Below are 461373 nucleotides of genomic sequence, written 5' to 3' on the forward strand. Positions count from 1 at the left end.
CGCTCCGGATGGTCGGGACGACCACAGACATCACCGCGCTGCGCGAGCTCGCCGTGCGATTGCGCGACTCGGCCGCGCTCGTCACGGATCTCACCGACCAGGTTCCCGGGCTGGTGTTCCAGCTGCGGCAGGCGCCCGACGGGCGCCGCTTCTTTTCCTACGCGAGCGCGGGTGTCCGCGACATCTACGAACTGACGCCCGAGCAGATCGCCCGCAGCGCCGAGGCGGTCGAGACGCGCATCCATCCGGCCGACCTGGTCGCCTATCGGCAATCGCTGCACGACTCGTCGGTGCGACTGACGCCGTGGCGCCTCGAATACCGCGTGCTGCTGCCCGGCCAGGGCCTGCGCTGGCGCGAAGGCGACGCGCGCCCGCAGCGCACGGCCGACGGCGGCACCGTGTGGCACGGCTTCATCACCGACGCGACCGACCGCAAGCACATCGAGGCCGAACTGCACCGGATGGCGACCACCGACCACCTGACGCAGCTGTCGAACCGCCATGCATTCATGCGGCAAAGCGAAGCCGCGCTGCGCGCCGTGCGCACGACCGGCCAGGCCGCCGCGGTGCTGATGCTCGATCTCGATCACTTCAAGGCGCTGAACGATCGCTGGGGCCACCCGGTCGGCGACCGCGCGCTGCGGCATTTTGCGCGGCTGCTGCTCGCGGAAACCGGGCCGGACGGCATCGTCGGGCGGGTCGGCGGCGAGGAATTCGCGATCGTGCTGCCGGGCGCGGATCTCGACCGCGCGCTGGCATTCGCGCAGCGCGTGCAACAACGCGCGAGCCAGGCGCGGCTCACGCACGAGGATCAGCAGGTCACGCTGACCGTCAGCATCGGCATCGACGCGATGCGGGCGTCGGACTTCGGCGCATACCAGCCGCTGTCGCGCGCCGACAAGGCGCTCTATCTCGCGAAGGAGCGTGGCCGCAACCGGATCGAGGTTTATCGGGCGTAGGTTTCGACCCGGTGACGCTCGCTCCTCGCCTGGCGTCCTGCCGCCCCCGTTGCGCGACCGATTCGGGACCGATCGTGTAGGCTAGCGCCCCCGCCCCTACCCACTCCGACTTGCCATGGACAATGCCAAACGCACCGCGCGAATCGCGTCAGGTCTTCTCGTCGTCGCGCTCATCGAGCTGCTGGCGCTTCTGATCGGCTATGTGTTCGCCAGTTCGCTGGACGATCCGTACACCGGCGTGCGCGTGCTCATCACCGCGCTCTTCTGGGCGGCGGGCCTATCGGCCATCGGGGTCGTCGCAGCCGTCGCCTGCCTGTCGATCGACCTGCAGGCGCGCGGCGGCACGATCTACGGAGCGCTGGTGCTGCATGGCCTGCTCGTCCTGCCCGGGCTGTTTCTGTCCCTCCACTGACGCGCACCGTCGCCGCCCGCGTCACACCGCCCCTTCACGCGGTGCCGCCCGCACGCCCAGCAGCATCGCGACCGCGCACGCGGCCAGCAGCGCCGCGATCATCAGCATCGCCGGATCCATGCTGCCGGTTCTCGTGCGGATCAGCCCGACGAGCCACGGCGTGATCATGCCGCTCGATACGCCGATGCTGCTGATCAGCGCGATCCCGCCCGCCGCGCCTGCACCGGAGAAATACGCGGACGGCACGGCCCAGAACACCGGATGCGCGGCAAAGATCAGCATCGCCGCGACCGACAGCAGCGCCATCATCGCGACGATGCTCGGCAGGTGCAGCGTCAGCAAGGCGAGCGCAACCGCACCCCCGAACGCGCATGCCGCGAAGTGCCGGCGTCGTTCGCGCTTGCGATCGGAGCGCCGCGCGATCACGATCAGGCCGGCCGCGCCGATCGCGTTCGGGACGACCGACAACAGGCTGATCTGCACGACATCGTGGATGCCGAATTCGCGAATCATCAGCGGCATCCAGAACAACAGCATCAGGAGCGCGGTGGTCAGCGAGAAATAGATGAATGCGAACAGGTACGTGCGTGGTTCGGCCAGCACCTGCCGCAGCGAGTGCGGCGCCGGCGTAGCGGCACCGGCGCGATCGGCGGCCAGGTCGGCCGCGAGCCGCTGGCGGTCGGCGTCGGACAACCAGCGCGCGTGCTCCGGACGATCGCACAGCCAGAACCACGCGATCACGCCGAGCACGATCGCGGGCGCGCCTTCGATCGCGAACATCCATTGCCAGCCGTGCAACCCGAGCACGCCCGACATCCCGCGCATCAGCCAGCCCGACAGCAGCCCGCCGACCATCCCGGCCACCGCGACGCCCGCGTAGAAGATCGACAGCACCGACGCGCGCCGCCGCGCCGGATACCAGTACGTCAGGTAGAACACCACGCCCGGAAAGAACCCCGCTTCGAATACGCCGAGCAGGAAGCGCAGCACGTAGAAATGCTTCGCGCTGTCGACGGTGATCATCGCGACCGACACCGCGCCCCACAGGAACATGATCCGCGCAAACGTGCGGCGCGCGCCGAAGCGGCGCAGCAGCGCGTTGCTCGGCACCTCGAACAGCACGTAGCCGACGAAGAACAGCACCGCGCCGAGGCTGTACATCGCGTCGGTCAGGCCGAGGTCCTGCCGCATCTGCAACTGCGCGAAGCCGATGTTGCTGCGATCGAGGATCGACACGATGTAGCAGATGAACAGGAACGGCACGATCCGCGCGCCGATGCGGCGGTACAGCGCATCGGCGTCCGGTGATGCGACACCTGGCGCGACGGCACGCGCGGCGGCCGCTTGAAGGGGGGCTGACATCGATCGTCTCCTCGATGGATTCGGGTGCGGGTCCGACACGGGGTGCCGGTCGCCGCCGCCCGCCAGCAGCGACCGGCCGTTGCCTGCCTAGTCGCGCGGCGCGCCTTCGCCTTTCACGCCGAGCATCAGCGCGACGCCGCTCGCCACCAGCAGCGCGGCCAGCAGATACACGGCGAGATCCATGCTGCCGGTGCGCGTGCGGATCATCCCGATCACCCACGGGCTGACGATGCCGCTCGTGATCCCGATGCTGCTGATCAGCGCGATCCCGGCCGCGGCCGCGTTGCCCGACAGGTAGCGGGTCGGCACGGCCCAGAAAATCGGCAACGCGGCGAAGATCAGCGTCGCCGCGACCGACAGGCACGCGAGCATCGCCGCGAAGCTGTGCAGGTGCAGCGTCAGCGCCACGAGCGCGAGCCCGCCGCCGATCGTGCAGCACGCGAAGTGCCTGCGGCGCTCGCCGGTGCGATCCGAACGGCGCGCGATCAGGATCAGCCCCACCGCGCCGACCGCATTCGGCACGACCGTGTACAGGCTCACGGCCACGACGTCGGTCACGCCGAAGTCGCGGATCATCAGCGGCATCCAGAAGTTGAGCGTCAGCGACGCGCAGGTCAGCGAGAAATAGATGAACGCGAACAGGTACACGCGCGGGTTCGCGAGGGCCGCCACGAGGCTGCGGCCGTCGTGCGCGTGGCCGGAGCCGCGGCCGTCGGCGCACAGCGCGGCAACCCGCGCCTTTTCATCGGACGTGAGCCACGTGGCGTCCTGCGGCCGGTCGACCAGCAGCGTGAACGCGGCGAATGCGAGCAGGATCGCCGGTGCGCCTTCGATCGCGAACATCCACTGCCAGCCGTGCATCCCGAGCACGCCGCTCATGTCGCGCATGATCCAGCCCGACATCAGGCCGCCAAGCACGCCGGCCACCGCGACGCCCGCGAAGAACACCGAGATCGCGGCCGCCCGCCGGTTCGCGGGGAACCAGTAGGTCAGGTACAGCACGATGCCGGGAAAGAACCCCGCTTCGAATACGCCGAGCAGGAAGCGCAGCACGTAGAAATGCGACGGCTGCGACACGAACATCATCCCGGTCGACGCGATGCCCCACAGCAGCATGATCCGCGTGAAGGTGCGGCGCGCGCCGAAGCGCGCGAGCAGCAGGTTGCTCGGCACTTCGCAGAACACGTAGCCGACGTAGAACACCGCGGCTCCGAGGCCGTACATCGCATCGCTGAAGCCGAGATCGTGCTTCATCTGCAACTGCGCGAAGCCGATGTTGATACGGTCGAGGAACGAGATGACGTAGCAGAGGAACAGGAACGGCACGATTCGCCACGCGATCTTGCGGAACAGCAGCGCGTCGTTCGTCGCGGCGGAAGCCGAAGCGCTCGCGTGCGCGAGCGCCGCTTCGGCGGGAAGCGATTGAGGCATGTCTCTCTCCAAACAGGCTGCGCGATTCGAGCGCGCAGCCGTCTCCCGGGGCGTACGTGCGCCCTGCTTTCTTGTGAGAACGGATACGGCGGACGGACAGGCGGCAGGAAGCCGTGGCCAGTCGCCGCGTCAGAAAAAAGGCGGAGCGCCCTGTCGGACACCCCGCCTGTGCAAGCCGCTCAATCCTGCAGCGCGGCCCACATTTCCTTGTCGCGCTGCGCCGTCCAGATGCGCGGATGCGTGATGCCGCTCGCTTCGTCGAACGCACGCGACACGTCGAACGGCAGACAGTGCTCGTAGATGAACACGTGGCCGAACTTCGGGTCCATCGCTTCGCGGGTGAGCGCCATCGACGCCTTCAGGTCGAGCTTCTGCTCGACGGCCTTGCGGCCCTGTGCGAGCAGCGTCGTGACGAAATCCTTCGTGTAGTCGAGGCCCTTGTTCACGTCGGCCGGGTTCAGCAGCGCGGGGCCGCGGCCCGGCACGAGCTTCTCGGCGCCGAGCGCGCGCAGCGCCTCGAGCGTGGCCGGCCATTGCTCGAGCTGGGCGTCGCCGCAGTAGCACGCGGCGTCGTATTCGACGAGGTCGCCCGAGAACAGCACCTTCTGCGACGGGATCCAGACGATCGTGTCGCCCTTCGTGTGGCCCGAGCCGACGTGCATGATCTTCACTTCGAGCTTGCCGAGGAACAGCGTGATCTCGCGCTCGAACACGAGCGTCGGCCAGGTCAGGCCCGGCACCGTCTCGACACCGGCGAACAGGCGCGGAAAACGTTCGATCTCCGACTTCATGTCGGCCTCGCCGCGCTCGACGATCATCTCGTAGGTGCCGCGGCTCGCGATCACGTGCTGCGCGCCTTCGTCGAAATACGCGGACGCGCCGAGCACGCGCACCGCGTGGTAATGCGACAGCACGACGTGCTTGATCGGCTTGTCGGTCACGCTGCGGATCTTCGCGATCAGGTCCTGGGCCATCGCCGGCGTCGCGGTCGTGTCGACGATCAGCACGCTGTCGTCGCCGATGATCACGCCCGAGTTCGGGTCGCCTTCGGCGGTGTACGCGTAGGCGTTCTCGGACAGCTTCGTCCAGGTGACTTTCTTCTCTTCCAGATCGGCTTGGGAGGCGAATGCTTTGGCCATGTTGCGTTCCGTGGCTGCGAGCCATGTGTTGAGGGGAGTGAGCGGATCATCTTCCTGCGTCGAATATTTGTCAATGACAAATACGCTTGCTATTGTTTAATACGGGTAAACCTGCGGGCTGGCGCGATAAATGGCGTCGGATACCATGCGGGGTTTCGTCAACGGAAGATTCATCGCGTGCAGAACCACGAAGCCAGCGCAGACGACGCGCCGCCCAAGGCGCAGCGCGGGATCCAGAGTGTCGAGGTTGGCGGCCGGCTGCTCGACGCGCTCGCGCGCCGGCGCAAGCCGCTCGGCCTGTCCGAGCTGGCCGCGGCGGCCGACCTGTCGACCGCGCAGGCGCACACCTATCTCGTCAGCCTGACGCGGCTTGCGCTCGTGAAGCGCGATGCGATCACCGGCAATTACGAGCCGGGGCCGTTGTCGCTGCGGCTCGGGCTGATGTCGATCGAGCGCCAGCCGGCCTATCGCGCGGCGCTGCCGCACGCGGCGCGACTCGCGGAAGCGGTCGGCCTGAGCGTCGCGCTGTCGGTGCCGGGCGTGCTCGGCCCGACGATCGTGCGCATCGAGCACGGCGGCTATCCGCTGCACGTGAACCTGCACGTCGGTTCGGTGATGTCGCTCGACACCACGGCCACCGGCCGCGTGTTCCGCGCGTTCGGCGATCCCGCGCAACTCGACGCGATGGCGGCCAGCCAGGCCGGCGCGGGCGCCACGCTCGCGGGCGCGGAGCAGCCCGTGCCGGACGCCGGCGTGCCGCGGGCCGAACTCGATGCAATCCGCGCACGCGGTATCGAGCGCGGCGTCGACCTGCCGAGCCCCGGCGTCAGCGCGATGTGCGTGCCGGTGTTCGACGCGACGGGCGCGCTGCAGCTCGCGTTGACGGTGATCGGTTCGACGGGCTCGATCGATGTCGATTGGGACGGCCCGATCGCGGCGGCATTGCGCGACGCGGCACGGCAGGCCACCGCCTTGCTCGGCGCGGCGCACGACGCCCCCCTGCCGGCTTCCGGCCCGGCCCCGGCCGCCCCGCGCGTGCCGCCTGCCCTGGCGGACGATGCGAAGGCTCAGCGCGGCATCCATGCGCTCGACAGCACCGGCGAGCTGCTGCTTGCGCTCGTGTCGGCGGGCCGCGCGCTGCCGCTGCGCGATCTGGCGGCGGCCGCCGGCATGCCGGCCGCGAAGGCCTTTCCGCATCTCGTCAGCCTGCAGAAGATCGGCTTGCTGAGCCGCGACGACGCCGGCTGCTTCGGCGGCGGCCCGCTCGGGCAGGCGCTCGGCCTGATCGCGATGCAGCGCGTGTCGCCGACGCGCGACGCGGAAGCCGAGATCGTCGCGCTGGCCGGCGCGACCGACATGAGCGTCGCGGCCGCGACGCTCGGTCCGCTCGGCCCGACCGTGATCCGACTCGAAGAGTCGGCGCGGCCGCAGCACGTGAGCCTGCAGGTCGGCACGGTGATGTCGCTCGTCAATACGGCGATCGGACGGATCTTCGCGGCCGGCATGTCCGACGACGTGCTGGCCGACCTGCTCGCGGACGAACCCGTGCGCCTCGCGGGCAATGCCGCCGCGCCGGCCGACGATGCGTTCCGCGCTCGGCTCGCGACGATCCGCGCGACCGGACTCGATTTCGCGTTCGACGCGCCGGTGCCGGGCATCGGGACAGTCGCCGCACCCGTGTTCGATCACACCGGCAGCATCCGGCTCGTGATCGCGATCATCGGCTCGTCGCGCGGCTTCCCGCGCGGGCCGGACAGCGACCTCGCGCAGGCGCTGCTCGCCGCGACACGACGGCTGTCGTGGCGGTTCGGGTGGATCGGCGGGTAAGCCGCCGCCCGCCGCGACCGACCGCCTCCCACCGCTCGAATTCCATCTCCTGCCCCATGCGAGGCCGTGCGGGCGCGGCCTCGTCGCGCCCGCACGGCCTCGCGCAGGCAGCCGATATGGCAGCCGACATTCATGTTGCGAAGCCGCAACATGAATTGTCAGTAATTCTCATATAACGAAATCGCATTTCACAAAGCGGAGGTGTTTCGCTATGATTAGGGTTATCCCTAACTCGCCACCTATACGGGGCTTCGTCATGCAAACGTCTAACATCTCCGACCGTTCCACCGAATCCGCTGGCTGGCTCGCACGTATGGGCGAGCTGATTGCAGAGGCATGGGCACTCCACCTCGAGAATTGCGAGGTCATCGCCGAAGCACACGCACGCCTGCCGCGCTGAACGGAACGACCGGCCGCCTGCAGGCCGTCCGCACGTTGTCTTGCCTGATCCGCTTGCTTGCCCGGACGCGCGCCACGAGGCCGCTGCGTCGGGCAACGGCGTGCAAGGCCGGTCACTGGAAACGGGCCGGATAGTCCTGTTGAACACGCTCCGTATCGGGAGCGCGTCGAAGTCGTTCTGAAGTTGCTTTAAAGGCGATACCGGCGCCGATCGGCATCGGCGCGATTTTGTCTGACGGTTGCCCCGGCCCGCAGCCGTTATCCAACCTGCACGCGGATACGCCGGATCGCCGCGGACGGAAGATTCATCCGCGTCGCCGGCCTAGGTACCGAATCGCGCCGTACGCCTTGCCCCTCGCCCGCTTGCCGGCTTTCTCCGCGCAAACGCGCAACCCCATGCGCCGTCGTTTCACCCACGGCCGCATGCTCGTCCCCATTCTCGTCACACCTGAATCGACGGCACGTCCTTCATGCAGCGCAGCGCGAACATCGAGCGGCTGTGACGGATGCTCGAAATCTTGTACAGCTTCTCGCGCAGGAAACGCTCGTAGCCGGCCGTGCCGTCCACCGCGACCTTGATCCAGTAGTCGTACTCGCCCGATACGAGATAGGCCTCGAGCACCTCGGGCAGTGCGGCGAGTTCCTCGCCGAAGCGCGCGAGCGCGTCGTCCTCGTGACGATCGAGCGTGACTTCAAGGATCACGATGTCCGCGTAGCCCAGCTTCCGCTGATTGACGAGCGCGACGTAACCGTCGATGTAGCCGTCCATCTCGAGCTGCCGCGTGCGGTTCCAGCACGCGGTGGTCGACATGCCGATCTGTTCGGCCAGTTCGGCGTTCGACAGACGCGCATTTTTCTGCAGTGCACCAAGGATTTTGCGATCCTGGCTGTCGAGCGTTTTCGGCGAGCGTTCACGTGTGGCCATGGCGGAAAGAATCTTCTACTTAAAAATGGAATTCTATCTGAACGACATTCCGGATTTGTGTCGGTTTGTGTGGAAAAGCGGAAGCCTTTTAATCCGGCCCCTTGATATATTTTTACCCATGCCTGCTGTCCGGCACGCTCCCCGCGACACCCTTCGCACCGGGACGCACGGCCGCAATCACGAGTTGCGGCGCCGGCCAGCAGGCATGCAACTCCCCGCCGCCCGCGCGCCTATCCGGCTGCGCGGCATCGGCGCCCATGTTCCTGTTCCCGCGCTACCCGTCATGTCGTTCAGGCTTTACCTGTCGTTTCTCGCTGCCTCCGCCGTTCTCGTCTACGCCCCCGGCCCCGTCAACCTCCTCACCATGAACCAGGCGCTACGCGCCGGCTGGCGCCGCGCGCTGCCTTGCGTCTGGGGCGGCACGCTCGCCGTGCTGCTGCAACTCGCGCTGACCGCGCTGTGCCTGAATTCGCTCGTGCATCTCGACGAGCGCGCGCTGACCGTGCTGCGCTGGGCCGGCGCGGCCTACCTCGTCTGGCTCGGCTGCAAGCAATGGCTCAGCCGTGCGCCGGCCGGCGCGCCCGCCGCCTCGACCGGGCCGGCCGGGGCAACCCCGGCGGACACCGACTCGCACCGCGCGCTGTTCTGGCGCGGCCTGGCGACCTCCGGCCTGAATCCGAAGACGCTGCTGTTCTTCCCGTCGTTCTTTCCGCAGTTCATCAGCCCGAGCGCCGACTGGAGCCTGAACCAGCAGTACCTGCTGCTCGCGGCGACGTTCGCGGTGCTGTTCGCGGGCGGCGTCGCGTCGATGGCGCTGTTCTCGCACCGGCTGAGCCGCGCGCTGCAGCGGCCTGCGCGGATGCGCGCGATGAACCGCGTCACGGGCGGGCTGCTCGTCGGGATGGGCGCGATCATGGTCGGCTGGAACTGAACACGGCCGGGCGGCGGCTTCCTCGCGGCCGCCTTCAAGGCCCCTCGAAAAAGCAGCCGATCGCCGAATGCTTTAGGGTAGCGGCTGTTTCGTTGGACATGCCCGGCCAGCCGGGCGACTGGATGAAGCCCCTCACTACCCGCCTGCGGCGCGTGTTCGCGCCGATCGGCCTGCACTGGTATCTCGCTCTCCTCCTCGCGCTCGACGCGCTCATGGTGCTGCGCCCCGTCGTCGAGCATGCAAAGCTCGGCGTGCATCGCGCGTGGCTCGCCGATGCGCTGAACCTCGTCGACAACGCCGGGCTCGTCGTGTTGCCGCAAGTGGTCGTTGCGGCCGGCCTCGCGACGATGGCCATCGGCATCGTGCTGCGCGCCCGCGTCGCGTGGGTGCTGTCGATCCTGCTGCTCGTCGCCGCCGCCGCGATCAGCGTGCTCGGCGGCTATCGCAGCCACGCCGTGTTCGTCTACACGGCCGTGCTGGCCGTCGCGCTGCTGTACTACTGGCGGCACTTCGACCGTGCGAGCGTTGCCGCGAGCAGCCTGTTCGCGTTGCTGAGCATCGTATCGCTGCTGATCTACGCGACCTTCGGCGTGCTGTATCTCGGCGACCAATTCACGCCGCCCGTCCACGATCTCGCCACGGCCGTCTATTTCTCGATCGTATCGATGTCGACGGTGGGTTACGGCGACATCGTTCCGCACGCGCCGACCGCGCGCCTGTTCACCGCGTCGGTGATCGTGCTCGGCATCACGGTGTTCGCGACGTCGATCAGCGCGGTCGTCGGCCCCGTGATCGGCGGCAATCTGAAACGGATCGTCAAGGGAGGCATTTCGAACGTGATCCGCAAGCATCATTACCTGATCGTCGGCGCGACACCCGTCGCGCATGCGGTGCACGACGGGCTGCGCAAGCGCGGCTACGCGGTAACCGTCGTCGTGCCGGCCGGCGTCGAGCACAACTATCCGGCAACGACCGACCTGATCGTCGGCGATGCGACCGACCACGCGGTCCTGGAAAGCGCCGGCGCGGCGACCGCGCGTGCGGTGCTCGCGCTGCGCTCCGACGACGCCGAGAACGCCTTCATCATCCTCGCGATCCGCGAGATCGCGCCCTCGGTGCGCACCGTCGCACTCGTGAACCACCAGCGCAACCTCGAACGGCTGCGCCTGCTGAAACCCGACATGGTGTTCTCGCCGCAGCAGCTCGCCGGCGAACTGCTGGCCAGCACGCTCAACGACGAACCCGTCGACAAGTCGGTGATCTCGCACCTGCTGTTCGGCACGGCCGATGCCGCATGACCGCATGACCGTGTGACCCTGTGCCCAAGTTCGGCCGGCGCGCGCCCGCTACAATCGCGCGATGTCCGACTTGCTCACTTACGGCGGCCTGTTCGCCGTGTCGATGGTCGCCGCGACCCTGTTGCCGCTCCAGTCCGAAGCCGTGCTCGCCGGCCTGCTGCTCGCCGGGCGCGAACCCGTGTGGGCGCTGGTGCTCGTCGCGAGCATCGGCAACGTCGCCGGCTCCGTGATCAACTGGGCGCTCGGGCGCGGCATCGAGCACTTCCGCGAGCGCCGCTGGTTTCCCGTCAAGCCCGCCGCGCTCGCGCGCGCCGAACGCTGGTACGCGCGCTACGGCCGCTGGTCGCTGCTGCTGAGCTGGGCGCCCGTGATCGGCGATCCGCTGACGATGATCGCGGGCGTGCTGCGCGAGCCGCTGCCGACCTTCCTCGCCATCGTGACGATCGCGAAAGTCGGTCGTTATCTGGCCGTCGCGTGGCTCATGACGCATTGACACCCGCTTCTCGCCGCAGCCCCGCGCGACGGCCGCACCTGCCGGCGCCGCCATCGACGACGCGCCGCTAAAGATTTCGCCGAAGTTGCCGTATTAACCGGGCAACTAGCGGTGACGCGTGCGTTCCGCCTCCTCTCCCTCCCCACTCAGGATGTCGCATGAGATTGACTCAATTGGGCCGGGTGAGCGTCGGCGCGCGTCTTGCGGCGCTGGCGTGCGCGCTCGTCGCCCTGCTGTTTACCGTTTTCGCGTGGACGCTCGCGCATTTCGCCGGCCAGCAGCTGGCTGAAGAAGCCCACATGCGGATCGTCGACAAGGAACAGTCGATCCGCGCGATGGTCGACCTGTTCGACAAGGCGCTGTCGGCCGAAGCCAACCGCTCGATGTCGCTGTTCGCGAGCTTCCTGCCGCCTGATTTCACGCTCGACCCGGCGCGCACCGTCGACATCGGCGGCGTCGCCGCGCCAACCCTCTCCGCGGGCGGCCAGCCGCTCGACCTCGACTACTCGATCCCCGACCAGTTCCTGAAGAAAAGCGGTGCGATCGCGACGATCTTCGCGCGCGACGGCGACGATTTCGTGCGCATCACGACGTCGCTGAAGAAGCAGGACGGCGCACGCGCCGTCGGCACCAGGCTCGACCGCGCCGGCCCCGCGTACGCACCGCTCGTCGCCGGACGCAGCTACACGGGCCTCGCGAAGCTGTTCGGCCGGCCGTACATCACGCAGTACAAGCCGGTGACCGATGCGACCGGCCGCGTGATCGGCGCGCTGTTCGTCGGCCTCGACATCGGCGCGGAGCTCAAGCTCGTCGAGGACGGCATCCGGTCGCTGAAGATCGGCGACAACGGCTACTACTTCGTGCTCGATGCATCACAGGGGCCGTCGCGCGGCACCTTCGTCGTGCATCCGGATGCCGACGGCCAGCCTGCCGACGAGACCCGCGCGCCGTACGCACAGATGCTCGCGGCCGGCCAGGGGCGGCTCGCGTACACGTCGACCGACCCGGCCGCGCACGACGGCGGGCCGACCGCAAAATTCGTATCGTTCACGACGATTCCGCAGTGGCAGTGGCTCGTCGGCGGCATCGCGCTCGACGACGAACTGCTGGCCACCATGCGCGCCACCCGCAACCGCTTCCTGATGATCGGCGCCGTGCTCGTGGCGGCGTTCGCGACGCTGTTCGTCATCGTGGTACGCCGCGTCGTGAGCCGGCCGCTCGATGCGGCGGCACGGGCCTCCGAGCGCTATGCGGCGGGCGATCTCAGCGTGCGCATCCGCGATGGCGCGGCCACGCGCGGCAAGCCGGGCGACGACGAGATCGGCCGGCTCGTGCAGGCGGTCGACGGGATCGGCGACGGCCTCGCGCGGATCGTCGCGCAGGTGCGCAACAGCTCCGCCGACATCGCGCGCGGCACGGTCGACATCGCGGCCGGCAGCGGCGACATCGCCGCGCGGATCGCGACGCAAGCGAGCAGCGTCGAACAGACGGCCGCCAGCATGGAACAGATCACCGCCGCCGTGCAGCAGAGTGCCGAGCATGCGGCGCAAGCCAACGCGCTGGTCGCGGACGCATCGGCCGCCGCGACGAACGGCGACGCCGCGGTGCGGCGCGTGGTCGCGACCATGGACGACATTGGCCGCGCGACACGCCGGATCGCCGAGATCACGGGCACGATCGAAGGCATCGCGTTCCAGACCAACATCCTGGCGCTGAACGCGGCCGTCGAGGCCGCGCGCGCGGGCGAACACGGCAAGGGCTTCGCGGTGGTCGCGGCCGAAGTGCGCGCGCTCGCGCAGCGCAGCGCGGCCGCGGTCAAGGAGATCGACGCGCTGAGCGCCGAATCGTCGACGACCGTCGAGCAGGGTTACCGGATCGCGGAGGCCGCACGCGGCACGATGCGCGACATCGTCGCGCGAGTCGACCAGGTCCGCACGCTGATCGGCGAGATCAGCGCCGCGTCGCGCGAACAATCGACCGGTATCGAGCAGGTGAACCTGGCCGTCACGCAGATCGGCGACGCGACGCAGCAGAACGCGTTGCTGATCTCGGGTGCCGAACGCGCGGCCGTCGCGCTGCGCGACCAGGCCGCGCACCTGTCGGACGCGGTCAGCGTGTTCCGGCTCGAACGGAAGGCGTGACGGAGAACGGATAGCCGGCTACGGCCGGCGCATCGCCTACTTCTTGTCGCCGCCCGCCAGGTCGATCGCCTTGTCCGATCCCACCGCGTTGCGCAGCTGGAACTTCTGGATCTTCCCGGTCGACGTCTTCGGCAGCTCGCCGAACCGCACGGCCTTCGGCACCTTGAAGCCCGCAAGCAGCGCCTTGCAATGCGCGACGATCTCCTCCTCGGTCGCGCTCGCGCCTTCGCGCAGCTCGACGAACGCGCACGGCACCTCGCCCCACTTCGGGTCGGGCATCGCGACCACGGCCGCGACCGCCACCGCCGGGTGCCGGTACAGCGCATCCTCGACCTCGATGCTCGAGATGTTCTCGCCGCCCGAGATGATGATGTCCTTCTTGCGATCCTTGATCCGGATATAGCCGTCCGGCATCAGCACGGCGAGATCGCCGGTATGGAACCACCCGCCGTGGAACGCCTCGTCGGTCGCCTTCGGGTTCTTCAGGTAGCCCTTCATGCAGATGTTGCCGCGGAACATGATCTCGCCGAGCGTCTCGCCGTCGGCCGGCACCGGCGCCATCGTGTCGGGATCGAGCACCGTCGCGCCCGCTTCCAGGTGATAGCGCACGCCCTGGCGCGCATTGAGCCGCGCGCGCTCCTCGTCGCCCAACGCCTCCCAATGCGACTGCTTCGCGCACACGGTCGCCGGCCCGTAGACCTCGGTCAGCCCGTACACGTGCAGCAAGTCGAAGCCGATCTCCTTCATCTTCGCGATCACGGCCGGCGCGGGCGCCGCGCCCGCGACCATCGCGTGCACCGTGTGGTCGATCCCTTCGCGGAACTCGGCCGGCGCGTTCGCGATCGCGCTCTGTACGATCGGCGCGCCGCAATAGTGCGTGATGCGTTCGCGGCGGATCAGGTCGAACACCGTCTTCGCGTCGAACTTGCGCAGGCAGACGTTCACGCCCGCGCGCGCCGCGACGGCCCACGGGAAACACCAGCCGTTGCAGTGGAACATCGGCAGCGTCCACAGGTAGACGGCATGCTTCGGCATGTCCCATTCGAGGAGGTTGCTGATCGCCGCGAGATACGCGCCGCGATGGTGGTAGACCACGCCCTTCGGGTCGCCGGTCGTGCCGGACGTGTAGTTCAGCGCGATCGCATCCCATTCGTCGGCGGGCGGCGTCCATGCGTAGTCGGCGTCGCCGCTTGCGACGAGCGCCTCGTAGTCGGTCGCGCCCGCGAAGCGCGCGGGATCGGCCGGCATCGCGTCGGCCACGCTGACGATCTTCAGGCCCGGCACCTCGAGCGCCGCGCGATGGGCGAACTCGGCGTATTCGGTGTCGACGATCAGCACCTTCGCCTCGCCATGACGCAGCATGAACAGCACCGACGACACGTCGAGCCGCGTGTTGATCGTGTTCAGCACGGCGCCGGCCATCGGCACGCCGAAGTGCGCCTCGACCATCGCCGGGATGTTCGGCAGCATCGCCGCGACCGTGTCGCCACGTTCGACGCCGAGCCGCGCGAGCGCGCTCGCCAGTTGCTTCGCGCGCGTGTAAGTCTCGCCCCAGGTACGCCGCACGTCGCCGTGCACGATCGCGAGGCGCTCGCCGTAGACTTCGGCCGTCCTGACCAGGAAGTCGATCGGGGTGAGCGGCACGTAATTCGCGTCGCGGCGGCCGAGTCCGGCCTCGAACATCTGCGTCATGATCCTGTCTCCCGTGTCCTGTCGACCGGGGCCTATCCACCCCGGATCGTTTTGATGTGGTTCAATTGCCGACAGCCTAACGGGCGCTATTGTGAGCCGTCTGTCATCGAAACGACAGAGTGCCCGTCACGCGCTGCGCGTTATCCCTAACCTCGCAAACCCGCACCCATGCACGACCCACTCGCTGCACCGCCCGACGCGCCCGCCGACCCGGCCGATGCCCTTCCCGAACCGGGCCGGCTGCCGGCGCTCGCCACGCTGTTCGGCCAGTGCGCGTGGTTCCGCACGCTCGCGCCCGAGCACCAGGCGCTCGTGCTCGCGCAGTCGCACGTCGAGCAGTGCGAGGCCGGCGACGTGATCGCCCATCGGCTCGCGCCATCCGAATACTGGATCGGCGTGCACCGCGGGCTGCTGAAGCTCGCCATCTTCAATGCGTCGGGGCGCGGCTGCACGTTCTCCGGCGTGCCGTCGGGCGGCTGGTTCGGCGAAGGCAGCGTGATCAAGCGCGAGCTGCGCAAGTACGAGGTCGTCGCGATCCAGCGCTCGACCGTGCTGTTCGTGCCGGCCGACACGTTCCATGCGCTGCTCGACACGAGCCTGCCGTTCACGCGCTTCGTGATCCACCAGCTGAACAACCGGATGGGCGAATTCATCGCGTCGATCCAGAACAGCCGGCTGCTGGACGTCGACGCACGCGTCGCGCAGTCGCTCGCGCAGCTTTTCAACCCCGACCTGTACCCGGACACCGGCCCGTCGCTGTCGATCTCGCAAGAGGAACTGGGGATGCTCGTCGGCGTATCGCGGCAGCGGATCAACCAGGCGCTGCAGCAGCTCGAGAAGCTCGGCGCGCTGCGGCTCGCGTACAACCAGATCGACGTCGTCGATCTCGGTGCGCTCGCGCGCGTCGGGATCGAGCAGATCTGAGCGCGGACCGATGAACGGAATCGCCGCCGACGCCGCTCGCCCGTCCGGTATCGTGGCCGTTTTCCGGCCGTCGCGCCGCGCTGCGTTTCCTCTGCCGAATCGGCAATCGGCCGCCGCGCCCCAAACTGACAATTCCGCCAGTTTCGCGACAGTAACCCGTTCCACGCCGACGCCTATCATTCGGGTTCCATTTACCCACGCCTGATCACCGCCTGTCCCGCCGCCTCCATGTGGATCGTCAATCTCGCGCTCAGGCGCCCCTACACGTTCATCGTCATGGCCATCATGATCGTGCTGGCCACCCCGCTTGCGCTGATGCGCACGCCGGTCGACGTGCTGCCCGCGATCAACATTCCCGTGATCAGCGTCATCTGGAATTACAGCGGCTTCTCCGCGACCGAGATGACGAACCGCATCACGTCCGTGCATGAGCGGATCCTGACGACGACCGTCAACAACATCCAGCACGTCGAATCGACGTCCCTGCCCGGCATCGCGGTCGTGAAGGTGTTCCTGCAACCGGGCGCGAACGTGCAGACGGCGATCGCGCAGACGGTTTCGTCCGCGCAGGCGATCGTGCGGCAGATGCCGCAGGGCGCGACGCCGCCGCTCGTGATCACCTACTCGGCGTCGAGCATTCCGGTGATCCAGCTCGGGCTGTCGAGCCAGACGCTCAGCGAACAGTCGCTCGCCGACATCGCGCTCAACTTCCTGCGCCCGCAGCTGATCACGGTGCCGGGCGTGCAGATTCCGTTCCCGTACGGCGGCCGCACACGCGTGGTCGCGATCGACCTCGATCCGCAGGCGCTGCTCGCGAAGGGGCTCACGCCCGCCGACATCGTCAACGCGGTGAACGCGCAGAACCTCGTGCTGCCGACCGGCACCGCGAAGATGGGCCAGACCGAATACCGGATCGACACGAACGCGTCGGCCGACACCATCGCCGACATCAACAACCTGCCGGTCCAGACCGTCAACGGCGCGACGACCTACCTGCGCGAGGTGGCGTCGGTCCGCGACGGCTTCGCGCCGCAGACCAACGTCGTGCGCCAGAACGGCCAGCGCGGCGTGCTCATCTCGATCCTGAAAAGCGGCGATGCGTCGACGCTCAAGGTCGTGTCGGACCTGAAGGCGCTGCTGCCGAAGGTGATCCCGACGCTGCCCGAAGGGCTCACGATCACGCCGCTGTTCGACCAGTCGGTGTTCGTCAACGCGGCCGTCCAGGGCGTGATCCACGAGGCACTGATCGCCGCCGTGCTGACCGCGATGATGATCCTGCTGTTCCTCGGCAACTGGCGCAGCACGCTGATCATCGCGATCTCGATCCCGCTGTCGATCTTCACGTCGCTGATCGCGCTGTCCGCGCTCGGCGAGACCATCAACATCATGACGCTCGGCGGGCTCGCGCTCGCGGTCGGGATCCTGGTGGACGACGCGACCGTCACGATCGAGAACATCGAGCGGCACCTGCATCTCGGTACGAACCTGCACGACGCGATTCTTGAAGGCGCGGGCGAAATCGCGGTGCCCGCGTTCGTGTCGACGCTGTGCATCTGCATCGTGTTCGTGCCGATGTTCTTCCTGACGGGCGTCGCGCGCTACCTGTTCGTGCCGCTCGCGGAAGCCGTCGTGTTCGCGATGCTCGCGTCGTACGTGCTGTCGCGCACGCTGGTGCCGACGCTCGCGATGCTGCTGTTCCGCCCGCAGCAGGCGAGCACCGGCCCCGATCACGCGACGTCGCGCTTCGCACGCATCCATCACGCGTTCAACGATGCGTTCGAGCGACTACGCGCGTGGTACATCGTGCTGCTCAGCATCCTGCTGGTGCGCCGCCGCTTCTACGCGATGTGCTTCCTCGGCTTCTGCGTGCTGTCGACGGGCCTCGTGTTCGTGCTCGGCCGCGATTTCTTCCCGAATGCCGATTCGGGCAACATCCGGCTGCACATGCGCGCGCCGACCGGCTACCGGATCGAGGAAACCGCGCGCCTCGCCGACCAGGTCGAGCGCGTGATCCGCGAAACCGTGCCGCCCGACGAACTCGGCGCGATCGTCGACAACCTCGGCCTGCCGGTGAGCGGCATCAACCTGTCGTACAGCAACGCCGGCACGATCGGCACGCTCGACGGCGAGCTGCTGATCGCGCTGAAGCCCGGCCACCGCGCGACCCAGCACTACGTGCAGGCGCTGCGCACGGTGCTGCCCGAACGTTTCCCGGGCGTCGAGTTCTTCTTCCAGCCGTCGGACATCATCACGCAGATCCTCAACTTCGGCCAACCGGCCGCGATCGACCTGCAGGTGCTCGGCAACGATCTCGCGAGTAACATGACCATCGCGAGCAGCCTGATGAAAAAGTTCAGGCAAATCCCCGGCGCCGTCGACGTGCACGTGCTGCAACGCAACGACGAGCCGACCCTGCTGGCCGACATGGACCGTACGCGCATGCAGCAGCTCAACCTCTCCGCGCAGAACGTCGCGCAGAACATGCTGATCTCGCTGTCCGGCAGTTCGCAGACGACGCCGTCGTTCTGGATCAACCCGCGCACCGGTGTCCAGTACCCGCTGCAGATCCAGACCCCGCAATACAGCATCTCGTCGGTCGACGACCTGCTCGGCACGCCGATCTCGGCGAGCGGCCGCACGGGCATGCCGCTGCAACTGCTCGGCAACCTCGTGCAGGTGCGCAGCACCGCGAACCCGGCCGTGATCACGCACTACAACATCCGCCCGGCGATCGACGTGTACGTCAGCGTCGAAGGCCGCGACCTCGGCGCGGTCGCGGGCGAGATCGACCGCATCGTGTCCGACGCGCGCGCGACGCTGCCGCGCGGCACCGAGCTGACGATGCGCGGCCAGGTCGAGACGATGCGCACGTCGTATCTCGGCCTCGGCGCGGGCGTCGCGATGGCGATCGTGCTCGTCTACCTGCTGATCGTCGTCAATTTCCAGTCGTGGCTCGACCCGCTGATCATCATCAGCGCGATGCCGGCCGCGCTCGCCGGCATCGTCTGGATGCTGTTCATCACCGGCACGCACCTGAGCGTGCCGGCACTGACGGGCGCGATCATGACGGTGGGTGTCGCGACCGCGAACAGCATCCTGGTCGTGTCGTTCGCGCGGCAGCGCCTCGAGGCCGGCGCGCCGCCGCTCACGGCCGCGCTGGAAGCAGGCGCGACGCGGATCCGGCCGGTGCTGATGACGGCGCTCGCGATGATCATCGGGATGGTGCCGATGGCGCTCGGCCTCGGCGAAGGCGCCGAGCAGAATGCGCCGCTCGGCCGCGCGGTGATCGGCGGGCTGCTGTTCGCGACCGTTTCGACCTTGCTGTTCGTGCCGCTCGTGTTCGGCGGCGTGCATGCGCGGCTGGCCCGCCGGCGTGCGCGCCAGGCCGGACACTGACTTTCGTTCCACTACCCGGTTGATTTGGTTGAATTCATGGAAGAGAAACATCACAGCTCCGTCGGCATCCAGGTGGACGAACGCGGCATGCACCTGCCGACGCGCACGTCGGTGTCGCGACGCGGGAAGATCGTCCTGATCGCGATCGGCGTGCTGCTGGCCGCCGGCGCCGCGCGCACGGTGGTCGTCAACGTGCTGAACCGCAACCGGCTCGACGCGGTTGCCGAGCAGAACACGCGCCAGTACGTGAGCGTCGCGCATCCGGTCGATGCGGCCACCGGCGGCAAGCTGACGCTGCCCGGCACGCTGCGCGGCTTCGTCGAGGCGCCGATCTATGCCCGCGCGAGCGGCTACGTGCTGCGCTGGCAGGCCGACATCGGCGCGCACGTGAAGCAGGGGCAATTGCTCGCCGAACTCGACACGCCCGAGCTGAACCAGGAACTCGCGCAGGCCACCGCCCAGCGCCAGCAGGCGCAAGCCGCACTCGCGCTCGCGAAGACATCGTTCGACCGTGCGCAGCAGTTGCGCCAGCGCGATGCCGTCTCGCAGCAGGAGCTCGACGACCGGCAAGGCGCGTTCAACCAGGGCACCGCGAACCTCGCCGCGGCCGATGCGAACATGCGCCGCCTCACCGAGCTGAAAGGCTTCCAGCGGATCGTCGCGCCGATCGACGGGATCGTCACGCAGCGCAACGTCGACGTGGGCGATCTCGTCAGCTCCGGCAACGCCGGCCGCTCGCTGTTCACGGTCGTGCAGGCCGACCGGCTGCGCCTCTACGTGCAGGTGCCGCAGGCGTATGCACAGCAGGTCAAGGTCGGCCAGCACGTGAGCGTCGCGCAGGCCGAGCTGCCGGGCCGGACCTTCGACGGGACGATCACGCGCACGTCCGAGGCGATCGACGTCGCGACGCGCTCGCTGCAGATCGAGATCACGCTGCCGAACCCGGACGGCAAGCTGCTGCCCGGCGCGTATGTGCAGGCCACCTTGCCGATGACGCCGGTCGGCCGCCTGCAGGTGCCGGCCAATACGTTGCTGTTCCGCGCCGAAGGCCCGACGGTCGCGACCGTCGACGCGAATGGCCAGGTGCGCCTGAAACAGGTGACGGTCGTGCGCACGATCGGGCAGACGCTCGAAGTCGACGGCCCGCTCACGCCGAATGACCGCCTCGTCACGAACCCGAGCGACGCGCTCGCAAACGGCGACCCGGTGATCGTCGCGGCGCCGGCGGCGAAACCAGCATCCGGCGCCGCGGAGGCGAAGTCGTGATCGCGATGCGCCTCCGCCGGCGCCCTGCCGCCGTCTCCGCCACCGTTGCGCTCGCGGCGGCCGTCGCCGGCTGTACGGTCGGCCCCGATTACAAGCGGCCCGACGTCGACACGCCGGCCGCGTGGCGGCTCGACCCGGCGGATTCCTACTGGCATCCGGCCGCGCCAGCTCGCGCGCCGCTCGATCCGGCATGGTGGACCGCATTCGGCGATCCGCAGCTCGATGCGCTGGAAACCGAGGCGCTGCGCAACAACCAGAACCTGAAGGCCGTCGCCGCGCGCTACGACCAGGCGAAGGCGACGCTCGCATCGGTCGCCTCGGCGCAGTATCCGGCCGTCGGCCTGACCGCGAGCGGCCAGCGCTTCAAGATCTCGGCCGACCGGCCGCAGACCAACTACGCGACGCCGAACGCGTCGACCGTGCAGAACGACATCCAGGTCGGCGCGAGCGTCAGCTACGAGCTCGACCTGTTCGGCCGCGTACGCCGCAGCGTCGAGTCCGCGCAGGCGACCACCGAGCAGGCCGGTGACGATTTCGCAAACGCACGCCTGGTGCTGACCGCCGATCTCGCATCGAGCTATTTCGCGCTGCGTGAATTCGATACCGAGATCGACGTCGTCAGGCGCTCGATCGACTTGCAGCAGAAAGCGCTCGACTACGTGAGCGCGCGCCACGACCTCGGCGCGGTGTCGGGCCTCGACCTGCTGCAGCAGCGCGCGCAGCTCGACGCGACGCGCACGCAGGCGCAGTTGCTGCTCCAGCAGCGCGTGCAGGTCGAAACCGCGATCGCGACGCTGGTCGGCACGCCGGCCCCCGCCTTCTCGATCGCGCCGCGCGTCGTGCCGATCAACGCGCCGGCGCTGCCGACCGGCCTGCCGAGCGACGTGCTGCAGCGGCGTCCCGACGTCGCGTCGGCCGAACGCGCGATGGCCGCCGCGAATGCGCAGATCGGCGTCGCGCGCGCCGCCTATTTCCCGCGCATCGTGCTGTCGCCCGATATCGGCTGGGATGCGACGCGCTTTGCGGGCCTGTTCACCGTGCCGGCGCTGCTGTGGTCGGTCGGCGGGTCGCTCAGCCAGCCGCTGTTCGAAGGCGGCAAGCTGAAGGCCGGCGTCGATTTCGCGCAGGCCGGTTACGTTGCCGCGCAGGCCAGCTACCGGCAGACCGTGCTCACCGCGTTCCAGGAGGTGCAGAATGCGGTCACGGGATTGTCGGTGCTCGCCGACGCCGCGCGGCAGGCTTCCGCGGCCGTCGACGACGCGCGCAAGCTCGTGTCGCTCGCGCAGGATCGCTACGCGGGCGGCCTGACGCCGTTCATCGACGTGCTGACGGCCGAGCAGCAGTTGCTGACCAGCGAGCGGCAGGCCGTGCAGATCCAGGGCCAGCGCGCGGCGCTCGTCGTGTTTCTCGCGAAGGCGCTGGGCGGCGGCTGGGATGGCCATGCCGCGGCCGGCCCCGCGCCGGCCGAGGTTGCCACCGCAGCCCCGGCGCGCCCGAGCCCTTAACCGGATTACCCGGACAACGGATTCGAACATGAAAGTCCTGATCGTCGAAGACGAACCGAAAGTCGTTGAATACCTGAAGAGCGGCCTGACCGAGGAAGGCTGGGTCGTCGACACCGCGCTCGACGGCGAGGACGGCGCGTGGAAAGCCGTCGAATTCGAGTACGACGTGGTCGTGCTCGACGTGATGCTGCCGAAGCTGGACGGCTTCGGCGTGCTGCGCGCGTTGCGTGCGCAGAAGCAGACGCCCGTCATCATGCTGACCGCGCGCGACCGCGTCGATGACCGCGTGCGCGGGCTGCGCGGCGGCGCCGACGATTACCTCACCAAGCCGTTCTCGTTCCTCGAGCTGATCGAGCGGCTGCGCGCGCTGACGCGCCGCGCACGCGTGCAGGAATCGACGCTGATCTCGATCGGCGACCTGCGCGTCGACCTGATCGGCCGCCGCGCCACGCGCGACGGCACGCGCCTCGACCTGACCGCGCAGGAATTCCAGCTGCTCGGCGTGCTCGCGCGGCGCAGCGGCGAAGTGTTGTCGAAGACGACCATCGCCGAGCTCGTGTGGGACGTGAACTTCGACAGCAACGCGAACGTCGTCGAGACGGCGATCAAGCGCCTGCGCGCGAAACTCGACGGCCCGTTCACGGACAAGCTGCTGCACACGATCCGCGGGATGGGCTACGTCCTCGAGGCGCGCGAGGACGGCGACACCGAGAGACCCGCATGAAACGCTCGATCGTCCGGCGGCTTTCGGCGATGTTCGGCATCGTGTCGCTGCTCGTGTTCACGCTGGTGGGCTGCGGGCTGTTCGTGATGATGGAGCGCCAGCTGTTCGCCGAGGTGCGCGCGACGCTCGACACGCGCACCAAGGTCGCCGAGATGATCGTGTCGCATGCGACCACGGCCATGCGCGGGCGTCTCATGCAGGAAAAACTCGCCGATCTCGAACCGCCCGACGGCTCGACGCGCTACCAGGTCGACAGCACCAATCCGGACTTCCGCTTCGGCGCGCCCGTCGACGGCGTGCCGGTCGGCGCGCCGTTCGGCGCGTTCCAGCGCTACGCGCTGAACCACAGCACCTACGACGTGATGACGAAGACCGTCACGGTGGCCGGTAACGGCGAGCGGCCGACGCTGAAGCTGATCGTCGCCAGCTCGTGCGAGCGCACGCAGCGGATGCTGCGCCGCTTCGTCTGGACGCTCGCCGGGCTGATCACGCTCGCGACGCTCATTACGCTGCTGCTGAGCCGCGCGGTGGCCCGCTTCGGGCTCGCGCCGCTCGACCGGCTATCGCAGGACGCATCGGCGATCAGCCTCGCGAACCGCCGCCAGCGGCTGCAGACCGACGCGCTGCCGGCCGAGCTGCGCGATCTCGCCACATCGTTCAACGGTGCGCTCGACCGCATCCAGCAAACCTACGCGCGGCTCGAGGCGTTCAACGCGGACGTCGCGCACGAACTGCGCACGCCGATCAGCATCCTGATCGGCCAGACCCAGGTCGCGCTGACCAGCCGCGACCGCACGGTCGACCGGATGCAGCAGACGCTGCAGTCGAACCTCGAGGAATTCGAGCGGCTGCGCGTGATCATCAACGACATGCTGTTCCTGTCGCGCAGCGACCGCGGCGAACGTGCGACCGACCTGAAGGACGTGTCGCTCGCCGACGAAGTGCGGCGCATGCTCGACTTCCTCGAAATCCCGCTCGACGAGGCGCAGTTGCACGCCGAACTGAACGGCGATGCGCGCGCGGCCGTCGATCCGTCGCTGTTCCGCCGCGCGATGACGAACCTGCTGATCAACGCGATCCAGCATTCGGCGCCCGGCGCGACGGTCGGCGTGACGATCGTGCGCCGCGACACGCTCGTCGAAGTGTCGGTCGCGAACCCGGGTGAGCCGATCGATCCCGCACGGCGCTCGCACGTGTTCGAGCGCTTCTACCGGCTCGAGGAAGCCCGCGCGAACAGCAAGGAGAACCACGGGCTCGGGCTGTCGATCGTCAAGGCCGTCGCCGAGATGCACGGCGGCAGCGTGTTCGTCGCCTGCTCGGGCGGCATCAACACGTTCGGGTTCTCGGTGTCGACGCAACCGTGCGCAGGCGGTCCGCTACGCGCTGGCGACGCAGCCGACGCGGCCGGCTCGGCCGATTCGCGTCCGGCCCACGCACCACGCGCGCTGCATTGACGGCGGCCGCGCCTGTCGACGTCCGGCCGCCTCCGATCGGCGCTTGCCAGCCACGAACGCGGCCCGGAACGCATTACGCGCGTGGCTTGCCACCCTGCTCGCGCCACGCCCGCGGCGACATCGCAAACCGCTCGCGAAACACGCGGCTGAAATGCGACATGTCGTTGAATCCCCAGCGCAATGCGACGTCGGACACGCGCAGCGCCACGCATTGCGGATTCGCGAGATCCTGCGCGCACCGTTCGAGTCGCAGGTTCCATACGTAACGCATCAGCGACGTCTCCTCGGCCTCGAAGAGCTTGTTGATGTACCGCGACGAAATCCCGATCGACCGCTCGATCATCATCGGGTTCAGCTCCGGATCGTGCAGGTGCTCGAGCACATGCCGCTTCACACGCGTCAGTGTCAACGCCTTCATCCTCGATTGCGCGAGGTCGTTGCGCTGCATGCCCCCCAGCGTCATCGCGATCAGCGTGATCGCGGTATCCGACAACTGCCGCATCTCGTCCTCGGTCACGCTACGGATCTGCGACGACATCTGCTCGAGAAACGCACGCATGACGCTGCCGACGCCCTCCCCGGTTTGCGTCGGGCACGCCGTGCGGTGCTCCATCCCGATGACGAGCTGGTTCAGCGTCGCGCGGGGAATGCTGACGACGATCTCGCGCCACGACTGGCCGAACTGCAGGTGGTGAGGCCGTGTCGCGTCGTAGATCGCAAAATCCCCGGGGTGCAGCGTGACGATCTTGCCGTCCTGCTCGACCGACTGGCTGCCCTCGAGCATCAATACTCCGAAATACTTGTCCTCATACTCGCTGCGCGCCTGGCGATAACGCCGAATCACGGCCTGCTCGCTCGCGTGGATTTCGGAGATTCGCATCTTTTCGCACTTGCGCTGCCGCACTCGACCGAAGAAATCGGCTTTCTGCACGGCCGCGATCTGCACGTCCGCGAACAGGCGCAGAATCGTCTCGCGCCAGAATTCGATACGCTGGCTGACCGAGCCGTCGGGCGGCACCTCGATGGCCGCGTTCGCCCGCTCGTCCAGCGGGCTGTCGGACGCCAGACCGGTCGCGTCGCCGCTTGCGGCGCGCGGGAAAGGACGCATCGTCATGGTCGTGCCCCACATGGGTTAGCAAACACGCAGCCGGTAGCGTGCCCGTTCAAAAGCGCATTGTCCAATCGATGGCCGCGTCCGCCGCGTTGCCGGTCGGACCGACACGCGGCGCAGCGGTAACGCGCTACCGCGCCGGGCATGTCATGAGCATGTCGTCCGACGCCAGTCGGAAGACTGTTCATACGCATACGCAACGCGATAGAGCGTCGCCTCGTCGAAACGGCGCCCGACCAGTTGCAGCCCGATCGGCAGGTCGTCGGCTACCCCGCACGGCAGCGACATCGCCGGATGCCCGGACACGTCGAACGGCGCGGTATTCGCGAGCATCTCGAACGCCCTCGTCAGCGACTCGGACATCGCGCAACCGGGCTCCGGCAGCTTCGACGCGCGCATCGGTACGGTCGGCATCACCAATACGTCATACGACTGCAGCGCCGCGTCGTAAGCCGATCGCAAGCGCCGCGCGAGGTTCTGGCACTTCGCGTAGTAGCGCCCGCGATACCGGCTCGTGAAATATTCGCCGAGCAGCATCGTCACCTTCACGGTATCCGGCAACTCATCGGCCCGCTCGCGCCAGCCCGCGTGATGATCGATCATGCCGGTCACGTACAGGCCGCCCCAGTTGAAACCGTGGCTGTTGCCCTTCATCATCTGCTGCGTCGCACCCTCGGCCGCAATCGGCAGCCAGATCGCAGTGCCGGCGGCATGCAGCGGCACCGACACTTCGTCGACGCTCGCGCCCAGCTTGCGCAACCGATGCGTGGCGGCCAGCACGGCCTCGTCGACCACTTGCTCCGAATTCGCGAGCCCGAACGCCTCGCGCAGGATGCCGATCCGCAGTCCCGCGATGCCGTCGCGGATCGCGCCGAGATAATCGGCGCGCAGCGGCAACGCCCGTTGGCGCGGATCGAGTCCGTCGCCGCCCGCGATGACATCGAGCAGCAGCGCGTTGTCGAGCACGTTGCTCGTCATCGGCCCCAGATGATCGACGGTTGCCTCGATCGGCATCGCGCCGGTGTACGGCACGAGCCCGTGCGTCGGCTTCATCCCGTAGATGCCGCAATAGGCGGACGGGATCCTGACCGAGCCGCCCTGGTCGCCGCCGAGCGCCATGTCGACCTCGCCGCTCGCGACCAGCGCGCCGCTGCCTGACGACGAGCCGCCGGACGAGTGCCCTGGCTTGCGCGGATTGTGCACCGGCCCCGACGCGCTCGTGTGCGAGCCGCCGGAAAAGCAGTAGTACTCGCAGGTCGACTTGCCGGCGATCGTGCCGCCGGCGTCGAGCACCCGGGTGACGACGGTTGCATCGACGTCGGGCACGTAGCCCTCGAACGTGCTCGCGCCGTTGCGCATCGGCACGCCGGCAACGCAGATGTTGTCTTTCACGACCACCGTCTTGCCGCGCAGCTTGCCCTCCGCGGCACCGTGGATCGTGCTCTTGCGCGCCCACGCGCCGTAACGGTTCTCGTCGCCTTCCGGGCGGTAGCCGGGCGTGCGCGGATACGCGACGACGGGCAGATAGTCGGGCAACGCGTCGATGGCGTCGTACGCATCGAAGTTCGCCTGCAGGGCATCGTCGTATTCGGCGAGTTGGCGGGAATCGACATGAAAGCCGAAACCGGCTGCAATGTCGGACAGTTGTTCGCGAGTCGGGCGTTTGATGGCCATCGACGTTCTCCAGTTCGGTAAGCGGCGCCGCCGGCGCCGGCGGGATTCAGCGGGTGACGGCGTCGCGCATCAGTCCGGTGCGCGGATGGCAGTTCACGTATTCGTAAACCTGATGCTTGGCGTCGAAGACGGACACCTCGTGATACAGCCGCAGTTTCGACAGCCCGGTCACGACGCGGAAGAACGTGACGAAGATCCGCAGGTGCGTCGGATGGGATTCGGCCCAACGCTCGAGGCGGTCGAGCGAGCGCCAGTGGCCGATGTTGTAGCTCTCGTCGAGCACGTTGCCGTCGAGATCGATCGAGCGCACGTAGCGATTGCTGTAGCAGCCGACGTCCGCGCCGTTGTCGCGCAGAAATTCCATCCCGCTGCGCAGCGTCGGCTCGATCTCCTCGAGATACAGTCGGCGCTCGTCGCGCTCGGCCGCGCGCCAGTCCTGGCCGGAGCGAATCAGCGCGATGTTGTCGTGTGCCAGTACGACCACTCGGCCGCCACGGGCCGGATCGCCCTCGACGACGCGCAACTCGCCGTCCGCGCGCATCCAGTCCGTCTGCGAGATCGGGAACCGGTCGCGCATCGATCCCCAGTAGCCGTGCTCCTCGATCTCGCCGCTGACGCCGTCCATGATCGCGCCGACGCCGGGGAAATCGCTCGTGAATGCGTAGAGCGTCTCGAACTGCTCGGCGCGCGGCGCGACGATTTCCCGGAAGTAGCCGATCCCGTCCGCGAGACGCGCGTCGGAGGCCCACCATTCGACGAGTGCCGGCAACGCAATCCAGCGCGCATACGCGGCCGGATCGCGCCAGTAGCCGACGGCGATCAGGTTCTCGTAGCCTTGGTCGTCGGTGTGTTGTGTCAGATCGAAGTTGTTCGGGCCGTCCTGCGCACCGAAATCGGCGACGATCCGGCGCAACGCGGCCAGCGCCGTGGCGCGCTTGTCGGCGCCGCGATACTGCACGCCGAAATAACCCATCACGACCTGGCTCAGGTCTTCGGCGGCCCGGGCGACATACATCGGGAACGGTGGCTGGTAGTCGTCGGCGACGCGGCGCGACAGCGTCCGCGGGCAGATCAGGTGTTTGTCGATGGCGGATTCCATGCGTGACCTCTCTGGAAAGGGAATCGGATGTCGAGGTATCGACGTTGGGGACACGGAGCGAGATGCACCGGGTGTATCCCGGCGCATGCGGGTCGTCAGAAGATGTGCGCGTAACGCAGGCCGGCGAGCAGGCTGTTCTTCGGGCCGTTGCGCACGCTCAGATCGGTGCCGAGCTGGATTTGCACCTGATCGGACTTCGTCACGAATTTCGCCGCGGTGATCCGCATGCGCGTCGTGCGAAGCGCGTCGTTGTTGTCCGCGCCGCCCACGCTCGTTTCACCGCCCCAGAGCTGCGTGATGCCGATCCCGAGCGACGTGCCCGGATCGGGCATGTAACGCACCATCGCCTGTGCGCTGTAGCTCATCCGCTGATGCAGCGTCGTGCCGCTCGCGCCGTACGACGTGTTGTTGCCGTACCAGATCGCGTCGCCGACGAGATCGAGCGCCCACTGCGGCGAAAAGTGCTTGATGTAGGCCGCCTGGAAATCGAGCGACCAGCGGTTGGCACCGAGATTGAGACCGCGGTTCTGGTCGTAGCTCCCTGTCGGCGCGTAGACGTAGACCGTCGCGGCGACGACGTCCTTCGCGTCGTTCAGGCGGAATTTCAACGGTGCGGTCAGGATCACGTCGCCGACACCGTTCGTACTGCCAAGCGCACCGGCATTGCCGAAGCTGCTGATGTGACCGAACGGCAGCAACACCTGCGGATCGATCGTGAGCCTGTCGGTTAGCTGGAACACATGCAGCAGGCGGGCGATGCCGATATTGGACTGCAGGTCGAAATCCGACGTCCGGTGGCCGTTCGCGTAGTAGGCATTCGTCGCGGAGTAGTTGTAGTACAGCACGCCGATCGTCGCGCCGGCCGGATACTGCTCGTAATCGCCGGGATCGACCTCGACCGCGCCCGCGTAATGCGATGCGACGGCCATCAGCGACAAGCCGATCCAGCGCGCGATACGCTTCAGTTTCATTCTGTTGACGTTGTCCATCATGCTCCTCACCTGGATGCGCAGACACCGCCGCGCTCGACGTACGACGAACGGGAATCGTTGCCGGACGGTGGAATCGCGGGGTGTTGGCTGACTGTTGTTCCGCCGTTACTGCGGGAGTACCGGCGATTCGCGACATCGAACGGCCGTCGCTTGAGGGTGAGAATAGAAAGGCAAAATCCGCATTTCTGTTTTCCGGCGGAACAAGAAATTGGCTGTGGCGGACCTCCGCGACCCGTGCCATACGGCGGTCGCACAACGTGCGCCGGCGGCCGCCGTTGCGTGCCGGGCGCCCTGTCGATGCCACGAATCGCCGTGCCGCCGTTGCGCGTCGGCCCCTGCCGCGCCACGGGACCGTCTCGGCATAGTTTCCGATCCGTGCCGGCAAAGAACCGCGCTTTTTCTCTTCTTACCCTGCTCGTCGAGCGTGACCGACACCACGCTTCCACGCCCCGCCACCGCAGTACCAACGCGATGGCGGCGGTCAACCCGAACCACCACAAGGAACCCCACGATGAGCGCGATCCCTTCCGCGGAAACAGCCTCGACTCCCGGCGAACGTGCCTGGGCGCTGTTTCGCGTGATGAAAGAGAAGAACCTGATCCCCGACGGCTATATCGAAGGCCTGACCGAGCTGATGTCCACGACCTGGGATCCGGCCAACGGCGCACGCATCGTCGCGCGCGCGTGGGTCGACCCGGCGTTTCGCGAACTGCTGCTGAAGGACGGCACGGCCGCATGCGCACAGTTCGGCTACACCGGGCCGCAGGGCGAATACATCGTCGCGCTCGAAGACACGCCGTCGCTGAAGAACGTGATCGTCTGCAGCCTGTGCTCATGCACGAACTGGCCGGTACTCGGGCTGCCGCCCGAGTGGTACAAGGGCTTCGAATATCGTGCGCGACTCGTCCGCGAAGGGCGCACGGTGCTGCGCGAACTCGGCACCGACCTGCCCGACGACGTCGTCGTGAAGGTCTGGGATACGACCGCCGAAAGCCGCTATCTCGTGCTGCCGGTGCGGCCGGCCGGCAGTGAGCACATGACCGAGGAACAACTGCGCACGCTCGTCACGAAGGACGTGCTGATCGGCGTGGCGCTGCCGCGCGTGCACTGACTCGCACCACATTTCGCTTTCGACCTTCATCTCGGAGTCACATATGGACGGCTTTCACGACCTCGGCGGGTTCCAGGGTTTCGGCCCGGTGCCGCACACGATCAACAGCCTCGGCTACAAGCCGGTCTTCAAGGAAGACTGGGAGCATCTCGCGTACAGTCTGATGTTCGTCGGCGTGGACCCACTGAAAAAATTCAGCGTCGACGAGGTACGTCACGCAGTCGAACGCATCGACGTGCGCCAGCACGTCGGCACGCGCTACTACGAGCGCTACGTGATCGCGACGGCCACATTGCTCGTCGAAACCGGCATGCTCACGCAGGATGAGCTCGACCGCGCGCTCGGTTCGCATTTCCGGCTCGCAAACCCGCCGAAATCCGGCGGCCGGGCGGCACCGCCCGACTCGACGCGGTTCGAGGTCGGCGATCGCGTCGTCGTTCGCGCCGAATACGTCAGCGGACACATCCGCGTGCCGGGCTATGTTCGCGGCAAGGAAGGCGTCGTGCTGCACCGGACGACCGAATCGTGGCCCTTCCCGGACGCGATCGGCCACGGCGACACCGGAGCCGCGCATCAGCCGACCTATCATGTCGAGTTCCGCGTGAAGGATCTGTGGGGCGCCGCCGCCGACGACGGTTACGTTGTGGTCGACCTGTTCGAAGGCTATCTGGCTCGCGCGTCCGGGCAGAGCGCATGACGACGCCGGACGATCGACAAGCGCCGGCCGCCGCGCCGCCGAGGATTCCGGTCACCGTGCTGTCCGGCTTCCTCGGCGCCGGGAAGACGACGTTGCTGAACCACATCCTGCGCAACCGCGCCGGCTTGAAGGTCGCCGTGATCGTCAACGACATGAGCGAAGTGAACGTCGATGCCGACGACGTGCGGCGCAACGTCGAGCTGCGTCGAGGCGAGGACGAACTGGTCGAGATGAGCAACGGCTGCATCTGCTGCACGCTGCGCGCCGATCTGCTCGAGCAGATCAGCACGCTCGCGCGGCAGCGTTGCTTCGACTATCTGCTGATCGAGTCGACCGGTATCTCGGAGCCGATGCCGGTTGCGGAGACGTTCGCGTTCCTCGACCGCGACGGTTTCAGCCTCAGCGAACTCGCGCGGCTGGACACGCTCGTCACGGTGGTCAACGGCGAGACGTTCGAGGACATGATCGCGTCGGCTGAACCGGTCACGCGCGACGCCACGCTCGCGAACGGCAGCGATTCCGGTCCGCCGCGCAAGCTGTCGGACCTGCTGATCGAACAAGTCGAATATGCGAACGTGATCCTCGTGAGCCGACTCGACCGGATCGGCGACGCAGGTTTCGACAGGCTGCGCGCCATCCTTGCTTCGCTGAATCCTTCCGCGCGAATCCTGCCGATGCAGCACGGCGAGATCGATCCGTCAGACGTCCTCGATACGCGGCGTTTCGATCTCCCGGCGCTCGTCGAATCGCCGGGATGGATGCAACGCATGCAGGCCGACGAACGCCCCTCGGAATCCGACGCGTACGGGATCGCATCGTGGACTTATCACGAACGTGCGCCGTTTCATCCGGCGCGCCTGCTCGCGTGGCTGCGTCGCCCCTGGGCCAACGGCCGACTGCTTCGCTGCAAGGGATATGTCTGGGCTGCGCACCGATATGCCGACATCGCCATGCTCGTGCAAACGGGCGGCACGTTCCAGTGGGGTTACGTCGGGCGATGGTGGCGATTCGTTCCTCGATCGGACTGGCCGCACGACGACTATCGTCGCGACGGCGTGCTGAAAAAATGGGAGGAGCCGACAGGCGATTGCCGGCAGGAGATCGTGTTCATCGGGCAGTCGATCGATCACGTCCGGTTGCGTCGCGAACTCGATGCGTGTCTGCTGACGGTCGAAGAAATCGATGCAGGCCCGGAGTCGTGGCTGCAGCTTCCGGAAGCCGACGTGTTCGACGCGCTCTCGACTACCGCCCGTCCGTGACGTGAGACTCGACGACTGCGGCTGCAACGGTGCTTCCAACGACTTTCGGTCGCGGTGAGCGCGGCGACCGGTTCGGCGTCACGTGAATCCCGACAGCGACGCCGAGGGCAGTTTTCTTCAATACCGACACGCGCGGCTTATTTAGTCTCGATGCGACTTTGACATTCGCATGGAGACAATCAATGAGCATGCTGGTTTCGATGGCCGCGTTCGCGCTCGCCTCGTCGATCACCCCCGGTCCCGTCAACATCGTCGCGCTCAGTGCCGGCGCACGGCACGGCCTCGGCGCGAGCCTGCGCTATGCGGCCGGCGCGACGCTCGGCTTCGTCGCGCTGTTCCTGCTGATCGGCCTCGGGCTGCACGCGGCGCTCGCGCGCTGGCCCGTGCTGACGACCGCCACGCAGTGGTCGGGAATCGCGTTCCTGCTCTATATGGCGTTGCGGCTCGCGCTCGATGACGGCCGGCTGTCGGCCGATCCGGACGTGGCCGGCCCGTCGGCGGCAGCCGGCGCGGCGATGCAGTGGCTGAATCCGAAGGCCTGGCTCGCATGCGTGGCCGCGATGGGCGCCTATGCGGCCGACGGCGACCGCACGCAGGTCTGGCAGTTCGCCGCGCTGTATCTGGTGATCTGTTTTGCGTCGATCGCGTGCTGGTCGTATGCGGGCGCGTCGCTGCGGCACCGGCTGGCGAACGCGCGGCACATGCGCCTGTTCAACCGGCTGATGGCGCTGCTGCTCGCGGGCAGCGCACTGTTCCTGCTCGACGTGTAGCGCGCGCCGTTCAGCTCGTCGCGCTGCGGTACTGGCCGGGCGTCGCGGCCGCGATCCGCCGGAACGCGCGCTGGAAATGGGCCTGATCGGCAAAGCCGGCGTCGAGCGCGACTTCGGCGATCGGCCGCCCACGGCGCAGCTCCGTGCGGCCGTACTGGACGCGGCGATCGATCAGGAAGGCATGCGGCGTCATCCCGTAGCGGGCGTTAAACGCGCGGATCAGGTACGACGGCGACAGATCGGCCTCGGCGCAGATCGCATCGAGCGTCACGCCCTCGCGGCAATGCGCGGCGATGTAGTCGGCCGCGCGCGCGAGCCGGGCGTTGTCGTCCCCGGCGCGCGGGCCGGGCAATTCCCGATCGAGCGCGCCGTGCAGCGCCGTGAAGAACTCGACCGCCGCGCTCTCCTTGCCGAGCGGATCGATGCCGGGCGCGACGAGCGTGCGATAAAAGCCGCCAAATTGCGCGAACAGGTCACCTCGCTCCGTCAATTTCGCCGAAAAGCCGTGAAAACCGCCGTTCGGATCGCGGCCCAGCGAATGCTGAAGCCGCGCGAGCCACGGCACGTCGACATAGACCATCCGGTACGCCCATGCGTCAGGGCCGTACGGATTGCACGCGTGCACCTGTTCCGGATCGATGATCACGAGCACGCCGCGCCCGACGTGCTCGTTCGTCGCGCCGTTCACGTAGGTGCTCGTGCCGCCGACGATCGCCCCCACCGAAAACGTGTCGTGCGTGTGCTTCGCATAGCAGATCGCGCGGCCGTCGTCGACGGTGCGCGCCTCGATGAACGGCAGCGCGGCATCGCGCCAGAACGGCGACGGTACGACGGATCGGTTGGCGGTACGGCTCACGCAGCGGGCTCCCGGTTCGGACGGCGAACGCTCACCGTACAAGACTGTGCGGCGCCGCGCAACGGGATCGGCGGCTTCGACGCCGGATCGCGCCGTTTCGCCCAACGGAACGCAGAAGAACGAACAAACCCATCACCACGCTTCGCCACACGCGAGCAGGCGTGGCACGTGACCACCTGATACGTCGAGTCTTCTACAATCGGCAATGTTCGCAGGCGCATCTCAATGCCCCATCGCCGGTCGTCGCATTTGCGCAGCGCGTCAATCTGAATCGGATCGCTGCCATCCCTCATGAATTGTGCCCACGAAAACGATCGTGGGCACAATCCTGCCCCCGCCGACGCGTCAACACGAGGGGCGGTGGATTTCGCACTTACGATGAAACAATCTCCCCCTACCTGCTTCGCCCCTGTGTCGACAGGCGTTTCCGCCTGCCCGGGCGCTCAGGTCGAGAGGACTGGGTCAGGCCGGAACGTAGATCTTCGGATCCCACCAGTAGTAACCGACCAGCTCTTGGTTCTGCCCGCCGACGAGCTTGTAGAGCGCGAAGCACACGCCGAAGTATTCCGTGCCGCTATTCCGGACCGACGAGTCGAACGTCGCAAACGTGAGCTTCTTGTTCAGTGCGGGGAGGCCATTGCGGGTCGGCGAATCCGGATTGGGTTCCACCGCGCCATTGCGGGTGACCGTGTTGCAGTTGAACTGGTTGAATACCTGATCACCCTTGTAGTGCTTGATGTCATAGATGATCACTGCGTCATCGGAGTTGTCATAGATCGACACACCGGAAAACATGACGCGGTCACGAGGAAATGCAGTGAATTCCAGGTCAGCCGTACCCTGCCCCTTGATATCGCGCGCGCCGGTGCAAATCATGAACTGGCCATTGTGTGCAATGCCGGTCGGTTCGGCCTGAACCTTGCTCGGATTCGGGTACGTTTTCTTGACCCATTCCGTATCGATAACCACGAGGATGTTAATGTCCTGAGAGCTTGACGCAAGAGTGACTTCGGAAGCCATGATCAACCTCCATTCAACGTTATGGATTTAATATGACGGCGCCTCGATAGCGCGCCACGGACAATATCCTCCTCTTTTAGACGAAATGCACCTGTCTGAGTAAACAGGATAATTTGCACAAAAAGCAAATAAGTCACGACGACAATATCAATAAAAAAATCAATTACAGGACGATTACACCACAATAATCATTGGGCCCCATATGTAATAGCCGAACACGTCTTGTCGCTGTCCATTGGATGAGAGCGCAAAAAGCACAAAGGCTATCTCAAGCCGTTCGATACCGCGCCCCTTGATGGTCGAATCGAAATGCAGGAAACGCGCTTCGCCCTCGATTGGGGGCAGACCATTGCGATCGGCAGAATCCGGGTCGGGCCATACCGCGCGCTCCCTGACGTCGAAGACGGGTTCGAAGCGATCGAGCACCCGCCTGCCTGATGCCGGCCGGACGTCGTAGGGAAGCACGGCATCGTCCGAATTGGCGCCAGTCGAAAGCACCCGGACCGCGATGCGGTCACCTGCTTTTGCCCGCAGTTTCAGCTCGCCCGTGCCCTGCCCATGAACGATACCGCGTGAGCTGGTACAGATCAGGAATTGGGGGCCGCAATCAATCGGCACGGGACTCGATCTATCCTCGTTCGGCCCATGGGCCTGTTTGACACCGGTGGTATCAATGACCGCCAGCACGTTGATTTCATGTCTTCGCACTTGTTTGCCCCAGGTCGTCATCGTAACGATTCCCGCTTCGCCAACGAACGGCAATCTCCTCCAAATCAGGACGGCGCGCACCTGTCAAAGCCATCAGGCCGGATACGCTTACCGGTATCTCAACGAATTGCCGCAGGCGAAAGCGATGATTATCTCCCACATCACGCACCGAAGGTAATCCGATTCACAAGATGCCTCTTTTCACCGTCCCCAATTAAATTTAAATAATGATACCGACTTTTTCTCCAGGTCAGCACTGTCGCCGCCCCAGAAAATAAAAATGACGCTCATTAAAATCACCCCCCATCAAACCTGACAGGTATAAATTCAAATATAAATGGAAGATACTAACCAAGCGCATCGCCGATGCGTCATTACCATCGAACGGGCAATTGGCCTACCATGGAGGTATCTCAATGGAAGTCGACCTGAACAACATCAATCTGGAAAAAAACCCCGAACTGATTCACATCCTTGCGGTAATCGACACGAATTATGTAAAGACGAGATACCCCAATCCGAGCACGAATCCGCATAGACCGACGGGCATCAGCAGCAATGCCGTGTACATGGTCAACGGCGTCCTGCCCGGCGTGAGCAGTTCGGAGGGGACGGGCAATCTGAATCTGAAGTTGCGGGTAGGCGACAAAGTATCCCTGATGGGGACGTCGCTAGTCGACAACTCGGGGGACACGGCGCTGATCTACAACGTCCGGCACTACACGGGCGACGACATCTTCAATCCGTTTTCGACAAAAACCATCGTACAGGCTGAGGCACCGTCTGCCGCCGAAACACCGAATGTCATCCCGACCTCGGCAGAGTCCCAGGTTTTTTACAGTTTCAACTCCTCTGCAAGGTCATCCGGATCCGAGGTCCTTGCAACGCTCTTTGGGCTTTATACGCGGAGTCAAAACAAGAAAACCTTGCTCGGCTACTTCTACTGGACGTGGCACGCCTCCGCCGCTTGAGGCAAGTGCCCAGACAACTCGCTCCGAAGCCGCACCGGAGCGATTCGGGCTGGCAGGTCTTGCGCGACGCCTCACCGGGCGCCGCCGTCCTTTCCCACGATCAAGCCAAAACGGAGCACCACATATGACATCCGATCTTCAAAACATCAATCTCACTGCGGCGTCGCGGCAAATCGACATCCTGGCCGTCATCGACACGGAATACATCAAGAGGAAGTACCCGAATCCGAGCAAGCAGCCCCAGTCACCGATCGCGGTAGATCATCACGCCGTGAACTTGCTTTACACCGGGGCGCGGGGTGGAGCTATCGGGATTGGCCCGTCCGACCCGCTTCTGACGCTGTATCCGGGCGACAATGTTTCACTCAGGGCGGTATCCGTCTATGAGAACGCGGATGACGCGGTGCTCATTTACCAGGTTGCGCACCTTTTCGGCGACCAAATTTTCAACCAGTTCCAGCAGGACACCCTCGAGATAAACGCCGTACAACTGAACCCTGAAACTGCCGACGGCCTGCCGCCTGTGACGAGGCCACAAACGTGCTCCAGCATTGGCGCCAAGGTGAGGGCGAGCGGGATCGAAACGCTTGGCACCTGCTTCGGGCTCTACACGTTGGAAAGAAGTACCCAGGAGCTATTTGGGTACTACTGGTGGGACTGGTTCGCCATGTGCCCCTGATATTCGCGTTCCGTTGTCGAGGTTCTCAAACGCTGCACTGGTCACGGGACGTGCTAGCGGTATGTCCGACACCCGCTAGCATCGTCCATGGCGCCGGTCGTTCCGAGCCGGAAATCGATATCGCAGCCTGTGACCGTATCATCGGTTGGGTACCAGGTGGAGCACGCGCGCGATCTCGACCGCGCTCCCGGTTGGCCTGGCCGACAGGGATCTCCCGCCTCCGCAAGAAAGCGTTGCCGGTGAAATTCCGGTCGACGGTTCAGCCGCCAAGGAGAGGCCCATCTGTCTCGTGGAAGCCAACCCATGGAACCTGCCCCGTCAGGACGTCAGGGCACGTGGTCACCTCCCGAATGACGAGCCGGCCATCGAGTTGCTCTGGCGGGCGCTGCACAACGTGCAGGCCAGAGCCGTACGAGCCGCCTTCGACTGGAAATCAGCTGTGAGCCAGCTTGCCATCCTGTTCGGCGAGCGATTCACTCAGGCGCGCGGATGACCGTATTGTTCAAGCGCCTCTCCCACGACAATGCGGACAGGTTCGCAATCGCCTAAGCTTTGAATTCCGTCCGCCGCGGCACTCGCAGCGGTTCCCGTTCGTTCCTCTCCCCTCACGCACATGCATATCGATCTGAAAGGCAAGACCGCGGTCGTCACCGCCTCCACCGCCGGTATCGGGCTCGCAATCGCCGAAGGGCTCGCGCGCGCCGGCGCACGCGTCGTCGTCAACGGCCGCAGCGATGCGTCGGTGCAGTCCGCGCTCACGCACCTGCGCGCCGCCGTCCCCGATGCGAACTTCGACGGTGTCGCGGCCGACCTGTCCGATGCCGCCGGCGCTGCGCGCATCGCGCAGCACACGCCCGCGGCCGACATCCTCGTCAACAACGCGGGCATCTACGGCCTGAAGGCGTTCTTCGACATCGACGACGCCGAATGGGAGCATTACTTCCAGACCAACGTGATGTCCGGCGTGCGCCTCGCGCGGCATTACCTGAAGGGGATGATCGAACGCAATGCCGGGCGCATCGTGTTCATTTCGTCGGAATCCGGCCTGAACATCCCGGTCGACATGATTCATTACGGATTCACGAAAACCGCGCAGCTGTCGATCGCACGCGGGCTCGCGAAACTCGCGGCCGGCACCCGCGTGACCGTCAACTCGGTGCTGCCAGGGCCGACGATGTCGGACGGCGTGCGGGCGCTGCTGAAGGAAACGGCCGACGAAACCGGCCGCAGCGTCGAGGACGTGGCCGTGGATTTCGTGCGCAACCACCGTTCGAGCTCGATCATCCAGCGGCCCGCGACGCCCGAGGAAGTCGCGAACCTGGTGGTCTACGTGTGCTCGCCGCTCGCTTCGGCGACGACGGGCGCCGCATTGCGGGTGGACGGCGGCGTGGTCGACACGATCGCGTGACGGCCAACGGGCACGGCCGCCGCGTTAGCGCGACGCGGCCTTGCCCGGCTGGAGCGTGCCCTTGCGGTCGGCGTTCATGCAGGAATCGAAGCCGTGTTGCGTGACGACGCCGGCCTTGTCGAACACGACGAAGTATTCGCGGTGATCGTTGCCGTGCTCGATGAAGTAGTTGTAGCAGACGCCACTGCCGTTGCGGACCATCCATACGCTGCGCGGATTGCCGCCGGCGCGGACGACATCGGCGCGCGTCGCGCCATGCCGCGACGCGGCCCTCGCGAGCGGCGTACGCGAATACGAGAATGGCAGCCACGCGTCGAACCACGCGCAGCCGTGCAACATCAGGCAGCTGGCGGCCAGGGAGAGCGTCGCTGCGGGACGGGCCATCGGAATCAATCGCATGCTTGGGAAAATCTGCTGCGCCGCGCCGGCGCGATCGAAAGCCCCATGCTACTAGACCTTTGGGTCCGGATCGAAAAGAAATGTAGAGATCTTTATCCGAATCCTCGCATTGCCTGCCTCTGCACAACGCGGATCGTCGCCCGTCGCGGCGGCCGATGCACGCCTGGACGTGCATCCGCACCGCCGCGTCATGCCGCCGGCTCGGCACGCACCGTCATGCAATCCATTCGGCCCACAGCATCGTCAGCACGGTCATCAGCGCGGGGCCGACGAACAGCCCGATCAGGCCGAACGTCTCGGCGCCGCCGAGGATGCCGAACAGCACGAGCAGGAACGGCAGCCGTGCGGAACTGCCGATCAGCACCGGCCGCACGAAGTGCTCGGCGACGAACACGACGACGAACCCGAGCACCGCCACCACAATGGCCCACACGGTCGCGCCCTGCACGAACAGCCAGAGCGCCGCCCCGCAGAACACGACCGGCGCGCAGAAGGGCAGCATCGCGGCGATCGCCGTGACGAGGCCGAGCAGCGCCGCATGCGGGACGCCGGCCAGCGCATATGCGATGCCGAGCAGCGCGCCCTCGCCGAGCCCGACGACGACGAGCCCCGTCACCGTGCCGAACACGGCCGCGACCATCCGCTCGATCAGCGCCGCGCCGCTGCGCCCGAACGCGCGCCGCGCGCCCTGCAGCAACGCCCCCGACAGCTTGTGGCCGGCGCGCAGGATCACGAACAGCGTGACGAGCATGAAGCCGAATTCGAGTAGCCAGTGCGCAAGCTTCGTGCCGAACTGCCGCCCGAACGCGAGGAATTTTTCGCCGTTGACGGCATGCATCGCGCTGGCCGCATGCAGCGGGTGGCCGAGGTTGGCCTGCCACCATTCGGTGACCTGCGCCGCGCCGTAAGGCAGCCGGCCAACCAGGTCGGGCACCGGGATGCCGTTGTCCTGGATCGTGCGCAGCCACTCGCGCAGGTCATGCGCCTGCCCGATCGCCTGGGTTGCCGCGACGGCCACCGGCAGCACGACCAGCAACGAGATCGCCGCCGTGATGACGAGCGCGATGAGCGTCGGGCGATTGCGGAACAGCCGGTGAGATTCGAAGCGCTTCAGCATCGGCCACATCGCGATGGCGATCACGCAGGCCCAGGCGATGGCGGGAATGAAATCGCGGATCACCCACAGCGCGATGACCAGCAGCGCCGCGTACAGCACGGCACGGGAGACCTGCTGCGTACGCGGCCGTGCGGCAGGATCGGGAGACGACGGGACATGTGCGCCCATGGCACCTCTGTCGAAATGAGAAAATGGCGGTTCGCTCAGGCAACCGGCCTGCGCGAACCGCCATTCTATCCATCGGCGCCGGATCGGCGGCGCATGTCATGCGCGCGCCGCCCCGGCGCCCCGCCCGCTCAGGCCACCTTGTCGGCGCTCCGGTAGCGCTCGAGCCAGTGCGCGTACGGCGCGGGCAGCGTCCACGACGGACGCTCGACGCCGAGTTGCTTGGCCGCGTAGTACGGCCAGTGCGGGTCGGCCAGATGCGCGCGGCCGACCATCACGAGATCGAGCTGTTCTTCCGCCACCACGCGGTTCGCGAGTTGCGGCGTGTCGATCCCCCACGCGGACGACACCGGCAGCCCGGCCTCGCGGCGCACGCGCTCGGCGATCGGCGCGAGGAACGCCGGCCCCCACGGAATCTGCGCGTCGGGCGTCGAGAACCCGACCGACACGCTCAGCATGTCGAGCCCTTCCCGCTTCAGCCGCTGCGTGAGCGCGATCGACTCGGCGAGCGTCTCCTCGTCGCGCCCGTCGTACTCGATCACGCCGAAGCGTGCGGTCAGCGGCAGATGCTCCGGCCACACCTTGCGCACGGCCGCGAGTGTCTCGACGAGGAAGCGGCCGCGGTTCTCGGCCGAGCCGCCGTATTCGTCGTCACGCTGGTTCGCATGCACCGAGAAGAAACTCTGCGCGAGATAGCCGTGCGCGAAGTGCAGTTCGAGCCATTCGAAGCCCAGGTCGCGCGCGCGCTTCGCCGACGCAACGAAGTCGGCCTGCACGCGTGCGATGTCGTCGCGCGTCATCGCGCGCGGCGTCTTCGGCAGATGCGCGCCGAACGGCACGGCCGAGGGCGCGATGGTCTGCCAGCCGCGCGGATCGCCTTCGGCGATATGGTCGTCACCTTCCCACGGACGGTTCGCGCTCGCCTTGCGGCCCGCGTGTGCGATCTGGATGCCGGGTACCGCGCCGGCCGCCTTGATCGCCGCGACCGATGGGGCGAACGCTTCGGCCTGCGCATCGTTCCACAGCCCCGCGCAGCCCGGCGTGATGCGCCCTTCCGGCGCCACGGCCGTCGCCTCGGCGATCACGAGGCCCGCGCCGCCACGCGCGATGCCGGCCAGATGCACGTGATGCCAATCGTTGACGACGCCGTCCTCGGCGACGTACTGGCACATCGGCGGCACCGCGATGCGGTTGCGCAACGTGACATCCTTGAGTTTGAACGGTTCGAACAGGGCAGACATCCACGGCTCCTTTGCTTGGTTCTGCAAAACGACTGGAAACGCGTCGCGCAATACGCACGACGGAACGATCAGGCCATCGCCGGGCCGGCCCGCGCCCGGCGACGGATACGGTACGGCGCCGGCCCGGCCGGCGCCCTCGGCTCAACGGTGGCCGAGCTGCACGAGCAGCGCCTCGGCGACGGGCTCCGACGACGCGGGGTTCTGCCCCGTGATCAGCAGCCCGTCGGTGACGACATGCGGCGCCCAGTCGGCGCTGCGCTCGAATTGCGCGCCGTTGGTCTTCAACATGTCCTCGACGAGGAACGGCACGACTTCCGTCAGTTCGACGGCCGCTTCCTCGCTGTTGGTGAAGCCCGTTGCACGCTTGCCGCGCACGACCGATTCGCCGGTCTGCGGGTTCTTCACGTGACGCAGCACGCCCGGCGCGTGGCACACGGCCGCGACCGGCTTGCCGGCCGCCAGCGCGCGCTCGATCAGGCCGATCGAATGCAGATCCTCGGCGAGATCCCACAGCGGGCCATGGCCGCCCGGGTAGAACACGGCGTCGTAGTCGTCCACGGACACCTCGGCCAGCTTGCGCGTCGACGCGAGTTCGGCCTTGGCCGCCGGATCGGCGTCGAAGCGGCGCGTCGCGTCGGTCTGGGCCGTCGGATCACTGCTTTTCGGATCGAGCGGCGGCTGGCCGCCCTTCGGCGACGCGAGCGTCAGCTCGACGCCCGCATCCTTGAACGTGTAGTACGGCGCGGCCAGTTCCTCGAGCCAGAAGCCGGTCTTCTTGCCGGTGTCGCCGAGCGTGTCGTGCGAGGTCAGGACAACCAGGATCTTCATGATCGGATACTCCTTCGAAATGGATGAGGGGAACGGGGCCGCGCAACCGGACAATCCGGCCGGTCGGCGCGGCGCGCCTGTCGGTTAGTCAGCTGAGACGCGTCAACGTGCGACCCGCGTATCCGAATGCGGCACTCGCCTATTAGACCAGTCGTCTAGAACAATTCGAAATAAAACGACGGCGTCTCGCTGCACCATCAGCATCGCAGTGCGGAATGGCATTCAAATGGCATTTCGCGTCTTCGTTGCATGCGCCGCGGACGTCGTCGCATTCATGAGGACGGATGATAGCCGTGGATTAGACCGGTCGTCTAGTAAATGGATAATCGCCCCTGCTACCGTCATGGCCTTTTCGCAGGGGGCGCGATCCGCCTGCGTCCGCAGTCACTCGGCGCTGGCAGCACGGCAGATGCGGTTCGCAGGAACCGCCCGCCCGGCATTGCGCCGGGCGAGTGCGGCCCCGCCTGTGTCACGACCGGGTCAGAGCAACCCCATCCCGCCCGACGCGATGATCTCCGCGCCGACGATGAACGCGGATTCCGGCGCGCTGAGGTGCAGCACCGTCGACGCGATCTCCTCCGGCGTGCCGAACCGGCCGACCGGCACGAGGCCCTTGATCTTGTCGGCGGTTTCGTCGAGCGTCGCCGCGTCGAGCCCGAGCTTGCCGTAGAGCGGCGTCTGCACGGGCCCGGGGCTCACGACGTTCACGCGCACACCCTGCGGCAGCAACTCCGTCGACAGCGTCTTCGCGAACGAATTGACGGCCGCCTTGCTCGCCGCGTACACCGACGAGCCGGGCATCCCGATGTGCGCGTTGATCGAGCCGTTGATCACGATCGACGCGCCGCGGTTCAGCAGCGGCACCAGCGACTGGATCTGGAAATACGCGCCCTTTACGTTGGTGTTGAACACGAGATCCCACATGGCCTCGTCGCTGTCGGCGAACGGCGCGAGTTTCGCGACGCCGGCGTTGATGAACACGGCGTCGAGCCGCGCTCCCGCCGACGCGATCGCATCGGCCAGCGCGCGGGCCGATGCGACGCTGCCGGCCTCGTTGCGAATTGCGAGCGCACCGGCGCCGAGCGTTTGCCGCGCGGCCTCGAGCGTCTGCGGATCGCGTCCGGTGATGATGACGCGCGCACCTTCTGCCGCGAATGCGTTGGCGGCCGCCAGGCCGATGCCGCTGTTGCCGCCCGTGACGAGGACCGTCTTTCCTTCGAAGCGTTGCATGATGTTCTCCTGTGAACCGGTGAGTTGACCGTGAACACAGGATGCGCGCGGCGCCCAGCCCTGCCGTACGACGTGCGCGACGAACATGTTCGAAATCGTCGAACGTGTTCGAGCGGGCAGGTTCGCTTGTCCTGCCCTGATCCTCGCCGCGTCAGCCAGCCACGTCGATACCGTCGAGCAGGCGCTGCGCGAGCCGCGGCTCGCGCAATTGCTCGAGCCACCATTGCAGCGCGCGGCCGTCCCGGTCGCCGTGCCACGCGACATACAGCCGGTTCGGCTCACGTGGGTCGGCTGTCTGTTTTTCGACGAGTTCGCCGCGCGCGAGCAGCGACGCCACGCGCCGGCGCGGCACCCAGCCGACACCGAGCCCGTCGCGCTGCGCGAGGATCTTCGCGCGCATCGACGGCACCGCGAGCACGGCCTGTCCGCCGAGCAGACCATACGCACGGCCGGCCGCGCGCCGCGACGAATCGGCGACGACGACCGCCCGGTGCGCGCCGATCACGTCCCGCGTCAGCGCGCCGGTCGCGGCGGCCAGCGGGTGGCGTGGCGACACCGCGAACACCCACTCCATCGCGCCCAGTTCGAACCATTTGAAGCCGGGAATCGCGGGCGGCTCGTTGGTCGCGCCGACCACCAGGTCCGCGCGGCCGTCGCGCAGGGCTTCCCAGGTGCCGCCGAGCACTTCGTGCGTGAAACGCAACGACACGCCCGAGTCGAGCGCATCGAATGCGCGGACGACCGGCAGCAGCGTGTCGAACTCCAGCACCTCGTCGCTGACGATCCACAGCCGGTCTTCCCAGCCGCTCGCAACCTGCCGCACGCGCTGCGTCAGCCGTGCGACGTCCAGCGCCAGCCGCGCCGCCTCGTCGGTCAGCAACTGGCCGGCCGGCGTGAGCTGCAGCCGGTAGCCGCGCCGGTCGAACAGCAGCGCGTCGAAGCGGGTTTCGAGCTGGCGCGCCGCGTGCGACACCGTCGACGGCGCCTTGCCGAGCCGCGCGGCCGCGCGCGACAGGCTGCCGGTGGCACGGATCGCGTCGAGCAGCGCAAGTTCGTCTTCGGACAGCATGGGCTCGCTCCGGTCTGGGGTTGTCGTGGATCGTAAGGCAGCGGCGGGCCGCGGTCCAATCGGCGGATACGGACAGCGGACGCGAGTTACGGGGCCACCCGGCCGGTTCGGCCCGCCTCCCCGATTGCTTGCGGCTTGGCGACCGGTGCGGGCGCCCCGCCAAGCGACCTCCACGGCGGACTTCCGGTATGCTGATCGGCACGAAATCACGGCAATCGAGGTAACCACCGCGATGGACATCGCCATCCGCATCGAAGGCCGTCACGACCTGACGGGGCAGATCTTCCGGCAACTGCGCACCGCGATCGTCGACGGGCGGCTCGCCGGCGGCGCGCGGCTGCCGTCGACGCGCGACCTTGCGAAACAGCTGGGCGTCTCGCGCAAGACGACGCTCGACGCGTTCGAGCGCCTCGTCGCCGAGGGCTACCTGACTACCCGCGCGGGCGACGGCACGTTCGTCGCCGACGGCCTCGCGCGCGTGCCGCACGCTGCCGCCATGTCGGCGCCGTCGCTCGTCGAGGATACGCCGCGCGTCGACGCGGTCGATGCGCGCGCGCTGTGGAACGACCTGCCCGATGCGCTCGCGATGCCGATGCCGCACGATTCGCCCGGCTTCGACTTCCGTGGCGGCGTGACCGACAAGGCGCTGTTCCCGTTCGACGCGTGGCGGCGCTGCCTGCATCACGCGTTGCGCCAGCAGATGCGCGGGCCCGCCCAGTACCACGACCCGGCCGGCGATCCTCAACTGCGCGGCGCGATCGCGCGCTATGTCGCGTTCAGCCGCGCGGTCGCGTGCGGCTGGGACGACGTGCTCGTCACGCAAGGCGCGCAACAGGCGCTCGACCTGATCGCCCGCGTCGTCGTGCGGCCCGGCGACGTGGTCGCGGTCGAGGATCCCGGCTATCCGCCCGCGCGCGCCGCGTTCGCGTCGCTCGGCGCGACGGTGATCGGCGTGCCGGTCGACGCGCACGGGCTGCTGACCGAACGGCTTCCCGACGACGCACGCCTCGTCTACGTGACGCCATCGCATCAGTTCCCGCTCGGCATGCCGATGACGCTGGATCGGCGCGTCGCGCTGCTCGAATGGGCGCAGCGCCGCCGCGCGGTGATCATCGAGGACGACTATGACGGCGAGTTCCGCTTCGAGGGCCGGCCGGTGGAGTCGCTGAAGAGCCTCGACCGCACCGGTCTCGTCGCCTATGTCGGCACGTTCTCGAAGACGATCTTTCCGGAACTGCGGATCGGCTACGCGATTCCGCCGCGCGCGCTGCGCGGCGCGCTGGCCAAGGCGAAGCAGATCGTCGACTGGCACACCTGCACGCTGACGCAGGCGGCGCTTGCCCGCTTCATGCTCGAAGGTGATTTCGCGCGGCACCTGAAGCGCGTGCAGAAGCACTACGATGCCCGCCGCAAGATGCTGATCGCCCATCTGCGCGGCGCACTCGCGCCGTGGTTCGATGCGATCGTTCCCACCGCCGGCATCCACCTCGCCGCCTACCTGAAGCCGGGACTCGACGAAGCGGCGCTGGTCCGCGCGGCCCGCGCGCAGGACATCGGCCTGTACGGCATCTCGACGTTCCACGTCGGCGTGCCGGTGCGCGCGGGGCTGCTGTTCGGCTATGGCGGGATCGACGCGCTGCGCATCGACACGGCGCTTGCGAAGCTGGCCGGCCTGCTGGGTTCGGACACCGTCGGCGCCACGGCACTGGTTACCTGAATTTCCCCAAAATTGGCCATTCAAGCAGGCCAGCATGCGTCCTAAAGTAGGTCCTGTCGCGCCACCGTGCGCTCCAACCGAAAAAGGACCTGCCATGCAACCGCGCCTGAACTTCTATGCCGCCAGCCCGAATGCGATCAAGGTGATGCGCAACGCCGAGGAATTCCTCGCGAAGAGCTCGATCGAGAAGCCGCTCGCCGAACTTGTTCGCCTGCGCGCGTCGCAGATCAACGGCTGCGCGTTCTGCGTCGACATGCACACGACCGATGCGCGCAAGGGTGGCGAAACTGAGCGCCGCCTGGCCACCGTCGTCACGTGGCGCGAAACGCCGTTCTTCACCGAGCGCGAACGCGCGGCGCTGGAATGGACCGAGGCGCTGACGCTGGTCGCCAGCAACCACGTGCCCGACGCCGTGTGGGAGGCCGTGAAGCCGCACTTCACCGACGAGGAACTGTTCGACCTGTCGATGCTGATCGCGACGATCAACTCGTGGAACCGCTTCGCGATCGCGTTCCGCAAGATGCCCGAGTAAGGAGACGACGATGACTCACGCTACGCGCCTGCGTCGCGCCGCCCTGTACGCGTGGCTCGCGGCCGGCGCCGCGCTGCTGCCGGCCGCCGCCCGGGCGCACGACGCCGGCGACAACGTGCACACGATCATGCAGCAGGCCGTGCCCGAAGCGCCCGGCAAGCTCGCCGTCGTCGCGACCGTCGACTATGCGCCCGGCCAGGCTTCCGAAGCCCACCGGCACCTCGGCTCGGTGTTCGCGGTCGTGTCGAAAGGCGAGGTGCTGTCGCAGGTGAACGGCGGCCCGCTGCGCCGCTACCGTGCCGGCGAAGGCTGGTACGAGGCGCCCGGCTCGCGCCACCAGGTGTCGCGCAACGCGAGCGCGACCGAGCCTGCACAGCTCGTCGTGTTCGGGCTGACCGGCGATCACGTGCCGCTGACGTCGCCGATCGATCAGTAGCCGCCTTTCGGGGGCGCGCGCCATTGCCCAGGCACGCGCCCTCGCTTCGCGTCCGGGTCCATGCCGCCGGCGCCATGCTGCAGCCCCGCTCGTTTCCCCCGCCGTTTCTCCATTAGCTGTTCCCTACACTCCGCCGCCGGCTGGCTGCGCCGCGCCGCGTCACGTCACCGCCTCGCCTGCCCGCGTCCCCATTCGACGCTCGCCTGATCTCGATCAACCCGGGCGAAAACCCTTCCTTGAAATTAACTAACTCATCAATTAGCGTCGATTTCATGAACGCGAAATCCACCGTCGCCAGGCCGCGCGGGCGCCGCCCGTCGGTCGACGATTTCGACCTGCGCGACCACATGCTCGACGTCGCGATGCAGTTGTTCGCCGAGCGCGGCATCGCCGCGACCACGGTCGCGCAGATCGCCGCCGCGGCCGGCGTCACGTCGGCGATGGTCCACTACTACTTCACGAATCGCGAGCAACTGCTCGACGCGATCGTCGAGGAACGGCTCGCGCAGGTCATCGCGTTCGTGTGGCGGCCAACCGAGCCACGGATCGAAAACGACCCGTTCGCGCTCGTCGCCGAACTCGTCGACCGCTTCTTCGACGTCACGCATCGCATGCCGTGGCTGCCGTCGATCTGGCTGCGCGAGATCGTCCACGAAGGCGGGTTGCTGCGCGAACGGATGATCGGCCGCATTCCGCTCGACCATGTCGGGCGCTTCGCCGAGCGCATCCGCGGCGCGCAGCAGGCCGGCACGCTGAACCCCGCGCTCGAACCGGCGTTCCTGTTCCATTCGATCATCGCGCTGGTGATGCTGCCGCTCGCGACCGCGAAACTGTGGCAAAGCGCGCGCGGCCTGCCGCCGATCGACCGCGACGTGCTGCACCGCCATGTCCGCGCGCTGCTCGGTTCGGGCCTGCAGCCGCCGGCCGCCGCGCCGCGCGCGCCGGTCCGCTCGCCACGGAGCCCGTCGTGAATACAGCCCGCGCGCTGCCGATCGCACTGGCCGCCGCCGTCGCGCTCCTCGCCGGTTGCGAACGGCAGGCGAGCAATGGCGCGACCTACCAGGGCTACGTCGAAGGCGAATTCGTGTACCTGTCGTCGTCGCAATCGGGCACGCTTGCGCAGTTGTCGGTCGCGCGCGGCCAGACCCTCGCCGCCGGCGCACCGGCCTTCTCGCTCGAGGCCGTCAGCGAAACAGCCGCGCTGTTGCAGGCGCAGCATCAGCTCGCGGCCGCCCGCGCGCAGCTTGCCGACCTGCAGACGGGCAAGCGCCCGCCCGAAATCGCGGTCACGCAGGCGCAGCTCGCACAAGCCGCCGCGCAGGCCGCGCGGGCCGCCGCGCAACGCGTGCGCGATGAAAGCCAGTACGCTGCCGGCGGCCTGTCGAAACAGCAGCTCGACGATTCGCGCACGGCCGCGCAGACGACCGCCGCGCAGATGCGCGAACTGCAGAAACAGGTCGACGTCGCGCGCCTGCCCGGCCGCGCGCAGCAGGTCGCCGCGCAGGCCGCCCAGGTCGACGCCGCGCAGGCGGCGGTCGCCGAGGCGCAATGGAAGCTCGACCAGAAGCGCGTCGCCGCGCCCGCCGCCGGACGCGTGTACGACACGCTGTACCGCGTCGGCGAATGGGTGCAGGCCGGCAATCCGGTCGTGCAGATGCTGCCGCCGCAAAACCTGAAGGTGCGCTTCTTCGTGCCGGAAGCCGCCATCGCCTCGCTCGCGCCGGGGCGCACGGTCGCGATCCATTGCGACGGCTGCGCGGCCGACGTGCCCGCGCGCATCACCTATGTGTCGAGCGAGGCCGAATACACGCCGCCCGTGATCTACAGCAACGAGAGCCGGACCAAGCTCGTGTTCATGATCGAGGCGCGCCCGGCCGTCGCCGACGCGCCGAAGCTGCATCCGGGCCAGCCCGTCGCCGTGAGGGTGCCATGAACGTGCCGCCCGCACCGTATGCGATCGACGTCGATCGCCTGAACAAGCATTTCGGCGACAAGCATGTCGTGAAGGACGTGTCGCTGCGCGTCGCGCGCGGCGAGATCTTCGGCTTTCTCGGGCCGAACGGCAGCGGCAAGACCACGTCGATCCGGATGATGTGCGGGCTGCTCACGCCCGACTCGGGCAGCGGCACCTGCCTCGGCTACGACATCGTGCGCGACAGTGCGCAGATCAAGCGGCACGTCGGCTACATGACGCAGCGCTTCTCGTACTGGGAAGACCTGTCGATCCGCGAGAACCTCGACTTCGTCGCGCGCGTGTACGGGATGCCCGACCGCAAGGCGGCCGTCGCGCGCGCACTCGACGGGCTCGGCCTCGCGAGCCGCGCGGACCAGCTCACGGGCGCGCTGTCGGGCGGCTGGAAGCAGCGCCTCGCGCTGGCCGCCTGCATGCTGCACGAGCCGGCGCTGCTGCTGCTCGACGAACCGACGGCCGGCGTCGATCCGGCCGCGCGCCGAGACTTCTGGGAAGAACTGCACCGGCTGGCCGCACAAGGGATCTCGGTGCTCGTCAGCACGCACTACATGGACGAGGCCGAGCGCTGCCACAAGCTCGCGTACATCGCGTACGGCGAGCTGCTCGCGCAGGGCACGTCGGCGGAGATCGTCGCGTCGCAGGGGCTCGCGACCCGCGCGATCACCGGTGCGCACCTGAGCGAACTGTCCGCGCGGCTGCGCACGATGCCGGGCGTCGACCAGACGGTCGTATTCGGCTCGGCACTGCATGTGAGCGGCCGCGATCGCGCGCGGCTCGACGCAACGCTCGCGCAGGTCGCGGCGCAAGCCGGCGGGCCTGCCGCGCTGCAGGTCGCGCCGATCGACACCGGGCTCGAGGACGTCTTCATCTACATGATGGGCCGCGCGTCGCGACCGCCCGGCGGAGCGTCGTCATGAACGCGTGGGCGCGCCTGCGCGACGCGTTCTCGGTCGCCCGCTGGTGGAGCATCGTGCTGAAGGAATTCCTGCAGCTGCGGCGCGACCGTGTGACGTTCGCGATGATCGTCGGCGTGCCGATCATCCAGCTCACGCTGTTCGGCTTCGCGATCAACACCGATCCGAAGCACCTGCCCACGGCCGTGATCGTCGCCGATGCGAGCCCGTTCGCGCGCAGCTTCGTCGCCGCGATGCGCAATTCCGCGTACTTCGACATCGTCGAGACGCTGCCCGACGAGGCGGCCGGCCGGCATGCGCTTGCCCGCGGCGACGTGCAGTTCGTGCTGACCGTGCCGGCCGATTTCTCGCGGCGGCTGCTGCGTGGCGAGCGTCCGTCGCTGCTCGTCGAGGCGGACGCGACCGATCCCGTCGCGACCGCGTCGGCGATCGGCGCGCTGCCGGGCCTCGTGCAGCCCGTCGCGGACAAGGACCTGACGGGCCCGCTCGCCTACCTGAACGGCCGCCCGGCCGCGTTCGACGTCGTGCTGCACCGGCTGTACAACCCCGAGGGCATCACGCAGTACAACGTCGTGCCGGGCCTGATGGGCGTGATCCTGACGATGACGATGGTGATGATGACGGGCCTCGCGATCACCCGCGAACGCGAGCGCGGCACGATGGAGAACCTCCTCGCAACACCGGTGCGGCCGCTCGAGGTGATGACGGGCAAGATCGTCCCGTACGTGCTGATCGGGCTGATCCAGGTGTCGATCATCGTCGCCGCGGCGCGGTTCGTGTTCGACGTGCCGTTCGTCGGCGGCGTGTTCGCGATCTACCTGTCCGCGTTGCTGTTCATCGCCGCGAACCTGACCGTCGGCATCACGCTGTCGTCGCTCGCGCAGAACCAGTTGCAGGCGATGCAGCTCGCGGTGTTCTACTTCCTGCCGAACATCCTGCTGTCGGGCTTCATGTTCCCGTTCGCCGGGATGCCGAAGTGGGCGCAATTCATCGGCAACCTGCTGCCGCTCACCTACTTCAACCGCCTCGTGCGCGGCATCCTGCTGAAAGGCAACGGCTGGAGCGACCTGTGGCCGTCCGTGTGGCCGGTCGCGCTGTTCACCATCGTCGTGATGGGCGTCGCGCTGCGCTTCTACCGGCGGACGCTCGACTAGGCACGGCACCATGAAACCGGCTTCGCGTCGCCCCTTCCACGTTGACCGCGCTGCTCACGGCTGTGCGCTGGCCGCCGCGCTGCTCGTCGCCGGATGCGCGGTCGGGCCGGATTTCCACGCACCTGACGCGCCAGCCACGCGGCACTACACGCTCGGCGAGCCGCCCGCGACGACGGCCGCCGCCACCGGCGCGGCCGGCGCCCCGCAGACGTTCGCACCGGCCGCGCACACGCCGCAACGCTGGTGGACGCAGTTCGGCTCCGAACCGCTGAACCGGCTCGTCGATACCGCGTGGCACAACAGCCCGACGCTTGCCGAGGCCCGCGCGCGGCTCGACGAAGCGCGGCAGAACCATGCGGCCGAAGCCAGCGCGACGATGGTGCCGAAAGTCGATGCGAGCCTGTCCGCCACACGCGAGCAAGTCGATACGACCGCGTTCGGCCTGCCCGCCAACGTGCCCAGCCCGGGGCCGTTCACGCTTTATGACGCATCGGTGAGCGTGTCGTATGTACTCGACGTGTTTGGCGGCAACCGGCGTGCGCTCGAAGCGCTACGCGCGCAAGTCGACTACCAGTCGTACACGCTCGACGCGGCGCGCCTGACACTCGCGGGCAACGTCGTCGCGACCGCGATCCTGCGCGCGTCGCTCGCGCAGCAGATCGCGCTCACGCGGCAGTTGATCGACGCGCAGGCGCGGCAGTTGCGCATCGTCGAAATGCGTTTCGCGGCGGGCGGCGTTTCGCAGGCCGACGTGCATGCGCAACGCGCACTGCTCGCGCAGACGCAGGCGTCGCTGCCGCCGCTCGACGCCCGCCTCGCGCAGGCCGGCCATCGGCTCGCGATCCTGCTCGGCGTGCCGCCGTCCGATGCCGTGCTGCCCGACCTCACGCTCGAAGCACTTGCGCTGCCGCGCACGCTGCCCGTCGCGTTGCCGTCGACGCTCGCGCGCGAACGACCCGACATCCGTGCGGCCGAAGCCGTGCTGCACCAGGCGAGCGCGAACGTCGGCGTGGCCACCGCGAACCTGTATCCGCGCTTTTCGATTTCGGCGGGGATAGGCTCGGAACGCACGCGCATCGCGGATCTCGTGAGCGGGCTCAATGTGTGGAATGTCGGCCTCGGCCTGATGCAACCGCTCTTTCACGGCGGCGAACTGCGCGCGAAGAAACGTGCGGCCGAAGCGGCGTACGACGCCGCGTTCGCGAGTTACCGGGAAACCGTGCTCGAGGCGCTGCAGCAGGTGGCCGATGCAATGCGCGCGGTCGAGCACGACGCGGCTGCACTGCAGGCCAGAGACACCGCCGCGCAGGAAGCGGCGGCCAGCAACAGGATTGCCGGCGACCGTTACGCGGCAGGCGGGATCAGCACGTTCGACCTGCTCGATGCGCAGCGGCAGACGCTGCAGGCGGCGCTCGACCGTACCCGCGCGCAAGCGGACCGGCTCGCCGATACGGCGGCGCTGTTTCAGGCGCTCGCGGGGAGCTGGACGGATGACGCGGCGGATTAATCGCGCGATGCTGGCTCGATGCAGCGATCGCGGCAATCGCACGAATCGCGCGGGCATAAAAAAACCGGCCCGAAGGCCGGTTTTCATACCGCATGCCGTAAGCGGCGCTCGCGCGCCGCGCGACATCAGAAGCGGTGGATCATGCCGACGCCCAGGCCGATCTGGTTCTGCTTCGAACCTGCGCCCACGCCGTCGCCGATCGACGTCGTTGCAGCGATGATGCCACCCGTCGGGGTCAGCGTGTTGCCGCTGGAGTGCTGGTAAGCCTCAACCGCGTACAGGCCGGTGCGCTTCGACAGGCTGTAGTACTGCGACAGCGTGACCTGGTGGTACTTGGCCGAGCTGGTGATGCCGTTCGACTGCGTTGCCGCCGTGTACGAGTAGCCTGCCGCGAAGTCCCACTGAGCAGCTGCCTTCCAGTGCAGCACAGCGCCTGCCGTGTTGAAGATTGCCGTGTTCTTGAAGCCCGAACCCGTGCCCGGAATGTACTGGACGTTCGAGTACGACGCCGAGATGTCCCATGCCGGCGTGAACTGGTAGCCAGCCGTAACGGCCAGTCGCTGTTGCGACTGTGCGTACTGGTAACCGTTGTTGATCGACGACACTGCCGGCTCAACGCCGTTGGTACCCGCTGCGTTCAAGCCGTTCTGCACCGTCGAGTTCGCACCCCACAGGCCGCCGCCGAGCGTCGCGTTGTTGACCTTCTGGTAGCCGACCGCGATGCCTGCCGGGCCGTTCAGGTACTGGATCGCGGCGCTCCACGTCGAGCCGCGGTTCGTTGCGCCTGCAACGCCGCCGAACGAGTACGAACCGCCGACCGTGAAGCCGTAGAACTTCGGCGACATGTAGACGAGCGAGTTGTTCGCGCGGTAGCTGGTATCCAGCGAGTCGATATCGCCCGGGTGCGCGCCGTAGTAGCCGGTCAGCCAGGTCGTCGGGCTGTACGGCGACAGCAGCGTGTAGTACGCGGTGTACTGGCGGCCAGCCGTCAGCGTACCGTACGTGTTGTTGGTCAGGCCGACCCACGCTTGACGCGTGAAGATGCCGTTGGTCCACTGCGACGAGCCGTTAGCCGTGTTGACGCCGGCTTCCAACTGGAAAATCGCCTTCGTGCCGCCGCCGAGATCTTCGCTGCCCTTCAGGCCGAAGCGGCTGCCTGCCCACACGCCGGTGGACATCTGCACCTTCGAGTGACCACCCGTGGTCGCGCCAGTCGCCGACGAGTTGTTCTGGTAAGCCAGACCGTTATCGACGATACCGTACAGGGTCACGCTGCTTTGAGCGTGGGCGACGGTAGCGGCTGCAAGGCCAGCTGCCGTCATGGCGAAAGCGACGCGCTTTTTCATTGATTCTCCGTCCTCAAAAAATAATTTCTTTTGTGGTGTGGTTTATGACCTGACACATGTGCGAGTACATGCCGGCGCAATTCTGACGGATTACCGACTATTTCCCAACATGCGCGGTCGGTCATCGTATGATCGACGCAACGCATGGGTTCACCAAGCAGTTACATAACACCTGAAAACGCTTACGCGGCAGGCCTTTCCGGCATTTCCCGGTGAAAACCCTAGCTTTACATTTTTACGGGTGCAACGCGACCGTCGGATGTCATCAGATGCCTTCGGCAGGATACGTCTTACAAATGCGCGACCGTGGTTGACGCCACGATTCACGCCGCCGCGAAGGATCGCTGACGTTCATGACACCCACGTTTCGCGAAACGAAATAATGAAAACGTTTTTAGTCGAGGCGCGGGAGATGGGCGGGAGCAGCCCGGCGAACGCGGGCCGAGGGGCGACGCCGGCACCCGTCGGGCCGGCATCGTTCAATGCGATTCAGCGCGTGGCCGGCGGCACGAGATGCGCGCTCACGGCATCGGCGAGCGCGGTCATGCGCGCACGAATCGCGGTGTTCGAGCCGACCAGCGCGAGCGACGACGCCATGATCCGGTAGATGCGCTTTCTCGGCACCTTGGCCGGCTTCGCCGGATCGAGCCACGCTGCGTGGCCGGCCAGCAACTCGAGCGTTTCGAGGCCGATCATGATCGGCCACAGGCACGCGAGCCGCAGTCGCACGAAGCGGCGCGGGATCGCGAGCGTATACAGGCACGCGTCGCGATACTGGTCGAGCGTCACGCGCAGCAGGTCGACGAGTACGCCGCGCGCGCGCGCCGACGCATCGGGCGCCATCAGGTCGGCGACGCCGAGCCCGTGTGCGCCCAGCACGTCGTCGGGCAGGTAGCAGCGGCCGATGCGCAGGTCCTTCCCGCAGTCGCGCAGGATGTTGGTCATCTGAAGCGCCTTGCCGAAACGGATGCCCTTCTCGCACATGTCCGGCAGGTTCCAGCCGCGTGCCGCCGGCGTATGCATGCCCGTCATGTCGGTCCAGAACTCGCCCACGCAGCCGGCAACGAGATACGTGTAGCGGTCGAGTTCGTCACGCGTCGGCAACGACGCGACCCGCCCCGATTGCTCGTCGGGGAACGTGCGCAGGTCGAATACCATCCCCGCCGTCAGCGTCGCGACGACCTTGCGGATCGAGGCGCGGTCGGCGTCCGGCTGCGCGCGCAGCAGCGCGAGCATCGGCGCCATCGAGCCGAGCAGCACGTGTTCGTGCGAATCGGTCTGCATCCGCGTCACGTCCTCGAGCGCACGCGACAGCGCAACGCCGTCGCCGAGCCGTTCGACCTCGTCGCGCAGGTCGGTCAGCAACGCCGCGCGGCGATCGGGTGTGACGAGCGCCGTGTCGGCGATCGTGTCGGCTGCGCGCGCGAGCAGGTACGCGAGGCCGACCGGATCGCGCATGCCGTCGGGCAGCACGCGCAGCGTGAGGTAGAAGGAGCGGGAAACGTTCTTCAGCAGGTCGCCGAGCAGGTAGGCGGAATCGGTTCGAGTCGTCATGGGTCGGGAAAAATCGGCCGGCGCGGGCCCCGGACGCACACGGGCGCCGGGCGCCCGCGCCGGCCCGCGAGTCGCCGCATCGTCGCGCCAGGCGGGCGTCGGCCCCGGCGCGGCGATGCAAAATTCCCGCAAGTTTAGTGCATCCGGCGCGCGGCCTGCCCGAGACGGCCGGAATGCGCCCCACATCGGGCCGCAGTCAACCGCTCTGCCGCCGGTATCGCGCCCTAAAAATATTCAAAAGAAAGGTGAAAGTAATACATATGTAATTATTCGGTGCGACGATCGCGTCCCATTCGACTCCGTGCGACACGCCACGACGGCCGCATGCCGGAGCGATCGCCCCTTTCCGACTCTCGTTTCGAAGGTTCATCGACATGCTCCTCAAGCGCCCGACCTCCCTGCGCTACGTCCCGTTCGCCTGTGCCGCCGCGCTCCTGCTCGCCGCGTGCGGCGGCGACGACGTCGCGTCCGATCCCACCCAGCCGATTTCCGCGAAGGTCCAGGTGGTCGGCCATCGCGGCGCGAGCGCGCTGCGCCCCGAACACACGCTCGCGTCGTACCGCAAGGCGGTCGAGGACGGCGCGGACGTGATCGAGCCCGATCTCGTGTCGACCCGCGACGGCGTGCTCGTCGCGCGTCACGAGAACGAGATCTCGGGCACGACGAACGTGTCGACGCTGCCGCAGTTCGCGAGCCGCAAGGCGACCAAGACGATCGACGGCGCGGAGCTGACCGGCTGGTTCACCGAGGATTTCACGCTCGCCGAGCTGAAGACGCTGCGCGCCCGCGAGCGCATTCCGCAGGTCCGCCCCGCGAACACCGCATACAACGACCAGTTCGAGATTCCGACGTTCGACGAGATCGTCGCGCTCGCGAAGCAGATGTCCGCGCAGACCGGCCGCACGATTCACCTGTATCCGGAAACCAAGCATCCGACCTACTTCCAGTCGATCGGCCTGCCGCTCGAAGACCGTCTCGTCGATGCGCTGCTGAAGGATTCGTACACGGCGCGCACGGCGACCATCTACATCCAGTCGTTCGAGGTCGCGAACCTGAAGACGATCCGCAACCGGATCAAGTCGAGCCAGCCGAACTGGAAGCTCGTGCAGCTGATGGACGAAGCCGGCCAGCGCCCGTACGACTTCGTGAAGGCGAACGACAAGCGCACCTACGGCGACCTGTCGACGCGCGACGGCATGCGCGAGATCGCGACCTATGCGAACGGCGTCGGCCCGTACAAGACGTCGATCATCGCGGTCGCCGCGGACGGCACGCTGCAGCAGCCGACGCCGTACGTGCGCTATGCGCACGAGGCCGGCCTCGTCGTGCATCCGTACACGTTCCGCCCGGAGAACAACTTCCTGCCCGCCTCGCTGAAGGATGGCGGCACGCCCGCCACGCGCAACACCGCCGGCTCGGTGCGGGAAATCCAGGCGTACCTGCGCGCGGGCATCGACGGCTTCTTCACCGACGATCCGGCCGTCGGCCGCACGGCCGTCGATACGTTCAAGCGCTGATCGCGCGGAACGTGCCCGACGTGCTCGACGTGCGTTAACCGGGCGCGGCGTACGACGCGCCGCCGCGCCCCGCTGCACCGCATCGGTCAGATCACGTGGAAGTGATGCGTGCCGTCCCGCTTCAACTGATCGACCAGCCCGTACTCCCAATCGAGATAGGCCTGCATCGCGGCCGCCGCGTTGTCGGTGCCTTCGTATGGGCGCCGGTAGCGGTCGACGCGCGGTGACGCCAGATGCGTCTCGCCGCTTTCGAGCGGCAGCCCGGCCTCGATCCACGCTGCCGTGCCGCCGGCGAGCACCGCGATGTCAGCCGATGCCGGCAGCAGCGCGCGGGCATCGTCCGCCGCGAACCGCGCCAGCAAGCTCGATCCGCACGTGAACACATAGCGCCTGGCGGGCGGAATCGCCGCGAACGCATCACGCAACTGCGCACGCACGGCGAACCACGCACCCGGGATATGGCGCTTCACGTAGTTCGCGCTGGCCGTCACATCGACGATCGCCAGCTCGCCGGGTGCAGCCTCCTTCAGCCAGCCCGCGAGCGTCGCTGGCGACACGTCGGTCACGAGTGGCGGTACCGGCACGTCGCGCGGCGGCTGGCCGCGCTCGCCGAACTTCGCCGTACCGTGCTCCGGTTCGACGACACGCACGTCCCAGCCCATCTGCGCGAGCCACGACGCGGTCATGTCGGCGCGCACGCCGTCATCGTCGGCGAGTACGATCCGCGCGCCGCGCACGGCCGCGTGATGGTCGGTCTCCTGCACGAGCTGGCCGCCCGGCGCGCTCAGAAAACCCGGCAGGTGGCCGGCTTCGTATTCTTCCGGCGTGCGCACGTCGAAGCGATACAGCGTGCGGCCCGGCTCGCCGAGCGCGGCGACGTCCGCGAGTGCAACGCGCGGCACGCCCGCGCGTTCGGCCACCGCACGCGCCGCCCGACGTGCGTCGGCACGCTGCGTCGCGTCGATGTGCTCCGGAAAGCGTCGCGCGGCGCCGCGTTCGAGCGTCTGGCCCGCGAGCGTCCAGCCGATCGTGCCGTTGCGCAGCGCGGCGACCGGATTCGGCAGCTCCGCGTTCACGAGCGACTGCGTGCCGATGATGCTGCGCGTGCGGCCCGCGCAGTTGACGATCACCTGCGTCGCCGGGTTCGGCGCGAGCGCGCGCACGCGCAGCACGAGCTCCGCGCCCGGCACGCTCGTCGACGTCGGGATGTTCATCGTCTGGTATTCGTCGAAACGGCGCGCGTCGACGATCACGACATCGGCCTTCGCGTCGATCAGCGCCTGAACCTCCTGCGCGGACAGCGACGGCGTGTGCCGCTCGGCCTCGACCCATTCGCCGAACGACTTGCTCGGCACGTTCACGTCGATGAACAGTTCGCCGCCCGCGGCGAGCCAGCCCGCGAGGCCGCCGTCGAGCAGCCGCACGTCGGAGTAGCCGAGTTGCGCGAGTTTGGCCGCCGCGCGCGGCGCGAGATCCTCGCCGCCCGCTTCGCCGAACACGACGATCGGCGTGTCGCGGCGCGGAATCCGCGTCCACGCGTCGAGTTCAAGTTTCGACAGCGGAAAGTTGGCGGCCCACAGCGGGTGGCCCTGCGCGTACGGATCTTCCTCGCGTACGTCGATCAGCGCGATCTCGTCGCGGGCCAGCAGGCGCGCGCGCACGTCCTGGTACGACGCGACGGGAAAGCGGAAGGTGGAATCGGCGGATTGCGTCACGATGTCTCTGTCTCGAATGCGTTGAAGTCGGTGAAGAAAACGGTACGGATGAATCTCGGGCCCGCCGACGCGTGCCGGCGGGCAACTGCATCAGGTGTTCGAATAGCCGGACACGAAAGGCTTCACGGTGCCGTCGTCCAGGAACACCGCGCGCTCGACCTTGCCGATGTTCGCGCCGTACACGTGGATGCTGATCGATACCCGATCCGCGAACGCGTTGGTCACGCGGTGGACGTCGCCAATGCGCGGCGACACGGCCTCGATCTCGCCCGGCTGCAGCCGCACGGCGTCGCCCGCCGGCACGGGCTTGCCCGCTGCGTCGAACCGGTACGGCTGCGAGAACTCGCCGCCGCGCAGCATCCCGATCAGCCCCCACACCGTGTGGTTGTGGATCGGCGTCGTCTGGCCGGGCCCCCACACGAAGCTGACGACCGAGAACCGCTCGTGCGGGTCGAGATGCAGCAGGTACTGCCGATAGCGTGCGGGGTCGGGCTGCGCGAATGCGTCGGGCAGCCAGTCGTCGTGTTCGACGAGGGCGGCGAGCAGCACGCCGCCCTCGTCGAGGATGCGCGCCTCGTTCGCGCCGGACGCAAGCAGCGCGCCCAGACCGTCGACGAACGGCCGCAGCGGCGTCTGATGCAACGAAAGCGTACTCATCGGCCGACTCCTCGAATATGATGCCGAATATGATGGATCGTCATGATGCACCCGAAAGACCATGCAGAACAAACATGAAAATTAGCGATATCGACGCTTTTGCAGCGGTCGTCCGCTGCCAGACCCTGAGCCAGGCCGCGGCCGAGCTCGGGATGACGCAGCCCGCGATCACGCGGCGCGTCCAGAATCTCGAAGAAGCGCTCGGCGTGATCCTGCTCGATCGCAACACGAAGCCGCCGCGCCCGACCGACATCGGCCGGCAGGTCTTCGAGCAGTGTCGCGCGATCCTGCGCGAAGTCGATGCGCTGCGGGAGCTGACGGCCGGCAAGCAGCCGCCCGCCGGCGAATTCCGGATCGGGCTCACGCAGGGCCTCGGCGAGCTGATGCTGCCCGCGTTGATCGTCGAACTCGCCGCGCAGTGGCCCGCGCTCGCGACGCAGGTCACGACCGCTTGGGGCGGCATGCTCGTCGAGCGCGTCGCCCGCCGCGAACTCGATGCGGCGCTCGTCTTCCTCGCACGCGAAATGGTGCTGCCCGCGCAGGTCGAGGGCGAACGGTTGCTGGCCACGCGGCTCGTCGCGGTCGGCCGCAAGGGTGACTGGCCGCGCCGCAGCTATCGGCTCGCCGATTGCCATGCGCGTGGCTGGGTGCTCAATCCGGACGGCTGCGGTTTTCGTGCGGGCTTGCGGCGCGCGCTCGATACGCAGGGCCTGCCGATGCCGGTCACGCTCGACACCTACGGCCGCGACCTGCAGTTGCAGAGCGTCGCGAACGGTTTCGGCATCGGTCTGATGCCGTTGCCGCTCGTCGAAGGCAGCCCGCTGCGCGATGCGCTCGACATCGTGCCGCTCACCGATTTCAAGCCTCAGATCGATCTGTGGTTGCTGCGCCGGCACGATGCGGCCCGCTTCGACGCGCCGCTCGCCGCCGTTGCCGCGCATGCGCGCACGGCGTTCGCGTTGCCCGAGCAGGCGCACGGCAAGGCTGCGTGAGCGTGCCGGGCGGCGACCGCGTCGTGCAGCCCGCTCGAGGTACGCGCCCGCCCTGCTCCGCTCACGCATCGGCGCGGCCTCGTCCGGTCTCGTTGACCGGCGCCCCGCGCGTCTCCGACGCGCCCTTTGTTTCGTCTTTCGTTTCGTCTTTCGTTTCGTCTTTCGTTTCGTCTTTCGTTTCGTCTTTCGTTTCGTCTTTCGTTTCGTCTTTCGTTTCGTCTTTCGTTTCGCCCCGGCTCACCGCTTCGAGCACCGCACGCCCTGCCGCCACCGCGATCGCATCGTCCTGCGGCGTATGCACGCGGCTGCACAGCACGTCGCGATAATGGCGTTCGAGCGGATTGGCGCGGCTCAGCCCGTGATTGCCCGACAGCTTCAACGCCTGCTCGACCACGCGGATCGCGTGCTCGGTCACGGCCCGCTTGACGAGGCCGCTCGTCGTGACCGGCGGTGCGTCGCCCGCGTCGGTGCGCGCGATGTGATCGTCGAGCAGCACGCGGTTCGCATGCAGCCAGCCCTCGATTTCGCCGACCGCCTCCTGCACGCGCGGCAGCGTCGCGAGCGGCGCGCCCAGCCCGCTCGGCGCACGCGTCGTTGCGAACTCGACCAGCCAGTCGCGCGACGCGCGCGCCACCGCGTCGTACAGGCCGCCGAGCAGCGCGACCATCCACGCCTGCTGGTCGGCCTGCGCGTCGGCATCCGCATGGGTCGCGGCCGACACGGCCCATGCGTCCGGTGCGCGTACGTCGACCGCGTGATCGGCCGGCAGCCGCACGTCGTCGAACACGACCTCATGGCTGCCTGACGCACGCAGGCCGAGGTGATTCCAGCTTTCGATCACGCGGATGCGATCGCCATCCACATCGCGGTCGCGCGGCACGAGAAACACGCCGACCCGCGGCGCCGGTTCATCGGTGCGCGCCCACACGGCCAGCCAGCGCAGCGCCGGAATCCCGGTGCTGTACAGCTTGTGACCGGACAACCGCCAGCCGTCGCCGTCGCGACGTGCAATGGTTTCCGGCAAGCCGCCGCGCGACGGCGAACCGAGTGAAGGCTCGACGCGCAGCGCGTTGATCAGCGCGCCTTCGGCAACCGCGCTGTCGAACACCGCCCGCCGGAGCCGCGACGGCCAGCGGTTGTCGGCACGGCCGAGCGCGCGATGCTGCAGGTACGTCATCGTCAGCACCAGCGCGGTCGCCGGATCGGCCCGGGCAACGGCGGCCACGATCCGGCTCGCCTGCGCGAGCGTCGCACCGGCGCCGCCATGCTCGCGCGGCACGACCTGCGCAATCAGCCCCGCGCGATGCAGCCGCGCGAAGTTCTCGTGCGGAAAGCGGCCGTCGACGTCGTTGCGGGCCGCGTCGGCGGCCAGTTCCGGCGCGAGGCGGTCGAGCAGTGCGGCGACACGTGTGTCGTGGGCGTCGGCATCGTCGGGGGACAGGAGGCGCAGCGAACGCGGCTGCGGCGACGGCGAGGAAGCGGCAAGGCTGGCGGACATCGAGACGGATTCCCTGGGTAAGACGGACAGGCGGCAACAGCGGCAATCGATCGCCACGCGGCACGGTTTCTCATGAAGTCGGCGGTCTGGAACGCACCGTGCCGGATTCGCCGGCCCTCGCGCGCCCGATCGTTCGTGAGCCCACAGCGTATGCGCAGCGCACCCTCGCCCAAACCATGCAAATCTGATATTCAAATCGGGATTGATTATTTCCGTTTCGCATGATCCCGGCGTTAACCTGCGCTCCATTCCTGCCCGGCCACGCGCCGGGACGTCCCTGCACCGGAGACCCAGATGAGCGTCGAATTCATCGGCATGATCCAGAGCCAGAAGCAGTCGGAAATCCACCCGCCGTCCGGCCCTGTCGTCGATCCCGATTACGTGCGCGACTTTGCACGCGCCCACGAGACGGCCGGCTTCGACCGGATCCTCGTGCCGCACCACTCGACCGGCCCGTCGGCGACGCTGACGATCGCGTTCGCCGCGGCCGCGACCGGGCGCATCCACTTCATGCTCGCGCATCGCCCGGGCTTCACCGCGCCGACGCTCGCCGCGCGGCAGATCGCGACGCTCGACCAGTTCAGCCGCGGCCGGCTCGCCGTGCACTTCATCTCCGGCGGCTCGGACAGCGAGCAGCAACGCGACGGCGACTTCCTCGATCACGATGCGCGCTATGCGCGCACCGACGAATACCTCGGCATCCTGCGGCGGATCTGGACCGAAGCGCAGCCGTTCGATCACGACGGCGCGCACTACCGGTTCAAGCAGGGTTTTTCGGAAGTGAAGCCGTTCCAGCAACCGCATGTGCCGATCTATTTCGGCGGCGCATCGGACGCTGCGCTCGCGGTAGCCGGCAAGCACGCGGACGTCTACGCGCTGTGGGGCGAATCGCTCGATCAGGTGCGCGACCTGACGACGCGCGTGCGCGCCGAAGCCGCTCAGCACGGCCGGCAGGTGCGCTTCTCCGTGTCGTTCCGCCCGATCCTCGCCGCGACCGAGGACGAAGCATGGGCGCGCGCGCATCGCATCCTCGACGAAACGCGCCGGCTGCGCGAAGCGGCCGGCCTCGGCGCCGGCGGCCCGCAGCAGAGCGAAGGCGCGCGGCGCCTGCTCGCCGCGGCCGATCGCGGTTCGCGCGTCGACAAGCGGCTGTGGACCGAGATCGCGAAGCTCACCGGCGCGCGCTCGAATTCGACGGCGCTCGTCGGCACACCCGAACAGGTCGCCGACGCGCTGCTCGACTACTACGACCTCGGCGTGACCACGTTCCTGATCCGCGGCTTCGATCCGCTGGACGACGCGATCGACTACGGCCGCGAACTGATTCCGCGCGTGCGCAGCGCCGTCGCCGCACGCGACGCGGCGCGCCGCGCGGCCTGAGCCCAACGGAGCCATACGGAGCCCTACGCCACCATGTCCGCCGTCCTTTCCTCGCCCGTACGTACCGCATCGGGCCTCGAACTTGCCGAAGCGCCGCGCCAGCATTTCTGGTTCGATCCGCCCGCGCCGCGCATCGACGTCGCCGCCGAGCGCCGTCACCGTCAGGAACGACTCGCAGGCGCGTTCCGCCTGTTCGCACGCTTCGGCTTCGCACAGGGGCTCGCCGGCCACATCACCGCACGCGACCCCGAGCTGCCCGACCACTTCTGGGTGAATCCGCTCGGCGTGCATTTCTCGCAGCTCAAGGTGTCCGACCTGCTGCTCGTCAACGCACGCGGCGAAACCGCGATCGGCACGCGGCCGCTGAACAAGGCCGCGTTCGCGATCCACGCGGCGATCCACGACGCGCATCCGCATATCGTCGCCGCCGCGCATACGCATTCGACTTACGGCAAGGCGTGGTCGACGCTCGGCCGCCTGCTCGACCCGCTCACGCAGGACGCCTGCGTGTTCCATGAAGACCACGCGCTGTTCGACGACTTCACGGGGATGGTCGTCGACACGAGCGAAGGCGCGCGGATCGCCGCGGCGCTCGTGAAGCCGGACCGTACCACGCACAAGGGCGTGATCCTGAAGAACCACGGCATCCTGACCGCCGGCCCGTCGGTCGAGGCCGCCGCATGGTGGTACATCGCGCTCGACAACGCCGCGCACACGCAGTTGCTAGCCGAGGCAGCCGGCACGCCGCAACCGATCGATCACGCAACCGCACGCCACACGCACGGCCAGATCGGCGGCCCCGAGGGCGCGCTGCATGCATTCGACAGCCTGTTCGCGCGCGTCGTCGCCGACGAACCCGACCTGCTCGACTGAGCGCCTTGTCGCACGACCGGAGACCAGACCAACATGACCCGAACCACCGCACCTGCACCCGCGCTCGCCGACGCGCACGACGGCAAACGCCGCACGCTGCTGCGCGCCGCCGGCGCCATCGCGCTCGCCGCGCCCGCGATCACGCTGGGCCGCAAGGCCTGGTCCGCGCCGCCGCTGAAGAAGCTCACGTTCGCGTGGAACCAGAACGCGTTCTGCCTGACGCCGATCGTCGTCGCGCAGGAGCGCGGCTTCTTCGAGAAGAACGGCCTGAAGGTCGAGCTGATCAACTACAGCGGGTCGACCGACCAGTTGCTCGAATCGATTGCGACCGGCAAGGCCGATGCGGCGGTCGGGATGATCCATCGTTGGCTCAAGCCGCTCGAAGCCGGTTTCGACGTGAAGATCATCGGCAGCTCGCATGGCGGCTGCGTGCGGCTGCTCGGCGCGAAGGCAGCCGGCGTGACGACACTGCAGGCGCTGAAGGGCAAGACGGTCGGCGTCAGCGACCTGGCCGCACCCGGCAAGCATTTCTTCTCGATCCTGCTCGCGAAGAACGGGATCGATCCCGAGCGCGACATCACGTGGCGGCAGTATCCGGCCGACCTGCTCGGCGTGGCGGTGGACAAGGGCGAGATCCATGCGATCGCCGACGGCGACCCGAATCTCTATCTGCTCGAGAAGCGCAGCAACGGTGCGTACACCGAACTGGCGACGAACCTGTCCGGCGAATATGCGCGCAAGGTGTGCTGCGTGATCGGCGCGCGCGGCGACCTCGTGCGCAACGACCGGCCGTCGGCCGCCGCACTCGCACGCTCGATCGTACAGGCCACCGAGTTCACGCACGACAACCCGAACGAAGCCGCGAAGGTGTTCGCGAAGTATTCGCCGAAGATCAGCCCCGATGACCTGCGCAAGCTCTACGCGACGCTCACCTACGATCACCACCCGACCAACGTCGACCTGCAGCAGGAAATCGCGTTCTACGCGGACGACTTCCGCCGCATCAGCGTGCTGAAGAAGAGCACCGACCCGCAGCGCTTCGCGCAGCAGGTCTATGCGAACGTGCTGGGGTGACGCGATGTCGACGATCGAACGCGCGCCCTCCGCGCACCCCGCGTCCGCCCCCTCCGGCGGCAGTGCCACCGTGACCGCGGCGCGCATCGCCTGCACCGCGTGCGAAGCGACGCTGGCCGCCGAAGCCCGCCATGCGCGCACCTGGCCGACCGGCATCGCCGCCGCGCTCGCGTGGGCCGCGCTCGGCGCGCTCACGCGGCTGTGGCCGAACCGCGTCGTCGGCTTCACCGACTGGGCGTACACCGACGAATTCGCCGTCGGCGCGTGGACGATCGCCGCGCTGTTGCTCATCGCCGCGACGCTCGGCCATCTCTCACCCGCGACACGCACGCGGCTCGTGCACGTGCGCGCGGCCGGCCCGTGGCTCGTCGCGCTGCCGCTCGTGCTCGCCGTGTGGGAACTCGTCACCGCGAAAACCGGCTGGCTGCCGACCCCGTTCTTCGCGCCGCCGCAGGCGCTGATCGAGGTCTACGTCGACGACTGGCCGCGCCTCCTCGGCAGCGCAGGCAACACGCTGAAGCTGCTCGCGCTCGGCTTCGCGTACGGCGTCGCGGTCGGCTTCGCCGTGGGCGTGTCGATCGGCTGGTCGCGCCGGATCGGCTACTGGGTACATCCGGTGCTGCGCGTGCTCGGCCCCGTGCCGGCCACCGCGCTGCTGCCGCTCACGTTCTACTTCTTCCCGTCGAGCTATTCGGCGGCCGCGTTCCTGATCGCGCTCGCAACCGGCTTCCCGGTCGCCGTGCTGACGTGGTCGGGCGTCGCGAGCGTCAACAAGCAGTATTACGACGTCGCGCGCACGCTCGGTGCGAATGCGCGCTTCCTCGTGCTGCGCGTCGCGATTCCGGCCGCGCTGCCGCACGTGTTCGTCGGCATCTTCATGGGGCTCAGCGCGTCGTTCACGGTGCTGGTCGTCGCCGAGATGATGGGCGTCAAGTCGGGGCTCGGCTGGTACCTGAGCTGGGCGCAGGGCTGGGCATCGTACGTGAACATGTATGCGGCGCTGATCGTGATGGCGCTGCTGTTTTCCGGGCTCATTGCGCTGCTGTTCGCGGTGCGCGATCGCGCGCTCGCCTGGCAGAAAGGAACCGTCAAATGGTGAGCGCCGGTCTCGAATCGTCCGTTGCCTCTTTCGTTGCCGCGGCGCCCGCCGTCACGGCGCCGCGCGGTGCGCGCATCGACATCCGCCGCGTGAGCCATGCGTTCGACGGCCCCGGCGGTGCGCTGCCGGTGCTCGACGACGTCACGCTGTCGGTCGCGGCCGGCGAATTCGTCGCACTGCTCGGCCCGAGCGGCTGCGGGAAGTCGACGCTGCTGCGCCTCGTCGCGGGCCTCGAGGCCGCGCGGCAAGGCACGATCGCACAGGACGGCGTGCCGATCGAACACCCCGATCCGTCGCGCATCGTCGTGTTCCAGGATCCGACGCTGTACCCGTGGCGGCGCGTGCGCGCGAACGTTGCGCTCGGCCTCGAGGCGCGCGGCGTGGCGCGCGTGTCGCAGCATCGTGTCGACGAGGCGCTCGCGCGCGTCGGGCTGCAGGAATTCTCGAACGCATTCCCGCATCAGTTGTCCGGCGGGATGGCACAGCGGGTCGCACTGGCCCGCGCGCTCGTCAACGATCCGCGCCTGCTCATTCTCGACGAGCCGCTCGGCAAGCTCGATTCGCTCACGCGGCTCACGATGCAGGCCGAGCTCGCCGCGCTGTGGCAACGCGACGGCTTCTCGGCGCTGCTCGTCACGCACGATGTCGAGGAAGCGCTGTTCCTTGCGCAGCGCGTGATCGTGTTCGGGCCGCGTCCGGCACGCATCGTCGCCGAACTGCACGTCGACCTGCCCTACCCGCGCCATCGCGGCGACCCGCGCCTCGCCGAACTGCGCCACGACGCGTTGCGACATCTCGGGCTCGATGCGAGCTGGTAGATGCGCGGTGCCGCTCGACGCTGGGCCGCCGCGCGGCGGGAAGGGTGCCGATGAACGCGCCGACATTCGCCGACTGGGCGCTCCTGTTTCTGCAAGGGCTGTATCGCGCGCAAATCGCGCTGGCGCGCGTGCTGCATGCGATCGGGCTGACGGGCGACGCCGACGGTCAGGCCGCCTGGCCGTGGGCCCATCGCATCGCGCTCGAAACGCTGCACATCGACGCGGGACTCACGCGGCAACTCGCGTTCGCCGCGGCGGCGACGGCGCTGGCCGTCATGCTCGCGGGCATCGCGCTCGCTTCACGCAAGTGGCGTGTCGCCACGGCGCTCGCCACGCTGGCCGTGGCGTGGTTCGCGCCGTGGCCGCCGTCTTCGCTGTGGCTCTCGCCCGCCGTGCCGACGAGCTTCCAGCGCGATCCCGCGCCGTTTTCGGTATCGAACGTGATGCGCGGCGCGCACCTGTATGCACGACACTGCGCGGCCTGCCACGGCACGGACGGCCGCGGCGAAGGGCCGCTCGCGGCCACGCTCTCGCGCTGGCCGCCGACCTTCGCCGGCGCGCTGCTCGCCCGCCGTCTCGACGGCGAGCTGTTCTGGCGCGTGCGCCACGGCACGCGCGACGAACACGGCGCGTCGACGATGCCCGGCTTCGCCGCGACGCTCGGCCCGCAGGATACCTGGGCCGTGCTCGACTACCTGAAAGCGCTCGCCGCGGGCAGCGGCGCGCAGGCGCAAGGCGCGTGGCCCGTACCGGTCCCGCTGCCGACGCTCGACGTGCGCTGCGGCGGCGCCGCGCCGCAACCGCTCGAGCGCTGGCGCGAAGGCCAGCGCGTGCGCGTCGTCGCGCTCGCGCCGGGCGCGACGCCCCCGCCGGAAGACGCGCGCTGGCAAACGCTGCTCGTCACGGCACGCGGCGCGCCCGTCGCGCAGGCGAACGGCACCGCGCAAGCCGATTGCGTCGCGTCGACGCCCGGTGCGTGGCTCGCATTCGCGACGATCGCCGGCGTGGCGCCCGACGCGCTCGGCGGCACGCAGCTCCTCGCCGATCGCCGCGGCTGGCTGCGGGCGCGCGCGTTGCCGGGCAGCGCCGGCTGGTCGGATGCCGACCTGCTGTGCCGTTCGGACAGCGCCGCACGACCGGCCGTACCGGCAGCGACCGGCGATCCGCTGACCGCGCTGCTGCTGCGCGTCGACACGGAACCCGTGCGCGATGTGCAGGCCGGACTTCCGCATTGATTGAATCCCTGAACGTCTCTTCCGACCGAACTTCACGATGAATCCGACCCGACGCCATTTCCTCGCACAGGCGAGCGCCCTCGCCACGATCGCCGCGGCACCGGCCGCGCTGCGCGCGCAATCGGGCGCACGGCCGCTGCTGCGCGCCGGCGACCAGAAAGGCGGGCTGCGCGCGCTGCTCGAAGCCGCCGGCGAACTGAACGGCCTGGCGTACGACATCGCGTGGACCGAGTTCCCGGCCGCCGCGCCGCTCGCCGAGGCGCTGAACGCGGCCGCCGTCGATTGCGGGCCGATCGGCGATGCGCCGGTAATTTTCGCGCTCGCGTCGGGTGCACGCATCAAGGTGATCGGCGCGAACCGCTCCGACCCGTACGGCACGGCCGTTCTCGTGCGGCCCGATGCGGCGCTGAAAGGCGCGGCCGACCTGAAGGGCAAGCGCATCGGCACCACGCGCGGCTCGATCGGCCATTTCGTCACGCTGAAGGCGCTCGACGCGGCCGGCCTGCCGCCCGACGCCGTCTCGTTCCGCTTCCTGCCGCCCGCCGATACGATGCTTGCGCTCGCAACCGGTTCAATCGACGCCTGGGCGACCTGGGAACCCTATACCGCGCTCGCCGAAACGAGCGGTCGCGCGCGCGTACTCGTCAATGGCCGCGGGCTGTGGTCGGGGCTCAGCTACATCGCGGCGACCGACGCGGCGATCGCGTCAAAGCGCGACGTGCTGCACGATTTCCTGCGGCGCATCGTGCGCGCGCAGACGTGGTCGTACCGGCATGTCGACGTGTATTCCGCCGCGCTCGCGCGCATCATCGGCATCCCGCCGGCGGCCGCGAGGCTGCAGTTCGAGCGGCGGAACACGCGCTGGCTGCCGATCGACGCGACGATCATCGCCGAGCAACAACGCACGGCCGACTTCTACCTGAAGGCCGGACTGCTGCGCCAGCCGCTCGACGTGCGCACGACGTTCGATCCCGGCTTCCCGCTCGCATGACCGGCCGCGCGACGGCGCGCAGCCGCCCGAACGGCGTCGGCACGATCTGGCACAATCGCAATCCCGCCATCCGCCTTCAGCCAGCGTCATGCCAGCCATCGCCGAACTCTTCGTCTACCCGATCAAATCCTGCGCCGGCATCGCGCTGTCGCGCGCGCAACTGCTCGAAACGGGCCTCGCCTACGACCGCCACTGGCTGATCACCGACCCCGCCGGGCAAATGATCACGCAGCGCACGCACCCGCGCCTCGCGCTGATCCACACCGCGCTTCGCAGCGATGCGCTCGTGCTGAACGCGCCGGGCATGCGCGAGATCCGCACGCCGCTCGACGGCAGCGTATCGCCCGCCACGCCGAAAATGGCCGCGACCGTGTGGCGCGACACCGTCGACGCGATCGACACGGGCGCCGAAACGGCCGCGTGGCTGACCGAATTCCTCGGCGTGCCGACGAAGCTCGCGCGCTTCGGCCCCGACGCGCGCCGCGGCTGCAACCGCAAATGGACCGGCGAGATCGATACGCACACGCAATTCGCGGATGGCTACCCGCTGCTCGTGATCGGCCAGTCGTCGCTCGACGACCTGAACGCACGGCTCGCCGCAAAAGGCGCACCGGCGATTCCGATGAACCGTTTCCGCCCGAACATCGTCGTGTCGGATCTCGCTGCATACGAAGAGGATTTCGTCGAACATCTCGACACGGAAGGCGCGACGCCCGTGCGGCTGCGCCTCGTGAAGCCGTGCACCCGCTGCCCGATGCCGACGATCGACCAGGTCACCGGCGCGCCCGATCCCGCGTGGCCGCACGAGCCGACCGACACGATGCAGACCTATCGCGCGAACCCGAACTTCAACGGCGAGCTGACGTTCGGCATCAATGCGATCGTCGTGCGCGGCGCGGGCAGTTTCCTGGAAATCGGGCAGGCACTCGACGCGGAAATCGGCTTCGGCGACTGACGGACCTGCCAGGCAGACTGCCGGGCCTGCGCGCACACGCGCCGGCAGATCGAGCCTTCCGCTCGCCATCGACCCAGTGCCTGACCAGGGGCGAAAGCGTGCACGTCGTCTACGACGGCTCGGGGCCGAAGACCTTTTCGGGATCGCTCGACATGTCGCGCCCGTCGGGAACCCTCTGCCGGTACATTCCGGGGCTTGGCGGGCCGGGGCGCGATCGTCGTCGACGGACCCGCGGCGTCGGTGTGCTGCCCCCTGTGCCGCAGTATGGCGGGGCCAGCCGTCGATTTAAAATGTGACGCACGCGGTAATTTTCCGCAATGCGTCACCGGGACGAAATGATTCAACCCTGAAATTCAACCAATGCTTTTTTATAAACAATATCGATCATTTATTTTTGAATCTCCAATTCGGTGAGTACTGCATCGCTCACCGTGATTGTTTCATCCGGAATTTTCGGATCGAGATAGATCGTATAGTTCGCCGTGCCGGTTTTCGAATTCCGCGGCGTAACCGAGCTCAAATCCAGCAACGGGAATGGCGCCGGCGGAATGCCGTGCCAGTTGGCGACGGAAACCAATCCGAGGTAACCGTGCAAGTGCATCAAGAAGGTTCGCACCACATTGCTGTGTCCTACGCCTTCCTTTGACGGAAAATTCCAGTAATTCCCGCGAATCGCGATTTTTGTCGGTGCTGGCCGTTGGCTCCAGACAACCACACCCGCACCTTCCACGGAGCCGCTGCCCTCCGGCAGCGAGGCTTGCACGCCTTCTGTATTGAAAGCAGCGGCGAAGGTGATGAGCGGCGCCTTTCCGTTCCCGGACGTGACCTGCCCTCCGCTTACCTTGAATTTCACGACAACAATTTCCGGCAGGACGTCTTCATCGAGTACTGTAGCCATGATGTGGTTCCCTTTCAGTAATCTGAAATTTCGATTCACCCCTAAATCATCAAGACGAGGCCGCGCATTAGACGGCCAATTTATCGTAGGTATAAAGATTCTGATTTTGTAGCTGTCAAAAATAGCAGCGTGTTACGACGACATTAAAATAATCAATGAATTGTCGATTTAACTGTTCCTATTTCTGCAGCTCTGCATCGAGCGCCACCGGCAGCCACGCCGTCACGACCAATCCGCCCCCGGCCGCATCGTCAAGCGTCACCCTGCCCTGATGCACGCGCGCGATCTCGCGCACGATCGACAGCCCGAGCCCCGTCCCTTCGACCGTCTGCGTCTTGCTGCCGCGATGGAAGCGCTCGAACACCGCGTCGCGCTCGGCCGCCGGAATGCCCGGCCCGTTGTCGATGACGTCGAGCCGCGCGTGCTCGCCATCGCGCGATACGCGCACCGTAATCACCGCGCGGTCGCCCGCGTAGCGGATCGCGTTGTCGATCAGGTTGCCGATCATCTCGCCAAGCAGGTCGGACTGCCCGTGCACGTCGATATCGGCCTCGTGCTCGAAGCCCAGATCGATGTCGCGCGCACGTGCGACCGGCGACCAGTCGAGCGTCACGCTGCGCGCGAGCCGGTGCAGCGCGACCGGCTTGTGCGCGACCGCATGACCGCTGTCCGAATCGAGCCGCGACAACGACAGCAGTTGCTGCACGATCTTCGCGGCCTGCCGCACCGCGCCGTTCGCGCGCCGCAGGTGCCCGGTCACGCGCGGCTGCTCGTCGGGCCGCAGCGCGAGCTCGACGCCGGCCTGCACGGCCGCGAGCGGCGTCTTCAGTTGATGGGCCGCGTCCGCGAAGAAACGGCGCCGCGCGACCTGCATCCGCTGCGTGCGGCCGATGTACTGGTTGATCGACTCGACGAGCGGCGCGAGTTCGCTCGGCATCGCGCCGGTATCGAGCGGCGTCGTATCGTCCTCGCTGCGCGCGGCAACCGTCGCCGACAGCCGGTTCAGCGGCCGCAGCCCGCGCCCGACGCCGAGCCACACGATGCCGAGCGCCAGCACGACGAGCAACCCTTCCTGCAGCAGCGAACCCACCAGGATCTCGCGCGCAAGCGCCTGGCGCGCCTCGATCGTCTCGCCGACCATCACCCACACGATGCGCGACTGCGCGGTCGGCACGTCGTGCACCGGGATGCGCAGCGCGGCCATCCGCAACGGCTCGCCGCGATAGACGACGTCGTAGTGACGCGTGACGAACAGCGCGCCGTCGCCTGCGTCGCGCCCCTGTGGCAGCGGCAGGTCCGGGTAGCCGGTGATCGTGTGGCCGTTGTCCTCGCGGATCAGGTAGTAGATCTTGCCGCCGTCGCTCGATTCGAGCATTTCCAGCGCGAGATACGGCAGGTCGACCTCGATCTCGCCGTCGTTGAGCCGCACGCCTTCGCGGATCGACTTCAGCGACGACGACAGCGTGCGGTCGAACGCGACGTGTGCCGCGCTCATCGCGCGCTGGTACGTGAGCCACGAGTCGAGCGCGAGCAGGCCGAGCAGCGGCAGCAGCAGCCACAGCGCGACCTGGATGCGCAGGTTCGGGCGGGTCACGCGCCCCCCCGCCTGGCCGCCGCATGGGACGTCGCAGAGCATCCATCGCGCACCGCTCCACGCCCGCGCCGCCGGCCGTGAATGGCGTGCGTGTGGTTGGCAGGCCGCGAACGTGTCGATCCTGCGTAGCGCATCAACGCGTACACCGGTCCCGTGCAAAGGTCGCGAGCGCGGCGGCAGTTCATTCAGCCGTCTCCGCCTTCGCTTCCAGCAGATAGCCGAGCCCGCGCAGCGTGACGATCGCGACGCCCGTGTTCTCGAGCTTCTTGCGCAGCCGGTACACGTAGATCTCGATCGCATCGGCGTTGACCGACTCGTCCAGCCCGAAAATCTTCTCCGACAGCGTTTCCTTGTTGATCGCGCGGCCGTTGCGCAGGATCAGCACCTCGAGCACCGAACGCTCGCGCGGCGTGAGCGACAGCGGCTCGCCCGCGAGATGGAAGCTGCGGTCGATACTGTCATACGAAAGCGGCCCGCATTCGACCCGCGAATGCTCGTGGCCGAGGCTGCGGCGGATCAGTGCGCGGGCGCGCGCCTCCAGTTCGGTCAGTTCGAACGGCTTCGCCAGGTAGTCGTCGGCGCCGAGATCAAGCCCCTTCACGCGATCCTCGACCGACCCGTGCGCGGTCAGGATCAGCACCGGCACCGGATTGCGCCGTGCACGCAACCGCCGCAGCACTTCCAGCCCGTCGAGCTTCGGCAGCCCGAGATCGAGAATCACCAGCGCGTAATCCTGCGTGCGCAGCACGTGGTCGGCCGCTTCGCCGTCCGCCATGTGATCGACCGCGAAGCGCGCCGCGCTCAGCGCGTCGTTCAACGACTGGGCGAGGTTCGGATTGTCTTCGACGAGCAGCACGCGCATGGGGGTTCCGGTAAGGTCAGCGACAGGCCGCTACATTACATGATCCTTTCCACGGCGACGCCTCGCGCAAACACGGGTTGCGCCACCGGCGCGGGCGCTCGTCGGCCCTCCCGCCGACCGTCCGTCAGCGCTCGGCGGCCGGCCGGTTCCGCGTCGCGACGCGCGAACCGTCGCTTGCCCGCCGCCGCTCGCGCAGGCCGACGGCCACCGCCAGGAACGCGACGCTCGCACCGACCGTGACGACGATCATCGGGCGCGCGGTGCCATCCGACAGCCACGCCAGCACGCCGCCGCACGCGGCCGTCATCGCCATCTGGATAAAGAAGAACAACCCGGACGCCGTCCCGGCGATCGTCGTGTACGGCTGCATCACCGCGAACTGGCAGGCCGGGATCGCGATCCCGACGGCGATCATCAAGAAGAACATCGGGACGACGAGCACCGCCACCGACGTCGGCGCGATCGCACCGCCGATCCACAGCACGGCGGCGCTGGCCAGATTGATGCCCGCCGCCGCCGCGATGACGGCATCGGCCTTCCAGCGCGTGCCGGTCCGCGCAAACACATTCGAGCCGATCAGGTAGCCGAGTACGGTCAGGCCGAAGATCGCGGCATACGCCGGGCCGGATACGCCCCGTTGCCGCTGGAACAGCGTCGACGATTCCGCGATGAACGGGTAGTACGTGCAGTACGCGAAACTGATGGCGAGCGAGTAGCGCAGGAAACGACGCTCGCCGAGCAGGCCCGCGTACGTCCGCAGGAGCCCCTTGCCCGGCGCCGGCCGCGTGTCGCGTTCGCGGGTCTCCGGCAGGTAGCGCAGCACCATCGCCGTCGCGACGAGCCCGCCCGCCGCCAGCAAGCCGAACACACCGCGCCATCCGAGCCACTCGGCCACTGCGCTGCCGGCCAGCGGCGCAATCACCGGCGACAGCGCCATGCCGGCCGAAATCCGCCCCAGCATCGTGGCCTGCATCGCGATCGGGAAGCGCTCGCGCACGATCACCCTGCCGATCACCGTTCCGCTGCAGCCGCCCAGCGCCTGGAAGATGCGCGCGGCAACGATCGCCGTGATGCTGGCCGACCACGCGCACGCGACGCTCGCGACTACATAGAGACACAGGCCGCCGAGCAAAACGGGACGGCGGCCGTAACGGTCGGACAACGGCCCCGACACCAGCATCGACAGCGCATAGCCGACCATGTAGAGGGTCAGCGTGAGCTGCAACTGCGCATCGGTGCCGTGCAGCGCGTCCGCCATCGCCGGCAGCGACGGCAGGTACGCATCGATCGTGACGCGCGGGAGGCACACGACGAGCATCAACAGGAACAGCCAGCCCCACTGGGGTAATGAACGCGTTTTCATGCGGTGAGCCCGTCTCCGGTCGGATTGATGTGGTCGACAGCAATCTAAGGTCAAAGTGATATAAGCTGAAGGACCATTAAATCCGCCACTGACTGGACCACTATGCCGCGAGGCAAAGCCGCGCTTCCGCTCGATCTGCCGTGCCCTGCCGGGTTGTCCGCGGGCAGTCCGCAGTCGAAGCAGGAGTGCATTGCCGACGCACTGCGCGACGCGATCCTGAAGCGCCTGCTGCCCGGCGACAGCCCGCTGCCGTCCAGCCGCACCCTCGCCGTGCGCTGGGGCGTTGCACGGGGCACGGTCGAAGCGGCGTACGACCGGCTGTGCTCCGAGGGTTACATCGCCCGCACGCGAGGATCCGGGTCGCGGGTCTGCGCAGTGGTGCCGGACAGCTATCTGCGCGCGGCCGCGCAGTCGCGCGACACCGGCCTTCCCCCCTCCGACGCCCACCCCGCGACAGCACGCACGACCGACGCCACCGCGCCGGAACAAGGCGTGCGCCCGGGCGTCCCGTTCGTCGCGCGGCTCGCCGATCCCGGCCTGCTGCCGATGCAGCAATGGAAGAAGGCGCTCGGCGCCAGCCTGCTGGCCGCGACGGCGAACGACCTCGGGGCCACGCCCGCGCAAGGCGTCGAGAGCCTGCGCAATGAAATCGCGGCATACCTGCGGGAATACCGCGGCATCCCGTGCAGCGCCGGCGACATCTTCATCACGACCGGCATCCGGCATTCGATCGATCTCGTCGCGCGCACGCTGCTCACGCGCGGCTCGACGGTGCTGATGGAGGACCCCGGCTATGCGTCGGCGTGGCAGATCTTCACGATCGCGGGTGCGACCGTGATCGACGTGCCGGTCGATCGGGAAGGCATCGACACGGCATCGCTGGAACGGCATCCCGATGCGCGCGCGGCCTACGTGACGCCGGCCCATCAGGCGCCGCTCGGCATCACGATGTCGGTGTCGCGCCGGCTCGAACTGCTCGACTGGGCGCAGCGCAACCGCGCGTGGATCATCGAGGACGACTACGACGGGGAATTCAGCTATCAGACCGCCCCGCTGCCCGCGCTGAAATCGCTCGACGCGTGTGATCGCGTGATCTACTGCGGCTCGTTCAACAAGACGCTGTTCTCGGGGCTGCGCATCGGCTTCATGGTCGTGCCGGCGGAACTGCGGCAGGCCCTTTCGGCCGTGTGGCATGCGACCGCACGCTCGGTCGGCGTGGCGCCCCAGCTGGCGCTGGCCCGCTTCATCGCGCACGGCGACTTTGCGAAGCACCTGCGCGCCGCGCGCCACGCGTACCGCCAGCGGCGCGACATCGTGCTCGACCAGCTGGCGAAACACGCCGGCGGTCGGTACGCGGTGTCCGGCGAACACGCGGGCTTTCATTTCGTGCTGTGGCTGCCGCCCGGGATGGACGACGCCACGTATGTCGCCCAAGCCCATGCGGACGGAATCGAATTGCAGCCGATCCGCGGATTCTGCCGGAGCGCCCGGTGCGAAGCGGGTGTCGTCGTCGGGTACTCCGCGCTGACGGCCGCGCATGCGCGGCATGGCGGCCGGCTGCTCGGCAAACTGCTCGCGCAACCCGCATAGCCGCCCTGTCATCGTTGCCGCGCCCCGCGGCAACCCGCTTCCCGCCCGTGCCTGACCGTGCCGCGCGCCGCAAAACGCGCGGCCGCCGCCGCTTCGACCTCGGGAAATCCATGACACAAAGGACACGATTGTGAACGGAAATGAAAGCAGGCTGAAAGTGCGTCGCAATTAACATCCGCTCCACTCGAACAACACCTGGACGTAACTGGAGGAAGACATGCCGTTTGCACCGAAGCACCTCGCCGCCACGCTGGCGGTCGTTCTGGGCACCGCCGCCGGCAGCACCGCCGCGCAGGTTCCCGCCGGATATCCGGGGAGTTACCAGGGCGTGATCGACGCCGCGAAGAAGGAAGGCAAGCTGATCGTCTACTCGACGACCGACACGGGCCTCGTGCGCCCGCTGATCAAGGACTTCGAAAGCCTGTACGGCGTGAAGGTCGAGTACAACGACATGAACAGCACCGAGCTGTACAACCGCTACATCAGCGAGAACGCGGCGAGCAGCACCAGCGCCGACGTGCTGTGGAGCTCGGCGATGGACCTGCAGGTCAAGCTCGTCAACGACGGCCTGATGGCGTCCTACGATTCGCCCGAAAGCCCGAACGTGCCGCAGTGGGCGCAATACCAGAAGCAGGCGTACGGCACGACGTTCGAGCCGCTCGCGATCGTCTACAACAAGCGCCTGATCCCCGAGAACGAAGTGCCGACCACGCGCGCCGACCTGATCAAGCTGCTCACCACGCAAGGCGACAAGTTCAAGGGCAAGGTCACGACCTACGACGTCGAGAAATCGGGCGTCGGCTTCAACGCGCTGACGCAGGACGCGCACCTGAACGAGAAGGTCACGTGGGAGCTCGTGAAGGCGATCGGCGCGACCGGCCCGAAGCTGCAGTCGAGCACGGGCGCGATGATGGAGCGGATCTCGTCGGGCGAGAACCTGATCGGCTACAACATCATCGGTTCGTACGCATACGCGAAAGCGAAGAAGGACAAGTCGATCGGCTACGTGTTTCCGAAGGACTACACGCAGATCGTGAGCCGCCTCGCCACGGTGTCGAAGAAGTCGAAGAACCCGAACGCCGCGAAGCTGTGGGTCGACTACCTGCTGTCGAAGCGCGGCCAGACGCTGATCGCGAACCAGGCGAACCTGTACGCGATCCGCGCGGACGTGACCGGCGAGACGTCGGCCGCGAGCCTCACGAAGGAACTCGGCGATTCGCTGAAGCCGATCCAGATCGGCACCGGCCTGCTCGTCTATCTCGACCAGTCGAAGCGCCTCGCGTTCCTGAAGCAATGGCAGCAGGCGATCAAGCGCTGATCCGCTGACTGACTGCCGCCCGCCGCGCATCGCGCGGGCGGCCCCTTTCCCTCACCGATTTCCTGGAGGCGGCCATCCGGATGGCCGCAGGGGCGAACTCATGCTTTCAACCAGCACACCCGGAACGGCGCCGGCCGTTCCGCCCACCACCGGCCCGCGCGATGCGATTCCCGCGCTGCCGTTCAACAGTCTGCAGCCGCTCGCCGGCATGCTGCGCTGGATCGTCGTCGCGGTGCTGACCATCGCGGTCGCGCTGCCGCTCGGCTTCATCCTGTTCCAGAGCCTGCTGTCCGCGCCGTTCTTCGACGCGAACAAGACGCTCGGCATCGAAGGCTTCCGCTTCATCTTCAGCGATCCCGATTTCTGGTCGGCCGTGAAGAACTCGTTCGTCATCGCCGGCGGGATGCTGTTCATCTCGATTCCGCTCGGCGGCGTCCTCGCGTTCCTGATGGTGCGCACCGACCTGCCCGGCCGCCGCTGGCTCGAACCGCTGCTGCTCACGCCGGTGTTCGTGTCGCCGATGGTGCTCGCGTTCGGCTACGTGGTCGCGGCCGGCCCGGTCGGCTTCTACTCGGTGTGGTTCAAGGAACTGTTCGGGGTGCAGAACGTACCCTGGAACGTGTATTCGATCTTCGCGATCACGGTGATCGTCGGCCTCACGCACGTGCCGCATGTGTACCTGTACTCGTCGGCCGCGCTGCGCAACCTCGGCTCGGACGTCGAGGAAGCCGCCCGCGTGACGGGCGCCCGCCCGTTCCGCGTCGCGCTCGACGTGAGCCTGCCGATGACGATGCCCGCGCTGCTGTTCGCCGGCGTGCTGGTGTTCTTCCTCGGCTTCGAGGTGTTCGGGCTGCCGCTCGTGCTCGGCGATCCGGAAGGCCACCTCGTGCTCGCAACCTACCTGTACAAGCTGACCAACAAGCTCGGCGTGCCGTCGTATCACCTGATGGCCGCGGTCGCGGTGTGCATCGTCGCGATCACGTTCCCGCTCGTGCTGCTGCAGCGCCGCCTGCTGAAGACCGCGAACCGCTTCGTCACCGTGAAGGGCAAGGCTGGCCGCGCGACGGTGCTGCCGCTCGGCGTGTGGCGCTGGGTCGCGCTCGCGATCGTCGCGCTGTGGCTGATGCTGACGGTGATCGTGCCGCTCTCGGGCATCGTGCTGCGCGCGTTCGTGACCAACTGGGGCGAAGGCGTCGCGCTCGCCGAAGTGCTGACGCTGTCGAACTTCATCGAACTGTTCGAGCAGGACAACCTGGTGCGCGCGATCGTCAACACGCTCGGCATCGGCGTGATCGGCGGCGCGCTCGCGGTCGGCTTCTACTCGCTCGTCGCGTTCGCCGGCCACCGCCGCCCCGACTGGGCCACCAAGCTGCTCGACTACATCGTGCTGCTGCCGCGCGCGGTGCCCGGCCTGCTCGCCGGTCTCGCATTCCTGTGGATCTTCCTGTTCGTCCCCGGCCTGCGCGAGCTGAAGAACTCGATGTGGAGCATCTGGATCGCGTACACGGTCGTGTGGCTCGCGTACGGGATGCGGCTCATCCAGAGCGCGCTGCTGCAAGTCGGCCCCGAGCTCGAGGAAGCCGGCCGCAGCGTCGGCGCGACGCGCAGCCGCGTATCGCTCGACGTGACGCTGCCGCTCGTGCGCTTCGGCCTGCTCGCCGCGTGGCTGCTGATCTTCATGATCTTCGAGCGCGAATACTCGACGGCCGTCTACCTGCTGTCGCCCGGTACCGAAGTGATCGGCGCGCTGCTCGTGTCGCTGTGGGCGACCGGCGCCGTCGACCAGGTCGCCGCGCTTTCTGTCATCAACATCGCGATGGTCGGTGCCGGTCTCGGCGTGGCCCTGCGTTTCGGAGTGAAACTTCATGGATAAGCTCATCGTCGACGACCTGCATCTCAGCTACGGCGCCAATCCGATCCTCAAGGGCGTGTCGTTCGAACTGAAGGCCGGCGAAGTCGTCTGCCTGCTCGGCGCATCGGGCAGCGGCAAGACCACGCTGCTGCGCGCGGTGGCCGGCCTCGAACAGCCGTCCGACGGCCGCATCCAGCTCGACGACCGCGTGTTCTTCGACGGCGCGCAGCGCGTCGACCTGCCCGTCGAGCAGCGCTCGCTCGGCCTCGTGTTCCAGTCGTACGCGCTGTGGCCGCACCGCACCGTCGCCGACAACGTCGGCTACGGGCTGAAGCTGCGCCGCGTCGCACCGGCCGAACAGAAGCGTCGCGTGCAGAGCGCGCTCGACCAGCTCGGCCTTGGCCATCTCGCGGAACGCTTCCCGCATCAACTCTCGGGCGGCCAGCAGCAGCGCGTCGCGATTGCGCGCGCGCTCGTCTACAACCCGCCGGTGATCCTGCTCGACGAGCCGCTGTCGAACCTCGACGCCAAGCTGCGCGAGGAAGCGCGCGCATGGCTGCGCGAACTGATCGTGTCGCTCGGGCTGTCGGCCCTGTGCGTGACGCACGACCAGACCGAGGCAATGGCGATGTCCGACCGCATCCTGCTGCTGCGCAACGGCCGCATCGAGCAGGAAGGCACGCCGGCCGAGTTGTACGGCTCGCCGCGTTCGCTGTACACGGCCGAGTTCATGGGCAGCAACAACCGGATCGACGCGCGCGTCGCGGCCGTCGACGGTGAACGCGTGACGCTCGCCGGCGACGGCTGGGAACTGCAGGCGCTCGCCCGCGACACGTTCGCGCCGGGTCAGGACGCGCAGGCCGTGATCCGCCTCGAGCGCGTGCAGGTCGCCGACGGCCCGGGCGCGAACCGGCTGCAGGCCGACCTCGTTACGTCGATGTATCTGGGCGACCGCTGGGAATACCTGTTCCATTGCGGCGACATGCGCCTGCGCGCGTTCGGCCACGTACCGCGCGCGGCCGGCAAGCACTGGATCGAATTCCCGACCAACGACTGCTGGGTGTTCGCGAAAGCGGGCTGACCCACGCGGCGGGCGCTCCGCCCGCCACCTGCGCGCGTTCCGTCGTGTCATCACAGGCAGGTCCGGCGGACGTCTTCGGGCGTCCGCCGCGGCGTGCCGCGCGCCGCATTCGCCTGATCCCGCTTCACCCACTCACAAGAACCAAGGAGACACCGTCAATGAAGTCACGCGCAGAACGTTCCCTTCGCGCCGCCGTCCTGACCGGATCGGCCGCCGTCGCCGGCCTCGCCGCCAGCGCCGTGCACGCGCAGTCGTCGGTCACGATATACGGGATCATGGATGCCGGCATCGAATTCGCCAACCACGCAGCGCCGGAAGGCGGCAATTCGTACAAGCTCAAGTCCGGCAACAAGAACACCTCGCGCTGGGGCCTGCGTGGCGTCGAGGATCTCGGCGGCGGGCTGAAGGCCGTGTTCCGTCTCGAAAGCGGGATCGATCTTGCAAACGGCGCGTCCGACGACGGCCCCGACTCGATCTTCGGGCGCCGCGCAACCGTCGGCCTGAAGGGCAAGTGGGGCGAGATCTCGCTCGGCCGCAACTTCACCGTCACCTACGACTACATGCTGCAGTTCGACCCGATGGGCTACTCGCAGAACTATTCGTGGGCGTCGTCGTCGATGGCGACCGGCGGCCGCAAGGACGGCATGTTCACGCGTTCGTCGAATGCCGTGCGCTACGACGGCGAATTCAGCGGCTTCAAGTTCGGCGCGATGTACGGCTTCGGCAACGTGCCGGGCAGTGTCAAAACCAGCTCGAAGTACGACGCGGCGATCGGCTACGAGGGCGGCCCGTTCGCCGCGGTGGTCGCGTTCGACCGGCAGAACGGCGCAGCCGACAGCGTGACGCCTGCCGATCCGGTCGACTACATCCAGGGGATTCATGCGGGCCTGAGCTACGACTTCGGCAACCTGAAGACGATGGCCGGCTACCGCAACTACAAGCGCGCGTATCGCACGAGCGCCGCGAACCAGTTGAGCGACATGGTTTGGGCCGGCGGCTCGTACCAGTTCACGCCGACGTTCTCGTTGATCGGCGCCGTGTATCACCAGAACATCAAGGGCGGCACGGATGCCGATCCGACGCTCGTGTCGATGCGCGCGCAATACGCGCTGTCAAAGCGCACGGTACTGTACGCGGCAGGCGCATTCGCGATCGGGCAGCACGGGCAGAAGGTCGGCGTATCGCGCGATGTCAACGGCTATGGCACGACCCAGGTCGGGGTGACGGCGGGGATTCAGCAGCGGTTCTAAGCGTGACGGCGGGTAGCGGCGCGCACGCCGCGCGCCGCGTCGCCGGCCCGCGGCTTGCCGCCCCGCCCTCGATGGCGCCACGAAGCGGTTCGCCGGACCGATCGGCATCCTGAAGAGATCGCGTGCCCAAACCGCGCCGGCCGTGCATGCGGCGAGGCGGCGCGCCGCCGCTTCATCATCCGCCCTCGCGCATCGTGAACACCGTTCGCACCAGGCTGCTCGTGTCGTCCCAATGCGTGCCGACGTCCGCCAGCGGCACGGCCCGCGTCTCGATTGCCAGGCCCGCCGGCCCGGCCGCGTCGAATACACCACGCACCGAGGCCAGCAGGCGCGGCAGCGGCACACTGCCGAGGCCACTGCCCATCAGCTCGATGGCCGTCGCCCGCAGCACCGCGCCCGGCAACAGCACGTCCGCGCCGCCGATCGAGCCGATCTGCACGAAACGCAGCCGGCGCCCATCGGGCGTCGTCTTCGCCGCAGCCACCAGCAATGCCTGCGCGCTGCTCCCCCACAGATAGTCGAGCACGACATCCACGCCCGCGCGGAAATGCGGCTCGAGCGCCCGCGCCAGATGTGCGTCGTCCTGTTGCAGCGACACGACGGCATCCGCACCCGCGCCGAGCAAGGCCTGCAGCGCGGCCGCGTTGCGGCCGGTCGCGATCACCTTCGCGGCGCCGAGATACTTCGCGATTCGCACCGCCAGCCGCCCCGACGTACCGGTCGCACCGTTGACGAGCACCGTCTCGCCCGCGACGAGCCGCGCACGCTCGGTCAACGCGGCCCACGACGACATGCCGGGAATCGCGATCGCCGCGGCCGTCACGTCGTCGAGCGCGTCGGGCAACGGCACGCATCGCGTATCGGGTACGACCGTGCGCTCGGCCATCGCGCCGAACGGTGCGGGCGGGCCGAAGAAATAGACGCGTTGCCCGTCGTCGCGACGGCCCACGCCGTCGACCCCGACGACGAACGGATAACGCCCGTCCGACGAGTAATGTGTACCGGACGCACGCCCCTGCGCGATCCGGCTCAGCGCGGACGCCGTCACGTCGATCAGGCGGTGCCCCGGCATCTCACGCGGTGCGTCGAATGCCATCTGGACGGGACGCTTGCCGGCGCCCGTCACGACTGCTGCCTTCATGGTTGCTCCTTGAATCAGGTATCTCGGTCGACGGTGCCGATGCGCGTCATCGCGCATCGAGCCACGCGCGCAGTGCGGGGTCGCGCACTTCCAGCACGTCGAACAGGCCAAGTGCGCGCAACGCGGGCAACGCGTCGATCGTGTCGGCCTCCGCGCGCGCCCGGTCGGCCGGCGTGGCGTTCGTGTCGGTCAGCACCCGCGCGTTCACCAGGAACGCGCCGACGGTGCCCTTGCGGATCGTCGTTCCGTCGGCCTCGATCCGGTCGGCATGGTCGGGAAGCATCTGTTCGGCTCGCATCGTGTCTTACTCCGGTTGTCATCGATGGACCCAGTGTAGGCGTGCCAATTCGGCCGATCTCCGGTATAACGGCCATTCGATACCGATATCCGGCCATGTCCGATCCACTCCTGCCCGCCCGATTCGTCACGTCCGACGACGGCCCGTTCGTCGTCGCTGCGGTCCTGTCGCAACGCGACCCGCGCGTGACGCCCTCCCATTCGCATGCGCGCGGCCAGCTCGTCGGCGCGCTGAGCGGACTGCTGACGATCGGGCTCGACGACCAGGACTGGGTCGTGCCAGCGATCCACGCGATCTGGATTCCGCCGCATTGCCGGCATTCGCTGCGCTCGTTCGGGCCGATTTCCGGCTGGTCGGCGTTCGTTGCCGAAGCGCGCTGCGCGGCGCTGCCGGATACGCCACGTGCGATCCGCACGACGCCGCTGCTGCGCGAGGCCGTGCAGCGCGCGGCCAGTTGGGGGGACGCGGCGCTGGATGCCGCGCGGACGCGGATCGCCGATGTGATCCTCGATGAAATCGCGTCATCGGAAGTCGAGGCGCTGGGGCTGGTGCGGCCGCAGGACCCGCGGCTGATGAGGATCACCGATGCGCTTGCCGCGGATCTCGCTGACAACCGGCGGCTGGAGGAATGGGCCGAATGGGCCGGCATCAGCGCCCGGACCATGAGCCGCCGCTTCGTCGCTCAGACGGGGCTGACGTTCGCGCAGTGGCGTCAGCAGGCCAGGCTGCTGCGGGCGCTCGAGAGAATCGCCGACGGCGTGCCGGTCACGACGATCGCGCTCGATCTCGGGTACGACAATGTGAGCGCGTTCATCGACATGTTCCGGCGCGCGTTGGGGACGACGCCGGGGAGGTATATGGAAACAGGGCGGCGTGGAGAAGAATAAGCGCGGCGATCTGCAGGCATGAAACCGCCATGCGGAAGACAGGCGTCCGGTAGACAGAAAACGCCAGTCGCCGCCATGGGCTCAATACGTCCCGTCCCCCTTCTTCGCGGCCTCGCCCCCCTTCCCCTTGAACTGCGCAGCCAACCGCTCCGCACTTCGCGCCAGCAGCGTCGTGTCCACACCGACCGCAACGAACAACGCCCCCGCCTCCAGATAGCGCCGCGCGGCCGCCTCATCCGCGCTCAGAATGCCCGGCGCCTTGCCGGCCGCCTTGATCGTCCGGATCGCGCCGTCGATTGCCGCCTGCACATCCGGATGCCCCGGATTGCCGAGGTGCCCGAGATCGGCGGCCAGATCAGCCGGCCCGATGAACACGCCGTCGACACCCTCGACCCGCGCAATCGCCTCGATCGCATCGAGCCCCGCCCGCGTCTCGACCTGCACGAGCACGGCCATCTCGTCGTTCGCGCGATGCAGGTAGTCACCGACGCGATTCCAGCGCGACGCACGCGCCAGCGCACTGCCCACGCCGCGAATCCCGTGCGGCGGATAACGCGTTGCAGCCACCGCCGCGCGCGCTTCATCCGCGCTTTGCACCATCGGCACGAGCAACGTCTGCGCACCAAGGTCGAGCACCTGCTTGACGATCACCGGATCGTTCCACGGCACGCGCACGACCGGATGCGACGGATACGGCGCGATCGCCTGCAGTTGCGCGAGGATCGTCGGCACCGTGTTCGGCGCATGTTCGCCGTCGATCAGCAGCCAGTCGAAACCGGCACCCGCAACCACTTCGGCGCTGTACGGATTCGCGAGCCCGAGCCACAGCCCGACCTGCGCGTCTGCGCGTGCAAGCGCGGCCTTGAAGACATTCGAAGGAATCTGCATCGCCCGCTCACCTCATTCGAAGTAACACTGGATCGTCCCGAGCGGACCGTAGTCGACGCTGAACGTGTCGCCCGGACGCGCCGCGCACGGCCGCGTGAACGAGCCGCCGAGCACGATCTGCCCTGGCTCCAGCGCGACGTCGAAGCGCGCCAGCCGGTTCGCGAGCCACGCGACGCCATTCGCCGGATGGTTCAGCACGCCGGCCGCGACGCCCGTTTCCTCGACCACGCCGTTGCGCGACATGATCGCCGCGACCCAGCGCAGGTCGACGTCCTGCGGCTTCACGGGCCGCCCGCCGATCACGACGCCCGCGTTCGCCGCGTTGTCGGCGATCGTGTCGAACACCTTGCGCGGCCGCTTCGTGTCGGGGTCGATCGACTGGCTGCGCGCATCGATGATCTCGAGCGCCGGCACCACGTAGTCGACCGCGTCATACACGTCGAAGATCGTGCAGCGCGGGCCCGTGAGCCGCTTGCCGAGCACGAATGCGAGTTCGACCTCGACGCGCGGCACGATGAAGCGCGCGGTCGGGATCGTGCCGCCGTCGCCGAAGAACATGTCATCGAGCAGCGCGCCGTAGTCGGGCTCGTCGATCTGCGACGTATTCTGCATCGCCTTCGACGTGAGGCCGATCTTGTGCCCCTTCAGCGTGCGGCCTTCCGCGAGCTTCAGGGCGACCCACGCGCGCTGGATCGCATACGCGTCGTCGATCGTGATGTCGGGATGGTCGAGCGAGATCTGGCGGATCTGCGTGCGCTCGCGCTCCGCGTCGTGCAGACGCCGGGCGAGCTGGTCGATGATGGCGGGTTCGAGCATGGTCGGATCGGGAATGGGGTTCAGCCGGCCCGCTTGTAGCGGGCGTGAATGTTGTTGTGCTTGTACGAGCCGCTTTCGCTGAACTCGGTCAGTTCCATCGACAGCGCAAGGTAGCGTTTCGCGTACAGCTCCGCGAAATGCGTCTTGATTGCGCCGAACAGCGCGTCGCACGCGGCCTGTTTCTGCTCGTCGGTACGGCCCGAGCCGATCTTGAGCGTCACGTGGACGAACGCATCGTCCTCCGTGCCGTCGGCCACGCAATAGTCTTGCAGTTCGATCGCGCGCGAGCGGATGCCGCCCGTCGGAAACACGCCGCCCTGCGCGATCAGCGTGGCGTTGATCGTGCGCAGCAGCGCGGGAATGCGCGCGTCGTCGCGAATGTTCGCGGTGTACTCGACGACGATATGGGGCATGGCCAGTCTCCTGTCGAATGCGTGGCGCGACGCTCAGGACAACGGAAAGATCGCATTGATCTGCCCGGTTCCCGAACTCGCGAAATAGTCGGTGACGATCTCGACGGGCTTGTCGTAGCGATCCCAGCCGAGCAAGCCGAGCAGCATCGCCGTATCGTGCATCCCGCCTTCGCCGTGGCAATGCGTGTTGTACTCGGGCAGCATCGCGCAGAAGGTCTTGAAATCGCCCTGCTTCCACAGCTCGACCACGCGCAGGTCGACCTGCCGGAAGAATTCGCGGCTGATCTCGTGGATCGATTCCTCGGGGCTGCCGTTGTCGTTGAAGCGGTGCGATAGCGAACCGCTCGCGAGAAACGCGACGTTCGCATCGCTCTTCTCGATCGCTTCGAGCAGCGCCTCGCCGAAGCGCCGGCTTTCGTCGAGCTGGTGCCACATGCACCAGCCGGCGATCGATACGACCTTGAAGTGCTGGTCGGCGTTCATGTAGCGCATCGGCACGAGCGTGCCGTATTCGAGTTCGAGGCTGTCGATCTCGTGCGCGCGGGTCGCGATCCCGCGCTCGGTGGCCGTCTCGGCGATCAGCCGGCCGAGCGCCGGGTTGCCCGGATACGCGTACTGCATGTCGCGGATGAAATGCGGCAGTTCGTTGCTCGTGTACGTGCCCGAGAACCGGGCATTGCAGTTCACGTGATAGCCGGCGTTGACGAGCCAGTGCACGTCCGACACGACGATCGTGTCAACGCCGAGCGCGCGGCAGCGCTCGCCGATCAGTTGATGGCCGCGGATCGCCGCCTCACGGCAGCCGTGATGCCTGCCGGGCAATTCCGACAGGTACATCGACGGCACGTGCGTGATTTTCGCGGCGAGGGACAGTTTGCCCATCGTTCAAGTCTCCGTATGGTTCTTTCGTTCTCCAGACGACCCGCACCCGTTACACGCCCCAGCGCGGAATGTGGTGCGAACCCATCGAGATGCACACGTTCTTGATCTCCGCGAACACCTCGAAACTGTACTCGCCGCCCTCGCGTCCGGTGCCCGATTCCTTCACGCCGCCGAACGGCTGGCGCAGGTCGCGCACGTTCTGGCTGTTGACGAACACCATCCCGGCCTCGATGCCGCGCGCGAGGCGATGCACCTTGCCGACGTCCTGCGTCCAGATGTACGAAGCCAGCCCGTACGACGTGTCGTTCGCGAGCCGCAGCCCTTCTTCCTCGTCCTCGAACGGAATCAGGCACGCGACCGGCCCGAAGATCTCTTCCTGCGCGACGCGCATCCGGTTGTCGACGTCGGCCAACACGGTCGGCCGCACGAAGTTGCCGTTGCGCAGATGGTCGGGCAGCCCCGCCGGCTTGTCCGCGCCGCCCGCGACCACGCGCGCGCCTTCCTGCTCGCCGATGCGGATATAGCCCGTCACCTTCTCCCAATGCTGGCGCGTGATCATCGCGCCGAGGTTCGTGGCCGGATCGGACGGATCGCCGACCACCAGGTTGTTCGCGCGGCGCGCGAATTCCTGCACGAAACGGTCGTAGATCGTGCGCTGCACGAAGATCCGCGAGCCGGCCGTGCAGCGTTCGCCATTGATCGAGAAGATCGTAAACAGCGATGCATCGAGCGCGCGGTCGAAATCGGCGTCGTCGAAGATCAGCACCGGCGACTTGCCGCCCAACTCCATCGAATACTTCTTGAGACCGGCACGCTCCATGATTCGCTTGCCGGTGACGGTGCCGCCGGTGAACGACACCGCGCGCACATCCGGATGGCGCACCAGCGCATCGCCGGCCGTCGCGCCATAGCCCTGCACGACGTTGAGCACGCCCGGCGGAATGCCGGCTTCGAGCGCGAGGCGGCCGAGCTGGTCGGCCGTCAGCGGCGACAGTTCCGACATCTTCAGCACGGCCGTGTTGCCGAGCGCCAGGCACGGCGCCGTCTTCCACGTCGCGGTCATGAACGGCACGTTCCACGGCGACACCAGCGCGCACACGCCGACCGGCTGGTACAGCGTGTAGTTCAGCATCTGATCGTCGACCGGATAGGTGCGGCCGTTCATCTGCACGCACACTTCCGCGAAGAAGTTGAAGTTCTCGGACGCGCGCGGAATCAGCTGCTTGCTCGTCTGCGCGATCGGCAGGCCGGTGTCCTGCGTCTCCAGCGCCGCGAGCATCGGCACGTTCTTCTCGATCAGCTCGCCGAGCTTGCGCATCAGCTTCGCGCGCTCCTTGGCGGGCGTGTTCGCCCATTTCGGGAACGCTGCCTTCGCGGCGCGCACGGCCGCGTCGACTTCGGCCTCGCCGCCCGATGCGACGTCGGTGATGACATCGCCCGTCGCGGGATTCAGCGTCGTGAACGTCTCGCGGCTTTCGACTTCGCGGCCGTCGATCCAGTGCTTGATGGTCATGCTCTCTCCTTGGGCGACGGGCTCAGCCGGCGCGATAGTAGTCTGCTTCGCCGACGATCGTGTTCACGAGCCGGCCAATCCCTTCGATCTCGGTCACGACCTCGTCGCCCGGCTTCGTGTCCGCAAGCCCCTCGGGCGTGCCGGTCAGGATCAGGTCGCCCGGCGAGAGCGTCATGAAGCCGCTGATGTGCTCGATCAACGCCGGTACGTCGAAGATCAGGTCGCGCGTGCTGCCGCGCTGCGTCTCCCGGCCGTTTACCGTCGTGCGCAGGGTCAGGTCGCCGGCGTCGCCGATCTCGTCGCGGCTGACGAACCACGGCCCGAGCGGCGTGCAGGTGTCGCGGTTCTTCACGCGCAGGTTCGGGCGGTAGTAGTTCTCGAGATAGTCGCGGATCGCGTAGTCGTTCGCGACCGTGTAGCCGGCCACGTAGTCGAGCGCCCGCGCACGGCTCACGTTGCGCGCGGGACGGCCGATCACGACGGCCAGCTCGCACTCGTAGTGCATGTGGGCGGCATCCGCCGGGCGCACGGTGCGCGACCGGTGGCCGATGAACGTGTTCGGCCCCTTCAGGAAGATCAGCGGCTCGCTCGGCGCCTTGAACGCGAGTTCCTTCGCGTGGTCGGCGTAGTTGAGGCCGAGCGCGAACGTCGTGCGCGGCGCGACGGGCGGCAGCCACTCCACCACGTCCTCGGCGACGACTCGCCCCGTATCGAGACGGATCGCGCCGTCGCCGGCCGGTTCGGCCGCATGCAGTGCGCCGTTGTAGATCACGCGCGCCGTCTTCATCGTGTTTCCTCCGCAATCAGCGTGTGCCGCAACGTGCCGATGCCGGCGGCGGCGATCTCGATCGTGCTGCCCGCGCGGGCATGCGGTGCGCCGCCCGCGACGCCGAGCAGCAGGACATCGCCCGCGTCGAACGACATGAAGGCCGTCACGTCGGCGATCAACTCGCGCACGGAGCGAATCAGCGTGGCCGTCGAGGCGGACACGACCACCTCGCCGTCGATCCGCACGGTCAGGGCGATCGCGTCGACCTCGCCCAGCGCGGCGGCCGGCACGATGGCCGGGCCCAGCGGGCAGAAACCATCCCGGCACTTGAAGCGCACGGCCGGACGGTAGTAATCGGGATGCGGCACCGACACGTCGCTCGCGAGCGTGAAGCCGTGAAGGTAGTCGAGCGCCTGCGCGGCCGGCACGCGCGTCGCGCGGCGGGCGAACACGACGGCCACCGACGCGCCGATCTCCAGCGCGTCGACGCCGGCCGGCACGACGACGGCCGCGCCGTCGCCCGCATGCGTGTTGGCGGGCTTGATGTACAGGATCGGCGCCTGCGGCGGGCGGCCGTATGGCGGCGCGTTCACGGCATCGCCGAGCGCGTCGAGCGCCGCGCGCTCGTTGAGCAGCGCACCGTAGACGGTACCGATGGCGACCGGCAACGGCGGCGCCGCGGCGGTCGTGCAAGACAACTCCATGCGTCATTCCCCTGCCGCGCGTCGCGGCGCATCGTCAATAGTTAATATCTTAAGTAAACAATCTCGCGCGGGCAACCTCGATTACCCTGATACGCGAAATTCACCCCCCGCGGCTGTTAAGATTGATGCGTCCCCGTCCACTGCCCAACCCGATGAACCGTACGCTCGACCATCGCAACCTGGCCATGCTGCTGCTCGAGGCTCGCGAAACGCTGATGGGTCTGTTCCGCCCCATTCTCAAGGAATTCGCGCTGACCGAACAGCAATGGCGGATCATCCGCGTGCTCGACGGCGAACCGGCGCAAGCCCTCGAAGCGGGACAGATCGCGCGGCGCTGCTGCATCCTGAGCCCGAGCCTCACGGGCGTGCTGGAACGCATGGAGCGCGACGGCCTGATCACGCGCACGCGCGCGCAGGAAGATCAGCGCCGGCTGCTGGTCAGCCTGACGCCGCAAAGCAGGAAACTGGTCACGGAAATCGGCCCGCGGATCGACGAGCAATACCGGCAGCTCGAATCGCGGTTCGGCCAGGACGGCCTCGAAGACATCTATCGCGCGCTCGACCGACTCATCGAGCTCGGCGGCGCCACGTGATGACGGCTCCCGCTCCCGCCAGGCGCGGGAACGGGAGCCGGTGCGCTACGGGCAATCAGTGCACCGCGCCGCGCATCAGGTCGGTCACGGCCATGCCGCGCGACGTGCGCATGCACTCCTCGACGTAATCGATGAACGGCAACGGCTCGAAATCGATTTCGTCGCGCACGCGGCGGTTGTCGAACACGCGATCGACCGTCGCGAATTCCCCGCAGCGCTTCAGTGCGCGGCCGATCACGCGTTCGAGTGCCGGATCGGTCCGCCCGAGCACATCGCGCACCACGAGCGGCAACTCGGCTGGCGCACACGCCGCGTAGCGCGGCGCGCCCGTCATCCCCGCCGCCTCGTCCATCGCACGCACGATCTGCGCGACCTGCGGCGCCTCGTCGCCGGCCGACACGTGATACAGGTCGTGCGCGAGCGTCGGCTTGACGGCCAGCAGCATCGTCGCGCGCGCCACGTCGTCCACCGACACGATGTCGATGCGCGTCATCGGCCGCGCAGTGAAGCGGCGCGCGGCATGCGCCAGCCGGAACATCCAGAACGAGTTCGGCGCGGGCCGCGTCCCGAGCACCGTGTGGCCGACCACATGCGACGGCCGCACCACGACGAGCGGCAGCCCGAGCGCGCGCAGACGATGCTCGGTCTCCGCCTTTGCGTGCAGGTAGTCCGCCGCCAGCACGGCGCCCGGCAAGCCTTCCTCGTCGCCCGCGACGTCGCTCGTCACGCCGCCCGCGGCCGCTTCCTGCACGATCCCGCCGCGGCCGGCATGCGCGTAGGCCGTGCCGACATATACGAAGCGCTGCAGTCGCGGGGCCCGAGCGAAGCGTTCGGCGAAGCGCACCGCATCGGCGATGTCGGCCCGCAGGTGTGCGCCGTCAGCCGGCGACGCATGGCCCGCGCAATGAATCACGTGCGTCGCGGCGGCGAGGCGCGACGCGTCGGCGCCCTGCCACACGTCGCCGAGCGCACCGACGATCACGTTCGCATCGGTCAGGCGCGACGCCCAGTACGGCGCCAGCCCCGCGCGCAGCGCCGCTTCGCGCAGCCGCGCGACGGCGTGGCCGCGGTCCTGCGCACGTACGACGCAGACGACGCGGTCGAGCAGCCCCGCGTTGACCAGCGCCGTCAGTACGGTACTGCCGATGAAGCCGGTTGCGCCGGTCAGCACCAGGCGCCCGACGTTCGCCGCCGCGACCGGTGCGCTGGCGGGCGACACGAGACTCGTCCGCCAGTTGAGCGACAGCGCGGTTTTCCAGATCAGCACGATAGTCTCCTTCGAAGAGTCGGCCGGGCATCGCGCGGCCCGCGGTTGCAGGCTGCGCACGGCTCACCGGCCGGGCCGGGCCCTGACGCGCGCCCCGGCAGTCCCGATCGGGCGTGCGGCCCGCGATCGCGTCGATCGCGTCTCTGGCACGAGGCGGCGGCAGCCGCCGAGGACGGGCGTCCGCGGCACAGGATCGGAAAGATCCCAGTGTGGGGCTCGACCGCAGGCAAGTCTGTCCCGAAAGTTTCGTGAAAGTGTGCCGATTTGTATGGGATTGTCTGAGTCTGTCGTACTGGCCGCGCCGTCAAGTCGCCGCAACATCCGGTCGGGACGCCTTCCGACGGTGCGGCCCCCCCCGGATCGGCCCGGTTAGCGCAACCGGACACGCGCGACAGATCGACGCGCCTCGCGGCCCGGTCATCCCATGTCGTGATGATCGGCCCGGCCCCCGTCGGCGCCGCGATCGCCGGTACGCGCGTGTTTGCGCGCGCCGCCGGAATCATCGCGAATCGTCAGACGTCGTTCCATCTGAAACCGCAATGAACTCGATACGGATTTATTGCGGTTTATCACTTGCGTTTCACACCAGTCTATCTAGACTGATCAAGTCAAAACGGTCGAATGTGTCATTTTTTAGGAGACGATCACAATGCGCCTCACCATTCGGATTAATGGCAGCGAATCGGCAACCCGGCAATCCTTCGCGGTACTGTGGGTCGATACCGACGAGGGACTGTGGTCGCGCGAGGCACATCAGGGGCTGGATCTGCCGACCTGGGGCAAGGTTCGCGACGTCGAGGGCGCAATGGCGCTCTGCGCGGCCGACGGCGGGAATGCCTTGTGCCAGTTGAAGGGACTGTCGTTCGATGCGACGCAGCGCGAACAGGGTCCCGCGGTACTCGCCGGCAATCACCCCGGCGCGTGGCGGCTGCAGGCCGTCGATCGCTGCACGAGCGAGCCGGAATACCGGGAATTCATTTCTGTCGCCCGATAGAAATAATCGATGTAATTCGTCTGCGGTTTTCGGGTTTATTCCAGCTTCAGTGATATTCATTTCGATATTCAGCATTACCGGCGCCCCGTTTCGGGGCGTTTTTCATTTTCCGGCTTAAATAAATAACCGCGAGCCGGTCAATTGATCGCACACCGGGGATCGTCGGCATCGACCGTATTGAATATTGCCGCCCCCGGATCGACACGCAGCGAATCGCCCCACTCTTCATCGCCTCCGCACCGGTGAGGTTCCGCTTCCGCCCCGCCTTCCCTTCGTCCCTTTTTTGCCCCGAGCCGGAGGGCCAATGCCGGTTATTTCTCGGGGCCGGAACACAGTTTCCCCACACGGCGTTTACTCATTTATTACAATCGCATATCCAGACTGACCAGCCGCCTTTCGGCGGCCCGACCCGGCCATTGCATGAGCGTGAAAAAGAAGACCCACCCCGCCGATCCGTACGCGGCCGCGACCAAGAATCCGATGCTTGCATCGCGCCTGCCAATGTGGCGCTCGAAGCTGATCGTGATCGTCGTGTTCGTCGCGTTCGCCGCGCTGATCGGCCGCGCCTTCTGGGTGCAGGTCGCGAACAAAGAGTTCTACGTCGGCCAGGGCCAGAAACGCTACCAGCGCACGATCGAGCTCGACGCGACGCGTGGGCGCATCGTCGACCGCAACGGCGCGATGCTCGCCGTCAGCCTGTTGACCTATGAAATCTGGGCGAACCCGAAACAGGTCGCCGACACCGACTACCCGCAGATCTCGAAGCTGCTCGACATGCCGCTCGTCGAGGTCAAGCGGCGCCTCGGCAACGACAAGACGTTCGTGCTGCTCAAGCGGCAGGTCGACGCGGACACCGCGGGCAAGCTCGACAAGCTCGCGATCGACGGCATCACGCAGATCGCCGATTCGAAGCGCTTCTACCCGGAAGGCGAATCGGCCGCGCACGTGGTCGGCTTCACGAACGTCGAGGACAAGGGCCAGGAAGGCGTCGAACTCGCGGCAAATGCGCGCCTGGTGGGTACGTCCGGGCAGCGCGAGGTGATTCGCGACCGGCTCGGCCGCATCGTGTCGGACACGCGCCCGCTCGTCCCGGCGCAGCACGGCGCGACGATCGAACTGACGATCGACCGCCGCATCCAGCAGCTCGCGTTCAGCCAGCTCAAGGCGGCCGTGATCGAGAACAACGCGGTGGCGGGCAGCGTCGTGGTGCTCGACGCGCAGAACGGCGAGATCCTCGCGCTGGCGAACTACCCGACCTTCGACCCGAACGACCGCGCGCGCCTCACCGGCCAGCAGTTGCGCAACCGCGCGGTGATCGACACGTTCGAACCGGGCTCGACGATCAAGCCGCTCGTCGTCGCGCTGTCGATCGACGAGCGCAAGGTCACGCCGAACACGATCATCAACACGTCGCCGGGCAGCTACAAGATCGGCCCGGCCGTGATCCACGACACGTCGAACCATGGCTCGCTGACGGTCGCGCAGGCGCTGCAGAAGTCGAGCAACGTCGCGCTCGCGAAGCTCGCACTGAACCTGCCCGCCGAAACGATCTGGAACAAATACCAGGAATACGGGATCGGCCGCGCGCCGGAACTGACGTTCCCCGGCGTCGCGTCGGGCCGGCTGCGCGGCTACAAGCGCTGGCGGCCGATCGAGCAGGCAACGATGGCATACGGCTACGGCCTGTCGATGTCGCTGCTGCAGATCGCGCAAACCTACACGGCCTATGCGGGCGACGGCACGCTGCACCCGGTGTCGCTGCTGAAGAACGGCACCGACCAGCAGACGATCGACGCGCATCGCGGCCACCGCGTGACGTCGCCGCAGACAGCCGCAGCGATCCGCTCGATGCTCGAGATGGCGGTCGGCGAAGGCGGCACGGGGCGCCGCGCGCGCGTCGACGGCTACCGGATCGGCGGCAAGACGGGCACCGCGCGCAAGCAGGTCGGCGCGACCTATGCGAAGGGCAAGTACCGCGCGCTGTTCGCGGGGATGGCGCCGATGAGCAACCCGCGCCTGATCGTCGCGGTGATGATCGACGAGCCACGCGGCAAGGGCTATTACGGCGGCACGGTGGCCGGCCCGGTGTTCGCGTCGGTCACGAGCGGTTCCCTGCAGTTGCTCGGCGTGCCGCCTGATGCGCCGGTCGAGCCCGAGAAGGCACCGCCGGCGAAGGCCCTTGCGCCGCAGAAGACGGTGGCCGCACCGAAAGCGGCGGCGACGCAGGCAAAGACGGCGGCTGCGCCGAAAACCGCCGCGCCGCTGAAAACCGCCGCGCCGTCGAGAGCGCCGGCGCAAGCCGACACGGCGGCGGGGTGATCGACGCAGCCCGCGCGGCGCGCCGCCCCGCCCCCCGGCGCGCGTGTCACGCCCCGACAGCCTCGTCGCCTCCTCGCCCCTCCCCGCCATCGGGTCCGTCCCACTTTCTAGGAACGCCGCGCATCATTTGAGCGTTCCCGCTGCCTCCTCCTACAATTTTTCCGTGCGTCGGGCAGCCCGGCCCGCATGCGCGACGAAGACAAAGGAGAGAGACGCATGCGATTCCACTGGAAGACGCTCGCACTGGCCATGGCGAGCGCGGCGCTGGTCGGCGGGGTGCCCGCCCATGCCGCCGACCCCGCCGACGTGAAAATCGGCTTCCTCGTCAAACAGCCGGACGATCCGTGGTTCCAGGACGAATGGCGCTTCGCCGACCAGGCGGCGAAGGAAAAGCACTTCACGCTGATCAAGATCGCGACGCCGAGCGGTGAAAAGGTATCGACCGCGCTCGACAGCCTCGCCGCGCAAAAGGCACAGGGCGTGATCATTTGCGCACCCGACGTGAAGCTCGGCCCCGGCATCGCGGCGAAGGCGAAGCGCGCGGGGATCAAGCTGATGTCGGTCGACGACCAGTTCGTCGACGGCCGCGGCGCGCCGCTCCAGGGCGTGCCGCACATGGGCATCTCCGCGTACAAGATCGGCCAGCAGGTCGGCCAGGCGATCGCGGACGAGACGAAGCGGCGCGGCTGGAATCTGGCCGAGGTCGGCATCATCCGGATCGCGTACGACCAGTTGCCGACCGCGAAGGAACGCACGACCGGCGCGGTGGACGCGCTCAAGGCCGCCGGTTTCCCGGCCGCGAACGTGATCGACGCCCCCGAAATGACGGCCGACACCGAAGGCGCGTTCAACGCGGCGAACATCGCGCTCACCAAGCATGCGAATTTCAAGCGCTGGGTGGCGTTCGGCTCGAACGACGACACGACGGTCGGCGCGGTACGCGCCGCCGAGGGGCGCGGCATCGGCGCCGACGCGATGGTCGCGGTCGGCATCAACGGCAGCCAGGTCGCGCTCAACGAATTCGCGAAGCCGAAGCCGACGGGCTTCTACGGCTCGATCCTGCTGAATCCGCGCCAGCACGGCTACCAGACGAGCGTCAACATGTATGACTGGATCACGAAGAACCAGGCGCCGCCGCCGCTCGTGCTGACGTCCGGCACGCTGATCACGCGCGACAACGAAAAGCAGGCGCGCGCCGCGCTCGGTCTGTGAGCTCGCCCAAGGAGCCGACATGACACGCACCACGCTCGTCACGGGCGCCGCCGGCGGCATCGGCCAGGCGCTGTGCCGCACCTTCCTCGCGGCCGGCGACCGCGTGCTCGCGCTCGATCGCGACCGCGCGGCGCTCGACCGCTTCCTCGATACGCTCGGCGACGCGCACGCGGCACCGCTCGTCGACGACCTCACCGACGCCGAGCGGCTGCGTTCGCTGCTCGATGCGCATCCGCCAGTCGACGTGCTCGTCGCGAACGCGGGCACGGCGGCGTCGACCACGCTGCGCGACACGACGCCCGCCACCTGGCGCACGGATCTCGACGCGAACCTGACGGCGACCTACATGAGTGTCGAAGCCGTGCTGCCCGGCATGCGCGCACGCGGGCGCGGTGCGATCGCGATCATCGGTTCGGTCAACGGCGTGCATGCACTCGGGCATCCGGCGTACAGCGCAGCGAAGGCCGGGCTGATCAGCTACACGAAATCGCTCGCGATCGAGTTCGGCCGCGACGGCGTGCGCGCGAACATCGTGCTGCCGGGCACCGTGAAGACACCCGCTTGGGAAGCGCGCGTGGAGCGCAACCCGCAGGTGTTCGAGGCATTGAGGAAGTGGTATCCGCTCGACGATTTCGCGACGCCCGACGACGTCGCGCAGGCTGCGCTGTTCCTGTGCTCGCCGGCCGCGCGGATCATCACCGGTGTCGCGCTGCCGGTCGACGGCGGCCTGCTGGCCGGCAACCGCGTGATGGCGCAGGAACTGACGCTCGAGACGTTCTACTGATCGTGAAGCGGTGCGCGGGGCCGGCGGCCGCCCGGGCCGTCTCGCCCCAACCAGTGCGCGGCGCGATGCCGCGCGCCGTCAATGCGCAGCGGCCGCAGCCGGCTTCGTCATCCTGCCGAGCACGTGCTCGGTCATCCCGCGCGCGAGTTCGGTCTCGCCCATGAACACGGTGCCGATGCCCTCGTTCGACAGCAGCGCGGCCTCGTCGCCGCTGTTCGTGCACAGCACGACCTCGAGCGTGGGGTTCAGCGTGCGCGAGATCTCGACGATCTGCCGCACGTCGAACACGTCGGGCAGCGTGACGACCAGCATCCCGGCGCGCGCGATATGCGCCTGCACGAGCACGATCGGCTCGATCGCATCGCCCGACACGGCGGCGACGCCTTCCGCGCGCAGCTTCTCGACGAGCTCGCGATTCTGCTCGACGACGACATACGCGATGCCGCGCTCGTCCAGCGCGTGCGCGATCCGCGTGCCGACCTTGCCGTAGCCGACGATCACGACCTGCCCGGTGAGGTGCGTCTGCGGCGTCGACATCGGCAGCGCGGCGAGCGGATCGTCGCGCGCCTCGAGCTTGCGCGCGAACACCGAATGCTTGCGGATCCACGCGAGCGCCGGATCGATCATCGCGAACAGCAGCGTGTTCATCGCGATCGAGATCAGCGCGACCGCCAGAATCAGGCTCTGCCCCTCGGCCGACAGCAGCCCGAGCGCGCGGCCGAGCCCGGCAAGAATGAACGAGAACTCGCCGATCTGCGCGAGACCCGCGCCGACCGTCAGCGCGGTGTTCAGCGGATAGCGGAACGCGATCACGAGCGCGACCGCCGCGAGCGTCTTGCCGATCACCACGATCGCCGCGACCTCGATCACGTGCAGCGGCTCCGCGAGCAGGATCTTCGGATCGAACAGCATCCCGACCGAGATGAAGAACAGCACCGAAAACGCGTCGCGCAGCGGCAGCGTCTCGTCGGCTGCGCGCCGGCTGAACTCCGACTCGCGCATCATCATGCCGGCGAAGAACGCGCCGAGCGCGAACGACACGTCGAACAGCTTCGCCGCACCGAACGCAATGCCCACCGCGGCCGCGATCATGCACAGCGTGAACAGCTCGCGCGAGCCCGTGCGCGCGACGAGCCACAGAATGCGCGGAAACACACGCTTGCCGACCACCAGCATCAGCGCGATGAACGCCGCGACCTTCAGCATCGTGACGCCGAGCGTGCCCCACACGCTGCCGCCGGCCGCGTGCGCGTCGCCGGGCGGCGTGCCGCCGAGCAGCCCCGCGACGGGCGGCAGCAGCACCAGCACGAGCACCATCACGAGATCCTCGACGACGAGCCAGCCGACCGCGATACGCCCGTTGACCGTCTCGACCAGCCCGCGCCCTTCGAGCGCACGCAGCAGCACGACGGTACTCGCGACCGACAGCGCGAGCCCGAACACGAGCGCCGCCCCGACGCTCCAGCCCCAGGTGAGCGCGAGCCCGCCGCCGAGCAGCGTGGCCACCGTAATCTGGACGATCGCGCCCGGCAGCGCGATCTTGCGCACCGCGAGCAGGTCGCCGAGCGAGAAATGCAGACCAACGCCGAACATCAGCAGCATCACGCCGACTTCGGCGAGCTGCTGCGCGAGCGACAGGTCGCCGACGAAGCCGGGCGTGCCGGGGCCGATCACGATCCCGGCGAGCAGATAGCCGACGAGCGGCGGCATTTTCAGTAGCGACGCGAAATAACCGAAGACCATCGCGAGACCGAAACCGGCCGCGAGCAATGCAATCAGGCTGACGTCATGAGGCATCCCCCCTCCCGAGTTCTTGTAACTATTTAGTAAGGTTCAAGAATGAAAGGATAAGGGATGAGGCGGACAAATGGCGTGCCCCCGCGAAAAATTCACGCGGCGGCGCGCTCCCGCGGGGTGCAACCCCGGCGAAACGAAAGGCGCCGCGCGGGTGCGGCGGCGCCCTGAAACACCTCGGACAGGCGGGGCGGGCGCCCCGCCGCCCCATCAGCGCGACGCTTGCGGGAACCGCGCGCCCGGCGGCGGTTCGGGCCGGGTCGACGGCACGCTCTTGCGCACCTTCGCGACCTGAGCAGCCGTCACCGGCGCCCCCGTATTGCCCCAGCTCGTGCGCACGAAGTTGGACACGTCCGCGACTTCCTGGTCCGACAGACGCCAGCCGAACGGCGGCATCGTGAACGTCGACGGCGCGGTGCGCGTGCCCTGCAGGGCGCTGCCTTCCAGCACGACGTGGATCAGCGAGGTCGGATCGTCGCCCTGCACGACCGGGTTGCCGGCGAGCGCCGGGAACACGCGCGTGTAGCCGTGGCCGTCGCTGCGGTGGCAGGCCGTGCAGTTGTCGCGATAGACGGCGGCACCCGGCTTGCTCGCATCGCCGGTCTGCAGCGCCTTCGCGGCGGCCGCGTCGTACACGTGGGGCTGCTCGCCCTGCACGCGCGGCGGCAGCGTCTTCAGGTAGCGCGCGATCGCGTTCAGGTCGTCGTCGGTCATGTGCTGCATGCTGTGGCCGACCACGTCCGTCATCCCGCCGAACGCGGCCGTGCGCAGCGTGCGGCCCGTCTTCAGGAACTGCACGATCTCGGCCTCCGTCCACGTGCCGAGGCCCGTGCGCGGCTCGCCGCGCAGGCTCGTCGGCACCCAGCCGTCGATCGCCGCGCCGCCGGCCAGGAAATCCGGGCCGTCCGCGTCGGTCAGCCCGCGCTCCTGCATGGTCGGCGCGCGCGGCGTATGGCACGCGCCGCAGTGGCCGAGACCCTGCACGAGATACGCACCGCGCGCGACCACCGGATCGCTGTACGGCGCCGCGTCGAACGGCTTCGGCGTCGGCGCGAACATCTTGCGCCAGATCCCGAGCGGCCAGCGCATCGACAGCGGCCACACGATGTCGACCGCGCGGTTCTCGTGCTCGACCGGCGCGACGCCGTGCATGAAGTACGCGTACAGCGCCTTCATGTCGTCGTCGCTCAGGCGCGCGTAGGACGGGAACGGCATGGCCGGATACATCGTGTCGCCGTCCTTGCGCACGCCTTCGCGCACCGCGCGCGTGAAGTCCTCGACCGTCCAGCCGCCCAGGCCCGTTTTCGGGTCCGGCGTGATGTTCGTCGAGTAGATCCCGCCGATCGGCGTGTCGAATTTCAGCCCGCCCGCGAACGGCTTGCCGCCGCTCGCGGTGTGGCACGCGATACAGTCGCCAGCCCGCGCGAGGTATTCGCCGCGCTGGATCAGGGCCGCGTCGGCGGATCGGGCCGCGGGTGCGGCCGCCGCGCCGGAAGCCGCCGCCGGCGCCGCGGCCGGTTGCGCGAACGCCGTCGAGCCGGCGAAGCCGAACGCGGCCCAGGCCGCACCGGCCGCCAGCGCGCGCGACATCCGGCGCGCCACGTTGTGGTTCATCGTCCTCTTCATGCAGTCACCAGCGGGGCGGGATTTTTCAGGTATTGCTCGCGGATCGCACGTGCCGACCAGTAGGCCAGCGCCGCGACGATCCCGGTCGGGTTGTAGCCGATGCCCTGCGGCAGCGCCGATGCGCCCATCACGAACACGTTGTGCACGTCCCAGCACTGCAGGTAGCGGTTCAGCACGCTCGTCTTCGGGTCGGTGCCCATGATCGCGCCGCCGACGAGGTGAGTCGTCTGGTACGCACGCGAATCGAAGTGCTTGCCGAACTCGCGCGTCGACACGCCGATCGCCTTCGGCCCCATCGCCTCCGCGATCTTCTTCATCTGCCCGGTCACGTACTGCGCCATCTTGATGTCGTTGTCCTTCCAGTCGAAGGTCATCCGCAACAGCGGCTGGCCGTACGAGTCGCGATAGGTCGGATCGAGGTCGAGGTAGACGTCGCGGTACGACATGTTGGTGCCGTGCGCGTCCATCGAGATCGTGTGCGCGTAGTTGTCCTTGACCGCCTTCTTCCACGCCGAGCCCCATTGCGGCGTACCGGGCGGCGTCGCGATGCCGCTGATCGGCTTCACGCCGGCCTGGTTCACCCACAGCGGCGAGCCGCCGACGAAGCCGAGCGGGCCGTGGTCGAAGTTGTCCGCGTTGAAATCGTCCACCGCGACGCCGTTGCCGCCCGCGCCGATGAACGGGTTCGTGTAGGTGTCCTTGTCGAAGAACGCCTTGATCGTCGACAGGTTCTGGTACGCGAAATTGCGGCCCACGACGCCTTCGCCCGAGATCGGGTCGTACGGCTTGCCGATACCCGACAGCAGCAGCAGGTGCACGTTGTGGTACTGGAACGCGGCCACGATCACGAGATCGGCCGGCTGGTGCACTTCACGTCCCGCCGGGTCGACGTAGGTCACACCCGTCGCGCGCTTCTTCGTATCGTCGAGGTCGACGCGCAGCACGTGGCACTTCGAGCGCAGCTCGAAGTTCGGCGCCTGCTTCAGCGCGGGCAGGATATTCAGGTTCGGCGACGCCTTCGAGTACATGTAGCACGCGTAGCCGCTGCAGTAGCCGCAGAAGTTGCACGGGCCCATCTGCACGCCGTACGGGTTCGTGTACGGGCCTGACGTGTTCGCCGACGGCAGCCGGTACGGATGCAGGCCGAGCGATTTGGCCGCGTCGAAGAAGCGCTGTGCCGAATAGGTGTTGAGCTGCGCGGGCAGCGGGAAGTGGCCGCTGCGATTCGCCTCGAACACGTTGCCGTCACCGACCACCTTGCCGCCGACCTTGTACGCCTGCCCCGACGTGCCGAACACCTTCTCGGCGAAGTCGAAATGCGGCTCGAGCTCGTCGTAGGTCACGCCCGTGTCCTGGATCGTCATCCCTTCGGGGATGAACTTCTTGCCGTAGCGCTCTTCATAGTGGCTGCGCAGGCGCAGCTCTTCCGGCGTGATCCGGAAATGCACGCCCGACCAGTGCAGCCCCGCGCCGCCCACGCCCTCGCCCGGCAGGAACGCGGCGAGCTGCCGGTACGGCAGCGCGGTGTCCTGCAGGCCGTGGCGGATCGACACGGTCGTCTTCGACAGGTCGAGGAACAGCTTCTTGCGGATGTTGTAGGTCAGCTCGTCGATCGTGTTCGGATACGCGCCGTCCGGGTAGGTGTCGCGATACTCGCCGCGCTCGAGCGCGACGACGTTCAGGCCCGCTTCGGTCAGTTCCTTCGCGAGAATCGCGCCGGTCCAGCCGAAGCCGACGATCACCGCATCGACATGCGGTTTTTTCTCTGCGGCCATCAGCTGCGCTCCCCGTTGATCGAGACGGGGCCGTACGGATACGGCTTGCCGTTCTGGTTGACGAAATCCATGAAGTCCGCGCGCGCGCCCGGAAAGCCGATCATCTTCCACGCAGCCATGTCGTGATTGCCGCCATGCACCGGATCGCAGAAGTAGCCTTCGCGCGTGTTCTGCAGCAACTGACCGAAGAACACGCCCGGCGGCACGTCGTCGATCTGCGCGCCGCCCTTCTCCAGCGCGCCGAGCACGGTGTCGCGCGTCGGCGCGTCGAGATCCGCGAACGCCTTGCCGTGGGTCTTCTCGCAATAGCGGTTGACCGCCACGATGCCGAGCCGGTAGATGTCGCGCGGCACCAGTTTCAGCTGATAGCCGAGCTCGGGCACGCCTTGCTGGAACGGCCCCTGCATGTACCAGGTGGCGCCGTGCGCATACGGCGTCTCCATCTGGCGGTCGATGAATTCGGGCACGCCCGATTCGAGCGCGCCGGGGCCTTCGGCGTCGGCCGGAATCAACCGGTCGACGGCGGCCTGGACGAACGCCCATTCCTTTGCATCGAAAAAGGTCGGCTTGTACGGGGCACGCTCGGCGTTGGCCGATGCACCGGGCGCGTTGCCGGTCGTCGCCGAAGGCGACGACGAGCGCAGGTCGCAGCCGGCGACCGACGCGATCGGCACGAGCGCGACCGACGTGCGCAGGAAACGGCGGCGCGAATTGGGTTTGTCTGGTGGCGTGGACATGGTCGGATGTTGATCGTTGGGGATCGGGGCCCGGACGCGCGCACTCCGCATGCGGCATGTCCGGCTTGGCAGCCATGCCGCACGCGGCTGGCCGTCCTGTTCTTTCGTCTGTTGCGAACAACCACGATGCAGGCGCCGTCCATGCAATGCGCGGCAACGCCTTCATGCAGCCGCGCATCGCGCCAATTCAGGCTGCGCTACACGGATCGGCTTCTTGATGAGCCGTATCGTCTGACAAATACCGGCATCTGCCTGCATCTGCCCCTCATCGCTCATGACCCTCATTCAACTTAGACGCCGCGTTTGCCGACAGCAAGCGCGACGTGCGCGGCGCTCTTTCGGGTCCGGCGACAAGTGCCGCGAATTATAGATGGAACCGGTTCCATTCGGAATCGCGCCAATGCAATTCAATGCATCGAAAACCGCAACAATTGAAAAATCCGGAAGCCGGAACACGCAAGGATCGTGTGATTGCCGGCTGATGCGGGCGTCAGGGAGAGGATTGTTGTGGGGTGGGCCGCGTTCTGGTAGCCTCCGCGACTCATGAATACATCGAAGAAAAAACTGCCGGCGCCCGACGCGACCCGCATCAGCCGAACCCTCAGCTACCTGCTGCGCCACGCGCCGGAGACGATCGGGCTGCAACTCGACCCGGAAGGCTGGGCCGACATCGACGAACTGATCACCGGTGCCGCCCGCCAGGGGCACCCTCTCGATCGCGCGACGATCGAAACCGTCTGTGCGACCAGCGACAAGCAACGCTTCGCCCTCTCCGACGACGGCCGTCGCATCCGGGCGGTACAAGGCCATTCGACGCCCGCCGTGCAGCGCCGCTATCCGGCCGCGCAGCCGCCCGAGCGCCTCTATCACGGCACCGCGACGCGCTTCCTGGATTCGATTCGGGCGCAAGGGCTGAAACCGGGCGCCCGTCACCACGTGCATCTGTCGCCGGAGATCCGGACGGCGCTGGCCGTCGGCAAGCGCTACGGCGTGCCGGTGATCCTCGAGGTCGATGCGCAGCGCATGCATCGGCAAGGCTACACGTTCTTCGTCGCGGAAAACGGCGTATGGCTGACCGACACCGTGCCGGCGGAATTCCTTAAGGAGATGGAGAGGCCCGCGTGCTGAGACGCGCGCTCACCACGGCCAGAACATCGACGCGATGGCAAGCGCCAGGGCCGCGCAAAGCGGCGAGTAGTAGCGCGTGTCCATGCGTGAGAAACGCGACCCGCGAATCCGCTTGAAGAAGCCGACGTAACGGAAATCGCCGACGGCCCGCACCGCGAAGATGAGTGCGAGCGCAACGACCGCGAACGAGATCGTGCCGTGATTCGCGTGCGGCCCCAGCCACCCGGCACGCGCGGCGACCCCGCACGCGCCGCCGAGCAATGCCGCCGCGACCGCGAGCGTGCCGATGGCGGTCGGCCGCAGCAGCGGCTCGCCGTCCTGCTCCGGAATGGCCGCCCCCTTGCCGCGCCGCCCGCCCAACGCCCAGTAGACGTGAATGAGCGCGATCGCGCAAAGCGTCGGCACGCTGAAATACGCTCCGGTCATGTCGGTCGATATCCTCGTCTCGTTGTCTCGCTATCGCGATATGTTGCCGGCAAGGTTCCGGCACGCGGCCTCGGTCCGCGACACACGTGACGATACCGAAACCCGGCGACACCCGCATTGCGACGTCCGGTCGCAACCCGCCCCCCGCGACAGCGCATGTTGCGATGCAGTGCGCAAGCAGGCGCACGCGGGCCGGCCGCTTGACTTCCCTTCGCGCACCACTACGCTGTTATTCCAGTACTGCGGTCGATACGCCCCCGCGCGATCGGCCGCACGTGCATCGTTCGGCGCATTGCGCACCTGCACGACAACGATAACGAAGGCCATGGAGGCGACTCATGCTGATCGGTGTGCCGAAAGAGATCAAGAACCACGAATACCGTGTCGGCCTCACGCCGGCCGGCGCGCACGAACTGACGCGGCACGGCCATCGCGTACTGGTGCAGCGCGGCGCGGGTACGGCGATCGGCCTGCTCGACAACGACTACACCGCCGCGGGCGCATCGCTTTGCGAAGGCGCCGACGAAGTCTTCGCGCGCGCCGACATGATCATCAAGGTCAAGGAGCCGCAACCGGCGGAATGCGCCATGTTGCGACGCGGCCAGATTCTCTACACGTACTTGCATCTCGCACCCGATCCCGACCAGGCGGCCGCGCTCGTGAAGTCCGGCGCCGTCTGCATCGCATACGAAACCGTGACGGGCCCCGGCGGCGGCCTGCCGCTGCTCGCGCCGATGAGCGAGGTGGCCGGGCGCATGTCGATCCAGGTCGCGGCGACCCACCTCGAGAGCCCGCGCGGCGGGCGTGGCTTGCTGATGGGCGGTGTGCCCGGCGTGCCGGCCGCGCATGTCGTCGTGCTCGGCGCCGGTGTGGTGGGCACCGGCGCGCTGCAGATGGCGGTCGGCCTCGGCGCACGCGTCACCGTGCTCGACACCAACGTGAACCGGCTGCGCCAGCTCGACCTCGTCTTCGCCAACCGGATCACGACCGTCTGCTCGAATGCGCACACGATCGACGAAGCCGTGCGCGATGCCGACGTCGTGATCGGCGCGGTGCTCGTACCCGGCGCATCGGCGCCGCGGCTCGTCACGCGCGACATGATCGCGACGATGCGCACGGGGGCCGTCGTCGTCGACGTCGCGATCGACCAGGGCGGCTGCTTCGAGACCTCGCATGCAACGACGCACGCGGCCCCGACCTTCGTCGTCGACGGCGTCGTGCACTACTGCGTCGCGAACATGCCCGGCGCAGTCGCGCGCACGTCGACCTTCGCGCTGAATAACGCAACGCTCACCCATGCGCTCGCGCTCGCCGACAAGGGCTGGAAGCAAGCGATGACCGACGATCCGCATCTGCGTGCGGGCCTGAACGTGTGCGACGGACACATCACGTACGAAGCGGTCGCGCTGGCGCTCGGCCTGCCCTATGTGCCCGCGGCCGGCGTACTGGCATGACGTGACCGCGTTCATGCATGGCCGGCCGCTGACGGCACACGCCGTCAGCCGCGCTCACGCGCCCTTCGCGCCGCCGCTGCGTTTCGACGCGCCGCCCGCGCCCATCGTGCGTGCCAGCAGCGGCCTCAATTGCGCGAGCGTGCGCGTGTTCAGCACGTCGGGCCGCGTGAGCCAGCCACGTCGCGCCTGATCGACGCCATACGCAAGATTGTCGAGTTCGTCCGCGCTGCACGCATCCGAGCCGATCGCCACCGGCACGCCGGCCTGCGCGGCCGCGCGGCACCAGATGTCCGGCAGGTCGAGCCGCCGCGGCTGCGCATCGAGTTCGACGAAGCAGCCGCGCGCCGCGGCATGCTCGATCACGCGCGACACATCGAGTTCGCATGCGTCCCGCTCGCCGAGCACACGGCCCGTCGGGTGCGCGAGAATCGTGAAATACGGATGATCCATCGCGCGCAGCATGCGCGCGGTCTGTGCGTCGCGCGACAGTTCGAAGCCGTCGCGTACCGCACCGACCACGAGATCGAGCCGGCCGAGCATTGCGTCGGGCACGTCGAGGCTGCCGTCCTCGCGAATGCCGGCCTCCACGCCCTTGAGCAGCACGAAATCGTCGAACGACGCGTTGAGGCGATCGATCTCGTCGAGCTGCCGGACAAGCCAGTCGAAGGGGTGGCGGCCGCCGCCGGCATGCGGTGCCCGGTCGGTGATGGCCAGGTACGCGAACCCGCGTGCGCGCGCCGCATCGGCCATCGCGCGCAGGCTGTCGCGACCGGCCGATGCGTCGGTATGCGCATGCAGGTCGCCGTGGACATGCTTGCGCTCGACCAGCGCCGGCAGCGTGCCCGCGCGCGCTGCGTCGATCTCGCCGCGATCCTCGCGCAATTCGGGTGGCACCTCGTGCAGGCCAATCGCGGCATAGATCGACGCCTCGGTCGCGCCGGCAATCCGTTCGTCGCCGCGAAACACGCCATACTCGTTGATCTTCAGCCCGCCGGCCTGCGCGATCCTGCGCAACGCGATGTTGTGCGCCTTCGATCCCGTGAAGTAGACGAGCGCCGCGCCGAACGCGTCGGCATCGACGACGCGCAGGTCGACCTGCAACCCGCTGGCGAGCACCACGCTCGACTTCGTCTTGCCGTGCGCCAGCACGCGCACCACCTCGCCATCGCCGACGAACGCGTCGGCGACGGCCGCCGGATTGCGTGCGGTGACAAGGATGTCGAGATCGCCGACCGTCTCGCGGCGGCGGCGGAAACTGCCGGCCGGCACGGCCTTGCCGACGCCGGCAACGGCACGCAGGCGTTCGAGCAGCGGCAGCAGCGAGTGCGCCGCATCCGGCAGCAGGAAACGTTGGGGTTCGCGCTTGAGCCGGTCGTCGATCGCTTCGAGCAGATGCGCTTCGGTTTTCGCACCGAAGCCCGGCAGCTCGCGCACGTGCCCGCTCTTCGCTTCCGCACGAAGCTGTTCGAGCGAATCGACGTGCAGCGCGTCATGGAGCGCCTTCACGCGCTTCGCGCCGAGCCCCGGCACGTCGAGCAGCTCGACGATCGCGCCCGGCAATGCGTGACGCAGCGTTTGCTGCAATTCGCAGGTGCCGGTCGCGACGATCTCGCGCAGCTTCGACGCGAGATCGGGTCCGATCGACGGAATCTTCCCGAGATCGTCGCCGTTCGCGATCATCGTCGGGATATCGCGCCCGTAGTCCGCAATCGTCCGTGCGGCATTGCGATAGGCACGCACCCGGAACGGATTGGCGCCCTGGATCTCGAGCATGTCGGCAATCTCGGCGAACACGGCCGCACACCCGGCATTGTGGATCGGCATGATCGGCGTGGCTCCCTTCCACGTGGATGGCGCCGCGCGCGTGCGCGACGGCGTCTGCCCGCCCGGCGCCGCATGCTGACGCCGCCGGGCGCCCGTTCATCATCGTACGCCGGCCGCGCCACGCGTGCAGCGCCGATATGGCTCGGACGCCGGCGTCAGAGGGTGGCGCGCGGCGTCGTGGCGTAGTGCCGCTCGTAGATCGACTGGCAATGCGTGCAGCGCTCGGCGGCCGGGCGTGCCAGCAGGCGCTCGTAGCCAACCGAGCCGTCGCAGTCGATGCACTCGCCGTAGCTGCCGTCGCGCATCCGCTGCTGGGCGCGGCCGATCGCGCGCAGCTCGGTCAGTTTCATGCCGATCAACGCATGATCGACGTCGACGAAGAGATCCGCATTGGCCTCGTCGCCCTCGTCCGGCGCCGCGCCGGCAAGGTCTGCGTAGGATTCCGACGCGCGCTGGTCTTCGCTGGCGCGGATCTCCGCACGCAACGTCTGCTCGCTCTCGTTCAGCCGCTGTTTCAGCGTCTGCCGTTGTTGTGGGTCGAGCGACATGGCCGTCTCTCCTGTTCCGGGTTCCGCGCTGGGCATTGCGGCGCGCGGTGTCGCGCCGGTGCGCGGCGGGCAGGCGTCACCGCCTGCCACCGTGTCCGGATGTGCGCCCGGAGACACGAAGGGCCGGACGCATTCGACGCAGGATAAACCCATTGAACACGCATGTGTTGACCGGAATCAGCGTGCACTGCAGCGCTCGCGATACGCCCTGCCGAACTGGGGACGGACGCGAAATCGCGACACGATCGCAAAGCGAAGCGGCATCTCCGATGGCGGGCGCCGATTCGACCGCCGCGCGCGCCGCCGACGGCATACCCGGCCGCCGGACACGCAAGATTCCGGGCCTGGCTTCGTCAGAACGCATTGCGCCCGATGAAACCCCGCACGACCGTCAACAGGATGATCTTCATGTCGAACCAGAAGCTCCAGTTCTGCATGTAGAACAGATCGAACTTCACACGCGCTTCCATCGCCTCGACCTTGCGCGTCTCGCCGCGATAGCCGTTCACCTGTGCCCATCCGGTGATGCCGGGCCGCACGCGGTAGCGATACATGTAGCAGTCGATCAGTTGCCGGTAGAAGTCGTCATGTTCGATCGCATGGGGGCGCGGGCCGACGACCGACATCTGCCCGAACAGCACGTTGAAGAACTGCGGCAGCTCGTCGAGCGATGTGCGCCGCAGGAACGCGCCGACGCGCGTGATGCGCGTATCGTTGCGCGACGCCTGCCGCACGACCCCCGGTTGTGCGCGATGCACGCGCATCGTCCGGAACTTCAGAATGTCGAACTCCCGGCCATCGACGCCCTTGCGGCGCTGCCTGAACAGCACGGGCCCCGGCGACGACAGCTTGACCGCGATCGCCAGCAGCGACAGCAGCGGCAGCAACGGAATCAGCACGCCGAAGGCGAACAGCCGGTCGAACGCGAACTTCGCCCACAGCTCCGGCGCCGAGCGTGGCGTGGTCGCGAGGTTGATGGCCGGCATGCCGAGTACGTCGGTCGCTGAGCGATCGACCACCGCCATCTGCCGCACGTCGGGCAGCAGCCGCAATTCCACGAACTCGTCGCGCAACTCGCGGACGATGCGCTGGATCCGCCACTCGTGCGACATCGGCAGCGTGAGCCATACCTCGTCGATCCCGCCGCCGCGAATCAGGTCGCGCAACGTATTCCAGTCGTCGATCACCGGCACGCCGCCGATCCCGCCGCAGGCAGCCGGTGCGTCGTCATCGAATACGCACGCCGCCACGAAAGGGCCCTGCGGCGCGAGCTGCATCCGCTCGACCGCGACACGCCCGTAGGCCGTTGCGCCGACCACCGCGACGCGGCGCTGCCGCGCGCGCGGGTCGTCACGCGTCAGCGCGAGCGCCAGGAGTGCGGTACGGCCGAGCAGCAACGCGGCGTCGCCGGCCAGCACCGTGCGCACGATCCAGCGTGTCGTGATCGTGCCGCCGCGGTTCATGATCCACAACGCGGCGGCCACCGTCAGCAAGCTCGCGCAGACGAGCCCCACGAGCGTTTGCGTCAGCGCATGCGTGCCGCCGTGCGGCGCCATGCTGCCGCGCACGGTGCGCAGGTAGCGCGGCAGCAATGCCACGGTCAGTACGCACAACAGCGCGATCGCGCCGCGCTGCGCGTCGGACAGCTCGCGCCACGCAAGGCCCGACGCCGCCTGCGCGGCGAGCGCGCCTGCCAGCACGAGCACGACGTCGGTCGCCGCGATCGCGGCCCGCCGCATCGCATTCGTTCCACCAGGCTTCGACTGCATCGTCACGCACCACGTGCCGGGAACCCGCGATGCGCCTCCGGCATGCGGGGTCGAACCGGTGTCGGCCGCGCCGTCCCGCGCGTGCCGAGCAGCCTGCGATAGTCCGCGCGAATCAGGTCGTAGCATTCGCACGCGTGATGTTCGAGGCCGTCTCGGTCGAGCACCGTGATGCGGCCGCGGCGCTGCCGGATCAACCCGGCTTCCTGCAGGTTGCCCGCCGCCTCCGTCACGCCTTCGCGCCGCACGCCGAGCATGTTCGCGATCGTCTGTTGCGTGACCGCCAGTTCGTCGCCGTCAATGCGGTCATGCGCAAGCAGCAGCCAGCGGCTGAGCTGCTCGCTGACCGAGTGATGCCGGTTGCACAGCGCGCTGCGCGAGATCTGCGCCATCGCCGCCTGGCAGTAGTTGAGCAGCAGCCGGTAGGTCTGCGGCGAGCGCTCGAATTCGGCGCGCATCACGCAGCTCGGCACACGATAGGCCATCCCGCCGATGCGGACCTCGACCCGGTGCGACGCCGCGGCGCCACCGACCATCGTCGCCAGCCCGACCACCCCTTCGCGGCCGACCTGCGCCACCTCGACCATCGCACCGTCTTCCATCAGGTGCTGCACGGACATCATCGACGTCGTCGGGAAATGCACGTGGCGCATCGGCTCGCCGACCCGGTCGAGCATCCCGGCCTTGATCCTGACCAGTTCGAGATGCGGTGCGATGGTGCGGATGCTGTCCTCGGGGAGGGCATCGAGGATGGCATTCGCCGAGTAGCTCGAGTGAAGATGAAGCATGTCTGTATCCCTTTTATCGTCCGTGCCGCCTGCAGCCGCGTGCATGGAACTCGTTATCGCGATGCGCGCCCGGACGTCGCAGGGGTTGCGGCCACAACCCTGATTCCGACTGACCATCGGCTTGTTCGCCGCCGGATCGAGTCGGCCGTTCCGTTTCGACACGCCAGCCCGAATAAGCGATTTACGTGCCAATACATGCCCATCCTTAATATATGAATCACGCCGGATTTAAATCACCCGAATAACTCGTGCAAAAACAAAAAAAGCGTCTCATTTTCGGACACTCTTCCGAGCGATGGACACTGCACGCCATTTGACTGATCATTTCGCGTGCCTCCACCCGAGGTAGCCGCACCGGTGCCGCGAGGCTTGTCGCTCATATACTTACAGTCGATTTTCAATTGTTTCCGTGATGCGACGGACAGCACTCCGCTGCGGCGTCACGCCTCACACGGTTGTTTGAAACTGTCTCAAATTTGAATCGGCACACTAATTTTCCGCTCTGTCACCTACCGCACAATTCAACTGCAAGCCCTTGATTTTCATATGCTTTTGTGCGACAACCATTTATTTGTCAAATAATGTTCAATGCCCGCCAGGCACTTCTCCCATGCGATGCACCTTCCCGGCCGATTGATTCCCGGCCGACATGGAATGAATGTCCGAAGTCACATTCAGATTCAGGATGATTAATTTCGCCGAAATGAATCATTAAATCCAGATGACGTTTTCACCTGGACAAAATCGTCAAACTTTGTGAAATGACGCAATATGCAATTGTTCGGTTTCAATGCCGTGCTAGCCTCTTCGCCAGTATCGTCACTCCATTTTTGACGAACACAAGTCCGCACGATCGTGCGAATTCCCCATTTTCGGGGTATCGCCGCGACGACGCGTGACCGCCACCCTACGAGGATGCGCCGTGACTCATCAGGCCCCTGACACCGTCGCGCATGCGAACGGCATGATCGAGCTTTCCCACAGCTTCGATGCGAACCGCTTTCTCGCGGCCATCGACCGCGAAGAACTCGCGACGCTGGCCCCTCAGCTTCAACTCGTCCACCTGAAATCCGGGCAAGTGCTCTGCGAGCCCGGCGAAATGCTCGCCGCGGTCTACCTGCCCGTCACGACCGCGATTTCGTTGCAGTACGTGTCGTCCGGCGGCATGACGCTGGAAGTCGCGGAGATCGGCAGCGAAAGCGTGGTGTGCGACGACGTGATCGGCGGCAGCGGCCGGATGCCGTGCCGTGCCGTGGCCTGCCGCGACGGCTTCGTCTACCGGCTCGACCGGCGCGTGTTCGCCGCGGCGTTCGACGCATCGCCGGTCATCCGCCATCTCGTGTTCCTGTGCGTGCGGCTGCTGATGGCGCAGGTCTCCCAGATCACGTTCTGCAGCCGTCATCACGTGCTCAAACATCAGTTATGCAGATGGTTCCTGCTCGCGTACGACCGGACGCGCAGCATCGAGATCCAGGTAACGCACAGCATGCTGGCGCAGATGCTCGGCGTGCGCCGCGAAACGGTCACCGATGCCGCCGGCGAAATCCAGAAGCTGGGCCTGATCCGGCAATACCGGAGCTCGATCGAGCTCGCCGACCTCGCCGGCCTCGAAAAAATGTCGTGCGGCTGCCGCGCGATCGTGCGCGACGAGATGAAGCGCATCCTGTCTGCCGATTCGGGCGTGCCGGCCGCGGCGCGCGCCTGATTGGCATGCCGCATCGGGACGGCGCCGGCGCGCCGCCTGCCTGCCGGGTTAGCTGTTTGTAGGGTGGCGAACAGAACGCCGCGTCTGCCAATGGTCTACTGATGCCGGACTGCCGGGGGGACGTCAGCGCGTATCGCGCGTCTGCCCGAGCGGACGACACCACGCACGCCGGAGCAGCACGTGAAAAACGAAATCAGAACCATCCTGAAGCACGTCGCCCATCTCGAAGCCGCGATCGACTCGATCGGCGACGGGGACGATCTCTACGAAGCGGGCCTTTCGTCGCTCGACACGATCCAGCTGATGCTCGCGATCGAGAAGCAATTCAACATCGAGATTCCCGACGAGATGCTGAACCGCAACCTGTTCCGCAGCATCGACGCGCTCGCGGACACGATCACCACGCTGCAACGCACCGAGCATTCAGCATGAGCGCGCTGCTTCCCGAACTCGCGGCCGACAGCGATTCGCGTCGGCTCGACGAGGCCGCGCATGCCGTCGCACAGATCGCCGCGCAGCACGCGGACGCGGTCGACCGAGACGCGCGCTGCCCCGTCGAGGCGATCGAGGCCATGCGCTCGCGCCGCCTGCTCGGCGCGATGGTGCCGCCCCATCTCGGCGGCGCTGGCGCGTCGCTGGAAGACATCGCGTCGGCCTGCTCGATTCTCGGCCAGGCCTGTGCGTCGTCGGCGATGGTGTTCGCGATGCACCAGATCCAGGTCGCCTGCATCGTCGACCACGCGCTCGACCAGGGCTGGCACAAACTGTTCCTGCAGCAGCTCGTGCGTCACCAGTGGCTGCTCGCATCGGCCACGTCGGAAGACGGCGTCGGCGGCAACCTGCGTGCGAGCCAGTGTGCGCTCGAAATCAACGGCGGCGAGTTCCGGCTGCGCAAATCCGCGCCGACGATCTCGTATGGCGACTATGCGGACGGCATCCTCGCGACCGCACGACGCGATGCGGACGCGCCGGCTTCCGAGCAGGTGCTCGTCACGCTGCTGCGCGACGGCTACACGCTCACGCGCCGCGGCGAATGGGACACGCTCGGGATGCGCGGCACCTGCAGCAACGGTTTCGAGCTCGATGCGCAAGGCGCTGCCGTCCAGTGCCTGCCGGTGCCGTTCGCGAAGATCGCCGAGGAAACGATGGTGCCGGTGTCGCACATCCTGTGGGCCGCGGTATGGATCGGCGTGGCCGGCGACGCGTTCCACCGCGCGCACCAGTTCTTCCGCGCGCAGGCACGCCAGACCGATGGCGCGCCGTCGCCCGCGTCGCGGCGCATCGCCGAATCGCTTGCGCTGATGCAGGCGATGCAGGCCCGCGTCGACAACGTGCTGCGCCTTCATGCGAATCCGGCGTCCCGCTCGTGGTCGGCCGGCATGGCCCGGGCCGCCGAGATCAACACGCTGAAGACCTACGTGTCGACGACCGCGCTGGAAGTCGCGCACCAGGCCATGATGATCTGCGGGATGGCCGGCTACAAGCAGGGCACGCCGTTCAGCATCGGCCGCCACATTCGTGACCTGTATGCGGCGCCGCTGATGATCAGCAACGACCGCATTGCCGTCAACACCTCGAACCTGCTGCTCGCGCTGCGTCCTGCGACGCTGGAGAAACATACGTGAACGATCGCCTTGCCGTGCCCTCCGCCGCTTCCGCTCCCGCCGATGCACCGATCGACCGCGCGGGCGTCAACCCGCTGCGCGACGAACTGATCGACGCGGGCCTGCTGGTGTCCACCGGCATCCAGGGCCTGTTCGGCCGCAGCGAACGGTTCGAGCGCGTCGTGGAAGCGCTCGACGCGTTCGTCACGCGCATCGGCGCCGACCAGCACGCCGAAGTGCTGCGCTTCCCGCCGGCGATGAGCCGCACCGAGTTCGAGCGCAGCGAATACATGAAGAGCTTCCCGCAGCTCGCGGGCAGCGTGCATGCGTTCTGCGGCGACGAACACCAGCACCAGCGCGTCTTGCAGTGCCTCGATCGCGGCGACGACTGGACGGAAAGCCAGAAGCCGACCTACGTCGTGATGACGCCGGCCGCGTGCTACCCGGTCTACCCGGTCGTCGCACGCGCAGGCGCGCTGCCGGCCGACGGCCGGATCGTCGACGTCTTCTCGTACTGCTTCCGCCACGAGCCGTCGCTCGATCCGACCCGCATGCAGCTGTTCCGGATGCGCGAGTACGTGCGGATCGGCACGCCCGAGCAGATCGTCGCGTTCCGCGAGACCTGGATCGAGCGCGGCACGCGGATGATCGAGATGCTGCGCCTGCCCAACGCGATCGACCTCGCGAACGATCCGTTCTTCGGGCGCGGCGGCAAGATCGTCGCGAACAGCCAGCGCGAGCAGAACCTGAAGTTCGAGCTGCTGATCCCGATCGAGCACGATGGTCGCCAGACCGCCTGCCTGAGCTTCAACTACCACATGGACCATTTCGGGCTGCTGTGGGACATCCGCACCGCCACGGGCGACGTCGCGCACACGGGCTGCGTCGGCTTCGGCCTCGAACGGCTCACGCTCGCGCTGTTCCGTCATCACGGCCTCGACATCGATGCATGGCCGCACGCAGTCCGCGACGTGCTGTGGGGCACGCCATGAGATTCGTGTCCCGCGACGGCGACGACGCGTCGTTCGAGGATGTGCGCCACCGCGCGCGCCACTACCGGCCGCATCCGCTGCATGGCCAGGAGATGGTCTGGAAACAGACCAACTGCTACGTCGACATGTGGCTCGAGGTGCTCCGCTGGTGGGGCTTCAATCCGTACGCGGCGCTGCCGTTTACGATCGCGCTCGATTTCGAGGGCGACCAGTTCACGTTCTTCAAGTTTCCGCACGACGAACTGGAGCGGCTGTACGGCATCGTCGTGCAGGAGCACTCGATCTACGAGCCGCTCGACCAGCACATCGAGACGCAGGTTGCGCGCGGCCACCTGATGATCGTCGAGGTCGACGCGTGGTTCCTGCCCGATACGCGCGGCAGCAGCTACCGCACGCAGCACACGAAGACGACGATCGGCATCGATGCAATCGACCGCGCAAGGCGCCAGATCGGCTACTTCCACAACAGCGGCTATTACGTGGCCGAGGATTTCGATTACAACGGGCTCGTCGGCGGCAACTCGCCGATGACGCTGCCGCCGTACGTCGAATGCGCAAAGCGGCGGTTTGCGCCGCTCGACGAGCGTGCGCTGTGCGAAACGTCGCTCGCCGCGCTGCAGCGCCACCTGCGGCGCCTGCCGGTCGTCGACCCGATCGCCGCATTCCGGCGGCAGTTGCAGACCGATGCGCGGACGCTCGCCGATTCGCCGCTCGAGCGTTTCCATGCGTACTCGTTCAACTCGGTACGGCAGCTCGGCGCGAATTTCGAGCTGTTCGGCCATTACGCGCGCTGGCTGCAGGCCAGCGGCTGCGTCGGGCCGTTCGCCGAGATCCGCGCCGCGTGCGACCGCATCGCGTCCGAAGCGATGGTGCTCGAATTCCGGCTCGCGCGCGCCTGCGCGCGCGGCAAGGAGGAGCGCGGCGAGTCGACGCTCGAAGCGATCGAGGCCGCGTACGCGGATGTGGTTGCCTGCGCGCGGCAAATCGCCTTGCCGCTGCGGCACGCGACACCCATGCGCAGCGACACCGCGGCAGCCGTGCCGGTCATGCGGTGACGCGCACGCGCGCCCTGCCCGCGTGGTCGATGCTGGCGACGGCCGCGGGGGTCGCACGGGAACCGCGCGACCTCCCGGCCGCCGGCTGGATCCCGGCGACCGTGCCCGGCACGGTCGCGCAGTCGCTCGCGCTTGCGGGCCGGCTCGACGAAGCCGAATCGCTCGACGAGCGCGATCACTGGTACCGGATCGAACTGCGCGGACACGGGCCGCGCGTGCTGCGCTTTCACGGCCTCGCGACGCTCGCGCAAGCGTGGCTCGACGACACGCCGATCCTCCGCTCCGACAGCATGTTCGTCGCACACGACGTATCCGTGTCGCTCGACGGCGCGCACCGGCTGACCCTGTGTTTCCGGGCGCTCGCCCCGCACCTGCGCGACACGCGCGCGCCGCGCCGGGCACGCTGGCGCACGCGGCTCGCCGAGCCGGCGGCGCTGCGCACGATCCGTACGTCGCTGTTCGGCCACATGCCGGGCTGGTTTCCGCCGTATGTGCCGACCGGCCCTTGGCGGCCCGTGGACGTGCTCGATCCGGCCGACGGGCCCGTTCTCGTCGATTGCGACCTGCACGCGCGCATCGAAGGCGACACGGGCTGGCTCGATGCGGAACTGACGTTCGCCGCGCCGCTGCCCGACGCGATCGCGGCGCGGCTGTCGTGCGGCCAGCACCACGCCACGCTCGAACGTGCCGGTGCCGACCGTCTGCGCGCCAGCGTCGCGGTTCCCAACGTGTGCCGCTGGTGGCCGCATACGCACGGCGAGCCGGTGCTGTACGACGTTGCGCTGCATCTCTGCGACGCGGTGCGACCGCTCGGTGCAACGGGTTTCCGCACGATCGAAGTCGACGCCGGCGCCGACGGCAAGGGCTTCGGGCTGCGCATCAACGGCGTGCCCGTGTTCGCGCGCGGCGCGTGCTGGAGCAGTGCCGCGCCGCTCGCGCTGCACGCGGACGACGCGACCTACGCGCACCTGCTCGGGCTCGCGCGCGACGCCGGCTTCAACATGATCCGCGTCGGCGGCACGATGACCTACGAGGCCGATGCCTTTCACGCGTGGTGCGACCGGCTCGGGCTGCTGGTCTGGCAGGATTTCATGTTCGCGAACTTCGACTATGCGTTCGACGATCCCGCGTTCGCGGACAACGTCGATCGCGAAGCCCGGCAGTTCCTCTCGCGTCACGGCGCATCGCCGTCGCTCGCCGTACTGTGCGGCGGCAGCGAGATCGCGCAACAGGCCGCGATGTCCGGGCTCGGCCCGAAGCAGCGCTTCCTCGAGCTGACCGCCGACCGGCTGGCCGGCCACGCGGCCGCATGCCGGCCCGACGTCCCGTATGTGCCCGATTCGCCCGACGGCGGCGTGCTGCCGTTCGCACCGCGCGAACGCGTGTCGCACTACTACGGCGTCGGTGCCTACCTGCGCCCGCTCGACGACGCGCGGCGCGCGGACGTGCGCTTCGCGAGCGAATGCCTCGCGTTCTCGAACGTGCCGTGCGACGCGACGCTCGCCGAGCTCGGCTGGCCCGGCGTGCACGAGCCGCGCTGGAAGGCGGCCGTGCCGCGCGACCCCGGCACGTCGTGGGATTTCGAGGACATACGCGACCACTATCTGCAGACGCTCTACGACGTCGTGCCCGACCGGCTGCGGCGCGAGGATCCGGCGCGCTACTTCGAGCTGTCGCGCGCGGTCATTGCGGACCTGATGCGCGAAACGTTTTCGGAATGGCGGCGCACCGGCTCGCGCTGCGCCGGCGCGCTCGTCTGGCAGTTCCAGGACGTGATGCCCGGTGCCGGCTGGGGGGTGATCGACGCCGCGCACCGGCCGAAATCGGCGTGGTATGCGTTGCGCCAGGTCCTGCAGCCGGTGCAGGTGCTGCTCGTCGACGAAGGCTTGAACGGGCTCGACGTGCATGTCGTCAACGAGCGCCCCGCGCCGCTGTCGGCCGCGCTCGAGCTGGTCGCGCTGCGTGACGGCCGCACGCCGGTCGCGCGGGCCGGCTGCCCGGTGCGAATCGCGGCGCACGACGCCGTGCGGATCGGCTCGGCCGAGCTGCTCGGCCGGTTCTTCGACTGGACCTACGCGTACCGCTTCGGGCCCTGCGAACACGACACCGTCGTCGCGACACTCCGCGCGGACGACGGCACGCTGCTGTCGCAGGCGTTCCATTTCCCGTCCCGCACGGGTCCGGCCGCCCTGGCGCGCCGTGAACTCGGGCTGGAAGCGTGCGTGTCGCGCACCGGTAACACGTGGCATGTCGACATCGACACACGGCACGTTGCGCGTCATGTGCAGATCGATGCGCCGGGCTACCTGCCGCGCGACGACTGGTTCCATCTCGCGCCCGACACGCCGGCGCGCGTCACCCTCGTTCCGCTTGACCTGACCGGGAAGCATGGAGCCGCGGCCGATGTGCCGCCGGCCGTGGAAGTCCGGGCAGTCAACGCCGCGCGCACGGTGCGCGCCACGCAGGCCGGTTGATGCGGCGCTCGCGGCGGCTGAAAGCCGCGAGCGCCCCTGTCGAATCTCAGTCGGACGAGCCCGTGCCGCGCGGCCGCTCGATCCCGTATGCCTCCATCCAGCGATACAGCGTCGCGCGCGACACGCCGAGCTCGCGGGCCGACGCCGCGACGCGCCCGCGCGTGCGCAGCAGCGCGGTTTCGATCGCCTCGCGCTCGATCGACTTGCGGATGTCGGCCACCGACGGCGACGCGGCATCGAGGCAGTACTCGAGTTCGAGATCCTGCGCGGTTATCAGGCGCCCTTCCGTCATCACGACCGCGCGGCGCACGCGGTTGATCAGCTCGCGGACATTGCCGGGCCAGTCGTGCTTGTAGAGGGCCGTGATCGCATCCGTCGAGAAGCCGCGCACGCGATGGCGCGCGTCGCCACGGAAGCGTTCGAGCATGTGATGCGCGAGCAGCTCGATGTCCTTGCCGCGCGCGCGCAGCGGCGGCTGGTCGATGCGCATCACGCACAGACGGTGGAACAGGTCCGGCCGGAAGCGCCCTTCCGCCATCGCGTCCCGCAGGTCGACGTGCGTCGCCGACACGATCCGGACATCGACCGGCACCGGATCGCTGCCGCCCAGCCGATGAATTGCGCGCTCCTGCAGAAAACGCAGCAGGCTCGCCTGACTCTCGTGCGGCAGGTCGCCGATCTCGTCGAGCAGCAGCGTGCCGCCGCTCGCCGCTTCCACATAACCGACCTTGCGTGCGTTCGCCCCGGTAAACGCGCCGCGTTCATAGCCGAACAGTTCGGATTGCAGCAGGTGCGGCGGAATGGCGCCGCAGTTGACCGCGACGAACGGGCCGTTGCGGCGCTCCGAATGGCGATGGATCGCGACCGCCGTCAACTCCTTGCCGGTCCCCGTTTCGCCGAACACGAACACCGGTGCGTCCGTGCGCGCGAAGCGCCGCACCGTATCGAACAGCCGCAGCATCGCGCTGCAGGTGCCGACGATGCCTTTCTCCTCCGATTCGAGCCGTTCGCGATCGCGCGCGAACAGGCACTCCATGCCGTACGCATGGCCGACGGTATCGGCGATCCGCTGATGCGAGGCGGGCAACGTGACGTAATCGAAGCAATAGTCGCGCAACAGCGCGCGCACGTTCGGCGAAGCGGTCTGGCCGACGTCGACGAGTGCGACCCAGACGACGTCGCGCATCGACGCGCAGGTCGACGCGATGCTCCCGATCGCGTCGGCATGGCCGCCGCTCAGGTCGAGGATGCCGCAGGTGATTTCACCGGACGTGTCGCGCAGCTCGCTCGCCTGCGCAACGATCGACACTTTCCAGTCGCGTCGCGCCAGTTCCTTTCGCAGCATGACGGACGGCGACTGCGTCCAGTAAATCAGCGGACGCTGCCCGTTACCACTCCCCGCGCCGGCGCTCTTATCGCGCGTTATTGGCATATTCATAACGAACCATCACTTTCTCCACTCCGCGAACCGTTCGCGTGCGCTGCGGCCGGCGGCGCATGGCCACCTTTCCGCGCTGCGTTTCCGCAGCTTTGGCGAAGATCGAAACTGCACACGGCGAGAGCCCCCGGAGGTCGAGCCGGATGTCATCCGGCCTCGTTGTCATCGAACTCGAAGGGAACGCGCGGCTGAGGGAGCCACGACGTTCCCGCTTTGAGGCGACCCGCCATCCAGGCGGAACGCGTCGGCAGACGGGAATGCCGTCGGCATGTGCGTCACGTCGTACACGACCGTTGCGCCCGATGCTGAACCGGATGGCCGCCAACCCGCTTCCGGAATGACCGCCGCATTTCATCCGCTCCTGAATTTACACCCCGTTTCGAGATGGCCTTGTTACCAAAAGATAAACCTGAATCAGCCGGTTACGCGACCGGCAATGCAACCGGTTGCCCCGCACCACGCGCGTTTGACCACTGAGATTTGATTATCTCCGAGTATTCGAGTCAATCAGTGGCAAATACTACTTTTCCCCAAGATAGGCACGGTTGATTGCCAGTCATTTTCACCGAAATCCCCGGGAATAGCCGACACCGCATTCCACTTGCCACATAATCGCGCGCGCCGCCGGACAGCCGAATCGTATCGCGGCGACGCCCGGCCCGCTCGGTCTCCGCTCGTCCGTTACATACCGTAATCAACCGCGCCACGTCACGCATCCCGTTTCGCAGCGTCGACGCACGGCGAGACGCGTGCCACGCACGCCGATCGCTCTCCGGCGAGACGTCGCGGCCACGTGTGAAGTCGGTCGCGCCGGCGCGCGCCTCCCGCAATGCAGCATGGCGATCCGCCACGCGACGCTCAGGCTCGTCGGGACCGGATCCGGCGTTTCGTCGGCACGGATGCGAGCTGCCCGTCGTCGCCATCGGCCAGGCCGCGTCGCCTGATCCCAAGCCGCAACAACGGCATGCGGATGGAGGACGTGCACGCCGCACGGGCACGCACTGCCCCGGCGGGATTCGACGAGGCGGCTCACGGCCGGCCTGCGCGATACAGCCGACCGCGTGCGTGAGTGTGTGCCCGGCGCCGCCATGCACGACCGGCCCGTCGTGAACGCTCGCAGTCTTCAAGTCCGGCCCCCGGTTCTTTATTGACATTCGATGTTGACTGGCCTCGCATCGACGCGGGCCGCCAGGATGGGGCAATTATGAAAAGGCACCGGCCATCCCGGTGTGTGCTACCGCACCTTGCGGCGCTCGTGCGGCGCTTCCCGGCTGCGCAAGCCGCGCCGGCCGGGCGAATCCGGATCGTGAGTACGCTTTCGAACAGACCGACGCACCGCGCACCCGGATGATGAGGATCGCCGCGCTGCATGGGACGATCGCGTCCGTGCGGCACGGCATGCCGAAGGCATCACGCGAGGACAGCATCATGGAATGGCATTGTTGTGAATTCGAACATCTGGGCGCCGTCGACCTCTACGCAATCCTGCGCGCCCGCAACGCCGTGCTGGTGGTCGAAGATGCGCACACGCATCTCGACATCGACGGCAAGGACGCGGGCGCGCTGCATGTCTATGCGACCCTGCGCGATGGCGACACCATGGAAGTCGCGGCTTACGCACGCATCCTGCCCGGCGACGACATCGACCCGGACGTCGTGATCGACAAGGTGCTCACGAGCGAGAGCCGCCGCGACGACGATACGCTCGAGCGGCTCATCGAGCGCGCCCTCACCGCCGCGCAGGCCGCATGGCCCGCGGCTGCGGTGCGCACGCACGTCCCGGCGCCGCGCCAGGCGTTCTACAAGCGTTTCGGATTCCGCAAGGCCTATGGCCCGTATCTCGAACAGGGTGCGCCATTCGTCGGCCTGGTGCGATCGTCCGACCGAGCTGCAGGCGCGCTGCGCAACCTGCTGTCGCGAGCCGTGTCGGCACACCGGTCGCGCAACGACGACGCGCGAGCCGACAGCCGCACACACAACCGGCAGCCCGCCGACACCGGAGCCAATCGATGACCCGCACCCTTCGTCCGGTTCCCGAGCCCGACCTGCCGTGCATCCTGCCGGTGATTCTCGCGGGCGGCTCCGGCACGCGGCTGTGGCCGCTGTCGCGCGAGCAGTATCCGAAGCAGTTGATCGAGCTGACCTCGAACGAATCGCCGTTGTCGGCGACGGCGCGCCGCCTGAACGGCATCGCGAATGCCGCGCTCGGCGACACGCTGCTGCTGGTCTGCGGCGAGCAGCATCGTGTCATGAGTGCCGCACAGGTGCTCGGCCGCGCGGCACCCGCCCGCATCCTGCTCGAGCCGGCCGCACGCAATACCGCGCCAGCGCTGACACTGGCGGCACTCGACGCAAGCCAGCTCGCGGACGATCCCGTGCTCGCGGTGATGCCGGCCGATCATGTGATCGCCGACGTCGGCGCCTTCCAGGATGCGATCGCGCGCGCGGCGCGCTACGCACAGGAAGGCGCAATCGTCACGCTCGGCGTGCTGCCGCGCCGCGCCGAAACGGGCTACGGCTACATCCAGGTCGGCGAGCCGCGCACGGGCCCCCACGGCGGCCAGGGCGGCTACGCGATCGGTCGCTTCGTCGAAAAGCCCGACGCGGCGCTCGCCGAGCGCTATCTGCAGTCGGGCGACTACTGGTGGAACAGCGGGATTTACGTCACGCGCGCATCGGTCTGGCTAAGGGCGATCGCCGCGCTCGCGCCTGACATCCACGCGGCCTGCGAAACCGCATGGCGTGCGGGCATCGCCGAGGATCCGTTCTTCCGGATCGATGCGGCGGCCTTCGACACGTGCCCGTCCGACTCGATCGACTACGCGGTGATGGAGCGCCTCGCGGAACACGGCGAACTCGGCATCGAAGGCATCGTGGTGCCGCTCGCGGCCGGCTGGTCGGACGTCGGCACCTGGGATGCGATCTGGGAAATCATGCCGAAGGACGATCACGGCAACGTCGCGCGCGGCCCGATCGTGTTCGAGGATACGCAGGACAGCTTCGTGCGCTCGGAGGGGCGCCTGATCGCGTGCGTCGGGATGAAGGACGTCGTGGTGATCGAGACGCCCGATGCGGTGCTGGTCGCGAACAAGCACGACGTGCAGCGCGTGAAGAACGTCGTCGCGCGGCTGAAGACCGACCGGCGCCCGCAGGCGAGCGCGCACCGCAAGGTGCAGCGCCCGTGGGGCCACTACGATTCGATCGATCTCGGCGAGCGTTTTCAGGTGAAACGGATCGTGGTCGAGCCCGGCAAGCAGCTGTCGTTGCAAATGCACTATCACCGCGCCGAGCACTGGATCGTCGTGCGCGGCACCGCGAAGGTGACGCGTGGCAACGAGACCTTCCTGCTGTGCGAGAACGAATCGACATACATCGCGGTCGGCGAAGTGCATCGACTCGAGAATCCCGGCCGGATCCTGCTCGAAATCATCGAGGTGCAATCGGGCGAGTATCTCGGCGAGGACGATATTGTTCGCTTCGACGATCAGTACGGGCGCGCCGTCGAAGCGTTGCCTGCTCAACCGACATGACCGACGGGCGCTCCGCCCGATTTTCACGTGAACGGCGTCGTGGGCGACCTCGTTCGCTGCGCGCGCTCCATCGTCAACCGATGCCGCCGGGTGATCAACGAGGTTGCCCGACGAATTCGCGTACCGTCGGCAGCAACGACGTATCCGCACCGATCACGTCGGGCGCGGCCGATCGGGATTGAAGCACCATCGCACACGGCGCGACTTTTGCATTGCCGACTGCGCAATCCTGCTTCGGACCAACCCGTACCGGCATGCCGCCTATCCCCGACAATTGATTGTCCGCAAGCCTGACACCGGACACGTTTCCCCATAGGCGAATGCCGTCGAAACGCGCTTGTGATACCCGGTTGCCGACCACGGCCACTTGCGTCACCGCGCCCGACCACGTGCTGACCTCGATCGCGGCCTGCTGCGTGAGCGGGCGCGGATCGGTCCGGCCGCTCGCCGTCTGGATATCCGCAATCACGTTGTTCTCGACCCTGATACCGGACGCGCCGTAGGTCTGGAAGCTGTCCTCCTGCGCGACGAGAATCCCGGAACTCACCTGCACGTTGCGCACGATGTTGTTCGAGATCGTCACGTCCGCACCGCCGACCACCGTGATTCCACGCCCCCATGTGTTGCCTTCGAGCGAATTGCGAGTAATCAGCACGTTGCTGCTCAGCGCGCCGTCGCCCTGGTAGCTCACCACGGCAATCATGTCGTCGCCGGTGTCACGCACGACATTGCCTTGGACCAGCACGTTGCGCGCGCCATGCGTCATATGAATGCCGTCGGCGAGCGTCGACAGTACCTCGTTACCGACGATCGCGACACCCGTGCCACCAAACACGAAGATGCCGGCGCTGGCCCCCCCGTCGATGACGTTATCGAGCACTTGCACGTCCTGCCCCGTCACCTCGACCTTGGTCGACTCCCGCGTTGCCAGGCGCGTCGCGCCGGTTCCCTTGAGCCGAAATCCAATGAGCGTCGTCCCGTCGCCCCGCATTTCGATCGTCTGGTCGTCCGGGCGGCTCGCCATCAGCGTCGCTCCGTAACCCCACAGCACGACACGCGGCCGCCGCACGATCAGCGAACGGCCGACCGTATACCGCCCGGGCGCGAACACCAATCGCTGCCCCGGACGCAACCTGTCCAGTGCGCGTTGCAACCCGTCCGCCTGATCGGCCGCGTCCGAAGCGGGATAAACGTATGCATCCGGTACATTCGCATGCAGCGCGCCCGGTGCGGGCGCTCCGGAGGCAGCCGCGACGACGCCAGGCCACGACAACCCGCCAGCCATCAAACTGCCGGCGATCACGGCGCATACGCGAGACAGGCATTGTGAACCACGCATATCGAGTCAGCTCCCTGGAACAATCCGGCGCAGGTCATTGGTAGGTACGCTCGCACAATTGCGCACCACGAAAGACAGGGTTCACACCCGCTACCCGGACATCGATTGCTCCCGTAGCGATGGTAATGAGCCGCCTTTCCGCGCACCGTTGACCGCGGGTCGGGCATGCGACTCCCTCGACACGACCAAGACGTTACCGTCTATTGAATCACGAGATCCGGGCAGGCCTCGGTGCGTCAGCAGACCAAGGCATCCGGCACGACCTCGACCTGACGCGGCACGCCGTTCCACGATTCGTTGCGCGTGCACGGTGAGGATTGCATATCTGCAAACCATTCGATGCACGTCGCCCGACAGGGGCGGCCATCGACTAATCCCTCCGTCGGTAAGCCATCGCACCCAGCGTGTCGCGCATGCGCTGCACAATGTCTCCATCACCGATTGGTCGCCACGGCAGGCACTCACGGTTGAGTGATCTTGTGTGACGGTCGCCCGAGGCCTGCATCTGCTGCGCCGCAGGGCGCGGCCTGACATATCGCGCTCGGGACTGGTCCCTGTCGATCGTCGCGTCCGGCAAACACAATGCCGTCGGTCACTGTCGTACGCGGTCAGCGCAATGATCCACGTAACGTCGTCCGGATATCGGCCTGCCCCGGCCATCCCGTCAACGTCAACGAATCACGCTTCGATGGCCGCAATCATCATGCATTACCAATTAGGAATCCATACCTCAATGAACCGGACGTCGCGCCTGTGTGACTCGCAGGCAATTTGACACTTCGCCATCCAACCCTCTTCACGGCGAGTGATGAAAAACGCGATCGAACCGGTAGCCCCAAAGATGACCACAAAAAAGATCGTTCATATTGCCGAGGCGTTTGGTGGCGGCGTGCTCTCGATGCTGACCCAGCTTGCCAACCATGCCGCGGCAGCCGGCGTCGATGTCACCGTGCTGCACTCGATTCGATCGGAGACGCCAGCCGACTTTTCAACGCTGTTCCGGTCTGACGTGAAGCTGATCTACGTCGACATGGCCCGTGAGATCAGCATCAAACAGGATCTGCTGAGCGTACGTGCGTTGGCCAGGAATCTTCGCGACTGCAAGCCGACCGCGATTCATCTGCATTCGTCGAAGGCAGGCGTGCTGGGTCGTCTCGCCGCGAGGATTGCCGCCCCCAATGCCACGGTCCTCTACTCTCCGCACGGACTTTCGTTCCTGCGTGCCGACATTTCACGCATGAAGCAATACGCCTATCTGAACTTTGAACGAATCGCGGCTCACATCGGCGGAACCATTGTCGCGTGCTCGGGCAGCGAGCTTCGCGAGATCAGGGACAACGTCCGGTCGAAATCGGCTGTCCTGGTGGAAAACGGTGTCGACGTCGGCGAGATCCCGACCCGTCGAACGCGAGACGATTGCAAGATCGTCGTCGGAATGAGTGGCCGGGCGACGTTCCAGAAGAACCATCACGCATTCGTCGAGCTGGCCGCCAAACTGCAGCGTGCCGACGTGGACTTCCTGTGGATCGGCGGCAGCGCGACAGAGATTCCGGATCCCGGCCAGAGCAAGGCCGTCATCTGCAGCGGCTGGGTGACTCGCGCACATGCGCTGGCACTCACGTCCGGGCTGGACATCTACGTCCAGACCTCTCGCTGGGAAGGCATGCCGGTTGCCCTGATCGAAGCCCAGGTTGCCGGCATCCCGGCCGTGGTGACGGACGTAGTCGGTAACCGCGACGTGGTCATTCACGGCGTCACCGGATTTATCGCATCGAGCGTCGACGAGATGGCCACGTATCTGACCATGCTGCGCGACGACCCGCAACTTCGCGCGCAAATGGGCGCGGCTGCTCGAACACGAGCGGTTCAACGATTTTCGATGAACGCAGTCTTCCGGCAGTGGCACACCCTTTACGGCCTGGACACCGTCGAGTCTCGTACCGGCGCCCGCGACTTGGAGCCGGTTGGCCTGGATCACGTCAAAGCCCGATTCTGAGTACGATATTCAACGATTGAGATGATCGCATTCAAAAAACCGAAACAGCTCGTGTACAACGGTCGATTCACCACGCAGAAGACGACCGGGGTGCAACGGGTCGCGCGCGAGTTGATCGCCGCGCTGATCAAGTTTCAGCCTCAAGATCCGGTGACCGTCCTGGTGCCTCCGCAACCTGGCGTAGAGGTAAGTGGATCCCGGACCGTGAAGGTCGGCTTTTACAAGGGCGTCGTCTGGGAGCAACTGGTACTCCCGCTGTTCGCCCGCCCCGGCCGCCTCGTCAATCTCGGCAATTCGGCGTCGATTTTCGCCGGCGGCCAGATCATCTACATGCATGATGCCGCCGTATTCGATACGCCTGCTCACTTTTCGCGGTCGTTTCGGGTGTGGTACCGGATCATGTTCTGGATCCTGGCACGAACCTCCGCTTGCGTGCTGACGAATTCCTATTTTTCGCGGGATCGACTCGCCTACCATTGCGGCATTTCCACCGAGAAAATCCGTGTCGTTCCGCTCGGCTCGGATCACCTCGACTCACTTCAGCCCGACACGAGTGTGCTCGAAGAACATTCGCTAACGCCGAACCGGTTCGTGCTCGCGGTCAGCAGCATGAATCCCACCAAGAACTTTGGCCGACTCATTGCGGCGTTTCGGCAGATCAACGATCCGTCGGTCGACCTTGTCATCGTCGGGATGAGAAACACCGCCGTGTTCGGAAACCAGGATCACGTCTCGGCGGGAGAACCGAACATCAAGTACGTCGGTTATATCAGTGACGAACGCCTGAAGGCACTCTATCAGCATGCGGCGTGCTTCCTTTATCCGTCCATTTACGAAGGTTTCGGGATCCCTCCTCTTGAAGCGATGCGATATGGTTGCCCGACGATCGTCGGAAAATCCGCGGCGCTGCCGGAAGTCTGCTCCGATGCGACGCTGTACTGCGATCCGTATTCGCAAGACGACATCGCGGAAAAACTACGGCGTCTGCTGGACTCCGCCGAGCTCAGAGCCGAGCTCAAACGGAAGGGCAGCCTTCACGCGGAAAAATACTGCTGGAGCAGAAGCGCACGGATGATGACGGAAATATTCGACGGGCTGTAGGCGATCGACACGCGCCGCCACCTGGACGGGGCACCGGAAACGGGACGCGCGTCGCGCACGATCCGCCACGCTCGCGCCCTACCGCCATCGTGATCAGCACATGCGCTGCCGCTCGCCCCTCGAGAGTCATCGAGACGGTCGTGCCAGCGCCGCTGTATCGTCGGCCGCGCGGTCGGCTGCCTCAAGATGAAGTATCCGGTCGTCGCCGGCGCCTGCGATCATCGCGCGTGTCGCCCAAGCATCCCTTCGTGCTCGTCGTCGCGAAAAACGAGCCGTTGACGCTCCATTCCCTCGCGATTCGCGTTACCTCGATCTCGCCGGCATTTTAAGCAGGCCAACCCGTTCACGACAGAGCACATACACGAGCACCGCGGCAACGGCCGTTTCGACCATCAAAACCGCGATTGCCGCGCCACGCTCCGCAAATAGCGACGCGAGCGGCGGCAGTATCGTTACGTTCAGCAAGCCGGACGAGATCAGGATCGTGCTGAACATGCGCTTCATGCCGAGCGGCAGCATCGTTTGAACGCCGAAGAGATCGGTCATGCACGCCATGAACGGTACCAGTGCAAGACAACGCAGCACGCCGACTGTCGGCTCGAACGAGGTTCCATACAGGATCCGGACCGCAAGCGGGGCGAACTCGTAGATCGCTGCCGACATGGCCAGCACCAGCACCCCCTGCACGACAATCAGCTTGCGCAGGAACGCAAACGCTTCGTCTCGCGCGTTATGCATCAGATAGGTGATGTGTGGGTAGGTGGTTGCCCTCAGCGGCTGCAACATGCCGACAGCGGCACGGATCAGCTTGTCGCCCGCTGCAAAATAACCTGCGGCGACGTGACCGGAAACGATACTCAGCAGCACGGTATTCGTCGAGGCGTAGAACGAGATCGACGTCGAGGCGAGGAAAACCTGCGTGCCGCCTTTCAATGCTTCGGTGATTTCGGCGAACTGCACGCGAACGCGTGCGATCTCGCGACAGAAGAACAGGTAAGCGAGCAAGGTGAATCCGCAAAGCAACGGTACAGCCGCGTTGATGGCAACCGCATGCAGCACATCGTCCGGCGTATGAACCCACAGGAAGAAGGCGCCAACGCTGAGTACGCGGTACCCTACCACCGTCATGCTGAATACGCTTAGCTTCTGGATGCCTTGAAAGTACCAGCCTGGCGTGAGCGCGGCGCCTATCGCCATTCCGAATTCGATCAGCAGCGCCGTCCGCTCGGCGGCAAAGTACGGGATCAACGACGTCATCGCAATCAGCACGGCGAAGCCTGCGACGGTGATCAGCCACTGAGCGCAAATCGTCGTCCAGAAAATTCTCGAGCGCTCGACCTTGTCGCGCGCGAGCGCGACACGCGGGGTTGCCGTCAGGTCGAAGCTGTAATTCACCAGATTGATGAAGTACGTCGTAACCGCGAGCACGAACGACAATCGTCCGTACTGTTGCGGGCCGAGCACACGCGTCAGGAGCGGCAACGTGACGAGCGGCACGACGTACGTCGAGATCTGCAACGCGAACAACATGGCGAAGTTTTTTCGAACAGCAGTCATCGTGCTTTCTGGACTGGAAGTGAACAGTACGCCGACTGTCAATATGCCCGCGCGCGCGGTATGTGCTCGTCAAGGCCGAGAACGGCACACAGCGACGATGCGTAGCAATCGATCGAGTAACGCGACCAATCGTAGTGGCGATTGTCGCGGGCGAGGTGTGTGCGTAGCGCGTCGATTGCGCGTGAGAAATCTTCAGGGGTGTTTCGATAGAGAATCTTGTTGCCGATCTCGTCGCCAAATGTCGACAGGCTTCCGATGTCGTTCGTCAGCACGGGCAGGCCGAGCACCGCAGCCTCGACTATCACGAGGGGGGCGTTTTCCACCCAGACCGATGGCAGCACAAGTGCGTCGTGTCTCGGCAGTTCACCGAACAGCGCGGTGTGGTCGAGGCGACCTGCAAAACGCAGCCTACCGGCTTCGACAAGGTCTGCATGGCGCACCTCGAGACGACCACGCTCCGACCCCTCACCATAGACGGTAAACGATCCGATCGCTTCGCCGGCGGGTTCGGCCATCCGCTCGAGAAACTGAGCCAGGCCCTTGTCCGCTTCGATACGACCGACGAACGCGAGATCCAGGCGAGCCCGCTGCGCAGGTTTCGGCGCGCACGGAATCAATGTCGCGGCAATCGGATTCGACAGAAGCGTGGCACGCGCCCGCCCGAATCGGGCGATCAGGTCACGCATGAACGGGCTCGGGCAGAGGATTTCATCAAACAGGCCAAGCGGATCGAAAAGCGCATTGACCGTGTGCCAATGCACCTTCTTCACGACATCATGGAGAATTCCGTGCGGACTGGCGATGGCGACGAAGCGCCGGCCGCCATGCAACGCTTCAACCGACAACGGCTGCGCCTGTCCGCGGGAATAGACTTGCAGGCCCGGATTGCAAAACACCAGATGGTAATCGTGCGCAGTCATGTACAAACGGCAGCCCGAGCGCCGCTTGTAGCGGGCGAGCACGGGAAGGATCGCGCTCGATAGCAGATTGTGATAGTTGTGTACAAGAATCCGCTGTGGACGAAACCGGTCGAGCAGCGCAGCGAGCGCATGCGCAGCAGCACGCGACCACGCACGCTCGCGCCGGCTATTTTCGACACCGGAAAGCGCACGCTCGTCAAAGGTTTCGACCGTAACGTCGTTGCGCGCGCGCAGCACGTCGACGGACGTCCGGTACACCTCCTCCGCCCCTCCCTTTCGAACGAAGTCATTGATGACCAGCACACGCATCACGACGGACCTCGATACGCGTCATACCGGTAGCGCAACGCGTTGCCGCCGTCTTCGATTCGTCGCGCGATCTGTGCGATGCCGCGGGTCGCTTGCTGCCAGTAAGGTGTGCTCGATTTCCGGCATTCTTCGCAATTTCGTTTCATCGGTATTCCTGGGCGGAGTCACGGTGCCACGCACGTCGAAAAAGTGGCTACGTGAAACACGACACCGCTACGATAATGCGTCGAGAACGACGAATCTGTTCGCGCGGTTACTTAGAATCCGTTTCACACACCCTGGCGACACACCGGAGAATGTTCCCGAAACGCGCGAAACAATGGCCGCGATAACGTCGGTTACACAACGCTGCACGCCCCGATCGCGACGATACCACCGCGACTCAGAGCGTCGACTCGGTGCGCCGCTTGCGCGAGTGCAATGCGGTCGCGCGTTTCGGTTTCTCCGGTGCCGCTACCTCCGCCGGCGTCCACCAGCCGGCAAGCAGTGTCGCACAACGTTCGATCACATATTGCGCGGCGGCACCACCGTGCAGCGAATGATCGACGGTTTCCTGAATGTCGACCGATACGTTGGGCAAGCGTGAAAACGCACGCGATGCGGGACCGAAATGCCGAACCAATGCATCGACGCCCGGATCGAACGTTCCGTAGATGAGATGCGTGCGGATGCCGCGCGCCGACATGTCGCGCAGCAATCCCCGCGGCGTATCCTTGCCCGGACCTCGCCCGATCCGCTCCGCGACACGCATGATCGGCACCGACATGAAATCCGCAAGGAGGCGCAACAGTCCGCGCAGTACCGGACGTAGATCACGACCGCCGACCAACAGGCGGCGCCACTTTCCGGGGCTGCGCAGCGATGCAAAATAGCCTCGCATCGAATTCGTCTGATTCTTGATCACGTTCGCGAGCGTCTCGCCGCGTGGCCACACGAAGACCGGAAGATTGACCGCGATGACGCCGGCGAACTGCCCAAGGGAGGCGGCATGAAGCGACGTGTACGCACCGGAGCAGATACCGAACGCGACAACCTTATGATGCCCGCCGGCTTTCAGCCAGTCTGCGGCCGAGACCATGTCGGTGATCATCTGATCCGAATACGGGATGTCCCACTGGTTGTCACACGCACGTTCGCCGCTGTCGCCGATTGCGCTTGAGTCGATGCGCAGACTGCAGATACCTTGCGCAGCGAGCGACCGGGCGAGTCGAACCGCGAGTCGCCCGTCCGCGATGCGCGGATTGACGGCCGTATTCGTGATCAGGAGGGTTGGCGCGGCCGCGCGCATGACGTCGTCGGTTGGCTCGCACAGCACGCCGACCAACTGGGCCGGCCCCACACGAACGACTCGCTCGACACTCCCTTTGCCCGTCAGGGCTACGCCGGTCTCGGGGCGCTGCGCGGACACGCGAACGGTTTCGCCGGGACCGTCGTCCATCCAGCCCGCAATCGTGTCAAGCAATGCATCCGGCAGCCGTGACCAGAGAGGCTCTCGCATGGCGACAGCCCAGTCGGCACACGACTGGACACTGACCGCGACACCACGCGCCTGGAGTGCCTCCGATAGCGACGCACTGTCGCCGTACGGCGCATCAACAAGCAATACGCTCGCAGGTAATGTGCTCAATTGACCGGTCGCCTGGCACAGGTCAATGCGCCGAAGCGCCGCAACCAGATCGTCGGGATAGATGTGTCCGAGTATGTTGAGCGGTTTCTCTTCACGAACCGCGTCTCTCACGGTCGGTGGGGCATTGTCGAGCCAGTGTTGCGCGACGACGGAGAGCTCGCGCAGGTAGCCGCGACCGCGCACGACAGGCGCAAGCGCGATGAAACGACCGAGCCCCGGGATGCCGTCGGCAGCGAGGAGCGCCACTGCCGCGCCGGCGCGTACGCCAACGAGCGTCAGACTGTCCAGCGGGACGCGCTCTCGCAGCGCCTGAGCCGCAGATCGAACGCTACCGAGCATCTGATCAAAGCGATCAGGATCGTTCTCGTCGCCAAGCGAATCGCCGCTCGCCGGATAATGAAAGCGCAGCACCGGGAAGCCGCGGTCCGAAAGATGCTCGGCGAGTGAACGCACGAGCTTGTGAAGCCAAAGTGCTTCGTGACCGAGCGGCTCGCAAATGACGATGCCGTGTGTACGCGTGCCCTCGTGAAGCCAGCCGACGCATCCAGCAAACTGGACAGGTGTCATGGTCTTATCCTTGTTCTAATAAACTCTAACGAAATGCGTTGCAGGGACTGTTCCCCCTCAGCCTGCACTGCCAATCGCTTCACCACTTCACTCACGATGAAGTCATGGCAAGACCAAGGTTCAGTCATGAACAGCGGTACCTGATCCAACCGGCGCTGCCGCCACCGAAGCGACGCAGCCACCATCCCCGGAACGCAAGCCGCTCGCTGATCGAGCGGTGCCGACCGGTATCCCTTTCATGCCGCAGTCCGGCATCCCCCGGGAGATATCGTGCGTTCGTTTCTCGATCCCGCGAAACGTCCGCTTTTCACTTTTCCGGCCGGTCCGATTGCCGGTCAGACCGATCCGCGCGGATCAGCCATCGGCCTCGCCAGAGGCAAACACACGGCTTCTCCGACGCGCCGTGAGCGTACGCGCAAGCTGCACAAACGGCGCTTCGCATAATCGATAGCCCGCCCAGGACAATGGAATCAAAGGCAGGATCGGTATGATCATGTAGAGACCGAGAGGCCATCCGGTAAGGTGGAAACGCTGACACAGCCAGAACATTGCAAACAGCGGGAGACTATGCAGCAAGTAGATCGAGTAACTGATCTCGCCAAGCCATGAAAGCAGACGAATGCGAAGCTTCAGCAAGGTCGCCAATATCACGAATATCGTGATGCCAATGAAGTAAGCGAGCGAGGTCGGAAAGTGATCCATGTTGTGGTGTCGCCAATCGCTGAGCGCCCCCATCAGCGCGACGCTCGCGATCACCACCGTCAGGCACGCTACTGCCGATCGATAAGTTAGAGCCATTTGACCCTGCCCGCCCCCCCTGGCCCATCGAAAGCGCAGCAATTCAAGAGGCGAGTCGTATGCCCGACGAAAACAGGCCCCCCAGAACATGATGCCAAGATGATACGGCAGCGTTTTATATTCGCTCGGCATACCGGCAGGGGCGAGTTTCAGCTCGACGATCGTCACGAACAGCCCGGTTAGCCCGATGCTGACAACGCACAGACAGGACATCCGATGAAGTGCGCCGAGCCAGAACAGGATCAGGCACAACCCGTAAAAATACAACTCGGTTTCCAGTGTCCAGCCATGCGGCAATATCAGGTTTTCTCCAAATGCGGCAGGCACCATCGTCACATTTGCAAGGATTCCATCGATATCCATTTTTTTATCAAACAGATACCAATGAACAAAATACCCCAAGGGAAGCGCCAACCAGTATGCCGGGTATAGCCGGAAGAATCGTCGAACGAGGAACCGCTTTGTTCCCGCACCAACCTCTCCGTGCAGGCTGCTGGGAATCAGCATGCCGCTGATCGCAAAAAAAACCACCACACCGACCCGCCCGAAGTTCATGGATCGTTGCAGCGTGTCGAGCACGTATTGCGAGCCCGCAATCGGCGCAAATCGCTCGGCATAGTGCGTCCATATGACGAGTATCACCGCAACGGCGCGCATGGCATCGACATGGTGAAAACGCTTCGAATCATTCGATTGGGACATGACTGAAATAGTAAAAACCGAGGTGTCTCGTCACGAATATTCGTCGCTTCGATCGAAGTGGAATCCATCGCTTCCCAAACGATCGTGATGTGGCACCCACGTCTGAGGTATCCGCCAAATGGGTTCCATGCGTCGAGATCGCAGCGTTCGCCCCGACGACCAGGGCGTATGCTGCTTCAGCACGAGCCGGGATGCTTCTTGTCGATCAAGTACCACCAAACCAGTGCCGCTAGCGCATAAAACGCGGTGCGCGAGCCGAACATCATCCAGTAATCGCCTTGCTGAACGGCGAAGGTTGCATACGAGAAGACCTTCGCCATCAGCCATAACATCACGACCCCGCCGCGCATCGTGACGAGGATCTGTAACGCCCCCAGTGCGCCATACACGATGCCGGTCATCGCGACAAAGATCGCCCCGCCGGCATAACCGAACCAATACACGGGCACTGCCATGTTTCCCATCGTGAAAGTGACGTCGTCGAATATGTAGGCCTTGAGGAGCTGAGGCTCGGTGTACGACATCATCAAGTCACGCAAGCCACTCGGTTCCGAATCGTCGAAAAAGGTCGGCATGGTCCAGGAAGCGAGGGAGTTCACGAAACGCCAGAAAGCATCCAGCCCACCCAGCACCGGTGCCGTGAACATATGCGCATCGCCGTCCACCACATACCAGGGCTGCCCCTGCAGCAGAAAGCGCGAAGAGATCACATCGGCCACTTCCAGCCCCTGCCCCCGGTACGCGTAAATGATGGAAACGGTGCCGAGCAACAGCGCCAGTCCCGCGCCGATACCCAGATAACGAACGACCGGTTTGCCGTTCATCGCATGAATTGCAATGAATGGAGCCAGCGAGCACAGGCCGATATGCAGCACCGCCATGAACTGCTCCCCATGCAGCACGTTAAGCCCCAGGTCGATCGCCATCGTAGCGATTGCCAGCCACCGAATGCGTTTATCGGAACTGGTGGCGATGGTGCCCAGCAAAAATCCCATGAAGGTCTGATTGTTCAGGAACAGGTTGAACATCGCCCCGTTCGACGCATCGTTACGCAACGCATACCTGTTGATGCCGGTAAACAGCGAGAATCCCGACGTCAGACCCGCGAGCACACCGGTCACGATGATCGCGGCCGCAAGCGCGAATCCCATCGCAATGCTTATCGGTTGCAGCGCGATCCGCGCCCTGATCGGCTCATGCGACGGGCGCTCGTCCAGGAACCGGCTGAATGCGGCGAGAGCGCAGACGACAAAGATCAGATAGAACGAAAGGAGCCGGCTAAAAGCGCCGGTCGCTTCACCGGAGATGTCGGTTTCCCTGAGATATCCACCGCCCTCCAGCCCCACACCCGCCAGGAATGCGGTCAGCCCGATCGCGAGCACGTAGAGCATCGACACGGCAAACACCGGACGATATTTGACCAGGCCCACGAGTGCCAGTGTCGCCAGCAGCAACGTGCACGTGGCGCTCGGCTCCTTCATTCCGAGCGCCGGCATCATCGCATTGATCAGCAACGCAAGCGCGAATAGCGTCGATATCGTCACGCCGGTTGCGGAGATGGAACCTCCGTTGACCTGTATCGCTCGCGTAGTCCTGTCTATCATGCCGCAATCCGAAATTCGTTTTACCGGTGATGCACCGTTCGAGCCTGCGCGTGTCCTGCCTGCAGCACGATGACGCCCTTCCGCACGAGTTCGGTCTGTGCCTGGAAGGGTGTCACGTTGTTCCTGGAAATTTGGTGCGATGAATGACATGACTGGCGCCGCGCCTGCATCGACTTCAAGCATGCTTTCCATCGCGGAAAACTGCCCGGCTCATACGCTCCGCACCAAGCGATGTCAGGCAGCTTTTCTCATCAATTCCTTTCTGAGTCGCTCCCATGCCTTGAGCAAAAATGTATCGGAGACGACAACACCTGGATCTGTCCGCGACTCGACTTCTTTCGTATCTCGACGGACGTTCGCGTAGTAGCCACGACGCAACGGCGAGGGTTCATATCCATTGAACACCAGCCCATCCACGTTCACGCCGACCTTGTTCAAGTTCTGGATCGCTTCCACGACGCCGCCGTAGCTGACCGAACCTTGCCGTGCCACCATCACCGTGACGTCCGCGAGTCTCGCCAACATCGCGACGTTTGTTACCGGACGTGCCAACGGCGCATCCACGACAATCACGTCGTATTCGCGGCGAAGAGCGGTGATCAGCGGCTCCATCCGCTCCGTTCCAAACAGGTGTCGCCACGGCTCGACACGCTTCCCGGCGGGCAGTACGTCAAGGTTTTCGCTGACGTGGAAGATCGCCCTCTTGAGTTCAAGCGAACCCATCAGCACATCCGACAAGCCTTTCCCGTCTTTCACCGACCAGGTTCGATCGACGCTCGATCCGCCGGCATCGGTGCGCACAAGCAAGGTTTTGAGACCGCTTTCCGAGAACAGGCCGGCAAGATTGGCACAGATCATCGACTTGCCCTGACCCGGCTCGGGAGACGTCATCAGCACGATCCTTGATTGACCGTGCGCTGCAGTCGTCCGGTAACGCAATAACAGCGCCAGATTCTCCAATGCTTCGGCCAGCGGTGTTTCAGGGTGCTCTTTCACGGCAGCAAACGCTGGCCGGCCGTTCAGATCGGCCCCTATCTGATGGGGCGATTTCGGTATAACGCCCAACATCGTGACGCCGGTCACTTCCTCCAGATATTCCGGATTGCGAATGTTATTGAAGTACAATGCGCAACCTTGCGCCGCGGCAACGCCCAGTATCAGGCCGATCGCGGCGCCCAGCACGATCACGAGCACACGCTTCGGCTGAATCGGCTTGTCGCTGACATCAGCCCTGTCGATGATGGACGCATTGCCGACCGTACCGGCCTTTGCAATCTGCAACTGCTGCGCGTTGTTCATCAACCCGATATAGAGCTGATTGTTGACCTCGACGTCACGCGACAAGCGCAAGTAAGTCTGCTGCTGCGACGGCAAGCGCGCGACCTTGCTTTTCAATTCCGCCGACTGCTGATCAAGCGTCTTCAGCTTGCTGGCTACAGCGGTAAGCTGAGGTTGTCCCGCGACATACTTCGACGCCAGATCCTGATACTCGAGCCTGGCTTCGAGCCGCGACTTCTCAACTAACGCCAGCTGATCGATCAGCAGTTGTACATCGCCTTGCGAATCGATCGACCCCTGCGCATTGCGAAACGCATTCAACGCATGCTCCGCCTGCTCCAGCCGCGCCTTCACCACCGGCAATTGCGTGTCAAGGAACGCCAGACTGTGCTCGGAATCCTCCGAGCGCCGTTTTGCCTTGGCATCCAGATAGGCGACAGCAATCGCGTTCAGCAGCCGTGCGGCAAACACCGGATCGGAGTCCTCGAAACTCAGCTGCATGATGCCCGACTGGCGTTTCGTTTCCGCCCCGTTCAGCTTCTTCAGGATCGCCTCGAGCCGCACCGGCGTGGGAACGCGTTGCACGCGAAATTCCGTACCGGCGCGCGCCACGATCCGCGATACTTCCACCCGATAGCCATTTCCCATGCTCGGTTGGCCGACCACTCCCTTCAACACCTCCTGACCACTGCTGTCCTTCAACGAGAATCGGTTGCCTTCAAGATAATCAAACTCCAGCTTCTTGCCGATCTGCGCATCCGGAACGTCGAATTGCTTGAATTCGATCCGCTCGCCGCCCCACGCCCAGAACGGGGAATTGAACAGCGGCTCGACAAGACCATTCTGATCTTTTGACAAAATCGAACCGAGCAAACCGCCGACGAGCGGAATCCGGTTCCTGACCGAAACATCCACCTGAGCGACAGTAGCGTCCATCGCCTGGGTGACAACCGAGCGCGAGCGAGCGATATCGATCTCGCCGACTACGGCCGAGTTCTCGATATCCAGCGCGTTGGAAATTTCCGAAAGCGAACCCAGCGCACTATGCTTGTTTTCCTGGATCTGTATCAACGTGTCCACGGAGTACATCGGTGTCGCCGCAACGGCGTACATCAGCGCCAGCAGCAAACATCCCAGGAAGACGGCCACGAAGACGCGCCGGTAATCCAGCACGTTTTCCAGCAACTCGACCAGTGTGAAGCGAAATCCATCGCGAGCAATACTTCCCGACCCGTCTCGAGATTGCTTCGATGTAGGTCTATCCAGTGCCATGCATAAGCTCCCAAATTGCCATCCTGATGGGCTTCTTGTCGCCGTGCGTGCGTTGGGTCACGCATGTCGCGTACGCGTTCCGGGCCGCTCGTTCGGCACATCACGCCAGGCACTTTCCCGGTGTCCGACCACCTGCGTGCGAGAACGCGCCGCCGAGTCCTTGAACCGAAAGCCAATGTCCCTGCTTGTCCGGGCCACTATGCGATAAATGCGCGGTTTTCTGAGTGCGATGGCTTACATTACGAAGCACTGACGAAACGAATCACCGGGTTGCCCCCCATTTCGTTCTGCGTTAGAAGCTGAAAGCAGGGAGCCGGAAGCGCCGTTCCGATCCCACCGTCGCATTGGTTCCGGTGCTTTGCCGCCGCGGGAACCCGGCACCCGGTCACGCTCGACCGGCGAGGTTTGGCCCTGTTTCAACCCGCCCTTGCCACGCGAATGAATGACGAATCGATTGTTGCTCCCGAGAATTCAATCTGGCCCGTTCGCCGCGGCTTGGTGAGCTAACGCACATCCTTCTTCCGTGGTTCATACAACATGGACGCTGCACGAAAAAATCTCGGGCCCGCATACCGCCCGCATGTGACGGGCTGTGTCAAACCGACGGCTGTCTGGCATCCGCCTCCGAATCCCGGCTCGACCGGTACGCCCGGCAGCATGCGATGAGGTCGAGGCACCTGATGATCGGTTGATCGGAACGGCGAGCGATTGAGGAAACAGGTGACAGCCGGGTATGGCATGCAGGCACGCATTCCGCGCGGCGCCGCTGTCATCGTTGACTCTGGAGTGCGTTCCGACGTTGCAGGCACGCGATTGGCAAGACTATCTGGATGAAACCAATCATGGCGGACGCGAGCGAACGCTTGTGATGTCGCTCGGTGATGGCCCAGTAGATGAAGAATGCCGACGTACGCCGCTTCACCATTTCTCGTTTAACCATGCTGAATGACGACATGAGCAGCCACCCGCTATTCGACACATTAGTGCCGAACAAGAACAACCATACAGTGCGTTGCATGCGCGCTGCGTTTTGCCTCGCGATTTCCACCCTGCTTTCCGCGTGTGCATTTGCCCCCGGCCAGCACATGGCATCCACGCCTGCTTTGCCGGTCACGACCGACGACAACGGCGACGTGACCAGCGACATGAAGGTTCCAGTCAAGCAGATCGACCTGACGCTGATCACCCGGATTCGCGCAGAGCAGAAGAGCCGCACCGCGTTGCCCATCCCCGGCAACCTGCTCGGCAAGGCGAATGGCTACACGGTCGGTCCTGGCGACGTGCTGCAAATCACGGTATGGGATCACCCGGAATTCGCCACCGCTGCCGGCCAGCCGACACCGAACATGAAGCCCTCCGACGCAGCGCCCGGTTTCGTCATCGATGGCGACGGAAACGTGCAGTTCCCGTACATGACGCGACCGATCCACGTAGCCGGAAAAACCGCGGCGCAGATCCAGCGGGAAGTCAGTGCCGAACTCAGGAAGGTATTCATCAAGCCGCAAGTGACCGTTCGCGTGGCATCGTTCCGCGCCGAGCAGGTGTATGTGGACGGTGAAGTGCGTACGCCCGGTTCGCAGGCGATCAACGACATTCCAATGACCCTGGTCGAGGCAGTCAATCGCGCCGGGGGGTTTGCACCGACAGCTGATCAGAGCCGCGTAACGATCACGCGCAATGGAACGACCTATCCGGTGAATGTCGCGCAGCTGATGCAGACGGGCAAGAACCCCGCCGCGATCATGCTGAAGTCAGGCGACCTGCTGCATGTGAGTGCGCGCGAAGATAATCCCGTCTACGTGATGGGTGAAGTGAACAAGCCGCTGGCCGTCCCGCCGCAACGCGACGGTTCGCTCACGCTGAACGAAGCACTCGCACAGGCCGGCCAACTCAACCAGCAGACGTCGAATGCGCAACAGGTTTTCGTACTGCGCAAGGCTGACGACGGCGATCCCGTCATCTATCGACTCGACATGAAATCGCCCGTTTCGATGCTGCTCGCGAACCAGTTCCCGCTGGCGTCGAAGGACATCGTCTATGTCGACAACACCGGGCTCGTCCGCGCGAGCCGCGTGCTGAACCTGCTGCTGCCGGCGATCAGCGCCGGCTTGACCGGCGCACTCGTCACGAAGTAACGCTCCACATGCCGGCCAGGTCGCGCGGGTCTCCACGCACCCGGCCAGGGTCGATGCGCACGCAACGAGCCGCAGCGCCTTCATCGGCGCATTCCCCCGCGCAAACGCCCGTCCGCAGGTACTTCTTACTCCGCGCCGCCACCGCAATCGGGAACGATGACCGTCTTTTCATCGCGTCTCACGGCCGTGTCGAATAAAGATCGTACGTATCGGTACAAACACCGATGCTGTAGTCAAACTACATTCATACCATTAGTCGCTGCAGAGAATCGCTACATCCGATTCGGCAGCGTCGGGCGGCCCGTGCGTCGCCGTCCGCGTTGACCGGTCGAGCCCAACCGGCCGTAACGATTCCCCGCCTGGCCTGGCATGCGACGCGCAACCACCCTGCATCGCCAGCCGAATGCGTCCGGTGCGAATCCACCGGACGTGCGCAGCTCCAGACATCATTCGAACAACCGGCAATACGATCATGGAGAGCAACATGCGGGACAAACTCTGGCCGGCCGTCGTGCTGGCAGCGACCCTCTGCACCAATGCCTACGCAAGCAACGCCGATTTCAACGCGCAGGGCGACGCGACCGATGCGTTCGCGTCGGCCGCCGCGCAACGGCGCGCCGACCTGCTCGTGCGCAAGATGACACTCGACGAAAAACTTCAATTCATTCATTCGCAATACGAAATGTCAAAGGTGCCGGGCGGCGGCGCCGGCTACATCCAGGGCGTGCCGCGGCTCGGCATTCCCGACCTGAACATGGTCGACTCGGCGACGGGTTCCGGCAGCACGTCGCAGGCCAGCACGACGTTCCCCGCGACGATCGCCGTCGCCGCGAGCTGGGATCGCCGCCTGTCGTACGACTACGGCAAGCAGGTCGCGATCCAGTTGCGCGCGCAAGGGTTCGGCATGGGTCTCGGCGGCGGCACCAATCTCGCGCGCGAACCGCGCGGCGGGCGCCTGTTCGAGTATCTCGGCGAGGATCCGCTGCTCGCCGGCGACCTGCTCGCCGAACGCACGCTCGCCACGCAGCGGCAGAAGGTCATCGCGACCATCAAGCACTACGCGGGCAACGAGCAGGAGCACGGCCGGATGGGCGGCAACACGCAGATCGACGAGCGCACGCTGCGCGAACTCTACCTGCTGCCGTTCGAGATCGCCGCGAAGCGCGGGCGGCCCGGCAGCGTGATGTGCAGCTACAACCGCCTGAACGGCACGTATGCATGCGAGAACCCTCACCTGCTGAACGACGTGCTCAAGAACGAATGGGGCTTCCAGGGCCAGGTGCAGTCCGACTGGGGGGCGACGCACAGCACCGCCGCCGCGATCAACGCCGGGCTCGACGAGGAAGAAGACGTCGGATCGACCGTGTACCTGACGCCGGCGGCCGTCAAGCAGGCCATTGCGAACGGCTCGGTGTCGACGGCACGGCTCGACGACATGGTGCGGCGCAAGCTCGCGGTGATGATCCGCGTCGGCGTGATGGACGATCCGGCCAAGGGCGGCGGCACGATCGATTTCGCGGCCGCAAGCCGGTTCGCGCAGGCCGCTTCCGAGCAGTCGATCGTGCTGCTGAAGAACGACGGCAACCAGTTGCCGCTTGCCGCGTCCGCACTGTCGCATATCGCCGTGATCGGCGGCCATGCCGATGCGGCCGTGCTGTCCGGCGGCGGCTCGGGCAACACGCGCGACCCCGTATCGGGATCGTTCGCGGGCTGCGGCGGCCTCACATTCGGGTCATCGACGGGATGCAGCTGGTGGCGCAATCCGTGGCTGAAGGTCGACGTGCCGATCGTCGACGCGATCCGCGCGCTCGCGCCGGCCGCGCAGGTCACCTATGCCGGCAACAGCGATCAGCAGTCGCCGTTCCGCGCGTACACGCAGCAGGAAATCGACCAGGCCGCGGCACTCGCGGGCCGTTCGGACGTCGCGATCGTCGTGGTCGCACAGCCGGCCGGCGAGGATTTCGGTGATCTCCAGAGCCTGAGCCTCGCGAACCCGTCGAACCAGGATGCGCTCGTCGAAGCCGTCGCGCGCGCGAATCCGCACACGATCGTCGTCGTCCAGAGCGGCAACCCGGTGCTGATGCCGTGGAAGGACCAGGTATCCGCGATCGTCGAAGCGTGGTATCCGGGCGAAGCCGGCGGCAAGGCGATCGCGAACGTGCTGTTCGGCGCGGTCAATCCGTCCGGCAAGCTGCCCGTTACGTTCCCCGCGCGCGATCAGGATTCGCCGACCTGGGGGCAGAACGGCGCGTTCGACAACGATCCCGTCTATGCGGAAAAGCTGAACATGGGCTATCGCTGGTATGACGCGCACAACATCAAGCCGATGTTCGAGTTCGGCTACGGGCTGTCGTACACGCACTTCGCGTATTCGGGGCTGTCGGTGTCGAAGCAATGGGACGGGTCGCTGAGCGTCGCGTTCACGGTGCGCAACGACGGGCGCGTTGCGGGCGCGGAAACGCCGCAGGTCTATCTCGGCGTGCCGTATAAGGACGAACCGCCGAAGCGGTTGGTCGGCTGGGAGAAGATCCGGCTGAATCCGGGCGAGACACGGCGTGTGCGCGTTACCGTGTCGCCGCGCATGCAGAGCGTGTGGGATACGTCGCGTAACGGCTGGCGCGTGGTGCCGGGCGGGACGGTGTATGTCGGTGCGTCGTCGCGGGATATCCGGTTGCAAGGGCACTGAGCGGAAAAAACCCGACGGAAGAGCCGCGCATGTCGTGCCCGGCTCTTCCGTATTCACCCATCCGCTGACGGCCCTTACCGGAGCAACAGCGCCAGCAACGTCGCGAGCGCGGCAATCGCGGCGATCCCCGCCGCCATCCCGGCGAGATGCGCGGCAACCACCAGGCCGGCCGGCAGCCGCGCGGATGCCGGGCCGCTGGCCCCACCCGCCGGCCCGGCCCGCGATCGCGACGCGACGCCGGTCATCACACCCCGCTCCCTTCGAGCGTATCGAGCAACGGCCGGGCCAGATGCAGGACCTGGTACACCGTGCCCGCGCCGCCGTCGTCCGGCTCCCGCTCCGATACGAGTACTCGCGTCAGCCGCCAGCGCAGCGGATCGAGGCTGACCGCAGCCGCGACCGTACCCTGCCGCGCCGCCACGTCTCGATTACGCGCGAACTCCTGTGCCAGCGTCGCGTCGAGGTCCGCATCCGCCGGAATGTCGACGGCATCCAGCCGCACGAAGCGTCCCTTCGACGCGCTGCCCTTGCGTGCATCGAGCGCAACCTGCACGTCGATCGGCGCGCGTCCGAAACTGTCCGTCACGACCCGATAGCGACCGTCCGTGACGAACCCAGCGAACGCCTGTTCATTGCGCCAAAGATAAAACGATGCATAGCCGTTTTCCGTCGCACCGTAACGGCCCGTCTCGCGCAACAGGAACCCCTTGAACACGAGATCCGGCGTGTCATCCCAGAGCCTGCCGCGCTCGCGCACACGATTGCGGATGATGTCGAGGTCGTAGTCCGCCGGCAGGCGGTGCACGTAGTACGCGGTCAGCATGATCGACTCCTGCGATTGAAATGGGCGATTCCGAACGGCTTGGGAAAAGCGTAGAAGACCTTGAATCATTTGAAAATACGATGGCAGAATATTTCAATGATTCATTTCTGAAATGGATGAGTGTGTAATGAAAACGCTCGACATCGAAGCCGTGCAGGCGTTCGTGTTGACTGCCGACCTCAAGAGCTTCACGCGGGCCGCCGAGGCGATGGACACGACACAGTCCGCGGTGAGCCTGAAGATCAAGCGGCTCGAAGACGGCCTCGGCCGCCGCCTGCTGGAACGGACGCCGCGGCAGGTTCGCCTGTCGGTGGACGGCACCGCGTTCCTGGAACCCGCGCGCGAGCTCGTGGCCGCTCACCAGGGTGCGGTCGGCGCGTTCGGCGCCGGCCAGCGGCGGCTGGTGATTGGCGTGAGCCATCATGTCGTCGGCGCCGATCTGCCGATGCTGCTTCGGCGTATGAGCGAAGCGGAACCCGGGCTCGTGCTGGAGATCCGGGTCGCTGCGTCACGCGACGTGCTCGATGCCTTCGACCGCGGCCAGCTCGACGCCGCCGTCGCGCTGCAGCACGACAGCCGGCGGCTCGACGGTGAAACCCTCCTGTCGGAGTCGTTCGGCTGGATGGCCGCGACCGATTTCGAGTACCATCCGCCGCAACCGCTGCGGCTCGCGACGCAGGCCGAGCCATGCAGCGTCCGCCGCATGGCGATCGGCGCACTGGACGAAGCTGGTGTCGCCTGGACAGAAGTATTCGTCGGCGGCGGCGTGGCGACGATCGGCGCAGCGGTGTCAGCCGGGCTGGCCGTCGCCGCGCTCGGGCACCGCGTGGCACCCGTCGGGACGGTCGACGTGGGCGCGCGATACGGGCTGCCGCCCTTGCCGACGCGCGACGTGGTGCTCTACTCGAACCTGACCGATGCGCGGGCCCGACAAGCGCTGCGCACGCTGGGTGCGGCGCTGCGGTCGTCGGTCGGCGGCGTGCGTTGATATCGCGCGTGAACAACCCGGAGAACACACATGCGTCCGCTGGACGAACTGGTAGACGAGCGCGAGTCCGCTCTCCCGAATTTGATCGAGTGGGCGGCGGCAGCCAGTCGCCGTTGTGAAATACTGCCCGCGTCCGATCGGCGCTGCGAAGTTCTGTCTGCGCTTCAGGTGTCCACCCGATCGACCCTGGGGGCAATCGCTTATTCGACCGGCGGCGTACTGGTGGACGGAGGCTACTTTCGCCTGCTTGGCTCAGGCCATCCCCGGCTGCCCAGAGACATCGTCGGCTGGAATGACGGGCGATCATCCGGCTTTCTATTGATCGCGGACGATGCCGTCGGCGGATTCTTCGCATTGAACGGAGGTGCACTCGGGGCGGACACAGGTTCGGTGTACTACCTTGCGCCCGACACCCTGGGGTGGGAGCCTCTCGATATCGGGTACAGCGACTTCGTGCGGTGGTCGCTCAGCGAGAAGCTGGATGACTTCTATGCGAGCTTGCGCTGGCCTGGCTGGCAAGCTGATATCCAGCATCTGACGACGGATCAATGCTTCAGCTTTTATCCGTTCCTGTGGACGAAAGAAGGATCGGTTGAACACAGCAGCCGCAAGGCGGTCTGCGTGTCCGAGCTCTACGCTCTCCATGTCGACCCGGGATCCGTCACGTCACGGCAATCTTGACCAAGCCTCAACAGGTGAACGGCCGCTGCCGCACCATTCACATCGGCGCGCTTCGCCATTGCGTGTCCGGTGGATCCGCCGGGCCGGATCCTGACGGCATCGAGTTGCTTCGATGCGCACCACGGTAAAATCCGGCTTCCATCCCGCCCATGCAGCTGGCCCATGCCTGCCCGGGTCAGCATCGAAAGAGTCGACACGCCATCATCACCTTGATTTCATTACACTTTCCCCGTCGCGACGCATGATGTACTCGCTCGCCACCACTTACACCCGCGAACTCGAGATCCGCAAGAGCCGCTTCATCGCGTACGCGATTCCCGTCGACGACCGCGACGCCGCGATGCAGGCACTGCAACGCCTGCGCGAAGAACATCCGGCGGCCACGCATGTGTGCTGGGCACTGCTGGCGGGCGGCCAATCCGGGATGTCGGACGACGGCGAGCCATCGGGCACCGCGGGCCGCCCGATCCTGGAAGTGCTGCGCCATCACGATCTCGACGGCGTGCTGGGTGCGGTCGTGCGTTACTACGGTGGCGTGAAGCTCGGCGCGGGCGGATTGGTGCGCGCGTACACCGATGCAATCGCGTCGGCGCTGCTCGATGCCGAGCGCGTCGAGCGCATCCGCTACACGCGGCTCGCGATCGAGATCGGCTATCCCGAGGAGGCGCGCGTGCGCCGCTGGATCGAACAGGCGGGTTATGAACTGGTGGACAGCGCGTACGGGATGACGGTCAGGCTCGTGATCAAGCTGCCCGAGACCGCCGACGCGAACGCGCGGGCCGAGTTGTTCGACCTGACGCAAGGGCGATCAGGCTTTCCCGATCTGTGACGAGCGGCAACCGCGCGCCCCGTCGCCCCCGCTGCCGGCAAATTCCGCCGAAAAATCAGATACGTCCGATAGAAAAACCGCACGCCGCCACTTAATCTCATCGGGTTCCCGGCGACTCGCGCCGCATACGTTTCCCGCAGGCCGGCGCAAGCAGCACGCAACCGCCACCGGCCAAGGCGGCGCGCCTGGGCCAGGCGCGCCGACGTATAGCTCACCACGCGTCGCCAATAATCAAAACTCGACTACGGGATATCGGACGCATGCATCAAGTGAAGGCACTGCAAGCCCAGCTTGCGGAACTCGATCGGCGCATCAAGGCGGCGCGAAGCCGCGAACGTAACGCGGTGCTGGCGCAGGTACGCGAACTCGTCACGAACTACGCGCTGACCGCACGGGAAATCTTCGGGCAGGGTTACAGCGATCGCGCGAAGCTGTTCACCGTCGGCGTGAAGTATCGCGACCCGGCAACAGGCGCGACATGGAGCGGGCGCGGGCGCGCACCCGCATGGATCGTCGGGCGCGACCGCGACGCATTCCTGATCCGGGAGTAACGCGCGCCGCGTTGCACGGCGCGCCCCTTCATCGCATCGAACCCGCCGCGGCCACTCAGTAACTCAGTAAATATCCGGCACGATCATGTTGTCCGGCACCGGCCGGCGGATGTAATCCTCGTGATGCTCGCGCGGCGGCAGGTCGATCGGTGCGTGCGGCACCTCGTGATACGGCACCTGCTGCAGCAGGTGGTGAATGCAGTTCAGCCGCGCGCGCTTCTTGTCGACGGCCTGCACGACCCACCACGGCGCTTCCGGAATGTGCGTACGCAGCAGCATCTCTTCCTTCGCGGCCGTGTAGGCTTCCCAGCGGCGGCGGCTCTCGAGATCCATCGGGCTCAGCTTCCACTGCTTGAGCGGATCCTGGATCCGGCTCTGGAATCGCACTTCCTGCTCGTGATCGGTGATCGAGAACCAGTACTTGACGATCTGGATCCCGCTGCGCACCAGCATCTTCTCGAACTCGGGCACCGAACGGAAAAACTCCTCGTATTCCTCGTCGGTGCAGAAGTTCATCACGCGCTCGACGCCCGCGCGGTTGTACCAGCTGCGGTCGAACAGCACGATCTCGCCACCGGCCGGCAGATGCGCGACATAGCGCTGGAAATACCATTGCGTGCGTTCGCGGTTGTTCGGCGCCGGCAGCGCCGCCACGCGGCATACGCGCGGGTTCAGCCGCTGCGTGATGCGCTTGATCGCCCCCCCCTTGCCGGCCGCGTCGCGCCCCTCGAAAATGACGACGAGCCGGTGCCCCGTGCTCACGACCCAGTCCTGCAGCTTCACGAGCTCGCCCTGCAGCCGGAACAGTTCGCGGAAATACTGCTTGCGCGCCTCGCGACGCTCCTGCGAAAACAGCAGGTCGTCGGTGTCGTCGAAGCGGCGATCGTCGAGCTCCATCTCGAGCTCTTCGTCGTAGGCGTCGACCAGGTCTTCCTCGAAACGGCGCTGGCGCACCTCCATCGATTCCATATCGGTGCGGTCGTCGGTCTCGTTACGGGTATCGTTGTCGCCCATGGGGCCTCCTTCCATCATTGACGCAGCCAAACTCCGACATTATCCCAGTGTCGCGCGTCAAATTCATGAAAAAGGGCCGGCGCGCCGGTCAGAAGCGGAATGCGAGCAGTACGCTCGCCAGCACGGGGTTCGCGGAAATATCGAACGTGTTCGACGCGAGCTGCCGGTTCGGCTGGTCGATGTCCAGCGTAATCTTCGTACGTAACGGGATATAGGTCACCATGCCGGTGACCCAGAACTGGCGCGTGATCTGGTAGCTCGCGCCGACGGTGAACACCGGCTCCCACACGCTCTTCACCTTGGCCGACACGTTGGTCTTGCCCGACAGCAGCAGGTCGCCGCCGGCATCCCAGATACGCTGGAACAGCGACGGGTCGAGCAGCAGCGACTGCAGGCTGCCGATGTCCGCGCCCGCCGCGAGCAGCCCGCCGAGCGACGCGAGCTTGCGCTGGAACACCGGATTCAGGTTCGTGTTCGTGAAGCGCGTATAGCTGATGCCGATGCCCGCGAACGGGCGGAAACGATCGTCGCGCTCCCCGAGGTAATACTTGAACACGACGGAGCCGAGCCACGCGCGCGTGGTCGCGAGCGGATTGCTTTGCGTGTTCGCGAGATCGATCAGCGGAAAGCGCCCCTGGACGCCCGAAAATATCCGGTCGAGCGGCAGCGCGATGCTGCCGTGCCCGCGCAGGGTCAGCACCGGCGGAATGCCCGCGCCGAGTTCAGCCGCCCAATTCTCCGAGAAAAAGTGGGTCAACGTGAACGCCAGCGTGTTCGTGTTGCTGAGCGACAGGCTCGAACCCTGGTTCTGAAAGCTGTTCAGCCCGAGGGCGTCCGTGTGCGTCGTCACGGGTGTCGATCGGCCGGTCGTGCCGATGAAGTGCCAGCCGAGGCCGACCATGTTGCGGTCGTCGCCCATCAGCTGCGTCAGCAGCGGCGGCGCCTGGGCGGCCGGCAGATCCGGCAGCCGCGACGGGTCGATCGGATGCAGTTCGTACGGCATCCGGTCGGCGTGGACGACGCCGCCGGCCGGTGCGCGATCCGCCGTCGCATCGCGGGGCGCGGCCGGCTCGCAGCCGCCAGCTGCGCCGTTGTCGTCGAAGCCGATACCGTCCGCGCCATCGTCGCGCGCGGCCACGCATGCGCGCCCCGCCCCGCTGGTTCGCTGGCCGAGCGTGATCTTGCGCGCCGTCAACGGTACGGTGTCGGGTTGCGGCACGTCGCCCGAGTCGTCACGCCCGCGGCGGGCCGGCCCTGCATCGGTCGCCCACGCGCTCGCATCGAATCCGTCCGCGTCGCCGCCCGGCCAGAAGCCGATTCCGTCGGCGCCGGCCTGCCAACCCGGTTCGACGCCACCGTCCGGCTGCGGCGCGCCATGCGCGGCGGCCGCGCAAGCGCACAGCGCCGCAGCGAGCCAGCGCGACAGCGGGCGCACGGCGCCCGGCCGTGCGCGACGGCGATCCTTGTCCCGGCTCGCCATCGGCTCAGGCCGGCACGCCGAACAGGCGTTGACGGATGCGGTACAACGGCTCGAACAGCCATTCGAGCAGGCTGCGCCGCTCCAGCACGATATCGGCCTTCAGCATCATCCCGGCCCGCAGCGACAGTGGCCGCCCATCGAATGCCGGCGTGCGGTCGGCCAGCTCGACCCAGGTCTTGAAGTAGGTTTGCGGCGTAGCGGCATCGCCCGGCAGGTTCAGCTCCTTCGCGGAAAACGCGACGGGCGAGATCGACAACACCTTGCCGCGATAGGTGCCGAACTTCTCGACCGGATAGCTGGCGTACGCCACCTTCACTTCCTGCCCCTTCTTCACGAAGCCGGCCTTCGACGACGGAATGTAGACCTCGGCGATCAGCCCGTCGGCCTTCGCGGGCAGGATCTCGACGACGCGCGTGCCGGGCGGGTCGATCACGCCGCCCTGCACGACGTCGAGCCGCACGATCTGCCCGTCGGCCGGCGCGTACAGCACCTGGTTCACGTTCTCGTCGATGTTGTATTCCTTCGCATTCAGCTCCTCCTGCTTGATCTTCAGTTCCGCGTTCGCGCCGTCGTACTTGCTCTGCATCGTGTCGAGGTCGCCCCGCAGCTTCATCGCGTTCTTCATAAGCTCGGCGCGGCGCAGCAGCAGGTCCTGGTACGCCTGCCCGGCCTGCAGGTACTGCGTGTTGACCTGGTTGTACTGCTCGAGCGTCACGACCTGTTCGTCGAGCAACTGCTTCACGCGCGCACGCCGCTCGCCGTATTCGTCGACGATGCGCTTCTGGTCCTGGATCTGCCGGTCGATCAGCCCGCGGCTCTCGCCCTGCGCGGCGATCTGCTGGTTGATCTGCTGCACCGACGACTTGTATTCGAGGCGCGCGGCATCGATCTGCTGCGTCACCTCGACACGCTGCCGGTCGAGCGCCGCGCGCATCCCCTGCACGTTGTTGGCCTGGCTCACGAAGCTCGTGTCGCGCGTCACCGCCAGCAGCCGCTGGCCGGCCTTCACGTGCTGGTCCTTGCCGACGTAGACGTCGCGCACGGCCCAGCCCGGCGGCGCGCCGACGCCGATCAGCCCCGAGCGCGGCGTCAGCATCCCCGACACGCTCTCGGTATTCGCGTAGCTCAGTTCGACGAGCGCGGTCACGAACATCGCGAACATCGCAAGTGACAGGTAGCAGAAGAACCGCAGCGACACCGGCACGTCGACGACGCCGTGGATCACGGTGCCGAAGGTCGTGCCGCGCGCAAGCTTGCGCGACGGCTTCTGTTCTCGGAGGGTGGCGTTCCAGGTCGGCATGGGGCGGGCTCGTCAGGAGCGACGCCGCGCGGCCGCATCGAGCAGCGGCGTCGGCATCAGGTAAGGCGTGAAGTGTTCCCAGAAATGCCACTGCTCGGGCTGGCGTACCAGCGCCTGCTCGAGCCGGTCGACGATGCGCTGGTGCGTCGCGCGCACGGGCGACGCGTCGTCGTCCGTGCCGAGCATCGGCGCGAGCGGGCTGGCCGCGAGCTCGGTGAAATGCACCGCGCAGCGATCGCGGAACGGCACGCCCGTCGCATACGCGACGAGCAGCGGAATCCCCTGCTCGACCGCGAGCTTCACGCCGCCGCCGGCCATCCGCACCCAGCGGCCGCCGAGCCGGCAGCGGTTGGTCTTGCCGAACTTGCCGTGCAGATCGGAGAACAGCAGGAAGACGGGCGCCTCGCGCCGCAGGCTCGTGATCAGCCGCCGCAGGTGCACGCGCTCCTCGATGTCGATGAACTCCACTTCGCCGGCGCCGTATTCGGCGACGAGCCGCAGCGCATCGTCGAAGAACGCGCCCGGCGCATCGCGGTGCAGGATCACCATCAGCTTGCGGTCGTCGGGAATCATGAAGCGCAGCTTCGTGACGAACAGCATCAGGTTGCCGAAGTGCAGCCCCGCGAGCATCAGCGGGCCGCCGCGCGCGAGCGCCGTGCGCAACTGCTCGTCGCCTTCGCACGCCATGCCGTCGATCATCGACTTCATCGATTCGAGGCTGTGCGTACGCAGCTTGAGCCCCGCGAACTCGGCTTCGAACAGCTCGCGCACGATCGCCGCCGACACTTCCCGCACCCGTCGCGGATCGTCGTTCAGGTGCGCGCTCAGCATGTACGCGACCGCGCGCTCGATCGACTCGCGAATGCACGGAAAGCAGCGCAGGCATGCGCCCGAGCACCAGCGCATCAGCCGCAGCCCGCGCGCGGGTGACGTACGCAGCGCGACGGCGCGCACCACGCGCCGCACCAGGAACGCATACGAGAACGGGTTGAGCAGAAAGAGCCGTCCGAGCATCACCGCGCCTCCTCGGCCGAACGCCATGCGTCGGTCGCATCGGTCAATACGCCGTCCTGCATCTCGTAGATCCGGTCGACCCTCGACAGGATCGACGCATCGTGCGTGACGAGCACGATCGTGCACGGCAGCGTCAGCACGTTGCGGCAGATCTCGTGCGTCGTCGCCTGGTCTAGGTTCGACGAGAATTCGTCGAGGATCAGCAGGCGCGGCTCGCAATACAGCGCCCGCGCGATCAGCAGCCGCTGCATCTGGCCGGCCGACAGGAATTTCTGCGTATCGCCGAGCGGCGTGTCGTAGCGATGGTCGAGCCGCTCGATCTCGTCGTGGATGCACGCGAGCTTCGCCGCGTCGAACATCGCGCCGATCCGCGGCGCGGGCGCGAAGTTCGTGATGTTGTCGCGGATCGTCCCGCGAAACAGCTGGTCGGACTGCGTGACGGCCGCGAGATGCTTGCGGTACTGCCGCAGGTTCACTTCCGCGAGATCGACGCCGCCGACGAACAGCGTGCCGGGCTCGGGCCGCACGAGGCCGCAGATCAGGTTCAGCAGCGTCGTCTTGCCGCTGCCGGTGCGGCCGACGATCGCGATCTTGCCGCCCGCCGGCACATCGAGCGCGATCTCGCGCAGGATCGGGCGGTGGCCGCCCTTCGGCGTATACGACAGCGCGCGAATCGACAGCGCGCCGTCGAAACCGTCGACCGGACGCACGACGGCGTCCGGCGCGGGCTCCTCGGTCTCGGTCTGCAGCACGTCCGCGACGCGATCCATGTGCACCTGCAGCACCTTGCGGCGCACGTAGAGCTGGATCGAATCGATGAACTTGTCGGCGAACAGGTTCTTGTACTGGATGAACGCGTAGATCACACCGATCGTGCTCTGGCCGTGCATCACGAGCCACGCGCCGTACGTGACGATCACGAGCTGCTCGACGTGCACGATGCCTTTCGAGATCGCATCGAACAGCAGTTGCAGCCGCTCCTGCTGGCGCATCGCCTGCAGCTTCTGCGTGAACGCGTTCACCCACAGGCTGCTGCGCGCGGTCTCGGCCGACAGCAGCTTGATCGAGTGCGCCGAGCGGATGTTCTCGATCAGCAGCGCGTCGGCTTCGGCGCCGCGCGTGAGGATCTGCGACATCGCGTCCTGCAGTTGCGGCTGGATCGCGAGCCGGCTCAGCGCGAACAGCACCATCCCGGCCAGGCTGAGGCCGGCCAGCACCGGGCTGTAGTACAGCATCAGCACGAGCGTCAGCGTGCAGGTGACGATATTGAGCAACCCGCCGACGAGGCCATCGACGAGAAAGCGCCCGACTTCCGACACCGACGACACGCGCGAGATCGAATCGCCGGTGTTGTGGAACAGGAAATAGCCGATCGGCAGCCGCGCGAGATGCCCGACCATGTTCGCCGACAACTGCTGCGACACGATGTTGCGCAGGTAGCTCTTGATGTTGCCGACGAGGTTTGCGTACAGCGTGTCGAACAGGAACACGATCGCGAACAGGATCGTCAGCAGGTACAGGATGTCGACGTCGGTCTTCTTCAGCGCCTCGTCGATCGTCAGCTGCACGTACGACGGGCCGAGCAGCAGCAGGAGCTGCGCGGCGACACCGCCCGCGATGCCGATCGCGAGGCTCTTGCGAATGCCGGTCAGCCCTTCGAGGTAGTCGCGCAGCCGGATCCGGTCGGCCTGCCCCGCCCGCGTGAAGCCGATGTCCGGATTCAGTTCGAGCGCATAGCCGGTGATGTGCGTGAGCGCCTGCGCGAGCGGCAGCCTCGTTTCGCCGAGCGCGGGATCGACGATGTGCACGCTGCCGTAGCCGACCTTCGTCAGCACGACATAGTGGTTCATCCCCCAGTGCAGGATGCACGGCGTCTTCAACGCATCGAGTTCGCCCGCGTCGAACTGCAGCCCGCGTGCGCGCAAGCCGAGATCGTTCGCGATCTCCATCAGGTCGAAGAACGACAGCCCGGAATCGATCCGGACCGGATAGCGGTTGCGCAGCGCGCGCAACGTCGTTTCACGCCCGTGCCACGACGCGATCATCGCGAGGCAGGCCAGGCCGCACTCCGTCACCTCGTCCTGCTGGACCGGACGGACTTTACGCGTATTGAAGAGCATGGTCGGGCACCCGGGGCGCGACGACGCGCCGCCCGGGCCTGCCGGTAGCAGGCCCATGGCGGGTCGCGCGCGATACGCATGGGCGCAGCCGGCACGCTGCCGGCTGCGACGGAAGATCGGTGTTACCGGCTGTCGGGCGGGCCGCTCAGCGCGACGAGCCGAGCGACATCCGGAACTGTTCGACGGCGCGGGCCTGGTACTGGGTCATCAGGCCCTGGAGCGTGGTGCCGATCGACTGGTTGACGAGATCGACCGTATAGGCGGCCGAATTGGAGTAAAGCGACGCGCCGCCGCGAATCTGGCGGGCCTGTTCTTCCGTGATGTCTCGCATTTGCTGTGGCCTTTATATTGTCGGAATGCCCGCCACCGTCAGCCAACTGCAATCCAAATGGCTTTTACTTTATTACGGAGATAATCCGGCACTCCTGCCTCCTGATAATCGCCCGAACCGAAAGAAATACATTTCGGATTCGTTTTATTTCCACTGCGGCGATCGATTCTTTTCCTTCTGTTGCGCAGCATTTCGCGCGGGGGGCGCCTCCCCGCGCACGGCGGTTACTTGCCGGTATTATTGAACGTCTTCGGGTTCTGCAGGTAATTGCCGAGGCTCGGCAGGAACTGGCCGAGCGCGGTCACCACCGGCGCGGCGTCAACGGCGAGGCTACCCAGCGAGCTGATCGCACCGCCGCCATGCACATTCCTGACCTGTTCCGTCGTCATGACCTTCATCATTCTCTCCTCGTAAAAAATAAAGACGATGCAAAGAACCTTCATTGAAATACAAACGGCTTTTAATCCCTAGCGACTTGTTAATCTAATAATCACTGCGATTACGAGCCGAAATCAGGCTATCATGCGAGCGCATCGGAATTCAATGGAGGACACACTCTTACAGGCGCGTTTTCCGATGCGTCACTGGCAGCAGGCATTCACGCAGTTTGAATTTCAATTTCAATACGTTTAAATCCCGCCGCAATACGTTGCGGCACGGGCAGGAGACGGAGACGGCCATGTTTGAAACGAGGCGTGCGAATCGCGGACCGGCGACGCGGAATACGGGTAACTCCCTATCAAGTTTTCCGACTAGGTGGAATCCCCGACTTGCAACCGTGACATTGTTCGCTGTAACGATAGCCGGCATGTCTGCGAACGCGCGTGCGTTCTGCCTCGACACCGCCTTCCAGTACGCGGTCGTGCACGATCCGCGCTACCTGCAGGCGCGCAGCGAATACGACGCGGCCCGCCAGAAATTCCCCGAAGCGCGCGCGCAGATGCTGCCGCAGGCCGCCGCGCAACTCGAATGGGGACGCTACGGTACGCACGCGAACCTGTTCGGCATCGACGTCAGCGGATCGAGCAATGCCGCATACGGTTCCGCGCAGGTCACGCAGGCGCTGTTCAACGTACCCTACCTGTACGACATGCGGCGCGCGACCGAGTACGAGGAATCGGCAAGACAGAAGCTCGAGGTGGCGAGGCAGGACCTGATCCTGCGCGTCGCGAACGCGTGCTTCGACCTGCTGAGCGCGCGCGAGAAACTGCAGTCGGCCGACGACGAAGTGAACGCGCTCACCCGGCTCGAAAGCGATACGCGCCGCATGGCGCAACTCGGAATGAAGACGATCGGCGATACGGCCGAAATCGAGGCGCGCCGCAGCCTCGCGCAATCCGACGAAGCGCTCGCGCAAACCGACGTCGACGCACGCCGCGCGCGCTACGAGACACTGCTCGGTTCGACGATCGATTTCTCGCGCTGGCCGAGGCTCGCGATGCGCGGGTCGTCGCCGCGCATTCCGTCGGGCGAATACGCGCCGCAGGACAACCCCGCGTACCGGCAGGCGTATCGCGATGTCCAGGTCGCGCGGCTCGCCGCGAAGCGCGTCGGCGCCGAGCACTTGCCGACCGTCGACCTGTTCGCGTCGTATTCGCGCGGGCTCAACCCGAACCTGCGCGGGCTCACCGATCGCTCCGACTTCCATCAGAGCGCGGTCGGCGTGCAGGTGACGATCCCGATCTTCTCCGGCGGCAGCGTGTACTACCGGCAGGTGGAGGCCGAACACGTGACCGAGCAGTACCGCAACCGGCTGCGCGAGGTCGAGGAGCAACTGAGTACCGATCATCGCGAGGCGCTGTCCGCGCTCGAGTCGGTCGGCAAGCGCATCCGCGCGCTGCAGCAGTCGCTGCAGGCCGCGCGTCTCGCCTACGATTCGTCGATGAAGGCGCATCAGGTCGGCTATAGCACGACGTACGAGACGCTGAACCTGCGGCGCGACATCTCGGGCATCCGGCAGAAGCTGTTCGACAGCTATCTCGACGCGCTGAAGCTGCAGCTGAAACTGAAAAGCGTGCTGGGTACGCTCGACGAACAGTCACTGATCGCGGTGGACAGTTTCCTCGAAAGCAACGCGGCGAACGACCGGAGTTGAGCGCGGCTCGACGCGCATCGGTGTTCGACATACGGTTGTATACGCAACCTTATTCGGTATTGCCGATGCGCAATCGGCGAGGAAGAGGCCTACCAGCAGATCCGCTCGCAGGCGATGGAGCGGCGCATTTCCATCAACCAGCTCGCCGAGCAGATCGTGCAGGCGCATGGGCTGCTGAAACGGTAACGCGAGCGCGATCGCCGCACGTCAGTCCGGCGGCGGCAACACGACCGTATCCTCCGGCCCGAGCACGCGCCCGTCCTGCGAACGCAACTCCAGTTTCCTGACCGGCAACCCGCTCTTCCGGTCGACGAGCAGCACGTGCGCCTCGTCCGGTTCGAAGAAGAAATCCTCGCCCCACTGCCGCAGCGCGACGAGCAGCGGAAACAGGCCGCGCCCTTTCTCGGTCAGCACGTATTCGTGATGCGCGCCGCCATCCGCGGCCGGCACGATGTCCATGATCCCGTGCGCGACCAGGTTGCGCAGACGCGCGGCCAGGATGTTCTTGGCCAGCCCGAGGTTCTTCTGGAATTCGCCGAAACGGCGCAGCCCGTCGAACGCATCGCGCACGATCAGCAGCGACCACCAGTCGCCGATCGCGTCCAGCGGGCGGGCAACGCCGCAGGGGGAATCCTCGTGCGTGGTTCGTCTGTTCATCGATGCATGGGGCGCGTCCGTTCCCGGAATGCGGGCGGAACGGCGGTCGTTTCCGTTGAAATGAATGGTTGCAATATAAAACTCACTACGCGAAAGATCAATCGCTCGGGGCTCGACTGTTCGCGATCGACGAATGGCAGGGTCGATTCAGGCCTGATTGGAACGCCAACCCCTGTGTCCAGCGGATAAATTACGGTGCCGTTCCTTTCCGACGCGTCGTCATGCAACCATCGCCCGGTCGATCCGCGGTTGGCCCGGGCATCTTTCTGGTTGCAACTTGAAACCCGATAGCCTACGCTTCAATTTGGTTTCAACTTGAAACCAAATTATCCGACTATCCGAAGGAGCGTTCGATGATCCGGTCCGATGCCACGTTCGACGGCACCTTTCCATTCGCCCCGCATTTCGACGACGCATCCGGCTTCCGGATGCACTACGTGGACGAAGGCCCGCCCGATGGCGAAACCATCCTGTGCCTGCACGGCGAACCCACGTGGGGCTATCTGTTCCGCCATCTGGTTGCCGCGCTGAGTCCGACGCACCGCGTCGTCGTCCCCGATCACATGGGCTTTGGCAAAAGCGCGACGCCGCCGGGCCGCAGCTACTGGCTGCAGGACCACATCGACAACCTGGAACGTTTCGTACTCGCGCGCGGCCTCGATCGCATCACGCTCGTGATGCACGACTTCGGCGGCCCGGTCGGCATGGGGCTTGCCGCGCGGCATCCGGATCGCATCCGGCGGATCGTGTCCGTGAACGGGCCGACGCCGTTCGGCCAGCCCGATCTTGCCGAGCGCCTGAACGCGAACGGTCGCGACGCGCCGTGGTTCCAGTGGATCATGCGCGCGGCGGCGGACGATACGCTCGAGACGGTGCTCGGTCAGCTCGGCTTCAACATCCTGAGCACGCTGAAGCTGAACGGGTTCGAAAATCACGCGATCATCAACGACACGTGGATCGCCGCATACGGCGCGCCGTTCGCGCAACCGGCCGACTGTCTCGGCGCGATCGGATGGGCCCGCGGGTTTGCCGCCGGCGCGCACCGGTTCGAGGAGCCCGATGCGGCGGCGCTGCGCGCGATACGCGAAAAACCCGCGCTCGCGATCTGGGGAGACGCCGACCGGACGCTCGGCGCCGAACACTTCCTGCCGCTCTTCACGGCGCTGTTTCCGTCCGCGCCCGTCGAGCGGCTGGCGGGCGTCGGGCACTACTGTCTCGAAGATGCGCCCGACGCCATCGCGACACGCATCGCACGCTTCATCCGGACCACCGGCTGAGTGTGTTCCACAGCCGGCGGTACGGCACCCGGCTATGGAGCACGACGTGCGCGGCCACCTTCGCAACCGCGCACGCCCCCTTCACGTCAGTGAATGATCCGCGTCACCCCCCGCCCGCGCGGGTCGGCCATCGCTTCCGGCGTCTTGCCGTCGATCTTGATCACCTGGATGTCGCCGCTGAAATCCTGCCCCTTCAGCGTGTAGCCGCGCGCCTCGATCTGCTTCGCGAGTTCGCCTTCGATCGGGTGGTACGGCTCCCAGAAGATCGTGTTCGGCGGCAGCAGCTGGTGATGGAAGCGCATCGCGCCGACGGCCTCCTTCAACGGCATCTTGAAGTCGTAGATGTTGTTGATCACCTGGAAGATCGACGTGAAGATCCGCGAACCGCCCGGCGTGCCGATCACGAGCGACACCTTGCCGTCCTTGGTCATGATCGTCGGCGACATCGACGACAGCGGGCGCTTCTTCGGTTCGATCGCGTTCGCGTCGCTGCCGACCACGCCGAACATGTTCGCGACGCCCGGCTTCGCGGAGAAGTCGTCCATCTCGTCGTTCAGCACGATGCCCGTGCCGTCGGCGATCACGCCCGAGCCGAAATAGCCGTTGATCGTGTACGTGTTCGACACCGCGTTGCCCCACTTGTCGACCACCGAGAAGTGCGTCGTTTCGGCCTTCTCCGGCATCGTCGTGCCGAGGCCCGGCTGCACGCTCTTCGTATCCGACGGCTCCTTCGGGTTGACTTCGCCCGCCCGCTTCGCGATGTAGGCGTCGTCGGTCAGCTGCGCGATCGGCACCTTGTAGAAATCCGGATCGCCGAGATACTGCGCACGATCGGCGAACACGCGCTTCTCGATTTCCGCGACGAGGTGGATGTACTGCGGCGAGTTGAGCTTCACGCCCTCGAAGTCCTGCTTGAGGTCGGCCTTCATCTTCAGCAGCTGCACGAGGCCGATGCCGCCCGAGCTCGGAGGCGGCGCGGTGATCACGTCATAGCCGTTCCACTTCGCCTGCACCGGCTGGCGCCACACCGCGCGGTACTGCGCGAGATCCTCGGTGGTGATCAGCCCGTTGCCGTCGCCGGTCTTCATCGACGCGGCGATCAACTCGGCCGTCTTGCCCTTGTAGAAACCTTCCGCGCCGTCGTTCGCGATACGCGTGAGCACATCGGCGAGATCCGGCTGCTTGAAGTTCACGCCGGCCTTCAGCCCGGAGAAATACTTGTCGAAGTTGGTCTTGCCGCCGAACTCCTTCGATGCATCGACGCCGCGCTGCGCGAGCTGTTCGTCGACGACGAAGCCATCGCGCGCGTAGTGGATCGCCGGCGCGAGCACCTGCTTCCACTTCAGCTTGCCGAAGCGCTTCTGCGCTTCCCACATGCCCGCGACCGTACCCGGCACGCCGACCGCGCGCGGGCCGTACAGGCTCATGCCCTTGACGACGTTGCCGTCCTTGTCGAGATACATGTCCTTCGTCGCGGCGAGCGGCGCACGCTCGCGGTAGTCGATGAAGTACGGCTTGCCGTCCTTGTAGATCGTCATGAAGCCGCCACCGCCGATGTTGCCGGCTTCCGGATACGTGACGGCGAGCGTGAATGCGATCGCGACGGCCGCGTCGATCGCGTTGCCGCCTTCCTTGAAGATCCGCTCCGCGGCATCCGCGCTGTACTTGTCGGCCACCGCGACCGCCGAGCTCGTCAGGACCGCGGGCTGCGGCCCTTTCGCATAGACGGGCGCGTTCGGCAGGAAACCGATGCCGGCCACCGTCGCGAGCACGACAGCGGATGATTTGAAGCGATTCAGCGTAGTCATTGCATGTCCCCCATGTGGATCTCCTTCAGGCAGAAAAAGCACCTGTTCCGCTCATGGCCGCTGGCGCGCCGACGGCCACATCCGGTTTCGTAGTATAGGGGGACAAAAAGGGTCGAACACGTCGCGTGCAACGAAAGCACATCCGTTGTGTGCGCCCGGTCACGCTGCGGCTTCCGAACATGCATGCGCATCGGCCGAAATGGCGCGCGATGCGCGTCATCACGCGGCGCACAAAACCGAAAGTTGCGAACTGCGCAGCGGGCCACGTGGCGCTCGCAAAAAAATCTGCAAACGTCCCTCCCGCAGCACGGGCCGATCTGCGAAGATAGCGCCCCGCTTTCGCGCTGCATCATTTTTCGTGCGCGCCCCGCTTCACGTTTCTTCGTCTCGCTTCGTATGGCATCACACAATGCGCATCATGCGTCCGGCATCGCGGCCGGCGTCGCCGCCGCCGTCCTCGTCGCACAAACCGGTGCGACCGGCCCGTGGCACTCGGGTCTGTTCGCCGCATTCGCGGCGGGCGTCGCGGGCGGCACCGCGCCCGACTGGCTCGAAGTCGCATGGTGGAGCCGCAAGCGCCGCCTGTGGATCACGCATCGCACCATCACGCACTGGGGCATCGGCTGGATCGCCCTGCTTGCGTTCGGGTGGCACGGGCTCATCCATCATCCGCATCCACTGTGGGCCGCGCCGCTGTTCGGCTTCGCATGCGGCGGCTTGATGCACCTGCTTGCCGACTGGCCGAACCCGCTCGGCGTGCCGTGGATCTGGCGGCGTCACTCGCTCAACCTGTGGAACAGCGGGCATTGCGACCTGATCGTCGTGGCCGCCGCATGGGGCGGCACGCTGTGGCTCGCGCAGTCGCTGTGGTCGCGCGCGCCGCTGCTCGAACACTGGCTCGGCTGGCTGAATCGCGTTTAGTTGCAATTTGACGCAATTCGGCGCGCGATCGGCGTGCCGGCGCACATGCAACTTTCCGTTCGTTGAAAGTGCGGTGACGGCCCCCATCTGAATTCGAATCGTAGACACGCGTGCCCGGCACGCCCGCGCGGCGTCTGGCACACTGACGATTCGATTCGTGCGCGCGCCCTCCGCGCGCTTGCACCCCGCTTGCACCCCATTTCAACGCTCAGATGGACGTCACCGCTACCCGCCCTGCCGCCAGTGCGCTCGACGTGTTCCACCCGGCCGTCGCCGCGTGGTTCCGGCGCACGTTCGCCGCGCCCACCGGCGCGCAGGCGCTTGCGTGGCCGCACATCAAGGCCGGGCGCTCGACGCTGGTCGCCGCGCCGACGGGTTCCGGCAAGACGCTCACCGCGTTCCTGTGCGCGCTCGACGAGCTGGTGCGCGATGCGCTGGCGCACGACGGCACGCTGCCCGACGCGACGCTCGTCGTGTACGTGTCGCCGCTGAAAGCGCTGTCGAACGACATCCACGTGAACCTCGATGCGCCGCTTGCCGGCATCGCCGAATCGCTCGCGCAACTCGGCCTGCCGGTGCCGGCGATCCGCACCGCCGTGCGCACCGGCGACACGACGCAGGCCGAGCGCGCCGCGCTGCGAAAGCGCGCGCCGCACATCCTCGTCACGACGCCCGAGTCGCTGTACGTGCTGCTGTCGTCCACGTCGGGGCGGCAGATGCTGTCGAACGTGCGCTCGGTCATCGTCGACGAAATCCATGCGCTCGCGTCGTCGAAGCGCGGCAGCCATCTCGCGTTGTCGCTCGAGCGTCTCGACGCGCTGGCCGGGCGTGCGCTGCCGCGGATCGGGCTGTCGGCCACGCAAAAGCCGATCGACGCGGTCGCGCGCTTCCTGGTAGGCGGCCCGGCCGACGCGCCGCGTGACTGCACGATCATCGACACCGGCCACACGCGCGAGCGCGACCTCGCGCTCGAACTGCCGAACGTGCCGCTCGAGCCCGTGATGGCAACCGACGTGTGGGAACAGGTGTACGACCGCATCGCCGGGCTCGCGGCCACGCATCGCACGACGCTGGTGTTCGTCAACACACGGCGCACCGCCGAGCGCATGGCGCGCCATCTCGCCGACCGGCTGGGCAAGGAAGCGATCGCCGCCCATCACGGCAGCCTCGCGAAGGAGCACCGCTTCGACGCCGAGCAGCGCCTGAAGCGAGGCGAACTGAAGCTGCTCGTCGCCACCGCATCGCTCGAACTCGGCATCGATATCGGCGACGTCGATCTCGTCTGCCAGGTCGGCTCGCCGCGCGGGATCGCACCGTTCCTCCAGCGCGTCGGCCGCTCCGGGCACCATGTCGGCGGCGTACCGAAAGGCCGGCTGTTCCCGCTGTCGCGCGACGAACTCGTCGAGTGCGCGGCGCTGCTCGATTGCGTGCAGCGCGGCGAACTCGACACGCTGCGCATTCCCGAAGCGCCGCTCGACGTGCTCGCGCAACAGATCGTCGCCGAAGTGGCATGCACGGAATGGCAGGAAGACGCGCTGTATGCGAGCTTCACACGCGCGGCGCCGTACGCACGGCTGACGCGCGAGCGCTTCGACGAAGTGATGAAGATGCTCGCCGAAGGCTTCACGAGCCGGCGCGGCGTGCGCGGTGCCTACCTGCATCGCGATATTGTCGGCGGCACCGTGCGCGGGCGCCGCAACGCGATGATGACCGCCACCACGTCGGGCGGCACGATCCCCGACATGGCCGACTACGCGGTGCTGCTCGAACCGCAGGGCATCCAGGTCGGCACCGTCAACGAGGATTTCGCGATCGAGAGTCTCGCGGGCGACGTGTTCCAGCTGGGCAACCAGTCGTACCGGATCATTCGCGTGGAAACGGGCCGCGTGCGCGTCGAGGACGCGCAGGGGCAGTCGCCGAACATCCCGTTCTGGCTCGGCGAGGCGCCGGGGCGCAGCGACGAGCTGTCGGCGGCGGTCGGCCGGCTGCGCGCGCGGCTCGACGGACTGCTCGCCGAAGGCGATCGGCAAGGGCATGCCGGAGGCGGCAAGCGCACTGACGTCGGCATTGGCGGGAAGACGGCGGCTGGAGTCAAGGCGACGACCCAAGCCAGGACCAAGGGCGGTGCAAAATCGACGCGACGTGTTGAAGCCGAAGCCGAAGCCGAAGCCGAAGCCGAAGCCGAAGCCGCGATCAGTGTACGAAACGACGGCGCCCGTGCCGCGGCTGCCTGCCCGGCCGACAGCCGCCTCGCACCGGCGTTGCGCTGGCTCGTCGACGATCTTCACCTGTCGCCCGACGCCGCGCACCAGATCGCCGACTACCTGGCCCGCACGCGCGCCGCACTCGGCGCACTGCCGACGCAGGACACGCTCGTGATGGAGCGTTTCTTCGACGAATCGGGCGGCACGCAGCTCGTCATCCATTCGCCGTTCGGCAGCCGCATCAACCGCGCCTGGGGGCTCGCGCTGCGCAAGCGCTTCTGCCGCAGCTTCAACTTCGAGCTGCAGGCGGCCGCGACCGACGACGCGATCATCCTGTCGCTGTCGCTCGCGCACAGCTTCGCGCTCGACGAAGTGTGGCGCTACCTGCGTCCGGCGAGCGCCGAGCACGTACTGATCCAGGCCCTGCTCGACGCGCCGATGTTCGGTGTGCGCTGGCGCTGGAACGCGACGACCGCGCTCGCGCTGCCGCGCTTCACCGGCGGCAAGCGCACCGCGCCGCAACTGCAGCGGATGAAGAGCGACGACCTGCTCGCGACCGTGTTCCCCGATCAGGCCGCGTGCCTCGAGAACATTGTCGGCGAGCGCGAGATACCGCATCACCCGCTCGTCGACCAGACGCTCGACGACTGCCTGCACGACGCGATGGACTCCGACGGCTGGCTTGCGCTGCTGCGCCGGATCGAAAGCGGCGCGATCGAGCTCGTCGCGCGCGACCTGCCCGCGCCGTCGCCGCTCGCGGCCGAGATCCTGAACGCGAAACCCTACGCGTTCCTCGACGATGCACCGCTCGAGGAACGCCGCACGCAGGCCGTGCAGTCGCGCCGCTGGAGCGATCCCGAATCGGCCGACGATCTCGGCGCGCTCGACGCCGACGCGATCGACGCAGTGCGCGACGAAGCGTGGCCGCTCGTGCGCGATGCCGACGAAATGCACGACGCGCTGCTCACGCTCGCGTGCATCGCCGATAGCGAAGCACGCGCACACGAAGGCTGGCCCGACCGGCTCGCGACGCTCGCCGAACGCCACCGCGCAACAAGACTCGTCGCGCCGAACGGTGCCGCCCTGTGGGTGCCGGTCGAACGGCTCGTGTGCGTGCGTGCGCTGCATCCCGACGCGCACACCGCGCCGGCGCTCAAGGTGCCGGCTGCCTGCGCGCAGCCGTGGGAAGCGGATGCCGCACTCGTCGACGTGATCCGCGCGCGGCTCACCGGCTTCGGCCCGCTTGCCCTCGACGCGATTGCGACACCGCTCGGGCTGCCGCCTGCGTCGATCGCGACGGCACTTGCGGCGCTGGAGCGCGAAGGCTATGTGATGCGCGGCCGGTTCACGCCGGGCGCGACGACGGACGAATGGTGCGAACGCCATCTGCTTGCGCGCATTCATCGCTATACGGTGAAGCGGCTGCGCCGCGAGATCGAGCCGGTCGAGCGCGCCGATTTCATGCGCTTCCTGTTCCACTGGCAACACCTGACGCCCGACACGCGCGGCACGGGCCGCGACGCACTCGCGGCCGTGGTCGAACAGCTCGAAGGCTACGAGGCCGCGGCAAGCGCCTGGGAAGACGCGCTGCTGCCCGCTCGGCTCACCGACTACATGGCAGGCGGGCTCGACGAGCTGTGTCGCTCCGGCAAGCTCGTGTGGACGCGCATCGGCGCACCGGCGCGCACGGCCGGCACACCCGTGAAGACGACGCCGATCGTGCTGCTGCCGCGTCGCCACCTGTCCGCGTGGCAGGCGCTGCGCGATCCCGATGCGCAACCGGCACTGTCCGCGCGCGCCGCACAGGTGCGCGATGCCCTCGCCGCGCACGGCGCGATGTTCTTCGATGCGCTGCTCGACGACCTGCACATGCTGCCCGTCGAACTCGAACAGGCGCTCGGCGAACTCGTGTCGGCCGGCCTCGTGAATGCGGACAGCTACGCGGGCCTGCGTGCGCTGTTGAAGCCCGCCGTCAAGCGCAGCGCGACTTATGCGCCACGCACACGGCGCGGCGGCGCGCTGATCGGCGGGATGGACGACGCGGGCCGCTGGGCGCTCGTGCAACGTCAAGCGCCGCCGGACGATGCGCCCGTGCCGAAACGCGGCCAGGTCGCAACCGACCCCGATGCGCTCGAACACATCGCATGGACGCTGCTGCGCCGTTACGGCGTCGTGTTCTGGCGGCTGCTCGAACGCGAGGCCGACTGGCTGCCGAGCTGGCGCGAACTCGTGCGTGTGCTGCAGCACCTCGAGGCGCGCGGAGAGATTCGCGGCGGACGCTTCGTCGCCGGGCTCGCGGGCGAACAGTTCGCGCTGCCCGAAGCGATTCCGATCCTGCGCGAACTGCGGCGGCAACCGGGCGACGGACAGTACGTGTGCGTGACGGGCGCCGATCCGCTGAATCTCGCCGGCACGCTGCTGCCTGGCGACAAGGTGCCCGCGCTGGCCGGCAATCGCGTGCTGTTCCGCGACGGCGTGCCGGTCGCATCGCTGGTTTCGGGAGCGTTCCACTACGCGCCCGAGCTATCGCCCGCTGCCCGCGAGGACGCCCGCCTGCGGCTCGCGCGGCACTGCTGACATCAGCCGACACACGACACCGCACGGACTACTGATCACCGGGGCGCGCTGCCGGCGTCGTTCGGGTAGCATCGAACGATTTTCCGCGCGGACGCGCGCGCCCAAACACAACGAAACTTCCGGAGACTGCTGTCCATGCCCTCGCATGTCGATTCGCCCGCCGTGCATCACGCGGGCTCGCTGACGATTTTCCAGGGCGCCGCGCTGTATATCGGCGCCGTGCTCGGCACCGGCGTGATCGCGTTGCCCGCGCTCGCCGCGGAAGTTGCGGGCCCGGCATCGCTGCTCGCATGGGCCGCGCTGGTCGTGCTGTCCGGGCCGCTCGCCGCCACCTTCGCCGCACTCGGCGCGCGCTATCCCGACGCAGGCGGCGTCTCGACCTACGCCCGGCGTGCATTCGGCCCGAAGGCCGCGGCTATCGTCGGATGGTGCTTCTACTTCGCTGTACCGGCCGGTGCACCGGCGGCCGCGATGTTCGGTGGCGCATACGTCGCGGCCGTCACCGGTGGCGGGCACACGACCGTCGTCGTTACGGCTGCCGCGCTGATCGCGACCGTGTCGGCCGCGAATGCATTCGGCGTCACCGTGTCAGGCCGCATGCAGCTCGTGTTGTCAGCGCTGCTCGTCACGCTGCTGCTCGCCGCGGTACTCGCCTCCGCGCCGCATGCGCGCACGGAGAACCTGCATCCGTTCGCGCCGCACGGCTGGCTCGCGGTCGGCCAGGCGGCCGCGCTGCTCGTGTGGAGTTTCGCCGGCTGGGAAGCGATCACGCATCTCGCGGCCGAATTCCGCCGGCCCGCGCACGACATGCCGCGCTCGGCCGGTATCGCCGTCGTGGTGGTCGGGTTCCTGTATCTGTCGGTTGCAGCCGCGAGCGTGACGGTGCTCGGGCCGTCCGCGGGCGGATCGGGGGCGCCCCTCGCCGAACTGATCGCGGGCGGCATCGGCGGTCATGCGCAGGTGCTGGCCGCCGCGGCCGCGGTGCTGCTCACGCTCGGCACGATGAACGCGTATTTCGCGGGCGCCGCCAAGCTCGGCGCGGCGCTCGGGCGCGACGGCGCGTTGCCCGCGTGGCTCGCGCAAGGCAGCCAGGTCGGCGGCGTGCCGCGCCGCAGCCTCGGCGTGATCGCCACGCTCGCCGTTGTCGCACTGGCTGCGACGACGCTGACGGACGTCGGGCCGAAGCCCCTCGTGCTCGTCACGTCCGGGTGCTTCGTGATGGTGTACGGGCTCGGCGCGGCCGCCGCGCTGAAACTGCTGCCACGTGGCGGCATCGCGCGCCGTTGTGCATGGATTTCGCTGGTCGCGGTCGCCGGGCTGTTCCTGGCGACGGGCTGGTACATCCTGTGCCCGTTGCTGCTCGCGGGCGGTGCGCTGCTGTATCTGCAGGTGGCCGGGCCGCGTCAGTGACCCGCCATGCGTGCTCGGGCCGACACTCGCCTGTTTGCGGCGACGCGCGGACTGATCATGACCGAACCGATGGCCAAAGCGCTGGCCGGATTGCCGGCCGGATCGCCGTGCACTCCGCCGCGCACTCCGCCGCGCGCATCACGCGCGGGGGCGCGGACTCGGCCGTCCGCCGATCCTTCACGCCCGTCAGGCCGGCACCAGCTCGAAGCTGAGCCGCTTGCCGAGTGCGGTGGCCGCGCTCGCGAGCGTCGCCAGCGTGAGGCTCGTGTCGGTTTCGTCGAGCAGCCGGTTGAGCGCGGCGCGGCTGGTCTTCATCCGTGCGGCCATCGCGGTTTTCGTGATGTGCTGCGCCTTCATCTCCTGCCCGATCTGCCACGCGATCACGCGCTTGATCGCGGTGGCGGTGGCCGCTTCGAGATTGCCGTCCTCTTCGAGGAAGGTATCGAAGTCGCTGCCGATATGCGGATTATTCGTGGTCGTCATGTCGTACTCCTGTGCATGGCGTTGCCGGCTGCCCGACCGTCGGAGACGGTGCGTTCAGGCACAACCGGAAATTCAAATGGCGTGCGTCAGCGCCTTCAGGCGCGCGACGGTGACGTCGAGGTCGTCCGACGGCGTGGCCCGCGACTGCTTGAAGAAGCCATGCAGCAGGACCATCGTGTCGCCCACGACTGTAAACAGCACGCGAGCGCTCCGCCCCGGCAGCATCACGCGGATCTCCCACAGATCCCGCGCCATCTTCCGGACCAGCGGCATGCCGAGCGGCCAGCCGAGTTGAACGGTCTTGATCTCTTCGCCGATCGCCCTTCGCTCCGCTTGCCCGAGCGCCTTGAGCCATTCGCGCACCGGCTCGTTGCCACGGGCCGTGCGAAAGAACCGCACGCCGAGCGTGACCTGGATCTGCTGTCTCGTCATCGTCTTGACACCAATCGTACCAAAAACGATACGATATGCCAAGCACCACGAGGACGGCTACTGGCCGGATGGCCGGTCCGGAAGCGGAGACAGGAACCGAGCCAGGCTTGCCACCCGGCCCGAAGGATCAGGGATTGCCGCGCCCCGGCTTGCGCGCGGCGCGTGGCGTCCGGTGCGGGTGCTTGTCGCCGAACCGTGATCGTGCGATCTCGCGCACGGCATCGATCAGCGTCCGTGCGACCGGCGACGGCTGCGCATCGGTGCGCAGAATGAGCCCGACCGGCTCGTCGGTACCCGCGGACGGCAGCGGCAGGCGCGCCAGCGCACCGGCCGACAGATCGTATTCGGCCGCATAGAGCGGCACGAACCACACCGCGTCGTTCTCGAGCGCCAGCGCTCGCGCGACCGATACCGACAGCACCTCGATGAACGAGTCCAGCGGCGGCGCGCCGCATGCACCGAGCAGTTGCTCGGCGGACTGGCGGATCAGCGTGCCGTACGGCGGCAGCACGACCGGATAGCGCGCGAGTTCGGTGGCCGGCGCCGCGCTCGACAGCAGCGGATGCCCTGCACGCACGACCGCGACGAGCGGCTCGTTGTACAACTGCTCGAACGCGAGCCCGATCATCCGCTCCGGCTCCGACAGCCGCCCGATCGCACACTCGATCGCACCGGACTTCAGGCGCTCGAGCAGATCGGCGTTCGCGGCCGTCGCGATCCGCACGACGACGCGCGGCCAGCGCTCGGCGAGCGCCTTCATCAACGCGGGCGCGAGCGATGCCGCGACGGTCGGCAGCATGCCGATTTCCAGCGTCGCCGCGGCGGCCCCGCCTTCGCGCGCGAGCAACCCGACGCCCTGCCGCAGCGCCAGCACGCACGCGTTCGCGTGCGGCATGAACAGCTGCGCCTCGCGGGTCGGCTGCGCCCCCTGACGGCCACGCTCGAACAGCTTCACGCCGAGGATCGCCTCCAGCTCAGCAATCGTCTTCGACACGGCCGGCTGCGTGATCGACAGGCTTTCGGCCGCCTTCTGCACACCGCCCAACTGCGCGACCGCAAGAAAGCACTGCAGGTGCCGGAACTTGACGCGGCCGTCGGCGATACGGTTATTCATAACGACTCGTTATGCGATTGACGATGAAATGCCATTTTGCATAACTTTCCGGATAGTCCCAAGCACTCGACGCTGCATCATGCGTGACGCCGCAGTGCCTGGAAACCGGCCGGCTCCCACATCCGCTTCGCGATCAGCAAGCTGGTGCCGTGCTTTTGCGCGAGCGGTGCGGACGACGATTCCGCATGGAGCGCGGCCGCCTTGCTGCGCAGCCGGCGCAGCTCCAGTTCGAGCTCCGCGGACGCAGCCTCGGTCAGCATCCCCTGCGAGAACGTCATCGTCTCGCCTTCCCCGTCGAAGCGGCTGTCGAGGAAATCGCCGAGTGCGTGCGCATGGAAGTAACGGCGGATCGGGCCGCCGGGCAGCCAGTCGAAATCGCGCGCGACGCGCACGCGAATCCGGTCGCCCGGCAACAGCGCGACGACGTTCATGCGGTCGAGCATCAGCAGGTATTTCACGCACTCGGCCTTCGTCACCTGATAGGTCGACACGATGTCCTCTACGGTCCAGTAGTTGATCGCGCACACGGCAACGAGCAGCAGCTTGTCGTCCGACACGAGCAGCGCCTCCTGCTGCTCGGTCAGCACGTGCAGCCTCGGCGCCGACGCGGACGCCTCCTGCACGAGTTCGGCCAGCGTATAGCCGAGCAGTTGGGCGATCTCCACGACCCGCTCCAGCGTAAACCGGCCGCTGGCGAACAGCCGCTTCACGCTTGTCTCGGAGACGTCGAGCGCACGTGCGACGTCGCGGTAGGTCATGCCCTGCGCCTTCAACTGGCGCTTCAGCATGTCGATAAGTTGGGCGGTTTCGGTCATTTTGGTATCGAAAAATGATGCTACAGGTCAGATATTAGGCTACCTGAGCACGCAGACGAACACTTTCAGATACTTGTCTGCATAATCCGCTCCGTGCTGTCACCGAACGACGGAGCCGAAATGACCACCCGAACCGAAACCGCTGCCTACGAATCGCATCACACCGCCCCGCGCGATGCCCGCGACACGGATCGCACGATCCCGCTCGCCACGCTCCGCACGCTGGCCGCCAGCGCGCACGTCGGGGATATCGTGTTCATCCGCGTGCCGGCGAATGCGCCGCGCGACGCGGCAGGCGCGACGGGTGCGTGGGCCAATCGCTTCGGCATCGTCGTCGACACATCGGGCGACGAGCCCGTAATCGCCGAATCGGCGTTTGCGTGGACGAAGCTCACGCCGCTGTCGCGCTTCGTCGCCCGGACCGACGGCGGACGCATCGCGCTGGCCCGTCGCGTCGCGGCACCGACCACCGATGCGCAGCGCCGGATTCATTCAACGGCTGAACGGCGGATCGACGCGCTGCTCGGCAACCGCTTCAACCTGCGGACGCGGCGCGGGTTCTGCGCGAACTACGTGAGCGACGTGCTCGGCGCCGACCGGGACGCGACGCCGGCTGCACTGCTGCGCAGCGGCACGCTGGCACTCGAATTCGACGGGATCGTGTTCGATCCCGGCCGCCAGTCATAACAGGCGCTCAGGGAGACCCGACAACAACAAGAACGACAACACAAAAAAGCAGCGACGGGCTGGCTGGAGGGCCGTGCACGGGGTCGTCACCGACGACGCGAAGCCCGATCGCTTTTTCCGCCGGACAGGCATCCTGTCCGGCGGAATTTTCATTGGCGCGTCAAACATAACGAACAGTTATGCGATTCGCGAAAAAAGGTCATTTTGCATAACTTTCCGGATTAGCTAAAGTCCTGCCATCCCCTTCGCGAAATACCTATCAGGAGACACCCGATGGATTCCCCCACGATCCTCACGCCGCGCGACTGGCCGTCGCATCCGGCCTATGTCCACCCCGAGTACCGTTCGTCCGTGAAGCGCGGCCCGACGCGCCCGCTGATCCCACTGAAGGAGAAGCTCCGCGACCAGTACGCGCCCGTCTACGGCGCCGAGGATCTCGGCGCACTCGACCATGACCTGACGAAGAACGCGGTGAAGAACGGCGAGCCGCTCGGCGAACGCATGGTCGTCACGGGCCGCGTGCTCGACGAAGGCGGCAAGCCCGTGCGCAACACGCTCGTCGAGGTGTGGCAAGCGAACGCGGCCGGCCGCTACGTGCACAAGGTCGACCAGCACGACGCGCCGCTCGACCCGAACTTCCTCGGCGCGGGCCGCTGCCTGACCGACAGCGAAGGCCGCTACCGCTTCCTGACGATCAAGCCCGGCGCGTACCCGTGGGGCAACCATCCGAACGCGTGGCGCCCGAATCACATCCACTTCTCGCTGTTCGGCGATTACTTCGGCTCGCGCCTCGTCACGCAGATGTACTTCCCCGGCGACCCGCTGCTCGCGTACGACCCGATCTTCCAGGGCACGCCCGAGGCCGCGCGCGATCGCCTGATCTCGCGCTTCTCGATGGACATCACCGAAGAAGGCTATGCGCTCGGCTACGAATTCGACATCGTGCTGCGCGGCCGCGACGCCACCCCGATGGAGCGCTGAACCATGACAACGCTGAAGCAAACCCCTTCGCAGACGGTCGGCCCGTACTTCGCATACGGCCTGTGCCCCCAGCAATACGACTACGACCTGAAGAGCCTGTTCACGCCGACGATCGCTGCGGCACACGCCGAAGGCGAGCACGTGCTGCTGGTCGGCCAGGTGTTCGACGGTGACGGCAACGTCGTCGGCGACGCGGTGCTCGAATTCACGCAGGTGGACGGCGCGGGCCGCTACCCCGCGTCGCGCGACGACATCGCGAAATCCGGCTTCACCGGCTTCGCGCGAGTCGGCACCGGCACCGATGCGCAGCAGCGCTTCGTCGTCGAGACGGTGAAGCCGGGCCGCATCGCCGCCGACGAAGCGCCGCACATCAACGTGACCGTGATGATGCGCGGGATCCTCACCCACGCGTTCACGCGCGTGTACTTCGACGACGAAGCCGCCGCGAACGCAGCCGACCCCGTGCTGAACGCCGTGCCGGCCGAGCGCCGCGCGACGCTCGTCGCGAAACGCGACGCGCAGCCGGGCCGCCCGGTCGTCTATCGCTTCGACATCCGCATGCAGGGGCCGGACGAAACCGTGTTCTTCGACGTGTGACGCGCGTGCCGGCGCACGCCGGCTTCGCTCGCTACCGCACCGCCGCGTGGCGCGATACCGACAGGCATCGCGCCACGCGGCGTTTTTCGTGTTCCGCCGTCCTCATTCGATGCTGCGGCGCATCGCGCCGGGCCATGAGTGCCGATGCCCGTTATCGCGAGCTTCCGCCCCCTGTAGCGAACGCGCGATTGAAACGCATGCTGCGACTGCACACAACTTGTCGATTCGGCAGGATATCGTTTGCGCGTTATGCGGCGTATTCTTCGTTATCCACAACGTGGCCATGCAATTGAATCACGATCGGCAACAATTACGCCTGTAATGCGCGACACCGCCCCGCAGGCTGTGCGCGCACTTTTTCTGACCGAGTGCCTTTAAACGCGTCTGACCGAAGTTGGCAGGCGCGTATTTTTTGGCGGCAGCCGACACACCGGCCTGGCGTGCGCCGACTCCCTCCGGTTAGCGCCGAATCTCCAGATAGCGGCTCGGCGTATCGCCCAGAATGCGGCGAAACGCCGACGTGAACGCGCTGGCGCTCGCGTACCCGAGATCGAGCGCGACGCGCGTCACCGGCTGCCCGTCGCTCAAGCGCGCGATCGCCGCGAGCATGCACACCTGCTGGCGCCATGCGGCAAAACTCACCCCCGTCTGCGCGCGAAACTGCCGAGTGAACGTGCGGCGGCTCACGCCTGCATCGGCGGCCACCTGGTCGAGATCGGCCGCGATCGACGGCGACGCGAACAGATGCCGGCACACCTTCGCCAGCCGTGCGTCGGCCGGCAGCGGCGCATGCAGCGACAGGCGCGGCATCGTCGCGATTTCCGCGACCAGCAGCGCCATCAGCTTGCCCGCGCGCCCGTCGACGTCATACAGGGCCGGCAGGTCGATCGCATCGTCGATCAGTTGCCGCAGCAGCGCGGACACGCCATAGACACCGCACTGTTCGGGCAGGCCCGCCTCCCGCGCAGCGTCGCCGGACACGAACGTGTTGAGCATCGTGACCGGCCCGGTCATCGTCATTTCGTGTCGCACGCCGGCCGGCACCCAGCACGCGCGCTGCGGCGGCACCAGCCAGCGCCCATGCGGCGTCGACACGCTGATCGTGCCGCGCGACGCGAACGCGAATTGCCCGCGCCCGTGCGCATGCGCCGGAAACGTCGTGCCCGCCGCATAGTCGTTGGCGGTCACGACCACGCTCCGGGGAATGTTTTCGTAGGGATCTAGCAGCGTATTTCTCACGGCCCGAATTCCATCATCAATGACCCGATATCGAAGGCGGGTCTCCTTCGCGCGATTTACGATCCGCTCCACCCTTGCGCGACCTGACGGCCGCAAGACCCGTCGGCCTGATCGGCCGGTTTACTGCATCGGAGCGGACATGCCGAATACGTTTCATCGCGTGGGGAACGGCCCCCACCCTGTTCTTGTACTGCCCGGCTGGTTCGGCGACGCCCACGCGTTCGAACCCGTCGAAGCGTGGCTGTCGCGTGACCACTTCAGCTATGTATTCATGGACTACCGAGGTTACGGCCAGATGCGCGACTCGGCGGGCCGCTACACGATCGACGAGATCGCCGCCGACACGCTCGCGCTGGCCGACGCACTCGATTTCGCGACCTTCAGCGTCGTCGGTCACTCGATGGGCGCGATGGCGGCCGAGAAAATCGCCGTCATCGCGCCCGGGCGCGTGCGCGCGCTGGTACCGATCACGCCCGTGCCGTGCGGCGGCCTGCCGTTCGACGCGGAGAAGCGCGCGCTATTCGAACGCGCCGCCAACCACGTCGCCGATCGCCGGACCATCATCGATCGCAGCACCGGCGGCCGGCTGCCCGCCGCCTGGGTCGAGTGGAAAGCCGCGTATTCGGCAGCCCGTTCGTCGCCGACGGCGTTCGGCGCGTATTTCCGCGCGTGGGCCGACACGGATTTCAGCGACGAGATCGCCGGCATCCATCCGGTGAAAGTGCTGATCGGCGAGCACGATCCGGCGTTCGACGCGGCGCTGATGGCCCGCACCTACCTGCGGCGCTATCCGCTCGCCACCGTCGACGTGCTGCGCAATGCGGGCCACTACCCGATGAACGAGACGCCGCTCGCGCTGGTCGCGGCGATGGAAGCGTTCCTGCTCGCCGTGAAAGCGAGCCCCGCCGGCGACCACTGACGACGCGCGGCGCGCAGGCAGCATGGCGTTGACCCGCATCACCGCAGCATGAACGACATCGCCGACAGACTGTTCAGCGTGCGCACCGCGTGCTCGACCGAAGGCCCGTCGAAGCGCAGCGTCACCGCATCGACGCGCGCCAGCGACGGCAGCACGCAGAACAGGTCGGCCAGCGCCGCCGTCTGCACGCGCAGCGTGCAAGCGGCCGGCGCGGGCCGATGGGCGCCGGCGCGCACACCTGCCGACAGTGCGTGCGCGACCGCTTCGCGCGCAGCCGTTGCGATCCGCGCACACGACGCGGCGGGCGTGAGCGTGTCGCCGCTCGATGCGCCGCCGGCCGTCTTGACCGTCTCGAAATGCGCATCCGGAAACAGCGGCTGCGTTTCCTCGGCGAATACGTCGTCGCCCGTGGCCAGCGCGACGTGCGCGCCGTATTCCCGCGCCAGCGCGCCGTACAGCCCGGCTTCGCCGAGTTCGATGCCGTTCAGCCATACCTGCGTGAACGCAAAGCTGTTGATCGTGTGCGCGAGTACGCCGTGGGTCTGCGATTTCGCGTGATAGCCGATCATGAACACGAGGTCGGGCTGCTGTTCGAGGCCCGCCATCATCCCGAGCGTGCGCGGCTTGCCGAGCACGACGCGCGCACGCGCATCGAGCCCGTCGGGCAGCAGGTTGCGGAAGCCGCCATGCGAATCGTTGACCCACACCGCCTGCGCACCGCCCATGAACGCGCCTTCGATCGCCGCGTTCGCCTCGGCGGTCATCCAGCGACGCGCACGCTCGTATTCCGGATTGCCGGCGCGCGTCTGCTCGGTGGCGAACACGCCGGCGACGCCTTCGATGTCGGTCGAAATCAGGATCTTCATGAATGGTTGGGACGGTGTGCGTTGAGCAGAGAGTCGAGATCGGGCACCGCATCGCGCAGCGATTGCCGCACATGGCCGTCGCGCCCGGCCACCGTCACGGCCTGCAGCAATGCATCGGCGATGGCGTGCTCGACGCTTTCGGCCGCGGCCATGAACAGCGGATCGAGCGCCGCATCGGCGACGAGGGCCGGCAGCGCGACCGTCGACGCGTCGTGCGCGATCGTGTAAGCGGTGGAGAAGGCAAGCGCGATGTCACCGCTGCCGTGCCCGTAGACCGAGCCCGTGCGGGCCAGCCCCGCGCCCGCGCGGCGCGCGAGCCGCGATAGTTGCCGCGCATCGAGCGGCGCATCGGTGGCCAGCAACAGGATGATCGAGCCCTGCTCGGGCGGTGCCGCGTGCGCAGCCTCGGCCGCACGACGTTGCGCGACGATGCGCCCGAGCGGCACGCCGCCGAGCGTCAGCATCGGCAGCCGGCCGAAATTCGCGAGCACCAGCGCGCCGACCGTATAAGGCCGCCCGGCCGCGACGGCGACGCGCGACGCCGAACCGAGCCCGCCCTTCAGGTCGAAGCTCGACATCCCGCGCCCGGCACCCACCGCGCCGCGTGCGACGTCACGCGACGCCGTGCGGCACGCGTCGTCGTAATGCGCGGCCGTGACCGCGAACGCCTGGATATCGTTCAGATAGCCGTCGTTGCACTCGAACACCAGCGGGTTGACGGTCGACCAGTCGCGGCCGATCTGCGGATTCGCCGCGATCGCCGCGCGAATCTGCGCCTGCGCGACCGCGCCGACGCCGAACGTATTGGTCAGCGCGATCGGCGTATCGAGCATGCCGAGTTCCTCGACCTGCACGAGCCCGACACTCTTGCCGAACCCGTTGATCACGGCAACCCCCGCCGGCACCTTGCTGCGGTACACGTCGCCCGGATGCGGCTTCACGACGGTCACGCCCGTCTGCACGTTGCCGGCATTGAGCGTGCAATGGCCGACCGTCACGCCCGGCACGTCGGCGATCGTGCCGCGCGGCCCGGCCGGCAGCGTCGCCGTCCACATCGGTGAAGTGCGCATCAGCGGCGCTCCAGCTTCGGATCGAGCGCGTCGCGCAGCCCGTCGCCGAGCAGGTTGAACGCGAGCACGGTCAGGAAGATCGCGAGGCTCGGGAAGATCGCGATGTGCGGCGCCGTCACCATGTCCGCACGCGCCTCGTTGAGCATCGCGCCCCACTCCGGCGTCGGCGGCTGCGCGCCGAGCCCGAGGAACGACAGGCTCGCGGCCGTGATGATCGACGTGCCGATCCGCATCGTGAAGTAGACGACGACCGACGACACGGTGCCCGGCAGGATGTGCCGCATGATGATCGTCCAGTCCGACGCGCCGATGCTGCCCGCGGCTTCGACATAAGTCATGTGCTTGAGCATCAGCGTGTTGCCGCGCACCAGCCGTGCGAACGCCGGGATGCTGAAGATCGCGACCGCGCAGATCACGTTGACCATCCCGTTGCCGAGGATCGCGACCACGCCGATCGCGAGCAGGATGCCCGGGAACGCGAACAGCACGTCGGCCACACGCATCGTGATGCGGTCCCACCAGCCTTCGTAGTAACCGGCGAGCAGCCCGAAGAACGTGCCGATCACCGCGCCGAGCGCGACCGAGAAGAAGCCGGCCGCGAGCGAGATGCGCGTGCCGGCGACGATCCGGCTGAAGATGTCGCGACCGAGCGAATCGACGCCGAACCAGTGCACGGCCGACGGCCCCGCATTCAGCGCATCGTAGTCGAAATAGTTCTCCGGATCGAACGGCACGATGTGCGGGCCGACGAACGCCAGCACGACGAGCGCCAGCACGAAGCCGCCCGCGACGAGCGCGACGGTCTGCTTGCGGAACTTGCGCCAGAATTCGCGCCACGGCGTGCGGATCGCGGCGGGTGCGGCCGGCGCCGCGGTCTGGACTGTCGCGTTCATGGGCGCCTCACTTGAACCGGATGGTCGGGTTGATGACCGCATACAGCACGTCGACGGTCAGGTTGATCAGGATGAACTCGAGCGAAAACAGCAGCACGATCGCCTGGATCACGGGGTAGTCGCGCATCGTCACCGCGTCGACGAGCAGGCGCCCGAGCCCCGGCCAGTTGAACACGACCTCGACGACGATCGAGCCGCCGAGCAAAAAGCCGAACTGCAGCCCCATCATCGTGACGACCGGGATCATCGCGTTGCGCAGGCAGTGCTTGAGCACCACCATCGGCTCGTGCACGCCCTTCGCGCGCGCGGTGCGCACGAAATCCTCGTTCAGCACCTCGACGAACGACGCACGCGTGAAGCGCGCCATCACGGCCGCGACCGCGGCGCCGAGCGTCAGCGACGGCAGCACGTAGCTTTTCCACGAGCCGTCCGGCACGACCGGCAGCCAGCCGAGCTTCACCGAGAAGATTTCCATCAGCAGCATGCCGAGCGCGAACGCGGGAAACGAGATGCCCGACACCGCCAGCGTCATGCCGAGGCGGTCCGGCCAGCGGTTGCGCCACACCGCCGACGCGATCCCGATCGCCATCCCGAACGCCGTCGCCCACACCATGCTGACGAGCGTCAGCATCAGCGTCGGCATGAAGCGTTCGCCGATCTCGGTCGAGACCGGCCGCTTGCTGCGCGTCGACATGCCGAAGTCGCCGTGCGCGATCTTCGTGAAGAAGGTCACGAACTGCGCGGGTAGCGGCCGGTCGAGCCCGAGATCGGCACGCACGAGCGCGACCGTCGCATCGTCGGCTTCGGGGCCGGCCGCGAGCCGCGCCGGATCGCCCGGCAGCAGGTGGACGAACAGGAACACCAGCACCGCGACGATCGCGAGCGTGGGCAGCAGGCCGAACAGGCGTTTGACGAGAAAATTCAGCATGGGGCACCGATCGAATCAGCGTGCCGGCGGCTTGCGCCGCCGGCACCGCATGGCGGACGAACCGCCGTCATCATCACTGTCATTTCAGCGAGATTTCGTCGAAATTGAATGAGCCGTCCGGCATCACGTATGCGCCCTGCAACCGCTTGCTGCGTGCATACACGATCTTCTCCTGCACGAGGAAGATCCACGGCGCATCGGTCCAGATCTGCTTCTGCGCATCGGCGTAGAGGTCGGCCTTCTTCGCGCGATCGACCGTCTCGAGCGCCTTCGTCAGGTCGCCGTCGACCGTGTCGTTCTTGTAGTACGCGGTGTTGACGAGCTTCGGCGGCGCCGACGCGCCGGCGAGCAGCGGCGTGATCGCCCAGTTCGCTTCACCCGTCGACGACGACCAGCCGATGTAGTACATCCGCACCGGCGCCTTCGCCGGATCCGGCGCGCTCTCGACCTTCGCGACGCGCTCGCCGGCTTCCAGCGCCTGCACCTGCACCTTCACGCCGACCTGCGCGAGCTGCTGCTGCACGAACTGGATCGCCTTCTGCGACGTCGAGTTGTTATAGGCGGACCACAGCGTCGTCTCGAAGCCGTTCGGATAGCCGGCTTCCTTCAGCAGCGCGCGCGCCTTCGCCGGGTCGTACGGCCACGGGCCCAGCTTCGTCGCGTAGTCGACACCCTGCGGCACCACGCCGGTCGACGGCGTCGCGAAGCCGGAGAAGGCGACCTTCGCGAGCGCTTCCTTGTTCACCGCGTAGTTCAGCGCCTGCCGCACCTTCGGATTGTCGAACGGCTTCTGCAGCATGTTCAGCGACACGTAGCGCTGCACGATCGACGGCCGCTCCACGATGTCGACCTTCGGGTTGCCCTTCAGGTCGACCGCCTGCTCGAACGGGATGCGGAACGCGAAATCGGCTTCACCCGTCTTGATCAGCGCGGCGCGCGTGTTGTTGTCGACCACCGGCTTCCAGTCGATCGCGTCGATCTTCGGATAGCCCTTCTTCCAGTAGCCGGCGAACTTCTTCACCTTCAGGTCGTCGGTCTGCTTCCATTCGACGAACTCGAACGGGCCCGTGCCGACCGGATGCAGCGCGATGTCGCGGCCCCACTTCTTCAGCGCAGCCGGCGAGATCATCACGGCCGACGGGTGCGCAAGCGTGTTGATCAGCGCCGAGAACGGCTCGCGCAGCGTGATCTTCACCGTGTATGGATCGACCACTTCGGTCTTCTCGATCACGCGGAACATGTTGTAGCGCTTCAGGTGGTTCGCGGGATCGGTCACGCGGTCGAAGTTCGCCTTCACGGCCGCCGCGTTGAAATCGGTGCCGTCGTGGAACTTCACGCCCTGGCGCAGCTTGATCGTGTAGACCTTCGCATCGGGGCTCGCGTCGTAGCCGGTCGCCAGCACGTTGACGAGCTTCATGTCCTTGTCGAAGCCGAACAGCCCCTGGTAGAACGACTTGACGACGGCCTGCGACACCGTGTCGTTCGCGTCGTACGGGTCCATCGTCGTGAACGTCGAATCCACCGCCATCACCGCGGTCTGCTGCGCGAACGCGGGCACCGCGGCCGACAGCGCGAACGCGCCGGCGAGCGCAACGAAACACGCGCGCGGACGAAACATCGGGAACGAATGCTGCTTGGTCATGTTGCTGGGCTCCTATCGGTGAATCGGTGACGCCTCACGGGCGTTTCGGTTTCGACTTCCTGCACGCTCGCGCATCGCCGTCGCGATGCATGCCTTCAGTACGCGCCGCCGACGCGGTGCGTCGCGACGTAATGATCGGGGCCGACCGCGACGAGCGGCGCGACGACCGGTTCGTCGCCGACCGCGCGGATCGGGCTCGGAATCTCGTCCGCCGCAAGCTGGCGCGGCGCATGCCGGCGCGCGGGGTCGGCCACCGGCACCGCGCTCATCAGCTTCTTCGTATACGGATGTTGCGGCGCCTCGAAGACCGCGCGGCGCGGCCCGATCTCGACGATCTGGCCGAGATACATCACCGCGACCCGATGGCTGATGCGCTCGACCACGGCCATGTCGTGCGAGATGAACAGGTACGCGACGCCGAGCTCGCGCTGCAGGTCGAGCATCAGGTTGACGATCTGCGCCTGCACCGACACGTCGAGTGCCGACACCGATTCGTCGGCGATCACGACCTTCGGGTTCAGCGCGAGCGCACGCGCGATCGCGATCCGCTGGCGCTGGCCGCCCGAGAATTCATGCGGATAGCGGCGCGCGGCCTCCGGCGGCAGGCCAACCTTGTCGAGCAGCCAGTCGACGCGCGCCTGCGCGTCGCGGCCGCTCGCGACGCCATGCACGAGCAGCGGCTCCATGATCGAGAAGCCGACGGTCAGGCGCGGGTTCAGCGACGCGAACGGATCCTGGAAGATGAACTGGATGTTCCGGCGCAGCGCCTGCAGGTCCGGGCCCTTCAGCGCGCTGATGTCGCGGCCGTCGAACTCGATCGAGCCGCTCTGCGATTCGACGAGGCGCAGCAGCGAACGGCCGGTGGTCGACTTGCCGCAGCCCGATTCGCCGACCAGCGCGAGCGTCTCGCCCGCGCGCAGTTCGAAGCTCACGCGCTCGACCGCATGCACGTATTGCGATACACGGCCGAACACGCCGCTCTTCACCGGGAAGCGCGTCACGAGATCGCGCACGCGCAGGATCGGCGCCGCAGACCGATCGACGGGCGGCTGCGCATCGTCGTTCGCCGCGGGGGCGGGCGACGCCGCCGGTGCTGCCGCGCTCGCGCCCTCCACCTTCAGCAGCGGGAATTTCTCGGGCGCATCGGTGCCCTGCATCGAGCCGAGTTTCGGCACGGCCGCGAGCAGCGCGCGCGTGTAGCGATGCTCGGGCGCCGCGAAGATGCGCTCCGATTCGCCCTCCTCGACCTTCTCGCCGCGATACATCACGAGCACGCGGTCGGCCACTTCGGCCACCACGCCCATGTCGTGCGTGATGAAGATCACGCCCATGTTCATTTCGTCCTGCAGCCCGCGCACCAGTTGCAGGATCTGCGCCTGGATCGTCACGTCGAGCGCGGTCGTCGGCTCGTCGGCGATCAGCAGCGAGGGCCGGCACGACAACGCCATCGCGATCATCACGCGCTGCCGCATCCCGCCCGACAGCTGGTGCGGATAGCGCGCGAACACGCGGCGCGCCTCCGGGATGCGCACGAGTTCGAGCAGCCGCAGCGTCTCCGCGCGCGCTTCCGACATGTTTTTAGACTGATGCAGCGCGATCGCCTCGCTGATCTGGTCACCGACGGTAAACACCGGGTTCAGCGACGTCATCGGCTCCTGGAAGATCATCGCGATGTCCGCGCCGCGAATGCCGCGCATCGTCGCGCCGCTGGCCTGCGCAAGATCGACGAGCGCGCCGCCGCGCCGGCGGAACGCGATCCGGCCGTTCGTGATAGCGCCGCCGCCATGCTCGACGAGCCGCATCAGCGCGAGCGAGGTGACCGACTTGCCCGAGCCCGATTCGCCGACGATCGCGAGCGTCTCGCCGCGATCGACGTGAAACGACACGTTGCGCACCGCGTCGAACGTCGCGCCTTCGCGGCGGAACGTGACCGACAGGTCGTCGACGGCCACCACGCGCTGCTCGGGCAGCATCAGGCCGGACGGGTTACGGCTCGAAGTCATCGTGGGTTTCCTCCTCGTGCGGTCCGGGATCAGGCCGTGTCGTCGTCGCGATAGATGCCGACCACCGGCGCTTCACCGACGCGCGCGTAGCCGCGGTACATCCCTTCGGTGTTGAACGGCATCGCGACGTTGCCCTGCGCGTCGACCGCGATGATCCCGCCGCGGCCCGCGAGGCGCGGCAGCTTGTTCATCACGACGTCGTGCGCGGCGTCGGCGAGCGATGCGCCGCGATACGCGATCTGCGCGGCCACGTCATGCGCGGTCGCGAGCCGGATGAACATCTCGCCGGTGCCGGTGGCCGACACCGCGCAGGTTGCGTCGTCCGCATAGCAGCCCGCGCCGATGATCGGCGAATCGCCGACACGCCCCGGCTGCTTGTTCGTGATGCCGCCCGTCGACGTCGCCGCCGCGATGTGGCCGTGCCGGTCGCACGCGACCGCGCCGACCGTGCCGTGCTTGCGGTCCGGGTCGAGCGGTTCGGCCGGCTGCTGCCGCGATTTGCCGAACGCGAGACTCGCCGCGTCGTGGTCGAGCATGGTGCCCGCCGCTGCGCACGCCTTGAGCCACTGCGCGTGACGCGCCTCGGTGTCGAAGTAGCCCGGTTCCGCGAGTTCGAGCCCCTGCGCGGCCGCGAACGCATCGGCGCCCTCACCCGCGAACAGCACGTGCTCGCTCGCTTCCATTACACGCCGCGCGGCAAGCACGGGATTGCGCACGCGCGTTGCGCAGCAGATCGCGCCGGCGCCGAGCGTCGCGCCATCCATGACCGCCGCGTCGAGTTCGTGCTTGCCGTCGGCCGTATAGACGGCGCCACGCCCGGCGTTGAACAGCGGACAGTCCTCCAGCATCCGCACCGCGACGGTGACGGCGTCGAGCGCGCTGCCGCCATCGGCCAGCACCTGCTGCGCGGCCGTCAGGATCGCGGTCAGTTCGGCACGGTATTGACGTTCGGTGTCGGAATCCATCGCCTCGCGCAGGATCGTGCCTGCGCCGCCGTGAATCGCAACGATCGCGGATGAAGTCATGTTTTTTTCGGACGGTGAGAAGGTGGGTTGGCGGCCGGCAGCGTCGCTTGCGGCTGGACGAGCCACGGCAGCAGGAATTCGGTCATCTCGGCCGCGGATTTCGCGGACCGGTGCGTGCGCAGCGCGACCGCGTCGATCAGGGCCTCGATCATCGCGAGCACGGCCGCTTCCGACGTGGCCGCGAAGCGCCGTTCGGCCTTGACGTACAGGTTCAGCGACGCGATCGGCGCAAGCGGCGATTGCGGGCCGTCGGAAATCCCCAGTACGCGTGCACCGCGTGCGGCCGCGCGACGGGCGAGTTCGATCGTGTCCTTCACGTAGCGCGGAAACGCGAGCGCGATCACGAGATCGCGCGAGTCGGCCGTATACAGGCGCCGCGCCGCGTGCGACGGGCCGCCGAGCAGCGCGAGCGACTGCACGTTGTCATGACAGACGGACAGCCCGTGCTCCATCAGCCCGGTGAGAAACGCGCTCGACCCCGCGCCGAGGATCAGCACGCGACGCGCGCCGACGATCGCCTCGACCGCGGCCTCGACATCGGCCGCATCCAGTTGCGCGCGCGTGTTCTCGATGTTCGCGACGGCCTGGTCGAATACCGCATCGATCCACGCGGCGCCGCGTACGCCGGACTCCTGCTCCTGCGCGGAACGCAGCCGCTCGACCGGCCCGAGCGTCGCCTCGAAGCCACGCACCAGCGCCGCGCGCATCGCCGGATAGCCGTCGAAACCGAGTGCCTTCGCGAAGCGGTTCGCGGTCGCGATCGACGCGTTCACGGCCTGCGCGAGTTCGTCGATGCGCATCGTCGCCGCGCGGAACGGATTCGCGAGCACGAACTCCCCCATGCGCCGGTGGATCGGCGTCATCAACGGCATCGCCGACGCGATCCGCTCGGCAATCGCGGGTTCGTCTTGACTGGCGTCGTGCGGAACGAGTGGCGTCATGCGAAGGGTGGTTGCAAGGATGATGAAAATGAATTTACACAACTCCTATTCAGAAAAGAAATAAATTTTCATCCGGATTGTCGCGCCCCATCCCGCGCCTTTCGATCGCCCGACGCCCGCACAGCCCCGCCGCTGGGGCCTTTGACACGTGATCGCCGTGCGGCGCCGCGCCTGCTGCCTGCCCTGGGGAGTCGGGGAAAACCCCGACCAAGTTCGTTCGAATGCAATTTCACGTTGACCGGATTCGAATTCGAACATAGGATGTTCGCAAATGATCAGTCGTCAGATAACATTAGCCTTCTGCGACGTCGAAATGTTCACTTGAACACCAGCATTCCGGCTCAAACCGGGGAAACTGGCGCCCATCAAGATCGGACATCGTACAAATAAAGCGAAACAGGCCATCCCGAACGGATGGTCGTCATGGATCGGGCCGGCGCCACGCGCCGGCCCTGCCCGACAGGAGACAGCAGTGAAGACAGTCAAGGCGTTGCGCTGGTGGATCATCGTGCTCGTGTGTCTCGGCACGATCCTCAATTACCTCGCACGGAATTCCCTCGCGGTGCTCGCCCCCGAGCTGAAGCAGGTGTTCGCGATCTCGACGCAGCAGTACTCGTACATCGTCGGCGCGTTCCAGATCGGTTACACGATCATGCAGCCCGTGTGCGGCTTCGTCGTCGACCTGATCGGGCTGCGGCTCGGGTTCGCGCTGTTCGCGATGCTGTGGTCGGTGGTCGGCGTTGCGCACGGCTTCGCGTCGGGCTGGCTGTCGCTCGGCATCCTGCGCGGCTTTCTCGGCCTGTTCGAAGCCGCCGCGATTCCGTCGGGGATGAAGGCGGTTGCCGAATGGTTTCCCGATCGCGAGAAATCGGTCGCGGTCGGCTACTTCAACGCGGGCACGTCGCTCGGCGCCGCGATCGCGCCGCCGCTCGTCGTGTTCATCTCGATGCGGTTCGGCTGGCAGGCGGCATTCATGGTCACCGGCGCGCTCGGCTTCGTGTGGGCCGCGCTCTGGTACACGCAGTACCGGTCGCCGGCCGATCATCCGCGCATCACGCCGCAGGAGCGCGCGCTGATCCGCGACGGCCAGGCGACGATGCCGCCGGTGTCGAAGCGCCGCATCCGCGACGTGGTCACCGCGCGGCGCTTCTGGGCCATCGCGCTGCCGCGCTTCTTCGCCGAACCCGCGTGGCAGACCTTCAGCTTCTGGATTCCGCTGTACCTCGCGACCGAGCGCCACATGCCGCTCACGCAGATCGCGATCTTCGCGTGGATGCCGTTTCTCGCGGCCGACGCCGGCGGCATCGCGGGCGGCTACCTGTCGCCGTTTCTCGCCAACCGCTTCAAACTGCCGCTCGTGTGGTCGCGCGTCGCCGGCGTCGCGCTCGGCGCGGTGCTGATGCTCGGGCCCGCGATGATCGGTCTCGTGGCGTCGCCGTATACGGCCATCGCATTGTTCTGCGTCGGCGGCTTCGCGCACCAGATGATCTCCGCGCTCGTCAACACGCTGTCGGCCGACGTGTTCGATTCCGAGGAAGTCGGCACCGCGAGCGGCTTCGCCGGGATGGCCGCGTGGATCGGCGGGCTCGGTTTCTCGCTGCTGGTCGGCGCGCTCGCGGACAAGATCGGCTACGCGCCGCTGTTCGCGTGCCTCGGCCTGTTCGACATCATCGGCGTCACGCTGCTCGCGGTGCTGATCCGCGGGCAGTCGAAGCAGGAACGCCTGCTCGCACGGCACGCCTGACCTTCGCTTTCACAGGAAATCGCATTCATGACTTCGCTTCTTCATCCGCCCGTGTTCCGCGTCGCCGGCCGGCACGCGAACCGTGTGCTGCTCGCCTCCGAGGCGGGCGCGACCATCGAGATCTTCGTGCTCGAGGACGACATCGTGCGCGTGCGCGTGCTGCCCAACGCGACGGCGCGCAACCCGCGCACATGGTCGATCGCACCGGGCCTCGACGACGTGCCGCTCGACGGGCGCGACCGCCTCGACCTCGACGGCTTTGCCCTGCCCGCCTATACGCTCGACGAAGACGACGACGGCGTGCGCATCGAGACCGCGCAGATCCGCGTCGTGGTGCGCCGGCAAGGCGGCCATTGCACGTGGTCGATGCGCGGCGCGGACGGCACGTGGCGCGTTGCACTCGCCGACCGAGCGACGCAGGCGTACAACTTCGGCTGGTGGGACGATCGCGCGTATCACTACGTCGCCCGCGAGCGGGGCGACAAGGTGTTCGGCCTCGGCGAACGCGCGGGCGACCTCGACCGCACCGGCGCGCGCTTCGAGATGCGCAACATCGACGCGATGGGCTACAGCGCGAAACACACCGACCCGCTGTACAAGCACATTCCGTTCTATATCACGTGGTCGCCCGATGCATGCCAGGGGTTCGGGCTGTTCTACGACACGCTGTCGGACTGCGCGTTCGACATGGGCCGCGAGCTGGACAACTATCACGGCCCGTACCGTTATTTCGTCGCCGAGCACGGCGATCTCGACTACTACTTCATCGCATCGCCCGATACGCCGCTCGCGGCCGCGCGGCGCTTCACGTGGCTCACCGGGCGCCCCGCGCGCACGCCGAAATGGGGGCTCGGCTATTCGGGCTCGACGATGAGCTACACCGATGCGCCGGACGCGCAGCAGCAGATGAACCAGTTCGTCGAACAGTGCGACACGCACGACATCCTGTGCGATTCGTTCCACCTGTCGTCGGGCTATACGTCGATCGGCGCGAAGCGCTACGTGTTCAACTGGAACCGCGACAAGTTTCCCGACGCGAAGGGCTTCGTGAAGCATTACCGCGACCACGGCATTCGCCTGTGCGCGAACATCAAGCCATGCCTGCTGCGCGACCATCCCGCATTCGACGACGCCGCAAAGCGCGGGCTGCTGATCCGCTCGGCGTCCGGCGAGCCTGCGTGGGTGCAGTTCTGGGACGAGGTCGGCGCGTATCTCGACTTTACGCAGCCTGACGCGTACCGCTGGTGGCGCGAGCAGGTCACGTCGGCGCTGCTCGAATACGGGATCGAATCGACCTGGAACGACAACAACGAATACGAGATCTGGTCGCCCGACGCGATCGCACACGGCTTCGGCCAACCGTTCCCCGCGCGCGAGGCGAAAGTCCTGCAGACGATGCTGATGATGCGCGCGTCGCGTGAAGCGCAGCGCGCGCACGCGCCGGGGCAACGGCCGTTCCTGGTGTCGCGCTCCGGCGGCGCCGGCATGCAACGTTATGTCCAGACCTGGTCCGGCGACAACTACACGTCGTGGGAAACCTTGCGCTACAACCTGAAAATGGGCCTGGGGCTCGCGCTGTCGGGCGTGTCGAACATCGGCCACGACATCGGCGGCTTCTCCGGGCCCGCGCCGTCGCCGGAACTGCTGCTGCGCTGGGTGCAGTTCGGCATCTTCATGCCGCGCTTCAGCATCCATTCGTGGAACGACGACGGCACCGTCAACGAGCCGTGGATGTACCCGGAGATCACCGCGCAGATTGCGTCGCTGATCAAGCAGCGCTACCGGCTGCTGCCCTACCTCTATCACCTGCTGTGGCTGTCGACGACGCGCTACGAGCCCGTGCTGCGGCCGACCTTCGCCGATTTCCCCGGCGATGCGCGCTGCTACGACGAATGTGACGAGATGATGCTCGGCGACGCGCTGCTCGTCGCCCCGGTCGTCGATCCCGGCCTGACGGAGCGCACCGTCTACCTGCCGTCTGGCGCGCGCTGGATGTGCTGCGCGAGCGCGCAGTCGTTCGACGGCGGCACGAGCGCGACGCTGCCCGCGCCGTTCGACACGCCGGTGATGTTGCTGCGCGAGGGCCGTGTGCTGCCGCTGAACGTCGCGGAACAGCATTTCGGCGCGCGTGCCGACACGCGCGGCTTCCTCGTCGCGCCGCGCATCGAGGACGGCGTCGCACAGGGCGAATGCGTCGAGGACGACGGCGAGACGGAAGCATGGCGCGACGGCGAATACGGACTGTGGCGCATCGAGACCGGCCGCGAGGCGTCGGGCGCGCTCGGCGTATCGGTGCGCTGGGACGGCCGCCCGGCGCGCCCGGCCGATCGCATCGAGATCCTGCTGCCCGCGTCGCTGCAAGGCCCGGTCGCCGCGCGCGGCGCGCGCGTCGAGCAGGATGCGCAGGATGGCGCATGGCGCCGCCTCGTCGTCGCATTCGACAACTGAACCGCATAACCCTGGCAAGGCGGGCCGTTCATGCGGCCCGCCGCCCGTCACAGAGGAGGCGATCGAGCCTCCCGTCCACCTTGAAAAGATGAAGCGATCTGGAGATTCGACGATGAAAGCACCCGTCAACCGCTATGCAATCCTGATTTTATCGGCCGCGTCGCTCGGCACGACCGCCGCCCACGCGCAGAGCAGCGTGACGCTGTACGGCGTCGTCGACGATTCGCTCGCGTACGTGAACAACCAGCAGGGCCACTCGAACATCTACATGCGCGACGGCAATCTGTATGCGTCGAAGTTCGGGCTGCGCGGCGACGAGGATCTCGGCGGCGGCACGCATGCGATCTTCGACCTGCAGTCCGGCTTCAACCTGAACACCGGCGCGCAATCCGCCGCCGGCACGATCTTCAATCGCCAGGCGTTCGTCGGCCTGCGCAACGATCATTACGGCACGATGACGGCCGGCCGCCAGTACACGCCCTACTTCCTGTTCGTCGGCCCGTACGCGTCGAGCAGCTGGCTGACCGGCGCAACGGGCGCGCATCCGGGCGACATCGACGGCCTCGACACGACGATCCGCGTGAACAATTCGGTTACCTATACGTCGCCGACCTTCGCGGGGCTGACCGCAAGCGCGATGTATGCATTCGGCGGCATTGCGGGCGCGACCGGCAAGGGCAACACGCTCAGCGCCGCGCTGCGTTATGCGAACGGGCCGATCGGCGTCGCGGCCGGCTACCTGCGCATCAACAGCTCGGGCTCGTCGGCCGGCTTCCTGAATCCGTCGATCGCCGCATCGGGCAGCTTCGCGGTGTCCGTATTGAACCAGGGCTACCTGACCGCGAAGGCCGTCGAGCAGGTCGCGGCAGCCGGCAACTATACGCTCGGCGACCTGACGATGGGCGTCAACTATTCGAACGTGAAGTACCTGCCCGGCAACGGCTCCGCGTTCACGGACACGGCTGTGTTCAACACCTACGGCGCGCTCGCCGCGTACCGCTTCACGCCGGCGTTCTCGGTAGCCGGCGCGTTCGCCTACACGCGCGCGTCGAAGGCGAACGGCATCGACAGTGCGGCCCGCTACCAGCAGTATTCGCTGAAGGAGTCGTACAGCCTGTCGAAGCGCACGACACTCTATGCACTGCAGGCATACACGCATTCGAGCGGACAGACGCTCGGTGCGCAAGGCGCCGGCCACGTCATCGACGCGGCACCGATCGTCGGCGATTCGCAGCAGCTCACGCCGTCGACGACGCGCGGCCAGTTCGTCGGCATGGCCGGCATCGCCGTCACGTTCTGAACCCCCACGGCAGCGCCATCGGCGCGCTGCCCCTGCCCCGGGCGACGCGCTTTTCTCGCATTCCACGCGTGCCGTCCGGGCGCCCGACGCATGTCCGCCACGGCGTTTTCGGCGCCCGGTCCGCCCGCCGGGCGAACCCCGCGGGTTTTCTCGATCCCCCCAATACCTTACAATTCGTCAGGCTTATCTCTTCTGCATACCCCTTCTTGCAGTCCTGACACCGCGGTACACTCGACGCACGCCGTATCAGGGTCCGACGCGCAACCCGCGCGCCGGGCGGCGTCGCGCCTTGTTGCGCCCACAACTGGATGCCCGCCATGCCAGATTCCCGTCCCTCGCCCCGCACGACATTCAAGCCGCAGGTCGTCCTGCCCGCGCTCGCGGTCATCGGCGCGCTGCTCGTCGTGTGCGCGTTGCGCCCAAGCGAAGCCGGCGCGCTGTTCTCCGCCGGCCAGCAATGGGTCATCGCGCGCTTCGACTGGTTCTACGTACTCGCCGTCACCGGCTTCCTCGTGTTTCTCGTGCTGATCGCCGCGAGCGACTTCGGCAACATCCGGCTCGGCCCCGACGATGCCGAGCCCGAATTCAGCTTCGTATCGTGGACAGCCATGCTGTTCGCAGCCGGCATGGGCATCGGCCTCATGTATTTCGGCGTCGGCGAGCCGATGCAGCACTTCCTGAAGCCGCCGACCGTCGACCCCGGCACGCCAGCCGCCGCGCGCGAGGCGATGCTGATGACCTTCTTCCACTGGGGCTTCCATGCGTGGGCGATCTACGGGCTGATGGGGCTCGTGCTCGCATACTTCGGCTTCCGCTACAACCTGCCGCTGACGCTGCGCTCCGGGCTGTATCCGGTGCTGCGCGAGCGCATCAACGGGTGGATCGGCCACACGGTCGACGCGTTCGCGCTGGTCGGCACGGTCGCCGGCATCGCGACGACGCTGGGCTACGGCGTGATGCAGCTGAGCGCGGGCCTGCATACCGTCGCCGGCTGGGACACCGGCAGCAACCTGTTTCGCATCGGGCTCGTCGCGGTCGTCGTGATCCTCGCGGGCGTATCGGCCGCAACCGGCCTCGACAAGGGCGTGCGGCGACTGTCCGAGCTGAACCTGCTGCTGGCGTTCCTGCTGCTCGCATTCGTGGTCGTCGCAGGCCCGACGGCGTTCCTGCTGCGCGCGCTCGGCGACAACATCGGCCAGTATCTGTCGAGCCTCGTCGACCTGTCTTTCAGGACGTACGCGTACGCACCGCCGCGCGAGGAAGGCTGGTTCGGCGGCTGGACGATCCTCTACTGGGCATGGTGGGTGTCGTGGTCGCCGTTCGTCGGCATGTTCATCGCGCGCATCTCGCGCGGCCGCACGATCCGCCAGTTCGTGATCGGCGTGCTGCTCGTGCCGACCGCGTTCAACCTCGTGTGGATGACCGTGTTCGGCAACAGCGCGATCTGGCTCGATACGCACGGCGCGGCCGGCGCGCTCGCGCAAACCGCCACCAATGTCGACGCGCTGCTGTTCCGCTTCTTCGACTTCCTGCCGATGCCGCAACTGCTGTCGATCGTCGCGATCGTGCTGATCGCGGTGTTCTTCGTGACGTCCGCCGATTCGGGCGCGTTCGTGATCGACCAGATCGCGACGCGCGGCAACGCGCACTCGCCCGTCTGGCAACGGCTGTTCTGGGCCGCGCTGCTGGGCGTGACTGCCGCGGTGCTGCTGGTCGCGGGCGGGCTCGGCGCATTGCAGGCAATGACGCTGATCGCCGCGCTGCCGGTCGCGATCATCATGATCGCGCTCTGCTACGGGCTGTGGCGCGGGCTCGCTGCCGACCGCGTGCACTATTCGCAGGACGTCGCGCCCGCGACGAGCTTCTGGACCGGCCAGCACTGGCGCCACCGCCTGACCCACATCCTGCGGCAGACGACCGAAGCCGAAGCGCGCCAGTTCGTCGCCGAGACGGTCGAGCCCGCGTTGCGCAAGGTCGCCGACGAACTGCGCGCGGGCGGCGTCGATGCGAACGTGCAACGCGACAGCGACGATGCCGTGCGCCTCACCGTGCCGACCGCCGACCACCGCGATTTCGTGTACGGCGTGCGCGTGACGGTGAAATCCGCGGCGGCGTTCCTCGTGCGCGAGGCGGCCGAGCCGGAAGCGGAGCGGGCCCACGTGTACGGGATCGTTACGTTCTTCGAGGATGGGCGGCTCGGCTACGACGTCGAATACCTGCGCAGCGACGAAGTGATTGCCGACGTGCTGCGCCAGTACGAACGCTACGTGTCGCTCGCGGCCGACACGCGCACGCATCTGCTGAGCCGCGCGCCGGGGCACGCGACGGAGGCTGAATGAACGCGTCCGCCGAAGCCTTGGCCGCGCGGCGCCGGCCCGGCGCGATCGACGGAGCCACGCGATGAGCGGGTTTCTGCAAAGCCGCTCGGCCGACCTCGTCGCGCTCGGCACGCTCGCCGCGCTTTATCTCGGCGGGGCCGGCATCGCACTGTGGCGGATCCGGGCCGCGGCGCCGCGCGGCAAGCTCTACTGGATCGTCTGCATGGCGCTGCTGGCCGGCGGGGCCGTCGCGATGGGCGGCAATCTGTCGCCCGCGCCGAACAGCGGGGAAATGCCGCCCGGTTTCGCGCTCGGCGTCGAGTCCGTCCTGCTCGGCCTCGCGCTGGTTGCCGGCGGTTGCGCGTGGCTGATGCTGCGCGCGCGGCGACGCTGACGCGCAGACGTCACGCGGCCCCGCTTTATCCCGCGCGAACGACAACGCGCGGGGCGAACCGGCCGCCCCTTCCGCGATCCACCGCTTTACCGCGACGCGTTACGCGGACGGTGCCCGCGCCGTCACGAGCCAGCACGCCGCGTCGAAGCGCACCTCCGCGCCGTGCACGTAGCGCTCGAACGCGGCACGCACCGTGTCGACCACACGCCGTCGCGTCGCATCGTCCGTCTCCAGCAGCGCGAGCCCGACCGGGCCCAGTCGGGCGATGTAGTCGTCCAGCGCGGGTTCGGGCAGCGCGCACGCCATATCGATCGGCTCGATCGTAACGTCGGCCCAGCCGCTGTCCGACAGCACCGAAGCGATTCGCTGCCGGTCGCCGAACGCGAACTGCCCCGGCGCGCCGGGCCGCCGCGCGGGCAAGTTCGGCAGCAACGGCGCGGCGGCCCGCTCGGCCGTCGTCATGAACGGGTTGTCGGCCGCGCTGCGCCATGCGACGAACCGCATCTGCGCATCCGGCCGCGCCGCGTGCCGCAGATTCGCGAAGGCCCGGACCGGATCGTCGAAGAACATCACGCCGAGGCGCGACACGATCAGGTCGAAACTTCCGGGCGCGAACCCATGGGTCTGCGCATCCGCACGGACGAAGTGCGCCGGTACGGCGTCGCGAGCGGCGCGCGCCCGCGCGGCGTCGAGCATCGTTGCCGATACATCGATGCCGGTACAGGTCCCGCCCAACCGGATGCGCCGCGCAATGTCGACCGTCACCGCACCCGTGCCGCAGCCGACATCGAGCACGTGTCGGGCGGATAGCGCGACGGCCTCGTCAGCCAGCCACGCCCCGAACGGCGCGAACATGCCGTCGAGCATCGGTTGCACGTCGACCCATGCACGGCCCGACGGCCCGTTCCACAACATGGCCTGATCGCGATTTGCGTCGTGCGCTTCACTCATTTCGAAAGCCCTCCTGTTCCATGAGCCCGTGCCGGGCGATACCCCTACTGTGCTACTTCAAGCCAGCTTGAGGTCAAGCGGTTTCCGACCGGCGAAGCGGCATGCCGACGCGTCCCGACAATTGCGTTTCAAACCAACCGAATTCCTCGAAGATTGCAGCCATTGCCGAGTCATTAAATCCGCTCAATGATTTTTCGCACACGTCATTGCCAATACGACAACCATCATTCTTCAAATCACCGGCAACTTATTTAAACAATGCAAGATCCGCGAAACCCTCAAGACAAAAACCTTTTCACCATGTGACAATTTTTTTAACCGGTTCAGGTAATTTCCAAATCGAACATAAAGCCATCGTATTTAAGCCAATCACCATCAATAATAAACATAAGTCATCCTAAAAAATAAAGTAGGCCGGGTCGAAACATTCGTAAATAAACCGATTCAAACGAGGACTGATTACTCATGAAACGACGCGACTTACTGAAAGCCTCCGCCGTTGCGGCAGGGGCTGCCACCGTTCCTTTCGCCGCCAAAGCCGGCCTGACCGGGCTCGGCAACTGGATCAACTCCGTGGTCGGCACAGTCACGGCCCCGGTCGCCGCGGTGGCCGCGACGGTGGCCCCTTCAACCTCGCCGGTGCTGCCCCAGCACGATACCTACGCCGGCCAGTTGGCTCGCGCTGGGTATACGCAGGCCCAGAAACTGAACTACGTCTGGACCGGCAATTTCCTGAATGCCCCGGGCATTCCGATGGCCGCGACGGTGACGGCCAACGACCTGCCGACCGTCGAATGGCTATTGCTGGCGGCAAGCACGCTCGTCAAGATCCTCACCAACTTCATCGCCGCGCTGCCGGTCACCGCCGCGTCCCTCTGGCAGAACCAGCTGAACGCGATCGCCGCCAGCGTCGCGGCCGCGCAATCGAGCTACGACGCGTTGACGGCAAACCCGAACCTCGGGTCGGCCGCTGTGACGATCCCGTCGCTCCAGACGACGCTGCTCGGCGTGCTGCAAACGATCAACGCGCTGATCCAGTCGATCATTCCGCAGCTGAACACGGTATTCGCCGGACAGGACGCCACGCGCAACGAGTCGAACTACAAGGCGCTGTTCGCGACCATTCCGCTGCCCGACATCGCCAACACGTTTCATCGCGACGACGTGTTCGCGCGCCTGCGGGTCGCGGGCCAGAACCCCGTGCTGATCCAGGGCGTCGCGAGCCTGCCGACGAAGTTCCCGCTGACGGACACGCAGTACCGGCAGGTGATGGGCGCGGCCGACGACCTCGCGACCGCCGGCATCGAAAACCGCCTGTTCCTCCTCGACTACGTGGATCTCGGCACGATCGCGACCGCCGGCCCGGTATCGAAGCTGCTGACGGGCACCGGCTATTCGTACGCGCCGATCGCGCTGTTCGCGATCCCGAAGGGCGGCACGTCGCTGGTTCCGGTCGCGATCCAGTGCGGCCAGGATCCGGCGACGAACCCGATCTTCCTGCCCGCCGCCCCGTCCGATACCTCGGCCTACTGGGCGTGGCAGCAGGCGAAGACGGTCGTGCAGTGTGCGGAAGAGAACTATCACGAGATGTTCGTCCACCTGTCGCGCACGCACTTCGTGAGCGAGGCGTTCGCGATGGCGACCTGGCGCAACCTGGCGCAGACGCACCCGCTGTATCTGCTGCTCGCCCCGCACTTCGAAGGCACGCTCTTCATCAACGAAGGCGCCGCGCTGATCCTGATGCCGAACGTGCCGCTCGGCTTCATCAACACATTGTTCGCGGCGCCGATGCCGACCATTGCGCAGGACATCGCGAGCGACCGGCTGGCATTCGATTTCTACGCGCACATGCTGCCGACCGATCTCGCGAACCGGAAGGTCGACAACCCGGTCACGCTGCCCGACTATCCGTATCGCGACGACGGCCTGCTGATCTGGAACGCGATCCACGCGTGGACGACCGATTACGTGAACGTCTACTACGCGTCGGACAGCGACGTGACGAACGACTACGAACTGACCGCGTGGGTCGACGACGTCGCCGGCAACGGGCATGTGAAGGGCTTCGTGCCGATCACGTCGAGGGCGCAGCTCGCGAGTGTGCTGACGCTCGTGATCTTCAACGCCAGCGCGCAGCACGCGGCCGTCAACTTCTCGCAGCCGGACCTCTGCACCTACGCGCCGGCACTGTCGGCGCTGCTGTCGGCCCCCGCGCCGACCAGCGCCGGCGGCCAGTCGCAGGACAACTGGAACCGGATGCTGCCGCCGATGGTCTCGGCCGTCGAGCGGGTGGCCATCTACGAACTACTGGGCGGCGTGTATTACCGGCAGCTGGGCCAGTACAAGAGCAATGCGTTCCCGTACGCACCGCTGCTCACCGATCCGCGCATCACGCAAAGCGGCGGCCCGCTGTCGCGCTTCCAGCAGGCGCTGCAGCAGGCGGAAGCCACCATCAACACGCGTAACCAGACGCGGCCGACGCCGTATCCGTACCTGTTGCCGAGCCGGATTCCGGCCAGCACCAACATCTGATGCGGCGGCGCCGGACGCCCGATGCAGGCGTCCGGCGCCGATGATTTGCCTTCATATTCATTACATCTTCATTGCGTAGGGTGTCGGTTTTTCCACGGTGGCTCCCCATGCAACGACTCCTTTCCCTCGCGCGGTTCGCGTGCGTCGCGCCGCTCGCGCTCGTCGCCGCGCTGTCCGCGTGCTCGAACCACATCGATTCGCCGGCCGATCCGGCGAGTGCGTCGGTCAACGTCCAGGCCGCATGGGTCGAGATCGGCGACGCGAACCAGGCGATCGCGCGCGTCATCACGAACTACACGCCCCCTTCGGCCAGCGATCCGCTGTGCCCGCAACTGACCGTCGACGGCAAACTGTCGCGCATGACGCTGCGCGCAGGCGCCGCGACCCTCGCCCAGCGGCCGACCGCCAGCGATCCGTCCGATTCGAAGCCGTCGAGCTTCCCGGTGTCCGTCTGCGAGATGACGCTGCCGGCCGGCGCGCAGGCGGCGAGCGTCGCGGGCCGCACGCTGCCGCTGCCGAAGGCGCAGCCGCAACGCATCGCGATCATCGCCGACACCGGCTGCCGCATGAAGAAGGCCGACAACGCCTGGCAGGCGTGCAACGACGCGACCGTCTGGCCGCTCGACACGATCGCGGCCAGCGTCGCGAAACTGTCGCCCGACCTCGTGATGCACATCGGCGACTACCACTATCGCGAGAACGCGTGCCCGCCGGACATCGCCGGCTGCAAGGACAGCCCGTGGGGTTATGGCTGGGATACGTGGCAGGCCGACCTGTTCCGCCCGGCCGCCCCGCTGCTCGCGAAGGCGCCGTGGGTCGTCGTGCGTGGCAACCACGAGGAATGCGCGCGGGCGGGCCAGGGCTGGTTCCGCTTCCTCGATCCGCGCCCGTATTCGGCCGCGCGCTCGTGCGACGATCCGGCCAACGACAACAACGCGAACTATTCGGAACCCTATGCGGTGTCGCTCGGCGGCGGCTCGCAGGTGATCGTGTTCGACACCGCGAAGGTCGGCCGCACGCCGCTCAAGACGACCGACGCGCAATTCGGCATCTACCAGAAGCAGTTCCAGACGGTCGCCGCGCTCGCGTCGAAGGCCGGCATGACGACGACGATCTTCACGAACCACCATCCGATCCTCGCGTTCGCGCCGATCGCCGGCAGCACCCCCGCGCCGGGCAATCTCGCGCTGCAGTCGGTGATGTCGAGCCTCAACGCGCAGGCGTACTACCCGCCCGGCGTGCACGTCGCGCTGCACGGCCACGTGCACGATTTCCAGGCGATCAACTTCTCGTCCGGGCATCCGGCGACGATCGTGTCAGGCAACGGCGGCGACAATCTCGACGTCGCGCTGCCCGACCCGTTCCCGGCCGGCCTGACGCCCGCACCGGGCGCCGTGATCGAGCGGCTGTCGCACAACAACAGCTTCGGCTTCCTGATCATGGAGCGCCGCGCCGCCCCGGCGACCGGCTGGGTGTTCCACGCATATTCGGCGGCCGGCAAGCTGCTCGCATCGTGCAACCAGTCGGGCACGACGCTCGCCTGCGACAAGACGGGGTTCATTGCGCCGTGAGTGAAGGAGTTCGATGTGACGGCCGCCATGCATGCGGCCGGCAGATACTGCGCACCCTCGCCGCTGCCGCGCTCGCCGGCGTGGCGCTCGCGGCTCACGCCGCGCCGGCCGAAACGGTCCTGCTTCCCGGTGCTCCGCCTTCGCGAGTCGTCGATACCATCGGCAACGGCACGCCGCAGGTAACGGGCAAGATCGACGCAGCCACCGCGCGCTTCGCGCCCGACCCGACGCTCGTCGCGCTCGGCCGCCGGATCTTCTTCGATCCGAGATTGTCCGAGCCACGCGGCATGTCGTGCGCGGGCTGCCACGACCCCGGCCGCGCGTTCGCGCCGACGCTGTCGGCCGCCTCGCTCGCGGGGCCCGGCGTGCCGGAAGGCAGCCGGCCCGGGCACTTCAGCCGGCGCAATGCGCCGTCGCTGCTCTATGTGCGCTACGTACCGCGCCGCCACTTCTACCAGGACGACGACGCACCCGCGCCGTCGCCGTTCGGCGGCCTGTTCAGCGACGGCCGTGCTGATACGCTCGCCGAGCAGATTCGCGGGCCGCTGTTCGATCCGGACGAGATGAACAACCGGTCGCCGGCCGCGCTGCTGCGCAAGGTCGACGCGACCGAACTCGCGCCCGATCTCGCCGCACGCTTCGGCGCGACGGTGCGGCGCGATCCCGAGCAACTGGTGCGTGCGCTGGGCCTAGCCGTCGAGGCCTATCTGCAGAGCGACGAGATGGCGCCGTTCACGTCGCGCTTCGACACGTTCCTGCGCACTCGCAAGCCGCTCGCACCGGCCGAGATGCGCGGGCTCGCGCTGTTCCGGAATCCGGACAAGGGCAACTGCATGAGCTGCCATACGCTGTCGGAGACGTCGAGCCGCCCGGAGCGTTCGCTCTTCACCGATTTCGGCTACGACGCGATCGCGGTGCCGCGCAACCGCGCGCTGCCGGCGAACCGCGATCCGCGCCATTTCGACAACGGGTTGTGCGACACCGCACGGCGGCTGCGCTGGCCCGAGCCGACACAATGGTGCGGCTACCTGCGCACGCCGGGGCTGCGCAACGTCGCGGTCAAGCAGACGTTCATGCACAACGGCGTGTTCACGACGCTGCGCGACGCGGTCGCGTTCTACAACACGCGCTCGACCGACCCGGGCTTCTGGTATCACGGGGCCAGAACGTTCGACGACGTGCCGGCTGCCTATCGCGGCAACATCAACGTCAACTCGACGCCGATGAACCGCCGGCCCGGCACGCCGCCCGCGCTGACCGATGCGGAAATCGACGATATCGTCGCGTTCCTCGGCACGCTGACGGACGCGCGCTATACGAAGGTCGCTCCCCCGGTGGCGCCCGCTGCCGCTGCTGGCCGGATCGCGCGAACCGCCGTGCCGGCTCGCTGACCCTGGCCGAACGGCCAGCCGCACGCGCACCTGCTTGCGGCCGTCGCAAACACTGGTTATATTTACAGTACTGTATTTATGAACAGTGAGGTGCGCGATGGAACATCTGGTTCGTATCGTCAACGAAGCCGATCGCCAAGTGCTGGCGTGGCTCCGTGCCCAGGTCGGTGATGCCCGCGTCGAGCGCGCGGCTCGCCAGCTCGGGCATACGCGCAAGCCCTTCCCATCCGCCGTATGCCGGTATCTGGGCATGAGCGCACCGGCCACGCTGCGCCAGGCCGAACGGCCCCGCGCCGCGCGTGATTTCTCGGTCGGCGATCGTTACCTGTCGCTGATCCGCCAGCACCTCGCCATGCATTCGGCCAGCCGATGAAATGGCGGCGGCTGGCGGCGTCGGTCGCGCGAAAAGCCGCGGGGCTTGCCTATTCGCAAGCCCGGCCGGCCGATACCCCGCTTACATGGCTGCCGTGGCTTCCCGTACGAGGCGGCCGAGCGTTTCGAATGCCGCTTCGTGCGCCGCATCGAACACGCGCGTGCAAGCGAGCCGGATATAGCCGTCGAAGCGGTCGGAATTCGAGAAGATCGAGCCGGGCGCGATTCTGACCCCGTGCGCCAGCGCGGCGTCGAACAGCGCTTCGGAGCGCACGCCCTCCGGCAGCGCGATCCACAGCAGCATTCCGCCCGGCGGCTGGTTCATCCGGGTTCCAGCCGGGAAATGCCGCGCAATCGCATCGATCGTCACGTCGCGCTGCACGCGCAACTGTTCGCGGAACCGGTGCAGATGGCGATCGAACGCGCCCGAGCCGACGAATTCGGCCGCAACGGCCTGCAGCAACGCGGCGTTGTGCCGGCTGTGCGCGAACTTCAGCATCTTCACGCGTGCGTGCCAGCGCCCCGCGCTTATCCAGCCAAGCCGCATTCCGGGGGCCAGCACCTTGTTGAACGACGGGCAGTAGATCACCGTGCCGTCGCGATCCCATGCCTTCACCGGCTTGACCGGCTGCGGCGCCTCGACGAGCTCGCGATAAGGTTCGTCCTCGATCACGGCCACGCCATGGCGCGAACATAGCGAGACCAGCGCGGCCTTGCGCTCGTCGGGCATCACGCAGCCGAGCGGGTTCTGCAGGTTCGGCACGACGACCACGGCCCGAATGTCCGGATACGCGGTCAGCGCCACTTCGAGCGCCTCGATCGACAGGCCGGTCGTCGGGCTGGCCGGGATTTCGAGCGCACGCAAGCCGAGGCTTTCGAGCAACTGGATCAAGCCGAAGAAGGCCGGCGATTCGATCGCGATCGTGTCGCCGGGGCGTGCCACCGCGCGCAATGCGAGATTCACGGCATCGACGCCGCCGCTCGTCGACATCACGTCGTCCGGCGTCACCGTCACGCCGTACGACAGCGCGCGCCTGGCCATCGTCTGCCGGAATTCGGGCGAACCGCCAACGGGCCCCGCATCGGTCAGCAAGGTGGGCTTGCGCCGCAACAGCCGGATCGCGAGCGCCTGCAGGCGCTCGGCCGGATACAGCGTGGCCAGCGCGGACGCGCCGCCGAGATTCAGCGCATCGGGCGCCGCGTTCGCGCGGTCGATCACGCGCGATACGCGTTCGTGCAGGCCCGCGAACGGCGGCTCGACGCTCAGCGGTGGCCCCTCGCTTTCCGGCAGCGTTTCGAGCGCGACCGCCGCGCGGCGCCGCACGAAGTAGCCGGAGCGCGGCTTCGCCTCGCACCAGCCGGTATCCTCGAGCCGTCGGAACGCCTGGATCGCGGTCGATAGACTCACGCCGTGCTGTGCCATGAATGCGCGCACCGACGGCATCCGGTCGCCGGGCGACAGCGTGCCGGCCGCGATGATGCGGCGGTAATGCTCGGCGAGCCGTTCGTAAAGCGGTTCGCCGTCCATCGGCAAGGGCGGGCGGGATGAATCGGTGAAAGGCGTCATGCAGGCGATCGTGCCCGCGCGGCCGATCGCACGCCAGATACAGATTCCGGGGAAACCCACCGATACAGCGTCACGAAATCGTCGTCTGCACCGCAACAGATTCCCGGCCCCTGAATCTGTCGCGCCGGTGGCCGATTCCCTAACCTGATCGCACGCTGTCGCCTCGCCGTCGTGAGGCCGCGCATCCGGGAAAGGGAATCGCCATGCAAACGCATCACATCCGGCTCGACGCCGGGCAAAGCCACTTTGCGTGGTTCGACAAGGGCAGCCAGGTGATCGCGCTGGACGGCGCGCTTGCGGTCACGCTGCGTCACGGCAGGCTCGACTGGCTGCCCGACGAGCCACTGCACATTCGCCGCCTGCTCGACGAGGGCGAATGCCTGACGCTCGAGACGGCCGGCCACGTGGCGCTGTCGGCCGACGGCGCGGGAGCGGCCAGTGCGACGGTCGTGGAGCCGGCACGCCCGAGACGCTTGCTCGTTGCATGGCGCGCGATCCTGCGCCGGCTGTCCGGACGGATACGCGGTGGCCATCATGTGCGCGAGCATTCCTGAAATGGCGGCTTGCCGCGTCACCCAGGGGCGTCTGGCTGGCACCGCATCCTCCGGCGGAGATCCGGAGCGATCCGGTTCGACCGCACTCATGCAGATCGACCAACCTTGACCGGTTCAACCGCCGCAGCCTGTTCGGCACGCGGCAGCCACGGCGTCACCGCACGCTCCTGCGCCGCTCGCCGACAGGCTGCCTTGCCCCCTCCTTCGCTCAGGCCTGCTCGCCCGCAATCGCTTTCGCGGCAGGGAGGCGCGCCGCATCGGCACGGACCACGCCGAGCGCCAGCACCGCCATCCCCGCGATCACGCACGGCGCCGCGACGACGGCAAACGCGGTCGACAACGGCACGCCCATCGCCAGCATCGCGCCGCCCGCCATCGATCCGACCACCGAGCCGCCACGGCCGATCCCGTTCGCCCAGCTCACGCCGGTGGTGCGGCACTCGGTCGGATAGAACGCGGCCGATAGCGCGTTTGCGCCGACCTGCGAACCCGACACGCAGAAACCGGCCGCGAACACGGCGAGCGCGGCACCCCACGGCGATGCGGCAAACACGCCGATCGCGGCAACGAACACGCCGGCCGCGGCATAGCTGCAGGCCAGTACGCGATGCGGGTCGAAACGGTCCATCAACCCGCCGAGGACGATCGCGCCGAGCGTGCCGCCGACCTGGAACATCGCGGTCACGCGCGCGGCCGTCTGCAGCGTCGCGCCGGTCGTGCGCAGCAGCGTCGGCAGCCAGCTCGACAACAGGTAGATGACGAGCAGGCTCATGAAGAACGTGAGCCACAGCAGCAGCGTGCCGCGCAGCAGGTCGGCACTGAACAGGCGGCCGAGCGGCGACCCGGCCGGCTTGCCGGCTGGCGCGATGAACGACGCGCTTGGAAGATGCGGATCAGGTGCGATACGACCGAGCATCACCGCGATCCGCTCGCGAGCCGCGCCGGTGTTGACGAGATAGCGCACCGATTCCGGCAAACGCCACGCGAGCACCGGCAGAAGAAGCAGCGGCGCGGCGCCACCGACGACGAGCACCGAGCGCCAGCCGCAATGCTCGATCAGCGACGCCGCCGCGAGCCCGCCGAGCGCGGAGCCGATCGTAAAGCCGCAGAACATCGTCGTCACCAGCAGCGAACGGCGCCGCGCCGGGCAGTATTCGGACGTCAGCGTGATCGCATTGGGCATCGCGCCGCCGAGCCCGAGCCCGGTCACGAAGCGCCACGCGATCAGCTCCGTCAGGCCGCCGGCGCTCGCCGACGCGGCGCTCGCGATGCCGAAGCACGCTACGCAGGCGAGCAGCAGGCGCTTGCGGCCGAACCGGTCGCCGAACGGCCCGAACACGAGCGCACCGGCCATCAACCCGGCGAGCCCCGCGCCGAACACAGGGGCGAGCTGCGCGGGCGACAGGCCCCATTCCGCGCGGATGACGGGGGCAATGAAACCGATCGATGCGGTATCGAAACCGTCGATCGCGACGATCAGAAAGCACAGGACGACGATCGCGGCCTGAAACGGCGCAACGCGATGCCGGTCGATCCATTCGCTGACGTCGATGGACAGCGTATCGGCCATGATGGGGTCTCCTCCAGGAAGGCGGTCGCGCGTCATGTCGTTGAAATGCGCGCCGCAGGAATCGGGCTGAAAACGCGCGTTACGCGACGGGTTTCAGGCAATCCTCCGCGCGCCAGCCGTGGAGCCAGTCGAGCGCGTCGTAGAACTGCGCCTGCGTGCGTCCGGCCCAAAGCCCGTTGCGCACCTGCCGCTCGACGCCCTTTGCGTGATAGATCCGCCCCATCTCGCGCGCCGAATACAGCACGCGCGCGGTGCGCGGAATCCGCACGCGCTCGTACAGAGAAAACGCCGCTTCGAAATCGCCGTCGGTCCGTGCCACGGCCGCGCCGAGCGTCACGGCATCCTCGAGCGCCTGGCACGCGCCCTGCGCGAGGTATTGCGTCATCGGATGCGCGGCGTCGCCGAGTACCGTCGCACGGCCCTCGCTCCAGCGTTCGACCGGATCGCGATCGGCAGTCGCCCAGCGCTTCCACGACGTCGGCCGGTCGAGCATCTGCCTCGGCAGTGGATGAATGCCGTCGAAGTACGACAGCACTTCCTCCTTGCTGCCCTCGCGCACGCCCCAGGTTTCCTGTTCGCGGCTGTGGAACGTGACGACGAGGTTGTACTGCCGCCCGCCGCGCAGCGGATAGTGGACGAGATGGCAATGCGGGCCGGCCCACACGACCGGCGCATTGATCCGCAGATCCTGCGGCATGTTGTCGACGTCCACCACCGCGCGATACACGACGTGGCCGGTCACGCGATGGGCGTCGCCGATCAGCGCATGACGGATCGCAGATTTCACGCCGTCGCAGCCGATCACCGCATCCGCGCGAAAACGTTCGCCGTGCTGGTCGGTCACGGTCACGCCGTTGCCGTCCTGCTCGAAGCCGCACACCTGCGTGCTCGTCCGGAATTCGATCAGCGGATGATCCTTGACCGCCTCGTAGATCGACAGGTGAATGTCAGCGCGATGAATCACCGCATACGGATTGCCGAAGCGCTCGCGGTACGCGGCGCCCGTATCGATGCGCGCCACCTCGCGCGCGTCGACCGCATCCATCAGTTGCAGCCGGTCGGTAAACACCGCCCGGCGGCGCGCAGCCTCGCCGGCACCCAGCGCGTCGAGTGCGTTGAATGCATTCGCCGCGAGCTGGATCCCCGCGCCGATCTCGCCGATCTGGCCTGCCTGTTCGAGCAGCTTCACGCGAATGCCCTGGCGCGCGAGCGCAAGCGCCGCCGCGAGCCCGCCGATACCGCCGCCGATCACCAGCACGCGCCGGCCCTTGTCTTTTGTCTCGCCCATGCCTGTCTCCTGCTTCGTGTTATGCGACGTAATCCGGTTGTCGCTGCGGCTGTGCCGCGTCGAACGCCGGCTCGCGCCGCGCGTGTTCAAACACCGCGAGGCTGCGCGGATACGCACTCAGGTCACAATCCATCCGCAACGCATTCGCGACCTGCGGCACGAGGCATAGGTCGGCGAGGGTCGGCGTGTCGCCGAAGCACCACGGCCCCGCGTCCGCGCGCGCGAGCAGCCGCTCGACGCCGGCCATCCCTTCCGCGATCCAGTGCCGGTACCACGCGGTCTTCTGCTGCGGCGTGACCTTCAGCTCGCTGTCGAGATAGCGCAGCACGCGCAGGTTGTTGACCGGATGGATGTCGCATGCGATCAGCGTCGCCAGTTCCAGCACGCGCGCACGACGGTGCGGTTCGAGCGGAATCAGCCGAGGCTCCGGATGGATCTGGTCGAGGTAATCGAGGATCGCGAGCGACTGCCCGAGACGGAAATCCCCATCGACCAGCGCCGGCACGGCTGCCGACGGGTTCACGTTCGCGACGTAGGCCGCCTCGCGATGCTCGCCGGTACGGATGTTCACCGGCAGCGTGTCGTACGGCAGCCCTTTCAGCGCGAGCGCGATGCGCACCCGGTAGGATGTCGAACTATTGAAGAAGCTATGCAGTTGCACGATGTCGCCTTTCGAGGAAGATGCGTCAGACCACGCGCACGGTCAGCTCGCCGAGCCGTTCGACGCCGACCCTCATCACGTCGCCCGCGACGACCGCGCCGACGCCTTCGGGCGTGCCCGTGAAGATCACGTCGCCCGGTTCGAGGCGGAAGAACTTCGACAGGTCGGCCACCGTTTCCGCAACCGACCAGATCAGGTGCGACACGTCGCTCTGCTGCTTCGTCGCGCCATTGACGGTCAACCACAGGCCGCCCTGCTCGAAATGACCGACGTCGCTTGCCGGATGCACGGGCCCGATCGGTGCCGAGCGGTCGAACGCCTTGCCGATCTCCCACGGCCGGCCCATCTCGCGCATCTTCATCTGCAGGTCGCGGCGCGTCATGTCGAGGCCGACCGCGTAGCCCCACACGTGCTCGAGCGCGCGCTCGAGCGGAATGTCCGAACCGCCCTTGCCGATCACCGCGACGAGTTCGGCTTCGTAGTGATAGTTCTGCGTCTGCGACGGATACGCGAGATCGAGCGTTTCGCCGTACGCGACCGGCACGATCGAATCGGCCGGCTTGCAGAAGAAAAACGGCGGCTCGCGATCGGGATCGAAGCCCATTTCGCGTGCATGGGCCGCGTAGTTGCGACCGACGCAATAGACGCGGCGTACCGCGAACTGCGCGTCGCTGCCGGCGACGGGGAGCGCCACGGGCGCTTCGGGCGGGAAAACGAAAGTCATGAGTGGCTCCAGCGTAAATACGAATGAACGGGGCGCCGCCGCGACGGCGCACGGGAAACGGGAAACGAATCGTTGAAAACGGCCGGCGTCAGTCGCGCGCTTCGCGCAGCAGGTTCAATGCAGACAGCACGGGCCGGTCGGAATAGCTGAACAGCACGCTGTCGGACGATGCCGACAGCCGCACGGGCGCCCACGACGGCGCGACGAAGATGTCGTGCGGCTCGAATGCGAATGCGTTGCCGCCGATGTGCGCGGTGCCGCTGCCTTCGACGACGCAGTAGATCGTCGCGTCGGTGCTGCGGTACGTGCGACCGTCGAAACCGGCGGGCAGGAACTGCATGAAGGTGGCGATCGTCGGCATCGGCCAGCCGCCCGTCGCGGGGTTCACATAGCGCAGCTTCACGCCATCCCATGCGTCGAGTTCGCCATTCCGGTACAGCGCGTCGAGCGCGTCGCGGGTGCGTGCATACGGGTAGCTGAACACCGGCGACGTCGGATCGCTCACGCGATGCCGCACCGGCACCATGTTGTGACCGAAGCGCGCGAAGCTGTCGCCTTCCGGGCGGCTCACGGGCTGCACGGCTTCCGGGTAGTTCTCCGCGAAGCCCGCGTCGAGGTTCGCGACGAGCGGGATGTCGAGCCCGTCGAGCCACACGACCGGCTCGCCGCCCTCTTCCTCCGACGGGTTGCCGTGGTCATGCCATGCCCACGACGGCGTGATGATGAAGTCGCCCGGATGCATCGTCGTGCGCTCGCCGTTCACGGCCGTCCACGCGCCACGCCCTTCGACGATGAAGCGCAGCGCCGACTGCGTATGCCGGTGGCTCGGCGCGATCTCGCCCGGCAGGATCAGCTGCAAGCCCGCGTACAGGGTCGGCGTCATGCTCGACTTGCCGGGCAGCCCCGGGTTCTCCAGCACGAGCACGCGGCGCACGGCTTCCTCCGCGCTGATCACGCTGCCGGCCTGCATCACGAGGTCACGCACCTGCGCGTACTTCCAGATTGCGGCCTGCGCGGCGGGCCGCGGGGATGTCGGCACGAGGTTGTGCAGCGATTCCCACAGCGGCGCCAGGCGTTGCTCGGCGATCCGTGCGTAGTAGGTGGCGCGCGGCACGTCCGGATGGCGGGTCGTCATGTTGTCTCCTTGGCGTCGGCCGATCGGCGTCGGCGCTGTGTCTGTCGGGTCGGGGACCGTGCTGCAGTCCGTCAGCCGATTTATATTCGACCCAGACATACCCGGTAAAATGGTCAAATCATCTGATCCATATATTTCTGGATATACCTACTCGCGACGAGGCATGCGATGGACTGGACCCACCGGCTGCGACTGCGGCACCTGCAGGTACTGTTGAGCCTTGCCGGCACCGGCAATCTGAGCCAGTCGGCGGTCGCGCTCGCGACCACGCAGCCCGCGCTGTCGAAATGGCTGAAGGAACTGGAAGAGGATGTCGGGCTGCCGCTGTTCGAGCGGCATGCACGCGGCCTGCGGCCGACGCCCTACGGCGAAGCGCTGATCGAGCATGCGCGGCGCGTCGAAGCGCAACTCGACATCGCGCGCGACGACATGGCCGCATTGCGGGAAGGCGGCAGCGGCCTCGTGACGATCGGCACGTCGGGCGTGGCGGCGGCCGACACGGTGCCGCTCGCGGTGTCGCAACTGCTGAAACGGATGCCGCGCGCGCAAGTTCGGATGACCGAAAGCACGATGAACCTGCTGATGCCGCAGCTCGCGCGCAGCGAACTGGATATCGTCGTGGGCCGCTCCGGGTCGACCTCCGTCGATCCGCTGCTGCATGCCGAAGCGCTGTATGTCGATCCGGTCGTGTTCGTCGCGCGGCCGGGCCACGCGCTCACCGGTGCGGCGTCGGTCGGCTGGGACGACGTGCTCGCCTATTCGTGGATCGTGTGGCCGTCGGGCACGCCCGTGCACAACGCGCTGGAGGCCGCGCTGACGGCCGCCGGGCGCGTGCGGCCACCGCACTGCGTCGAATCGAATTCGTCGATCCTCAACCTCACGCTGCTGAACAACACCGACCTGCTCGGTGTCGCGTCGCACCGTGCCGCGCACCGCTTCGCGCAATTGAACGCGATCCGGATCCTGCCGATGCAGCTCGAGGGCCAGGGCGCGGTGTCGATGTACTGGCACCCCGACAGCGCGAATCGCGCGGCCGTGGCCGCGACGATCGAGTGCCTGCGCGCTTGTGCGGCTCCGCAGGTCGGCGGATGGGGGAACGTGCAGGCGGATTGAATGTGGCGCGGCCCGGCGTCAACCGGGCCTCGGTGCTGCGTTGCTGCGTTGCCGCGTTGCTGCGTTGCTGCGTTGCTGCGTTGCTGCGTTGCTGCGTTGCTGCGGTGCTGCGGTGCTGCGGTGCTGCGGTGCTGCGGTGCTGCGGTGCTGCGGTGCTGCGTTGCCGCGACGACCCATCACATCACATCACGCGCCGTCACAGGACGCCATGCCATCCAGCATCAGCGTGCCGACCCGCGCGGGCACGAGCGGCGTGCGCGGCACGGGCGGTGTCCAGCCGAACAGCGCCTGCGCGGCCGCGCCGCACACCCGGCCCTGGCACGCGCCCATCCCGCAGCGTGACTGCAGTTTCGCGGCCGTCCAGCTCGGCGCTTGCGCGACTGCATCGAAACGCACATCTTCGCAACGACACAGCAGCGTGTCGGCCCGCGCAAGCCGGCGGATTGGCTCACGGATCGCGAAGCGCTCGCGTACGGCATCGGCAAACGCCTGCCAATGCGCGCGCCGCGCGACGAGCGCGGCCAACGGCGCGGCCTGCCCGGTCGCCGCCAAACCGGCGATTTCGCCTTCGACCATCGCCAGTTCGCTGCCGCCGACGCCCGTACACTCGCCCGCCGCGAAGACCCCGTCGCGGCTCGTGTGCTGGTGCGCATCGATCGCCACCGCGCCGTTGTCGATCCGGCAGCCGAGATGGCTCGGCAGCACGGTATTCGGCACGAGGCCGAAGCCGCATGCGAGCCGGTCGCAGTCGACGTCGAACTCGCGATCGCCCTGACGAATCCGCACGCGCTCGAGCCGCTTGTCGCCGAACGCTTCGACGACATGCGCATCGGGCCGATAGGCGGCGGTGACGAGCTTCGCGGCCTGCGCGAGCTTCGACGGCCAGCGCCACAGCCCCGCGCCGAAACCGGCCACGTCGCCCCATGCGGCCTGTTCGAGCACATGCGACACGCGTGCGCCGGCCTGACGGGCCGTCGCGGCGCTCGCCAGCAGCAGCGGCCCGCTGCCCGCGATCACCGTGCGCTGCGCACGCACGTCGAGGCCGTACTTGATCAACGCCTGCAAGCCGCCCGCGCCGGTCACACCCGGCAGCGTCCAGCCAGGAAACGGCAGCAGCAGTTCGCGCGCGCCGCAACAGAGAATCAGCGTCCGGAAATCGAGCAGCAGCCCGCGTTCGTCGTCTTCGAGCAGCAGCGTGCCCGGCTGCGTTTCGGCGACGATGCGCGTCGCCGCGAGATGCGTGACGTTCGGCTGCCGCAACACGGCGAACCGCTCGGCGGCGGCCGGCGTCGGCGTCGCCGCCGCACCTTGCCGCCAGATCTGCCCGCCCGCCCGCGGGTTGTCGTCGACGATCGCAACCGTCGCACCGCTTCGCGCGGCGGCCCGTGCGGCCGACAGCCCGGCCGGGCCCGCGCCGACGATCGCGACGTCGACACTCAGTCGTTCCTGTTTCATCGCGCGCGCTCCACCTGCATCCCGTCACGGCACAGCGTCTGGCAGGCCAGCCGGCGCCGGCCGTCGATCGTCATCCTGCACTCCTGGCAAACGCCCATCCCGCAAAACGGCGCACGCGCCGCGCCCGTGCACGACACGCGCGTCGTGTCGTCGCCGCTCGCCGCGACAGCGGCCGCGACGGTCGCACCGTCGGCCACCGTCAGCGCGCGGCCGTCCAGATGAATGATCATGTCAGCGCTCCGGCTACGCGGGACGCGGTCAGGAAGCGTCCCGGCAAATACGGTTCGATATCGATGGGCGGCCGTTCGCCGGCCATCCGCGCAGCGACGAGCCGCGCGCTACCCGGCGCGGTCGTCACGCCGAGCCCTTCATGCCCGACCGCGAGCCACACGCCCGGCCGCGCCGGATGCTCGCCGAGCAGCGGCAGCCCGTCGGGGCTCGCGGAACGGAACCCCGTCCACGCGCGGATGCCGTTCAGGTCGGCCAGGCCGGGCAGATAGCCCACTGCGCGGCGCAGCATGCGCGCGAGCACCGGCGGCTCGACACGCGCGTCCTCGGTGTCGAACTGGCGCGACGAACCGATCAGCAACTGGCCGGTCGGCCGCGGCTGCACGTTGAACGCGACCGACGTGCCGTCGCTCGCATGCGCGCTTGCCGCATAGCCCAGCTCGACGAGCTGGTGCGACACCTGGCCCGGGTAGCGGTCAGTAATCAGCAGATGGCCCTTTTTCGGGCGCAGCGGCAGTTCGGGCAGCAGCGTGCGCGCGGCAACGCCGTTCGCGACGACCACCCGCTCCGCGCGCAGCGTGTCGCCGCTCGCGAGCGTCACGCTCGGGCCATCGACCGCGACGGCGCGGTCGCGCCGCAACGTGATGCGCGGCGCGCGTTGCAGCAGCCAGTTCGCGGCGACGGGCGCATAGAGGATCGCATCGCCGGGAATCTTCAGCGCACCGCCCAGGCCGGCACGCAGCATCGGCTCGAGTTGCGCGAGCGTCGCCGCATCGATCAGCTCGCCCGCCACGCCGTGCGCGGCCAGCGTCGCCTGCTTCGCACGCGCCAGATCCATTTCGTGCGCATCGGCGGCGAGCCACAGCGTGCCGCAGTTGCGGTACGCGCAACTGTCGGGCATCTCGCCGCTCAGCGCGCGCCACAGTTCGATCGAGTAATGGCTGAGCGCGAGTTCGGCCGCGTTGTCGTCCATCGCGACGAGGTGGCCCATCCCCGCGCCGGTCGCGCCGCCGCTCGCGTCGTCGACGACGAGCACGCGCAGCCCGCGCTGCGCGAGTTCGTGCGCGCACGCCGCGCCGACGATGCCGGCGCCGATCACGACGACATCCGCCTTCGTGTCGCTCACGGCGCGATACCCCAGCCGAATGGATCGTCTTCCTCGATCAGCAGCGTCGCTTCCGCGCTCAGGTGCGCGCTGCCGCGGATCGTCGGCACGATGCCGCCGTCGGCCTGCTCGTAGCTCGCCTGGAACACGCTGCCGATCACGCTCGCCTGCCGCCAGACGGCACCCGGCGCGAGCTTGCCGTCGGCCGCGAGGCACGCGAGCTTCGCGCTCGTGCCGGTGCCGCACGGCGAACGGTCGTACGCGAGGCCCGGGCACAGCACGAAGCTGCGGCTGTCGTGCTCGGGATCGTCGGCGAACAGCTCGATATGGTCGATCTCGCCGCCGTTCGCGCCGGTGATGCCCGCGCGTTCGAGCCCTTCGCGCACGGCCGACGCATACGCGGTGAGCGCCGCGACGTTGTTGCCGGCGACGCGCTGCCCGTGGTCGCTGATCAGGAAGAACCAGTTGCCGCCCCACGCGATGTCGCCTTTTACGGGGCCGTAACCCGGCACGTCGAGCGCGACACCCTTCGCATGGCGATACGCGGGCACGTTGCGCACGCTGACCGACAGGTCGTCGTGCAGCGTCGCCTCGACGGTGCCGACCGGCGTTTCGATCCGGTGCACGCCGGGCGCGATGCGCCCCATATGGTGCAGCGTGCGCACGACGCCGATCGTGCCGTGCCCGCACATCCCGAGATAGCCGCTATTGTTGAAGAAGATCACGCCGGCCGCCGCATCGGGCGACACGGGCTCGCACAGCAGCGCGCCGACCAGCACGTCGCTGCCGCGCGGTTCGAGAATGCATGCGGTGCGGTAGCGGTCGTGCTCGCGCGCGAGCACGTCGCGGCGCTCGGCCATGGTGCCGCTGCCGAGCGCGGGGAAACCGGACACGACGAGCCGAGTGGGTTCGCCGCCCGTGTGCGAATCGATGATCTGGATGCGCTTCATCATGAGCCGTCCGAAGTGGGGAAAGGAGCACAGCTTCCTCCGTCGCGCGTCCGCCCGCTTGTGGCTTTTCGATGAGGACGACGACGAAATCGGCATAGTGCGAAGCGCCCTTCCCGCGCCGTCCGGGCGCTGTGCCGATTTCGTCATTTTGCTCCGCGATACGACTCAAGCGTGATGGGCATTTGCGCGGCGATACTGGTTGCCACACCGACACCTGTCGGCCGACCGATACAAACACGTAGGAGATTGAAGTGAGCCGAAACGCCATTCAGTGGACCGGGGTCTTCCCGGCCGTCAGCACCCAGTTCAAGCCGGACTTTTCCCTCGACATCGACGCCACGCACCGGGTGGTGAAGAACCTGGTGAACGACGGCGTATCGGGCCTCGTGGTCTGCGGCACGGTCGGCGAAAACACGTCGCTGTCGACGAGCGAGAAGCTGCAGGTGATCGAGGCTGCGCGCGACGCGGCCGGCGGCAAGATTCCGGTGATCGCCGGCATCGCCGAATTCACGACCGAATTCGCGCGCAACACGGTGCGCGAAGCGCAGCGCGTCGGCGTCGACGGCGTGATGGTGATGCCCGCGCTCGTCTACTCGGCGAAGCCGCACGAAACCGCCGCGCACTTCCGCGCGGTCGCAACCAGCACCGACCTGCCGGTGATGGTCTACAACAACCCGCCGATCTACAAGAACGACGTGACGCCCGACGTGCTGATTGCGCTGCAGGATTGCGAGAACATCGTCTGCTTCAAGGATTCGTCGGGCGATACGCGCCGCTTCATCGACCTGCGCAACGCGGTCGGCGATCGCTTCGTGCTGTTCGCGGGCCTCGACGACGTCGTGGTCGAAAGCATTGCTGTCGGCGCCGAAGGCTGGGTGTCGGGCATGTCGAACGCGTTCCCGAAGGAAGGCGAGACGCTGTTCCGCCTCGCGAAGCAAAAGCGTTTCGACGAAGCACTCGCGCTGTACCGCTGGTTCATGCCGCTGCTGCACCTCGACGCGCGCCCCGATCTCGTGCAGTGCATCAAGCTGTGCGAAGAGCTGGTCGGCCGCGGCAGCGCGATCACGCGTCCGCCGCGCCTCGCGCTGCAGGGCGACACGCTCGCGGAAGTGAAGGCCATCGTCGCCAAGGCGCTCGACACGCGCCCGGCGCTGCCCGACGTCGGTCTCTGACCGACTCCCCCTGCGGCGGCGCGCCGGCTTCCCCCGCGCGCCGCCGTCTCCGGTCCGGCATGGCCTGCGGGCCCGTTCGCTGCAGCGCCCCCCCGCGCCGCGCGTGAACGGCCCGCGGCCCGCCCCGGTCGTTCGAACCGGGCGACGCCGGCCGGCAGGCATGCGCCGCTGCTCCGTCGGAGCGCGGCGCATCTCAAGCCTGTACCGATATCCCCCTAGGAGACAAGCCCATGCGAGGCCAAGGCAACGCTCACCCGTCTGTCCCGCTTTCCCCTACCGCGCACCCCGACGCGGGTCACGGCAAGTTCAAGAAACAGCTGTCGCTGACCGATCTCACGTTCATCGGTCTCGGCGCCATTTTCGGTTCGGGGTGGCTGTTCGCCGCGAGTCACGTGTCGACGATCGCGGGCCCGGCCGGCATTTTCTCGTGGCTGCTCGGCGGCTTCGCGGTGCTGCTGCTCGGCATCGTCTACTGCGAACTCGGCGCCGCGCTGCCGCGCGCGGGCGGCGTGGTCCGCTACCCGGTGTTCTCGCACGGCCCGCTGCTCGGCTACCTGATGGGCTTCATCACGCTGATCGCCTTTTCGAGCCTGATCGCGATCGAAGTCGTCGCCGCGCGCCAGTATGCGGCCGCGTGGTTTCCGGGCCTGACCGTCGCCGGATCGAGCGACCCGACCACGCTCGGCTGGCTCGTGCAGGCCGCGCTGCTGTGCTTCTTCTTTTACCTGAACTATTCGAGCGTGAAGACGTTCGCGAAGGCGAACAACATCATCAGCATCTTCAAGTTCATCGTGCCGCTGTCGGTGATCGCGGTGCTGTTCACGTTCTTCAAGCCCGCGAACCTGACCGTGCACGGCTTCGCGCCGTTCGGCATGCCGGGCATCGAGATGGCCGTGTCCGCGGGCGGCATCATCTTCGCGTACCTCGGGCTCACGCCGATCGTGTCGGTCGCGAGCGAGGTGCGCAATCCGCAGCGCACGATCCCGATCGCGCTGATCCTGTCGATCCTGCTGTCGACCCTGATCTACGTGCTGCTGCAGCTCGCGTTCATCGGCAGCATCCCCACCGCGATGCTCGCCGGCGGCTGGCACGACATCAGCAAGGCATTCACGCTGCCGTACCGCGACATCGCGCTGGCGCTCGGCGTCGGCTGGCTCGCGGTGATGGTCGTCGCCGACGCGATGATCTCGCCGAGCGGCTGCGGCAACATCTACATGAACGCGACGCCGCGCGTCGTCTACGGCTGGGCGAAGACCGGCACCTTCTTCAAGGTGTTCACGCGCGTCGACGAAGCGTCCGGCATCCCGCGCGCGGGCCTGTGGCTCACGTTTGGCCTTGCGATCTTCTGGACGATGCCGTTCCCGTCGTGGGAAGCGCTGATCAACATCGTGTCGGCCGCGCTGGTGCTGAGCTATGCGGTCGCACCGGTATCGGTCGCCGCGCTGCGCCGCACCGCGCCCGACCTGCCGCGGCCGTTCCGCGCAAGCGCGTTCGGCATCACCGGCCCCGCGTCGTTCGTGATCGCCGCGCTGATCGTCTACTGGTCGGGCTGGAGCACGGTGTCCTGGCTGCTCGGCCTGCAGATCGCGATGTTCGCGATCTATCTCGCATGCCGCCGCTGGGTGCCGACCGCGCATCTGAGCCTCGCCGAGCAAGTGCGTTCGTCCGCGTGGCTGATCGCGTTCTATGCCGCGATGATCGTGCTGTCGTATCTCGGCGGCTTCGGCGGCACGGGCCGGCTTGCGCATCCGTACGACACGGTCGTCGTCGCGGCCGTCGCGCTCGTCATCTACTACTGGGGCGCGAATACCGGCGTGCGCGCCGACAAGCTGCAACTCGACGACGACGAAGACTGACGCGCCCGTTCCTTTTCCCATGATCCCTTCGGCCGGGCGCCCCATGCCCGGCCCCTGCTTTTTCCGAGGAAAACCATGCAACTCACAGGTCAGCTCCTGATCGGCCAATCGGCCGTCGCCGGACAGAACGGCACCCTCCACGCGATCGCCGCCGCAACCGGCGAGCCGCTCGAACCCGCCTTCGGCGGCGCGAGCCTGCACGACCTGGAGACAGCCTGCGCGCTCGCCGACGACGCATTCGACACGTATCGCGAAACGTCGCTCGACGCCCGCGCCGCGTTTCTCGACGCAATCGGCCGCCACATCATGGCGCTCGGCGACGACCTGATCGAGCGCTGCGTCGTCGAGACGGGCTTGCCGCGCGCCCGCATCGAAGGCGAGCGCGGCCGCACGGTCGGCCAGCTCGCGCTGTTCGCATCGCTCGTGCGCGACGGCGGTTTTCTCGACGCGCGAATCGATCCGGCGCGCCCCGAACGCAAGCCGCTGCCGCGCGTCGACCTGCGCCTGCGCAACGTCGCGCTCGGGCCCGTCGCCGTGTTCGGCGCATCGAATTTCCCGCTCGCGTTCTCGGTCGCCGGCGGCGACACGGCCTCGGCACTCGCGGCCGGCTGCCCGGTGATCGTCAAGGCGCATTCGGCGCACCCGGGCACGTCGGAGTTCGTCGGCAGGGCGATCCAGCAGGCCGCGCGCGAATGCGGGATGCCGGCCGGCGTGTTCTCGCTGCTGTTCGACGCGTCGCGCGAAATCGGCCAGGCGCTCGTAGCCGATCCGCGCATCAAGGCCGTCGGCTTCACCGGTTCGCGCCGCGGCGGCGTCGCGCTGATGCACATCGCGGCCGCTCGCCCCGAGCCGATTCCCGTCTATGCGGAAATGAGCTCGATCAATCCCGTACTGCTGTTTCCCGCCGCGCTCGACGCGCGCCACGATGCGATCGCGCCGCAGTTCGCCGCGTCGCTCACGCTCGGCGCCGGCCAGTTCTGCACGAACCCGGGCCTCGTGCTCGCGGTCGACGGCCCCGCGCTGCGCGCGTTCGAGAAAACGGCCGCCGCTGCGGTGCGTGCCGCGCCCGCGCAAACGATGCTGACGCCGCACATCCACGCCAGCTACGAACAAGGTGTCGCGGCGCTTCGCGATCACGCTGCGGTCGAGCTGCTCGCGCAAGGCGCCGAAGGCAATCGGCTGCAGGCCCGCGCGGCGCTGTTCGCGACCTCGGCCGAGGCGTTCATCGCGCATCCCGAATTGCGCGACGAAGTGTTCGGCCCCGCTTCGCTCATCGTGCGTTGCCCGGACGCCGGCACGCTGCAGCGCGTGCTGAAGTCGCTCGAAGGCCAGCTGACGATCGCCGCGCATCTCGCCGACGGCGATGCGCCGCTGTTCGCCGCGCTGCGCCCGACCCTCGAGCGCAAGGCCGGCCGCCTGCTCGTCAACGGCTTCGGCACGGGCGTCGAGGTCGGCCATGCGATGGTGCACGGCGGCCCGTTCCCGGCCACGTCGGACACGCGCACGACGTCGGTCGGCGCGCGCGCGATCGAGCGCTTCCTGCGCCCCGTGTCGTATCAGGACCTGCCGGACACGCTGCTGCCCGATGCGATCCGCGACGGCAATCCGCTGAACGTGCCGCAACGCATCGACGGCGTGCCGGCGCCGCGGGAGGCGAACCATGTCTGAGCCGATCGCCGAAGTCGTCCTGTCGCTCGACGAAGTCCACGCGCTCGCGCTGCGCGTGCTGACGCACAACGGACTGTCCGACGCCCATGCGCGGGCCATCGCCAACGTGATCACGCAGGGCCAGCGCGACGAATGCCATTCGCATGGTGTGTACCGGCTGCTGGTCTGCGTGCGTTCGCTGAAGAAGGGCAAGGTCGACCCACAAGCCGTGCCGACGCTGCGCCGGTTGTCGTCGTCGATCGTCTCGGTCGACGCACATCGCGGCTTCTCGCTGTTGAGCTTCGAGACAGGCCTGCCGGTGCTCGTCGAGATGGCGAGGCAGCATGGCATCGCCGCGCTGACGATCAACCGCTGCTACCACTTCTCCGCGCTATGGCCCGAGGTCGAGGCAATCGCCGCGCAGGGGCTGGTCGGCATCGCGATGAATCCGAGCCATAGCTGGGTCGCGCCGGAGGGCGGCCGCGAGCCGGTGTTCGGCACGAATCCGATCGCGTTCGCGTGGCCGCGCCCGGGCGGCGTGCCGTTCGTGTTCGATTTCGCGACGAGCGCGATCGCGCGCGGCGACATCGAGCTGCATGCAAAGCAAGGCAAGGCGATCCCGCCGGAATGGGCGATCGACGCCGACGGCCGGCCGACCACCGATCCGAAGGCCGCGCTGCAGGGCTCGATGCGCACGTTCGGCGGCCACAAGGGTTCGGCGCTCGCGGCGATGGTTGAACTGCTCGGCGGCGCGCTGATCGGCGACATGACGAGCCGCGAGTCGATGGACTTCGACGAAGGCGTCGGCGCGACGCCGTGCCATGGCGAACTCGTGATCGCATTCGACCCGAAGGTGTTCCTCGGCGACGATCTCGACACGGGGCTCGCGCGCGGCGAACGGATGTTCGAATCGATCGTCGCGCAGGGTGCGCGGCTGCCGTCGCAACGCCGCTTCGACGCCCGCGCGCGCAGCATCGCGAACGGCGTGCGGATTCCGAAGGCGCTGTACGACGAGATCCTGACGCTGCTCGACTGACGCCGACGCGCGGGGCCGGATCGCGTGTTCGCCGCCGATCCGTGCACGAGCCGGCCACCGCTGCGGACGGTCACGCCGGCGGCCCGCAGCCGTGCGCGGGTTCCGCGCCGGGCACGCCGCCCGCGCCGGTGGCCTGCCCCATGGGCGCCACGCCCGCGGCGGCTGTGGGATAATTGCGCGGTTTGCCCTGGGCGCAGCTCAAGAGGTTGTTCGCACGGGCGCGCGAGAGGCCTTTATTCCCCGTGCCTCCACCCTTTTCCCGCGATATTTCTTCAGCAACGACAATGCCCACTTACCGTTCCAAAACCTCCACCGCCGGCCGCAACATGGCAGGTGCGCGCTCGCTCTGGCGCGCCACCGGCATGAAAGACGACGATTTCTCGAAGCCGATCATCGCGGTCGTCAACTCGTTCACCCAGTTCGTGCCGGGGCACGTGCACCTGAAGGATCTCGGCCAGCTCGTCGCGCGCGAGATCGAGGCTGCCGGCGGCGTCGCGAAGGAATTCAACACGATCGCGGTCGACGACGGCATCGCGATGGGCCACGACGGCATGCTGTATTCGCTGCCGAGCCGCGACATCATCGCGGACTCGGTCGAATACATGGTGAACGCGCACTGCGCGGACGCGATGGTCTGCATCTCGAACTGCGACAAGATCACGCCGGGCATGCTGATGGCCGCGATGCGCCTCAACATTCCGGTGATCTTCGTGTCGGGCGGCCCGATGGAAGCGGGCAAGACGCGCCTCGCGAACCCGGTCACCAAGGCCATCGAAGTGAAAAAGCTCGACCTCGTCGACGCGATGGTGATCGCGGTCGACCCGTCGTATTCCGACGCCGAAGTCGCCGAAGTCGAACGCTCGGCCTGCCCGACCTGCGGCTCGTGCTCGGGCATGTTCACCGCGAACTCGATGAACTGCCTGACCGAAGCGCTTGGCCTGTCGCTGCCCGGCAACGGCACGGTGGTGGCCACGCACGCCGATCGCGAGCAACTGTTCAAGCGCGCCGGCCGTCGCATCGTCGAGCTCACCCGCCAGCACTACGAGCAGGACGACGAACGCGTGCTGCCGCGCTCGGTGGGCTTCAAGGCATTCGAGAACGCCATGACGCTCGATATCGCGATGGGTGGCTCGACCAACACGATCCTGCACCTGCTGGCGATCGCGCAGGAAGCCGGCATCGACTTCACGATGAAGGACATCGACCGCCTGTCGCGCGTCGTGCCGCAGCTGTGCAAGGTCGCGCCGAACACGAACAAGTACCACATCGAGGACGTGCACCGCGCAGGCGGCATCATGGCGATCCTCGGCGAGCTCGACCGCGCCGGCAAGCTGCACACCGACGTGCCGACCGTGCACGCGCCGTCGCTGAAGGACGCCCTCGACCAGTGGGATATCGTCCGCACGCAGGACGAAGCGGTGCGCACGTTCTACCAGGCCGGCCCGGCCGGCATCCCGACGCAGGTCGCGTTCAGCCAGAACACGCGCTGGCCGAGCCTCGACCTCGATCGCGCCGAAGGCTGCATCCGCTCGTACGAGCATGCGTTCTCGAAGGAAGGCGGCCTCGCCGTGCTGACGGGCAACATCGCGCTCGACGGCTGCGTGGTCAAGACGGCCGGTGTCGACGAGAGCATCCTCGTGTTCGAAGGCACGGCGCACGTGACCGAATCGCAGGATGAAGCCGTCGAAAACATCCTGAACGACAAGGTCAAGGCCGGCGACGTGGTGATCGTGCGCTACGAAGGCCCGAAGGGTGGCCCCGGCATGCAGGAAATGCTCTACCCGACCAGCTACATCAAGTCGAAGGGCCTCGGCAAAGCATGCGCGCTGCTGACGGACGGCCGTTTCTCGGGCGGTACGTCGGGTCTGTCGATCGGCCATTGCTCGCCGGAAGCGGCAGCGGGCGGCGCGATCGGCCTCGTGCGCGACGGCGACAAGATCCGCATCGACATCCCGAACCGCACGATCAACGTGCTGGTGTCGGACGAGGAACTGGCGCGCCGCCGCGAAGAGCAGAACGCGAAGGGCTGGAAGCCGGCGCAGCCGCGTCCGCGCAAGGTGTCCGCGGCGCTGAAGGCCTATGCGAAGCTGGTCATGTCTGCCGACAAGGGCGCCGTGCGCGACCTGTCGCTGCTCGACGACTGACAGGGGCAGCCTGACCGGCTGCCTGCAACGCGCCGCCGGTCAGGCTGCGGGCCGTGCGACCGCCCGCTCGCCCGATCGAGAAGCCGCTCTCCGGAGCGGCTTTTTTTCGTCCGGCGCCGGCCGAAAGCGCCGGCATCGTCAGTGACGGAAGTCTTCCGGACCGCCGCCACCGCTACCGCCGCCACCGCCCCCATGGCTTCCGCCGCCGTTCCCGCCGCCTTGCGGCCGCGCGCCGCCGTAACCCCCACCGCCACCCGGGTGCACCGGCGCCGGCATCGTGCGGACCTCTCCGCCCGGTGCGGGCGGCGGGCGCATGACGGCCGGTGGCGGCCCTGCCGGACGCGCATTGCCGGCTGCTCCCGGCGGCGGCGTGCGGATCGCGCCGTTCCAGCCGCCGCGCGCAGCCGACGGCCGCGTGTCATGCACGGGCGGCGGACCGCCCGGTGTAACCTGCACCGCCCCGCCCGGTTGCGGGCGCCCCGGTTGCGGCGGTACGCCGCCGGGGCCGAGCCTCGGCTCCGGTCGATGCGCCCAGCGATCGCGGTCGTGATACCACGGCCGGTTGCGGTAGTAGCGATCCCAGTACGCCGCGATCGCGAAGCCGGTGATCGGCACGCCGATGATCGCGCCATAGTCGAGCAGCGGCACATAACCGCCCTGGTACGGATAGTCGATCAATTGCGCGTCGATCCAGCCGCGCACGCCCGGCAGCGCGACGTCGCACCACGTGTAGTCGCTCAGGCAGCCGAACACGTCCAGCGCGGTGCCCGGCGGAATCTGCGCGACGACCGGATAGTCGGGCGCCGGCCCGGCGAACAGTTCGGCCGGTGAGTTCGTATAGCCGGTGCTCTGCGCGTCCGCGAGACCCGGCACGGCCGCCAGGCTGAGCAAAGCGACGCACAGGCCGCGAACGATCGTATTCCTCATGTTCATGATGCTCTCCCGCGCGGTGCCGCCGCGCGCCGGTCAATGCCGATGCCCGCCCCAGCCGCCACCCCAGTGGCCGCCTCCCCACGGACGATGCCAGTACCCGCCGCGCCCACGCCAGCCGCCGCCCCATCCGCCCCAGAAGCCGACCGAGATCGCCGGCGCGCCCCAGCCGTACCAACCGGGGTAATACGCAGGGGCATAGTACGGATATGGATAGGGATACGGCGGCGGATAGGCCGGCGTGACGTAGACGGGAGACGGGTCGGCCACGGGCGGCGCGCTCGCCGCCGAGGTCGGGCCCGGCGCAGCGGTGGCCGGTGCAGCCGGTGTGACGGGGATCTCGCGCTGCGTCAGCGTGGCCGGCGTGTAGTACGGAGCATAGCCATACGGACTCGTGTAATAACAGCCGCCGAGGGTCAGCGTCGTCAATGCGAATACCGCACACCTCGCGGCAGGAATCGGGGTCATGTCTTGCTCCGGCAGAATCCGCGCGTCGCCGTCGGGCGCGCGCCTGACTCTAGCTTACGTCCCCTGCAGATTTCCGCTCGGTATGATCGGTTACTTTTTGTTTCCTGCACCGGACTGACGCGGGCACGCCGCGTGCTGGCCCGTCTGCCGCACTCGCGTTGAAGTTCGCGCAAATGCCCTCAACTTGAACGATGTCAGGCTGGCCGGCGCGGACGGGGTTCGCGAGCACCCGGCGGCCCGAAACCAGCGGACTTCGGCCCGCCCAGACAGGAGCGCGGCTCGCGCCGCCATCGACATGACTACGCCACGCCCCACTTCCCGGGCGGACACGCCGCTCGATCCGATCATCCAGTTGCTGGCGCTCGCCGGCGAACAGGGCTATCTGACCCACGCCGACCTCGTCGACGCGCTGCCGCCCGAAAGCGACAGCCCCGACGCGCTCGACGTCGTGCGCGCCGCGCTCGCCGACATCGGCATCGCCGTGCTCGACGAGCCGGCCGCGCCAGCGCCGTTCGCCGGTTCGGCGCCGGTCGACGTCGATCGCGATGCGCTCGACGAAGGTCGCGCGCTGCTTCGCGACCTCGCACGCGGCACGAGCGCGTCGACCGATCCGCTCGCGCTCTACACGCGCCGCATGCAGGCGGTGCCGCTGCTCACGCGCGAAGGCGAAATCGTGCTGGCGCGCGAGATCGAGACGGGCCGCCACCAGATCCTGCACGCGCTCGCCGGCTATCCGGCGGCAGTCGACGCGCTGCTTGCGCGTCATCGCGCAACGGCTGCGGCCGGCGCCGCCGGATCGCACGGTGACGACGCGGGCGACACGCCCGCGCCGGCCAGCTATGACGCACTGCAGACGGCCGTCGCGGCCTTGCGCGGCGCGTTGCGCGCGCATGGCTTCGGTTCGGCCGAATACCGCGACGCGCGCAACCGCGTAGCCGCCCTGCTCGGCTCGATCGCCTGGGTCGCGCCGGCCGTCGACGACGCAAGCGGTGTCGTGCGCACGCTCGCATCGGCGCCGCATGGCGCCACGGCGGGCGAAGCCGCCTGCTTCGACGCGGTCGCGCGACGGGCACTCGCCGCAGCGCTCACCGACGGCCAGCAGAAAGTGCGCGACGCCACGCGCGCGATGCTCGAGGCGAACCTGCGGCTCGTGCTGTCGATCGCGCGCAAGTACATGAACCGCGGCGTCGACCTGCCGGATCTCGTGCAGGACGGCAGCCTCGGCCTGATGCGTGCGATCGAGAAATTCGAATACCGGCGCGGGTTCAAGTTCTCGACCTATGCGACCTGGTGGATCCGCCAGGCGATCGCACGCGCGGTCGCGGATCGCGCACGCACGATCCGCGTGCCCGTGCACGTCGGCGACCAGTACCAGCGCGTGCAGCGGCATGCGCTGCGTTTTCACCAGCGCACGGGCCGCCGGGCGACGCCGGCCGAGCTGGCGGCCGAAACCGGCCTCGACGAGGACAAGCTGCGCGCGGTGCTCGCGCTCCCTGCCGAGCCCGTGTCGCTCGACGCGCCGCTGCCCGACGCGGACACCGGCCTGGTTGAATTGATCGAGGACCAGGCGTCGGCCAGCCCGTTCGAGCAACTGGCCGACACGCGCATGCGCGAGTGCGTGAGGTCGCTGCTCCGGTCGGTCACGCCGGCCGAGGCCGACGTGTTGCGCCGGCGGTTCGGCCTCGGCGGCACGGAGCCCGATACCTACGACGCGATCGCGCAGGACGCGGGTATGTCGCGCGAACGCGTGCGGCAGATCGAGAAACGGGCGCTCGCTGCCTTGCGCACGGCCGCCGAGGCCGAGAACGCGCAGTCGTTCCTCGATGCGTGATCGCGTCACGCGACGCACGGTCGTGTCGCTCTCCGGCACGACCGTGCGCTGCGAACCTGTGCTACGTTTGCCATTGACGTGCATCAAGTTTTCTTGATCGCGCGTCGCGACAATGATGCAAAGCCGACCGGCGCATCGTTCGCCGTGTCCATTCCGTTTGTGCTTCCCCAGGTCCCTCGGCATGCAGACGACCGCCAGCCAAACGTACGAGGAAAACCGGCATATCGCGACCTGCCTGCGCGAGGCGGCGCAGCGGCTGGCTGACCAGGGCGCGAATCCGTACCGGGTCGCCGCGTACCGCGCGTCGGCCGAGACGGTCGATGCGCTCGGCCTCGACATCCGCGTGCTGTTCGAGTCCGGCGGCGTCGATGCGCTCGGGACGCTGCCGGAGATCGGCACGGGCGTCGCGCAGGCGATTGCCGAGCTGCTGGTGACGGGGCGCTGGCGCCAGCTCGACCGGCTGTGCGGCGACGCCGAACGCACCTCCGCGTTCGAAGCCGTGCCGGGCATCGGCCACGCGCTCGCACTGCGCATTCACGACCTGCTGCACATCGATACGCTCGAGGAACTCGAACGCGCGGCCCGCAACGGCCAGCTCGAAACGATCTCGGGCGTCGGCCCGCGGCGCGCGGCCGGCATCCGCGCCGCGCTCGACGACGTGCTGAGCCGCCGCCGGCGCTGGCAGGGCCACGTGCAGGACGCCGGCCCCGGCACGGAGCCGCCCGTCGAACTGCTGCTCTACATCGACCGCCTGTACCGCAACAAGGCCGCCGCCGGCGTATTGCCGACGCCTGGCGTTGCGCATCGCACCACCGCGCACCGGCGGCCGAACGCGGACGGTTACGTGCGGCTGCCCGTGATGCACATGACCAAGGGCGGCTGGCACTTCACCGCGCTGTGCCTGCATGCCGCGATGCGCACGCCGGAGGCGTCCCGCCCGACGGACTGGGTCTCGCTTTATTTCTACGACGCCCTGCAGCGCGAGCACCAGCGCACCGTCTTCACCGAAACGTATGGCTCGCTCGTCGGCAAGCGCATCGTGCGCGGGCGCGAGCAGGAATGCCGCGTGTATTACGCCGGATGAGTCAGTCGTCGCCGGCCTCGTCGATGTCGAACGCGACGTCGAGCACCGACGCGATCTCGCGACATGCATGTGTGAGCATACGTGTGCGGCGACCGGAATGGCCCGCGCAGACATCGAACCAGGTCGAATCCGACACGTAACCGGCTGTGCTTTTCCGGTCCGGCACGTCGAACCAGAAGGTCACCGTGTAGCCACCCTTCCAGCGAACCGGAATCACCTGCGTGAGCCGCAGTCTCGTGATTGCGCCGTGGCGGAACCGGAAGCTTTGGTCGCCGACGCGGAATCCCGACCACGCGCCGTCGTTCGACACGAACACGGTCAGCGTGTCGTCCGGCGGCGCGGCCGGCAGGCCGTCTGCCGGGGCCAGGTCGGCCGTCGACACCATCGCCGCGCCCGAACCGTCGCGCCCCGCCTCGACATCCACGTACGCTTCGATCGTCCGCTTCGCGTTGTCGTAGAAACAGCGCGTGACGTCGGGCCGCGCAGCGTCGGCAATCAGAACCAGTTGCTTGAATCGTGCCTGCTCGCCGTATCGAAGCGGCACATCGGGTACATCATCCGGCGCGTCAACCGGTTCGTCGTCCAGACTATCGGCCGGTGCGGTCAGGTCAGGCTGCCCAACGCCCCCACGCCGCCGTTTCACCCAAGCGGTTCCCCACATCAGCAGCGCGGTCTGCGCCGCCAGCACGGCGGCCATCGTCGCGCACCCGGCGAGAAACCCGTAATACGGCCCGACCTTCGATGCCGCATATGCGGCCGGAAGCACGTAAAGCACCCATACAAACCACACGCGGCAACCCCGTTGTTCGTGTTTTCGATGTCCGTTTGGAATGGTGCGGCGCGCCGCCAAGCCGCCACCCCAACCCGCCGATGCGCGTTCGCCGCCTACGCGCTATCCGTTTTCGCGCGGCGCGCCGGATGGCGATGCGCGGCAATGCGCAGCAGCTTCTGGAACGACGGACATTCGAGATGGTTCGACGCCGGGCACACGGCCGCATGCCGCAACGCATCGCGCACGGCGCCGAGACGGCGGATCGTGCGGTCGAGTTCGTCGGCCTTGCCGTCGAGCTTCGCGCGATCGATCGCAGGCAGGCCGTCCGTGCCGACCATCGCGAGGATGTCGTCGAGCGAGAAACCGGCCTCGCGGCCCAGTGCGATCAGCGCCAGTCGCTCCAGCACCGACTCGTCGTATTGCCGCCGCAGCCCGTGGCGGCCAGTCGGGACGATCAGCCCCTTTTCCTCGTAGTAGCGCAGCGTCGACGCGGGCAATCCCGAGCGTCGCGCCACATCCGCAATGTCCAGCCGGCTCATGCTTGACCTCAAGTTAACTTGAAGTCGCAAGATAGTCGTTCGACTTCACAAAGACAAGCCCGGACTGCCATGAAACCGCTGAAACCACGCTGTATTGCGCTGTACCGCCCCGCCTTTTCCCTTCTTCGCGGAGGGTCGCGATGAGCCCGACCGACGTCCTGCTCAACCTGGTGCCGATCGGCGCGGGCGCCACGTTCGTGATGGATCTGTGGACGCTGTTCCGGCGGCGTGCATTCGGCATTCCGTCGCTCGACTATGCGCTGGTCGGCCGCTGGATCGGCCACATGATGCGGGGCCAGTTCCGGCATGTGTCGATCGGCGCCGCGGCGCCCGTGCCGGGCGAACGCACGCTCGGCTGGATCGCGCATTACGCGATCGGCATCGCGTTCGCGGCGCTGCCCGTCGCGATCGCCGGCACGGAATGGATCGGTACGCCGACACCGCTCCCCGCACTCGTCGCCGGCTTCGCCAGCGTAGTCGCGCCGTTCTTCGTGATGCAGCCCGCGTTCGGCTTCGGCATTGCGGCATCGCGCACGCCGCACCCGGGCGTCGCGCGCAGGCGCAGTCTCGTCACGCATTTGTCTTACGGTGTAGGGCTTTATCTGGCGGCGTTCACACTCGCGGCGCTGGTGCGTTGAGCACGCGGCTTCGTCAAAAAAGCCGTAAAAGGTAGCGTCGGCCCGATCGAGCCGGCGTCGACGCCCATGCAAACACTTCGTCGAGCCTGACGGGCGCCTCGTCCTGTGCCAGCCGGACGAACGCCCCGCCGGGCATCCGCACCGGCACGACGGCGATGACGACGCCGCATGCCGGCAGGCGGGCAGCGCTGCCGCCCGGCGTTTTCAAGTCGTTCATCCGGGCCGCCCGAACGGCGGCACGGATCACTCTCCGCCGCAGTCGATCAGGTTGCGGCGCACGCGCCCGAGCAGCCGCACCAGCGTATCGCGCTCGTCAGGCGTGAAGCCGCGCAGCCCGTCGTCGGCAACGGTGTCACCCACTTCGAGCATCTGCGGAAAGATCTCGCGCGACTTGTCGGTCAGCCGGATCACGAATGCACGACGATCGTCGTCGTTCACGATGCGCTCGATCCAGCCATAGCTCTCCATCCGGTCGAGCAACCGGGTAAGCGAAATCGGCGCGATCTCGAGCCATTCGGCGAGCCGCGCCTGATTCATCTCGCCCTTCCACGTCAGGTACGCGAGCACGCGGCTCTGCGCGCGCGTCAGCCCAATGCGCTTCGCGCGCCGGTCGAACAGACGTCCGTTCAGGCGGGCAACGTCGGCAATCAGATAGCCGATCCGGTTCTCGTAAGTCTTGTCCATGCGGCGATTATAGGGTCAAGCCTGGAACGGCCCGCGGCTCGCGGCCCGGCAATAAGTGGATATATAATAAGCGTGCTTATAAATCCAGCGATACCGGATCGCCGCCCACGGCGACCGCCCCACGGAGACACCCGCTTGAACCCCGCCGCCGACGCCCCCGCCTCGCCCGCCCTGAACCGGCCGATGCTGACCCTGTCGATCATGCTCGCCACGCTGATCCAGACCCTCGACAGCACGATCGCGAACGTCGCGCTGCCGCACATGCAGGGCACGCTGTCCGCGTCTCAGGACGAGATCACGTGGGTGCTGACCTCCTATATCGTCGCCGCGGCGATCGCGACACCGCTCACCGGCTGGCTGTCCGACCGGCTCAGCGTGAAACGGCTGCTGATCGTGTCGATCGCGGGCTTCACGGCGGCCTCGGCGTTGTGCGGGCTCGCCGAGACGCTCGTGCAGATCGTCGGCGCGCGTCTGCTGCAGGGCGTGTTCGGCGCCGCGCTGGTGCCGCTGTCGCAATCGATCCTGCTCGACATCAATCCGCGCGAGAAACAAGGCCAGGCAATGGCGATCTGGGGGATGGGCGTGATGGTCGGCCCGATCCTCGGGCCGACGCTCGGCGGCTGGCTCACCGACAGCTACAACTGGCGCTGGGTGTTCTTCATCAACGTGCCGATCGGCGCGTTCGCACTCGCCGGCGTGATGACCTTCCTGCCCGCGCGCGCGCCGCGCCCGCACGTGAAGTTCGACGCGTTCGGCTTCGCAACGCTCGCGCTCGCGATCGGCGCGTTCCAGGCGATGCTCGACCGCGGCGAACAACTCGACTGGTTCGGCTCGTACGAGATCCGCATCGAGGCGCTCGTCGCGGCACTCGGCTTCGCATTCTTCCTCGTGCATACGGCGACCGTCGGCAAGGCGTCGTTCTTCAAGTCGGAATTGCTGCGCGACCCGAACTTCGCGACGGGTACGCTGTTCATCTTCGTGGTCGGCGCGGTGCTGTACGCGACACGCGCGCTGCTGCCGCCGATGCTGCAGAACCTGATGGGCTACCCGGTCGCGACGACGGGCCTCGTCACCGCGCCAAGCGGCGCCGGCACGATGATCGCGATGCTGTTCGTCGGAAGGCTGCTGAAATACGTGGATGCGCGCATGCTGCTGCTCGCGGGGCTGTCGATTTCCGCGCTCGCGCTATGGCAGATGATGCAGTACACGGTCGTGCTGTCCGAAGCGGACATCGTGTGGCCCGGCGTGGTGCAGGGCTTCGGGCTGGGGCTCGTGTTCGTGCCGCTGAGCGCGCTGTCGTTCTCGACGCTGCCGCCCGAGCTGCGCGCGGACGGCACGGCCACCTACAGCCTGATGCGCAACATCGGCAGCAGTATCGGCATCTCGATCGTGCAGACGCTGATGACGCGCAACACGCAGGTCGCGCATGCCGACCTCGCGACCCACATCACGCCGTTCGACCCGGCCGTGCAGGCAATGGCCGGCAGCCGCCTCGACCTCGCGCTGCTCGACCGCACGATCAACCAGCAGGCGTCGATGATCGCTTACCTGAACGACTTCAAGCTGATGTTCGTCGCGACGCTGCTGATGATCCCGCTGTTGCTGCTGATCCGCCCGCCACAGAAGGCGGCGAGCGTGGATGTCGCGCACGCGGCGATGGATTGACGCGCCGATGCGGGCGGCGCCTCCCGCTCGGCCGGCGGCTCCCCGCCCCGGATCCGGAACGCGGAGCGCCGCGCGTGCGTCAGGCCTTCATCGTGCCCGTTCGCACGTAGCGCTCGTGCCACGACAGCGCCTCGGCGAGCAAATGCGGCGTGTGCTTGCCGAAGCTCTCGCGCGACGCGCGCTCGAAGTAGTCCTCGAGCATCGGCCGGTAGTCGGGATGCGCACAGCTCGCGATGACCTTGCGTGCACGCTGCTTCGGCGACAGGCCGCGCAGGTCCGCGAGGCCCTGCTCGGTGACGACCACCGCGACATCGTGCTCGGTATGGTCGACGTGGCTCGCCATCGGCACGATCCGCGAGATCGCCCCGCCCTTCGCGGTACTCGCCGACATGAAGCACGACAGGTAGCCGTTGCGCGCGAAGTCGCCCGAGCCGCCGATGCCGTTCTGGATCTTCGTGCCCATCACGTGCGTCGAGTTCACGTTGCCGTAGATGTCGGCCTCGATCATCCCGTTCATCGCGATGCAGCCGAGCCGGCGCACGAGCTCCGGATGGTTGCTGATCTCCTGCGGGCGCAGCACGATCTTCTCGCGGAACGTCGCGATTTCGTCGGCGAAGCGCTGCACGGCGGCCGGGCTCAGCGACAGCGCGGTGGCCGACGCGAAGCTCAACGTGCCGTCCTGGAGCAGGTCGAGCATGCCGTCCTGGATCACCTCGGTGTACGCGGTCAGGTTCGAGAAGCCGGCCGAGCTGAGCTCCGCGAGCACCGCGTTCGTGATGTTGCCGACGCCCGACTGCAGCGGCAGCAGGTTTTCCGGCAGGCGGCCGCGCTTCACTTCATGGCGCAGGAAGTCGATCAGCTGCAGCGCAATCTGCTTCGACGTCGCGTCCGGCGCGGAAAACGCATTGCTGCGATCCGGCGCGTCGGTCTCGACGATCGCGACGATCTTGTCAGCCGGGCAACGCAGGTACGGCTCGCCGATCCGGTCATCGCTCTTCGTCAGCGGAATCGGCTTGCGGTGCGGCGGCAGCGCGGTGCCGTAATAGACGTCGTGCATCCCGTCGAGGCCGAGCGGCTGGCGCACGTTGACCTCGAGGATCACGTGCTTCGCGCGTTCGAGCCAGGTCTTGTTGTTGCCGATCGACGCGGACGGAATCAGCAGCCCGTCCTCGCGGATGCCCGCGACTTCGACGATCGCGACATCGAGATCGCCGTACAGCCCGAACCATGCGTACTGCGCGACGTGGCTCAGGTGAACGTCCTGGTAGTCGACTTCGCCGCCGTTGATCTTGTCGCGCAACGTCGGGTCCGACTGGTACGGCAGGCGCATCGAGATGCCGTTGGTACGGGCGAGCGCGCCGTCGAGTTCCGGCGCGGTCGACGCGCCCGTCAGCACGTTGATCCGGAAGTCCTCGCCGCGCGCGTGCGCCGCGTCGATGTGGGCGGCAAGCGCGGCCGGTACGGCCTTCGGATAGCCCGAGCCCGTGAAGCCGCTCATGGCGACGGTCATGCCGGGACGGATCAGCGCGGCGGCTTCGTCGGCGGTGCGGACGAGCGAACGCAGGGCGGGAGCGAGGATGCGTGATGAAGACATGGCTGGTTTCTGACGCTTGGGTCTGTCGTTGACGTCGCGGGGGGTGTCTCCTGAGCGACATGAAGCCCTTGGGGCCGCGAGGCGCGGCCGGCACCACAGGCACGGTCGGAGTATCGCAGAGGCGATCGCCGCGAAATGTCCGCCAAATGAAAAAGATCCTTGCCGGATTTGCCGGGTATCGAACGACCGTTCTGTGACAGGCGTACCGTTTAAATCGGATGCGCACGAAAGGTGCGCGAAAGCATCCGGCAGAATGCCCGGTCGTCGATCGCCAACCTGCGCGCATCAATCGACGGATTTCCACCGCAATTTATCGTCCGCCGACCGGCAATGGCCGGCATTCGTCCGGCGCGGCCAATTGTCACCCGATGCGGATTGTCCCGGCCTGACGCACATCAAGCTCGCACGCGCCGCGCGACGCGTATCGGGAAACGCGAAAGGCGCCGCCGCACCGGCCTCCGAGGCCCGTCCGTCCTTGACAGCCGCGCGGCGCGAACCACACTGGAATACGGAACCCGCAGCCCCGTTCGGCCGCCCTTTCGCGTTCGCGCTTTTCGGCCGGCCTATCGCCGCAAGACGCGGTAACACTCCCTCATGTCAGGACATTGATCGAATAAAAAGCAACAAATTACAATTCCGTATATATTTCGCCGATGGACCAAAGAAAAACCGCCACACGTTCCGAACCGCCCCTGCCACGCACCTGGGATGCGCGGCTCGCGCGCTCGCTTGTCCGGCCGCTGGTCGACACGCCCGTCACCCCGAATCACCTCACTACCGTCCGTCTGCTGATCGGCCTCGCCGGCGCCTGGTGCCTCGCGCACGGCGGCTTCGGCTGGAGCAACGCAGGCGCGTTCCTGATCGTGCTGTCGAACTTCGTCGACCACACCGATGGCGAGCTCGCACGCATCAGCGGCAAGTCGAGCAAGATCGGTCATTTTTACGACCTCGCGGCAGACGCGCTCGTCACGGTCGCGCTGTTCGTCAGCATGGGCGTCGGCATCGTCGCCCAGGGCGGCCAGATGGCCGCGCCGCCGGTGCTGCTCGGTGCGGTGGCCGGTGCGGCCGTCGCGCTGATCTTCTTCCTGCGCATGCGGATCGAATCGTTCGCCGGCAAGGCCGGCACCAAGCAGGCATTCGCCGGCGGCTTCGAAACCGAAGACGTGCTTTACCTGCTGCCGCTCGTGACGCTGTTCGACGGCGTCGAGCCGTTCCTGCTCGCGGCGTCGATCGGCGCCCCGCTGTTCGCCGCCTGGGTCGTGATCGACTGGTGGCGCATCGTCCGGCGCGGCAACGTTGCTCAGAATCCAACCGAAATCCAGGCTTCCAAATGAATAGCGCGCGCGACGACTCCGTGCTGAGCCCGGCACGCCCCGCGCCCGTGCGCGCGGCCGTAGCCGATCCCGATCGTACCGTGGCCGACTGTGTCGGCCGTCTCGACCTCGAGCGCCTGCGCGGCGACTACACGCGCCAGGGCTCGTTCCTGTACCTCGACGCATTCCTGCCGGCCGACGCGCACGCGAAGCTGGCCGATGCCGCCCGCGCGATGCAGGCCGGCCTGAACCGCAATTACCTGCCCGGTCACAAGCAGGGCGGCAGCGTGAGCCGCCATACGATCGACGAGCAGGCCCCGTACATCGCCGAGCTGTATCGCTCGAAGGCGCTCATCGCCTTCCTCGAGAAAGTCACGGGCGACAAGCTGATGCTGTCGCCGGACGACGATCCGCACGCCTACGCGCTGTATTACTACACGAAGCCCGGCGACCACATCGGCTGGCACTACGACACGTCGTACTACGACGGCCGCCGCTACACGCTGCTGATCGGCGTGATCGACGAATCGTCGTGCCGGCTCGACTACGAGCTGCACACGCGCAATCCGGACGTGGCCGACGAACCGGGCTCCGTCCAGATCGCCGACGGCGGCATCGTGCTGTTCGACGGCGACAAGCTGCGCCACCGCATCACGCCGCTCGGCCAGAACGAGATGCGCGTGTCGCTCACCTTCGAATACGTGACGAACCCCGGCATGCGGCCGTGGAAGCGCTTCATCTCGAACATGAAGGATGCGATCGCGTATTTCGGTTTCCGCCAGGTGTTCAAGCAACTGGCGACACGACGCACGACCGGGTCATGACACGCGCCGGGCTCATCCTGCTGTCCCTCGGGACCGCACTCTTCGTCGCACTCCTTGCATGGCAGGGCGTCGGCGCGGTCGCGTCCACGTTCCTCGCGGCCGGCTGGGGGCTCGCGCTCGTCGCGGCGTTCCACGTCGTGCCGCTCGTGATCGACGCGATGGCGGTCTCCGCGATGTTCCGCCCCGGCCAGCCGGGCGCCGAGCTCGGCAACGCGCTGCGCGCGCGCTGGGTCGGCGAATCGGTGAACAGCCTGCTGCCCGCCGGGCAGATCGGCGGCCCCGTGCTGATGGTGCGCCACCTCGCGCAGCGCGGCACGCGGATGGCCGACGCGGCGGCGGCCGTCACCGTCAGCACGACGATGCAGGCGCTCGCGCAGATGGCGTTCGCGCTGATCGGCATCGCCGCGTTCAGCCTGTATGCGACGCACGAATCGGTCGCGCACCTGCGCACGCCCGCGTTGATCGCCACCGGCGTGCTCGGCACCCTCGCCGCGCTGTTCTACGTGGCGCAGCGGCGCGGGCTGTTCGGCCGCGGCCTGCGCCTCGCGTCGAAGCTGCTCGGCCCGCGCGACTGGTCGTCGCTGGCCACCCGCGCCGACGCGATCGACGATGCGGTCGGCACGCTGTACCGCGATCGTGCGAAGGTCGCGAAGACGTTCGCATTGAGTCTCGTCGGCTGGATCGTCGGCACCGCGGAAGTGTGGCTCGCGCTGCACTTCCTCGGGCACCCGGTGAGCTGGCTCGACGCGCTGCTGCTCGAGAGCGTCGGCCAGGCCATTCGCGGCGCGGCCTTCGCGATCCCGGGCTCGCTCGGCGCGCAGGAAGGCGGCTACCTGCTGCTCGCGCCGCTGGTCGGACTGCCGCCCGACGCGGCGCTCGCGCTGTCGCTTGCGAAGCGCGCGCGCGAACTCGCGCTCGGCCTGCCCGGCCTGCTCTATCTGCATTTCAGTGAAAGAAACTGGCAGCGGCGCCGTGCGCCGCAGCCGCTCGCCGACTGATCGTTCAGATCCGCCGGCTTTTTGGTTGGAGAACCCATGCGAGCCATCATTCTTGCGGCAGGCCTCGGCTTGCGCCTGCAACAACCACCCGAGGCGCAGTTCCCGAAGTGCCTGCTGCGCTTCGACGACGTTTCGCTGCTCGAGCGCCATCTGCGCGTGCTCGATGCCGCGGGCGTCGACGAGATCGTGCTCGGGCTGGGCTTCCAGTCCGGGAAGGTCGAGCAGGAATTGAAGCGCCTCGGCCGCCAGGCCGAGATCGTGATCAACGACCGCTACGACCTCGGCAGCGTGCTGACCGTGCATACGGTCGCCGACGCGATGACGCGCGGCGGCGACGTGCTGCTGATGGACGCCGACGTGCTGTATGACGAGAACATCCTGCACGCGCTGGTGGCCGATGCCGACAAGGCGGTCGACCGCCTGCTGATCGATCGCGACTTCGAGGCCGGCGACGAACCCGTCAAGCTGTGCCTGAAGAACGGCGTGCCGGTCGAGCTGCGCAAGCAGCTCGCGGTCGACCTCGACTACGACACGATCGGCGAATCGGTCGGCTTCTTCCGCTTCACCGAAGGCACCGCGCGCCGCCTCGCGGCGATCGTCGCGGGCTACGTCGACAGCGGCCGCGCGAACATGCCGCACGAGGAAGCCGTGCGCGACCTGCTGCTCGAAGGCGGTCATTCGTTCGACGTCGCCGACGTCACCGGCTCGCCGTGGATCGAGATCGACTTCCCGAACGACGTCGCTCGCGCCACGCAAGAAATCCTCCCCCTGATTCAACGCACCACTGCAGGAGTCGCACGATGAACGCACGCGAACCCAATTTCACCGAATCGCGCAGCGCGCGCCTGCGCCGCATGCTCGTCAGCAGCGACCTCGAATTCCTGATGGAAGCGCACAACGGCCTGTCCGCACGGATCGTCCGCGAAGCCGGCTTCAAGGGCATCTGGGCGTCGGGCCTCGCGATTTCCGCGCAATTCGGCGTGCGCGACAACAACGAAGCCAGCTGGACCCAGGTCGTCGACGTGCTCGAATTCATGGCCGACGCGAGCGACCTGCCGATCCTGCTCGACGGCGACACCGGCTACGGCAACTTCAACAACGTCCGCCGCCTCGTGAAGAAGCTCGAGCAGCGCGGCATCGCGGGCGTCTGTATCGAGGACAAGCAGTTCCCGAAGACGAACAGCTTCATCGACGGCGAACGCCAGCCGCTCGCCGAGATCGACGAGTTCTGCGGCAAGATCAAGGCCGGCAAGGATTCGCAGACCGATCCCGACTTCTCGATCGTCGCGCGCGTCGAAGCGCTGATCGCGGGCTGGGGGATGGACGAGGCGCTGCGCCGCGCGAACGCGTACGCGGAAGCCGGCGCCGACGCGATCCTGATCCACAGCAAGCTGTCGCGCCCGGACGAGATCCTGCAGTTCGCACGCGAATGGAGCGGCAAGGCGCCGCTCGTGATCGTGCCGACCAAGTACTACAGCACGCCGACCGACGTATTCCGTCAGGCCGGCATCAGCACCGTGATCTGGGCGAACCACCTGATCCGCGCGTCGGCATCCGCGATGCAGGCGACCGCACGCGAAATCCACGAGAACGAAACGCTGATCAACGTCGAAGACCGCGTCGCATCGGTCAACGAGATCTTCCGCCTGCAGGACGCCGACGAATACTCGGCGGCCGAGCGCATCTACCTGTCGTCGTCGTCGCGCGCGTCGAACGCGGCGATCGTGCTCGCCGCGAGCCGCGGCAAGGGCCTCGAAGCCGTCACCGAAGACAAACCCAAGGTCATGCTGCCGGTCGCCGGCAAGCCGCTGCTGCGCTGGCTCGTCGACGGCTTCAAGAAGCACGGCGTGAACGACATCACCGTGGTCGGCGGCTATCGTGCCGACGCGATCGACACGTCGGGCATCAAGCTCGTCGTCAACGAACGCCACGCGCAGACGGGCGAACTCGCGTCGCTCGCATGCGCGGCCGAACGCCTGACCGGCGACACCGTGATCTCGTACGGCGACCTGCTGTTCCGCAGCTACATCCTGCGCGACCTCGCGGAGAGCGAGGCCGAGTTCAGCGTGGTGGTCGATTCGTCGCTGACCGAGCCGACCAACCAGAGCGTGCGCGATTTCGCGCTCTGCACGGCCGCGGACGATCGCGGCCTGTTCGGCCAGAAAACGTATCTGCAGCGGGTATCGAGCGACGTCGCCGCAGGCACGCCGCACGGCCGCTGGATCGGCCTGCTGAACGTGCGCGGCGCCGGTGTCGACCGCCTGAAGGCGATGCTCGCGACGCTGCAGGCGCGCGACGATTTCGACACGCTCGACATCCCCACGCTGCTCAACGAACTGATCGCCGCCGGCGAGAAGATCGAGGTGCAGTACGTGCATGGCCACTGGCGCGGCGTCAACGATCTCGAGGACTTCCGCCGCGCGGGCGACTTCGCGCACGGCCAGACGCCGCTGTCCGAACCGGGCACCGCCAACGGGGGCGCGCAATGATCGAAGCGGCCCAGTTCGTCGAGGCCGCGCGCGCGCGCGGTTTCGACTGGTACGCGGGCGTGCCCTGCTCGTACCTGACGCCGTTCATCAATTACGTGCTGCAGGACCCGACGCTGAATTACGTGTCGGCCGCGAACGAAGGCGACGCGGTCGCGCTGATCGCGGGCGCGACGCTCGGCGGCAAGCGCGGGATCGCGATGATGCAGAACTCGGGGCTCGGCAACGCGGTGAGCCCGCTCACGTCGCTCACGTGGACGTTCCGCCTGCCGCAGTTGCTGATCGTCACTTGGCGCGGCCAGCCGGGCGTGGCCGACGAGCCGCAGCACGCGCTGATGGGCCCGATCACGCCCGCGATGCTCGACACGATGGAGATCCCGTGGGAGACGTTCCCGACCGACCCGGAACAGGTCGGCCCGGCACTCGACCGCGCGATCGCGCACATGGACGCGACGGGCCGCCCGTACGCGCTCGTGATGCAGAAAGGCAGCGTCGCACCGTATGAGCTGAAAGCGAACCCGGCGGCGAAGCCGCGCGCGCATGTCGCGGCGCAAGCGTCGTCGCACGCCGCGTCGGCCGACGCCTGGCCGACCCGCCAGGACGCGCTGCAGCGCGTGATCGCGCACACGCCGGTCGATTCGACGGTCGTGCTCGCATCGACCGGTTTCTGCGGCCGCGAACTCTACGCGATCGACGATCGCCCGAACCAGCTGTACATGGTCGGCTCGATGGGCTGCGTGACGCCGCTCGCGCTCGGCCTCGCGCTCGCGCGCCCCGATCTGCGCGTGGTTGCGGTCGACGGCGACGGCGCCGCGCTGATGCGCATGGGCGTGTTCGCGACGCTCGGCACCTACGGCCCGGCGAACCTGACGCACGTGCTGCTCGACAACGGCGCGCACGAATCGACGGGCGGCCAGGCCACCGTGTCGCAACACGTTTCGTTCGCAGGTGTCGCAGCCGCGTGCGGTTATGCGTCGGCAGTCGAAGGCGACACGCTCGACGTGCTCGATACGGCGCTGGCCGCGCCGGCCGACGGTACGCAGTTCGTGCGCCTGGCGATCCGCACCGGCGTGCCCGACGGCCTGCCCCGCCCGACCGTCACGCCGGTCGAGGTCAAGACTCGTCTGATGCGGCACATCGGCGCCGCGCAGACCGAAGCCCACGTTGAAGGAGCCCATTGATGCTGCTGCTGAACCCCGGCCCGGTCACGCTCACCGAACGCGTGCGCCGCAGCCTGCTGCAACCCGACCTGTGCCATCGCGAAAGCGAATTCTTCGATCTGCAGGATGAGGCGCGGGCGCGTCTCGTCGCCGCGTATGAGCTCGATCCGGCCAAGTGGGCGGCGGTGCTGATGACCGGTTCGGGTACGGCTGCCGTGGAGAGCATGATCGCGGCGCTCGTGCCGAAGGACGGCAAGCTGCTCGTGATCGAGAACGGCGTGTACGGCGAGCGGATTACGCAGATCGCGACGCAATACGGGATCGCGCATGACGTGCTGAAGCATGAGTGGATGCAGGCGCCCGATCTCGCGCAGATCGGTGCACGGCTCGATGCGGGTGGGTACTCGCATGTTGCGGTGATTCATCATGAAACGACGACGGGCCGGCTGAATGATCTCCGTGCGATTGCCGAGGTGTGCCGTTCGCGCGCCGTGAAGATGCTCGTCGATGGTGTGAGCAGCTTCGGCGCGGAAGCGATCGACTTCGCCGGTGGCGATATCGATGCCGTTGCCGCGACCGCGAACAAGTGCCTGCACGGCGTGCCGGGTGCAGCGTTCGTGATCGTGCGCCGCAGCGCGCTCGCGAAGGCGGCAAGCCGTACGTATTACCTCGACCTCGGCCGTCTCGCGAAGCTGCAGGATCAGCGGAACACGCCGTTTACGCCGTCCGTGCATGCCTATTACGCGCTTGTCGAGGCGCTGCGGGAGTTTGACGAGGCCGGTGGCTGGCGTGCGCGGCATGCGCATTACAAGGCGCTGGCCGATCAGGCGCAAGCCGGGCTTGCCGCGCGCGGGATGCCGCTGGTGCTGCCGGAAGGTGAATCGTCGGTTGTGCTGCGTGCGTACCGGTTGCCGCAAGGTGTGACGTACGAGACGCTGCACGACGGGCTGAAGGCGCGTGGCTTCGTGATCTACGCAGGGCAAGGCGGGTTGTCGAAGGAGCTGTTCCGCATCTCGACGATGGGCGCGATCCAGGCGGCTGACGTCGACCGGTTGCTGGAGGAGTTCACGGCACTGACGCGGTAAGCGTTCGCCCGTCCCTTCCATAGTCGAAGAAAGGCCCGCAAGGGCCTTTTTTATTCTTCGCGGTCTTCTCGAAAACACGGGCCCCGGTTATCGGCGTTCGGTCATCGCCGGCCATGCGACACGTGCTGTCGAGTCCCGACGCCTTCTCGTCACTCATCCCGACGCGTATCCTTGCGATAATCCGTAGGACTACTTCCAGTCCAGTGCTTGAACGCACGACAAAAACCGGTGGCGTCGGAAAAACCAAGATCGAATGCCAGCACTGCCACACTGGTGTTCGAGTTTGTCAGCCGATCGACCGCGATATCCCGTCTCAGCCCGTCTTTCACCTGCTGGAAATGAGTGCCTTCTTCCGCAAATCTGCGATTGAGCGTGCGTACAGACGTATGCAACGCCTGCGCGAGCGCCTGTATCGTCAGCGGCTGCGCGATATTCCGTTCGAGATGCTCGCGTGTTTTGGCAACAATCGAACCGTGATGAAACACGCTGAAGGTCCAGGCTCCAGGAGCAGCGTTAAGAAAGGCCCATAGTTCGTGCTTTTCGCGTTTGAACGGCTCGGCGCAATCCTGGTACGAGAAATGGATGCTCGTCATCCCGGCATCGAACTGCACCGCCCCGGGAAACAGGAATGCATAGTCTTCAACGTACCTGGGCCTGGCGAAACCGAACTCGACCCGTTGCAGCGCAAGCTCCCTGCCCAGAAGCCAGGACGCTATGCCGTGTGCCAGCTTCATCATCAACTCATGTCCGAGGGGCGTAACCTGCGTGCCAGGCGTGCGCTCCGCCAGCGCCAGCCGCACCCGCTCGTTCTTCGTCGAGATCTGCAACCGGTAGTCATCCAGCAGCAAATTCCAGAAACGAACAAAACGATTGAACGCGACCAATACCGTTGGCGCGTCCAGCAGGCTGAGCATCAGGTACTTCAACGTGCCGCCCCTGATCGGCCTGGACCATAGCCCCAGCATCTCGTCATCGAGCGACGCCGCGACCGTCCGATACAACGCGACGTACTGCTGCCGAGTGATGCGTGCATCGGGTTGATTGAGAAGAGACAGCGGGATGGCGGCGCTCGCGAGGACCTGTGCCGTCGCGTCTTCTCCGTGACGCGCGCGAACGGCACGCAACATCCCGTGCAGGAAGTGCGCCGACACAGTGAGAGGACGTTGGCGGGACAGATTCATGATTGGATCATTATGGCGCACTTTGCATATTAATTGGCGCGATGTGCGAATTCCCAACCCGCCCCATCCCTATACTGACGCGCTATCTTCGTGATTTCTGAACTTCGTGAGAGGTGTCGGATGGCGCATTGCGCCAATTTCCGGCGGCCTGTCTTCATCAGTCAAAAGAGGAGCACCGTTTGAATACGAGACGCATTGTCGTGACTGGCATGGGTATGGTTTCGCCATTGGGATGCGGAGTCGAATCCGTATGGAGCCGCCTCCTGAAGGGTCATTCGGGCGTGGTCGGCTTGCCCGGCGATGTCACGGACGGCATTGCGTCGAAGGTCGGTGGCGTCGTGCCCATGCTGACGCCTGACTGTCCATGGGGATTCGATCCTGCCCTCGCGGCGGAACCCAAGGACCAGAAGAAGATGGACCGGTTCAGCCTGTTTGCGCTGGGCGCCGCGCAAGAGGCCTTGCATCAATCCGGGTGGCAACCGGAAACCGAAAGCGCTCGCGAAAGAACCGCAACCATCGTAGCGTCCGGCGTGGGCGGGTTCGGTGCCATTGCAGAGGCCGTCAGGATCACTGACGAGCGCGGGCCAAGACGGCTGTCTCCGTTCACCGTCCCCAGCTTCCTGGCTAACATGGCCGCCGGCCACATCTCCATCCGCCACGGCCTTCGCGGCCCGCTGGGCGCTCCGGTTACGGCCTGTGCCGCCAGCGCCCAGGCAATTGGCGACGCAGCACGCCTGATCCGGGCGGGCGAAGCCGACATTGCCGTGTGCGGCGGCGCGGAGGCCTGCATCGATCGGGTCAGCCTGGGATCATTCGCCGCGGCAAGAACCCTGTCCACGGGCTTCAACGATCATCCGGTGCAGGCATCCCGCCCGTTCGACGCCGGGCGAGACGGCTTCGTCATGGGAGAAGGCGCCGGCATGCTCGTCATAGAAGAGCTGGAACACGCGCTGCGGCGAGGCGCCACCCCCATCGCCGAAGTACTCGGTTATGGCACGAGCGCCGATGCATACCATATGACGTCGCCGCCCGAGGACGGCGCCGGGGGACGACGCGCGATGGAACTCGCCCTCCGGCAGGCGAATCTCGAACCCGGGCTGATCGGGCATTTGAACGCCCATGCGACGTCCACGCCCGTCGGCGACATCAGCGAACTGGCGGCCATCAAGGCTGTGTTTGGAACGGGTCGCGGCCCTGCCGTATCCGCCACCAAGGCGTCGACAGGGCATCTGCTCGGGGCTGCCGGCGGCGTGGAAGCGATTTTCACCATCCTTGCGCTACGCGACCAGCTCGCGCCGCCTACGCTGAACCTGACCCAGCCGGACCCGGTAGCGGAAGGCATCGACATTGTCGCCGGATCGGCCCGCAGAATATCGACGGAATATGCGATCTCCAACGGCTTTGGCTTCGGCGGTGTCAACGCCAGCCTGGTATTCCGTCGACTTTGATCCGGCTTCGAGTCGGCTTCGAGCCGAAGGAAACGCTCGAACACCGGCCCCGGCGCCATCATCTGCGAAGGACGCGACGGGCTGCAGGTTCGGCGCGCATCCGTCCGCGTTTGCCGCATGAAATCGGGGCTGCGCCGCTCCCGTGAAGCGGGTCCGATGCAGGTGGCGGTACAGAGGCGGTCAAGCACTCGGAGATCTTTCTGCGTGCTGAGGTACGCTTCGGTCGGCAAGCAACATCCACGACAACCCGTGAAGAACCTGTTCCCATCGTGACCACAAGAATCCTCCGCTTCGTCCCGCTGCTGGCGCTCGTCGCCGCCCCCGCCGTTCACGCGACAGACAATCAGCCTTGCGGCGACGATACCGTCACCGCCGTCGCCCGCTGGGCCGGTATCGCAAGCGCCCGCATCGCCACACGCGACGCGGACCGGCTCGTCGTCGCGGCGGCGTGCAAGGTCATGCCGAACGCGCCGGACACGACGATTGCGGCCGTCGCGTTCGATTCGCTTCCCCAAGGCAAGAACCCGGACGACAGCACCAAGCTGCAGGTCGTCGCGCTCGTCGAGGGCGGCAAGGTCGTGGCGGCCGAAAAGTCGGTCGTTCAAGAGGATGCGGCAACGGAGATCGGCGAGAACAGCTATCAAATCGACACCGCACCCTACCGGCTATCGCCCGACGTACGCGCATTCGGCGTCGTGTTCACGAGCAGCGCACGCGGGCCGAGCTGCCCCGACGCCGACGCCAGCGAGGAGCTCACGCTGTGGGTGCGCGAAGGCAACCGCATTCGTCCGGTGTTCGGCACCAACCGCTACGGGTGGGTCTCCGTCGAAGGTGACGCCTGCGGCCCTGGCGTCGGCGACGCGAGCAGCGAAGAGGCCCGCATGACGATCGCCGTCGAGAAAACATCGAGCCATGGCTTTGCCGACCTGTCGATCACGGCGCACATCACGAAGTCGCAACGCAAGGACCGAGACTACTCGGAGACGGGCAAGCGCACCGCGCGCACGATCGTCCGCTACGACGGCAAGACGTATGGGATCGATATGTTCCGAAACTTCTGGTATTCGCCTGCCGCGATGAAGCGCTTCAAGTGAGGCCAAGGCGGGTCACCGCCCCGCCCGCCTACTCCGCCACCTTCGCGCCGATCGCCTCGCCCGACGCCGGCATCCGCCGCGCGTCGTCACGCACACGCCGCATCTCGCGCGCCGCATAGCGATCCTTCAACCGCAGGAACGGCTTCTCGACGAGGAAATAGCTGGCCGTTGCGGCCAGCAACGCCCACACGATGCCGAGTGGAAACGCATGGGGAACCTGCAGATCCGGATTTGCAAACGGCTGCTGCCAAAGATAAAGACTGAACGAGATCGTGCCGACGAACACGACCGGCCGGGCACGCAACCATCGCGCGCCCCAGAACTCGCTGCGGAAATTCAGCACGACGATCACGATCGCGATCAACGCGGCTTCGAGCGTCACGCCGTACGTCGCATTCCAGAACCCGCCGAGCCGATGTTCGGCGAGCGGCATGCCGATCAGCACGATCAAGATGATCGCGGTCGCGATGCGCGCCTCGCCACGCCAGGTACGAATCCACGCTTCGAGCCGTTCGCGGTTGAGCGACGCGTAACAGCCGATCAGAATCGAATCGACGCCCGTGTGAAGCATCATCGCGAGCTGCCCGCGCAGCGCGGGCGCGACGAAATACGTGACCGCGCGCACCAGCGGCACGATCAAGATCAACGCGGCCAGCCAACGCGTCCCGCCGCGACGCATCCCATACACGAACAGCAGCGGCCAGAACCAGTAGAACTGTTCCTCGAGCGCGAGCGACCAGAAATGGCCGAGATACCACGCACCGTCCGGATGCAGCGTGTTGTCGGCAGTCAGCCCGAACCACGCCGAGTAATTCCACAGATGCAGCGCCGCATACAGCCACTGCCGGCGATCGACGTCGAACCAGCCCGCGAAGGCCACGATCGCGACCGCCGCGAGATACACGTAGCAGGCCGGCCAGATCCGCAGCGCGCGGCGCACGTAGAACGACGTCAGCGCGATGCCGCCCGTGCGCGCGAACTCGGCGCGCAATACATTGGTGATCAGGAAGCCGCTGAGGACGAAGAAGATCAGCACGCCGAGCCGGCCGTCGGCGATCAGCCGCAACGGCGCGTACCAGCCCGTATAGCCGCCGGGCAGCACGTGCTCGGCGTGTCCGACCACGACCATCGCGACCGCGACGGCGCGCAACCCGGTCAATTGCGTGACGCGATGGTTCATCGGCTGGTTTCCGTTGGCACGGTGGATAGGCAGCAGACCGGCGCCCCGCTTCGGCACGCCGATATGCCGCCGGGATTTTGTATGAAAAATATCGGAATGAAATTGCTTCAAAAATCCCCGGGCCCGCACCGGCGGCCGCGCACGCCGCAACGAGCCGGCGTCCCGGGCGGCGAATGGGCATAATGACAAGCCTTGTCCGGCGGCGGCCGGCCCGGTGCCAGCACAACGTTTCTTGCGGCGGCGCAATATCCGTCGTCCCCGCTCGCACACCGGCCCGCGAGTCGTCCGCCTCCTGTCGACCCTTACCCGGAGCCTGCCTGTGTACCCACCGATCGAACCCTATGCCCACGGCCATCTCGACACCGGCGACGGCCACCGCATCTACTGGGAGCGCTGCGGCAACCCGGCCGGCAAGCCCGCCGTGTTCCTGCACGGCGGCCCCGGCGCCGGCTGCAGCCCCGACCATCGCCGCCTGTTCGATCCGGAGCGCTACGACATCCTGCTGTTCGACCAGCGCGGCTGCGGGCGCTCGACGCCGCACGCCAGCCTCGAGAACAACACGACGTGGCATCTGGTCGCCGATATCGAGCGCCTGCGCGAGATGGTCGGCGCTGAAAAGTGGCTCGTGTTCGGCGGGTCGTGGGGCAGTGCGCTGTCGATCGCGTACGCGGAAACGCATCCCGAGCGCGTGAGCGCGCTGGTCGTGCGCGGCATCTTCACGATGCGTCGCGCGGAATTGCTGTGGTACTACCAGGAAGGCGCATCGTGGCTGTTCCCCGATCTGTGGGAAGAATTCGTTGCACCGATTCCGGAAGCCGAGCGCGGCGACCTGATGGCCGCCTACCATCGCCGGCTGACCGGCCATGACGAAGCCGCGAAGCTCGAAGCCGCGCGCGCGTGGAGCATCTGGGAAGGCCGCACGATCACGCTGCTGCCCGACCCCAAACTCGCCGCGCACTTCGGGGACGGCCACTACGCACTCGCGTTCGCGCGGATCGAGAATCACTACTTCGTGAACCGGGGCTTCGTCGAGGAAGGCCAGCTGCTGCGCGACGCGCATCGCCTGGCCGGCATCCCGGGCGTGATCGTGCAGGGTCGCTATGACGTCGCGACACCCGCGCGCACCGCATGGGATTTGTCGAAGGCATGGCCGGATGCGACGTTCGAGATCGTGCCCGGCGCCGGGCATGCGTACAACGAGCCGGGGATCCTGGAAGCGCTGATCGCGGCGACGGACCGGTTCGCGGACTAGCCGCGCGACGTCAGGAAGTCGTTTCCCGGCGCGCCGGATCCGCAGGCGCGTCGGGGTTCGCCGCCAGTTCCCAGTCGCTACGCGTCGGCGGCTTCGTCACGCGAATCAGCACCAGCGCAACACAGAACGTCACGACCACGTAGACCATGATCGGCTGCCACGGAATGGCAACGGCCGTGCGTTGATATTCCTGCGGCATATGGCGAACCAGCGGCGTCGCGGTCGACACGTAGCCCGCCAGCATGCCCAGCATCGCGATCGCAGCCGTCATCAGCGCGATGCCGCAGTTCCACATGCGCCGCCCTCGCGGCGCGATGGCGGTGCCCAGAACCAGCAGGACTGCCGCCGCCTGCAGCAGGTTCTTCGGCCGGATATTCGGAATGATGTAGGCGAAAGCGCCGGTGTGGGCCGCCGCGTACGATATCGCCCAGTAATACAGTGCCGACGCCGCGGCCAGCAGACCGAAAGACACGAAGCGCCGCACCGTCGAACCCGCCGCGACCTGCGGCAGGCTCAGGTAATCGTTGCCGAGCCGGTTGTACATCAGCGCGAAGCCGACGATGCCGAACGGCAACGCGACGAGCACCGGGACCCACGTCGACAACAGGAGCCACACGACACACGATATGCCCCAGGTCGCCAGCGCGAGCGTGCGTCCCCAGCGGCGACGCAACGCAAGTGCGACGTGACTGACCAGCCCCGCAATCGCCGACACGAACAATGCGCCCTGCAACACCCGGAACTGCCACGACCACGCCGAAAACGCAGTCAGCGATCGTTCGTGCTGGACAAACAGCACGAACGGGACGAACTGCAGCAGTGACGTGATGTTTTGCAGGATGCCTTGATACGCGATCACGCGAATCGTCGTATAGCGGCGGGATGCGGAAATGGCAGCGCCTGTCGTGAGCATGAGGCATGCGTCGAAGAGTCGGTCGGACCGAGAGCATACTCCTCGATCCGGTCAGCCGCGCCGCCCGTGCGCCACCTGTGTCGTCACAGAGCCGCTTCGACGATCGCCTTGCCGCTGATCGCCCGCTCGACGAGCTGCTCGTCGCCGACCTTGCGGATCGCCTCGTCGAGCAGCCCTTCCGGCGCTTCGGTCGCCACCTTCAGCAAGCCCGACAGGCCGCGTGCGTCGAGCACTACCAGCGTCTCCATCGAATCCGCGCGGCTCACGAGCACACGGCGCCACGCCGGCCCTGCGCCGAAGCTCGCGCAGAGCGGAATCGTCTCGCTGCCGAGCGTGTAGTCGAAGGTCTTGATCATGATCCGCCGCCGTTGCAAGGGAAAGGCGACGCGCGACGGTGCGGCGCCGTGACGTCGACGCACCCGCGCGTGCCGCCGGCGCCCCGGATCGAGCCCGATCCGTTCGCCGGCATGATCATGCTAGGCGTGCAGTATTAACGAAGACTTAAACGGCATGCACGCAGGTACGCGGCATGCGTCACGGCGCGTCGAGCGGCTCCACCGTCACGCCGACCTTCAGCTCCTGATCCGCGCCGCCGCCGCGAATCACGCCGCGCAGCGGCGTCACGTCCGCATAGTCGCGGCCGATCGACAGCATCACGTAGTCGTCGCCCGGCGCACGATCGTTGGTCGGGTCGAGCTGCAGCCAGCCATTGTCCTCGGGCCATGCCGGGTCGTACACCTCGACCCATGCATGCGACGCGTCGGCGCCGATCAATCGCGGCTGCCCGGGCGGCGGCTGCGTAAGCAGGTAGCCGCTCACGTAACGCGCGGCAAGCCCGAGCGAGCGCAGCGCGCCGATCATCACGTGCGCGAAATCCTGGCACACGCCCTTGCGCAAGCGCAGCGCATCGAGCGCCGACGTCGTGATGTCGGTGCTGTTCGGCGTATACGCGAAATCGGCATGCACACGCCGCATCAGCTCCCACGCGGCCTGCACGAGCGGCCGGTGCGGCGTGAAGCTCGAAGCCGCATAGGCGGCGAGTTCGGGATCGCACGCGACATGCGGCGACGTGAACACGAATTCGCTCGCCGCGTCGTAGGGTTGCCCTGCGCGAAATCGCAAGCGGTCGCGCACGGCTTCCCACGCCATCGCCTGTTTCCCGTCGGGATTCGCGATGGCGGGCGGCGGCTCGCCGCGCGCACCGCGCGACCAGACGGGCGGCGTCACGCGTACCGTGCTGCGGCTGCGCACGAGCAGCGCATCGTGCGGCTGGTTCAACGCAAACGACGCGCGCGCGTTGCCGAATGCATCGATCTCGGTCCCGACCGATTCCGGCGCGGGATCGATGTCGAGCGCGAACGACAGCACCTGCTGGCGCGGCGTGACGAGCGGTTGCAGGCGCGCCTGGTGCTGCGCCGATTCGACGCGCGCCGCGTAACGGTATTCGGTGTCGTGCGTGACGCTCAGCAACCGGCCCGGAGCAACGGCGGCCGGTGCGGCCGGTGACGCCGCCTGCCGTGCATTGCCGGAGCCTGGCGGCACTTTACCCGCGCCTTTCGTCGTCACCATAACGTCCTGCCCGCCTCGCGCACGTGGCTGAAATAGCGCTCGCCGATCCGGTTCGACAATTCCCAGACCGCCTTCACCGTCGTGTCGAGCGCATCGAGCAGCTTGTCGTGCCGGCCGCCGTCGGCGGTCTCGCACAGCTCGTGCAGCGACCACGCGGGGACGTCGGGAATCGTCTCGGCCAGCTCGGACAGCGCATAGCCTTCGCTTCGCTCGACCTTCGTCAGCCGGCCGCGCAGCGCCTGCACGACCCAGCCGAGCGAACGCGGGTTGTCGGTATCGAGCACGACGAGCGACAACAGCGGCGCAACGTCGAAGCCGCGCTGAAACCGCGAACGGAACGTGATCGTGCTGTCGAACAGCTCCAGCACGAGCTCGAAGCCGTCCTGCCGGTGCACCGCGCCTTCGTCGAACGCCACCTTCAGCACGCTGCACAGGAAATCCAGCCGGTCGATCTGCCGGCCGATCGACAGCAACCGCCAGCCGTCGTCGCGCGTCATGTTGTCGGTCTGCGCGCCCGTGATCGCGCCGAGCAGCAGCCCGAGACGCTCCAGCAATTGCAGCGCCTCGTTGCCGATCTGCTCCTCGGCTTCCGGCTGGCCCGCGCTGTCCGCGAACAGCTGGGTCGCGTCGTCGATCAAGCGCCACTGATCGCTCGACAGCCGTTCGCGAATCGCGGCGGCCGCGCCACGCATCCCGAACAGGCAGGACGCAATGCCCGACGTGCGATCCGTGCCGCGCGTCAGCGACGTCGCGAGCGTGTGCTGGAACGCACGCGGCGCATCGACGGCGTTCGGCGCATCGGCCGCGATCAGGCCCGTGTCGCGGCACAACGTGTCGAGCAGCTCCAGGTGCGCGGGGCTGTCGACATCGTCCTCGCCTCGCAGCCGTTCGAGCGCGGCGCGCGCGAGGCGCATCAGGTTGGTTGCGCGCTCGGTATAACGGCCGAGCCAGAACAGGTTTTCGGCCGCGCGGCTCGCGATCGCGCGCGGGCGTTCGACGAGATCGTCGGGGCCGAGGTGCGTCTGCAGCAGCGTCGTCGAATCGACGATGCCTTCGGTCATCACCCACGTATCGACGGTACTGCCGCCGCGCGGCATCGGCGCGTTGAACAGCGTGTCGCGCGTACCGACCCGCGACAGCCCGCCCGGCAGGAGCCGCCAGCGCTTCGCGCCGTCGGCGAGCGCGAAGACGCGCAGCAACACCGGCTTCGGCACGATGCGGGCGCCGCCGTTGCCATCGGGCGCGTCCGGGCCCGGCCAGGTCGGCGCCTGCGACAGCGGCAGGTCGGCCTGCACCGTGTAGTGCTCGGGCCGCGCGAGAATCCGCGCGCGCCACTCGGCCAGTTGCGCCTGGGTGAGCCGCGCGCCGATCACCGGCTCGAACGGGCCGCCGGCCTGCACATCGGGTGGATAGGATGCCTTCACGATGCCGCGCGCGAGTTGCGGGAGTGCGTCGTCGCACGCGGCCGCCTCACCGCACCACCACGAATGCACGGCCGGCAGCGTCAGCGTTTCGCCGAGCAGCCCTTCCGCCAGACGCGGCATGAAGCCGAGCATCGCCGGCGATTCGAGGAAGCCCGAGCCCGGCGCATTCGCGAGCAGCACGTTACCCGCGCGCACGGCCTGCAGCAGCCCCGGCACGCCGAGCATCGAATCGGGCCGCAGTTCGAGCGGATCGAGCCACGCGTCGTCGACGCGCCGCAGGATGCCGTGCACGGGTTCGAGCCCGCCCAGCGTCTTCAGGAATACGCGGTTGTCGCGCGCGGTCAGGTCGCCGCCTTCGACGAGCGTGAGGCCGAGGTAGCGCGCGAGGTAGGCGTGTTCGAAATACGTCGCGCTGTGCGGCCCCGGTGTGAGCAGCACGATCCGCGAATTCTTGCGGGCCGGGCTGAGCGCCTGCATGCTCTGCAGCAGCGCACGGTACGCGGACGCGAGCCGCTGCACGCGCAGCCCGCGAAACCCGCTCGGAAAGAGCCGCGACACGATCAGCCGGTTTTCGAGGAGGTAGCCGAGGCCGGCCGCGCCCTGCGTGTGTTGCGCGACGATCCGCCACTGCCCGTCCGGGCCGCGCGCGAGATCGAACGCGACGACGTGCAGCCAGGTATCGCCCGGCACGCGTGCACCGCGCATCGCGCGCAGGTAGCCCGGATGCCCGGTGACGAGCGCGGGCGGCAGCAGCCCGCGCTCGAGGATCGTCTGCGGGCCATACAGGTCGGCCAGCGTCGCGTTCAGCAACCGCACGCGCTGCAGCACGCCGCGCTCGATCGCGACCCAGTCCTCGGGCGTGACGATCAGCGGCAGCAGGTCGAGCGACCACGGGCCCGCCGCGCCGTCGCCGGCGCGCTGCTCGTGCAGTTGATAGAACAGGCCGTTCTCGCGCATGCGCCGGTGCAGCGCGTCGGCGCGGCGATCGAGGTCGGCCACGCCGTCGCTGCCGATCGACGTGAAGAAGCTGCGCCACGCGGGCGCGAGCGCAGGCGCGTTCAGGCCCGCCGCGCTGCCGCGCAGTTCGTCGTAGCGCCCGGCGGCGGCCGGCGCCGCGAGCGCGGCGGCCAGTTCGGCGGCATCCGGCTGCGCGCCGGTATCGAAAAGCGTGGGCATCGCGTCGGGGGCGGCGAGATGATCTGTGTCTATGGGCGGCACGGTGTCGTTCCGTCGTCAGGGCCCGGCCGCGCACGCGCGCCGCCACCCAGGCGGCGGGCCGCGGCGCGCGGCCGCAATCTGCCCGCATCCTAGCATTCCGGCGGGGCCGCCAGCGACCGGAGCCGCCGGGTATCGCGAACCGCGCATCGTCGTCCGTCCTGTCATCGTCCGGTCACGGCCGCCGCAGGTCGAGCGTGAACGGGAATTCACGGCTCGGCGCGGCAGCCGCGACATCCATCCGCCCCGGCGTATGCCCCATCTCGACGAAGCGTGCGAGCCGGCGGCTTTCGGCTTCGTACGCATTGACCGGGAACGTCGCGTAGTTGCGCCCGCCCGGATGCGCGACGTGATAGCGGCAGCCGCCGAGCGAGCGCTGCAGCCACGTATCGACGATGTCGAACGTGAGCGGTGCATGCACGCCGATGGTCGGATGCAGCGCGGACGGCGGCGACCACGCCTTGTAGCGCACGCCCGCGACGTATTCGCCGACGGTGCCGGTCGGCTGCAGCGGCAGCGCGCGGCCATTCACGGTCACGACGTGCCGGTTGTCGTTGAGCCCCGTCACGCGCACTTCGAGCCGTTCGACCGACGAATCGACATAGCGCACCGTGCCGCCGGGCGCGCCCTCCTCGCCCATCACGTGCCACGGCTCCAGCGCGCCGCGCAGCGACAGCTGCATGCCATTCACCGCGATCTCGCCGAACAGCGGGAAGCGAAATTCGAAGTGCGGCGCGAACCACGCCGGATCGAACGCGAAGCCGGCGTCACGCAGTTCGGTCAGCACGTCGTCGAAATCCATCTGAAGAAACGCGGGCAGCATGTAGCGGTCATGCAGCGCGGTGCCCCAGCGCGTGAGCGGCGTCGTGTACGGCGCGGCCCAGAAGCGCGCGACCAGCGCGCGCAGCAGCAATTGCTGCACGATGCTCATCCGCGCATGCGGCGGCATCTCGAACGCGCGCAGCTCGAGCAGGCCGAGCCGGCCGGTCGACGCATCCGGCGAATACAGCTTGTCGATGCAGAACTCGCTGCGGTGCGTGTTGCCGGTCACGTCGATCAGCAGGTTGCGCAGCACGCGGTCGACCAGCCACGGCGGCATGTCCTGCCCGTACAGCAGCTTGTTGCGCTGGATCTCCGCGAACGCGATGTCGAGTTCGTAGAGCTGGTCGTTGCGCGCCTCGTCGACGCGCGGCGCCTGGCTCGTCGGCCCGATGAACAGCCCGGAGAACAGGTACGACAGCGACGGATGGTTGTGCCAGTACGCGATCAGGCTCGCCAGCAGGTCCGGGCGGCGCAGGAACGGGCTGTCGGCCGGCGTCGCGCCGCCGAGCACGAAGTGGTTGCCGCCGCCCGTGCCGACGTGGCGGCCGTCGACCATGAACTTCTCGCTGCACAGCCGCGACTGCCAGGCGGCGTCGTACAGGAATTCGGTGTGGTCGACGAGCTCGTCGAAGTTGGTCGCCGGATGGATGTTCACCTCGATCACGCCGGGATCGGGCGTCACCTGCAGCAGCTTCAGCCGTGCGTCGCGCGGCGGCGGATAGCCTTCGAGCACCAGCTTCACGCCGAGCGCTTGCGCGGTCAGCTCGATCGCGCCGAGCAGGTCGAGATAATCCTCGAGCGCGGCCAGCGGCGGCATGAACAGGTACAGGATGCCGTTGCGCACTTCGACGCACAGCGCCGTGCGCGTGATCCACGCGGCGGATTCGAAGCGCTCGGGGAGGCGATTCGGGTCGCGCGCGGCCGGCCGCCCGTTCCCGGCCACGCCGTCGTCGCGCCACTGCATCACGGTCTGCGCGGATGCCTCGCGATGCACGCCGGACAGGTAGCGCGGCGCATCGGCGGGGCCGGCGTAGCGCGCGCGGATCGCGGCGGCGTCCGGCAACGCGGTGCGCGGCGCGAACGGATCGCGCTCGACCAGATACGGATAGTCGGCGCGGCTCGCCCACGGCAGCGAATCGAGCGGCAGCCGATAGCCCATCGGCGAATCGCCGGGCACGAGGTACATCCGCTCGTCGCGGAAGAACCACGGCCCCGTCTGCCAGCGCGGCCCGTCGAGGTCCGGCCGATGGCGGCCCTGTGCGTCTTCCGCGCGCTTGACCGGCAGCACGTATCCGACCACGCTGTCGAGCTGCTGCTCGAACACCTTGCGCAGCCGCGCGCGTTCGAGCTCGTCGTCGAGACGCGAGTCGAACGGGTCGACGTTGACCGGCAGCCGGCGCTCGCGCCACAGGTAGTACCAGACGTCCTCGTAGCCGGGCAGGATGAATTCGCCGGTCAGGTTCAGCCGCGCGGCCAGCGCGTCGATGAAGCGCTTCGCGTCGTCTGTCGTATAGGCGGACGGCTCGCGCTCGTCGGCGAACAGCGACGGATCGTGCCACACGGGCTGGCCGTCGGCACGCCAGTAGATCGACAACGCCCAGCGCGGCAGTTGCTCGCCCGGATACCACTTGCCCTGCCCGAAATGCAGGAAGCCGCCGTCGCCGTATTCGGCGCGCAGCCGCTGCACGAGCTCGGTCGCATAGCCGCGCTTGGTCGGGCCGAGCGCGTCGGTATTCCACTCGGCGCCGTCGCGATCGTCGATCGACACGAAGGTCGGCTCGCCGCCTTGCGTGAGCCGCACGTCACCGGCCGCGAGCGCGCCGTCGACCTGCGCGCCGAGCGCCAGCACGCCGTCCCATTGCGATTCCGTGTACGGCTTCGTCACGCGCGGCGATTCGTACACGCGCGTCACGGCCATCTCGTGCTCGAACGACACCTCGCACTCGTCGATCAGCCCCTCGACCGGCGCGGCGCTCGTCGGCTGCGGCGTGCAGGCCAGCGGGATGTGGCCTTCGCCGGCGAGCAGGCCCGAGGTCGGGTCGAAGCCGATCCAGCCGGCGCCGGGCAGGTACACCTCGCACCACGCGTGCAGGTCGGTGAAGTCGACCGACGTGCCGCTCGGGCCGTCGAGCGACTTCACGTCGGGCGTGAGCTGGATCAGGTAGCCCGACACGAAACGCGCGGCGATGCCGAGATGGCGGCACAGCTGCACGAGCAGCCATGCGCTGTCGCGGCACGAGCCCGAGGCCAGTTCGAGCGTCTGCTCGGGCGTCTGCACGCCCGGCTCCATCCGCACGAGATAACCGATGTCGCGCTGCAGCTGCTGGTTCAACGCGACGAGGAAGTTCACGGTGCCGGCCGGCGTGCGGTCGACGCCGTCGACATACGCGCGAAACAGCGGCGCGGCGCTCGTCTGCGGATCGCACGCGAGATACGGCGCGAGTTCGGTCTTCAGCGCGTCGTCATAGCTGAACGGGTACTGCTCCGCGCTGGCTTCGAGGAAGAAGTCGAACGGGTTGTACACCGACATCTCGGCGACGAGGTCGATCGTGATCTCGAAGTGCTCGGTGCGCTCCGGGAACACGAGCCGCGCGAGATAGTTCGAGAACGGGTCCTGCTGCCAGTTGATGAAGTGCTGCGCGGGCTCGACCGTCATCGAATACGCGAGGATCGGCGTCCGGCAGTGCGGCGCGGGACGCAGACGCACGACCTGCGGGCCGAGGTTGACGAGCCGGTCGTAGCGATAGCGGGTGGTGTGATGCAGCGCGACGTGGATGGACATGGGAGCTCGGTTCGGGTTGGGCCGGCCGCGCGTCGCGCTCGATGCGACGCGGCGGCCCGGCCTGGCGGATTCGGCGAAAGCGTGCGCGAGGTCAGACGAGCTCGGGCGTCTGCACGACGCTGATCTCGACGCCGACGGCCGTCGCGCCGAGCCCCGTCACAGGTTGCGCGTCGCGATAGTCGAGGCCGACCGCGATGCGCACGTAGCGCTCGTCCGGGCAGCGATTCATGAACGGATCGAACCCGACCCAGCCGAGCCCTTCGACATAGGCCTCGGCCCACGCATGGCCGGCCGGCTGCTGCATCAGCCCGGCCGCTTGCTGCTGCGCGCCGAGCGCCGGCTGCGGCAGCCCCTGCGACTGCGCGGCATGCGACGCGCCGAGCACCTGCTGCATGCCCTCGCCGCTCTGCAGCGCGAGCGCCTCTTCCTCCTCGACGTCGCCCGCGTTCTGCTTTGCGTCGGCGATGCGCTGCATCGCGCTGTCCGCCAGCACGTAGCCCGAGATATAGCGCGCGGGAATCTTCAGCACGCGCGCGGCCGCGATGAACGCATGCGCATGGTCGCGGCTCGTGCCCTCGCCGCTTTGCAGCGCCGTTTCGGCATCGACGGGCGCGTCGGCGGCCAGGTTCGGCGCATACGCAATACGGTCGTGCACTTCCGTCATCAGCCAGTGCAGCGCATCGAGGCTGCGCGGCTCGATCGGCAGCGCCTGCGTGAGCGCGCGCACGGTGTCGCCCGCCTTCGTGAGCGCGGTCTCGCGCTCGAAGATCCACGGCGGCGCATAGCCTTCGGGATTGCCGATAATGCCCGAGCGGTCCTGCGTCTCGACGACGCCGGCCGCGACGACGACGATCTCGGCCTTCGCGCCGCGGTCGTGCCGCACGAGGTCGATCCGGTTGCCGAGCCCGTCGGCATAGGACAGCGTCGGCTCGACGCCGTCGATCGTGACCTGCCACGCGCGCACCGTCTGCCCGGGGCCCGACTGCGGGCGCAACCGCAGCCGTTGCAGCGCATGGGTGGCTTGATCGTCGAACTGATAACGCGAGATGTGTCGGATGGCGAGTCGCATGGCAAGTCTCAGTCGAAGTTGTAGGCCTGGGCGATTTCGAGCCCGAGGCTGTTGTTGCGGCCGATGAAGTCGGTCAGGAACTCGTGCAGGCCGCTCTTGAAGATCCGCTCGACCGAGGTATCGGACAGCATTTGCAGGATCTTCGTGGCCGTGTCGTGACAGGGATGTGTCACGCCGTAATCCTTCGCGAGCAGGTTCAGGCTCGACACGACGCGCCCGTAGCAATAGCGCAGCGAACGCGGCATGCGGCCGTTCAGGATCAGGTAGTCGGCGATGTTCATCGGCTTGTACTGCACGTCGTACACCCAGCGGTACGAACGGTGCGCGGCGACGCAGCGCAGGATCGTCTCCCACTGGTAGTTGTCGAGGATCGTGCCGACGTGCGACACCGACGGCAGCAGCAGGTGGTATTTGACGTCGATGATCCGCGCGGTGTTGTCCGCGCGCTCGACGAACGCGCCGATCTGCGCGAAATCGAAGATCTCGTTGCGCAGCATCGTGCTGTAGAAGCTGCCGAGGATCAGCGCGGTTTCGCGCTTCACCTGGTCGAGCACCGCCGGCACCTCGCTTTCCGGCACCGGCTGGGCAAGCGCGCGGCGCAGCGCGAGCCACGCGCCGTTCACGCTCTCCCACGCCTCGCGCGTGAGCGCCGTGCGCACCATCCGCGCGTTCGAGCGCGCGGCCTCGATGCACGACAGCACGCTCGACGGGTTGTCGCGGTCGCGCAGCAGGTAGTCAGTTACGGTATCGGCCGCATACGCGTCGTATTTCTGCCGGTAGCCGTCGTCCGTGCCCGAGCTGACGAGCACCGACGACCATTCGGCCGGCGCGTCGGACGTGCGCGTGAGCGCCATCCGCAGTCCGGCATCGACGATGCGCGCGATGTTCTCCGCGCGCTCGATATAGCGGTACATCCAGTAGAGACCGCTTGCAGTACGTCCCAGAAGCATCTCGTGTCCACTCCGTCTTCATTCGGTTCGCGCGCCGGCTCCGGCGCACGGGGTCGCGTCCGGCTCAGTCGGCCAGCACCCAGGTGTCCTTGGTGCCGCCGCCCTGGCTCGAGTTGACGACGAGCGATCCTTCCTTCAGCGCGACGCGCGTGAGCCCGCCCGGCGTGATGCGGATCCGGTCCGACACCAGCACGAACGGCCGCAGGTCGACGTGGCGCGGCGCGAGGCCGGCTTCGGTCAGGATCGGCGTCGTGGACAGCGCGAGCGTCGGCTGCGCGATGTAGTTCGCGGGGCGCGCGCGCAGCTTCGCGGCAAAGGCTTCCAACTCGGCCTTCGATGCGCACGGCCCGACCAGCATCCCGTAGCCGCCGGAGCCGTGCACTTCCTTCACGACCAGTTCGTCGAGATGGTCGAGCACGTATTTCAGGCTGTCGGCTTCGCCGCAGCGCCAGGTCGGCACGTTCTCCAGCAGCGCCTTGCGGCCCGTGTAGAACTCGACGATCTCCGGCATGTACGAGTAGATCGCCTTGTCATCGGCGATGCCCGTGCCGGGTGCGTTCGCGATCGTGATGTTGCCCGCGCGGTACACGTCCATGATCCCCGCGACGCCCAGCACCGAATCGGGGCGGAACGTGAGCGGATCGAGGAACGCGTCGTCGACCCGGCGGTACAGCACGTCGATCGGCTGGAAGCCTTCGGTCGTGCGCATCGCGACGCGGCCGTCGATCACCTGCAGGTCGCTGCCCTCGACGAGGTGCACGCCCATCTGGTCGGCGAGGAACGAATGTTCGTAGTACGCGGAATTGTGGATGCCGGGCGTGAGCACGGCGACGGTCGGGTTGTCGGCGTTGCCGCCCGGCGGGCACACGGCCGCGAGCGACTGGCGCAGCATCTGCGGATAGGTCTCGACCGGGCGCACCTTCACCTGCTGGAACAGCTCCGGGAAGAGCTGCATCATCGTCTCGCGGTTTTCCAGCATGTACGACACGCCGGACGGCGTGCGCGCGTTGTCTTCCAGCACGTAGAATTCGTTCTCGCCGGTGCGCACGATGTCGACGCCGATGATGTGCGTGTAAACGTTGCCGGGCGGCCGGAAATCGATCATCTCCGGGATGAACGCTTCGTTGTGCGCGATCAGGTGCTTCGGCACGATGCCCGCGCGCACGATTTCCTGGCGATGGTAGATGTCGTCGAGGAACGCGTTGAGCGCCATCACGCGCTGCTCGATGCCGAGCGACAGCCGGCTCCATTCGGCGCCCGAAATGATGCGCGGGACGATGTCGAACGGAATCAGCCGCTCGGCGGCCTCCGCATCGCCGTAGACGGCGAACGTGATGCCCGTCTTGCGGAACACGCCTTCCGCGTCGTGGGCTTTCTGGGCGAGGCTCGCGGGATTCTGCGTGTCGAGCCACTGCTTCAGGCGCGCGTAGGGCGCCCTTACCATGTCGCCGGATTGCAGCATTTCATCGAATGGCTTCATCGATCTTTTCTCCATCGATCGTTTTCCCCGGCATTGCGCATGCCGGACCGGCGTAATGAATGCTTTGCAAGGAACGTGCCTTGCGCGATCCCATCGATATCCCCCCGTTTTTGCGCCGCGTCAGGCACGCCCACGCGGCATTGCGCACCACAACGGTGCAACCCCTGACGCGACGGGCGACCGCGGTGCGCCGCGAACGCGCACGGCCGATGCTGCGCCGCGTCTTTCGAACATAGTTCCCCCGCGTGTCACGAATGTGCAATCTGCACTGCACAAAAAACGGGCCGCCCGGGCGCCGGACCACCGGAACGAAAGGATCGGAAGGCGGGCCGGCACGCGCACGGCGCAACCGGCCCTGGGGGAAGTACCGTCTGCGGCCGCACCGGCAGTTCGACGCAATGAACTGTCCGGTTAGCCGGGTCCGGCACCTCAACGCTATGCAGCCGTAATCCCGCCGACAACGCCCATGCATATTTCGACTGACACCCATCGAAAAAAAACATCGGGTCGACTGGCGCGAGGCGCGGTACGCTAGAAAGTTCGTGCAGCAAACGGTGCCGCCGCCTTTCAGGCGCCCGACGATAAAAAGCGAAGATCGACATGGAAGCAAAGTGGCTGGAAGATTTCCTGAGCCTTGCGGATACCAAGAGCTTTTCCCGGGCCGCGCGTAACCGGCACCTCACGCAGTCGGCATTCAGCAGACGAATTGCCGCACTCGAAACCTGGATGGACGCGAAGCTGGTCGACCGAAGCATCAACCCGATCACGCTGACGCCGGCCGGCCAGATGTTCCGCGGGCTTGCCGCGGACATCCTGCGCAGCATGTATGCGGCGCGCAATCTCGTGAACGGCTACGACCAGTTCGCGGCCAGCGATCAGGTCGTGCGTTTCGCGGTCGCCCACACGCTCGTCTTCACGCTGTTTCCCGAATGGCTGAAGCAGCTCAACGGCGAGGTCGGCCACGTGACCGCGCGCGTCAATGCGGTCAATGTCCCGGAAGGCGTGCAACAGCTCGTCGAAGGTGAATGCGACCTGCTGCTCGGCTATCACCATCCGCAGTTGCCGATCGTGCTCGACCCGAACCACTTCCCGTTCGTCAGCCTCGGCGTCGAACGGATCCTGCCCGTGTCGACGCCGGATGCGCGCGGCAAGCCGGTGTTCCAGCTGCCGGGCACCGCCGATGCGCCGCTGCCGCTGCTCGCGTATTCGTCGGGCGCGTTTCTCGGCAACATCGTCGAGATGCTGCTGCTGAACGCCACCGAGCCGTATGTGCTGCACCGGTGCTTCGAGACGCACATGTCCGAGGCCCTGAAGGGCATGGTCGTGGCCGGGCACGGGATCGGCTGGCTGCCGGAAAGCTGCGTCGCGAAGGAACTCGCGGACGGCACGCTCGTATGCGCGGGTTCGGGCGACTGGATCACCGAGCTCGAGATCCGCCTGTACCGGTCGGCCCGCAAGCGCGGGCTCGCGGCCGAGCAGCTGTGGACCTACATCATGAACCGGCCGCGCGCGGCGCTCGAAGGTACGGCTGACGCGGTCGCACCTTCGACCGCGCCGGCGATGCGCATCGCGCGGCGCAGCGCGGGCGGCAGCCGCTGATCTTCGCGTTCGCGTCGTTCCCGCAGACGACGCGAACGCGAGTACGGATCGTGGCAATCCGGTGTGCGCATGCATGCGCGTCGCGCCGTTTCTTGGCGAACGCGATCCGCTCCCCGGCAGCAAGCGGCGATCCCGCCGTAGCCTGAATAATTACCACGCCAGACGCGTCATCGTTATCAGAGGAATCGCAATCGTTTGCGTTTCCGGAATGCTTTCTTTACGTCGAGCACGGCGTGCCGGCATATTCCGTCTTATTATCAGAACAAGAAATACCCCGTTACAGAAAAAAATTAAAAGTTTCGATTTACCTGTAACATTCAAAAAACCAAAAACGTTGCACGGCCATTTCATATCGTGCGACCTGTATCCGGATCGAAATCAATTCACCCGGAACACAGCCGCAAAAATTTCTTTTATCAGTCGTTATTTTTCGGCACGAAAGTCGATACGTCCGACGTGATTCAATACGTACTGGATCATCGCTACCGGACAGGAATATTCATACTCGGCAATATCGACTTTCTTCATAATTAAGAGATTCACTTAAATTCGTCGTTATCCTATTTAAATAGGATATTTAACCGCGTCCCATTCCGGCCACACGCGGTTGTTGGTTAAAAGTCCATCGTGTATCAATAGCATGTCGCAAAAAGAACGCTGGCAAATCTGACTCCGAATAAATGCTCGTCATTGATTCCGGACGGGAGGTTGCAATGTCTTCCTCGTTTCGACAGCATGCTCGCCCCTTCCTGAGCGCCACCCTCTCCGTGCTCTGCGTGAACGCGATGACCCAGGCGCTCGCGTCCCGGCCACCTGCTCCTGCCCCCGCCTCCGATCCGGGTACGGGCCGCTATGTCATTTCTTACATCTGCGGCGATGCGCGGATCGACGGTACCGCACCGCTTCCGCCCGACGGCCGGCCGTACAACCTGGGCGTGTCGTTTGCGTCGGCCAAAACGGGGCAGCCACTCGCCAACGTCCAGGTGCGCCTGCGGCGACATGGTCGCGTCCTCGTCGAATTCAATGCCTCGGGGCCGCGTTGCCTGTTCAGCGTGCCGGATGCGAGCTACCGGGTCGAAGGCACCTATCAGGGCGCCACCCAGTTCGCGATCGTCGAAACGGGTGCGATGACCACGCAGTTGCGATGGTGAGCGCCACCTGACCCCGCCCGGATCACGACTCTCACCGCAACGTATCGAATCGAGGAGCTTTGAATGACTCGTGCAGAACGACAGGACGATTCGCCCGCCCGCCAGCCGCAACCCACCTGGGGCCCTGGAAAGAACGCGGCGCTCAGCTTCGTTGCCTTCGCCGCGATCTTCGGCATCTTTGCCTACGCCGAGCGGGACACGACGGTCGGCCATGCGAGCGCAGCGCACGACATCTCCGGCATGATCGGAACCGCCGTCGGGAAGACCCGCAAGGCGATCGTGGCCGCAACCGCGCGCGCCACGGGCGCGTCCGGCGGACCCGCGGCTTCGGCTGCCCCCGAGCCGGCGCCGGCACTCGCAAAGGCCGCCCCCTCCCTAACACCGCAGCCGTCCGCTTCGGCAGCACCCGCGAGCGCGGCGGCGCCTCCCGTCACGCTCGCGCTCGAGCAGGAAGCTGCGCCGCGGCCCGCGCCCCGTGCCGTCGCGCAACGCCTGCAGCCGCCGCAGGCCCCGCCCGTGACGCTCGCGGCCGGTACGCATGCGACATCGGCCTACGGTCGTATCGCCACGCGACACGGTGCCGAACGTCGTGCGCAGCGTGCCGAAACGCTGGCAGGTACGAGCAGGCGCATGGACTTCGCGCCAAGGCCCCGGCCGTATGGCGCCGACACCGGGCACATGCAGACGGCAAGCATCACGCATGCGGAACTGGAAAGCGCGCGAGCGCTGGCAAAGGCGCGCTCGTGCGCGGTGATCGACGAATGGCGCTGCGTGGAACACAACGCGAGCCGGGCGCTCGCGATCGACCCGACGAACAGCGAATCGCGGGCATTGCTGGGTCAGGCGGTCCGCAACCGGCTCTGAGCCGGGCCCGCATCGCCGGGCACTCGCAGCCCGGCCGCGCGACGGCGTGCATCGCCTGGCAAGCAACCGATGTGGTCGTTTCGAAAGGAGGACCCCTCGTGGACAGCAATCGTCAACAACAATGCACCACCGTCACGCCGTCCAACCGGCGGATCCTCCTGCATGCGCCGCTGGTGTTGCTGCTCGTCGCGTCCGGCCCCTGCTTCTCCGCCGACGGCGATACGGAAGCGGGCCGCGTCAACGAAATCGCCGGGTCCAACGGCGCGCCGGACGCGCCACCGCCCGGCATGCAGCCAACGGTCGTATCGATCCCGATCGCCGACGCGGCGGGCGCCCCACCCCCGCATGCGCCGACGCCGATCGCGCAGGCTTCGGATGCGTCGATGCAGATCGCGCAGGCGTCGAACCCGCAGCCGGCTGTGCCGACCACGGTCGTGGTGGAACCGGAAGCGCCGCGCTCGAGCGCCCCGGTGGCGGGCGCGCGAGCGCCGGATACACCGGTTACGCCGGCGCCGGTCGCGCAGACACCGGAAGCACCGCTGCTGCTTGCGCAGGCCGAGATCGCCCGGCCGCCCGATGCATCGGCGCGTCCCGCCTCGACGACGCCCGACACGTCTGCCCCCGCTTCGCCGGCGCCGGTCGTGCCGGCTTCGGACATCCCGGCGAAGGTCGCGCAAGCCGCCCCCGCCGCGCCGTCAAATGCGCCGACGCAGATCGCGCAGGCCTCCGGCACCCCGATGCCGACCTCGCCTGCACCCGTTCCCCGGATGCCGGGCTCGCCACCGCCGTCGTCCCCGGCGCCGAACGCCCGGACACCCGGCGCCCAGCTACCCGGCGAACCGACACAACCCTCGCAAGGCCCCGACGTCGAGGCCCCGAACGCCCAGGCGCCGAATCTCCGTACCGCCGATGTCGAGACCGTGCGCAACGACGTGTTCGGCCTCGCGGCGAGCGGCGGCGCGATCAAGGCGCTCGACGAAGCGAAGGCGCGGCCCGATGCGTTCTCTGCCGTCGACATCGCGCAACTCGAGGAGCTGTCGATTCGACAACAGGTGCGCGGCGGACGCGACAAGTCGCGCGCGATGACGAGTTCCGACCGCTTCGACGGCATCGACAACGCGCTGCGCGCGGCCGACGATCTCGACAAGCGGATGCCGGCCACGCCCGAGTACACACCGGTCCGGACGGCGCTCGCGGGCGACCGCACGGTCGCCTATGCGGCGCGCGGCGACATGAAGACGGCCGTCACGACGTTCGAGACCATTCCGTCGAACGCGGAGATCTCGATCGATGCGCTGTCGGCCGTCGGCGACGCCTACCTGTACCTGAGCGAACCGGCCAAGGCAACCGCCGTGTACCAGCGCGCGCTGAAGCAGGCGAGCGCATCGTCGACGGACCGCGCGACCCGCGGCTTCCAGTACGGTGCACGCACGCGCCCGATCGAACTGCGCGAAGGGCTGTTCTGGTCGTACGTCGACCAGGGGCGCGCGGCCGACGCGAAGCAGGTGCTCGATGAAATGGGCGCGTCGCTGCCGCCGGTCAAGGAGGTCCGCACCTACGGCCCGGAGGAAGGCGACTATCTGCGCTACTACCGGCTGCGCGCGCAATACCTGATCTACACGGGCCACGTCGACCAGGGGATCGCCGCGCTCGAAGCGCTCGAGAAGCAGGTACCGTTCAACGCGGAGATCCGTGCCGCGCACGCCGACGCGGTGTCCGGGCAGTCGCATCCGCGCCAGGCGATCGCGATGTACCGCGCGTCGCTGACCGACCACCCGGACAGCGTCGAGATGCTCGCGGGTCTCGGCCGCGCGGCGCTCACGGCCGACGACTACGCGACCGCGAAGAGCGTCGACCAGACCCTGGACAACACGTTCCCGGACAGCGGCGCCGTGCGCGGATTCAAGCGCGACTACAACGCGTACCGCAGCCCCGTGTTCACGACCGACCTGAGCTACGAGCACGGCAACAGCGCACTGGCCGACAACAGCTTCACGTCGGACAGCTATGTGTATTCGCAACCGTTCGGCGACAACTGGCGCGTCTTCTCGCACACGTTCTTCGGCTATGCGCAGACCGACTCCGGCAACGTCAGCCGCACGCGTACGGGCGTCGGCGGCGACTACCGGCACGGGCCGCTCACGGTCCTGGGCGAAGTCACGCGCTCGTTCGGCACGGACGGCCGAACCGGCGGCCGCGGGTCGATCGCTTACGCGCTGAACGATTACTGGACGGTGAGCGGCGAGCTCGACACCAACGACAACTCGCTGCCGTGGAAGGCGTATGTCGCGCACATCTGGGGCCGCTCGGCGAACGTCTCGGTCGTGTATCGCCAGAACGACCGTCGCGAGGTCAAGCTGAGCTACGGCGTGAGCCGCTACAGCGATTCGAACCTGCACCAGGAGATCTCGGCAACCGCCACGCAGCGCGTGTACACGAGCGCCAACCAGCAGGTCAACGTATCGCTGGATCTCGGCACCGACAGCAACACGCGCCAGGACGCGCCCTACTTCAACCCGGGCCGCGACTATGCGGCCGCGGCGACCGTCATGCACCAGCTGACCCTGTGGAAGCAGGGCGACATGGGGTTGCAGCAGCGCGTCTCGGTGTCCGGCGGCGTGTACAACGAGCGCGGCTTCGGCACCAGCCCCCTGTGGAGCGCGCGCCTCGAGCACGCGTGGACGTTCAAGCACGACATCACGCTGAGCTATGGCGTCGAGATCAGCAGCCACGCGTACGACGGCGAGCGCGAACGCTCCGAAACCGGCTTCATGTCGGTCAACCTGCCGTTCTAGCAAGGAGATCGAGTCATGCAATCCCGACGAACCTTCATGTGCGGATGCCTCGGTACGTTTGCCGCCTGTTCGCTGTTTCCCGGCGTGACCAACGCCAGGATGATCGACCTGCTGCCGCCGTCCGATCCGGCCGACGGCAAGACGTTTCGCGTGATCTGCATGCATGACGTGCGCGACAACCTGATGGCGTCGTTTTCGTCGGCGTCGGCGCTGGTCGACCCGTTCGCGGTCGATACCGGCACGCTGACCGCGATCTTCTCGTGGCTGCAGACCAACAACTACCACACCGTCACGGTCAGGCAGATCGAGGAGTCGCGGCACGGCGGCCAGCCGCTGCCGCCGCGCGCGGTGCTTCTCACGTTCGACGACGGCTTTCGCAGCCACTACACGAAGGTGCTGCCGCTGCTCGAGCGGTTCAAGTATCCGGCCGTGATGGGCATCGTCACCGCGTGGATCGATACACCGCCGGATACGCCGATCCGCCTCAGCGACACGGTCCAGGTGCCGCGCGACTACTTCATGTCGTGGGACGAGGTGAAGCAGGTCGGCCAGTCGCCACTCGTCGAGCTCGGCTGCCACACGCACAACCTCCATCACGGCGCGGTCGCGAATCCGCAAGGCAACGAGTTGCCGGCGACCACGTCGCACCTTTACCTGCAAGACGAGAAGCGCTATGAAACCGACGCCGAATTCGAAGCGCGCGTGCACAACGACCTGCAGACATGCGTGCGCCAGATCCACGAACATACCGGCATCGTCGCACGCTCGATGGTGTGGCCATACGGCGCGGAAAACCAGCCCGTGCGCCAGATATCGACGTCACTCGGCATGGACATCCAGTTCAGCCTCGATGCCGGCCCGAATACGCCGGACGTGCCGCTGGACCGGCTGCGGCGGATTCTGATGATGTACGACGTCGACATCGGCGGGTTCGAGCGCTCGATGCGCGAGCCGGCTTCGAACCGCGGCGACGTCGACGTGCCCGAGCGCACCGTGCAGGTCGACCTGGACCAGGTCTACGATCCGGACCCCGCGCGGCAGGAAGCGAATCTCGGCAAGCTGATCGAACGCATCTACCGGATGCAGCCCAAATCGGTGTACCTGCAGGCGTATGCGGACCCGAAAGGCACGGGCGTGGCCGAATCCGTGTATTTCCCGAACCGGCACCTGCCGATGCGCGCCGACCTGTTCTCGCGTGCCGCGTGGCAGCTCAACACGCGTTCCAACGTGCAGGTGTACGCATGGATGCCGGTGCTCGCGTTCCGGCCGCCGGCCGACAGGCAGCGCGGGCTCGAGGCCGTGAGCGCCTACGGCGGCGCGCCGGCCCGAGAGAACGGCACGCGCACGTTCCGGCTGAGCCCGTTCGATCCGGACGCGCGGCTGATGATCCAGCAGATCTACGAGGATCTCAGCAAGCACGCATCGTTCAGCGGCATCCTGTTCAGCGACGACGCCGTGCTCGACGACTACGAGGATGCGGGCCGGCACGCGCTGCGCACCTACGCGCAGTGGGGGCTGCCGGCCGACGTCGGCAAGATCCGCGAGAACCCCGACCTGATGAAACGCTGGACCCGGCAGAAGTCGCGCTACCTGATCGACCTGACCCGCCAGCTCGAACAGATCGTGCTGGCCCACCAGAACGTGGGCGACGTGCTGACCGCGCGCAACATCTTCGCGTTGCCGGTGCTCAAGCCCGAATCGGAAGCGTGGTATGCGCAGAACTACGACGATTTCCTCGCCACCTACGACTACGTCGCGCTGATGGCGATGCCGTACATGGAACAGGCGAAGGATCCCGAAGGCTGGATGGACCAGCTCGTGCAGGCCGTCCGTGCGAAGAAGCTCGGACTGCAGCGCACCGTGTTCGAACTGCAGTCGTACGACTGGCACGCGCACAAGGACGTGGCGGCCGGCACGCTGCTCGCGCAGATGCGGCGGCTACGCAGCGAGGGTGCGGTGAATTTCGGCTATTACCCGGACAACTTCCTGAACGACCGGCCGGATCTCGACGCGATGCGCGACGTGATGTCGTTGCAGTCGCGCCTCGACCCGACCTCGATCAACGCACTGATGCAGATGCAGAAAACACCGGGGACGAGGACGCCATGACCACCCACAGCCTCATCCAGCGCCTGCAGGATTTCGTCTTCTACTATCCGTTCTTCATGTCGTACCTGTGGATGATCGGCGGCGTCGTGCACTACTTTCTGCTCGAGGAAGGCCGCGAGCTGTCCACGCGGACGATCGCGTCGAGCGGCATCCCGAAGATCTCGATCGTCGTGCCCTGCTTCAACGAAGCCGCGAACGCGCGCAGCGTGATCCGCCACCTGGACCGGATGCAGTATCCGAACTACGACATCATCGCGGTCAACGACGGCAGCCAGGATCGCACCGGCGAGATCCTCAACGAGCTCGCCGTCGAGATCCCGAGGCTGCTCGTGATCCATCACGCGCGCAACGAAGGCAAGGCGGTCGGCCTCACGACCGCGGCGGCCGTGTCGAACGCGGAATACCTGCTGTGCATCGACGGCGATGCGCTGCTCGCGCATGACGCGATCGGCTGGATGCTCGAGCATTTCCTGACCGATCCGGGCGTCGGCGCCGTGACCGGCAACCCGCGTATCCGCACGCGCACGTCGCTGCTCGGCCGCATGCAAGTCGGCGAATTCTCGTCGATCGTCGGGCTGATCAAGCGCACGCAGCAGGTGTACGGCCGCATCTTCACGGTATCCGGCGTGATCACGATGTTCCGCAAGACCGCGCTCGCCGACGTCGGCTACTGGAGTTCGGACATGCTGACCGAGGACATCGACATCAGCTGGAAGCTGCAGTGTCGCGACTGGCGCGTGGTGTACGAGCCGCACGCGCTGAGCTGGATCCTGATGCCGGAGACGGTGAAAGGCCTGTTCCGGCAGCGGTTGCGCTGGTCGAAGGGCGGCATCCAGGTGCTGATGAAGTACGCGGGCACGCTCGCGCGGCCAACCCAGATGATGATGTGGCCGCTGTTCGCGGAGTACCTGATCGGCATTGCGTGGGCCTACTCGATGTCGTTCATCCTGCTGCTCGCACTCATCGGTGTCGTGTACCCGCTGCCGCAAAGCTGGCACGTATCGGTCGTGCCGCACTGGCACGGCATGCTGCTGGTCGCCACCTGCATCATGCAACTGATCATCGGCAGCATGATCGATCGTCGTTACGACGAAAAACTCCTGATGTATTTCCTTGACACCGTCTGGTATCCCGTCGCCTTCTGGCTGATCAGCATGATCACCACCGTCGTCGCCCTGCCCGCCATCGTGCTGCGGGGCCGCGGCAAGCGGGCCGTATGGGTCAGCCCCGACCGAGGCATTCAACATGAAGAACGCACCGATTATTGACCTTTCCCTGCGCGCACCGCGCGAAATGATCGCCGAGCGCGGCCGCATCGTCGGGTCCGTGCTGATCATCTGGTTCCGGCTCTTGCGGCCGGCGCTCGTGGGCGCCGTGTGGGCATCGATCTGCATCTATACGTACCGCTACCTGCTGCCGTTCAACCCGGCCGAGATGCCGATCGAACAGATGGTGTTCTACGCGACCGGCATCGCGATCATCGCCGGCACCATCGTCACGTGGCTGATCGCGGGGCGCGTCGTGCATCCGCTGGCGTACCGGCTGCGGGTGTCGAAGATGCTGCGCCGCTCGGCCAGCGCAAAGGTGCGCTCGGTGCCGGCGAACGCGCTGGCCGGCGCCCACCGGCGCGGCGCGCGGCGCACCACGCGCATTCTCGTCGCGTCGCACGACGCGAACGGCTCGATATCCGGCATCGAATGGGTAACCCACGCGGGGCCGCAGCCCCGCGAGTAGGTCGGCGCAGACGCGCCGCCGCGCACGAGACCGCATCGGTGCCGCGCGGCGCCGCCCCCGACACCGTGCTGCCGTGCCTGGGCAGCGCGGCAACCTTTTACGGACGAGGTGAATCATGTGCGGAATCGTCGGAGCAAGCGGCCTGAACAACCAGGTGCCGCAACTGGTCAATGCGCTGAGCCGGCTCGAGTATCGCGGCTACGATTCGTGCGGCATTGCCGTACAGGACGATGGCCGCCTGCGCAGCGAACGCACGTTGCGGCGCGTGACCGACCTGCAGGCCCGCGTGCTGACGCTGGGCCTCGAGGCGCAGACCTGCATCGCGCATACGCGCTGGGCGACCCACGGCGCACCGTCGGAAATGAACGCGCATCCGATCATGTCCGGCGACACGATCGCGGTCGTGCACAACGGCATCATCGAGAACCACGACACGCTGCGCGTGGAGTTGCGGGAGCGCGGCTATACGTTTCGCGGCCAGACCGACACCGAGGTGATCGCGCACCTGATCCACAGCCTCTATCGCGACGACCTGTTCGACGCGGTCGTGCGCGCCGTCAAGCGGCTGCACGGCGCGTACGCGATCGCGGTGCTGAGCGCGCGCGAGCCGCAGCGCCTCGTCGCCGCGCGCGCGGGTTCGCCGCTCGTGATCGGCATCGGTGCCGAACAGAACTACCTCGCGTCGGACTGCGCGGCGCTCGGCGACCTGACCGACCGCTTCGTCTACCTGGAAGACGGCGACGTCGCGCTGATCACGCCGGACCGCATCGCCGTGGTCGACTCGGGCGGGCACGAAGCCCAGCGCCCGCTGTGCCAGGTGAAGGCACGCGAAGGCGACGCCGCGCTCGGCCCGTACCAGCATTTCATGCAGAAGGAAATCTTCGAGCAACCGAAGGCGATCGACAACACGCTCGACGGCATCGACACGATCTCGCCGGCGCTGTTCGACGCGACCGACGGCGCACGCGCGCGGCTGTCGAAAGTGAGGAGCGTGCTGCTGCTCGGCTGCGGCACCAGCTACTACGCGGGCCTGACTGCGAAGTACTGGCTGGAGGCCATCGCGGGCGTGCCCGCCCAGGTCGAGATCGCCAGCGAATTCCGCTACCGCGATACGGTGGCCGATCCGCGCACGCTCGTCGTCGGCATTTCGCAATCGGGCGAGACGGCCGACACGATCGGCGCGATCGAGCGGGCGCGCGACAGAGGCCAGGCACTGTCGATGGCGATCTGCAACGTGGCGACCAGCACGATCGCGCGCAACGCGCCGCTGCGCTTCCTGACGCGGGCCGGCATCGAGCTCGGCGTCGCGTCGACCAAGGCGTTCACGACGCAGCTCGTCGCGCTGTTCGTATTGACCCTGACGCTCGCGCAGCTGCGCGGCCGGCTCGATGCGGCGCAGGTCGCACAGCACCTGAAGCAGCTGCGTGCGCTGCCCGAGCGCATCGGCCACGCGCTCGCCCTCGAAACGCAGATCATGGGCTGGGCCGCGAAGTTCGCGCGCACCGAGAACGCGCTGTTCCTCGGGCGCGGCATTCATTTCCCGATCGCGATGGAAGGTGCGCTGAAGCTCAAGGAAGTGTCGTACATCCACGCGGAAGGCTACGCGGCCGGCGAACTGAAGCACGGCCCGCTCGCGCTCGTCACGAGCGCGATGCCGGTCGTCACGATCGCACCGGACGACCGCCTGTTCCAGAAGCTGAAATCCAACATGGCCGAGGTACGCGCGCGCGGCGGGCGGCTCTACGTGCTGGCCGGCGACCGTCTCGGGATCGACGCCGACCGCGACACGCACCTGATCCGCGTGCGCGAATCGGGCGACCTGCTGTCGCCGATCGTCAACGTGATCCCGCTGCAACTGCTCGCGTATCACGTCGGCTGCGCGCGCGGCGCCGACGTCGACAAGCCGCGCAACCTCGCGAAATCGGTGACCGTCGAATGACGGGCCGAGCGCGCCCCGTGCAGTCGGTCGCTCGATGCGCGGCGGCCGCCCTGTGCGGCGCATGCGGCATCGTCACGGCGCCGCCGCCGGCCTGCGCCGCCACGCAGGCCGTGCATACGGTCACCGTGCAGGACGCCCCGTCGCCCCGCCCGAGCGTCGATCCGCGCAGCTTCATGCACGGCATCGGCGTGGCCGACGCCGGCAACGGCAAGCGCTGGGTGTTCTTCAGCAGCTCGGGCATCGTGCCGCGCGGCGCGATGCGCAACGGCAACTGGCCGCATGACGTGTACGTCGGCGAATGGCTGCCCGGCAAGCCGCACCTGCTGCACGTCCATACGTTCATCAGCCGCCCCGAGGCGCAGGAGCCCGTATCGATCGCGCAGAACGCGCGCGGCGATATCTTCGTCACGTTCGAGGACGGCTGGAACGCGCCGCAAGAGGTCAGCCAGCGCTACGGCGTCTATCGACGTGACCTGAAGCCGATCAAGCCCTATCCGAACGATGTCGAATCGGGCGGCCACTCGGGGCATGTCGCCACGGCGGCCGACCGTTTCGTCGTGTTCTATTCCACCGACTGGATCGACGGCGGCGGCGTCGACAACCTCGGCACCGGCAACGGCGTCTACGTGAAAACCTACGACGCGGCCGGACGCGTGCTGAACCAGGTGGCGGTCGCGCCGCACCGCCGCGAGTGGTGGCCCGTCGTCGCGGGCTCGCCGCATATCGCGCTGCTCGTGTGGCAGAAATACATCGAAGGCAGCACGAACGCGACGCTCGAATACGCGATGTTCGACCCGGTCACGGCCAGGCTGGACAAACTGGGGACGCTGAACGACGCGATCCAGTACTACGTGTACGCGTCGGCTTATGTGCCCGAGATCGACCGCTTCATCGTCGTCACGACGACGGCGGACGATCGCGGCGTCGCGATGCTGATCGCGCCGGACGGCCGCCGCACGGCGACGCTCGACTGCCTGCCGGCGTCGGTGCGCGAATCCGGCATCGGCGTGTCCGGCACGCATGCCTACGTGCCGCTCCGCGACGGGCGGCTGCTGACGCTGGCGCTCGGGCCGGCGGACATGTCGGTCAGCGGCGTGCAGCGTTCGCCGATTCCGTGGGGCTCGACCGGTATCGCCGGCTTCCCGGCACCCGGCACCGCGATGCATTTCGTGTCGCTGACGCCGTCGGGCACGCGCGAAGCCGATTTCGAACCGGAGCATGAAACGCCGTTGCCGAAGCGCGAAGTGCGTTGTTCGAGTCATTGACGGCGGCCCGGTAACGGGATCGCCGTGAACGCGGCGGGCCTGGGCCCGGCTCGTCCGCCCCGTCGCGCCCGGGCCGCGCCGCGCGACGCCCCAGCCGTCCCGCCCCCCGATCGCCGCGCACGCGGTGGTCGATCCGTTCGGTAGCGGCCGCCCCTTCCCGCGCCGCAGTCGCCAGCGCCGCGCGTACCGGATAGACTGTCGCCCGATTCCTTCCATCGGCCGCGGCGTGCGCCTCCTGTCGCGGCCGGAACGCCCTTTTCCGGAGAACGAATGCTGAAGCGCCGGTGGTTTTCGCTTTTGCTGCTGACGGCATGCCTGATCGGACAACGCGCGTCGGCGCAGTCCGCGCTTGAACTCGAGACGGACGGCACGGCCCGCGCCCTCACCCGGCAGACGCTGCTCGCGCGCCCCGACGCCACCGACATCCAGGTGCCGCGCGACATCGCATACGGCCGGCCGATGACGTTCCGCGCGGTGCCGTTCGCCGCACTGCTCGGCGACACGCCGCTGCCGGCCGACGGGGTGCTCGAAACCCGCGCGGCCGACGGCTTCGCCGCGCAACTGCCGCTGGATCTCGTGCGCCGGCGCACGCCGGCCGGCGCCGTCCCGTGGCTCGCGATCGAGGATCCCGCGCATCCGTGGCCGAAGCTGCCCGGCAAGCAGGTCAGCGCCGGGCCGTTCTATCTGGTCTGGCTCGGGCCGGACGCGTCGTCGGTGCGCGGCGAGCAGTGGCCATACCAGATCGTGCGCATCACGATCGAGTCGTCGCCGCTCGCGCGCTGGCCGTCGCTCGCCGTCGATGCCGCGTTGCCGGCGAACGATCCGGCTCGCGCGGGCCAGCGCCTGTTCGTCACGCAATGCCTCGCATGCCACCGCCTCGACGGTGCGGGCAGCAGCCATGCCGGCCCCGACCTGAATGCACCGATGAACCCGGTCGACTACTTCCAGCCCGCCGCGCTGCGCCGCTATATCCGTAACCCGGCATCGGTGCGCGACTGGCCCGGCCGCAGCATGCCGGCGTTTCCGCCCGACCAGTTGAGCGACCGCGAACTCGACCAGATCGTCGCGTATCTCGCGTATATGGCGCGGCGCAAGGCCGGCCGGTAACGCGCGGCAAAATCGAATCACTCAAGGAACGTTGATGACGTCAGGCGACACGCTGTTCACCATCGCACCGATCGACGCCGCGCAGACGCACCCGCTCCGGGCAATGATCCTGCTGAATGGCGATCTGGGCGCGTGCGAACTGGCCGGCGACCATGCGCCGACGACACTGCATGTCGGCGTACGCGACGCGTCGGGCATCGTCGCCGTTGCGTCGCTCTGTGAGGAGTTGCGCGACGACGATCATGCGCGGCCGGCGTGGCGGCTTCGGGGGATGGCCGTCCATCCTGCCGTTCGCGGAATGGGCTTCGGGCGCGTGCTGGTGCAGGTTTGCGTGCGGCACGCGCAAGCACGCGGGGCCGCGCTCGTGTGGTGCACGGCACGCGAAGCCGCGTACCGCTTCTATGAAAAGCTCGGCTTCGCAGCCGATGGCGCGACGGTGGCGATGCCGGGGCGCGCCGATACGGCATTCCATGTGATGCGGCGATATATCGATCGGCAACCGCCTGGAGCGTGACTCGAACCACGCGCTCGCGTCGTCAGGCGGAAACCGGCGTGGCCCGACCGGAGAACACACTGCGCCGGACCACCGCCGCCGCACCCAGGCTCAGGTTTCCTGCGCGCTTTGCAGCACCGCATGCAACAGCACGTCGGCGCCTGCCGCCGCCCACTCGGGCGTAATCGCTTCGGCCTCGTTGTGGCTCAGCCCGTCGACGCACGGCACGAAGATCATTCCGGTCGGTGCCACACGCGCCACATAGCACGCGTCATGACCCGCGCCGGACACGATATCCATGTGCGACAGCCCGAGCGCCCGTGCCGCATCGCGCACCGTGTCGATGCAGCGCGGCGCGAACGGGATCGGCGCATACGTGAAGATCTGCTCGATCTGCGCGCCGAGGCCCGTTTCGTCGGCCACACGCGCGAGTTCCGCACGCAGCGCCGCGTCCAGTTCGTCGAGCACCGCGTCGTCGGGATGACGGAATTCGACCGTGAAGAAGCAGCCGCCCGGCACGGTATTGCGCGAGTTCGGCCGCGCCTCGATCATCCCGACCGTCGCGCGCGCGTCCGGCGCGTAACGGCGGCCGAGCACCTCGACGAACGAGATCATCCGCGCGGCGCCCACCAGTGCGTCGCGACGGAACGCCATCGGCGTCGTGCCCGCGTGCGCATCGACACCGGTGAGCGTCACCTCGTACCAACGCTGCCCCTGCCCGGCCGTCACGACGCCGATCGTCTTGCCCGCCCGTTCGAGAATCGCGCCCTGTTCGATATGCAACTCGTACGCCGCATGCACCGGATAGCCGCCGACGGGCTCCGCGCCCGCATAGCCGATCCGCGCCAGTTCCTCGCCGATCGTCCGGCCCGTGCCGTCGGTGCGCGACAGCCCGTATTCGAGCGTATAGACGCCCGAAAACACGCCGGCCGACACCATCGCCGGCGCGAAGCGCGAGCCTTCCTCGTTGGTCCAGATCACGACGTCGATCGGGCGCTCGGTCTCGATGCCCGCGTCGTTCAGCGCGCGCACGACCTCGAGCCCGCCGAGCACGCCGTAGATGCCGTCGTAGCGGCCGCCCGTCGGCTGCGAATCGGCGTGCGAGCCGGTCATCACCGGCGCGGCGCCGGGATTGCGCCCCGCGCGGCGCGCGAACACGTTGCCCATCTGGTCCACGCGTACCGTGCAGCCTGCGTCTTGCGCCCATTGCACGAACAGGTCGCGCGATTCGCGATCGAGATCGGTCAGCGCAAGACGGCAGACGCCGCCCTTCGGCGTCGCACCGATCTGCGCCATCCGGTCGAGCGACGCCCACAGGCGGTCGCCGTCGACGCGCGGCGCGCTCACGCGCTCGGCCATTGTGTTGTCGTCACGCATCGCCGTTCTCCGGCGCGGCTTGCCGCGCGTAACGGAAATCGCAGCGCTTGCCACCCTGCATGATCGTGCTCGTACGCGTGAGCGCAATGTCCGGCGCATAGCCCTGGATGAAATAACTGTCGCGCGCGCAGCTCAGCAGGTGCCCGATCTCGCCGAGCCCCATCGCGTGATACATCTCCGCATAGCTGCAGCGATGCACGTCGTAGTCGTAATGCGCGTCGTCCGCGCGCCGCACCTCGACGTCGAGCGCGTCGTCCTTCTCCCACAACACCTGCAGCGCGATGAACGACTTCACGCTCGTGCCGCCAGGCTCCTGCGCGGCAAACGTGCGGCCGGCGTCGACCGCCGCGCCGCGCACGGCTTCCGCGATCACGGCCTGCGCGCGCTCGGCGCCGAACTCGCGCTTCATGATCTCGTAGATGGGCTTGATGATTTCCGCTTCGATGCGGCGCCGCGCGAGGATCCCGAGGCGCGTGTCCTCGGCGGCGGCGGATGGATGGGTGGTTTCGGTCATGGGGATCGTCTTGGTCGCTGGATCGCTGTGTCGCGCTGTATCGCGCTATGTCGTTTACTTGGTCGCGGTGCGCGAACCGCCGAGCACGTCGACGACGGCCCACTTGCCGCCGCGCACCTGGTAGATCGTGAAGGCCGGGTCCTTCAGGTTGCCTTCGGCATCGAACGCGATCCGCCCCGTCACGCCGGGCCGGTCGATCGCACGCACTGCCGCGACCAGCTTCGCCGGTTGCGTCGTGCCGGCCTTCTGTGCGGCCGCGATCAACGTGGCGGCCGCGTCGTACGCGAACGGCGCATGCAGTTCGATCGGGGCGCGGAAGCGCGCCTGGTATTGCGTGTCGAACGCCTTGCCGCCCGGCATCCGGTCGAGCGGCAGGCCCGGTTCGAGCGCCGTCACGCCATCGCCGTCCTTGCCCGCGAGCGACAGGAAGGTCTGGCTCACGAAGCCGCCCGCGCCGAGCAGCGGTGCGTTCACGCCAAGCTGGCGCATCCGGCGCGCGATCGGCGCAGCCTGCGCATCGAGACCGCCGAAGAACACGAGATCCGCGCGCTTGCCCTTGATCGCGGTCAGCACCCCGCTGAAGTCGGTCGTCTTGTCGTTCACGTACTGGCGATCGACGATCGCGCCGCCGTTCGCCTGCACGCCCTTGATGAACTGGTCGGCCAGGCCCGAGCCGAACGACGTGCGATCGTCGATCACCGCGATGCGCTTCGCCTTCAGCGTCTTCACCGCGTACGCGCCGGTGAAATGGCCGCCCGCATCGTCGTGACCCATGATCCGGAAGGCCGTCGCATAGCCCTGCTGCGTGTATTGATGGCCGGTGGACGCCGGCGCGATCTGCGGGATGCCCGCATCGCGGTAGACACGCGACGCCGGCACGCTGCAGCCCGTGTTCCAGTGGCCGACGACGCCGATCACGTGCTTGTCGACGAGCTGCTGCGCGACCGCGACGGCCGTGCGCGGATCGGACTGGTCATCGGCCGCGACGAGCTTGTAGACCACCGGCTTGCCGCCGATGGTCGGATGCGTCGCGTTCGCGTCGTCGATCGCGAGTTGCGCGCCGTTCTGCAGATCCTTGCCGATCCGCGCGGACGGGCCGGTGAGCGGCGCGGCAAGACCGATCAGGATCGTCTGCGGCGCGGATTGCGCGAACGCGGGAACGGAGGTGACCAGGGCGGCCGCCGAGAAAGCGAGGCTGGCGTGGAGAAATGCGATTTTCATGTGCGGGGATGGATCGGGGAATCGGATCAAAACATGAAAAATATTAAATATTTAGCACCAAAACCCTAAATACCCAATTGTTGGATGCTTATGCCGTTCCCCACACATTAACCTATGTCACTGTAAATACTGGATATTTTTATGTTGTCGCTTACCCTGACTTTTCGATAAAATTCGACACATGAAAAATATCGAACAGTTACCCCACGATCCGCCGCTGCGCGCGGTGCGTGCGTTCGAAGCGTTTGCGCGTCTCGGGTCGGTCACCGCGGCGGCGGGCGAGCTCGACATCACGCCGTCGGCGGTCAGCCATCAGCTGCAGCTGCTCGAGGCGTTCATCCAGACTCCGCTGACGGTGCGCGAGGGCCGGCTGCTCGCGCTCACCGACGAAGGCCGCGACTACTACCGCTCGATCAGCGCCGCGTTCTCGGTGCTGCGCAGCGCGACGCGTTTCGTGCGCGACCGCTCGTCGCTGCGGCAGATCACCGTCAGCCTGATACCGCTGCTCGGCATCGGCTGGTTCATTCCGCGGCTGCACGCGTTCCTGGCCGACAACACGGACGTCGACGTGACCGTGCTGTACGCGCATCACCGCAACTACCGCAGCGACGCATCGGACCTGTCGATCCGCTTCGGCACCGGCGACTGGCCCGGCTACCGCTGCGAGCGGCTGCTGCCGGGCGCGATGGTGCCGATGTGCAGCCCGTCGTTCCTGAAGCGCCACGGGCCGTTTCGCACGCCGGCCGATCTCGCGCGCGCACCGCTCGTGCACGACGAGGATCGCAGCACGTGGGTCAACTGGCTGCAAGGCGCCGGCGTGCGGCACGTGTCGCACGCGGTGGGGCCGATGTTCGAGGACGGCCAGCTCACGCTGAGCGCCGCGCGCGCGGATCTCGGCGCGGCATTGCTGCGCCCGCCGCTGGTCGAACGCGAGCTGGCGAATGGCGAGCTCGTGAAGCTGTTCGATCACACGCTCGACGACGGGCGCGATTACTACCTGTGCACGCGCGGCGACGCGGACATGCCGGACGGGGCCAGGCGGCTGGCGGAATGGTTGAGGAAGATGGCGGGGATTTGAGCGGCTCGCCTCCCGCGTTGCCGGACAGCGGCTTACGCGAAGACGCCGCGTCCGCCCGAGTGTTGCATGCTCCTGATCGAATATATATGATATGCATATCATATATCGGAGGCTGTCATGAGCCGGATTCTGGTTGATCTGCCGGATGGCCAGCTCGACGAGCTGGCCGCCATCGTCGAGACTGAACATCGTCCCCGCGCCGCCATCATTCGCGACGCGATCAGTGCCTACATTGCCCTGCACAAGCGCCCGCTCGCCGACGACGTATTCGGTCTCTGGAAAGATCGCAAGGTCGACGGGCTCGCGTATCAGGAGGAAATGCGCTCGGAATGGTAAAAGCGCTCTTCGACACCAACATCCTGATCGACTATCTGGGCGGCGTGGAATCCGCCCGCGCGGAACTGGGCCGCTACGACTATCGTGCGATCAGCACGATCTCGTGGATGGAAGTCCTGGTCGGCGCGTCCGCACGCGACGAAGCCCCGATCCGCGCATGGCTCTCGTCATTCGAGGTCATTGCGCTCGACAGCACGGTGGCGAATCGCGCCGTGATCATTCGCAAGGAACACCGCATACGCCTGCCCGACGCGATCGTCTGGGCGTCGGCGCAAGTGAACGGGCTGCTGCTCGTGTCGCGCAACACGAAAGACTTTCCCGCCACGGAACCCGGCGTTCGCGTGCCCTATCAGGTCTGAGCCGATGTGCGCGGCGGCGATGCAAATGCGCCGGTGCGACGCATTTGCCCTAAACCGCTCCTGCAAGAAGGATCGCGTGTGCCTCGCCGGGAAATCGGCCCGCCCGCCGAACACGGCGTAACCGAATCGTGCGTCACGCCACTTCGCATCGGGATTGAAAAGGTATCGATCCTCGCGACCGTGCACCCTCTCCCCTCACGCTTGCCTCGAACGAGCGCCCGCGCACGCACTCTCTCGAGCGCCGTCCGCGCACCCCACGCAAACGAGGGCCGGAAGCAGATAGAAATTCCCGATGCCCCGGATTGAAACAAGCAATTTCACAAAGTCAGGGTGAACCCGGATACTGGCAACACTCCACTCACCACTGAAGCAAAGGAATTCTCCAGATGCCGATCATCAACACCCAAATCAAGCCGTTCAAGGCAACCGCTTACCACAATGGCGATTTCGTGCCCGTCTCGGAAGAGAACTTCAAGGGCAAGTGGTCCGTCGTCGTGTTCTACCCGGCCGACTTCACGTTCGTCTGCCCGACCGAGCTGGGCGACCTCGCCGACCGTTACGCGGAATTCCAGAAGCTGGGTGTCGAAATCTACGGCGTGTCGACCGACACGCACTTCACGCACAAGGCATGGCACGACACGTCGGACACGATCGGCAAGATCAAGTACCCGATGATCGGCGACCCGACGCTCACGCTGTCGCGCAACTTCGACGTGCTGATCGAGGAAGAAGGGATGGCGCTGCGCGGCACGTTCGTGATCAACCCGGAAGGCGAGATCAAGCTGTGCGAAATCCACGACAACGGCATCGGCCGCGACGCAGGCGAACTGCTGCGCAAGGTGCAGGCTGCGCAATACATCGCAGCGCACCCGGGTGAAGTCTGCCCGGCCAAGTGGACGCCGGGTGCGGAAACGCTGACCCCGTCGCTCGACCTGATCGGCAAGATCTGACGATCGCTCCGCGCGCCTCGCACGAGGCGCGCGGGACGCCCGATTCCGGGCCGCCGCGGCATGCGGCCCGCGCCCTCCTCCGGCACGACGTGCCCGACCAGAATCATCAATACGGAATCCGAAACGCCATGCTCGACGCCAATCTCAAGAATCAACTCAAAGCGTACCTCGAAAAGATCACGCGCCCGATCGAACTCGTCGCCTCGCTCGACGACAGCGCGAAATCGCAGGAACTGCTGGCGCTGCTGAACGAGATTGCGTCGCTGACGGATCGTGTGACCGTGACCGAACGCCGCGACGACGCCGAGCGCAAGCCGTCGTTCTCGATCGGCGAGCCCGGCAAGCCGGCCGGCATCCGCTTCGCCGGCATCCCGATGGGCCATGAATTCACGTCGCTCGTGCTCGCGCTGCTGCAGACGGGCGGCCACCCGATCAAGCTCGACGACGACGTGATCGAACAGATCCGTGCGCTCGACGGCGATTACGCGTTCGAGACGTACTTCTCGCTGTCGTGCCAGAACTGCCCGGAAGTCGTGCAGGCGCTGAACGTGATGTCGCTGATCAACCCGCGCATCCGTCACGTCGCGATCGACGGCGCACTGTTCCAGGATGAAGTCGAGTCGCGCCAGATCATGGCCGTGCCGACGATGTTCCTGAACGGCACATCGTTCGGCCAGGGCCGCAGCAGCGTGAAGGAAATCCTCGCGAAACTCGATACGGGCGCCAGCGCACGTGCCGCGAAGTCGCTCGAGAACAAGCCGGTGTTCGATACGCTGATCGTCGGCGGCGGCCCGGCAGGCGCGGCGGCGGCGATCTACTCGGCGCGCAAGGGCATTGCGACGGGCGTCGTCGCCGAGCGTTTCGGCGGCCAGGTGCTCGACACGATGGCCATCGAGAACTTCGTGTCGGTGCAGGAAACCGAAGGGCCGAAATTCGCGACCGCGCTCGAGCAGCACGTGAAGCAGTACGACGTCGACATCATGGACGTGCAGCGCGCCGACGCGCTGATTCCGGGCGACGTACACCAGATCCGCCTCGCGAACGGCGCGGTGCTGAAGGCGAAGACGATCGTCCTCGCAACCGGCGCGCGCTGGCGCGAAATCAACGTGCCGGGCGAGCGCGAATACCGCAATCGCGGCGTCGCGTACTGCCCGCACTGCGACGGCCCGCTGTTCAAGGGCAAGCGCGTCGCGGTGGTCGGCGGCGGCAACTCGGGTGTCGAGGCCGCGATCGACCTCGCCGGCATCGTGAAGGAAGTCACGCTGATCGAATACGGCGCGCAACTGCGCGCGGACGAAGTGCTGCAGCGCAAGCTGCGCAGCCTGCCGAACGTGACGATCGTCACGCAGGCGCAAACGATCGAGTTGACCGGCGACGGCAGCAAGCTGAACGGGCTCGTCTATAAGGATCTGCGCTCGGATGAAACGCAGCGCATCGATCTCGAAGGCGTGTTCGTGCAGATCGGCCTCGTGCCGAACACCGAATGGCTGAAAGGCACGGTCGAACTGTCGAAGCACGGCGAGATCGTCGTCGATGCGCGCGGCGCGACGTCGGTGCCCGGCGTGTTCGCGGCCGGCGACGTGACGACGGTGCCGTTCAAGCAGATCGTGATCGCCGTGGGCGAAGGCGCGAAGGCATCGCTCGGCGCGTTCGATCACCTGATCCGGCAGGACGTTGCACCGGTTGCCGCCGCGCAGCCGCAGGCCGAAGAAGCGGTCGCCGCGTAACGCGCGTCAGCCCGTCGGCGCAACAGTTTGTCTCTCTTGGCCCCGCATGCTTTGGTCGGCGTGCGGGGCCCTTTTTATTCCGGAAGCGATCGCGGTTACTGGGTGGCGGTCGGGCCGCTGTTCGCCGGCGCCGGTGACGGTGGCGGCTTGACGTTGCTCGACTCCCTGACCAGTTGCTCGGTCATCGCAGCGGCAACCGGATTCGCACCCGACGACGAACGGCCCTGCCGGTACGCACCGCTGCTCGACGGCATCGACGACATCGGCGGCGGCGGCAACGACGGATCGAGCTTCGCCGACTCCCTGACGAGGGCGGCCGTCTCCGGCGTTTCGGATTGCGTGGCGGAGGGTGCCGCGGCCGCGTGGCGTTCGAGGCCGTCACGCTTGCGCGGCGCGCGTTGCGTGACCTGCGCGGGTGCGGGCGGCGGGGTCGAATCCTGTGCATCGACGGTCACGACGTTGACCTTCGGCGGCGGCGCGCTCGGCTGCGCTTTCTCGCTGACGACGGGAACGGGAGCCGATGCGGCGCTGACACGCGCGGGTGCTGCCGGGACGGGTGCGGGTGGAGGCGGCGGAACGGCTGCCTGCTTCGATGCCGTATCGGCCTGGGCTGCCGGGGCTGGCGGCGCGATGGCGCCCTGCACCGCGTGATCGTTGTTCGCGGGTGCCGCGGCAACCGGCGCGGCCGAATCGCCGATGCCGGCCTCTTCGATCGCGCGGTGATCCGCACGCAGGAGCATCACGTAGGCAGTGCCGGCTGCGGCGACCAGGAGCCCACCGGCGATCATCAAGGTTTTGCGGGTACTCGTCATGCTTGCTCACCGCTCATATCGACGTGAACAAGCCATCATACGCGGCGATCGGCCGTCGATCCCGCGCGAATACATTTGGTTGCATTGTGCCGGAACAGGTCGGCGCGGCGTTCGTCAGACGTATCGCCACCCTGCTCCGGCACCTTCGACGCGCCGCCGTTACTCAGGAAACGGCAATTCAGTCTGCCCTTCCGCGCGCATGCCGAACGTGTTCAGCGTCATCGCGACGAGCGCGTAATAGCCGAGCAGCGCAACGAGATTCACGACGGTCTCGTGGCCGAAGCGCGCTTGCGCCCGGGCAAACGTCGCGTCGCTCACGCGCCGCGTGTCGTACAGTTCGGTCGCGAATGCATGGATCAGCGCATCGTCGTCCGACTCGAATGCGGGCGCGACGCCGCGCCGAATTGCGTCGGCCGTCGCGGCCGGCACGCCAGCGTCGAGCGCGATCGGATGGTGGATGTGCCATTCGGCCTGCGAGCGCCAGCGTGCGGCCGTCACGAGAATCGCGAGTTCCGACAGGCGCAGTGGCAGGCCCGTACGGTAGCGGCAGAACGCGCCGAGCTTCTGCGCATGCTGCGCCAGCTCGGGGCTGGCGATCCAGCCGAGAAACGGCCCGTTCAGGTTGCCGCGCGGACCACTGAGAATGTCGGCCAGCACGGCCTTCTGTTCGTCGGTGGCCGATGCGGGATCGAACGGAGGCAATCTGTTGGTCATGGCGATGTCCGGACAAGGTTCGATGAATGCGGTCACGCACCGGCCGCAGCAAGCGCCGCACCGATCGCGCCCGACAGCCGCTCGACGATCGTATCGATCTGCTGCGCGGTACAGATGAAAGGCGGCGCGACCAGGATGTGATCGCCGTGAACGCCGTCGATCGTCCCGCCCATCGGATACACCATCAACCCGCGCTGCATCGCTTCGCGCTTGACCGCCGCATGCAGCTTCAGCGCGGGATCGAACGTCGCCTTGCTGTCGCGATCGCGCACGAGCTCGACGCCGACGAACAGCCCGCGGCCGCGCACGTCGCCGATATGCGGATGCGCGCCGTAATGCTCGCGCAGCGACGCGCGCAACTGCTCGCCGCGTGCCTTCACGTTGTCGAGCAGCTTCTCTTCGGCGATCACGCGCTGTACTTCGAGCGCCGCCGCACATGCGGTCGCATGGCCGAGGTACGTGTGGCCATGCTGGAAGAAACCCGAGCCGTCGACGATCGTCCGGTAGATCCGGTCGCTGACGAGCGTCGCGCCGATCGGCTGGTAGCCCGCGCCGAGCCCTTTCGCGATCGTCAGCAGGTCGGGCGCGACGCCGTCTTCATCGCACGCATACAGGTAACCCGTGCGGCCCATCCCCGACATGATCTCGTCGAGGATCAGCAGCACGCCGTACTTGTCGCACACCGAGCGAATCTTCTTCAGGTACGTGCGCACCGGCGGCACCGCGCCGGCCGTTGCGCCCACCACCGTCTCCGCGACGAACGCCGCGACGTTGTCCGCGCCGAGCTCGACGATCTTCTGCTCGAGCTCGTCCGCCAGGCGCTGCGCATACGCGTCGTCGGTTTCGCCTGCCTGCTGGTCGCGGTACGCATAGCACGGGCTCACGTGGTGCGCCTCGATCAGCAGCGGCAGGAACGGCTCGCGCCGCCATGCGTTGCCGCCGATCGCGAGCGCGCCGAGCGTGTTGCCGTGATAGCTCTGGCGCCGCGCGATGAAATGGCGGCGCTGCGGCTCGCCCTTCTCGACGAAATACTGGCGCGCGAGCTTCAGCGCGGCCTCGACCGCCTCGGAGCCGCCCGACACGAAATACACGTGTTCGAGGCCGGCCGGCGCGGCGTCGACGAGCCGGTCGGCCAGCTCCTCCGCCACGTCGGTCGTGAAGAACGACGTATGCGCGTACGCCAGTTGCTGCGCCTGTCGCTTGATCGCGTCGATCACGCGCTGGTTGCTGTGGCCGAGACACGAAACGGCCGCGCCGCCGCAGGCGTCGATATAGCGTTTGCCGGTCGAGTCGATGATCTCGATGCCGTCGCCTGCGACGGCAACGGGCAAGGTGACGCGCGGAGCGCGATGGAAAACGGTCGTCATGCGTTGCCTCATGGATCAGGACGCGTCGTGCGCGCGTCCGGACGGCACGATGCGCGTCGCGAAACGCGGCGTGCCGTGTTGGTGAATGGTGAAATCGATCGATGCCGCACCGATCGCGAACACGGTCGTGGCCAGCGTGTTCTCGTCGTCGGGGTCGGCCGGATCGTCGCGGTAGATCGGCAACCCTTCCGGGGCGCGATCGCCTAGCACGCGCCGCAGCGCGGCTTCGTCGATCGCGTCGATGGCGGGCGTCAGCGCATCGACGCGGCGCTGGCGGTCGGCCGACGATTGCGTGACGATCTGCGCCTCCGCGTCGCAGCCGGGATGCACGAGATGGTTCGCATGCCCCGCGAGCCGCGCGACGTCGATCGCCGAACAGCGCGCGACGCTCGCCTCGATGCTCAGCAAGCGTTCATCGCCGGTCGCACCGATCGTGTGATGAAAGCCGCTTGCGCGCGCATGACCGCGCAGCACGTCGGCCGCCGCGTCGAGCGACGTCGCATCGAGCACCGCGCGCGCGAGGATCATGCGCGGCACGCCCGCTGCCGGCGTGCGGATCCGCAGGTTGTTGATCGCCTGCGCGATGCCCGCCCGGTTCGCCGCAAAGGTATGGCCCGGCAGCGAGCCGGGGTAGTAGAAGCTGATGAAGCCCGGCTTGCCCGCCGGCTGCACGTCGACGAGCAGGCAGCGCTCGCGCAGGAACGGATCGCCGTCCTCGTTGTGCGCGATCCAGCGCGTGCCGTCAGCGCCGCGCGCCGCGAGCGTCGTGCAGCCGTCCGGCGCGTTGTGGATCAGCTCGCCGCGGCAATTCCAGAGGAAGATGTCCTCGGCCGGCCAGCCGATGCCGGCCGCGATCCCGTCCAGTTCCGCGACGAGATCGGGGTACGCCGCCAGCGCGGCCTGCCGCAGCGCAGCGACGAACGGATGGCCGCGCCAGCGCCGCACGGCGTGCCACGCGCTGCTCTGCTGCATGTATGCATCGAACACGGGGCGGGCGAGCTCGCCGAGGCGCACGCCGATGTCGAACGGCGCGCCGGCGATGACGGGAGAAAGGGAAAGCGGCATGTCGGATGTTTCGATATCGTTCAGGACACGTGTTTCAGGAATTCCTTCAGGCGCGGGGTCGGCGGCCGGTCGATCAGGTCGACCGGATGGCCGTCCTCGGCAATCCCGCCCTGATCCATGAACAGCAGGCGCGTGCCGACCCGTTTCGCAAAGCCGATCTCGTGCGTGACGACGATCATCGTCATCCCTTCGGTAGCCAGATCCTGCATCACTTTCAGCACTTCGTGGCGCAATTCCGGATCGAGCGCCGAGGTCGGCTCGTCGAACAGCATCAGCCGCGGCCGGATCGCGAGCGCGCGCGCAATCGCGACACGCTGCTGCTGGCCGCCCGACAGCTCAGACGGATAATGATTCGCGCGCGATTCGAGGCCGACCTTGTCGAGCAGCGCCATCGCCTGGTCGCGCGCGTCGGCACGCGATGCGCCGCGTACCTGGATCGGCCCGAACATCACGTTCTCGAGCGCGGTCATCTGCGGAAACAGGTTGAACTGCTGGAACACCATGCCGGCCTCGAGCCGGATGTTGCGGATCGTCGTCGCGTTGCCGCGCACGCTCTGGCCGTCGACGAGCAACTCGCCGCCGGTGATTTTCTCGAGCGCGTTGATACAACGCAGCATCGTCGACTTGCCCGAGCCGGACGGCCCGATCACGACGACCACCTCGCCCGCGTCGATCTTCAGGTCGATGTGCTTCAGCACCGGCACGTGGCCGAAGCTCTTCGACACGTTCTGGAATTCGATCATGCTCATAGGATGCGCATCCTCTTCTCGACGAGCCGCAGCGTCAACGTCATGGCGCCGGTCAGCAACAGGTAGATGACCGCCACGGCGGTCCAGATCTCAACCGCCTGGAAATTGCCCGCGATGATTTCCTGCCCCTTGCGCGTCAGTTCGCCGACGCCGATCACGATGAACAGCGACGTGTCCTTCAGGCTTACGATGCACTGGTTGCCGAGCGGCGGGATCAGGCGCCGGAACGCCAGCGGCCCGACCACCTTCAGCAGCACGCGCGGCATCGACAAGCCCATCGCGAGCCCCGCTTCCGTCAGCCCCTTCGGGATAGACAGCAGCGCGCCGCGCACCACTTCCGCGAGATACGCGCCGGAATTCACCGTGATCGCGATGATCGCGGCCGTCAGGCCGTCGATGCGGATATGCGCGAGCAACGGCAGCGCGAAATACAGGAACATCACCTGCACGACGATCGGCGTGCCGCGGATCAATTCGATATAAACCTGTGCGAGCACGTTCATCGCCTTCGGTCCGTATGCGCGGAACATGCCCGCGATCATCCCGACGACGAAGCCGCCCACCAGCCCGAAAAATGCGATGAACACCGTCAACCGGACCCCGTCCATCAGGTCCGGCAACGCCGCCCAGATCGCCGACCAATCGAAATTCACTTGTCGCTCCCCGTTCGATTCAAGACCGGCGCGGCCGCACGGCCGCGCGCTGTTGCGGCGTCACGCTCACATCTTCGGCGGCTCGGCGCCGAACCACTTCTTGTAGATCTGCGCATAGCGGCCGTCGGCCCGGATCTTCATGAGCGACGCGTTGACCTTCGGCACGAGCGGGCTGCCCTTCGGGAAGCCGATCCCGTACTTGTCGCCGCTGACCGGCTGGCCCGCGACCTTCACCTTGCCCTTGCCTTCGTTGTTCACGAAGAACAGCACGTTCGGCGTGTCGTGCATCGCCGCGTCGACGCGGCCGGCTTCGAGCGCGAGGTACGCCTGGTCGATGTTCGGGAACTGGCGGATCTCCTTCGGCTTCAGGTGCGCCTTGATCCAGTCGATCGTCGCCGTGCCGGTTTTCGCGGCGATCACCTTGCCGTTCAGGTCGTCGATCGACTTGATCGTCGTGTTGCCGGTCTGGACCATCGCCGCGAGACCGCTGTCGTAGTACGGCGCGGAGAAGTCGATCGCCTTCTTGCGCTCTTCCTTGATCGTCATCCCCGACAGCGCGACGTCGATGTTCTGCGTTTGCAGCGCCGGGATCAGGCCCGCGAAATCCATCGGCTGGATCGTGTATTTCCAGCCCTGGTCCTTCGCGATCTCCGCCCACAGGTCGAGATCGAAGCCGACGTACTTGTCGCCCTGCTTGAACTCGAACGGCATGAACGACGTGTCGGTGCCGACGACGAGCGTCCTGGTATCCGCGTGCGCGAGGCTTGCGCCGAGCGCGGCAACGACCGCGACGGCTTTCAGGAAGGAACGGCGACTCATGGTTTCTCTCCGCATGATTGAGCGATGTGACCGGCCGGACGGCCGGCGGGACGACGACATCAAGCCGCACCGCAACATGCGATGCCGAATTAGACATTAGTGCAACATGTGTTGTCAACGGCGATACTACGACAACAAAAAAGTCCGCAACGGATAAATGCATCGAGACAAACCCGCGACGTGCGAGGCGGATAAATCGGAGGAAAGGGAATGCGGGCCGGGGGCGAAGCGGCCGGGCTAGGCCGGGCCGGGCCGGATCGTGCCGCGCGGGTCGATGGCGACGTCTGACGAGCGGTTGGCGGTGACTGGCGCGGACCGGCAGGTTTGCCGCGCCGGGCGTCACGCGCGAGAGGAGGATGGCGGCGCAACCGCGCGGCGCGGATCGCCACCGCCAGCGCGCTTGTCGGTCCGCTTGTCGGTCCGCTTGTCAGCCCGTCTGCCAGCCCGTCTGTCAGCGCGGATCGTCAGCGCTTCGACGCGCGGCGTCATGCCGGAGCGGCTGCCGCCGCGATGCCGGCAATCGCCGGTGCGGCTCAGCGAATGTTGCGGAATGCGCGCGGTCCAGCCGGTGGGCCGCGCACCGATGCAGCGCCGCTTACGCCGCTACCCCGCTCGCCTGATGCGACACGAGCCGCGCATACGCACCCTGCCGCGCGATCAGGTCGGCATGCCGTCCGGCTTCGATCACGCTGCCGTGCTCCATCACGAGGATCAGGTCGGCATAGCGCACGGTCGACAGCCGGTGCGCGATGATGATCGACGTGCGCTGCGTCATCAGGTCTTCCAGCGCCGCACGGATCTGCTGCTCGCTGATCGTGTCCAGATGGGACGTCGCTTCGTCGAGGATCAGCACCGGCGCATCCTTCAGGAACGCGCGCGCAATCGCGACACGCTGGCGCTGGCCGCCCGACAGTTGCACGCCGCGCTCGCCGACGCGCGTCGCGAGCCCGTCCGGCAGCCTCGCGACGAATTCGCCGAGCGCCGCATGGTCGATCGCGCGCCGCACGTCCGCGTCGGACGCGTCGTTCGCGGCGAGCCGGATGTTCGCTTCGAGCGTGTCGTTGAACAGGTAGGTATCCTGCGCAACCAGCGCGATGTGCTGCCGCAGGTCGTCGAGCCGCAAGTCGCGCAGGTCGACGCCGCCGAGCGTCACGCGGCCCTGCTGCGGATCCCAGAAGCGCAGCAGCAGGCTCGCGACCGTCGACTTGCCGGCGCCGGACGCACCGACCAGCGCGATCGTGCTGCCGGGCGGCACCTCGAAGCTCACGCGGTCGATCGCGGGCACGCTGCGGCCCGGGTAAGTGAAGGACGCGGCCTCGAAACGCACCGCCGGATCGGCAGGCATCGCAAGCGTGCCGTCCGTCACCGGCACCGGCTCCTTCTCCAGCGCGCGCAAACGGCGCGTCGACGCGATCGTGTCGGCGAGCTGGCGCGCGACCTGGCCGATTTCGGCCACCGGCATGAAGGCGGCCACCGCGACCAGCACCAGCAGCGGCAACGACTCGCGCGGAAACCAGCCGCGTGCGCACAGCAGCGCGCCGAGCGCCGCGACGACCAGCCCGCCGAGCCCGCTCGCGATTTCCAGCGCGGCGCTCTGCGCCGACAGGTCGTCGAGCAGCTTCGCGCGTTGCTTGCGGTACGCATCGACTTCGGCCACGAACGCTGCGCGCCGGCGCGCGATGGCCTGGAACGCGGTCAGCTCCGCGAGCCCCTGGATCGTTTCGGTCAGGTGCGCGCCGAGCTGGCCAAGCGCTTCGCGTGCGCCGGTGCCGAGCCGGTCGACATCGCGCCGCGCCAGCACCGGCGCGAGCCCGGCCCACGACAGGAACGGCAGCAGCGCGAGCGCGAGCGGCCAGGCCACCGACGCGAGCAGCACCAGCACGGCGGCCGGCACGAGCACCGCGACGAATGCGGGCGCCAGCGTGTGCGCATAGAAATACTCGACGGTCTCGACGTCCTGCGTCGCGAGCGACACGAGATCGCCGGATCGGCGGCGCAGCAGCCCGGCCGGCGCGAGGCGTTCGAGCGTCCCGAACAGCGCGATGCGCATTTCCGCGAGCAGCCGGTACGCCATGTCGTGCGCAAGCCACGATTCGAGCCAGTGCAGCACGGCCGCCACCGGCGCGATCACGAGCAGCGCGGTGACGAGCACCGGGCTCACGTGGCCGCCCGGCACCGCGCCGACCACCCGCGCGCCGATCACGCCGACGCCGATGAACGCGAGCACGCGGCCGATCCCGAACAACACCGTCAGCACGACCTTGCCCGGCCACGGCCGCACGAAGCGCAGCAGCGTCCGCAGGGTTTCCGGCCAGCCGATCGCCGCCGCATCGTCGTTCAGCGGCCGCACCTGCGGCCCCGACGACGCGCGCGCGGTCGCGCCGGCCGTCGTCGCCACACCGACCGATTCGGCGACCGCTTCCAGTTGCGGCCCCATCAGCCGGCGATACGGGCCGTCACGGGCGATCAGCGCCGCGTGCGTGCCTTCGTCGACCACCTGCCCCTGGTCGAGCACCAGGATGCGGTCGGCGCCGATCACGCTGGACAGCCGGTGCGCGAGCACGAGCGTGGTCCGCCCGCGCGTGAGCCGGTCGAGCGCCTGCTGGATCAGCGCTTCGTTCTCCGCGTCGACCGACGACAGCGCCTCGTCGAGCAGCAGGATCGGCGCATCGCGCAGCAGCGCGCGGGCAATCGCGAGGCGCTGGCGCTGGCCGCCCGACAGCATGAGCCCGCGTTCGCCGATGCGCGTCGCGTAGCCGTCGGGCAGCGCCGAGATGAAATCGTGCGCGTTGGCGGCGCGCGCCGCGGCGATCATGTCCGCGTCGCTCGCATCGGGGCGGCCGAGCCGCAGGTTGTCGGCGACGCTGCCGTCGAACAGCGTCGCATCCTGCGCGACGACCGCGATCATCTCGCGCACCTGGCCGGCATCGAGCGTGCGCACGTCGTGACCGCCGATGCGGATCACGCCGCCCTGCGCATCGTGCTGGCGCAGCAGCAGGCGCACGATGGTCGACTTGCCCGCGCCGCTCGGCCCGACGATCGCCACCGTCTCGCCCTCGCGCACCGAGAAGCTCAGCGCCGCATGCGCGCCGGCGCGGCGCCCCGGATACGCGAAGCTGACGGCGTCGAACGCGATCTCCGGCCGCAGGCCCGGCACGCGCGGCGCATCGGCGGCCGGCGCGTGGCTGCCGGCGTCGAGCAGCGCGTGGATCGCATTCGCCGCCGACTGGCCGATCATCCCCTGGTGCAGCACGGAACGCAGGTCGCGCAGCGGCCGGAAGATTTCGCTGCCGGCCATCAGCACGATCAGCAGCGCCTCGAGGCTCATGTCGCCGTGCCGCACGCGCCATGCGCCGACCGCGATCGCGGCGGCCGCGCCGAGGCCGGTGCCGAGATCGGTAAAGAGCCGCGTCAGCAGGCCGAGTGCGAGCACCCAGAACGTGCTGCCGGACAGCGCGCGCGCCTTCGCGGCCAGCTTCGCGCCGAATGCCGTGCCTTGCCCGAACGCCTTCAGCGTCGGCAGGCCTTGCACCGCGTCGAGAAACTCCTCGCCGAAAGCCTTGAACGCGGCCGAACGCGCGAGCGCCGCGCGCTTGTCGGCGCGATGCACGAGCTGCGGCAGCGCGAGCGTGACGAGCGCCGCGACCAGCAGGATCGCGGCCGTCGGCACGTCCCACCACGCGAGCACCGCGAAGATCATCACCGGCGCGCAGGCGGCGATCACGAGCTGCGGCAGGTAGGTGCCGAAAAAGGTCTGCAGCTGCTCGACGCCGTCGACGACGGCCAGCATCACGCCGCCCGTGCGCTCACCGCTGAACCATGCGGGGCCGAGCGCCGCGATCCGGTCGAACAGCCGCGCGCGCAGCGTGGCCTGCACGCGCCCGGCCGTGTGCTGCGCGAGCACCGTGCGGCGATGGTCGAGCCATGCACGCAGCAGCACGCAGACCGCCGTTGCAACGACGGCTTCGCCGATGCTGCGCGCCGGCGCGCCGGAAAACACCAGCGCCAGCACGCGGCCGAGAAAGACGAAGCGCAGGATCCCGACACCCATCGCGAGCAGGCCGAGCGCGACGGCCCCGGCGACCCGCCAGCGCAGTCCCGCCATCATTGCCCATAGTCGTCGGTCGAAATACATGAAGCCCTCCAGTCGTGTCTGATGACGTTTTTTCTTGACCGGATCGAGGCTACCCGCGCGGCCCGCGCGCGGCAAAAGATGATTTTTCAACGGGTGTTGAGTCAACTACAATACCCCGCATGTCGCACCTCCCTCCCCTCGGCGCATTGCGGGCTTTCGAGGCGGCCGTCCGCCTCGGCGGGTTCGCGCGCGCGGCGGTCGAGCTGAACGTGTCGACGAGCGCGGTCAGTCACCAGATCCGCACGCTCGAGGAATCGCTTGGCGCGCGGCTGCTCGAACGCAGCACGGGGCTCGGCGGCATCAGCCTCACGCCGGCCGGCGCACGCCTGCTGCCGGCGGTCAGCGATGCGCTGTCGCGGCTGACCGACGCCTGCGCCGACATTCGCGGCACCGCGCAACGGCTCACCGTATCCGCCAACGCGCCGTTTTCGGCGATGTGGCTCGCACGCCGCCTCGCGGAATTCTCGTCGCTTCATCCCGAAACGCCGCTGCATGCCGTCGTGCTCGACGACGAACCGGATTACGCGCGCAGCGGCGTCGATCTGGCGATCGTGCACGTGCCCGCGCACCGGCTGCGGGCCGACGACGACGTGCTGATGCAGGAGACCGTGTTCCCGGTATGCAGCCCCGAGCTGTTTCCGTACGCATCGGGGCACGTGTGCCGCTCGCGGCTGCTGCAGGAGATGCACGAGGACAGCCCCGAGATCGACTGGCGCAACTGGGCATCCGAATTCGGCTTGCCGGGCGACTTCGAGACGAAGATCGTCCGTTACAGCAGTTTCAGCCAGGTGATCGGCGCGGCGGTCGGCGGCGCGGGCATCGCGCTCGGCCGCATGCCGCTGATCGAGCCGGAGCTGCGCAGCGGCCGCCTGGTGCCGTTGAAGCCGGGCATCGAACGCGCTGCGTCGTGGCGCTTCGTGCTGCGCCGCAACCCGTCGACGCGGCACCGGTTGCTCGATCCGCTGATCGAGTTCCTGCGCCGCGAAGCGGAAGCGGAAGCGGCACCGGTCGCGGGCCCGATCGTTGCGCCCGCATCCAACGACAGTCTCGTGCGCGGCACGGGCGGCGCGACCGGCAAGTAACGCGCCGGCCTCGCCCGCATGCGCCGCTTACGGCGCAGCGAAGAACAGCGCGACCACGCACGCCATCCCGCCAAACCACACGAGCGAACGCAGCGACGCCCAGTTCAGCAGGTACATCAGCATATAGACGACGCGGATCGCGACGAATGCCATCGCAAGCTGGTCGACGCGATGCAGGTTCGCGCCGTTGTGCCACGCGACCACCAGCGCGGCCGTGAACAGCGCGAGCGCCTCCCACGCGTTCTGGTGCGCGGCCTGCGCGCGGGCGCGCCAGCCTTCGAGCTTCGCCAGGTAGTCGCGCGGCGCGCGGTTGTCGTAGCCCTTGCGGGCTTTCGCGAGAAACGTCATCGAAAACGGCAACAGCGCCACGATGAACAGGCACAGCTGGGACGTCGTCATCAAAAGTCTCCTCCTTTATGATTACATTGACCAATGACAAAATCGCCGAGAGCTTAGCATTGCGCCGTGCCGTTCGCGCACCGGTTTTCTAGACGGGAGACTCGGCTGGAGCGGTCGCCGGCCGTCGCGGCCAGCCTGGTCGGGCACCACAATTTCCACCAAATCATCGACAAAAACGTTAATTAAAACTGGTCGAACACCAATAAGATAGCGTTCAACACTGGCCCGGCGCATTGTCGCGCCAGGCCGCCGCGCGCACCGAACGACATCCGACCCGAGACATCGCCATGCCCCGTCCCATCGTCGCCCATATCCGCCCCGACGCTGTCCGCCACAACCTCGACTTCATCCGCCGCACCGCCGCGCGATCGCGCGTGTGGGGCGTGATCAAGGCCAACGCATATGGCCACGGCATCGAGCGGATCTACCCGGGCCTCGCCACCGCCGACGGCATCGCGCTGCTCGATCTCGACGAAGCCGTGCGCGTGCGCGAGCTCGGCTGGGACAAGCCCGTGCTGCTGCTCGAAGGGATCTTCGAGCCGGCCGACGTCGACCTCGCCGATCGCCACCGCCTGACGGTAGCCGTGCACTGCGACGAACAACTCGACCTGCTGATCGCGGCAAAGCCGCGGCAGGCGATCGACATCCAGCTCAAGATGAACTCCGGGATGAACCGGCTTGGCTACCGGCCTGCCGCTTTCCGTGCCGCGTGGGAACGCGCGGCCAACGCGCCGTCGATCGGCAAGATCACGCTGATGATGCATTTCGCGAACGCCGACGAAGGCGAAGTCGACTGGCAGCTCGACCAGTTCGATGCGGCCACGGCGGGGATTCCGGGCGAGCGCTCGACGTCGAATTCGGCTGCCGTGCTGTGGCATCCGCGCGCACACCGCGACTGGGTGCGGCCCGGCACGATCCTGTACGGCGCATCGCCGACGGGTGCGGCGCGGGATATCGCCGACACGCCGCTGATGGCCGCGATGACGCTCACCAGCAAGATCATCGGCGTGCAAACGCTCGCGCCGGAAGAAACCGTCGGCTACGGCCGCCGCTTCACGGCCGACCGGCCGATGCGGATCGGCGTGGTCGCATGCGGCTATGCGGACGGCTATCCGCGCCACGCCCCGACCGGCACGCCGATCGCGGTGGACGGCGTGATGACGCGCGTCGTCGGCCGCGTGTCGATGGACATGCTCACCGTCGACCTGACGCCGTGCCCGAACGCGGGCATCGGGTCGAGCGTCGAGCTGTGGGGCGACCAGGTCAAGGTAGATGACGTGGCGCAAGCCAGCGGCACGATCGGCTACGAGCTGATGTGCGCGCTCGCGCAGCGTGTGCCGGTCGTGATCGTGCCGCCGAGTGCGTCGAGCGAACAGCCCGCGCCGCGCACCGGAAGCTACGGGCGCTGACCGGCGTCGATGCGGCGGCGCTGTTGCATCGCCTCGCCTGCCGCGTGATTTGCGGGCCGCCTCGAGCGGCCCGTTTGCTTTCCGGCGGGCAGGACACGCGTGGATGACTGCCCTTGCGCTCCGTTCGGCGCGCCATCCAGCGACGCACTACACGCGCCACGTCGGCTTGCGCTTCTCGAGGAACGCATCGATGCCTTCGCCCGCGTCCTCTTCCATCATGTTGCGCGCCATCACGTCGCCCGCATACGCGTAGGCTTCGTCGAGCGGCAACTCGCGCTGGCGATAGAACATCTGCTTGCCGTAACGCACCGCGGCCGGGCTCTTCTCGACGATCTCCGCAACCTTGCGTGCGACGGCCGCATCGAGCGCGTCCTCGGGCACGGCCTCGTTGACGAGCCCCCACGCGGCGGCCGTCGCCGCATCGACGAAGCGCCCGGTCACGAGCATGTCGAACGCACGCTTCGCCGTGACGTTGCGGCTCAACGCGACGGCCGGCGTCGAACAGAACAGCCCCACGTTGATGCCCGATACCGCGAAGCGCGCGGTATCGGCCGCGATCGCCAGGTCGCACGCGGCGACGAGCTGGCAGCCGGCCGCCGTCGCAATGCCGTGCACGCGTGCGATGACCGGCACCGGCAACGCGCGCATCGCGAGCATCACGCGGCTGCATTGCGCGAACAGCGTGCGGTAGTAGTCGAGCCCGGGCTTGCTGCGCATCTCCCGCAGGTCGTGGCCCGCGCAGAACGCCTTGCCTTCGGCGGCCAGCACGACGCAGCGCACGCCCGGATCGGCCGCGAGCGACGCAAATGCATCGTGCAGGCTCGCGAGCATCGCCTCGGACAATGCGTTGAACTGCTGCGGGCGGTTCAGCCGCAGCGTGACGACGCCGTCGCGGTCGTCACGCTTCAAAACGGGTTCCGATGATGAGGCATTCGAATCCATGATGGTTCACCCAAAGAACAGGAACGCGATACGCTCGCGGTTCAATATAGTCCAATCCGGACACCGAAGGCCGCCGGAATCGTGCGCCACCGCCAGGCGTCACCCGCGCAGCTTGCCGCCAGCCCGCTTCGCGCGAGACCTCGACGGCCGGATTTCACCCAGGCCGGCCAATACGAAGCGCGGGCCCGCCAAACCCAGCGTCATCGCCCCGGCACGACGATCGACTCACGCGTGAAATTCCGGGGCGACTGGAAATCGAAGACCGCGAAGACCAGCAGCACCGTGCCGCTTCAGCGCGGCTGATACTCGCCGTCGGCAGCCGACCAGCGAAACGTCTGGCGCCATTTGCCGCCGCGCTGGCGCAGCTGCAGATCGTGGAAACCCTCCGTCGACGTCGACAGCACGTTCAGCGTATTGCTGCTCTCCGAGATGTCGTGATCGCGCGTGCCGTCACGATGCCAGTCGCCGGCGATATCCTGGTAGGACATCATCGGCTGCGCGAATACGATGCGCAGTACCTTGCCGTCGATCCGGAACAGGTACAACGCCTCGAACGATGCGCCACCGCCCGCATAACCGATCGACCAGCCCGCCCGCACGCCGAATGCCGCATCTCCGGGCCGCAGCGCATAGGGTGCGAGATCAAACCGCAACCACCGTTCGGGCCGTATTGCGAAATCGCTCGCTTTCCTTTGGGAGTCGGGACTCTCGATATTCGTCTGGCTCCAGTCGATCCCCTGGTCGAGCGGCTGTTCGGTACGCGCGACGAGGCGCGGCGCACCGTCCGGACCGCGCTCGAACACGCCCAGCCAGACCAGTTCCTTCGTTTCATCGGCATCGGGGTGGCGGTCGAAGCCTTCACAATCGGAGGGCGCATTGAATTTCAGCACTTCGCGCGCAAGGCCGTCGGTCGGTGCCGCGCAGACGATCGCGACAAACGCACCGGGGCGCTGCGGCCACGGCTTTGCGCCGACCAGCACGACGCGCCCAATCGGCTGGCCCGGGGCAAGCTGCGCAACCAGCGCCTCTTTCGTGAAGCCGGGCGGCAGGCGCACGCCAAAACCGTCCTGTTCGGGCCCACCGCTCATGTCCCGCGCGTACGCTGCGCGTGCGTCGGGCGAACTGAACTTCCCGGGCACCTGGTCAAGCGAATGTGCAGTGCCCGCCGCGTGTGCGGCCAGGCCCAAGCACGCAGTGCTGATCGCGATCAGCCACAGTATCAAGCGGATTGTCATGCTGGAAGGTCCTGTGAGGTCACGAGGCAACCTGCCGCGACGTCGCGCATGCGATCGGCCCGGCAGTCTCGTGTATGAGTTCCATGATGTTCTGCGATAAACGATTCGACGGTATTCAGTGCGGCGCAAGCGGTCACGCGCGCTTGCGCCCGCTGCGCCACGCGCGCACGCCCAGCCGCAGATGACCGACGCCGCCCAGGAAAAAGGCGATACCCATCCCGCCGACGGTCAGCACGCCACCCCAGATCGCCCCGAACGTATTCATCCGCGCGCTCATCCTGGGCTCGTCGGGCGTGTAGCGCACCTCGACGGTCGCGCCGTCCTGCACGCTGACCTCGCCGCCCTGCGCGTATTCGACCCGCTCGCCCGCGAGCGTCGTGAACGCGATCTCCGGATGATGCGGACCCGCGTTCAGCTTGATGACGCGCCCCGGCACGACGATCGAGGTTCGCAGGAATTCGCGCGTCGACTGCGTGTACAGGGCGGTGGCGATCAGCAGGCACGTGCCCGCGACGGTAAACACGACGCCCTTAGCGATCAGCGTCTCCGTCTGCTGCGCGGCGGTGCGGCCGGATCCGGATGCCATCCCGCTCACCTTACGGGCGTGACCGATAGAACGACACGTCGATCTTCGACTGCGTCTTGCAGCGATACATCACGCCGCGCCCCGTTTCGTCGGTCACCCCTTCATACGGGCCGTTGCAGCCGGTGACCTTGTACTCCGCGAACGGAACGCGCTTGCCGTCCTGCGGCCGGACCAGCACGGGAATACGCCCCGTCGGGCCGTCGCCGATCGTGCGGACGAGCACCATGCGCGACGCATCGATCGGTGCGGCGGAACGCAGGTAGATCGTGCGCCCCTGCGCGTCGGTCGTGCCTTCGACTTCGAGTTCCCGGTTGTCCTGGGCCGCGCTCGTGTAGAGCGCGAACGCATAGCGCGTGTTCGGTAGCGGCTGCTTCGTCGCGGGGTCGTGCAGCACGAAGTAGCACCCGTTGACGCCCCTGCCGGCCGTTGCCTGTCCGTCGACCTGCACGGGGTGACACGTGTACGACGAACCGTCGCCGACGGCGGCCTGTTGCGGATTCTGCTGCCCCGTGCCGACGCACCCGCCTGCCAGCACGGCCACCAGCGTCGCGCATGCGCCGCGTACGAGCGCTGCCCGATCGATTTCGATTTTCATCGGATGGTGTCCCGTTCCTGAATGTTTGTCCTGAATGCCGTGCGTGCTGCGCAGGTCGCGCAGGCACGCCGCCCTCGGCATCCGGCAGGATACGGACATCACGGCACGCTGTAAATTGCGCGCGCAGCCGGCCGCGCCGCGCGGCGACTCGCCACTCGCGACGCTGCCGATCGACCACTACGGGCTGATGGGGCTCGCGCAGCGGCTCGCGACACCCGGCCGCATCGCGGGCGTCGCGCCGATCTTCGCGGGGATGATCGTCGTGCAATGGCAGGCGCCCGCGCCACGCGTGCCGGCCACGACCGGCGACGCAGCGCCCGCGCCACCCGAACCGCAACGCTGAATGCGCGAGCGGTACCGGGCGCGTTGAAGCCCGATGCGCGTCAGCCCGCGAGCTTCTTCAGCGCGTCGAGCACCGCGTCGCCCTTGAACGGCTTCACGATCCAGCCCTTCACGCCGGCGGCCTTGCCGCGCTCCTTCATCGCGGGGCTGCTTTCGGTCGTCAGCATCACGACGTTGACCGTCGAGTTCGCCAGCTCGCCGCGGATCTTCTCGACCATCGTCAGGCCGTCCATGTTCGGCATGTTCACGTCGCTGATCACGAGGCGCACGCCGGGCGTCGCCTTGAGCTTCGCGAGGCCGTCCTTGCCGTCCACGGCCGTCGCGACGTCGAGCCCGTGATTGCGCAGGAAGCCCGCGACCTCGTCGCGCACCGTGCCCGAATCGTCGACCACCAGAATCTTTGCCATGTCGTATTCCCCTTCCTTTCGTTGTTGCTGACTTCAATAGTCAAAACAGTTCGAGCTCGCCCGATTCGACCATCGACCCCACGTCCTGCACCGATTCGCGGAAGTCCTCCGGCGACCAGCTCAGGCTGAACACGAAACGCTGATCGAGGCAGACGGAGCGCCCCGATGCCGGGTCGGTCATCCGGTACTTGAAGCAGAGCTGCGGGCAATCGCCGCCGAACGAGATGAACTTCTGCTTGTGATTGACGACGAGCGGCACCTGCACCGGATGGCGCGCGAGCGCCTCGGCGTCGCCGAGATAGCGATTCTTGAACGCGCCCCACACGAGGTTGGTCAGCTCGCCGAGCACGCTGTTCACGTCGCGGAAATCCGGCGCGCGGCCGGCGTCGCGCGTGCCGCCGAGCATGTCGAGCAGCGGCTGCTCGCTCGTCTGCAGCAGCATGTAGCCGCGGCACCATGCGCTTTCGAGCGCGATCAGGCTGAACACTTCGCCGAAGATGATCTGGTCGCGCACGATGCACGGTGTTTCGTGCTCGATCGTCATGCCCGGGAACAGGCTGTCGATGCGCGCCTCGGTGATCTCCGAGATGCCGCGCACGAGCGCGTTCGGGTAATCGTGGCCGAACAGGTATTCGTCGATCGCGCGCTTGAGCGGCGTCATGTCGTCGGCGACGTAGGCCGCGCAGGCGACGCGCGCGAGCGCCGCCGGCAGCCCGTCGCGCGACGCGAGCGATTCGCGGCGCAGGATGATCGGCAGCTCGGGGCGCAGCGCATCGATCTGCGTCGCGACGATCGCGCTCTCGGCCGGCGAACCGCCGTAATCCTCGGCCAGCAGGATCGCGCCGAGATCGATGTTCGAGCGCAGCACCTTCAGCAGCCGGTTGCGCCGCACGGTCAGGCCAATCAGGTTGTGCTCGTCGCAGAAACGCTTGATCGCGTCGGCGTGCGCGCGACTGTCATCGAGCACGAGCACCTTGCTGACGGGTTTGTCCAGGGTCATCTCAAGAATTCCTCATGGTCGATCGGGGTCGATCAGAACAGTTCGAGCTCGCCGCCGGTATCCACCGCAGCCGTTTCCGGTATATGGAAATCGACGGGCGCGTTCGCACACACGCACAACGTCGCGCCGACCCGCACGTCGCCGTCGAGCGTCAGGTCGTACGCGGCCACGTGATCGGGCGCCAGCGCGTGCAAGTAGTCGATGCTCGATCCGCTCAGCAGATACGGCGTCGACATCCCGAGGTCGGGAAACGGTGCGGTCAGCGCCTGGTTGATCGCGCCGCAGCACAGGTTCGCGACTTCCATGAACGCTTCGGGCAGCGGCCGCTGGCCGCTCGTGCCCGCCGTCGCGCCGGCGAAATGGCGGCGCGTCGCCTCGTCGTCGCTGAAGCGCAGTGCGAGCAGCAGGCGGAAATGCAGCGCCGAGATCGTCAGCACCGCGACATGCTCGGTCACTTTCGGCTTCGCACGCGACTTCGCGTGCGCACGATCGTGCCCGTCGTGTGCGGGGCCCGCGGCCGGACGGATGTCGCACGCCCCGCCGGATGCGAGCCGCGTGCGCGCCGCGTCGAAGAAGATCCGCTCGAAGCCGGCTTTCGCCTGCGCGCTGATCACGCGACGCCTCCTTCGATCCGCGCGTGAAGTTGCCCGGCCAGCGACTCGACGGTCGCGAGCGCGGCCGTGATCATCTTGCCGCCGGCCTGGATGTCCTGGAACGTCGCGGCCGTCACGAGGTCGTTGCGGTTCAGGCTGTCGCGATAGCTGTTCGACAGTTCCTGCGAGCGCGCGGCCAGCCCGCGCACCTCGCTGGCGACGATCGAGAAGCCACGCCCGGCCGTGCCGGCGCGCGCGGCCTCGATCGATGCGTTCAGCGACACGATCGACACATGCGCGACGATTGCCGACAACTCCTGGTTCTTCGCGCGCATGTCCTGGTTCTGCGTGGTCAGCGAGATCATCTGCTCGTGCCAGCGCTCGAAGGTGCCGGCGAGCCCGCGCAGGCGCGCGGCTTCGTCGGCGATCTTCATCGCGTGCTGCGCCAGCGCGGCACGATCCGCCGACAGCGCTTGCATGGCATCGCGCTGCGTGCCGGCCGCGGACGTCTCGCGCGCGAGCGCATCCTCGAGCTGTGCCTCGCGCTGCGCCCATGCGTCGGCCGCCTCCGCATGCGCCGACCTGGCGTCGGCGATGCGCGCATCGGCTGCGTCGAGCGCGCCGCGCCACTGCGCCAGGTCGCGTTCGAGCGCCGCCACGAGTCGCTTGCGCGTCAAGCGAAACACGACCGCCGCAACGATCGCGACGACGGCGCCGCCCGCCAGTGCGGCGGCGATCTGGAACATCCACGCCTGCACGATCACGTCGTCACTCCGCCGCGCCGATATCCGCGCGGCGCGCACGCTCGTGTGCGACGCCCTGAGCGGCGCCGTCCGCCGCGAAGCGGGCCGGCAACGACACGATCGTCTCGAACGCGCGATACGGCGCGCCGACGCGATCGTCGGTGAAGCGCAGCGCGATATCGCCGCCGTCGCGCTTCAGGAAGTTGCGCACCGCGTCCATGCCGACGCCGCGCCCCGACACTTCCGTCACCGTGCTCGCCGTCGAGAAGCCCGGCCGGAAGATCAGCTCGGCCACCGCTTCGTCGGCGAGTGCCGCTTCGTCATCCGCATCGATCCACCCGCGCTCGCGCGCGATGCCGCGAATCCGGTCGAGCGCGAGGCCACGGCCGTCGTCGCTCAGCACGAACCACAGCTCGCCGCCGCCCACGCCGACCGCGATGTCGATCGTGCCGGACGCCGCCTTGCCGGCCGCGCGTCGCTCGTCGGACGATTCGATCCCGTGGTCCATCGAATTGCGCAGCAGGTGCATGAACACGTTCTTCAGTGTCGCGGCGATTTCGCTGCGCACGCGGTGGCCGTGGCTGTCGATATGCACGACGGGCGCCGGCTTGCCGAGTTCGGCCGCGAGCGACGGCAGCGACTCGATCACGCCGCCGAGCGCTTCGCCGATGCCTTGCGTGCCGAGCTGGCTCAGCATGCGGCGCACGGCGTCGCGGGCCGCGTGCCAGTCGGACGCGTTGGCCGGATCGGCGCCGTCGAGCACGCGCAGGCTCTCGCTGATGTGCGCGCGTTCGACCATCAGGAAGTCGGCGCCCTGCGCCGGTTCGCCGCTGCGGCCGAGCGTGACCGCGTTGATCGTCGCGTAGTGCTCGACTGCCTCGCGCACGCGCGCCAGGTCGTCCATCAGCGCATCGCGGTTCCACTCGGGGCCGCCGTCCGCGCGGCGCAGCGAGTCGTACGCCTGCTCCGCTTCGTGGACGATGTTCGTCAGGTGCTGGAGGCTGTACGTGCGCGCATTGCCCTTGATCGTGTGCATGTTGCGGAACAGCGCCGCGACGATCGAGTGATCGGCGCGCTCGTGCTGGCGGATCATCCGCTCGTTCTCGCTGAGGAAGCCCTTCGCGCTGTGCACGAAGTCGTGGAACTTGTCCTGGCTGATCGACAAAATCTCGCCGATCATCTCGAGGCGGCGCTGCTGCTCGCCGGCCTGCGCGGTCAGCTCGCGGATCTCGGTCACGTCGCGCACGCACAGCATCAGGCGCACGACCGTGTCGGTCTCGTCGGTGATCGCCGACCAGCTCAGGTCGAGCCACTTCTCGCGGCCGTCCGGCATCCGCTTCGCGACTTCGTTCACCAGCAGGTGCTCGTTGAACGCGAAGTTCATGCTGTCTTCGCCGAGGCACGCGTGCACGGCCGCGTCGACTTGCGAGCGTGCGTCGGAACCGATGTTCGAGTCGTCGAACACGAGCGCCATCAGGTCGCGACCGGCGATGTCGCCCGTCTCGAAGATGGTTTCGAGGTACGCCGAATACTCCGCATGCACGACGCCGCCTTCGACGACGGTCAGGATCCCCTGCTGCATGTTCTGCAGCATCGCCTGGATGTCGGCCGTCTTCTGCTTGAGCTGCGCCGAGTTTTCCTGGATCTTCTCGATCATCCCGTTGAACGCGACGATCGAGTGACCGATTTCGTCCATCCGGCCCACCGGCACGCGGCGCGTGAAATCCTGGCTCGTCGCGATCTCGCTCATCGCCGTCTGCATCCCGATCAGCGGCCGCGTGATCTGCCGATACAGCAGCAGGCCGAGCGCGGTCAGCAGCACGACCACCGTGCCGGCGACGCCCGCGATCGCGGTCGCCGTCGTCGCGAGCATCCCGTTCAGCGCGCTGATCGCGTCGTCCTTCTGGCGGTTCTTCTCGACGCGCAGCGTGTCGACGATGCTTTCGAGTTCGTCGCGATACTGCGCGACGTTCGCGAACAGGTACGCCTGCGCCATCTCGGGCTTGCCGTCGGCCTTCATCTTCACGGTGTCGTCGATCGCCGCGAAATAGTTCGCGGCGCTGTCCTTCGCCTGCGAGACGAGCCCGACCTGCGCGTGGCCGACCGCCGACTTCGCCTGCACGTCGAGCGCGGCGCGCAGCGCGCCCTGCTTCGCCTTCAGCTCGTCGCGCGCCTGCGCGGCGGTGTTCGCGTCGGGCGCGTAGACGAGCGTCATCGTCGCGATCTGGATGTTCTTCACATCGGCGACGAGATCGGCGGACGCGAGCGCGCTCGGCACGATTCCCTGGGTGACCTGGCGTACCTCGGCCGCGCTCTTGCGCGTCTGGTACACGGCATAGATGCCGATCGCGGACAGCGCGAAGAACGTCAGGACGACTAGCAGCGTAATGCGATGACGGATGGTCATGAGTACAGCTCCCCGCAGCGATCCGGCTTCGATCGGCGTTTGGTCTATTGAAAGAATGTGAGCGCCGAATTATCGGGGATGGTGTATGACGCTCCGATGACCGAAAATCAATCGTTCATTGATAAAAATGAAATGAATAATTGTGGCGAAAGCGCCCTAAAGTATTGGCGAAATTTGCCGTTAACCCTTGTCCTCAAGGCTTCCAACGGCACCACGGCGCAGCCGGAAAATCCGGGATACGGATATTTATTTTTATTTAATTAATCCGCGGATCAGCCGCAATCTGGCTTTCGCAAAACGTTTGCGAATTATCGGCGAATCCGGTCGAATTCGCGATTTTTCATTGTCGGCGAGCGATGCGGCGAACCGATGAAAACGATGCCGCCCGCCCCGGGGCCGACGAGCGACGATCACGCGCATCGCATCGTCGCCCTCCGGGGCGGGCGTGACCGGCTACCGGTCAGTGGCTGCTGGCGCGAGTCGCCCCCAGCCCCGTTTCCGAGCGCACCTGCTGCGCGGCGAACGCACCCTTCTCGGCCTTCGCGCGCAGGCTCGTGTCGAGTACCGAGAACAGCCACACGCCCGCGAAGCCGATCGTCATCGAGAACAAGGCGGGCGACGTATACGGGAACCACGCCGAACCCTTCGGATAACCGAGCGTCGCTTCCCACACCGACGGCGACACGATCGTCAGCCCCACCGACGAGACCAGCCCCAGGAACCCGCCGATGACCGCACCGCGCGTGGTGCAGCCCTTCCACATCATCGACAGGAACAGTACCGGGAAATTGGCCGATGCCGCCACGGCAAACGCCAGCGACACCATGAACGCGACGTTCTGCTTCTCGAACGCGATGCCCAGCAGCACGGCGATCACGCCGAGCACCAGCGTCGTGATGCGCGACACCTTCAACTCGTCGGCGCTGTTCGCGTTGCCGTTCTTGAATACGGTGGCATAGAGATCGTGCGACACCGCGGACGCGCCCGACAGCGTGAGCCCGGCCACCACCGCCAGAATCGTCGCGAAGGCCACGGCCGAGATGAAGCCGTAGAACACGTCGCCCCCCACCGTCTTGGCCACCAGCACCGCGGCCATGTTGGCCGTGCCCGCGCCGCCCTTGATCACGCCCTTGGCCACGTCGGCCAGTTCCGGATTGGTCAGCACCAGCGTGATCGCACCGAAACCGATGATGAAGATCAGCACGTAGAAATAGCCGATCCAGGTGGTGGCCCAGAACACGGATTTACGCGCTTCCTTCGCATCCGGCACCGTGAAGAAGCGCATCAGGATGTGCGGCAGGCCGGCGGTGCCGAACATCAGTGCCATGCCGAACGAGATGGCCGAGATCGGATCCTTGATGAACCCGCCCGGCGACATCACCGACAGCCCGATCCGGGTCGCGTCGTCCGGCGATTTGCCCGCATTCGCGGCGATCGCGGTCTTGACTTCCACGGCATGGGCGAACAGCGCCTCCGGGCTGAAGCCGTACTGCGCGAGCACCATGATCGCCATGAAGGTCACGCCCGCGAGCAACATGCACGCCTTGATGATCTGCACCCATGTGGTGGCCGTCATGCCGCCGAACAGCACGTAGACCATCATCAGCGCGCCGACGATGACGACCGCCACCCAGTAGTCGAGACCGAACAGCAGCTTGATGAGCTGCCCGGCGCCCACCATCTGCGCGATCAGGTAGAACGCCACCACCACCAGCGTGCCGACCGCGGCGAAACTGCGGATCGGCCCCTGCTCGAAGCGGTAGCCCGCGACGTCGGCGAAGGTGAACTTGCCGAGGTTGCGCAGCCGCTCGGCCATCAGGAACGTGATGACCGGCCAGCCGACCAGAAAACCGATCGAGTAGATCAGGCCATCGTAGCCCGACGTCATCACCGCGGCGGAAATGCCGAGGAAGGATGCCGCCGACATGTAGTCGCCCGAGATCGCCAGGCCGTTCTGAAACCCGGTAATGCCGCCGCCGGCCGTGTAGAAATCCGCGGCCGAACGTGTGCGCGAAGCCGCCCACTTGGTGATCCACAACGTCCCCGCCACGAACAGCGCGAACAGGACGATGGCCGTGGTGTTGGTTGCCTGCCTGGCGGTCTGCCCGACATCGCCGCCGCCCGCGACGGCCACGCCGCACGCGCCCGCGGCCAGCAGTGCGACCAGCGTCATCGAAAGTGTCTTTTTCATTGGGCGACGTCCTGCAGGATGTCCTGCGTCAGTTGATCGTATTCGTTGTTCGCGCGGCGCACGTAGATGCCGGTGATGACGACGGTGAACACGATCACCGCCATGCCGACCGGTATGCCGACACTCGTCACGCCGCTGCTCACGGGCTGCGCGAGGAACGACTTGTCGAATGCGATCAGCGCGATGTAGCCGTAGTACACGATCAGCATCAGCACCGTCAGACAGACACCGAGCGTATTGCGGCGCCGCTTGAGCAGCGCATACTTCGGATGCGCTTCGATTTTTTTCACCAACCCGTCATGCATCGCCTGTCTCCTGGTTTGCTCTTGAATGTGTGCGGCGATTCTGAACAGCGAAGCTGACTGCGTGCTTACTCGAGCTTTCGCGAGAGGCATCCCGAGCACTATGGTTTTCCCTAGCGGGACAGGGCGCTGTCGCAGGCGTGTACGCGACCGAGCGCGGCGCGCGCTGCAATGGCGATGCGGTTTCGTCGTAGCGACGCGGGTTGGTCAGGGCGCAATTTTTTGCTAGCCCTCGATGAATCGATATTCGGGCGCGGCGCCAGTGACTCACATCGATCGTGTCGGTGGAGAGGTATGCGGATACACGGAAGTCGGCATCCGTGCGGCACCGACGAAGCCGAGGCAACGATGCCGCATGCGCCCGGCACCGAAACGGCACCGGATCTTGTGCAACGACATGGCCGTGGTTCAGTAGACGATGGCGCGCCCGGCTTGCGCCATGGCATTCATTCCCGAGCGGAAACAATCAATCGCACGCCGGCGATTCACGTCGCCGCCCGCACGCTCTAGACTGTCGCATCGCTTCCCTTTCCGGACCCAAGCAATGACCGACGTCCTGCCGCTGACCACCGATCCCGAGTCGGGCCTGCAGTACCTGCTGCGCCCCGCCACCGGCCGCCCCGCTGCCCGCCTGTTGCTGCTGCATGGCGTCGGCGGCAACGAAACCAACCTGCTGAACCTGGCCGACGTCGTCGATCCGCGCATCGAGATCGCATTCCTGCGCGGCCCGCTCGCGTTCGGGCCCGGCCAGCACGCATGGTTTCCGGTGCGCTTCGGCCCGAGCGGCCCCGAAATCGACGCGGCCCGCGCGAACGCGAGCCGCATCAAGCTGATCACGCTGCTGCGCGCATTCCACGCCGGCGGTGACGCGGGCGCCGCGTTGCCGACGGTGATCGCCGGCTTCAGCCAGGGCGGCATCATGAGCGCGAGCGTCGGCCTCACGTCGCCGCAGGACGTCACCGCATTCGCGGTGTTGTGCGGGCGCATCCTGCCCGAAATCGATCCGCTGATCGCACCGCGCGATGCACTTCGCCCGCTCCATGCGCTGATCGTGCACGGCCGCGCCGACGACAAGCTGCCCGTCGCATGGGCCGACACCGCCGACGCGAAGCTTACGGCGCTCGGCGTCGCGCACGATACGCGGCTGTACGCGGCCGGCCACGAACTGACCGCGGAGATGGCCGGCGATTTCGCCCGCTGGGTCGACGAGCGCACCGGGTTGAACTGACTGTCACGAGGCGCCGGGGCGCCGGCCGCGAACGGACCGGAGCGCCCCGGCGCATACCGTCTTCAGGCGCCCTGCGCCGGATCGGCGACGACGCGCGCGGCCGCGGACGCACGCGCATCCGCCGCCTGCACTCGCGCGGTACCGCGCTTCGCCAGCTTCCAGCCGACCATCAGCGCGAGCACGACGACCGGAATCGTCGCGACGGTCCATGTGCCGCCCGGATAGTCGAATGCCATCAGCACCAGCACACCGACGAGGAAGGCCAGCGTGAGCCACGACGTGAACGGCGCGCCGGGCATCCGGAACGACACGGCCTTCAGCTCGCCGCGATCGACCGCGCGGCGGTACAGGATCTGGCACATGACGATGAAGCCCCACGTCGTGATGATCCCGAGCGACGCCATGTTCAGCACGATCTCGAACGCCTGGGCCGGCACGATGTAGTTCAGCGGCACGCCGATCGCATTGATCGCGACCGTGATCAGGATCCCGCCATACGGCACGCCGCGCGCGTTCATCCGCGACACGAAGCGCGGCGCCGATCCGCCCATCGCGAGCGAGCGCAGCACGCGCCCGGTCGAATAGAGGCCGGAGTTCAGGCTCGACAGCGCGGCGGTCAGCACCACGACGTTCATCACGGTGCCGACGTACGGCACGCCGAGCTTGCTGAAGAACGTCACGAACGGGCTTTCGTGCGCGCTGTACGCCGTCCACGGCAGCAGCATCGTCAACAGCACGACCGAGCCGACGTAGAACAGCGCAATGCGCCACATCACGCTGTTGATGGCTTTCGGCAAGACCTTGCGCGCATCGGCGGTCTCGCCCGCCGCGACCCCGACGAGCTCGATGCTCGCGTAAGCGAACACGACGCCCTGCACGATCAGCACGGCCGGCAGGATGCCGTGCGGAAAGATCCCGCCGTGATCCGCGACCAGGTGAAACCCCGGCATCTGGCCGCCGACGGGATGGCCGCTCGCGAGAAACACGGCGCCGACCGCGAGGAACACCGCGAGCGTGCCCACCTTGACGAGCGAGAACCAGAATTCCATCTCGCCGAACACCTTCACGCCGATCATGTTCATCAACGACACGATCCCGAGCGCGCCGAGCGCGAACACCCACTGCGGCACGTCCGTGAACACGGCCCAGTACTTCATGTAGATCGCGACCGCGGTGATGTCGACGATGCCGGTCATTGCCCAGTTCAGGTAGTACATCCAGCCCGCGACGAACGATGCGCGTTCGCCCATGAACTCCCGTGCGTACGACACGAAGCTGCCGCTGGTCGGCCGGTGCATCACGAGCTCGCCGAGCGCGCGCATGATCAGGAACGCGAACACGCCGCAGACGAGATACACGAGCGCGAGCGCGGGCCCCGCGTGCTGCAGGCGCCCGCCCGCGCCGAGAAAGAGGCCGGTGCCGATCGCGCCGCCCATCGCGATCATCTGCACGTGCCGCGGCTTCAACTGCTTCGCATAGCCGGCTTCGTGCGACGCGAACATCGCATCGGGGTCCGCATGTCGGGAATCCGCGCCGCCGGCCGGATCGGCCGGGCGCTCGCTGTTGTGGTTCATCGTGAGTCTCCGTCGTTTCTTGATGTGTGTTTCTTGATGTGTCGCGCCCCGCGCCGGGGGCGCTGCTGGATCTGTCGCGCGCGGGCCGCCGGCGGCATGTGCCGGCGCCGCGCAGCCGGCGTCAAAGCACGCGCGGCCGGATCAGTGCTTCGGGCTGCAGCGCTTCATCGACCTGCGCATCGGTCATCCACTCGCGCTCCAGCACGATCTCGCGAATCGACTTGCCGGTCGCGTGCGCTTCGGCCGCCACGGCGGTCGCGCGCTTGTAGCCGATATACGGGTTGAGCGCGGTCGCGAGCGCGACCGAGCGCTCCATCGTTTCGCGCAACCGCTCGGGATTCGCGGTGATCCCGCTCACGCACCGCTGCGCGAGCGTCGTGCAGGCGGCGGTCAGATGGCTGAAGCTGCGGAACAGCGCGCTGGCGATCACCGGCTCGAACGCGTTGAGCTGAAGCTGTCCGGCCTCGGCGGCAAAGGTCACGGTCAGGTCGTTGCCGAACACCTCGAACGCAACCTGGTTGACGACTTCCGGGATCACCGGGTTCACCTTGCCGGGCATGATCGACGAGCCGGCCTGCACGGGCGGCAGGTTGATCTCGCCGAACCCCGCGCGCGGGCCGCTCGACAGCAGCCGCAGGTCGTTGCAGATCTTCGACAGCTTCACGGCGATCCGCTTGAGCACGCCCGACACCTGCACGAACGCGCCGCAATCCTGGGTCGCTTCGATCAGGTTCGGCGCGGTGCTCAGGTCGAGCCCGGTAATGCGCCGCAGCGCCGCGAGCGCCTTCTCCGCATACTGCGGATGCGCGGTGATCCCCGTACCGATCGCGGTCGCGCCGAGGTTGATCTCGCGAATCAGCCAGCCGGCTTCCTGCAGGCGCGCGATGTCTTCCGTCAGCATCACCGCATAGGTCGAGAACTCCTGGCCGAGCGTCATCGGCACCGCGTCCTGCAACTGCGTGCGGCCGAGCTTCAGCAAGCCGGCGAACGCGTCGGCGCGCTCCGCGAACGCATCGCGCAGGCGCGCCATCGCTTCGAGCAGGTGCTCGACCGCGAAGCAGGTCGCGACCCGGATCGCGGTCGGATAGACGTCGTTGGTGCTCTGCGCGAGATTGACGTGCTCGTTCGGGTGCAGGTATTCGTACTGCCCTCGCGCGTGCCCCATGATTTCGAGCGCGCGGTTGCAGATCACCTCGTTCGCGTTCATGTTGGTCGACGTGCCGGCGCCGCCCTGGATGATGTCGACGACGAACTGGTCGTGCAGGCGCCCTTCGCGGATCTCGACGCACGCGGCGGCGATCGCATCGCGGTACGGCTTCGGCAGCAGCCCGAGCTCGCAGTTCGCGTCAGCCGCGGCCTCCTTCACCGCGGCGAGCGCCATCACGAAGTACGGCAGCGACGCAATGGTGCGGCCCGAAATATCGAAATTCTCCTTCGCGCGCAGCGTATGGACGCCGTAGTAGGCCTCGTCCGGAATGCTTCGCTTACCTAAAAGATCCGCTTCGACGCGGAAGCCGGTTTCTGCCATCGTGCCCTCCTGGGTGTCTCGTGCCGCTCGTCGTTCGCCGCTTCCCGACGCGACGGGTTCGCATTCTATGCCTTTGCAAAAACAAGCTCGCTTCTGTATTATCGAAAGCAGTTTTGCGTGGGGCGCAACAGCGAGAATCGAATGAAAAGAGGCGCGAGAGACACCGGCATCGATCACATGGGCGCGATGCGCGCGTTCGTCAGAGTGGTCGAAACGGGGAGTTTTTCGGCGGTCGCGAAGGAGATGCACGTGTCGACGTCCACGGTCGCGCGCAAGATCACGGCGATCGAGGAGGCACTCGGCGTCGCGCTGCTGCACCGCTCGACGCACAGCGTGACGCTCACCGAAGCCGGCCATATCTACCTGGAGCGCGCCGTCACGCTGATCGCCGATCTCGACGACACATTGCGCGTCGTCGCCGAGCTGAATGCGCAGCCGAGCGGCCCGCTGAAGCTCACCGCGCCGGTGGCCTTCGGCCGCCGCCATCTCGCTCCGCTGGTCGCGCCGTTTCTCGCGCGCTACCCGACGATCCAGCTCGACGTGCGGCTCACCGACAACCACAACGACCTCGTGGCCGGCGGCTTCGATCTCGACATTCACGAGGGCGAGAACTACCTGGACAACCTCGTCGTCCACCGCCTGTCGCGCAACGACAGCATCCTGTGCGCGACGCCCGGCTATCTCGACCGCTGCGGGCGCCCGTCCACGCCGGACGACCTCAAGCAGCACAACTGCCTGCGCTACGTGCATCCGGAAGGCGATCCGCGCTGGGCGCTCGTGAACGGCGACGCGCATCACAGCGTGCTGCCGGCCGGCAACCTCGTCACCGACCATTCGGAGCTGCTGCTCGAAGCGACCTGCGCGGGGCTCGGCATCGCGGAATTCGAGATCTGGCTGGTGCGCGACCTGCTCGCGAGCGGCCGGCTCGAAGCCGTGCTGCCGCGCTACCGGCTGCAGAACCGGCTGACGGGCGAATACATCTACATCGCGTATCTGGCGAACCGGCGCAGTTCGGCGAAGCTGCGCGTGCTGAAGGACTTTCTCGCGGAACACCTCGCGCATATCGGCGAGTTGTCGGCGCTGGAACTGACGAAGATTCGCGGCGCGAGCGCGTAGTCACGCTCGCGCCGCTGCGCACGGCCGGGGTCGCGGGCCGGCGGCGTCACAACGCAGCCACGCCGTTCAGCCCGGCTGCAACTCGAACGGGAACGTGGCGTGCCCGATTTCAACACCCTGCGTGTTGAGCATCCGGGGCCGATGGAAGCCGGCCAGTTGCGCGCGCTGCTCGGCCGTGCCGATCTGCAGCCGCTCGAGAAGTTCGCTGACGACCATGTAGAGCACGTCGAGATTGCCGTCCTCGATCTTCACCGAGATGCCGAGCGCACCGTCGGCGCCCAGTTGCCGCGTACGCGCCGACGCACGCACGCCGATTCCGTAGCAGGCGTCGGCGCCGAGCTTGCCGACCACCTGCCCGTCGAACGCCTTCATCAGCACCGTGCAATAGCGCCCGTCGCCGGCAACCAGTTCCGGATACGCGGTCATCGCACGATGAATCCGCGCCAGCGCGCGAACGCGCTCGCTGATTTCGCCGCCGCCCGCCTCCACCGTATCCGCACCGTCGGCGAGCGACGCGTACAGACGCGCGAGCCGATCCAGCGAAAATGCCGGCGTCGGCAGGTTGCACCCGTCGATCGCCCAGCCCACTTCGTCGTCGCGCAGCCCGCACGCTTCGGCCACCACGTGCTTCACGCGCACCTGCATCGGATGGTCGGGCAGATGGTAATCGGCGATCGCCGCGCCAATCGCCCGCGCGCCGGCCAGCATCCCCACGTGCTTGCCCGAACAGTTGCTGCATACGCCGGTCGGCGTGTAGTCGCGCTTGATCCACGACCGGTAAACCGCATCCGACAACGGCGGATGGCCGCCGCAACGCAAGTCCGATTCGTGCGAGTCGACCTTGGCGAGCATCGCGCGCGTGCGTTCGATGTGCCGGTCCTCGCTGCTGTGCGACGCGCACATCAGCGCAATGTCCGCATCGTCGAAGCCGAAGCGGTCGGGCGCGCCCGTCTCGATCACCGACAGCGCCTGCGCCGGCTTGGCCGCCGAGCGTGCAAGCGTCATCCGGAACGGATCGCCGAACCGGGCCAGCAGCCGGCCGCGTGCATCAACCACCGCCACATGGGCGACGTGCGTGTTCTCGATCGCATCGCCTCGGTAGGTGACGACTGCTGCGCGTTGGGTGTCCATCTTGTGTTGTCTCCATGCTCGGGGCCTGCTTGCCGGGGCCCGTCCAACCGGTACGGCAGTGTAGCGAGTCGTCGCCGCCGCGCGCCGGCCGGGCGATGGAAAGCGGTGTTGCACGCGACGCAAAGGCAATCGCGCCCCCACGAAAGCCTGACCGAATTAGTACAAAAACCATTCAATCGTTTACGAAATTAGTACCAATTCATACAATTTCGATCGAAAACGCGAATCATACGCATTTATGATCGGCGCGAAGTGGGACGTGCTGCAGGATCAGCTGTCGCTGACGTCGGCGCTGTTCCAGACCGAGAAGACCAACGCGCGCGTCAGCGACGGCCTCGGTCACACGGTCAACGCAGGCATGCAGCGCGTGCGCGGCGTCGAACTCGGCTTCGCGGACAACCTGACGCCGAAGTGGCGCGTATTCGGCGGCTACTCGTACCTGAACGCGATCACGCCCGACGCGGGCCCCGGCAGCCCGGGCGCATCGGGGCTGCCGATGGTGATGGTGCCGAAGCCCAACTTCACGCTGTGGACGCGCTACGACGCGATGCCGAAGCTCACGCTCGGCGCCGGTGCGACGGTGATGAGCCAGACCTACGCGTCGGTATCCGCGACGACGAAGAAATGGACACCCGGTCATGCGCGCTTCGACGCGGCCGCAACGTGGCGCGTGAACAAGACGATGGACGTGCAGCTCACCGTGCAGAGCCTGTTCGACAAGAAGTATTACGCGAGCGCGTATCCGATCTACGCGACGTGGGCGCCGGGCCGTTCGGCGATGGTCACGCTCAACTTCTATCAGTAACGCCGTCGTCGGCGGCGACGTCGATGACCACGGGATCGCGCCCGGCGATACGCTCTCGCGCTGCGACGACGCGTACGTGACGCCGAGCCGCCCATGCCCGGCCACCGCGACGATGCCGGTCGAACGCCGCCGCGCGCTGCCCGATTGCGCGCGGCAGCATGACTTCGCGATCGTCGAGGACGATTACGATCGCGCGCTCGCGGAAACATTCTGGTTCCCGCACGGCGTGGACGCGCACACGCGACGTCACGACGCGCGCTGGTAGTAGATGTTCTGCGGATGCCGCGCATCCGCGAAGAAGAACCAACGCTCCGCGACCAGCCCCGCATACTGGATCACGAATGCCGCGCCGAGCGCGACGGCGGCCGCCACCGACGTCGGCGCGAGCGCGAGCGCGCCGGTCAGCACGCACGGCACCGCGAATGCGCCGACCAGGAAGCCGGCCTTCACCGCGCGCAGCGTGCCGTTGCCCTGCCCGTGAAAGAACTCCCGCGTATTGAACGCGCTGGCCGTAAAGCCGCGCGACGTCTGTTCGACCTTCTCGCCGCGGATCCCGGTCGCGCTCTGCACGGTCGACTTCGGCCGCAGTCGTGCATTGCGTGCGAGCGACGCGAGCCGTGTGACGCAGCCCGCGAACGTCAGCACGCACGCGGCCACGGCGAGCCGGCCGACCAGCGCCGGCGCGAGCCACGCGGCGCAAGCCGTCGCCAGCGTGCAGCCCGACGCGCAGCCGAGCAGCACGAAGTTCACGAGCGTCAGCGGGCTCGCCCATTCCTGCAGGAAGCGCAGGCACGCGTAGATCATCGCCGTGCACACGAACAGCGCGACGCTCGCGAGCGCGCCCGCCGCACCGATCAGCAACGTGCCTGGCCAGCCGAACCGGTGCGCCGCGCCATACGCGAACGCGCACGCGAGAAACACCGGCAGCGCGATGCATTCGCGCGACAGCCACGACGTGCGCCACATCGCGATCGCCCGCCACGCGCGTTCGGGGTGGCCGAGATGGAAGAACGACGCCAGCAGGCCGAGTGCGCCGAGCGCGACCGACAGCGCGGCACCCGTCACGTAGAACGACGCCGCGATCTCGACGCCCGCCGCACGCGTCAGCGCCTCGACGAGCACGAGCGTCAGCAGCAGGCCCTGTGCCGCGCCGCACAGGGTGGTGAGAAAGACGACCGAAAAGGCTGGGCGCATGGGGACTCCGTTTTTTTCGCATGAATGAAGGGCTTCGCGCTCAGCGCCGCGTCGCGAGCGATGCGAGATTGATGTCGCCGCGCGCCGCGCGGGCTTCGAACGACTCGTCCTCGTCGCTGCCGTTCGACGCGCTGCCGCACCCGTCGCGACTCCCGCACCCACACGATGCTTCGGTCTTCACGCGCGGCAGGTAATGGTTCGACGGCCGCGTGCCCCATTCGGGCATCAGCTGATAGCCGCCGCGTTCGCGGATCGCGCGCGACACATCGGACTCCGGATCGTGCACGTCGCCGAACAGCCGCGCCGACGTCGGGCACGCGAGCACGCAGGCCGGCTTCCGGTCGCGTTCGGGCAGCACCGGGTTGTCGATGCGGTCCGCGCACAGCGTGCACTTCGTCATCTCCTTGCGGCCTTCGTCGAGCTCGCGTGCGCCGTACGGGCACGCCCATGCGCAGTACTTGCAGCCGATGCACTTGTCGTAGTCGACCAGCACGATCCCGTCCGACTTGCGTTTGTAGCTCGCGCCGGTCGGACAGACGGGCACGCACGGCGGATCCTCGCAGTGAAGGCACGATTTCGGGAAGTGGATCGTGTCGGTCATCGGGAACACGCCCGCTTCGTAGGTCTGCACGCGGTTGAAGAACGTACCGGACGGATCGTCGTCGTACGGGCGCAGGTCGGCGAGACTGCCGGCTTCGCCCGACGTGTTCCACTCCTTGCAGCTCGTCACGCAGGCATGGCAGCCGACGCACACGTTCAGGTCGATGACGAGGGCCATCTGGGTCATGGTCGTGCTCCTTCGCTCAGCGATCTTCAGGCTTCGGGCCGGCCGACGTCGCGCGCCGCAGCCGCGCGGCGAATGCGCCGGTTCCCGCGAAATACGCCTGCACGCGCCGCAGCACGCGTGGCGTGCCCGGCAGCGCCGGCATCGGCGCGAACTGCGGCAGGGTCGTCGCCGCATTGGCTTCGGCCGGATAGATCCGCACCTGCACGTCGTACCAGCCGGCCTGCCCCGTTATCGGATCGGAGTTCGACATCCGCGCGCCGCCGCGTGCCGCATCCGGCAGCTCGTCGGTGATCACGTGGTTCAACAGGAAGCCGCGCTGCGACTCGCCGGCCTGCGGCCCGAGGTTCCATGCGCCGGCCGCCTTGCCGATCGCGTTCCAGGTCCACACGGTGCCGGGCTCGACCGCCTCGCTGTAGCGCGCGCGGCAACGCACCTTGCCCCATGGCGATTCGACGTAGATCCACGCGCCGTCGCCGATCTGCTGCGCGGCGGCGGTCACCGGATTCACGAACAGGTGGTTCTCGCCATGGATCTGCCGCAGCCACGCGTTCTGCGAATCCCACGAGTGGTACATCGCCATCGGCCGCTGCGTGATCGCCGCGAGCGGATAGCGGCCCGCATCGGTCAGCCCGCTTTCGAGCGAGCGATGCCAGAACGGCAGCGGATCGAAATAGCGCGCGATGCGCTCGCGCAGGTGGTCGGGCGGCTGGCGGCCCGACGTGCGGCCCTGCGCGGCGAGCCGGAATTTCTGCATCACGTCCGAGTAGAGCTGGATCACGATCGGCACGCCGAATTTGCGCATCCCGTTGTCGACCGCCCACTGCATGTACGGCCCATTGCAGTTGCGCATGTACTGCAGCGGCTCCGGCAGCCGGTGGTGGTACACGCAGTTGTTCTCCGCATAGCGCTTCCACTGGTCGGGGTTCGGCTCGCCGACGACGGCCTTGTCGCCGTCCTTGCCGCGCCAGCCGATCAGGAAGCCGGTGCCCGAATCGGGCGCCGTCTGGAAGTTAATGACGAAATCCGGATAGTCGCGGTATTTGCGCTGCCCGTCGGCCGTCGTGAACGCCGGAAACTTCAGCCGGCTCGCCAGCTCGATCAGCACTTCCTGGAACGGCTTGCATTCGCCGGCAGGCGGCACCACCGGCACGCGCACGGAGTCGACCGGCCCGTCGAATTCGGAGATTGGACGGTCGAGCACCGACATCACGTCATGCCGTTCGAGGTAGGTCGTGTCGGGCAGGATCAGGTCGGCGAATGCCGTCATCTCCGACGCGAACGCATCGCACACGACGAGGAACGGGATCCGGTATTCGCCGTCGTCGCGCTTGTCGACCAGCATCTTGCGCACTTCGGTCGTATTCATCGACGAATTCCACGCCATGTTGGCCATGAAGATCAGCAGCGTGTCGATCGGATAGGGATCGCCGCGCCATGCATTGGTGATCACCGAATGCATGAGCCCGTGCACCGCGAGCGGGTATTCCCACGAGAATGCCTTGTCGAGCCGCGCGGGCGTGCCGTCCGGATGGACGAACAGGTCCTCGGGGCCCGCGGGCCAGCCGAGCGGGCCGGTGGCGAGCGGCGTGTTCGGCCGGATCTGCGCCGGGTCGTTCGGCGGTTTCGCCGACGGCGGCACCGCGCGCGGATACGGCGCCTTGTGCCGGAAGCCGCCCGGCCGGTCGATCGTGCCGAGCAGCGACATCAGCACGGCGAGCGCGCGGATCGTCTGGAAACCGTTCGAATGCGCGGCGAGCCCGCGCATCGCATGGAACGCGATCGGCACGCCCTTCACCGATTCGTGCGCCTTGCCCCATGAGTCGGTCCAGCGCACCGGCAGCTCGATCGCGTGGTCGCGCGCAACCGTCTCCATCTCGCGCGCCAGGCGGCGGATCGTGTCGGCCGCGATCCCGGTGATGTCGGCCGCCCATTCGGGCGTGCATTCGGCCACCTGTTCGCGTAGCAGCGTGAACGACGGCGCGACGGGCGTGCCGTCGTCGAGCGTATAACGGCCGTCGAGCGCGGGCTCCGCGCCTTCCGCATGATGCAGCACCGCGCGGTTCGTCTTCGTGTCCCACCACATCCGGTTCTGCGGATACAGCGCATTGACCTCCGGCGCGTCGGCGTCACGCACGAACAGCCCGAACGTGTCGGCGCCGTCGCGCTGGTCGACCAGCTCGGCCGCGTTCGTGAAGCGGGACACGAATTCGAGGTCGAACGCGTCGCGCGCAATCAGCTCATGCATCAACGCCATGAACAGCGCGCCATCGGTGCCGGGACGAATCGGAATCCATTCGTCGGCAATGGCCGCATAGCCGGTGCGCACCGGATTGATCGCGATGAAGCGGCCGCCCGCGCGCTTGAACTTGCCGAGCGCGATCTTCAGCGGATTCGAATGATGGTCTTCCGCGGTGCCGATCATGAAGAACAGCTTCGCATGGTCGAGATCCGGCCCGCCGAATTCCCAGAACGAACCGCCGATCGTGTAGATCATCCCGGCCGCCATGTTCGCCGAGCAGAACCCGCCATGCGCCGCATAGTTCGGCGTACCGAACTGTTTCGCGAACAGGCCGGTGAGCGCCTGCATCTGGTCGCGCCCGGTGAACAGCGCGAACCGCTTCGGGTCGGTGGCGCGCAGGTGCGCGAGACGCTTTTCGAGCACGTCGAACGCGACGTCCCACGACACCGGCTCGAACTGCGCGTCGCCACGCTCGGCGCCCGGCTTGCGCATCAGCGGTTGTGTGAGCCGCGCGGGCGAATACTGCTTCATGATTCCCGACGAACCTTTCGCGCAGATGACGCCCTGGTTCAGCGGATGCGCGGGATTGCCGTCGATATAGCGCACCTCGCCGTCGCGCAGGTGCACGCGGATGCCGCAGCGGCACGCGCACATGTAGCACGTCGTCGTCTTGATCTCGGCCTGCTCGTCCCGCTCGCGTGCCCGATGTTCCATCGTCTGTCCTCGTTCGCGGATGAGGGCGCGCCCGCCGGGGCGCACCCGTGAATCGGTTCATCCATGCTATGCCGGCACGCGGCCGACATAAAGTCGCATCCTCTGATCGGTGCTATCGGTCGGCCCGATAGTTGCGCCGGCCATCCATCGGATCGGGCCGGAAGCCGCATGCGCGAAGGCCCGGCTTGCGGGCCGGGCCTTCGGCGTCATGCGTTGCCGCGCATGACCGCGGCGGATAGGCGGGCAGTTCGCTGTCGTCGAGATACTCGCGGCGGCTGCGGCGCGTGAGCCCGTACGCGACGACCCGCACGCCCAGGCTGGCGACACCGAGCCACAGCGGCTTGCGCGGGTCCGGGATGAACGCCATCGTGACGAGGATGCCGACCATGCCGACGATCGCGATCCAGGTGAGGTACGGATACGCCCACCTCCTGACGCGCAGCTTGCCGGCGGCCACCGGGTCGGGACGCTTGCGCAGGCGCAGTGGCGGGAATGCGATCGGCACGTACACGAACAGCGCGACGGTGCCGTACGAATTGACGAGGAACGCGAACACGGTATCGGGCGACACGGACGACATCACGACCGACACGTAGCCGAACACCGTGCCGAGCAGGATCGCGTGCACCGGCACGCCGCGCTTGTCGACCTTCGCGAGCGCGGCGTCGGGATCGACCACGCGGAATGCGTGCGCGGGATGGTGGCTGTCGCGGTGCCGGTGAGGGATGCGGCTAGCGGCCGCGTGCTCGCGGCGCTCGCCGTGCATGCGCCGACCGCGCGCGACGCTCAAGGCTTTGCTGGAGAACGTGCCGAAGATGCGGGAAACGGCCACGCGGTTGGCGCGCCGCTGCTGCATGCGGCTGAGGGCGCACCGCCGGGTTGACGCGGTCGAGTGCGTTCATGCCGACGTGCGATCACACGCTCAAGCGTTCACGCAGTCACGCAGTCACGCAGTCACGCAGTCACGCAGTCACGCAGTCACGCAGTCACGCAAGGTGATAACGCAACCAGAAAGTCTCGCGACACGCGTTGTCGAACGTCATCCGCGTTGGGCCGATCGATTGGGCATCGGGATGGCGGAGCACGTCGTAGTCGATAAAGCATTCCGCGCACAGCAGGTCCGACGGCGCGCGATCCTGCTCGACCGAGCGGCGCACGATCGCACCGTTGTCGAAGCGGTATTCGGTTTCGTCGCGCGTGACCTCGACGTCGTCGTCGGTCCAGCGGTCGTGCGACGTCGTGTGCGACACGATCGACACCGGGCCGGCGAGCCCGTGGATCGCGGCGACGTAGGAAATGAGCTTGTCCATGACGAGGCGGCAAACGGATGGATGGCCGCCTCGCGCACCTGCATCGCACGAGGCAACCCGAGCGGCGAGTATAGCCGCGCGCCGAAGACCTTGCCGCCGGCGGCGGTTTCGCGCGCTACGCCTCCAGCGCCAGCAGCGCGAACGTCGCGAGCCAGTGCTCGCCCATGTAGTCGCCGGCCACGTGCGCGAGTGCGCTCGCCAGATGCCGGTCGGCCGCCTCGAGCAGCTGCGCGCGCCGCGCATCGCCTTCCGGCAGCGAGCCGGCGAGCGCACGCTGGCACCACGCGCGGCTCAGGTTCAGCCCGTCGAGGTGCGCGATCTTCCCGTCGCTGCGATCGCTGACCGTCGCCGGCTCGAACAGCGTCGCCGGCTCGCCGCGCGCGAGATCGGGCAGGAAGCGCGCGAACCAGCCGTCGAATTCGGCGCCCGGCAGCACGCGCCGCATCAGCTCCGCCTCCATCAGCGCGGGCGACAGGAATTCGTCGCCCGACGGCTCCCACGCCTGGCACGCGACATCGTTCAGGTGCCAGCGCTTCGCGGTATCGACGATCAGCGCCGCGAGCCCGTCGCGCTGCGTATCGCGCGCGAAATCGAGCGTGAGCGCCAGCGCGAACGCGGTGTTGAAGTGCGTGCCGACACGCAGCGGATAGGTCGCTTTCGGCAGGAAGGTCTCGAAGCGCGACACGAACAGGTCGGTAAGCGGCGCCATCGTCTTCGCCCAACGCGCGGCCTGCGGCAGCGCCCCCTTCAGCGCGAGCCGCTCCAGCTGCGCCGACAGCGCGAGCAGCCACGCCCAGCCGTACGGACGCTCGAAGCCGGCGTTGTGCGGCAGCGCGAGATACGCCCGCTCGCCGGCGACGTTCGCATCGGTGAAGTGCGCATCGACGATCGCGACGATGCGTTCGGCCTCCGGCAATGCCGGGTAGCGTTCGAGCACGCGCAGCACGAGCCAGTAGCCGTGCACGCACGAGTGCCAGTCGTAGCTGCCGTAGAAGATCGGGTGAAGTGCGCGCGGCCCCTGCACGTCCTGCGGGCCGGCGAGCGAATGCGTGAGCTTGTTCGGATATTCGCGGGTCAGGTGCGCGAGCGCGAGCGACGCGAATTTCGACGCGAGTTCGGGGGTCAGTCGGTCGGTCATGAGGATCTCGTCCATCGTGTCAGAAACGGAATGCGAACGCGTACATCAGCAGCGTGTTCACGGCGAGCAGCAGCACGGCTGTCGGCCACTGCACCTTGATCACGCCGTTCTTGTCCTTCAGTTCGAGCAGCGCCGCCGGCACGATGTTGAAGTTCGCGGCCATCGGCGTCATCAGCGTACCGCAGAAGCCGCTCAGCATCCCGATCGCGCCGACGATCGCCGGGTTGCCGTGGAACTGGTGGACGATCAGCGGCAGGCCGATGCCGGCCGTCATCACGGGGAATGCGGCAAAGCCGTTGCCCATGATCATCGTGAACAGCGCCATGCCGACCGTGTAGGCCGCGACCACCGCGAACGGCGAATCGATCGGCACCCACTCCTTCACGAGCCCCGACACCACCCCGCCGACGCCCGCGACCGCGAACAGCGCGCCGAGCGCCGCGAGCATCTGCGGCAGGATCGCGGCCCAGCCGACCGCATCCATCGTGTGGCGCGCCTCCTTCACGGCATGCACGGGCGAATCGCGCAGCATCGCGAGCGCGACGGCGAACGCGACGAGCGTGCCGAGCACGAGCGAGATCAGCGTCACGCTCTTCTGGTCGACGAACGGCACCCGCTTCAGCGCGAACGTGCCGATCAGCGTGACGACCGGGATCAGCAGCGCGGGCAGGAACAGCTTGTTGCCGAACCGCTGCGCGAGCGTCTCGCGCCGCACGGCCGCGGCCTCCCCGGCTTCATCGGACTGGCCGCGCCCGAGCTTGCCCGAGCCTGCGATCACCGCGAGCGCGATCGCGAGGCAGCCCGTCACGAAATGCGGCAGCAACGCGCCGAACAGGAACGTGGCCGCGTAGATCGCCCAGAACGCGAAATTGACGATGCGGCGCGGGTTCGTGCGATCCGTCAGGTTGAAGAACGCGAACGCGGCGAACATCAGCCCCGCGAGCGTGTACAGCGATTCGAGGCCGATCATCGCGCGCCCTCCTGCGCCACCAGGCCGAAGCCGCGCGCCAGCCGGCGGTCGAGCAGCGCGAGGCGCGTGCAGTGGATCAGGAGCGCGGCGATCGCGGTCGGGATCGCCCACACCGACAGGTGCAGCGGCTCGATGGAGATCCCGTTCTGTTCGAGAAAGCCCTTGATCAGCAGGATCGACTGGATCGCGATGAAGATGTCCTCGCCGAAGAACACGGCGACGTTGTCGACGCCCGACGCATGCGCGCGGATCTGCTGGCGCACCGATTCGGGCAGCTCGCCGTGGCGGTTGACCGCGGCGGCCTCGGCCATCGGCGCGATCAGCGGCCGCACCATCTGCGCATGGCCGCCGAGCGACGTGAGGCCGAGTGCGGCCGTTGTCTGGCGCAGCACGAAATACAGCATCAGCACGCGGCCCGTGGTGGCCGCCTGCACGCGCGAGATCATGTGCTTCGCCTGCTCCTTGAGCCCGTTGCGCTCGAGCAGCGCGATCACCGGCAGCGTCAGCCAGATGAGCCCCATGTAGCGGTTCTCGGTGAACGCCTTGCCGAACGCACTGACGATGTCGACGAGATTCAGCCCGCCCGCCAGCCCCGTCGCGAGCCCCGCGATCGTGACCACCAGCAGCGCATTGAAGCGCAGCGCAAAACCGATCACGACGATCGGCACCCCAATCAGCACCAGCATTGCTCCTCCTTGTATCGGACGCGCGGCGCCTTGGCATGCGCCGCCTGCCCGGTTTGGACCGGGCTCTGACGGCGCAATCTAGCACGAGACTTTATCGATAAATAGTCGACAATTTACTGCTCCGGGTAAACGTTGAAACGTGCGAACACCGTGCCCGGGCCATGTGTCGGCGGTATTTCATCCGAGGAATCGACGGACGGACGGCCGGCGCGGACGCACCGGTCCCGGCACGCGCGGTCCCGCTCCGGGGGCGGCGTGCGACGGGCCGCCGCGCGTGGCGAAGCCCCGGTGCGCCGACTACACTGGAAAGCATCGGCAACGGACGGGAGAGCCGCCATGATTGACGTATTCCAGACCATCGGCAGCCGCGCGTTCTCCGCTCATCTGGCGAAGGACGGGATGGTGACGCTGATGGAGCAACGCCAGGAAGTCGATCGCGTGACGCTCGCGACCGCGTATGCCGCGCTCGTCGAGGAGTCCGAGCAGGAAGCCGACCTGCTCGATGCGACGGTCGAAGGCATGATGCGTGCGCTGATCCAGGGGTACGCGCGCAGTCATTGACGGCGCGGCCGCGCCCGGTGAAGCGGATGGCAGGCTGGCGCGGGCGCTACGCGGCCGCTGTACCGGCGCCCGTGTCGAACCATCGGCCCGCACGCAGCTGCCGGTAGTCGGCCTGCGTGAAGATCCTCAGCAGGTTCGCGACCGCGCCGTTGCTGGCGCGGTCGCGTTCCGTCATGAAGGCTTCGACCTCGTCGCGGTCGGCAAACAGGATCGTGCGAAAGTAGCGTTCGCGCTCCGCGTCGGACAGGTTCGTTGCGCTCAGCTGGTACGGTGGGTGAAGCGCCGCAAACAGGAAGTAAAAGCGCTCGGCGTCGTCGCGCAGCACGCGCACCGCGTCCGGATCGACCGGAAAATCACGGTAGAACGACGCGTGCCCGCTCTCGATGTAGATCCGGTACAGCAACCGGCCGTCGTGCTCGATCACGATCGGCGCGTACGGGTCGCGACTGACAAGCAGCGTGTCGGGCGCGGTCATCGCGAACGCCTCGCGGCCGGCTCCCCGCCGGTGCCGCGCCGCCATGCTGACGGCGCCCCGACGCACAGCCACACCGCGATGGCGCGCGAGGTCATTTGAAAACGAGGCGTCTGGTTCATATGGTTCGGCGGATTTCGCGCGACGGATGGCGGGATAGTTCGATTGGCGCGTCATGATCGCATGGCGTGCCGTCCGCCCGCCAGCGGCGACCGGCTTTCACATGCCATCCGGCGGCCGGCGGCCGCCTCCCGACACGCGTCGTCATAGAGGAAACGCACTGAAACGGCGCAATGCGCAAATTTTTCGATTGCCGCCGCCCGCGCCGCATGACAGCATTCGGGCGTCGCCAACCGAAAAGAATGCCGCGCCGTCCGGCCGCCGATGCCGCCCGGCGGCGCCGAACAGGCAGCCCCTTCCATGAACCCGGCCCACCTCCAACATTACGAACCGACCGGAGAATTCCGCTTGTGAACATCGGCATCGTCAACGACCTCCCGCTTGCCGTCGAGGCGATGCGCCGCGCGATCGCGCGCCGGCCCGAGCACCGCGTGCTGTGGGTCGCGACCGACGGCGCGCAAGCCGTCGAGCTGTGCGCCACGCAGCCGCCCGATGTCGTGCTGATGGACCTGATCATGCCGAAATTCGACGGGATCGAAGCGACGCGGCGGATCATGCGATCCGAACGACCGTGCGCGATCCTGATCGTGACGAGCTGTATCGGCGCGAATGCATGGCGCGTGTTCGAGGCGATGGGCGCCGGCGCGCTCGACGCGGTCGATACGCCGCGGCTCGGCGACGGCGCGGCCGGCGACACGACCCGGCTGCTGCTCGCGAAAATCGACCAGATCGGCCGCCTGCTCGACGCTCCCGGCGGCACGCGCCTTGCCGGCATGGCCTCCCGCGCCGACGGCGGCCCGCTGGTCGCGATCGGCGCATCGGCCGGCGGCCCCGGCGCGCTCGCGTCGATCCTCGGCGCGCTACCGGCCGATTTCAACGCACCGATCGTGATCGTCCAGCACGTCGACCGCGCGTTCGCCGAAGGCATGGCGCAATGGCTCGACGGCCAGACGCCGCTCGCCGTGCGCGTCGCGCGCGAAGGCGACCGCCCGCAGCCGGGCGTCGCGCTGCTCGCCGCGACCGACGACCACCTGCGCATCACGCGCGCCGGCACGCTCGAATACACGCGCGAGCCGGCCGCCACGCCGTATCGCCCGTCGGTCGACGTGTTCTTCAACAGCCTGACCGAGCACTGGCCCGGCCGCGTGATCGGCGTGCTGCTCACGGGGATGGGACGCGACGGTGCGATCGGCCTGAAGGCGCTGCGGATGAAGGGCTACCATACGATCGCGCAGGACGAGGCGACGAGCGCCGTGTACGGCATGCCGAAGGCGGCCGCGACACTCGGCGCGGCGCGCGCGATCCTGCCGCTCGGGCGCATCGCGGGCGAACTGGCGGCGCTCGCGAGAATCTGAGCCCGACGATGAACACGCGCAACACCCATGCCTGCCCCTGCAACAACCGCAACGACCGCAACAACCCGCATCGACCATGACGATTGACCTGACTCGCCCGCCAGGCGGCTCCTACACGCCGCCCGCCGACGTGCCGGCGATGGTGCTGCTGGTCGATGACCAGACGATCGTCGCGGAAGCCGTGCGGCGCGCGCTCGTCGACGAGGAAGGCATCGATTTCCACTACTGCCCGCGTTCGGACGACGCGATGGCCACCGCGATCGAAACGCGGCCGACCGTAATCCTGCAGGACCTCGTGATGCCCGGCATCGACGGGCTGAGCCTCGTGAAAGCGTACCGGACGAATCCGGCGACGCGCGACGTGCCGATCATCGTGCTGTCGACGCAGGAAGAGCCCGTGATCAAGAGCGCCGCGTTCGCGGCCGGCGCGAACGACTACCTCGTGAAGCTGCCCGACCGCATCGAGCTCGTCGCGCGGGTGCGCTACCACTCGCGCTCGTACATGAACCTGCTGCAGCGCGACGAGGCCTATCGCGCGCTGCGGCAATCGCAGCAGCAGCTGCTCGAAGCCAATCTCGAGCTGCGGCGTCTCACGCATTCCGACGGCCTGACCGGGCTGTCGAACCGGCGCTATCTCGACGAATACCTCGCCGCCGAATGGCGGCGAGGTATGCGCGAGCGCAGCGAGCTGTCGCTGCTGATGATCGATGTCGACAACTTCAAGCTGTACAACGACACGTACGGCCACGTGTCGGGCGACAGCGTGCTCAAGCAGATCGCGTCGACCATCGAGCGCTGTCTCGGCCAGTCGGGCGATCTTGCCGCGCGTTTCGGCGGCGAGGAATTCGCGGTCGTGATGCCGGCCACGTCGCCGGGCGCCGCGCGGCTGCTCGGCGAGAAGATCCGCCTCGCGATCGAGGCACTGCGGCTGCGGCACGCGCATTCGTCGACGGGCGACACCGTGACGATCAGCATCGGCGGCGCGAGCATCGTGCCGATGCCCGGCCTGCCGACGACCGTGCTGATCGAAGCCGCCGACCGCGCGCTCTATCGCGCGAAGCACGAAGGCAAGAACCGCGTCGAGATCGACGCGACGCCGACGACGCCGGTTCCCGGCGATTTCGGCGGGCCGCGCGTCGACTGAACGCCGAACGCGTGCCGCGCTCACACGGCGCCGAGCCGGCGCGCGTAGTCGGTCGGGTCGAGCGGGCGGCTGAACAGATAGCCCTGCTGCATGTCGCAGCCGATCTGCTGCAAAAACCATGATTGCGCCTGCGTCTCGACGCCTTCGGCCGTGACCTTCATCCCGAGCGAATGCGCCATCGCGACCACGGCCTGCGTAATCGCCACCGAGTCGTGATGATCGGGCACGCCCGACACGAACGAGCGGTCGACCTTCAGGTTGTGCAGCGGAAAGCGCTTCAGGTAAGCGAGCGACGAATAGCCGGTGCCGAAATCGTCGACCGAGATCCGCACGTTCATGTCCGTGAGCGCCTCGAGCATCGGCAGCACGGTGTCCGTGTCGTTCATCAGCAGTCCTTCGGTAATCTCGAGTTCGAGCGCGGAAGGATCGAGTCGCGCCTGCGCGAGGCAGCGCTCGACCGACTCGACGAGCCCTTCGTGGAACTGCCGCGGCGACAGGTTGACGGCCAGCATCAGATCGGGCGCGATCGTGCGGCGCCATTCGGCGGCCTGCCGGCACGCGGTTTCGAGCACCCATTGGCCTATCGCGACGATCTGCCCCGTATCTTCCGCGACCGGGATGAACTCCGCCGGCGACATCGGCCCGAGCTCCGGGCTCGTCCAGCGCAGCAGCGCCTCGGCGCCGACGGTGCGGCCGCTGCGTGCATCGACGACGGGCTGATACGCGAGCCGCAGCATGTCCGACGAAAGCGCGCGCCGCAGCGACTGCTCGATCGCGAAGCGGCGCTGCAGCCGCAGGTTGAGCTGCGCGGTGAAGAACGTGAAATGGTTGCGGCCGCGCTGTTTCGCGTCGTACATCGCCGAATCCGCGTTGCGCATCAGCGTGACGGCATCGTCGCCGTCGCGCGGCGCGACGCTGATGCCGATCGACACGCCGAGCCAGTATTCGTTGTTCGCGATCGCGAACGGTTTCGCGATCGTGTCGATCACCTCGCGTGCGAGCGCCGCGAGCCGGTCGGGATCCTGGCAGTCGTCGACGAGGATCACGAACTCGTCGCCGCCGACGCGCGTGAGCGCATACCGGCCGCCCGCGCAGGCCGCGAGCCGCGCGGCGACGCTGCGCAGCAGCGCGTCGCCCGCGTCGTGGCCGGCCGTGTCGTTGACCTTCTTGAAGCCGACGAGATCGATGAACAGGATCGCGACGCGCGCGGGCCCGCCCGCCGCCTCGTGCCCGCCGAACAGCTCGCGCATGCGATCGCCGAGCCAGCGGCGGTTGTAGAGGCCCGTCAGCGCATCGCGCGTCGCCAGGTAGCGCAACTGCTGCTGGGCTTCGCGCACGGGGCCGATGTCGTTGAACGACACGAGCACCGAATCGGCCTGCGTCTCGCCCGGCTTCACGATCGGCACCGCGTTGCCGCGCACCCAGATGATGTCGCCGTCCGCGAGGCCGAAACCGACCGTGTAGCCGAGCAGCGGCGTGGCCGTCTCGAGCGCGCGCCGGCTCGGCCATTCGTCGGGCGCGATCGGCGTGCCGTCCTCGCGCAGCTTGCGCAGGATCACCGTCGACAGCCGGCGGCCGACGAGGTCGCCCTTCACGCGCATCATCCGGTTCGCGCTCGGGTTGCTCGCGACCACGACGCCGTCGCGCGACACGACGAGGATCCCTTCCTGCAGGCTGTTGACCACGAGCCGGTGATGTTCCTCACTGCGCGCGAGCTGCCGCACCATCCGGTCCTGGTGAACCGCGAGGCCGACGCTGTTGCCGATATCGCGCAACAGTTCGGTTTCCTCGTCGCCCGGCCGGCGCGGTGTGCGGTGGTAGACGGCGAACGCGCCGAGCACGGCGCCGGTATCGTCGAGGAACGGCACCGACCAGCACGCACGCAAGCCCAGCGGCAATGCGACGGCACGGTAGTCGGCCCACAGGGGATCGGTTTCGATGTCTTCGACGGCGACCATCCGGCGCAGGTACATCGCCGTGCCGCACGAGCCGGCCACGGGCCCGATGCAGGCCCCTTCGATCGCCGCGCTGTACTGCGCGGGCAGCGAGGGCGCGGCGCCGACGTGCACGTGCACGCCGTCGGGATCGAGCAGCAGGATCGTGCACGACGCACCGTCGCCGAGCAAAGCCTCGGCACGCCGGCAGACTTCGACCAACAGCTCCGGCAGCGGTGTGTTGCGCGTGATCAGCCTCAGCACGCTTTGCTCGGACGCGAGCACTTCCGCCGCGAGCCCGAGACTGTAGCGAGAACTTTGCGGTTCGGTATTCAAGATGAATCCTGCCGTCTGTCCGATCGGGTCTGATGCGCCCGATTCGTTTTCGATCCTTCGTGCCGTTTTTCGCTCCGGGTTTACGCCGATGCCCGGTGCGCCCCGTATCGCGCGCCGTGCCATCGCGCGCCGAAACCTATTTAACACCAATCCGTGACACGCGGCGCATCCACGCGCATCAGGGGTTACGCGCGGTCGGCGCGGCGTTTGCAGCCGGCAGTCAGCTGGCCGAAAGACTTGCGCTCGGCGCGACGGCCCTCGGCAAGGAAACGGCTCGCGTGCGCCGCGTTTGCAAACGATTCGTCAGATTGTGGCGGCGCCCCGGCTGCGTTCGCGTGCCGTCGTCCGCGCCGGGATCCGCGCGCCTGGGCAGCGGGTGGCGCGGCCCGCACACGACGAACATATCGTCGCGGTACAGCGGCGCGACGTCGAGCCCCACGCTCAGCGCCGACGCCTCGAGCCGGCACACGAGCAGGTCGAGCGCGCGGCGCGGCGCCTGCGCGGGCATCCGGTCGAGCGTGTCCTCGCGCACGTTGCGCTGCACCGGACGGCCGGCTTCCAGCGGCCACGCCCGGAATCCGTTGCGGCGGCCGGCGGACGCCATCGCGGGCCGGCCAGGCCGCATTTTCGGATCCGTGATTCAATGACGATCGAACCGGCGTCGCGCATTCCGGCGGCACGGCGATGTGTGTCCTCATCGAACGACCTTCACGGGATCACCATGACGAACCCTGCCGAAATCAAGGCGCTCGTTTTCGATGTCTTCGGAACGATCGTCGACTGGAGAAGCGGCGTCGCACGCGGCGCCGCCGCGTTCCTCGACCGCCACGCCCCCGCGCTCGACCCGCTCGAGTTCGCCGATGCGTGGCGGGCCGAATATTCGCCGTCGATGGAGGAAGTCCGCAGCGGGCGCCGCCGCTACGTGCGGCTCGACGTGCTGCATCGCGAGAACCTCGTCCGCACGCTCGACCGCTACGGGATCGTCGACGTGCCCGACGCCGACATCGACGCGCTCAACCTCGCGTGGCACAGCCTCGACCCGTGGCCCGACGCCGTCGCGGCGCTGCACCGGCTGAAGCGGCGCTTCATCATCGCGCCGCTGTCGAACGGCAACATCCGGCTGATGGTCGACGTCGCGAAACGCGCGGGGCTGCCGTGGGATGCGATTCTCGGCGCGGAAGTCGTTCGCGCGTACAAGCCGTCGCCGCAGGTCTACAGCGAGACGGTCGAGATTCTCGGCGTCGAGCCGGCCGAGCTGTGCCTGGTCGCCGCGCACAACGGCGACCTCGCGGCCGCGCGCCGCCAGGGGCTGTCGACCGCGTTCGTGCTGCGGCCGACCGAACACGGGCCCGGCCAGACGACCGACCTGAAAGCCGACGATGCGTGGGACTTCGACGTCAGGGACCTGAACGAACTCGCGGATCGGCTCGAGTGCCCGCGTTGAAAACCGGGTTCCGGTGCGCGATCGCGGGGAGGCCGGCGGCTCGTCGAGCGCCGGCTCCCAGGGCCTAGCGCGCCGACGCCATCTCGGCCGCCTGCCCCTGCGCGGCCATCGCAAGACGCCGCCAGTTGCGGGCCGCATACCGGTGCGCCTGCTGCAACGCGAGCCACAACCCGATCTGCCTGATCGGCCTGAAAAGGCCGCGTGCACTGAACACGGTGCGCCGTTCGACGCGCGTCCGGCCGCCTTCCACGGGCGTCAGCGTGAATTCGTCCTCGAGCAGCCCGACCCAGTCGCGGCACCACACCGTCGACGCCACCATCCGGTAACGCAGCCGGCGCGGCTCGTCGAGCACGAGAATCCGCTGGTCGATGGTGCCGCGATCGGTCGTGCACTGCCGCGTGTTGCCGACGGCCGGCACGCCTTCGAGCACGCGGCAACTGACCGGCTTCGGCACGCCGAGGCGGAACAGCAACGGCCGCGCATCGTCCATCCGGGCATGGAGGAAATGCGGCCAGACATGCTCGGGCCGGCAATCGAACGTCCACTGCGAATGAATTTCCACGACACTCTCCTGGCAACTGCCGGTGCGGACATGGCGCGATGATAGCCCTCGCCTCCGCGTTGCGCTGCAGGCACGCCGCTGCAGCGATCGCCGCCGCTTCCGTCACCGGCTAATCGGCGTCGCCGACGAATCTCATCGTCCCCGATTCGCCCGACAGCAGCGCGCGATTCTCGTCCGCCGCCGCCCGCAGGTAATCCCACAGCGCGGTCACGCGCCGCAGCTTGCGTAGATCCTCGCGGCACGTCAGCCAGAAGCACCGCGTGACGACCACGTCGTCCGGCAGCACCGGCACCAGCGCCGGCTGCGTGCCCGCCATGAAGCACGGCAGGATCGCGAGCCCGCCGCCCTGCAGCGCCGCGAAGTACTGCGCGATCACGCTCGTCGTGCGCAGCCCGGCCGTTGCGCCCGGCACCGCGCGGTCCAGATACAGCAATTCGTTGCTGAATGCGAGATCGTCGACGTAGCTGATGAACGCGTGCCGCGCGAGATCGTCCGTGCAGGTAATCGGCGCGTGGTTCGCGAGATAGTCGCGCGTCGCATAGAGCCGCAACTGGTAGTCGCACAGCTTGGTGACCACGTAAGGCCCGCGCTCGGGCCGCTCGAGCGTGATCGCCAGATCGGCCTCGCGCTTCGGCAGGTTGACGAAATGCGGCACCGGCAGCAGGTCGACCGTCACGTACGGATGCGCGGCGCGAAACCGCGCGAGCTGCGGCGCGAGGAAAAAGCAGCCGAACCCCTCGGTCGACCCGATCCGCACGTGGCCCGACAACGCCTCGCCGGTGTTCGCGACCTGGTCGCACGCGGACTGCACGGTCGTCTCCATCGCGTCCGCATACGCGACGAGCCGCTGCCCTTCGGCCGTCAGCATGAAGCCGCCGGAGCGCGACTTGTCGAACAGCAGCGTGCCCATCGCGGCCTCGAGCGCCCGAATGCGCCGCGCGACGGTCGTGTAGTCGACCCCGAGCCGCTTCGCGGCGCCGCTCGCGCGCTGCGTGCGCGCGACTTCGAGGAAAAAGCGCAGGTCGTCCCAGTTCAGGTTGCCGGAAACCGGCTCGGTGGCATGTCGCATCGTCGAGGAAAAAGGGACTGGCGTCTCCAGGCCGGCAGTCGATATGCATAAATGCACATCCAACCGGTTTCTTTATCGGTACATGATGAATCTGCGCATAACTATACTCGACCGTGACCTGCGGACCACGAGCCGCGGCACCACCACGGAGACACCATGCAGACCCGATCCACCCTCGATGAGCATGCGACGGTCGCGGCGCCGGCGCCCGGGCGCACCGCGAAGCACTACCTGCTGGCCGGCTGGGCCAGCATGGCCGGCACCACGATCGAGTGGTACGACTTCTTCCTCTACGGCACGGCCGCCGCGCTCGTGTTCAACCGCATCTTCTTCCCGTCGCTGGACCCGGTCGTCGGCACGCTCGCCGCATTCGGCACGTTCGCGGTCGGCTTCATCGGCCGGCCGATGGGCGGCATCGTGTTCGGCCACTTCGGCGACCGGATCGGCCGCAAGTCGATGCTGATGATCACGCTGCTGCTAATGGGCGTGCCGAGCATGATCATCGGGCTGATCCCGTCGTACGACCGCATCGGCTACTGGGCCGCCGCGCTGCTGATCGCGATGCGATTCCTGCAGGGGATGGCAGTCGGCGGCGAATGGGGCGGCGCGGTGCTGATGGCCGTCGAACACGCGCCGAAGGGCCGCAAGGGGCTGTTCGGCAGCCTGCCGCAGACGGGGGTCGGGCTCGGCCTGATCCTGTCGTCGGTCGCGATGGCCGCGGTGGCCGCGCTGCCGGAAGCCGACATGCTGTCGTGGGGCTGGCGCGTGCCGTTCCTCGCGAGCATCGCGCTCGTCGGCCTCGGCTGGTTCATCCGCGCAAAGGTGCCCGAATCGCCCGACTTCGAGAAGATGCAGCGCCAGGGCAAGGCCGAGAAGTCGCCGGTGACGGCCGCGCTGCGCCGCCATCCGCGCGAGGTGCTGACGATCGTCGGCGCGCGCGCCGCGGAGAACACCTGGTTCTACATGGTCGTCACGTTCGCGCTCGCTTACGCGACGCAGCAGCTGCACCTGCCGAAGGCCGCCATGCTGCACGCGATCACGGCCGGCGCGGCGCTGTCGCTCGTCACGATGCCGCTGTGCGGCCACCTGAGCGACCGCATCGGCCAGCGCCGGATGTTCGCGATCGGCCTCGTGCTGATGGGCGCGTTCGCCGCGCCGTTCTTCATGATGCTCGGCACGCAGCAGGTGTCGTACGCATGGTGGGCGATCGTGCTCGGCCTCGGTGTCGTGTTCCCGATCCTCTATGCGCCGGAATCGCTGTTGTTCGCGCAGCAGTTTCCCGCGGAAATCCGCTACAGCGGCATCTCGCTGTCGGTGCAGTTGGCCGGCGTGATCGGCGGCGGCTTCGCGCCGATGATCGCGACGTCGCTGCTCAAGGCCGGCGGCGGCCAGCCGCACTACGTGATCGCGTACCTCGTCGGCTTCGGCGTGTTCGCGCTCATGTGCACCGCGCTGATGCGGCCTCCGCGCGCCTGAGCGCGCTTGCCGGCATCTGTCCGGATCCAGTTCGTCCTGCTGTCCGCCGTGCCTGCACGGGCGGCGGAAACAGGCTGCTTTTTCATCGCAACACCGCTTCCCTCCCGGAGAGTTCCATGAACGCCGCAGTTCCCCAGACCACCCTCGCCCTGCCCACCGCCAAGCTGCTGATCGACGGCGCGTTCGTCGAATCGCAAAGCGCCGAATGGGGCGACATCGTCAACCCCGCGACGCAGGAAACGATCGGCCGCGTGCCGTTTGCGACGCTCGACGAGGTCGATGCCGCGATCGCGTCCGCGCAGCGTGCATTCCAGACGTGGAAGACGACACCGATCGGCGCGCGGCTGCGCATCATGCTGAAGTTCCAGGATCTCGTGCGCCGCAATCTCGAACGGATCGCGCACACGCTGACGGCCGAGCAAGGCAAGACGCTGCCCGACGCGCAGGGCGACATCTTCCGCGGCCTCGAAGTGGTCGAGCACGCGTGCTCGATCGGCACGCTGCAGCAAGGCGAATTCGCGGAAAACGTCGCGGGTGGTGTGGATACCTACACGCTGCGCCAGCCGATCGGCGTGTGCGCGGGCATCACGCCGTTCAACTTCCCCGGCATGATTCCGCTATGGATGTTCCCGATGGCGATCGTGTGCGGCAACACGTTCGTGCTGAAGCCGTCGGAGCAGGACCCGCTGTCGACGATGCAGCTCGTCGAACTCGCGATCGAGGCCGGCGTGCCCAAAGGTGTACTGAACGTCGTGCACGGCGGCAAGACGGTGGTCGACCGTCTCTGCACGCATCCGGACATCAAGGCGATCTCGTTCGTCGGCTCGACGCGCGTCGGCACGCACGTGTACAACCTCGGCAGCCAGCACGGCAAGCGCGTGCAGTCGATGATGGGCGCGAAGAATCACGCGGTCGTGCTGCCCGATGCGCACCGCGAGCAGACGATCAACGCGCTCGTCGGCGCGGGCTTCGGCGCGGCCGGCCAGCGCTGCATGGCGACGTCGGTCGTCGTGCTGGTCGGCCAGGCGCGCGACTGGCTGCCGGAGCTCGTCGGAAAGGCGAAGCTGTTGAAGGTCAACGCGGGCGCGGAAGCGGGCACGGACGTCGGCCCCGTCGTATCGAAGGCGGCGAAGGAACGCATCCTGTCGCTGATCGACGCAGGCGTGAAGGCCGGCGCGAAGCTCGAACTCGACGGCCGCAACGTGAAGGTGCCCGGCTACGAGCAGGGCAATTTCGTCGGCCCGACGATCTTCTCGGGCGTGACGACCGACATGTCGATCTATACCGAAGAAATCTTCGGGCCGGTGGTGGTCGTGCTCGAAGCCGACACGCTCGACGAAGCGATCGCGCTCGTCAACCGCAACCCGATGGGCAACGGCGTGGGCCTGTTCACGCAGAGCGGCGCGGCCGCGCGCAAGTTCCAGAGCGAGATCGACATCGGCCAGGTCGGCATCAACATCCCGATCCCGGTGCCGGTGCCCTACTTCAGCTTCACGGGTTCGCGCGGCTCGAAACTCGGCGATCTCGGCCCGTACGGCAAGCAGGTCGTGCAGTTCTACACGCAGACCAAGACGGTCACCGCGCGCTGGTTCGACGACGACGCGACGGCCGGCGGCGTGAACACGACGATCGCGCTGCGCTGAGTGCGAAGCATGGAACCGGACCAGGCGCTAAAGCGCCAGGTCCGGTCGACACGGAGACCTGTACATGGAAATCGCATTCATCGGACTCGGCAACATGGGCGGCCCGATGGCCGCCAACCTGCTGAAAGCCGGCCACACGCTGACGGTATTCGACCTCGACGCGCACGCGGTGGACGTCGCCGTGCGCGCCGGCGCAACGGCCGCCGGCTCGCCGCGTGAAGCGACCGCGCGCGGCGCGGTCGTGATCACGATGCTGCCGGCCGCGCAGCACGTGCGCGCGGTCTACCTCGGCGACGACGGCGTGCTGGCCGGCGCACGCGCCGGCGCGGCGCTGATCGACTGCAGCACGATCGATCCCGGCACCGTGCGCGCCGTGGCCGACACCGCCGCGCAGCGCGGCTTCCCGCTCGCCGACGCGCCCGTGTCGGGCGGCACCGGCGGCGCGCAGGCCGGCACGCTGACCTTCATGGTCGGCGCGGACGCCGCGCTGTTCGAGCGCCTCCGCCCCGTGCTGCTCGACATGGGCAAGAACGTCGTGCATTGCGGCGGCACGGGCACCGGGCAGATCGCGAAGATCTGCAACAACCTGCTGCTCGGGATCTCGATGATGGGCGTCTCCGAAGCGATGGCGCTCGGCGCGGCGCTCGGGATCGATCCGGCCGTGCTGGCCGGCATCATCAATACGTCGACCGGCCGCTGCTGGAGTTCGGACACCTACAACCCGTATCCGGGCGTGAGCGACACCGCGCCGGCCGCGCGCGGCTACGCGGGCGGGTTCGCGGCGAACCTGATGCTGAAGGATCTCGGGCTCGCGACCGAAGCGGCGCGCGGCGCCCACCAGCCGGTGTGGATGGGCGCGCTCGCGCAGCAGCTCTATCAGTCGATGAGCCAGCAGGGGCTCGGCACGCTCGACTTCTCCGCGTGCGTGAAGCTGTACGAGGCGCAGCCGGCGTAACCGCCGCCGCCTGCCCCGGACGTGCGCCGACCCGCGATGTGCCTGAACGGCATCGCGGGTCGTTTTGCTTGCGGGGGAAGGAAAACGCGGACGGCGGCATCGGCGCCGCCGGTCGTTCAACCGCGCGGGTTCGACGCCGTCTCGAAGGTCGGATGGCACTCGAACGCGAGTTCGGAGCGCGCGCCGACACGGCTGCCGCCGGTCAGCGATTCCTGCTTCATGCTCGCGCGCATGCCGCGCTGCGTGCAGTAGTTGGTGGCTTCGTCGACGGCCTTCGTGTGGGCGTCGGCCCACGTCGTCGACACGCCGACCGTGCGCGTCGTCACGGTATACACGTTCGGGTTCGACGTCGCGGTCACGTCGGAAGCGGTCGAACACGCGGCGAGCAAGCATGCGGCAGCCGCGACGGTCAACCATCGCAAGGTTCGAAAGGAAACTGGAGTGGACATGGGGGGCAAGCGCGCGCCGTTCGACGCGCATTGAACAACATAGGCGACAGTATGCCTGCTCGATCGCCGGAGATCATGCCCCTTTCGGTGAACACATTGTTTCGAATGGTTAAACGATGATGAAAATGGGGCAATATTTCCGCCCTGTTTCCGGGCCAGATCGCGCGAACCGGTCATTTTGCCCGGCCGGCCCGCCGCAGCGCGTTGCGCGGCGGCCGATCAGTGCGCGGCTTCCTGCCGGATCCTGGCCGACGCTTCCGCCAGGTTCCGCCACGCCGGCTGTCCCGGCGCGTAGCGCGCCCGGATATACGCGGCCAGTTCGGCCATCTGCCGATCGTCGAATGCGTCGCCGAAGCCCGGCATGTAACCGAGTTCGCCGGTGGCCGGCTGGTCGATCCCGTGATGCAGCACGCGCAGCAGGTTGTCCGGTGCGGCCTGGCTGACGCTCGTGTTGAGCCCCATCAACGGGCGTACGCCGAAATGCCCGACGCCGCCCGATTCCGCATGACAGACCGCACACGCGGCGTCGAACGCCCGGCGGCCGTTCTCGAGGCCGAGCGTCGCAACGGCTTGCGCGCCGCGCGCCCGCCGGGCCGCCGCATCGGCCGCCGCCGCGGTATCGACGGGCGGCGACAGCGACGCGAGATAGTGCGCGATCGACCGGACATCGGCCTCGGGCAGCGACGCAAGCCCCGCGACGACGGGCGCCATCGGCCCCGCCGCGACGCCATGCTGCGCGGAGAAGCCCGTGCGCAGGTAGTCGAACAGCGCGCTTTCGGTCCATGGCACCGGCGTCGCCGGCGACGCGACGAGCGGCGGCGCGACCCACCCCTCGGCCTCGCCTCCCGCCAGGTACGCCCGACCGCCCTTCTCCGCGCCCAGCGCGTTGCGCGGCGTATGGCACGCGCCGCAGTGTCCGGCGCCGTCGACCAGATACTTGCCGCGATTCCACATCGCGGAGCGTGCCGGGTCCGGCGCGAACGGCCGTGCATCGTGAAACAGCCAGTTCCAGCCGGCGACGAGGCGCCGCTGGTCGAGCGGGAACGGCAGTTTGGTCTTCGGCGGTACATGCTTCACCGGCGGCTGCGACATCAGGTACGCATAGAGCGCGAGCAGGTCGGGCTCGCTCAGCTTCGCGAACGCCGTGTACGGGAACGCCGGGTACAGGTGCGTGCCGTCGCGCGAGATGCCTTCGCGCATCGCGCGCGCGAACGCCGGATACGACCATCTGCCGATGCCGGTTTCAGGGTCGGGCGTGAGGTTCGTCGTGTAGATCGTGCCGAACGGCGTATCGAGCGCGAGCCCGCCCGCGTTGGTTGTCCCGCCAGGCGCGGTGTGGCACACCGCGCAATCGCCGGCGAGGGCGACCAGGCGGCCGCGTTCGAGCGTCGCCGCGCTCCACATCGCACCGTCCGCGCCGCCGGGCGCAACGGGTGCGATCGACGCGGGGCCCGGCAGGATCGCGCAGGCCAGGCCGATCAGCCCGCCGACCACCCCGCCCACGCCGCCGCCGGCCAGCCAGCGGCGCCAGCGCGACGCGCGACGCGGGTCGCGGCGCCCCGCTTCGCCGGAATCGGCCGGCACCGGTCGCGCGAGCGCCGCGCGAATGCGCTCGGCGTCGAACGGCGGTGCGCGAAACCGCACGCCCGTCGCGTCGTAGAGTGCGTTCGCGATCGCCGCCGCCGCGGGCGCCGCCGCCTGCTCGATCCGGCGCGCATCGTGCGCGGACAGTTCACCGTGCGCGCGATGCGCGGTGTCGTCGAACGCGATCAGTTCGTGAGCGATCGCATCCGGCCGCGCCCCTGTGCCGGTTTCGTCGTGCGCGGGCCGCGCGGACAAGCGCGCCCCCATCACGCGCGAAATCGCCGCCTCGATCTGCCAGGCGGGCAAGCCGGCCATCGACGGGCCGCCCGGTTCGCCGGCCCCCTGCCCGGCCACGACGCGCCGCACCGCGACGTCGCCCGTCGCGCGGTCGACATCGAGATCGACGACCCATGCGGACCAGCGCGCGTCGCCGTCGCGTATCGCGTCGGCTGCCGGCGGCGTGTCGCCGGAAGACGCCGCGGCGCCATCGAAAGCGAAGCCGCGCCCGCTCAGGCGCGCACGTGCACCCGGGTCGACCGCGGCCGGCGCGCCCCATGCGGCGCGCTCGCTGACCATCCGGATAATCTCGCGCGGCCCCGCGTCCCGCGCCGCATCGAGGTGCTGCAGGCGCAACGCGACCGGGTCGCGCCGCAACGCGTCCGCGAGTTCGTCGACGAAGGATTCGCGCGCGAACACGTGCGCGTGGCCGGGAATCGCGTGGCCGGCATCGGCAAGCTCGATCGACGTCTGCGCGTGCCGGTAGACGAACGGCGCGGCGGGGCCGGTATCCGCGCGCTCGGTCTTCGCATCATGCGGCGCGTGAAGATCGTCCGTGGCCGCCCGCGCGCGATAGCGCCAGATCGTCATCCGTCCATCGGACGCGGTCTGCGTTTCGACGTCGAGCGATACCTGCGCGCCTGCATGCGCATCTCCGATCGGCCACGTGTAGCGCGCGTGGTGCGCGCACAATGCATCGACGCCGACGTCATCGCGCGGCTCGGGTAACGTCACGCGCGCCGGCGCGACGGGCAAGCCTGCGTCAGGCTTCATCGCCGCCTCGCAGATAGCGTGCCGCGCGATGCACGGCCCGGATGATCTCCAGGTGCGTGCCGCAGCGGCAAAGATTGAAGCGCAACGCATCGCGGATCGCCGCATCGTCCGGCGCGGGATCGCGGTCGAGCAGCGCCTTCGTGGTCATGATCATTCCGTTCAGGCAATAGCCGCACTGCGCGGCCTGCTCGTCGATGAACGCGCGCTGGATCGGATGCGGTGCGTCGCGCGACCCGAGCCCTTCCAGCGTCGTGACGTCGCGCCCGCTCGCGGCGGCGGCCGGCACGACGCACGAACGCGTTGCCTGCCCGTCGACCAGCACCGTGCATGCGCCGCACTGCCCGAGCCCGCAGCCGTATTTCGGGCCGTTGAGCGCGCAGTCGTTGCGCAGGACCAGCAGCAGCGGCGCGTCGGGGGCGGCATCGTCGAAGGTGTGCGGCGCGCCGTTCACGCGAAACGCCAGCGGCCGCGACGGAGAAGCGGGATGGGACATGAATGGATCCGGAATGCGGCGCGCGGGCCGAGGGGCCGGGGGCCGGCGGCGGGCACTGCCGCCGGCGCGCCTGACATATAACACGCCGAAAAACACCCGTACCGGCGCATCGGCGCTCGCGACGGCGAAGCGCCGGCCGGCGCGGGCGCCGCGTACGTGTCAGGCCACGGCCGCGACGCTGTTGCGCGACGGCGAGACGAGCGGCACGTCGAACACGTCGTAGCCGAAAACCCACGACGGATCCTCGTTCGTGCGCAGCCACGTGTTGTTGTGCGATACGAGCTGCACCTTCGACGCACGCGCCGCACGATTCGCCTCGTACAGCGCGAATGCGCCCGCGTAGTCGCCGACGCCGACTTCGTCGAGGCAACGCGCGAGCATCGCGGCATCCTCGATCGCCATCGCCGCGCCCTGTGCCATGTGCGGCTTCATCGGGTGGCACGCGTCGCCGAGCAGCACGAGGCGGCCGCGGCTCCACAACGGCAACGGATCGCGTTCGAGCAGCGGCCACTTGGTGATCGACGGCGACACATCGATCAGGTGCTGGATGTCGGCGTGGAAACCGGCGAACGCCTCGCGCATTTCGTCGCGGCTGCTGTCGACCATCGACACGCCTTCGGGCCATTCGGCCTGCGGCACGCCGGTCACGTAGTAATACTCGTCGCGCTTCTCGGTCACGTAGTAGACCATCATGTGGCGATCCTCCGACCACCACTTCACGCACATGTCGTACGGCTTGTGGCCGAGCAGCGACGCCGGGAACACCGCGCGGTGCGCGACATAGCCTGTGTAGCGCGGCGGCTCCGCGCCGAGCAGGTGCTCGCGGATCCGCGAATTCACACCGTCCGCGCCGATCACGATGTCGGCCGTCTCGACGCTGCCGTCGGCGAACGTCAGGCGCACCGCGTCGCCGGTATCGTCCACGGCCGCGAGCCGCTTGCCGAAGCGGATCGTGCCGGGCGTCACCGCCTGCGTCATCAATGCATGGAAATCGCCGCGATGCACGGTCAGGTAGCTCGCGCCGTAGGCCTTGCGCGCGTAGTCGCCGAGCGGGATCCGAGCGAGCACGTCGGCCGTCTGCCAGTCGCGGCTGTACCAGCAATCCGGATGCGAACCCATCGTCTCCAGCGCGTCCTCGCAGCCGATGCGCCGCATGATCTTCATCACGTTCGGGCCGAGGTGGATGCCCGCGCCGAGGCGCGAGAACGCCGGCGCCTGCTCGTACAGCGCGACGTCGTAGCCACCGCGCTGAAGCAGCGCCGCGGCGGCCGTGCCGCCGAGGCCGGCGCCGATGATTGCGATACGGGGTGTGCTCATGCGGATCTCCTGATCGTGGGCCCGTCGCCGGACACGGCGCGAGAACGGGCGGATTGAATGGCGTTTATAAAGCGTACACACTCAATTTATTCAGGACAAGCGGATTGCCTCCAGTCGCGGAGACATTCGGGAAAACACCAATAATTTCACGAATATTCAAGACATCAATCGATCAACGCAGGGCCGACGCCATTTTTATCCATTGCGATTTTCAAATGTACACACTAGACTTTGCTCGACATCCGGCGATCCCGCGCCAGCGTGCCGCCCCATCCTTACCGACACGGAGCCTCCCCCGCCATGAGCAAGACCTACCGCATCGGCCAGATCGTGCCGAGTTCCAACACGACGATGGAAACCGAGATTCCCGCGATGCTGCGGCTGCGCGAAGCGATCCGCCCCGAGCGCTTCACGTATCACTCGAGCCGAATGCGGATGAAGAAGGTCGTCAAGGAAGAACTCGCGGCGATGGATGCCGAATCCGACCGCTGCGCGGTGGAACTGAGCGATGCGCGCGTCGACGTACTCGGCTACGCGTGCCTCGTCGCGATCATGGCGATGGGGCACGGCTACCACCGCGTGTCGCAGGCGCGCCTGACGAAGCACACGGCGGACAACGGCGCACAGGCGCCGGTGCTGACGAGCGCAGGCGCGCTCGTCGACGCGCTGAAGGTGATCGGCGCGAAGCGGATCGTCGTCGTCGCGCCGTACATGTTGCCGCTGACCGAACTCGTGGTCGACTACATCCGCAACGAAGGCTTTGACGTGCTCGCGTACCGCGCGCTGGAAATCCCCGACAACCTCGACGTCGGCCGCCACGACCCGGCGCGCCTGCCCGATATCGTGAAGACGCTGCCTTACCAGGACGCCGATGCGATCGTGCTGTCCGCCTGCGTGCAGATGCCGTCGCTGCCGGCCGTCGCGAAGGTCGAGGCGATGACGGGCAAGCCCGTGATCACGGCCGCGATCGCGACGACCTACGCGATGCTGCGCGAACTCGACCTCGAACCGATCGTGCCCGGCGCGGGCGCACTGCTGTCCGGCGCGTACTGAGCGCGCCCCTTTCGACGGAGCCCACATGCCCTCGACTTTCCTGTACGGCGCGAATGTTCGCGCGAACGGCATCCGCCAGCACTACCTGCGCTACGGCGGCGCGACCGGCGCGCGCGCATCGCGCCCGGCAATCGTGCTGATTCCCGGCATCACGAGCCCCGCGATCACGTGGGGTTTCGTCGGCGAAGTATTCGGCGCGGCGTTCGATACCTACGTGCTCGACGTGCGCGGCCGCGGGCTGTCCGACGCGTCGCCATCGCTCGACTACAGCCTCGATGCGCAGGCCGACGACATCGCGGCACTCGTCGCCGCGCTCGGCCTGCCGCGCACGAGCCTCGTCGGCCATTCGATGGGCGCGCGGATCGCCGCGCGCGCGGCGCGGCGCACCATCCGCGGGCTCGAATCGGTCGTGCTCGTCGATCCGCCCGTGTCGGGCCCGAACCGTCGCGACTACCCGGGCAAGCTGCCGTGGTACATCGACTCGATGGCGCTCGCGCGCGCCGGCACCGACGCCGAAGGCATGCGCGCGTTCTGCCCGACCTGGACCGACGCCGAACTGCAGCTGCGCGCCGAATGGCTGCATACCTGCGACGAGCGCGCGGTGCGCGCGACGTACGAAGGCTTTCATACCGACGATTTCCACGCGGACGCCGCGCAGCTGGCCGTGCCGTCGCTGCTGATCACGGCCGAACGCGGCGACGTGGTGCGCGACGACGACGTCGCCGAACTGCAGCGCGCGACGCCGTCGATGCGGCACGTGCGCGTGCCCGACGCCGGCCACATGATTCCCTGGGACAACGCGCCGGGCTTCTACGCGGCATTCGGCGACTTCCTCGGCGCGCCGCTCGCGGCCTGATCGCGCGGCGCCCGCCCCTTTCCTTCACGCCTTTACCGGAGCCGACGATGCCAGTCAGCGATACCCAACTGATCGACGCGTGGAAGCAGGTGCTCGCGCTGTCACGCCTCGAACCGGGCCAGACCGTCACGATCCTGACGAGCGCGGCCACCCATCCGCAAACACTGTCGTGTGCACTGATCGCGACGCAAACGATGGGCGCGATCGTCAACCGGCTCGACCTGCCGCCGGTGAACGGCGACAAGGCGTTCAGCCGCGACCCGCTTGCGTATCTCGGCACGACGCCGCTGACGGGCAACAAGGCCGCGATCGCCGCGCTGCGCGAGAGCGACCTCGTGCTCGACCTGATGACGCTGCTGTTCTCGCCCGAGCAGCACGACATCCTGAAGTCCGGCACGAAGATACTGCTCGCGGTCGAACCGCCCGAAGTGCTCGTGCGGATGGTGCCCACGCTCGCCGATCGCACGCGCGTGCTCGCCGCGGCGAAACGGATCGCCGCCGCCCGCGAGATGCGCGTGACGTCGGCGGCCGGCACCGCGCTCGTGTGCCCGCTCGGCGAGTTCCCGCCGACGGCCGAATACGGCTTCGTCGACGCGCCGGGCCGCTGGGACCACTGGCCGAGCGGCTTCGCGCTGACCTACCCGAACGACCGCACCGCGCGCGGCACGATCGTGATCGATCGCGGCGACATCCTGTTGCCGCAGAAGCACTACGTGAGCGAACCGATCGTACTGACCGTCGAAGGCGGCTACGCAACGCGCATCGAAGGCGGCGTCGACGCCGACCTGCTGCGCGACTACATGGAGACCTTCGCCGACCCCGAAGGCTATGCGATCTCGCATGTCGGCTGGGGGCTGCAGCCGCGGGCGCGCTGGTCGACGCTCGGGCTGTACGACCGGGAAGCGACGATCGGGATGGACGCACGCGCATTCGAGGGCAACTTCCTGTTCTCGCTCGGCCCGAACAACGAAGGCGGCGGCAACCGCACGACCACCTGCCACATCGACATCCCGCTGCGCCGCTGCACGGTCGAACTCGACGGCGCAACCGTCGTGCGCGACGGCCGCGTGACCGATCAACCCGCGTGACCCACGAGCCCCCGACACCATGAACGATCTTTCCCGCCACGACGAAGCCAACGTGTATCGCCAGCAGGGTTTCGGCACGCCGCTGCCGCCGCACGGCAACATCGGCCTGCTGATCGTCGACTTCGTGGTCGGCTTCGCCGATCCTGCCACGTTCGGCGGCGGCAACATCGCACCGGCGATCGCGCGCACGACGCGTGCACTCGCGCTCGCGCGCGAACGCGGCTGGCCCGTCGCGCACAGCCGCATCGTGTATGCGGACGACGGCAGCGACGACAACGTGTTCTCGCTGAAGGTGCCCGGCATGGCGACGCTGACCGAGCACCATCCGAACAGCGCGATCGTGCCGGAGCTCACGCCCGCGCCAGGCGAACTCGTCGTGCGCAAGACCGTGCCGTCGGCATTCTTCGGCACGCAACTGGCGCCGTGGCTCGCGCAACGGGCGGTGCAGACGCTGCTCGTCGCGGGCGCCGTGACGAGCGGCTGCGTGCGCGCGAGCGTGGTCGACGCGATGTCGCACGGGTTCCGCCCGCTCGTGCTCGCCGATTGCGTCGGGGATCGCGCGATCGCGCCGCACGACGCGAACCTGTTCGACATGCAACAGAAATACGCGGCGGTGATGCCGCTCGACGATGCGATCGCGGCAATCGATGCGATGCAGGCGCGCACGCGCTGAATCGTCGCGGCGGGCCGGCGGCGTGACTGGCCGGCGGGCGCCCGCCCGATTGACGCTGCGCTTTTGGCGGCCTAGATTGGGCACGCGCGCGCTCGCGACGGTCACCGTCATTGCCCTCGCCACACCCCGCGAACAGGACGCCCGGGCCGCCGGCCGCCTCGCCCCGCGTACGCTGCATCCGGCCGCGCGCCGCCTCTCCCCCGACAGGACCCGTCATCCGTGAACCGCTCCGAACTGCTTGCGCGCAACGGCTGCCTGACCGTGATCCGGCCGCCCGCGCCGCCCGTCAAGCCGGCGCCCGGCCAGCCGGGCAGCCTGTCGTCCTACGTGCCCGCGCTGCCGGAAGTGTTCGTCGCGATTCTCGACGACGGCCGCATCCTCGCATTCAACGGCCACGTCGATCTCGGCACCGGCATCCGCACGTCGCTCGCGCAGATCGTCGCCGAGGAACTCGACGTGCCCGCCGCGCGCGTGACGATGGTGCTCGGCGACACGGCCGCGACACCGAACCAGGGCCCGACCATCGCGAGCGCGACGATCCAGATTTCCGCGACGCCGCTACGCTGTGCGGCCGCGCAGGCACGCCACGCGCTGCTGGCGCTTGCCGCCGAACGGTTCGGTGTCGACCCGGCGCAACTGCACATCGACGATGCGACGATCTCGGCGAACGGGCAAACGGCCACGTTCGCCACGCTCGTCGCCGCGCACCGGATCGCGCTGACGCTGGACCTGAACGCCCGCACGAAGGACCCCGCCCAATACCGGATCGTCGGCAGGTCGTCGCCGCGCGTCGACCTGCCCGCGAAGGCAACCGGCCAGCTCACGTTCGTGCACGACATGCGCGTGCCCGGCATGCTGCACGGCCGTGTCGTGCGGCCGCCGTATGCAGGTCACGACAGCGGCGCATTCGTCGGCGCCTCGCTCGTCGACGTCGACCGTGCGTCAGTGGCCGACGTGCCGGGGCGCGTGGCCGTCGTTGCGATCGGCGATTTCGTCGGCGTGGTGGCCGAACGCGAGGAACACGCGATCCGCGCGGCCCGCCAGCTGCGCGTGACGTGGCGGCCGCTCCCCGCACTGCCGTCGCTCGACGAACCGGCCGCCGCGATCGCCGCCGCGCCGGCCACACGCCGCGTGCTGCTCGACGAAGGCGATGTCGACGCCGCGCGTACGCAGCCCGACACGATCACGCTGTCGCGCACCTATGCGTGGCCGTTCCAGATGCACGGCTCGATCGGCCCGTCATGCGCGCTCGCCGACTATCGCGAACCGGGCGACGGCCGCATCACCGTGTGGTCCGGCACGCAGAATCCCGTATCGCTGCGCTACGACCTCGCGACGCTCGTCGCGCGCGACGAAGCCGATTTCGACGTGGTGCGGATGGAAGCGGCCGGCTGCTACGGCCGCAACGGCGCGGACGACGTGTGCGGCGACGCGCTGCTGCTGTCGCGCGCGGTCGGCCGCCCGGTGCGCGTGCAGTTGTCGCGCGCGGACGAACATCTTTGGGAACCAAAAGGCACGGGCCAACTGATGCAGGTGACCGGCACCGTCACGCGTGACGGCCGCCTGCTCGGCTACGATTTCACGACGCGCTACCCGTCGAACGACGCGCCGCTGCTCGCGGCGCTGCTGACCGGCACGATCGCGCCCGAGCCGCGCGTGTTCGAGATGGGCGACCGCACGGCCGTGTCGCCTTACGCGAGCCCGCATCGCCGCTTCGTCTGCGAGGATCTCGCACCGCTCGTGCGCGCGTCGTGGCTGCGCGGCGTGTCGGCGTTGCCGAACTCGTTCGCGCACGATGCGTTCGTCGACGAATGCGCGGCGCTGACCGGCGTCGACCCGCTTGCATTCCGGCTGCGCCATCTGCAGGACACGCGCGCGTCCGACCTGCTGCAGGCGGTGGCCGATCGCGCGGGCTGGACGCCGCGCATGCGGCGCACGCCGCATGAACCGGCTCCATCGCGGCTCGTGCGCGGCCGCGGGATCGCCTACGCGCGCTACGTGCACAGCCGCTTCCCCGGCTTCGGCGCGGCGTGGTCGGCATGGATCGTCGACCTGAGCGTCGATCGCGTGTCGGGCGAGATCCGCATCGAACGCGTGACGGTCGGCCAGGACACGGGCACGATGATCAACCCCGATGGCGTGCGTCACCAGATCCACGGCAACGTGATCCAGGTATTGAGCCGCACGCTGAAGGAGCGCGTGCGCTTCGCCGACGGCAAGGTCGCGTCGCGCGAATGGGCGAGCTATCCGATCCTGACCTTCGCGGAAGTGCCGGACGTCGATGTCGTGCTGATGCCGAGGCAAGGCGAGCCGCCGCTCGGCGCGGGAGAATCGGCGTCGGTGCCGGGCCCTGCCGCCGTCGCGAACGCGTTGTTCGATGCGACCGGCGTGCGGTTCTACGCGCCGCCGTTTACGCCGGAGACGGTCCGGGCCGCGTTGCGCGACGCAGGCCGGTTGATGACGGTCGACGCAGCCGGCGAGCATCTGGCAACCGGCGCGGCTTGAGCGCTCTCAGCTTCGTCGCGGAATCAAGCCGGCCGACAAACAGGCCGGCCAGACGGGCGCGGCTCCCTCCGCGAGCGGCGCGCATCACGCGTCGCCGTCTTCTTCCATCATCTTGCGCAGCAGAAACTGCAACGCGACCCGCTCGCCCGGATTGAGCGCGCCATACGTGCGCTCCGTCACCTGCCGCGCGAACGGCACCGTGCGGTCGATCAGCGCGAGGCCGGTCGCGGTGGCGCGCACGATCAGCTTGCGGCCGTCGTTCGGATCGGGCAACACCTCGATCAGCGCGCGCGCCTTCAGCCGATCGACCACGCCGCGGATCGTCGCCTGGTCGATCGCGGTCGCCTTGACGATGTCGTTCAGCGAGCACGCCTGGCGCTCCTTGACCGCACACAGCGTGACGAACTGCGCGGCCGTGAGATCCGAATCGGGAATCGCCTCCTGGAAGATCGACACGTGTCGCTGATACGCGCGGCGCAGCAGGTGCCCGACCTGGTCGTGAAAGTCGTAGGAATCCTTGGAAGACGCCATGAAAGTAAAGGCTCGAGCCGCAAGTCAATGAAAGACAAGCAGTGTACACCCTCAATTCGGCTCGACCGGAAGCCGGGTTGCCGCTTCATTGCGGTGCATCAGCATTCGCGGCACCCGCCGCGCGGCGCGCCTGACGATCGCCTGACAGCTGCGCATCGTCCGCCGGGAACGTCGCCGAGACGGCAAGCCAAGCACGTTCGAACCTGCTGCCGCGCAAGTGCTTGCGTACATCGGCAGACTTTCGTGCACACACTTCACTTTTAAGTGCATACGCACGAATTATGTGCATACCAATTCATCTCATCGCCTTCTTCAAACACGCATGAAACCCGATCAAAAACCTCGTCAAACACGTGGGTTTTCTCACACGAATGCTTGCCGTCACGTGATCGGAACCGTGCCTGTGCGATTCGGTATTTTCTAGTGTGTACGCTACTTAATTGCCATGATATACAGACTCCAGTGCGCAGCGGAACGTTCGCTCGCGTCGATCGGCCACCCATTCATCCGTCACCTTCGAACAGGGGCAATCCCATGTCTACCGCACACCCGAGCGCCGCCGTTTCCCCCGACGACGCGCTGCACGGCAATCTCTACCGCAAGGTCACGCTGCGCCTGATTACCCTCTTCTGCCTGTGCTACTTCGCGGCCTATCTCGACCGCATCAACATCGGGCTCGCGAAACTCCAGATGCTCGACGCGCTGAAGTTCAGCGATACCGTGTACGGGCTCGGCGCCGGCCTGTTCTTCGCCGGCTACATCCTGTTCGAAGTCCCGAGCAACCTGGTGCTGCAACGCGTCGGCGCGAAGCTGTGGATCGCGCGGATCATGATCACCTGGGGCCTGCTGTCGGGGGCGACGATGTTCGTGCACACGCCGATGCAGTTCTACATCGTGCGTTTCCTGCTCGGTGCGGCCGAGGCCGGCTTCCTGCCCGGCGTGCTGCTGTACCTGACGCAGTGGTATCCCGATGCGCGCCGCGCGCGGATCGTCGCGCTGTTCATGGTCGGACTGCCGCTGTCGAGCATGATCGGCAGCCCGATCTCCGGCTGGATCATGCGCGCGTTCGACGGCACGCACGGGCTCGGCGGCTGGCAGTGGTTGTTCCTGCTCGAAGCGCTGCCGTCGGTATTGCTCGGCTTCGCGGTGCTGCGCTGGCTGCCCAACAACATCGAATCCGCGCAGTGGCTGACTGCCGACGAGAAGCACGCGTTGCGTGCGAACCTCGACGCCGATCCGTCCGGCAACAAGAGCCATGCGCTCGGCAAGGCGTTCTCCGATCCGAAGGTATGGTCGCTCGGCCTGATCGACCTGTGCGTGCTGCTCGGCCTCTACGCAGTGAGCTTCTGGCTGCCGACGATCCTGCGCGACACGGGCGTGAAGGATGCATATCACATCGGCTGGCTGATGGTGATCCCGAATGCCGCGGCCGTGCTCGCCACGCTGTACTGCGGCGCAAGTTCCGACCGCGCGCGCGAACGCCGCTGGCACATCGTCGTGCCGTTCATGGTGTCGGCCGTCGCACTGGCAATTGCGGCATCGTCGTCGCACGGCACGTTCGGGACGGTGCTGCTGTTCTCGCTGATCAACGCGGGAGCGGCCGCCGCGATGCCGGTCGTCTGGGCATTGCCTTCGACGTTCCTGAAGGGGTCGGCCGCCGCCGGCGGGATCGCGTTCGCGTGCTCGATCGCCAACCTCGGCGGGTTCGGCAGCACCTACTTCATCGGCTGGCTGCGCGACACGTTCCATTCGCAAAGCGCGGGGCTGTACGGTTTCGCCGCGTGCATGGTGATCGGCTGCGCCTTCGCGCTCGCCTATCCGGCCCGGCTCGTGAACCGCTGACACAGCCCGTCCCGCGCGCGACGCGGTCGTTTTTACAACCGCGCCGAGCGCGCGGCCCGCCCCACACGACCTGCCCCACCCCGCGCACGCTGCCCCTGCGGCGCGTGCGCGCTTCCTGCCACCGCTTCCCGGCTCGCTCCCGCCGTCGTTCGTCACGCAGGCACATCGCTTGCGTCATCCACGCGCCCGCCGATCCGGCGGACAGCATCCTTCCCTCAACCGGCGCTGCGCACCGCGCGACCCTTCGCGCGGCGATCCCGCATCGCAAGCAGGTTCCCTGAACGAGAGGACAACATGAAATCAATACGAACGCTGGTCGCCCTGTGCTCGGTCGTTTCCGTGCTCGCGGCATGTGGCGGCGACGGCAACGACGTCGGCACCGAACTCGGCATCTCGAAGCCGCAGGCGCGCTTCATCAACGCGGTGCCGGCCGGGCCGAACCTCGACTACTATCTGAACGCGAAGCTCGACCAGGGCGGTATCGCGTACAAGGGCGTGACGCGCTATCACGACATCGACTCGGGTACGCAGAACGCCAGCTATGACGTCTCGGGCACGACGACGACCATCGCCGCGCAGTCGTTCAGCGCGGCAAACGGCCATCACTACACGACGATCGCGCTGCCGAGCACGACGTCGCTGATTTCCGTGATCGACGATCCGTACGACAAGGGCCTGCTGTCGGACAAGGCGCGCGTGCGCAGCTTCAACGCGTCGCCGAACGCGCAGAACGTCGACATGTACATCGTCCCGCCCGGCACCGACATCACGACGCAAAGCCCGACGCTCGCGGGCGCGGCCTACCAGAACGCGGTGCCGGCATCGACGCAGGACTCGATCTACCTGAACGGCGGCAGCTACCAGGTGATCGTCACGACGGCCGGCAGCAAGACGCCTATCCTCAAGACCGCGCCGGTCACCATCAACAACAACGCCGACTGGCTGCTGCTGACGATCCCATCGGGCGGAGTCGGCGACGTGACGCCGAACGATATCCACGTCCTGGTTGCGCAGGGCAACGACGCGGATACGTCCGCGCAGGAACTCGGCCCGCAATAAGGACCGCTGACGGTCGCGGCGGCCGGCGCGATCGTGCCGCCTGCCGCACCTTCTCGCCGCGCGGTCAGTTGTGCCGCTCCAGGACGATCACATGCTCGGGGCGCGCGCCGTCGCCGCGCTCGACGTCGACAGCGCCGACATGACGCACGTGCCAGCCCGGCCGCGTCGCGATCTGCGGCAGGTTGCCGGACGGACGGCTCTCGATCCCGCCGAGCCCTTGGTCGGGCGTCTCGACCGCTTCGTCGAGCGACGCGTTCGAATAAATCACGTTGTCGTGCCATTTCGACGCGCCCGCGGCCGCCTCCATGCCCTTGCCGTCGACGTCGACCATGGTGTCGGTCATCGCCATGCACGCGTTGTCGAGCGTCGCGATCCGGGCCGCCGCTCGCCGCACGGGGTCGTCGCTGTCGGGCGCATGCGTACCGCGTTCGATCGGCGGCAGGCCGGTCGGCGTCTTCGCGGCAATCATTTCCGGCGTCAACGGGCGCCCGCCCGCCGCATCGGGCATGCGGCGCGCCGCCGGCGCGGTCGGCGGGCGCTTCGCCGCCTCGTCTCCCCGATCTTCCGGGGCAGGATTCGATTCCACGTTCTGCATCGCACCTCCTTGTCCGGCCGGCGTGCGCCGCGATCAGGCCGTCGGCGCCGGTCCGGGAATCGCTACAACGGTCCTTGCAAATCTTTCATGTGCGCGGCCGAGCGCACGCACACCACCCGGCACGGCACCGCTTCAAGCGGACGTCGCACCCGCACACGGCCGGGGCAACGTCCGGCACACGGGATCACCGCGGGATAACCGCAGATCCGCCGCGGGTCAGCCGCCGCTCGCGCCGTCCGGCGCGGAGGCCGCGCCCGGCATGCTCGCGCCGCTGTCGCTGCTGCTGCCGGCCGCGCCGCTGCTCGGCGTGCCCGACGGCGCGGCCGACATGCCGCCCGTTGCGCTCGTGTCGGAGCTCGCGCCGCTGCTGTCGCTCTTCTTCTGGCAGCCCGCACCTGCCGCCAGGCCCGCAATCAGGATGCCGGCAAAGACGGCCCGCGACACATGACGAAGTGAATATCGCTGCATGACACCTCCGCTGATGTCGATGTGGATGGAGCCCGCTGGCGAGCAATTCCCGTGCCGCACCGGCCGTCGCCGACGCCCGCATTGCATTCATTTTTCAAATGACGCCCAACCGAATATTTAATTTCCCATCGCCGTGCCGGCCTTCCATACTCGCGAACAAATCCGAGACATAACGTCCACGGTGGCCGGGCCGGTGCAGCGTTCCCACGCTGCCGGTTGCGCGCCCCGCACATGGAAGGAGACAACGGCGTGCAACTGGAAGCCACCCACCGCCCGGGCCTCGCGCTCGGCGCGGACGACGCATCGCATCGAACCGATTCGGCAGCGCGCGACCCCGCGCTGAGCCCGCGGCTGCACAACCCCGACCTCGCGCCGACCCAGGCCGAGGGCCGGACGTGGGGCCGCTACAGCATCTTTGCGCTATGGACCAACGACGTGCACAACATCGCGAACTACTCGTTCGCGATCGGGCTGTTCGCACTCGGCCTGTCGGGCTGGCAGATGCTCGCCTCGCTCGCGATCGGCGCGGTGCTCGTGTACTGCTTCATGAACCTCACCGGCTACATGGGCCAGAAGACCGGCGTACCGTTCCCGGTGATCAGCCGGATGAGCTTCGGCATCTACGGCGCGCTGCTGCCGGCGCTGATCCGCGCGGTGATCGCGATCGCATGGTTCGGAATCCAGACCTATCTCGCATCGGTCGTGCTGCGCGTGCTGCTCACCGCGATCTGGCCGGGCCTCGCCGCATTCGACCAGAATGCGATCTTCGGGTTGTCGACGCTCGGCTGGGTGACGTTCGTCGCGATCTGGCTCGTGCAGATCGGCATCCTCACGTACGGAATGGAAACGGTCCGCAAGTACGAAGGGCTGGCCGGCCCGGTCATCCTCGTCACGACGCTGTCGCTTGCCGCGTGGATGTATAGCCGCACGGGCGGCCATCTCGCGATGTCGATCGGCAAGCCGCCGACCGGCTTCAAGATGTGGACGCAGATCTTCGCGGGCGGCTCGCTGTGGCTCGCGATCTACGGCACGCTGGTGCTCAACTTCTGCGATTTCGCGCGCTCGTCGCCGAGCCCGAAGACGGTACGGGTCGGCAATTTCTGGGGCCTGCCGGTCAACATCCTCGTGTTCGCGACGATCAGCTTCGTGCTCGCCGGCGCACAATTCAAGCTGAACGGCCACGTCATCCACAGCCCGACGGAAATCATCGCGACGGTGCCGAACAAGCTGTTCCTCGTGCTCGGCTGCCTCGCGTTCCTGATCGTGACGGTCGCCGTGAACATCATGGCGAACTTCGTCGCGCCGGCCTTCGTGCTGACGAGTCTCGCGCCGCATCGCCTGTCGTTCCGCCGCGCGGGCCTGATCAGCGCGACGGTCGCCGTGCTGATCCTGCCGTGGAACCTGTACAACAGCCCGATCGTGATCGTCTACTTCCTGTCCGGCCTCGGCGCGCTGCTCGGCCCGCTGTACGGGATCATCACGGTCGACTACTGGCTCGTGCGCAAGCAGCGCGTGAACGTGCCCGACCTCTATACCGAAGCGCCGACCGGCGCCTACTTCTACACGCGCGGCGTGAATCGCAAGGCGCTCGCGGCGCTCGTGCCGTCCGCGCTGATCTCGATCACGCTCGCCGTCGTGCCGGCCTTCAGCGCGATGACGCCGTTCTCGTGGCTGCTCGGCGCGGCCATCGCGGGCAGCGTCTACTGGCTGCTGGCCGATCGCAAACGGCAATACGACGAGCGCTCGGGCGAATCCATCGCGGTCGCCTGCGCCCGACACTGAAACCCATGCATACGGAGTCGCAATGAGGATCCTGGTAGTCAACGTCAACACGACCGAGTCGATCACCGACGCGATCGCCGCGCAGGCGCAGGCCGCCGCGTCGCCGGGCACGGAGATCGTCGGGCTGACGCCGCGCTTCGGCGCGGAATCGGTCGAAGGCAACTTCGAGAGCTACCTCGCGGCGATCGCCGTGATGGATCGCGTGCTGAGCTACGACGAGCCGTACGACGCGGTGATCCAGGCCGGCTACGGCGAACACGGCCGCGAAGGCCTGCAGGAACTGCTGACGGTGCCCGTCGTCGACATCACCGAAGCGGCCGCGAGCGTCGCGATGCTGCTCGGCCACCGCTACTCGGTCGTCACGACGCTCGACCGCACGGTGCCGCTGATCGAGGATCGCCTGAAGCTCGCCGGGCTCGATGCGCGCTGTGCGTCGGTGCGCGCAAGCGGCCTCGCGGTGCTCGAGCTCGAAGAGAACCCGGCCCGCGCGATCGAGTCGATCGTCGGCGAGGCGCAGCGCGCGGTGCAGGACGATCACGCGGAAGTGATCTGTCTCGGCTGCGGCGGGATGGCCGGCCTCGACCGGCAGATCGAGGAATGCACGGGCGTGCCGGTCGTCGACGGCGTATCGGCCGCGGTCGCGCTCGCCGAGTCGCTGGTGCGCCTGAAGCTGAAGACGTCGAAGGTCCGCACGTACGCGCCGCCGCGCCCGAAGCGGATCGTCGGCTGGCCGGGCACCTTCGCACAATGACGCGCCGCCGGCCCGCTGCTGCGTCGCGCTCGGGCATCGGGGCGCCGGGAGACGTATCGGCATGCGGGACACACTAGACCCGAACGCCCCGCCCGACGCCGCGGGCGCGCTCGACGTGCTCGATGCACGGTTGATGCGCATCCTGCTCGTGCTGCTGACCGAGCGCACCGTGTCGCGTGCGGCCGTGCGCCTGAACATGTCGCAGCCGGCCACCAGCGCCGCGCTCAAGCGCCTGCGCACGCTGCTCGGCGATCCGCTGCTGGTGCGCAGCCGCTACGGGATGGTGCCGACCGAATTCGGTGCACGGCTGATCGAACCGCTGCGCAACGCGCTGCGCGTGATCGACTTCATCCGCATCCAGCAACCGACGTTCGACGCGCGCACGTCCGTGCGCACCTACCGGATCGGCTGCCCCGACTACCTGAACGTGCTGTTCGTGCCGAAGCTCGTCGCGCTGTTCCGCGAACGTGCGCCGAGCGCGCAACTCGTGTTCCATCCGCTCGGCGACGGCTTCGACGACGAGCGCGCGCTGGCCGACGGCGAACTCGACGTGGTGATCGACAATCGCCCGGCACGCGCGTCGCGGTTCCGGCAGGACGACCTGTTCGACGATCGCATCGTGTGCCTGATGCGCGCGACGCATGCGCTCGCGCGACGCGGCACGATGACGGCTGCCGATTTTGCCGAAGCACCGCAGCTGTGCCCGACACCGTCGTGGCGCGAAGCGTCCGGCGCGATCGACCAGCAACTTGAACGCGTGGGCTTGCAGCGGCGGATCGTCGTCACGCTGCCGCATTTCGAACTCGCCGCGCATGCGCTGGTGCGCACCGACATGCTCCTGACCACCACGTACCGGCTCGCGCGGCACTATGCGAAGCTGCTGCCGCTCGCCGCCGTCGCGTTGCCGGCCGAACCGCCGGACATCGTGTACCGGATGACCTGGAACGAATCGGGCGAGTGCGCCGAGGGCGGGCGCTGGTTGCGCGGGCTGATCGCGGAAGCGACGCGTGCGTGGCTCGACGCCGAGGCCGCGTTACCGGCCGTCTCGGCCGTCCAGGCGGCCGACGCGAGCGCCGCCCCTGCGCCCGATACGCCGCGCTCGCCGGTGCGACGTCGCGCCACGCACTGCGGCCGCACCCACCGGACACCCATCGCACGCGCGACGCGTGCGCACCGCGCGACAACGAAGCCGCATTGAATGCGATGCGGCGGCGCCCGCGGTAGGCCCCGTCCTATTTACTCGCGGCAGACGCGCTATGCACAATGACGGCATTCGAGAGAGTCATCCGGAATCCGAGGGCATGCCGATGAAAACCTACCTGATCGCCGTGGCCGCACCGTTCGTGCTGCTGGCCCACTCCCCCGCGTTCGCCGACACACAGGATTGCGCGACGCGCATCCGCGCGCTGCAGACGCAGATCGATCAAGCGAAGCGGTCCGGTAATACGCACCAGCTGATGCGCCAGCAGATCGCGCTCGCACAAATTCAGGAGAACTGCACGGACGCCGGCCAGCTTTCGCGTGCCGAACGCAAGGTGCAGGACAAGCAGCGCGATGTCGAACAGGCTCGGGGCGACGTGCGGGACGCTCAGGCGCGCGTACGCGAAGCCCAGGCGCACGACGACGCGCGCAAGGTCGAGAAGGCCCGGCGCAAGCTCGCCGACAAACAGGACAAGCTGCACGAAGCGACGCGCGACCTGCACGAGGCCGAAGCCGATCGCAACGCATTGAAGGGTTGACAGTGCGCGCGGCGTGCCGTCACGCGTCACGCATCGGTTGCGCGAGCAACTGGTAGGCAACGACGACCACGACCAGCGCAAGCACGCCGCTCACCGTCAGCGCGCGGGCGAACCCGCTCGCAAACGCAACGGGCGCCGCCTGCGCGAGCGCACCGGCGGCCGACGGCGGCACGCGCTCGAGCGCCCGCGCCAGGTCGCCGGCCAGCAAGCTCGACATGAACGGCGCATCGGCGAACGCGCGCAGGCCGGGCGTGGCGGACAGCAGCCGGTCGAGCCGCGCATGCGTGCTCGCCGCCAGCACCGCGCCGAGCACGCCGACGGCCGTCACGATCGCCGAGAAGCGCGTCGTCGTGCTGATGCCCGATGCCATGCCGGTGCGGTTCGGCGGCACGCACGCCATGATCGCCTTCTGCGTGTCGCCGTTCATGATGCCCGCGCCGCAGCCCGTCACGACCATGCCGAGCGCGACGAGCCTGTAGTCGCCACTGGCCGTCAGCGCCGCGGTCGCGAGGTTGCCCGCGCCGATCAGCGCGAGCCCGCCCGCCAGCACGCCGCCGGACGCCACGCGCGCGGCCAGCGCCGCGCCGAGCGACGGCCCGGCGATCATCGCGAACGCGAACGGCAGCATCCCGAGCCCCGCGTCGATCGCCGACATCCCGAACGCGTTCTGCAGGTACAGCGGCAGAAACGTCATCATCACCTGCGCGCACGCTGCATAGCCGAACATCGCGAGCACGGCGCCGACGAAGCGCGGCTGGCGGAACAGCGCGAGATCGATCATCGGCCGCGCCTGCCAGCGCTCCGCGCCGATGAACGCCGCGAACAGCGCGGCGGCAAGCGCGAGCCGGCCGAGCGTCGCGGCCGACAGCCAGCCGTGCGACGGTGCACCGATCAGCGCCGCGATCGCACACGCGAGCGCCGCGCCGAACAGCAGGCTGCCCGCCGCGTCCACGCGCTTCGCGTGCGGATCGCGCGACTCATCGATCGCAACGCGCGCACCGGCCGCGAGCAGCAGGCAGGTGGGCAGGTTCAGCAGGAACACCCAGCGCCAGCCGATCCATTGCGTGATCGCGCCGCCGACGAGCGGCGCGATGGCCGTCGCGATCCCCATGCACATGCCCCAGATCGCCCACGCGCGCGCCCGTTCGCGCCCGTCCGGAAAACGGTTCGCGATCACGGCGAGCGCGGCCGTCAGCAGCAGCGCGGCGCCGCCGCCCTTCACCGCCCGCGCGGCGATCAGCCAGCCGGCCGTCGGCGCGACGCCGCAGCCGAGCGACGCGAGAAAGAACAGCGCGAGCCCCGTGAAGAGCATCCGCTTGCGGCCGAAGCGGTCGGCCAGCCCGCCCGCCGGCAGCAGGCACGCGGCGAACGCGGTCATGTACGCGCTCACGACCCATTCGATATCGGCGAAGCTCGCGTGGAAACTGCGCGCGATGCTCGGCAGCGACACGGCGACGACGTTCGTGTCGAGCACGATCAGCGAGCAGGTCGCGGACGCGACGGCGAGCGTCGCGGCGGCGGGCATGCGGGCGCCCGTGCGCGGGGCGGCCGCCGCGCCTGCGCGCGACGCCGGTGAAGACTGGGACATCGGCTGCTCCGGAACAAGATCGACGAGCCGTATGCTAGGCTTTCCACGTATTGCCTGTCATTGACACTTCCAAGCTGTTTTATTAACGAAAATTGCAATCATGGACCGGCTCGAATTCCGCCACGTGCGCGCGTTCCTGAGCGTCGCCCGGCATCTGCACTTCGCCCGCGCGGCCGAAGCGCTCGACATGGCGCCGCCCGCGCTCACGCGGCAGATCCAGGAGGCCGAACGCGTGCTCGGCGTGCGCCTCTTTCACCGGTCGCGCCGCGCGGTCACGCTGAGCGCGGCCGGCGAGGCCTATCTCGCCGAGGCGAGCGCCGCAGTCGAGCACCTGCAGCGCGGCCGCGAACTCGCGACATTGGCCGAGCGCGGCGAACTCGGCCGGATCGAGATCGGCTACGTGTCGTCGGCCGTCTATTCGGGTACCTTGCAGCGCACCGTCGGCGCGTTTCGCGACGCGCATCCGCGCATCGAGCTGAACCTGCGCGAAGTGCCGATGGACGACGTCGCGAACCAGCTCGACACGGGCCGGCTCGACCTCGCCTACGTGCGTCCGCCGATGCCGCTGCCCGGCGGCCTGCGGGTCGTCACGCTGCAGCGCGACGTGTTCGTCGCGGCCGTGCCTGCCGGTTCGCGCTACGCGTCGATGGCGACCCTTCGCGCCGCCGATCTCGCCGACGCGCGCTTCGCGGTACCCGAACAGGAGCGCGGCACGCTCGAAGTGGCGCGCCGCGGCCGCTTCGCACCGCTGATCGCCGCACGCCCGGGCGGCCTGCTCGCGGTGCTCGCGTGCGTATCCGTGAATGGCTGGGTCGCCGTGATTCCCGACGCGCTCGCCGGTTGCGTGTCGCTGCCGGGCGTCGTGTACCGGCCGATCGCCGGCAAGCCGATCACGTCGGAACTGGCGCTCGCGCATCGGCGCTTCGAAAAGGCGCCGGCGGTACGCGCGTTCCTGCGGACGGTTCCGTCGGCCACGCACGACCCCGCATGAAACACCCGCGTGCGGCGCTGGCGGCGATGCCCGCCGTCGCCGCACGAATATGCATTGCACGATTCGATGTTTGCCGGCCGGAAACCGATTCCGTAACCTGCCCGGCAGCCGCGCCGCCCGCGCGCGGATCACCGAGGACACCCCGCCGATGAATCCCTCCTCCGCTCCGGCGCGCCGCCGCGTGCTGCAGCGTCTGGCCGCCCTCGCCGCCGCGCCGCTCGCCGGCGGCATCGCACGGCCCGCCCACGCAGCCGGCGCCGATCTGTCGGGCGTCACGCTCGTGCTCGGCGACCAGGCCGGCGGCCTGCGCGCGCTCGCGGAAGCCGCGCGCGTGCTCGACGGTACGCGCTACCGGTTCCGCTGGGCCAACTTCCAGGGCGCCGCGCCGCTGTTCGAGGCGCAGCGCGCGGGCGCGATCGATCTCGCGCCGGCCGGCGACCTGCCCGTGCTGACGGCCGCGCTCGGCGACCCGTCGTTGCGGATCGTCGCGACGCGCGTCGGCTCGCCGGCGTCGCTCGGCATCGTCGTGCCGTCCGATTCGCCGGTCCGCACCGTCGCCGACCTGAAAGGGCAAACCGTCGTCGTGTCGTCCGCGCGCGGCAGCATCTCGCAGTACCAGTTGTACGGCGCGCTGCGCGAACACGGCCTCGCGCCGCGTGACGTCGACGTGCGCTTCGTGCTGCCCGTCGATGCGTTCGCCGCGTTCGAGGCGCGGCGGATCGGCATCTGGGCGACGTTCGACCCGTACTACGGGCATGCGGTACGGCGCGGCGCGCGCATCGTCCGCGACGGCAGCGGCATCAATTCCGGGCTGGCGTTCCTGACGTCGCCGGTCGAGACGCTCGACGATCGCGCGAAGCGCGCGGCACTCGCGGACGTACTGGCGCGGCTCGCCCGCGCGGGGCAATGGGCGCTTGCGCATCCGGCCGACTATGCGGGCGTCTATGCGTCGCTCACGCGCCTGCCGACCGACGCGGCCACCGACATCGCGCGCCGGGCCGCGCTCGCGCAGCGCAGCCTCAGCGACGCCGACATCGACGTGCTGCAGCGTGTCGCCGACCGCGCGGCGGCCGACGCGATCCTGCCGCGGCGCATCGATGTCGGATCGATCGCGATCCGCAACGTATCCGCCTGAGCGATGCCGCGCAGGGCTGCGTTCAGCGTGGGCGCGCCATGTCGAGGGGCGGCAGGTCGTTGCCGAACGTCGAGGCGACGAGCGCGCGCATCGCGGCGACCAGCCGCGTCGGCCCCGACGGGTTGAACGTGCCGCGCTCGAATGCGGCAGGCACGGCGCGATGCATCGCGGCCCGCCACGCGCCGCGACCGCCGTCGCGCTCGAATGCGGCGAACGGCAGCCGCTCGGCGATCGGGCCGCCACACCCGCATCAATTCGTGTCACGAATCCCCGATTCCTGCCTACAATGGATCGGAACACCTTTCGCCCGGCCTGCCGCGGACGACAACCGGATCCATCCGGTGCAGCGCAGGCCGGATCTCTCGGGGGACGTATGTCCGCGCATGCCAGAAAGCCACTGGTCTCGCTCGTCGTGCCGTTCCACGACGAGGACGAAGCAATCGACGCGTTCTTTGCAACAACGCTGCCCATCCTCGAATCGGTCGAGTCGATCCGTTTCGAGATCGTCTGCATCAACGACGGCAGCCGCGACGACACGCTCGGCAGGCTGATCGACGTCGCCGCCGGCGACCCGCGCGTGCGCATCGTCGATCTCACCCGGCGCTTCGGCAAGGAGGCCGCGCTTACCGCCGGCCTCGATGAAGCCGCCGGCACCGCCGTGATCCTGATCGACGCCGACCTGCAGGATCCGCCCGCGCTGATCCCCGCGATGGTCGAACGCTGGCTCGCCGGCGCCGAGGTCGTCGCCGCGAAGCGCACCGACCGCATGTGCGACCCGCTGATGCAGCGCGTGGCCGCCGCGCTCTACTACCGCATGCACAACCGCCTCTCCGAAGTCGAGATGCCCGAGAACGTCGGCGATTTCCGCCTGATGGACCGCCAGGTCGTCGACGCGCTGCGCGCGCTCCCCGAGCGCCGGCGCTTCATGAAAGGCCTGTTCGCGTGGGTCGGCTATCGCACCGAGATCATCGAATACACGCGTGCGCCACGCAGCGGCGGCCGCTCCAAATTCTCCGGATGGCGGCGCTGGAACTTCGCGCTCGAAGGCATCACGAGCTTCAGCACCGTGCCGCTGCGCGTGTGGACCTACATCGGTCTCGCGTTCGCCGCGCTGTCGTTCGTCTACGGTGCGTTCATCGTCATGCGCACGCTGCTGTTCGGCAATCCCGTGCACGGCTACGCATCGCTGATCTCCGTGATGCTGTTCGTCGGCGGCATCCAGCTGATCGGTATCGGCGTGATCGGCGAATACCTCGGCCGCATCTATCACGAGTCGAAGCAGCGTCCGGTCTATCTCGTGCGGCGGCGCTACCACGCGCAGCGGGACGCCGCCGCGCATCCAGTGTCGAAGCTGCTGCAGTTCCCGCTCAGGCGCACGCACGCGGCCCGTCGCCGGACGGCGCTGCCCGCGGCCGCCGGCCACGGTGCGGCGCGGCAAGCGTCCGTCAAGTAACCGCGCACACGAGGCATGGATCTCCCCCGGCAATCGATACGATCGGCGGATCATCCCGTCCGCGCGTGGCTGACACCCCGGCGCGTCGTTGCGTACAGCGCGGTCGCGCTCGCGTGCTACGCGCTGCTGCTCGCCACCTGGGCAGCCGTCGTCCGTGACGCGCCCGCCACCGCGCTGACGCGCCCGGGCCCCGACTACGCGGTGTTCTGGTCGGCGTCGTACGTGATGCTGCATGGCTCGCCATGGCAAGCGTACGATCTGCCGACCTTCTCGCGGCTGGCGGCCGACCTGTTCCCGCAGTTCCGCCGGGGAAACCTCGTCGCGTGGCTGTACCCGCCCACCAACCTGCTGCTCGTGACGCCGCTGGCGCTGCTGCCCTTTGCGATCGGCTATCCGCTATTCGTCGCGTTCGGCGTCGGCGTGTTCGGATTCGCCGCCTCGCGCGTATCGCGGCTCGGCGCGATCCCGGGTGCATCGCGCGTCGGCGGGTTCGCGCTGGTCGCCGCCCCGTGCGTGTTCGTCACCGGGATATTCGGACAGAACACACTCCTGACCGCGTCGTGCGCGGCGCTGGCCGTCTGCTGGGCGGAGCGTCGGCCGATGTGGGCCGGCCTCTGCATCGGCCTGCTGTCGGCCAAGCCGCAGATGGCCATCCTGTTCCCGTTCGTGCTGGTCGCCACGCGCGCATGGCGCACGATCGCGTGGGCCGCCCTGGCCACCACCGCGTTCGCCGCGTTGAGCGTCCTGATCTGCGGCATCGAGTCGCTACGGCTGTTCGTCGCCGGCACGGCGGTCGCGCGCTCGCTCCTCCTCGAGCAAAGCATCATGTTCTGGCTCGTGTCGCCGGCGCCGTTCGCCGCGTTCCGCCTCGCGGGCCTGCCGCCCGGTGTCGCGTATGTCGCGCAAGCGTGCATCGCAGCGGTGGCGATCGCCACCGCCTGCATCGTGTGGATGCGCTCGCGCGACATCCGCTTGCGCGCGGCGGTGCTGGCGGTCGCAACGCTCGCTGCGAACCCGTACGTGTGGCACTACGAGCTCGCCTGGCTCGGCATCGCGATCGCCTGCATGCTGGCGGCCGGATGGCAGGACGGCTGGCGGCGCGGCGAGCAGACCGCGATTGCGCTCATGTGGCTGCTGCCAATCGTCGAATACCTGAACCCGTGGCTGCAATGGCCGCAGATCGGCCCGGTCGTGACGCTGTTCGCGCTCCTCGTGCTGGTGCGCCGCGCCGGCCCGGGGGCTCAAGACGCGAGCCGCGGCGGCACGTAGGCGCCATGGTACGGCCCGACGCCGGCCGCCGAGTGCTGCGCGATCCCACCGTTCGCCGCCGGCGCAGCCTGCGTCCCGTTCATCGCGCCGCCGCCCGGCGCTATCGTCGCATCGGCCGCCGCGAGCGCGGCCGCGTCGGCCGCGTTCCACAACGGGTTGTTCACCGTGACCACCCACGCGACGCCAACCGCCGGCGCGCCGAACGACAGCAGCGGAATCAGGAACGGCAGGAAGAACAGCGCGCTGCCGCACGGCGCCGACGGGCTGCGTCGCAGTCACGTCATTCATAGAGCATCACCGACGTCGCCGAGACCGTCACCGGGCCGGTCAGCGCACTGAACGCGGACCCGAGCACGAGCCCCGAATACGTGTAGGTCACGGTCACCGTCAGCGCGGTGCCCGACGTCGTGCCGTTCGCCTGCGTCACGGTCACCGCCGGCGTCGTCGCGGTGCCGCCGGTGATCAGGCTGTTCTGCATCGCGTTCTGCGCGATGCTGGCGATCTGCGTCGTGGTCAGCATCGGCACGCGCAGCACGACGCCGGCGCGCGCGGCCTCGCGGCTCGCGTTCGTGATGACGGCCTTGTCGCACAGGATCAGGCTCGTGTCGATGATGCCGATCAGCACCATCAGCAGGAACGGCAGCATCAGCACGAACTCGAGGGACACGACGCCGCGCGCATGGCGTGCGCCCGCCGCCCCGCGTGTCATTTTGCGGCCCCCGCGCCCGGTGGCACGACGCCCGGCTCCAGCGCCGCGCCGGACAGCGGCGGCGGACTACCGGCGCCTCCGGAAACCTCGCGCGACGCAAGCCGCGCGCGCACCGCCTGGTAGAAGCGCAGGTTGTCGGCCACCGCCGACGCGGGCAAATCGGCGGACAGCAGCTTCTTCGCCGAATCGGTATTGCCGAGCACGCCGTACGCGAACGCGAGATTCTGGCGCGCCTGCCACGGCGCGGACGGCAGCCCGGCGACGTCGAGCAGCACGTTCACGCCCTCGCGCGGCCGGTTGCTCAGCACGAGCGACAACCCGAGGTCGACGCGCAGCCCCTGCGCGTCCGGATGCGCGCGCAGCGCGTCGCGATACACGACCTGCGCATCCGCATGACGCCCCTGCAGGTCGAGCACGGTGCCGAGCCCTTCCGCCGCGAGCGGATGGTTCGGCTGCGCGGCCAGCAGGTCGCGATAGCGCTGCGCGGCTTCGTCGAGACGCCGCTGCCGCAACGCGACGCGCGCGAGCCCGAGCCGCGGGCCGAGCTCCGCCGGCGCCTGCCGCTGCGCTTCGTCGTAGAGGATCCGCGCGCGCTCCAGGTCACCCGCGCGGTAGTTGACGTCGCCGAGCCCCAGCCGCGCCGCGAGCGAGTCGGGATGCGTCGCGAGCACCTTCTCGTACAGCGTCGACGCGAGATCGACGTTGCCGCCGGCGAGCGCGCTGTCGGCGATGCGCAATTCGGCCTGCGGGTCGTCGCTCTTGTGCGACAGCACCGGCCGCGTCTGGATGCCCGGCGTGCCGCAGCCGGCCAGCACCGGCAGTGCGGCCGCGAGCGCGAACGCGCGTACGACGGATCGTGTCATCTGAATACCTCGAGCAGGCGGATCGCCGCCGGGCCCGCCGCGATCAGGCAGACCGTCGGCAGGATGAACAGCATCATCGGCAGCGTGATCTTCGGCGCGAGCTTCGCGGCCCGCTCCTCGAGCGCGACGATCTGCTCGGTGCGCTCCGTGCGCGACAGCGTGCGCAGCGCCTGCGTGATCGGCGTGCCGAACCGCTGCGACTGCGTCAGCGTCGTCGCGAGCGAGCGTGCCGACGTGAAATCGACGCGCGTCGCGAAATGCGCGAGCGTCGCGGCTACGTCGCCGCTCAGCGTCAGCTCGTCCGCGCACACGGTCAGCTCGTCGGCGAGCGGCGGGCAGATGCGCGACAGTTCGTGCGCGACGCGCCGGATGCCCGACGCAAGGCTGTTGCCGGCCATCGTGCAGATCACCAGCAGGTCGAGCGCATCGGGAAAGCATGCGGCGACGATCCGCCGCCGCCGCCGGATCATCACGCCGAGCACGTACTCCGGCACGATCACGCCGATCACGAACGCGGCGATCATCGCCAGCGCGCGGATCACGAAGTATTCGCCGAAGCGCGGAATCAGCGGGCTGAACACGATCGCGCCGCACGCGAACAGCACGCCGCAGCTCAGCTTGATCCCGATCATCACCGACACCGCGCGGCGCTCGCGAAAGCCCGCGCGCGTCAGTTGCAGGCCGAGCTTCACGCGCTGCATCGGGTCGAGCACCGGCAGCCGTTCGCCGAGCTGCGCGAGCCGGCGCGTGAGATCCAGGCGAACGCCGCCCGGCTGCCGCCACCCCGCCACCGGTGCCGGCGGATGCTGGCCGGCCGCCAGCCGCACGCGCGCGGCGATCCGCTGGCGGGTGCCCCCGCCGGGCGTGCCGAGCGCCACCGCGACACAGGCGAGCAACAACAGCAACTCGAGGCCGCGGGCGGCCAGTATCGACAGCGTCATCGCGCGGTATCCAGTTTCGAGATCCTGCGGATCACCAGCAGGCCAACCGTCAGCAACCCGGCCGCGATCGTCAGCATCGTGTGCCCCGGGTGCGTCGTGAACAGCAGCATCACGTAGTCGCGGTTCACGGCGAACAGCCCGCCGATCATCACGAACGGCACCGCCGAAATGATGTTCGTCGTGATGCGTCCTTCGGCGGTCAGCGCGCGGGTCTTCACGCGGATGTCGCGGCGCGTGCGGATGATGCTCGACAGCTCGTCGAGCGTCTCGCCGAGGCTGCCGCCGGTCTCGCGCTGCAACAGCAGGTAGACGGTGAAGAACGAGAAGTCCGCGATCATCAGCCGGTCCGCCGCGTGCGTCAGCACGTCCTTGAGATCCGCGCCGACCCGCAGGCCGTCCCCCATCGAGCGGAACGTCGCGCGCACCGGCTCGGCCGCGCTGTCGCCGACCATGCTGATCGCCTGCGTGACCGGAATGCCCGCGCGCACGGCCCGCACGATCACGTCGATCGCGTCGGGGAACGCTTCGAGAAAGCGGATCCGGAAACGCTCGACCAGCGCACGGTAGCTGGCGCGCATCGCGACCAGCGGCAACCCGGCGTAGATCAGCGGACGCAGGAAGCCCGGCGGCCCGATCAGCTTCACCGCGACGATCGCCGCGATCGCGCCCGCGATCGTGCTCGCGACGACGATCCTCACGCCGCCCTTGCCGCCGACCGCGCGCACGCGCGTCACGCGGCGCTGCAGCCACGCGCGCAGGCGGCCCTGGCGACGCTCGAGGTTGAGCAGCGCGACACCCGGTGCGGCGGGCGCGTGCCCGTCGCGTCCGGCCAGCGACGGCGACAACCGCCGCATCCGGGCGCGGATGCGCTGGGCTGGCGTGCGGCTCGCGCGATCGAACCGCGACGACAGCACGAGCCCGATCGCAACGATCGTCACGAACACGCCCACCGCGAACAGGTCGGCGCCCCTCATGTCCGGAACACCTCGGCGAGCGCATCCTCGACGCCGTAATACGCGGCGCGCGCCGCGAATCCCGGCCGCAGCGGCGACGCCTCGAACACGCCCTTCACCGCATCGCGCGTCGTGTCGCCTTCCTGGCGGAACGCGAACAGGTCCTGCGTGATGACCACCTCGCCTTCCATCCCGACGATCTCGGTGATCCGCGTGACGCGCCGCACGCCGTCGCGCATCCGCTCGATCTGCACGAACAGGTGCACGGCGCTCGCGATCTGGCGCCGGATCGACAGCAGTTGCAGGTTCGCATTCGCCATCATGACCATGCTCTCGAGCCGGCTGATCGCGTCGCGCGGCGAATTCGCGTGGATTGTCGTCATCGAGCCGTCATGGCCGGTGTTCATCGCCTGCAGCACGTCGAACGCTTCGGGGCCGCGAATCTCGCCCAAGATGATGCGGTCGGGCCGCATCCGCAGCGCGTTGCGCACGAGATCGCGCTGCGAGATCCCGCCGAGCCCCTCGGTATTTTCCGGCCGCGTCTCGAGGCTCACGACGTGCGGCTGCAGCAACTGCAGCTCGGCCGCGTCCTCGATCGTCACGATCCGTTCGTGCTGCTCGATGTGCTGCGACAGCGCATTGAGCAGCGTCGTCTTGCCCGAGCCGGTGCCGCCCGAGATCACGACGTTCAGCCGGCACGCGCACGCGACCTTCAGCACCTGCAGCATCGGCGGCGAGATGTTGCCCTGCTGCGCCATCCGCGCGAGCGTGATGTCGCGCTTCGCGAACTTGCGGATCGAGATCGACGGGCCGCGCAGCGCGATCGGCGGCAGCACGACGTTCACGCGGCTGCCGTCGGCGAGCCGCGCATCGACCATCGGGCTGCTCTCGTCGACGCGACGCCCCACCGCCGCCGCGATCCGCTGCGCGACGCTCGCCACGTGCGCGTCGTCGCGGAACTTCAGCGACGTGAGCTCGAGCCGGCCCGCGCGCTCGACGTAGACCTGGTCGGGCCCGTTGACGAGGATGTCGGTGACGGTGTCGTCGGCGAGCAGCGGCTCGATCGGCCCGACCCCGAACATGTCGTTCAGGATCGCATCGACGATCAGCACCTGCTCGCCGGCCGAGATCTTCAGGCGCTCGCGATCGACCGTATGCGCGGCCACCTGCTCGATGCCTGCGCGCACTTCGTCGCGCGTCTTCATCAGCGCCGCCGACATGTTCATCGACGCGAACACCGCGGTGCGGATCGCGTCGAACTTGCTCGACCGGATCAGCGCTTCGCGGGTGTCCGCGGCCACGGGCGCTCGGGCCGGCGCCGGCGCAGGCATGTCTGCCGCGGCCGAGACCGGGGCCGGTGCGGGTTCGCGCGTCACGGCGGGCGACGCGCCGGGCGTCGCTGCCTGTGTCGCTGCCTGTGTCGCGGCCGGCACGGGGTCCGCCGGCGGCCGGTTGCGGGTACCGAACGTCACGATCCCTTCCTCCACTTGACGAGCCGCGCATACCACGGCTCGGCGACGATCATCGGCTCGCCGGTGATGCCGCTCGCGAGCTGCCGGATCTGGTCCACGAAGCCGTTCCGCTTCCCGCCTTCGATCGGCTCGCCAAGGTTCTCGGCAACCGCGAGCGTCTGCGGCTCGTGCGGCAGTTCATGCAGCTTCGCGCCGCCGAACGCTTCCTCGAAATCGACCGGCTCGACGCGGCCCGCGACCGGCGCGAGCGGATTGTTCAGCACCAGCGACAGCAGCCGCTCGCCGGGCAGCTCCCGTACGAAACGCACGAGCCGCGCCGCTTCGTACGCGGCGTGCACCGAACGGTCGACCACGACGTGGACGAGATCGGACGCCGCGAGCGCGTCCTCGAGCAGCTTGCCGGCGCCGCTCCCGACGTCGAACAGCACGTAGTGGAAGCGGCCCTTCAGCATGTCGACCAGGCGCGCGACGGCCTCGTCGCCCACCGGCGCGTCGGTGCCGTACGCCAGCTCGGCGGACAGGACGTGCAGCCGGTCGCCCTTCGTCACGAACATGCGCTCGAACAACGCGTCGTCGGGGCGCTGCCCCATGTTCAGCAATTCGATCAGCCCGTTGTTGCTGGACAGCCCGAGCATCGCGTTCGCACCGCCGCCATGCAGGTTCAGGTCGACGTAGGCCACGCGGCGGCGCTTCTCGCCCGCCAGGAAGCGCGCGAGGCTCACCGTGATCGTGGTCGCGCCGACCCCGCCGCGCGCGCCGACGAAGCTGACGACCTTGCCGGTGCGCGCCTGGACGACCGACTCCGTCGCCGTCAGCGCACGCCGCATCAGCTCGACGGTCAGCGGCTTGACGATGTAGTCCTGCACGCCGATGCCGAGCAGGTTGCGAAACAGCCCGACGTCGTTCTGCGTACCGATCGCGATGACCCGCACCGACGGATCGCACACGTCGGCGAGCCGCATCAGGTCCGACACCGGCAGCACCGAATCCGACACGTCGATGACGAGCTGGCGCGGCGAACGCTCGAACTGCTGCAGCAGCCGGATCGCATCGTCGCAGACGCCCAGCTGCAGATGGGTACGCGCGATCGACAGCTCCTGCGCGACGCGCCGTATCACGTCCTCGCTGCCCGCATCGGAGACGACCGCGACGAGATCGGCCGCGCCCGCGGACGCGGCGCGCCGGGTGTGCTGACGGTCGAGGAGGTTCATGGGCGGCATCGTGATGGCATCCGGGTCGGTTCAATGGCTGGGCGAGCCGGTCGTCAGCGTCTTGTCGGGCGTCGGCTGCTTCACGCGATCCTCGACGTAGCGGCGCACCGCGTCGGCCGCGGTCTGCGCGTCCGCGCCGCCGTACGGCACGGGCGCGACGAGATCCTCCGGCCGCGCGAGCATCGCCGCGAGGTTCGAGTAGGTCGCGCAGCCAAACGGCACGCCCGGCCGCGCGAACCCCGCGTCGACGAGATGCGACGGCTGCATCAGCTTCGCGCAATCGGGCGCCACCGCGTGCGCGCCGTCGAAGCCGATCGACCGCGCATCGGGCAGGTTGACCGGCGGCGGCGCCGACAGGCAGCCCGCCAACGCCAGCGGCAGCAGTGCGGCGACGGTCGATCGGGTTCGCATGCGCGTTCCTCCGGTTCAGTACACGAAGCCCGCGGCGCCGACGAGGCGCGGCGTGTCGCCCGACAACAGGTCGAGCCCGAGGCTGCGCTGCACCGCGAACTCCAGGTCGCTGCTCGGCCGCGCGACGGTGTCGATCGCCTGCTCGAGCTGGCCGGGCCCGGCCGGCTGCACGATGTACGGCGTGACGATCACGACCACCTCGGTCTTGTTGTCCTGGAAGTTCTTCGACGAAAACAGCCGGCCGATGATCGGCAGCCGGCCGAGCCCCGGAATCTGCGACACGGTGTCGGCCGTCTGGCTCTGCAGCAGCCCGCCGATCGCAAAGCTCTGCCCGCTCGACAGCTCGACCGTCGTCTCGACGCGCCGCACCGTGAGCCCCGGCACCGTGACGCCGCCGGTCGTCACGCTGTTGCTCGCATCGATCTCGCTCACTTCCGGCCGCACCTTCAGGCTGATCCGGTTGTCGGCGAGCACGGTCGGCGTGAAATCGAGCGACACGCCGAACGGCTTGAACTCGACCGTGATCGCGCCGGTCGACGAACCGGCCTGCACCACCGGGATCGGAATCTCGCCGCCCGCGAGGAAGCTCGCGGTCTCGCCGGACATCGCGGTGAGGTTCGGTTCCGCGAGCATCGTGATCAGGCCCTCCTGGTCGAGCGCGTCGAGCACCACGTCGATCGACCAGCGCCCCGCGCGGAATCCGCCGAGCACCGAGAAGGCGCCCGTCGGCGACAGGTTGAACAGGCCGCTCGTCGGATCGAACAGCGTGCGCCCGTTGAACAGCCCGCCGACGAAGTTGCCGGCGCCGCCCAGCGCGCTCCAGTTGATGCCGAGCTGCTGCGTGAGGTTGCGGCTCACCTCGGTCACCCGTACGCGCAGGTTCACCTGGATCGGGCGCGACAGCGTGAGCCGGTTCACGATCTTTTCCTTGTCGTGCAGGTACGGCGTGAGCGACTGCATCACGGCGTCCGCGTCGGCCGCGCTCGGCACCTTGCCCGACACCATCAGCGAGCCCGGCGCACCGGATACCGCCAGCTTCAGCTGCGGAAAGCGGCTGTCGAGCACACCCTGCAGCGACGCCGTGTCGACTTGCACGATCACCGTCTTGCGCAGGATCGGGCGATGGTTCGCGCCGAGCGCGATCAGCGTGGTCGTGCCCGCCTTCTTGCCGAACACGAACACGGTGCGCGGCGACGGCACCTGGATGTCCGCGATGGCCGGATCGGCGACGAACATCGCGGTCGCGGGCTCGGGCAGCGACAGCAGCTCCCCCTTGCCGGTCGCGATCGACAGCGCCGCGCCCGCGTCCGGCGCGCGTGCGACCTGCGCGAACGCGCTCCCGGACGCAACGACGCAGGCCAGGCACCAGAAAGCGATCCAACGAACCATGCGCACCATGCGTGTTCCCGTCAAATGCCGGCCGCCGGGCGGTCGGCCCGAATCGTCAATCCGTCACTGCGCCGCCACGACCGGTGGCTGCGCACTCGCCTCCGCCGCGGCATTGGCGCCCCCTGTCGTCGTGGGCATCGCGGGCACCGCCGGCCAGCCCGGCAGCCCGGACGGCAGCGGCGGCAGGCCCGGCGTGCCGGTGCCGCCGCCACGCGAACCGTCGTCGACCGACGAACCGCGATAGATCACGACCGCGTTGCTCCGCCACGCCGGCCGCGCGCCCGTATCCGGCCGGGCGGACGCCTCGCGTGCGGCCTCGCGGGCCGCGCGCGACACGTCGCCGGCCCATACGGGTTGCGTATCGGGCTCCTGTTCGCCGCCGCCTGCCGGCTGCCGCCGGTCGCGCGTCGCGAAACTGCGCAGCGCGAGCGACAACGAGCCGAGGCGGGTCGCCACCAGCACGACCTGCGCGGTGCGCGGCGCGACCTCGAGCGTGACCGTGCGCGCGCGGGCCGTGGCGTCCGGTGCGCTCGCCGACGCCTTCGCGCGCTGGAATTCGGAACCGACCGCCAGCACGCGCGCGCGCCGCACCACCGTTTCCGCTTCGAACGTGCCGGGGGACGTCGCCGAGCCGCCGATCTGCTGCGTCAGCAGCACGTCGACGAAGTCGCCCGGCTGGATCAGCCCCGCATTGCCCGACACGTCGTCGACCGGCACCGAGATCGCGCGCATACCGGGCTGCAACGCCGCCGCGAGAAAATCCGGCGCACCGGCCGGAATCACGTTCTCGACGCGAATCGGTGCGCCGGCGCCGACGTGGTTGCGCAGCAGCGCGCCCTTCAGGTCCGCGCCCGGCTGCGACTCGACGAACGCGCCGGCCGGCACCTGTGCGCGCGGCATGCGTTTCCACGCCAGATCGTTGTCGCGCAGCAGCAGCCCTTCCGGCAGATCGGCGGCAGCGACCCGCACGCGTGCCTGATCCGTTTCGGCCGGCACCGACGGCGTCGACGCGGCGACGTACAGTTCGCGCAGGATGAACGCACCGATGCCGGCGGCAACGACGAGCACGGCCAGTCTTAGCGGTTTGGGCATGGCGGCGAGCGTCCCCCGGCTAGATAAGCGAAACCGTGTGCGGAAACGACGCCCAGACGGCCAGCGTGCCGCCGAGCGCGAGCGCAACGCCGTACGGCACGCCGCGCGCGGCGACCGCGCGGACCTGCGCGGCGTGCCGCCGCCGTGACGCCAGCAGCGCGAGGCCGCACAACGCACCGCTCGCGCCGACGCCCGTCAGCACCGGAAACGCCCATGCCGGGCCGGCCCACAGGAATACCGCCGCCGCCAGCTTGACGTCGCCTCCGCCGATCCAGCCCGCGTGGCGCATGCCGCCGAACAACAGCAGCATCGACGCACCGGCCGCCAAATGGCCTGCCAGCGGCGCGAACCCGTCGTGCGCGAGCGCCGCCGCGATGAAATACAGCGCCGCGAACGCGAGCACGACGCGATTGGACAGGCGCCGGTCGCGCAGATCCTGCGCGGCGAGCGCGGCCAGCAAGACCGTGGCCACCGACTGCACGAACGTAAGCATGAGAGAGCCGTCCGTCGACACGCCCCGGCCGGATACGTTCTACCGCAGCGGATCCCGGTGTTCGTCGGTGGCGCGCGGGTTCAGGGGATCAGATCAGGCTCGTCACCTTGTTGATCAGCGACGTGAACACGCTCGGCAAACCACCGGTGCTGCTGCTGAGGATCACGCCGACCGCCGCCAGCGCGACCACGACGATACCGGCCAGCACGGCGTATTCGAGCGCGCTGACGCCACGTTCGTCACGCAGCAGGGACTTGACGTATTGCAGCATGGCAACCTCCGTGTAACGGGGTCGGTGACCGACCGTTGAACGCAAAGACGCTCCGTTGCTCCGGCGGTTGCGCAGGACATTCACCCGTTGCGACACGTGCGCACGCCTCTGGCACGAGGTCGTTCGCCTCCCCCGGAATCCTCTCGATCACTGCAACACGCGGCGTGCAACGACGACTTCGGTCGTGCGTGCCTGCATCCACGGTGCGGTCTTTCCCGCACAAGGCAACCGCGCTGATTCGTCTAGGGTATAGACAATTTTTCAGGCGAATTCAAATTATTTGGCGTCGAAATGTATTTATGGATTTAACCCTGCAACGATGAAAGCGATTCCGTTCATTTGCGGTTATTTTTTAACGCCACATCGAATGATTCGTTTATCGGAACAGGTATGGCGACTGTTTCGGCGCATGATTTACCGGTTGAAAAAAGAACCGTTTCCATTCGATTTACCGGCACGCCGGGGCGCTTCGCATGCGCCCGCCGCGCCGTGCCGCGCCTGATTGGCCGCCCCGGCAAACATGACGGGTTCGCATTCCATTTCCACGATTACCCGGCCCCGTTTTACCACCCTGATTCGGCAAGCGAGCCCCACGCGAATCCATGCTCGCCATCATCGAAATTTTCCAATCGGCAATTTCACGATTCGGATTTCTTTCCCAATCGACTTGATTTTAATTCGGAATTAATTTCAGATGCATGTGAATGGAATTCACGTTCATATGGAACGGAACGCCCGGCGCGGCAACCCGCCAGGCGGCGATAAGCATAGTTCAAATCGTTTCTTGTCCGGCCCCGGCCCGTCATCGAGAATGCGCCGACGGGCTGAGGCCCGGACTCGCTCCCCCCAACGTTCCGGATCCATCGATTCATGCTTCCACTGCGCCTGCTTCGATCGCTGCTGATCGCGTCCCTCATCGCGTTGCCGGCCGCCGCCGCGCACGCCGACAAGCCCGCCACCATCCGCATCGGTGTCGCCCAGCAAGGCGCCGGCGATCCGCCGACGTTCGGCGGATCGAGCGCCGCCACCGCGCAGCTGCAACAACTGGTCGAAAAGGAGTTCGCGGCCGACGGCATCAAGGTGCAGTGGCTGTTCTTCAAGGGCGCCGGACCGGCCGTCAACGAGGCGATCGCGAACAAGGCGCTCGACTTCGCGTATCAGGGCGACCTGCCCGCCGTGCTCGCGCGTGCGAACGGGATCAAGACGCGCCTGCTGCTCGCCGCGAGCGTGCGTTCGGGCGTGAAGATCGCGGTGCCGCCCGACTCCACCATCCGCTCGATCAAGGACCTGAAGGACCGCCGCGTGTCGATCTTCCGCGGCACGAACCTGCAGCTCGTCGCCGACAATGCGCTCGCGAAAAACGGCCTCACCGAACGCGACCTGCGCGTGATCAATCTCGACTCCGCGAGCTCGCTCGCCGCACTGGCGTCGAAAGGCATAGATGCGTCGGTGGGCGACTACCAGCTGTACAAGCTGCGCGACGCGGGGCTCGCGAAGATCATCTACGAATCGCAGAACGACGGCCCGCAGTTCACGCGCCAGACCCACCTGCTCGTGCTCGACGATTTCGAGCGCGCGCATCCGGACATCGTGCAGCGCGTGGTCAACGCGCTCGTGAAGGGCGCGCAATGGTCGTCCGACGAAGCGAACCGCGATGCGCTGTTCAAGCTGTGGGCGAAGAGCGGCGTGCCGGTTTCGTCGTGGCAGGCCGACTATGCGAACCAGCGGCTGAAAGATCGGCTGTCGCCGCTGATCGACCCGTTCGTCGTCGCGCGCTACAAGTCCGTCGCGCAGGATGCGCTGGCGCTGAAGCTGATCCGCCAGCCGGTCGACGTCGATGGCTGGTTCGAGCCGAAGTATCTCGACAATGCGCTGCGCACGCTGAAGCTCGAACGCTACTGGCAACGCTACGACGCGGCCGGCAAGCCCCTTTCCTGACCTGGACCCGCCCCGATGAGCGACACCGCGTTTTCCCTCCCTTCATCCGGGCGCCACGCGCTGGCCGCGGCGCCGCACCGTGCGGCGGCCGTGCAACGGTGGTCGTGGCGGCTCGCGCCGTGGCTGCTGCCTGCGCTGCTGTTCGCGCTGTGGAGCGTCGGCAGCGCACGCGGCTGGATCGCGCCGCAGATCCTGCCGCCGCCCGAACGCGTGTTCGACGCGCTCGAGGAGCTCGCCACGAGCGGCGATCTCGTGCGCCACACGCTGATCAGCCTGCAGCGCGTGCTGGTCGGGTTCGCCGCCGGCACGCTGCTCGGCTTCGCGACCGGCGTCGCGCTCGGCCTGTCGCGCACGCTGGAAGCGTACGTACTGCCGAGCTTCAACGCGCTGGTGCAGATTCCGGTGCTCGGCTGGCTACCGTTCCTGCTGCTGCTCGTCGGCGTCGGCGAACCGCTCAAGTACCTGCTGATCGCGCATGCGGCGCTCGTGCCCGTCACGCTGAGCACGTTGCAAGGGTTTCGCCAGACACCGCCCGCGCTCGACGAAGTCGCGCGCGTATTCGGTTACACGCACCGGCAACGCATCGTGCACGTCGTGCTGCCCGCCGCGATCCCGACGCTCGCGACCGGCGTGCGGCTCGCGTTCACGAAGTCGTGGCTCGCGCTCGTCGTCGTCGAGCTCGTCGCATCGTCCGAAGGGCTCGGCTACCTGATCGTGTACGGGCGGCAACTGTTCCAGCTCGATCTCGTGATGGCGGCCGTGATCGTCGTCGGGGCGGTCGGCCTGCTGATCAACCGGCTGCTCGACGCACTCGAAGCGCGCCTGCGCCGCGGCGTGCCGTCCGCGTTCCGCGGCTGAACCGCCCGCCCTGCCCGAGTAACCGAAGGGCGTAACCGAAGGAGATCCCCCCGTGACGCACCCCGCCTCGCCCGACGCTGCATCGCCGCCCGCCACGGCCGTCCGCCGCCTGCACGCGCCCGACTGGCGCGGCTTCGTGCTGCCGCTCGCCGCATTCGCGCTGTGGTGGGCGATCGCTTCCGCGCACCTCGTGAGCAGCGGGCTGCTCGTCGGCCCGGCCGACGTGTTGCGCACCGCATGGGCGCAAGCCGCGAGCGGCGCACTCGGCCGCGCGCTGTCCGCATCGCTCGCGCGTGAAGCGTGCGGTTTCGCGCTCGGCGCGACGGGCGGGCTGCTGCTCGGCGCCGCGCTCGGGCTGTCGCGCGTCGCCGCGCGAATGATCGGCCCGAGCTTCGACACGTTCAAGCAGGTCTCGCTGTTCGCATGGATTCCGCTGATTTCCGTGTGGTTCGGACTCGGCGACGTCGCCAAGGTCGTGTTCCTGTCGCTCGCCGCGCTGCTGCCGGTTGCCGCGCACACCTGCGACGGCATTCATGCGGTGCCGCGCGCGTATGTCGACGTTGCCCGCGCGCTGCGCTACTCGCGGCGCCAGCTCGTGTGCTACGTGATCCTGCCGGCCGCGCTGCCGTCGATCTTCACCGGACTGTATCTCGGCCTGATCTACTCGTGGCTCGCGACGCTCGGCGCCGAATACCTGCTGGTCACCGGCAGCGGGATCGGCAACACGCTGATCGACGGCAGCGAACAATTCCGGATGGATCTCGTGCTGTTCGGGATCATCGTCGTCGGCGTGACCGGCTGGGCACTGAACGCGATCGCGCGTGCGATCGAACGCACGGTGCTGGCCCGGCGCGGCGACCTGACGCGCTGATCGCCCTTTCCTTCCCCGCCCCCCTTCCTCGCACCGCCATGACGATCCTCGCCTCCGATTCGCTCGACATCCTCCACGTGAGCAAACACTACGCGCAACGCGGCGCCGCACTCGCCGTACTCGACGACGTGTCGCTGCACGTGCGCGCCGGGGAATTCGTCACGATCGTCGGCGCGAGCGGCTGCGGCAAGTCGACGCTGCTGCGGCTGATCGCCGGGCTCGACGCCGACTACACGGGCGAGATCCGGGCCGGCGACGAACGCGTGCGCGACACGTCGCTGCAGCGCGGGATCGTGTTCCAGGATCACCGGCTGTTTCCGTGGCTGACCGTCGCGCAGAACATCGCGGCCGCGCTGCGCAACGCCCCGCTCGACGCGGCCGCGAAGCGGCACGCGGTCGCCGATCACATCGCGCTGGTCGGGCTGAACGGTTTCGAGCACGCGTATCCGAACCAGCTGTCGGGCGGGATGGCGCAGCGCGTCGCGATCGCGCGCGGCCTCGTGAACCGCCCGCGCGTGCTGCTGCTCGACGAGCCGTTCGGCGCGCTCGACGCACAGACGCGCGCGCGGATGCAGAACGAGCTGCTGCGCATCTGGGAACAGGAGCGGATCACGATGATCCTCGTCACGCACGACGTCGACGAAGCCGTGTATCTCGGCGACCGCGTCGTGACGATGGCGCCGCGCCCGGGCCGCATCGAACGCATCGTCGATGTCGCGTTGCCACGCCCGCGCCGGCGCGATTCGCCGGCATTCGCGCGGCTGCGCGACACCGTGCTCGCCGATTTCGACGAGAGCGAACCGCCGGGCGACGATCGCGCGGGCGGCAAGCGTATCGACGCGCCGCGCCCGCACCGGATCGGCGAATGGCGGCTGGCGTGGTAGCACGCGTAACGCGCCGGATTGCTCAGCATGACGATGCATATCGATCATCGCTGCGCACACGCTAAGGTTGTGACGATTCATCGGTTCCGATTACGCACGGTCCCTGCTTGAATGGGAACTCGACCGACCCGACTCCAGGAGACTCCCGATGTCCGAAGTCCAGCACGCCGCTCACCCCTCCTCGCATGCTTCGCACGCCGCGCCGCGCACGGCCGCCGCCCCGCTCCAGCTTCGCCAGGTCGCCGGCCGGATCGGCGCCGAGATCGCCGGCGTGCGGCTGTCGGGCACGCTCGACGACGCGACGTTCGACGCGATCCAGGCCGCACTGCTGCGCCACAAGGTGCTGTTCTTCCGTGGCCAGCACCATCTCGACGACACCTCGCAGGAAGCGTTCGCACGCCGCTTCGGCCATACCGTCGCGCACCCGACCGTGCCGTCCGTCGACGGCAGCGCGCACCTGCTCGAACTCGATTCCGCGCACGGCGCCCGCGCCAATTCGTGGCATACCGACGTGACCTTCGTCGATGCGTACCCGAAAATCTCGATCCTGCGCGCCGTCGTGATTCCGCCGTTCGGCGGCGATACCGTGTGGGCCAACACGGCCGCCGCCTACGCGCACCTTCCCGACCCGCTGCGTGCGCTCGCCGACACGCTGTGGGCGCTGCATACCAACGCGTACGACTACGCGTCGACGCACGTGCATGCCGACGATACGCAACTGAAGCGCTACCGCGAAGTGTTCACGTCGACCGTCTACGAAACCGAGCACCCGGTCGTGCGCGTCCATCCGGAAACCGGCGAACGCACGCTCGTGCTCGGGCATTTCGTGCAGCGGCTCAAGGGCCTGTCGGCGCAGGATTCCGCGCACCTGCTGCAGGTATTCCACGAACACGTGACGCGTCTCGAGAACACCGTGCGCTGGAACTGGCAGGAAGGCGACGTCGCGATCTGGGACAACCGCGCGACGCAGCACTACGCGATCAACGACTACGGCGATGCGCGCCGCGTCGTGCGCCGCGCGACCGTGCACGGCGACGTGCCGGTCGGCATCGACGGCCGCCGGAGCGTCGTGCTGAAGGGGCCGGGCGCGACGCTGCAATAACGCCCGTGTCCCGCGGCGGCGGCGCTTCGTACGCGCCGCCGCGCCCGCCCCCGCTTTCCGCTACCGGACCCCGACCATGCATTTCCCGCCACCGGACCGACGCGCCCACGCGCAACGATGTCGGCCCTGCGCCCCGTTCACTTCCGCCAGGAGCGTCGCATGAGCGCCCTACTCGAACCCGCCGCCCAGCCGGTCGACGTGATCCCGCTGTCCGCCCATATCGGCGCGGAAATACGCGGCGTCGACCTCACGCAACCGCTGACCACGCCGCAGATCTCGGCGATCCGCGCCGCGCTGCTGAAATGGCGCGTCATCTTCTTCCGCGAGCAATTCCTCACGCACGAGCAGCACGTCGCGTTCTCCGCGCAGTTCGGCGAGCCGACGGTCGGCCACCCGGTGTTCGGGCACGTCGACGGGCACCCTGCCGTCTACTCGATCGCGAAGCACCGCAAGGCGACGCGCTTCGAAGGCGAACCGGTGCGCCGGCCGTGGACCGGCTGGCACACCGACGTGACGGCCGCCGTGAACCCGCCGTGGGCGTCGATCCTGCGCGGCGTGACGATCCCTCCGTACGGCGGCGACACGCACTGGACGAACCTCGTGCGGGCGTACGAAACGCTGTCCGCGCCGCTGCGCGGCTTCGTCGACGGGCTGCGCGGCATTCATCGCTTCACGCCGCCGGCCGGCGCGCGCGCCACCGGCGCGTTCGACGAGGCGGTCGAACGCCGTCCGCTCGTGACCGAGCATCCGCTCGTGCGCGTGCATCCGGAGACCGGCGAACGCGCGCTGTACGTGAGCCCGAGCTTCCTGAAATCGGTCGTCGGGCTGACGCCGCGCGAGAGCCAGGCACTGCTCGAGCTGCTGTGGGAACACGTGACGCGGCCGGAATTCACGATCCGCTTCAAGTGGGAACCGCGCAGCATCGCGTTCTGGGACAACCGCGCGACCGCCCACCTCGCGCCTGCCGACATCTTCGATCTCGACTTCGATCGCCAGCTCTATCGCACGACGCTCAACGGCGACGTGCCGGTCGGCCCCGACGGCCGGCCGTCGGTCGCGCTCGAAGGCTCGCCGGTCGAAACCGCGGCGGCAGTCGCGCTCAACTGAACCGGCTTGACGGCGGCCGGCGCGCACCGCATCGCGCCGGCCGTTCCCGCCGTCACACCCCGCGGACGCAAGCACCGTCCGCGCGGCTCTCCCGTCAATCCAGCCAGACCCCGTCGAAGCGGTGCGCACCCAGCGGCGAGAACGTCAGCCCGTGTACGCGCTTGGACACGGGCAGCGACACGATCGACGTCGCGATCGGTGTGAACGGCACCTGGTCCTTGAACACGACCTGCGCCTGTTCGTACAGCGCCGTGCGTTTCGCGACGTCCGCATTGGCGCGCGCCGCATCCACCAGCTTCTCGAAATCCTGGTTGCACCACTTCGCGAGATTGCTGCCGTGCACCGCGTCGCAGCCGAGCAGCGTACCGAGCCAGTTGTCGGGGTCTCCGTTGTCGCCCGACCAGCCGTACAGGATCGCGTCGTGCTGCCCGTCGTGCTTCGCGCGGCGGTTGTATTCGCCCCATTCGTAGCTGACGATCTTCGCGCGCACGCCGATCTTCGCCCAGTCCTGCTGGATCAGCTGCGCCATCAACTGTGCATTCGGGTTGTACGGCCGCTGCACGGGCATCGCCCACAGCGTCAGGTCGAAGCCGTTCGGGAACCCGGCCTGCGCAAGCAGCGCCTTCGCGGCCGCCGGATCGCGCGGCGCATCCTTCAGGCGCGGGTTGTACGACCATTGCGCGGGCGGCATCGGGTTCGTCGCGATCTTCGCGTCGCCGTTGAACACGGTCTTCACGATCGCCGCCTTGTCGATCGCGATGTCGAGCGCACGCCGCACGTCGACGCGATCGAGCGGCGCATGCTGCGTGTTGTACGCGACGAAGCCGACGTTGAAGCCCATCCCCGAGAACAACGTCAGTTTCGGGTCGCGCCGTACCGTTTCGAGGTCGGCCGGCCGCGGGAATGCCGATACCTGGCACTCGCCGGCCACCAGCTTCTGCAGGCGCGCGGCCGGATCGGGCGTGATCGCGAACACGAGGCGCGAGAGCTTCACGTCATCCGGTTTCCAGTAGTCGGGATTCGCGTCGTAGCGGATCAGCGCGTCCTTCTGGTACGTGCGCAGCAGGAACGGCCCGGTTCCGACCGGGAACTGGTTGATGTCGGCCTCGCGATGGCGCGCCGCGAGCTGCGACGCATACTCGGCCGACAGGATCGACGCGAACGCCATCGCGAGATTGCGCACGAACACGACGTCGGGTGTCTTCAGCACGAAGCGCACCGTGTCGTCGTCGACCTTGTCGATGCGCTCGACGTTGCGGTCGAAGCCGAGGTCGCTGAAATACGGGAAGCTGGCCGGGTAGGCCTTGCGGAACGGATCGTCCGGATCGAGCATCCGGCGAAACGTGAAAACGACGTCGTCGGCCTGGAACGGCCGCGTCGGCTTGAACCACGCGGTGGTCTGGAATTTCACGCCGCGCCGCAAGTGGAACGTGATCGTGCGCTGGTCGGGCGACACGTCCCAGCTCGTCGCGAGCGCGGGTTCGAGATCGAGCGTGCCGCGCTTGAACTGCACGAGCCCGTTGTAGACCGGGTAGGTGCTCGCGTCGAAATCGGTGCTCGTCGTGTGCTGGCCCGGATCGAAGCCGGCAGGGCTGCCTTCGGTGCAATACACGAGCGTCTTGCCGGCCGGCGCGGCGAGCGCCTGCGTGGCCGCGCCGGCAAGCAGCAGCGACGCCGCGATGCAGCGCAGGGCCGTCGCGGCACGGGGTGCGCCACGCGCACGACGCGTAGCTGACGAAACGAAAGCGTTCTTCATGGTGACGGAGACAGCAGAGGGCTGTCATGCAAATGACGACGGCCGATCTTCGCGCGCCGCCCGCCGATCGCTTACCAATTAATTTCGCGTTGCTTATCGTCTTGGATGCGTCCCGCTGCCCGCGCATGAAAACGTCCACGCGAGCGCCGGGCGGCCGTCCCGCGTCGCCGTCTTCCGGCCCCCTGCAGACTCGCCCGAAATGGCGCATCGTATCGGCTGGCCAACGTCGGCACGGACGCGCCGGGATCCGCCCGGCAGCGCCGTGCCGCCGATTCCAGGAGGACCCACGATGCCTGTCAGCTCCGATACGTCCGCTCGCCCGGTGAAGACGCCGGGCCCCGATCATCCGATCACGGTCGAACCGCACCCGCGGCGCGTCGTGGTCAAGGCGGCCGGCAAGGTCGTCGCGGATACGCGCCGCGCGCTGGCGCTGCGCGAAGCCGCTTACCCGGCCGTGTTCTACATCCCGCGCGAGGACGCCGACCCGACGCTGCTGCAACGCACCGATCACGCGACGTACTGCCCGTACAAGGGCGACGCCGCCTACTACTCGATTCCGGCCGGCGGCGAGCGCGCGGTCAATGCCGTCTGGACCTACGAGGCGCCCTATCCGGCCGTCGATGCGATCCGCGGGCATCTCGCGTTCTATCCGGATCGCGTCGATTCGATCGAGGAAAGCCCGGCCGGCTCCGATTGACGGTCGCGTCAGCCGTTCATCGAGCGCCGGGCAGCCGCGCGTGCAATCCGGCGATTTCGCCGGCGCGGCCCGCCGTGCCGACGGCGTGCGCTTGTGCGAATCACCGGCTCGAACATCGTCAACGCGCCGCCGCTGATTTGCATATGCGCATTCGTTGGTTGGCCGCCGGCGCACGCGGACGTATCGTCACGAGTCCGGCGCGGGCCGGCCCGTGGCGCGCAGCGCCCGCACCCGGCCCCGCCCTGCGCCAACCGCGCGCCGTTCGCGCGCGGCCCGCTCCTTCGCACGCAGGACGCCTCGATGAACGACACACCGCACGCAGACGTTGAACCGACACCGGCGAACCCGCATCGCCGCCAGTGGCTGCAAGGCGCGGCCGCCGGGCTGGCCGGGCTCGCGCTCGGCCCGCTCGCGGGCCTGCCCGCGCACGCGCAGGACAGCGGCACGCGGCTGCGCATCGGTTTCCAGAAATACGGTAACTTCGTCGTCCTCAAGGCGCGCGGCACGCTGGAGAAGCGGCTCGCGAGCCAGGGCGTCACCGTGCAGTGGCTTGAATTCCCGGCCGGCCCGCAATTGCTCGAGGGCCTGAACGCCGGCGCGATCGACATCGGCACGGTCGGCGAGACGCCGCCGATCTTCGCGCAGGCGGGCGGCGTCGATTTCGTCTATATCGGCAACGAGCCGCCCGCGCCGCAGGGCGAGGCGATCGTCGTGCTGCCCGATTCGCCGATCCGCACCGTCGCGCAGCTGCGCGGCAAGAAGGTCGCGTTCAACAAGGGTTCGAACGTCCACTTCCTGCTCGTGAAGGCGCTCGAACGCGCGGGCCTGACGTATGCCGACATCCAGCCGATCTACCTGACGCCCGCCGACGCACGCGCCGCGTTCGTGCAGCGCAGCGTCGATGCATGGGTGATCTGGGATCCGTACCTGGCCGCCGCCGAGCGGCAGATCGGCGCACGCGTGATCGCGAACGGCGAAGGGCTCGTGCGCAATACGCAGTACTACCTCGCCGCGCGCAAATACGCGGCCGCTCACCCGCAGGTGCTGCGCGCGCTGCTCGACGAAGTCGACGCGGTCGATCGCTGGGCGCGCGACCACGTGCCGGAAGTCGCCACGCAACTGTCGCCGCTCGTCGGCCTCGACGCGCCGACGCTCGAAGTCGCGCTCAAGCGCGCCGGCTACGGCGTGCAGCCGATCGGCGACGCGACGCTCGCCTATCAGCAGACCATCGCCGATACCTTCAGCGCGCTGAAGCTGATCCCGGGCAAGCTGTCGGTCGCGAGCGCACGCTGACGCGCCGCCGCTACCGGCGCACGGCGCGGTACGCGTGCATCAGCATGCGGGTGTCGCGCCGATGCGCCGCCATTCGTCGTAGTCGGTGACGAGGCCCGCTGCGTCGACCTCGACATCGGCCGCATACGTGCCGCTTTCGTAGCGATACACGAGCTCCGCCGTACGCGTATAGCGCTGTTCGCCGCGCACGAACGCGAAATCCGGAAAGCGCAGCCACGCGGTATGAATCGCGGCCGACTCACCGACGGCCAGCCCGAGCCGTCGGATCGGCAGCGTATTCGTCGACGGGCTGAAACCGAGATCGACGTCGGTCGCGCCCGCGAGCGCCGGCACGTCGACGCCATCGATCGTCCATCGCCCCGCGTCGCACGCGATATCCCACTGCCGCGGCGGCTGCGTGCCGCCCCACTGCGTGATGCGTGCCGAGCGCGTGAGCCAGTCGGCGCCGCATGCGATCGCATAGTCGATGCGAAACGGCGAACCGTCGATCGCGCCCGACACCGAACCCGACAGGTCGATTCCCGTTCGCGACTCGACGAGCCGGCACCATTCGGCCGCCTGCCACGTCCGCACGGTCTGCCATGCGACGCAGCGCGTGCACACCGCGTCATCCTGTTGCGTCATGTCTTCGTCTCCAGTCGTTCGCACGAAAGCGCATTGTCACGCATCGCGCCGGCGAACCCACGCGGCTTCGGCAACCGATGGTCAGTATCGGTTTGCCGCGCACCTTCGGGCGGCCCCGCTTTGGTACCATCCGTCGATCTGCATCAACCGGAACCGGGCAAGGGGCGCGACTTCATGGATTTGCTGGCGACGATGCGCATCTACGTCAGGGTCGTCGAGCGCGGCACGATGTCCGGCGCGGCGCGGGATCTCGACATGGGCCAGCCGGCCGTCAGCGAGCGCATCGAGCGACTCGAGAAGCATCTCGGCACCCGGCTCCTGTTGCGCAGCGCGCGCACCCTTGCATGCACGGAAGAAGGCCGGATCTTCTACGAACGCAGCAAGGCGCTGCTCGAAGCGGCCGACGACGCGGTCGCGTCGGTGTCGAAGACGGAAAACGCGCTCGACGGCACGATCCGGCTCGCGGCGCCGCAATGCATCGGCGAGGTCGTGCTGCCGCGCGTGCTGATGCATGTCCGCACCGCGTATCCGAATCTGCACGTCGACCTTGTTCTGAACGACGACCTCGTCGATCCGGTCACCGAAGGCGTCGACATCTCGATCCGCGTCGGACAGCTCGGCGACGGCGGGTTCGTCGCGCATCCGGTCGGCGCGGTCGGCCGCCGGCTCGTCGCCGCGCCGTCGTATCTCGAGCGGCATGGCCCGATCGACACGGCGGCCGATCTCGCGAACCATCCGTTCATCCGCGTGAAAGGCGTCTTCGCCAGCGAACGGTTGCCGCTGCAGCGCGACGGCGGCTCGCTCGAATACGCGCGCATCCGCACGATCATGACGACGAGCCACTGGCGCTCGATGTTCGACACGATCATGGCCGGCGGCGGCATCGGCGTGGTCCAGCAGCCGGCCTGCGCCGAGGCGCTCGCGGCCGGCACGCTCGTCGAGCTCCTGCCGCGGTACGTGATTCCCGACTTCGCGCTCAACGTGCTCGTGCACGCGCAGCGGCCGCTGCCGCCGCGCGTGCGGGCCGTCGTCGACCTGCTGAAGCAGGACCTCCCGCCGCTGCTGGCCCGCCCTGCCCGATAACGGCGGCGACCGCCGCCCCGTCACGTCACGCCTGTAGCGACTTCCCCGGCTCCTTCGCATGGGCGCCGGCTTCCATCCGGCAGAAGCGCGCGCTGGCGAAGCCGAACAGCGTCCAGCCCAGGCACACGCACAGGCTGCCGAGCATGTCACGCCGTGGGCCGGATGCGGGCGCGTGGCCGTTGCGCTCGGGTGCGCAAGCATCGCGACGCGGCCCGCGCGACCGGCAGCGAGCGCATCGTGAATGCGTGAATGCGTGACGGGCGGCACGACGCGCACGCCCACCGCATCACCACGCCTGCCGGTAGATCTCCAGCGCGTCGGCCTCCGTCACCTCGCGCGGATTGTTCACGAGCAGGCGCGTCTGCAGCATCGCATCCGACGCCATCCTCGGCAGGTCACCTTCCCCGATGCCGACCTCGCGCAGCGTGCGCGGGATGCCCGTCGCGACGATCAGCCGGTCGATCTCGGCGATCAGCGCGTGCGTGCGCGCTTCATCGCTGCCCGTCGCCGACGGCGCGACGATCGCCGCGAGTTCCGCATAGAGCGGCGCGGCGGCCGGCGCGTTGAAACGCAGCACGTGCGGCAGCACGAGCGCATTCGACAGCCCGTGCGGCACATGGAAGATTCCGCCGACCGGATAGGCCAGCGCATGCACGGCCGCGACCGGCGCATTCGCGAACGCCTGCCCCGCGAACATCGCGCCGACCAGCATTGCCTCACGCGCGTGGCGGTCGTGGCCGTCGTCGCACGCCGCGAGCAGGTTGCGCGACAGCAGCGTCAGCGCGTGCACGGCCAGCATGTCGGATACCGGATTCTTGAGCCGTGCGGATGTGTAGGCCTCGATCGCATGCACCATCGCATCGATGCCCGTCGCGGCCGTCGCCGCACGCGGCAGGCCGAGCGTCAATTCGGCGTCGAGGATCGCGAGATCCGCGAACAGGTGCGGCGACACGACGCCCATCTTGCGTGCCTCGCCGACCGTGACGATCGACACGGCCGTCACTTCGGAGCCGGTGCCGGCCGTCGTCGGCATCTGCACGAGCGGCAGTCGCGCGCTCGTGACCTGGTCGACGCCGTACATGTCGGCCAGCGCCTGCCGCCCCGGCGCGAGCACCGCGATCAGCTTCGCGACGTCCATCGACGATCCGCCGCCCAGGCCGAGCACGATCTCGGCATCGGCCGCGACGGCCCGTTCGGTCGCGTCCAGCACCACGTGCTCGGGCGGATCGGCGATCACGTCGTCGATCACGGTGACCTGCCAGCCGTGCGCGGCGAGGCTCTCCAGCGCGGGCGCGAGCACGCCGCTGCGATGCAGGAACGCGTCGGTGACGACACACAGCCGCACGAGCGCCGGAAAGCGCTCGCGCAACAACGCGCCGAGCCGGCGCGCGGCGCCGAATTCGACGACCTGCGTCGCAACGGTACGGAATTGAAACGGGTTCATCGGGTGCCTCCCGGTGGCGTCGCCGTGCCGGTGTCCGGCTGCACCATGTAGTGCGACACTTCGCGGCGATCGAGCAACGGAATGATCGCGCCGAACCCGATCCGCTGGAAATGCGGCGTTTCCCGATGCACGTCGAGGCCATCCGCGTCGCGATAGCGTTCGAGGATCACGACGTGGTCGGGATCCTCCGGCGACCGGAAATAGGCGTAGTCGAGATTCTTCGGCTCGGCGCGCGTCGCCCGCGCGAGCTCCGCGAGCAATTCGATCACGCGATCGCCGTTGCCGGGTTTGGCGTGGAAATGTGCGATGACCTGCAGGTAAGGTTCGTTCATGTTGCGCTCCGTGTTCGACTGGGGGCCGTCATGACGGGGACGCACGCAATGCGCGGCGAACCGGAAGGATTCGAACGCGACGGCGCAACGCCGTGCCACCGGCTGGTCGTCGCATTGTATTGAATCGGCGCGGCCTTCGCAGTGCCCCTACCGCGCAACGAAAAACACGGCGGATCGCAATGGGCCTCTACTCGCGCGACGCGCCGGCTACCACGGCACCGTCCTCCCCAGATAGTCGAGATATTCGAGCCCCGGGCGCGCACGCTTTGCGATCAGCACGTCGACGAGACTCGGCACGCTTTCGTCGATCGTCAGGCGCGCATCCGGCCCACCCAGTTCCGTGCGCACCCAGCCGGGCGCCATCAGCACCATCGCACGCCGCGTATCGGCCTGACGCGCCGCGAAGCTGCGCATGAACTGGTTAAGCGCGGCCTTGCTGCCACGATAGAGCTCGCGCATCCCGCTGACGTTGTTCGCGACGCTGCCCTGCCCCGACGACATCGCACCGATCAGGCCGTCCGCGGTCACGAGATCCTGCAGCGTCTCGATCACGCGCATCGGCGCCAGCGCATTCGTGATCATCACGCGCACGAACTCGTCGGTCGTCACTTCGCCGATCGTTTCGGTGGGCTCGTTCGTGGTTCCCGCATTCACGAACAGCATGTCGAAGCGCCGGCCCGACAGCCGCTCGCGCAGCGCAGCCAGTTGCACCGGCTCGCAGATGTCGATCGTCTCGATGTCGAGCCGGCCGTCGAACCGGTCGGCGAGGTCGTGCAGCTTGGTGCGCCCCGATCCTGCGCGCACGGTGCCCGTCACGCGCCAGCCTTTGTCGAGGAACGCCTCCGCCATCGCGAGCCCGAGGCCGCGCGAGGCCGCGACGAGCAGGATCTCGGGCGCGTTCCCGTCAGATACAGTTGATTGCATGGTTTCCGCCTTTGCCGGGTTTCGTCATGCAGTCACTATAGATGTGCATCACGACAGGCGCCAGACGCACCCGATTCAACCCATAGTTGCATCGAACGCCATGCCAGACCGCGTAGAGGCGTATCCTGTCTCCATGGAAGACATCGACCTGAACCTCGTCACCGCACTCGACGTGCTGCTGTCGGAAGGCAGCGTGACCGGCGCCGCGCGCCGGCTTGGCTTGAGCACGTCCGCAATGAGCCGTACGCTCACGCGGCTGCGGCTGTCCATCGGCGATCCGTTGCTCGTGCGCGCGGGGCGCAAGCTCGTGCCGACGCCGCACGCAGCGGCGTTGCGCGACCGCGTGCACGCGATCGCAAGCGATGCGCGCACGGTGCTGCGGCCGGCGAGGGCCGACGTGGACATCGCAACGCACGCATCCACGTTCACGATCCGCACGGCCGCATCGTTCATGGAAATGCTGGCCGGCCCGGTGGTCGCCGCACTCGGCGAAATCGCGCCGCAGGTGCGCATCCGCTTCGTCCCGAAGCCCGACCGCGATCCGCAAGCCCTGCGCGACGGCACCGTCGACCTGGAAATCGGCAAGCGCGGCGACGATGCACCCGAGTTGCATACCCGCATGCTGTTTCGCGACTGGCACGTCGCGGTGGCGCGCGCCGGACACCCGCTGTTCGCATCGGGCAGGATCACGCCGGCGCGCTATGCGGCCTGCCATCACGTGATCGCGTCGCAGTTCGGCGATTTCGGCGGGCCGGCCGACCAATCGACCGACCAGGCCGGCCCGAACCGCACCGTGCACGTCGTCGTACCGGGCTACCCCGATGCGATGCGGGTCGCGGCCAGCACCGACCTGATCGCGCTCGTGCCGCGCTCGAGCCTCGGCAATGCGTTCGCGCCGGGGCTCACGGAGGCCCTCGGGCTGCGCAGCTTCGAGATCCCGGCGCGCCTGCCCGAGATCCTCGTGTCCGCGCTGTGGCATCCGCGCATGCACGGCGATCCCGTGCACCGCCGCCTGCGCGATGAGGTCATCGCCGTCTGCCAGCGCGCGTATCCGGAGGGCCGCGCGCCACGCCCGCCGGCGCGCCGCACCGGCACGCGCGCGGCGGGCTGACACGCGGCTCAGACCAGCCGGCCGCCGCCGTCGATGTGCAGGATCTCGCCGTTCATGAAGCCGTTACCCAGCAGGAACGCGATCGCTTCGCCCACTTCGTCGGCACGCCCGACACGGCCGCCGGGCAATGCCGCCGCGGCGCCCGCGAGGATCGTGTCGCGCGCTTCCGGGCCGAACGCGTCGTACAGCGGCGTCTCGACGAAGCCCGGTGCGACGACGTTCACGCGAATCGGTTTCAATTCCAGCGCGAGCGACTGCGCCAGCGCCTCGACACCACGCACGGCGGCGGCAATGACGGATGTACCCTGCGCGGCCGGACGATCCGACAATTGCCCGCCGGTCAGCACGATCGAGCCGATCGCGGGCATCCGCGGCAACGCCGCGCGGATCGCGTAGACCGGCCCGGCGATACGCTCCTGCAGCGCGGCGAGCAGGTGATCGGGATCGGTCTCGCTCAGCTTGCCGGCAATGAACCGGCCGGCCGTGACGACCAGATGGTCGACGCGCGCGATCCCGTCGAAGACGGCCTGCACCGCATGCCGGTCGGCGATGTCGGCCACCGCGATGCGCGCGCCGCCGATCGCCTGTGCGGCAGACTCGAGCTTCGCGCGGGTCCGGCCGACCAGCGTGACGCTGGCGCCTTTCGTCTTCGCGGCGGCCGCGGCCTCGAGGCCGATTCCGGAGCTCCCGCCGAATACCACGACGTGCGCTCCGTTCAGTGGCGAAGATTGCGTTGCCTCGTTCATGTTCATGTCACTCCTCATCAGGGATTGAAGGTTCGCGAACGTTAGGTCATTCTCAATTGCGTGGGAACATGGGAGACTTGAATAAGGTTCATGCCATAAAGGAATAAGATGGATTCGCTGCGATCCATGCGCGTGTTCGTCCGCGCGATCGAACTCGGCAATTTCTCGGCGGTCGCGCGCGAGGAAGGCACCGGCCAGCCGACGATCAGCAAGATCGTCGCCGCGTTCGAACGGGAACTGGGCGTTCGTCTCCTGGAACGCTCGACCACGAGCCTCGCGCCCACCGACGAAGGCCGCCGGTTCTACGATCGCTGCAAGCGCGTGATCGACGAATACGCGAGCGCGGTGGCCGAGGTGCGCGGGCAAACGGTGCGGCCGGTCGGCAAGCTGGTCGTCAATGCGCCGCTGGGGCTGGGCGAGCTGAGACTGAACGCGCTCGTGCTCGAATTCCTCGCCGCGTGGCCGGAGATCGAGGTCGAGCTGCAATTGACCGACCGCGTGATCGACCTGGTCGAAGAAGGCGTCGATGTCGCGATTCGCCTCGGCCACCTGTTGCCGCCGGATGCCGTGGCCCGCCACATTGCATCATCGCCGCGCCTGCTGGTCGCCACGCCGGGGTACGTGTCGCAGGCGCCGACGCTCCGCCGGCCGGACGACCTGGCAAAGCACGAGTATGTCGGCTACGCGCGCGCGGACATCGGCAACGAACTGACCTTCGCCCGCGGCGACGAGCAAGCCGTCGTTCCGGTGCGTGGCCGGTATCGCGTGAACAGCTCGATGGCCCTGCGGGAATGCTTCCTGGCAGGCAACGCGGTAGGCAGCGGGCCTGCGTGGCTCGTCCAGGACCTGATCGACAGTGGCCAACTCGTTCGGTTGCTGCCCAAATGGGACATGGTGCCGTCGCACGCGCTGCACCTCGTGTACGCGTCGCGCCGGTATCTGCCGCTTCGGACCCGCACGTTCCTGCAGTTCATGGAGCGGCGGATTCCGGCGCTGCCCGGGTTCCATGCGACTACCGCCCCGACTGACATCCCGACTGCGCCCGCCTCGCGGCAGGCCCGCTGACCGACGGGCGCCGCGGCCACGGCCGGCCCGGGCGCCGATCCGCCGCCGTTTTCCCGATCCGCCGAATCCCCGCTATCGCAGCGGCGGCGGCGGGCCGTTCGGCTAAAATGCCGCACTTTCCACCTTGTCCGGCCCGCTCGCCATGCAACCCGCCTCCCCCGCCCAGTCCGCCGCCCATGGCGCAGACGACGCACACGCCTCCCGCGACCTCGTCTACGGCCCGAACGACCGGCCTGCGCCGATGGTCGCCTTCGTCGCCGCGCTGCAGCACCTGCTGGCGATCATCGTGCCGATCGTCACGCCCGGCCTGCTGATTTGCCAGGCGCTCGGCGTGTCCAGCCGCGATACGACCCTGATCGTGTCGATGTCGCTCGTGATTTCCGGCATCGCCACCTTCGTCCAGTGCAAGCGCTTCGGCCCGCTCGGCGCCGGCCTGCTGATCGTCCAGGGCACCAGCTTCAACTTCGTCGGCCCGCTGATCGCCGGCGGCAGCCTGATGGTCAAGCAAGGCACGCCGGTCGAGACCGTGATGGCCGCGATCTTCGGCGTCGTGATTGCCGGGTCGTTCGTCGAGATGGGCGTATCGCGCATCCTGCCGTTCGTGAAGCGCCTGATCACGCCGCTCGTCACCGGCATCGTCGTGCTGCTGATCGGCCTCACGCTGATCAAGGTCGGCCTCATCAGCATGGGCGGTGGCTATGGCGCGATGGCCAAGGGCACGTTCGCGAGCGCGGAGAACCTGACGCTGTCCGGCCTCGTGCTCGGCACGATCATCCTGCTGAACCGTGTGCCGATCGTGTGGGTGCGCAGTACCGCGCTCGTCATCGCGCTCGTCATCGGCTATCTCGCGGCCGCGTTCCTCGGCCGCCTCGACTTCACCGGCATGCACCAGGCCGCGCTGTTCCAGGTTCCGACGCCACTGCACTTCGGCATCGGCTTCTCGTGGTCGCTGTTCGTGCCGATGCTGATCATCTACCTCGTCACGTCGCTCGAAGCGATCGGCGACGTCACGGCCACCAGCAAGATCTCGAACGAGCCGGTCGAAGGCCCGGTGTGGATGCAACGGATCAAGGGCGGCGTGCTCGTGAACGGTGCGAACTCGCTGCTGGCCGGCGTGTTCAACACGTTCCCGAGCTCGGTGTTCGCGCAGAACAACGGCGTGATCCAGATCACCGGCGTCGCCAGCCGCTACGTCGGCATCTGGATCGCGGGGATGCTCGTGGTGCTCGGGCTGTTCCCGGTCGTCGCCGGCGTGCTGCAGGCCGTGCCGGAGCCCGTGCTCGGCGGTGCGGCGATGGTGATGTTCGGCGCGGTGGCCGCATCGGGCATCAACATCCTCGCAGGCGTCCATCTCGATCGTCGCGCGCTGCTGATCATCGCGGTGTCGCTCGCACTCGGCCTCGGCGTGTCGCAGGTGCCGGACATCCTCAACAGCCTGCCGCACGCGCTGAAGAACGTGCTGGAATCGGGGGTGGCGACGGGCGGCATCTGCGCGCTCGTGATGAACTGGTTCCTGCCGGAGAAGAAGTAACCGGATGAATCGCACGACGTCGGGCTCCGTGCGGCGCTTGCTCGCAGAGAAAGCGCGTACGGACGGTCCGGCGGTCGTAACGCATCGCCGCGATGCGGCGCTGCATACCCCAACCTTCGCAAGGGCGCCCGGCCGGGCCGGTCCACGCCATGTGTCCCGCACCCGCCCTGCACTTTCGACGTGTCCCTGGATCATCGGCCGCGTGTCGACTGAGGTCAAACGTCAAACCCGGTCAGGCTGCCTTGGCCGATCAATTTGTGCTGGGTAGAATCACACCATGCCCCGAATCCCCGCACCCAATACCGCCCCCGAAGCGAGCGCCGCTCCGGTCAAGGAACGCGCGACCATCGTCTGCCACCGCGGCGAACAGGTCCTGCTCGTCGCCCGCGCGGCATCGCGTTGGGCCCTTCCCGGCGGCACGATCAAGCGCGGGGAAACGCCGCTCGAAGCCGCGCATCGCGAGTTGCGCGAAGAAACCGGCATGACCGGCCAGCCTCTCGTCTACTCGATGCAGTTCACCGGGCTCGCCAAGATCCATCACGTGTTCTTCGCGGAAGTCGGCCCGGACCATACGCCGCAAGCGAACAACGAGATCGCGAAATGCAAGTGGTTTCCGATCGACAGCGTCGACGGGTTGCGCGCGAGCATTCCGACGAAGCGAATCGTCGAACTCGTTTATCAACACGAAATCAGCAAGGCGTAGCGCGTGACGGACGAGCGCAGTGATGAGCCGGCAAGCAGCCCGGATCGTCGTGCGTGAATCAACGGCGCGTGAGCGCTCAGTGCGAGCGCCTTCTTCGCAACTCGTGCGTGGAATAGACAACCAGGAAGATGCCCAGCATCGCAACACCGGACGCCATGAAGTCGTTCGCGCTTCCCGAGCTTTGCAGGGACTTCGGGAAAATGCCGAGACTCAATCCCGCGACAGCAAGAAGCAATCCTGCAGCCACGCCCCAGATCGGTCCGGCGGTCTTTTCGATTTTGCTTTTCATACAGCACCCGTCTACAGTCATTACCTGAACGGTATCCGCAAGGGAGGCCGCGTCTACCTTCAGTGATTCCACTATAGCCTGGAAAAAATTCACTGCGTTCCAGTGCTTTTCCCGATCAAGATTTTCCGATCTCGACCGCGAGGTACCGTTCGGATCGCGCAACACGATGCCGGCGGCTGCATGACGGTACTCGATGCGGGCGGCTGCTTGCCGAATGCGACCTGTCTCTCGGCAATACAGCCGCATCCAGCGTGTCATTGGCCGCGCCCGCCCACTTGCTGAATCACCTCGTCATAACTGATTGGCTGCGATTCGGCGTTGCACCCGTAGTCCTCCGCCCAGTTCCCAATGAAAAATACCCCGCTTTCGTGCCCATGGTCGACTGCGTTGTCGTAACTCGCTTGTGAGTCGAACGCCAGTTTTCGCAGGTCACCATAGTTGCGTCGACTTCCGCAGCCGAACGTGACCCGTCTGCATTGCCCGCCGTCATTCAAATCCATGTAATAGATCGGACTACGCCTTTCGATACGCTCGCCGTGCTTGAGTGTGCGCTCGTAGACATGCGCGGTGGCTCCGCCCTCTCCTTCGTCGCGGCACGTCATGTCGAGCCCGTCGTAGAAACCGTGTGCCTTCGCATGCGACGTGAGTTGCAGGCGAACTTTCTTGTCGTCACCGACACCCTCGGTCATGTGCCGCACGGCCTCATTGAGGACCTGGATTCCCAATCCCTGTCCTCGCGCGTTCCCGGCTACGCACAACACATGCAATTCAACTTGCCGGGCGACGTCGGCTACCTTCTTCCGCGATTCCTTCGTCTTCACGGTTTCATAAGCGAATACGCCGACCGGCTTCGCCTTCTCATACGGTGTCGCGCCGTTCGAGCCGGTGTCCTTGCAAAGGTATCGGGTCAATTCGGGCTGATTCGGCCTTGATTTGACGAAGAGATCGGCGCCGTCTCGCTGCCGCGTAACCGGGTTGTCGTGGAGCGGGTAATAGTTGCCATACAGCCAGTAATCGTCGGCATGGGTCCAATCGGGGCTGCACAGCGAGTTGACCGTATTGTCGACATCGCCGCTGCTTTGCAGATGATGCAGCTGTTTCCCCCATGTCGAGTTCAACTCGCGCCCCACTTTCACGGCGACGGGCCGGCATTCGATTTCCGCCGATGCGTACCCTGCCATGGTGCCGACAGCAATCGCGACCGCAATCAGCGCACCCCGTTTCGAGACGAATTCACCCCAGACTCGCGTTTTCATGATGCATCCCTCCATTGGTTGGTCAGTCTTCGCTGCATGCCGCACGCTCACAGGCACATCACCTTCTTCGCGATCGCCCATCGGCGCATCCGGTCTTCGAGTCCATTGACACCGCCGTTGATGCGCCTCGTCAGCAACGTGAAATCGCCCGAATCGGCGATCAGGTTGCAGCCGTGCCGCGCCCACCACCAGGCCGCCGAGCGCGCGGCCAGCGGCGCCTGTTCGAGGCGTTCCGGCTCGCGCTCGAGATCGGCGCCGAGTGCGTTGCCGCATTCGCGATAGTTCGCACGCCCCGTGATCTGAATGAGCCCGCGTCCGAGGAAGCGCCGCCCGTCGCCCGGCTGAACGTTACCGAGCGCCGCGGCCTTGCCCGACGGCGGCTCATAGGCGCGCTGCGCGGCCGTCGGCCCCCACAGTTCACGTGTGAGCGTGAAGCCGAGCGTCTCGTGGCCCGTTTGCGCGACGAACGCCGCAATGCGCGCGGAATTCGAAATGCCGAACTCGGCCATCGCGGCGGCAAGCGCCGGATGCCAGCGTTGCGCGAGCGCGCCGGATATCGCGGCGGCGGCCTGGAATTCATCGAGTGTCATCGTGTTCTCCTTGTGGCGTATGGGCGGGCGGAACGGTAGCCAGTGCGCCCGGCGGTGAGGAATCGGTCGGAACGGTCGCCGCGGCTCCACCGTCGATGCGCGGCCGCGACGGATTGCGCGGCGACGGTGACGTGTCGTGCGATTCCGCCGACCCGCCGCGCTGCGATTGCGCGTCCATCGCGGCAACGATCACGCGCAGCGGCTCCGGCTTGACACTGACTTCGCCCGCGAACGGACGGTCGACGGCCAGCACGAAGAAAAACGCGAGTCCGAGCGTGAGCGCCCAGCTCGTGACGAGCGCGATGTTGAAGCGCGTGCCCGGCAGGATGTAGAGAAGCAGAAACGACACGACGCTCGCGAGCACCACCACGCCCCACAGCGTGGCCGGCATCGCGACGTCGAGCGTCAGCAGGCGCTGTTCACGATGCTTCGCCATCTCATTCACGCGTGCCAACACCTCACCGAGGAGCACGCGCTGCCGCTCGCTGCGCGGCTCGATCCGGTTGGCCACGTCGAACAGGCGATCGAAGCGGGCCGACGCCTGCGCATCGGCACTCGCCTGCTGCTGCATCTTCGGCCACTCGTAACGGACGACACCGTCGAGATAGGCACGCAGCGCGCCCGATGCGGCATCCGCGACGGGGTCGCCGAACGCGGCGAGATCGCGCGACAGTTCGCCGGCCGCGGTCGCTTCGGCATCGACCGTCCGCTCCGCACCGTTGTATGCGTCCCACACGCTAATCGCCGAAAACGCGACGAGCAGCGAGTTGATCGTCGTGATGACCGACACCATCGTGATCGCCATCGCCCGCTGTTCCGGCAGCAGATCGACGGGAAAGATGTGGCGGAACAGCGCATAGCCGCCGAGCGCGGCCGCAACGGTTGCGATCACGACGCAGCCCCCCATCAGCCACGATGGCCAGTTGTAGAGAAAGAGCATGGTCATTCCCCGCTTGCGCTTGCGCTTGCGTTTGCGGCGTCGCGACGCCCTGCCGGTGGCGCATCCGCCGACAGCATCGCGCGCGTGAATTCGGCGAGCCGCTGCCTGACCGCATCAGCCGGCATCCCCGCCTCGAGCGATTGCTGAAGCCGCAGCAGGTCCGCCGCGAGTTCGCTTTGCCATTGCACACGCTCGGTCGCCGCATGGGCGCGATGCGCTTCGAACGTCGCCTGCGCCGCAGCCGCCGTATCGCCGCGCACGAGCGTCTCGAGCGTCTCGACGAGCCGATGCAGCAGCCGATGCACGGCCGTCGCAGAAAAACCGCCGAGCATCGCAAGCGCCGGCTTGCCGAAGCTGCGCATGCTGCCGCCGTCGTACAGGTGAGGCGGCAGCAACTCGACGAGGATCACGCCTGCGATCACGCCGAGAATCAGCCGCGCGCCGTACGACGCGTCGTACTTCGGGTCGTAGGTCGAATTCGCGACGTAGCGGTGAGCCTGGAACAGCGTGGCAAACGACGCGCCGAGCCCCGCGCAGAACAGCAGGAACAGCGCGTTCCACAGCAGCCGGGTGCCGTGCGAATCGAGAAACCCCTGATCGATGTTCGCGGCCGACACTTCCGGCGACAGCGACGTCGCGATCACCGCGACCAGGAACGTCGCGGCGGAAAGCGTCAGCGCGCGAATCAGCGGCACGGGTCCGAGCCATGCGAAGCGCGAGCGGACGCGCAGTTCGCGGTCAAGCAGCGTGATGGCCTGCGGCGTGGCCGGCGCGATCGCGACGGCAAGCCGGCGATGAATCGCGGCGAGCGCGTACGATGCGCCATGCACCGACACCGCATCGTACGCAGCGGTGTCGGCCGCGGCATGCGACACCGCGGCCATCAGCATCGACAATTGCGCAATCAGATCAGGGGCGACGGCAATTCCGTGCTGCAGCGCGTAGCGCGCCATCGCATTGCATTCGGTCTGCAACTGCCCGACCAGGTCGCGCTTCGCCGGAGCCGCGTTCGCGCCGTCCGCTTCGGGCGATGTGTCCACCGTTGTCCGGAACCACGAGCGATGTGTTCGCATGGCGGGTCTCCAACGTATCGGCCGGCAACGCGCGCTACAGCCGCACTTCGTCGCCGCAATTGCCGCCCGGCGCCGCGACGAGCATGCCGCCCTTGTCGCGATACACGAACACGTCGGACCAGTCGCGCAGCCGGTAGCGCACCTCCGCGAGCCGTCCTTCGGACGTGCACAGGAACTGCACCGACTTGTCCGCGCCGATAAAGAAATCGCGCAGTTGCGCGTTCTTCAGCTCGTCGAGCCGTACCACCTTGTTGTCGTGCTCCCCCAGGTAGCGGCCGAGATTCGTGCGGCCGACCGCACGCGCCATTGCGGCGAGCTCGGCGGCATAACCGGCAGGCGCGTATCCCGTGCAGCTCCCGTAGCGATTCCAGTGCTGCTGGAAGGCGTCGGCGCTCGCCGGCGCGATATATGGCGCTGCATCGTCGGACAGCGTGCCGTCCGGCAACGGCGTCGTGTCGCAGTCGCGCCGTGGCGTATACAGGCCGATCGCCGTGATCCGGATCGGCGTGCCGTCCGCGGCCCGGCGCTCGGACGGCAGTTGGCCTGCCGTGCACGTCTGGGCGCCATCGCCGCCGACACACTCGCCAAGCTTCCAGGACAGCGCCAGCGTCCAGTCCTGCGCGTGCGCGCCGGCGCAGGTCAGAATCAGGCTGGCGGCGCAGGCAGCCCGGGTAATTCGCAGCAGGGTCGACATGATGCGTTTCTCCTTGTGTGACGACGGGCGCCGGCCGACGGAATCGGCCGGCGGCCGGCGCGGCTCGCGAGCCGTCAGCGGCCCGCTTGCTGCAACAGTTGGCGAAGGTTCTGAAAGCGCGGCAGGCCCGCACCGAAGCGATTCGTGACGTCGTACTGCACGATCGGTGTGCAGATCATCCGGATCAGCTGAAACAGCGCGGCGACGCGCTCCGGCCGGCGCGGCCCGAGATGGCCAGCGATCTGCGGATCGCTCACCAGCAGCGCCGCGAGCCCCGTGATGTGCGGCGCAGCCATCGACGTGCCGGATTCGGCATTGAACGCTGCGCCCGGCACCGTCGATACGACGCCCACTCCCGGCCCGCACACGCCGATCTGCGGACCGTGGCACGAGAACGTCGGCGAGAAGAGGCCGTCAGCCGTCGCAGCCTGCGCGACGATTTGCGTTTGCTCCCACGTGTTGACGGGCAATTCCCGATGCAGCCCCAGCGCCGACACCGCGAGCACGTACGGCGACGACGCCGGGTACTGGACCGGACCGCCCGAATTGCCGGCCGCGACGATGCATGCGACGCCGGATTGCACGGCTTCCATCAGCTTCTGCTCGACGGCGAGCGACGCCTGCGGCGCGCCGAGGCTCAGGTTCACAACGTCGATGTCGTGGTCGATGCAATAGTCAAGCGCCTGGATCAGCGTACTGAACTGGCCACCTGGGAAGATCTTCAGCACATGGATCTCCGCGTCGGGCACGAAACCGCGCATCGCCATCTGCGCGTCGGCAGCCTGCGGACTGATGCGTGCGGCGATCACACCCGCGCAATGCGATCCGTGGCCGATCACGTCGTCCTTCCAGGTATCCGGGTTCTGATCGTTGGTCAGATCGGCGCCGCGCACGATATGGTTCAGCAGCGGATGCGACGTGTCGGCCCCCGAATCCACGATCGCGACGCGCACGCCTCGCCCCGTCGTCGTGGCCGGAAGCTCATCGAGACCCATCAGGCGCTGCCCCCATCCGAGCGGCGCACGCGGCGGAACGTTCGGGTTCGGCTGGGACAACGGCGTGAGCCGCACCACGTTCGCCTGATCGCTCGACAACAGCGGCGCCGACAGGTAGACGTTCCAGTACGTGTGGGACGGCCGCACCGCCAGCGACTGGAGCGGACCGGGCGCCATCTGCGCGACGGCCAGGGTCGTCTCGCCTCGCTCGTCGGTGGTGCCGCTCACCGGGAACCCGTCTCCCGCGAGCGTCACCGGAACGCCAGGCTCGGGTTGATCGTCCGCACCCAGCACGCGGATCGTTACCGGGCGCAGGATCGTCGACGCGATTGCCGCCTGCGGACGAAACTCGGCGCCGGAATCCTGTTCCGGCTTTTTCCCGTACCCGAGCGGATGGTCCTCCTCGACGATCATCTCCGGCGGCGCCGTCGCCTGCAGCAGTTGCGCATGCGCGGGGTCCATCTTGACGACGTACGTGTCGGTCGCTTCGTCCGGCCGCGCGGACATCATCTGCGCGTTCTTGTGGCTGTTGATCACACGCACGACTTCGACGCCGGGCAGCCGGCCGACCGCATTGTCGAGTTCATGTGCCGACATCGGCGTCACCGCGGCCTGGCGAGCGAGCGCGCCGCGCCGAGGCGCAATCAGATACTGGCGCTTGCCGCTCGTCACATGAACCGCATCGCCGGCCGAATCGGGCGGCATGACTTCCGGTGCGGCGGCGACATCGTCCGCCGGCAGGGCTGCCGCCTTCGCGGCGGTTGGCTTCTTGTCCTTGTCCATCGCAATCTCCTTCGCGGCGCGACACTCGAGGCACGCCATGGGTCAGTCGGTCGCAAGCGACGGACGCGCATCCCGATACGATCGGATCGTTGCGCGACGGGCGTCCGTCGAGTGCGCCCCCGCTGGGGCCGCAGGGTGGCGCAGGTCTATGGTTGAGACAGGTCAGTGGAATGCCGGCTGGGCGGGCATCACGGAGAACGGCAGCAGGCCGCCGAGCCGGCCGAGCAGTTCGCCCAGCACCGGGGCGGCGGTACCGATGACCGCGCCGCCGATGCCCTGCGGCGCGAATGCCGCCTGGGGCTGGGCCGCGAACGGCAGCAACCCGCCCAGTTGACCGGCAACCGTACCGACGGTTGGCGCGACCGACTTCAGGATGTCGCCGAACACGCCTTGCGGTGCGAACGCCGCTTGCGGTTGCGCCGCGAACGGCAGCAGCCCGCCGAGCCGGCCGAGCAGTTCGCCCAGCACCGGGGCGGCGGTACCGATGACCGCGCCGCCGATGCCCTGCGGCGCGAATGCCGCCTGGGGCTGGGCCGCGAACGGCAGCAACCCGCCCAGTTGACCGGCAACCGTACCGACGGTTGGCGCGACCGACTTCAGGATGTCGCCGAACACGCCTTGCGGTGCGAACGCCGCTTGCGGTTGCGCCGCGAACGGCAGCAGCCCGCCGAGCCGGCCGAGCAGTTCGCCCAGCACCGGGGCGGCGGTACCGATGACCGCGCCGCCGATGCCTTGCGGCGCGAATGCCGCCTGGGGCTGGGCTGCGAACGGCAGCAGCCCGCCCAGTTGACCGGCAACCGTACCGACGGTCGGCGCGACCGACTTCAGGATGTCGCCGAACACACCTTGCGGTGCGAACGCCGCTTGCGGTTGCGCCGCGAACGGCAGCAGCCCGCCGAGCCGGCCGAGCAATTCCCCGAGTACCGGCGCAGCGGTGCCGATGACCGCGCCGCCGATGCCTTGCGGCGCGAATGCCGCCTGGGGCTGGGCCGCGAACGGCAGCAGCCCGCCCAGTTGACCGGCAACCGTACCGACGGTAGGCGCGACCGACTTCAGGATGTCGCCGAACACGCCTTGCGGCGCGAACGCCGCTTGCGGTTGCGCCGCGAACGGCAACAGCCCGCCGAGCCGGCCGAGCAATTCGCCGAGTACCGGCGCAGCGGTACCGATGACCGCGCCGCCGATGCCCTGCGGCGCGAACTCCCCTTGCGCAAACGTCGTCGCGTAAGCCGGAACGTGTCCCGAAACAGCGAGCGGTACCCCCGGCAATGCATGGTGTACATGAGTCATTTTCGAGTCCTTGATGAAGAGGAAACTGTCGGCACACGAGTCGCAGACCCTGCTTCTCGTGCGCCGTCGACATGCCGGCCGGCGACGCCTCCATCGGCCCGCTACGCATAGGTCAGTGGAAACATCGGACGAATCGGCACGTCGATTCTGCGAGTCGGGTCCCGCCGGTTCCATACGGCAAATGCGGTATGTGTCCCGCTACGGCGAGCCGGGTTTTGCAACGGGAAACGGGTCGGTAAGCCAGCCGGAAAACACGGCCGTATGGAGAAGCGCACAGATGTTGGGCGAGGCGGTCTTGCGGAGAAGATGCGCGCGATGCTTGCGGGCGGTCTGGTCGCTGATGCCGAGCGCGCGAGCGACCTGCTTGTCGCTCATGCCGGCCGCGAGCAGGTTCAGGATCTCGCGTTCGCGCGACGAGAACGGGTCGGGACGGCGTTGGATACTGTTTTTTTGAGCACGTCAGGAAAGAGAATGAAATAGCGCATGGTCAGTTGCGCCGATTTCATGAAGCCGAATTTATCGAGAAGATTTTCGCGATGCTTGCGCGCGGTATATACGGAAATGGCCAGTTCAATCGCGATTTCACGGTCGGTCAGGCCTTGCGCGATCAAGCCCAACACGACTGTCTCGCGTGCGGTAAGTTTCAAGATGGATCCCCGTCGACAATTGAAAGGGCATCCCCTTCCTTGTCACGGGAGCGGCGGTCTCCTTGGAATATTCACGACAACCTCACCGGCGACCGGACACCTCCCTTCGTGCACGCGACATGCAAAGGTGGATGCGCTTGAGACTGCTTTGTTATCTCCGGGCCGCCCGTTATAAAACGACTTTTTTGATTGTTCTCGGCTGCGAGATGGACGGGGCAGCCTTGTGCCGACTATTTGAATTCGGGGCGATCGGGACGATGCATCATACGCCCGCCGCTCGATTTCGCATGATGATTGATATCACTGATTGAATTGGTCAACCGAAAATGCATTCAATTTCGAGTTCATTGATGAATCTATGATTTTGTTTATTATTTCTTGAATTAAAAACAAAACAGAAACTGCCATTCGTGAATTACAGAATTGCGACATCGAATCCGACGTTTGAAAGCGATCCGGTTCGCGGTTGGTACGGGGTTTCTTCCCCTGATCGATGTCTGTTGAGTCGGGATCCCGGCCCGATTCCAATGTGACGGGAGTCGAATCGCATTCGAAGCAGCCGGCCCCGGCGGTTGTGGATGTCAGATCCGGCGACTCGTCGGCGAACACTGCATGACAAGGTGCGGCGCGTTGAAATCGCGGTGAACAAAGTGTTCTCGATAGGGGCGATCGCGATTGCCCCGCGTACGCAAGCCGGATCGCAATCAAGCCGCATGGCGGAAAGCAGCAGGAGTCAAAGAACCGGTCGAGACGGGACGCCCCGGTGACCGGGCCGTCCCGACAGGCGTCCGGAATGGCTCGCCTACGGGCGCAACCCAAGCACGCCGAGATAGGCATCGAGCGAGCGCCGCACCGACTCGGCCACCAGGCGCGTAATGCCGCTGTAGTCGCCGGTCGTGCACGCGTCGTCCAGCGTATCGTAGTAAGCCAGCCGATCTTCCTTGCGAATGACCGCGGGCGGATAGCCAGACTTCATCAGTTCGAAATTCAGCAGCAACCGCCCCGTTCTTCCATTGCCGTCGACAAACGGATGGATCTTCACGAACCGCGTATGCAGTTCGGCGGCGCGTACCACGGGATGCATCGCTCCCGCCTGCGTGTCCCAATCGATGAGCGCGGCCATTTCAGCCGGCAAATGCAGGAAATCCGGTGGCGTCGTGCTTGCGCCTGCGATCACGACGTTCTCCCGGCGATACCTGCCGGCCTCGCCGTCGTCGATCCCCTTCAATACCAGCCCGTGAATATTCCGGATCTGCCATTCGGACAGCATTTCCTGCTTTCCGACGATTTCTTCGACATAGAGAATCGCGTCGCGATGATTGGTGGCTTCGAAATGCTCGCGCAGCGACTTTCCGCCGACCGTAATGCCTTCGAGCACAACCTTCGTTTCCCGCAAGGTCAGCGTATTGCCTTCGATCGCATTCGAATGATAAGTCCACTCCAGCATCAGCTTTTCGCGCAATGACGCCAGCGTATGCGGCGGAAGCGGACGCGCCGCGTCCAGCTTTGCCTTGTCGGCATCGACGGCTTCCAGCAGAAGCGATACGGACGAATCCATGAAATCACCAAAATCGACCAATGCGCGCCATTTTACTCCGCGTCGGGAATGGCGACTGGCGGAAGGCAGCAGGAGTCGAACCTACCCGGGAGTGTCTGACACCCCCAACTGGATTTGAAGTCCAGCCGTACCACCGGATACGAATGCCTTCCGTGGGGAAAAGAACCCAAAGAACAGCGAGCGCCTACGCCTGAATATCCGCCCAACCGCTGTCAGGCCGCAGGAAGTGAAGATCGCGGTGGAAGCGAGTATACCCAACCCGGTCGAAGAACTCGAGAATCTGGATCGCGCGCTTGCGGCCGAGCCCCGTCGCGTCGCGAAACGTCGCGGCATCGAGCCCGCCGCCGCGCGACGGCGCGAGATGCGCGACGAGTGCCGCCAGCTCACGCATGACGTCCGCGTGATAGAACAGGTCGCGCACGACCTGGTGCACGTCGCCACGCCGCGCGAGCTTGCGCAGCAAGGTCCGCACCGCGTCCTCGGCCGCGCCCGAGTCGCGGGCCAGGTCGCGCACCCACGGCGGGTCGAAGCGCCCCGCGTGGATCAGCGGCAGCAGTTGCCGCGCCAGTGCTTCCTCGCGCGAATCGAGGCGCACCGAATGCGACGGCAGATGCAACCACGGCCCGCTTCGCGCGACTTCGCCGCCGGCCACCAGCGCATCGACGAGCGCGCGCCACAGCGCATCGCCGGCGAGCGGCGCGGCCATCCGCCGCAAGCGTGCGGCGTCGAGCCCCTGCTCGTCGGGCATGCGCTCGTGATACACCCGCAGCGTATCGATCGCCCGCGTCTGCAGCGCACGCCAGTGCTCCCGGGCAATCACCGCGCCGTCGTTCGACGCGGCATCGCGCTGCCCGATCGCCAGCGCGTCTTCCGGCAGCGCCAGCGCATTCGGCGCGAAACCCGTCAGATGCGTGAGCATCGCGCGCGGGATGCCGAGCGGCGCCTGCGCGAGCAGCGCATCGAGACAGCCTTCGTCGAGCCACTCGGCCAGCGCGTCGAGCCACGCGCGACGCTGAGGCGTCCGACGCTTGCGCGCCGGCCCGAACGGGTCGAGCACGCGGCCGCCGCCGATCGTGCGCGTCGCCTGCGGATTGCGGACGATGAACCGGTCACCCGGCAGCGCAAACACCGGCTCGTCGAATACCAGTTGCACGCGCATCCGCTGGCCGGCCGCGAGCGTATCGCCGTCGAGCAGCGCGACATGCGCGACGCGATGCAGCGTGCCGAGATGCACGTGCAGCGGCGCCCAATGCGTCAGCGTGAGCCCCGCATCCGCGAGCAGCGTCAGGTCGACGTCGAGACGCGGCGACGTCGCGACAAGCCGTGCATCGGCGACGGTATCGCCGCGCTCGATATCGGCCTTGTCGACGCCGGCCAGATTCAGCGCGCAACGCTCGCCCGCGCGGCCGGCCTCGACCGGCCGGTTCTGTGCATGGATGCTGCGCACACGCGCCGCGCCGCCCGTTCGCACGATCGCGAGCGTGTCGCCGGTCACGACGCGGCCCGAGAACGCCGTGCCCGTCACGACGGTGCCCTGCCCCGCGAGCGTAAACACGCGATCGACCGCGAGCCGGAACAGGCCGTCGTCGCGCCGCGCGCGCCACGCGATCGCCGCGTCCGCCAGATAACGCTTCAACGCGGCGACGCCCGGATCGTCCATAGCCGTCGCACGCGTTTCGAAAATCGGCACGCCGGCCAGCGTCGAGTCGTTCAACCACGTGACGATCTCGTCGCGCACTTCAGCCACGCGCGCAGCGTCGACGCGATCGCACTTCGTCAGCGCGACGGCGCCGTGCGTGACGCCAAGCAGTTGCAGAATCGCGAGATGCTCACGCGTCTGCGGCATCACGCCGTCGTCGGCGGCAATCACGAGCAGCGCGAAGTCGATCCCGCATGCGCCGGCCGCCATCGTATGAATCAGCTTCTCGTGGCCCGGCACGTCGATCAGGCCGAGCACATCGCCATTGTCGAGCGGTGTATACGCGTAACCGAGTTCGATCGAGATGCCACGCGCCTTCTCTTCTTTCAGGCGATCGGTGTCGACACCTGTCAGCGCACGCGCCAGCGTCGTCTTGCCGTGGTCGATGTGTCCGGCGGTACCGACGATCATGCAGCGGGCTCCGCAGGCGGCACGCACTGTGCGACGAACGCCGCCTCGTCGGCGGCTTCGAGGCAGCGCAGGTCGAGCCGCAGTGCATGGTCAGCCACGCGGCCGATCACCGGGCGCGGCCATTCGCGCAGCCGTTTCTCGAGCTGAGCAAGCGCGCGGCCGCTGCGCTTGCCGTCCGCCGTGCGTACGACGAGCCCTGCGCTCGCTAGCTGATCGACCGGCAGCGCGCCGCTGCCGATCTGGCTGAACATCGGTTCGACCGTCACGTCGAAACCGCTGCCGAGCGCGGCCTGCAGCGCCGGGCGCACACGTTCGGCAGCCTCGGCGATCTCGCGCTGCGGGCGCGTCAGCAGCCGCAGCGTCGTGAGCCGGTCGCGCAGGAACTCGGGCGACTGATAAAGGCGTAGCACGGGCTCGAGCGCCGCGAGCGTCAGCTTGCCGACGCGCAGCGCGCGCTTGAGCGGATGTTTCTTGATCTTCGCGATCAGCGCGCGATCGCCGACGATCAGGCCGGCCTGCGGCCCGCCGAGCAGCTTGTCGCCGCTGAACGTGACAACGTTTGCGCCGGCGGCGACGGTTTCCTGCACGGTCGTCTCGTGCGGCAGGCCCCATTGCGACAGGTCGGCGAGCGTGCCGCTGCCGAGATCGACGGCAACCGGCAGCCCATGCTCGCGCGCAAGCGGCGCGAGTTCGGCGAGTGTCGCTTCCTTCGTGAAACCGCTGATCGCGTAGTTGCTGCAGTGCACCTTCATCAGCAGCGCGGTGCGCGGGCCGATTGCGTCCGCGTAGTCGCGCAGATGGGTGCGATTGGTCGTGCCGACTTCGCGCAGCCTGGCGCCCGCGCGGCTCATGATGTCGGGAATGCGGAATGCGCCGCCGATCTCGACCAGCTCGCCGCGCGACACGACGACTTCCCGCTTCGTCGCAAGCGCCGACAGCGCCAGCAGCACGGCCGCCGCGTTGTTGTTGACGACGGTCGCGGCTTCCGCGCCCGTCAGTTCGCACAGCAGATCGTCGATCAGGTCGTCGCGATCACCGCGGCGGCCCGTGGCGAGGTCGAATTCGAGGTTGACCGGCCGCGTCAGCACGTCGACCACCGCACGCACCGCGTCGTCGGGCAACAGCGCGCGCCCGAGGTTCGTGTGCAGCACGGTGCCGGTCAGGTTGAACACGGCGCGCACCGTGCCCGCGCTCTGCGCGGCCAGCGTGTGCTCGACCGCCGCGGCGATGCGCGGCTCGTCGAGCGGTTCGGCCGCAGCCGGATCGTGCTGCGCGGCGGCACGCCAGCGTTCGAGCTCGGCACGCACGGCGTTCAGCACGCGCGTGCGGCCGTAGTCCGTGATGAGCGGTTGCAGCGGCGCCGACGACAGCACACGCTCAACGGACGGCACGCGCGCCAGCACCGCATTCAGTTCATTCACACCCGGTTCGGTCACGTCGTTGTGGCTCCAGTCTCATGCTTCGCAGTGGGCCTGCGCCGGTGCTCGCGCACCGCCTCGGCCCCTGCCGTCAATTCGCGTCCCGCGAGACGTCCGGCCACAACAGCGGGTTCGGCGAACTGCGCTGGTAGCCGGCCTCGTTCATCAGCAGGTCGAGCGTGAGACTCGCGAGATCGTCCGCCAGCGGCTCGAACTCGTAGTCCTTCTCCTGATAGCCGATCTTGCGATAGGTCTTGCACTCGTCGCACGACTCTGCCTTGACGGCTTCGCTGCCGCCCTCGATCCCGTGATACGCGATGCCCTTCGTCGAATCGCAGTGCGAGCACTTCGTGCGCACCATGTGCCACTCGGTCGTGCACAGCCCGCATTGCAGGAAACGGTAACCCTGGTACTGGCCGCCCACCCGCACGACGCTCGCGACCGGATGCGTGCCGCACACGGGGCACAGCCCCGGCTGGTCGAGATACGGGACGTCAGCCGGCCCAACGCGGCTTGCGAGGTCCGTCCAGACGACCTGCAGCGCGGCCATCAGGAACGGCGCGGTAGCCGGGTCGACTTCGGCGAAACGCAGCGCGAGGATCGCGTCGGCTTGCGCGTCGAGTTCGGCGGGCGCCATCAGGCGCAGGCGGTCGAGCAGCTTCGCGAGCTGCGGGTTGACAAGCCCCGCGCCTTCGACGCGGTCGAGCAGTTCGTACAGCACGGCACGCCAGCGCGGATCGCGCTCGCCGTCGAGCGCCGGCACGAGCGGCATCGAATGCTGCTGCGCACGCGCGATCGCTTCCTTCGACGGCAGCGGCAGCTCGAGCGTTTGCAGTGTCGCGTGCTGCGCATCGGCGACGGTGGCCATCAGCCGCAGGTAGCCGCTGATCGGGTTCAGGTCGGCCAGCTTGCGCAGCCGCGCGGCGCGCGCCGAGAACGCGGTGGCGCGCTCCGGCAGGCGAAAGCGCGGGATGGCCGAATGATCGAGTGCCGAGATCTCGGTCGGTTCGAGAATGCGTTGTGTCACAGATATGTCTTCCAAATAAACAAGCGCCGACAAGTCGGCGCTTCAGGCGGTTCCGACGGCTGACGGGCCAGCCCGCCGCGATCGGCGAGCCGCCCCGCTCCGGTGCGTTATTTCACGCTTTCACGGAACCACTTCGGGTGATGCTTGCGAGCCCAGCCCAGCGTGACGGTGCCGCGCACCATCGCGCCGATCGAGCCCTTCACCCACAACGCCGCGTAAATGTGCACGATGATGCTCGCGATCAGCACGAAGGCCGCCACGGCATGCACGACAGCGGCCGCGCGGATCACCCCGATCGGGAAGTAGAACGAGAAGTAGCGCCGCCAGATCACGACTCCCGACAGCAGGAGCAGCAACAGGCACGCCACCAGCGTAAAGAATAGCAGCTTCTGTCCGGCGTTATAGCGCCCGACAGGCGGCAGCTTGTCTTCCTGGTTGGTCAGCACGTCGCCGATCTGCTTGAGCCACTGCCGGTCGTCCGCGTCGAGCGCGTTGTGATGCCAGAAGCGCACCACCAGGATCGCGAACGACACGAACATCACGAGGCCGACGAACGGATGCAGGATCCGCGTCCACTGGCCGCCGCCGAACAGCGCGGTCAGCCAGAACATCGACGGATGGAACAGCGCGAGCCCGGACAGCGCGAGCAGCACGAACGTGATCGCGGTGATCCAGTGGTTCGTGCGCTCGTTCGCCGAGTAGCGGACGATCAGGTTGGGGTCGTCGTGCTTCATTTCGCGTCCTCCTTGATGCGTCGCGCCTCGTCGCGCGCGGCCGCTTCCTCTTCGTCGCTCACCTCGTTCGGACCGACCCGGACATAGTGGAAGAACCCGGCGAGCGCGGTCAGCGCGATGCCCGCGACCGCGAGCGGCTTCGCGATGCCCTTCCACAGCTTCACCATCGGGCTGATCGACGGGTTGTCGGGCAGCCCGTGGTACAGCGACGGTTTATCGGCGTGGTGCAGCACGTACATCACGTGCGTGCCGCCGACGCCCTGCGGGTCGTACAGCCCCGCATGCTCGAAGCCGCGCTCCTTCAGGTCCTCGATCCGCTCGGCCGCATGCTGCTTCATGTCCTCCTTGGTGCCGAACACGATCGCGCCGGTCGGGCAGGTCTTCACGCAGGCCGGTTCCTGGCCGACCGCGACGCGGTCGGAACAGAGCGTGCACTTGTAGGCGCGATGATCCTTCTTCGAGATCCGCGGAACGTTGAACGGGCAGCCGGTCACGCAATAGCCGCAACCGATGCAGTTCTCCTCGTGGAAATCGACGATCCCGTTGTTGTACTGCACGATCGCGCCCGGCGACGGACACGCCTTCAGGCAGCCCGGATCCTCGCAGTGCATGCAGCCGTCCTTGCGGATCAGCCACTCGAGGTCGCCCGCCGGGTTCTCGTATTCGGAGAACCGCATCACCGTCCACGAATGCTCGGTCAGGTCGGCCGGGTTGTCGTACACGCCGACGTTGGTGCCGATTTCGTCGCGCAGGTCGTTCCACTCCATGCATGCGGTCTGGCATGCCTTGCAGCCGATGCACTTCGATACGTCGATCAGCTTCGCGACACTCCCGGTCACCGGTTCGCGCACCGTGGGCGGTGGCGTCGTGGTGGCCGAGACGCGCTTGATATCCAGCGATTGCAATGCCATCTCTTCCCCCTTACGCCTTTTCGACCTTCACCAGGAACGACTTGAATTCCGGTGTATAGGAGTTGCCGTCACCCACGGACGGAGTCAGGGTATTGGCGAGATAGCCGGGCTTCGTCAGACCCTTGAAGCCCCAGTGCAACGGGACGCCGACCGTCTGGACCTTCTTGCCGTCGACCGTCAGCGGCTTGATCCGCTTCGTGACGAGGGCAACCGCGACGATGTAGCCGCGCTTGGACGACACCTTCACGCGCTCGCCATGCGCGACGCCGACTTCCTTTGCGAGGTCTTCGCCGATCTCGACGAATTGCTCGGGCTGGATGATCGAGTTCAGCCGCGCATGCTTGGTCCAGTAGTGGAAGTGCTCGGTCAGCCGGTACGTCGTCGCCACGTGCGGGAAGTCCGCCACCTTGCCGAACGACGCGCGGTCGTCCGGAAACACGCGGGCAGCCGGGTTGTTCAGCGCCTGCGGGTTGTTCGGGTGCAGCGGGTTCGCGTCGAGCGGCGTCTCGAACGGCTCGTAGTGCTCGGGGAACGGACCTTCGTTCATCCCCGCGCGGGCGAAGAAGCGCGCGACGCCCTCCGGGTTCATGATGAACGGCCCCATCCCGTTCTCGGGGGGTTCGTCCGCCTTGAAGTCCGGGATATCGGGGCCCGCCCACGCCTTGCCGTTCCAGCCGATCAGCTTGCGGGTCGGGTCGAACGGCTTGCCGCTGACGTCGCACGAAGCGCGGTTGTACAGGATTCGCCGGTTCGCCGGCCACGCCCACGCCCAGTTCAGCGTCTGGCCGAGGCCGGTCGGATCCGAGTTGTCGCGCCGCCCCATCTGGTTGCCGGCCTGGGTCCATGCACCGCAGAAAATCCAGCAGCCGCTCGCGGTCGTGCCGTCGTCCTTCAGTTGCGCGAACCCGGCGAGCTGCTCGCCCTTCTTCACGAGCGTCTTCGTCGGATCCTTCGGATCGGGCAGATCGGCGAGCGCCCGCCCGTTGAACTCCATCGCGAGCTCCTGGGGCGTCGGGCTTTCCGGGTTCGCGTACGGCCAGCTCAGGTTCACGATCGGATCCGGATACTTGCCGCCGTCCGCCTGGTACATCTTGCGCATGCGCAGGAACAGCCCCGACATGATCTCGAGGTCGCTCTTCGCTTCGCCCGGCGGCTCCGCGCCCTTCCAGTGCCATTGCAGCACCCGGCTCGAGCTCACGAGCGAGCCGTCTTCCTCCGCGAAGCACGTCGTGGGCAAACGGAACACCTCGGTCTGGATCTTCGACGGATCGACGTCGTTGTAGTCGCCGTGATACTTCCAGAACTCGGAGGTCTCGGTCGCGAGCGGATCCATGATCACGAGCCACTTGAGCTTCGCGAGCCCCGCGGCCGTCTTCACCTTCGACGGCGCCGCCGCGAGCGGGTTGAAGCCCTGGCAGATGTAGCCGTTCATCTTGCCGGCATTCATCAGCTCGATCGCCTGCAACAGGTCGTACTGCTTGTCCAGCTTCGGCAGGTAGTCGTAGGCCCAGTTGTTCTCGGCCGTGGCGGCATCGCCCCACCACGCCTTCATGAAGCTGACGTGGAACGCCTTGTAGTTCTTCCAGTAGCTCAACTGGTTCGGCCGTAGCGGCTCCTGCGCGCGCTTCTTGATGTAGCCGTCGAAATCCTGCTCGGCCTGCATCGGCAGCGTCATGTAGCCCGGCAGCAGGTTCGACATCAGCCCGAGGTCGGTCAACCCCTGGATGTTCGAGTGGCCGCGCAGCGCGTTCATCCCGCCGCCGGCGATGCCGATGTTGCCGAGCAGCAGCTGCACCATCGCGCCGGTGCGGATCATCTGCGCGCCGACCGAGTGGTGCGTCCAGCCGAGCGCGTACAGGATCGTGCCGGCCCGGCCGGGAACGGCCGTGGTCGCGAGCATCTCGCACACCTTGAGGAATTTCTCCTTCGGCGTGCCGCACGTCTGCTGGACCATGTCCGGCGTATAGCGCGCGTAGTGCTGCTTCAGCAGGTTGTACACGCAACGCGGATGCTGCAGCGTCGGGTCGACCTTCACGAAGCCGTCGTCGCCGCGCTCGTAGTCCCAGCTCGATTTGTCCGGATACGCGTGCTTCTGGGCGTCGTAGCCGGAATAGATGCCGTCGTTGAACGCGAAATCCTCGCGCACGATGAACGAGAAGTCCGTGTAGTTCTTCACGTACTCATGCTGGATCTTGTCGTTCGTCAGCAGATAGTTGATGACGCCGCCCAGGAAGACGATGTCGGTGCCGGTGCGGATCGGCGCGTAGTAGTCGGCCACCGAGGCCGTACGCGTGAAGCGCGGGTCGACGACGATCAGCCGCGCCTTGCGGTGCGCCTTCGCCTCCGTTACCCACTTGAAACCGCACGGATGGGCCTCGGCTGCATTGCCGCCCATCACGAGAATCACGTCCGCGTTCTTGATGTCGACCCAATGGTTCGTCATCGCTCCACGGCCAAACGTCGGGGCAAGACCTGCCACCGTCGGGCCATGTCAGACACGCGCCTGATTGTCGAATGCGAGCATCCCGAGACTGCGGACGGTCTTGTGCGTCAGGTAGCCGACCTCGTTGCTGCCCGCCGACGCGGCCAGCATGCCGGTGGTCAGCCAGCGGTTGACCTTCGCACCGTCTTCCGCCGTCTCGACGAAGTTCGCGTCGCGGTCGGCCTTCATCAGCTTCGCGATGCGGTCGAGCGCGTCATTCCACGAGATCGGTTCCCACTTGTCCGAACCGGGCGCCCGATACTCGGGGTGCGTCAGGCGGCTCGGGCTGTGGATGAAGTCGATCAGGCTCGCGCCCTTCGGGCACAGCGTGCCGCGATTGACGGGATGGTCGGGATCGCCTTCGATATGGATGATGCTCGCCTGGGCGTTCTTCGCGCCGTCTCCGAGGCTGTACATCAGGATGCCGCAACCCACTGAACAGTAAGGACAGGTGTTGCGCGTTTCGACTGTGCGCGCCAGCTTGTACTGTCGGACTTCGGCAAGCGCTTCGGATGGCGAGAAGCCCATCAGGGCTAGACTCGATCCGGCAAGCGACGTAGCCGTCACCTTCAGGAACTGGCGCCGGGACATTTGTAGCATGGCGGGTCTCGGCGTTATTGTGGGGGTGGGGAAACTGAAAGGAATTATAGACAGTCCACGCAACTATGTTCGATTCTTCGGATCAATTCTGAATTGTCCGATTACCAACGGTGACCGCCGCACGGCATCTCGACCGAATCCTCATGAAACGACAGATCACCACCGAGGCGACCCGTCTCGCCCAACAGCAGGCCAACTGGGCCCTCACCGCGTTCAAGCGCTTCTCGTCCGACCGCTGCTCCGCGATGGCCGCGGGCATCGCGTTCTTCTCCGCATTCTCGCTTGCACCGATGCTCGTGATGGTGATCGCCGTCGCCGGCTGGTTCTACGGCGACGACGCCGCACGCGGCCAGGTGTTCGAACAGGCGCACCAGCTGATCGGGGACGACGCGGCGGCCAGCATCCAGACGATCGTGCAGAACGCGCATCGCGCAGGCGAGCGCGGCGGCCTCGCGACACTGATCTCGTTCGCCGCGCTCGCGATCGGTGCGTCGGCCACCTTCGCGTCGCTCAGCGCCGCGCTCAGCGTGATCTGGCCGGCCACCGAAAACCGCTGGTCGAGCATGCTTGGGCTGGTGCGCGTGCGGCTGATCTCGTTCGGGCTCGTGCTTGGCGTCGCGTTCCTCCTGATCGTGTCGCTCGTGCTCGATACCGCGATCACGTTCGTCGGCACCTGGCTGCTGGGCAATTCGCCGTATGTCGTCGTCACGAACGTCGTGCAGTTCTTCGTCGGCATCGCGGTGCTCGCGGCCGCATTCGCCGCGTTGATGAAGTTCCTGCCCGACGCGCGCGTCGCGTGGCGCGACGCCGCGGTCGGCGGCGTCGTGTCCGCGATCCTGTTCTCCGGCGGCAAGAAGCTGTTCGCGCTGTACCTCGCGCATGCGGGCACGGCCAGTGCGTTCGGCGCAGCCGGATCGTTCGCGGTCCTGTTGATGTGGTTGTACTTCTCCGCGATCGTGCTGCTGCTCGGTGCGGAATTCGCGGCGGCCCGCGGCGACGCGCATCGGCTTGCCGGCGTCGCATCGGCCGAATCCGCTCAAACCGAACGCGCGCGCGGCGACTGATTCGCCACGTATACGAAATGCGGCGCGCGCAGAGCCTCGCGCGCCGCGAAATTGCCTGCTACACGCCCGCCAAACTCCCGCAACCACGCTGTCCGCCGCGCATTCGCGCGGCGTTGGCGCGTTCGTTGCACGCCGGCACGTTCGCGGCTGCAACGGCAAACGTTTGCAAGCGCTTATTTCGGTGCTCAAACCGGCCGAAACGGGGCGTCTGCCTCAATGTGCATCACACACTGAAACAATCGCCCCGCACCAATTGTCAACTATTTCAAAAACAGGAACAGTTGTTGATGTGCTTGATATATATGGACTTTTTGGTGCTGTTACCTTTTCGAGACACTTTATTTTTTAAGCTTTCTTGCGTCGATGGCACTGAGCTATTCTCCAATCCGCAACAAATAACGATGAATCACTTGCGTGGAGAAACTCAACGATGAAGAAACTTGCTCTCTCGACCCTCTCGCTCGCCCTGCTGGGCGCCGCCGGCGCTGCTCAGGCACAGTCGAGCGTGACGCTGTACGGCGTGATCGACACGTCGATCACCTATGTTCACGGTAACGCAGGTCAAGGCAACAATTCGTGGTCGATGGGTAGCGGCAACCTGCAAGGCAGCCGTTTCGGCCTGAAGGGTTCCGAAGACCTCGGTGGTGGCCTGAAGGCGATCTTCCAGTTGGAAAACGGCTTCAACTCGGCATCGGGCGCACTGGGTCAGGGTGGTCGCATGTTCGGCCGCCAGGCATTCGTCGGCCTGCAAAGCAACCAGTACGGTACGGTAACGCTGGGTCGTCAGTATGACCCGCTCGTCGACCTGGTTCAGGCAGTCACGGCTGACAACTATTTCGGCAGCGTGTTCGCCACGCCGGGCGACGTCGACAACAACGACAACAGCCTGCGCGTCAGCAATGCAGTGAAGTACACGTCGCCGGTCTGGGCCGGCCTGCAAGTCGAAGCCCTGTACGCATTCGGCGGTGTCGCCGGCGCAACCGGCAGCGGCCAGACGTGGGCAGCGGCAGCTGCCTACAACAACGGCCCGCTCGGCCTGGCAGCTGGCTACTTCCACGCAAACAACTCGTCGCCGCTGAGCGCCGCTGGCCAGCGCACCGGCTGGACCGGCTCGTCGGACGCGATCTTCGACGGCTCGGGCAGCTTCATCAACAACGCGTACGCGTCGTCGTCGTCGATCGGTATCGCACAAGTGGCCGGCCAGTACGCATTCGGCCCGGTGACGTTCGGCCTCGGCTACAGCAACTCGCAATACAAGGCGGATGCGAACTCGACGTTCGGCACGAACCAGAAGTACAACACGGGCCGCGCGTTCGTCACGTACCAGGCTTCGGCACCGCTGCTGCTGGGCGTCGGCTACATCTACACGAAGGGCAGCGGCCAGACCGACGCCAAGTACCATCAGGTTTCGGTCGGCGCCGACTACTCGCTGTCGAAGCGCACCGACGTCTACCTGGTTGGCGCATACCAGCACGCAAGCGGCGAGAACGCGGACGGTACCCCCGCGCAGGCATCGATCGGCTCGTATGGCATCGCCGGCAAGAACTCGCAGGAAATCGTCGCTCTCGGCCTGCGCCACAAGTTCTAAAAACGACGTACCCGGCGTGCATGGCGTCTCCGACGCCTTGCCGCCGAACTGGAAAGCCAGTCATCGGTTTCGGCCGTGGCTGGCTTTTTTTTCGTCCGTCGCCGGCGGGCCGGCACGGCCCGCTCCCGCCGACGGCCGATACCTGGGCACCGAGGCACTTCAGCCGGCCGGCAGCGGCGCCTGGCGGCTGCAATACGCCGGAAACGCGATTTCCTGACGCAGGGGCCTCTCGCCGTGTGCGCGCCGGACGACTACCATCCGCACTGTCGGTGCCACGGATCCGGTGCGACGGCCGTTCGCCCCGGCGTGTCGATTTCGGCGGTCTTCATCCGTCGTATCGAGGTCGGCACGCGATTTGCGCCCCGGCCAATGCAGACAGGAGATACGCCATGACGATTCAGAAGATCACGCCCTTCCTCTGGTATGCGGCGGAAGCCGAAGAAGCCGCGGCCTTCTATGCGGGCATCTTTCCGGATTCGCGCATCGTGCGCGTCACCACGGTGCCCGGCACCGACGGCACGCGGATGGTCGAGTTCGAGCTGTTCGGGCAGCCGTTCTTCGCGATGAGCCACCCGCGCACCGACACGTTCAACCACGCGATCTCGCTGCTGGTCAGCTGCGCCGACCAGGCGGAGCTCGACCGCTACTGGAACGCCCTGCTCGACAACGGCGGCACGGCCGACGCCTGCGGCTGGCTCAGAGACCGCTACGGCGTCTCGTGGCAGATCGTTCCGGAAGCGCTGATCCCGATGATGTCCGACCGGGACACCGTCAAGGCCACGCGCGTGGCCGCCGCGATGATGCAGATGGTCAAGCTCGACGACGCCGCGCTGAAAGCCGCCTATGGCGGCACGGCGGGCTGACGAAGCAGCACGCCGCACAGCGCGTGCGCGATGACGCGCCGGATCGCCGACAGGCATCCGGCTCGACCGCATGCGCGTGCGGCTGCCGCGCCGATGCCCGTGATCGTCGTCGGCTTCGCCCGCAAGCCGGACACGTGCGCGGCATCTGCGGCTACGGCGACAGCATCGATTCGACCGTTCGCCGCGCGTAGCCGATGAATTCGGCAAGGGGTTCACCCGACACGATCGCTGCATCCTCCTCGCCGCCGAGATAGGCGGCGCGCGCCGCCGCGACATCTGGCCGGCAAGTTTCAGGCAAGCGTTCCAGTATCCATGTCACGGCGACGTCCTTGGGCGCGATCCTGCCGGTCGCGGCGCTGTACCCGATGCGCGCAAGCGTGAGCACCCCTTTGCATTCGTCACCGCACCGGTTCGGTTCGGCATTCCACTACGCAACGGTGGCCCATAGCGCGGCGACAAAATCCTGTGCCGGTACGTGCTCGAAAAGCGCCGCCGCTGCCGGGCGGGGCACGACGCTGTGCCGTCGCACCTTCGTCAACAGGATCGCCAGATCGTGATCGACGAGCGCCGGTTCGACGCTGCCGGCTTCGGGGTTGCGACGCCGCCACTCGCCGAACTGCAGTTCGCGCCGCGCCGGGTGACGCCACGGCACGACTTCGTCGAGCGCGACGACGGTCACTTCCAGTGCGCGCATGCCGCCGGTGCGAGCGGGCGGCGCCGACACGGCGAGCAGGTCGAGCATCAACGCGCGTCGTGTCGGCTCGTCAGCGCGGGTCGACACCGTCACCAGCAGGTCGACGTCGCTGCGCGGTTTCAGCCCGCCGTCGAGCGCCGATCGGAACAGGTGGATCGCCTTCAGCGTCGCGCCGAGATGCCGCTCGATCGCGTCGCACGCCGCGGCGGCCTGAGCTGCGATTCCGTCGGGAATGGTTTCCGTCGCGATGCGTGACCCTCGCGCTGCGCACGCAACCGGCGCAGCGAGCGCGACAGGCAGAGGCGAATCCACAGCAAGCGCGCAAGCGGATTGCCGTTCGTCATCGCGCGTGCGCGGCGCGTCTTCCGGAGTACGTCACGCGTCGAACCGGTCCTTCCGCCATATCGCGGCTTCGCTGCCGCGCGATTGGCGCAGCGCAATAAAAATCCCCGCACGCTTTCGCGTACGGGGATCGTCGGACATCGCAACGGCTGCCGACATGCATTCGGCAACCGCTGCGCGGCATTACGCTGCCGCGTCCTTCAGCTTCTTCAGCGCACGTGCCTTCACGCGCACGCTGGCCGGCTTCGCCGGGAACCAACGCTCTTCGCCCGTGAACGGATCCTTGCCGAAGCGCTTCTTCTTCGCCGGCACGACTTGTGCCGTGATCTTCAGCAGACCCGGCAGCGTGAACTCGCCCGCGCCCTTCTTGTGGACCGAGCCCAGCACGACGTTCTCGAGTGCGACGAGCACTGCCTTGACCGCCTTCACTTCGACAGCTGCGCGCTCAGCGATGTGCGTTGCGAGCGATGCCTTCGTGAACTTGTCCTTCAGCGGCGTCGGAGCGGCCGGTGCCGCCTTCGCGACAACCTTCTTGGCCACTACTTTCTTCGCGGGCGCAGCCTTTTTGGCAGCCACTTTCTTGGTGGCCGGTGCGGCAGCCTTTTTGGCCACCTTTTTAGCGGAAGTCGCCATGTTTCTCCTACCAGGTGTGGTCGTTGGATACACGAAGCGTGCAACGCGCGCGCTTCAACGCCGGATTCTACAAGCGCCGCGACGCTTCGTGCAGTACTTTTATGCGTTTTCGCGGGGTTTCCCGCAGGTTTTTTTGCATGCGACCGATTGCGTCGACGCTCCAGCATCAAAAAACGCCTTCACGTAGGCACCCGAACGCGAATTACGTTCGATATTTGCGCACCTATACTGGGCTCGCTCAATGCCCGGATGCCGCCATGCGCGAAGCCAGATACGTCAAAGGACTCGACGGCCTGCGAGCCCTCGCCGTCATCCTCGTTTTCCTGTCCCACAAGGGCCACGTCCTTGCCGTCGACGTCGGCAAGCTGGGCGTGTGGACGTTTTTCCTCATCAGCGGATTCCTGATCGTCGGCGAGCTGCATCGCAACCGCCAGGCGGTCGAGTGCGGCGCCATGACGCGCCGCCATGCGCTCGCGCTGTTCCTCGCGAAACGCGCGCTGCGGATCTTTCCCGTCTATTACCTGCTGCTCGCCGCGCTCGCGATCGCGCACGCGCTGTTCTACCAGCGCGACGTCAATCTCGGACTCGCGTGGCACGCGGCGTTCCTGTCGAATTACTGGATCGGCGTCGTCAAGGACGGCTGGCCGGGCTCCACGTCGCACTTCTGGAGCCTCGCGGTTGAACAGCAGTTCTATCTGATTGCGCCGCTCGCGCTGCTCGCGGTGCCGGCCGCGCGACACGTCGCGCTTGGTATCGCGGCCGTCGTGCTGGGCGCGCTCGCCCATCTCGCGCTCTACCTGTGCGACGCGTCGCCGGTGCTGATCTATGCATTTTCGCCGTGGAATTTCGCGCTGATCGCGCTCGGCGGCGTCGGCGCGATCGTGCTCGCCGATCGCGGTGCGGCCGCCGTGCGCCGCGTTCCGCCCGGCTGGCTCGGCGCGGCAGGCGTCCTGTTCTTTCTCGTGCTACCCGCTTGCACGGCGTTGCCCGGCACGATCGCGGGGCTCGCGGATCTCGGCCTGTCCGCCTCGCTCGGCGCGCTGCTGCTGTGGATCGTCAGCGAACCCGAGCATCCGGTCGTGGCGCTGCTCGACCGGGCGCCGCTCGCCTATCTCGGCACGATCAGCTACGGCTTCTACCTGTTCCACAACCTGATTCCGGCGCGTTTCGGCGTGCTGCCTGCGCACGTCGCGCACGTGGCCATACCGGAAATCGTCCGCGACACGCTACCCGAGATGCTGCAGTTCGCGCTCGCCGTGCTGCTCGCGCACCTGTCCTGGCGCTATCTCGAAAAGCGGCTGCTCGATTTCAAGAAGCCGGTCGCCGCGATGCTGGCCCGGCATTTCGTCGCGCGGCCGGGCACGTCGGCACGTTGAACGCCATACGGATGCGGCGACGATCGAACGTGGAAACCGCGATTCAGGCCACAACCCGGAGCTGACACTCGGTAAGCGAGGCGTCGCCGCGTCGCTTCAGCGACCGGCGCCGGCAGAACCGGTGCGGTCTCAAACGTCGATGTACATCGCGCTACCGAATCGCCGATCCGGTCACCCGGTCGCCCGCTGCGGCACCGGTTTCAGGCGTGACGTCCGTTCTTGTCGAAGCGCCCCGCTCCGCACGCGGCGCCGCCCACGAAGCCAGTCCGCCACGACACACACGCCGACGGCGCGCACCACGATCGCGCAACCGCGCACCTGTCCATGCAAAAAAGCCCCGGCGCGCGAGCGGCCGGGGCTAACGGAACAACCACCACCTGAAACAATGGAGCGCGCGGCTGCCTAGGCGACGGCAGCCAGCGCGGGCAAGCAGGTACGCAGGTAGGCCTCGAATTCGCGGCTCACTTCCGGATGCTGGAGCGCGAGTTCGACGGTAGCCTTGAGATAGCCGATCTTGCTGCCGCAGTCGAAGCGCGTGCCGTAGTAGCGATACGCGAGCACCTGCTCGTTCGCGAGCAGCGACTGGACCGCATCGGTCAGCTGCAGCTCGCCGCCGGCGCCCGGCCTGAGCTTGCGCAGGTGATCGAAGATCGTCGGCATGAACACGTAGCGGCCGACCACGCCGAGATTCGACGGCGCATCTTCCGGCGCCGGCTTCTCGATGATGCCCGACAGCTTGATGATGTCCTCTTCCCATTCGCGGCCTTCGACGACGCCGTACGAGCGGCTGTCATCGCGTGCGATCGTCTCGACCCCGATCACCGAGCTGTGATAGTGGTCGAACACGTCGACGAGTTGCTTCAGCACCGGCTGTTCGCCGTGCAGCAGGTCGTCGGCGAGGATCACCGCGAACGGCTCGCCATGCACCAGCTTCTCCGCGCACAGCACCGCGTGGCCGAGGCCCAGCGCTTCCGGCTGGCGCACGTAGAAGCAGTTCACGTGGCTCGGCTTGATGCCGCGCACGAGCTCGAGCAGCTTTTCCTTGCCGCGCGCCTCGAGCTCGGCCTCGATCTCGTACGACTTGTCGAAGTGATCCTCGATCGCGCGCTTGCTGCGCCCGGTGACGAAGATCATCTCGGTGATACCTGCGTTGATCGCTTCCTCGACCGCGTACTGGATCAACGGCTTGTCGACGACGGGCAGCATTTCCTTCGGGCTCGCCTTCGTTGCCGGGAGGAACCGCGTGCCGAGACCGGCAACGGGGAACACGGCCTTGGTGACTTTCAACATGTTCGCATCCTGATTGCGTTGACTGCGCCGCGTCGACCCGGGACCCGGCGCGATTGTGTTCCGAACGGCATATCGACAATCGACGGCACTGCCAATTCGACTCCGCTCATTTTCGATATGGACTGATTGCCCAATGATTCCGAAAAAAATATAATCCTTTCAACCCGGTCGATATTGCCGAGCCGAGTGCCGAAGCAGAAACAAATTACCGATTTTCCAGATACAAATTCTTACGACTCGAATTCCTCGATATAGGGCACGCCGCCCCGTTCGAGCCCCGGGCGAATCGGTTCGTTCTTCAGCGCCTCGCGGTACGCCGACAGCATGGCCATGACCAGCAGTACTGCCGCGCTTGCGATCCAATGCATGTCCATCTTGCCGCTCCTTGCATCAATCAACTGGAGCTTCAAATTATCAGAAAAAAATCGGTAAATAATTGACCTGCCTCGTGGAACCGCTTTCCGAACGCGATGAAACCATGATGTGGAATTCCGATATTTCCCGGTGAGATTTTTTTATTCATTGATCGAATTCTTGCGCATTACGATTGGATGAAACTTCCCGTCCATCCGTCGCAAGGAATCGAATCGCATGCAAGCTTTCAGCGGATCGTCTCTAGCCGCGCCGCCCGTCGCCGATCACAAGGAACACGTGATCGACGCGATGCGCGGCTTCGCGGCGCTGCTCGTCGCCTATTTCCACTGCCGGCAGGTCGTCTGGGTCGGCATGCAGAGCTTCCATCACGCTTACGGCCATGCGCTCAGCCCGAGCGCGATCGCCGGCTACCTGACCTTTCCGTTCGCATGGGGCTCCGCCGGCGTGCCGATCTTCTTCGTGATCAGCGGCTACTGCATCCACCGCAACGCGGCGCTCAAGCTCGCGGCCGATCCCGCGTACCGGCTCGATGCGCCGAACTTCTGGGTGCGCCGGTTCGCGCGCATCTACCCGGTGCTGCTCGCCGCGCTGCTGTTCACGCTCGCGCTCGACTCGGTCAGCCTGCAGATCGAGCCCGTCAGCCACAAGATCCGTGACGTCGGCCTCGTCGCGTTCCTCGTGAACCTGTTCTCGCTGCAGGGCGTCGCCGGCTACACGTACGGGTCGAACGGCGCGCTGTGGACGCTGTCGCTCGAAGTGCAGTTCTACGCGATCTACCCGCTGCTGTTCGCGCTGCGCCGGCGCATCGGCATGCCGGCGGTCGTGGCCGCGGTCGCGCTCGTCAACGTCGCGTCGGCGTGGCTGCTCGAACGGCACGATCTGCAGTTCTTCACGTCGTACTGGCTGCCCTGGACGATCGGTGCGTGGATCGCCGACGTGCGTGCGCAGCAGGCGCGCGGCGGCGGCGCGGCCACCGTGCCGTCGCGTGCGTGGTACGGCGCGGCAGCCGTGCTGCTGGCCGCCGGCTGCGGCGCGTTCCATTACGGCCAGTACGGCGCGTTCCAGCTGTGGTCGGCCGGCTTCGCATGCTTCCTGTACCGCGCGCTCGCCCGCCCGCCGCACCCGACGCCGCCGCTGCGCGTGCTGAGCTGGTTCGGCGACTTCAGTTACTCGCTGTACCTGATCCACCTGCCGCTGTTCGTCTGCCTCGGCTCGGTGCTGTTCCATTCCGAGCTGCAGTTGTCGATCTGGCCGTCGTTCGCGTTCATGGCCGCCGCGATCCCGGTCGCGTACGCGTTCTACCGGATGTTCGAACGGCCCGCGATGACGTGGTCGGCCAGCTTCAAGCCGGCCCGCCCCGCCCGGGTCGTCACGCCGGCGCCCGAACGGGCAGTCTGACCCGGAAGGTCCGCTTTCCCGAGCCCCTGCGCGGCGTCCCGCTGCGCGGGGGCTTATTCATGGCTTGGGCGGGTTGCACGGCGGGTTGGCATGGATGGGCTAGCCTTCCGGCGTCGGGCCACGCTACGGCCCGCATAAGCCGTCCTCGACCGACTTTCATTACCGGGACTGTCTGGACGCAGCCTTCTGCCGTCACCTTCTGTCGTCACCCACCCGCTCCCTCCCAATCGACGACCGGCCAAACACGCACCCTGCACGGCGCATGACAACCTGCCCGGCAAAGGCCCCGACGCCGAAAAACCAAGCCCCCACGCAGCACACCGCCGCATGAGGGCTCGTTTCCCGCCGGCTCGCGCCGATTACCGCTGCTTCGCCCTCGCGGCCTTCGCCGTATCCGCGAGGATCTTCTCCACCCGCTCCACATAGGTTTCGGTGCCGAACCGGCGCACCGCCGTCGCACGCCCGCTCGCGACGAGCCGCTCGCGCAGCGCACCGTCGCGCTTCAGCATATCCAGCGCATCGGCCAGTGCGGTCGGATCGCCCGGCGCGCAGAGCAGCCCGTTGTCGCCGTCCTCGATGATCTCGACGACACCGCCCGCACGAGCCGCGACGACCGGCCGCCGCGCCAGCATCCCCTCGACGATCACGCGCCCGAACGGCTCGGGCGTGATCGACGTGTGCGCAACGACATCGACCGCCGTCATGCACGCGGCCACGTCGCGCTGGAACCCGAGGAAATGCACGCGCGCGTCCATCCCGTGCCGGGCTACGTATTCATGCAGCTGCGCGGCGTATTCGTCCTCGCCGAACAACGGTGCGCCGACCAGCACCACGTGCATGTCGGGATGCCGCGCAGCGGCCTCCAGCAGTACATGCTGCCCCTTCCAGTGCGCGAGGCGGCTGAACGAGCCGACGAGCCATGCGTGCTCGGGCAATCCCAGCCGCGCGCGCAGCGCGGCCTGGCTGACGCCTTCCAGCGCATCGAACGGCTCGGCCGAAATGCCGTTGAACACGACGTCGACGTGCTGCGGCGTGAAGCCCGTCAGCTTACGGAACGCCTGCGCAGACGCATCCGAATTCGCGATCACGCGCGTGACGCCGAGCCGCGCGCAGTACTTGATCGCCAGCAGCTGCTTGCTGCCGAAATGGTCGGTGCTGACGATGTCGCGCAGGTGCCACACCACCGGCTTGCGCGCAAGTCGCCCGGCCAGCGCGGCGACCACCATCGCGCGCTGCGTGTTCGCGTAGATCACCTCGGCACGGCGTGCGCGGCGCGCGACGTCGCGCACCAGCCGCACGAGCTGTTTCACCGCGCCGACCGACACGCCGCCCTGCTTGCGCACACCCGCGAGCGCGCCCTGGTCGACCACGTCGACGCGCGCGCCGATCTCGTCGAGCGCCGCACGGAACGGCCCGTCGTCGAACAGCAGGACATCGGCGTTCGCGCGCATGTGCTTCATGATCTCGAGCAGCGACAGCTCGGCGCCGCCCAGCACGCCGCTCTGGTCGAGCACGAGCGTCGCCGGGCCGCGCGAGGCCGGCATCGGCGCGATGGCCGTACCACGCTGCGCGGTCGAGCCGGGCAGCGCGGCTTCGACATAGTCGAGAAAGCGCCGCCGGAACGTATCCGCGGAGAATCGCTCCGCGTTCGCGCGGCACGCGTTCGGCGTGAAGCGCTGCGGCGCACGCTCGAAATCGTCGACGGCCGCGACGATCGCGTGCGGCGTCTGTTCGTCGAAAAAGAGCCCGGTCGGATCCAGGTTCGATTGCGGGTCGAGCACGGTTTCGAGCGCGCCGCCCTTGCCGTACGCGATCACCGGCGTGCCGCACGCCTGCGCCTCGACCACCGAGATCCCGAAATCCTCCTCGGCCGCGAATACGAACGCCTTCGCGCGGCGCATCCGGTCGTGCAGCACCGCGAACGGCTGGTAGCCCATGATCTCGACGTTCGGGCCGGCCTTCGCGCGGATCTTCTGCATCTCGGGGCCGTCGCCGATCACGACAAGCTTGCGCTCGGGCGTCCGCGAGAACGCGTCGACGATCAGGTCGATCTTCTTGTACGGCACCATCCGCGACGCGGTCAGGTAGAACTCCTCCTTCTGCGCGTTCAGCGAAAACGCGTCGACATCGACCGGCGGGAAGATCACCGCCGCGTCGCGGTGGTAGACCTTCTTGATGCGCCGCGCGATGAACGCGGAGTTCGCGACGAAGCCGTCCACCGCGTTCGCGGTGCGCGTGTCCCAGTTGCGGATGTAATGCAGGATCATCCGCGCGAGCAGCGATTTCGGCCCGTGCGTGAGGTTCGACTGTTCCAGGTACTGGTGCTGCAGATCCCACGCATAGCGGATCGGCGAATGCACGTAGCTGATGTGCACCTGGTCCGGCCCCGTCAGCACGCCCTTCGCGACCGCGTGGCTGCTCGAGATCACGAGGTCGTACTCGGACACGTCGAGCTGCTCGATCGCGAGCGGCATCAGCGGCAGGTAGCTGCGGTACTTGGTGCGCGCGAACGGCAGCTTCTGGATGAACGACGTCGTCACCGGCTTGCCGCGCACGAACGCCCGATCGTCGAGGAAATCGACGAGGCTGAACAGGTCCGCATCGGGAAAACACGCGACGATCTGCTCGAGCACGCGCTCGGCGCCTGCATAGGTGACGAGCCAGTCGTGGACGATCGCCACGCGCAGCGCGCGCGACGCATGGCGCGCGCCGGCGCGTTCGGCCGGCACGGACCGGCGCAGCACGGCGGCGTCGCCCGCTTCGGCCACGGCCGCATCGGCGGCGGCGAGATTCAACACGGCGTGTTCCGCCAGATCGCGATTCATACGGTTCTCCTCGCATTGAGACGGACGAACAGGTCGCGCACGAGCGCACGCAACCCCGGTGTCATCGTGAGCGACCACGCAACATTCAGCAGCAGCACGACCGCGCACAGGCCGATCGACTCGACGAGCCCCGGCCACGCCTGCGCCAGAAACAGGCTCGCGAGCAGGAAGGCGAGGTGCGCGAGCATGTCGAGCACGATCGCGCGCATCCGGATCGCCGACAGGTACAGCAGCACGCCGTAGTCGACGAGCGCACGCGCGGCAACCACCACCGCCGCGCCGATCAGCCCGAAGTGATGAATGCCGAACCACAGGCCACCGACGAAGAACGGCATCTCGACGAGCCCGGCGAACGCCGCGCGGGCCGGGTTGACCTGCGACTGGATCAGGATTCGCGTGACGCTCGCCTGGCCGACGAGCCATACGCTGATGACCAGCACACGCCCGACCGGCGCCGAATGCGCGGCGAGATCGGCGCCGACCCACAGCGTGAGGAACGGCGCGAGCGCGAAAATTGCAACGATGCCGACCGGCGTGAACACGCCGTTCAGGAATTCGAGCGACTGGCGCGCGAGCGTGTCCGCATGGTCGCGGCCCACCGCCGACAGGCGCGGGAACAGCGTGCGCACGAGCGCGTTCGGCAGCATGTTCAGGCGCGTGACGAGGTTCTGCGGCACCGTGTAGTAAGTGACGAACTTCGCGCCCATCCCCGCGCCGAGCATCACGCGATCGAGCGTGTCCGCGATCATGCTCGTCGTGCTCGCGATCAGCATCCAGCCACCGAAGTTGAACAGCCCTTTCGCGGTGCCCCACTGCGGCGGATCGATGCGACGGATCCCGAGCACCTTGATGCTCGCGTGGCCGAGCATCACCGCTGCGACCAGGCGCGCGACGACCGCCGCGGCGAGCACCGTCTGCAGGTTCGGCGCGATCCACCACGCGGCGCCGAGCGGCAGCAGCTGGAACAGGAACGTGCCGATCGTCTGGTTCGTGTTGAACACGCCGAAGCGTTCGGCGCCGTTGATCGCGCCGGCGAACACCCACGACACGTTCGCCAGCGGAATCGCGAGCGCGAGCCACGGCAGCGCGAGATAGACCTCGTGCTGCATCGCCGCCGACACCTTCGTGAAGTACGCGGTGTAGATGAACGCGCCGAAATAGATCAGCAGCCCGCCCACGATGCCGGTGCCGAGGTTCAGCCAGAACGCGCTCCAGAACACGCGCGCGCTCTCGTCGGCGTTGCCGCTCGCGAGCGCCTTCGAGATGTGGTTCTGCGCGGCCATGCTCATCCCGAGATCGAGAATCCCGAAATAGCCGATCAGCGTCCACACGAGGCTGACGACGCCATAGCGTTCGACGCCGAGCGCATGGATATAGGCGGGCACGGTGACCAGCGACACGAAGGTCGGCAGGATCAGCCCGATGAAGTTGATCGAAACGTTCTTGAGTATGCCTTTGTCCATGCTTGTGCCTTGTGTGACGTCGCCCGTCACGGTTTCCAGCGATACATCAGCACCTTGCCGCGCGCGTCTTCCTCGACGAACACGAGGTATTCGCCGTTTTCGCGGCGGAACGCGCTGATGCCGAACGGCACGTCGACCCAGCCGGATGCCTTGCCGACCTCGGCGCCGGGGCTCATCACGCCCACTTCCTTGCCGGTTTCCTTGTCGTACACGTGGATCTTGCCGACCGGCTCCACCCCGAACAGGTAGCGGCCCTCGACCGTGATCCCGATCAGGTCGAAGATCGGCTTCGCATCGAGCTGCCACGGCAGCGCGACCTGGTAGCGCACGACCGGCGAGCCCGTCGACCACTTGTCGAAGCGCACCAGCACGCGGCCCACTTCCTTGTTGATGCCCGGCTGCGGCGGCGCGTCGGCCGTGTAACCGGTCACGTACAGCGTGTCCGTCTGCGCGTCGTAGATCGAGCGGCGCAGTTGCGTGAACGGCTGCGGCATCGGGTAGGTCGTGACCTTGTCGTACGAGTAGATCGGGTTGCCGGCCTTGTCGACGCCGCCGTAGCGGAACCGGTGGATGCCGCGCACGTCGCTCGTGCGCCAGATGTCGCCCTTCGTGTCGACCCACCAGCCCCAGCCACCCGCCTTCGCCTTGCCCGTCGTGTTGAGCTCGAACTCGTCGGCATCCAGCCGGCCGTTGCCGTTTGCGTCGCGCCACAGCCAGTCGCCGCCCGGCGGCTTGTTCGGCACGTTGTCGACCGGCCGCGCGCGGCCCGCGATCAGGCCGGACGGAATCGCGACTTCGCCGTCGCGCTTCGCATCGAAGCGGTAGATCTTCAGGTGATCGGCGTACATGTCGGTCAGGTACAGGAACGTGCGGCCGTCGACGCGGCGCGCGATCGGCATGCCCGGCCATTGGTCCGTGTGGAACACGGGGTCGTCCGGATACTTGAAGCGGTTCGACAGGAAGCCGACGTATTTCCAGTCCTGGCCGGGCGGCTTCGACAGGTCCAGTTCGAAGCGCTTGTTGCCCGTGTACACGCTGTTCGGCCGCGCCGGGTCGAGCCACGCGCCGTCGACGAACAGCAGCCCCTGCACCTGCCAGCGCGGCTTGCCGTCCGGCGTGTAGCTTTCGAGCACCGCACCGAGCCCCGCGCCGATCGTGTCGTGACGCGGCCCGATGCCGTTCATCGACACATAGATGTTGCCCGCGCGGTCGACGCCGACGCCCGTCAGCCCGTTGAAGCGCTGCGGCCCCGGCCGGCCCGGCACCGGGCCCGCGAAAATGCCGCCGCGCTCGCCGAGCGTGCCCGACTGCGCATAGCCCTTGGTGCCTTTCGAGAAGATCAGGATCTGCTGGCGCGGCCCGTTGTCCGCGACGAGCACACGCCCTTTCGTGTCGACCGCCACGTCCACCACGTCGGCGCCTTCGGGCAGCGCGGGTGCGTCGTCGAGCTTGCGGCCGTCCGCGCGCACGTGCACCAGGTGCGGGGGCCCGTTGATCGTATCCGTGAGCAGCCACAGCGTGCCGTCGCCCGCGAGCGCGATGCGGCCCGGCTCGTGCGCGCTCCACGTGCCCTTCTGCTGCATCGTCTCCGCGTCATACACGTCCACCGCGTCGCGCGACGGATTCGTCGCGAACAGTGTCTTGTCGTCGGCCGCGAGACCGCCGACTTCCGCCTTCTGCTCGCCCACTTCCGAGCGCGCGGGCGCCGCCACCTCGTTCATCATCATGAAGCTCGCGGCCAGCCGCGCGCGGCCGGGGTCCGCCCGGCCGCCCGGCGCGACCTGCGGCGCCGCGCGAAACGGCGCGGGCTGCTTCAAGTCGCCGATCGTGCGGCGCGAGATGCCGAACCACTGCTTGCCCTTGTCCGGCCAGATGCCGGGCGACTGCAGGTGGCCGCGCTCGTTGCCGACACCGATCGCGACGTACGCATACTTGCTGTTTACAGCGATCGCGCTGCCGCCGAGGTTGCCCCAGCCATGCGTGCCGCCCGCGAAGCCGAGCATCTTCCCGTCCTGGTAGACGCTCGCCTCGGCCCCGCTCTCGTCCCACGGCGCATTCGTATACACCTTGCCCTCAGGCGTCACCGCGATCGCGCGGATGTCGATCTGCGTCCAGCTGCCGTCGCCATAGCCGAACGTATTGCCGATCCACGACGTCGTCGCGGGCAACACCGTTTCCGCCGGTGCGGCGCGCGTCAGCAGCGTCGCGCATACCGTCATGCCAACCAGAATCAGACGTCGCAATGCGCTTCTCCAGACTTGATGCAACAGCGACCGGCACCGCCACGGACTGCCGCCGGCGCACCCTGTCGCTAAATGGGTTTCAAACGTCGCGATGCAGGTTACAAGCAAAAATAATCACAAGAAATTTGGAAATATTTGGGGATGTTTCCGCATGAAATATCGAACCGGAACAGAGGCGAAAAAGCACTCGAAAACGGCAACAACGACCGCCTTTCGTTTCCCAATCCGTAGAAAATGCCGCCTCGCGCCGCCTGACGGGGCCGTCCGGGCACCGACCTTTCACTCCGCGACTGAAACAATCGGCATTTGAATGTTTGTCGCCAGATAAATGACGCGCGTTTTTTTGCCGATTTCTTTTCCCTAGAATCGGTTTCGATTCGATATTTCATTTAATGGCATGCATTACGTTCACGTTTACGCATCGGATGTGCGGCACGCCCCGGCTCACGCCGCGCGTCGCGAAGGAGCGGCGCGATGACGGGCATCTCGCGACCCGCGGAACTCACCCCGCCGCAGCACGGCCGCATCGTGCAGCTCGACGGGCTGCGTGCGATCGCGGTCGGCGCCGTGTTCCTGCAGCACGCGCTGAAGGCGCCGCTGTGGATGGGTGTCGACCTGTTCTTCGTATTGAGCGGCCTGCTGATCACCGGCATCCTGCTCGATCGCAAGGCGCGCGGGCAGTCGTACTTCAGCCACTTCTACGCGCGCCGCGTGCGCCGCATCTTGCCGCCGTACGCGCTGCTGCTGCTGGTGTCGACGATCCTGTTCGGCGCGAGCTGGCTGCCGCACTGGCCGTGGTTCGCATTCTTCTCGACCAACATCGGGCTGTCGCTCGGCAGCATCGGCCATGACAGCCTGAACGTGCTGTGGTCGCTCGCGGTCGAGGAGCAGTTCTATATCTTCTGGCCGTTCGTCGTGCTGTGGTGCTCGGAGCGCGCGCTGCTGTGGGTCGCCGCCGCGCTGATCGTCGCGGCCCCCGTGCTGCGCGCGATCGCGACGCCGTGGTTCGACTCGTTCTGGCCGATCTACTACCTGACGCCGTTCCGGATGGACCTGCTCGCCGCAGGCGCGCTGCTCGCGATCGTGCTGCGCCGCGACCGGCGCGCGCTGGAGCCGTTCTATCCGCTCGCGATCGCCAGCGCGCTCGTGTCGCTCGCGATCCTCGGCTGGCTGCACCTGTCGTTCCCGCGCTTTCGCGCCGCGAACACACCGCTGTCGAATGCGGCGCTCTACAGCATCTCGCTGCTGCTGTGCACGTCGATCGTCGTGATCGCGCTGCGCGGCCGCGGCATCGTGCAGCGCGTGCTGACGAACCCGATGCTCGTCTACGTGGGCACCGTCAGCTACACCGTGTACCTGATCCACCTCAGCGTGCTGTACGCGCTGTGGCCGCTGCATCTGAACCGTTTCGTCACGGCCGCGCTGGCGCTCGCGATCACGCTCGCATACGCGACCTTGAGCTGGTACGGCTTCGAACGGCGCCTGACGCGCGGCCCCGCCCGCCGCGCGCTGCCGGCCGCCGCCGGCACGACCGCCTGAACTTCATCATCCATCGCTTCTACCAGGACAACGTCATGAGCCAAACTCGCAAGAAGGCCATCATTACCGGGATCTCGGGGCAAGACGGCGCCTACCTGACCAAGCTGCTGCTCGACAAGGGCTATGAGGTCACCGGCACCTACCGCCGCACCAGCTCGGTGAATTTCTGGCGCATCGCCGAGCTCGGCGTCGACACGCACCCGAACCTCACGCTCGTCGAGCACGACCTGACCGACGCCGGCTCGAGCCTGCGCCTGCTCGAACGCACGCAGCCCGACGAGTTGTACAACCTCGCCGCGCAGAGCTTCGTCGGCGTGTCGTTCGACCAGCCGGCGACGACCGCCGAAGTGACGGGCCTGGGTCCGCTGAACCTGCTCGAGGCGATCCGCGTCGTGAGCCCGAATACGCGCTTCTACCAGGCATCGACCTCCGAGATGTTCGGCAAGGTGCAGTCGATTCCACAGACGGAAGCGACCTCGTTCTATCCGCGCAGCCCGTACGGCGTCGCGAAGCTGTACGCGCACTGGATGACGGTGAACTACCGCGAGTCGTACGGCCTGTTCGGCAGCAGCGGCATCCTGTTCAACCACGAATCGCCGCTGCGCGGCCGCGAGTTCGTCACGCGCAAGATCACCGACACCATCGCGAAGATCAAGCTCGGCAAGGCGACCCGCCTCGAGCTCGGCAACCTCGACGCGAAGCGCGACTGGGGCTTCGCGCTCGAGTACGTCGAAGGCATGTGGCGCATGCTGCAGGCCGACGAGCCCGACACCTACGTGCTCGCCACCAACCGCACCGAGACCGTGCGCGATTTCGTGCGGATGGCGTTCGCCGCGGCCGGCTACCAGATCGAATGGACCGGCAAGGGTGAGCAGGAACGCGGCGTCGACGCGTCGAACGGCAACGTGCTCGTGGACGTGAATCCGAAGTTCTATCGTCCCGCGGAAGTTGATCTGCTGATCGGCTGCGCGGACAAGGCCAAAGCCAAGCTGGGCTGGGAACCGAAGACGACGCTCGAACAACTTTGCCAGATGATGGTCGAAGCGGATTTGACGCGGAACCAACACCATGACACGTTCTGAAGCCGGACGCCCGTCGCGCCGTGCATTCGTCACGGGCCTGACGGGCTTCACGGGCCGCTACATGGCCGAACGCCTGCAGGCGGCCGGCTACGAGGTCTGGGGCACGGTCGCGCCTGGCACGGCACGGCCCGACGATCCGGCCTTCGCGTCCTGCACGCTGCTGCCCGTCGACCTGCTCGACGCGGACGCGTTGCGCGCGGCGGCCGCCGACGCCCGGCCCGACGCGGTCGTGCATCTCGCCGCCCGCGCGCATGTCGCGCAGGACGAGCCGTCGCAGACCTACGCGGTCAACATCGTCGGCACGCGCAACCTGCTGGCCGCGCTCGCGGGACTCGACCGCCGCCCGTCGGCCGTGCTGCTCGCCAGCAGCGCGAACATCTACGGCAATTCGACGGCCGGCGTGCTCGACGAAACCGTCGCCCCTGCCCCGGCGAACGACTACGCGGTCAGCAAGCTCGCGATGGAATACGCGGCGAAGCTGTGGGCGGACCGGCTGCCGATCGTGATCGCGCGGCCGTTCAACTACACGGGTGTCGGCCAGAGCGACGCGTACCTGCTGCCGAAGCTCGTCGCACACTACGCGCGCAACGCACCGCGCATCTCGCTGGGCAATCTCGACGTGAGCCGCGATTTCTCCGACGTGCGCGACGTGACGGCCGCGTACCTGAAGCTGGTCGAAGCCGCGCCGGCCGGCGAGACGTTCAACGTCTGCTCGGAGCGCGCGTATTCGCTGAAGGAAGTGCTGGCGATGCTGTCGCGCATCGCCGGTTACGTAATCGACGTGACGGTCGATCCGCGTTTCGTGCGGCACAACGAGGTGAAGCGCCTGAGCGGGTCGCGCGAGAAGCTGCGGCGCGCGGTGGGCGAGCTGCCCGTCACGCCGCTCGACGAAACGCTGCGATGGATGGTCGAAGCGATGCGCGACACGCCGCACGGGCACGCCGGCTGATTCCGGCAACGCACGCGCCTCGCCACGCTGAAAAGACAACGGGCCGCTCTATCGAGCGGCCCGTTGTCATGTCGTCCCGGAAAGCGGTCGCCGCGCTCAGCCTTCGAGGCCGCGCGCGAGATCCTTGCGCAGGTCGCCCGCATCCTCCAGGCCGACCGACAACCGGATCAGCCCTTCGCTGATCCCCGCTGCCGCGCGCGCTTCCGGTGTGATGCGAGCGTGCGTGGTCGTCGCGGGATGGGTAATGGTCGACCGCGTGTCGCCGAGGTTGCCGGTGATCGAGATCAGCTTCGTGTTGTCGATCACGCGCCACGCATTCGCGCGCTGCTGTTCGGGCGTGTCGCCCTTCAGCTCGAACGACAGGATCGACCCGCCCGCCTTCTGCTGACGCTTCGCGAGTTCGTGTTGCGGGTGCGATTCGAGGCCCGGATGAAACACGCGTGCGACGGCCGGATGCGAATCGAGCCAGCGTGCAATCTCCAGCGCGTTCGCCGACTGCTTCTCGACGCGCAGCGACAGCGTCTCCATCCCCTTCAGCAGCACCCACGCGTTGAACGCCGACAGCGTCGGGCCCGCGCTACGCACGAACGGGAACACCTTGCCCATGATGAATTCCTTCGAGCCGACCAGCGCGCCGCCGAGCACGCGGCCCTGACCGTCGAGGAATTTCGTCGCCGAGTGCATCACGACATCCGCGCCGAGTTTCAGCGGCTGCTGCAGCACCGGGCTGCAGAAACAGTTGTCGACGACGAACAGCGCGTTCGATGCCTTCGCGATCTTGCCGATCGCCTCGATGTCGGCGAGTTCGGTCAGCGGGTTCGACGGCGTCTCGAGGAAAAACATCTTCGTTTCCGGCCGCACGGCTTCCTTCCATGCGTTCAGGTCGGTCGGGTCAACGAAGGTCGTCGTGATGCCGAACTTGCTGAAGATCTGCGAGAACATCCCGAGCGTCGAGCCGAACAGGCTGCGCGAGCTGACGAGGTGGTCGCCGGCCTGCAGCGCGGCCATCACGACCGACATGATCGCGGCCATCCCCGACGCCGTCGCGATGCAGGCCTCGCCGCCCTCGAGCGCCGCGAGACGCTCCTGGAACATGGTGACCGTCGGGTTCGTGAAGCGCGAATAGGTGAAGTAGTCTTCCGAATTCGCGAAGCGCTCGGCCGCGTCGGCCGCGCTCTGGAAGCAGAAGCTCGACGTGAGGAACAGCGCTTCCGAGTGCTCGTTGAAGTCACTGCGCAGCGTGCCCGCGCGCACGGCGAGCGTGTCGAAGTTGAGGGAGTCGTCCATGTTCCGTTTTCCGTATTCGATGGCCGCGCGGGTGGCGCGAACCCAGTCAAGACCAGGCCAAAACAAAAAGCCCGCTATGCGTCGGCATCAGCGGGCTTCGGTGCGGTACGACAGCGATCGACTCGGGCCGGTTGCCACCGGCCTTCGCTTTAGCTGTTTTGGGAAGTCGCCCCGCGTCCGCAAGCTGAATCAAATCGACGCAAGGCGACATCCTATCACGCTTCGTCAAAAGCGTGCGCCGGTGTCACTCGACCGACAGCTGCAGGTTCATCTGCGAGCGTTGGGTGTCGCCGGCCGTGTCGCGATCGGCCTGCGACGCCGGCGTGAGGCGCGCGCGCTCGATCGCATCGAGATACTCGGGCGTCACGTCGCCGGTGATGTAGTTGCCGTCGAAGCACGACGCCTCGAAGCCTTCGAGCTTCGGGTTGATGTCGCGCACCGCGCGGCGCAGGTCGTCGACGTCCTGGTAGATCAGGTGGTCGGCGCCGATGATCTTCGCGACGTCTTCGTCGGTACGGCCGTGGGCGACCAGCTCGCCGCGCGTCGGCATGTCGATGCCGTATACGTTCGGGAACTTCACGGGCGGCGCAGCCGACGCGAAGATCACCGACTTCGCGCCCGCATCGCGCGCCATCTGCACGATTTCATGCGAGGTCGTGCCGCGCACGATCGAATCGTCGACGATCAGCACGTGCTTGTCCTTGAACTCGATGCTCATCGCATTCAGCTTCTGGCGCACCGACTTCTTGCGCACGGCCTGACCCGGCATGATGAAGGTACGGCCGACGTAGCGGTTCTTGAAGAAGCCTTCGCGGTACTCGACGCCGAGCTTCGCGGCAACCTGCATCGCAGCCGGGCGCGACGAATCGGGAATCGGCATCACGACGTCGATCGGCACGTTCGGCAGCTCGCGCTTGATCTTCTCGGCGAGATAGTCACCCATGCGCAGGCGCACGTTGTAGACCGGCACGCCGTCGAGGCACGAATCCGGGCGCGCGAGGTACACGTATTCGAACATGCACGGATTCAGCGTCGGCTGCTCGGCACACTGCTGGCTGTGGAAGTTGCCGGCCGGGTCGATGAAGATCGCCTCGCCCGGCTGCACGTCGCGCACGAATTCGAAACCGATGCCTTCGACCGCGACCGACTCCGACGCGACCATCCACTCGGTGCCGTGCTCGGTTTCGAGCTTGCCGATGCAGAGCGGGCGGATGCCGAACGGATCGCGGAACGCGAGCAGGCCGTAGCCGGCGATCAGCGACACGATCGCGTACGAGCCCTGCAGGCGGCGATGCACGCCCGAGACGGCCTTGAACACCGAGGCGGGATCGAGCTCGAGGCCCGTGGTCGACAGTTGCAGCTCGTGCGCGAACACGTTGAGCAGCACTTCGCTGTCGGAATTGGTGTTGATGTGCCGGCGGTCGATCCGGAACATCTCGTCCTTCAGTTGCTGCCAGTTCGTCAGGTTGCCGTTGTGCGCGAGGATGATCCCGAACGGCGCATTCACGTAGAACGGCTGCGCCTCGGCTTCGCTCGACGCCGAACCGGCCGTCGGGTAGCGCACCTGGCCGATGCCGTAGGTGCCGGGCAGGCTGCGCATGTTGCGCGTGCGGAACACGTCGCGCACCATGCCGTTCGCCTTGTACATGTGGAAATTGCTGCCGTCCGCCGTCGCGATGCCCGCTGCGTCCTGACCGCGATGCTGCAGCAGCAGCAGGCTGTCATAGATCAGCTGATTGACGGGGGATTGGGAGATAACGCCTACGATGCCGCACATGGCATGTCCTTCAGAATGACAAAATCGGTTCCGTCCTGCCCGGCCGCGTCGTCACACGCGTACGTACTGGGCCATGCCGTCGGGCAGGAGCTGCTTCAGCTCGTGCACGCCCTGTTCGGCGAAAGGACGCAATAGCGCATTGCGCCAGAAATCCTGTTTGGGCAGTTCGGTCAGCCCGGCCGCCGCGACCAGCAGCACCACCAGCACGCAGCCGCGGACGAGCCCGAACATCATGCCCAGCGAGCGGTCGACGCCGCCCAGGCCACTCGCCTGCGCGATCCGCGACAGCAGCGCGTTCGCGACGCCGGCGACCAGCACCACGCCGATCACGAGCAACGCGAAGGCGATCACCCACTGCGTCAGCGCGCCGCCCGGCCAGTTCGCCGGAATGTACGGCACGACCAGCCCGACGTAGCGACCGGCGATCACGATCGCCGCGATCCAGCCGATCAGCCCGAAAATCTCGGACACGAAGCCGCGCCACGCACCGCGTAGCGCCGACAACACGATCACCGCCAATACAGCGTAGTCGAAAGCCGTCAACATCGTGCGTTATTGCGTCAGCCCGGCTTCGCGCACCTTCGCGATCGCGGCGGAAGCCGCCGCGCGATCCGCGAACGGGCCCGCACGCAGCAGTGTAGCCGTGCTGCCGTCTGCCTGCTTGCGATGCTCGACATATGCGGGCACGCCCGCCGATTTCAACTTGGTGGCCCACGAACGGGCCGTCGCGTCGTCCTTGAACGAACCGAGCTGCACCGCGAAACGCGCGCCGGCCGGCGACGACGGCGACGAAGCGTCGCTGCTGTCCGGGCTGGCGGCGTCGGTATTCGCGACGGCTGCGGGCGCGGGTGCAGGCTTCGGCGCAGCCGGCTTCGCCGCGGGGGCAGCCGGTTTCGGCGCAGGCTTCGGCGGCGTCACGTTCGCCGTGGTCGTGGTATCGGGTTTCGCGGCCGGCTTGTCGGCATCCGTCGGCGCAGCCGCAACGGCCACATCGGATGCCGGCGGTTCGTCGTGCGCGACGCCCGCCTGTACGTCGGACGCGTCATCGTCGCGCGGCGCGACCGCCTGGTGCGCGGGACGATTCGGGATGTCGATGGCGATGTCGTCCGTGACCGGCTTCGGGTGCGAATCGAGCACCATCGGCAGCACGATCACGGCCGCGACGACGAGCGCGATCGCGCCGACGAGGCGACGGCGCGCGCGTTGCTTTTCTGGAAGGGTCGGATCGAGGAGCAGTGCGTCCGATTCCGGACGCTCGGTGCGGCGCGAGCGGCGCTCGACGCGTTCGGTGCGCTCCGTGCGCACGTTCCGGGAGGCCCCGGTGCGACCGCCGCGCCGCGGGGGCGCGTCGTCGTCTTTTTTGCCGAACGAGAAAATTCCCATGAATGGCTGAGTCCGAAACTGCCCGTCAGTCAGTGTTGCTGCGATTTACGGTAGGCCAGCACGCCGGCAACCGTATGGAAACTGCCGAAAACCACGATTCTATCATTTTCGGATGCTCTTTTTAGTGCATCGCGAAACGCTTCGGCGGGCGATGTGTAACGCGTGACGCTCGAATCGGGCCCTTCCTCCACGCCGGCCTTGCGCAGCGCGGCTTCGAGCTGCTCCGAGGACGCCGCGCGCGGCAGCGGCAGGTCGGTCACGCACCAGTGGTCGATCTCGCCCTTCAGGTGCTGCAGCACGCCGTCGATGTCCTTGTCGTGCATCGCGCCGAACACCGCGTACGTGTACGGGAAGAAACCCATGTTGCCGAGGTTCTGCTCGAGCACGGCCGCCGCATGCGGGTTGTGCGCGACGTCCAGCACGATCGCCGGCTTGCCGGGCAGCACCTGGAAGCGCCCCGGCAGTTCGACGTTCGCGAGGCCGAGGCGGATGTCCTGCGCCGACACCGGCAGCACCGGGCGCAGCGCTTCGAGCGCGGCGAGCGCGGCCGATGCATTGATCAGCTGATTCGCCCCGCGCAGCGCCGGATACGCCAGCGCCGGATAGCGCTTCTCGCGACCGAGGTAGCTCCACTGCTGGCGCTCCGCGCCTGCCTGCGCCTCGTAGCGGAAATCGCGGCCGACCAGCCACAGGTCGGCGCCGATCGCTTCGGCGTGGTCGATCAGCGTTTGCGGCGCGGCCGGATCGCCGCAGATCGCCGGCTTGCCGGCACGGAAGATCCCGGCCTTCTCGAAGGCGATCTTCTCGCGCGTGTCGCCGAGATATTCGGTGTGGTCGATGTCGATGCTCGTGACGATCGCGCAATCGGTATCGATGATATTGACCGCATCGAGCCGGCCGCCGAGGCCGACTTCGAGGATCACGGCGTCGAGCCCGCGCGATGCGAACAGGTGCAGGATCGCGAGCGTCGTGAATTCGAAGTACGTGAGCGACACGGGCTCGGGCAAGGACGTGCGCGCCGCTTCGACGGCCTCGAAGTGCGGCAGCAGCTCGTCATCGGTGACGTTCTGCCCGTTCACGCGCGCGCGCTCGTTGAATTCGAGCAGGTGCGGCGACGTGTGGCAACCGACCTTGTAGCCCGCGCGCACGAGGATCGTCTCGAGGAACGCGCAGGTCGAGCCCTTGCCGTTCGTGCCGCCGACGGTGATGACGGGACACGCGAATTCGAGCTGCAGCGCCGCCTTGACCTGCCCGATGCGGGTCAGGCCCATGTCGATGCCGACCGGGTGCGCGCGCTCGAGATGCGAAAGCCACGCGTCGAGAGTGGGAAAAGTGCTCATCGGTTCAAATCTGGATCGGGACCGCCACTACGCCAAAAAAACGAAGCGCGCCGCCTGACGCTGAAGCCAGGCGACGCGCAGAGTTCACAACCTCGCGCCGGTCAAGCCAGCGCGTCAGCCGGCTGTCGCTGCAGCAGCGCGAGCAGCTGCGCGATCTCGTCGCGCATCTTGCGGCGGTCGACGATCATGTCGATCGCGCCCGTCTTCAGCAGGAATTCGGCGCGCTGGAAGCCTTCCGGCAGCTTCTCGCGGACCGTCTGCTCGATCACGCGCGGGCCGGCGAAGCCGATCAGCGCCTTCGGTTCGGCGATCACGACGTCGCCGAGGAAGGCAAAGCTCGCCGACACGCCACCCATCGTCGGGTCGGTCAGCACCGAGATGAACGGCAGCTTCGCTTCGGCCAGCTTGGTCAGCATCGCGGTGGTTTTCGCCATCTGCATCAGCGACAGCAGGCTTTCCTGCATCCGCGCACCGCCCGAAGCGGTGAAGCAGATGAACGGCACCTGCTGTTCCAGCGCGTTCTGCGCGCCGCGTGCGAAGCGCTCGCCGACCACCGAGCCCATCGAGCCGCCCATGAACGAGAACTCGAAGCAGGCCGCGACCACCGGCAGCGTGTGGATCGCACCGCCCATCACGACCATCGCGTCGGTTTCGCCCGTGTCGTCCATCGCTTCCTTCAGACGATCGGGGTACTTGCGGCTGTCCTTGAACTTCAGCGAATCGACCGGCACGATTTCCTGGCCGATTTCATAGCGGCCTTCCGGATCGAGCAGCCCGTCGAGGCGCTCACGCGCACCGATGCGCATGTGGTGATCGCACTTCGGGCACACGTGCAGGTTCGCGTCCACGTCGTTGCGGTACAGCACGGCCTCGCAGGACGGGCACTTGACCCACAGGCCTTCCGGAATGCCCTTGCGGCTTTTCGGGTCGGTCTGCTTGATCTTCGGCGGCAACAGTTTGTCGAGCCAGCTCATCGTATGGTTTCCTGTTCCGTAGCGGGGCGGGCCGCATGACCCGTTCCCGCTTCCTGTGTTGTGTTTATCGCGCCGTCTTGCCCGCGCCGTCCAGGGCCGCGCGCAACTCGGCGATGAAAGTCTTCAGCGCGGCGGCGGCACCCTCCGGCGCGGCGCTTTCGAGCAGCTGCACGAGGCGGCTGCCGATCACGACGGCGTCCGACACTTCGGCCACCGCGCGCGCCGTTTCGGCGTCGCGGATGCCGAAGCCGACGCCTACCGGAACCGGCACGCGCGACTTGATGGCCGGGATTTTACCCGCAATGCTCGAAACATCCAGATTTCCCGCACCGGTCACGCCCTTGAGCGACACGTAATACACGTAGCCGCTCGCGATCTTGCCGACGTCGGCGATGCGTTCGTCGGTCGACGTGGGCGCGAGCAGGAAGATCGGATCGATCTGCGCGGCACGCATTTTCTCGGCGAACACGCCCGCCTCTTCCGGCGGATAGTCGACGACGAGCACGCCGTCGACCCCGGCCGCCTGTGCTTCGGCCGCGAACGCGTCGACGCCCATCCGCTCGATCGGGTTCGCATAGCCCATCAGCACGACGGGGGTTTTGGGGTCGGTTTCGCGAAAGCGCTTCACGTCGGCGAGCACGCTCTTGAGCGTGACGCCGCGCGCGAGTGCGCGTTCCGACGAGCGCTGGATCACGGGGCCGTCGGCCATCGGATCCGAAAACGGCACGCCGAGTTCGATCACGTCCGCGCCGCCTTCGGCGAGCGCGTGCATGAATTCGACGGTTTTGGCCGGATCGGGGTCGCCGGCCGTGATGAACGGGATCAGGCCCTTACGGCCTTGTTCGGCGAGCGCGGCGAAGGTCTGCTGAATACGGGACATGGCAATTTTCCTGGATGCGTTGCGTTCGGCGATGCGGCGGCGCGATTCACGCGCACGCCGGCGCAGCGAGCGCGTTCACACGCTCGTGCGCGATCGCACAATAGCTTTCGTTGATCTCGTAGCCGACGAAGTCGCGCCCCTGCCGTGCGCAGGCCACCGCGGTCGTGCCGCTGCCCATGAACGGATCGAGCACGCGGCCGCCCGGCGGGCAGCTTGCGAGCACCATCCGCTCGATGATTTCCAGCGGCTTCTGGGTCGGATGATCGACGCGCTCCGCGTGCTGCCGGTGCAGGCGCGAGACCGACCAGACGTCCTTCGGGTTGTAGCCCATCTCCAGCCACTTGCTGCCTTCGAACAGCTTGCGCGAGCGGGCCTTCTTCGTGTCGGCGTCGTACGGGATGCGGACCGGATCGAGATCGAAGTAATACGCCTTGGACACCGCGAAAAAGCCGATGTTGTCGTGCACCGACGTGAACCGGCGCGTCGTGCCGCCCATGCTCGGCACGCGCCGGTCCCAGATGATCTCGTTGACCATCGTGAGCTGCGTCTTCAGGAAACTGAAGATTTCCGGCGCGTACTGCCACGTGCAGAAGATGTACATCGACCCGCTCGGATTCAGCTTCGGAATCGCGAGTTCGAGCCACTCGCGCGTCCACGCGAGGAAGTCGTCGCCCGAACGCTTGTCCGAGTCGTTGCCGTAGTCCTTGCCGAGCCCGTACGGCGGATCGGCGACGATCAGGTCGATCGACGCGTCCGGCAGATGCGCGGCATGGGTCAGGAAATCGCGGTTATGCAATTCGATACCGGACGGCAGCGCGCGCGGCACGGCAGCGGCGGGCTGAACCGCCCCCGCCTCGCTCGCGGCACCGCCGCCCGGTTCTTCGATCAGGTCACGCATCGGTCGGGGTCAGAGCTCGATGCCCGATCGCTCGGCGACCGTGTGCATGTCCTTGTCGCCACGGCCCGACAGGTTGACGAGCAGGATCTTGTCCTTCGGCAACGTCGGCGCGAGCTTCACGCCATATGCGATCGCGTGGCTCGACTCGAGCGCGGGAATGATCCCCTCGATCCGGCAGCAGTCGTGGAACGCCTTCAGCGCTTCCTCGTCGGTGATGCCGACGTACTGCGCACGGCCGCTGTCCTTCAGCCACGCGTGCTCGGGGCCGACGCCCGGATAGTCGAGGCCCGCCGACACCGAATGCGTCTCGATGATCTGGCCGTTGTCGTCCTGCAGCAGGTAAGTGCGATTGCCGTGCAGCACGCCCGGGCTGCCGGCGATCAGCGACGCCGCGTGATGCCCCGTGTCGATGCCGTCGCCGGCGGCTTCGACGCCGATCAGCTGCACCGATTTGTCGTCGATGTACGGATAGAAGATGCCCATCGCGTTCGAACCGCCGCCCACGCAGGCGATCACCGCGTCAGGCTGCCGGCCTGCGAGTTCGGGCATCTGCACCTTGCACTCGTCGCCGATCACGCGCTGGAAGTCGCGCACCATCATCGGGTACGGGTGCGGGCCCGCGACCGTGCCGATGATGTAGAACGTGTTCTCGATGTTCGTGACCCAGTCGCGCATCGCTTCATTCAGCGCGTCCTTCAGCGTGCGCGAACCCGATTCGACCGGAACGACGGTCGCGCCGAGCAGCTTCATCCGGTAGACGTTCGCGGCCTGGCGGCGCACGTCTTCCGAACCCATGTAGACGACGCACTCCATCCCGAAGCGGGCGCAGATCGTCGCGGTCGCGACGCCGTGCTGGCCGGCGCCCGTCTCGGCAATCACGCGCTTCTTGCCCATGCGCTTCGCGAGCAGCGCCTGGCCGATCACGTTGTTGATCTTGTGCGCGCCCGTGTGGTTCAGGTCTTCGCGCTTCAGGTAGATCTGCGCGCCGCCGAGCGTCTCGCTCCAGCGCTGCGCGTGATAGATCGGCGACGGGCGGCCGACGAAATGCTTCAGCTCGCGCTCGAATTCGGCGACGAAATCGGGATCGTTCTGGAATTTTTCATACGCCGCGCGCAGTTCGTCCAGCGCATGAATCAGCGTCTCGGCGACAAACGTGCCGCCATACGGGCCGAAGTGGCCACGATCATCAGGAAGGTTGTACATGGTGTCTCTCTCGATCGGTCGGCGCGCCCCGCTTTCGGAGCCGCACCGGCTTGCATCACCCGGCGTCCGCTTCGCGCACCGCGCGTACGAACGCCGCCATCCGGGCGTGATCCTTCACGCCCTTCGCGCCCTCCACTTCGATGCCACTCGAGACATCGACAGCAAACGGGCGCAACTGGCGAATCGCATCACCGACGTTTTGCGCGCTCAAGCCACCACTCAAAACGGCCCGATGCGCGAGCTCTGCGGGAATAAGAGACCAATCGAAGACCTTGCCGCTACCACCGTAATCCGGCACCAGGGTGTCGAACAGGAGGCCGCGCGCTTTCGAATAACGAAGACCCGATTCTACCAAATCGGCCGATTGCGTCGAGGGGCCCACGCGCACCGCGCGCAGCCACGGCAGGCGCGCCGCGCGGCCGAGCGCATCGCACTGCTCGGGCGTCTCGTCGCCATGGAACTGCAGCAGCGTGAGCGGCACGTCGCGCACGACGGCCTCGATCTCGGCCTCGGTCGCGTTCACGAACAACCCGACCACCGACACGAACGGCGGCGCGAGGCGCGCCAGCTCGGCCGCCTGCGCGATCGACACCGCACGCGGGCTCTTCGGGTAGAACACGAGGCCGATCGCATCGGCGCCGAGCGCGGCCGCGTGCAGCACGTCCTCGGGGCGCGACAGCCCACACAGCTTGATGCGGGTGCGCGGCGGCAGGCCGGCCGCAGCGGAAGTCGAGGGAGACACGGCGTGATCCGTCATGATTGCGGGTCCAGATCGGCCCAGACGCTGCTCCACGGCACGCTGCCGAGCTGCGCGGGCGGGACGGCGAATTCCGCCGGGTAGCCGACGTGGGCGAGATACAACCCGTCGGCCATGAATGTGGGCGCCGCGAGATTGCGGTCGCGCCCGGCCAGCACGTCGGCGAGCCAGTCGGCCGGATAGCGGCCGCGCCCGACCGCGACGAGGCAGCCCATCAGGTTGCGCACCATATGGTGCAGGAACGCGTTGGCGCGGAACCGGAAATGAACGAAATGGCCCACGCGCCGCACGTCGATCTGGTACAGGTGTTTGACCGGCGTCTTCGACTGGCATTCCGACGACCGGAACGACGAGAAATCGTGCTCGCCGATCAGGTGCGCGGCGGCGGCGCGCATCGCGTCGTCGTCGAGCGGCGTATGAATCCAGCCCGCACGCCCCGCGAGCATCGGCGAGCGCACGGGATGCACGTAGAGCGCGTAGTAATAGGTGCGTTCGAATGCCGAGAAACGCGCATGGAACGTGTCCGGCATCGGCTTCGCCCATTGCACCGCCACGGTCGGCGGCAGGAACGCGTTGGTGCCGCGCACCCACGAGAAAACCTCGCGATCGAGATCGGTATCGAAGTGCACGACCTGCCCGAGCCCGTGCACGCCCGTGTCGGTCCGCCCGGCCACCGTCGTATGCAGCGGCACGCGCGCGAACTCGGCCAGTGCGTGCTCGAGACGATCCTGCACGGTCTTGCCGTGCGGCTGCGCCTGCCAGCCGCAGAACGCCGCGCCGTCGTACTGAATGCCGAGCGCGATCCGCATCACGCCTCGTCCGCCAGTTTCGCGAGCAGCGCACGCGCATCGTCGCGCGTCGCAATGTCGTTCGCGTCGACCACTTCCTGCAGCAGCGTCCGAGCACCGGACAGGTCGCCCAGCTCGACGTACTCGGACGCGAGGTCGAGCTTGTTCCGCGCGATGCGGGCCAGCTCGTCCGGCGTCAGCGCCGGCAACGCAGCGCCCGGCGCGGACGGCAGGTCGAGATCGAAATCGAGCTTCAGCGCGCCGAAGTGCGCGCCACCGAGCGGCGGCAGCGGCGACGTCGCAATCGGGCTGCCCGCTTGGCTCGCAGGCGTCGCTGCGTCCGGCTCCCAATCGAACTCGTCGTCCTGGTCGGCCGGATGTTCCGGGGCCGGATCGATCGAGTCAACCGGCAGGTGCCGCGCGACTTGACCGTTAGTTGCGATTTTGTCGGTGTCAGGCTGCCCTGCTTGCGCAGCCGGCTCATCCGCCGCCAGCGACAGCTCGTCCGGCGTGCGCGGCGGCAGCGGCATGTCGAGGCTGTTGAGCGCGCTGATCGCGTTCTGCATCAGCACCTCGTGCTGCGCTTCGGTGGCCGCGGGTGCGACAGGTGTCTCGGCGGGCTTTTCCGCCGGTCTTGCGGCAGCGGCCTGCTCTTCCGGCTCGGCAACATTCGGACCCTGAGCCGCCTCGCTAGCGGGCGGCTCCGCAGCGTGCGCGGTCGGCAATTCGGGCGGCTCGCCATGAGGCGTCGCTTCTTCCTGCGCCGGCGATACGTCCGTATCCGGCGTCTCGACCGTCTCCGCCGCTGCGGCAGTCGCCGCGGCAAGGCTCAAGTCGGAAGCTGCATCGCGTGCGACCGGCATCTCGGGCCGGATCGGCAGTGCCGGTTCGACGGACGGCGCGGCTTCGGCTTCTGCCGCCGCAGCCGCTGCACCGCCTGCTGCGGCCGGTGCAGCCGTCGCACCGGCACCCGACTCTTCCGTGCGCCGGCCTTTCCGGCGCTTGCGCCACGCGAAACCTGCCGCGAGGACGATGACGGCCGCACCGGCCACCGCGGCCGGACGCCAGTCCATCTGCTCGTGACTACGTGCCGGTGCCGCGACCGGCGCGGCCGGTTGCGCGGGCGCTGATACCGATGCCGGCTGCACTGCGCTGGCAGCCACGCCTGACGCCGCTTCGCCTGTCGTCGGCGCGGCAGCGGACGCGCCTGCATCGCTTGCGGCCGGACGCGGCGCGGCAGGTGCCGGCGCCGGCGCAACCTCGTTCGTCGTGGCCGGCTTGCCGATACCGTGCTTCTGCAACTCCATCAGCACCCGGTTCTTCAGCGCCAGCAGTTGCTGCAGGCTCGACGGCCGCGGCTGCGACGCGGCTGTGACAGGCGCCGCGCCGGCCGGTTCGTTCATGCCGGAAACCTGGCTGCCCGGCGCAGGCGGGATTGCAGCACCGCTCGCGGACGATGGCGCCGACTGGATCGTGCCGCTCCACACATGCGGCCCGCTTGCACCGGCAACGGACGCCGCCGGCTGCATGCTTTCGACAGCCGATGCGCCGTGTGCAGCCGACGCACCGACCGATGCTGACGCGCCAGCAGCCGTCGCTGCGCTCGCACCGCTGACAGGTGCCGCATGCACGGCTGGCGCCACCGGCGCGGATTGCACGGTCGACCCCGGATGCGGTGCGGACGCGCCATGCTGCGCGACTGCCGTGCCGCCCGATGCGGCGGCGGGCGCGGACGCTGCCGCCGCACCGGACGCTGCGGATGCCCCTGCCGGCACGAGTGCCGCGCCTGTCGCGTCGAGCGCCGGCACGGTCAGCGTCGCGCCGACCTTCAGGCGGCTCGCGTCGTGCTTCATGAACGCCTGCGGATTGGCGTCGAACAGTGCGCGGCCGGCGCGCGCGAGCACGCCTGGATCGCGCGACTGCGTGGCCGCTTTTGCAATGTCGTTCAACGACTGGCCCGGCTGGACCGTCACGGTAAGCGGCACTGCGCCGCCGGCAGCGGACGCCGGCAGTTCGCTGGCGCCGGCGGCCCAGGCCGATGCGGTTGCGCCGAGCGCCAGGATCGCCAGCGCGCCACGCACGGCGCGCGACAAACGGGACTGACGCGGAAACAAGGAAATTCGGGACATCGTTGGCTCTATCGCCGCGCGCGGGCGCGGCTCGGTTTCGCGGTTGAAAGCGTCAATAAAGTTGCCGCAGAAATGCAAAAGCGTCGCGTGGAACGCGACGCTTTCGGCGGGTCTGTGCGTCGTAACCGCGTAGTTTACTTCACGCGATCGGGTTCGGGCCGAATTCATCGCCGATGGGTGCAATCGATCGAGTGTGCGCGTCGGGGCGTCCCGAGATCGGGCGCGTTGGCGCGTGGGCACACACGCTGCAGCCTGCGCCTTCGATCGATCGGAAGCACGTCTCTCACTGATGAAAAAAACCGCCCGGCCGCATCGCATCCCGAACGCATGTCGCAGCCTTTGCTCGCTCAACGGTGCGGTTCGCACAACCCGTGGCCCGACGCAGGGGCACGGCCGGGAAATCAGGTGCGTTTGCTCAATAATTCGCGCCGCCTGCCGTTAATGGAACAACAAGCGCCAATCAAAATAAATCAAGCCAACCACCATCCCATTAAAATAAATTTCAATTGATCGATAAGAGGCCAATTCCCCTTTCTTATCGTCGAATTGAATATTTCCGCCGCAAAACCCCCACCCCACAAGGCTCTCCAGCCTCATCTCCACTTCATTACTCATACGAAAACGATCATTTCGACAGCAATTCAATTACATTACACAAAATTACACAGATCAAATAATTGCCGTCGCTAGGATCGTCTTCAAACAAGAATCGGCGCAGTTCGACCATCGCGCTCGCACCTGCCGGAAACGCGGGAACGCGGACGGCCGGGCTGACGCCGAGAGGTGCCAGGGAGGCATCGCGCAGTCGCACGACTGCATTTACTCACCAGCTCGTTACGGGGATCCAACATGGGCTATCAACAGGGTTTGAGCGGGTTGGCCGGCGCGGCGAACCATCTCGACGTGATCGGCAACAACATCGCGAACGCAAACACGGTTGGCTTCAAGCAGGGTCGCGCGAACTTCGCCGACATGTACGCGAATTCGGTCGCGACGTCGACCAACACGCAGATCGGCATCGGCACGCGACTCGCATCGGTGCAGCAGCAATTCGGCCAGGGGACGATCAACACGACGAAGTCGTCGCTCGACATCGCGATCAACGGCAACGGCTTCTTCCAGATGTCGAACAACGGCGTGACGACGTACTCGCGTGACGGCGTATTCCACCGCGACAAGAGCGGCGCCATCGTCGACGCGCAAAACCGCAACCTGATGGGCTATGCGGCAGGCCCGGGCGGCGTCATCAACACCGCGGCGACCGTGCCGCTGCAGGCGCCGACCAACAACATCTCGCCACAGGCGACGACGAAGATCACCGGCCAGTTCAACCTGAACGCGCAGGACAAGGTGCCGGCCAAGACGCCGTTCAATGCGGGCGACAACACCACGTACAACTACAATTCGTCAATTCAGGTGTACGACACGCTCGGCGGCGCGCAACAGGTGTCGATGTATTTCACGAAGAACGCGGCCGGCGCCTGGCAGGCCTACGCGGGCGTGCAAGGCCAGACGCCGACGAATCTCGGCACCGTCACGTTCGACGCGTCCGGCCGGATCAGCTCGACGACGTCGGCCGCAACCGGCCAGCCGACGCCGAGCCTCGGCCAGTTCGCGTTCTCGATCCCCAACGCGTCGGGCGGCGCCAATCCGCAGAACCTGACGCTCGACCTGAGCGGCACGACGCAGTTCGGCGGAAAAAGCGGCGTGAACAATCTCGCACAGGACGGCTTCGCGAGCGGCACGCTGACGACGTTCTCGATCGGCACCGACGGCAAGCTCACCGGCAATTACTCGAACGGCCAGAGCGCGGTGCTCGGCCTGATCGCGCTCGCGAACTTCAACAACCCGAACGGGCTCGAGAACATCGGCGGCAATCAGTATGTGGAAACCGCCGCGTCGGGTGTGCCGCAGATCTCCGCGCCGGGCAGCACGAACCACGGCACGCTGCAGGGGAGCGCGCTGGAAAACTCGAACGTCGACCTGACGTCCGAGCTCGTGAACCTGATCAAGGCGCAGCGCGACTACCAGGCCAATGCGCAGACGATCAAGACCCAGCAGACCGTCGACCAGACGCTCCTGAACATGCGCTGACCCGCGCATGAAAAACGCGCCGCGCCAGCCTTGATATCGTCAAGGCCGACGCGGCGCGCGATCTTGTGCACCGCGGCCCGCGTATCGCGGGCCGGTTATCCCGCTTACTTGTCGAGCAGGATGCGCAGCATGCGGCGCAGCGGCTCGGCCGCACCCCACAGCAGTTGGTCGCCGACCGTGAACGCCGACAGGTATTCACCGCCCATCGCGAGCTTGCGCAGGCGGCCAACCGGCACCGTCAGCGTGCCCGTGACGTTCGCTGGCGACAGGTCGCGCATCGACGCTTCACGCTCGTTCGGCACGACCTTCACCCAGTCGTTCGCCGATGCGAGGATGCCGTTGATCTCGTCGAGCGGCACGTCCTTGTTCAGCTTGATCGTCAGCGCCTGCGAGTGGCAGCGCATCGCGCCGATCCGCACGCACAGCCCGTCGACCGGGATCGAACCCGGCTCGCCCATGGCCGGCTTGCCGAGGATCTTGTTGGTTTCCGCGCCGCCCTTCCACTCTTCCTTCGACATCCCGTTGCCGAGATCCTTGTCGATCCACGGGATCAGCGAACCGGCGAGCGGCACGCCGAAGTGGCTCGTCGGCATCGCATCGCTGTTCATCGCGGCCAGCACGCGGCGGTCGATATCGAGGATCGCCGAAGCCGGATCGGCGAGCTGCGCCTGAACCGCGCCGTTCAGCGTACCCATCTGCGACAGCAGTTCGCGCATGTTCTGCGCGCCCGCGCCCGATGCGGCCTGATAGGTCATCGCCGTCATCCAGTCGACGAGGTTCTCGCGGAACAGGCCGCCGAGCGCCATCAGCATCAGGCTGACCGTGCAGTTGCCGCCGATGAAGTTCTTCGTGCCCTTGACGAGCGCATCCTTGATCACGTCGAGGTTGACCGGATCGAGGATGATGACCGCGTCGTCCTTCATCCGCAGCGACGATGCCGCATCGATCCAGTAGCCGTTCCAGCCGGCCGCGCGCAGCTTCGGGAACACGTCGTTCGTGTAGTCGCCGCCCTGGCACGTGATGATCACGTCGCACTTCTTCAGCTCGTCGATGTTGGTCGCATCCTTGAGCGTAGTCTCGTTTTTCGCGAACGACGGCGCTTTGCCGCCCGTGTTGCTGGTGCTGAAAAACACCGGTTCGATCAGGTCGAAATCGCCCTCTTCCTGCATGCGCTGCATCAGGACGCTGCCGACCATGCCGCGCCAACCTACGAGACCTACGTTCATGACTAACCCTTTGATGGAGCTTCCCCGCCATTTCCGTCCCCGATGTGACCGCGCGGGGAAATAGGCGGGCACGACGGACGATCAGCGTTTAATGATCGTTTTCGTGGTAATGGTTTTCGTGATGACGATGGCGCGCGCACCCGCACGGGCTGTGTTGCCGTGGAGTTTCAAGACCGGGGAGATCAGGGAAATAAGCGCCATCGTTCGAGTCTACACAAAGCCGGTGGCCCGCACAACGGCCAACCGCTTGCGAACCGGCCGATTTCGCGGCCCGTTCGCACCCTTTCTACATGACTGCGTTACAGCGCCGCGACCACCGCGTCGCCAATCGCCGTCGTACCGACCTTCTGGCAGCCCGGCGTCGCAATGTCGCCCGTCCGGTAGCCCTGTTCGAGCACCGTTTTCACCGCGCGCTCGATGCGATCGGCCTGCTCCGCACGGTTCAGCGAGTAGCGCAGCATCATCGCGGCCGACAGGATCGTCGCGAGCGGGTTCGCGATGCCCTTGCCCGCGATGTCCGGCGCCGAACCGTGCGACGGCTCGTACAGGCCCTTGTTGTTCTTGTCGAGCGACGCCGACGGCAGCATGCCGATCGAGCCCGTCAGCATCGACGCCTCATCCGACAGGATGTCGCCGAACATGTTGCCCGTGACGATCACGTCGAATTGCTTCGGCGCCTTCGCAAGCTGCATCGCCGCATTGTCGACGTACATGTGCGACAGCTCGACGTCCGCGTATTCCTTCGACACGTCGATCATGATGTCGCGCCAGAACTGCGACGTCTCGAGCACGTTCGCCTTGTCGACCGACAGCAGCTTCTTCGCGCGCTTGCGGGCCGCCTGGAACGCGACGTGCGCGATGCGGCGCACTTCCGGTTCCGAATAACGCATCGTGTCGAAACCTTCGCGCTCGCCGGCGAACAGGCCGTCCGGTGCAGCGCGCACGCCGCGCGGCTGGCCGAAGTAAATGTCACCGTTCAGTTCGCGCACGATCAGGATGTCGAGGCCCGCGACCAGCTCGGGCTTCAGCGGCGATGCATCGACGAGCTGCGGATAGCAGATCGCCGGGCGGAAGTTCGCGAACAGCTCGAGGTGCTTGCGCAGCCCGAGGATCGCCTGCTCGGGGCGCAGCGCGCGCTCGAGCGAATCGTACTTCCAGTCGCCTACGGCGCCGAACAGGATCGCGTCGGCTTCCTTCGCGAGCTTCAGCGTCGCGTCCGGCAGCGGATGGCCGCTTGCCTCGTAGCCCGCGCCGCCGACCGGCGCCTGTTCGAGTTCGAACTTCTCGTCGAGTGCGTTCAGCACCTTCATGGCTTCATCGACGATTTCCGGGCCGATGCCGTCGCCGGGCAGCACTGCAATCTTCATGCGAAATTCCTGACTGGGTAGGTTTTTATGGAGGCAGGCCGGCGAACGCGCCGCCGGCGCGCCCGCCCGAAAGGCACGATCAGCCGACCAGCTTGGTGTTGAGCCACGGCTGCTTCACCAGGCGCTCGGCTTCGAACTGGCGAATCTTGTCCGCATGGCGCAGCGTGAGGCCGATGTCGTCGAAGCCGTTCAGCAGGCAGTACTTGCGGAACGCGGTGATCTCGAACGGATACTCGCGGCCGTCGCCCGTGCGCACGACCTGCGCGTCGAGGTCGACGGTGACCTCGAAGCCGTTGAACGCGACCGTCTCGTTGAACAGGTGATCGACCTGCTGCTCGGTCAGCACGATCGGCAGCAGGCCGTTCTTGAAGCAGTTGTTGAAGAAGATATCCGCGAAGCTCGGCGCGATGATCGCGCGGAAGCCGTACTGCTGCAGCGCCCACGGCGCGTGCTCGCGCGAGCTGCCGCAGCCGAAGTTCTTGCGTGCGAGCAGTACGGACGCGCCCTGGTAGCGCGGCTGGTTCAGCACGAAGTCGGGGTTCAGCGGACGCTTCGAGTTGTCCTGGCCCGGCTCGCCGTGATCGAGGTAGCGCCATTCATCGAACGCATTCGGACCGAAGCCCGTGCGCTTGATCGACTTCAGGAACTGCTTCGGGATGATCGCGTCGGTGTCGACGTTCTCGCGATCGAGCGGCGCCACGACGCCGGTATGTACTGTGAATTTTTCCATGATCCGTCTATCCGGTTGGAGGGCCGGCGTTCAGCCGGCGCACATCGACAAATTCTCGGCGGGAATCGTCACTCCGCGGCGCGCTTCAGCGCGTTGCCGGCGGCGTTGACGTCCTGCCCGAAGCCCTGGACGGTATTGCAGCCCGCGAGGCCGAAACCCAGCCCCGCCAGCGCCAGCGCGGCAACCAGCCGCGCAATGACCTTCGATGCCGTCACGCGTCACCCCAGCTTGCGAATGTCGACGAAATGACCTTCGATCGCCGCGGCCGCCGCCATCGCGGGGCTCACCAGGTGCGTGCGACCGCCCGCGCCCTGCCGGCCTTCGAAGTTGCGGTTCGACGTCGACGCGCAGCGCTCGCCCGGATCGAGCCGGTCGGCGTTCATCGCGAGGCACATCGAGCAGCCCGGCTCGCGCCATTCGAAGCCCGCATCCGTGAACACCTTGTCGAGCCCTTCGCGCTCGGCCTGCGCCTTCACGAGGCCCGAGCCCGGCACGACCATCGCGAGCCGCACGTTCGATGCGACGCGACGGTTCAGCTTCTTCACGACATACGCGGCTGCGCGGATGTCCTCGATGCGCGCGTTCGTGCACGAGCCGATGAAGATCTTGTCGACCTTGATCGATTCGATCGGCGTGTTCGGCTCGAGCGCCATGTAGGCCAGCGCACGCTCCATCGCATCACGCTTGACCGGATCCTTCTCGCGCTCGGGATCGGGCACGCGACCGTCGATCGACGTGACCATTTCCGGCGACGTGCCCCACGTGACCTGCGGGACGATCTCGGCTGCGTTCAGCTCGACCACGCGATCGAACTGCGCACCGTCGTCCGACTTGAACTGGCGCCAGTATTCGACGGCCTGGTCCCATTCCGCGCCGGTCGGCACGAACGGGCGACCTTTCAGGTAGTCGATCGTCGTATCGTCGACGGCAACCATGCCTGCGCGCGCACCGGCTTCGATCGCCATGTTGCAGACGGTCATCCGGCCTTCCATCGTCAGCGCGCGGATCGTCGAGCCGCCGAATTCGATCGCGTAGCCCGTGCCGCCGGCCGTGCCGATCTTGCCGATGATCGCGAGCACGATGTCCTTCGCGGTACAACCGCGCGGCAGCGTGCCTTCGACCTTCACGAGCATGTTCTTGCTCTTCTTCTGCAGCAGGGTTTGCGTTGCGAGCACGTGCTCGACTTCCGACGTGCCGATGCCGTGTGCGAGCGCGCCGAATGCACCGTGTGTCGACGTATGCGAATCGCCGCACACGATCGTCATGCCCGGCAGCGTCGCGCCCTGCTCCGGCCCGATGATGTGGACGATGCCCTGGCGCACGTCGTTCATCTTGAACTGCGTGATGCCGAACGCATCGCAGTTCGCGTCGAGCGTATCGACCTGGAGCTTCGAGACGGGATCGGCGATGCCGTGGCTGCGATCGGTGGTCGGCACGTTGTGGTCCGACACGGCCAGGTTCGCGCTGATGCGCCACACCGGACGCTGCGCCATCTTCAGCCCTTCGAACGCCTGCGGGCTCGTGACTTCATGCAGCAGCTGACGGTCGATGTAGAGCAAAGTCGTGCCGTCTTCCTCGGTGTGGACCACGTGGGTGTTCCACAGTTTGTCGTAGAGAGTCTGTGCCATGGGTATGCGGGGTCGTTGTGACTACAAGCCTTGCGGATGCGGTCGATTATGCCACGCAGAACGCGTCACGGCGCAGGCCGGATGCGAAAAAACCCATTAAAAACAGTGGTTTGGCTGGTAGTGCCAATACCTGTATCGGCATTACCAGCCAAACGGGGCACGCAGGTTCCGGCGCCGCGCGGTGACGAATCGCGGATCGCGCCGTCCGGATCGCGCGCGCCGGTGCATGGCGGCTTCAGCCGTTCGGATACTCGCGATTGATCAGATCGAGCCGCAGCATGCCGAGCTGCACACCCGCATTGCTCATCAGGTAGAGATCCCGCCGCCGCAAGGCCGGCATCGACGCCGACGTGTCGTAGAGCGACGGCAGCGTGAGGCCTGCCGGCACGGCGGCCTGCATCCCTGCCGCAGCCGACACGCGCACGGCGATCGATGCCTGATCCGAATGCGTGACGACAGCGACCTTGCCGAGCGCCGCGGCCGAGCCGGCCTGCTTGACGATCGCGGCGGCCACGCCATCGGGTGTCGGTATCGGGCTGCCGGCAGCCGGGGCCGGCGTCGCGATCGACGTCACGCCGGCCGTCAGTCCGTACTTCGATGCGAGCACGCTCGCGACCTCCTGCTGCGCGTAGATCGGGACCGAGACCTTCTGTCGAAGCTGGAACACGGCGTCGGCGATCGCCTCGTTCACGGGGCCCGGCACCGGTGTGGTGCCGGATGTCGGAACGCGATTGCCGACGCTGAACGCGGCAATCGTGTGGATGCCGGCAGCGTCGACGGTCGGCGGCGTCCACGCGAAAAACGTGTCGAACAGGTAGCCTGTTTCGTCGGTGGCGGTCGCGCGATCGTTCAGTTCGTTCGTCAGCTTGCCGAGCATCTGGCGCTGCAATTCCGCATCGGAAACGGGGGCATCACTTGCGAAAGCCGGGGCCACAGATGCGCACGAGGCGGCGAGCAACGAAGTGGAAGCCAGGAAATGGCGGCGGGTCGTCATGGTCATGAGATTCGAGTGAGGAGCGGCGGGCGTCAGCCCTTCGGGAACGCCTGCATCGTCGCGGTCACCGCGCGGGCAAGCATCTGCGCATACATGTCGTGCACGAGATAGAGGCTGCGGTTGCGCGTCCACGGCTGGCCCGATTGCGGGTCGTACATCGTCGGCAGCGACACCTCCGCCACCGCCGCGGCCTTCATGCCCGCCTGCTGCGAGGTCTGGATGCAGCGCTTCGCATGGTCGCGATGGCCGACCACCGCAACTGTGCCCATCGCCGCCGCGCCGCCCGCGCGCGACACGGCCACGGCCGCGACACCGGCCGTGCTCAGGTACACGATCGAGCCGTCGCTCGCGATCACCGGCTCGACCGACGACAGCACGTCGGCACCCATGCCGTACTTCGACACGAGAAAGCGCGCGATCTCCCACTGCGCATAGACCTTCACCGGTTTCAGCTGGCGAATGCGGTACACGGCATCCGCGAGCGCTTCGTTGACGGGCCCCGGGTCGGGTAGCGCCGATTGGTTGCCGCCGGTGCTCGACGTGTTGCCGCTTGCCGCGTTCGGGCGATTGCCGAAGCTGTACGCGACGATCGCGCCGATCTGCGCGGCCGGCACCGTCGGCAGATCCCACGTGAAGCCGACATCGGTCAGCGCCGGCATGATCGCGTTGACCGTCGCCGCGTCGCCGAGCTGCGCGTTGAGCTTCGCGGACATCTGCGCGGCCAGCGCCGCATCGGTAACGGGCGCCGACGTGACGTCGTCACCGCCGCATGCGCTCAACAACGGTGCCACGGCAACCGCGGGCGCGGTAACCAGGAATTTTCTGCGTAAAGAAGCCGACGGGTTCAGATTCATGAGAAATACGAAATGATGCGGGCAACGCCGACAGCCTGTCATGGCGTTGCAAATCGCGGGTTCACGGGAAATGACAACCTGACGCGTCGCGCGGTTGGGCGATGGATGGCAGGGTCGACGCTCAAATCGAATCGCTGCGCATCGGTAGAGTGACGATGCGGGATCGTAGTGGGCATTTATTAAATCGCGGTGAACCTGTCGATCGGATGCAAACGCTCGCCCCTCCGTTTCATCCATGGACGCACGCATCTCATCCATGTACGGCCCCGAAGGCGGCACGCGCAACGCGTAGCGCGCGATGCACGCGGTACTTTTCCCGCGATCGCCTAGACTGTCTATTCGCAGCGGGTGGCACGCGACACGCGACCGCCCTGTCGTCGCGATGCCGGTGGCAGCCGGTTCAACGAACGGGAAGACAGCATGCGATACGAACTGTATTACTGGCCCGAAATCCAGGGCCGGGGCGAGTACGTGCGGCTCGCACTTGAAGCAGCCGAAGCCGACTACGTCGACGTCGCGCGTGAATCGGGGCGCGGAATGGGTGTGCCGGCCATGATGCGCATGATGGACAGCTCGAAGGCGGAATGCGTGCCGTTCGCGCCGCCGTTCCTGAAGGCCGGCGATCGGGTCATCGGGCAGACCGCGAACATCCTGCTGTTTCTCGGCGCGCGGCTCGGGCTCGCGCCTGACGACGAAGCCGGCCGGCTGTGGGTGCACCAGCTTCAGTTGACCGTCGCCGATTTCGTCACCGAGATCCACGACACGCACCATCCGATCGCAAGCTGCCTCTACTACGAAGACCAGAAAGCGGAAGCCGCCGAGCGCGCGGCCGATTTTCTCGAAAACCGGCTGCCGAAATTCCTCGGCTACTTCGAGCGCGTACTCGACCGGAATCCGCACAAGAGCGGCTACCTCGCCGGCAACGCACTCAGTTATGCGGACCTGTCGATGTTCCAGACGATCGAGGGCCTGCGCTACGCGTTTCCGAAAGCGATGAAGCGTGCGGAGCGGAAGATCGCGGCGCTGGTCGCGCTGCACGACCGCGTCGCACTGCATCCGCCTGTCGCGCTCTATCTCGAGTCGGAACGCCGTATCCCGTTCAACGACATGGGCATCTTCCGGCACTATCCGGAGCTGGACAAGTAACGCCGGCACGGCATCCGCGCCGCTTCATGCGCGGCAGCCGCCGCATCGGCACCGGCCGGGCGCTACGGCCGGCGCCCGTTACCCCGCCCTCCGTGCCGGGCCGTCAGCGCGGCTGCCCGTGCTGCGTGGCCGCTGCATCGACGGCCTCGACCGAACGCGTCAGCCACGGCCCGATGTCCATCTCCTCGTAGCGCACGAGCCGGCTCTTGCGCGCACGGCGATACGCCCACCAGATCGCGACGAACAGCGGAATCCATACGTAGATCGACAGCACTTCCATCCAGTCGATGCGGGCCGCGAAGAACGCCTGGTAATCCTGCCCGAGCGAGATCACGATGCAGATCGCGATCGCGAACAGCGGCCCGAACGGAAACCATTTCGCGCGGTAAGGCAGTTGATCGAGCCGGTAGCCCTGCTTCAGGAACCCCTTGCGGAACCGGTAATGGCAGACCGCGATACCGAGCCACGCGATGAAGCCGGTGATACCGACCGTATTCAGCAGCCACAGATAGATGCCCTGGTTGTTGGACAGCGACGTGAGGAAGCACAGCCCGCCGACGGCCATCGTCGCGTACAGCGCGTTGCGCGGCACGCCACCCGGCGACAGCGTCGCGAACATCGCAGGCGCGCGCCCTTCCGCAGCGAGGTTGTACAGCATCCGCGTCGCCGCGTAGGTGCCGGAATTGCCGGCCGACAGCACGGCCGTCAGGATCACGAGATTCATTGCGCCGGCCGCGAGCCGGAAACCCGCGTGGCTGAACACCAGCGTGAACGGGCTCACGCCGATGTCGGTCACGTCGCTCTTCAGCAGGTTCGGATCCGTGTATGGCACCAGCAGCCCGATCACGAAGATCGCGAACACGTAGAACAGCATGATCCGCCAGAAGATCTGCTTCACCGCGCGCGGGATCGTCTTGCGCGGGTTTTCCGATTCGCCAGCGGTGATCCCGACCAGCTCGGTGCCGAGAAACGAAAAGCCCGCGATCAGCGCGACGCTCATCATCGCGTGCACGCCGCCGACGAACGGGGCGTCGCCTGTCGTGAAGTTGCGCAAACCGACCGGATGCCCGTTCCCGATCAGGCCGGCCGCGATCAGCAGCCCGGCCGCGATGAACGCGACCACGGTGACGACCTTGATCAGCGAGAACCAGTATTCCGATTCACCGAAGCCGCGCACCGACAGCGTATTCAGCAGGAAGATCAGCACGAGGAAGCCCGCGCCCCACCAGATGCCCGGTATGGTTGGAAACCAGTAGCGCATCACGATCTGTGCGGCGACCAGCTCGATCGCGATCGTCACGGCCCAGCTATACCAGTAGGTCCAGCCGAGCGCGACGCCGAAGCCTTCGTCGACGTATTTCTCGCCGTAGATCGCAAACGAGCCCGATACCGGCATCAGTGCGGCCATCTCGCCGAGGCCCGTGACGACGAAGTACACCATCAGCCCGATCGCGATATACGCGGCAATCGCACCGCCCGGCCCGGCCTGCGCGACCGACGCACCCGACGCGACGAATAGCCCCGTGCCGATCGAGCCGCCGATCGCGATCATCGCGATGTGGCGGCCCTGCAGACGGCGCTTCAGCGTCGTTCCGGACGGTTCGGCCGTTTCCGCTGCCGCTTGCAAAGCATCCATAGTGTTCACCCTGGTTCGATTGGAGTCCGACGATTTGATTCGGAATGCAAATCGTCAGGCCCGGTCATTCGCGTCGACACCGGCCCATCCCGGCCGGCCGCATCACACGACGCTGCGCTTGATCGCCTGCAGTTCGGCCGTCGTCACGATCTTTTCGATCCGGTACCGCGGGCTTTCCAGCCACGCGTTCGCGATCCGCCGGTACTCGTCGAGATCCTCGCACGCGAGCCGCACGAGAAAATCGAACGTGCCGCTGACGAGCCAGCAATCGAGCACGGCCGGATTCGCCCGCATTTCGTCCTCGAACGGCGCCTGCGAACGGCCGTGGTCGGCCAACGTGATCTGCGCGATCACGACGATCGGCTTGGTCGCGCGCGGCGCCTTGATCACCGCGCGGTACCCTTCGATCACGCCGAGCGCCTCGAGCCGCTCCACACGCGCCTGGCATGGCCGCGGCGTGAGGTTCACGAGCTCGGACAGCTTCCGGTAGGAAATTCGCCCGTCGGTGCGCAGGATATCGAGGATCCGGAGATCGATCTTGTCGAGCTGCATCTTCTTGTCGGTCATCCGCGTTCGCTCCGGTCGGGTCGTGGCTGGTGCGCGCAACGTCTCCTGTTCCGCGCGGGGGCCACATTATCCGGCCGAAGCGGCCGCGCGCCAATCGGCTAGAACCGCAGCGACAGGCAGGTCAGGCCGCCGTCCATCTTGCGGAACTCGCTCGTATCGATCACGTGCAGCGGCAGCCCGAGCGACGCGATCGCATCGTGCACGCGCGGGTAGCCGGCCGGCGTGATCAGCGTGCCGTTCACGCGCAGCGTGTTGCCCGCGTATTCGTCGGCAGCCGAGATCGCGATCCGGCGATAGTCGGCGAACGCCGGATGCGCGGCCAGCGCCTCGGTCACGAGCAGCGTGTCGTCGCCGAGCGCGTTGACGACCGACTTGAGGTGCAGGCCGGCGCCCACCGGCACCGCGACGACCGAGTACCCGTAGCGCGACACGAGCGATTCGAATGCGGCGATGCCTTCGGCATCGGTACGGCCCGTCAGGCCAATGTAGAAGCGCTTGCCGACCTGCATCACGTCGCCGCCGTCGAGACGGCCGTCCTGCATCGGCAGCAGGTCGCGATGCGCGGCCAGCGCCGCTTCGATGTGCGCCGTCTCGCCACGCCGCGCCGGCGCACCGGGGCGCGTGATCACCGCGAATTCCGGCGTCACGACCGCGGTGTCCTCGACGAAGTGCGAATCGGGGAACGCCTCCAGCGGCGGCAGTTCGGTCAGCTCGACGCCGAGCATGCGCAACGCTTCGCAGTAAGCGTGGAACTGGGTGAGCGTCTTGTCGTAATCGGGCGCGCCGAGTTCGGCGGTGGTCAGGCCCGCGCCACAGGACGGCGCGGGTCGGCGAACGATCGCTTGCGTGAATTGCATCGACTCCTCCATGGTCAGCGCCACATCCGTGCGTCACACGGGCGGCTGCGTTGTGTCCGGACCATTATCGGAAGCCAAATTGCGCAATTCGCGTCGATTTCGGCTGCGCCGACAGCCGATTGCGTCGAATTCTGTGCGGCGCGCAGCGGATTCGGCAGCTCACCCGCCCCCTGCCTGGCGAGCCGCCGCTTTCACATGCCGCATGCCTGCTACACGTGCGCCCCGAACCCCATCTGCGAACGGCCGAGCGCCGTGAGATCGCCCTCCCCGCCGCGTCCGTCGAATTCGACCTCGAAATGATCGGCCGGGAAATCGGGCGGGCTCTCGCCACGCAGGAACGCGGCCCGCTGACGCTGCAGGTATGCGTCGTTCTTCGCGCAACCGGGCGCGGCCGCAATGTACATCACGTTGCTGTCGCCGCGGCCGCGGTGCGCATCCTCGACCGCGTGCACGACGTCGCCGTGCCAGAACACCGCGTCGCCCGGCTCCATGTGCGGGATCGGCACCAGCGCATCGAGCAGCAGCGCGTGCCATTCGGGCCGGATCGACAGCGCCCTGCCGGGACGCGCGCCGCACAGGTCGTCGTCGGCCACATCGTCCTGCAGCGCGCGCAGCACGATGTAGGCCATCGCGTTCGCGACCGGGATCAACTGCAGCGTGCCGTCGCCGGGCCCTTGCGGCGTCAGTGCGGTCCAGCCCTGGAATGTACGGAACATCGAGCACACGGCCGGCGACGGAATCTCCTCGACGTCGGGACGAAACGCCGCGTCGAACGGATCGTAATCGCGCCAGTTGCCGGCCAGCACGTGACGATAGACCTGGCGGAAATTCGCGCCGAGCCAGCGTTCGACGGAACCGCCGTCGACATGCGGCGACAGCCCGAGCGACGTCGAGCCGGGCGGACGGCGACGAATCCGGTCCGCATAGGCCGGCACCTGGTCGGGATCGAAGTGCGTGCGCCCGCCGTGCGCGTGCCGCCACAGGCGGTTCAGGAACACGCGCGCCTGGGTCAGTGCCGGCGACTGGCGCGCAGCCACCTGCGGCTTCGACCAGTAGACGCCGTAGATCTGCGGCTTGCCCGACGCGAGGTTCCCGAAATAGCGATCCTCGGCACGTGCGTGCAGCCGCTCGGTGAAGCGGTTCGCGTCCAGGTACGCACCGATCTCGTCGTTCCAGTCGCGCGCCTGCCGCGCATCGAATACGCCACGGATCACGACCGCGCCATGCGTGCGGATCGCAGCAATCGCGTGCGGATCGACGGTACCGCTCGCGATGTCCGCGAACGGCACCACCGGAATGACGTCATGGCCATGCGCATGCGCACGCCGGATCGCGTCGACCTGCCGTGCGACATCGCCCGCCAGTTCGCGAAACGTGGCCGCGTAACCGGGCAGGTCGGCGCGCAGCGCTCTTTTCGCGTCGCGAATCGCGGCAGGCAGGTCGTCAATCGTCAGTTGCATCGTGGTCTCCTCGCTGACAGGTGTCGTGATGTGCTGTCAGCGTACGGCCGATGCTCTGCCATCGTTACCACTATCCGGCCAACTATCGATACAATCCGGACAACCGGCCTCACTCCGGACGATGACAGACCACGCACAGCTTGTTGCCGTCCGGATCGCGGAAATAAGCGCCGTAGTAGTCTCGGTGATAGTCCGGCCGCAGGCCCGGCGGCCCTTCGCAGGTGCCGCCGTGGCGCAGCGCGAGCGCGTGGCAGCGATCGACGTGCGCGCGGGTCGGCGCCACGAACGCGATCGTGTGGCCATTGCCCGGTTCGGGCGCGCGGCCATCGAGCGGCTGGCCAAAGAAGAACAGCGGCCGGTCGGTGTCGGCCGGCATCCAGCCCGACCAGCCGTCCGGTTCGCGAAATTTGAGGCGCAGCCCGAGTTCCGCGAATAGCGGCGCGTAGAAATCGTAGGCGCGCGCGGTGTCGGTCACCCCCACGCAAACATGTGAAAACATGGCATCGCTCCGTTGTGACGATTGCTCACGATCATGCCACGGCGCGATGCCGGCCCTCTCCCGGAGGCCGCGATGAAACCGCAGTACGAGCACGTGACGTTCGCTCCCGGCTGTTCGATCCGCGTCTATCACCGTCAGCTCGCGCGCATTCCGTTCGAATGGCATCGCCATCCCGAATACGAACTGACGCTGACGCTCAACAGCCGCGGCCGGCGCTTCATCGGCGATCACGTCGCGCACTACGCGGACGACGACCTGGTGCTCGTGCCGCCCAACCTGCCACATACCTGGTCGTCGAATGCACGCATCGATCGCGCTGCACCCGAAGTCGCGCTCGTCATCTGGTTCGACGGCGACTGGGCGCGGCGTCTGGCCGACTGTTGCCCCGAATACGCGCCGCTGCGCTCGCTGCTGCGGCGTGCCGCACCGGGCCTGCGTTTCGGCGCGGACGCGGCCCGGGCGATGCGCGCACGACTGCCGCAGTTGCTCGATCCGTCTCCCCGCATACGGCTCGCGGCCGCGCTCGACACGCTCGCCGATCTCGCGGAGGCCGGCGGCGAGCCGCTCGCCACCGCGCACACGTATGACCTGGCCGACGGCGCGACACCGCCCGCCAGCGTGGCCGCCCCCGAAGCCGAACGCCTCGACCGCGTGCTCGACGCGATCGACCGGCATTTCCACGAACCGCTGCGCATCGGCGCGCTCGCCGCCACTGCTCACATGTCCGAACGCACTTTGCAACGCCTGTTCGTCCGGCATCTCGGCGAAAGCGTCGGCCGCTACGTGCAGCGGCTGCGGCTCGCGCATGCGTGCCGCCATCTCGTCGGCACCGACTGGCCGATCGCGACCGTGGCCGTGCGCTGCGGCATTCCGAATGCCGCGAACTTCAACCGACAATTCCTCGCCGCGCGCGGGATGACGCCCGGCGCATACCGGCAGTTCTTCGTGCAGCACGGCCACGCGCCCGATGACGACGCGCCCGCACTCGACACGCGGCCGCCGTCGCTCGAGCGCCGCGCCGGCCCGGGCAAACCTCGGCCGCACAAATGAAAACACCCCGACGGGATGACCCGTCGGGGTGTCGTGGCGTTGCGTTTCGCCCGACGCGATCGGCCTGCCGGCCGTTCGCGCCGCGCACGATTTAACGTGCGTTGAGCGGCTTCGCTTCGCGCGGCGTATCGCCGATGAACAGCTGGCGCGGACGGCCGATCTTCTGCTCCGGATCGCCGATCATTTCGTTCCACTGTGCGATCCAGCCGACCGTACGTGCCATCGCGAAGATACACGTGAACATCGACGTCGGGATGCCCAGCGCGCGCTGGACGATGCCCGAGTAGAAGTCGACGTTCGGGTACAGCTTGCGCGACACGAAGTATTCGTCTTCCAGCGCGATCTTCTCGAGCTGCATCGCGAGCTTGAACAGCGGGTCGTCGTGCAGGCCCAGCTCGTTCAGCACTTCGTAGCACGTTTCGCGCATCAGCTTCGCACGCGGGTCGTAGTTCTTGTACACGCGGTGACCGAAGCCCATCAGCTTCACGCCCGAATTCTTGTCCTTCACCTGTTTGATGAATTCGGGGATGTTGTCCGGCGAACCGATCTGCTCGAGCATGTTCAGCGCGGCTTCGTTCGCACCACCGTGCGCCGGGCCCCACAGACACGCGATACCGGCCGCGATACATGCGAACGGGTTCGCGCCCGACGAGCCGGCAAGGCGCACGGTCGACGTCGATGCGTTCTGCTCGTGGTCGGCGTGCAGGATCAGGATGCGGTCGAGTGCGCGGACGAGCACGTCGTTGACCTTGTACTCTTCGCACGGGTTCGAGAACATCATGTGCATGAAGTTCGCGCTGTACGACAGCGAGTTCTTCGGATACACGAACGGCTGACCGATGCTGTACTTGTATGCCATCGCGACGAGCGTCGGCAGCTTCGCGATCATGCGGATCGCCGACACTTCACGGTGACGCGGATCGTTGATGTCGAGCGAGTCGTGGTAGAACGCCGACAGCGCGCCGACCGCAGCGACCAGGATCGCCATCGGGTGTGCATCGCGACGGAAGCCACGGAAGAAGAAGTGCATCTGCTCGTGCACCATCGTGTGCTTCGTGACGGTATCGACGAATTCCTTCTTCTGCGCTGCGTTCGGCAGTTCACCCTTCAGCAGCAGGTAGCAGCTTTCGAGGAAGTCGGCGTTTTGCGCGAGGTTGTCGATCGGGTAACCGCGGTACAGCAGTTCGCCCTTGTCGCCGTCGATGTACGTGATCGCCGAATTACAAGCTGCCGTCGACATGAAGCCCGGGTCGTACGTGAACTTGCCGGTCTGGCCGTACAGCTTGCGGATGTCGATCACGTCCGGGCCCATCGTGCCCTTGTAGATCGGCAGTTCGACGCTCGGAGAGTTGTCGCTGAACGATAGCGTGGCTTTAACATCAGACGGAGTCATGGCACATCCTCAATCGAAATAAAGAAACGGGATTCGATAACGGGCACAGCGCGTTACACCTTGGCGTTACACGTTGCGCAGCATCTCCAACAGCCGGTGAATGTCCGGGCTGTCTAGGTCGCCTTCTGGTTCCTTGCGCGCGAGGAGCAAGTCCATCAGGTCGTTGTCGCTCAGATCGAGCAGGCGCGACAACGCGCCTACGTCTGCATCGGTGAGGTCATGCTCGTATCTGCTGAAGAAACGCTCGAAAATGATGTCGTTCTCCAGCAGACCCCGCCGCGCACGCCAGCGAAGGCGTGCGCGACGGTGCGGGTCGGATTGATGCGAATCGTCGCTCATCTCGCAGACTCCCGCAGGGCCGCCCCAAGGGTGTCGACACCCCCTCGGGGGGCAGCGAACGCAGTGAGCTTGGGGGTCGTCATATCAAACCGCGCGGCGAACCATCAGTTCCTTGATCTTGCCGATCGCCTTCGTCGGGTTCAGGCCCTTCGGGCAGACGTCGACGCAGTTCATGATCGTGTGGCAACGGAACAGACGGTACGGGTCTTCCAGGTTGTCGAGACGCTCGCCGGTGGCCGTGTCGCGGCTGTCCGCGATGAAGCGGTAAGCCTGCAGCAGGCCGGCCGGGCCGACGAACTTGTCCGGGTTCCACCAGAAGCTCGGGCACGACGTCGAGCAGCTCGCGCACAGAATGCACTCGTACACGCCGTCGAGCTCGTCGCGCTCTTCCGGCGACTGGAGGCGTTCCTTCTCCGGCGGCGGCGCGTCGTTGATCAGGTACGGCTTGATCGAGTGGTACTGGTTGAAGAAGTGCGTCATGTCGACGATCAGGTCGCGCACGACGGGCAGGCCCGGCAGCGGACGCAGCACGATCTTCTGCGGCAGGTCGTTCAGGTTCGTCAGGCACGCGAGACCGTTCTTGCCGTTGATGTTCATCGCGTCCGAACCGCACACGCCTTCACGGCACGAACGGCGGAACGACAGCGTCTCGTCCACGGCCTTCAGCTTCACCAGTGCGTCGAGCAGCATGCGCTCGTGCTGGATCTCGAGCTCGTACGTCTGCATGCGCGGCGCTGCGTCCTTGTCCGGATCGTAGCGGTAGACTTCAAAAATGCGTTTTGCCATTTCGGATTCCTTTGACTCGGCTTAGAACGTGCGCGGCTTCGGCGGCACGGATTCGACCGTCAGCGGCTTCATTTGAACCGGCTTGTAGTCGAGGCGATCGCCTTCGCTGTACCACAGCGTGTGGCGCAGCCAATTCTCGTCGTCGCGGTGTTCGTAGTCGCTGTGGGCGTGTGCGCCACGGCTTTCCTTACGTGCTTCCGCCGACACCATCGTTGCGCGAGCAACTTCGATCAGGTTCTCCAGCTCGAGCGCTTCGACGCGCGCGGTGTTGAACACCTTCGACTTGTCCTTCAGGTGGATGCTTTCCACGCGCGCCTTCAGGCCGGCCATCTGGTCGACGCCTTCCTTCAGCAGTTCGGACGTGCGGAACACGCCTGCGTGCTTCTGCATCGTCGAGCGGATGTCGTTCGCGACGTCCTGCGTGTATTCACCCGAAGTCGACTTGTCGAGCTTCGCCAGGCGCGCCAGCGAGAATTCGCCCGCATCGGCCGGCAGCGGCTTGTGTTCCTTCTGGTTCTTCACGTGCTCGACGATGTGGTTGCCGGCCGCACGGCCGA

Annotated in this window: 402 protein-coding genes, 1 tRNA gene and 6 pseudogenes (2 of these 409 running past the window's edge); 182 read left to right on the top strand and 227 right to left on the bottom strand. The window is 67.4% G+C overall.

The features are described 5' to 3' along the window. Both LGN17_RS00530 and LGN17_RS00535 read left to right on the top strand, forming a co-directional pair. A protein-coding gene (locus LGN17_RS00530) for a sensor domain-containing diguanylate cyclase (RefSeq protein ID WP_226194708.1) crosses the window boundary here: on the top strand, positions 1-959 show its 3' portion. 862 nt of this gene lie to the left of the window's left edge; 959 of the gene's 1821 nt are visible here — the last part of the coding sequence; its start codon lies beyond the left edge, outside the window; it ends in the stop codon at positions 957-959. Positions 960-1074: 115 nt separating this feature from the next. Beyond that, a complete protein-coding gene (locus LGN17_RS00535; protein WP_226194709.1) occupies positions 1075-1371 on the top strand; it encodes a hypothetical protein in 297 nt (98 codons plus the stop codon). 21 nt (positions 1372-1392) lie between these two features. Here LGN17_RS00535 and LGN17_RS00540 read toward each other — a convergent pair whose 3' ends face one another. From LGN17_RS00540 to LGN17_RS00550, 3 genes are all read right to left on the bottom strand, one after another. Next, positions 1393-2733 carry an MFS transporter gene (locus LGN17_RS00540; RefSeq protein WP_226194710.1) on the bottom strand — a complete coding sequence of 447 codons (1341 nt, stop codon included), beginning with the start codon at positions 2731-2733 and terminating at the stop codon, positions 1393-1395. Positions 2734-2820: 87 nt separating this feature from the next. Further along, the gene (locus LGN17_RS00545; RefSeq protein ID WP_226194711.1) at positions 2821-4164 is read right to left on the bottom strand and encodes an MFS transporter; all 1344 of its coding nucleotides are present in this window, start codon (positions 4162-4164) and stop codon (positions 2821-2823) included. Positions 4165-4343: 179 nt separating this feature from the next. Beyond that, complete coding sequence (locus LGN17_RS00550) at positions 4344-5303, bottom strand: MBL fold metallo-hydrolase (RefSeq protein ID WP_089427583.1); 960 nt, start codon at positions 5301-5303, stop codon at positions 4344-4346. A 177-nt stretch (positions 5304-5480) separates the two neighbouring features. Between LGN17_RS00550 and LGN17_RS00555 the strand changes: the two genes are divergently transcribed. Continuing rightward, entirely contained in the window at positions 5481-7130 is a 1650-nt protein-coding gene (locus LGN17_RS00555; protein WP_226194712.1) for an IclR family transcriptional regulator, read from the top strand. An 841-nt stretch (positions 7131-7971) separates the two neighbouring features. Here the strand turns inward: LGN17_RS00555 and LGN17_RS00560 are convergent. After that, positions 7972-8454: an Lrp/AsnC family transcriptional regulator gene (locus LGN17_RS00560; RefSeq protein ID WP_031402108.1), complete on the bottom strand. Its 483-nt coding sequence runs from the start codon at positions 8452-8454 to the stop codon at positions 7972-7974. A 283-nt stretch (positions 8455-8737) separates the two neighbouring features. Between LGN17_RS00560 and LGN17_RS00565 the strand changes: the two genes are divergently transcribed. The 4 genes from LGN17_RS00565 (at position 8738) to LGN17_RS00580 (ending at position 13317) form a co-directional block, all read left to right on the top strand. Continuing rightward, positions 8738-9385 (top strand): LysE family translocator, encoded by a 648-nt coding sequence (locus LGN17_RS00565; protein ID WP_226195260.1) that lies wholly within the window; start codon positions 8738-8740, stop codon positions 9383-9385. Between the two features lie 122 nt (positions 9386-9507). Beyond that, positions 9508-10683: a voltage-gated potassium channel protein gene (gene kch, locus LGN17_RS00570; protein ID WP_226194713.1), complete on the top strand. Its 1176-nt coding sequence runs from the start codon at positions 9508-9510 to the stop codon at positions 10681-10683. A gap of 61 nt (positions 10684-10744) precedes the next feature. Beyond that, positions 10745-11176, top strand: coding sequence for a YqaA family protein (locus LGN17_RS00575; RefSeq protein WP_226194714.1), 432 nt, complete (start codon positions 10745-10747; stop codon positions 11174-11176). Between the two features lie 158 nt (positions 11177-11334). Beyond that, a complete protein-coding gene (locus tag LGN17_RS00580; RefSeq protein ID WP_226194715.1) occupies positions 11335-13317 on the top strand; it encodes a methyl-accepting chemotaxis protein in 1983 nt (660 codons plus the stop codon). 36 nt (positions 13318-13353) lie between these two features. On the opposite strand, the gene LGN17_RS00585 is transcribed toward LGN17_RS00580, so the two are convergent. After that, positions 13354-15009 (bottom strand): acyl-CoA synthetase, encoded by a 1656-nt coding sequence (locus LGN17_RS00585; RefSeq protein WP_226194716.1) that lies wholly within the window; start codon positions 15007-15009, stop codon positions 13354-13356. Between the two features lie 168 nt (positions 15010-15177). On the opposite strand from LGN17_RS00585, the gene LGN17_RS00590 reads away from it, so the two are divergent. From LGN17_RS00590 to LGN17_RS00615, 6 genes are all read left to right on the top strand, one after another. Next, on the top strand, positions 15178-15933 hold the full coding sequence (locus tag LGN17_RS00590; RefSeq protein ID WP_175950401.1) for a Crp/Fnr family transcriptional regulator: 756 nt from the start codon (positions 15178-15180) through the stop codon (positions 15931-15933). Between the two features lie 228 nt (positions 15934-16161). Continuing rightward, positions 16162-19329, top strand: a complete 3168-nt coding sequence (locus LGN17_RS00595; RefSeq protein WP_226194717.1) for an efflux RND transporter permease subunit — start codon at positions 16162-16164, stop codon at positions 19327-19329. 36 nt (positions 19330-19365) lie between these two features. Next, positions 19366-20595 carry an efflux RND transporter periplasmic adaptor subunit gene (locus tag LGN17_RS00600; protein WP_226194718.1) on the top strand — a complete coding sequence of 410 codons (1230 nt, stop codon included), beginning with the start codon at positions 19366-19368 and terminating at the stop codon, positions 20593-20595. Positions 20596-20600: 5 nt separating this feature from the next. Beyond that, positions 20601-22100 carry an efflux transporter outer membrane subunit gene (locus tag LGN17_RS00605; protein ID WP_226194719.1) on the top strand — a complete coding sequence of 500 codons (1500 nt, stop codon included), beginning with the start codon at positions 20601-20603 and terminating at the stop codon, positions 22098-22100. A gap of 28 nt (positions 22101-22128) precedes the next feature. Then, the gene (locus LGN17_RS00610; RefSeq protein ID WP_226194720.1) at positions 22129-22824 is read left to right on the top strand and encodes a heavy metal response regulator transcription factor; all 696 of its coding nucleotides are present in this window, start codon (positions 22129-22131) and stop codon (positions 22822-22824) included. Then, entirely contained in the window at positions 22821-24278 is a 1458-nt protein-coding gene (locus LGN17_RS00615; protein ID WP_226194721.1) for a heavy metal sensor histidine kinase, read from the top strand. The genes LGN17_RS00610 and LGN17_RS00615 overlap by 4 nt, the downstream gene beginning before the upstream one ends. A gap of 73 nt (positions 24279-24351) precedes the next feature. On the opposite strand, the gene LGN17_RS00620 is transcribed toward LGN17_RS00615, so the two are convergent. From LGN17_RS00620 to LGN17_RS00635, 4 genes are all read right to left on the bottom strand, one after another. Then, positions 24352-25392, bottom strand: coding sequence for a helix-turn-helix domain-containing protein (locus LGN17_RS00620; protein ID WP_226194722.1), 1041 nt, complete (start codon positions 25390-25392; stop codon positions 24352-24354). A 144-nt stretch (positions 25393-25536) separates the two neighbouring features. Further along, complete coding sequence (locus tag LGN17_RS00625; protein ID WP_226194723.1) at positions 25537-27063, bottom strand: amidase; 1527 nt, start codon at positions 27061-27063, stop codon at positions 25537-25539. A 46-nt stretch (positions 27064-27109) separates the two neighbouring features. Next, positions 27110-28162, bottom strand: coding sequence for a phenylacetaldoxime dehydratase family protein (locus LGN17_RS00630; protein ID WP_072436713.1), 1053 nt, complete (start codon positions 28160-28162; stop codon positions 27110-27112). A gap of 95 nt (positions 28163-28257) precedes the next feature. Further along, on the bottom strand, positions 28258-29154 hold the full coding sequence (locus LGN17_RS00635; RefSeq protein ID WP_319000793.1) for a transporter: 897 nt from the start codon (positions 29152-29154) through the stop codon (positions 28258-28260). A 511-nt stretch (positions 29155-29665) separates the two neighbouring features. Here LGN17_RS00635 and nthA point away from each other — a divergent pair. The 4 genes from nthA to LGN17_RS00655 all read left to right on the top strand — a co-directional run bounded on the left by nthA (position 29666) and on the right by LGN17_RS00655 (position 32991). Further along, positions 29666-30265: a nitrile hydratase subunit alpha gene (gene nthA, locus LGN17_RS00640; protein ID WP_226194725.1), complete on the top strand. Its 600-nt coding sequence runs from the start codon at positions 29666-29668 to the stop codon at positions 30263-30265. A gap of 43 nt (positions 30266-30308) precedes the next feature. Then, the gene (gene nthB / locus LGN17_RS00645) at positions 30309-30962 is read left to right on the top strand and encodes a nitrile hydratase subunit beta (RefSeq protein WP_226194726.1); all 654 of its coding nucleotides are present in this window, start codon (positions 30309-30311) and stop codon (positions 30960-30962) included. Then, positions 30959-32221, top strand: coding sequence for a GTP-binding protein (locus tag LGN17_RS00650; protein ID WP_226194727.1), 1263 nt, complete (start codon positions 30959-30961; stop codon positions 32219-32221). The genes nthB and LGN17_RS00650 overlap by 4 nt, the downstream gene beginning before the upstream one ends. A gap of 182 nt (positions 32222-32403) precedes the next feature. Beyond that, on the top strand, positions 32404-32991 hold the full coding sequence (locus LGN17_RS00655; RefSeq protein ID WP_226194728.1) for a LysE family translocator: 588 nt from the start codon (positions 32404-32406) through the stop codon (positions 32989-32991). 10 nt (positions 32992-33001) lie between these two features. Here the strand turns inward: LGN17_RS00655 and LGN17_RS00660 are convergent, their stop codons facing one another. From LGN17_RS00660 to LGN17_RS00670, 3 genes are all read right to left on the bottom strand, one after another. Beyond that, positions 33002-33847 carry an AraC family transcriptional regulator gene (locus tag LGN17_RS00660; RefSeq protein WP_226194729.1) on the bottom strand — a complete coding sequence of 282 codons (846 nt, stop codon included), beginning with the start codon at positions 33845-33847 and terminating at the stop codon, positions 33002-33004. 462 nt (positions 33848-34309) lie between these two features. Further along, the gene (locus tag LGN17_RS00665; RefSeq protein ID WP_226194730.1) at positions 34310-34867 is read right to left on the bottom strand and encodes an inclusion body family protein; all 558 of its coding nucleotides are present in this window, start codon (positions 34865-34867) and stop codon (positions 34310-34312) included. A gap of 174 nt (positions 34868-35041) precedes the next feature. Next, on the bottom strand, positions 35042-35596 hold the full coding sequence (locus tag LGN17_RS00670; RefSeq protein WP_226194731.1) for an AidA/PixA family protein: 555 nt from the start codon (positions 35594-35596) through the stop codon (positions 35042-35044). Between the two features lie 395 nt (positions 35597-35991). Here LGN17_RS00670 and LGN17_RS00675 point away from each other — a divergent pair, with 395 nt between their 5' ends. From LGN17_RS00675 to LGN17_RS00690, 4 genes and pseudogenes are all read left to right on the top strand, one after another. Continuing rightward, entirely contained in the window at positions 35992-36546 is a 555-nt protein-coding gene (locus LGN17_RS00675) for an AidA/PixA family protein (RefSeq protein WP_226194732.1), read from the top strand. 124 nt (positions 36547-36670) lie between these two features. Further along, positions 36671-37225: an AidA/PixA family protein gene (locus LGN17_RS00680; protein ID WP_226194733.1), complete on the top strand. Its 555-nt coding sequence runs from the start codon at positions 36671-36673 to the stop codon at positions 37223-37225. A gap of 331 nt (positions 37226-37556) precedes the next feature. Next, positions 37557-37718: pseudogene (locus LGN17_RS00685) on the top strand (IS256 family transposase); the annotation flags it as partial. 120 nt (positions 37719-37838) lie between these two features. Beyond that, entirely contained in the window at positions 37839-38633 is a 795-nt protein-coding gene (locus tag LGN17_RS00690; protein ID WP_226194734.1) for an SDR family NAD(P)-dependent oxidoreductase, read from the top strand. Between the two features lie 24 nt (positions 38634-38657). On the opposite strand, the gene LGN17_RS00695 is transcribed toward LGN17_RS00690, so the two are convergent. The 6 genes from LGN17_RS00695 to LGN17_RS00720 form a co-directional block, all read right to left on the bottom strand. Then, on the bottom strand, positions 38658-39032 hold the full coding sequence (locus tag LGN17_RS00695) for a hypothetical protein (RefSeq protein ID WP_226194735.1): 375 nt from the start codon (positions 39030-39032) through the stop codon (positions 38658-38660). A 214-nt stretch (positions 39033-39246) separates the two neighbouring features. Then, positions 39247-40317 (bottom strand): AI-2E family transporter, encoded by a 1071-nt coding sequence (locus tag LGN17_RS00700; RefSeq protein WP_226194736.1) that lies wholly within the window; start codon positions 40315-40317, stop codon positions 39247-39249. Positions 40318-40445: 128 nt separating this feature from the next. After that, on the bottom strand, positions 40446-41555 hold the full coding sequence (locus LGN17_RS00705; protein WP_175968383.1) for an NADH:flavin oxidoreductase/NADH oxidase: 1110 nt from the start codon (positions 41553-41555) through the stop codon (positions 40446-40448). 141 nt (positions 41556-41696) lie between these two features. After that, positions 41697-42383 (bottom strand): type 1 glutamine amidotransferase domain-containing protein, encoded by a 687-nt coding sequence (locus LGN17_RS00710; RefSeq protein ID WP_226194737.1) that lies wholly within the window; start codon positions 42381-42383, stop codon positions 41697-41699. 480 nt (positions 42384-42863) lie between these two features. After that, a complete protein-coding gene (locus tag LGN17_RS00715; RefSeq protein WP_226194738.1) occupies positions 42864-43613 on the bottom strand; it encodes an SDR family oxidoreductase in 750 nt (249 codons plus the stop codon). Between the two features lie 151 nt (positions 43614-43764). Beyond that, complete coding sequence (locus LGN17_RS00720; protein WP_226194739.1) at positions 43765-44682, bottom strand: LysR family transcriptional regulator; 918 nt, start codon at positions 44680-44682, stop codon at positions 43765-43767. A 232-nt stretch (positions 44683-44914) separates the two neighbouring features. Between LGN17_RS00720 and LGN17_RS00725 the strand changes: the two genes are divergently transcribed. From LGN17_RS00725 to LGN17_RS00760, 8 genes are all read left to right on the top strand, one after another. Further along, complete coding sequence (locus LGN17_RS00725) at positions 44915-46399, top strand: PLP-dependent aminotransferase family protein (protein WP_226194740.1); 1485 nt, start codon at positions 44915-44917, stop codon at positions 46397-46399. Between the two features lie 94 nt (positions 46400-46493). Next, positions 46494-46931 (top strand): carboxymuconolactone decarboxylase family protein, encoded by a 438-nt coding sequence (locus LGN17_RS00730; protein WP_069251461.1) that lies wholly within the window; start codon positions 46494-46496, stop codon positions 46929-46931. Positions 46932-46941: 10 nt separating this feature from the next. Then, positions 46942-47367 carry a cupin domain-containing protein gene (locus tag LGN17_RS00735; RefSeq protein WP_226194741.1) on the top strand — a complete coding sequence of 142 codons (426 nt, stop codon included), beginning with the start codon at positions 46942-46944 and terminating at the stop codon, positions 47365-47367. Positions 47368-47639: 272 nt separating this feature from the next. Then, positions 47640-48338 carry a TetR/AcrR family transcriptional regulator gene (locus LGN17_RS00740; RefSeq protein ID WP_226194742.1) on the top strand — a complete coding sequence of 233 codons (699 nt, stop codon included), beginning with the start codon at positions 47640-47642 and terminating at the stop codon, positions 48336-48338. Next, complete coding sequence (locus LGN17_RS00745; protein ID WP_226194743.1) at positions 48335-49300, top strand: HlyD family secretion protein; 966 nt, start codon at positions 48335-48337, stop codon at positions 49298-49300. The genes LGN17_RS00740 and LGN17_RS00745 overlap by 4 nt, the downstream gene beginning before the upstream one ends. Further along, entirely contained in the window at positions 49297-50256 is a 960-nt protein-coding gene (locus LGN17_RS00750; RefSeq protein WP_226194744.1) for an ABC transporter ATP-binding protein, read from the top strand. Before LGN17_RS00745 ends, LGN17_RS00750 begins: the two co-directional genes overlap by 4 nt. Continuing rightward, positions 50253-51407 carry an ABC transporter permease gene (locus tag LGN17_RS00755; RefSeq protein ID WP_226194745.1) on the top strand — a complete coding sequence of 385 codons (1155 nt, stop codon included), beginning with the start codon at positions 50253-50255 and terminating at the stop codon, positions 51405-51407. The genes LGN17_RS00750 and LGN17_RS00755 overlap by 4 nt, the downstream gene beginning before the upstream one ends. A 10-nt stretch (positions 51408-51417) precedes the next feature. Continuing rightward, positions 51418-52914, top strand: coding sequence for an efflux transporter outer membrane subunit (locus tag LGN17_RS00760; RefSeq protein ID WP_226194746.1), 1497 nt, complete (start codon positions 51418-51420; stop codon positions 52912-52914). A gap of 125 nt (positions 52915-53039) precedes the next feature. Here the strand turns inward: LGN17_RS00760 and LGN17_RS00765 are convergent, their stop codons facing one another. Then, complete coding sequence (locus LGN17_RS00765) at positions 53040-54260, bottom strand: porin (RefSeq protein WP_226194747.1); 1221 nt, start codon at positions 54258-54260, stop codon at positions 53040-53042. Positions 54261-54749: 489 nt separating this feature from the next. Next, on the bottom strand, positions 54750-55814 hold the full coding sequence (locus LGN17_RS00770; protein ID WP_226194748.1) for a phytoene/squalene synthase family protein: 1065 nt from the start codon (positions 55812-55814) through the stop codon (positions 54750-54752). 374 nt (positions 55815-56188) lie between these two features. On the opposite strand from LGN17_RS00770, the gene LGN17_RS00775 reads away from it, so the two are divergent. Continuing rightward, positions 56189-57331, top strand: coding sequence for a glycerophosphodiester phosphodiesterase (locus tag LGN17_RS00775; RefSeq protein WP_226194749.1), 1143 nt, complete (start codon positions 56189-56191; stop codon positions 57329-57331). Between the two features lie 86 nt (positions 57332-57417). Here LGN17_RS00775 and LGN17_RS00780 read toward each other — a convergent pair whose 3' ends face one another. Both LGN17_RS00780 and LGN17_RS00785 read right to left on the bottom strand, forming a co-directional pair. Further along, entirely contained in the window at positions 57418-59046 is a 1629-nt protein-coding gene (locus tag LGN17_RS00780) for a rhodanese-related sulfurtransferase (protein ID WP_226194750.1), read from the bottom strand. Positions 59047-59136: 90 nt separating this feature from the next. Then, positions 59137-59703 (bottom strand): cysteine dioxygenase, encoded by a 567-nt coding sequence (locus LGN17_RS00785; RefSeq protein WP_226194751.1) that lies wholly within the window; start codon positions 59701-59703, stop codon positions 59137-59139. A gap of 17 nt (positions 59704-59720) precedes the next feature. Here LGN17_RS00785 and LGN17_RS00790 point away from each other — a divergent pair, with 17 nt between their 5' ends. Beyond that, a complete protein-coding gene (locus tag LGN17_RS00790; protein ID WP_226194752.1) occupies positions 59721-60695 on the top strand; it encodes a LysR family transcriptional regulator in 975 nt (324 codons plus the stop codon). Between the two features lie 61 nt (positions 60696-60756). On the opposite strand, the gene LGN17_RS00795 is transcribed toward LGN17_RS00790, so the two are convergent. Then, entirely contained in the window at positions 60757-62193 is a 1437-nt protein-coding gene (locus tag LGN17_RS00795) for an acyl-CoA dehydrogenase family protein (protein ID WP_226194753.1), read from the bottom strand. A gap of 294 nt (positions 62194-62487) precedes the next feature. Here LGN17_RS00795 and LGN17_RS00800 point away from each other — a divergent pair, with 294 nt between their 5' ends. The 8 genes from LGN17_RS00800 (at position 62488) to LGN17_RS00835 (ending at position 70618) form a co-directional block, all read left to right on the top strand. Beyond that, positions 62488-63573 carry an LLM class flavin-dependent oxidoreductase gene (locus tag LGN17_RS00800; protein ID WP_226194754.1) on the top strand — a complete coding sequence of 362 codons (1086 nt, stop codon included), beginning with the start codon at positions 62488-62490 and terminating at the stop codon, positions 63571-63573. 33 nt (positions 63574-63606) lie between these two features. Then, positions 63607-64446: a class II aldolase/adducin family protein gene (locus LGN17_RS00805; RefSeq protein ID WP_226194755.1), complete on the top strand. Its 840-nt coding sequence runs from the start codon at positions 63607-63609 to the stop codon at positions 64444-64446. 33 nt (positions 64447-64479) lie between these two features. After that, on the top strand, positions 64480-65520 hold the full coding sequence (locus LGN17_RS00810; RefSeq protein WP_226194756.1) for an ABC transporter substrate-binding protein: 1041 nt from the start codon (positions 64480-64482) through the stop codon (positions 65518-65520). Positions 65521-65524: 4 nt separating this feature from the next. Next, the gene (locus LGN17_RS00815) at positions 65525-66619 is read left to right on the top strand and encodes an ABC transporter permease (RefSeq protein WP_226194757.1); all 1095 of its coding nucleotides are present in this window, start codon (positions 65525-65527) and stop codon (positions 66617-66619) included. Next, positions 66613-67437, top strand: coding sequence for an ABC transporter ATP-binding protein (locus LGN17_RS00820; RefSeq protein WP_226194758.1), 825 nt, complete (start codon positions 66613-66615; stop codon positions 67435-67437). The genes LGN17_RS00815 and LGN17_RS00820 overlap by 7 nt, the downstream gene beginning before the upstream one ends. Positions 67438-67487: 50 nt before the next feature. Further along, positions 67488-68672, top strand: coding sequence for a c-type cytochrome (locus LGN17_RS00825; protein WP_226194759.1), 1185 nt, complete (start codon positions 67488-67490; stop codon positions 68670-68672). Between the two features lie 37 nt (positions 68673-68709). Further along, entirely contained in the window at positions 68710-69663 is a 954-nt protein-coding gene (locus tag LGN17_RS00830) for an ABC transporter substrate-binding protein (protein ID WP_226194760.1), read from the top strand. A gap of 88 nt (positions 69664-69751) precedes the next feature. Further along, positions 69752-70618, top strand: coding sequence for an MOSC domain-containing protein (locus tag LGN17_RS00835; RefSeq protein ID WP_226194761.1), 867 nt, complete (start codon positions 69752-69754; stop codon positions 70616-70618). Positions 70619-71006: 388 nt separating this feature from the next. Here the strand turns inward: LGN17_RS00835 and LGN17_RS00840 are convergent, their stop codons facing one another. The 4 genes from LGN17_RS00840 to LGN17_RS00855 form a co-directional block, all read right to left on the bottom strand. Beyond that, the gene (locus LGN17_RS00840) at positions 71007-71516 is read right to left on the bottom strand and encodes a hypothetical protein (protein ID WP_226194762.1); all 510 of its coding nucleotides are present in this window, start codon (positions 71514-71516) and stop codon (positions 71007-71009) included. Between the two features lie 178 nt (positions 71517-71694). Continuing rightward, entirely contained in the window at positions 71695-73110 is a 1416-nt protein-coding gene (locus LGN17_RS00845; RefSeq protein ID WP_226194763.1) for a sensor histidine kinase, read from the bottom strand. Positions 73111-73291: 181 nt separating this feature from the next. Beyond that, positions 73292-73972 (bottom strand): response regulator, encoded by a 681-nt coding sequence (locus LGN17_RS00850; protein WP_069251438.1) that lies wholly within the window; start codon positions 73970-73972, stop codon positions 73292-73294. 124 nt (positions 73973-74096) lie between these two features. Beyond that, positions 74097-75335 (bottom strand): multidrug effflux MFS transporter, encoded by a 1239-nt coding sequence (locus tag LGN17_RS00855; RefSeq protein WP_226194764.1) that lies wholly within the window; start codon positions 75333-75335, stop codon positions 74097-74099. A 102-nt stretch (positions 75336-75437) separates the two neighbouring features. Here LGN17_RS00855 and LGN17_RS00860 point away from each other — a divergent pair, with 102 nt between their 5' ends. The 5 genes from LGN17_RS00860 to LGN17_RS00880 all read left to right on the top strand — a co-directional run bounded on the left by LGN17_RS00860 (position 75438) and on the right by LGN17_RS00880 (position 82426). Then, on the top strand, positions 75438-76925 hold the full coding sequence (locus LGN17_RS00860; RefSeq protein WP_226194765.1) for a PLP-dependent aminotransferase family protein: 1488 nt from the start codon (positions 75438-75440) through the stop codon (positions 76923-76925). Between the two features lie 217 nt (positions 76926-77142). After that, the gene (locus LGN17_RS00865; RefSeq protein ID WP_226194766.1) at positions 77143-78243 is read left to right on the top strand and encodes an ABC transporter substrate-binding protein; all 1101 of its coding nucleotides are present in this window, start codon (positions 77143-77145) and stop codon (positions 78241-78243) included. 100 nt (positions 78244-78343) lie between these two features. Further along, a complete protein-coding gene (locus tag LGN17_RS00870; protein WP_226194767.1) occupies positions 78344-80116 on the top strand; it encodes an ABC transporter permease in 1773 nt (590 codons plus the stop codon). Further along, positions 80109-81176, top strand: coding sequence for an ABC transporter ATP-binding protein (locus LGN17_RS00875; RefSeq protein ID WP_226194768.1), 1068 nt, complete (start codon positions 80109-80111; stop codon positions 81174-81176). Before LGN17_RS00870 ends, LGN17_RS00875 begins: the two co-directional genes overlap by 8 nt. Positions 81177-81334: 158 nt before the next feature. Continuing rightward, positions 81335-82426, top strand: coding sequence for a porin (locus LGN17_RS00880; RefSeq protein WP_226194769.1), 1092 nt, complete (start codon positions 81335-81337; stop codon positions 82424-82426). 175 nt (positions 82427-82601) lie between these two features. Here the strand turns inward: LGN17_RS00880 and LGN17_RS00885 are convergent, their stop codons facing one another. After that, a complete protein-coding gene (locus LGN17_RS00885) occupies positions 82602-83567 on the bottom strand; it encodes a quinone oxidoreductase family protein (protein WP_226194770.1) in 966 nt (321 codons plus the stop codon). Positions 83568-83613: 46 nt separating this feature from the next. Further along, complete coding sequence (locus tag LGN17_RS00890) at positions 83614-83865, bottom strand: hypothetical protein (RefSeq protein WP_226194771.1); 252 nt, start codon at positions 83863-83865, stop codon at positions 83614-83616. A gap of 95 nt (positions 83866-83960) precedes the next feature. On the opposite strand from LGN17_RS00890, the gene LGN17_RS00895 reads away from it, so the two are divergent. After that, positions 83961-84752: an AraC family transcriptional regulator gene (locus LGN17_RS00895; protein WP_226194772.1), complete on the top strand. Its 792-nt coding sequence runs from the start codon at positions 83961-83963 to the stop codon at positions 84750-84752. Between the two features lie 81 nt (positions 84753-84833). Here the strand turns inward: LGN17_RS00895 and hpaI are convergent, their stop codons facing one another. Genes hpaI through LGN17_RS00930 form a run of 7 tightly spaced genes read right to left on the bottom strand, consistent with a single transcriptional unit; the run spans position 84834 to position 90737 of the window. After that, on the bottom strand, positions 84834-85640 hold the full coding sequence (gene hpaI / locus LGN17_RS00900; RefSeq protein WP_226194773.1) for a 4-hydroxy-2-oxoheptanedioate aldolase: 807 nt from the start codon (positions 85638-85640) through the stop codon (positions 84834-84836). Positions 85641-85652: 12 nt separating this feature from the next. Then, positions 85653-86456, bottom strand: coding sequence for a 2-oxo-hept-4-ene-1,7-dioate hydratase (gene hpaH, locus LGN17_RS00905; protein WP_226194774.1), 804 nt, complete (start codon positions 86454-86456; stop codon positions 85653-85655). Between the two features lie 20 nt (positions 86457-86476). Further along, positions 86477-86869 (bottom strand): 5-carboxymethyl-2-hydroxymuconate Delta-isomerase, encoded by a 393-nt coding sequence (locus LGN17_RS00910; protein ID WP_226194775.1) that lies wholly within the window; start codon positions 86867-86869, stop codon positions 86477-86479. A gap of 33 nt (positions 86870-86902) precedes the next feature. After that, entirely contained in the window at positions 86903-87751 is an 849-nt protein-coding gene (gene hpaD / locus LGN17_RS00915; RefSeq protein WP_226194776.1) for a 3,4-dihydroxyphenylacetate 2,3-dioxygenase, read from the bottom strand. 49 nt (positions 87752-87800) lie between these two features. Further along, positions 87801-89264: a 5-carboxymethyl-2-hydroxymuconate semialdehyde dehydrogenase gene (gene hpaE / locus LGN17_RS00920; RefSeq protein WP_226194777.1), complete on the bottom strand. Its 1464-nt coding sequence runs from the start codon at positions 89262-89264 to the stop codon at positions 87801-87803. A 22-nt stretch (positions 89265-89286) separates the two neighbouring features. Then, positions 89287-90051 (bottom strand): fumarylacetoacetate hydrolase family protein, encoded by a 765-nt coding sequence (locus LGN17_RS00925; protein WP_226194778.1) that lies wholly within the window; start codon positions 90049-90051, stop codon positions 89287-89289. Further along, the gene (locus LGN17_RS00930; protein ID WP_226194779.1) at positions 90048-90737 is read right to left on the bottom strand and encodes a fumarylacetoacetate hydrolase family protein; all 690 of its coding nucleotides are present in this window, start codon (positions 90735-90737) and stop codon (positions 90048-90050) included. The genes LGN17_RS00925 and LGN17_RS00930 overlap by 4 nt, the downstream gene beginning before the upstream one ends. Before the next feature lie 152 nt (positions 90738-90889). On the opposite strand from LGN17_RS00930, the gene hpaR reads away from it, so the two are divergent. Next, complete coding sequence (hpaR, locus tag LGN17_RS00935; protein WP_226194780.1) at positions 90890-91330, top strand: homoprotocatechuate degradation operon regulator HpaR; 441 nt, start codon at positions 90890-90892, stop codon at positions 91328-91330. Positions 91331-91385: 55 nt separating this feature from the next. Here hpaR and LGN17_RS00940 read toward each other — a convergent pair whose 3' ends face one another. After that, positions 91386-92597, bottom strand: a complete 1212-nt coding sequence (locus LGN17_RS00940) for an SDR family oxidoreductase (RefSeq protein ID WP_226194781.1) — start codon at positions 92595-92597, stop codon at positions 91386-91388. Between the two features lie 649 nt (positions 92598-93246). On the opposite strand from LGN17_RS00940, the gene LGN17_RS00945 reads away from it, so the two are divergent. The 4 genes from LGN17_RS00945 to LGN17_RS00960 all read left to right on the top strand — a co-directional run bounded on the left by LGN17_RS00945 (position 93247) and on the right by LGN17_RS00960 (position 97906). Continuing rightward, positions 93247-93591: a DUF3564 family protein gene (locus LGN17_RS00945; RefSeq protein ID WP_175950456.1), complete on the top strand. Its 345-nt coding sequence runs from the start codon at positions 93247-93249 to the stop codon at positions 93589-93591. A 420-nt stretch (positions 93592-94011) separates the two neighbouring features. Beyond that, positions 94012-95910: a peptidoglycan D,D-transpeptidase FtsI family protein gene (locus LGN17_RS00950; protein ID WP_226194782.1), complete on the top strand. Its 1899-nt coding sequence runs from the start codon at positions 94012-94014 to the stop codon at positions 95908-95910. 216 nt (positions 95911-96126) lie between these two features. Beyond that, positions 96127-97122 (top strand): arabinose ABC transporter substrate-binding protein, encoded by a 996-nt coding sequence (locus LGN17_RS00955; protein ID WP_413226993.1) that lies wholly within the window; start codon positions 96127-96129, stop codon positions 97120-97122. A 19-nt stretch (positions 97123-97141) separates the two neighbouring features. Then, a complete protein-coding gene (locus LGN17_RS00960; RefSeq protein ID WP_226194783.1) occupies positions 97142-97906 on the top strand; it encodes an SDR family oxidoreductase in 765 nt (254 codons plus the stop codon). A 78-nt stretch (positions 97907-97984) separates the two neighbouring features. Here the strand turns inward: LGN17_RS00960 and LGN17_RS00965 are convergent, their stop codons facing one another. The 4 genes from LGN17_RS00965 to LGN17_RS00980 all read right to left on the bottom strand — a co-directional run bounded on the left by LGN17_RS00965 (position 97985) and on the right by LGN17_RS00980 (position 103838). After that, the gene (locus LGN17_RS00965) at positions 97985-99703 is read right to left on the bottom strand and encodes a cation:proton antiporter (RefSeq protein WP_226194784.1); all 1719 of its coding nucleotides are present in this window, start codon (positions 99701-99703) and stop codon (positions 97985-97987) included. Positions 99704-99910: 207 nt separating this feature from the next. Continuing rightward, entirely contained in the window at positions 99911-101326 is a 1416-nt protein-coding gene (locus tag LGN17_RS00970) for a c-type cytochrome (protein ID WP_226194785.1), read from the bottom strand. Beyond that, positions 101323-103101, bottom strand: coding sequence for a GMC family oxidoreductase (locus LGN17_RS00975; RefSeq protein ID WP_226194786.1), 1779 nt, complete (start codon positions 103099-103101; stop codon positions 101323-101325). The genes LGN17_RS00970 and LGN17_RS00975 overlap by 4 nt, the downstream gene beginning before the upstream one ends. Then, the gene (locus LGN17_RS00980; protein ID WP_226194787.1) at positions 103101-103838 is read right to left on the bottom strand and encodes a gluconate 2-dehydrogenase subunit 3 family protein; all 738 of its coding nucleotides are present in this window, start codon (positions 103836-103838) and stop codon (positions 103101-103103) included. The genes LGN17_RS00975 and LGN17_RS00980 overlap by 1 nt, the downstream gene beginning before the upstream one ends. A 543-nt stretch (positions 103839-104381) precedes the next feature. On the opposite strand from LGN17_RS00980, the gene LGN17_RS00985 reads away from it, so the two are divergent. Next, the gene (locus LGN17_RS00985; RefSeq protein WP_226194788.1) at positions 104382-104966 is read left to right on the top strand and encodes an RNA 2'-phosphotransferase; all 585 of its coding nucleotides are present in this window, start codon (positions 104382-104384) and stop codon (positions 104964-104966) included. 9 nt (positions 104967-104975) lie between these two features. On the opposite strand, the gene LGN17_RS00990 is transcribed toward LGN17_RS00985, so the two are convergent. Next, positions 104976-105392 carry a DUF3995 domain-containing protein gene (locus LGN17_RS00990; protein ID WP_226194789.1) on the bottom strand — a complete coding sequence of 139 codons (417 nt, stop codon included), beginning with the start codon at positions 105390-105392 and terminating at the stop codon, positions 104976-104978. 338 nt (positions 105393-105730) lie between these two features. Here LGN17_RS00990 and ald point away from each other — a divergent pair, with 338 nt between their 5' ends. Then, positions 105731-106846 carry an alanine dehydrogenase gene (gene ald, locus LGN17_RS00995; RefSeq protein ID WP_226194790.1) on the top strand — a complete coding sequence of 372 codons (1116 nt, stop codon included), beginning with the start codon at positions 105731-105733 and terminating at the stop codon, positions 106844-106846. Between the two features lie 54 nt (positions 106847-106900). Here ald and polX read toward each other — a convergent pair whose 3' ends face one another. The 4 genes from polX to LGN17_RS01015 all read right to left on the bottom strand — a co-directional run bounded on the left by polX (position 106901) and on the right by LGN17_RS01015 (position 111772). Continuing rightward, the gene (gene polX / locus LGN17_RS01000) at positions 106901-108670 is read right to left on the bottom strand and encodes a DNA polymerase/3'-5' exonuclease PolX (RefSeq protein ID WP_226194791.1); all 1770 of its coding nucleotides are present in this window, start codon (positions 108668-108670) and stop codon (positions 106901-106903) included. Positions 108671-108825: 155 nt separating this feature from the next. Beyond that, positions 108826-109218, bottom strand: coding sequence for a TraR/DksA family transcriptional regulator (locus tag LGN17_RS01005; RefSeq protein ID WP_175968326.1), 393 nt, complete (start codon positions 109216-109218; stop codon positions 108826-108828). Between the two features lie 353 nt (positions 109219-109571). Beyond that, positions 109572-110987 (bottom strand): undecaprenyl-phosphate glucose phosphotransferase, encoded by a 1416-nt coding sequence (locus LGN17_RS01010; protein WP_226194792.1) that lies wholly within the window; start codon positions 110985-110987, stop codon positions 109572-109574. 2 nt (positions 110988-110989) lie between these two features. Further along, entirely contained in the window at positions 110990-111772 is a 783-nt protein-coding gene (locus LGN17_RS01015; protein WP_226194793.1) for a Crp/Fnr family transcriptional regulator, read from the bottom strand. Positions 111773-112694: 922 nt separating this feature from the next. Here LGN17_RS01015 and LGN17_RS01020 point away from each other — a divergent pair. From LGN17_RS01020 to LGN17_RS01045, 6 genes are all read left to right on the top strand, one after another. Beyond that, on the top strand, positions 112695-113477 hold the full coding sequence (locus tag LGN17_RS01020; protein WP_226194794.1) for a Crp/Fnr family transcriptional regulator: 783 nt from the start codon (positions 112695-112697) through the stop codon (positions 113475-113477). A gap of 180 nt (positions 113478-113657) precedes the next feature. Beyond that, entirely contained in the window at positions 113658-113909 is a 252-nt protein-coding gene (locus LGN17_RS01025) for an acyl carrier protein (RefSeq protein ID WP_046547642.1), read from the top strand. After that, a complete protein-coding gene (locus LGN17_RS01030; protein WP_226194795.1) occupies positions 113906-115102 on the top strand; it encodes an acyl-CoA dehydrogenase family protein in 1197 nt (398 codons plus the stop codon). The genes LGN17_RS01025 and LGN17_RS01030 overlap by 4 nt, the downstream gene beginning before the upstream one ends. Next, entirely contained in the window at positions 115099-116073 is a 975-nt protein-coding gene (locus LGN17_RS01035) for an amino acid--[acyl-carrier-protein] ligase (protein ID WP_226194796.1), read from the top strand. The genes LGN17_RS01030 and LGN17_RS01035 overlap by 4 nt, the downstream gene beginning before the upstream one ends. Further along, positions 116070-117128, top strand: coding sequence for a DUF1839 family protein (locus tag LGN17_RS01040; RefSeq protein ID WP_226194797.1), 1059 nt, complete (start codon positions 116070-116072; stop codon positions 117126-117128). The genes LGN17_RS01035 and LGN17_RS01040 overlap by 4 nt, the downstream gene beginning before the upstream one ends. Continuing rightward, positions 117125-119602 (top strand): glycoside hydrolase family 2 protein, encoded by a 2478-nt coding sequence (locus LGN17_RS01045; RefSeq protein ID WP_226194798.1) that lies wholly within the window; start codon positions 117125-117127, stop codon positions 119600-119602. The genes LGN17_RS01040 and LGN17_RS01045 overlap by 4 nt, the downstream gene beginning before the upstream one ends. Positions 119603-119648: 46 nt before the next feature. Here LGN17_RS01045 and LGN17_RS01050 read toward each other — a convergent pair whose 3' ends face one another. Further along, the gene (locus LGN17_RS01050) at positions 119649-121040 is read right to left on the bottom strand and encodes a sigma-54 dependent transcriptional regulator (protein ID WP_226194799.1); all 1392 of its coding nucleotides are present in this window, start codon (positions 121038-121040) and stop codon (positions 119649-119651) included. A gap of 1398 nt (positions 121041-122438) precedes the next feature. On the opposite strand from LGN17_RS01050, the gene LGN17_RS01055 reads away from it, so the two are divergent. Next, positions 122439-123053 (top strand): drug:proton antiporter, encoded by a 615-nt coding sequence (locus LGN17_RS01055; protein ID WP_226195262.1) that lies wholly within the window; start codon positions 122439-122441, stop codon positions 123051-123053. After that, positions 123050-124570 (top strand): mannose-1-phosphate guanylyltransferase/mannose-6-phosphate isomerase, encoded by a 1521-nt coding sequence (locus tag LGN17_RS01060; RefSeq protein ID WP_226194800.1) that lies wholly within the window; start codon positions 123050-123052, stop codon positions 124568-124570. The genes LGN17_RS01055 and LGN17_RS01060 overlap by 4 nt, the downstream gene beginning before the upstream one ends. A 94-nt stretch (positions 124571-124664) precedes the next feature. On the opposite strand, the gene LGN17_RS01065 is transcribed toward LGN17_RS01060, so the two are convergent. After that, entirely contained in the window at positions 124665-125909 is a 1245-nt protein-coding gene (locus tag LGN17_RS01065) for a right-handed parallel beta-helix repeat-containing protein (RefSeq protein ID WP_226194801.1), read from the bottom strand. Positions 125910-126750: 841 nt separating this feature from the next. Here LGN17_RS01065 and LGN17_RS01070 point away from each other — a divergent pair. Further along, the gene (locus LGN17_RS01070) at positions 126751-127905 is read left to right on the top strand and encodes a glycosyltransferase (protein WP_226195263.1); all 1155 of its coding nucleotides are present in this window, start codon (positions 126751-126753) and stop codon (positions 127903-127905) included. A 21-nt stretch (positions 127906-127926) separates the two neighbouring features. Continuing rightward, complete coding sequence (locus LGN17_RS01075; RefSeq protein WP_226194802.1) at positions 127927-129006, top strand: glycosyltransferase family 4 protein; 1080 nt, start codon at positions 127927-127929, stop codon at positions 129004-129006. A 303-nt stretch (positions 129007-129309) separates the two neighbouring features. Here the strand turns inward: LGN17_RS01075 and LGN17_RS01080 are convergent, their stop codons facing one another. From LGN17_RS01080 to LGN17_RS01105, 6 genes are all read right to left on the bottom strand, one after another. Beyond that, positions 129310-130563: an oligosaccharide flippase family protein gene (locus tag LGN17_RS01080; protein WP_226194803.1), complete on the bottom strand. Its 1254-nt coding sequence runs from the start codon at positions 130561-130563 to the stop codon at positions 129310-129312. A 38-nt stretch (positions 130564-130601) separates the two neighbouring features. After that, on the bottom strand, positions 130602-131792 hold the full coding sequence (locus LGN17_RS01085; RefSeq protein WP_226194804.1) for a glycosyltransferase: 1191 nt from the start codon (positions 131790-131792) through the stop codon (positions 130602-130604). Positions 131793-132174: 382 nt separating this feature from the next. Continuing rightward, on the bottom strand, positions 132175-133986 hold the full coding sequence (locus LGN17_RS01090; protein WP_226194805.1) for a serine aminopeptidase domain-containing protein: 1812 nt from the start codon (positions 133984-133986) through the stop codon (positions 132175-132177). 354 nt (positions 133987-134340) lie between these two features. Then, positions 134341-135486: an acyltransferase family protein gene (locus tag LGN17_RS01095; protein ID WP_226194806.1), complete on the bottom strand. Its 1146-nt coding sequence runs from the start codon at positions 135484-135486 to the stop codon at positions 134341-134343. A gap of 176 nt (positions 135487-135662) precedes the next feature. After that, entirely contained in the window at positions 135663-137090 is a 1428-nt protein-coding gene (locus tag LGN17_RS01100; RefSeq protein WP_226195264.1) for a DUF6418 domain-containing protein, read from the bottom strand. A gap of 234 nt (positions 137091-137324) precedes the next feature. Continuing rightward, a complete protein-coding gene (locus LGN17_RS01105; RefSeq protein ID WP_226194807.1) occupies positions 137325-139640 on the bottom strand; it encodes a GNVR domain-containing protein in 2316 nt (771 codons plus the stop codon). 953 nt (positions 139641-140593) lie between these two features. Here LGN17_RS01105 and LGN17_RS01110 point away from each other — a divergent pair. Next, positions 140594-141775, top strand: coding sequence for a polysaccharide biosynthesis/export family protein (locus tag LGN17_RS01110; protein ID WP_226195265.1), 1182 nt, complete (start codon positions 140594-140596; stop codon positions 141773-141775). A gap of 484 nt (positions 141776-142259) precedes the next feature. Continuing rightward, a complete protein-coding gene (locus LGN17_RS01115; RefSeq protein WP_226194808.1) occupies positions 142260-144461 on the top strand; it encodes a glycoside hydrolase family 3 C-terminal domain-containing protein in 2202 nt (733 codons plus the stop codon). 74 nt (positions 144462-144535) lie between these two features. Here the strand turns inward: LGN17_RS01115 and LGN17_RS01120 are convergent, their stop codons facing one another. Both LGN17_RS01120 and LGN17_RS01125 read right to left on the bottom strand, forming a co-directional pair. After that, positions 144536-144706: a hypothetical protein gene (locus LGN17_RS01120; protein WP_226194809.1), complete on the bottom strand. Its 171-nt coding sequence runs from the start codon at positions 144704-144706 to the stop codon at positions 144536-144538. Continuing rightward, entirely contained in the window at positions 144706-145284 is a 579-nt protein-coding gene (locus LGN17_RS01125) for a DUF4865 family protein (protein WP_226194810.1), read from the bottom strand. Before LGN17_RS01125 ends, LGN17_RS01120 begins: the two co-directional genes overlap by 1 nt. Positions 145285-145411: 127 nt before the next feature. Here LGN17_RS01125 and LGN17_RS01130 point away from each other — a divergent pair, with 127 nt between their 5' ends. The 4 genes from LGN17_RS01130 (at position 145412) to LGN17_RS01145 (ending at position 148333) form a co-directional block, all read left to right on the top strand. Then, positions 145412-146272 (top strand): LysR family transcriptional regulator, encoded by an 861-nt coding sequence (locus LGN17_RS01130; protein ID WP_226194811.1) that lies wholly within the window; start codon positions 145412-145414, stop codon positions 146270-146272. A 30-nt stretch (positions 146273-146302) separates the two neighbouring features. Then, complete coding sequence (locus LGN17_RS01135; protein ID WP_226194812.1) at positions 146303-146953, top strand: DUF2625 domain-containing protein; 651 nt, start codon at positions 146303-146305, stop codon at positions 146951-146953. Positions 146954-147194: 241 nt separating this feature from the next. Next, the gene (locus LGN17_RS01140; RefSeq protein WP_226194813.1) at positions 147195-147782 is read left to right on the top strand and encodes an IMPACT family protein; all 588 of its coding nucleotides are present in this window, start codon (positions 147195-147197) and stop codon (positions 147780-147782) included. Positions 147783-148042: 260 nt separating this feature from the next. Further along, positions 148043-148333 carry an H-NS family nucleoid-associated regulatory protein gene (locus tag LGN17_RS01145; protein ID WP_175950489.1) on the top strand — a complete coding sequence of 97 codons (291 nt, stop codon included), beginning with the start codon at positions 148043-148045 and terminating at the stop codon, positions 148331-148333. 63 nt (positions 148334-148396) lie between these two features. On the opposite strand, the gene ppk2 is transcribed toward LGN17_RS01145, so the two are convergent. The 7 genes from ppk2 to LGN17_RS01180 form a co-directional block, all read right to left on the bottom strand. Then, on the bottom strand, positions 148397-149347 hold the full coding sequence (ppk2, locus tag LGN17_RS01150) for a polyphosphate kinase 2 (RefSeq protein ID WP_226194814.1): 951 nt from the start codon (positions 149345-149347) through the stop codon (positions 148397-148399). Positions 149348-149435: 88 nt separating this feature from the next. Further along, on the bottom strand, positions 149436-150827 hold the full coding sequence (locus LGN17_RS01155) for an OmpW/AlkL family protein (protein WP_226194815.1): 1392 nt from the start codon (positions 150825-150827) through the stop codon (positions 149436-149438). 4 nt (positions 150828-150831) lie between these two features. Then, entirely contained in the window at positions 150832-152127 is a 1296-nt protein-coding gene (locus LGN17_RS01160; protein ID WP_226194816.1) for an HlyD family secretion protein, read from the bottom strand. 12 nt (positions 152128-152139) lie between these two features. Beyond that, the gene (locus LGN17_RS01165) at positions 152140-153144 is read right to left on the bottom strand and encodes a hypothetical protein (protein ID WP_226194817.1); all 1005 of its coding nucleotides are present in this window, start codon (positions 153142-153144) and stop codon (positions 152140-152142) included. Beyond that, positions 153141-155261 carry a peptidase domain-containing ABC transporter gene (locus LGN17_RS01170; RefSeq protein ID WP_226194818.1) on the bottom strand — a complete coding sequence of 707 codons (2121 nt, stop codon included), beginning with the start codon at positions 155259-155261 and terminating at the stop codon, positions 153141-153143. The genes LGN17_RS01165 and LGN17_RS01170 overlap by 4 nt, the downstream gene beginning before the upstream one ends. Positions 155262-155406: 145 nt before the next feature. Further along, a complete protein-coding gene (locus tag LGN17_RS01175) occupies positions 155407-155592 on the bottom strand; it encodes a hypothetical protein (RefSeq protein WP_021159490.1) in 186 nt (61 codons plus the stop codon). A 224-nt stretch (positions 155593-155816) separates the two neighbouring features. After that, on the bottom strand, positions 155817-155990 hold the full coding sequence (locus tag LGN17_RS01180) for a hypothetical protein (protein ID WP_006495012.1): 174 nt from the start codon (positions 155988-155990) through the stop codon (positions 155817-155819). 410 nt (positions 155991-156400) lie between these two features. Between LGN17_RS01180 and LGN17_RS01185 the strand changes: the two genes are divergently transcribed. Continuing rightward, positions 156401-157687 carry a TolC family protein gene (locus tag LGN17_RS01185; protein ID WP_226194819.1) on the top strand — a complete coding sequence of 429 codons (1287 nt, stop codon included), beginning with the start codon at positions 156401-156403 and terminating at the stop codon, positions 157685-157687. A 72-nt stretch (positions 157688-157759) separates the two neighbouring features. Beyond that, positions 157760-157873, top strand: coding sequence for an ANTAR domain-containing protein (locus LGN17_RS01190; protein ID WP_226195266.1), 114 nt, complete (start codon positions 157760-157762; stop codon positions 157871-157873). Between the two features lie 21 nt (positions 157874-157894). Here the strand turns inward: LGN17_RS01190 and LGN17_RS01195 are convergent, their stop codons facing one another. Continuing rightward, positions 157895-158344, bottom strand: a complete 450-nt coding sequence (locus LGN17_RS01195; RefSeq protein WP_069251376.1) for a winged helix-turn-helix transcriptional regulator — start codon at positions 158342-158344, stop codon at positions 157895-157897. Between the two features lie 353 nt (positions 158345-158697). On the opposite strand from LGN17_RS01195, the gene LGN17_RS01200 reads away from it, so the two are divergent. Further along, on the top strand, positions 158698-159621 hold the full coding sequence (locus LGN17_RS01200) for an alpha/beta fold hydrolase (protein ID WP_226194820.1): 924 nt from the start codon (positions 158698-158700) through the stop codon (positions 159619-159621). Between the two features lie 86 nt (positions 159622-159707). On the opposite strand, the gene ggt is transcribed toward LGN17_RS01200, so the two are convergent. Beyond that, positions 159708-161429, bottom strand: coding sequence for a gamma-glutamyltransferase (gene ggt, locus LGN17_RS01205; RefSeq protein ID WP_206144661.1), 1722 nt, complete (start codon positions 161427-161429; stop codon positions 159708-159710). A 396-nt stretch (positions 161430-161825) separates the two neighbouring features. On the opposite strand from ggt, the gene LGN17_RS01210 reads away from it, so the two are divergent. The 3 genes from LGN17_RS01210 (at position 161826) to LGN17_RS01220 (ending at position 168541) form a co-directional block, all read left to right on the top strand. Continuing rightward, complete coding sequence (locus tag LGN17_RS01210) at positions 161826-162350, top strand: metal-dependent hydrolase (protein ID WP_226194821.1); 525 nt, start codon at positions 161826-161828, stop codon at positions 162348-162350. 212 nt (positions 162351-162562) lie between these two features. Beyond that, positions 162563-167131 (top strand): DEAD/DEAH box helicase, encoded by a 4569-nt coding sequence (locus LGN17_RS01215; RefSeq protein WP_226194822.1) that lies wholly within the window; start codon positions 162563-162565, stop codon positions 167129-167131. A 135-nt stretch (positions 167132-167266) separates the two neighbouring features. Then, positions 167267-168541 carry an APC family permease gene (locus tag LGN17_RS01220; RefSeq protein WP_226194823.1) on the top strand — a complete coding sequence of 425 codons (1275 nt, stop codon included), beginning with the start codon at positions 167267-167269 and terminating at the stop codon, positions 168539-168541. A gap of 186 nt (positions 168542-168727) precedes the next feature. Here LGN17_RS01220 and LGN17_RS01225 read toward each other — a convergent pair whose 3' ends face one another. The 4 genes from LGN17_RS01225 to LGN17_RS01240 form a co-directional block, all read right to left on the bottom strand. Continuing rightward, complete coding sequence (locus LGN17_RS01225) at positions 168728-169024, bottom strand: XRE family transcriptional regulator (protein WP_011658604.1); 297 nt, start codon at positions 169022-169024, stop codon at positions 168728-168730. Between the two features lie 72 nt (positions 169025-169096). Further along, complete coding sequence (locus LGN17_RS01230; protein ID WP_175950510.1) at positions 169097-169456, bottom strand: type II toxin-antitoxin system RelE/ParE family toxin; 360 nt, start codon at positions 169454-169456, stop codon at positions 169097-169099. A 127-nt stretch (positions 169457-169583) separates the two neighbouring features. Further along, on the bottom strand, positions 169584-170570 hold the full coding sequence (gene pcaQ / locus LGN17_RS01235; protein WP_226194824.1) for a pca operon transcription factor PcaQ: 987 nt from the start codon (positions 170568-170570) through the stop codon (positions 169584-169586). 77 nt (positions 170571-170647) lie between these two features. Beyond that, complete coding sequence (locus LGN17_RS01240; RefSeq protein WP_226194825.1) at positions 170648-171385, bottom strand: helix-turn-helix domain-containing protein; 738 nt, start codon at positions 171383-171385, stop codon at positions 170648-170650. A gap of 120 nt (positions 171386-171505) precedes the next feature. Here LGN17_RS01240 and LGN17_RS01245 point away from each other — a divergent pair, with 120 nt between their 5' ends. The 3 genes from LGN17_RS01245 to pcaG all read left to right on the top strand — a co-directional run bounded on the left by LGN17_RS01245 (position 171506) and on the right by pcaG (position 173650). Then, on the top strand, positions 171506-172072 hold the full coding sequence (locus LGN17_RS01245; RefSeq protein ID WP_226194826.1) for a YiiX/YebB-like N1pC/P60 family cysteine hydrolase: 567 nt from the start codon (positions 171506-171508) through the stop codon (positions 172070-172072). Positions 172073-172345: 273 nt separating this feature from the next. Continuing rightward, complete coding sequence (gene pcaH, locus LGN17_RS01250; protein ID WP_175950514.1) at positions 172346-173053, top strand: protocatechuate 3,4-dioxygenase subunit beta; 708 nt, start codon at positions 172346-172348, stop codon at positions 173051-173053. Between the two features lie 3 nt (positions 173054-173056). After that, on the top strand, positions 173057-173650 hold the full coding sequence (gene pcaG / locus LGN17_RS01255) for a protocatechuate 3,4-dioxygenase subunit alpha (RefSeq protein WP_085037803.1): 594 nt from the start codon (positions 173057-173059) through the stop codon (positions 173648-173650). 459 nt (positions 173651-174109) lie between these two features. On the opposite strand, the gene LGN17_RS01260 is transcribed toward pcaG, so the two are convergent. Next, on the bottom strand, positions 174110-174889 hold the full coding sequence (locus tag LGN17_RS01260; RefSeq protein WP_226194827.1) for an AraC family transcriptional regulator: 780 nt from the start codon (positions 174887-174889) through the stop codon (positions 174110-174112). Positions 174890-175028: 139 nt separating this feature from the next. Here LGN17_RS01260 and LGN17_RS01265 point away from each other — a divergent pair, with 139 nt between their 5' ends. After that, a complete protein-coding gene (locus LGN17_RS01265) occupies positions 175029-175808 on the top strand; it encodes an alpha/beta fold hydrolase (protein WP_226194828.1) in 780 nt (259 codons plus the stop codon). A 38-nt stretch (positions 175809-175846) separates the two neighbouring features. Here the strand turns inward: LGN17_RS01265 and LGN17_RS01270 are convergent, their stop codons facing one another. The 8 genes from LGN17_RS01270 to LGN17_RS01305 all read right to left on the bottom strand — a co-directional run bounded on the left by LGN17_RS01270 (position 175847) and on the right by LGN17_RS01305 (position 185176). Beyond that, a complete protein-coding gene (locus tag LGN17_RS01270; RefSeq protein ID WP_226194829.1) occupies positions 175847-176674 on the bottom strand; it encodes a M55 family metallopeptidase in 828 nt (275 codons plus the stop codon). Next, the gene (locus LGN17_RS01275; RefSeq protein WP_226194830.1) at positions 176671-177744 is read right to left on the bottom strand and encodes a P1 family peptidase; all 1074 of its coding nucleotides are present in this window, start codon (positions 177742-177744) and stop codon (positions 176671-176673) included. The genes LGN17_RS01270 and LGN17_RS01275 overlap by 4 nt, the downstream gene beginning before the upstream one ends. Next, positions 177744-178637 carry a glutathione ABC transporter permease GsiD gene (gsiD, locus tag LGN17_RS01280; RefSeq protein ID WP_226194831.1) on the bottom strand — a complete coding sequence of 298 codons (894 nt, stop codon included), beginning with the start codon at positions 178635-178637 and terminating at the stop codon, positions 177744-177746. The genes LGN17_RS01275 and gsiD overlap by 1 nt, the downstream gene beginning before the upstream one ends. Before the next feature lie 7 nt (positions 178638-178644). After that, positions 178645-179565: a glutathione ABC transporter permease GsiC gene (gsiC, locus tag LGN17_RS01285; protein ID WP_226194832.1), complete on the bottom strand. Its 921-nt coding sequence runs from the start codon at positions 179563-179565 to the stop codon at positions 178645-178647. A 79-nt stretch (positions 179566-179644) separates the two neighbouring features. Continuing rightward, entirely contained in the window at positions 179645-181207 is a 1563-nt protein-coding gene (gene gsiB, locus LGN17_RS01290) for a glutathione ABC transporter substrate-binding protein GsiB (RefSeq protein WP_226194833.1), read from the bottom strand. A 95-nt stretch (positions 181208-181302) separates the two neighbouring features. After that, positions 181303-183210 carry a dipeptide ABC transporter ATP-binding protein gene (locus LGN17_RS01295; protein WP_226194834.1) on the bottom strand — a complete coding sequence of 636 codons (1908 nt, stop codon included), beginning with the start codon at positions 183208-183210 and terminating at the stop codon, positions 181303-181305. Positions 183211-183239: 29 nt separating this feature from the next. Further along, entirely contained in the window at positions 183240-184235 is a 996-nt protein-coding gene (locus tag LGN17_RS01300) for an isoaspartyl peptidase/L-asparaginase family protein (RefSeq protein ID WP_175950524.1), read from the bottom strand. Further along, on the bottom strand, positions 184232-185176 hold the full coding sequence (locus LGN17_RS01305; RefSeq protein WP_226194835.1) for a MurR/RpiR family transcriptional regulator: 945 nt from the start codon (positions 185174-185176) through the stop codon (positions 184232-184234). The genes LGN17_RS01300 and LGN17_RS01305 overlap by 4 nt, the downstream gene beginning before the upstream one ends. 472 nt (positions 185177-185648) lie before the next feature. On the opposite strand from LGN17_RS01305, the gene LGN17_RS01310 reads away from it, so the two are divergent. The 5 genes from LGN17_RS01310 to LGN17_RS01330 all read left to right on the top strand — a co-directional run bounded on the left by LGN17_RS01310 (position 185649) and on the right by LGN17_RS01330 (position 193380). Continuing rightward, positions 185649-186920 (top strand): MFS transporter, encoded by a 1272-nt coding sequence (locus LGN17_RS01310; protein ID WP_175950526.1) that lies wholly within the window; start codon positions 185649-185651, stop codon positions 186918-186920. Positions 186921-186947: 27 nt separating this feature from the next. Beyond that, positions 186948-189368, top strand: a complete 2421-nt coding sequence (locus tag LGN17_RS01315; RefSeq protein WP_226194836.1) for a glycoside hydrolase family 31 protein — start codon at positions 186948-186950, stop codon at positions 189366-189368. Between the two features lie 112 nt (positions 189369-189480). Further along, positions 189481-190668: a porin gene (locus tag LGN17_RS01320; protein WP_226194837.1), complete on the top strand. Its 1188-nt coding sequence runs from the start codon at positions 189481-189483 to the stop codon at positions 190666-190668. A 317-nt stretch (positions 190669-190985) separates the two neighbouring features. Continuing rightward, positions 190986-193007, top strand: a complete 2022-nt coding sequence (locus tag LGN17_RS01325) for a BCCT family transporter (protein ID WP_226194838.1) — start codon at positions 190986-190988, stop codon at positions 193005-193007. Between the two features lie 61 nt (positions 193008-193068). After that, on the top strand, positions 193069-193380 hold the full coding sequence (locus LGN17_RS01330; RefSeq protein ID WP_226194839.1) for a hypothetical protein: 312 nt from the start codon (positions 193069-193071) through the stop codon (positions 193378-193380). 99 nt (positions 193381-193479) lie between these two features. Here LGN17_RS01330 and LGN17_RS01335 read toward each other — a convergent pair whose 3' ends face one another. Next, the gene (locus LGN17_RS01335) at positions 193480-194331 is read right to left on the bottom strand and encodes a class I SAM-dependent methyltransferase (protein ID WP_226194840.1); all 852 of its coding nucleotides are present in this window, start codon (positions 194329-194331) and stop codon (positions 193480-193482) included. Between the two features lie 465 nt (positions 194332-194796). Here LGN17_RS01335 and LGN17_RS01340 point away from each other — a divergent pair, with 465 nt between their 5' ends. The 4 genes from LGN17_RS01340 to LGN17_RS01355 all read left to right on the top strand — a co-directional run bounded on the left by LGN17_RS01340 (position 194797) and on the right by LGN17_RS01355 (position 200198). After that, a complete protein-coding gene (locus LGN17_RS01340) occupies positions 194797-196863 on the top strand; it encodes a lipoxygenase family protein (RefSeq protein WP_226194841.1) in 2067 nt (688 codons plus the stop codon). A 107-nt stretch (positions 196864-196970) separates the two neighbouring features. Further along, positions 196971-198434 (top strand): metallophosphoesterase family protein, encoded by a 1464-nt coding sequence (locus LGN17_RS01345; RefSeq protein WP_226194842.1) that lies wholly within the window; start codon positions 196971-196973, stop codon positions 198432-198434. Then, the gene (locus LGN17_RS01350) at positions 198431-199825 is read left to right on the top strand and encodes a cytochrome-c peroxidase (protein ID WP_226194843.1); all 1395 of its coding nucleotides are present in this window, start codon (positions 198431-198433) and stop codon (positions 199823-199825) included. Before LGN17_RS01345 ends, LGN17_RS01350 begins: the two co-directional genes overlap by 4 nt. Positions 199826-199922: 97 nt before the next feature. Continuing rightward, positions 199923-200198: a hypothetical protein gene (locus tag LGN17_RS01355; RefSeq protein ID WP_175968266.1), complete on the top strand. Its 276-nt coding sequence runs from the start codon at positions 199923-199925 to the stop codon at positions 200196-200198. An 81-nt stretch (positions 200199-200279) separates the two neighbouring features. Here LGN17_RS01355 and LGN17_RS01360 read toward each other — a convergent pair whose 3' ends face one another. Next, positions 200280-201764, bottom strand: coding sequence for a PLP-dependent aminotransferase family protein (locus LGN17_RS01360; RefSeq protein WP_226194844.1), 1485 nt, complete (start codon positions 201762-201764; stop codon positions 200280-200282). 203 nt (positions 201765-201967) lie between these two features. Here LGN17_RS01360 and LGN17_RS01365 point away from each other — a divergent pair, with 203 nt between their 5' ends. After that, positions 201968-202318: a hypothetical protein gene (locus LGN17_RS01365; RefSeq protein ID WP_226194845.1), complete on the top strand. Its 351-nt coding sequence runs from the start codon at positions 201968-201970 to the stop codon at positions 202316-202318. A 208-nt stretch (positions 202319-202526) separates the two neighbouring features. On the opposite strand, the gene LGN17_RS01370 is transcribed toward LGN17_RS01365, so the two are convergent. The 5 genes from LGN17_RS01370 to gtdA all read right to left on the bottom strand — a co-directional run bounded on the left by LGN17_RS01370 (position 202527) and on the right by gtdA (position 207696). Continuing rightward, on the bottom strand, positions 202527-203888 hold the full coding sequence (locus LGN17_RS01370) for an MFS transporter (protein ID WP_226194846.1): 1362 nt from the start codon (positions 203886-203888) through the stop codon (positions 202527-202529). A gap of 79 nt (positions 203889-203967) precedes the next feature. Continuing rightward, complete coding sequence (locus tag LGN17_RS01375) at positions 203968-205176, bottom strand: 3-hydroxybenzoate 6-monooxygenase (RefSeq protein WP_175950538.1); 1209 nt, start codon at positions 205174-205176, stop codon at positions 203968-203970. A 19-nt stretch (positions 205177-205195) separates the two neighbouring features. After that, on the bottom strand, positions 205196-205837 hold the full coding sequence (gene maiA / locus LGN17_RS01380; protein WP_226194847.1) for a maleylacetoacetate isomerase: 642 nt from the start codon (positions 205835-205837) through the stop codon (positions 205196-205198). A 25-nt stretch (positions 205838-205862) separates the two neighbouring features. Continuing rightward, positions 205863-206561 carry a fumarylacetoacetate hydrolase family protein gene (locus tag LGN17_RS01385; protein ID WP_175950540.1) on the bottom strand — a complete coding sequence of 233 codons (699 nt, stop codon included), beginning with the start codon at positions 206559-206561 and terminating at the stop codon, positions 205863-205865. A gap of 88 nt (positions 206562-206649) precedes the next feature. After that, positions 206650-207696 carry a gentisate 1,2-dioxygenase gene (gtdA, locus tag LGN17_RS01390; protein ID WP_226194848.1) on the bottom strand — a complete coding sequence of 349 codons (1047 nt, stop codon included), beginning with the start codon at positions 207694-207696 and terminating at the stop codon, positions 206650-206652. Between the two features lie 168 nt (positions 207697-207864). Here gtdA and LGN17_RS01395 point away from each other — a divergent pair, with 168 nt between their 5' ends. Further along, positions 207865-208809: a LysR substrate-binding domain-containing protein gene (locus tag LGN17_RS01395; protein ID WP_226194849.1), complete on the top strand. Its 945-nt coding sequence runs from the start codon at positions 207865-207867 to the stop codon at positions 208807-208809. A gap of 186 nt (positions 208810-208995) precedes the next feature. Here the strand turns inward: LGN17_RS01395 and LGN17_RS01400 are convergent, their stop codons facing one another. The 4 genes from LGN17_RS01400 to LGN17_RS01415 are packed head-to-tail and all read right to left on the bottom strand — an operon-like array spanning position 208996 to position 212547. Further along, on the bottom strand, positions 208996-210264 hold the full coding sequence (locus LGN17_RS01400; protein ID WP_226194850.1) for an FAD/NAD(P)-binding oxidoreductase: 1269 nt from the start codon (positions 210262-210264) through the stop codon (positions 208996-208998). Then, entirely contained in the window at positions 210261-210494 is a 234-nt protein-coding gene (locus tag LGN17_RS01405) for a 2Fe-2S iron-sulfur cluster-binding protein (protein WP_226194851.1), read from the bottom strand. Before LGN17_RS01405 ends, LGN17_RS01400 begins: the two co-directional genes overlap by 4 nt. Continuing rightward, entirely contained in the window at positions 210491-211618 is a 1128-nt protein-coding gene (locus LGN17_RS01410; RefSeq protein WP_226194852.1) for an NAD(P)/FAD-dependent oxidoreductase, read from the bottom strand. The genes LGN17_RS01405 and LGN17_RS01410 overlap by 4 nt, the downstream gene beginning before the upstream one ends. Continuing rightward, positions 211615-212547 carry a 4-hydroxyproline epimerase gene (locus tag LGN17_RS01415; protein ID WP_226195267.1) on the bottom strand — a complete coding sequence of 311 codons (933 nt, stop codon included), beginning with the start codon at positions 212545-212547 and terminating at the stop codon, positions 211615-211617. The genes LGN17_RS01410 and LGN17_RS01415 overlap by 4 nt, the downstream gene beginning before the upstream one ends. A gap of 251 nt (positions 212548-212798) precedes the next feature. On the opposite strand from LGN17_RS01415, the gene LGN17_RS01420 reads away from it, so the two are divergent. The 5 genes from LGN17_RS01420 (at position 212799) to ilvD (ending at position 220402) form a co-directional block, all read left to right on the top strand. Then, positions 212799-213719 carry a dihydrodipicolinate synthase family protein gene (locus LGN17_RS01420; RefSeq protein ID WP_105798217.1) on the top strand — a complete coding sequence of 307 codons (921 nt, stop codon included), beginning with the start codon at positions 212799-212801 and terminating at the stop codon, positions 213717-213719. A 230-nt stretch (positions 213720-213949) separates the two neighbouring features. After that, positions 213950-215575 (top strand): APC family permease, encoded by a 1626-nt coding sequence (locus LGN17_RS01425; protein WP_226194853.1) that lies wholly within the window; start codon positions 213950-213952, stop codon positions 215573-215575. 75 nt (positions 215576-215650) lie between these two features. Beyond that, positions 215651-217243 (top strand): aldehyde dehydrogenase (NADP(+)), encoded by a 1593-nt coding sequence (locus LGN17_RS01430; protein WP_226194854.1) that lies wholly within the window; start codon positions 215651-215653, stop codon positions 217241-217243. Further along, on the top strand, positions 217236-218258 hold the full coding sequence (locus LGN17_RS01435; protein ID WP_226194855.1) for an Ldh family oxidoreductase: 1023 nt from the start codon (positions 217236-217238) through the stop codon (positions 218256-218258). Before LGN17_RS01430 ends, LGN17_RS01435 begins: the two co-directional genes overlap by 8 nt. 284 nt (positions 218259-218542) lie before the next feature. Continuing rightward, a complete protein-coding gene (ilvD, locus tag LGN17_RS01440; protein ID WP_226194856.1) occupies positions 218543-220402 on the top strand; it encodes a dihydroxy-acid dehydratase in 1860 nt (619 codons plus the stop codon). A 138-nt stretch (positions 220403-220540) separates the two neighbouring features. On the opposite strand, the gene LGN17_RS01445 is transcribed toward ilvD, so the two are convergent. After that, positions 220541-221329 carry an SH3 domain-containing protein gene (locus LGN17_RS01445; protein ID WP_226195268.1) on the bottom strand — a complete coding sequence of 263 codons (789 nt, stop codon included), beginning with the start codon at positions 221327-221329 and terminating at the stop codon, positions 220541-220543. Positions 221330-221368: 39 nt separating this feature from the next. After that, a complete protein-coding gene (locus LGN17_RS01450; protein WP_226194857.1) occupies positions 221369-221800 on the bottom strand; it encodes a hypothetical protein in 432 nt (143 codons plus the stop codon). A gap of 295 nt (positions 221801-222095) precedes the next feature. Here LGN17_RS01450 and LGN17_RS01455 point away from each other — a divergent pair, with 295 nt between their 5' ends. Together LGN17_RS01455 and LGN17_RS01460 are read left to right on the top strand one after the other, a co-directional pair. After that, the gene (locus LGN17_RS01455; RefSeq protein ID WP_226194858.1) at positions 222096-223631 is read left to right on the top strand and encodes a sigma-70 family RNA polymerase sigma factor; all 1536 of its coding nucleotides are present in this window, start codon (positions 222096-222098) and stop codon (positions 223629-223631) included. Between the two features lie 181 nt (positions 223632-223812). Next, a complete protein-coding gene (locus tag LGN17_RS01460; protein ID WP_226194859.1) occupies positions 223813-224715 on the top strand; it encodes a helix-hairpin-helix domain-containing protein in 903 nt (300 codons plus the stop codon). 1 nt (position 224716) lies between these two features. On the opposite strand, the gene LGN17_RS01465 is transcribed toward LGN17_RS01460, so the two are convergent. Both LGN17_RS01465 and LGN17_RS01470 read right to left on the bottom strand, forming a co-directional pair. Further along, positions 224717-225490, bottom strand: a complete 774-nt coding sequence (locus LGN17_RS01465) for a hypothetical protein (protein ID WP_226194860.1) — start codon at positions 225488-225490, stop codon at positions 224717-224719. 110 nt (positions 225491-225600) lie between these two features. Beyond that, on the bottom strand, positions 225601-226026 hold the full coding sequence (locus LGN17_RS01470) for a helix-turn-helix domain-containing protein (RefSeq protein WP_226194861.1): 426 nt from the start codon (positions 226024-226026) through the stop codon (positions 225601-225603). Positions 226027-226166: 140 nt separating this feature from the next. Between LGN17_RS01470 and LGN17_RS01475 the strand changes: the two genes are divergently transcribed. Continuing rightward, a complete protein-coding gene (locus LGN17_RS01475; protein ID WP_226194862.1) occupies positions 226167-226664 on the top strand; it encodes a DUF2938 domain-containing protein in 498 nt (165 codons plus the stop codon). Positions 226665-226677: 13 nt separating this feature from the next. On the opposite strand, the gene LGN17_RS01480 is transcribed toward LGN17_RS01475, so the two are convergent. Continuing rightward, positions 226678-226872: a hypothetical protein gene (locus LGN17_RS01480; protein WP_226194863.1), complete on the bottom strand. Its 195-nt coding sequence runs from the start codon at positions 226870-226872 to the stop codon at positions 226678-226680. Positions 226873-226907: 35 nt separating this feature from the next. Further along, the gene (locus tag LGN17_RS01485) at positions 226908-227348 is read right to left on the bottom strand and encodes a MarR family winged helix-turn-helix transcriptional regulator (protein WP_226194864.1); all 441 of its coding nucleotides are present in this window, start codon (positions 227346-227348) and stop codon (positions 226908-226910) included. Between the two features lie 135 nt (positions 227349-227483). Between LGN17_RS01485 and LGN17_RS01490 the strand changes: the two genes are divergently transcribed. Continuing rightward, entirely contained in the window at positions 227484-229013 is a 1530-nt protein-coding gene (locus tag LGN17_RS01490) for a DHA2 family efflux MFS transporter permease subunit (protein ID WP_226194865.1), read from the top strand. Between the two features lie 79 nt (positions 229014-229092). Here the strand turns inward: LGN17_RS01490 and LGN17_RS01495 are convergent, their stop codons facing one another. Next, complete coding sequence (locus tag LGN17_RS01495) at positions 229093-230607, bottom strand: acetyl-CoA hydrolase/transferase family protein (protein WP_226194866.1); 1515 nt, start codon at positions 230605-230607, stop codon at positions 229093-229095. Between the two features lie 653 nt (positions 230608-231260). Between LGN17_RS01495 and LGN17_RS01500 the strand changes: the two genes are divergently transcribed. The 7 genes from LGN17_RS01500 to LGN17_RS01530 are packed head-to-tail and all read left to right on the top strand — an operon-like array spanning position 231261 to position 238473. Continuing rightward, entirely contained in the window at positions 231261-231941 is a 681-nt protein-coding gene (locus tag LGN17_RS01500; RefSeq protein WP_226194867.1) for a CDP-alcohol phosphatidyltransferase family protein, read from the top strand. Then, complete coding sequence (locus LGN17_RS01505) at positions 231938-232744, top strand: 2OG-Fe(II) oxygenase (protein WP_175950558.1); 807 nt, start codon at positions 231938-231940, stop codon at positions 232742-232744. Before LGN17_RS01500 ends, LGN17_RS01505 begins: the two co-directional genes overlap by 4 nt. Beyond that, positions 232741-233742, top strand: coding sequence for an HpnL family protein (locus tag LGN17_RS01510; protein WP_226194868.1), 1002 nt, complete (start codon positions 232741-232743; stop codon positions 233740-233742). Before LGN17_RS01505 ends, LGN17_RS01510 begins: the two co-directional genes overlap by 4 nt. A 36-nt stretch (positions 233743-233778) precedes the next feature. Continuing rightward, on the top strand, positions 233779-234546 hold the full coding sequence (locus tag LGN17_RS01515; RefSeq protein ID WP_226194869.1) for an NTP transferase domain-containing protein: 768 nt from the start codon (positions 233779-233781) through the stop codon (positions 234544-234546). Further along, positions 234543-236231, top strand: coding sequence for a phosphoenolpyruvate mutase (aepX, locus tag LGN17_RS01520; protein WP_226194870.1), 1689 nt, complete (start codon positions 234543-234545; stop codon positions 236229-236231). The genes LGN17_RS01515 and aepX overlap by 4 nt, the downstream gene beginning before the upstream one ends. Next, positions 236228-237409, top strand: a complete 1182-nt coding sequence (gene aepY, locus LGN17_RS01525) for a phosphonopyruvate decarboxylase (RefSeq protein WP_226194871.1) — start codon at positions 236228-236230, stop codon at positions 237407-237409. Before aepX ends, aepY begins: the two co-directional genes overlap by 4 nt. Beyond that, complete coding sequence (locus tag LGN17_RS01530) at positions 237409-238473, top strand: 2-aminoethylphosphonate aminotransferase (RefSeq protein WP_226194872.1); 1065 nt, start codon at positions 237409-237411, stop codon at positions 238471-238473. The genes aepY and LGN17_RS01530 overlap by 1 nt, the downstream gene beginning before the upstream one ends. Positions 238474-238622: 149 nt before the next feature. Here LGN17_RS01530 and LGN17_RS01535 read toward each other — a convergent pair whose 3' ends face one another. Next, the gene (locus LGN17_RS01535) at positions 238623-239654 is read right to left on the bottom strand and encodes an AraC family transcriptional regulator (RefSeq protein ID WP_226194873.1); all 1032 of its coding nucleotides are present in this window, start codon (positions 239652-239654) and stop codon (positions 238623-238625) included. 179 nt (positions 239655-239833) lie between these two features. Between LGN17_RS01535 and fabF the strand changes: the two genes are divergently transcribed. Both fabF and LGN17_RS01545 read left to right on the top strand, forming a co-directional pair. After that, positions 239834-241102, top strand: coding sequence for a beta-ketoacyl-ACP synthase II (fabF, locus tag LGN17_RS01540; RefSeq protein ID WP_226194874.1), 1269 nt, complete (start codon positions 239834-239836; stop codon positions 241100-241102). A gap of 269 nt (positions 241103-241371) precedes the next feature. Further along, positions 241372-242196 (top strand): multidrug ABC transporter ATPase, encoded by an 825-nt coding sequence (locus LGN17_RS01545; RefSeq protein ID WP_226194875.1) that lies wholly within the window; start codon positions 241372-241374, stop codon positions 242194-242196. Between the two features lie 28 nt (positions 242197-242224). On the opposite strand, the gene LGN17_RS01550 is transcribed toward LGN17_RS01545, so the two are convergent. Further along, on the bottom strand, positions 242225-243376 hold the full coding sequence (locus LGN17_RS01550) for an acyltransferase family protein (protein ID WP_226194876.1): 1152 nt from the start codon (positions 243374-243376) through the stop codon (positions 242225-242227). Positions 243377-243695: 319 nt separating this feature from the next. On the opposite strand from LGN17_RS01550, the gene pip reads away from it, so the two are divergent. Continuing rightward, positions 243696-244628, top strand: coding sequence for a prolyl aminopeptidase (gene pip, locus LGN17_RS01555; RefSeq protein ID WP_226194877.1), 933 nt, complete (start codon positions 243696-243698; stop codon positions 244626-244628). 10 nt (positions 244629-244638) lie between these two features. Here pip and LGN17_RS01560 read toward each other — a convergent pair whose 3' ends face one another. The 8 genes from LGN17_RS01560 to LGN17_RS01595 all read right to left on the bottom strand — a co-directional run bounded on the left by LGN17_RS01560 (position 244639) and on the right by LGN17_RS01595 (position 256852). Next, positions 244639-245541, bottom strand: a complete 903-nt coding sequence (locus LGN17_RS01560) for a hypothetical protein (protein ID WP_226194878.1) — start codon at positions 245539-245541, stop codon at positions 244639-244641. 83 nt (positions 245542-245624) lie between these two features. Then, entirely contained in the window at positions 245625-245897 is a 273-nt protein-coding gene (locus tag LGN17_RS01565) for a hypothetical protein (protein WP_175950569.1), read from the bottom strand. Positions 245898-246075: 178 nt separating this feature from the next. After that, entirely contained in the window at positions 246076-247110 is a 1035-nt protein-coding gene (locus tag LGN17_RS01570) for a transglutaminase family protein (protein ID WP_226194879.1), read from the bottom strand. After that, the gene (locus tag LGN17_RS01575) at positions 247104-249710 is read right to left on the bottom strand and encodes a circularly permuted type 2 ATP-grasp protein (RefSeq protein WP_226195269.1); all 2607 of its coding nucleotides are present in this window, start codon (positions 249708-249710) and stop codon (positions 247104-247106) included. Before LGN17_RS01575 ends, LGN17_RS01570 begins: the two co-directional genes overlap by 7 nt. A 214-nt stretch (positions 249711-249924) precedes the next feature. Next, entirely contained in the window at positions 249925-253353 is a 3429-nt protein-coding gene (locus LGN17_RS01580; RefSeq protein WP_226194880.1) for a DUF2126 domain-containing protein, read from the bottom strand. Between the two features lie 91 nt (positions 253354-253444). After that, a complete protein-coding gene (locus LGN17_RS01585; RefSeq protein ID WP_226194881.1) occupies positions 253445-254422 on the bottom strand; it encodes a transglutaminase family protein in 978 nt (325 codons plus the stop codon). Positions 254423-254430: 8 nt separating this feature from the next. Beyond that, a complete protein-coding gene (locus LGN17_RS01590) occupies positions 254431-255372 on the bottom strand; it encodes an alpha-E domain-containing protein (RefSeq protein WP_175950574.1) in 942 nt (313 codons plus the stop codon). Between the two features lie 64 nt (positions 255373-255436). Then, a complete protein-coding gene (locus LGN17_RS01595) occupies positions 255437-256852 on the bottom strand; it encodes a circularly permuted type 2 ATP-grasp protein (protein WP_226194882.1) in 1416 nt (471 codons plus the stop codon). Between the two features lie 600 nt (positions 256853-257452). Between LGN17_RS01595 and LGN17_RS01600 the strand changes: the two genes are divergently transcribed. The 11 genes from LGN17_RS01600 (at position 257453) to LGN17_RS01650 (ending at position 271929) form a co-directional block, all read left to right on the top strand. Next, the gene (locus LGN17_RS01600) at positions 257453-258451 is read left to right on the top strand and encodes a LysR substrate-binding domain-containing protein (protein WP_226194883.1); all 999 of its coding nucleotides are present in this window, start codon (positions 257453-257455) and stop codon (positions 258449-258451) included. Between the two features lie 713 nt (positions 258452-259164). Next, positions 259165-259602: a hypothetical protein gene (locus tag LGN17_RS01605; protein ID WP_226194884.1), complete on the top strand. Its 438-nt coding sequence runs from the start codon at positions 259165-259167 to the stop codon at positions 259600-259602. Positions 259603-259665: 63 nt separating this feature from the next. Further along, positions 259666-260466: a hypothetical protein gene (locus LGN17_RS01610; RefSeq protein ID WP_226194885.1), complete on the top strand. Its 801-nt coding sequence runs from the start codon at positions 259666-259668 to the stop codon at positions 260464-260466. A gap of 98 nt (positions 260467-260564) precedes the next feature. Next, complete coding sequence (gene pgaA / locus LGN17_RS01615) at positions 260565-263261, top strand: poly-beta-1,6 N-acetyl-D-glucosamine export porin PgaA (RefSeq protein ID WP_226194886.1); 2697 nt, start codon at positions 260565-260567, stop codon at positions 263259-263261. Positions 263262-263276: 15 nt separating this feature from the next. Then, positions 263277-265370, top strand: a complete 2094-nt coding sequence (gene pgaB / locus LGN17_RS01620; RefSeq protein WP_226194887.1) for a poly-beta-1,6-N-acetyl-D-glucosamine N-deacetylase PgaB — start codon at positions 263277-263279, stop codon at positions 265368-265370. Then, a complete protein-coding gene (gene pgaC, locus LGN17_RS01625; protein WP_226194888.1) occupies positions 265367-266638 on the top strand; it encodes a poly-beta-1,6-N-acetyl-D-glucosamine synthase in 1272 nt (423 codons plus the stop codon). The genes pgaB and pgaC overlap by 4 nt, the downstream gene beginning before the upstream one ends. Then, complete coding sequence (locus LGN17_RS01630; RefSeq protein ID WP_226194889.1) at positions 266616-267104, top strand: Biofilm PGA synthesis auxiliary protein PgaD; 489 nt, start codon at positions 266616-266618, stop codon at positions 267102-267104. Before pgaC ends, LGN17_RS01630 begins: the two co-directional genes overlap by 23 nt. Positions 267105-267219: 115 nt before the next feature. After that, complete coding sequence (gene glmS / locus LGN17_RS01635) at positions 267220-269043, top strand: glutamine--fructose-6-phosphate transaminase (isomerizing) (RefSeq protein WP_226194890.1); 1824 nt, start codon at positions 267220-267222, stop codon at positions 269041-269043. After that, complete coding sequence (locus LGN17_RS01640) at positions 269040-270308, top strand: hypothetical protein (RefSeq protein ID WP_226194891.1); 1269 nt, start codon at positions 269040-269042, stop codon at positions 270306-270308. Before glmS ends, LGN17_RS01640 begins: the two co-directional genes overlap by 4 nt. A 270-nt stretch (positions 270309-270578) precedes the next feature. Further along, positions 270579-271415: a c-type cytochrome gene (locus LGN17_RS01645; protein WP_226194892.1), complete on the top strand. Its 837-nt coding sequence runs from the start codon at positions 270579-270581 to the stop codon at positions 271413-271415. Between the two features lie 34 nt (positions 271416-271449). Continuing rightward, on the top strand, positions 271450-271929 hold the full coding sequence (locus LGN17_RS01650) for a GNAT family N-acetyltransferase (RefSeq protein WP_226194893.1): 480 nt from the start codon (positions 271450-271452) through the stop codon (positions 271927-271929). Positions 271930-272019: 90 nt separating this feature from the next. Here LGN17_RS01650 and LGN17_RS01655 read toward each other — a convergent pair whose 3' ends face one another. The 3 genes from LGN17_RS01655 to LGN17_RS01665 are packed head-to-tail and all read right to left on the bottom strand — an operon-like array spanning position 272020 to position 275020. Further along, positions 272020-273285 (bottom strand): Zn-dependent hydrolase, encoded by a 1266-nt coding sequence (locus LGN17_RS01655; protein ID WP_226194894.1) that lies wholly within the window; start codon positions 273283-273285, stop codon positions 272020-272022. Beyond that, on the bottom strand, positions 273278-273799 hold the full coding sequence (locus LGN17_RS01660) for an L-2-amino-thiazoline-4-carboxylic acid hydrolase (RefSeq protein ID WP_226194895.1): 522 nt from the start codon (positions 273797-273799) through the stop codon (positions 273278-273280). Before LGN17_RS01660 ends, LGN17_RS01655 begins: the two co-directional genes overlap by 8 nt. 54 nt (positions 273800-273853) lie before the next feature. Next, the gene (locus tag LGN17_RS01665; RefSeq protein WP_226194896.1) at positions 273854-275020 is read right to left on the bottom strand and encodes a branched-chain amino acid ABC transporter substrate-binding protein; all 1167 of its coding nucleotides are present in this window, start codon (positions 275018-275020) and stop codon (positions 273854-273856) included. Positions 275021-275201: 181 nt separating this feature from the next. Here LGN17_RS01665 and LGN17_RS01670 point away from each other — a divergent pair, with 181 nt between their 5' ends. The 5 genes from LGN17_RS01670 to ahpF all read left to right on the top strand — a co-directional run bounded on the left by LGN17_RS01670 (position 275202) and on the right by ahpF (position 279470). Further along, a complete protein-coding gene (locus LGN17_RS01670; protein WP_226194897.1) occupies positions 275202-276098 on the top strand; it encodes a LysR substrate-binding domain-containing protein in 897 nt (298 codons plus the stop codon). A 117-nt stretch (positions 276099-276215) separates the two neighbouring features. Continuing rightward, positions 276216-276434 carry a ribbon-helix-helix protein, CopG family gene (locus LGN17_RS01675; protein ID WP_175950590.1) on the top strand — a complete coding sequence of 73 codons (219 nt, stop codon included), beginning with the start codon at positions 276216-276218 and terminating at the stop codon, positions 276432-276434. After that, complete coding sequence (locus LGN17_RS01680) at positions 276428-276793, top strand: type II toxin-antitoxin system VapC family toxin (RefSeq protein ID WP_226194898.1); 366 nt, start codon at positions 276428-276430, stop codon at positions 276791-276793. Before LGN17_RS01675 ends, LGN17_RS01680 begins: the two co-directional genes overlap by 7 nt. A gap of 386 nt (positions 276794-277179) precedes the next feature. Next, complete coding sequence (gene ahpC / locus LGN17_RS01685; RefSeq protein ID WP_006488685.1) at positions 277180-277743, top strand: alkyl hydroperoxide reductase subunit C; 564 nt, start codon at positions 277180-277182, stop codon at positions 277741-277743. A gap of 128 nt (positions 277744-277871) precedes the next feature. Continuing rightward, positions 277872-279470, top strand: coding sequence for an alkyl hydroperoxide reductase subunit F (gene ahpF / locus LGN17_RS01690; protein ID WP_226194899.1), 1599 nt, complete (start codon positions 277872-277874; stop codon positions 279468-279470). Between the two features lie 95 nt (positions 279471-279565). On the opposite strand, the gene LGN17_RS01695 is transcribed toward ahpF, so the two are convergent. From LGN17_RS01695 to LGN17_RS01730, 8 genes are all read right to left on the bottom strand, one after another. Continuing rightward, positions 279566-280282: an extensin gene (locus tag LGN17_RS01695; RefSeq protein ID WP_226194900.1), complete on the bottom strand. Its 717-nt coding sequence runs from the start codon at positions 280280-280282 to the stop codon at positions 279566-279568. A gap of 159 nt (positions 280283-280441) precedes the next feature. After that, complete coding sequence (locus tag LGN17_RS01700; protein ID WP_226194901.1) at positions 280442-280996, bottom strand: carboxymuconolactone decarboxylase family protein; 555 nt, start codon at positions 280994-280996, stop codon at positions 280442-280444. A gap of 32 nt (positions 280997-281028) precedes the next feature. Beyond that, complete coding sequence (locus tag LGN17_RS01705; protein WP_226194902.1) at positions 281029-282363, bottom strand: aspartate aminotransferase family protein; 1335 nt, start codon at positions 282361-282363, stop codon at positions 281029-281031. A 15-nt stretch (positions 282364-282378) separates the two neighbouring features. Then, positions 282379-283428: a C45 family autoproteolytic acyltransferase/hydolase gene (locus LGN17_RS01710; RefSeq protein ID WP_226194903.1), complete on the bottom strand. Its 1050-nt coding sequence runs from the start codon at positions 283426-283428 to the stop codon at positions 282379-282381. Between the two features lie 20 nt (positions 283429-283448). After that, on the bottom strand, positions 283449-284177 hold the full coding sequence (glnQ, locus tag LGN17_RS01715; protein ID WP_059237091.1) for a glutamine ABC transporter ATP-binding protein GlnQ: 729 nt from the start codon (positions 284175-284177) through the stop codon (positions 283449-283451). Then, positions 284174-284830, bottom strand: a complete 657-nt coding sequence (gene glnP, locus LGN17_RS01720) for a glutamine ABC transporter permease GlnP (RefSeq protein ID WP_059607785.1) — start codon at positions 284828-284830, stop codon at positions 284174-284176. Before glnP ends, glnQ begins: the two co-directional genes overlap by 4 nt. 66 nt (positions 284831-284896) lie before the next feature. Continuing rightward, positions 284897-285649 (bottom strand): glutamine ABC transporter substrate-binding protein GlnH, encoded by a 753-nt coding sequence (gene glnH, locus LGN17_RS01725; RefSeq protein WP_226194904.1) that lies wholly within the window; start codon positions 285647-285649, stop codon positions 284897-284899. Between the two features lie 595 nt (positions 285650-286244). Beyond that, the gene (locus tag LGN17_RS01730) at positions 286245-289784 is read right to left on the bottom strand and encodes an ATP-binding cassette domain-containing protein (RefSeq protein WP_226194905.1); all 3540 of its coding nucleotides are present in this window, start codon (positions 289782-289784) and stop codon (positions 286245-286247) included. 119 nt (positions 289785-289903) lie between these two features. On the opposite strand from LGN17_RS01730, the gene LGN17_RS01735 reads away from it, so the two are divergent. Beyond that, entirely contained in the window at positions 289904-290866 is a 963-nt protein-coding gene (locus LGN17_RS01735; protein ID WP_226194906.1) for a LysR family transcriptional regulator, read from the top strand. A 27-nt stretch (positions 290867-290893) separates the two neighbouring features. On the opposite strand, the gene LGN17_RS01740 is transcribed toward LGN17_RS01735, so the two are convergent. Next, positions 290894-291265, bottom strand: a complete 372-nt coding sequence (locus LGN17_RS01740; protein WP_226194907.1) for an MAPEG family protein — start codon at positions 291263-291265, stop codon at positions 290894-290896. A 287-nt stretch (positions 291266-291552) separates the two neighbouring features. Here LGN17_RS01740 and alr point away from each other — a divergent pair, with 287 nt between their 5' ends. Next, entirely contained in the window at positions 291553-292674 is a 1122-nt protein-coding gene (alr, locus tag LGN17_RS01745) for an alanine racemase (protein WP_226194908.1), read from the top strand. A gap of 147 nt (positions 292675-292821) precedes the next feature. On the opposite strand, the gene LGN17_RS01750 is transcribed toward alr, so the two are convergent. The 4 genes from LGN17_RS01750 to LGN17_RS01765 all read right to left on the bottom strand — a co-directional run bounded on the left by LGN17_RS01750 (position 292822) and on the right by LGN17_RS01765 (position 296032). Then, positions 292822-293616 carry an enoyl-CoA hydratase gene (locus tag LGN17_RS01750; protein WP_226194909.1) on the bottom strand — a complete coding sequence of 265 codons (795 nt, stop codon included), beginning with the start codon at positions 293614-293616 and terminating at the stop codon, positions 292822-292824. Positions 293617-293906: 290 nt separating this feature from the next. Further along, complete coding sequence (locus LGN17_RS01755; protein WP_226194910.1) at positions 293907-294851, bottom strand: hypothetical protein; 945 nt, start codon at positions 294849-294851, stop codon at positions 293907-293909. Between the two features lie 133 nt (positions 294852-294984). Beyond that, positions 294985-295437 carry a DUF3592 domain-containing protein gene (locus tag LGN17_RS01760; protein WP_226194911.1) on the bottom strand — a complete coding sequence of 151 codons (453 nt, stop codon included), beginning with the start codon at positions 295435-295437 and terminating at the stop codon, positions 294985-294987. A gap of 10 nt (positions 295438-295447) precedes the next feature. After that, a complete protein-coding gene (locus LGN17_RS01765) occupies positions 295448-296032 on the bottom strand; it encodes a hypothetical protein (RefSeq protein WP_226194912.1) in 585 nt (194 codons plus the stop codon). A 43-nt stretch (positions 296033-296075) separates the two neighbouring features. Here LGN17_RS01765 and LGN17_RS01770 point away from each other — a divergent pair, with 43 nt between their 5' ends. Further along, entirely contained in the window at positions 296076-296375 is a 300-nt protein-coding gene (locus LGN17_RS01770) for a hypothetical protein (protein ID WP_226194913.1), read from the top strand. 40 nt (positions 296376-296415) lie between these two features. Here the strand turns inward: LGN17_RS01770 and LGN17_RS01775 are convergent, their stop codons facing one another. The 5 genes from LGN17_RS01775 to LGN17_RS01795 are packed head-to-tail and all read right to left on the bottom strand — an operon-like array spanning position 296416 to position 301524. Next, on the bottom strand, positions 296416-296781 hold the full coding sequence (locus LGN17_RS01775) for a response regulator (RefSeq protein ID WP_011355572.1): 366 nt from the start codon (positions 296779-296781) through the stop codon (positions 296416-296418). 40 nt (positions 296782-296821) lie between these two features. Then, positions 296822-297781, bottom strand: a complete 960-nt coding sequence (locus LGN17_RS01780) for a chemotaxis protein CheX (protein ID WP_226194914.1) — start codon at positions 297779-297781, stop codon at positions 296822-296824. Positions 297782-297813: 32 nt separating this feature from the next. Then, a complete protein-coding gene (locus LGN17_RS01785; protein ID WP_226194915.1) occupies positions 297814-298395 on the bottom strand; it encodes a hypothetical protein in 582 nt (193 codons plus the stop codon). Next, positions 298392-299132, bottom strand: a complete 741-nt coding sequence (locus tag LGN17_RS01790) for a methyl-accepting chemotaxis protein (RefSeq protein WP_413226997.1) — start codon at positions 299130-299132, stop codon at positions 298392-298394. Before LGN17_RS01790 ends, LGN17_RS01785 begins: the two co-directional genes overlap by 4 nt. A 10-nt stretch (positions 299133-299142) precedes the next feature. Further along, positions 299143-301524: an ATP-binding protein gene (locus LGN17_RS01795; RefSeq protein ID WP_226194916.1), complete on the bottom strand. Its 2382-nt coding sequence runs from the start codon at positions 301522-301524 to the stop codon at positions 299143-299145. A 57-nt stretch (positions 301525-301581) separates the two neighbouring features. Between LGN17_RS01795 and LGN17_RS01800 the strand changes: the two genes are divergently transcribed. After that, entirely contained in the window at positions 301582-301788 is a 207-nt protein-coding gene (locus LGN17_RS01800) for a hypothetical protein (RefSeq protein WP_226194917.1), read from the top strand. A gap of 196 nt (positions 301789-301984) precedes the next feature. Here LGN17_RS01800 and LGN17_RS01805 read toward each other — a convergent pair whose 3' ends face one another. Then, positions 301985-303715 carry a cation acetate symporter gene (locus tag LGN17_RS01805; protein ID WP_226194918.1) on the bottom strand — a complete coding sequence of 577 codons (1731 nt, stop codon included), beginning with the start codon at positions 303713-303715 and terminating at the stop codon, positions 301985-301987. Continuing rightward, entirely contained in the window at positions 303712-304020 is a 309-nt protein-coding gene (locus tag LGN17_RS01810) for a DUF485 domain-containing protein (protein ID WP_226194919.1), read from the bottom strand. The genes LGN17_RS01805 and LGN17_RS01810 overlap by 4 nt, the downstream gene beginning before the upstream one ends. A 541-nt stretch (positions 304021-304561) precedes the next feature. Here LGN17_RS01810 and LGN17_RS01815 point away from each other — a divergent pair. Then, a complete protein-coding gene (locus LGN17_RS01815; protein WP_226194920.1) occupies positions 304562-305245 on the top strand; it encodes an alpha/beta hydrolase in 684 nt (227 codons plus the stop codon). Between the two features lie 62 nt (positions 305246-305307). On the opposite strand, the gene LGN17_RS01820 is transcribed toward LGN17_RS01815, so the two are convergent. Together LGN17_RS01820 and aspA are read right to left on the bottom strand one after the other, a co-directional pair. Continuing rightward, a complete protein-coding gene (locus LGN17_RS01820; protein ID WP_226194921.1) occupies positions 305308-306819 on the bottom strand; it encodes an amino acid permease in 1512 nt (503 codons plus the stop codon). Between the two features lie 121 nt (positions 306820-306940). Continuing rightward, a complete protein-coding gene (gene aspA, locus LGN17_RS01825; protein ID WP_226194922.1) occupies positions 306941-308347 on the bottom strand; it encodes an aspartate ammonia-lyase in 1407 nt (468 codons plus the stop codon). Positions 308348-308488: 141 nt separating this feature from the next. On the opposite strand from aspA, the gene LGN17_RS01830 reads away from it, so the two are divergent. Beyond that, entirely contained in the window at positions 308489-309463 is a 975-nt protein-coding gene (locus tag LGN17_RS01830) for a LysR family transcriptional regulator (protein ID WP_226194923.1), read from the top strand. Between the two features lie 66 nt (positions 309464-309529). Here LGN17_RS01830 and LGN17_RS01835 read toward each other — a convergent pair whose 3' ends face one another. Continuing rightward, positions 309530-310594 (bottom strand): asparaginase, encoded by a 1065-nt coding sequence (locus tag LGN17_RS01835; RefSeq protein ID WP_226194924.1) that lies wholly within the window; start codon positions 310592-310594, stop codon positions 309530-309532. Between the two features lie 187 nt (positions 310595-310781). Between LGN17_RS01835 and LGN17_RS01840 the strand changes: the two genes are divergently transcribed. Both LGN17_RS01840 and LGN17_RS36815 read left to right on the top strand, forming a co-directional pair. Further along, a complete protein-coding gene (locus tag LGN17_RS01840) occupies positions 310782-311399 on the top strand; it encodes a TonB-dependent receptor domain-containing protein (protein WP_413226998.1) in 618 nt (205 codons plus the stop codon). A 76-nt stretch (positions 311400-311475) separates the two neighbouring features. Next, complete coding sequence (locus LGN17_RS36815; RefSeq protein WP_413226994.1) at positions 311476-311664, top strand: hypothetical protein; 189 nt, start codon at positions 311476-311478, stop codon at positions 311662-311664. Here LGN17_RS36815 and LGN17_RS01850 read toward each other — a convergent pair. The 4 genes and pseudogenes from LGN17_RS01850 to LGN17_RS01865 all read right to left on the bottom strand — a co-directional run. After that, positions 311646-312593 (bottom strand): dimethyl sulfoxide reductase anchor subunit family protein, encoded by a 948-nt coding sequence (locus LGN17_RS01850; protein ID WP_226194925.1) that lies wholly within the window; start codon positions 312591-312593, stop codon positions 311646-311648. The genes LGN17_RS36815 and LGN17_RS01850 overlap by 19 nt on opposite strands. Before the next feature lie 40 nt (positions 312594-312633). Then, positions 312634-313380: a 4Fe-4S dicluster domain-containing protein gene (locus tag LGN17_RS01855; RefSeq protein WP_226194926.1), complete on the bottom strand. Its 747-nt coding sequence runs from the start codon at positions 313378-313380 to the stop codon at positions 312634-312636. Positions 313381-313396: 16 nt separating this feature from the next. Next, the gene (locus LGN17_RS01860; RefSeq protein WP_226194927.1) at positions 313397-316333 is read right to left on the bottom strand and encodes a molybdopterin oxidoreductase family protein; all 2937 of its coding nucleotides are present in this window, start codon (positions 316331-316333) and stop codon (positions 313397-313399) included. A gap of 226 nt (positions 316334-316559) precedes the next feature. Continuing rightward, positions 316560-317006 (bottom strand): annotated as a pseudogene (locus tag LGN17_RS01865) (GABA permease); the annotation flags it as partial. On the opposite strand from LGN17_RS01865, the pseudogene LGN17_RS01870 reads away from it, so the two are divergent. Next, positions 316983-317216, top strand: a pseudogene (locus tag LGN17_RS01870) (IclR family transcriptional regulator C-terminal domain-containing protein); the annotation flags it as partial. The pseudogenes LGN17_RS01865 and LGN17_RS01870 overlap by 24 nt on opposite strands. 103 nt (positions 317217-317319) lie before the next feature. On the opposite strand, the gene LGN17_RS01875 reads toward LGN17_RS01870, so the two are convergent. The 4 genes from LGN17_RS01875 to LGN17_RS01890 all read right to left on the bottom strand — a co-directional run bounded on the left by LGN17_RS01875 (position 317320) and on the right by LGN17_RS01890 (position 320437). Further along, positions 317320-317643, bottom strand: a complete 324-nt coding sequence (locus LGN17_RS01875) for a hypothetical protein (RefSeq protein ID WP_175950621.1) — start codon at positions 317641-317643, stop codon at positions 317320-317322. A 115-nt stretch (positions 317644-317758) separates the two neighbouring features. Next, positions 317759-318781, bottom strand: a complete 1023-nt coding sequence (locus LGN17_RS01880) for a DUF2891 domain-containing protein (protein ID WP_226194928.1) — start codon at positions 318779-318781, stop codon at positions 317759-317761. A gap of 19 nt (positions 318782-318800) precedes the next feature. After that, complete coding sequence (locus LGN17_RS01885; protein WP_226194929.1) at positions 318801-319751, bottom strand: DUF979 domain-containing protein; 951 nt, start codon at positions 319749-319751, stop codon at positions 318801-318803. Next, complete coding sequence (locus LGN17_RS01890) at positions 319748-320437, bottom strand: DUF969 domain-containing protein (protein WP_226194930.1); 690 nt, start codon at positions 320435-320437, stop codon at positions 319748-319750. Before LGN17_RS01890 ends, LGN17_RS01885 begins: the two co-directional genes overlap by 4 nt. Positions 320438-320773: 336 nt before the next feature. Between LGN17_RS01890 and LGN17_RS01895 the strand changes: the two genes are divergently transcribed. Then, entirely contained in the window at positions 320774-320998 is a 225-nt protein-coding gene (locus LGN17_RS01895; protein ID WP_006750126.1) for a hypothetical protein, read from the top strand. A 46-nt stretch (positions 320999-321044) separates the two neighbouring features. Here LGN17_RS01895 and LGN17_RS01900 read toward each other — a convergent pair whose 3' ends face one another. Further along, positions 321045-321473 (bottom strand): hypothetical protein, encoded by a 429-nt coding sequence (locus tag LGN17_RS01900; protein WP_226194931.1) that lies wholly within the window; start codon positions 321471-321473, stop codon positions 321045-321047. Between the two features lie 467 nt (positions 321474-321940). Here LGN17_RS01900 and LGN17_RS01905 point away from each other — a divergent pair, with 467 nt between their 5' ends. Both LGN17_RS01905 and LGN17_RS01910 read left to right on the top strand, forming a co-directional pair. Further along, positions 321941-322945: a chemotaxis response regulator protein-glutamate methylesterase gene (locus tag LGN17_RS01905; protein WP_226194932.1), complete on the top strand. Its 1005-nt coding sequence runs from the start codon at positions 321941-321943 to the stop codon at positions 322943-322945. Between the two features lie 76 nt (positions 322946-323021). Further along, on the top strand, positions 323022-324089 hold the full coding sequence (locus LGN17_RS01910; protein ID WP_226194933.1) for a diguanylate cyclase domain-containing protein: 1068 nt from the start codon (positions 323022-323024) through the stop codon (positions 324087-324089). A gap of 20 nt (positions 324090-324109) precedes the next feature. On the opposite strand, the gene LGN17_RS01915 is transcribed toward LGN17_RS01910, so the two are convergent. Beyond that, the gene (locus LGN17_RS01915) at positions 324110-326359 is read right to left on the bottom strand and encodes a putative bifunctional diguanylate cyclase/phosphodiesterase (RefSeq protein WP_226194934.1); all 2250 of its coding nucleotides are present in this window, start codon (positions 326357-326359) and stop codon (positions 324110-324112) included. A gap of 220 nt (positions 326360-326579) precedes the next feature. Further along, positions 326580-326984, bottom strand: a complete 405-nt coding sequence (locus tag LGN17_RS01920; protein ID WP_226194935.1) for a hypothetical protein — start codon at positions 326982-326984, stop codon at positions 326580-326582. A gap of 96 nt (positions 326985-327080) precedes the next feature. Between LGN17_RS01920 and LGN17_RS01925 the strand changes: the two genes are divergently transcribed. Continuing rightward, a complete protein-coding gene (locus tag LGN17_RS01925) occupies positions 327081-327803 on the top strand; it encodes a haloacid dehalogenase type II (protein WP_226194936.1) in 723 nt (240 codons plus the stop codon). 64 nt (positions 327804-327867) lie between these two features. Here LGN17_RS01925 and LGN17_RS01930 read toward each other — a convergent pair whose 3' ends face one another. After that, positions 327868-328365, bottom strand: coding sequence for an SRPBCC family protein (locus LGN17_RS01930; protein WP_226194937.1), 498 nt, complete (start codon positions 328363-328365; stop codon positions 327868-327870). Positions 328366-328474: 109 nt separating this feature from the next. Next, positions 328475-329434 carry a LysR family transcriptional regulator gene (locus LGN17_RS01935; RefSeq protein WP_226194938.1) on the bottom strand — a complete coding sequence of 320 codons (960 nt, stop codon included), beginning with the start codon at positions 329432-329434 and terminating at the stop codon, positions 328475-328477. A 156-nt stretch (positions 329435-329590) separates the two neighbouring features. Here LGN17_RS01935 and LGN17_RS01940 point away from each other — a divergent pair, with 156 nt between their 5' ends. From LGN17_RS01940 to mmsB, 3 genes are all read left to right on the top strand, one after another. Next, a complete protein-coding gene (locus tag LGN17_RS01940; protein WP_175950634.1) occupies positions 329591-330910 on the top strand; it encodes an MFS transporter in 1320 nt (439 codons plus the stop codon). Between the two features lie 116 nt (positions 330911-331026). After that, the gene (locus LGN17_RS01945) at positions 331027-332553 is read left to right on the top strand and encodes a CoA-acylating methylmalonate-semialdehyde dehydrogenase (RefSeq protein ID WP_226194939.1); all 1527 of its coding nucleotides are present in this window, start codon (positions 331027-331029) and stop codon (positions 332551-332553) included. Positions 332554-332617: 64 nt separating this feature from the next. Next, positions 332618-333508, top strand: coding sequence for a 3-hydroxyisobutyrate dehydrogenase (mmsB, locus tag LGN17_RS01950; protein ID WP_226194940.1), 891 nt, complete (start codon positions 332618-332620; stop codon positions 333506-333508). A gap of 116 nt (positions 333509-333624) precedes the next feature. On the opposite strand, the gene LGN17_RS01955 is transcribed toward mmsB, so the two are convergent. Further along, complete coding sequence (locus tag LGN17_RS01955) at positions 333625-333867, bottom strand: hypothetical protein (RefSeq protein ID WP_226195271.1); 243 nt, start codon at positions 333865-333867, stop codon at positions 333625-333627. On the opposite strand from LGN17_RS01955, the gene LGN17_RS36645 reads away from it, so the two are divergent. Beyond that, positions 333821-333991 carry a hypothetical protein gene (locus LGN17_RS36645; protein ID WP_226195286.1) on the top strand — a complete coding sequence of 57 codons (171 nt, stop codon included), beginning with the start codon at positions 333821-333823 and terminating at the stop codon, positions 333989-333991. The genes LGN17_RS01955 and LGN17_RS36645 overlap by 47 nt on opposite strands. A gap of 185 nt (positions 333992-334176) precedes the next feature. Here the strand turns inward: LGN17_RS36645 and LGN17_RS01965 are convergent, their stop codons facing one another. From LGN17_RS01965 to LGN17_RS01975, 3 genes are all read right to left on the bottom strand, one after another. Further along, positions 334177-336591, bottom strand: a complete 2415-nt coding sequence (locus LGN17_RS01965) for a c-type cytochrome (RefSeq protein WP_226194941.1) — start codon at positions 336589-336591, stop codon at positions 334177-334179. Further along, the gene (locus tag LGN17_RS01970; RefSeq protein WP_226194942.1) at positions 336581-337084 is read right to left on the bottom strand and encodes a (2Fe-2S)-binding protein; all 504 of its coding nucleotides are present in this window, start codon (positions 337082-337084) and stop codon (positions 336581-336583) included. Before LGN17_RS01970 ends, LGN17_RS01965 begins: the two co-directional genes overlap by 11 nt. A gap of 159 nt (positions 337085-337243) precedes the next feature. Then, positions 337244-338401 carry an FAD-dependent monooxygenase gene (locus tag LGN17_RS01975; RefSeq protein WP_175968069.1) on the bottom strand — a complete coding sequence of 386 codons (1158 nt, stop codon included), beginning with the start codon at positions 338399-338401 and terminating at the stop codon, positions 337244-337246. A 300-nt stretch (positions 338402-338701) separates the two neighbouring features. On the opposite strand from LGN17_RS01975, the gene LGN17_RS01980 reads away from it, so the two are divergent. The 5 genes from LGN17_RS01980 (at position 338702) to LGN17_RS02000 (ending at position 344576) form a co-directional block, all read left to right on the top strand. Further along, on the top strand, positions 338702-339454 hold the full coding sequence (locus LGN17_RS01980) for an Asp/Glu racemase (protein WP_060212471.1): 753 nt from the start codon (positions 338702-338704) through the stop codon (positions 339452-339454). Positions 339455-339479: 25 nt separating this feature from the next. Then, on the top strand, positions 339480-340310 hold the full coding sequence (locus tag LGN17_RS01985) for an alpha/beta fold hydrolase (protein WP_226194943.1): 831 nt from the start codon (positions 339480-339482) through the stop codon (positions 340308-340310). Between the two features lie 47 nt (positions 340311-340357). Continuing rightward, on the top strand, positions 340358-341398 hold the full coding sequence (locus LGN17_RS01990) for a 2,5-dihydroxypyridine 5,6-dioxygenase (protein ID WP_226194944.1): 1041 nt from the start codon (positions 340358-340360) through the stop codon (positions 341396-341398). A gap of 19 nt (positions 341399-341417) precedes the next feature. Further along, on the top strand, positions 341418-342071 hold the full coding sequence (locus LGN17_RS01995; RefSeq protein ID WP_226194945.1) for an isochorismatase family protein: 654 nt from the start codon (positions 341418-341420) through the stop codon (positions 342069-342071). A gap of 219 nt (positions 342072-342290) precedes the next feature. After that, positions 342291-344576: a xanthine dehydrogenase family protein molybdopterin-binding subunit gene (locus tag LGN17_RS02000; protein ID WP_226194946.1), complete on the top strand. Its 2286-nt coding sequence runs from the start codon at positions 342291-342293 to the stop codon at positions 344574-344576. An 84-nt stretch (positions 344577-344660) separates the two neighbouring features. Here LGN17_RS02000 and LGN17_RS02005 read toward each other — a convergent pair whose 3' ends face one another. Continuing rightward, the gene (locus LGN17_RS02005) at positions 344661-345107 is read right to left on the bottom strand and encodes a MarR family winged helix-turn-helix transcriptional regulator (RefSeq protein WP_085043161.1); all 447 of its coding nucleotides are present in this window, start codon (positions 345105-345107) and stop codon (positions 344661-344663) included. A 534-nt stretch (positions 345108-345641) separates the two neighbouring features. On the opposite strand from LGN17_RS02005, the gene LGN17_RS02010 reads away from it, so the two are divergent. Both LGN17_RS02010 and LGN17_RS02015 read left to right on the top strand, forming a co-directional pair. Next, a complete protein-coding gene (locus tag LGN17_RS02010) occupies positions 345642-346949 on the top strand; it encodes an MFS transporter (protein ID WP_226194947.1) in 1308 nt (435 codons plus the stop codon). A gap of 294 nt (positions 346950-347243) precedes the next feature. After that, positions 347244-348008 carry a DUF4397 domain-containing protein gene (locus tag LGN17_RS02015; protein ID WP_226194948.1) on the top strand — a complete coding sequence of 255 codons (765 nt, stop codon included), beginning with the start codon at positions 347244-347246 and terminating at the stop codon, positions 348006-348008. A gap of 64 nt (positions 348009-348072) precedes the next feature. Here LGN17_RS02015 and LGN17_RS02020 read toward each other — a convergent pair whose 3' ends face one another. After that, positions 348073-348603 carry a DUF3005 domain-containing protein gene (locus LGN17_RS02020; RefSeq protein ID WP_226194949.1) on the bottom strand — a complete coding sequence of 177 codons (531 nt, stop codon included), beginning with the start codon at positions 348601-348603 and terminating at the stop codon, positions 348073-348075. Positions 348604-348819: 216 nt separating this feature from the next. Then, positions 348820-349071 (bottom strand): hypothetical protein, encoded by a 252-nt coding sequence (locus LGN17_RS02025; RefSeq protein WP_175950650.1) that lies wholly within the window; start codon positions 349069-349071, stop codon positions 348820-348822. A 231-nt stretch (positions 349072-349302) separates the two neighbouring features. On the opposite strand from LGN17_RS02025, the gene LGN17_RS02030 reads away from it, so the two are divergent. The 4 genes from LGN17_RS02030 to LGN17_RS02045 all read left to right on the top strand — a co-directional run bounded on the left by LGN17_RS02030 (position 349303) and on the right by LGN17_RS02045 (position 353343). Next, positions 349303-350853, top strand: coding sequence for an NCS1 family nucleobase:cation symporter-1 (locus LGN17_RS02030; protein WP_226194950.1), 1551 nt, complete (start codon positions 349303-349305; stop codon positions 350851-350853). Positions 350854-350875: 22 nt separating this feature from the next. After that, a complete protein-coding gene (locus LGN17_RS02035) occupies positions 350876-351604 on the top strand; it encodes an aspartate/glutamate racemase family protein (RefSeq protein ID WP_226194951.1) in 729 nt (242 codons plus the stop codon). A gap of 61 nt (positions 351605-351665) precedes the next feature. Continuing rightward, positions 351666-352802, top strand: a complete 1137-nt coding sequence (locus LGN17_RS02040) for a LysR family transcriptional regulator (RefSeq protein ID WP_226194952.1) — start codon at positions 351666-351668, stop codon at positions 352800-352802. Between the two features lie 103 nt (positions 352803-352905). Beyond that, positions 352906-353343 carry a DUF1090 family protein gene (locus LGN17_RS02045; protein WP_226194953.1) on the top strand — a complete coding sequence of 146 codons (438 nt, stop codon included), beginning with the start codon at positions 352906-352908 and terminating at the stop codon, positions 353341-353343. A 19-nt stretch (positions 353344-353362) separates the two neighbouring features. On the opposite strand, the gene LGN17_RS02050 is transcribed toward LGN17_RS02045, so the two are convergent. Then, a complete protein-coding gene (locus LGN17_RS02050; RefSeq protein ID WP_226194954.1) occupies positions 353363-354931 on the bottom strand; it encodes an MFS transporter in 1569 nt (522 codons plus the stop codon). A 100-nt stretch (positions 354932-355031) separates the two neighbouring features. Here LGN17_RS02050 and LGN17_RS02055 point away from each other — a divergent pair, with 100 nt between their 5' ends. Both LGN17_RS02055 and LGN17_RS02060 read left to right on the top strand, forming a co-directional pair. Further along, positions 355032-355922: a LysR family transcriptional regulator gene (locus tag LGN17_RS02055; protein ID WP_226194955.1), complete on the top strand. Its 891-nt coding sequence runs from the start codon at positions 355032-355034 to the stop codon at positions 355920-355922. A gap of 148 nt (positions 355923-356070) precedes the next feature. After that, positions 356071-357057 (top strand): ABC transporter substrate-binding protein, encoded by a 987-nt coding sequence (locus LGN17_RS02060; protein WP_226194956.1) that lies wholly within the window; start codon positions 356071-356073, stop codon positions 357055-357057. A gap of 22 nt (positions 357058-357079) precedes the next feature. On the opposite strand, the pseudogene LGN17_RS02065 reads toward LGN17_RS02060, so the two are convergent. After that, positions 357080-357442 (bottom strand): annotated as a pseudogene (locus LGN17_RS02065) (hypothetical protein). Here LGN17_RS02065 and LGN17_RS02070 point away from each other — a divergent pair. Both LGN17_RS02070 and LGN17_RS02075 read left to right on the top strand, forming a co-directional pair. Next, positions 357431-358510 carry a glycosyltransferase family 2 protein gene (locus LGN17_RS02070; RefSeq protein WP_226194957.1) on the top strand — a complete coding sequence of 360 codons (1080 nt, stop codon included), beginning with the start codon at positions 357431-357433 and terminating at the stop codon, positions 358508-358510. The pseudogene LGN17_RS02065 and the gene LGN17_RS02070 sit on opposite strands and share 12 nt — an antisense overlap. A gap of 15 nt (positions 358511-358525) precedes the next feature. Continuing rightward, on the top strand, positions 358526-359779 hold the full coding sequence (locus tag LGN17_RS02075) for a glycosyltransferase family 87 protein (protein ID WP_226194958.1): 1254 nt from the start codon (positions 358526-358528) through the stop codon (positions 359777-359779). Here LGN17_RS02075 and LGN17_RS02080 read toward each other — a convergent pair. The 13 genes and pseudogenes from LGN17_RS02080 to LGN17_RS02135 form a co-directional block, all read right to left on the bottom strand. Continuing rightward, positions 359752-359943 (bottom strand): hypothetical protein, encoded by a 192-nt coding sequence (locus tag LGN17_RS02080; RefSeq protein ID WP_319000797.1) that lies wholly within the window; start codon positions 359941-359943, stop codon positions 359752-359754. The genes LGN17_RS02075 and LGN17_RS02080 overlap by 28 nt on opposite strands. 3 nt (positions 359944-359946) lie before the next feature. Then, a pseudogene (locus LGN17_RS36650) lies at positions 359947-360054 on the bottom strand (hypothetical protein); the annotation flags it as partial. A 5-nt stretch (positions 360055-360059) separates the two neighbouring features. Next, the gene (locus LGN17_RS02085; protein WP_226194959.1) at positions 360060-360488 is read right to left on the bottom strand and encodes a TadE/TadG family type IV pilus assembly protein; all 429 of its coding nucleotides are present in this window, start codon (positions 360486-360488) and stop codon (positions 360060-360062) included. Further along, positions 360485-361351 (bottom strand): tetratricopeptide repeat protein, encoded by an 867-nt coding sequence (locus tag LGN17_RS02090; protein ID WP_226194960.1) that lies wholly within the window; start codon positions 361349-361351, stop codon positions 360485-360487. The genes LGN17_RS02085 and LGN17_RS02090 overlap by 4 nt, the downstream gene beginning before the upstream one ends. Continuing rightward, positions 361348-362292 carry a type II secretion system F family protein gene (locus LGN17_RS02095; RefSeq protein WP_226194961.1) on the bottom strand — a complete coding sequence of 315 codons (945 nt, stop codon included), beginning with the start codon at positions 362290-362292 and terminating at the stop codon, positions 361348-361350. The genes LGN17_RS02090 and LGN17_RS02095 overlap by 4 nt, the downstream gene beginning before the upstream one ends. Then, positions 362289-363266 (bottom strand): type II secretion system F family protein, encoded by a 978-nt coding sequence (locus LGN17_RS02100; RefSeq protein ID WP_226194962.1) that lies wholly within the window; start codon positions 363264-363266, stop codon positions 362289-362291. Before LGN17_RS02100 ends, LGN17_RS02095 begins: the two co-directional genes overlap by 4 nt. Continuing rightward, the gene (locus tag LGN17_RS02105) at positions 363263-364717 is read right to left on the bottom strand and encodes a CpaF family protein (protein ID WP_226194963.1); all 1455 of its coding nucleotides are present in this window, start codon (positions 364715-364717) and stop codon (positions 363263-363265) included. The genes LGN17_RS02100 and LGN17_RS02105 overlap by 4 nt, the downstream gene beginning before the upstream one ends. Beyond that, a complete protein-coding gene (locus LGN17_RS02110) occupies positions 364714-365937 on the bottom strand; it encodes an AAA family ATPase (RefSeq protein WP_226194964.1) in 1224 nt (407 codons plus the stop codon). The genes LGN17_RS02105 and LGN17_RS02110 overlap by 4 nt, the downstream gene beginning before the upstream one ends. A gap of 21 nt (positions 365938-365958) precedes the next feature. Beyond that, entirely contained in the window at positions 365959-366339 is a 381-nt protein-coding gene (locus LGN17_RS02115; protein ID WP_226194965.1) for a CpaD family pilus assembly lipoprotein, read from the bottom strand. Between the two features lie 15 nt (positions 366340-366354). Beyond that, complete coding sequence (locus LGN17_RS02120) at positions 366355-367737, bottom strand: type II and III secretion system protein family protein (RefSeq protein ID WP_226194966.1); 1383 nt, start codon at positions 367735-367737, stop codon at positions 366355-366357. A gap of 54 nt (positions 367738-367791) precedes the next feature. Further along, the gene (cpaB, locus tag LGN17_RS02125; protein ID WP_226194967.1) at positions 367792-368820 is read right to left on the bottom strand and encodes a Flp pilus assembly protein CpaB; all 1029 of its coding nucleotides are present in this window, start codon (positions 368818-368820) and stop codon (positions 367792-367794) included. A gap of 19 nt (positions 368821-368839) precedes the next feature. Continuing rightward, positions 368840-369313, bottom strand: coding sequence for a prepilin peptidase (locus LGN17_RS02130; RefSeq protein WP_226194968.1), 474 nt, complete (start codon positions 369311-369313; stop codon positions 368840-368842). 88 nt (positions 369314-369401) lie between these two features. Further along, positions 369402-369584, bottom strand: coding sequence for a Flp family type IVb pilin (locus LGN17_RS02135; protein ID WP_226194969.1), 183 nt, complete (start codon positions 369582-369584; stop codon positions 369402-369404). Positions 369585-369974: 390 nt separating this feature from the next. Here LGN17_RS02135 and LGN17_RS02140 point away from each other — a divergent pair, with 390 nt between their 5' ends. The 7 genes from LGN17_RS02140 to LGN17_RS02170 all read left to right on the top strand — a co-directional run bounded on the left by LGN17_RS02140 (position 369975) and on the right by LGN17_RS02170 (position 376344). Continuing rightward, a complete protein-coding gene (locus LGN17_RS02140; RefSeq protein WP_226194970.1) occupies positions 369975-370349 on the top strand; it encodes a hypothetical protein in 375 nt (124 codons plus the stop codon). 105 nt (positions 370350-370454) lie between these two features. Then, positions 370455-371522, top strand: coding sequence for an ABC transporter substrate-binding protein (locus LGN17_RS02145; RefSeq protein WP_226194971.1), 1068 nt, complete (start codon positions 370455-370457; stop codon positions 371520-371522). 15 nt (positions 371523-371537) lie between these two features. Beyond that, positions 371538-372380, top strand: a complete 843-nt coding sequence (locus LGN17_RS02150) for an ABC transporter permease (RefSeq protein WP_226194972.1) — start codon at positions 371538-371540, stop codon at positions 372378-372380. Positions 372381-372432: 52 nt separating this feature from the next. After that, entirely contained in the window at positions 372433-373251 is an 819-nt protein-coding gene (locus LGN17_RS02155; protein ID WP_226194973.1) for an ABC transporter permease, read from the top strand. A 38-nt stretch (positions 373252-373289) separates the two neighbouring features. Beyond that, positions 373290-374135: an ABC transporter ATP-binding protein gene (locus tag LGN17_RS02160; protein WP_226194974.1), complete on the top strand. Its 846-nt coding sequence runs from the start codon at positions 373290-373292 to the stop codon at positions 374133-374135. A 148-nt stretch (positions 374136-374283) separates the two neighbouring features. Beyond that, complete coding sequence (locus LGN17_RS02165) at positions 374284-375237, top strand: TauD/TfdA dioxygenase family protein (protein WP_226194975.1); 954 nt, start codon at positions 374284-374286, stop codon at positions 375235-375237. A gap of 159 nt (positions 375238-375396) precedes the next feature. Beyond that, entirely contained in the window at positions 375397-376344 is a 948-nt protein-coding gene (locus tag LGN17_RS02170; RefSeq protein WP_226194976.1) for a TauD/TfdA dioxygenase family protein, read from the top strand. A gap of 94 nt (positions 376345-376438) precedes the next feature. Here the strand turns inward: LGN17_RS02170 and LGN17_RS02175 are convergent, their stop codons facing one another. Next, positions 376439-378100, bottom strand: coding sequence for an ABC transporter substrate-binding protein (locus tag LGN17_RS02175; protein ID WP_226194977.1), 1662 nt, complete (start codon positions 378098-378100; stop codon positions 376439-376441). A gap of 289 nt (positions 378101-378389) precedes the next feature. Here LGN17_RS02175 and LGN17_RS02180 point away from each other — a divergent pair, with 289 nt between their 5' ends. Together LGN17_RS02180 and LGN17_RS02185 are read left to right on the top strand one after the other, a co-directional pair. Then, the gene (locus LGN17_RS02180) at positions 378390-378797 is read left to right on the top strand and encodes a DUF427 domain-containing protein (protein WP_226194978.1); all 408 of its coding nucleotides are present in this window, start codon (positions 378390-378392) and stop codon (positions 378795-378797) included. 300 nt (positions 378798-379097) lie between these two features. Continuing rightward, positions 379098-380090, top strand: a complete 993-nt coding sequence (locus LGN17_RS02185; protein WP_226194979.1) for a sulfonate ABC transporter substrate-binding protein — start codon at positions 379098-379100, stop codon at positions 380088-380090. A gap of 39 nt (positions 380091-380129) precedes the next feature. On the opposite strand, the gene LGN17_RS02190 is transcribed toward LGN17_RS02185, so the two are convergent. Continuing rightward, positions 380130-380714: a putative glycolipid-binding domain-containing protein gene (locus LGN17_RS02190; RefSeq protein ID WP_226194980.1), complete on the bottom strand. Its 585-nt coding sequence runs from the start codon at positions 380712-380714 to the stop codon at positions 380130-380132. A gap of 174 nt (positions 380715-380888) precedes the next feature. Between LGN17_RS02190 and LGN17_RS02195 the strand changes: the two genes are divergently transcribed. After that, a complete protein-coding gene (locus LGN17_RS02195; protein WP_226194981.1) occupies positions 380889-381797 on the top strand; it encodes a LysR family transcriptional regulator in 909 nt (302 codons plus the stop codon). 286 nt (positions 381798-382083) lie between these two features. Here LGN17_RS02195 and LGN17_RS02200 read toward each other — a convergent pair whose 3' ends face one another. The 3 genes from LGN17_RS02200 to LGN17_RS02210 form a co-directional block, all read right to left on the bottom strand. Then, a complete protein-coding gene (locus tag LGN17_RS02200; protein ID WP_226194982.1) occupies positions 382084-383241 on the bottom strand; it encodes an iron-containing alcohol dehydrogenase in 1158 nt (385 codons plus the stop codon). Continuing rightward, positions 383238-383573: a putative quinol monooxygenase gene (locus LGN17_RS02205; RefSeq protein WP_226194983.1), complete on the bottom strand. Its 336-nt coding sequence runs from the start codon at positions 383571-383573 to the stop codon at positions 383238-383240. The genes LGN17_RS02200 and LGN17_RS02205 overlap by 4 nt, the downstream gene beginning before the upstream one ends. A 207-nt stretch (positions 383574-383780) precedes the next feature. Further along, the gene (locus tag LGN17_RS02210; RefSeq protein WP_226194984.1) at positions 383781-384497 is read right to left on the bottom strand and encodes an SDR family oxidoreductase; all 717 of its coding nucleotides are present in this window, start codon (positions 384495-384497) and stop codon (positions 383781-383783) included. A 133-nt stretch (positions 384498-384630) separates the two neighbouring features. On the opposite strand from LGN17_RS02210, the gene LGN17_RS02215 reads away from it, so the two are divergent. Further along, positions 384631-385608, top strand: coding sequence for a LysR family transcriptional regulator (locus LGN17_RS02215; RefSeq protein WP_226194985.1), 978 nt, complete (start codon positions 384631-384633; stop codon positions 385606-385608). 8 nt (positions 385609-385616) lie between these two features. Here the strand turns inward: LGN17_RS02215 and LGN17_RS02220 are convergent, their stop codons facing one another. Further along, positions 385617-386360 carry an SDR family oxidoreductase gene (locus LGN17_RS02220; RefSeq protein WP_226194986.1) on the bottom strand — a complete coding sequence of 248 codons (744 nt, stop codon included), beginning with the start codon at positions 386358-386360 and terminating at the stop codon, positions 385617-385619. 102 nt (positions 386361-386462) lie between these two features. On the opposite strand from LGN17_RS02220, the gene LGN17_RS02225 reads away from it, so the two are divergent. The 3 genes from LGN17_RS02225 to LGN17_RS02235 all read left to right on the top strand — a co-directional run bounded on the left by LGN17_RS02225 (position 386463) and on the right by LGN17_RS02235 (position 389653). Next, complete coding sequence (locus tag LGN17_RS02225) at positions 386463-387419, top strand: LysR family transcriptional regulator (protein ID WP_226194987.1); 957 nt, start codon at positions 386463-386465, stop codon at positions 387417-387419. Between the two features lie 142 nt (positions 387420-387561). Then, a complete protein-coding gene (locus tag LGN17_RS02230; RefSeq protein ID WP_226194988.1) occupies positions 387562-388950 on the top strand; it encodes a nucleobase:cation symporter-2 family protein in 1389 nt (462 codons plus the stop codon). Between the two features lie 277 nt (positions 388951-389227). Continuing rightward, on the top strand, positions 389228-389653 hold the full coding sequence (locus tag LGN17_RS02235) for an NUDIX hydrolase (RefSeq protein WP_226194989.1): 426 nt from the start codon (positions 389228-389230) through the stop codon (positions 389651-389653). A gap of 76 nt (positions 389654-389729) precedes the next feature. On the opposite strand, the gene LGN17_RS02240 is transcribed toward LGN17_RS02235, so the two are convergent. The 18 genes from LGN17_RS02240 to fdnG all read right to left on the bottom strand — a co-directional run bounded on the left by LGN17_RS02240 (position 389730) and on the right by fdnG (position 409050). Further along, entirely contained in the window at positions 389730-389942 is a 213-nt protein-coding gene (locus tag LGN17_RS02240) for a hypothetical protein (protein ID WP_226195273.1), read from the bottom strand. Between the two features lie 254 nt (positions 389943-390196). Then, complete coding sequence (locus LGN17_RS02245; RefSeq protein WP_226194990.1) at positions 390197-391279, bottom strand: hypothetical protein; 1083 nt, start codon at positions 391277-391279, stop codon at positions 390197-390199. Next, entirely contained in the window at positions 391246-391788 is a 543-nt protein-coding gene (locus tag LGN17_RS02250) for a glycoside hydrolase family 19 protein (RefSeq protein WP_226194991.1), read from the bottom strand. The genes LGN17_RS02245 and LGN17_RS02250 overlap by 34 nt, the downstream gene beginning before the upstream one ends. Beyond that, positions 391775-392734, bottom strand: coding sequence for a DUF4239 domain-containing protein (locus LGN17_RS02255; RefSeq protein ID WP_226194992.1), 960 nt, complete (start codon positions 392732-392734; stop codon positions 391775-391777). Before LGN17_RS02255 ends, LGN17_RS02250 begins: the two co-directional genes overlap by 14 nt. Then, positions 392731-393801, bottom strand: a complete 1071-nt coding sequence (locus LGN17_RS02260) for a hypothetical protein (protein ID WP_226194993.1) — start codon at positions 393799-393801, stop codon at positions 392731-392733. Before LGN17_RS02260 ends, LGN17_RS02255 begins: the two co-directional genes overlap by 4 nt. A 34-nt stretch (positions 393802-393835) precedes the next feature. Further along, positions 393836-394495: a hypothetical protein gene (locus LGN17_RS02265; RefSeq protein ID WP_226194994.1), complete on the bottom strand. Its 660-nt coding sequence runs from the start codon at positions 394493-394495 to the stop codon at positions 393836-393838. A gap of 74 nt (positions 394496-394569) precedes the next feature. Further along, positions 394570-396273, bottom strand: a complete 1704-nt coding sequence (locus tag LGN17_RS02270) for a S8 family serine peptidase (RefSeq protein WP_226194995.1) — start codon at positions 396271-396273, stop codon at positions 394570-394572. Positions 396274-396435: 162 nt separating this feature from the next. Beyond that, a complete protein-coding gene (locus LGN17_RS02275) occupies positions 396436-397563 on the bottom strand; it encodes a hypothetical protein (protein ID WP_226194996.1) in 1128 nt (375 codons plus the stop codon). Between the two features lie 198 nt (positions 397564-397761). Beyond that, on the bottom strand, positions 397762-397938 hold the full coding sequence (locus LGN17_RS02280) for a LuxR C-terminal-related transcriptional regulator (protein WP_244136294.1): 177 nt from the start codon (positions 397936-397938) through the stop codon (positions 397762-397764). Between the two features lie 17 nt (positions 397939-397955). Beyond that, positions 397956-398210, bottom strand: a complete 255-nt coding sequence (locus LGN17_RS02285) for a response regulator transcription factor (protein ID WP_226194997.1) — start codon at positions 398208-398210, stop codon at positions 397956-397958. A gap of 802 nt (positions 398211-399012) precedes the next feature. Beyond that, complete coding sequence (locus tag LGN17_RS02290) at positions 399013-399768, bottom strand: Fic family protein (protein WP_226194998.1); 756 nt, start codon at positions 399766-399768, stop codon at positions 399013-399015. A gap of 56 nt (positions 399769-399824) precedes the next feature. Then, a tRNA-Sec gene (locus tag LGN17_RS02295) sits at positions 399825-399920 on the bottom strand. A 32-nt stretch (positions 399921-399952) separates the two neighbouring features. Continuing rightward, a complete protein-coding gene (gene selB / locus LGN17_RS02300) occupies positions 399953-401878 on the bottom strand; it encodes a selenocysteine-specific translation elongation factor (RefSeq protein ID WP_226194999.1) in 1926 nt (641 codons plus the stop codon). Then, positions 401875-403314 (bottom strand): L-seryl-tRNA(Sec) selenium transferase, encoded by a 1440-nt coding sequence (selA, locus tag LGN17_RS02305; protein WP_226195000.1) that lies wholly within the window; start codon positions 403312-403314, stop codon positions 401875-401877. Before selA ends, selB begins: the two co-directional genes overlap by 4 nt. 73 nt (positions 403315-403387) lie before the next feature. Then, a complete protein-coding gene (gene fdhE, locus LGN17_RS02310) occupies positions 403388-404323 on the bottom strand; it encodes a formate dehydrogenase accessory protein FdhE (protein ID WP_226195001.1) in 936 nt (311 codons plus the stop codon). 107 nt (positions 404324-404430) lie between these two features. After that, on the bottom strand, positions 404431-405057 hold the full coding sequence (locus LGN17_RS02315; RefSeq protein WP_039370262.1) for a formate dehydrogenase subunit gamma: 627 nt from the start codon (positions 405055-405057) through the stop codon (positions 404431-404433). Beyond that, positions 405054-405968 carry a formate dehydrogenase subunit beta gene (gene fdxH / locus LGN17_RS02320; protein ID WP_226195002.1) on the bottom strand — a complete coding sequence of 305 codons (915 nt, stop codon included), beginning with the start codon at positions 405966-405968 and terminating at the stop codon, positions 405054-405056. The genes LGN17_RS02315 and fdxH overlap by 4 nt, the downstream gene beginning before the upstream one ends. Before the next feature lie 10 nt (positions 405969-405978). Next, positions 405979-409050 carry a formate dehydrogenase-N subunit alpha gene (gene fdnG / locus LGN17_RS02325; protein WP_226195003.1) on the bottom strand — a complete coding sequence of 1024 codons (3072 nt, stop codon included), beginning with the start codon at positions 409048-409050 and terminating at the stop codon, positions 405979-405981. Positions 409051-409193: 143 nt separating this feature from the next. On the opposite strand from fdnG, the gene LGN17_RS02330 reads away from it, so the two are divergent. The 3 genes from LGN17_RS02330 to LGN17_RS02340 all read left to right on the top strand — a co-directional run bounded on the left by LGN17_RS02330 (position 409194) and on the right by LGN17_RS02340 (position 412565). Next, positions 409194-410114 carry a YihY/virulence factor BrkB family protein gene (locus tag LGN17_RS02330; RefSeq protein ID WP_226195004.1) on the top strand — a complete coding sequence of 307 codons (921 nt, stop codon included), beginning with the start codon at positions 409194-409196 and terminating at the stop codon, positions 410112-410114. A 430-nt stretch (positions 410115-410544) separates the two neighbouring features. Further along, positions 410545-411702 (top strand): porin, encoded by a 1158-nt coding sequence (locus LGN17_RS02335; RefSeq protein WP_226195005.1) that lies wholly within the window; start codon positions 410545-410547, stop codon positions 411700-411702. A 389-nt stretch (positions 411703-412091) separates the two neighbouring features. Continuing rightward, positions 412092-412565 (top strand): VOC family protein, encoded by a 474-nt coding sequence (locus LGN17_RS02340; RefSeq protein ID WP_226195006.1) that lies wholly within the window; start codon positions 412092-412094, stop codon positions 412563-412565. Positions 412566-412716: 151 nt separating this feature from the next. On the opposite strand, the pseudogene LGN17_RS02345 reads toward LGN17_RS02340, so the two are convergent. After that, positions 412717-413508 (bottom strand): annotated as a pseudogene (locus tag LGN17_RS02345) (aminoglycoside adenylyltransferase family protein). 276 nt (positions 413509-413784) lie between these two features. After that, positions 413785-414234 carry an HU family DNA-binding protein gene (locus tag LGN17_RS02350; protein WP_011355701.1) on the bottom strand — a complete coding sequence of 150 codons (450 nt, stop codon included), beginning with the start codon at positions 414232-414234 and terminating at the stop codon, positions 413785-413787. Between LGN17_RS02350 and LGN17_RS02355 the strand changes: the two genes are divergently transcribed. Both LGN17_RS02355 and LGN17_RS02360 read left to right on the top strand, forming a co-directional pair. Next, on the top strand, positions 414134-414421 hold the full coding sequence (locus tag LGN17_RS02355; RefSeq protein WP_226195287.1) for a hypothetical protein: 288 nt from the start codon (positions 414134-414136) through the stop codon (positions 414419-414421). The two genes, LGN17_RS02350 and LGN17_RS02355, sit on opposite strands and share 101 nt — an antisense overlap. 70 nt (positions 414422-414491) lie before the next feature. After that, positions 414492-415610 carry an acyltransferase family protein gene (locus tag LGN17_RS02360; protein ID WP_226195007.1) on the top strand — a complete coding sequence of 373 codons (1119 nt, stop codon included), beginning with the start codon at positions 414492-414494 and terminating at the stop codon, positions 415608-415610. A 402-nt stretch (positions 415611-416012) separates the two neighbouring features. Here the strand turns inward: LGN17_RS02360 and galU are convergent, their stop codons facing one another. Together galU and LGN17_RS02370 are read right to left on the bottom strand one after the other, a co-directional pair. Beyond that, on the bottom strand, positions 416013-416900 hold the full coding sequence (gene galU / locus LGN17_RS02365; RefSeq protein ID WP_175955194.1) for a UTP--glucose-1-phosphate uridylyltransferase GalU: 888 nt from the start codon (positions 416898-416900) through the stop codon (positions 416013-416015). Positions 416901-417130: 230 nt separating this feature from the next. After that, on the bottom strand, positions 417131-417274 hold the full coding sequence (locus LGN17_RS02370) for a hypothetical protein (protein WP_175967895.1): 144 nt from the start codon (positions 417272-417274) through the stop codon (positions 417131-417133). A gap of 217 nt (positions 417275-417491) precedes the next feature. Here LGN17_RS02370 and LGN17_RS02375 point away from each other — a divergent pair, with 217 nt between their 5' ends. After that, positions 417492-418673 (top strand): acyltransferase family protein, encoded by a 1182-nt coding sequence (locus LGN17_RS02375; RefSeq protein ID WP_226195008.1) that lies wholly within the window; start codon positions 417492-417494, stop codon positions 418671-418673. A gap of 359 nt (positions 418674-419032) precedes the next feature. Here LGN17_RS02375 and LGN17_RS02380 read toward each other — a convergent pair whose 3' ends face one another. From LGN17_RS02380 to LGN17_RS02390, 3 genes are read right to left on the bottom strand one after another with little or no spacing between them, the layout of a single operon-like run. Further along, positions 419033-421498, bottom strand: a complete 2466-nt coding sequence (locus LGN17_RS02380) for a glycosyltransferase family 4 protein (RefSeq protein ID WP_226195009.1) — start codon at positions 421496-421498, stop codon at positions 419033-419035. Beyond that, positions 421495-422961 carry an oligosaccharide flippase family protein gene (locus LGN17_RS02385; protein WP_226195010.1) on the bottom strand — a complete coding sequence of 489 codons (1467 nt, stop codon included), beginning with the start codon at positions 422959-422961 and terminating at the stop codon, positions 421495-421497. The genes LGN17_RS02380 and LGN17_RS02385 overlap by 4 nt, the downstream gene beginning before the upstream one ends. A gap of 26 nt (positions 422962-422987) precedes the next feature. Further along, positions 422988-425180, bottom strand: a complete 2193-nt coding sequence (locus LGN17_RS02390) for a hypothetical protein (RefSeq protein WP_226195274.1) — start codon at positions 425178-425180, stop codon at positions 422988-422990. Positions 425181-425678: 498 nt separating this feature from the next. Between LGN17_RS02390 and LGN17_RS02395 the strand changes: the two genes are divergently transcribed. The 3 genes from LGN17_RS02395 to LGN17_RS02405 are packed head-to-tail and all read left to right on the top strand — an operon-like array spanning position 425679 to position 428774. Beyond that, a complete protein-coding gene (locus LGN17_RS02395; RefSeq protein WP_226195011.1) occupies positions 425679-426743 on the top strand; it encodes an acyltransferase family protein in 1065 nt (354 codons plus the stop codon). Between the two features lie 35 nt (positions 426744-426778). After that, positions 426779-427825 (top strand): GDP-mannose 4,6-dehydratase, encoded by a 1047-nt coding sequence (gene gmd / locus LGN17_RS02400; RefSeq protein WP_226195012.1) that lies wholly within the window; start codon positions 426779-426781, stop codon positions 427823-427825. Continuing rightward, the gene (locus LGN17_RS02405; protein WP_226195013.1) at positions 427812-428774 is read left to right on the top strand and encodes an NAD-dependent epimerase/dehydratase family protein; all 963 of its coding nucleotides are present in this window, start codon (positions 427812-427814) and stop codon (positions 428772-428774) included. The genes gmd and LGN17_RS02405 overlap by 14 nt, the downstream gene beginning before the upstream one ends. Before the next feature lie 96 nt (positions 428775-428870). On the opposite strand, the gene LGN17_RS02410 is transcribed toward LGN17_RS02405, so the two are convergent. The 13 genes from LGN17_RS02410 to LGN17_RS02470 form a co-directional block, all read right to left on the bottom strand. Continuing rightward, entirely contained in the window at positions 428871-430061 is a 1191-nt protein-coding gene (locus LGN17_RS02410) for an O-succinylhomoserine sulfhydrylase (RefSeq protein ID WP_039358331.1), read from the bottom strand. A 244-nt stretch (positions 430062-430305) separates the two neighbouring features. Continuing rightward, positions 430306-431838 (bottom strand): amidophosphoribosyltransferase, encoded by a 1533-nt coding sequence (gene purF, locus LGN17_RS02415; protein ID WP_175955180.1) that lies wholly within the window; start codon positions 431836-431838, stop codon positions 430306-430308. Positions 431839-431889: 51 nt separating this feature from the next. Further along, positions 431890-432384, bottom strand: coding sequence for a CvpA family protein (locus tag LGN17_RS02420; RefSeq protein ID WP_027782633.1), 495 nt, complete (start codon positions 432382-432384; stop codon positions 431890-431892). A 6-nt stretch (positions 432385-432390) separates the two neighbouring features. After that, the gene (locus LGN17_RS02425; RefSeq protein WP_226195014.1) at positions 432391-433221 is read right to left on the bottom strand and encodes an SPOR domain-containing protein; all 831 of its coding nucleotides are present in this window, start codon (positions 433219-433221) and stop codon (positions 432391-432393) included. Between the two features lie 29 nt (positions 433222-433250). Beyond that, positions 433251-434561 (bottom strand): bifunctional tetrahydrofolate synthase/dihydrofolate synthase, encoded by a 1311-nt coding sequence (gene folC, locus LGN17_RS02430; RefSeq protein ID WP_226195015.1) that lies wholly within the window; start codon positions 434559-434561, stop codon positions 433251-433253. Positions 434562-434662: 101 nt separating this feature from the next. Beyond that, the gene (gene accD, locus LGN17_RS02435) at positions 434663-435535 is read right to left on the bottom strand and encodes an acetyl-CoA carboxylase, carboxyltransferase subunit beta (protein WP_175967873.1); all 873 of its coding nucleotides are present in this window, start codon (positions 435533-435535) and stop codon (positions 434663-434665) included. Positions 435536-435599: 64 nt separating this feature from the next. Beyond that, positions 435600-436415 (bottom strand): tryptophan synthase subunit alpha, encoded by an 816-nt coding sequence (trpA, locus tag LGN17_RS02440; protein WP_027791147.1) that lies wholly within the window; start codon positions 436413-436415, stop codon positions 435600-435602. A 46-nt stretch (positions 436416-436461) separates the two neighbouring features. After that, positions 436462-437313, bottom strand: a complete 852-nt coding sequence (locus tag LGN17_RS02445; protein ID WP_226195016.1) for a DNA-methyltransferase — start codon at positions 437311-437313, stop codon at positions 436462-436464. 9 nt (positions 437314-437322) lie between these two features. Beyond that, positions 437323-438516 (bottom strand): tryptophan synthase subunit beta, encoded by a 1194-nt coding sequence (trpB, locus tag LGN17_RS02450; RefSeq protein WP_226195017.1) that lies wholly within the window; start codon positions 438514-438516, stop codon positions 437323-437325. A gap of 55 nt (positions 438517-438571) precedes the next feature. Further along, positions 438572-439273 (bottom strand): phosphoribosylanthranilate isomerase, encoded by a 702-nt coding sequence (locus LGN17_RS02455; protein ID WP_175955248.1) that lies wholly within the window; start codon positions 439271-439273, stop codon positions 438572-438574. Beyond that, positions 439270-440082: a tRNA pseudouridine(38-40) synthase TruA gene (gene truA, locus LGN17_RS02460; RefSeq protein ID WP_175955173.1), complete on the bottom strand. Its 813-nt coding sequence runs from the start codon at positions 440080-440082 to the stop codon at positions 439270-439272. The genes LGN17_RS02455 and truA overlap by 4 nt, the downstream gene beginning before the upstream one ends. Further along, positions 440082-442190, bottom strand: coding sequence for a FimV/HubP family polar landmark protein (locus LGN17_RS02465; protein WP_226195018.1), 2109 nt, complete (start codon positions 442188-442190; stop codon positions 440082-440084). Before LGN17_RS02465 ends, truA begins: the two co-directional genes overlap by 1 nt. A gap of 438 nt (positions 442191-442628) precedes the next feature. Continuing rightward, on the bottom strand, positions 442629-442805 hold the full coding sequence (locus tag LGN17_RS02470; RefSeq protein WP_226195019.1) for a hypothetical protein: 177 nt from the start codon (positions 442803-442805) through the stop codon (positions 442629-442631). Positions 442806-443039: 234 nt separating this feature from the next. Between LGN17_RS02470 and flgE the strand changes: the two genes are divergently transcribed. Beyond that, entirely contained in the window at positions 443040-444284 is a 1245-nt protein-coding gene (gene flgE / locus LGN17_RS02475; RefSeq protein WP_226195020.1) for a flagellar hook protein FlgE, read from the top strand. Positions 444285-444388: 104 nt separating this feature from the next. Here flgE and asd read toward each other — a convergent pair whose 3' ends face one another. The 7 genes from asd to LGN17_RS02510 form a co-directional block, all read right to left on the bottom strand. Continuing rightward, a complete protein-coding gene (gene asd, locus LGN17_RS02480; RefSeq protein ID WP_226195021.1) occupies positions 444389-445510 on the bottom strand; it encodes an aspartate-semialdehyde dehydrogenase in 1122 nt (373 codons plus the stop codon). 299 nt (positions 445511-445809) lie between these two features. After that, positions 445810-446877 (bottom strand): 3-isopropylmalate dehydrogenase, encoded by a 1068-nt coding sequence (leuB, locus tag LGN17_RS02485; RefSeq protein WP_226195022.1) that lies wholly within the window; start codon positions 446875-446877, stop codon positions 445810-445812. Between the two features lie 79 nt (positions 446878-446956). Then, positions 446957-447607 (bottom strand): 3-isopropylmalate dehydratase small subunit, encoded by a 651-nt coding sequence (gene leuD / locus LGN17_RS02490; RefSeq protein ID WP_175955163.1) that lies wholly within the window; start codon positions 447605-447607, stop codon positions 446957-446959. A gap of 68 nt (positions 447608-447675) precedes the next feature. Then, entirely contained in the window at positions 447676-447822 is a 147-nt protein-coding gene (locus tag LGN17_RS02495) for an entericidin A/B family lipoprotein (RefSeq protein WP_021158717.1), read from the bottom strand. Positions 447823-447825: 3 nt separating this feature from the next. After that, positions 447826-449235 (bottom strand): 3-isopropylmalate dehydratase large subunit, encoded by a 1410-nt coding sequence (gene leuC / locus LGN17_RS02500; RefSeq protein WP_175955162.1) that lies wholly within the window; start codon positions 449233-449235, stop codon positions 447826-447828. A 235-nt stretch (positions 449236-449470) separates the two neighbouring features. Further along, complete coding sequence (locus LGN17_RS02505) at positions 449471-450229, bottom strand: Tat pathway signal protein (protein WP_226195275.1); 759 nt, start codon at positions 450227-450229, stop codon at positions 449471-449473. Between the two features lie 32 nt (positions 450230-450261). Continuing rightward, positions 450262-451083 carry a hypothetical protein gene (locus LGN17_RS02510; protein ID WP_226195023.1) on the bottom strand — a complete coding sequence of 274 codons (822 nt, stop codon included), beginning with the start codon at positions 451081-451083 and terminating at the stop codon, positions 450262-450264. A gap of 420 nt (positions 451084-451503) precedes the next feature. Here LGN17_RS02510 and LGN17_RS02515 point away from each other — a divergent pair, with 420 nt between their 5' ends. After that, the gene (locus LGN17_RS02515; RefSeq protein ID WP_226195024.1) at positions 451504-452229 is read left to right on the top strand and encodes a glutathione S-transferase; all 726 of its coding nucleotides are present in this window, start codon (positions 451504-451506) and stop codon (positions 452227-452229) included. Positions 452230-452332: 103 nt separating this feature from the next. Here the strand turns inward: LGN17_RS02515 and LGN17_RS02520 are convergent, their stop codons facing one another. From LGN17_RS02520 to LGN17_RS02540, 5 genes are all read right to left on the bottom strand, one after another. Beyond that, positions 452333-453865 carry an amino acid permease gene (locus LGN17_RS02520; protein ID WP_226195025.1) on the bottom strand — a complete coding sequence of 511 codons (1533 nt, stop codon included), beginning with the start codon at positions 453863-453865 and terminating at the stop codon, positions 452333-452335. A 102-nt stretch (positions 453866-453967) separates the two neighbouring features. Next, positions 453968-454432 carry an Lrp/AsnC family transcriptional regulator gene (locus LGN17_RS02525; RefSeq protein ID WP_226195026.1) on the bottom strand — a complete coding sequence of 155 codons (465 nt, stop codon included), beginning with the start codon at positions 454430-454432 and terminating at the stop codon, positions 453968-453970. Positions 454433-454530: 98 nt separating this feature from the next. After that, positions 454531-455289 (bottom strand): dimethylarginine dimethylaminohydrolase family protein, encoded by a 759-nt coding sequence (locus tag LGN17_RS02530; RefSeq protein ID WP_175967809.1) that lies wholly within the window; start codon positions 455287-455289, stop codon positions 454531-454533. Positions 455290-455498: 209 nt separating this feature from the next. Then, positions 455499-456749 (bottom strand): DUF1479 domain-containing protein, encoded by a 1251-nt coding sequence (locus LGN17_RS02535; protein WP_226195027.1) that lies wholly within the window; start codon positions 456747-456749, stop codon positions 455499-455501. A 109-nt stretch (positions 456750-456858) separates the two neighbouring features. Beyond that, positions 456859-457248, bottom strand: a complete 390-nt coding sequence (locus tag LGN17_RS02540) for a VOC family protein (protein ID WP_226195028.1) — start codon at positions 457246-457248, stop codon at positions 456859-456861. A 72-nt stretch (positions 457249-457320) separates the two neighbouring features. Here LGN17_RS02540 and LGN17_RS02545 point away from each other — a divergent pair, with 72 nt between their 5' ends. After that, on the top strand, positions 457321-458298 hold the full coding sequence (locus LGN17_RS02545; RefSeq protein ID WP_226195029.1) for a helix-turn-helix domain-containing protein: 978 nt from the start codon (positions 457321-457323) through the stop codon (positions 458296-458298). A gap of 91 nt (positions 458299-458389) precedes the next feature. Here LGN17_RS02545 and gltA read toward each other — a convergent pair whose 3' ends face one another. The 4 genes from gltA to sdhA all read right to left on the bottom strand — a co-directional run. Then, positions 458390-459691, bottom strand: coding sequence for a citrate synthase (gene gltA / locus LGN17_RS02550; protein WP_011355741.1), 1302 nt, complete (start codon positions 459689-459691; stop codon positions 458390-458392). A gap of 66 nt (positions 459692-459757) precedes the next feature. After that, complete coding sequence (locus LGN17_RS02555) at positions 459758-460030, bottom strand: succinate dehydrogenase assembly factor 2 (protein ID WP_011355742.1); 273 nt, start codon at positions 460028-460030, stop codon at positions 459758-459760. A gap of 84 nt (positions 460031-460114) precedes the next feature. Beyond that, positions 460115-460816, bottom strand: coding sequence for a succinate dehydrogenase iron-sulfur subunit (locus LGN17_RS02560; RefSeq protein ID WP_011658352.1), 702 nt, complete (start codon positions 460814-460816; stop codon positions 460115-460117). 21 nt (positions 460817-460837) lie between these two features. Beyond that, positions 460838-461373 carry the end of a succinate dehydrogenase flavoprotein subunit gene (gene sdhA / locus LGN17_RS02565; protein ID WP_175955146.1) on the bottom strand. It continues 1240 nt past the right edge of the window, so the window shows 536 of its 1776 coding nt (coding positions 1241-1776); its start codon lies off the right edge, out of view; it ends in the stop codon at positions 460838-460840.

It is taken from the genome of Burkholderia sp. AU30280 (assembly GCF_020420125.1).
Lineage (GTDB): Bacteria > Pseudomonadota > Gammaproteobacteria > Burkholderiales > Burkholderiaceae > Burkholderia.

What these genes read in the sequence shown, in the direction of transcription:
- LGN17_RS01160 (WP_226194816.1), bottom strand. Translation starts at nt 152,127, where the DNA reads ATGCCGACCTGGAACGCCACCCTCCGAGAACAGAAGCCGTCGCGCAAG.
- glnQ (WP_059237091.1), bottom strand. Translation starts at nt 284,177, where the DNA reads ATGAGCATGATCGAATTCCAGAACGTGTCGAAGAGCTTCGGCCACGTG.
- LGN17_RS01415 (WP_226195267.1), bottom strand. Translation starts at nt 212,547, where the DNA reads ATGAAGCGCATCCAGATCATCGATTCGCACACGGGCGGCGAACCCACT.
- pgaB (WP_226194887.1), top strand. Translation starts at nt 263,277, where the DNA reads ATGCAATCCCGACGAACCTTCATGTGCGGATGCCTCGGTACGTTTGCC.
- LGN17_RS01240 (WP_226194825.1), bottom strand. Translation starts at nt 171,385, where the DNA reads ATGACCGAAACCGCCCAACTTATCGACATGCTGAAGCGCCAGTTGAAG.
- LGN17_RS01835 (WP_226194924.1), bottom strand. Translation starts at nt 310,594, where the DNA reads ATGGACACCCAACGCGCAGCAGTCGTCACCTACCGAGGCGATGCGATC.
- LGN17_RS00705 (WP_175968383.1), bottom strand. Translation starts at nt 41,555, where the DNA reads ATGTCTGCCCTGTTCGAACCGTTCAAACTCAAGGATGTCACGTTGCGC.
- LGN17_RS02530 (WP_175967809.1), bottom strand. Translation starts at nt 455,289, where the DNA reads ATGCAATTCACGCAAGCGATCGTTCGCCGACCCGCGCCGTCCTGTGGC.
- LGN17_RS00725 (WP_226194740.1), top strand. Translation starts at nt 44,915, where the DNA reads ATGGACATCGCCATCCGCATCGAAGGCCGTCACGACCTGACGGGGCAG.
- LGN17_RS01335 (WP_226194840.1), bottom strand. Translation starts at nt 194,331, where the DNA reads ATGAGTGAAGCGCACGACGCAAATCGCGATCAGGCCATGTTGTGGAAC.
- LGN17_RS00835 (WP_226194761.1), top strand. Translation starts at nt 69,752, where the DNA reads ATGCCAGCCATCGCCGAACTCTTCGTCTACCCGATCAAATCCTGCGCC.
- LGN17_RS00550 (WP_089427583.1), bottom strand. Translation starts at nt 5,303, where the DNA reads ATGGCCAAAGCATTCGCCTCCCAAGCCGATCTGGAAGAGAAGAAAGTC.
- LGN17_RS02390 (WP_226195274.1), bottom strand. Translation starts at nt 425,180, where the DNA reads ATGACGGTATGCGCGACGCTGCTGACGCGCGCCGCACCGGCGGAAACG.
- LGN17_RS01830 (WP_226194923.1), top strand. Translation starts at nt 308,489, where the DNA reads ATGAAAAGAGGCGCGAGAGACACCGGCATCGATCACATGGGCGCGATG.
- LGN17_RS00975 (WP_226194786.1), bottom strand. Translation starts at nt 103,101, where the DNA reads ATGGCCGCAGAGAAAAAACCGCATGTCGATGCGGTGATCGTCGGCTTC.
- LGN17_RS01920 (WP_226194935.1), bottom strand. Translation starts at nt 326,984, where the DNA reads ATGCGGCCTGGCCGGCCCGCGATGGCGTCCGCCGGCCGCCGCAACGGA.
- LGN17_RS01925 (WP_226194936.1), top strand. Translation starts at nt 327,081, where the DNA reads ATGACGAACCCTGCCGAAATCAAGGCGCTCGTTTTCGATGTCTTCGGA.
- LGN17_RS02445 (WP_226195016.1), bottom strand. Translation starts at nt 437,313, where the DNA reads ATGCGTGACCTGATCGAAGAACCGGGCGGCGGTGCCGCGAGCGAGGCG.
- kch (WP_226194713.1), top strand. Translation starts at nt 9,508, where the DNA reads ATGAAGCCCCTCACTACCCGCCTGCGGCGCGTGTTCGCGCCGATCGGC.
- LGN17_RS02095 (WP_226194961.1), bottom strand. Translation starts at nt 362,292, where the DNA reads ATGACGCTGTCGATACTGGCCGCCCGCGGCCTCGAGTTGCTGTTGTTG.
- LGN17_RS01050 (WP_226194799.1), bottom strand. Translation starts at nt 121,040, where the DNA reads ATGAATATGCCAATAACGCGCGATAAGAGCGCCGGCGCGGGGAGTGGT.
- LGN17_RS00950 (WP_226194782.1), top strand. Translation starts at nt 94,012, where the DNA reads ATGAGCGTGAAAAAGAAGACCCACCCCGCCGATCCGTACGCGGCCGCG.
- LGN17_RS01405 (WP_226194851.1), bottom strand. Translation starts at nt 210,494, where the DNA reads ATGATCATTCATCTGGACGGCCGCGCGCTGACGGTGGCCGACGGTGCG.
- LGN17_RS00885 (WP_226194770.1), bottom strand. Translation starts at nt 83,567, where the DNA reads ATGAAGGCAGCAGTCGTGACGGGCGCCGGCAAGCGTCCCGTCCAGATG.
- LGN17_RS01975 (WP_175968069.1), bottom strand. Translation starts at nt 338,401, where the DNA reads ATGAGCACACCCCGTATCGCAATCATCGGCGCCGGCCTCGGCGGCACG.
- LGN17_RS01910 (WP_226194933.1), top strand. Translation starts at nt 323,022, where the DNA reads ATGACGATTGACCTGACTCGCCCGCCAGGCGGCTCCTACACGCCGCCC.
- LGN17_RS01815 (WP_226194920.1), top strand. Translation starts at nt 304,562, where the DNA reads ATGACCGACGTCCTGCCGCTGACCACCGATCCCGAGTCGGGCCTGCAG.
- LGN17_RS01130 (WP_226194811.1), top strand. Translation starts at nt 145,412, where the DNA reads ATGAAAACGCTCGACATCGAAGCCGTGCAGGCGTTCGTGTTGACTGCC.
- LGN17_RS02555 (WP_011355742.1), bottom strand. Translation starts at nt 460,030, where the DNA reads ATGAGCGACGATTCGCATCAATCCGACCCGCACCGTCGCGCACGCCTT.
- galU (WP_175955194.1), bottom strand. Translation starts at nt 416,900, where the DNA reads ATGTTGAAAGTCACCAAGGCCGTGTTCCCCGTTGCCGGTCTCGGCACG.
- LGN17_RS01365 (WP_226194845.1), top strand. Translation starts at nt 201,968, where the DNA reads ATGCAAACGCATCACATCCGGCTCGACGCCGGGCAAAGCCACTTTGCG.
- LGN17_RS02025 (WP_175950650.1), bottom strand. Translation starts at nt 349,071, where the DNA reads ATGCAGCGATATTCACTTCGTCATGTGTCGCGGGCCGTCTTTGCCGGC.
- LGN17_RS00605 (WP_226194719.1), top strand. Translation starts at nt 20,601, where the DNA reads ATGCGCCTCCGCCGGCGCCCTGCCGCCGTCTCCGCCACCGTTGCGCTC.
- LGN17_RS01805 (WP_226194918.1), bottom strand. Translation starts at nt 303,715, where the DNA reads ATGAAAAAGACACTTTCGATGACGCTGGTCGCACTGCTGGCCGCGGGC.
- LGN17_RS00980 (WP_226194787.1), bottom strand. Translation starts at nt 103,838, where the DNA reads ATGTCCACGCCACCAGACAAACCCAATTCGCGCCGCCGTTTCCTGCGC.
- LGN17_RS00730 (WP_069251461.1), top strand. Translation starts at nt 46,494, where the DNA reads ATGCAACCGCGCCTGAACTTCTATGCCGCCAGCCCGAATGCGATCAAG.
- trpA (WP_027791147.1), bottom strand. Translation starts at nt 436,415, where the DNA reads ATGTCCCGTATTCAGCAGACCTTCGCCGCGCTCGCCGAACAAGGCCGT.
- LGN17_RS01060 (WP_226194800.1), top strand. Translation starts at nt 123,050, where the DNA reads ATGACCCGCACCCTTCGTCCGGTTCCCGAGCCCGACCTGCCGTGCATC.
- gsiB (WP_226194833.1), bottom strand. Translation starts at nt 181,207, where the DNA reads ATGACCAAGCAGCATTCGTTCCCGATGTTTCGTCCGCGCGCGTGTTTC.
- LGN17_RS02210 (WP_226194984.1), bottom strand. Translation starts at nt 384,497, where the DNA reads ATGCAATCAACTGTATCTGACGGGAACGCGCCCGAGATCCTGCTCGTC.
- LGN17_RS00675 (WP_226194732.1), top strand. Translation starts at nt 35,992, where the DNA reads ATGGAAGTCGACCTGAACAACATCAATCTGGAAAAAAACCCCGAACTG.
- LGN17_RS02170 (WP_226194976.1), top strand. Translation starts at nt 375,397, where the DNA reads ATGAGCGCCCTACTCGAACCCGCCGCCCAGCCGGTCGACGTGATCCCG.
- LGN17_RS00635 (WP_319000793.1), bottom strand. Translation starts at nt 29,154, where the DNA reads ATGATGGACAACGTCAACAGAATGAAACTGAAGCGTATCGCGCGCTGG.
- LGN17_RS02010 (WP_226194947.1), top strand. Translation starts at nt 345,642, where the DNA reads ATGTCTACCGCACACCCGAGCGCCGCCGTTTCCCCCGACGACGCGCTG.
- LGN17_RS01510 (WP_226194868.1), top strand. Translation starts at nt 232,741, where the DNA reads ATGACACGCGCCGGGCTCATCCTGCTGTCCCTCGGGACCGCACTCTTC.
- LGN17_RS01590 (WP_175950574.1), bottom strand. Translation starts at nt 255,372, where the DNA reads ATGCTTCTGGGACGTACTGCAAGCGGTCTCTACTGGATGTACCGCTAT.
- LGN17_RS00575 (WP_226194714.1), top strand. Translation starts at nt 10,745, where the DNA reads ATGTCCGACTTGCTCACTTACGGCGGCCTGTTCGCCGTGTCGATGGTC.
- LGN17_RS00990 (WP_226194789.1), bottom strand. Translation starts at nt 105,392, where the DNA reads ATGACCGGAGCGTATTTCAGCGTGCCGACGCTTTGCGCGATCGCGCTC.
- LGN17_RS00735 (WP_226194741.1), top strand. Translation starts at nt 46,942, where the DNA reads ATGACTCACGCTACGCGCCTGCGTCGCGCCGCCCTGTACGCGTGGCTC.
- hpaD (WP_226194776.1), bottom strand. Translation starts at nt 87,751, where the DNA reads ATGGGCAAACTGTCCCTCGCCGCGAAAATCACGCACGTGCCGTCGATG.
- asd (WP_226195021.1), bottom strand. Translation starts at nt 445,510, where the DNA reads ATGAACGTAGGTCTCGTAGGTTGGCGCGGCATGGTCGGCAGCGTCCTG.
- LGN17_RS02035 (WP_226194951.1), top strand. Translation starts at nt 350,876, where the DNA reads ATGAGGATCCTGGTAGTCAACGTCAACACGACCGAGTCGATCACCGAC.
- aspA (WP_226194922.1), bottom strand. Translation starts at nt 308,347, where the DNA reads ATGGCAGAAACCGGCTTCCGCGTCGAAGCGGATCTTTTAGGTAAGCGA.
- LGN17_RS00855 (WP_226194764.1), bottom strand. Translation starts at nt 75,335, where the DNA reads ATGAAAACGCGTTCATTACCCCAGTGGGGCTGGCTGTTCCTGTTGATG.
- LGN17_RS01110 (WP_226195265.1), top strand. Translation starts at nt 140,594, where the DNA reads ATGAGCAGCCACCCGCTATTCGACACATTAGTGCCGAACAAGAACAAC.
- LGN17_RS02015 (WP_226194948.1), top strand. Translation starts at nt 347,244, where the DNA reads ATGAAATCAATACGAACGCTGGTCGCCCTGTGCTCGGTCGTTTCCGTG.
- ald (WP_226194790.1), top strand. Translation starts at nt 105,731, where the DNA reads ATGCTGATCGGTGTGCCGAAAGAGATCAAGAACCACGAATACCGTGTC.
- LGN17_RS00945 (WP_175950456.1), top strand. Translation starts at nt 93,247, where the DNA reads ATGCGCCTCACCATTCGGATTAATGGCAGCGAATCGGCAACCCGGCAA.
- gsiD (WP_226194831.1), bottom strand. Translation starts at nt 178,637, where the DNA reads ATGAACGCGACAGTCCAGACCGCGGCGCCGGCCGCACCCGCCGCGATC.
- LGN17_RS02070 (WP_226194957.1), top strand. Translation starts at nt 357,431, where the DNA reads ATGTCCGCGCATGCCAGAAAGCCACTGGTCTCGCTCGTCGTGCCGTTC.
- LGN17_RS02520 (WP_226195025.1), bottom strand. Translation starts at nt 453,865, where the DNA reads ATGGATGCTTTGCAAGCGGCAGCGGAAACGGCCGAACCGTCCGGAACG.
- LGN17_RS01375 (WP_175950538.1), bottom strand. Translation starts at nt 205,176, where the DNA reads ATGGGCGAGACAAAAGACAAGGGCCGGCGCGTGCTGGTGATCGGCGGC.
- LGN17_RS02205 (WP_226194983.1), bottom strand. Translation starts at nt 383,573, where the DNA reads ATGAACGAACCTTACCTGCAGGTCATCGCACATTTCCACGCCAAACCC.
- LGN17_RS02510 (WP_226195023.1), bottom strand. Translation starts at nt 451,083, where the DNA reads ATGAATCTGAACCCGTCGGCTTCTTTACGCAGAAAATTCCTGGTTACC.
- glnH (WP_226194904.1), bottom strand. Translation starts at nt 285,649, where the DNA reads ATGAGTCGCCGTTCCTTCCTGAAAGCCGTCGCGGTCGTTGCCGCGCTC.
- LGN17_RS00875 (WP_226194768.1), top strand. Translation starts at nt 80,109, where the DNA reads ATGGATAAGCTCATCGTCGACGACCTGCATCTCAGCTACGGCGCCAAT.
- LGN17_RS00620 (WP_226194722.1), bottom strand. Translation starts at nt 25,392, where the DNA reads ATGACGATGCGTCCTTTCCCGCGCGCCGCAAGCGGCGACGCGACCGGT.
- LGN17_RS02140 (WP_226194970.1), top strand. Translation starts at nt 369,975, where the DNA reads ATGGCGACTGTTTCGGCGCATGATTTACCGGTTGAAAAAAGAACCGTT.
- LGN17_RS01210 (WP_226194821.1), top strand. Translation starts at nt 161,826, where the DNA reads ATGGCATCACACAATGCGCATCATGCGTCCGGCATCGCGGCCGGCGTC.
- LGN17_RS02235 (WP_226194989.1), top strand. Translation starts at nt 389,228, where the DNA reads ATGCCCCGAATCCCCGCACCCAATACCGCCCCCGAAGCGAGCGCCGCT.
- LGN17_RS00565 (WP_226195260.1), top strand. Translation starts at nt 8,738, where the DNA reads ATGTCGTTCAGGCTTTACCTGTCGTTTCTCGCTGCCTCCGCCGTTCTC.
- LGN17_RS01195 (WP_069251376.1), bottom strand. Translation starts at nt 158,344, where the DNA reads ATGAACAGACGAACCACGCACGAGGATTCCCCCTGCGGCGTTGCCCGC.
- LGN17_RS01425 (WP_226194853.1), top strand. Translation starts at nt 213,950, where the DNA reads ATGCGAGGCCAAGGCAACGCTCACCCGTCTGTCCCGCTTTCCCCTACC.
- LGN17_RS00775 (WP_226194749.1), top strand. Translation starts at nt 56,189, where the DNA reads ATGCTCCTCAAGCGCCCGACCTCCCTGCGCTACGTCCCGTTCGCCTGT.
- LGN17_RS01565 (WP_175950569.1), bottom strand. Translation starts at nt 245,897, where the DNA reads ATGATCAAGACCTTCGACTACACGCTCGGCAGCGAGACGATTCCGCTC.
- LGN17_RS00985 (WP_226194788.1), top strand. Translation starts at nt 104,382, where the DNA reads ATGAATACATCGAAGAAAAAACTGCCGGCGCCCGACGCGACCCGCATC.
- LGN17_RS01940 (WP_175950634.1), top strand. Translation starts at nt 329,591, where the DNA reads ATGCAGACCCGATCCACCCTCGATGAGCATGCGACGGTCGCGGCGCCG.
- LGN17_RS01005 (WP_175968326.1), bottom strand. Translation starts at nt 109,218, where the DNA reads ATGTCGCTCGACCCACAACAACGGCAGACGCTGAAACAGCGGCTGAAC.
- glmS (WP_226194890.1), top strand. Translation starts at nt 267,220, where the DNA reads ATGTGCGGAATCGTCGGAGCAAGCGGCCTGAACAACCAGGTGCCGCAA.
- LGN17_RS02110 (WP_226194964.1), bottom strand. Translation starts at nt 365,937, where the DNA reads ATGCCGCCCATGAACCTCCTCGACCGTCAGCACACCCGGCGCGCCGCG.
- LGN17_RS02115 (WP_226194965.1), bottom strand. Translation starts at nt 366,339, where the DNA reads ATGCGAACCCGATCGACCGTCGCCGCACTGCTGCCGCTGGCGTTGGCG.
- LGN17_RS01860 (WP_226194927.1), bottom strand. Translation starts at nt 316,333, where the DNA reads ATGGAACATCGGGCACGCGAGCGGGACGAGCAGGCCGAGATCAAGACG.
- gltA (WP_011355741.1), bottom strand. Translation starts at nt 459,691, where the DNA reads ATGACTCCGTCTGATGTTAAAGCCACGCTATCGTTCAGCGACAACTCT.
- LGN17_RS00890 (WP_226194771.1), bottom strand. Translation starts at nt 83,865, where the DNA reads ATGCGAGCCGAACAGATGCTTCCCGACCATGCCGACCGGATCGAGGCC.
- LGN17_RS01935 (WP_226194938.1), bottom strand. Translation starts at nt 329,434, where the DNA reads ATGCGACATGCCACCGAGCCGGTTTCCGGCAACCTGAACTGGGACGAC.
- LGN17_RS01750 (WP_226194909.1), bottom strand. Translation starts at nt 293,616, where the DNA reads ATGGATTCGAATGCCTCATCATCGGAACCCGTTTTGAAGCGTGACGAC.
- LGN17_RS01755 (WP_226194910.1), bottom strand. Translation starts at nt 294,851, where the DNA reads ATGACAATCCGCTTGATACTGTGGCTGATCGCGATCAGCACTGCGTGC.
- hpaH (WP_226194774.1), bottom strand. Translation starts at nt 86,456, where the DNA reads ATGCTCGAACCCGCCATCATCGACCAGCTCGCCCGGCGTCTGCACGAC.
- LGN17_RS02195 (WP_226194981.1), top strand. Translation starts at nt 380,889, where the DNA reads ATGGATTTGCTGGCGACGATGCGCATCTACGTCAGGGTCGTCGAGCGC.
- LGN17_RS01315 (WP_226194836.1), top strand. Translation starts at nt 186,948, where the DNA reads ATGACTTCGCTTCTTCATCCGCCCGTGTTCCGCGTCGCCGGCCGGCAC.
- LGN17_RS01475 (WP_226194862.1), top strand. Translation starts at nt 226,167, where the DNA reads ATGAGCCCGACCGACGTCCTGCTCAACCTGGTGCCGATCGGCGCGGGC.
- LGN17_RS00860 (WP_226194765.1), top strand. Translation starts at nt 75,438, where the DNA reads ATGCCGCGAGGCAAAGCCGCGCTTCCGCTCGATCTGCCGTGCCCTGCC.
- LGN17_RS01675 (WP_175950590.1), top strand. Translation starts at nt 276,216, where the DNA reads ATGAGCCGGATTCTGGTTGATCTGCCGGATGGCCAGCTCGACGAGCTG.
- LGN17_RS01535 (WP_226194873.1), bottom strand. Translation starts at nt 239,654, where the DNA reads ATGAATCTGTCCCGCCAACGTCCTCTCACTGTGTCGGCGCACTTCCTG.
- LGN17_RS01320 (WP_226194837.1), top strand. Translation starts at nt 189,481, where the DNA reads ATGAAAGCACCCGTCAACCGCTATGCAATCCTGATTTTATCGGCCGCG.
- LGN17_RS02255 (WP_226194992.1), bottom strand. Translation starts at nt 392,734, where the DNA reads ATGACCATGCTCTTTCTCTACAACTGGCCATCGTGGCTGATGGGGGGC.
- LGN17_RS01670 (WP_226194897.1), top strand. Translation starts at nt 275,202, where the DNA reads ATGAAAAATATCGAACAGTTACCCCACGATCCGCCGCTGCGCGCGGTG.
- gsiC (WP_226194832.1), bottom strand. Translation starts at nt 179,565, where the DNA reads ATGCTGAATTTTCTCGTCAAACGCCTGTTCGGCCTGCTGCCCACGCTC.
- LGN17_RS02005 (WP_085043161.1), bottom strand. Translation starts at nt 345,107, where the DNA reads ATGGCGTCTTCCAAGGATTCCTACGACTTTCACGACCAGGTCGGGCAC.
- folC (WP_226195015.1), bottom strand. Translation starts at nt 434,561, where the DNA reads ATGAGCACTTTTCCCACTCTCGACGCGTGGCTTTCGCATCTCGAGCGC.
- LGN17_RS01630 (WP_226194889.1), top strand. Translation starts at nt 266,616, where the DNA reads ATGAAGAACGCACCGATTATTGACCTTTCCCTGCGCGCACCGCGCGAA.
- LGN17_RS02465 (WP_226195018.1), bottom strand. Translation starts at nt 442,190, where the DNA reads ATGTCCCGAATTTCCTTGTTTCCGCGTCAGTCCCGTTTGTCGCGCGCC.
- LGN17_RS01970 (WP_226194942.1), bottom strand. Translation starts at nt 337,084, where the DNA reads ATGTCCCATCCCGCTTCTCCGTCGCGGCCGCTGGCGTTTCGCGTGAAC.
- LGN17_RS01265 (WP_226194828.1), top strand. Translation starts at nt 175,029, where the DNA reads ATGCCGAATACGTTTCATCGCGTGGGGAACGGCCCCCACCCTGTTCTT.
- LGN17_RS01890 (WP_226194930.1), bottom strand. Translation starts at nt 320,437, where the DNA reads ATGCTGGTGCTGATTGGGGTGCCGATCGTCGTGATCGGTTTTGCGCTG.
- LGN17_RS01660 (WP_226194895.1), bottom strand. Translation starts at nt 273,799, where the DNA reads ATGACCGAAACCACCCATCCATCCGCCGCCGCCGAGGACACGCGCCTC.
- mmsB (WP_226194940.1), top strand. Translation starts at nt 332,618, where the DNA reads ATGGAAATCGCATTCATCGGACTCGGCAACATGGGCGGCCCGATGGCC.
- LGN17_RS01065 (WP_226194801.1), bottom strand. Translation starts at nt 125,909, where the DNA reads ATGCGTGGTTCACAATGCCTGTCTCGCGTATGCGCCGTGATCGCCGGC.
- LGN17_RS01810 (WP_226194919.1), bottom strand. Translation starts at nt 304,020, where the DNA reads ATGCATGACGGGTTGGTGAAAAAAATCGAAGCGCATCCGAAGTATGCG.
- LGN17_RS00580 (WP_226194715.1), top strand. Translation starts at nt 11,335, where the DNA reads ATGAGATTGACTCAATTGGGCCGGGTGAGCGTCGGCGCGCGTCTTGCG.
- LGN17_RS01470 (WP_226194861.1), bottom strand. Translation starts at nt 226,026, where the DNA reads ATGAGCCGGCTGGACATTGCGGATGTGGCGCGACGCTCGGGATTGCCC.
- LGN17_RS00695 (WP_226194735.1), bottom strand. Translation starts at nt 39,032, where the DNA reads ATGCGATTGATTCCGATGGCCCGTCCCGCAGCGACGCTCTCCCTGGCC.
- LGN17_RS02230 (WP_226194988.1), top strand. Translation starts at nt 387,562, where the DNA reads ATGCAACCCGCCTCCCCCGCCCAGTCCGCCGCCCATGGCGCAGACGAC.
- LGN17_RS02220 (WP_226194986.1), bottom strand. Translation starts at nt 386,360, where the DNA reads ATGAACATGAACGAGGCAACGCAATCTTCGCCACTGAACGGAGCGCAC.
- LGN17_RS02240 (WP_226195273.1), bottom strand. Translation starts at nt 389,942, where the DNA reads ATGAAAAGCAAAATCGAAAAGACCGCCGGACCGATCTGGGGCGTGGCT.
- LGN17_RS02420 (WP_027782633.1), bottom strand. Translation starts at nt 432,384, where the DNA reads ATGTTGACGGCTTTCGACTACGCTGTATTGGCGGTGATCGTGTTGTCG.
- LGN17_RS01225 (WP_011658604.1), bottom strand. Translation starts at nt 169,024, where the DNA reads ATGACGACCACGAATAATCCGCATATCGGCAGCGACTTCGATACCTTC.
- LGN17_RS01495 (WP_226194866.1), bottom strand. Translation starts at nt 230,607, where the DNA reads ATGTCTTCATCACGCATCCTCGCTCCCGCCCTGCGTTCGCTCGTCCGC.
- LGN17_RS00825 (WP_226194759.1), top strand. Translation starts at nt 67,488, where the DNA reads ATGAACGCGCCGACATTCGCCGACTGGGCGCTCCTGTTTCTGCAAGGG.
- LGN17_RS02160 (WP_226194974.1), top strand. Translation starts at nt 373,290, where the DNA reads ATGACGATCCTCGCCTCCGATTCGCTCGACATCCTCCACGTGAGCAAA.
- LGN17_RS01485 (WP_226194864.1), bottom strand. Translation starts at nt 227,348, where the DNA reads ATGGACAAGACTTACGAGAACCGGATCGGCTATCTGATTGCCGACGTT.
- nthB (WP_226194726.1), top strand. Translation starts at nt 30,309, where the DNA reads ATGGACGGCTTTCACGACCTCGGCGGGTTCCAGGGTTTCGGCCCGGTG.
- hpaE (WP_226194777.1), bottom strand. Translation starts at nt 89,264, where the DNA reads ATGACCATCAAGCACTGGATCGACGGCCGCGAAGTCGAAAGCCGCGAG.
- LGN17_RS02290 (WP_226194998.1), bottom strand. Translation starts at nt 399,768, where the DNA reads ATGGATTCGTCCGTATCGCTTCTGCTGGAAGCCGTCGATGCCGACAAG.
- LGN17_RS01385 (WP_175950540.1), bottom strand. Translation starts at nt 206,561, where the DNA reads ATGACTTTCGTTTTCCCGCCCGAAGCGCCCGTGGCGCTCCCCGTCGCC.
- LGN17_RS00680 (WP_226194733.1), top strand. Translation starts at nt 36,671, where the DNA reads ATGACATCCGATCTTCAAAACATCAATCTCACTGCGGCGTCGCGGCAA.
- cpaB (WP_226194967.1), bottom strand. Translation starts at nt 368,820, where the DNA reads ATGCCCAAACCGCTAAGACTGGCCGTGCTCGTCGTTGCCGCCGGCATC.
- LGN17_RS01820 (WP_226194921.1), bottom strand. Translation starts at nt 306,819, where the DNA reads ATGAACCACAACAGCGAGCGCCCGGCCGATCCGGCCGGCGGCGCGGAT.
- LGN17_RS01070 (WP_226195263.1), top strand. Translation starts at nt 126,751, where the DNA reads ATGACCACAAAAAAGATCGTTCATATTGCCGAGGCGTTTGGTGGCGGC.
- LGN17_RS01105 (WP_226194807.1), bottom strand. Translation starts at nt 139,640, where the DNA reads ATGGCACTGGATAGACCTACATCGAAGCAATCTCGAGACGGGTCGGGA.
- LGN17_RS02190 (WP_226194980.1), bottom strand. Translation starts at nt 380,714, where the DNA reads ATGACGCAACAGGATGACGCGGTGTGCACGCGCTGCGTCGCATGGCAG.
- LGN17_RS00805 (WP_226194755.1), top strand. Translation starts at nt 63,607, where the DNA reads ATGTCCGCCGTCCTTTCCTCGCCCGTACGTACCGCATCGGGCCTCGAA.
- pcaH (WP_175950514.1), top strand. Translation starts at nt 172,346, where the DNA reads ATGGATTCCCCCACGATCCTCACGCCGCGCGACTGGCCGTCGCATCCG.
- LGN17_RS01085 (WP_226194804.1), bottom strand. Translation starts at nt 131,792, where the DNA reads ATGCGTGTGCTGGTCATCAATGACTTCGTTCGAAAGGGAGGGGCGGAG.
- LGN17_RS01145 (WP_175950489.1), top strand. Translation starts at nt 148,043, where the DNA reads ATGCATCAAGTGAAGGCACTGCAAGCCCAGCTTGCGGAACTCGATCGG.
- LGN17_RS00790 (WP_226194752.1), top strand. Translation starts at nt 59,721, where the DNA reads ATGATGCCGAATATGATGGATCGTCATGATGCACCCGAAAGACCATGC.
- LGN17_RS02380 (WP_226195009.1), bottom strand. Translation starts at nt 421,498, where the DNA reads ATGAATCGCGATCTGGCGGAACACGCCGTGTTGAATCTCGCCGCCGCC.
- LGN17_RS02340 (WP_226195006.1), top strand. Translation starts at nt 412,092, where the DNA reads ATGACGATTCAGAAGATCACGCCCTTCCTCTGGTATGCGGCGGAAGCC.
- LGN17_RS01645 (WP_226194892.1), top strand. Translation starts at nt 270,579, where the DNA reads ATGCTGAAGCGCCGGTGGTTTTCGCTTTTGCTGCTGACGGCATGCCTG.
- LGN17_RS00810 (WP_226194756.1), top strand. Translation starts at nt 64,480, where the DNA reads ATGACCCGAACCACCGCACCTGCACCCGCGCTCGCCGACGCGCACGAC.
- selB (WP_226194999.1), bottom strand. Translation starts at nt 401,878, where the DNA reads ATGATCGTCGGTACCGCCGGACACATCGACCACGGCAAGACGACGCTG.
- LGN17_RS02090 (WP_226194960.1), bottom strand. Translation starts at nt 361,351, where the DNA reads ATGACACGATCCGTCGTACGCGCGTTCGCGCTCGCGGCCGCACTGCCG.
- purF (WP_175955180.1), bottom strand. Translation starts at nt 431,838, where the DNA reads ATGTGCGGCATCGTAGGCGTTATCTCCCAATCCCCCGTCAATCAGCTG.
- LGN17_RS00925 (WP_226194778.1), bottom strand. Translation starts at nt 90,051, where the DNA reads ATGAAGACGGCGCGCGTGATCTACAACGGCGCACTGCATGCGGCCGAA.
- LGN17_RS00600 (WP_226194718.1), top strand. Translation starts at nt 19,366, where the DNA reads ATGGAAGAGAAACATCACAGCTCCGTCGGCATCCAGGTGGACGAACGC.
- LGN17_RS02330 (WP_226195004.1), top strand. Translation starts at nt 409,194, where the DNA reads ATGAAACGACAGATCACCACCGAGGCGACCCGTCTCGCCCAACAGCAG.
- LGN17_RS01330 (WP_226194839.1), top strand. Translation starts at nt 193,069, where the DNA reads ATGAGCGGGTTTCTGCAAAGCCGCTCGGCCGACCTCGTCGCGCTCGGC.
- LGN17_RS00765 (WP_226194747.1), bottom strand. Translation starts at nt 54,260, where the DNA reads ATGAAAAAGCGCGTCGCTTTCGCCATGACGGCAGCTGGCCTTGCAGCC.
- LGN17_RS01055 (WP_226195262.1), top strand. Translation starts at nt 122,439, where the DNA reads ATGCCGAAGGCATCACGCGAGGACAGCATCATGGAATGGCATTGTTGT.
- LGN17_RS02270 (WP_226194995.1), bottom strand. Translation starts at nt 396,273, where the DNA reads ATGGACAAGGACAAGAAGCCAACCGCCGCGAAGGCGGCAGCCCTGCCG.
- LGN17_RS00720 (WP_226194739.1), bottom strand. Translation starts at nt 44,682, where the DNA reads ATGCTGTCCGAAGACGAACTTGCGCTGCTCGACGCGATCCGTGCCACC.
- LGN17_RS01430 (WP_226194854.1), top strand. Translation starts at nt 215,651, where the DNA reads ATGCAACTCACAGGTCAGCTCCTGATCGGCCAATCGGCCGTCGCCGGA.
- LGN17_RS00795 (WP_226194753.1), bottom strand. Translation starts at nt 62,193, where the DNA reads ATGTCCGCCAGCCTTGCCGCTTCCTCGCCGTCGCCGCAGCCGCGTTCG.
- pcaG (WP_085037803.1), top strand. Translation starts at nt 173,057, where the DNA reads ATGACAACGCTGAAGCAAACCCCTTCGCAGACGGTCGGCCCGTACTTC.
- LGN17_RS01580 (WP_226194880.1), bottom strand. Translation starts at nt 253,353, where the DNA reads ATGTCCATCCACGTCGCGCTGCATCACACCACCCGCTATCGCTACGAC.
- gmd (WP_226195012.1), top strand. Translation starts at nt 426,779, where the DNA reads ATGAGCCAAACTCGCAAGAAGGCCATCATTACCGGGATCTCGGGGCAA.
- hpaI (WP_226194773.1), bottom strand. Translation starts at nt 85,640, where the DNA reads ATGCAGATTCCTTCGAATGTCTTCAAGGCCGCGCTTGCACGCGCAGAC.
- LGN17_RS00585 (WP_226194716.1), bottom strand. Translation starts at nt 15,009, where the DNA reads ATGACGCAGATGTTCGAGGCCGGACTCGGCCGCCGCGACGCGAATTAC.
- LGN17_RS01175 (WP_021159490.1), bottom strand. Translation starts at nt 155,592, where the DNA reads ATGCGAGACATCACGGAAGAACAGGCCCGCCAGATTCGCGGCGGCGCG.
- LGN17_RS00665 (WP_226194730.1), bottom strand. Translation starts at nt 34,867, where the DNA reads ATGGCTTCCGAAGTCACTCTTGCGTCAAGCTCTCAGGACATTAACATC.
- LGN17_RS01245 (WP_226194826.1), top strand. Translation starts at nt 171,506, where the DNA reads ATGACCACCCGAACCGAAACCGCTGCCTACGAATCGCATCACACCGCC.
- LGN17_RS02260 (WP_226194993.1), bottom strand. Translation starts at nt 393,801, where the DNA reads ATGCGAACACATCGCTCGTGGTTCCGGACAACGGTGGACACATCGCCC.
- pgaC (WP_226194888.1), top strand. Translation starts at nt 265,367, where the DNA reads ATGACCACCCACAGCCTCATCCAGCGCCTGCAGGATTTCGTCTTCTAC.
- LGN17_RS01075 (WP_226194802.1), top strand. Translation starts at nt 127,927, where the DNA reads ATGATCGCATTCAAAAAACCGAAACAGCTCGTGTACAACGGTCGATTC.
- LGN17_RS02350 (WP_011355701.1), bottom strand. Translation starts at nt 414,234, where the DNA reads ATGGCGACTTCCGCTAAAAAGGTGGCCAAAAAGGCTGCCGCACCGGCC.
- LGN17_RS00715 (WP_226194738.1), bottom strand. Translation starts at nt 43,613, where the DNA reads ATGCAACGCTTCGAAGGAAAGACGGTCCTCGTCACGGGCGGCAACAGC.
- LGN17_RS00590 (WP_175950401.1), top strand. Translation starts at nt 15,178, where the DNA reads ATGCACGACCCACTCGCTGCACCGCCCGACGCGCCCGCCGACCCGGCC.
- LGN17_RS02335 (WP_226195005.1), top strand. Translation starts at nt 410,545, where the DNA reads ATGAAGAAACTTGCTCTCTCGACCCTCTCGCTCGCCCTGCTGGGCGCC.
- LGN17_RS00955 (WP_413226993.1), top strand. Translation starts at nt 96,127, where the DNA reads ATGCGATTCCACTGGAAGACGCTCGCACTGGCCATGGCGAGCGCGGCG.
- LGN17_RS01980 (WP_060212471.1), top strand. Translation starts at nt 338,702, where the DNA reads ATGAGCAAGACCTACCGCATCGGCCAGATCGTGCCGAGTTCCAACACG.
- LGN17_RS01570 (WP_226194879.1), bottom strand. Translation starts at nt 247,110, where the DNA reads ATGGTGACGACGAAAGGCGCGGGTAAAGTGCCGCCAGGCTCCGGCAAT.
- trpB (WP_226195017.1), bottom strand. Translation starts at nt 438,516, where the DNA reads ATGTACAACCTTCCTGATGATCGTGGCCACTTCGGCCCGTATGGCGGC.
- LGN17_RS01125 (WP_226194810.1), bottom strand. Translation starts at nt 145,284, where the DNA reads ATGCTGACCGCGTACTACGTGCACCGCCTGCCGGCGGACTACGACCTC.
- leuB (WP_226195022.1), bottom strand. Translation starts at nt 446,877, where the DNA reads ATGAAGATTGCAGTGCTGCCCGGCGACGGCATCGGCCCGGAAATCGTC.
- LGN17_RS01995 (WP_226194945.1), top strand. Translation starts at nt 341,418, where the DNA reads ATGAACGATCTTTCCCGCCACGACGAAGCCAACGTGTATCGCCAGCAG.
- LGN17_RS01340 (WP_226194841.1), top strand. Translation starts at nt 194,797, where the DNA reads ATGAAACGACGCGACTTACTGAAAGCCTCCGCCGTTGCGGCAGGGGCT.
- LGN17_RS01015 (WP_226194793.1), bottom strand. Translation starts at nt 111,772, where the DNA reads ATGCTTCATCTTCACTCGAGCTACTCGGCGAATGCCATCCTCGATGCC.
- accD (WP_175967873.1), bottom strand. Translation starts at nt 435,535, where the DNA reads ATGAGCTGGCTCGACAAACTGTTGCCGCCGAAGATCAAGCAGACCGAC.
- LGN17_RS02040 (WP_226194952.1), top strand. Translation starts at nt 351,666, where the DNA reads ATGCGGGACACACTAGACCCGAACGCCCCGCCCGACGCCGCGGGCGCG.
- LGN17_RS01895 (WP_006750126.1), top strand. Translation starts at nt 320,774, where the DNA reads ATGATTGACGTATTCCAGACCATCGGCAGCCGCGCGTTCTCCGCTCAT.
- LGN17_RS01650 (WP_226194893.1), top strand. Translation starts at nt 271,450, where the DNA reads ATGACGTCAGGCGACACGCTGTTCACCATCGCACCGATCGACGCCGCG.
- LGN17_RS02020 (WP_226194949.1), bottom strand. Translation starts at nt 348,603, where the DNA reads ATGCAGAACGTGGAATCGAATCCTGCCCCGGAAGATCGGGGAGACGAG.
- gtdA (WP_226194848.1), bottom strand. Translation starts at nt 207,696, where the DNA reads ATGACGACCCGCCATCCGGACGTGCCGCGCGCCACCTACTACGCACGG.
- LGN17_RS00930 (WP_226194779.1), bottom strand. Translation starts at nt 90,737, where the DNA reads ATGGAGTTGTCTTGCACGACCGCCGCGGCGCCGCCGTTGCCGGTCGCC.
- LGN17_RS02395 (WP_226195011.1), top strand. Translation starts at nt 425,679, where the DNA reads ATGACGGGCATCTCGCGACCCGCGGAACTCACCCCGCCGCAGCACGGC.
- LGN17_RS01560 (WP_226194878.1), bottom strand. Translation starts at nt 245,541, where the DNA reads ATGCTCACGACAGGCGCTGCCATTTCCGCATCCCGCCGCTATACGACG.
- flgE (WP_226195020.1), top strand. Translation starts at nt 443,040, where the DNA reads ATGGGCTATCAACAGGGTTTGAGCGGGTTGGCCGGCGCGGCGAACCAT.
- LGN17_RS01760 (WP_226194911.1), bottom strand. Translation starts at nt 295,437, where the DNA reads ATGGCATCCGGATCCGGCCGCACCGCCGCGCAGCAGACGGAGACGCTG.
- LGN17_RS01700 (WP_226194901.1), bottom strand. Translation starts at nt 280,996, where the DNA reads ATGACCAACAGATTGCCTCCGTTCGATCCCGCATCGGCCACCGACGAA.
- LGN17_RS01455 (WP_226194858.1), top strand. Translation starts at nt 222,096, where the DNA reads ATGACTACGCCACGCCCCACTTCCCGGGCGGACACGCCGCTCGATCCG.
- LGN17_RS01140 (WP_226194813.1), top strand. Translation starts at nt 147,195, where the DNA reads ATGATGTACTCGCTCGCCACCACTTACACCCGCGAACTCGAGATCCGC.
- ahpC (WP_006488685.1), top strand. Translation starts at nt 277,180, where the DNA reads ATGCCGATCATCAACACCCAAATCAAGCCGTTCAAGGCAACCGCTTAC.
- LGN17_RS00785 (WP_226194751.1), bottom strand. Translation starts at nt 59,703, where the DNA reads ATGAGTACGCTTTCGTTGCATCAGACGCCGCTGCGGCCGTTCGTCGAC.
- LGN17_RS02100 (WP_226194962.1), bottom strand. Translation starts at nt 363,266, where the DNA reads ATGAGGGGCGCCGACCTGTTCGCGGTGGGCGTGTTCGTGACGATCGTT.
- LGN17_RS02425 (WP_226195014.1), bottom strand. Translation starts at nt 433,221, where the DNA reads ATGGGAATTTTCTCGTTCGGCAAAAAAGACGACGACGCGCCCCCGCGG.
- LGN17_RS01735 (WP_226194906.1), top strand. Translation starts at nt 289,904, where the DNA reads ATGTCGCACCTCCCTCCCCTCGGCGCATTGCGGGCTTTCGAGGCGGCC.
- LGN17_RS01680 (WP_226194898.1), top strand. Translation starts at nt 276,428, where the DNA reads ATGGTAAAAGCGCTCTTCGACACCAACATCCTGATCGACTATCTGGGC.
- LGN17_RS02135 (WP_226194969.1), bottom strand. Translation starts at nt 369,584, where the DNA reads ATGCTGCAATACGTCAAGTCCCTGCTGCGTGACGAACGTGGCGTCAGC.
- LGN17_RS00870 (WP_226194767.1), top strand. Translation starts at nt 78,344, where the DNA reads ATGCTTTCAACCAGCACACCCGGAACGGCGCCGGCCGTTCCGCCCACC.
- LGN17_RS01270 (WP_226194829.1), bottom strand. Translation starts at nt 176,674, where the DNA reads ATGAAGATCCTGATTTCGACCGACATCGAAGGCGTCGCCGGCGTGTTC.
- LGN17_RS01705 (WP_226194902.1), bottom strand. Translation starts at nt 282,363, where the DNA reads ATGACGACCGTTTTCCATCGCGCTCCGCGCGTCACCTTGCCCGTTGCC.
- LGN17_RS01215 (WP_226194822.1), top strand. Translation starts at nt 162,563, where the DNA reads ATGGACGTCACCGCTACCCGCCCTGCCGCCAGTGCGCTCGACGTGTTC.
- LGN17_RS02370 (WP_175967895.1), bottom strand. Translation starts at nt 417,274, where the DNA reads ATGGACATGCATTGGATCGCAAGCGCGGCAGTACTGCTGGTCATGGCC.
- LGN17_RS01585 (WP_226194881.1), bottom strand. Translation starts at nt 254,422, where the DNA reads ATGCGACTCGCCATCCGACACATCTCGCGTTATCAGTTCGACGATCAA.
- LGN17_RS02525 (WP_226195026.1), bottom strand. Translation starts at nt 454,432, where the DNA reads ATGACCGACAAGAAGATGCAGCTCGACAAGATCGATCTCCGGATCCTC.
- LGN17_RS02505 (WP_226195275.1), bottom strand. Translation starts at nt 450,229, where the DNA reads ATGACGACCCGCCGCCATTTCCTGGCTTCCACTTCGTTGCTCGCCGCC.
- LGN17_RS02180 (WP_226194978.1), top strand. Translation starts at nt 378,390, where the DNA reads ATGCCTGTCAGCTCCGATACGTCCGCTCGCCCGGTGAAGACGCCGGGC.
- LGN17_RS01220 (WP_226194823.1), top strand. Translation starts at nt 167,267, where the DNA reads ATGCCCTCGCATGTCGATTCGCCCGCCGTGCATCACGCGGGCTCGCTG.
- LGN17_RS01640 (WP_226194891.1), top strand. Translation starts at nt 269,040, where the DNA reads ATGACGGGCCGAGCGCGCCCCGTGCAGTCGGTCGCTCGATGCGCGGCG.
- LGN17_RS00625 (WP_226194723.1), bottom strand. Translation starts at nt 27,063, where the DNA reads ATGGCCATCAAACGCCCGACTCGCGAACAACTGTCCGACATTGCAGCC.
- LGN17_RS01595 (WP_226194882.1), bottom strand. Translation starts at nt 256,852, where the DNA reads ATGAAGCCATTCGATGAAATGCTGCAATCCGGCGACATGGTAAGGGCG.
- LGN17_RS01300 (WP_175950524.1), bottom strand. Translation starts at nt 184,235, where the DNA reads ATGACTTCATCCGCGATCGTTGCGATTCACGGCGGCGCAGGCACGATC.
- LGN17_RS02455 (WP_175955248.1), bottom strand. Translation starts at nt 439,273, where the DNA reads ATGACGGATCACGCCGTGTCTCCCTCGACTTCCGCTGCGGCCGGCCTG.
- LGN17_RS01435 (WP_226194855.1), top strand. Translation starts at nt 217,236, where the DNA reads ATGTCTGAGCCGATCGCCGAAGTCGTCCTGTCGCTCGACGAAGTCCAC.
- LGN17_RS02085 (WP_226194959.1), bottom strand. Translation starts at nt 360,488, where the DNA reads ATGACACGCGGGGCGGCGGGCGCACGCCATGCGCGCGGCGTCGTGTCC.
- LGN17_RS02315 (WP_039370262.1), bottom strand. Translation starts at nt 405,057, where the DNA reads ATGAAGCACGACGACCCCAACCTGATCGTCCGCTACTCGGCGAACGAG.
- LGN17_RS02360 (WP_226195007.1), top strand. Translation starts at nt 414,492, where the DNA reads ATGCGCGAAGCCAGATACGTCAAAGGACTCGACGGCCTGCGAGCCCTC.
- LGN17_RS01605 (WP_226194884.1), top strand. Translation starts at nt 259,165, where the DNA reads ATGTCTTCCTCGTTTCGACAGCATGCTCGCCCCTTCCTGAGCGCCACC.
- LGN17_RS01985 (WP_226194943.1), top strand. Translation starts at nt 339,480, where the DNA reads ATGCCCTCGACTTTCCTGTACGGCGCGAATGTTCGCGCGAACGGCATC.
- LGN17_RS01965 (WP_226194941.1), bottom strand. Translation starts at nt 336,591, where the DNA reads ATGAAGCCTGACGCAGGCTTGCCCGTCGCGCCGGCGCGCGTGACGTTA.
- LGN17_RS01230 (WP_175950510.1), bottom strand. Translation starts at nt 169,456, where the DNA reads ATGACGAGACAGCAGATCCAGGTCACGCTCGGCGTGCGGTTCTTTCGC.
- LGN17_RS02280 (WP_244136294.1), bottom strand. Translation starts at nt 397,938, where the DNA reads ATGAGCGACAAGCAGGTCGCTCGCGCGCTCGGCATCAGCGACCAGACC.
- LGN17_RS01395 (WP_226194849.1), top strand. Translation starts at nt 207,865, where the DNA reads ATGGACTGGACCCACCGGCTGCGACTGCGGCACCTGCAGGTACTGTTG.
- LGN17_RS01850 (WP_226194925.1), bottom strand. Translation starts at nt 312,593, where the DNA reads ATGCGCCCAGCCTTTTCGGTCGTCTTTCTCACCACCCTGTGCGGCGCG.
- LGN17_RS01090 (WP_226194805.1), bottom strand. Translation starts at nt 133,986, where the DNA reads ATGACACCTGTCCAGTTTGCTGGATGCGTCGGCTGGCTTCACGAGGGC.
- LGN17_RS01185 (WP_226194819.1), top strand. Translation starts at nt 156,401, where the DNA reads ATGTCTGCGAACGCGCGTGCGTTCTGCCTCGACACCGCCTTCCAGTAC.
- LGN17_RS00560 (WP_031402108.1), bottom strand. Translation starts at nt 8,454, where the DNA reads ATGGCCACACGTGAACGCTCGCCGAAAACGCTCGACAGCCAGGATCGC.
- LGN17_RS02410 (WP_039358331.1), bottom strand. Translation starts at nt 430,061, where the DNA reads ATGGACGACTCCCTCAACTTCGACACGCTCGCCGTGCGCGCGGGCACG.
- LGN17_RS01695 (WP_226194900.1), bottom strand. Translation starts at nt 280,282, where the DNA reads ATGACGAGTACCCGCAAAACCTTGATGATCGCCGGTGGGCTCCTGGTC.
- LGN17_RS00540 (WP_226194710.1), bottom strand. Translation starts at nt 2,733, where the DNA reads ATGTCAGCCCCCCTTCAAGCGGCCGCCGCGCGTGCCGTCGCGCCAGGT.
- LGN17_RS00970 (WP_226194785.1), bottom strand. Translation starts at nt 101,326, where the DNA reads ATGAAGAGGACGATGAACCACAACGTGGCGCGCCGGATGTCGCGCGCG.
- LGN17_RS01600 (WP_226194883.1), top strand. Translation starts at nt 257,453, where the DNA reads ATGGAAGCAAAGTGGCTGGAAGATTTCCTGAGCCTTGCGGATACCAAG.
- LGN17_RS02050 (WP_226194954.1), bottom strand. Translation starts at nt 354,931, where the DNA reads ATGTCCCAGTCTTCACCGGCGTCGCGCGCAGGCGCGGCGGCCGCCCCG.
- leuD (WP_175955163.1), bottom strand. Translation starts at nt 447,607, where the DNA reads ATGGAAAAATTCACAGTACATACCGGCGTCGTGGCGCCGCTCGATCGC.
- LGN17_RS01505 (WP_175950558.1), top strand. Translation starts at nt 231,938, where the DNA reads ATGAATAGCGCGCGCGACGACTCCGTGCTGAGCCCGGCACGCCCCGCG.
- LGN17_RS02175 (WP_226194977.1), bottom strand. Translation starts at nt 378,100, where the DNA reads ATGAAGAACGCTTTCGTTTCGTCAGCTACGCGTCGTGCGCGTGGCGCA.
- LGN17_RS01095 (WP_226194806.1), bottom strand. Translation starts at nt 135,486, where the DNA reads ATGTCCCAATCGAATGATTCGAAGCGTTTTCACCATGTCGATGCCATG.
- LGN17_RS01775 (WP_011355572.1), bottom strand. Translation starts at nt 296,781, where the DNA reads ATGGCAAAGATTCTGGTGGTCGACGATTCGGGCACGGTGCGCGACGAG.
- LGN17_RS02275 (WP_226194996.1), bottom strand. Translation starts at nt 397,563, where the DNA reads ATGACTCATGTACACCATGCATTGCCGGGGGTACCGCTCGCTGTTTCG.
- LGN17_RS00820 (WP_226194758.1), top strand. Translation starts at nt 66,613, where the DNA reads ATGGTGAGCGCCGGTCTCGAATCGTCCGTTGCCTCTTTCGTTGCCGCG.
- hpaR (WP_226194780.1), top strand. Translation starts at nt 90,890, where the DNA reads ATGAACCGTACGCTCGACCATCGCAACCTGGCCATGCTGCTGCTCGAG.
- LGN17_RS01885 (WP_226194929.1), bottom strand. Translation starts at nt 319,751, where the DNA reads ATGATCGGCCTCGAATCGCTGTACACGCTCGCGGGGCTGATGTTCGCC.
- LGN17_RS00650 (WP_226194727.1), top strand. Translation starts at nt 30,959, where the DNA reads ATGACGACGCCGGACGATCGACAAGCGCCGGCCGCCGCGCCGCCGAGG.
- LGN17_RS01325 (WP_226194838.1), top strand. Translation starts at nt 190,986, where the DNA reads ATGCCAGATTCCCGTCCCTCGCCCCGCACGACATTCAAGCCGCAGGTC.
- LGN17_RS02200 (WP_226194982.1), bottom strand. Translation starts at nt 383,241, where the DNA reads ATGAACCCGTTTCAATTCCGTACCGTTGCGACGCAGGTCGTCGAATTC.
- LGN17_RS00710 (WP_226194737.1), bottom strand. Translation starts at nt 42,383, where the DNA reads ATGAAGATCCTGGTTGTCCTGACCTCGCACGACACGCTCGGCGACACC.
- LGN17_RS02145 (WP_226194971.1), top strand. Translation starts at nt 370,455, where the DNA reads ATGCTTCCACTGCGCCTGCTTCGATCGCTGCTGATCGCGTCCCTCATC.
- LGN17_RS02150 (WP_226194972.1), top strand. Translation starts at nt 371,538, where the DNA reads ATGAGCGACACCGCGTTTTCCCTCCCTTCATCCGGGCGCCACGCGCTG.
- LGN17_RS01170 (WP_226194818.1), bottom strand. Translation starts at nt 155,261, where the DNA reads ATGCTCTTCAATACGCGTAAAGTCCGTCCGGTCCAGCAGGACGAGGTG.
- LGN17_RS01080 (WP_226194803.1), bottom strand. Translation starts at nt 130,563, where the DNA reads ATGACTGCTGTTCGAAAAAACTTCGCCATGTTGTTCGCGTTGCAGATC.
- LGN17_RS00750 (WP_226194744.1), top strand. Translation starts at nt 49,297, where the DNA reads ATGAACGTGCCGCCCGCACCGTATGCGATCGACGTCGATCGCCTGAAC.
- LGN17_RS01355 (WP_175968266.1), top strand. Translation starts at nt 199,923, where the DNA reads ATGGAACATCTGGTTCGTATCGTCAACGAAGCCGATCGCCAAGTGCTG.
- LGN17_RS02245 (WP_226194990.1), bottom strand. Translation starts at nt 391,279, where the DNA reads ATGGGCGATCGCGAAGAAGGTGATGTGCCTGTGAGCGTGCGGCATGCA.
- LGN17_RS01765 (WP_226194912.1), bottom strand. Translation starts at nt 296,032, where the DNA reads ATGAAAATCGAAATCGATCGGGCAGCGCTCGTACGCGGCGCATGCGCG.
- LGN17_RS01795 (WP_226194916.1), bottom strand. Translation starts at nt 301,524, where the DNA reads ATGACCATCCGTCATCGCATTACGCTGCTAGTCGTCCTGACGTTCTTC.
- LGN17_RS00815 (WP_226194757.1), top strand. Translation starts at nt 65,525, where the DNA reads ATGTCGACGATCGAACGCGCGCCCTCCGCGCACCCCGCGTCCGCCCCC.
- LGN17_RS02405 (WP_226195013.1), top strand. Translation starts at nt 427,812, where the DNA reads ATGACACGTTCTGAAGCCGGACGCCCGTCGCGCCGTGCATTCGTCACG.
- LGN17_RS02375 (WP_226195008.1), top strand. Translation starts at nt 417,492, where the DNA reads ATGCAAGCTTTCAGCGGATCGTCTCTAGCCGCGCCGCCCGTCGCCGAT.
- LGN17_RS01900 (WP_226194931.1), bottom strand. Translation starts at nt 321,473, where the DNA reads ATGACCGCGCCCGACACGCTGCTTGTCAGTCGCGACCCGTACGCGCCG.
- LGN17_RS01460 (WP_226194859.1), top strand. Translation starts at nt 223,813, where the DNA reads ATGCAGACGACCGCCAGCCAAACGTACGAGGAAAACCGGCATATCGCG.
- LGN17_RS02045 (WP_226194953.1), top strand. Translation starts at nt 352,906, where the DNA reads ATGCCGATGAAAACCTACCTGATCGCCGTGGCCGCACCGTTCGTGCTG.
- LGN17_RS02560 (WP_011658352.1), bottom strand. Translation starts at nt 460,816, where the DNA reads ATGGCAAAACGCATTTTTGAAGTCTACCGCTACGATCCGGACAAGGAC.
- LGN17_RS02470 (WP_226195019.1), bottom strand. Translation starts at nt 442,805, where the DNA reads ATGAGTAATGAAGTGGAGATGAGGCTGGAGAGCCTTGTGGGGTGGGGG.
- LGN17_RS00630 (WP_072436713.1), bottom strand. Translation starts at nt 28,162, where the DNA reads ATGGAATCCGCCATCGACAAACACCTGATCTGCCCGCGGACGCTGTCG.
- LGN17_RS01030 (WP_226194795.1), top strand. Translation starts at nt 113,906, where the DNA reads ATGAGCGCGCTGCTTCCCGAACTCGCGGCCGACAGCGATTCGCGTCGG.
- LGN17_RS00700 (WP_226194736.1), bottom strand. Translation starts at nt 40,317, where the DNA reads ATGGGCGCACATGTCCCGTCGTCTCCCGATCCTGCCGCACGGCCGCGT.
- LGN17_RS00880 (WP_226194769.1), top strand. Translation starts at nt 81,335, where the DNA reads ATGAAGTCACGCGCAGAACGTTCCCTTCGCGCCGCCGTCCTGACCGGA.
- LGN17_RS01550 (WP_226194876.1), bottom strand. Translation starts at nt 243,376, where the DNA reads ATGAACCATCGCGTCACGCAATTGACCGGGTTGCGCGCCGTCGCGGTC.
- truA (WP_175955173.1), bottom strand. Translation starts at nt 440,082, where the DNA reads ATGCGGATCGCGCTCGGCATTCAGTACGACGGCGCGGCGTTCTGCGGC.
- polX (WP_226194791.1), bottom strand. Translation starts at nt 108,670, where the DNA reads ATGCCGATCCACAATGCCGGGTGTGCGGCCGTGTTCGCCGAGATTGCC.
- LGN17_RS01115 (WP_226194808.1), top strand. Translation starts at nt 142,260, where the DNA reads ATGCGGGACAAACTCTGGCCGGCCGTCGTGCTGGCAGCGACCCTCTGC.
- LGN17_RS01155 (WP_226194815.1), bottom strand. Translation starts at nt 150,827, where the DNA reads ATGGCGAGCCGGGACAAGGATCGCCGTCGCGCACGGCCGGGCGCCGTG.
- LGN17_RS01400 (WP_226194850.1), bottom strand. Translation starts at nt 210,264, where the DNA reads ATGAAACAGGAACGACTGAGTGTCGACGTCGCGATCGTCGGCGCGGGC.
- LGN17_RS02385 (WP_226195010.1), bottom strand. Translation starts at nt 422,961, where the DNA reads ATGGACAAAGGCATACTCAAGAACGTTTCGATCAACTTCATCGGGCTG.
- LGN17_RS01010 (WP_226194792.1), bottom strand. Translation starts at nt 110,987, where the DNA reads ATGCAGTCGAAGCCTGGTGGAACGAATGCGATGCGGCGGGCCGCGATC.
- LGN17_RS02055 (WP_226194955.1), top strand. Translation starts at nt 355,032, where the DNA reads ATGGACCGGCTCGAATTCCGCCACGTGCGCGCGTTCCTGAGCGTCGCC.
- LGN17_RS00595 (WP_226194717.1), top strand. Translation starts at nt 16,162, where the DNA reads ATGTGGATCGTCAATCTCGCGCTCAGGCGCCCCTACACGTTCATCGTC.
- LGN17_RS01740 (WP_226194907.1), bottom strand. Translation starts at nt 291,265, where the DNA reads ATGACGACGTCCCAGCTGTGCCTGTTCATCGTGGCGCTGTTGCCGTTT.
- LGN17_RS01880 (WP_226194928.1), bottom strand. Translation starts at nt 318,781, where the DNA reads ATGACCGACCGACTGACCCCCGAACTCGCGTCGAAATTCGCGTCGCTC.
- LGN17_RS02540 (WP_226195028.1), bottom strand. Translation starts at nt 457,248, where the DNA reads ATGTTTTCACATGTTTGCGTGGGGGTGACCGACACCGCGCGCGCCTAC.
- LGN17_RS02545 (WP_226195029.1), top strand. Translation starts at nt 457,321, where the DNA reads ATGAAACCGCAGTACGAGCACGTGACGTTCGCTCCCGGCTGTTCGATC.
- LGN17_RS02265 (WP_226194994.1), bottom strand. Translation starts at nt 394,495, where the DNA reads ATGTCGACCCTGCTGCGAATTACCCGGGCTGCCTGCGCCGCCAGCCTG.
- LGN17_RS01360 (WP_226194844.1), bottom strand. Translation starts at nt 201,764, where the DNA reads ATGACGCCTTTCACCGATTCATCCCGCCCGCCCTTGCCGATGGACGGC.
- LGN17_RS00910 (WP_226194775.1), bottom strand. Translation starts at nt 86,869, where the DNA reads ATGCCCCATATCGTCGTCGAGTACACCGCGAACATTCGCGACGACGCG.
- LGN17_RS00840 (WP_226194762.1), bottom strand. Translation starts at nt 71,516, where the DNA reads ATGGCTACAGTACTCGATGAAGACGTCCTGCCGGAAATTGTTGTCGTG.
- fdxH (WP_226195002.1), bottom strand. Translation starts at nt 405,968, where the DNA reads ATGGCATTGCAATCGCTGGATATCAAGCGCGTCTCGGCCACCACGACG.
- LGN17_RS01305 (WP_226194835.1), bottom strand. Translation starts at nt 185,176, where the DNA reads ATGACGCCACTCGTTCCGCACGACGCCAGTCAAGACGAACCCGCGATT.
- LGN17_RS01345 (WP_226194842.1), top strand. Translation starts at nt 196,971, where the DNA reads ATGCAACGACTCCTTTCCCTCGCGCGGTTCGCGTGCGTCGCGCCGCTC.
- LGN17_RS02225 (WP_226194987.1), top strand. Translation starts at nt 386,463, where the DNA reads ATGGATTCGCTGCGATCCATGCGCGTGTTCGTCCGCGCGATCGAACTC.
- LGN17_RS00740 (WP_226194742.1), top strand. Translation starts at nt 47,640, where the DNA reads ATGAACGCGAAATCCACCGTCGCCAGGCCGCGCGGGCGCCGCCCGTCG.
- LGN17_RS00895 (WP_226194772.1), top strand. Translation starts at nt 83,961, where the DNA reads ATGTCCGATCCACTCCTGCCCGCCCGATTCGTCACGTCCGACGACGGC.
- LGN17_RS00690 (WP_226194734.1), top strand. Translation starts at nt 37,839, where the DNA reads ATGCATATCGATCTGAAAGGCAAGACCGCGGTCGTCACCGCCTCCACC.
- aepX (WP_226194870.1), top strand. Translation starts at nt 234,543, where the DNA reads ATGAACGCACGCGAACCCAATTTCACCGAATCGCGCAGCGCGCGCCTG.
- LGN17_RS01875 (WP_175950621.1), bottom strand. Translation starts at nt 317,643, where the DNA reads ATGGACAAGCTCATTTCCTACGTCGCCGCGATCCACGGGCTCGCCGGC.
- LGN17_RS01135 (WP_226194812.1), top strand. Translation starts at nt 146,303, where the DNA reads ATGCGTCCGCTGGACGAACTGGTAGACGAGCGCGAGTCCGCTCTCCCG.
- LGN17_RS01500 (WP_226194867.1), top strand. Translation starts at nt 231,261, where the DNA reads ATGGACCAAAGAAAAACCGCCACACGTTCCGAACCGCCCCTGCCACGC.
- LGN17_RS01710 (WP_226194903.1), bottom strand. Translation starts at nt 283,428, where the DNA reads ATGCCGCTTTCCCTTTCTCCCGTCATCGCCGGCGCGCCGTTCGACATC.
- LGN17_RS01530 (WP_226194872.1), top strand. Translation starts at nt 237,409, where the DNA reads ATGCTGCTGCTGAACCCCGGCCCGGTCACGCTCACCGAACGCGTGCGC.
- LGN17_RS01040 (WP_226194797.1), top strand. Translation starts at nt 116,070, where the DNA reads ATGAGATTCGTGTCCCGCGACGGCGACGACGCGTCGTTCGAGGATGTG.
- LGN17_RS02120 (WP_226194966.1), bottom strand. Translation starts at nt 367,737, where the DNA reads ATGGTGCGCATGGTTCGTTGGATCGCTTTCTGGTGCCTGGCCTGCGTC.
- LGN17_RS01665 (WP_226194896.1), bottom strand. Translation starts at nt 275,020, where the DNA reads ATGAAAATCGCATTTCTCCACGCCAGCCTCGCTTTCTCGGCGGCCGCC.
- LGN17_RS00865 (WP_226194766.1), top strand. Translation starts at nt 77,143, where the DNA reads ATGCCGTTTGCACCGAAGCACCTCGCCGCCACGCTGGCGGTCGTTCTG.
- ggt (WP_206144661.1), bottom strand. Translation starts at nt 161,429, where the DNA reads ATGACTACGCTGAATCGCTTCAAATCATCCGCTGTCGTGCTCGCGACG.
- LGN17_RS01445 (WP_226195268.1), bottom strand. Translation starts at nt 221,329, where the DNA reads ATGAGGAATACGATCGTTCGCGGCCTGTGCGTCGCTTTGCTCAGCCTG.
- LGN17_RS01655 (WP_226194894.1), bottom strand. Translation starts at nt 273,285, where the DNA reads ATGCGTGACGACAACACAATGGCCGAGCGCGTGAGCGCGCCGCGCGTC.
- LGN17_RS02185 (WP_226194979.1), top strand. Translation starts at nt 379,098, where the DNA reads ATGAACGACACACCGCACGCAGACGTTGAACCGACACCGGCGAACCCG.
- LGN17_RS01180 (WP_006495012.1), bottom strand. Translation starts at nt 155,990, where the DNA reads ATGAAGGTCATGACGACGGAACAGGTCAGGAATGTGCATGGCGGCGGT.
- LGN17_RS02165 (WP_226194975.1), top strand. Translation starts at nt 374,284, where the DNA reads ATGTCCGAAGTCCAGCACGCCGCTCACCCCTCCTCGCATGCTTCGCAC.
- aepY (WP_226194871.1), top strand. Translation starts at nt 236,228, where the DNA reads ATGATCGAAGCGGCCCAGTTCGTCGAGGCCGCGCGCGCGCGCGGTTTC.
- leuC (WP_175955162.1), bottom strand. Translation starts at nt 449,235, where the DNA reads ATGGCACAGACTCTCTACGACAAACTGTGGAACACCCACGTGGTCCAC.
- LGN17_RS00965 (WP_226194784.1), bottom strand. Translation starts at nt 99,703, where the DNA reads ATGCCTCATGACGTCAGCCTGATTGCATTGCTCGCGGCCGGTTTCGGT.
- LGN17_RS01515 (WP_226194869.1), top strand. Translation starts at nt 233,779, where the DNA reads ATGCGAGCCATCATTCTTGCGGCAGGCCTCGGCTTGCGCCTGCAACAA.
- LGN17_RS00830 (WP_226194760.1), top strand. Translation starts at nt 68,710, where the DNA reads ATGAATCCGACCCGACGCCATTTCCTCGCACAGGCGAGCGCCCTCGCC.
- LGN17_RS02030 (WP_226194950.1), top strand. Translation starts at nt 349,303, where the DNA reads ATGGAAGGAGACAACGGCGTGCAACTGGAAGCCACCCACCGCCCGGGC.
- LGN17_RS00960 (WP_226194783.1), top strand. Translation starts at nt 97,142, where the DNA reads ATGACACGCACCACGCTCGTCACGGGCGCCGCCGGCGGCATCGGCCAG.
- LGN17_RS01945 (WP_226194939.1), top strand. Translation starts at nt 331,027, where the DNA reads ATGAACGCCGCAGTTCCCCAGACCACCCTCGCCCTGCCCACCGCCAAG.
- pcaQ (WP_226194824.1), bottom strand. Translation starts at nt 170,570, where the DNA reads ATGAATAACCGTATCGCCGACGGCCGCGTCAAGTTCCGGCACCTGCAG.
- LGN17_RS02250 (WP_226194991.1), bottom strand. Translation starts at nt 391,788, where the DNA reads ATGACACTCGATGAATTCCAGGCCGCCGCCGCGATATCCGGCGCGCTC.
- LGN17_RS00755 (WP_226194745.1), top strand. Translation starts at nt 50,253, where the DNA reads ATGAACGCGTGGGCGCGCCTGCGCGACGCGTTCTCGGTCGCCCGCTGG.
- LGN17_RS00655 (WP_226194728.1), top strand. Translation starts at nt 32,404, where the DNA reads ATGAGCATGCTGGTTTCGATGGCCGCGTTCGCGCTCGCCTCGTCGATC.
- LGN17_RS00800 (WP_226194754.1), top strand. Translation starts at nt 62,488, where the DNA reads ATGAGCGTCGAATTCATCGGCATGATCCAGAGCCAGAAGCAGTCGGAA.
- LGN17_RS01370 (WP_226194846.1), bottom strand. Translation starts at nt 203,888, where the DNA reads ATGGCCGATACGCTGTCCATCGACGTCAGCGAATGGATCGACCGGCAT.
- LGN17_RS01100 (WP_226195264.1), bottom strand. Translation starts at nt 137,090, where the DNA reads ATGATAGACAGGACTACGCGAGCGATACAGGTCAACGGAGGTTCCATC.
- LGN17_RS01575 (WP_226195269.1), bottom strand. Translation starts at nt 249,710, where the DNA reads ATGCCCACGCTTTTCGATACCGGCGCGCAGCCGGATGCCGCCGAACTG.
- LGN17_RS00760 (WP_226194746.1), top strand. Translation starts at nt 51,418, where the DNA reads ATGAAACCGGCTTCGCGTCGCCCCTTCCACGTTGACCGCGCTGCTCAC.
- LGN17_RS01200 (WP_226194820.1), top strand. Translation starts at nt 158,698, where the DNA reads ATGATCCGGTCCGATGCCACGTTCGACGGCACCTTTCCATTCGCCCCG.
- LGN17_RS02215 (WP_226194985.1), top strand. Translation starts at nt 384,631, where the DNA reads ATGGAAGACATCGACCTGAACCTCGTCACCGCACTCGACGTGCTGCTG.
- LGN17_RS01730 (WP_226194905.1), bottom strand. Translation starts at nt 289,784, where the DNA reads ATGTATTTCGACCGACGACTATGGGCAATGATGGCGGGACTGCGCTGG.
- LGN17_RS02060 (WP_226194956.1), top strand. Translation starts at nt 356,071, where the DNA reads ATGAATCCCTCCTCCGCTCCGGCGCGCCGCCGCGTGCTGCAGCGTCTG.
- LGN17_RS02535 (WP_226195027.1), bottom strand. Translation starts at nt 456,749, where the DNA reads ATGCAACTGACGATTGACGACCTGCCTGCCGCGATTCGCGACGCGAAA.
- LGN17_RS00545 (WP_226194711.1), bottom strand. Translation starts at nt 4,164, where the DNA reads ATGCCTCAATCGCTTCCCGCCGAAGCGGCGCTCGCGCACGCGAGCGCT.
- ilvD (WP_226194856.1), top strand. Translation starts at nt 218,543, where the DNA reads ATGCCCACTTACCGTTCCAAAACCTCCACCGCCGGCCGCAACATGGCA.
- LGN17_RS02075 (WP_226194958.1), top strand. Translation starts at nt 358,526, where the DNA reads ATGGATCTCCCCCGGCAATCGATACGATCGGCGGATCATCCCGTCCGC.
- LGN17_RS01780 (WP_226194914.1), bottom strand. Translation starts at nt 297,781, where the DNA reads ATGACCCTGGACAAACCCGTCAGCAAGGTGCTCGTGCTCGATGACAGT.
- LGN17_RS02515 (WP_226195024.1), top strand. Translation starts at nt 451,504, where the DNA reads ATGCGATACGAACTGTATTACTGGCCCGAAATCCAGGGCCGGGGCGAG.
- ahpF (WP_226194899.1), top strand. Translation starts at nt 277,872, where the DNA reads ATGCTCGACGCCAATCTCAAGAATCAACTCAAAGCGTACCTCGAAAAG.
- LGN17_RS00535 (WP_226194709.1), top strand. Translation starts at nt 1,075, where the DNA reads ATGGACAATGCCAAACGCACCGCGCGAATCGCGTCAGGTCTTCTCGTC.
- LGN17_RS00615 (WP_226194721.1), top strand. Translation starts at nt 22,821, where the DNA reads ATGAAACGCTCGATCGTCCGGCGGCTTTCGGCGATGTTCGGCATCGTG.
- alr (WP_226194908.1), top strand. Translation starts at nt 291,553, where the DNA reads ATGCCCCGTCCCATCGTCGCCCATATCCGCCCCGACGCTGTCCGCCAC.
- LGN17_RS00770 (WP_226194748.1), bottom strand. Translation starts at nt 55,814, where the DNA reads ATGACGACTCGAACCGATTCCGCCTACCTGCTCGGCGACCTGCTGAAG.
- LGN17_RS00670 (WP_226194731.1), bottom strand. Translation starts at nt 35,596, where the DNA reads ATGACGACCTGGGGCAAACAAGTGCGAAGACATGAAATCAACGTGCTG.
- LGN17_RS01990 (WP_226194944.1), top strand. Translation starts at nt 340,358, where the DNA reads ATGCCAGTCAGCGATACCCAACTGATCGACGCGTGGAAGCAGGTGCTC.
- ppk2 (WP_226194814.1), bottom strand. Translation starts at nt 149,347, where the DNA reads ATGGGCGACAACGATACCCGTAACGAGACCGACGACCGCACCGATATG.
- LGN17_RS01855 (WP_226194926.1), bottom strand. Translation starts at nt 313,380, where the DNA reads ATGACCCAGATGGCCCTCGTCATCGACCTGAACGTGTGCGTCGGCTGC.
- LGN17_RS00610 (WP_226194720.1), top strand. Translation starts at nt 22,129, where the DNA reads ATGAAAGTCCTGATCGTCGAAGACGAACCGAAAGTCGTTGAATACCTG.
- LGN17_RS01275 (WP_226194830.1), bottom strand. Translation starts at nt 177,744, where the DNA reads ATGCGCACTTCACCGATGTGGACGGCGACGCTGCCGGCCGGGCCGCGC.
- LGN17_RS01450 (WP_226194857.1), bottom strand. Translation starts at nt 221,800, where the DNA reads ATGACCCCGATTCCTGCCGCGAGGTGTGCGGTATTCGCATTGACGACG.
- LGN17_RS01610 (WP_226194885.1), top strand. Translation starts at nt 259,666, where the DNA reads ATGACTCGTGCAGAACGACAGGACGATTCGCCCGCCCGCCAGCCGCAA.
- LGN17_RS01295 (WP_226194834.1), bottom strand. Translation starts at nt 183,210, where the DNA reads ATGACTTCGAGCCGTAACCCGTCCGGCCTGATGCTGCCCGAGCAGCGC.
- LGN17_RS02130 (WP_226194968.1), bottom strand. Translation starts at nt 369,313, where the DNA reads ATGCTTACGTTCGTGCAGTCGGTGGCCACGGTCTTGCTGGCCGCGCTC.
- LGN17_RS00850 (WP_069251438.1), bottom strand. Translation starts at nt 73,972, where the DNA reads ATGCGCGTGCTGCTCGTCGAAGACAATCCGAACCTCGCCCAGTCGTTG.
- nthA (WP_226194725.1), top strand. Translation starts at nt 29,666, where the DNA reads ATGAGCGCGATCCCTTCCGCGGAAACAGCCTCGACTCCCGGCGAACGT.
- LGN17_RS01120 (WP_226194809.1), bottom strand. Translation starts at nt 144,706, where the DNA reads ATGACCGGCGTCGCGTCGCGATCGCGGGCCGGGCCGGCGGGTGGGGCC.